We start from the raw sequence: 426154 nt of genomic DNA, 5'->3' as shown, positions 1-426154 counted from the left end.
TTCATCCTGAGCCAGGATCAAACTCTTCATGATAAAAAATCTTTACTTTTTTTGTTCTTCCTGTCCCGGTTTAATTCTCGCGCTAATGACAACGCGTGTCATCAAAAGCGCCGCTCGCTTTTTGTCACTTCAATATCTTTAAGAACTCGTCTGCTTATTTAGCTCCCTTCCCCTCGATCTTCCCGCGGAAAGCGGGTGCAAAAGTAGGGCTTAATTTTCAACTTCCAAATTTTTCCTCCACTTTTTTAAAAGTTTTTTTTCAACTCTCCATACTCTCCCCCGCCGGAAAAATCATCCACCATTCACCTTCTCACGACTACTCCACCTCCCACCATTCCTTTCTAACGTCATGAACTCTTTCTCTCTCGAAAGCGGGTGCAAAGATAAAAAATGAATCTATCCCTTTCCAAATTTTTACGCCTTATTTTTTCAAAAAAATAACGAAATCACTATTCCGTCTATCTCTCAACGACTTTCGGGCAAAAACAACAACAGTAAATTGCAAATTCTCAAATCACGAAATCGTCTAACCACTAAATCTCCCGCTCCCGTCATCTTCTTATCCCCGGTTTTCACAATTGTTTTAAAGCTAATTTGATCAACTCCTCCACACTGCTCACACTTCCGGTAGCACATATTTTATCCAACGTCTTTACCACCTGCGCACGTGCAAAACCGAGCATCACCAAAGCCGCTAAAGCCTCCTCTTTCATCGTATTGGACAATACTCCCATATTTTCCAATACCACACCCTCCTTACCCACTTTATCCTTTAACTCGATAATTACCCTTTGAGCCGTTTTTATACCTATTCCCTTCACACTCTTAATCGCATTTACATTTTCGGTTACGATAGCCCCGGTAATCTCTTCCACACTCATAGAGCTCAACATGACATTTGCCGTATTCGCCCCAATCCCCGAAACTGATATCAAAGAACGAAACAAACTCCGCTCCTCTTTGGTGAAAAAACCATAAAACAGATGTACATCTTCCCGTATAACTTGATGAATATAAAGCAAAACCTCTCGTTCCGAAGCGATCTTAGAATAAGTATTCAACGATACATGAATATTATATCCGATTCCTCCACATTCGACAACCACATAGGCAGGAGTAGCCTCTATCAGTATTCCTTTAATATATTCGTACATAATAAACCTGAATTAAAATACCCTTAAGGACGGAATCCGATGATTTCCCGAACTTCCTTTATCGTCTTCTCCGCACTCGTTCTTGCTTTTTCAGCTCCCATAGCCGCAATCTTATCCAAATAAACCGGATCGGCCGAGTATTCCAGAATCCGCTCTCGGATGGGGGTACAAAATTGAATAATATCCTCGGCTAACTGCTTTTTCATATCCCCGTAACGAATCTCGCAAGCATTATACTTATCATTGAAATAAGCATAAGTATCTTTGTCGGAAACCACTTCCATTAAAGTAAATAAATTTTGTATCACCTCAGGCTTTATGCTATTAGGTTCAGTCGGCCCGCTATCGGTTACCGCTTTCATCACTTTTTTACGAATTGTAGCGGCATCATCGATCAAGTATATGGCGTTACCCTCGGATTTACCCATTTTCCCTGAACCATCCAAACCGGGAATCTTCACCGCTTCCTTGGAAAAGGTAAATGAAGCCGGTTCCGGAAAAAACTCCCGGCCATACATCGTATTGAATCTCCGGGCAAATTTACGAGCCATCTCCATATTCTGCTCCTGATCTTTACCAACCGGTACTTTATGTGCTTTATGAATAATAATATCAGCGGCCATAAGCGTCGGATACGTCAATAATCCGGCATTTACGTTATCAGGCTGTTTCCGGGCTTTTTCCTTAAATGTTGTCGTACGCTCCAATTCACCCAAATAAGCATTCATATTCAGGAAAAGGTATAGTTCCAAAATCTCCTTCACGTCACTCTGAACATAGATCGCCGATTTTTCCGGATCTATGCCACAAGCTAAGTATTCGGCTAAAATCTTTCGGACACTTCCCATGATATCGTCCGGACGAGGATGCGTAGTCAACGAATGCCAATCGGCAATAAAAAAGAAACAATTATATTCATTCTGCATCTGAATAAAACTCTTTACCGCACCGAAATAGTTTCCTAAATGCAAATTACCCGTAGGTCTAATTCCGCTTACTACTGTTTCCATCGTTAAAAATTTTCAATGTTTACGAATGACAAAGATATATTTTTATTCCTTTTAGAACAATATAATCGGTTGCTCTTCCTCCCAATACCGAATTTCAAAATTATTTTTTTACGAAAAAACGAAGAAAAAGTTACGTTCAAATCCTTCATTTTAAGCTTGAATACTGACCTTTCCAGCACATGCACCAGCTCATTTTACACAACTTACTGATTGTCAAAATAAAAAATATTGAAAAAAAAAGATGTTCTTATGTTGTTTTTTCCTACATTTGAAACGAAAACTCAAATTTAAACTTTAATTTAACATGGAAGGATACGAAAAAAATGAAGGTATGGAAATGAATGATCGGGAAGAGATCTATTCAAAACCAGTGAGAGCAGGGAAAAGGACCTATTTTTTCGATGTAAAAGCTACTCGTAATAATGATTATTATTTAACGATTACCGAGAGTAAGAAAAAATTTGACAAAGAAGGTAATCAAAACTACGAGAAACATAAAATTTTCTTGTACAAAGAGGATTTTGAAAAATTTGCAGAAGGCCTGGATGAGGCTGTAGCATATATCAAAGCGGCTCTGAACGGCGAGTTGCCGGAATCTCATCAAGACAGAAGCAATGATTTCGATGACATTGATTTCGACGATTTATCAAAATAAAAAAAGAGGCTTAAGCCTCTTTTTTTATGGTAATAATCCATATGGTATTTTAGCCAAACCTTCAGCCAGTTGATTTATTCCTTTTTCCAGCTTTCCTTTCAGCATCATTTTCATCACGACATTCAAATCCGCCTCAAAAGTGATCCGCATACGGGTGTCGTAAGGTCCATTCTCCAACAATTGAATCCACATACTAAAATCAAAAGGAACACGTCCGTCTCCTCCCAATTTTATGAGTTTAGGCTCTTCCCGCTCCACTATTTTCATTCCCATCTCCCCCACACCTTTGATTATGAAAGAACAACTATCCTCCGTCGTACGAATATCTTCAATTTTATCCGAAATAGAAGCCATCTGTTCCCCTCCCATCTGGCGGGCCATATTAATAATGGTCCCTATCCGATTGAAGTCGGAAAGAAAATTATAAACCCTATCTATTGTACATTCAATTCTCTGAACATCGCTTACAACCTTCGTAGACATAAACAATATTTATTTATAGGTTTCAGGACTCAATCTCCACTCTTTCAATTTTTCAACCTCATTCGAATGAACATAACCCGTTCTCACGGCTAAATCGATCATCGCCCCATAATTACTCAACGTATCCAAAGCACAATGAGCAGCAGCAAAATTATCTTCCGCTTTCTGAAAACCGTACGTAAAAATAGCCGTCAATCCCAGCACGTTACAACCAGCGTTCCGTAAAGCTTCCACGGCTTGCAAGCTGGAGCCGCCTGTTGAAATCAAGTCCTCAACCACTACTACCTTCTGTCCGGGCTTACAGTCCCCTTCAATCAAATTCTCCAATCCATGATTTTTAGCCGAAGACCTGACATACACAAACGGTAAGCCTAACTCCTGAGCAACTAATGCTCCTTGTGCTATCGCTCCGGTAGCGACACCGGCAATGACCTCCACTTGAGGATATTTACTCCGAATTAATTCGACGAACTGATCCCTGATATAGGTACGAACTGCCGGAAAAGATAAAGTCTTACGGTTATCACAGTAAATCGGCGATTTCCAGCCGGAAGCCCAGGTAAAAGGGTCAGAAGGTTGCAATTTAATAGCTTTTATCTGCAATAAATGAGAAGCTACCTGCTCAGCTACACTATTCATTTTACACTTTATTTAATAGTTATTCATTCTCTTTCGGCGTGCAAAGGTACGAAGTATTTTTTAAAGCGCTCTCTACGACCCGTAGAATTTCAGGATATTCTTTTTCCAGTTTTCCTGAACCGCACAACTCCACAATTTCCCGTAATCCGGGAATAATAGAATCGATAAAATGTTGTTTCCTTTCGTGTATACCCCTCAAACCGAAAGCCCCCATAGCCTGCAAAAGACGTATCAACACGAAATGATAATAAGCCTTACGAAATATCTTCGCCCGCTCTTTACTATAAGTAGACAATCGCCGGATATAATAATCCAGCAATTCATTTTTTTGCTCTTCCGGCATCTTCACCACGGCATCATACAATAAAGAAGCCACATCATAATGCAATGCTCCCTGACGTCCACCCTGGTAATCGATAAAATAAACATCATCATCCGACACCATGATATTTCGTGACTGGAAATCCCGGAACATAAAACAATCGGCTGCCACTACCGCCAAATGCTTTGTCAACCGGTCAAAATCATTCTCCAATTTCTCCTCGTCCGCTTCCACTCCGGCCAACCGTAAAAAGCAATATTTAAAATAATTCAAATCCCAACGAATACAACGCTCATCAAAAACAGGACGAGGTAAACAAGCCGAATAATCCAATCCTCTCCCCCCTATCCACTGAAAACGCAATAATTCAGACAAGGACTTTCTATACAATTCCATCGTGTGTTCGCTCAATCCCTTTTCCTTCCGTTCCCGCTCCACGATATCCAACAGCATATCCGTTCCGAGATCTTCCTGTAAATAGAACTTTCCGTCTTCCGACACCCGATATATTTCAGGTACATGCAATCCCTTTTCTTTAAAATTCCGGGAAAATTCAACGAACAACCGGTTTTCCCTCAAGTTTTCATGATACACGCCGATACAGGAAAACCTCTCGTCTTTCATACGATAATATTTTCTTGCAGAACCGGATAAAGGCAAGGCCTCCATGCTCTTTACCGCATGTCCCGCGTACGATTTAAAAAGAGATTCCAACTGTTCTTCCATAAACTTTATTCGTTATTACTCCCCGCTTTACTTCTACGGTAATCCAAACACAGGTTACGCCGCTTACCGATAATATACCTCCCCAAAATTAAAACATCGACCGACAACAAAGCGCATATCCTTTTCATTCTCCGGTATGAATGCAAAAGTAAAGCAAATCGCCCATAATCCAAAACCTTCCCATCCAAAATAAAAATCCTGCCAATCATCACATTAGCAGGATTTGTGCCCAAGACAAGACTCGAACTTGCACAGCCGAACGGCCACTACCACCTCAAAGTAGCGTGTATACCAATTTCACCACTTGGGCATTTAACGCTGCAAAGATATTTTTTTTCTCCAAAAAAAAGAAAGATATCCCCCAAAAAATACGCGAGAATCCGAGCCGAACCCCAAAATATACCTTATATCTTACTTCACCTCGCACCAAACGGTTTTTGCCACACAATGCGTCTTTTCACGAGTTTCATTCATCACCCGGTGAAAAATAACGGTTTCGCCTTCCTTCTCCGCAACCCGTTGTTGGCAAGAATATATCTCACTATCAGGCATAATCTCATGCTCGTACACGATCTCTAACTCTCTTAATTCGTGATTTTTCAAAAAATCAAAAGGCAACGAATTGGTCACCCATCCGACATAAGTAGCCTGCGTCACATGCTTATTAAAGTCAATGTTATCATAAGTAGCCACGAAATGGCGTCCCGATTCGTACTCGAAAGGAACTTCTTTGGTGTTCAAATCAAAACCAAGTTTTCTTTCAAGGCCTTCACAAGATCTAGCCGCTTCAATTACCACTTCCGGCAAACGCACGGGACGACGGCGAGCCAGATCGATAACCATCCATTCCGAGGTCGCCCTTAACAAGACCTCACCTTCCGTCGTCATCATTTGAAAATCCCGAAGAGCAAACAGACGATCGATTCCGGAAGGCCAAGTCTCCAAAATAACGGTATCATCTTTCTGCGGCATACGCGACACCACTATATGCAATTTATGTAACATCCAGGTCAACCCCCGAGCATTCAGAGTCCCCACGTCAAATTTCAACAACAACGTCTGCTCGTTAGCAATATCATTAAACAAATCACATAACGTTTTCACGAAAAGCCTCTCCCTCAAATCGGTGTAATGCGTGCAAATCTTTATCTCGTCAGTATGCTTCAACATTTTATATAACTTTGGTTTACTAATTACAAATCAGATACACATGTTCAGGATCTCAGATTATATTGACCTCCGGTTCTAACCAAATACCAAATTTCAAAAAAACTGATTTTTTTATCTCGTTAGCCAAATGGGCCACTTCAACTCCATTGGCCTCTCCTTTATTTATCAATACCAACGCTTGCTTATCATGAACCCCGGCGTTTCCGATACCCTTCCCTTTCCATCCGGCAGCCTCAATCAGCCAGCCTGCAGCCACCTTTACCCACTCTTCATCCACGGGATACAAGGGAAGTTGCGGGTAACTTTTCGAAAGAGTATCCGACAGTTCCTTAGGCACCACGGGATTTTTAAAAAAACTTCCCGCGTTGGGCCATACCTTCACATCGGGTAATTTAGTATTACGAACGCGTATCACAGCCTGTCGTACATTTGCTAACGATACCCCGCCCAATCGATCGACCTCCTCCCGGATGCTCCCGTAATTCAAATTAAAACGAGGTCGCTTGGAGAGACAAAAAGTAACATACGTAATGATAAACCGATTTTTCCATTCATGTTTAAAAATGGAATCCCGGTATCCGAAACGACATTGATCGGCATGGAAGCCAACAACCTTCCCCGTCTGCAGGTCAATTGCCCGTACCCCAGATATAACCTCTTTCACCTCGACTCCATAAGCCCCTATATTCTGAACCGGAGTAGCCCCGACATGCCCGGGAATCAACGACAAATTTTCTATCCCGTAATACCCGCGTTCAACCGTCCAAGCCACAAAATCATCCCACACGACACCGCTTCCGACCTGAACGATTACCTCATGTTCATCTTCCCGCAGTATAGTATATCCCTCCATTAGCGGATAAAAAACAACTCCCGGAAAATCCGTCGTAAACAAAAAATTACTTCCGCCGCCTAAAATGATAATTTCTTCCGGGTTCAACTCGTAATCCGTTACAAACTCTGAAAGCTCTTTTTCCCGATCACTTTCCACGAAATACTTACAGGTCGCATCCATGCTAAACGTATTGTGCGCTTTCAAATTATAATTCTCCCGAACTCTTATCATCTATTTTTCATTTAAATTTATCATCAGCAATACGGCAAAGGTAAAACATATCACAAATAATTCATTAATTTTGTCTGTTTAATCTACACTTGTATGATGCAATTACCAACTCTTTTCAGCGAACGCATGAGTCAAATTCTCGGACAAGAAGCGTCGGATTTTTTCGAAGCATTAAATAACGCGTCTCCTGTTTCCATTCGATTGAATCCTCACAAACAAACGCCCCTGCCCCCCTTCCAAAACCTGATCGACACCCCGGTTCCCTGGTGTAACAATGCATTTTACCTGAAAGAGAGACCCCTGTTTACTTTAGACCCGTTTTTACACGGGGGAGTTTATTACGTGCAAGAAGCCTCTTCCATGTTTCTCCAAACAGTCCTTCAACAAATTACGGGCCATATCCCATTGAGGGTTTTGGATTTATGTGCCGCCCCCGGAGGAAAATCCACCCTGTTAGCCGCAAAACTTCCCCAGGGTTCCTTATTGGTTTCAAATGAAGTCATTAAATCCAGAGCCGTAATCCTAAAAGAAAACATGATCAAATGGGGTAACGACCATACGGTTATTACCCAAAGCGATCCGCAACAATTTTCCTCTTTCACCGGAGCCTTCGATCTTATTCTGGTAGATGCCCCCTGTTCGGGCGAAGGTATGTTTCGGAAAGACCCTAAAGCCATCGAAGAGTGGAGCGAAAACAACTTACGTCTATGCGAAGAAAGGCAAAAACGGATTCTATCGGACATCTGGAACGCCTTAGCACCCGGGGGATATCTGATTTACAGCACATGTACCTATAATCCGGGAGAAAATGAGAAAATATTAGAATGGCTTTTAACCCATTACGATGCCACCTCCATCGAGATACGACATCCCTTCGAAAAGATCACGAAAGCAAAATCTTCTGCCCACGGCTATCGTTTTTATCCCCATCACACGCGAGGAGAAGGATTTTTTATAGGCGTAATGCAAAAAAACAACGGGGAAAGCTTCCAAATCAAAAAAGAAAAACGGAACAATAAAAACAAAGAGATCGGCCTGCCCAAAGAATTCAACATCTACCTGCGGAATCCCGATCTTTACTATGCCTATCAGAAAGGAGACACGATAGGGATTATCCCCCGGGAACATGCGGATTTTATTCAACAATTATCCTCTAAAGTCGACCTATTGTACAAAGGGTGCGAATTAGGCGAAGTCATAAAAGGAAAAAACAAACCGACACATGCCTTGGCCCTATCTCCCGTTCTGGCGAAAAATAATATACGGATACAAGAGGTAGATTTACAGACAGCGATTCGATACCTGAAAAAAGAAGAGCTGCGGTTCGAGGCTCCTCAAGGAGAATGGATCCTGATATCCTACCTCTCTACCCCCTTAGGATGGGTAAAAGAAGTAGGAAACCGAATCAACAATTATTACCCTAAAGAATGGAGAATCCGAAATTTCTGATTAACGATCCTGCTCCACGGAACAATAACGTTTAATAATATTGTAAGAGTCCGTAATTCCCAATTCACCCGCTTTACTGAGATCAGCATTGGCCTGAGCTTTATTCCCCTTGTAAATATACAACAACCCTCTATTGTAATAGGCTTCGGCAATATCTTTATCCTTTTCCAATAATTGGGTATACAAATCGATAGCCTCATCCACTTTCCCGCTCTTCGCGTAAACGTTAGCAATATTAAACATCGCGAATACGAAATCGGGATCGATCTCCAAACATTTGTTGTAATCATCTAATACCGTGGAATAATCGACAACCCGCACGACCTTTTTATCCTCCCCTACGACCCGGGAGGTTTTCTCTTCCACGGACTCGATGTAATCATACATCTTCATCCGGGCTCCGGCCAAATTTAACCGGGCAAACAAATGATTCGGATCTCGTACCAAAATCGCCTTGAAATCCTCTATCGCATCGGTATATCTTCCGAGTTCCAAGTAAAAACCTCCCCTTAACAAAAGGGCTTCTATATCATCTTTATCCCGTCCTATCCTCTCCGACAAAACTCGTATCTGATTATCTAAAAATTCTGACGGGAAATGAAACTTTTTATCGGATATAGTCAATGCCGGATTATAATTATGAGACTGATTATAAGTCATAATATGCTTATTGAAATACTGGACCTTACCTTTCCTCAAGGTATCTATATCCAGGTATTGTACCAGAAATACATCCTGCAATCTTATAATCACCTCCTTATCCTGCAAACGACCGTTGATGACATCTTTTATCCTGTCCGTACGGGAATTGATGTCTATCAGTCTTCTGAAATTCTCCGTCGTATCGACCAAAGCATTCCGATCCCCGTCTTTCATCTTTTTATAACGATCCAAAATCTCTGCCGCCTTGTACTGATCCTTCTCGGCCTCCGCGTAATCGTGTTTCCGTGAACTTACCATGGAACGAGCTTGATAAGCTTTTACAAAATCGGGATAAAGCGAAATACTCTCCGTAAAGTCATAATAAGCGCCGTCTAAATCCTTTATCTCCATTTTCAACAATCCCCGGTTAAAATAGATCAGAATATTATCCGGATTCATCTTCAACACCTGATCGAAATCTTCAATAGCGCGGTTGTAATCCCCCACCTCTGCCCTTAACAAAGCCCGATTATAGTACGCGTAGGCATAAGTACTATCGATCTGAATCACGGTGGTATAATCATCCAACGTCTCTTTGTATTTTTTCATTTCATACCAAGCGTAGGCCCGACTCATCAATATTCTCTTATTTTGGGGATTTATCTTCAATGCCTGATTGTAATCTTCTATGGCATCATGATATTTCTTCTGCTGAAATTTCAAATATCCCCTCAACCCATACGCTTCATCGGAAAACATATTCAATCGGATCGCGGCATTACAATCCGCGATGGCTCCGGTCACATCCTCGAGCTTATCCCGCATGATCGCCCGGTTCAAATAAGCGGCCAACAGTTTATTGTCAATAATCAAAGCTTTCGAATAATCTTTTTCCGCCCCTTTATAATCTCCCATATCAGCCTTTGTTATGGCCCTATTGGCATACACGTATGCATCTCCTGGATTTATAGAAACAGCCGTATTGTAATCCTCCAGAGCCTGCTCGTATCTTCTCAGGTTATGCCAGGCTATACCTCTGTACATAAAAGCATGAAAATAATTCGGATTCAGGTCTATCGCCTTCGTGTAATCCTGAATGGCCCCTTCGTAATCTTCCAGGTTTAGCTTAGCCAACCCCCGGAAAAAATAAGGTTCGGACAAATAAGGCTTTACCCGTATAATATTATTGAAATTTTCAATGGCACTCACGTAATCGTCAAAATAAATAGCACTTTGCCCCATACGCATCATATTTGTCGTATTCCATTGAGCAAATAGGCTCAATCCCCACCAACAAAAAAATATAAGGAAGACAATCTTTTTCATTTTTCTGCTCCTGTTGTCTATTATTTCATGCCTTAAAGGTAATAAAAAAAAGGGAAGCACAAAGCCTCCCTTTTTCTTTATGATTAAAATCCTACGATTAATAATCGTTTCTCTTATCTTCCTTAACATCGGGAATAAATTTCCAAGTAGCAGCATAAACACGAACGCCATATTCATCCGTACCACTACCGCCGGTCGTATAGTATCCGTAACCGCCCACGGCAAACCCTACACCCATGGTCACATTAGCCGCATAATAAGAAAGGTCTTCCATCTGATGCCATTGATCGCGGTTATGATTGTATCTCCAAACAGTTCTCGGAGCTGTTCCTCCCATTCCCGTAGCCACATAAGCATAAGGTTGTCCGTCTTTTCCCTTATCGGAAATAAACGTGATAGCATAAGCACGAGGAATACGATCATAATCCTTATCCTGTTTTACATCCGGCTTATTCGTCAAAGCACCCATCGGAGTCCATGTTTCCGTTGTGAAATCAAATTTACTCATATCGCGCAAAACACCCGCACCATCCGTACCTAAACAAACATAAGCATAACCTCCTACAACGAAAGCAGAGGCACCGTAGCGTTTATCTCCGATAAATCCACTTTTCCCGTCCAAAATCTTCCATTGTTGTCCGGCACCGGCCTTCGGATCGAATTTATAAAAATCTTTGTAGATGAGATCCTGATTATTTTCACGATTACGACCCGTACCCACATAACCGTATTTGTCATTAGCAAAAGCAACGGCATCGCGACATTTAACAGGTAAATTATCTATTTGACTCCAAGCTCCTTTTCCTCCGTCAGCAACCGGATCGAACTCCCAAAAATCATCATAATATTTAAGTGTCGTGGTATTCGTATTCGATCTGTAACCAGAACCCACATATGCTTTATTCCCGATAACAAAAGCAACGGCAGCATGACGGGCCTCTCCCGGGAAATCGTTAATCCTCGTCCATGAACCACTCGTGTAATCGAATTTCCAAAAATCCTGATACTCCGCATCATTATTACCGTATCCTAATCCCACGTATGCGACATCGTTAATTACAAAAGAAACAGCTCCCAAACGATCGGAACCCGCGAACTGAGAAGCCTTTGCCCAGTCACCCAAATGGTCGTCATCTGATCCACAGGATGCAAAGAAAAAACCTAAAATAGCTAGAACTAAAAAATTAAATGTTCTCATACTTATTTATTTACCTATTTGTTTATTGTTATTTTCTAACTTTTCTATATTATACTTTTATCTTTTCTACCCAAAAAGGATAGGCAAAACTACACATTTTATCCACAAATCCAATAAAAAAACAGGTGAAATATATCTTGTTATTCTTTTTTACACTTTATTCCGATAAAATACAATCGCTCCTTTCGGTTTTTTAGAAAATAGTTATACCTTCGCATTCTGTTAATTCAAAATAAAACTACAACATGAGAATATTCTTTCTGATAGGCTTTTTCTTTATTGTATTGTATGCTTGTGACAATGATTTAAATACCATCGGGGAAAATCTGATTCCGAATACCGGCTACGTGGAAGTGCGAAAATATAATATAGACAAAACTTCCACCATACGTTTGGACTCTTTTCCCACTTCCAGTCTTTCCTACATGATCATGGGATCGATAAAAGACGATTTCACGGGCAGAACGACAGCGACACCTTATTTCCATCTGGTTAAAACGGGATATGAAAAAAACCTGAATTTTGAGAGGGAATATGTTTACGACTCCTTGACCCTGCATTTCAAATACAATCAAGTCATTGCCGGAGATACGAGTCAACACCAGACCTATTATCTATATAGGCTAACAGAATTTCCTGAATTTGATTACCTTAATCCTTTTTTCTATAACACGGATTCACTTCCCCGGGCAAGCGAACCTATCTCCACTTTAAAAATTTATCCGCAAAAGGAGTATCTGTCGAGAGCTTATTTTAAAGTAGACGATGAATTGGGGAAAAAACTCTTTGACCTTATGCGGGCAAGAGATACCGTCTTTAGCAATGGACTGGATTTCTTACGCTACTTCAAAGGCCTATCCATTGTTCCCGATAAAGATAACAGCAACCTGATATCCATTGACGCCACTTCGGCCAACCTGTATTTACGTTGTTACTATCATTTCGGAGAGACCAAATACTGGTTTGATATTCCGACAATAGGGTCATCCGGCAGTTATTACAATTTTACCAATTACAAAAACGATCCTCCGCAAGAATTGGCCCATGTAACCCAAACCGACTCTTTGCAGTATGTAAAAGGCGGATTGGGGGTAGTCCAAGGACTGAACGGATACATGCTGAAGCTCAATTTGCCTTTTATCAAAAATATCGATTCCTATCGCACCATCGTCAGGGCCGAAATAGAATTAAAACCCTATTTCAACGTCTATTCCAAGGTACCGGATGCCAAACAATTGGGAGTGTTCGTGTCTGACCGGGAAAACGGGTTAAAAGGGATTCTGTTGAACGGAAGCGGACAACAGGTTTATGGATACTTATACCAAAATTCGACGAACGTAAACGATCGGAAATATACCATAGACATCACGGATTACTATAACAGTCTGGTAAGCGGAGTTCCTCCTATCGATCAAAACATCCATCTATTGTTAGGATTACCCGGTACGTTGCGTTCGCAAGATAAAATAAACCTAATGGAAGGAAATATCAGCAGCTCATTTAATCGTGTAGTACTGGAAGAAGTTCCGGTTTTACGGCTCTATTATACACAATATAAATGATAAAGCAGTTATCAAATATGAATTTTATGAGAAAAATAGTTTTTAGTATCGTCATATTCCTTTGTTCAATCAGCGCATTCGGTCAAAACAATTCAGGTACTCCGTATTCCAAATACGGCTTAGGCCTTTTTCCCGATAATTACGGTCCTTACACGGCCATGGGCGGCGTGTCCGTTGCCATGCGGGACAATTACAATATCAACTTTATGAATCCGGCTTCTTATACGGCTTTGGATACGCTCCGTTTCTATTTTCAATTGGGGGTCAGCGGAGAATATGTTGATATTTCAACAAACAAGGAACATTCCAAATATCAAGTCGCTCAAAATGCCTCTATAAACATGGCTTTCAGACTATACAAAAAATTATTCATGTCTTTCGGTTTCAATGAAAAAAGCGATATCGGATACGATATTTTGTATAACAACGAAGTAATCGGCGATCCGAGCATGCGTTTTCTTCAACACATAGAGGGAGAAGGAGGTTTAAACGAAGCCTATCTCGGTTTGGCTTATCAATTCGGAAAGCTCTCCATCGGAGTAAACTCCTCTCTGATATTCGGTAAATTAGAAGAACGTCAGACTTTACAAATATTACCTGTCGGTAGTGGATATTATCTAAAAACCCGAACCCAAACCAATGTTTTCGATGCACTATTCACGATGGGAGCCCAACTGCCGTTACAATTAAACAAAAATTCAAATCTGACCTTAGGAACCAGTTTCAATTTCGGAACCAATTTCCATGGGAAAAAAACATTTGAAGCCTATAAAATCAGTATGGCAACCGGAGCTCAAACTCCTATCAACGACGAAAAATGGGAAGACGGGAATATTCATTATCCTTTCAAAATGATTATCGGTACAACTTACGAATATAAAAAACGATGGTTGATTTCCGGAGACTATACGTTTCAAAACATGTCTCAATATCAAGAATTTGGCGGAGAAAGAGTGTATAAAAATTACCATAAAGCTGCATTAGGGGGATATTTCCAACCGGATGCAACCGGACGTTATTGGTGGCAACGTAACAAATATATGGCTGGTACGTATTTTACAAGGTCCCATATAGATTTGAACGATCATTCCATCAATACTTATGGGATCACGGTCGGATCTCAGATTCCGGTTCGACTTCGGACACAGGAGTTAATGTTAGGCGTTGCCTTCGATTTCGGTATGAGAGGGACCCGTTCTGACAATTTAATTCTGGAGAAATATGCTAAAGTAAGAATTAATATTGCTTTCAAGGAGATATGGTTCATGAAAAGCAAAATTAATTAGTAATTAAAAAGTTTATATTGAAAAACCCAAAACATGAGAAAAATTTTATTCACTTTTGCAGCAGCAGGTTTAGCACTTGTAGCATGTAATAACCAAAGCGGTTATACGGTAACCGGAAACATAGAAGGTCTGAAAGAGGGTAAGGCCTATATGGTAAACGTAGACAACGGAAAGGTAGATACATTAGCCTCTTCCGACATCAAAAATGGTAATTTCACATTCAAAGGCAACGTCAAAGGGATAACCGCCGCATTTATAACGGTGCAAGGTCAAAGAGGCGGATTACCCATTTTTCTGGAAAATGAAAAGTTCACGGTAAAAATAAATCCGATGAACCCCATGGAAACCAGTGTAAAAGGTGGAGCCGCCCAAAAACTAAACAATGAATTCAACGACATTCAATTAGGAATATACAAGCAACAACAGGTACTGAATCAAAGCTACATGCAAGCTCAACAAGCTCAGGACCAGGCCAAGGCTGACTCTATTGCCAACGTATACAACCAATTGGTTGAAAAGGCGATGGCAAAAGAAGATTCTTTGATCAAAGCAAACCCCGACTCCTACGTATCGGCACATATGGTTGCCGCCATGATGGGAGAAATGGAGTTAGAGGCATTAAAAGGGAAATACGCGTTACTGGGAGAAAACGCCAAAGCAACGATTCCCGGACAAAAAATCGCCCAACACATTGCCCGCCAAGAGAGCGTTGCCATAGGACAAATAGCCCCGAATTTCACACTCGACACTCCGGAAGGGGGAACCATTTCCTTATACGACATCAAAGGGAAAGTTAAATTAATCGATTTCTGGGCATCCTGGTGCGGACCCTGTCGGCAAGAAAATCCTCATGTGGTTGCTCTTTACAAAGAGTTCCATCCGAAAGGTCTCGAGATCATCGGTGTATCTTTAGATAATGACAAAGCGAACTGGGAAAAAGCGATCAAAGACGACGGTTTGACCTGGTACCAAGGTTCCGATCTGAAAGGGTGGCAATCGGCCGTAGCGCAATTATACGGAGTAACGGCAATACCTCATACCGTATTGTTGGATGCAAATAATAAAATTGTAGCCAAAAACCTAAGAGGCAACGAATTAAAAGCAAAAATAGCCGAAATGCTAAAATAATTGTTTTTAACAATCATTAAAAAAGAAGAGGGTAAAAATAAGTTTATACCCTCTTCTTTTTTGCTACTTTTGTTTCATGCAGGAAAACAGAAAAAAGGTTCCTGCCGGTAACGATAATCGGTAAGTATATATTCTATGTATAAAATTCTTCTGAATCTTGTAATTTGTTCGCTTATCTCTCATACGATCTGGGGACAAGACACCATCGGAAAAGTAGACTCCATCCTTTCGACAATGACTTTGGACCAAAAAATCGGACAACTGTTCATGATTGCCGCTTACAGTAACAAAGATGCCGATTATGAAAAAGAATTAGAAGAAACCATCACCCGGTATCATGTCGGAGGAATCATTTTCTTTCAAGGTTCCCCTGTTCGTCAAGCCCTTATGACCAATCATCTTCAACAACTATCTCCCATCCCTCTATTAATAGGGATGGATGCTGAAAGCGGTCTCGGCTGGAGAATAAAACAGGCTATGGAATTTCCGAATCAAACATTATTGGGAGCCATACGCGACAATGATCTTATCTATCGTATCGGACAATCGATCGGTGAAGACTGCCGCCTGTTAGGAGTTCATGTCAATTTTGCCCCGGTTGTCGATATCAATACCAATCCCAAAAACCCGATTATCGGAATACGTTCTTTCGGAGAAAAGAAAAAAAATGTAAGCCAAAAATCCATTGCTTACATGCAAGGATTGAGTTCTCAAAACGTCATGGCTGTAGCCAAACATTTCCCGGGACATGGAGATACGGATGTCGATTCGCACTTAGCCCTTCCGTTAATAAAATTCCCTGCAACGCGTCTGGATTCTGTCGAGTTATATCCCTTTAAGGAGCTCATAGAGGCCGGAGTTCCGGGAGTAATGGTTTCCCACCTGAACGTCCCGGCCTACGATACCGCCAATCTTCCCGCCTCCTTGTCCCCCCGTATCGTGACGGAACTTTTAAGAAACCAACTCCGTTTTGAAGGATTGTGTTTCACGGATGCGATGAATATGAAAGGGGTAACTCTCGGAAGAGCCAAGGGTAAAGCAGACTTGTTAGCCCTGATGGCAGGCAATAATGTTCTCCTGTTTCCGGAAAACATTGCCGCCTCAATCAAGAAAATAAAAGAAGCGATTAAAAACGGTAAAGTAAGCGAAGAGCTCATCCACGAAAGATGCAGACAGCTCTTGTTGGCGAAAGAAAAATACGTCATGCCTTCCTATTATCCGATCGATACGAACCGGCTTATCCAACGCCTGAATACGCCGCAAGATTCGGGAATCCTGCAAACGGCTTACGCTAAAGCAATTACATTAATAAAAAACAATGATCTTTTATTACCCTTCACAAAATTAGATACGTTGCGTATGGCTTCCTTAAACTTCGGCGACAGAAAAGCGACCGCCTTCGAGAACATGCTTTCCAACTATGCACCGTGTGATCATTTTTCCATAAGTAATGAAGCTTCTCCGGAAAAAATACAACAACTACTCAAAAAATTAGCTTCATATAACTGCATTATCATATACAATAGCGCCGCGCGCAACAGCATGGCCCGGCAATTCGGAGCCTCGTTACAGTTATCGAATATCATTAAAAAATTAAAAGGGAAACGCCTCGTTCTATGCCATCCGGCTACACCCTACGGCGTAGATCTATACAGCTATCTCCCCGTAGATGCAATACTTATCAGTTATAGCCACGATCTCCCGGCACAGGAATTTTCAGCTCAAGCCTTGTTCGGGGGAATCCGCGTAGAAGGGAAATTACCGGTCAGTATCAACCTCAGCTATCCTGCCGGAACAGGCCTAACGACCCCCAAAATCCGATTAGGATACCATCTCCCCGTTTTAAGCGGAATGGATAGCTTTGTATTACAACGCATCGACAGCATCTGCCAGGCTGCCATACAAGCAGAAGCAACTCCCGGCTGCGAGGTACTTGTGGCAAAAGACGGCTATATAGTCTATAACAAAGCCTTCGGATATCATACCTATCAAAAGAAAAAACCGAACCGGACAAACGACATTTACGACATAGCCTCCGTAACAAAAATCGCGGCTACACTCCCTACCGCAATGATGCTTTACGATGAAAAAAAAATAGCGTTGGATTCACCGATTTCCCGTTACTATCCACCAATCATACAAACGAACAAGGCAAATATTACAATTAGAGAAATTCTCCTGCATATGGCCGCCTTAAAACCGGCCGTTTCTTTTTTTTATCATGCCATAGATAAAGGAAAATTATCCGGTCGTTTGTTCTCTCCGCGCAGAACGAAAGAAAATTGTCAGAAATTACGAGAGCGCCTCTATCTGAACCCGCATTTCAGTTACCGGGACAGTACGTTCTGCCACGAACCCCGAGAAGATTACACTCTAATATCTCCTCATTTCTATATTCACAAACAATTTAGGGATTCCATCCATGAGATCCTACTGAATAGCGAATTATTGCCGCAAAAAAAATACACGTACAGCGATATCGGATTCGTTCTTTTAAAAGATATTTCGGAATCACAGACATCGACCTCTTTCGATCGTTTTTGTAAAGAACAACTATTTAAACGCATCGGGGCAAACAACACGGCTTTTCAAGCCTATCGGACACTCAACCCGGAGCGCATCGTACCTTCGGCGGAAGATCTGGTTTTTAGGAAATCTCTACTGAAAGGATATGTACACGATCCCATTGCAGCCCTACTAAACGGAATATCCGGAAATGCAGGTCTTTTTACGAACACCGGAGACTTAGCCAAAATCATGGCAATGTATCTGAATCACGGCGAATACGGGGGAGAACGCTTCATCGACTCGGCAACCGTAGCCCTTTTCACAAGCACCCAATTACCCGCAAAACTAAATCGCCGGGGATTAGGCTTTGACAAACCTGAACAGGATGCCTCTAAAACCAGCCCCGCTTGCGCGGCGGCTCCCCTGTCCAGTTACGGACACAGCGGTTTTACAGGTACAATCGCCTGGAACGATCCGGATAATAAAATGATATACATATTTTTATCGAACCGAACGTTCCCCAATGAATACAACGATAAACTTATTCAAGAAAACATCCGTACCAAAATCCAAGAAGTTCTTTACAAGGCATTATCAACACCGACACAAGCCCCCCTTTACACCCCTTAATTACGGAAATAATTCTTTATATTTAGAATGATTTTAAAATAGCTGAAACCGTTCCATATGCCGGAAAAAAAGGTACTTTTGTTGACGCAAAAGAATTTAAATAGTTATCAATAAATAGACTTAATTATGAGTAATTTCTTAACATCGTCGATCGGGAAAAAGATCATTCTGAGTTTATCGGGTCTTTTTCTTATTGCGTTTTTGTGCATTCACTTGGCACTAAATCTACTTTTAATTGTGGATAATAGTGGTGAGTTATTTAACATCGGAGCTCATTTCATGGCAACCAATCCATTAATCAAAATCATCGAACCGATTTTGGCTTTGGGATTTATCATTCACATCGTATTAGCCTCCATCTTAACGCTCCAAAACAGAAGTGCACGTCCAGTCAAGTACGATTTGCGGAACCAAACAGGTAACTGTACCTGGTCTTCCAGAAATATGTACATCTTGGGAGGACTGGTTTTAATCTTTTTGGTTGTACACCTCTGGAACTTCTGGTGGAAAATTAAGTTTGCAGGAGATCCTCTTTTAACGGAAATCAACGTGGATGGAGTGGCCATGGAAAACACTTACGCTTTGGTAGCAGGATTATTTAAATCCAGCATCATCTACGGTTTGATTTATATCTTAGGCGGTGTATTCTTAGGTCTTCATCTCACTCACGGATTTTGGTCGGCATTTCAATCCATCGGTTTTTGTAACCAGATATGGAGAAAACGATTGGAATGTCTTGCTAAAATTTTCGCGATTATCATTGCCGCAGGATTCAGTATTATCCCACTCTATTTTATTTTGGGTTTAGGTGGTAATTAATAACCGCTAAGTTCCTATGAGAAATCTGAATCTAAAAATCAAAATTAAAACTTATTCGTTATGACAAAATTAGACGCAAAAATACCTGCAGGACCGTTAGTAGAAAAATGGTCGAACCATAAAGCTCATATTGGTGTTGTCAGTCCTGCTAATAAAAGGAAATTAGATATTATTGTCGTAGGTACCGGACTTGCCGGCGGATCTGCGGCTGCCAGTCTTGCAGAACTTGGCTATAACGTTCTCGCTTTCTGTTATCAGGATTCCCCCCGTCGGGCTCACTCCATCGCCGCACAAGGTGGTATTAATGCAGCAAAAAACTACACGAACGATAACGACTCCGTTTATAGGTTGTTTTACGAAACCATTAAAGGAGGAGACTATCGGGCCCGTGAAGCTAACGTATATCGTCTGGCAGAAGTAAGTAATGCCATCATCGACCAATGCGTGGCTCAAGGAGTTCCTTTCGCACGTGATTACGGCGGCCTTTTGGCAAACCGTTCATTCGGAGGTGCTTTAGTTAGCCGTACGTTCTATGCCCGCGGTCAAACCGGACAACAATTATTGCTTGGCTGTTACGGAGCCATGAATCGCCAAATCGAAAAAGGACAAATTAAAGTATATAACCGCCATGAAGTTTTAGACGTAGTTCTTATCGAGGGAAAAGCAAGAGGAGTCATCGCACGCGACTTGGTAACCGGTAGAATCGAGCGTTTCGGCGCACACGCCGTTGTACTGGCAACCGGAGGTTACGGTAACGTGTTCTTCCTCTCGACAAACGCCATGGGATGTAACGGAAGTGCCGCATGGCAAGCTTACAAACGAGGTGCATTTTTCGCCAATCCTTGTTTCGTACAAATTCACCCGACCTGTATTCCGGTACACGGAGAACAACAAAGTAAACTGACGCTGATGTCCGAGTCATTACGTAATGACGGTCGTGTTTGGGTTCCGAAAAAAATAGAAGATGCTAAGAAATTACAGGCCGGAACTCTAAACCCGAACGATATACCCGATGAAGATCGCGACTTTTACTTGGAACGTCGTTATCCGGCATTCGGAAACTTAGTTCCTCGCGACGTGGCCTCCCGTGCCGCCAAAGAGAGATGCGATGCCGGATTCGGAGTAAATAACACGGGTAAAGCCGTGTTCCTGGATTTCAAATACGCCATCGACCGTTTGGGAAAAGAGACCATCGAAAAACGTTACGGAAACTTGTTCCAGATGTACGAAAAGATCACGGCTGTCGATCCTTACAACAACCCGATGATGATCTACCCGGCTATCCACTACACCATGGGAGGTCTTTGGGTAGACTACAACCTGATGACTACCATTCCGGGTTTGTATGCCATTGGAGAATGTAACTTCTCTGACCACGGCGCCAACCGCCTCGGTGCTTCTGCCTTGATGCAAGGCTTGGCCGACGGTTATTTCGTACTGCCGTATACCATCGGTGATTATCTGGCAAAAGATATTCAAACACCGAAAATTAAAACCAATACACCGGAATTCGATGAAGCAGAAAAACGGGTAACCGACCGTTTGCGCAAACTATACGATATAAAAGGAAGTAAGTCTCCGGATCATTTCCACAAACTATTAGGACATATCATGTGGGACTATATCGGAATGGCCCGTGATGCGGAAGGTTTGCAAAAAGCAATAAAATTAATTGCCGAACTAAAAGAAGAGTTTTACAAGGATCTTCGTATCACCGGAGAATTCACCGCTATGAACAACGAGTTGGAGAAAGCCGGACGTATAGCAGATTTCTTAGAGATCGCCGATCTGATGGCTCACGATGCCTTGGATCGTAACGAATCTTGCGGTGGACACTGCCGTTTGGAATCTGTTACGGAAGAAGGCGAAGCAAAACGGGACGACGAGCATTACCAATATGTTTCCGCGTGGGAATATAAAGGAGAAGGTACAGCTCCCGAATTGCACAAGGAACCCCTTGTATTCGAAAATATTGAAGTAACCCAACGCTCTTATAAATAATGACAATTCAAATTGTAGGCATCGACATGAATAAATTACCTGCAATTCAGCATTTAAAACAAAATTGGTTATGGCAGATAAAATATTAAAAGAACTAACTCTGAAGATCTGGCGTCAAAAAGATGCCAAATCCAAAGGCGGGTTTGAAACATACAAAATCCATGATATCTCTACCGGCACTTCATTCCTTGAAATGTTGGATATCCTCAACGAACAGCTTGTAAGCGAGAACAAAGAACCGGTTGCATTTGACCACGATTGCCGCGAAGGTATTTGCGGAACATGCAGTCTGTTTATCGACGGTCGTGCTCACGGACCGGACGATGACGTGACTACCTGTCAATTGCATATGCGCCGTTTCGAGGACGGAGCGACCATCACGATCGAACCTTGGCGTTGCGGAGCTTTCCCCGTAATCAAAGACTTAATCGTTGACCGCGGAGCATACGAGAAGATTTTGCAAGCAGGCGGATATGTATCCGTGAACACGGGAGGCGTTCCTGATGGTAACGCGATTCCTATCGCTAACGAAAAAGCAGAAGAAGCCATGGATGCGGCAGCCTGCATCGGATGCGGCGCTTGTGCAGCAACCTGTAAAAACTCTTCAGCCATGCTTTTCGTTGCGGCTAAAGTCTCACAATTGGCATTATTGCCTCAAGGTAAAATCGAAGCGGCACGCCGGGCAAAAGCCATGGTTGCCAAAATGGACGAACTCGGATTCGGAAACTGTACCAATACAGGGGCCTGTGAATCCGAATGCCCCAAGAGTATCTCTATCGAGCATATCGCCCGTCTGAACAGAGAATACCTGAAAGCAAAATTAAAAGACTAAATAAGAATTTTTTCGCGAAGAAGAGGTCGGAAGATTTTTCCGACCTCTTTCTTTATTAGTAGATTTAAAGATTCTTTTATTTAGTGATTTAATTTGAATCTCCCGATTGTAAATTTTAAATTGTAGATTGTAAATTAATCTCTGAATATCTATAACATGGGCAGTTCATAAAATCGAAATTCAATCCCTTGATCACAGAATCCTTCAATTCCTTTTATTTACAATCGTCAATCTGCAATTGATAGCACTTTAACCCCGTCCCCAAGTGCTACCCAAGTGCTATTATCCTGGAAATATTTGCATCGATCTGGTATCGCAAACAACCGAGACAAATCAACAAAACACTCGAGGAATTAAAAGAATTTGAAGAGAAATAGTTTCTTTTTTGCGAATAGCTTTTAAATTTGCAATGATAAAATAAACCATGAAACTATTTTATAGAGAAATCGGACAGGGAGATCCTTTGATTATTCTTCACGGTTTATGGGGCGCCTCGGAAAATTGGCTTCCCATCGCCCGTTTATTAGAGGACAGGTTCAGGGTAATCCTACCGGACGTTCGTAATCACGGTCAATCGCCGCACTCGAACGAAATGAATTACGACGTGATGAGTGACGATATCATAGAATTGATCGAATCCTTGCAATTACCGGTACGCCCCTGCATCGCCGGACACTCCATGGGCGGGAAAATAGTCATGGCCATACTCATGAAAAAACCGGAACTTATCCGCAAAGCCGTCGTCGTCGATATCGCTCCCATAGCCTACACTTCTTCCGACGGTGGAAGGCATAGTAAAATCATCGATTTCATGTCTGCCTTCAACCTTCGTTCGTATCAAACGAGAGAAGAGATAAAAAACGCTATTGAAACCCGTTTCAAAACACCCCAATCTCAGCAATTGTTTTTGAAGAATATCCGGAAAACAAAAAACGGATTCGAATGGAAAATCAATCATGAATCCATACAAAAACATTTTCAGGAAATCAGCGGCTGCCCTTCCCGTCTCCCCCTGTCGCAATACACTCGAGAGATCCTTTTCATCAAAGGAGAACATTCCGACCTTATTCCGACGGACAAGACTTTCTTGTATGAACAATTTCCGGCTGCCCGCTTCATTCAAATAGCCGATTGCGGGCATTGGATCCATAGCGAACAGCCGGAAAAATTAGCACAAGCCATTAAAACATTTATTCTCCCCAAACAAAAGCTTTCGTCACATAGCTAATGGCCTGGATGTTCCGATCGGCATTATTATCGTATCTTCCGATTCCAGGCTCATACAGGATAGCCGACAACCGTATTTTATACACCTCTCCTTTTACCAAAGAAGACAATCGATTCTCTACCTTTCCTTGTGTCGCTTCCGTTATATTCAACTCCCCCGTTCCTGCCAGCACTTCACTTTTGAAAAACGGATTATTAGCATCCGAATTTTTATCCAACACCTCAACCTGATAATATATATTCGACTCTTCAACAGGAGTCCAGGTAACGTCTATGCCCGTAGAAGTAGCCGTCGGCTTCCACTCTGCCCTTAAATCAAAGGCGTGCTCCGGAACATTCGAATCATACAAACTTTCATCGAATTTCACATTCCATTTGGAACCGATCTTACAATAAAACCTTACCCGATCGCAGTTTCCGGTGAAATCGATATTTTTCCGGTAGACCAAACTTCCAAGATAACTTCCTCTATCCAAAGGAATTTGTCCTCCTTCCGCATCCGACACGATGGCATAGGCCTCCCGGATCGAACCGTTCCCGCTTATCTTAAACTCCAGCGTTCTTTTCCAGGTTCCCTCCTCACTCGAATATTGATTAACCCAGTAAGCATCTCCGCTCAAGTTTTCCAAATAAGAAAGTCCCTCGTTGTATTCGCGGGCTCCCCATCCGTCATGCAAGGACAATATTCCCTTCCCGCATCCCAATACATTCCATGTCTTCTCTTCTCCGCTATCGTCTGTTATCCTCAAAGCATTATTTTCCAAATCCCTCCATTTTCCGGCAATCGTATCTTTCAAACCGCTATATTCCACACCAATCAAACTTCCGTTATTATCAAAACGAATCACCTCCAGTACATCATTCGTCCGGTAACCCAACTTATTGCCTATCCAACCGTTATAATACCAATTCTTACCCGTCAGATCATTCCGATTCAACACAAATTCTTTGTCGTCGCTATCGCTACACGCACCTAAAATAAGTAAAGTCATAAAGGCACCTAAAATTCTCATGTTTCCCATTTTTACTACGTTATTTGCTATTCTTAGAATCAAAATTACATTTTAAAGCGAAACTCACGCTAAGATTATGCATTTTTAATATCTTTGTCTTCATACAATAATTATGCCTAATACAAACAGAGAAGATGTTGTACCCGTTAAAATTTCATCCGATTCTAAAAAAAACACTTTGGGGAGGCCATAGGTTAGCCTATAAAAATGAGAATCACATGGAGACCGAGCACATAGGAGAAAGCTGGGAAATCTCAGCCGTACAGGAACGCGTATCCGTAGTTTCTAACGGACTTTTGGCGGGAAATGATCTTCAGGAACTGATCGAAGTATACATGGGAGACTTGGTAGGAGATCGCGTGTACGAACAATTCGGCATCGAATTCCCGTTACTTATCAAATACATCGACTCTCAGGCCGACCTCTCCATTCAGGTTCATCCCGACGACGCCACGGCTAAGGAAAGACATAACGCCTACGGGAAAACCGAAATGTGGTATATCGTGGATGTCGAAAAGGAGGCTTCCCTGATTTTAGGTTTTAATAAACCTTTGGACCAAGCGGAGTATTTACAAAAGTTACACCAAAAAAAATTGCAGGAAATTCTAAACGTGGAACACCCGCACAAAGGAGATTGTTTTTTTCTCCCTTCCGGTTTGGTTCACTCCATCGGAAAAGGATGTTTTATCGCGGAAATACAACAAACCTCCGATATCACTTATAGAATTTATGATTACGACCGGAAAGACATAAACGGAGAACCGAGGGAATTACACACGGAATTAGCAACGAATGTTATAGACTACAACTATTACCCGAATCATAAAATCCATTATGCACCCAAAGATAACGAATCCGTGCAATTAATCGATTGCCCTTACTTTACGACTAACCTGCTCACGTTCGACAAAAACATAGAGAAAGAATACATCCGGTTGGACTCTTTTGTCATCTATATGTGTCTACAAGGAAAGTTCACCATCACGACAGGAGAATCCGAGCCCGTGGAGGTAAAACAAGAAGAAACGGTACTTATCCCGGCCTCTCTCAAAAATTTAACCCTCTACCCCGACGAATACACCAAAGTTCTTGAAATCTATATTGACGATTGACGATTGTAAATTGAAATGCAGGGTCCAATCTACAATCGTCAATCTCTGTAATCTCCCCATCTCAGAATCACTTAATCTCCTAATCACTTAATCTCCTAATCACTTAATCTCCTAATCTCAGAATCATTATATCTCCCCATTTTTTGATCAACAATTAAAGAACGGCTTTTCGGATCCTTACCAATTTTTCCAATAGCCCTTCCAATAAATCCAAACGCAACATATTGGCTCCATCCGACTTGGCCCGGCTCGGGTCTGCATGCGTTTCGATAAAGAGTCCGTCCGCACCCACGGCAATCCCGGCCTTGGCAATCGTTTCTATCAACGCCGGTTGTCCTCCCGTTACGCCAGAAGTTTGATTAGGCTGTTGCAACGAATGGGTAACATCCACCACGACTGGACATTTACAAACATTTTGCATGATTTGGACACCTCTGAAATCGACCACTAAATCCTGATAACCGAAAGTGGTTCCCCTCTCCGTTACCATAACCTCGTTATTCCCCGACTCCCTGATCTTGTCTGCTGCAAAACGCATGGCTTCCGGGGATAAAAATTGTCCCTTCTTAATATTAACGATTTTTCCGGTTTTAGCGGCAGCAACCAACAAATCCGTCTGACGGCATAAAAAAGCCGGAATCTGCAATACATCCACGTATTCTGCGGCCAACTCGGCATCTCGTTCGCTATGAATATCCGTCACCACCGGAATCCCGAACTCCCGCCTCACCTTTGCCAATATTTTCAAAGCTTTTTCATCCCCTATACCCGTAAACGAATCCAGACGCGAACGATTGGCTTTCTTGAACGATCCTTTGAAAACATACGGTATATGCAAACGCTCCGTCACTTTTTTCACATGCTCGGCAATATGCAGTGCCATCTCCTCACCCTCGATCACGCAAGGCCCCGCCAGTAAAAAAAACATCTCTTTATCTATCAATTCCCTATACATAATCTATATCCTAATTAATTTCTATATTCTCAATTGATAACTCCTATTCTAATTGCAAATTACAGATTGTAAACCTGATAAATTCCGTGATTCAATGATTTAGTGATTCTGTGATTTAAATTTAATCACTTAATCCTCTAATCTCTTAATCCTCTAATCTCTTAATCCTCTAATCTCTTAATCATTATATTACTAAATCACTTAATCTTCCAATCACTTAATCGCTCAATCCTTTAATCCACCATGTTCCATTGTTACTTCTTCCATCTGTTTTTCCACCACAACGCCAACCTTTCCCATATCTTCTGTTCCTGGGCATTGGATTGAGGTCTATAAAATCTTCTACCCTTCAACTCTTCCGGAAGATAATTTTGTTCCACGAAATTTCCCGGAAAATCATGCGGATACTTATAGTCCTGCCCGTAATTCAACTCTTTCATCAACTTCGTCGGAGCATTACGCAAATGCAGGGGGACAGGCGAATTACCCGTATTATGAACGGCCTCCATTGCCGCGCCGATAGCTAAATAAGCCGAATTACTTTTCGGTGACGTTGCTAAATAGATAACGCATTCGGCCAAAGGGATACGAGCTTCCGGCATTCCGATCTTATGAACCGCCTCAAAACAGGCATTGGCAATCAACATGGCATTCGGATTGGCCAAACCGATATCCTCCGAGGCGGATATGATCAACCGGCGGGCAATGAATTTCGGATCCTCCCCTCCCATCAGCATACGAGCCATCCAATACAGGGCGGCATCCGGATCTCCTCCCCGGACAGACTTTATCATGGCCGACACGATATCGTAATGCTGTTCCCCGTCCTTATCATACATCAAAGGGTTCTCGTGCAACTCCCGGTGTACGGCTTCATTGTCTATGACGATGTCCCCCTCTCCTAATCCGTTGACCACCAGCTCCAATATATTCAACAATTTCCGGGCATCTCCCCCACTATACGAGATCATCGCCTCTTTCTCCTTCACCACAATACGGCGGGTACTCAAGTAAAAATCTTTTTGGATAGCCCGGTCTATCAATTTCTCCAAATCGACTCTCTCCTGCGCTTTCAACACGTAAACCTGACATCTGGACAACAAAGGGGAAATAACCTCAAAAGAGGGATTTTCCGTGGTCGCTCCTATCAATGTCACCGTACCCTTCTCCACGGCAGCCAACAACGAATCCTGTTGTGCTTTGGAAAACCGATGGATTTCATCGATAAATAAAATAGGATTCGGGGTATTGAAGAACCGTTGACTTTCCGCCTTCTGAATTACCTCCCGAACATCCTTAACTCCCGAACTCACAGCACTCAACACGTAAAAAGGACGTTGCAACTGCTCCGCAATAATCATGGCCAAAGTAGTCTTCCCGACCCCGGGAGGTCCCCACAAAATAAAAGAAGAGACAACCCCGGAATCGATCATCTTCCGAAGTACCTTACCCGGCCCCACCAAATGTTGCTGACCGATGTAATCTTCTAAAGATTTCGGCCGCATTCGCTCTGCTAACGGTTTGTTATCCATCTCAATCCTTCTTATTGTAAATCGTAGATTTTAAATCAAGGAAATTCTGTGTTTCTGTGATTAAATTCGAATCTCTTAATCCTTCAATCACCTAATCACTAAATCTTTTAATCGCTAAATCTCTCAATCTACAATCATCTAATCACTTAATCCTCTAATCTACAATTTCAAATTTACAATCGCCAATTGTAAATCGTCATTTATCCACACAAAGATAACACAATATTTCCAACGAAATAAAAAAAAGCGGGTGATACCTCTCACCCGCCTATATTACAGCACACTACAGCTTTTAATCTTCTTTTTTCGGCAACTCGCCATTAATAGCAGCTTTCACCACCCCGATAGCTTCTTCTAAACCTTCTGCAAACTTCTCGAAATCTTCCTTATACAAAAATACTTTATGCTTCTCGTAACTCGGATTTCCGTCTTTATCAAATTTCTTTTTACTCTCGGTAATAGTAAGATAATAATCACTATTACGGGTTGCCTTCACATCAAAGAAATAGGTTCTTTTCCCTGCTTTCACTGCGTTAGAATAGATCTCCTCTCTATCAATCGTATCCATTCCTTCATTTTGTTCGTATCCTTCCATTGCTTTTGAATTTTATTTGACTTTGCTGCTCAAATGTAGGAAAAACAAAGTAAAAATAAACTTTTTTAATCCTTTTTTTTTAACCTTTCTCCCCGATCAACGTAAAAAAAAAGAATAACATCATTTATACAGAATAAAATTTACCTTTTTCGAGCTATATATGCTTCAAAAAGCTAATTTTGAACTTATATTTTAAAATCCATATAAAAATGATCTGGAAAATTTTTCTCATCGTTCTCGTACTAATCGGATTGGCTGTTATCGGCCTGGGTATCTCCACTTTTTTTTCCAAAAAGAAAAAATTCCCGGAAACTCATATCGGACGCAATAAAGCCATGAACGACCGGGGAATCAGTTGTGCAGCCACGACCGATCGCAAAGAACGGGCGACCTACAAACCGATAGAGATTAAGAAGAACGACTAAATAGGTGAAAGTCTATAAGGACTGTATCTATTCAGTACATCACTCTCTTTTGATTTTAAAAAGTCCTCCAACAACTCGATTTGTCTCAAGGAGTGAATGTCGCCCGACAAATAATCGATCAAACCTCTTTTCAATAAAACGTAAGCCCCTTTCCGGGCCTCTTTTCCGTAATACCCCGTGAACGACAAAAGGTTGACCTGCAAGCGGCATCCTTTACCTTTCAACTCCCGGCACGCTTTCTCAATATCCTCACCGTAAAAACGATAACGTTCCGGATGGGCCAACACCGGTTCGAAACCCTCGGTTTGCAATTGAAATAACAACTCCTCGAAATAAAGAGAAGGAGCTAAAAAGCTATGTTCAAGCAACACGCGTTCCTCCCCGGATGCCATGATTTGTTTTTGCCCGATCAAATCGAACATATACCTTCCGACCCGATATTCAGCTCCGATATCGGCATCCAAACGAATATCCTCCCGCTTCAAACGCTCCTCCAACTCTTCCCATCGTTTTCCTATATTCTCCGGTCCGTTCATCAGCAAGGGATAAACGATATGCGGGGTAAACGTGAAGCGCTTCACGCCCAATTTCAACATACGCTTCACGATCTCCGCCGATTCCTCCACGGTTTTTACACCGTCATCCAATCCCGGCAAAATGTGCGAATGCAAATCGTGCCCGTAAAAGAAATACTGCTTCACCGAACGTTTCCTGAAAAACATAAGCTTTCAAATTTTCACGACGACGCCCTCTTGCAACCGGTACTTTTCCCCGCTTTCCGGACAAACAGCCACACCTTCCGCGTCAAAAATCAACCGGTGCCCGTACTCGCTCATCCACCCCGTCTGCCGGGCCGGATTCCCTATTACGAGAGCATAATCGGGAACCGTTTTGGTCACGACCGCCCCCGCCCCGATAAAAGCATATCTGCCGATATCGTGACCGCAAACGATCGTAGCGTTGGCCCCGATCGTGGCTCCCCTCTTTACAAGAGTTTTGGCGTATTGAGATTTCCGGTTCACGGCACTCCTCGGGTTCACCACGTTGGTAAAAACACAGGAAGGCCCTAAAAACACATCGTCCTCGCACGTTACACCCGTGTAAACGGATACGTTATTTTGTACCTTCACGTTATCTCCCAACACCACCCCCGGAGAGATCACCACGTTTTGGCCGATATTACAATTCTTTCCCAATATACAACCGTCCATGATATGGCTAAAATGCCATATTTTACAACCGCTTCCGATCCGGCACTCCTTATCGATTACCGCTGTCTCGTGCGCAAAAAATTCAGTCTTCATCTCTCTTTGTATTTTGTCCGTAACCATAACCGTATTTAGCCCCGTAACCATAGCCGTAACCGTATCCGTAACCGCCCCGTCTGATCTTTATCCCGTTGACGACGATCCCCAGGTTAGGCAATCGTTTTTTCTTTTCCAAATCCGTAACCAACCTTAAATCTTTCCGATCCAACAGGTGAGCCCGTACGACATACACGCAGGCATCGGCCAACCGGCTTAATGTAAAGCCTTCCGCCAAAATACCCAAGGGAGGAGTATCCAACACGATGCAATCGAACTCTTCCTTTAATTCCGTTATCAACTCTTCCATCCGGGGACTGGCTATCAACTGGGTAGGATTAGGAGGTACGCTTCCCCCGAATATAGCGTAAAGACAATCGTCTATCTTATTTATAATGTTCTTTTTATCATTTTCCATTCCGGCCAAGTAGGCGGACAATCCTTTATGATGATCGCATTTAAAATAGAGATCCATCTTCGGATTTCGCAAATCACAACCGATAGCGATCGTCTTTTTACCGGATTTGGCATAAGCGTTGGCCAAATGAGCAGAAACAAGAGATTTACCCTCTTGAGGAATGGTCGAAGTCACCATGATAACGGGACATTCCGCCTGCCGTACCATATAATTCAAGTTCTCCCGGATCAGATGCATGGATTCCGACATCATAAAATTCTCCTGAAAAACATCCCTCTCTCCTTCCGGCAGTTCAGGCGTACTTCCCAATACAGGAGCGTTCACGGCTTTCTCGACATCTTCGGTATCCCGCACCTTGGAGTCCAACACATCCAATAGAAATATTCCCCCGAAAGGCAATGCAACTCCCAACACCAACCCGATCAACAAAATCATGGATTTTTTCGGTGATACGGGACTCCCTTGCGTGTTCGGGTCTTCTATGATTTTCGCCATGGGTACGTACATCAATTTGGCGATCTCCGCTTCCTCCCGCTTTTGCATCAGGAACAGGAAAAGATTCTCCTTCAACCCCTGTTGCCGGGAGATCTCCCGGTACTGTTTCTCCTGCGTGGGTACCGACGTCAGCTTCTTATCCACCAACTGACTCTCTTTCTCCAAACTTTGTATCTTGATCTCCAATCCTTTCTCCACATTCTCTATCGCCATCCGGATATTCTCTTTCAATCCCCTTAACTGACTCTCTATTCCTTTTATCAAGGGGTTACTCTCCCGGGCCGTCTGCAACAATTTATTCCTTCGCAGGATCATCTCGTTATACTTCCCGATGCCGTTGTTCAACGCGACATCCGCCAACCCCAAGTTTTCGGGCAGCAAATGAAACCCAGCTTTCTGATCCAAAAAATCCCGTACGCTCCTCATCACGTCCAAATCAGTCTCTAATTTCAACAACTCGGCCCCGGCCGATTTTTTCCGCTCCATAATAAAAGTTGCATCCGAAGCCAAATCAGTCAGACGATTCTGTTTTTTAAAGTTTTCTGCCCTATCCTCGATTTCACTTAATTCCTGATTGATCACCTCTAACCGGCTATTGATAAAATCCACCGTATTTGTCGATACAATCCGCTTATTACTCACCCCGTTATCGTTATACGCCGCGATCAACCGATAAATCAAATCAATGGCCCGGGGAGGCAATTCGTCCTTCACGGAAAGTCCGACGGCATTGGTATTCTTCTCCAAATTACTTATATCGAGTTTTCCGTAAAATACATCCGTGGCCACAGGGAAAGAATTGATACTCACCCGGTATTCTCCCTCTTTTACGTTCGCGGGCTCTTTCTCTATCGAAATCGAATACCCCCCTACCGTTATCCTTTCCGAGTAGTTTCCCTTAAAAACAGATTCTCCCTCCGGGGTTAAAACTTCCACCCGATCATCTTTCCCTATACTCACATAAAACGAGGTATCCCGGATATTTTCCGGGTAATCGATCAAAATACGAAACGGGGCATTTTTATAAAATTCCTTTTCCCTTATTCCCCCTTCTTCAAAATAACGTACATTTAAATCCAACTCCTTCACCACCTCCCGCATCAGATTTTTCGAACGTAATTCGATCATCTCGTTTTCCACGAACACATCCCCCTGGAAAAAGCCCAACTCTTTCATCATGGCATTAGTTCCCAGCTCTCCCTTTCTCGAATCGTTTATCATTACTTTCGTTTCCACGTTATACACGGGGACCCGACTCATATAGTAATAAATAGCTCCACCTAAACACAACGGTACACTAATTGCAAACCACCACCATCTATACAGGATCTTGTTAAGAAACTTGCGGAAATCAAAATTTTCCTCCTCTTCCACCAAAAACAGATCATTGTTCAACTCATTCATAAGCCTGATATTATTTTACACACCCTATTACCTGACAATTAAAGCGATTATCGCCACCATCGTGGAGACGCTCGACAATATATAGGGTAGGAAAGCACCCGCATTTCCCCCGGCTATCCGTCCCCGGTTCGGCTCCACGTAAATCACGTCATTCTGCCGCAAAAAGAAAAAAGGAGTATCCATAAACTCCGTGGAGGTCAGATCGATCCGGGCAAACTGCTTCTCTCCGTCCACTTCCCGCACGACCAACACGTTTTTCCGTTTGGCATTAATCTGCAAATCCCCCGCCATTCCCAAAGCATCCAGAATGGAAATACGTTCTCCCAACACCTTATAGCTTCCCGGATTTTTCACCTCTCCCAATACGGTCACCCTGAAATTCAAATATTGTATGGTCACGATCGGATTCTTCAAGTATTTACCCAATCGCTCCTTCAGCGAATCGGCCAACTCGTTTCGGGTCATTCCCATCACCCTCAATTTACCCAACACGGGAAAATCGATACTTCCCTCCTTATCGACAAGATATCCCTGAGGAACCTGTTGATTAGACGAACCTACCGTCTCCCTCCCCAAACCGATCATCGGCGTATTAAAAGGAAGTGCCGCCTCCACATCGTCACAGGAAACGATGATCGACAACAGATCATCCGGCTGAATCACCGTTTTATACTCGCACTCGGCTTTAATACGTTTATTCACGTCGGCATCCTGTAAATAAACCACCTTTTTACTCGATCCGCAGGAGGCACACAACAGGCCCCCCAACAGAATCCACACTCCATTTTTCAAAAGTCCCATATAATTAAAATTATTGATTTAACGAAAGTCGAATAGACCTGAAAATTTATTTTTGATTTATGATTTACGATTTATGATTCAGTCAGTGATTTTGCCATCTTTAAATCGTAAATCTAAAATCCGAAATCATAAATCTTTTTAATCTCAGAATCCCTTAATTCATTTTCCTACTACCCGTTACGATTTTTCTCGGTAATGTCATTCATTACCGTCCATATTTTTTGTTTATTCCTCCAAATTAATTTTAGGAAACAGAGTAACTATTCAGAGAGATTATTTAAGAAATAGTTCAGATAAGTTCTCAAAATATCAGGATTTCTCCTTACATCCCAGATCATTGCAATATAAATTTTATCAGAACTCAAACAATAAAAAATTTTAGTTCTCTTATTGACGATTACTACACGTAAAGATTTTATTTCTCCCAATTCAACCTCTTTACCGATTAAAGGAGAATCTTTTAATAACGTAATTTTTTGATAAAGCGTTGCACGAACTCTCGAAGCTACCTGATGACTCCAAGATTGATTCAAATAAAAAATCAAATCCTTTAACGTAGTAATAGCCAAATCAGTCCACACTACTTCCATCCCATTTTTTTATCTATTTCATCAAACACTTCTTCCGTGGTGTAAAAAGGTCCTCCTTTGGCGATCAGTTTATCGGTATAATCAGCAACTTGCTGCAACAACTCTTCAGGCAATTCATATTCCTTCACTTTCTCTTCTTGTTTTAGTAATGAATTGACAAAACAATAAACCTCTTTGAGTTTATCTTCATTTAATTCCATCACTTTACGAAGGATATCAACACGTAGTGTATCTGCTGTCATTGCTTTCATAGTCTTTCTCCTTATTCTTACAAATATAGAAAATAATTTTGTCTATTCCTACCATTCATATTTTACTGAAATCATAATCTTCTGAATCGTCTAATCACAGAATCCATTAATTCTTTAAATCGTAAATCTAAAATCCGAAATCGTAAATCTCAGAATCACTTAATCTCTAAATCACTTAATCGTCAATTATTTATTGTCAACCGCAACATCACTCCCACGTTCTCCCGTAACAATTTTCCTTCGTCCCCATAAATTCCGGCTTCCGTTTTAAACGGTAATCTTCTCCAGGGAATTCCGACCTCCATTCCCCATGAACATTGTCGTTTTACCCGCTCAAAAGGCTCCCGGTATCTCCCGTAATTCAACGAATAGGAAAACCTTCCCAAATAAGAAACCTTCCCGGCAATCCACCCTTTGATCCCTAAATAATGAGCGATCACCCGGTTATTATACATCCCGATAACGAAGCCCTCCTTATTCTTTGGGTTCGGCAACAAAAAAGGCGTTCCGATGATTCGCCCGTCTGTCGTCCATCCCGATTTATATTCACCATGTAAAAAATAATCATCCCTTCCCCCCACCTTCTTCCATCCGTAGCCGGGAGCATCAGGATCTTGCTTTTCCATCTCCGCGGGAGTTGCCGGACGGTCGTGATACGGTCCCGACTGGTATTTGGTATAAAGGAACTCGTAGATCACATCCGTACACCATCCCGACCGATTCCCCGCCCCGTAATAAAAGGCATAAATCCCGTCGGGAAACGAACGGAAATCCGTTCCCGAACCATCCTCGAAAGGAATATCATGGTAAAACGTCAACGTGTAACGGTCTCCCTTGTAATTAATCCTCAAATGCTCCCGTCCCAAATGGTTTCCCAGGGCATTGTTCTGTGCACTGCCCGAAGCATCACTCCCTCCTTCGCTACCGACCACGATACGGATATAGTCTTTCAAAGAGGAGGGCTGTTTTCCCAAATCAGGTGAAATTCCGCCCCATTGGGCATAATGATCCAATCCCACGATGATATCCCATCGTTTATGCGGCGTAATCCGTAGAAATAGCGACTTATGATGCAGGCGCACCTTCTCCGCGTACCGTTTCCCGATCATCCGGTAATCCCCGTAACTAAAACGGAAAGCCAATACCTTGCCTATAAAAGGTAAAGGTATATACTCGCTACGCAAATTATACCCCGGATTCACCCGGGCATTACCCGATTGAACAAAATCCCCGTTGGTCGAAGAGACCCCGTTGTATTCCGTGTCCGGATGTATCATCCCGATATCCAAACGCAATCGCCTCCAACGGGCACTCGCGTACAACTCATCCACCGACACCCGGTTATTCCCTTTCTCACCTATCCCCACACCCGAAAAACCATAAGCCGTTTGGATCTTCCTTCCCTCCCGGAAATCGGAAAACAACCCAAGCCTCAACACCCCTCCCGCCCGATCCGGCATAGCTCCCCAGCGATCCCTACCCATCCAAAAAGGCAAAACACCCCCTCTCCCGGCATAACCGCTAAGCTCCCCGACATACCCCACCTCCCGCTTTTGCGCACAAAGAACAAAGGATAATAACAACATTATCCCGAATAAAATAGCCTTCAATAATTGTAAATTTTAAATTGTAAACCTGAGAAATTCTACGATTCAATGATTTAGTGATTCCGTGATTCTGTGATTTAAATTTAATCACTAAATCACCTAATCTCCTAATCCCTAAATCTCTTTATCTCCCAATCCCTTAATCATCTAATCCTTTTATTGGAAAAGAATCCCACTCTTTTATATTATAAATACAGTGCTATCCATCTGCTTTTGAATAGCACCACCCTAAAATTTACAATAAAATAACACATTTGATTTAGTGATTCCATGATTTAATTTGAATCTCCTAATTGTAAATTAGACGAATTCTGTGATTTAGTGATTCCATGATTATATGATTCAAATTTAATCTCTAAATCTCCTAATCCTTCAATCATCTAATCTCTTAATCCCCCAATCACTAAATCTTTTAATCTACAATCGTCAATCTTTTTAATCTCTTAATACCCAATCACTAAATCACTGAATCCTTTAATCCCAGAATCCCTTGATTCTTTAAATCGTAAATCTTTTTCTGTCATTTAACCAATCCGATAGGATTACATTTTACATGTACCGATTTGATTTTCAAGTGCGATTGTTAATAATTTATGTTTTGGTATCACGTTAGTATCATTTTTTATCTTCATGATCCGGTAATATGTACCCGATCCGATTCCTCTCTTTTAATCCCCGGTCTTTTGCTTGCAACTCGGACAAGGTCTGATTTATTAATTCGAGTTGTATTCTAGTATCTTCATTTATGTCGTTTTGATCCATAAAAACCTCTTCCATGTACTGTTTAAGTTCCTTTATTCGATTTTCTAATACTTCGATTTTATCACCTGGAGGACTGTATAGAACTTGTCGCACGGCAATGAAAGCACGCATGATATTGATATTTATTTCGATGGCAACCTCACTATTCAAAATAGAAGAAAGCATCGCTACACCCGATTCTGTAAAAGCAAAAGGAAGGTATCTAATACCACCTCTCTTGTTTGAGGTCACAAATTGTGACCTCAAAGTACCGAATTCTTCTTTAGTAAGTTTAAACATAAAGTCCACAGGAAATCGTCTTATATTACGTTTTACGGATTGTTTCAATACCTTTGTTTCTGTTCCGTACATTTCCGCAAGGTCGAAATCCAACATCACCTTCTGACCTCGTATTTCATATATCTTACTTCGAATTAATTGTAGTTGATCCATTCTGATTGTAAATTAATTTACAATTTATGATTAAGATTCTGATCTTACCCTCTTTAAATCGTAAATCTTTTTAATCTCTTAATCCCCAATCACTAAATCACTGAATCCTTTAATCCCAGAATCCCTTGGTTCTTTAAATCGTAAATCTTTTTCTGTCATTTGACAAATCCTATAGGATTACGCGGCTTATTTTCCAATTTCTTTTGTGCTTGTAATTCTGCCAACGTTTGATTGATAAGCTCCAATTGCATCCGGGTATCATCATTAATATCATTGTAATCAACGAATACCGATTCTATGTACTTCTTAAACTTTTTTAATTCGCTTTGAAGCTCTGATACCTTATCCGCCGGGATCTCGCTTATCACTTGACGAACAGTAACAAAAGCACGCATTATATTGATATTTACCTGAATTGCAATATCGGAATTTAATATTCCTGAAAGCATTGCTAAACCTTGTTCTGCAAAAGCATACGGAAGTTTACGAACTCCACCCCAACTTGATCTTCCAAAATGGAATATCAAGTTTACTTTTAATTGATCAAATTCCTCTTCCGTGAGTTGAAACATGAAATCGCCGGGAAAACGTTTAATATTCCGTTGAACAGCCTTATTCAAATTACCGGTTGTAACCTGGTACAATTCAGCCAAATCTTTATCAATCATCACCTTCCGACCCCGTATCTCGTAAATCTTACTTCGAATTAGTTGTAGTTGACTCATTTGATTGTAAATTTTAAATTGTAGACCCGATAAATTCTGCGATTCAATGAATTAGTGATTCCGTGATTCAAATCTCCCAATCATTTAATCTCCCAATCATTTAATCTCCTAATCATTATATCTCCCAATCCCTTAATCTCCCAATCCCTTAATCTCCTAATCACTTAATTCTTTAATCACTTAATCATTATATTTCATTCCCGATACATTATCACGATATTTAGGCCTACAATACTTAAGTTTTTATAAGATTTCCGTTTTCACGACAAAGATTTGAACACTGACTCTTTTAAGCTATTGGTTTTACAATTTCAATTTTTAACCCGAGAGCACCAATAATACGATAAAACATAGCAACACTCGGAGTTATTACTCCGTTTTCAACACGAGAAATATATGATTTTGTTGTATTTATCCTTTTAGCTAATTCTGACTGAGTTACCTTTGCCTCTTTCCTCGCTTCTAATAAAATTTGCCCAGTATAGTAAGCATACGCCTCCTCGTCAAATTTTGCACGCTCGGGGGTCCCGGGAACTCCAAACTCTTTTTCTAATTCTGCGCTAATATCAATTAACATGTTTTCTTTTATACACATAATATTCCTCCTTTATCTTTAAAGCCCTCTCTATCTCTGATACTAAAATTTTACGAGACTTTTTTTGAAAACCATTAAACAGTACAACTATTTTTTCCTCATCAAAAATAAAAAAGATACGATATATATTACTATTATACTGCATACGTAATTCATATAATTCATCACGTACAAATTTTATGAATCTTGTAGGAATACGATCTTCTGTCTCAAGTAACGAAAGTATATACTTTACCTTCAGCCTTTCTTTCTCTGTCAATGTAGAGAGAAATTCATTATAATACCGACCGTATGCTATTATTTTTCTTCTCACTTACAAATATAAATAAAGTTTCAATATAATACAACTCATTCTTTTTTCTTGGTAAAAAGACAACAAGTTAAAAAATCTTCATAAATCCATGAACAACAGTACTACCCGGAAATTACGCCGGATAGCACCATCATTACTAAACCTTAAAACTATTATTATGAAAATATCAGGTCGAATAATGCAATCTGGCTCTAAAACGAGCATTCGGCACCGTACTGTGAACATGAACCGAAATCGTGGTGTTCTTGCCGAAATAGGTTTGTAAACTACAACTCACATTCCCGCCGGAAGGAATCCCGTACCAATCGCCTCCACCGCCTTTCGAACTTCTGACCGACACGTCGAACAAGGCATTAGGCGGGGCCAGAATCGTGGCAGTAGCTTTGATCGTGGCACCCCAACCGTTTTTATTGATGGAATAACTCCCGTTCCCTTGCGCATCAAGATTCATCTCGAAATCAATGTCCCCACTGATTTTTAAATCATCACTCTCGGTCATGGCAAGTCCTGCCTTTTCCGCTACCTCATCGAGTTGCGAAAAAATAGAATCAAAATTTTCAGACATCACTCGTAAATTTAAATCGAACAGAATAAATTCTTACTGACGGTCCTGAAAAACATCATAGATCATCGTGTACATTCCCAAAAAACAATCACACTCAGACCGATCTTTATACTCCTTTCTCCGTAATCGGCAGACAAATAAATAATGAACTATAAAATTACAACATTAAATCATAAAAACAAAATACAAACACAATTTATTCATTATTGGAATTAAATTCATTAAATTCATCCATATTTATCTTACCACGAACCTCTTTACCCGAACCTTTATTTTTCACACAACTCATTACCTTATCAATCTAAACTTATGTAATTTGAAGATCTGATAAATCTTTCTCCAAATCTTTCAAAATTTTAGCAGGTACTCCTCCCACTAAGGTCCTTGGAGGAACATCTTTCGTGACCACCGAACCGGTAGCTATAACAGACTCATCTCCGATAACAACACCAGGAATAATCGTTACATTAGGCATAATCCATACCCCTTTACCTATCCTTGTTTTTGATATTTTCCGTGGATACAATTTTTTTAAAATCGTATCCGAAGGAATATTGGCATGAGCCGTTATGATCGTCCTATCCCCTACCGAGGTATTATCGCCTATGCTGATCTGATCCGTAAAAACCCGATCAAACATTACTTCATGCCCGATGTAAACACCTTTCCCGATTTTAACTCCCCGCCAACGATGCATAACTGTTCTCCAAGGTTTTATCGGACAAAAAAAGATAATCTTATCCAAGAAAAAACGAAAAAGAAATCTGAATCCGTATCGAATCTTCCCCCAAAAACCATTCATTCCATAAAACTCTAAAACTTCACTTGCCGGCATAAGAATTCTGTTTTAATTCAAAATATTTTTTACAGGTTACAAAATTAAATTCCTTATTCTGGAAAAATCGTAATTCCCGTTCAAAGAGAGGTAATGCGTCCTCCCCTAAATTTTTGATTTTCAAACGATGTCGCAGGACATCCCCCAAAAAATAAGACAACGGATTGGAAGCCCTCCTATTCAATTTCCCTCCTTCAAAATCCTCATCAATAAATTCATTCGGATGCGTTAAAAAATTAAAGGGTCGTCCTGTCATTAAAGTTTCGCAATAAAGCAGCTGACGGGTGAATCGATTTAAAGCCGGAGACAAGCGCATAAACGTGCCGATATAAGGAAAACCGAATGCCGATATGGGAATTTCGTAAATTTCACCTTCCCCTCGTCTGAAAATATTATCATTTCTGACATAATAAGGTTTACGGGGAGCTACCAGCCAGTTCAATTTTTTCAACGCACCAAAAGACATGAACATATCTATCCGCTGAGAGGAAACCGAGCTGTCTATTTGATAGCCCGCTTCTGCCAATACCGAAGGAAACCTTTTGTTTACTCGTGCAGCCGGAGCTCTGAAAGAAATCACTTCCGCGCCCGTAATGTCCTCCAAAATGGCTTTCGAAACCCGTAAATGTTCCAACTGCTGTTCTTCACTCAATACATCTATCGCTAAATCCGATCTATGTGTCAACCCGTGAGACCCAACCTCATGCCCCCGCTCGAAAGCCATTTTCACCAATTGAGGATATAACCGTGCGATATAGCCCGTGAAAAAGAAAGTCGCTTTCACCCCATATCGTTCATAAAGTTCCAACAAACGAGGCATCCCCTGGTCGACCAGGTATTGTCCTGTCTTATCACGCAATTTATGGTTTAAAATAGAAGTTGTTTCGACATCATTAGTTATCAGACAATATCTTTCTATATCCATGAAACCTAATCATTTAAAACCTAACTTTTCCAATACAAATTCACCAGAAACGAATAAAAACGTTTCACTATAATATTCTTACGGGCAATATTTTTTATCCGGTTACGAACAAACTCTCTGACATGCAAACTCACCCATAACCAGAAACGATCTGTCCACAAGGTATGAGCCAAGATAAAAATTCTATCGGGGAAATCCCCTTTTTGTACCGTATTGATAATATCCCGGGTAGAATGAAATTTCAACTCAAATTTATTTTCAACAATATCCCGAACGGCATATTTTCCACCATCCCAAGCATACCCCGTATCTGTCAAATAAAATATCTTTTCAAAATCGGTCGTCAGATAAGGTTCCCCCAACAAATCAAAATCGCCAAAACTACAATCGCCCCATAACAATCGATTATCATATTCGGATGTCGAACTACCGTGCATGCAAACCGTTTTTACGGGATAAAAAGAACGGAAATATTCCAAATTCTCTTTAAAGCTCTGTTGTGCCAACTCAACATTTCCCTTAGCCAAAGCAAGGTCCTCATAATGATATCCTATTTCATGGCCCAAACGTGCTATTGTACGAATAACCTCAGGATTATTACTATGTTTTACAGTACGAAAATAATAAGTAGCCTTAATTCCCAATCCATTTTCAATCTTGGCCATTTTCAATGCATTCGAAGGTAATTCATCGACATCATGCCTTAAAATAACCCACAACCGACTTTTTCCATCAACTAATAACGATCTTTCCTCAATACAATAATCCTCATACCTTAAAAAACGATACCCCTTGTTCTGTAGTGTAACAAGTAACTCCCGGTAAGTTTTTAGTGTAAAGTCCATAGTTATTTAAACCTATTCTGATAATCAGGATCTTTTTTCATTATCTTAAAGCTATCCGGCCAGTTTTCCACAAACCAAACCAAAAATGCTGTCACATCGATTTTATCAGCCAACATTTTATCCCTTTTCTCTTTCCATCTCTCCTTAACATTTTTCATCTGGAGTAACTCAACTCCTTTGGCAATTGCTTTTATTTGATCTTCTTCCGATTCCGAATAATTAAACATCAATCCATAGTCCTCCTCTAAATGTCGGGTATAAAAAGTACTTTTTGTAAGAAGATATACTGCTGGCGTCCCCAGCATTACGGCTTCTTCTGACATTGTCGAACTTTCTCCAAAAATTAAACTTGCAAAAGCCAAAGCATCATGCATTCGATGTGGTTCTATCTTAATCTGATATTTTCTCAATTCTTCAGGTAATTCTGCTTCTGAAGAAATAAATACTTTCGCAAATTTTGAAAATTCTTCTATTGCTTTCAGTTTATTCTCATAAAAGATCCCTTTATGTCCCACATCATGCGTGGCTTTCCACGATACCAAACGAACAATTACATATTTTTCATTTCCAACTACTCCTAATTCTTCTAAAATCGATCCGTTTGGAGTAAACCGTTTAGGGTGAAGATATGCTAATTCATGATAACCAGAATAATGAATTTCTTTCTTAGACACACAAGGATGTCTATAATCAGATGTAAAAATCACCTTTGTAAAGGGCTCATAAAGTCTAACTTGCTCATAATTAAATGTATCTTCAAAAGACAAATGAGGTTTACACATCAGATATGCAACATGAGCAGCATAAAACGATCCGGCACTAAGAAATAAATCCGGTTTAAACCGCCATGCGACTAAAAGCAATTGCATATCAAAACGAAGTAAGCCCCATACCTTTCCTATTTTAGTCGAATAATGCTTACCTAAACATACATAATTATTTCCATAAGCCTGAAGTAGTGTTTTCTCATGTTCTTTTTCCCGGCATGTAAATAAAATTTCATGTCCTTTCAACTTCATTTCAGAAGCAAAAGGAGAGAAAAGATGTACATGAGCAGGGTGACCTATGTCAATCAAAATCCGCATTTTAATATTAATTTATTTTTTCAACATCAAATTATACCCAAACATTACCACTTTATACCAAAAAGATTTTGATAATGTAAATCTTCCTACATTCTCAAAGACAGTCCCAAATCTCTCTTTATACTCCCGGGGGCCATATTTATAATTGGGATTCCCACCTCCCCCAAAATCAAAATAATCGCATTTATTCTTAATTCCTTCTTTCAACAAATACCATATCAGCAAATCTCCTGCATGTTTCTCCAAATGTTCTTCCAAAGTCGCCGTATATAAGGCGGTGATTTTTTTATTGTATACTACATACAACTGTGAAGCAATAGGAATACCTTCATAAATTGCAAAAACAATCTTTATTGTCCCTTTTGCCTCTCTTAATAAATTATAGAAATAATCCTTACTTTTCAGTGCATGTCTTTTCCGTTTAAATAGCTTTGCCTGCATTTCATAAAAGACATCAATACTTTGATTTACAGAATTATATTCCCGAACATCTATATTGAACTTCTCTTCTGCTTTCTTTATCCCTTTTCTTTTATCTTTCTTCAATAAAGTCCAAATTGTATCATTTGTTTTATTTGTTAACGAGATGTATGCATTAAGATGATCTGATAAAACAAACCCAAATTTCATATAAACAGATTGCTCATTTTCAGAAAAAGGAAAAAAAGTTCTAATCTGAACAAAAAGTCCGGCATTAATTTTTTTCAGGTGTCTTACCAGGTACAATAAACTCTCTATATCTTCATAGAGCGGTGCATCTAATATCAATAACCTTTTAGATAAGAAAGGAACTCTTTTACTTTCATTTGCCAACTCACCTATAGTTAAAGCCGTTATCTCTTTTTGTTCATTTTCCACCGCAATAATAACAGGCATAATTTCTTTTGATTCTATTAATGCCTTACAATAACCATAAGAATGGAAAAATGATGCTTTTACAGATTTTTCCAATAATTTACTCCATTGATATAGATCTATTTGATTTACATCATCACATATTTGTATCATCATAATTATATTTAAAATAGAAAATCCTCGTACTCCCCGCAATCTTCAGAGCCGAATATTCCGGTTAATCCAATTCTCCTTCTATTTTCTTCAAAACTCTGGCGGGATTTCCAACCACGACCGTATAATCCGGAACATTACGAGTAACGACACTACCGGCACCAACAATACAACCTTTACCGATTGTTATTCCGGGCAAAATAATCGCTCCTGCTCCAATCCAGGAATCATCGCCAATAGTGACAGCACCTCTATTATACCCGGTAATTTTCTTTAATCTGCTGCTATTGGGATGAGAAGAGGCAACTATTGTCACATTCGGGCCGAAGCTCACTCTATCTCCTATTTCGACATTCATCTTAGGAGCACGAAGTTGCACCAAAATAGTAATCCCTTCCCCAACATACACTTGCTCTCCTATTTTAAACCCGATCCGCTTCAATGCCCAAACCCGAACTTTATGCAAAGAGATTTTTAAAAATACTGCAAATAGAATTTTCCTTTTTAATCGTAATAAAGAAGAAATCATTTTTTATCCTTTAAATTTTACAACCCGTTCGCATGCTTGTTTCATTGTCAAAAAACGAGCTCCTCTCTTTTTCAACCTCTCAATTATTTCAATATAATCATCCATCACACCGGGATGATCCAATGGATCCAAATTCGCATTATGATAATTTATTACCAAAAAAGCATTTTTACTTTCACACTCATCGCAGATATCTTCAAATCGAGACCACTTATTTTTAATAAGAACAAAAGGATAATCCATTATTACTAATGGAATTTCACAAAACAAAGATCCCGGTACAGGAAAAAAAGGAACAATTTTATTATCCTTAAAACCAATATTTTTTCTATATCCCCATGAAGAATCGTATTCAAACCCTAATTTTTCGTGAATTTCCCAAGTATGTTCCTCCCAATTCAGATAATGTTGTCTTATACCCGAAACAGGATGTCCTAAAATATATTCCAACCCTTCTTTTTCAATTTTCAGCAATTCATGATTTTTATAAGACCAATAAGAACCATGCAGACCTATTTCCCATCCATTATGATCTAAATACTTAATAATATCGATAATCCTTTTATCTTGAAAGGTATAACGCCCCATACTTAGCTTCCAATTTGAAGGCTGAAAAAGGGAAAATGGAACCGATTCATTTAAAAAAAATAACGTCGATTTTACATGAAACTGGTTCTCTATTTCGATAATATAGTTAAACCCCCAATACGGTTTTCTTACATATAAAAAAGAAAACAATCTTTTAAAGAACAAGTCAAAATCTCTTACTTTTAAAGCCCGTAAGGGTTTTGTAAAATATTGATATGTCTTATCTATTCTATCAATATCATGCGTCAGACAAACATTCATCATATATATTTCTATAAGTTTTAACAATAGAACTCTAATAATATCCATCAGCAGATACCTTATATCCGGTAGATATTTCAAAGCAATTACTATAAATTCTCAATAATCTTTTTTGCTATTTCCCGTGCCTATAACTATTAACCCAATTGCCATTTTTATATCCTGTCATTCAAAACCTTGTTTCACAATCCATGTAACCGGAATATCTCAATCATTTATTTTTATAAACTTATCTCGAACTATTTCCCAAAAAATCTGATATCCCTCTATGTGCAGGAGACGAGCCAATCCTATATATAATAACAGATATACCCCTGTTTGAGCCACGATTAAATAAAAACAAGAAGAAAATAAAAACGAAATAAAATATACTACAAAACCTGTAAATAATGAGATTACAAAATTCATCCCAATATCTTTCACTTGTTTTACAAAACCATATTGCACCAATTTACCTGTGACAAGAGAACTGATCAAAAAAAGCAAATAATATGAAAGAGCATAACCTCCCAACAATCCCTCTATACCATACAACCAAACCCCTCCGAGCATCAATATTATACCCAATATTTCATATATTATTTCTATAAAAAAATATTTTTTACTATTTCCCAATGAGGTTATCAGGTCTTTATTCAAATAGACCAAAGTGATCATCATTCCTCCCATGCAAAACAATTGAAAATAAGGTATAGATTCGCTCCATTTTTCAGTAAATAAAATCAAAAAAAGAGGTTTAGCGATGACAATAAGCCATACCATCAAAGGAAAATTTATAAAAGTAATTGCCTTTTGATTTTTTCTTACCCCTCTTATCAATCTTTCCTTATCATCTCGAATTTTAGAATAAACAGGAAAGGATACTGAACTAACTATAGTTGCCAAAGTGACAACCGGAATTTCTTCCAATTTCCTTGCTTGTGTATAAAACCCTAACTTTCTTGCGGAATAAAAACGCCCAATAATCAAATCCGGAATACCTTGATATAATTCTCTCATTAAATTAGAAAAGAACATAAAACTTCCGAAGCCAAACAAACTTTTAAATGATTTTATACTAAAAATCAGCTCTGGTTTCCAAGAAGAACAATACCACAATATTAAACTATTTACAAAAAAATAAAGCATCATTTTTAACACGAGACTCCACACTCCCCACCCTAACAACGCAGTAACTATTCCTGCCGAGCAAGCAATAGATACACTTATCAAATCATATATAGCGATCCTTTTAAAATTTAATTGCTGTTGCAAAATGGTTATTTGTACCACCGATAAAGCATTAAATATCAAAGCAAGTCCTTGCACTCTTAAAACTGTCGACAACAAAGGTATCCGATAAAATACAGAGATTGCGGGAGAAAAATAAAAAAGTAATAAATAGGCAACTAACGAAACGACTAAATTCCAATAAAATGCAGTGGAGTAATCCGCTCTTGTTACATTCTTTTTTTGTAACAAGGCTAAACTAAATCCCCCGTTAATAAATACATTTAAAATGGATAAAAAGATCATTAACATCCCTATACAACCGAAATCATCGGGAGACAAAAGCCGGGCTAAAACAAGGTTCGCAATAAACAATATAATCCGATTTCCAAAACCTTGCACAGCTCTCCATATCATACTTGCAATGGTTTTCTCCTTTAAAGACCCCTCCATAAATTACACGGTTTTTCGAATATGTTTTAAATCCAACGGATGAATTTTTACAAAGCACAACAACAAACCCAGTAAGACAATGTTTCCCGTCAGATCACCGCTAATCATCGACCTCATAAAAAATACGGTAAATAAAAGAAATAAATAGGCATTGTTAAGTGTTCTGAATCTAACCATATTAATTTTTCGCCTACTTACCCAAAATGCCCCCAAACACATCAAAATTACCATAAAACCAACCATGCCTAATTCACATAAGATCTCTAAAAATAAATTATGCGGATAATTTTTATTTGCATAATCCGGATATCCACCAAAGCCGACTCCAAATACGGGATCAATAGCCAAAACCCTGAAGGGTGTCACAAAATCTCTGTTCAGACGAGCCTCCACAGTATTCCGTTGAGATAAAGTTTTTTCCAAATATTCGGAGCCGAACCACGATACAACGGAGACCACAATATAAAAGATTACGAGTAACGTGAATAAATTTCTAAATGAGATAATTCTTCTCTTATTCAAAAATAACCTCAAAGCAAAAATTACAATTAAAACACCTAAAGCCTGACGAACTCCGGACATTAAAATCAAACCGAATGAGAGTAAAAAAAAGACAATAGAGAGACCTATTTGCTTTTTTCCAAGAATATTTTTATCCGACATCCAAAATGTTAAAGCTCCAAGTGGTAAATAAGCTAACGTATGGGTATTTAATATATTCCCACCTGTAAAAGTCGTTCCCATTTTAATTGCAGAGTTTCTAAAAAAAGAAATATCCCCCAAATAAGCGGGTCTTACACCATATAATTGGTAGCTTTGAGAGAGATAAAATAATGCCAATATAATAAACAAAATCGCTAAGTTTCTATTGGAAATCCGGTAGGTTTGCACATAAATTAAAAAAGCGACTAACCAAACATATCCCCTTACAAATAACTTCAATATTTTTTCTTTTGCATACTCGTTCTGGGGACCTAATAAAAACATAATTGTAAAATACAGAATGAGAATAGAAAAAAAAAGAAAAGAACGTTTATTAAAGACCAGTATTTTCAATATCTCTTTTCTTAAAATAAACATCCCAACCAACAAAGGAATTATCGTAAAAATAAGTACTAATTCCTTCGATGCAAATAATCTTCCCCAAAGACTGGAACCTAAAAAAAGTAAGAATATTCCCAATTCAATCCTACGGCACATTGCAAGTCTCGTAATCAAAAGAAATATCCAAAAATACATGTTTACAATACCGACATATATACCAAGAATTCCTAACAATGATATATAACAAAATATAAGGTCGAGCCTATATCTATTCTGTTCGATTCTTTTTATCATCAACACATTTCTAATATTAATACTTCTATCATTAATAGTATATACAATAATCTCTTAATAAACCGATAAAGCCTGCCCCACCGGTTACCACTATTTTCAAAGTATGCATCTTCTAATTGTAAATTTTAAATTGTAGATCTGATAAATTCTGTGATTCAATGATTTAGCAATTCCGTGATTTTGTGATTCAAATCTCCTAATCATTATATCTCCCAATCACTTAATCCTTTAATCTCTTAATTTCTCAATTGATCTTTAGATATCTTTTTACCGCTTTCCCTACATGTCTAAACGTATCCGGAAGCAGATTCATTATACCTCCCATAGCCCGGTAGGCATCGGAAAGCAATTGTATATCGGCATTGTTCTCTAACTGGTACTGGAGTTTCCGCATCTTATCGGAAACGCGTTGCCTGGCTTTCCTGAGTTTTCGAATGACGGCCCGCCGTTGCATGACGCTATCCCGGCTTGTCCCTTTTATCTCGTCCCACTCCCGGCACGACTCTAAAAAGTCTTCGACCATCTTGTACAAGGGTTTACCGGACAGCACCCCGCTCGGAACCTCGGTCAAAGCATTGATAAAATATTCCAAGGAAAGACGAATCTCCCCAAAGCACTCGGCATCCGCCCCGACGGATTCCAATTCCACCAAGTCATCCAATAGAGCGGTCAACATCTTTGTCCGGTAGTAATTGACTTTCCACAGCGGAGTCCCGCGACTACCATCTACCGGACAAGAGCGGTTCGTATTTTCAACTTTATTCATTACTAAACGCAAATAGATATCCTCTTATCCAAGAATAGAAGAGGAACGATAAGTTATATCCGAAAAAATATTTAAATTACGGTATAGCTGTTTTTATTCCGTTTCTTTATTGATCTCCCAATGACCTCCTTTATCCGGTCCTACCCTCAAAATTATTCCATTCTTCCTTAGTTGTTGTAGATTCCATTCGACTCCACGACGCGATAGTCCTGTTATTTTTGCTAATTCACTTTGTGTTATAAAAGGATTAACCTTTATCGCTCCTACTATTTTCTCCACAGAATCTTTTAATCCGCTATCTTCGATTTCGGCCGTTGATATTTTTTGTCTTTCATAGCTTAATTCCGAAAAGCAGCCGTTTCCCATCACGTAAAAATCATACTTCATCGTAGGGTAGGGCACGATAGCTTCCCGGATACGGGTAAATCCACTGCCATACTTTTCAATATCATTAGTCAGGTAAAAAGCCTCTGCAATTAGTTTAGGTATGTAGGTGCCTGTTTTAAATACAAAGTCAATAACACATCGCCATTTTAATATAAAATTAGAATATACAATAAATACAAGTAGCAAAGTTTTAAATACAATTAAAATTTTTCGCAGAATTCCATAAAGTTTTAAGTATACTTAAAACTTTTAGGCCGAACGTTTCCGTTTGATCAGGATGTTGTTCCAGATTTTCCAAAAATAGTTCCAGTCCGTCAAAAAGGGGTGTTGCAAATAGGCTTCCAAATAACGGCGTTCACTGGCCTCTATCTCTTCCAAATTTTTAGGCATATCCGCGTAAAAAGGAGGCAAAAGTCCCGGTTTGGTACGGATACGCAATTGCTGCAACTCCGGGGAGTAAAGACCGTAATAATGCTGGCTCAACGGACGTACCCCGATCAGCTTCATGTCGCCTTTCAAAATATTGATCAGCATCGGCAATTCATCCAACCAACATTTACGCATAAACCGGCCGAAAACGGAAATCCGGTAATCATCCGCAAATTTTCCGCCTTCCTGTAAACGGTTATGCTGATAGATATAAGGTTGCAGGTATTCGGCATAGGCATGCATAGTCCGGAACTTGTATACCCCGATCAATTTTCCGTCTTTTCCCACCCGTCTCAACCTCACCAAAGGCCCGTAACTGGGTGAAGGATCATCGAAAGGCGGTTTTGTTTTGACCGCAATCACGTAAAGCAGACCGTGAATATACTCTTCCTGTTTTACCTCGAAACCGCAACAATACAACCGTCCTAATATCTCCGGACGGGGAAATACCCGATAACGACCTCCCGTGAGAGTAAAATAGATTTTTTTAAGACAAGGTAGTTTCGGACAAATCCGGTTCCAAGCATAATCCGTCGTATAGATCAAATAGTTTAATCCCCAGGGATAGATACCTAATATTTGAGATTTGCGTATTTCACTCGTCTGACAACAACAAACGAAAACATCTCCTACATTCAGTAATTTATTTACATGAATAAAAAACTTATTCACCCGACGAATCTTATTCACCCGGGACAGGTTCACGAACATATCGAAACAACCGCGGGAATACCCCTCCAACTCCTCCCGCTCTTTAATAGCCATTAATTTCGTTTCCCGGGCAAAACGAGCCTCGTAAGTATTCCTCCACCTCACGGGATTACTCATGGGATGACACCGAAGCAATTCCAACAATTTTTTTAAATCGGGACTTTGTTCTCCCGTTAACATCCGGGCCGCATATTTTGCCGACAACCGATGATAACGTTTTATTGCCTCATCTTCCTGTTGGAAAGGAATTTTGCGCATGACCAACAGCCGGACGACAAGATAAAAACAACACTCCAAAAGGATTAATGATCCGACAGCTATGACATAATTTCCGCCACCGTAAAAAGTCAGCTCTAAAATCTCATACAACGCATAAAGCAGGACAGCAGACAATACGTCGACCAATCCGATCGTAATAAAAGCATAGCGAATCCGTTGAAATTCAGTGAAATTAAGTTTCCGCGAAATCACGCCCAACAATACCCAGAGGCATGCGGCACTTCCCGATATCCACCATCCGGGAAATCTTCCTATCCAACCGGAGCCCCCGAATACCAGGACCACCAGTAAAAGATCGAAAAGGATTAATATTCCCCACTTCCGGGTCGTTTTCATGCTACTATTCAGAGATAAATAAACCGTAAATTTTTCTTCTATACCTGTTCTTACAAACTCCAGTATTTCAACGAATGTATTTTCTCCCGCAAAATTCCTTTAATATCTACTAAAAGAGCGTTCTCATAAGTCAACGACTTAAAATAGGTCTCGTCCAACATTTCATATTCTTTATGGGAGACTGCCACAACGACCGCATCGTAATTATCGCGGGGTTTTTCCACCAATTTAAAACCATATTCCTCCTGCACGGCTTCCGAATCGGCATGAGGGTCGACAACATCCACATCCACACCGAAATCCCGTAACTCCCGAATGATATCGGCCACTTTCGAATTACGAATATCCGAAACATCCTCTTTGAAGGTTACCCCCATAACCAAAACCCGGGCTCCCAATACACTTTTACCCATGGCAATCAATTTCTTTACCATCTTCTTGGCGATATAGGCACCCATCGAGTCGTTGATAAAACGCCCCGCGTTTATGATCTGGGGATGGTATTTCAGCTCTTTCGCCTTATGTACCAAGTAATAAGGATCGACCCCGATACAATGTCCCCCGACTAATCCGGGATAAAACTTCAGAAAATTCCACTTCGTCCCAGCGGCTTCCAACACATCGAAGGTATTGATGCCGATCCGGGAAAAGATAATAGACAATTCATTCATCAAAGCGATGTTGACATCCCGCTGGGTATTTTCGATTATCTTCGCCGCTTCCGCCACCTTAATACAGGGAGCGGGATGAACACCCGGTTCCACCACCAATTCGTATACCTTGGCAATCGTCTCCAAAGCCTCGGCATCGCACCCCGAAACGATTTTTATCGTATTACTCAGTATATGTTTCGAATCCCCCGGATTAATCCGCTCGGGGGAGTAACCGATTTTAAAGTCCCGACCTACTTTCAGGCCGGAAATCTCTTCCAACAAAGGCAAACAATCCTCCTCCGTGCATCCGGGGTAAACGGTGGATTCGAAAACCACGTAATCACCCTTTTTCAAGACTTTCGCCACCGTCCGGGTAGCCGCCAACAAGGGCTTTAAATCCGGCTGATTGTACTCGTCTATGGGGGTTGGAACCGCCACAATAAAAAAAGAGGCAGCCCGTAATTGATCCACGGAAGAGGTGAATTCGATATCGCTATGATCGAACGCCTCAGGCGGCAACTCTTCGGAAGGATCGATCCTATTCCGCATTTTCTCCAGACGATCCTCTTTGATATCAAAACCGACCACGGAGATCTTTTTGGCAAACGCCAAGGCAATGGGCAACCCCACATACCCCAAACCCACCAAGGCTAACTTCGCTTTCTTAGAAACCAATCGAGTATACATAAGCGTATTATTTATTAAAATTACCAACCAAAGGGATGTTCCTCCAATACCAATTCAGCCAAAGGGTGATAATCCCCGCAAAGTCCGATAGGTTTCGCGTGACGGATATCGTGCACGATTTGAATGGAGGTACGGGCATCTTCCAAACCGTATCCTTCGCCGGCAAGAATATGCCGGTAGCTCTCCGTGTGCAGATCGGTAAAACCGTCGCTGAACTCCATTTCCTCTCCCTCTACGCGAAACGAACGAAATGTTCTTTTCCCCGCTTCCTTTACTTCCGGCGGAAGAGTATCGTAATTAATGCTTAAAAAGTAACGGACATGAGCCCTGTCAAAACGCAATAACCCGGCCACCCGGTCATGACTGCTCACGTACACGATATTATCCCGGACGGGACCGAACACCCAAGAGAGCATATCGTAAAAATGAACCCCGATATTGGTGGCTACCCCACCGCTTTTCCGGCTATCACCTTTCCAACTCGTATAATACCAATTGCCCCGGGAGGTTATATAGGTAAGATCGACATCGTATATCTTCTCTTTCGGTCCCTCTTCTATTTTTTTCTTTAAAGCCAGAATCGCCGGATGATGCCTCAATTGCAAGATCGTGAATACCCGGTGTCCCGTTTCCTCTTCCACTTTTTGCAGGGCATCGATATTCCAGGGATTCAATACCAACGGTTTCTCGCAGATAACATCCACCCCCAAGCGTAAAGCGTAACGCACGTGAGCGTCATGCAGATAATTCGGCGTACAAACGGATATCACATCCACCTCCTTGTCCGTTCCTTTATTTTTCGAAAGGTGACGGTCGAAAAGCTCGAATTCCGTAAAGAACGACGCTTCCGGAAAATAGCTATCCATGATTCCCACGCTATCGAATACATCGTAAGCGGCTACCAATCGGTTTCCGGTCTCTTTTATGGCACGCAAATGCCGAGGGGCGATATAGCCTGCAGCCCCGATCAATGCAAAATTTTTCATTATACTTTATTAATATAAAATCTTAGTTTATTTTTTCCAGATAGGATCCCGGTATATAAGACGTCGCGATAGAAACTACTCCTTCCAACCGGATCACCACCCGCTTATGTCCCTTTACCCGGACCAACTCTCCCTCTAAACCGACAAATGGGCCTTTGATCACACGCACCTTATCCCCCCGCCGTAACTCCTTGTTCACGATCTCTATCACTTCATCCGAGAAATCGAGCAGAAACATAAAATCTTTCATCTGCTTATCGGGAATAATCAGCGAACGACGAGTCTCCCGATCCCTGATATAAACAATGTTAAGAGAGTAATCATTCAGCAACACAAAACTCGTACGCCGATCCGTCCGTAAAAAAATCAACCCTCGGACAAGAAGCTCACGAACCTTTTTCCGTCCCTCCGGTTCCTGTCGCACGACCTCCTGAAGGGGCAGATAATTCTCTACATTCAAGGCATCCAATTTCTTTTTTATACTCATCTCCTGATTCACCCTCGTGTAGGCCGCATACCAGTATTTTTCGTCGTCCCGTATTACCATATTAACCATAACGATATTACTCCTTACCCATCTATCTTCACGAACCCACCGGACACGCTTCGCGCACGAACCCTGTTCCGGCTTATTCTTCGTTAACCACGCGTCAATATTTTAGTTTCTTAAACAGAAACCAAATACCGAACTTTATACTTTCTTATCTGCACTTCAAATACGGTACATCACCTACCGTCTTATCCTTTAAAAAACGCTTCGATCCTCGCTATCACCCGATCCTGTTGTTCCCGCGTAAGTTCCGTGTGCATCGGCAACGAAAGAACGGAATCCGCTAATTTTTCCGACACCTCCAATGTCCCCGAAATTTTCGCTATCCCCGTGAAAGCCTTTTGCCGCTGCAAAGGAAGCGGGTAATAAATCATAGAAGGAATCTCCCCTTCCGCCAAAAACGCTTTCAGGCGATCCCGCTGCCCATCCTTCACTTTCAACGTGTATTGATGATAAACATGAGTGGAATAAGGCATCTCGCACGGCGGTACAATTCCCTTCACTTCTTTTAAACGAGAAGTGTAATACCGGGCTGCTTCCCGCCTGGCCCGGTTATATTCATCCATATGTTTTAATTTCACTTTCAATATCGCAGCCTGAATCGTATCCAAGCGAGAATTACATCCCAACATTTCGTGGTGGTATTTCACCAACTGACCGTGATTTGCAATACAACGAGCCCGTTCGGCCAATTCCTTATCCCGAATCATTAAGGCTCCTCCATCCCCGTAACAGCCTAAATTTTTGGAAGGGAAAAAAGAGGTACATCCGATATCTCCCATGGTTCCCGTCTTGAAAGAGTTTCCTGAAGAAAAAGTATAGACAGCTCCGATCGCCTGTGCATTATCCTCCACTACATACAAACCGTGCTCCCGGGCAAATGTCAAAATAGACTCCATATCACAACTCTGCCCGAAAAGATGTACCGGCACTATCGCTTTCGTTCGGGGAGACAAGGCTCGTTCCAATTCTTTTACCTCTATATTGAACGAAACAGGGTCGACATCGACCATAACCGGAATAAACCCTAATAAACCTATGACTTCCGCTGTTGCCACATACGTAAAAGCCGGTACGATCACCTCGTCTCCCTTTTCTAATTCCAAAGACATCAAAGCGATCTGTAACGCATCCGTACCGTTGGCACAAGGGATCACATACTCTGTTCCGATATAACGGGCAAGCTCTTCACTAAACTCCGTCACCTCCCGCCCGTTTATAAAAGCCGCACTATCCAATACCCCTCGTATCCCGGCATCTATCTCGTTTTTAATCTTGTTGTATTGACCCTTTAGGTCGACCATTTGCAACTTCATACGACATTCATTTTCCACGCCGATCAATTAAAACCCTGATATCTGCACGCAAAGTAATAGTATCAGAAAATGATCGTTTTTTAGTACATCCAATATTAAAATATTCTCATGATTTAACATTTTTAAACCACATTAAAACATCTGATAATGACCACTTATTTTATCGGTTAAATTTTACTGTTATTATTTATTTAGTTATATTTGCACTCGAATTAAACGATCATTTATTGATCGTTTTTTTATATGATTTTTTACTTTTCTCATGACTGAATTTTATAAATCTCCCTTCACGAAATACTTACTCAACACACTAATTACATGCGTATTAAACAATAAAGAATTAAAATAAAACAAATACATCAAGCTCAAAACCCATCTACGCGATCCTTTCGACCCGACAATCATTAAAGCAAGAATTATCCGGAAATGATCCATTAGATATATGGTTAAATTTAACTCTTCTATTAACATATTTTATATCAACAAATATATACATACAACAAGAAAATATATTTTATTATAAATACAATAGAACTATATATTTCATTATTGTACAAAACACGTAATATAAAACTATCCGGATGAAAAATGTTAATGAGCCGAAAATAACCCCGCTAATTGTAAGATTTAGTGATTAGAGGATTTAGTGATTGGGGACTAAGGGATTCTGGGATGGGGATTAAGGGAGAAAAACGGAGGGGCATAAATAGAGAACGGCGAGCGTCATGTTCGATTTACGGAACGGCCACCCGACGGTTTGTTTGAACGAAGTGAGTCCCGGAGGGTAGTGAACGAAAAGCGTTTACACGACCGACGGGAACGTCTCGGCCCCGGAGGAGTTATCCCTTCCAATTGTAGATTTACGATTTCGGATTTTAGATTTACGATTTAAAGAATCAAGGGATTCTGGGATGGGGATTAAGGGAGAAAAACGGAGGGGCATAAATAGAGAACGGCGAGCGTCGTGTTCGATTTACGGAACGGCCACCCGACGGTTTGTTTGAACGAAGTGAGTCCCGGAGGGTAGTGAACGAAAAGCGTTTACACGACCGACGGGAACGTCTCGGCCCCGGAGGAGTTATCCCTTCCAATTGTAGATTTACGATTTCGGATTTTAGATTTACGATTTAAAGAACCAAGGGATTCTGGGATTAAAGGATTCAGTAATTGAGTGATTGGGAATTAAGAGATTAAAAAGATTTACGATTTGAAGAGGGTAAGATCAGAATCTTAATCATAAGTCATAAGTCATAAATCTTAAATCAAAAATTAATTTGCAATTTAAAATTTGCAATAAAAAAATCGTCTGCCTTTAAAAACAGACGATTTTTATATCCGAGAGGGATTGTATTATTTTTTATACATCCCCATATCTTTCAGTTCGAAATTATTGATAAAAGCTGCATATCCGGCAACTTTAGCCTGTCCGTACTTCACGAATACTTCCGTAGATTTATAGAAGCGTGCGTCTCTCTGCGAATCCAACAACAACAAGTATCCGATGATCACATACCCGGCCATCTCTACCAAACGGCGCGCATGAAAATCAACATATTCGGGATCTCCTACTGCCGTCACATTCGCTACAGCAGCCTCAAAAGCAGCCGTCATACCCTTCAATATCTCACGAATATACTCCTGCTCCGGACATATAGGCGCCTTTTCATACTCATCGCGAATATACTTGGCATATTGTCCGGTAGTCACCCCGCGTATAGCCGCCACAACCTGCAACTGAGATGTACCTTCGTATATATTGGTAATACGGGCATCACGAACCAAACGTTGAATAGGGTAATCCTTCATATAACCCGATCCCCCGTGAATCTGCAAAGCATCGTAAGCGATCTCGTTAGCGTATTCACTCGAAAACAATTTCAACATGGGAGTATAGATATCGGCCAATTTCTGGTATTTCTTCATCTCTTCCCGTTCGGCCTTATCCAAGGTACGTTCATTGGAAATATGGGTATAAGCCTTATACATATCCACGAAACGGCTGGTTTCGTACAGGATGGCACGGGCACCTTGAAGTTTGGCTTCCATATTGGTCAACATTTCGTACACCGCGGGAAAATCAATAATGGCTTTACCGAACTGACGTCTCTCCCGAGCATATTTCAACCCCTCGCGATAAGCAGCTTCCGCTATACCTACCGATTGAGCGCCTACTCCCAAACGTGCGCCGTTCATCAGCGACATAACGTACTTGATCAATCCCAATTTGCGTTCTCCGACCAATTCCGCCGGGGCATCCTTAAATACCAATTCACAAGTAGGCGAACCTTTGATACCCAACTTATTTTCGATACGGCGAACGGTCATACCTCCATTGGCCTTATCATATATAAACATGGAAAGCCCGCGGCCATCATGCGTTCCCTCTTCCGAGCGAGCCAACACCAGAGCAATTTGAGCATCCCCGTTCGTGATAAAACGCTTCACCCCGTTCAGATACCATTTTCCGCTCTTTTCGCAATAAGTAGCCTTTAACTGTACCGCCTGCAAATCCGATCCGGCATCCGGCTCCGTCAAATCCATCGCGTAAGTTTCTCCTTTAGCCCCGCGCGGCAGGTAATGTTTTTTCTGTTCCTCGCTTGCAAACTCATGGATCGTTTCGGCGCAATCCTGCAAGCCCCAAATATTTCCGAAACCGGCATCTGCACGAGAAACCAACTCTGCCGCCATCACATAGGGAACAATCGGGAAATTCAATCCGTCATACTCTCTCGGTAAAGACATATTATACAAACCCGCTTGAGTCAACACATCGTGATTCTGTTGAGTTCCAGCCGCATATTTCACTCTCCCGTTAATCACCTCCGGTCCTTCGGCGTCTACCCCTTCTGCATTTTCAGCTAACACGTCGCCGCAAATCTCCCCCAAAATCTCCAACACTTTATCGTAATTGTCCAACGCATCTTCAAAATCTCTCGGAGCAGTATCACATTTTCCGGCATCCGCAAAATTACGCTCTTTCAACGCAACAATTTTTTTCATGAGAGGATGTTCCAGATGGAACTTCAAATCCTCGTTATCTATATAGAAATTCGCCATAACACTTTTAAAATTTTAAATTTTAGATTGTAAATTGAAAATTACTGATTGTAAATTCAGATGAAAACATTCAATTCGCAATTTACAATTACCTATTTGCTGTTCTTCTTGTAATACTGAATCATCTTCGGAATTACAACGTTCAGGTCTCCCGTGATCACATAGTCCGCAAATTTATTGATCGGAGCATTCGAATCCGTATTAATGGCAATAACCATGGAGGACTCTTCCATTCCGGCCGTATGCTGTATCTGTCCGGAAATACCACAAGCTATATACAACTTAGGACGAACAGTCGTTCCGGTTTGACCGATCTGACGTTCATGTTCGCAAAAGCCCGCATCCACGGCCGCACGAGAAGCGCCTACTTCTCCTCCCAGCACGGAAGCCAGTTCATACAACAAATTAAAATTCTCTTTCGAACCAACACCATAGCCTCCGGCCACAATAATCGGAGCTCCCTTAATATTGACTTTGGATTTCTCCATCTGACGTTCAATCACCTTCACTACCAGATCCGTGTCATCGAGGAATTCATCCGCGTTCAACTTCTTAACCTCTCCTTTATAGGCGGCATCGACTACCTCCTTTTTCATCACGCCCTCGCGGACGGTAGCCATTTGCGGGCGACATTCCGGGTTGACGATCGTGGCAACGATATTACCACCAAAAGCCGGCCGAATCTGATACAGCAGGTTCTCGTATTTCTTGCCGCTCTTGGCATCCGAGTACTCCCCTATCTCCAAGCTGGTACAGTCAGCCGTCAATCCGCTATGCAGGAAAGAAGAGACACGAGGTCCCAAATCGCGCCCCACGCTGGTAGCTCCCATCAAAGCGATCTGCGGTTTTTCCTGCTCGAACAAACGCACCAACATCTTCGTGTGAGGCAACGTCGTGTAAGGAGCCAAACGAGTATCATCGCCAACCCATACCACATCTGCTCCGTAAGGAAATATCTGTTTCTCTATATCTTTTAACCCGTGTCCTAAAGCAATAGCTTCCAGCTTTACACCTAATTTATTGGCAAGAGTCCGTCCCTTCGTCAGCAACTCCAAGCTGACATCGGCAACCGTACTCTCCTCTATCTCGCAATATACAAATACACTATTCATATCTTAGATTTTAGATTTTCAATCTCTTCACTTATCCGATTGTATGGTTGGTAATCAATTCCTTCATCATCTCATCGATTTCTGCATCGCTTCCGGCCAGCACCTTAGCCTCTTTTGCCTGGAATACAACATTCTCGATAGTCTTCACCTTCGTCGGAGATCCGCTCAATCCCAAATCCTCCGCATTACTGGTAATATCATTAACGCTCCATTCCGTTAACTTCAAGTAAGGACGTTCGTTAACCAACGTGATATAATCCTCTCCGGCTTCCTGGGCCTCCTGAGTAGCTTTCGCGTATTTATATTTCATCACGAAACGAGCATTTCTCGGACGGCAAGGGGCAGCAGAACCGTTTACCGTAACCACGCAAGGCAGCGGACACTCGACCACCTCTATACCTCTTTCCAAACGACGTTTGATTGTCAATTTCCTGCCATCGCATTTTTGAATTTCCTCCGCATAAGTCACTTGCGGCAACTCTAATTTTTCCGCAACCTGAGGGCCGACCTGAGCCGTATCTCCATCGATAGCCTGACGACCGCAAATAATCAGATCGTACTCCAAATTGTGCAGAGCGCAAGACAGAGCATAAGAAGTAGCCAACGTATCCGAACCGGCAAAAGCCCGATCCGACAACAAATATCCACCATCAGCACCCCTGTACATCGCCTCGCGAATGATCTCCGCAGCGCGTCCCGGTCCCATGGTCAATACATGAACAGTAGTCCCCTCAATTGTATCTTTTAAACGTAAAGCCTGCTCCAAAGCATTCAAATCCTCCGGATTGAAGATGGCAGGTAAAGCTGCCCTGTTTACAGTTCCGTCTGCTTTCATCGCATCTTTTCCCACATTTCTCGTGTCGGGAACCTGCTTAGCAAGAACAACAATTTTTAGTCCTTTCATATAAATCCAATTTTATGTTTAAAGCGACATGAAATATCCTAATCATCTTTTTACCAATAAATTCATACCAATACTATTGACAGAATACTCCATATACAGTTGTATTAACACTATTTCTTTCAAGTGCGTAAAGATAGTATTTCAAGTTATAAATACAAAATTTTAACTCGTTCGCCTCCTATCCCCGTTACCAAAGAATAAAAACGGATACAAGAGCAGCGGACCCCTCTACCGAAACTTATTTTCCCTTTCCGTATTCATCTATTTTTTTGCATTTTTCAGAAAACGAAGTCGTTTATTTTCCGATTTTAAACTATTCCTCTAAATTTGTAGCGCAAATGATTGCGTCAAAAATTATTTACACTATAAACAAACTAAAATATGAAATACGACTTACTCGTAATAGGTAGCGGTCCCGGAGGATACGTGGCTGCCATTCGCGCTTCCCAACTGGGGATGAAAGTGGCCGTTGTCGAACGTGCCGAATTAGGTGGAATCTGTTTGAATTGGGGATGTATCCCGACCAAATCCTTGTTGAAATCGGCACAAGTATTGGAATACGCTCGCCATGCCGCCGATTACGGAATAAAGATCGAACAGGCCGAACCGGATTTTGAAGCCATCATCGCCAGAAGCCGGGGAGTTGCCGACAAAATGAGTAAAGGAATCCAATACCTATTCAAAAAGAATAACATTACCGTTATCGAGGGACACGGTAAACTGACTCCGGATAAAAAGGTAGAAGTAACTCCCCGCGAAGGAGAAAAAAGTATCGTGGAGGCAGACCACATCCTGTTAGCAACAGGAGCCCGCTCCCGTCAGCTTCCCAACATTCCGCAAGACGGCAAACGTATCATCGGTTACCGTCAGGCTTTGACTCTCGACCACAAACCGGCATCGATGATCGTCGTGGGATCCGGAGCGATCGGTTCCGAATTGGCCTTCTTCTACAACGCCATGGGCACCAAAGTAACGTTAGTAGAATTTTTACCTAACATTCTCCCGTTAGAAGACGAAGAGGTATCCAAACAAGTAGGACGTTCGTTTAAAAAAGCAGGTATTGAAGTTATGGTAAAATCTTCAGTAGAAAGCGTCGACACGACCGGCGAACTTTTAAAAGCGAACATCAAAAATAAAAAAGGCGAGATAGAGGTACACGAAGCAGAGATCGTACTCTCGGCTGTCGGCATCTCCCCTAACGTGGAAAATATCGGTTTGGAAGAACTCGGAATCGAAATGGATCGGGGAAAAATAAAAGTAGACGAATATTACCGTACGAATGTCGAAGGGATCTACGCCATCGGAGATATAGTCCCGGGCCCCGCCTTGGCTCACGTATCTTCAGCCGAAGCCATTTGCTGTGTCGAACACATAGCGGGAGTCCATACCGAACCCATCGATTATTCCAATATTCCCGGCTGTACCTACACGACACCGGAAGTTGCCTCGGTAGGATTGAACGAAGCCAAAGCCGTTGAAGCGGGGTATGAAATCAAAATCGGGAAATTCCCATTCAGCGCTTCAGGCAAGGCAAGTGCCGCCGGAGCCAATGAAGGATTCATCAAATTAATATTCAACGCTGCCGACAACACCCTGTTAGGAGCTCATATGGTAGGAACGAACGTAACCGAGATGATTGCCGAAATGGTACTGGCCCGGAAACTGAAAGCCTCCGGACACGACATTATTAAAACCATCCATCCTCATCCGACGATGAGCGAAGCCGTCATGGAGGCCGCTGCCGCTGCCTACGACGAGGTAATACATATATAGAATTGTAGATTAAAAGATTCTGAGATTAGAAGATTATAAGATTAAATGATTTGAATCACTAAATCACAGAATCACTAAATCACAGAATCTCTCTGGCTTAAAATTAAAACGATTAAAAATGATTTTATGAAGATAACACTATTAACAGGTGCTTTATTGATGATCGGAGCCTCATTATGCGCTCAGACGATCACGGAAAAAGAGTTAAAAGAAATTCAGGGAAGTTTCAAAAAAGATCCTTCCACGAAAGCCATTCAAAATATCTTGACAAACGACAAGAATATCCGGGATAATGCCCTTAACCGGGAACTTCAGGGCAAAATAGACCACTATTTCAAGTACCGGGTAGATGTCAAAGGGATCACCGATCAACACAGTTCCGGACGTTGCTGGATGTTTACCTCCATGAACGTATTACGTCCCGACATCATCAAGAAATATCACTTAAATGATTTTGACTTCTCTCATAACTACCTCTATTTCTGGGATATGTTTGAGAAATCCAACCTTTTTTTAGAGAATATCATTGCCACGGCAGGCAAACCGATGGACGACCGGGAAGTGACCTTCTTTTTCTCGGCACCCGTTAACGATGGTGGCGTATGGAATCTGTATTACAATTTAGGAGAAAAATACGGGGTCGTGCCCAAGTCCGTCATGCCCGAGACGGCTCATTCCGATAACACGGCAGCCATGGGGTCTCTTATCAATGAAAGACTTCGCAAAGGGGGCTATACCTTACGGGAAATGGCCGCTCAAGGCAAAAAAACGAAAGCCCTGGAAACAGAAAAAATCTCTATCTTAAAAGATATATATCGTATTCTGGCCCTTTGTCTCGGAGAACCTCCTACCCAATTTACCTGGCGGTACACGGATAAAGACGGGAACATCAAAGAACTGGCCAATTACACGCCGAAGCAGTTCTACGAGGAGATCACCCCGGAAGATTACGATCCGAAAAATTACATTATGATCATGAATGATCCGACTCGGGAATATTACAAACTCTACGAGATTAAAAACTACCGGAACACCGTCGAAGGAATCAACTGGGTATACCTGAATCTCCCGAACGAGGAGATTAAAAAAGCAGCCGTTGCTTCCATTAAAAACAACGAAGCCATGTACTCTTCCTGTGATGTGGGCAAGTTTCTCAACCGGGAAACAGGAATCATGGACCCGGATATGTACGACTACAACTCGTTGATGGGTGTTGACTTCAAAATGGACAAAAAAGCACGGATTCTAACCCGCCAAAGCGGTTCTTCTCACGCGATGACTTTAGTGGGAGTAGATACGGATGCCAACGACCAGCCGTTAAAATGGGAGTTTGAAAATAGCTGGGGACCCTCTACAGGACACAACGGTTACTTGACTTTCACGGACAAATGGTTCGACGAGTATATTTTCCGTATTGTTATCCATAAAAAATACTTAAGTGACAAAGCAATCAATAGCTTAGACCAGAAACCCACGCAATTGCCGGTTTGGGATTATATGTTCTGATAACAGTCCGATAAAGAAGATACAAATGCAGCCTGGTTTTATATTTTCCAGGCTGCATTTTTCTTTTTGTCGCTTATTTCAATCGATTTTTGAAATTACAATATCAAAAAACAACCATCTTTCGGCAGAGAGATTTATATTTTTATAAATTTGTATCTTGGTAAAGACAAACAAGCATGGATACAATTGCAACTGTGTACGAAGCGTTCAGTAAAGGCGGACGAATAGTTACCGACTCCCGGGAAGTGAAGGAAGGAGATATTTTTATCGCGTTAAAAGGAGAAAATCATAATGGCAATGCCTTTGCAGCAACGGCGATCAGGCAAGGAGCCGCTTTCGCGGTAACGGATGAAGCAGAGTACGCCACCGACGAGAAATGTTTATCGGTTCCCGACACGCTTCGGTTTCTTCAGGAATTGGCCCGGTACCACCGCCGGAAACTGCATGTACCGATTCTCGGTATTACCGGTACCAACGGAAAAACGACCACGAAGGAACTTTGTTATGCTGTCCTTTCTAAAAAATTTAAGACGGTGGCCACACAAGGTAATTTCAACAATCACATCGGAGTCCCGTTAACCTTGTTAAGCATGGACACTTCCACGGAATTGGGAATTGTCGAAATGGGTGCCAACCACCCGGGAGAGATCAAAACCTTATGCGACATTGCAGAACCGGATTACGGTATTATTACCAATATCGGATACGCGCATTTGGAAGGCTTCGGATCATACGAGAATATCATACGCACGAAAAACGAATTATACGAGGCGATCGGAGCCCGAAAAGGGACCCTCTTCGTGAATGGCTCCGACAAGTTGCTGATGGGATTGGCCGATAACCAATCGAAAATCACTTACGGCACGTCCGATTGTTTTGCCAACGGAGAGATTTTACAAACCATCCCTTACTTAGTCTACTCCCTAAAGACCCGAAAAGGGCATCTCTACGTGAAAACCAAGTTGATCGGCGGATACAATTTCGACAATGCCATGGCAGCTTCCGCCGTCGGCCTTTATTTCGATATCGATCCGCTACGGATCAAAGAAGCCATTGAAAACTATTCACCATCCAACATGCGTTCTCAGCTTGTAAAAACCAAAGATAATACGCTTATCCTCGATGCTTACAATGCCAACCCCAGCAGTATGAAGGTTTCTGTTTCCAATTTCGCGGAAATGACAGGAGAACATAAACTGGTAATTATCGGACAAATGAGAGAGTTAGGAGACATGTCGGACGGAGCTCACGAAGAAGTTCTCGATTTATTGGCGGCAAAACAGCTTCATCATGCATTTATAGTCGGCGAAAATTTTGAACCGTTCATAAATAAATATACTTTTATAAATTATTTCCCCAACACGGAAACATTAATAGAATATCTCAAAAAGAATAAAGTCACCGCTTCATTCATTTTAATTAAAGGCTCCCGAGGAAATAAATTAGAGAAAATTGTCGAATACCTGTAAAAAGCAACATATGAACGACAGACTTGTCATCATACCCACCTACAACGAAAAAGAGAATATTGAAAATATCCTCCGTTATGTATTTAAACTCGAACCTTCGTTCGATGTCCTGGTGATCGAGGATAACTCTCCGGATGGAACCGCCCTGATTATCAAAAATCTGCAAAAAGAATTCCCTCAACTTTTCATGATCGAAAGAAAAGGGAAATTAGGTCTGGGTACCGCTTACATTACAGGCTTCAAATGGGCATTGGAACACAACTACAACTATATCTTCGAAATGGATGCCGATTTTTCTCATAATCCCGATGACCTGATTAAACTTTACAAAGCCTGTCAAAGCGGAGAAGGGGATATGGCTATCGGTTCCCGTTACGTTACCGGAGTAAACGTGGTCAACTGGCCCATGGGACGAGTTCTAATGTCCTATTTCGCTTCCAAATACGTGAAATTCATTACCGGCATGAGAATAAACGATGCCACGGCCGGTTTCGTATGTTACACTCGTAAAGTACTGGAATCCATAGATCTGGACAATATCCGTTTCAAAGGATACGCCTTTCAGATTGAAATGAAATTCACCGCCTGGACCATGGGATTCAAACTGAAAGAGGTTCCTATTATATTCACCGACCGTACAGAGGGGACATCCAAGATGAACGGTGGAATTTTTAACGAAGCCTTTTGGGGGGTCATCACCATGAAACTCCGCAGTTTAGGAAAAAAGAAAAACGCCAATCGAAACGAAGCACACTAAAATTCCGTAACCTCATTATCTATGAAAACACTTATTCAAAACGGAACATTGGTCAATGAAGGAAGAGTATTCCGGGCCGATATTCTTATCGACAACGATACCATTGAAACCATCGAGGAAAAAGGGATCGCATCCCTTTCCGATGATGTTCAAATCATAGATGCAGAAGGGAAATACGTCATTCCGGGAGTTATCGACGATCAGGTGCATTTTCGCGAACCGGGACTTACCCGGAAAGGAGACATCGGTGAAGGAAGCCGGGCTGCCGCCGCGGGAGGAGTCACCTCCTTCATGGACATGCCCAATGTTATTCCACCCACGACAACAAACGAGTTACTGAAGGAGAAACAACATATTGCCCGTCGAAATTCATTAGTTAACTACTCTTTTTACATAGGAGCGACCTTAGATAACATAGAAGAGATTAAAAAAGTCGATCCGAAAACAACCTGCGGAATAAAAATATTCATGGGTTCCTCTACCGGCAACATGCTTGTGGATAACATAGAAGTTCTCGAGAAAATTTTTGCAGAATCTCCCCTTCTAATCGCCACACACTGCGAAGATACCCCCACGATCAACCGGAACCTGGAACTCTACAAGCAACGTTACGGCGAAGATATTCCTCCGGCCTGCCACCCGCTGATCAGAAGCCGGGAATGTTGCTACATTAGCTCTTCCTTAGCCGCACGTTTGGCCCGGAAACATCATAGCAGACTGCATATTCTCCACTTAAGCACGAAAGAAGAATTGGAGCTGTTAGATCAAGGCTCACGAAAAGAAAAACGCATCACGGGAGAAGTTTGCATCCATCATCTCTGGTTCAACGACGAAGCCTATTCGAGCAAGGGAAACCGGGTAAAATGGAACCCCGCCATCAAGACAGAAGCGGATAGACAGGCTTTGTTACGGGCTCTTAATTCCAATCGGTTAGACATCATTGCTACCGACCACGCACCTCACCTTCCGGAAGAAAAAAACGGAGTATACACGAAAGCCGCCAGCGGAGGCCCGATGGTTCAGCACTCTTTGCCCGTTATGTTACAACTGATGGAAAACGGAGAAATAACCATAGAAAATATCGTGGATAAAATGTGCCACGCACCAGCGGATATTTTTCGTATACAACAACGCGGATATCTTCGCGAAGGATACAAAGCCGATATCGTGATCGTAGAAAAAAATCCATGGACCGTGACGAAAGAGAATCTATTGTATAAATGCGGATGGTCGCCTCTCGAGGGAACGACACTCTCTTACCGGGTAAACACGACCATAGTCAACGGGCATACGGTCTACCAAGAAGGGAAATTCGACGAAACCCATCGGGGAGAACTATTAACCTTCGAGGGTTAACCGAAGATCAACCATCCACAGGCAACCAACAGCAGAAGGAATAGCATATTTCCCGCCCACTTGGTATGATGAGAAATAAAGTATTGCGAAAACAAATAGACTAAAGGAATTGCCACTATATACATTCCCCCGTAACATGAACAGGGAATAATAAACATGGAACCTCCCAAAAAGAAAAGCATCGACAACATGGAAAGCAACCCTCGCCGCTGAGCCACGATTACCGTGGGATAATTGATCAACACGTTACCGAAAGAAGCAAAAATCAATATGCCTATAATAATAAACACGATCGGTTTTGCCGATACGATCTGTATAAAAGAATCTCCTTCCCATATTTTATCCCAAAAAAGGGTGAATAATCCACCCGAATCCCCGGACAGGAAATAATACCCCCAAACTAAAAAAAACATGGTTCCAAATCCCAACAAGAGGGCAACCATATCTTTCAATGTAGCCCTTCCCGAAAAAGGCAATACGACCACGGCCCACGGGACGAGAGCGAACAAATCGGGACAAAGCAATACAGACAGGGCAATAAAAAAACCGAAATTGAATACCGGAGCATTCGTCTTAAAATGCACGATAGCCGATTGCAGGTAGGCCACGGCCAAAGCGACAAAAAATGCCGCAAATAAATAGGCATTTACCCCGTAATGGCATAAAACGCCAACGGTCAATAAAGAGTAGAGAAAAGAAGGCAAAACGGAAACATGGGATAAAAACTTATAACGGTCGGCAATGAAAAAGAGCAAAAAAGCAAGAGATAAAAGCAATAGCAAACCGACCTTATCAAGCCAGAAACTCCCCTCGTACGCTTCCAAAAAAGATAACGATATCAATCCGTCGATGCCACACGGCGTGTACTCTCCTCCCAACCAATAACGAAAAAATGCTATACCTATCACTAAAAACGGTAACAGGTACAGCATATATATACTTTTCGACTTTATTATGGCATTCAGACTCATGCTTTATGGTTTACTATTTAAAGATCCGCCCCTATGTCCCTTCTGAAATTTTTTCCCGCAAAACGAATCTTTTCAACATTCTTATAGGACAATGCCAACGCCTCCTTTTTCGTATGACCGAAAGAGCTGACAGCAATTACCCGCCCTCCGTTCGTCACGATATTCCCTTCCGACACTTTCGTCCCGGCATGAAAAACCAGACTATCATCCGCACTCTCTATTCCGGTAATTACCTCACCTTTTTTATAAGCTCCCGGATAACCTTCGGAGACTAACATCACCGTGGTACAAAACCGGGGATCCAATTCTAAAGCGATGTCCCGTATTCCTCCCTTGGCCGTGGCTTCAAACAGAGTCAATACATCCGTTTTTACCCGGGGCATAACCACTTCCGTTTCAGGATCTCCCATACGTACATTATACTCGATCACGTAAGGCTCACCCCCGACATTCATCAGTCCGAAAAAGATAAACCCGCGATAATCGATTCCGTCCGCTTGCAAACCCTCCACCGTCGGACGAATTATCCGTTCCTCCACTTTACGGTTAAAAGCATCGTCGGCAAAAGGCACCGGAGAGACAGCTCCCATTCCACCCGTGTTCAAACCGGTATCACCCTCTCCTATTCTTTTGTAATCCTTAGCGGATCCCAATATTTTATAATCCTTTCCGTCAGTCAAAACGAAAACCGAAAGCTCGATCCCCTTTAAAAACTCCTCGATAACCACCCGGCTTCCCGCTTTCCCGAATTTCCCGCCTAACATCAAATTCAACTCCCGCACAGCTTCATCCAAATCTTCCAGGATCAACACCCCCTTACCGGCAGCCAGTCCGTCCGCTTTTAAAACATAAGGAGACCTCATCCCTTTCAAAAAAGCAATCCCCTCCTGAAGATTATCCCGTGTTACCGTAAAATAAGCTGCCGTAGGAATGGCATGCTTCATCATAAATTCCTTCGCAAAATCTTTACTTCCCTCCAGTACCGCCCCGGCCTTACCCGGTCCGACAAGCATCAAACCGGTAAAACGTCCGTCTGCTTCAAAATAGTCCCGGATTCCTTCCACCAAAGGATCTTCCGGCCCTACAACAATCATCTCTATCTCTTTCTCCAATACGAATTCGGCCAACGCGGGAAAATCCGTCACTTGAATATCGACATTTTTAGCCAACCTATCCGTCCCCGCGTTCCCTGGGGCTACATATAACTCGGTCAATCTCGGACTTTGATTTATTTTCCAGGCCAATGCATGTTCACGACCTCCGCTACCTAATAGTAATACCTTCATCTTTTGTCTTATTTAACGGTTTATCCTTTAAATAGAAAGCTGTTAAACACATAAACTATTTTAAATTAGCGCAAAGATAGTTCTTAATCAGAAACCGTTAAGCATAAATCATAAATAAATTTGGTTTATTACGGCATTTCCCTACCTTTGTTAAAAATCAACGGCCATGACCAGATACACCACCGATGGTAATGAAAGCGAAATTCTGCAAAATTTGCTTGGTCTTACCGATCAAGAGGCCATTCACAATGCTGAATTTGAAGGTTTTCTAATGGCTGAAATCATTTTCACGGAACAACTCTCACCCCAGACACGCTTTACCGTAAAATACATCCAGAGTATCCATTGCATGGCATTAAAGCACCTCTACCAGTTTGCCGGAAAATTTCGTAGCGTCAATATGTCCAAGGGAGGCTTTGTCTTTCCGGCAGCCCGCTTTATTGCCGAGAACATGGTCCGTTTCGAACAAGAGATATTGTCCGGACTTCCGGATCGCTACCCGAACAAAAAGAGACTGATTAAAGATATAGCCATCGTACACGGGGAGTTGCTTTTTATTCATCCTTTCCGAGAAGGTAATGGCCGTACGGCCCGAATATTGGCCAATCTCATGGCCCGCAAACAAGGCTATCCGGGTTTGGATTTCAATCGCATCGATTTCGAGCAATACATAATCGCCGTTCAGCAAGTAGCCAAGCGGGATTACACTCGGATGGAACAAATTATTTCTTCTGCATTATGAGTTTCCGATCTACCTGTTCCAATATCGTATAGGCTGTTTTTTCCTGAATCTCTATTCCTTCCAAACGAAAGGACGCAATCATGCCTTGTAATATCTCTTCTCTCACGGCAGTTAATGTTTTAACAGGCATCTCTTCTATTACTTTTTCCATGTAACAAATATACGAATTTTTCTACTAACGACCAAAGATTTAAACACAAAAAAATCCATCAAAATCCTCATTATCGGCATATTATACTGTACACGCACGAGTCAGACAGGAAGGTCGCTCCGAGATACGCAAATCGACTAATATATCCGGGGTGTATAACCGCCTTGCATGGACTCGTCGACGGTGTAATTCAGGAATCGATTAAAGGGCAGAAGCAGCTTTAAACGTTCCGCACACCTTTTCACAAGTCGATCCTCCTCCCAGAATCCGTCGGAAATACGGTTCGTTACCGTGTAGGTTTTGTATTTCAATAATTCGGCTTCCGGAAAATCTTTAGGAAAAGGAACAGGCACTTTCTTTAATTTTTCCCCGTCCATATAATAGTACTTCTCGAATTCCGGATTACGGATAATAGCAAGGAATTCTTCCACATTATCATACACATCCCGCCTTAACGCTTTCAGCATCGCCGGAGAAGGACACCAGATTCCCCCCGCAAACAGGGATCCTTCCGGCTCAATATGTACATAATAACCTCCCCTCGGATTCATTTTTCCCCCTTTCACCATAAAAGCACCTATATGCGTCTTATAAGGAGTTTTATCCGCGGCGAAACGCGTATCCCGGTATATTCGAAAAATACAATCCTTTACCAGCAATCCATCGATCTCCGGATCAAATTCGGCTATCTCCTGTATCAACTCTCGAATAAACTCTTCATGAATAGCTTTTATTTTCAAATAACGGGATTTATTCGCCTGAAACCATTCCCGATTATTGTTCTCTTTCAAATCACTCAAAAAACTCAATACCTCTTTCATCGCTTTTCTTATTTTGTCGGCTCCCATTTCATCTCATCGACACGAAGATCGTGTGCCAATTTTCTCGATAAAACAAAAAGATAATCCGATAAACGGTTCATGTAGCGCGTAATCACTTCATCCACCTCTATCGTCTCACTCATATCTAATATCCGACGCTCCACCCGTCGACAAACAGTTCGGGCAATATGACAGGCCGACACTGCCGGGTCTCCCCCGGGTAGCACGAAGAATCTCATGGGGGGCAAAACCTCGTCCATCCGGTCTATTGCCTTTTCCAAAAACTCTATATCCTCCGATGTGCAAGGAAGTTGCTGCTGCAAATCCGAAACCGTCGCATCTGTTGCCAAATTGGCCCCCACGACAAACAATACATTCTGAATGCGAACGATCTCCTCTATACTCTCTTCCGGAATTGAATAAGAACGAATCATTCCCAAATGAGCGTTCAGTTCATCCACGCCCCCATACGCCTCCAATCTCACGTTATTCTTAGGTACCCGCGTGCCTCCGATCAAAGAAGTGGTTCCCTTGTCCCCGGTTTTCGTGTATACTTTCATCTTATATTAAATTTTAGATTCATAACTCCAGACTCCCCCTATCCGGCATGCAGTCCCCTTTAAATAATCATATTGTATCTCCCTCTTTGCAACCGGTTATCGAAGAACAACATTCCGTACCACATCATATCAATCGAAACCGTACACTCTTTCCTCCATTGTCTCCACAATTGAGCATTCAACGGTTTCTTGTAAATATCCGTGATAATAACACAAAGCGGTCCTTCCTTTCTTTCTTTCAACAGAGATTCGCATGCCGCACTCCAAACCCCGTCGAGCTCCCGTCCCAAAAACATCATGTCCAACGGAACTTCGCCGATAGAGGCCGGTTCTACTTTTTCATACCGCTCTCCCTTAAACTCCTTTCCCTTATAAAAAAGACGCATATCCCTGGAAACAGCTTCCAAATAAGAGATAACAAACGGATTCTCCAACCCCAATAACAAGACATTCCGATAAGACAGGTAATCCGACAAGCGGAAAAGCAAACGGCATAATTTCTTTTCGCTGCTTCGTAACTTAGCCCTTGTTTCTATTCGCTCGAAATCATAGTAGAGGTTTCTCTCTTTAATCACATTCGTAATCAAATCGAATACGAAAGGAGAGTGGACGCCGAATCCTCTTTTATGCCTGAAGCGAATGGCATGTTTCACTCGTTGTTTCAAATAATTATACATCTCAATTTTTCCTCATAGTCATCGAATACGACCTTGTCGCTCTTTCATTCAAAACTCCGAACAACGAAATTAAAATTTATTCCCGACTTGCTCAACAAAGTCATCTATTTTTTTTATTTTCGTTCGACAAATAAAGTATAAACACATCTTTTCTGTTTTGGAAATAGCCGGATTAAATATTAAATTTTTACCTGGAGTGGGTCCTAAACGGGCCTCTTTACTCGAACAAGAATTAAATATCTGCAGCTACGAGGATATGCTTTATCATATCCCTTACAAATACATCGATCGTACCCGGTTATACACGATAAGAGAGTTGAATGCTCAACTACCCTATATCCAGATTAAAGCAAAAATATCCCGATTAACCGCCGTCGGAGCCGGGAAACAAAAACGAATGGTGGCGACGGCAAGTGACGGCACGGGAGAACTGGAGCTCGTCTGGTTCAAAGGATACAAATACTTGGATAGTCAAATCTTACCCGATAAAGAATACCTGATATTCGGGAAGCCGAGTGTATTCAACCAACAGCTAAATATCGTTCATCCGGAAATAGATCTCTACGAAGCGAATGCCAAACAACTGGTAGGGTTTCAGGCTGTTTATCCTACCACGGAAAAAATGAAAAAAAGTTTCCTCACGTCGAGAGTCATCAGCAAAATTCAGGCAGGCATATTCAAAAACCTGAACGGACGCATCGCGGAAACTTTACCGGCTTGGTTTATCAAAAAACACAATTTGATCTATCTTCACGATGCCCTTTTCAACATACATTTTCCCGAAAATCCGGAATTACTTCGAAAAGCACAATACCGGTTAAAATTCGAAGAATTATTCTATATCCAACTGAATATTCTTAAACTGAAATTCAACCGCAAAGTTTCATTCAGGGGACATCCGTTCCATGTCGTCGGAGATTACTTCAATAACTTCTATCATAACCTCCTCCCGTTCCCCTTGACGGACGCCCAAAAGCGAGTGATCAAAGAGATCCGGCTGGATTGCGGCTCAGGCAAGCAGATGAATCGCCTCCTGCAAGGAGACGTGGGAAGCGGCAAAACATTGGTAGCCGTCATGTGCATGTTGATCGCCTTAGACAACGGCTATCAAGCCTGTATCATGGCTCCGACCGAAATTTTAGCCGCTCAGCATTACGAAACCATAACACAAATGCTGAAAGACACTCCTATTAGCGTAGCCTTGTTAACAGGCTCCACCAAAAAGAAAGAACGGGACATTATACATGAAGCATTATCCGACGGCCGATTGCAAATTCTCGTCGGCACGCATGCCCTTTTGGAGGATGTCGTATGCTTCAACAACGTCGGATTGGTCGTTATCGACGAACAACACCGTTTCGGTGTAGCGCAACGCGCCAAATTATGGCAAAAAAACAATACCCCTCCCCATATGTTAGTTATGACGGCAACCCCCATTCCCCGCACCCTGGCCATGACCCTCTACGGGGACCTGGATGTTTCCGTCATCGATCAACTTCCCCCGGGAAGAAAACCTATTACTACCTACCATACGTTCGAGAGTAAACGAAACGACGTTTACAAATTCATTCTAAAAGAATTAAAGGCCGGCAGACAAGCTTATATCGTGTATCCGCTGATTTCCGAATCCGAAAAAATGGACTATAGAAACTTAGAGGAGGGATACGAACAGGTATATCAATTTTTCGCACCTCGCGGATACCAATCCGTTATCGTTCACGGGAAACTCAAACCGGCAGAAAAAGAGGCCCAAATGCATTATTTCGTCTCCGGGAAAGCTCAAATACTCGTTGCAACTACCGTAATCGAAGTAGGGGTAAATGTCCCCAATGCCTCCATCATGGTTATCGAAAGTGCAGAACGTTTCGGACTCTCCCAACTACATCAACTTCGGGGACGTGTCGGTAGAGGTGCCGATCAATCCTATTGCATACTGATGACCTCCTACAAACTCTCCAACGATTCCCGCAAACGCATCGAAACCATGACTTCCACGAACGATGGCTTTGAAATAGCCGAAGCAGACTTAAAACTCCGGGGACCGGGAGACATCGAAGGAACCCAACAAAGCGGGCTGAGCTGCAACCTCAGGGTAGCCAACCTCGGAAAAGACGGCATGATACTCAATGAAGCCGCCCAAGCCGCCCATGCCCTCCTTGAAGCCGACCCCAATCTTTCAAAAGAGGAAAACCTGGTTTTCGCTTCCCAAGTCAAACGTCTTTTCAAAACCAAAATCAATTGGAGATACATCAGCTGACAATTGACGATTGTAGATTAAAAGATTTAGGGATTGGGAGATATAATGATTAGGAGATTAGGTGATTTAGTGATTAGGTGATTTAGTGATTAAATTTAAATCACGGAATCACTAATTCATTGAATCGCAGAATTTATCGGGTCTACAATTTAAAATTTACAATTGATTAAAGGGAAAGGGATAAAACGAAGGGACATAAATAGTGAATGGCGAGCGTCGTGTTCGATTTTTGGAACGACAGGACGACGGACTGTCCGAGCGTAGCGAGTCCCGGAGGACAGTGAACGAAAAACGTTTACACGACCGACGAGAACGTCCCAGCCCCGGAGAGTTATACCTTGCAATTGTAGATTAAAATAGCACATTGCACCCGTCCCCGGGTGCTACAAAAAAGCCGCCGTCTGAAAAATCAGACGGCGGCTTTGTATGATAGAAACTAAAATTTAGTCTGCCTGTTCTACTACTTTGAACATTTTTTTCGCAGATTTCATCACTTTCACTTTATTTTGACCATCCATCAAATACCAAGCTTTTTCTTCCGGGAAATATTGGAATTCAGCTTTGGCATCCGTATTTTGGCTGGCAACAGACATCTTATTCAAAGATTTAGTTACGGTATAAGAATTTCCGGCATACATAACCTGACTCTCCTCTACCTCTCCCTCATTCATTGCCAACGGATCTTCACCACCCCAGAATTCAATGGAATTAAAGATCAAAACGTCACCCAAACAAGCCAATTCGTAAGCCGGCAAGATGCACAATCCCAAAAATACCAACTCATTCACGAATTTCTTTTGAGACACTTGCTTATTCCAACTATGCAATTTTGTTGTCAAACCAAATGACCCGAAACAACCCGTAAAGGCAACTGAAGACACTCCAATCATCAGAATAGCCACCATTCTTGTAAAATTCTTCTTCATAACTTTTTGTTTAAATTTAGACTGTATTAAAGTATTATATAAAAAAATGTAACAATTATTTCCCTATTACTTCTTCTTATAGAATTTTTTCGGTTTAATCATCAGCTCCGGACGCAACAAATTATCCAGCTCCTCTTTCGTCAACAACCCCTCTTCCAAAACCAGATCGTAAACACTTCTTCTCTCTTGTAAAGCGCGTTTGGCAATACGAGAAGAATTCTCATAACCCAACGTCGGATTCAAGGCGGTCACGATTCCGATACTATTCATAACCAACTCTTTGCAATGTTCGGGATTGGCAGTAATACCGTTAACGCATAAAACTCTCAAACGTTCCATAACCTTGGTCAACATCTGAATAGAGTTAAACAAAGAGAACACGATAATCGGCTCCATAACGTTCAACTGCAACTGACCAGCCTCCGCCGCCATCATTACAGTCGTATCGCTACCGACCACGTTAAAACAAACCTGATTTACCACCTCAGGAATAACCGGGTTGACTTTACCGGGCATAATGGAAGAGCCGGGTTGCATAGGCGGTAAGTTGATTTCGCCCAAACCACATCTCGGACCGCTTGACAACAAACGCAAGTCATTACAAATCTTCGACAATTGAACGGCCAAACGTTTCAATTCGGAAGAATAACTTACACAAGCACCGGTATCCGGAGTAGCAGCAATCAAATTCGGGGCTAAAACAAACTCCTCGCCGCTTATAATACGTAATTCGCGCGTACAAATTTCAGAATATTCCGGCTCTGAATTGATTCCGGTACCAATAGCCGTGGCACCCATATTTTGTTCCAGGAACAATCTGGAAGCATCGTTCAACCTCTCGATATTCTCTTCCAATGTTACGGCAAAAGCTTCAAACTCCTGTCCTAATGTCATAGGTACCGCATCTTGCAACTGAGTACGTCCCATTTTCAATACATCGACAAACTCCCTGCCTTTGGCGCGGAAAGCTTCCACCATCAATTTCAACTCAGCTACCAGATCTTTATTCATCAGAATAATAGCCAAATGGAATGACGTAGGATAAGCATCATTGGTCGATTGAGACAGATTGACATGATTGTTCGGATGGCAATATTGATATTCACCCTTTTGATGTCCTAACAATTCCAAAGCCCGGTTGGCAACCACTTCATTAATATTCATGTTCGTGGAAGTTCCGGCACCACCTTGTACCATATCAACCGGGAATTGATCATGCAATTTGCCATCAATTATCTCTTCGCAAGCCGCGGTAATCACATTTGCAATCTCCTTCGGGATCAAATCCAACTCCAGATTAGCCTTGGCAGCAGCCCATTTTACCATGGCCAATGCCTTCACGTAATTCGGAAAATCACCGATATGACGTCCACTGATTCCCGCAAAGTTTTCAATAGCTCTCAAAGTCTGTACCCCATAATAAGCATCCATGGGCACCTCTTTGTTTCCTAACAAATCATGTTCAATTCTTGTTTTCATAATCCTGTTATAATTAATTATTTCCAATACGTTTATTACTTACTTTAGTTTCATTATGAATGGGAACTCTTTTAATATAGAATCGTATTCCCGATTTTTCATTAAAACGAACCGTAAAAAATTAATCCGGCAAAGGTACAAAAGAGAAACGACAAAACGAATTTTTTTGTAGAAATTATCAAAAGAATGTAACTATTGAAGTATCTATATGTCAACAAAATAGACTCCATTTTAACAAAAAAAAGTCCTTCATAGGACTTTTTTGTATCATCGATGTAAAGATGGGAATCATTCGAACGAACCGGATTCGGATGCTAAATCACCCAGAGGCTTAAAATGATCGGGCACGGTCTGCCCTTCATCATTCGAAAAATAGGGAAACACATCCATAAAAGTCGTATCCGCAAGAGACACAATTTCAAAGGGAACTACATAAGTGGACAAGCTCTTTTCCAAATTCTCCAACGCCCGGTCAATGTTCGCTCCCGCTACTAAAAAATACTGGAAAGCTCTCTTTTCCTTACCGGTGAGCTGATCGGCATCGATAATCGCGATCTTTGCCTTATACCACTTGTCGTCGTTCCCATCGTTCGACTCCACCAATTCCGTAATATTTGATTTTTTCAATCCGGCAATATAGAAATCTCCCTGAATCATAGAGGCTAACGCTTCCGTGATACGACTCTCCGCTTCCGTATAAGAGACTGCATCCAAAAGATACATTTCCGAAACTTTCTTCTCTTTACCGTCTTCCGTTACCTTCGTATACTTAATCTTACATTCAAACCAATTTGCTGTCATATATTCTACTTTAATTTACACAATAATCGACATCAAAGATAACACGAAAAAAAACGAGGAAACCGAAATTTCCTCGTTTTTTTTATGATTGAATCAATCAATATCTTCTTTCTGACCTCTCGGAATTATATCCTCCGCGACGTTCGCGATTAAATCCACCGCGATTTCCACCGCGGTTCCCGAAATTCGGTTTATCCGTTCTCGGTTTAGCCACGTTCACGTTGATTACCTTTCCATCATATTCAGCCTGATTCAATTCGTCGATGGCTTTCTGACCTAACGTATCGTCAGCAAGTTCAACAAATCCGAAACCTCTGGATCTTCCGCTTTCGCGATCCATAATTACTTTTGCAGAAACGATTTCGCCGTAATCTGCAAACAACTCTCTTAAATCAGCATCATCGATGCTGTAACTTAAATTTGAAATGTAAATGTTCATTAAGTAAAACTTTAATAATAAATATTCATTCAATTGAGTGCTTTGGATTGATAAAAAGTTTACTTAACGATACATAATACATGAAAGGCAAGTACTTTAAAAACAACGAACTCAACTCAATCTTGCGACAAAGATACGTCTATATTCCAATAAAACAATGCTTCTCCTAAAATTATTTACTTAAACAACATTAATTATGATCGACTGCCTCTCGGCATGTTACTTGAGGTCATTAAAATAAGTAACAAATTTTTCATGAGGAACCGACACGCATATACGGGAATACGCACTCGCGTACGTTTGCCGCGTCTTGGTAAAGAAATCAAGGGACACGGCTCCTATATAATGACGCAATAACTCCTCTTCACTCCGATTTACAATCACAAAAATTCCCTTGGGAACCGTTCCCTGATAAAATTCATCAGCCAATAGTTTCCTTTGTTTCAGGTAATCGATATTCAACGCGATATCCCGCGTTGTCTTTGCCTTAAAATCCGATACAGCTCTCTTACCCTCCGGAGTCGTTAACAAACGAAGCACCAACTCCTGCGCAAAACCGTTGATCCCATTGGTATTATACATGACCCGAACTTCCAACTCGTCATGCAACTCTTTATTTTTGGTATAAATAAAACCCAATCGCTGCCCGCTCAATCCCACGGATTTACTAAAACTCTCGGTGATAATCACATTCTCCATATCCATCAATCTCACGTAATAATCATCTCGTCCATCCATAAAAAGACGACGGTAGGGACAATCGTAATACACAACAACACCCGCATCATTCAACTGCCGGATGATGTCAAGTTGTTGTTCATCATCATGCTTATCTCCTAACGGGTTACTCGGATCACTGATCAAAACGGCATTACCCTCCAACTCTTCAAGCATCTCGAGGAGATCGGCCTGGCTATTGTATTCGGCATTTTTCACATTCCGGATCGTCAACATCTTATAGTAACACCCCCAATAATAGGCAGGCAAATACAATTTCCCGATACAAACCGTTTGGGCGACCAGATCCAACGCATGCATTCCCCCTGCCGTGATCAAAATACGATCGGAAGAGGATTTCCCCATAAAAAATTCTTCATTTATCGCCGCTCTCAACTCCGGGCGACCGGCGCCGTGCGGATAGACCTGGATCTCCGGGGAGTTAAAATCGATCCCTTTTACGACTTCGGTCAAATCGATCGGGACAACCTGATTTACCCCCCGGTTCAGGGGTAAATACTCTTTTCCGTTTACCCGCGTTAATTCTTTCAGATTCTCTCCTATTTGTACAATTTTAGAAAGAACGGCTCCACTTCTATTTATCTTCATAACTAATACTTATTCGTTTCAGCAATCTTTCAACCGTGCATTGATCAAATCCCGATATTCAAAATACAACTCTTCCAGTAATGGCATCTTCTCGACAAAGAAAGCATATATCTTTTCCCAATCCCCCGCATTATACAAACTCACTCCCGGCAGCTCGAAAAAAATCGCACTCACCCGGCGATCTTTTTCAACCCCTTCATACTCCTCCTCCCATATCAATTCCGAACCGCATACCCCGGCGAACAATTTCCGATAAGCAAGAAAACATTCATAAATTTCAAAACGGCGTAAATCATTCTTATGATCTATTTGAAACATAACCAACGCTTTTCGGTCATCAGCAAAAAATTTCAATTGCACTGATTTTATCTTTACCCCGGTCAACACCCAACGTCGATCGATACGTTTTTTCCGGCAATAGGATTTAAAGCCTTGCCAAAAACCGATTCTTATCGCTTTCGCCTCCTCTTTCGTATACATAACACATTCTACTTTAGGACCGACAAATATACAGGGTTCTCATGAAATACCCAAAGCCTGTTTCATATGTTCGACATCCGTCCCGTGCAACATGTCGATCAATTGATCGAATATCATATGGAATCCGTATTCCCCGTCGACCATCGCATTCACGGCATCTTCCTTGCTGATTCCTAAAAAAAGAATCTGATACATGGCACAAACGGCTCCCGTTCGGTCGGAACCGTGCCAACAATGAATCAGAATCGGTCCTTCCCGGTCCCGAAGGATACGCATGGCTTCCAGAAGATCATCCTGATTCATTTTGGAAGCTTTCATTCTCAAACGATGCAATTTGATGTCGGTTCCTCTCGCTTCATCCTTATCGTTATGACGGTTGCGTAAATTCAGGACCTCCTTGATACCGAATTGCTCAAGAGCCCGGAAATCACGATAAGAAGGTTGGTCCGACCGGTAGACATCCTTATCAATCCGATAACAATTTTTCAGCCGACTCCCGGGAACCGTTATTTTTTCTACCATAACCTTATTTTTATCGAATACAAATTTATGCATTTCCTTATAGCCGAAAAAGAAATATCCTATTAAAGAACAACATTTTTTTATATATTTGCTGGAGATTCAACCACGCGTATATGTTGACATTAAAATATTATTCCGATAAAATTGAAGCTGGTTGCGATGAAGCCGGACGAGGATGCCTGGCGGGTCCCGTTTTCGCTGCTGCCGTAATACTCCCGGACAATTTTTCCAACGAGATGTTGAATGACTCGAAACAGCTTTCCGAAAAAAAAAGAGACGAACTGCGTTTGATTATAGAACGGGAAGCTTTAGCCTGGGCCGTTGCCAGTATGGACAATGAAGAAATCGATAAAATCAACATCTTAAACGCTTCCATCGCGGCAATGCAAAAAGCATTAGGAATGCTCTCCATCCGACCGGAACATATCCTTATCGACGGAAATCGTTTTAAACCGTACGAGGAGATCGAATATCACTGTATCGTAAAAGGGGACGGGAAATACATGTCTATCGCGGCGGCATCGATTTTAGCCAAGACTCACCGGGACGAATACATGAAAAACCTACACAAAGAGTATCCGGTTTACGATTGGCAACGTAATAAAGGTTATCCGACCAAAGAGCACAGGGCTCAAATCCGGATACACGGGATCACCCCTTTCCACCGGAAAACATTCAATTTAACAGACCAGCAATTAGAATTGAATTTTAATGATTGAGAGATAACATATCGTATCAATTTCCTTTTAACTATAAGCATTATGGCCCTCATTAATTCCATCATATCCTTATTTTCATCCAAACGATTATCGCAAATCGATTATTTCAAGGCAAATCCCATACAAGTCCAGGAAGAAACCTTGCAAAATCTTTTGCAAACGGCAAAAGATACGGAATACGGGAAAAAATACGATTTTGCCTCCATTTGGACCTCGGAACAATACCGGGAAAGACTTCCGATCGTTCACTATGAAGAAATCGCACCCTATTCCGAACGCCTAATGAATGGAGAGCAAAATTTGCTATGGCCGGAACCTATTACCTGGTTCGCTAAATCTTCTGGTACCACAGCCGCCAAAAGCAAGTTCATTCCTGTCAGTAAAGAAGCTTTAGAAAACTGTCACTTCCGGGGAGGCAAGGATGTCATCTCGCTTTTTAACCGGAATTATCCAGACGCACAGGCCTTCGGAGGCAAGACGTTAGCTTTAGGGGGAAGCAGTGAGGTCTCTAACGTAAACTCCAATTGCCAATACGGAGATCTTTCCGCCATCCTGATTTCAAACACCCCGTTTTGGGCCAATCTAATGAAAACCCCCGATCAATCCATCATGCTGATGAGCGAATGGGAAGAAAAAATCGAAAAGATCTGCGATGTAACCATAAAAGAGGACGTAAGATGTTTAGCCGGCGTTCCCAGTTGGTTTTTAACCCTGATCAACCGCATTCTGGAACGTACAGGTAAAAATAATCTCCACGAGGTGTGGCCGAACTTAGAGTTGTTTATCCACGGAGGAGTCAGTTTCTCCCCTTACCGGGAACAATACAAACGGCTTCTCCCCAACCCGAAAATGAAATACATGGAGACCTACAATGCCTCCGAAGGATTTTTCGGGATCCAGGACAATCCGAACGATTCATCCATGTTATTGATGCTCGACTACGGGATATATTACGAATTCATGCCTACTGCCGAGTTAGGAAAAACCAACCCACGGAGTCTTTCACTGAAAGAGGTAGAAACAGACGTAAACTATGCCCTGATTATTTCGACGAACGGAGGACTATGGCGTTATATGATCGGAGACACCATCCAGTTTACTTCCCTGAAACCCTACAAATTCCGGATCACGGGACGCACCAAGCTATTTATTAACGCCTTCGGGGAAGAACTAATCATCGACAATGCAACTCAGGCCATAGATGAAGCTTGTCGTCAGATGCAATGCAATATCATCGATTTCACGGCTGCCCCGGTTTTTATGGAGGAAGGAAAAAAAGGGGCGCACGAATGGATTGTCGAATTCGAAACTCCCCCCGGCGACCCGGAAGCTTTTGCCGAGATATTGGATAACGAACTAAAGAAACTCAATTCCGATTACGAGGCAAAGAGATATAAAAACATGTCCCTTCAACGATTGATCCTTCACGTCGCCCGGCCCAATCTATTTAAGGATTGGCTCAAAGAAAAAGGCAAATTAGGAGGCCAGAATAAAGTTCCCCGCCTATGGAACGACCGTACCCATTTGGAAGAATTACTACAATTAAACAACAAAATATAAAACGGAACGTAATTATTCCTTAGCATATTTATAAACTTTTTGTCTATCATTTTTAACGGTGCTACCGTTAAGAATATATTTTTGTAAAAAAAATCATCCATGAAAAAAACAACTATTTTAACAACAATCGCAACAGTATTGGTACTGTTCAGCTGTAAAAGCAACACGGGAAATTTAGCCCAACTAACAGCTAACAAATGGCAACTAAAAGAGATGAGTGTGGAAAACAAAAAGGCGGTACTTCCGGAAAGAGTTCCTTCCGTAGAGTTTGCCGATTCCAACGCTATGTACGGATTTTCCGGTTGCAATCGCTTTTTCGGGAAATACACCACCGAAGGAAATACCATTAAAATCGAACCGGGAGGAAGCACCATGATGGCTTGCCCCAATCTGCAATTCGAGGATCAATTTATGAAAGTATTTGCCCAAATGACCTCTTATTCCATCACGAATAAAGAGTTAAAATTAACGGACAAAGCGAAAAAGCAGATTTTAATCTTTGTTCCGCAAAAAGAGGAACAACGGATAGGAGTGGCGAACGACGAACACGGATGTAACGCTGCAGCCGGGTACACGTGGTCGGAAGTATCCCAAGAGTGTATCCGTCTATTCGAGTCTGGTATCCGCATGCTTTCCAAACAAAATCCGGAAGCCTCGAGCGCCGCTTTTATCGTTTTCGCACCGGACTCCTCTAAAGTAGAACTATTTTTACCCGGAGAGGAGATTCGTCCGATCTTAGACAAAAGAAGTCTTCCCAAGGGAGGAAGCGCCTGGAACATAGAAGACGACGACACCTACAATGTCAGAAGAGTCGACGGCAAATGGATTATCGAGAAGCGGACAGAAACGCTGTTCGTTCAAGATCCGAACGGACCTGTCACCATTACCTACGTGGGAGGAAACGGCAAAAATAAAATGTTGTACCAAATTACGGTAACCTATTTTCCCGATCAGGAAAAAGCAAAGGTTCAATACGACGACCAGATCTTCGAGTTAACCCAGCAAGTCTCTGCTTCCGGGGTCCATTACAAAAACGATCAAGTGGATTTGATCGGTAAAGGCAAAGAGATACAATTCACACTTCCCGACGGAATGATTCTGAAAATGAACGAAAAATAATAAACGAATCCTCCCTTTGAAAAGGGAGGATTCGTTATATAACACTATCGGGAAAACAACAACTCCCGGTACTTAGGCAAAGGCCATATCTCGTCATCTACCAGCAACTCCAATTTATCAATATGATAGCGGATCTTCTCCAAATAAGGACGTACCTCCGCCGTATACACCTCAGCCCGTTTCACCTCATCCGACAGGGCATTAGCCAATTTCCTGGCTTCGGTCATATCAGAGACCATCGTTTGTATTTCCCGGATATGCAAAGAGATCGTCCGAATCATTTCCAATTGGATTTCAGCTATCCCTCCATCCGCAAATGCAGCCTTTAAACCGTTCACGTTATCCAAAAGCGTATTTTGGTATTTTATAGCGATCGGAATAATATGATTCAAAGCCAGATCCCCCAATACTCTCGATTCGATTTGCAGCTTTTTCAGATAAATCTCATTCTTTATCTCGAAACGAGCCTTCAGCTCCCGTTCACTCAACACTCCCGAATTCACAAACAAGCGACGGGCTTTGTCCGACAGATAAGCTTTCAAGGCGGGTATGCAATCCGTATCGGTAGACAAACCTCTCCGGGCAGCCTCCTCTCTCCATTCCTGTCCATAGCCATTTCCCTCGAAACGGATAGATTGCGATTCTATGATGTACTTGCGCAATACTTGAAAAATCGCTTCGTCTTTCTTCACCCCCTTATCGATCAAAGCATCCGTCTCTTTTTTAAACAACACCAACTGCTCCGCCACGGCCGTATTCAAAACAATCATGGGGCCACCGCAATTCGCGGAAGAACCGACAGCCCGAAATTCGAACCGATTACCGGTAAATGCAAAAGGAGACGTTCTGTTCCGGTCCGTATTATCCAACATGATCTCCGGAATCTTTCCCACATTTAACTTTAACTCGGTCTTTTCATCCGGACTCATTTTTTTAGAACTCACTTTCTCCACCAACTCATTCAACACTCCGGACAAATAAGCTCCCAAGAATACGGACATAATCACGGGAGGAGCCTCTTCTCCCCCTAAACGAGCCTCATTCCCCTGCGACACGATACAGGCCTTAAACAAATCCGAATATTCGTGTACCGCCTTTATGGTTGAAACCAAAAAAATCAAGAATTGCATATTGGACTTCGGGTTACGTCCGGGCGACAATAGGTTTACCCCCGTATTGGTCATCAACGACCAATTATTATGTTTTCCGGAACCGTTCACCCCCTTATAGGGCTTTTCATGTAAAAGAACCCGAAAATCATGTCGCCTCGCCACTTTTTTCATGGTAGACATCAACAACTGGTTATGGTCAACCGCCAGATTCGCCTCTTCAAATATCGGAGCACATTCGAATTGATTCGGAGCCACCTCATTGTGTCTGGTCTTAATGGGGATGCCCAAACGATGACACTCGTATTCCAGCTCTTCCATAAATGAAGTCACCCTTGCCGGAATAGCGCCGAAATACTGATCCTCCAACTGCTGATCTTTTGCCGATGAATGTCCCATCAACGTCCGTCCGCACAGCTTCAGGTCGGGACGAGCATTATACAAAGCTTCATCTACCAAAAAATATTCCTGCTCCCATCCCAACGTCGCAATCACCCGACTCACGTCTTTATCAAAATACTGGCAGATATCCACGGCGGCCTTATCAATCAAGGCCAAAGCTTTCAACATCGGAGTCTTAAAATCCAAAGCCTCTCCGGTATAAGCCACAAACACGGTCGGGATACACAAGGTCCGGTTATTAATAAAAGCCGGAGAACCCGGATCCCATGCCGTATACCCCCGAGCCTCAAACGTATTTCGAATCCCCCCGTTCGGAAAACTCGAAGCATCCGGTTCTTGCTGCACCAGAACCCGGCCGTCAAAGGATTCGATCACGTTGCCGTCAGGCAGTACATCCACGAAAGAGTCATGCTTTTCGGCCGTTGCCCCATTCAACGGATGAAACCAATGCGTGTAATGGGTAACACCGCGCTCTACCGCCCATGCCTTCATCGCGGCTGCCACCTGATCCGCTAACCCGCGGTCGATACTGGTTCCATCAAGCATGATTCGTTCCAATTTTTTAAACGCTTCGATAGAAAGATAATGCCTCATTTTTTCCGAAGAAAAAACATCTTCCCCGAAGATCTCCGAACACCTGGGCCAAGATGCTCCCGTTACCGGCTTCCGATCCGCCAATTTTTCCAAAGCCATAAATCTGATTTTTGCCATAATTTGTTTTATTTAGATACCACCCCATATTTTTATGGGGTCAAATATATAAAAAAGTACTTATTTCAAATAATACCCCCTTAATTTTTATTACCATTCCGACAAAAAAAATAATTTCAAACCAGACACCCCCTACTAACAGGTCTCTCTCGTCAAAAATATTTTTATAAATTTCAAAAGTACATGCCTGAATATTCCTCTTTTCACGTAACTTTGTTCTTTAAAATTTCAAACATGAAAAAAATTGCGGCCATACACGATTTATCCGGTTACGGAAGAGCTTCCCTGACGGTAGCCATACCTATACTTTCTCACATGGGGTATCAGGTATGTCCACTTCCGACAGCCATATTATCGGCACATAGCGAATACCCGAACTTTCGTTCTCTCGATCTGACCGACTTCATGGAGGAGTACATCGCCCACTGGAAAACATTAAACCTGCATTTCGACGCGATTTATTCCGGTTACCTCGCCTCCGTAAAACAGATGGAAATCGTATCCGATTTTTTCAACCACTTCCAAAACGAACAAAACTTTATATTGGTGGACCCCGTACTCGGGGATCACGGCTCCCTTTATCCGAACATGAATCAAGCCATGATAGAAGGGATGAGACACCTGTGTACCCAAGCCAAAGTGATCACCCCTAACCTGACGGAAGCTGCATTTCTACTCGGGGAAAACAGCGTCAAAGGAATCTCGGCGGAACAAACGTTAGCCTGGTGTAAAGCCTTATCACAATTCGGGCCGGAACACGTAATCATCACTTCGGCTCCCGGCAATAACCCGCAAGATATCGTAACCATAGCCTACAACCGGACGGATAATCGCTACTGGGAAGTGGTTTGCGACCACATCCCCGCCTCTTATCCGGGCACGGGAGATGCCTTCGCCAGCGTTATCACCGGTTGCCTGTTAAACGGAGACAGTCTTCCCGAAGCCGTAGACCGTGCCGTTCATTTTATCAACATGGGTATCAAAGCCACATTCGGTTACACGCATAATCCTCTCGACGGTATGAATCAGGAGAAAGTGTTGCACTATCTGAACGAACCCATACCTTATTACAGGTATCAACTGATAGAAGAACCGAAAACGACCGACCGGACATGATAAAAGCTATTATTATTGATTTTGACGGTACAACCCTACCCCGCCAATGGCATTCCGTGAGTAAAGAAAACCGGGAGGCTTTGGAAAAAGCGGGCAAGAAAGGCATCATCCGGATTTTGGCAACCGGACGTTCCTTTTTCTCTTTCAATCACGTTCTTCCCGAAGGATTACCCATAGATTATATGGTATTTTCCTCCGGCGCCGGAATCATGCAATGGGACAACCGTCGAATCATGCAATCCCGGGAATTAACGGTAAAAGAGACCCGGGAGATAGCCTCCTATTTATGGAAATACAATGTCAACTTTACGATCCAGAAACGCATTCCGAACAACCACTTTTTTCTTTACAGACATATCGCCCGACAACATGAAGATTTCAGAAGCCGAATAGAAAATTATCCCGGCTTGGGAACCCCTATGCCCCTACCGGAGGATCTGAACGAAGGAGCGACCCAATTCCTGACCATTTTAGGAGCGGATCAAGCCGATCTGCACGAAAAGATACAACAGCAACTCTCTTCCTATTCCGTGATCCGGGCAACCTCCCCCATCGACAATCGAGCCATATGGACCGAAATATTTGCCAAAGACGTGAATAAAGGAAGCAGTTGCGAACTGCTCTTGAATCAACTCGGGATCTCTTTTCCCGAATGCGCGGGGTTAGGAAACGACTACAACGACTTGGATTTTCTGGAACGGTGCGGCATATCCTTTGTCGTGGCCAACGCTCCGGCTCCCCTTACAAAGCGATTCGAAAAGGTTCCCGCCGACACTGACAACGGTCTCGCCGCCTTTATCTATCAAAACATCAATCTATAAAAACATCATTCACCCTTGTATTTCCATTTCACGGCATCGGCAACGATTAAAGTCGGATAGTCCCAACTATTTAACGGAGAATCTTTGGATACCCGGTCGTCCAAAACGACAAGGCTCATCCCGCATTCCATACGATACTCTCCCAAAGATACCCATCCGTCCATATCGTCCTCCAAGGTCAAGGCGACCTCGGTTTCTCTTTCTGCATGCCGAACCGTATAAAAATAAGTTGTACCCGGCTTGCGCATATTAACTATATCGGGTCCATCAGAAATATAGGCAAAGACCTCGTACCTACCGGACTTATCGATAAACGTATGCCACTCCACCCCATTACCCCCGCGTCCCGCCGTTTTACAATACGCACTTCGTATGGAATCCCCGTAAAACCGACCATCGAGAACCGGGGTCCATTGTTTTACTCTTCCTATCAACTTATCTTTAAATTCGTATCTGTTCTTCCTCCCGGACATCAAGGATAAGCTCCACTCCTTTTCCGGATGAATTACACGAAAATTCGTGTCCCGATCGTCCACGATCACCTCGTCTGCCGAAGGGAAAAAATCCGAGACATTACAACTCTTTTCCCCTTCCGAGGCAACCTCCCCGCTTTCCAAAGGCAAATAGAACGTTAACGGTAGATTGCGGGAAAGATATGTCATAAAACTCTGTCGATCAGACCCATTTAACGCCGTACACCGGAGAACCTTGCATTCGCCGGGTTTTAACAGAAAACCGCGTATGATTTGTTTGGTCACATACCTATTTTGAATCCCCCCTACCGGTACCGAGACAATTCCTTCCGTCCGACTATCGTTAAACACTTTAAAACTCAACACGCGATTACCCGGTCCCCGCTCTTCGTGCGGCAGCCTCTCCCCTCTTATCTCCTTCACTTTAAATAAGGGCAGTCCCTTTCGGGAATAGAGCTTAGCGACAATAGCCCCGAGGTCCGCACGATACTTCTCCCCGTATGCTTTACAAAAGCACTCGAAATCAACCGTCTCGAAAAGGTGTCTACATAAAAAATCATCCAAAAAAGAATAAAACGTATCTTCCCCCGTGCAAGCTGTCAGATAAGCCCCAAGATAGCCCGCGCTAAGATAAAGAATACAATCGATCTCCTCCGTCGAAAGTGTTCGATCACGGCAAGCCTCGTCCAAACTCCTCGCGGAAAGATAATCGATACAAGACTTTATCAAAGCTCCGGAAAAGTATTTATCCAGGCCAGGACCTCCTATTTGAGCATATTTTAATAGTATATCCAATGCAGGATAACGTCTGTCCGAAATAAACCCCGTAAAGTCTTGCAACAGAGAAGCTACATTATTCATCTCTCCTTGAAATAGACTCTCGACACATCCTTTCACACGCATGAGTAAATCGTCGTACTCCCCCATCTTCTCCGAATCCAACAGCGCCGTAATATCACCCACCTTAGACATTATCGCAAAACGTTCCGGTAGGAATACCAACCCGGGCTGATTGTAGTTGTTATTGTTATTCCATTTACGCTAATGTGCGGCAAAGGAGACGGGGACTTCCACGACCTTAAACTCTTTAAAAAGATAGGGCTTTTGACAGCAGCGTTCATAAAAGTTCGAACTACTCTCAAAAATCTCTTTTTTTGCTCGAAAGAGAGCGGTAGCTCCCAATCTCCCCAATCCCTGCTCCGAAAGTAATACCACTCCAACTCTATCGAATTGATCTCTATACGCTTCCGTCCTAAATCACCGATACATAAAGCAATGCCCGGCAGGTTATCCCTGCTTCTAAAGATACTCCTCTTTTCCTCTTCTTCCCTTTTACCCTGCGAAACAATCAATAATCCTTCTCTCTTTTCCACGCTTAACGAGTAACGCGCATAATCGAATTGCCTATCCAAAGGATAACCCGGGTTCTCAGGAGCTACAGCCGCCGGATACCATTGACACTCGGGATAAAGTAACGTGAATCTATCCGATAGATAAGAGTAAAGATTACCGTAACGAAAACCAACACCTAACTTTTCGACAGGAGTATCCAATTCCCGATGATCGTATTCCGTATCTCCCAACTCCAAATAACAAAAGGCATCGTCTATCTTTCCGGCATAGTCTATTTCCAAGAAGAGACTCTCCCCGGGAGCTAATGCCCGCTTCACAATAACAATTTGCTTCTCTCGGGTAAAACCGACAGCAATCTCTTTCTCTTTACAAGAAGTGATCGACAAAAAAGGATTCAGATACAATATGAAATCAGCAATCCTCTGATCCGTCGGGTTCCGTATTTCCATGCGACTACTCCCGTACAAACTGTCTTTGACCTGCCTACAAGCTATATCATTGGACAACATTTTCACCACGGGTGAAGAAGAGTATTTTCTATATACCTCCCGGTATGTTTCCCGTCTCACATCCCGCTCCCGAAAACCCTGGTCATACCAATTCCCCGCAAAAACCGCACACACGCACAATAAACATCCCCCCAACAACAAATAAGCAGGCTCTTTTATATCTCCGGACTTTCTTTTACAACAAACGATACCCAATATTCCTAACCCGACACCCGCGAATAAATAAGCCAATCGATGCAATATATAAGGCCATAAAACAAGGATGTCCGGTAATTTCCGAAAAAATATTGGGAATCTCCCGTCCCGCGTAATCCAATAGCCCGTGTCGTATCTCGGGCAGATAAAAACAGGAGATTCCCCAGATCAAAAGTAAGATGAGTAATGTTCCCCCTTTACTTTTCATCAAGCTACCGGTAAACATCGATAATCCCAACCAAAAACAGAGAGTAGGAAATGTCAACGTAACTAAATAAAAAGGATAGATCCACCACCGCAACGGATTTTCACTCCAAAACAGCTGCAAAAACAACCCCATAAACAACACGATCACATTTAACACCATTACCACCGTGATCACCCCCAAAGCCTTTCCGGCAAAATAGTCGAAATTACTCACCGGACGGAAATAGATCACATCCAGTGTTGTTAATTTCAATTTTTCTTTTAATAAATCGTAAGCCATAAAGAGAATAAACAAGGGCTGTATACTATTAAAAAGAAACGAAAATAAAAAAGGATCTGCCGAAGAGAGTCCGGCCGGAGTAAATATCAAATAAATTTTCCCGAAATAAAAAATCACCGGGATCAATAAGACTACCAATAAAAATAGTCTTACCAACCAATCTCGCCGGAGCAATTTTATTTGATAGAGCCAAACTGTAAACATTCGAGTATTCAATATTAGCATTTGAAATTAATTGTCTGTTTATCATTATTCGGATAAGTCACCACAGCAGTAACTGTCAATGTACTTCTATTTATTTTTATCTCTATATAAGTAGGCCCTGCTCTCAATTTACACCGTGCGTCGTAAAACGTCCCTAAGTAATATATATCAATTATTAATTCCCCAACAAGCCCAGACGACGATTGCATAATCTTTTCAGTTTTATATAATTCGCCATTACCCGGGGTGCTACTATTAATTAAACTCCCCCAACCACAAAGTATATCCTAATCAAATATAGAGTAAATCTCATACTTAACCCTCACTCCCACATTAGCAAGCGGAGAACCAATTTCATCTCCCACAAATAGATGTAAATAAACAGGATACTTTAAAGACGACTTGTATGCATTTTGCATCGGGATTCCATTATACTTCGTTTTCTCCTGTGCAAAACCGACATGACACAAACACACCATAAAAGCCATACCTAACAAAACTCTGATAATTGATTTTCTTTTCATAACACTAATATTTAGATTTAACAAAACCCAACTTTAGTCTATCCAAGCACAACTAACATCTATTAAAGCAATAAATATATCAATAATTATTTAATTTACAATATTACAATACAATATTAACACAACAATCCATCATTTACTATAAACGCCCTCTTTGAACAACCTCTTAGAAAAAAAAAAAAGGTTGTCCACTTACTTATGGACAACCCTCCTCCACGCACAATGGCAAATATATTTTTAAATAATTCCTTTCTCTGATAACAACTCTTTCATCTCTTGTTGCAGTTTGATCGCCTCAACCCGGGCTCGAACAGCAAAATTTTCCGTGTTATCGGCGAAGATAATTCCCCGTGAAGAGTTTACGATCAGCCCGCAATGGCCATTCATACCGTATTTGGCCACTTCTTGCAAACTACCGCCTTGTGCTCCGACCCCCGGAACCAACAAAAAGTGATCCGGCACGATTTCACGAATACCGCTCAACATCTCGGCCTTGGTTGCGCCGACCACGTACATCATATTTTGAGCATTGCCCCAATCCTGTGATTTACGTAACACCTTCTCGTATAACTTTTCCCCGTTTTCCTCGAAAAATTGAAAATCATAGGCACCCTTATTCGAAGTCAAAGCCAACAAGATCACCCATTTCCCCTCGTATTTTAAAAACGGAGTTACGGAATCCTCTCCCATATACGGAGCCACTGTTATAGAATCGAAATCCAGCCTCTCCAAGAAAGCATGCGCATACATTTCCGAGGTATTCCCGATATCTCCTCTTTTAGCATCGGCTATGGTCAGCACCTCCGGATAATTCGTCTTTATATATTCGATCGTCTTCCCCAAGCTCTCCCAACCCTCTACTCCGCGACTCTCGTAAAAGGCTATATTCGGCTTATAAGCAATCGTTATATCCGCCGTAGCATCTATTATTGCTTTGTTAAACTCGTATACAGGATCTTCTGCATCCAATAAATGCACCGGGATTTTCTTTATATCGGAATCCAACCCCACGCAAAGGAAGGATTTCTTCCTCTTTATTTGTTCGAACAATTCTTGATACAACATATTTATTGATTTTGTGATTCTGTGATTTAGAGATTCTGTGATTTAGAGATTCTGTGATTTAGGGATTCTGTGATTTAAAGATTCAAATCACTTAATCTCCGAATCATCGAATCTCGCAATCGCTCAATCCATTAGTTTCTTAATTTACAATTAAAACCCGCTTTCCTTCAACTTTTCCGTATTTTCCTCAATTTGCAACTTCTCGATAATCTCGTGTAAATCTCCGTCCATGATAGCGGCCAAATTATACAATGTCAAATTAATCCGATGATCCGTCACCCGTCCCTGAGGATAATTATAGGTACGGATCTTTGCCGAACGGTCCCCGGTAGAAACCATCGTTTTCCGCTTGGAAGCGATCTCGTCCATGTATTTTTGGTGCTCGATGGCATAAATCCGGGAACGTAACTCTTTCATAGCTTTCGCCAGATTCTTGATCTGAGACTTCTCGTCCTGACAGGTCACCACGATTCCCGTGGGGATATGCGTCAAACGAATAGCCGAATAAGTGGTATTCACCGATTGCCCTCCGGGACCGGACGAACAATAAGTATCCTTGCGGATATCCGCCGGGTTCAACTCTACATCCACCTCTTCGGCCTCAGGCAAAACGGCTACGGTTGCGGCAGAAGTATGTACCCGTCCCTGTGTTTCGGTAGCAGGTACGCGTTGTACCCGATGTACTCCGGACTCGTATTTCATGATACCGTATACCCCTTCGCCCGAAATATTGGCCACAATCTCTTTATATCCTCCCGAGGTTCCTTCACTTACGTTAGTCACCTCCATCCTCCAACGTTTAGTCTCGCAAAATTTCGTGTACATACGGAATAAATCTCCCGCAAAAATGCAGGCTTCGTCTCCCCCCGTTCCCGCACGTATTTCCAAAATAACGTTCTTGGAATCTTCCGGATCTGCCGGGATCAACAACATCTTCACCCGGTTTTCCATCTCCGGAATTCTTTCCAACAACTCGTCCAGTTCCAATTGGGCCATCTCCCGTAACTCCTTATCGCTCTCGTGTTCCAGTATCTCCTCTGCCTCTTCACGTAACTTCACTGCATTTTTCAACTCGTTAGCCGCTTCCACAATCTGCTCTAAATCCCGATACTCTTTATTCAACTTTACGAACCGATTGATATCCTGAATCACTTCGGGATCCGTAATCAATTGTCCGATCTCATGGAAACGAATATAAAATGTCTCTAACTTCTCTAAAAGGGCATTATCACTCATATACATTCAATTATAATTCTTGCAAAATTAATAAAAACAAAACAGTTTTCAATCCATTTGATTATAATTCCCCCGTTTATTCCCCGATCTGCAAAACAAAGAAGGATCCGGAGGCGGTTCGAACCACCTCCAGACTTTCCGGTATCTTAATAAAATAATAGAAATATCAATAGATCAAACATACATCTATTCTCCCGACGGCTCCTCCAGACTTTTCCCAACCAAGTCACTCAACTCGATTTCCAAAGCACTACAAATCAAACAAAGCGTTTTCACGGTAACATTACTTTTTCCAGCTTCAATCCGGCTCATATTCGAACGCTCGATGTCACATTTATAAGCAAGTTCTTGTATCGTAAGATTTCTACTCATTCTTATTCGTTTGATATTCAATGCTATTCGATGTATTTCCTCGTCATAATCCATTTTATTACGTATCATATTTGATACGCAAATTTTTTACTTTATATTTGCAACATGCGTATCATAAATGATACGCAGTGATTTACATCAATAACGTTATAGCATGAAAAAAGTTATTCTACTCATTATTACGATCGTGGCTGTATTTATGATTACTCCCATTCGCGGCTCTTCACAAAATATAAAGGATTTTTTCTTTCAGGAAAAACATATATATACGCTCACGGATGGAAAAAATCAGACAGAAACCTACCAGATACAACGTTACGATAAACATACGGTTTATCTGGTTTATACCTTGTCGATAAAACACCAGACAATTCGAACAATTTCAATCAAACTTCAATTTCAAAAGAACCGTATTACCTCCGAATTCATTCGAATGACTGGAATCAGCGGAAGTATAAATCAAAAAAGCAAAATAACCGTTTTAGCGTTACCGGGAAAAAAGGGGAACAATTGTTGGACCAACCGAACATCTAAAGAACGTACAGAATACACATGCAAATACATCGAATTAACCCTAAACGGACAACACTCGTATAAAGCTTTACAGGTAAGCCGGAAGAGTCTCGACCTATCGAGTAATAAAACGGTTGCGCCTGAAGAAATCTCATTTTACGTGAAAGAGATGGGACTGATATTAAAAACAGACGGAAAAAATATTTTAAGCTATTCGACCGCATTAAATTATATACCCAACCAAATAGAGGTAAAATGACCACGCGTATACAAAAATGGATGCCTGTTATCCCGGCTTGTACACTATTAATCGTATGTGTTACCCTACTGATTTTACTTCATGCGTATCGTGCCGATACAGCTTCTTATTCCTTTCCTGTTAAAGAGGAAAACAGACACATCACCCCATCGCAAGACTCTATGCCTGCAGATTCAGCGTCCGAACTAATCTTTAAAGAATGTTGCGGTATCTTCTAAAGAATGGAAACAAAAATCAGGCAATACGCTTAACAATTTAGCACTCGAAAAACAGACCCGATGCTGAGAGGAACGTGCTGTTTCCCGTGTAAAAGCGGGTTTAGTTCCCTGCAATAAAGCAAAAAATGCCATCATCCGCCACAACGCGGAGGTCATCCAAGGATACAAAGCCACCCGAGGAGGCCTCTTTCCCGCAACGCGGGCAATCGTTGAAAACAAATGTTTATAAGAGTAATTTCCACCGCATAATACAAAACGTTCGGAACGAACTGCCGGACGATTTGCCAAAGCAATCATCGCCACGCATACGTCGCGAACATCGACATAGCCATTTATCCCGAAGGTATAGACGGGCATTCCCCGCAACGCTCGTTCCATAAGCAGAGCGCTGCTCCTTCCCTTCAGCCCTCCTCCCAGTATAATAGCCGGATTTACAATGACGGCATTCAAACCCTTATGAATAAAATTCCATACCGTCTTTTCCGCCCTTCCCTTGCTTTCCGAATACATAGAATGCACGGAACCGGGAATAACCGGCGTCTTCTCATCAATACACTCCCCCTCCTCGGCATCTCCCAACGCCGCAACAGAACTGACAAAACACAAACGTACGCCAAAACGAAGGCATAAACGGCAAATGATCTCCGTCCCTTTTATATTTGTTTCCAGTAATTTGTTCCTATCGCTCCCGTGAAAAGAGACCACGGCTGCACAATGGTACACGATAGCAGCTTCTTTCACGTAAACAGCCAACGACTCTTCATCCAAGACATCTCCCGTAACCCATCTTACCCGCTTCCCGGCGGACTCGGGCAGATCGGAATAACGAGAAAAGAGAGCCATCGTCTCGTCTGTTCGACTCTCTTTCCTTTTTAAAGCTATAATATCTTCTTCAGTTTTCGCCAGATGACATAACAAATGACTTCCCAGCAGGCCTGTAGCCCCAGTTACAAAAACCATGGCCAAAACCTACTCCGCCCAATCAAAAACAAAGTTCTGTTTTACGTCCGGGTGCAAACTCAGATGCACGGGACAAGTATGAGCAACCCGCTCCAATACCGTTTTATCTTTTTTAGAAAAAGCACGAGCCGGCATATGAAAGATAACATCAATCCCGGCTATGCGACGCGGTTCAGCCGCCATTGTTTTCGTGATCTCTATTTCCGTCCCCGATAAATCGATTCCATTGTTTTTCGCGTATATTCCCATGATCGTCATAGCGCAAGCCGCCAAGGAGGTTGCGCACAAATCCGTAGGAGAAAAAGCCTCTCCCTTACCGTTATTATCCGTCGGCGCATCTGTAACAATCGTCGTTCCACTCTGTAAATGAGTACATTCTAATCGAAGATCTCCTAAATATTTTGCTTTTACCGTTGTCATAACCTCTATCTTTAATTTTAACTTTCAAAGATAACAAATTATTTATATCCGAAACAATGTCATTTGTTTGATTTTTTTTACTTCCATAGACAGTTTTAGCATAGTTTTTGATATTTATTGAGTATCCCTTTTGACACTTTAGAATGCCGGGGAACTGACTTATCCTTTACATCACACACACTAAAAACAGAAGATACCCGGCATTCTACTCTTCCTGTACCGACTAAAACAAATCTATGGCATCGGGAATATGTTCTATTCTCATCTCCCTGCCGATCACTAATATCAGATCAAAACGAATTTCCCGTCGAATATTATTACACGTGAGATAAGCAGCTCCGGCAGCTAATAAATTCTTTTTCTTCTTTAACGACAACAACTCTTCCGGATAAGATTCCGGCACCATCCGGGATTTTACTTCTATCACCACGAGCACGTCACCGTCGAGTGCAACGAAATCCAACTCTCTGCGCCCGATACGCCAGTTCCTTTCTAACACGACATACCCCTGTTCGAGAAGAAAGCGATAAACCTCCTCCTCCCCGACCTTGCCATAATCGTTGTGCCGTGCCATATTGAAAAAATTCAATAGACCGAACCACCGTTTCCATCCCCTCGAATCATCGGCCTATATATGGATATAAAAGCAATCGTCCCATGGTAATGCCCGTATTATCAGATAAATACATACCACTCCCAATTTACAGGCTAAAAAGAGTTTTGCAATGATATATAAAACCATTGAAAACACAAAATTTTTACTACTAATTTATAATATATCTCTAATTCAAGAGTTTGATTTAAAGGATTGATTGTTTATTTGTTTTGGAATCTCGCCCTAAATCATTATCTTTGTATGATTTTTGGGAAAAGTAGTAGTTATGGCTAAAAAAAGAGTTTTATTTATCTCCCAAGAGATAGTTCCGTATCTTCCGGAGTCGGAAATGGCAAATATCGGCAGGTATCTACCTCAAGGGATTCAAGACAAAGGAAAAGAGATCAGAACATTTATGCCTCGTTACGGTTGCATAAACGAACGACGCAATCAACTGCATGAAGTGATTAGACTTTCCGGTATGAATTTGATCATTAATGACACGGATCACCCCCTCATCATCAAAGTTGCCTCCATACAAGCAGCAAGAATGCAAGTTTATTTTATCGATAACGATGATTATTTCCAAAGAAAACACGTGATTACAGACAGTGAAGGAAATTTTTTTGACGATAATGACGAAAGGGCCATATTTTTCGCACGCGGGGTATTCGAAACCGTCCGAAAATTGAGGTGGGCTCCGGATTTAATCTATTGCCAAGGCTGGTTGACATCACTCGTACCTCTCTATTTAAAGAAAGAATACCATGATGATCCGGTATTCTCAAAAGCAAAAGTAGTATTCTCGACGTATAATGATAAATTCGAAGGAAGTTTAAATCATAAATTTGCAGAAAAAGCGATCACGGAAGGTGTATTCCCTAAAGATTTGACACTCGTGAAAGAGCCGACTCATACGAATATCAATAAATTAGCATTTCAATATTCCGACGGAATCATTTTCAATCAACCCGATATCGAAGACGAATTGAAGAGATTCGCGGAGGCATCCGGGAAACCGATTTTAGAGTACCCCGGAGAGGAGTCGTACGTCGACCAATATTCCGATTTCTTCGACAAAATTATAGGATAATGTTATATGCAAACGTCACTTTCGTTTGTCTAAAAAAAATAAATATATGTGTGGTATCGTAGGTTATATTGGGTCGAGAGAGGCCTATCCAATCTTAATTAACGGCTTAAAACGATTAGAGTACAGAGGATATGATTCTGCCGGCATAGCCTTAATGAACGACGAACAGATCAACATTTACAAATGCAAGGGACGGGTTATCGATCTGGAAAATCATATCGCGGGTCAACTGCCAAAAGCGACCATCGGAATGGGACATACCCGTTGGGCCACCCATGGCGAACCGAATGATGCGAATGCACACCCGCAAACATCCATGAATCGTATTTTCTCTGTCATCCATAACGGGATCATTGAAAACCACGCTTTATTGAAAGAAAAATTAATAGCAAGGGGATATGCTTTTACCAGCGAGACCGACACGGAGATATTAGCCAATTTGATCGAATACATCTACCTGAAAGGAAAAGTTTCGGCAGAAATAGCAGTACGCCTCGCTTTAACGAAAGTCATCGGAGCCTACGGTTTAGTCGTTATGTGTAAAAACGAAAAAGACAAGCTTATCGTAGCAAGAAAAGGCAGTCCGCTTGTAATAGGAGTTGGACAAAATGAATATTTCGTGGCTTCCGACGCGACACCCATCGTCGAATATACCAAAAACGTGATTTATCTGAATGACGATGATATCGCGGTATTGAAAAAGGACGAGATGCTCCTAAAAAATTTACAGAACAATCTTCTGACACCCAATATCCAACAAATCGACATCGATATCGAAAAGATCGAAAAAGGAGGTTTCCCTCATTTCATGTTGAAAGAGATTTACGAACAGGTAAATTCTATTTACGACACCATCCGGGGACGGGTTAACGTGGAGGCCTCCGAAATTTACTTAGGTGGTATTTCCGAAATTATTCCGCAGATGATTCGGGCTCAACGTATCATCATCATCGGATGTGGAACTTCCTGGCATGCCGGATTAGTCGGAGAATATCTATTGGAAGAGTTTGCCCGGATTCCCGTGGAGGTAGAATACGCCTCTGAATTCCGTTACCGGAACCCGGTAGTCACCCCGGACGACATCGTGATCGCCATCTCTCAAAGCGGGGAAACGGCAGACACGCTGGCGGCCATTAAATTCGCCAAACAAAAGGGAGCCACCGTTATGGGCATATGCAACGTGGTCGGTTCCAGTATCGCCAGAGAAACTCATGCCGGAGTATATACGCATGCCGGCCCCGAAATCGGAGTTGCCTCGACAAAAGCATTCACGGCCCAAATCTCCGTTTTAACGATGATGGCCCTGCAAATCGGCTACCGGAAAGGAACGTTGTCCATCGAAAGTTATCACAAATACATTCACGAACTATACAATCTGCCCGATAAGGTAAAAGAAATTCTGCTTCAAAACGAACAAATCAAAAAAATTGCAGAAGCCTATAAAGACTCTACAAATGCCATCTATTTAGGAAGAGGCTGTCAGTTCCCCGTTGCCCTGGAAGGAGCCCTGAAACTGAAAGAGATCTCGTACATTCATGCAGAAGGTTATCCCGCGGCGGAAATGAAGCATGGTCCTATCGCTCTTATTGACGAAAACATGCCGGTATTTGCCATCGCAACAAAAGACAACTTTTATGAAAAGATCGTATCGAATATAAAAGAAGTACAATCCCGTAAAGGGCACGTGATCGCATTAGTCAACAACAATGATGTACAAGTTAAGAATATGGCGGAACACGTGATCGAAATCCCGGAGACCCTTGAATACCTCTCTCCTCTTTTAAACGTAATCCCGTTACAATTGATCTCCTACCATATCGCTGTGATGCGGGGATGCAACGTGGATATGCCACGCAATTTAGCAAAATCCGTAACGGTAGAATAACAGAACAAGATGATTCTGTGATTGGGTAATTCAATGATTCCGTGATTTGAAGTTCGAATCTCGGAATCATCGAATCTCTTATCCTGTTATCATCAAGAAATAATCCCTCGGGGCTTGGACGTTCTCGTCGGTCGTGTAAACGATTTTTGTTCACTACCCTCCGGGATTCGCTTCGCTCAGACCGTCCGTCGGGCAGCCGTTCCGAAAACCGAACACGACGCTCACCGTTCGCTATTGATGCCCCTTCGTTTTTATCCCTTTCCCTTCAATCAATTGTAAATTTTAATGTAGATTGTAAATTAATTTTAGATTTATGATTAAGATTCTGATCTTACCCTCTTCAAATCGTCAATCTAAAATCCAAAATCGTAAATCTTTTTATCTCTTAATCTCTATATTCATAGAAATAATTCCGGTTCCCGTCTTTCCGTTAATCCCTCTTCCAACTCCTGTTTATGGTAAAGATAGCCCGCATCCTCATAATATTTGGCTCCCATCGGGCATCTCTTTATACAAGCCCCGCATTTAATGCAGATTCCCGTATATTCCCGCACATCATCATAAGAAATTGATCCCATCGGACAAATTTCTACACAGAGTTTACAATCAATGCATCTATCGTTCGTGACAGGCATCACCTTACGAATGTCAACGGCATTTCCTTTGCGATCCCGGGGAGTATAATAACCGCGATAAGGATAAGGAGTTCCTTTTACCTTTACCGTAATCTTTCTATCGTCACTCTCTTTATATTTTTCCGCAACCCGGGCAGCAAACGCGTTAAGGGCTTCCGCATCCCTTCCATCCGGTCGTCCCTTGGCCAACACCCGCGAAAAGGAGTGCTCTCCGATAAACGCAGCCGCAGCTGTCACATGAAAACCCGCTCTTTCCATGATATCCCTGAGTTCTATCAACGCATCGTCATAATCCCGGTTACCGAACAAAACAACCGGAACTCCAATCGCCTCGTTTCCTTGTAAAGTTGCCAGATACTTCAACAAAACATTAGGTACCCGTCCGGCATATACCGGAGTACCCAACACCACCATATCCGTTCTTTTAAAAGCGAGAACCGTCGATCTGGCCGAAGGTAATGTGAAGTCGTAACTTTCAACCGTCACCTTCAAGATCCGGGCCATTTCCGCGGCAATAGCAGACACACTCCTCCGGGTCGTACCTGTCGGACTGAAATAAACAGCAACAACTCGATCTATCATTCCGATTTCTTTTCCAAGCTCTTTTGCCATTTCCAGGCGTTCACCATCGTCTCTTCGATCGGAGTCCCGGCCATCCAACCCAACTCCTTATTCGCTAATGTGGTATCGGCCCATACCTTCTCTACATCGCCGGCACGGCGCCCTACAATTTTATAATTAACTTTCACCCCGGTAGCACTCTCGAAAGCATGTATGACTTCCAGCACGGAAAGAGCCTTTCCCGTACCGATATTAAAATACTCGTAATTCTCTCGATTCTTTTTTTCCAATAATCGCCGGATGGCCACGACATGCGCCCCAGCCAAATCGACAACGTCAATATAATCCCTCAAGGGAGAACCGTCAGGAGTATTGTAATCATCACCGAAAACACTTAATTCTTTCCGTATCCCGATTGCTGTTTGCGTCAAATAAGGAATCAAATTATTAGGGACACCATTGGGCAACTCTCCGATAAATGCCGTCGGGTGAGCCCCGATCGGATTGAAATAACGCAGGGACAATGCACTCATGGAAGGTTCTACCCGCATAAAATCCCGAATGATATCTTCACTCATTACTTTCGTATTTCCATAAGGAGATTCCGCCTCCTTTCGAGGCGTATGCTCCGTCACGGGCAATACATCAGCCTGTCCGTACACGGTACAAGAGGAAGAAAACACGAAGTATTTCACCCCGAACTCCCGCATACAAAACAAAACATTCATCAAAGAGTTCAAATTATTATAATAATATTCCAAAGGCTTATCCACCGACTCTCCCACCGCCTTTAAAGCGGCAAAGTGAATAACGGCCTCGATATCCCTATGACGGGCAAAGAAATCGCGCGTTTCGGCCAAATTTGTCAACTCGATCTGTTCGAACTCCGGTCGAATACCTGTGATTTTCTGGATACCATCCAACACCTGAAGAGTAGAATTGACAAGGTTATCCGCAATGACAACCTCAAATCCCTTTTGTTGAAGCTCAACAACCGTATGCGACCCGATATATCCCGTTCCGCCCGTTACAAAAACCTTCATAACACATTATTTTTTTCAATTTATAACTTTCTGAGCCTCTGCTTCAGACATTACAAAGTAAATAATAATAATTCAAAATGCCCAAAAATACCTTGTGTTCGTATTCTTTTTTCTTACCTTTGCCGTATGTACAAATGCATTGAACACATAGAAGACCTTCTCTATCTACATGATTGCGTGATAGTTCCCGGATTCGGCGGTTTTATCGGTAATTACACCGAGGCCACCATTCATCCGAAAACAGGAATTTTAACGCCCCCTTCCAAAAAGGTGGTATTCAACAAGCATTTAAAGCAAAATGACGGACTATTAATCCATTGGATCGCCCGGAAAGAAAAAATCGATTACGAAAAAGCAGAACGTCGTCTATCGTTTTTTTGCGAAGAGCTAAAAGTTCGATTAAACCAAAATCAAAAAATAATATTCGGTTCTATCGGTACTTTCTACATGGATCGTCGTTTTAATATCGTATTCGAACCCGGGAAGCAAAATTTCTTAGCCGATACGATCGGCATGCACGACATAGAGGTATTCCCTTCCGGTAAAAAAAGCATCCCCGCGGAATACATTAACACGGACTCCGGAAATATAGTTACTCGCCTATTCAAATACGGACTTTCAGCCGCCATGATCACGGGTATCATAATCATTTCGCAACAAGATATATTCAAAGCGGACCATCGGGCTGAGACGAGCAACCTGCAACCAACGACTATTCAAACGCAGACAAAATCCGTTCATGTCCCCGTCATTATTTCACCCGATTGCGATTTTGTAGAATTCGATCCACTCTCTACTTTGTAGTCCATCCGGCCCAATAACCGACCAGAGAAAAAAGGATATAAAGAGGTATCAGAAAAGTTAAAAAGCCGATCTGAAACAAGATTGCCAAGAGTATGGCCGTACCGAAATAAAGATAACGCACCCGGTTGGACTTCCATGAAAAATCGGTTATTTTCAGAGAGAACATAGGCAATTCAACGACCAGCAATACGGACAAAACGACAACACACCCGAAAAGTACCCAAACATTTCCCCACAGACAAGGGAAAAGCTCATTGTTCCAATAATAAGACAGTACCAGACAAACCCAGAACAAAGCATTTGCAGGGGTCGGCATCCCGATAAACGAATAGGTCTGACGAGTATCCAAATTAAATTTAGCTAAACGAAAAGCAGAAAAAGCAGGGATAAGCAAAGGGGAATACATCAAAACATATTCAACCCACGAATAGGAGGAGTCCGGAGAATATTGAGCACCGGACAACAAGGACAGTTTGATCAACAAATGAGCCATAACAGCCGGCACCACGCCGAAACTTACCATATCGGCCATCGAATCCAACTCCTTTCCCATCTCCGACTTCACATGTAATAATCTCGCAGCAAATCCATCAAAAAAATCAAAAACCATAGCCAACAAAACCAATAAAGCAGCCACCAACAAATTATCGTACATCGCCATAAAAACGGCCATCGTTCCGGAAATAACATTCATGCAGGTGATCAGGTTCGGAATTTGTTTTCTCATAAGCTCAGGGTATTTAATACGAGTACGAAAGTAGTGCTTTTTACCCTAAATAAATCACATTTTTATTACTTTTGTCATAAAATTATCGGGCATGACTAAATTTCTTATCATTAGATTCAGCTCCATCGGAGACATCATTCAATGTATGGATATCGTCCATGGCATTAAAAATCATTTCCCTGATTCAGAAATACATTGGATTGCGCGAAAAGACATGGCCTCTTTTCTTCATATGGACAAAAGAATCGATAAGGTTTGGGAATTCGATAAGAAAAGCGGCTTAAAAGGGCTTTTAAAGATTGCCCGACAACTCAAAGCCGAACAATTCGACTACCTCTACGATGCACACAGTAATATCCGGTCAAATTTATTGAAGATGATTTTATTGCCCCCCGGCCGGAAATTACTACGCCGGAAACCCAATTACGTGCTAAGAAAAAAAGAACGCTGGAAACGATTTTTATTATTCAAGTTAGGGATCAATACATTCGACAAGCCTTTCAAAGGAATTATCTCTTACCGGAAGCCCTTGGCCCGATGGGGGATTACCCGTTTCGACTCAAACTATTCCGACTGGTATTTCCCGGCCGATTTCGAAAAACGCTTCTCTTCCTTGATCAACAAGCAAACCGTCACCCTCGTTCCATCGGCCAACTGGGAGATGAAACGCTGGCCCATCGGCTACTGGCAACAAATCATACAACTTCTTCCGGAACACAACTTCCTTATTCTTGCCGGACCGACAGATTCTTTCTGCGAAACCATTCGGGCAATCGCACCGGAACGAGTTAACAACATGGCAGGAAAAACCTCCTTGTTGGAATCTTGTTACTTAGTTAAGCAATCCAATCTGGTTATCAGTGGAGATACCGGATTCTTGCACGCCGCAGATCTTTTTCATACACCGGGTATCGCCCTGATGGGACCCACGGCTTTCGGATTCCCGACGGGAAAAGAGATCAACGTAATGGAAGTTCCCCTTCCCTGCCGCCCTTGCACAAAAGACGGACATGGCAGATGCAAACAATCGGTTTGGCAAAAATGCATGGTCGACATTACTCCCGACAGGGTAGTAAAACAAGTAGAACGAATGTTTAAATAAAATTTATATCTTCTCACTTTTCAGGCTGACCCGGAACACGGTTCCCACCCCCTCTTCACTCTCGAAAGTAATGGTTCCTCCCATGCTCTCTATGATCTTATAAGACATGGCTAATCCCAACCCCATACCTCCGGATTTCGTGGTAAAATTCGGTTCTGATATGTGATTCCGTATACCTTCAGGTATTCCCGCGCCATTATCCCTCACCGCCAACACGCCCCCCTGCTCTTCATGAGTCAAAGTAACCGTGATCAATCCCTCCCGGCCTTCCGGAATACTTTGTGTCGCATTTTTTAACAGATTTACAATCACCCGGTTAACCTGATCCTTATCTCCATATACTAAAATATCAGGCTCTATATCGCAAATCATCCGATCCACATTATTTTCGAACAAAGTGGTACATCCTTGAACCAGTTCGCTTAAATTAAACCACTCGCTGTTAGCTACCGGCATTTTAGCGAAATCAGAAAAAGCAGAAGCGATGGATGCCATATGATCGATCTGTTCCACTAAAATAGAAGATATATCTTTAAAACGTTGCCTTACCTCTTCCACATTACCTCCCTGCAAAGTTCGCTGTAAAAACTGAATATTCAATTTCATCGGAGTCAACGGATTTTTAATCTCATGAGCTATCTGGCGAGCCATCTCACGCCAAGCCGTCTCCCGTTCCGATTTGGCCAATTTTTTTACACTATCTTCCAGTTTATCCACCATCCCGTTATATTCCCTCACCAACATTCCGACTTCATCCCGCTGGTTATAAACAATCTTCTCATTCTTCCCTCCTACCCGCATCAGACGCAACTTTTCATTTACCATTTGTAAAGGTTTGGTTACCCGCTCTGCAACAATTCCCGAAAAAATGAACGCCAATACCATCACGATCATGGCAATATTTATGGCAATGATCACGAATAACATGATATCCACGTTCAACTCGTCACTCTTGGTGAAATAAGGAATGTTCAACACGTAAGCTTCACCATTCTCCAACATCATCGGAACATAGGCCGCCATATAATCCAGCTCTCCAATCTTCTCCTCTTGAACGAAACTCGTCGCCTTTTCTTTCACTAATTTCCGGTAAGCGATAGGGTTCAGCAAGGTTCCCCTGAATCCCTTTTCAAAGATAACGGGTTGAGAAGTTGCCACCAACGTCCCCGTCTGATCGTATATATTAATATCCACCCACAACATACTGGCAATCTTGTATAAAATATCTTGAATCTGAGGACACACCTGTACATCGATACAATCATATTTTTCCAATTCTTTACTGATGTATTTGGATATCTGAACTACCTTCATACTCTGTTTTCTTTCCACACTATCGGTGTTCACAACGATACTCATCACCGTCATAATAATGAAGAGGGCGCTTATCAATGAAATGATATTGTTCTTAATCCGTCTCTTCAAGGTCTCCCGCCTGAAATTTATCCATTCTTGTTCCTCGAAACGGAAAAACAAACCATACGAAGAGAACAATACGCACACGAAAATAGCGTAAAGCACATTCAGGTAGTAAAGGGCAAAAACATCGTCTCCTAAACTGATCACGAAAACCCCGCTTTTACCGACCGGAATAATCATATGCGAATAGTGGTCTTTTGTCAGAATCTCCACGTGTTCGAAATCAGTCTCCCCGAATTGTTCCAGCCGTTTATAATAATTGAACTCTCCATGGGAAGTCAACAAAACCCCATCTTTATATTTTGCATACGAATAAGGATAAACAACTTTCCTATCCTCCGACGCCTCTTTTGACAGTACCTGTGAATACCCGATGGCCTCCCCCTCATCTTTTGAATCGAATCGCAGGTACAATTTATCCGGCCCCGCAGGGGTATTAAAATCAAAAAGTCCTACATACGAGATCACTCCATCGAAGTCATCGATATTATAAAAGGAGGTATTCTGTATTCGTACTCCCGTACTATCGATCAATGTACGGAAATAGGAGCTACAGTCTTCTAACGTAAAACCGGGTTCCACCAACAAACTATCCTTGTCGGTACATAAAAATACCCGGCAATCGAAATAGAAACCGGAAAGATCGGTCAACTCATTCAAGATTTTACGGGTAATCCCCTCTTCATCCCGAAGACCGACCAAGGAATCCAACTCTCTCGAATTTTTGATCACCTGATCTATCTCCATCAATTTTTTTTCGAACTGCGAATCCCGTTCTCCAATAATTTCCGTCGCACACCTTGCCCTGATCGTTATCTCCCGGTGTACCTCACTACTTTTAGATAAAAAGATAACATATACAGAAACAACGACTAACGCTATCATAAAAATACTCTTTTGAGCGTCAGGTTTTACAAGGTACACGTTTAAAATAAACAGTATGTATAAAGATAACGTGAACAGACACTCTAAAGGAGTAAGAGAAAAATCAAAAAAATAACACAAAGCCGCACAGAACGCCAATACGCAAACCACTCCGATAGTAACCTCTCTCAAAGAAAAAATATTGTAAAAATAACGCACTGACCCGTTGATCAATACAAATAATCCCATTCCTCCAAGAATCAGGGTGATAAAAGCCACCACCGAAGAAAAATCGATATTTAAAAAACGAGCGATATTCAAACTGACCTGCGTATTCTCGATCAAAGAGTTAATAGAGAAGTGCAAAAAATTCGTATACAAAAAAGCAGAGAAAACAAATCCCAACAAAAAAAGATACCTGTATCGTATTAACCGGGGCTCCTGATACTTTATCCGCAATTTATTGAGCGTTATATACAGAAAATGGGTCAGACAAAACATCGTTAAAAACAGGTCCCCTACCGGCAAAACCAGATTCCACTCGGAATTATCTGCCTGAAAAATGGCAAAATGGTACAAGGTGTAAGGAATCTGATACTGCACCATCAATACCCGAAGTACAACCAGACACACGAAGAAACTGAAAACCGCAATCAATTGAACACGAAAAAACCGGACTCGATCCAACACCACTTCGTAAGCATAAAACAATAAATACAAAAAAACAAGGTAGAGAATCAATACAAAATAATTGGGCAGGAAATTTTCATAAGCGACGTGACGTTCTACTTGAAACAATCTCTCCCCCTCCCGATTATACACGGTAGGTTCGTTCTGTACCTGAGGGATATGAAGGATCACGCTTTCAGCATCTTCCACGTTGACGCCAAAAACGGAATTAAAATTATTCTTGATATAATTGTTCGTATAGGGATAATCATCTTTTAAAAAAATCAAAGCGAAAAAATCGATATCCCCCACCGAGTGCCGTCTTATATCATAATAAATATTATTGATCTTAACCAGATTGCCGGCTTCTTTCAACTTGTTATACAGATCTGTTTCTCCGACCTGCTCGCTACTCCAATACCTTAATTCTCCACGTTCAAAGGCGACTAAAATAACATTCTCATCCTTCCATTCTATATTACTGATGTCCTTTGAGATAACAATTTTTCTCAACTGTTCGTCGACATGACGTTCTTCCCGATGCAACCGCTTTTCAAAAATAGCCAACTGTTCCTCTTCGGTTTGTGTCCTGATGATGTATTCCCAAGACAAAGCCGCAAAAAGGCACACAAACATCAATAATATAACGATCCAAAATTTCTTCATTTCATTCTCCTTTAACCATGCCATTCGGTATTTTATTATTCATGATGATAAGGTTCACCCCTTTGTATCGTCATAGCCCTATATAACTGCTCCACAAAGATCATTCTCACCATCTGATGAGAATAGGTCATTCTGGATAGCGAAATCTTCGCGTAAGCCTCCTTGTATACCTGTTCCGAAAATCCATAAGGCCCCCCGATAACAAAAACCAAACGCTTTGTACCAACCAGCATCTTTTGTGCCAAAAATTCGGAAAACCCTTTTGAAGTGTACTCATGCCCTTTTTCGTCCAATAAAACAACGATATCCGAGGTCTCCAACTGCCCCAAGATGAGCTCACCCTCCTTCTCCTTCTGTTGATTCTCCGTTAAATTCCTCGCATTTTTTATATCCGGAATCACCTTCATCTCGTAAGGAATATAAAACTTCAAACGCCTCTCGTACTCCTCAATCCCCGCTTTCAAATAAGCCGTATCCGTTTTACCGATAACTAATAGACATACTTTCATAAATCATGTATTATTAAACACCTCTCCGGCTCGATTATAACTTTCACCCACCCGATTCACCCTCCATTTTGACTCCATATCAATGTATTTCTATCCTATCTCCCACGTACACCCGAGCGAAAGTAATATTTTTTTCGGTTTCCCCTTGCAAAAACCCAAAAATTATCCCTATATTTGCAGCCGTTAACAAGAAGCCAGAGTTAACACACGCAAGTGTAGGTCCTATAGCTCAGCTGGTTAGAGCACCTGACTCATAATCAGGGGGTCCTTGGTTCAAGCCCAAGTGGGACCACTTTTTCAAAGAGCCAATTAGTTAAAAATCAACTAATTAGCTCTTTTTTCTTTTTGTAATTATGAAACATTTATGAAATATGAAACGAAAAAAGCGGCTTTTTTAGAGCCGCTTGTGGCATCTACACATCAGATTACACCCAATCATTTTTACAACATAAAACCGGTTGAATTCAACCGGTTTTTCTTTAGTTAATCTTCATAGTAAATTTCATACTCACATTTCTCCCCATCTTCCTCTATAATGATTTTGGTTATGTAATTATCTTTAACTTCATATTCGAAAGAAACCGGATATTTGTATTCACCCTCGTCATCATCTATCCCACTAACCGTTATTGTTTTCGGCAAATACATAGAACGTTTTCCTGTTATCCCATGAAGAAAAAGGTCTTCAATATATACCCCATCCGATAGAACCATTATTCCGAACAAGTCCAGATTCAAATTATTAAGTTGTTGACCGTATGTAAAATTAAGTGTTGCATTATTCAATTCATCATCTATCCATTTATGCTGAATCAGCTTACCTCCAGTAAAAACAAAATTTTCAGTAATTGGATATTCACTTTCACTGACACCTTTCATTTGACTTAAATAATCCCCCTCATACTTGAAGTCAAATTCATCGAATTCACTCAAAGGAGCAGGATATGTTTTCTTGTAATGCGTTGCTTTCCCGTTTTCTAAAGTATATGTTTCAGTCTGGTTATCACCTCCGATTTCTTCAATAACCAACTGATTAAATGAATAGGTATATATTGACCTCCAAGGTTCTTCTTCTCCATCTTCGGTCACCTTTAAAGATGCAATTCGTCCTTTGTCATCATAAGAAAATTCATAGATATTTTTTCCTATTCCATTAAGTGCATCCTCATCTTCCCAAGATTCGATTATTTTGACGATTTTTTTCGGTAAAATTTCAACATCTCCACTTTCTTCCGGTTGTTCCTCAAAGGTCATTTTCCCAAGTTCGTATTCTTTACCGTTTTCTTTAAGAAGTACGGATTGATTACCATAAACCTCCGGAGCAGTAAAAGTAATACCGGTCGAATTAACCTCGGTAACAACAGCTTTAACATCCTCGTCTCCTGCTACTTTAGAAATGATTCGTCTAAACCAGATTTCACTTGCTTTGGTAAAACCCTCTCCCTTAATTGTAATAGATTCTCCGGGTTTTACAGGATTCTCGAACTTGGGAATTTCAAGTCCTTTAATTGGTAACTCGTTGTCTTTGTCATCATCATCACTACAAGCCACAAAAAGGGCCAACATCGTGAATAGAAATAATAATTTTCTCATAATTAACAATAATTAGTTATTTATTCTCTTTAATTCCAACACATCCACATGAACTATTCTCCTATAAAAAGACCTGCAATCTGCTCATTACCTAACCATACAACAACAATCACAAGAAGAGCAAATGTCATCAATGCACCATTATTAGCCCACACTATTTTTTTCAGAAAAAGCCCCCACTCGCTATTGCGATAACGATCCCGCCGGGAAACCATCATGGATTCACTCAATTTGTACCCAATAACAAACACACCGGAACTTACAAGAATAATTCCTCCAAACAACCATTGTTTCGTGAATATAAAAAACAAGGCAAAAAAAACATATAAACATAAATTCAGGATATATACTACTTTTTTAAGAAATTCCATAATTATTCCATTGACTTCATTCTTAGTTTTAACCTAAATTGCTCTATTTTCATTTGAAAATATTTTTGATAATAAGTCCATTTCTCCTCGGGAAGAAAGACGATTGCCACTAAAGCCACCAAGATAAATATACCAATCCCATACATCATGACTGAAATGATCACCTCCAACAGCATATTAAGAAAAACAACCGCCAGAAATCCAAGTATACCTATAATTCCTATTCTCAAAAACATAAGCAATGCTATTATTAATCAACAATATATTTCCTAACGATCAAAAATTCAGAAACTCCCGTCAATATTCCGATACTCCCCAAATAAACATGGAAACCGTCGTCACTCCGATACATATCCCAAGACCAGTTGGTCAATGAATTCCAGGTACTTTGAAATATATTTCGATCCTCTATCGAAAAAATTAATAACGTGAATACCAATGATATGACCGGCAGCAACAACACCCACTTCCCGTATTGTTTTACCTCTCCCCAAAGTCTGATCATCTGAAAGAGAATAAATACGGGTAAAAAGATTTTAAATATGGACAAAATCAACTGTACCGTTCCAAAAACATTTCCCCCTCCAAAAAGGAAAAAAGCCAACACATACCCCATCACTAACCACACGCCTTTAGTTGAACGCATACGCGGGGGCAATAAGCCGAAAAAGAGCAAAGCACTCCAAATCGTGTTTTGTTTCCAATTTGCACTTTCCAGTAAAGCGGGATCGATCAAATTAATCCCGGTTAAAACAATAAAACCTATTGCGATAAGATAACAAGGAAAAAATAACGGAATCAATTTTTCATTATCCTTAGCCATTAAAGCTATCAATTTTATCGGTTTATCGCTTTCCGATTGAATTACAACATTTGGTTCTTCTCGTAAAACCTCATCCATATCCTCGTATTTTTCTGTTGTGGTTACCTTCGTTTCTTCCATTTCCGATTCAAAAAGATTGAAAATAGGATGGAACCCGGATCGCCAATGTACGATAGAATATCAAGGAAATTCAACATACTCTGTCATCGAATCTTTTAACACACGAATCAATAAAGGAGACACTTTTCAAGTCGAACATTTTCATTTACACCAACCTTTGATCCTAACAAATTTATGCCGTAGAATTACAGCTACTTCTTTTTCCGAACCGGCAAATTACGCCATAGGTTATCAAACCGGCTTAACATCAATTCAACTCCTGGAATAATAACAACATGACCTTACTAAATTCTAATTCAGGTATCATTACCGATATAAAACCGGAGACTACCTCATATTTTACCAACATCACGCTATGGTATGAATCCGACAACGGCTATTGTTGCCTATACAAAGCTCAAAAATTAGGGAAATACCATATACTGAAAACGTTAAAATCTATATATAAAGACAATCCCCTTTATCAAGAATTATTACAAAAGGAATTTCAGATCTCCTATCCGTTATCTCATCCCCATATCGTACAAACGATCGGATTCGAAGAAATCCCCGGTATCGGATCAAGTATTATCATGGAATATATCGACGGAATCCATTTACGTGAATATCTGAATTCTAAAAACTATAACAGCCATGTCATTCTAAAAATACTGGACGAATTCTGTCAAGCCTTAAGCTATATCCATTCTTTACAAATCATACACCGTGATTTAAAACCGGAAAATATCCTTATCACACGCAATGGTTCCAATGTCAAATTAATTGATTTCGGCTTATCGGATACAGATTCCTATTCCATTTTAAAACATCCCGCAGGTACCTTAAAATATGCCTCCCCGGAACAGCAAGTTCCTCAAACTGCCATAGACAATAAAGCGGATATATATTCTATCGGGGTAATCTTAGAAGAAATCATACAAACGACTCATGTAAAACTTCCACACGTACACAAGATAATAAGACGTTGTACCTCTGAACTTCCAACCCAACGTTACACAAGCACAGAGGAAATCATTCATTTGCTCCATTCGAAGAATAAATATTTACCCTATTTATCCGTTCTTTTAATTACAATTCTAACTACGGGTGTTTTGCTACTCGGATATCACTGGGGATTAAAACAAAACGTCAATCGATATTCCCAATCAACCAATATTTATAACAAAATCGTCCAACAGGCTCAGCATATAACAGAACTTCGTTGTCAAAAATTATACGATTGGTATGACGCCATTACAACACAAGATTCATTATCACTCTGGCTAAATGAATACAGTAACTTAGTTCGGGAAGTCAATCAGCAAGTTGATTCCATTCTTAAACAAAATATTTCGCCCAGTGCCCCGGAATATCATCTATACAAGACAAGCTTAAACAAACTTACAGAAAATATTTGGATCGATTATTTTTACAAAAATCAAAACAAATTCCTGACCTCTCCACCTGCTTTAAAAATATATAATGAGTAATATACCATTTCATAAATTCAAGAGCCACTTCCAAACCGGAATAATCTCGATGACTTTATGGTCTATCTCCAGTACTTGTTCGGAATCACGCGTGATCACCATTAATTTTTTACATTCCAATACATTCGATAGCTTCAATAAAGCACTTATTTCCCTGTCAAAAGTACCATCACTATTATCAAGATTATAGCAAACCTGAATGGCTATCGCTTCATCCGGAATATAAAAATCAACTTCAACTGCCTGATTATAAAAAAACACTGCATCATTTCGGCCATATTTACGTAATAAATTGATGGCAACGAGATTTTCCAGCAATGAAGTTTCCCCGTCAAGTAAAAAAAGATTCAAAATCCCGTTATCTGTGAAATAATACTTAGGATTAGTTTCCTTATCAACAAGCTTTCCCGCTATATTTTGGATGGAAAAAATCAACCAGGCATCTTTCGCGTATTCAATATAATTGATAATAGTTGTTTTACCGACTTTTACCCCTGTTGAGGAGACGATATTAGCAACCCGAGTAAATGACATGGGTTGTTTTACACTTTCAGCCAACTTTTTAAACAATACACGCAATGCAAAAATATTACCAACCGAATGGCGGGCTGCAATATCTCCCAAATAAATTTTTTGATAAACACTGGTCAGATAATCACGCTTGGCTGAAAATTCTGCTCCTTCAGGAAATCCACCATAATAAAAATAATCCTTGAATTTTCTCAATATCTCTGCTCTCGTTTCAGTTGCGAACAAAGAATTATCATCAACCCTGATATGATTTACATTCAAGAACTCCTTAAAACTATACGGGTAAACATTAATCGGAATATAACGTCCGCCTAAAGTAGTTTGTATGTCCTGACTCAACATTTTAGCGTTACTTCCGGTAATATAAACCCGGTGTTTGGTGTCAGCCAGACGACGGGCGAATTTCCCCCAACCTGCAATATTTTGAATTTCATCCAAAAAAAGGATGGGCTTCTTTCCATACATTTCCAAATGTACTTCCAAAAGCAAATTCAAATCTTCCAAAGACATTCCGACAAGACGCTCATCTTCAAAATTAACGTAAAGCATCTCATCCCAATGAATCCCTTGCGCTAATAATTGTTGCATTCGTTGATAAAGCAAGAAAGATTTTCCTGCCCTCCGAATACCCACAAAAACATAATTACCAAACTCCTCAAAAGTGAAACTTCGAGGTATAACCTGATATTTCGGTACCTCTACCTGATTATCTGTAATGACTGATTTTAAAATATTTTTGTCCATTCGCTATGTTTGTCTTGTTGACAGGACAAATGTAGGCTATTTTTGTCTTACCAGCAAGACAATATCCGAATATATGAGATATAAAAAAATTTAACATAAAATAAATCTCTATTTAACTCATAGAAATCTGTAAATAACTATTTATCAAAAAGGTAAATCATCAGCATTCAAATCAATAAAATTTTCAGCTTTCTGAGGTTCTCTTAAATCAAATAATTCAGTATTCTTTAAAACAAAATTTACCCCTTCCTGTGTCAAACGACATACTGGATACTCATTTCCATTATAATCACTCCCAAGTTGAGTTTGTATATAGTTTTTACGTTTTAATTGCCGTAACCCAATACTTACGGCAATATCATTATAACCAGCTTTAGTCATTCGATTACAGATATCATACACTGCAATAGACTCATCATCTGTCATTTGCCTTCCAATAATAAAAGCTAATAAAGCCAATTCATAAGATTGTAAACCTTCTGTTTCTTTTATCGGGTTATCCAAAATTTTTTGGGTAGTTTTTTGAGTCGACAAATAAGCATTTATCTTATCAGTAATCTTAGTTTTCAATAATTCAAAATCACTAGCAGATTCTGTTTTATACGTAATTATATTTTTATGCCTAATATCAAAAGGAAAAATCGAACGACTTTCATCACAAACCATAATTACATCCTTCTCTATAGCAAAAGCATATCCTAGTTCATACCACAAATCCTTTTCATACGCTTATTAATCCGCCTGGTAAGATCTTTAGTCAAATGCTTATGTTTGATCGGATCATCAACTTCTTCAAGATATGAGAAGATCAAATTATCAGACAACGGTTCATTTCCCCACCTTTTAATCATAGTCTCCATTTCGGAAACGATCGGCATACCAATTTCCTTTATTGACTTATTCGTTCGCTCCGTTTTTTGACGCACAAAACAAATCCCTTCATCATCGATGTGCTTATATTTCGTTACGCTCTTGGTGAATTCAAAATTAAATAAAGTATACGACATTTTTAGAATTAAAAAAGTTTAGTATATTTTGTTTTTCCACGAAAAAAATACAATATTGCAATAATATTTATCCTTATAATAATAACTTTTAAGACTATCAACCATGAAAATCTTAAAACAAAAATTATTTTTTCTTTTTTTTCTATTTGTAATAGGAGGAAATACATTCGCTGCAGAATATGCACATGTATGTGGAGATGTCGTAGATAAATATGGACGACTTCCAATAGTCGGTGCTACTGTCAGAGCCGGAAATATCGAAACAATAACAGATAAAAACGGAAGATACCTATTAGATCTTCCTGCAGGATATTATCAGATAGAAGTTATTGCACTTGGCTATAACACTTATAAAGGGGATCTAACGATAAACGTTAGCACGTTAGGAGAATCCATTATATTGAGTGATATTGTGTTAACACCGGAAGATTTTAGGCCATGGCCATCTTCATCATCATTTTATCTGAATTCCACCCCAATAGCAGGAGTCATTAAAAAACAAGAATTTTTATTCTCACAAGTTTAATTCAAACATGAACCTTCATAACGTTAACACGATTCTGACCCACGAGGCAAAAATACAGGGACGAGGTATTTTGTTTAAAATCCTCGCGGGATTGGTTATAGGCGGTATCACTTATATCGTCATGATTTACCAGGGAAATTTCCATCCCGTTTCCTGGCAAAAGATTGCCATGCCCTCCTATATCCCCTGGATCAGCACAACGCTTCTCAACCTTATTCAAAACCTATTCATTATCTTTAGGGTAAGCGGGTTTTACAAGAGATGGACAGCCGAAAACCTCGAGGTGCACCAGGCCAGTAATAGCGAGTGGATGACGGGAAAGGTCCTGGGCGTTATAAAGGTTCTGTTTATCCTCGACTTCGCTTCCATCGGGATTACCAGTCTCGTGCATATACTACTCACGGGTTCCCCGTTCAATATAGGGATATACCTTTTCTATTTCAGTACCCTGACAATTCCGTCTACCCTCTTTTACACAGGGTTTACCCTGTTGCTATCCTTTCTTACTCGACATAAAGGAATTACCGTGTTAATAGCGGGGATACTCTACCTGTTTACCTCCGGGGTTTTCCACGATTACTGGAACGGGACGACCGACGTATTGGCTATCTCCATACCGAATATCTTCTCGAACATCACCGGGCATGTTAACACCGGGTATTACCTCATGCACCAGGGAGCTTTCCTCCTGCTCGGGACAGGACTAATTAGCTTAGCAACAGCACGTTTCAACCGGATTCCAAACCGGGTAAAAGCCCCCGGACGAATCCGTTTGGCCGGGGGCATAGCGACCCTGGTCGGGATTACCCTACTCGCCTCTTACCGAATCCATTTCGTGAAAGAGAGTCAAAAAAGACAGAATCACGTGGAGATATTCGCGCGCCACGGGAATATTCCCAGCTTACAAATTCCAGAACACCAAATCCATTTTTCCAGGGAAGGCTCTATCGTGAACGCGACCAGCGAACTCTACCTGAAAAACCCGAACCCGGGAAAAGTCGATACCCTCGTGCTTTTTCTAAACCCCGGCCTGAAAATAAACTCATTGAAAGAGAACGGAAAAGAACTGCCATTCAAACAAGAAGGACAGGTCACCCTCATCTTTCATCCCCTGGAGACAGGACAAGAGATAAAACTAAAACTCCGTTACTCGGGGGAAATCGACGAGAGCGTCGCTTACCTCGATATCCCCGACAAGCTGTTTTACAAACCCAAGGATAACCCTTTCCTTCCCTTTGTTCTCGGAAAAAGAACGGCCATAGTCGAGAAGGATTTTATTTTCCTCACGCCAGAGGTCATGTGGTACCCGTCGGCCGTCCCTCCCGTTAACCCGATGGCCCCTTTTTGCTCCGGGAAAGACTTTACCCGCTTTAAATTGACCGTCGAAAACCCCGGAGAACTAATTTTCCTCTCACAGGGGAAAGAAGAAAAAAATAAAAAACAGGTCTCTTTCCATAACGAGGAGCCACTTACCGGGATTTCCCTTTGTGCCGGAAAATTCAGAAAGAAAAACATTAACATGGGGAAATTTAATGCAGAATTTTATCATTTTGAAAAACAACCTTTCTTTAGCAATGACCTAAAAATTGTTACAACAAATTCAATAATCGAAGAGTATCGGGATATATTACATTTTAACAATCTGCCGGATAATCCTCCTTTCAAACTTATGTTAGTAGAAACCCCCTTGTCTATAACATCTTTCTTCAGACCATGGAAAAAAAGTAGTGATTTTGCCCAACCGGAAATTTTCTTTTGGCCGGAAAGAGGAGCCACTTTTAACGTGAATTTTAAAGGACTAAAAAATGTACATGAAAAAAAAGGCGATCCCTCTATGTCAGATCAGAGAATTCAAGATCATTTAAGAAATTACTTAATTTTTCAAATTAATAGAGAAAAGATTTTCCATGAAGATGAAAAAAAACACACGAACTCCTGGGAAAAGAATAAATACAATATTTGTCCCGTTCTTTTCCGAGATACTTGTTTTATTCAGTCTGAAGAATTCCCGATCATGGACATCATGATAAAAAACATTTTGGAGGAAGAAGCTCATTTTTCTTTTTTTACGGGAGGAATTTCTCCATCTCCGGAAACTATTTTTGCGCTTAATTACTTAGATAAACATAGCTTGGAAGAAGCTTTACAGGACAAGAAACTCTCTGAAAATATACTTTTAGAGATTATTCATTACAAGAAACGAGACCTTCTTCATTACCTTTCCTCTTGTTGCAGGAGAGATTCCGTGATTAACCTATTCCGGGAATTTCTCTCCAATCCTTACCAAATAATTTCTTTTGAAAAAATTATTAATACGTTTAAGGAAAGATTTAACACAGATATTCACTCTTTTATCCGTTCCTGGTATAGAGAAAAAGGGTTACCTACAATTATCGTTCAGGAAACCCAAAGAGGCAAGATAGAAGGAGACAGGCTCAATAGGTATGCCGCTCATATAAAATTATACAATCCTACCGATATTAATGCCATTATACGTATTAGTTTCGAAGATATCAGATACTGGGGGCCCTCATCTCCATCTATCCGTTATCATTTGATACCAGCCCACTCTTGCAAGTTAATAAAAATGACAAACGATAACAGGTACCAAATTATCCTATATACCGGAATCTCCCATAATATTCCGAACCAACTTCAACTTCCACCTATTCCATTTTCTACAAAGGACACAACAAATGGCATCTTCGATTGTGAGCATAATAAATCCATTATCTCCAATAAAGAGTTAACGGTAGACAATGAAGACGAAGGATTCTCCCTTATAGAGCCAACTCATGAAAGAATAAACAGTCTTTTTCAAAATAAATCCACGCGATACAATGATCGAGCATATAATGCAAACAAATGGACAAAACTTTACTCTTTTATTTATTATGGAGATGTAGTAAAAAGCGTTTTTTATAAAATAGGAGGAAAAGGAAACTACAAAGCCCGTTGGGAAACTACCATAACAGAACCGGGTGAATATGAAATTTTCGTTTATTTACCAAGAGTTGAAAACCTACAAAACAATTTATATAGTTATGGCAATGGAGCAAAGCAACATTACCTCATTGAATATAAAAAAGAAACGCATGAGGTTATTTTAGACCTTTCGAAACCATATTCATTTAACGAATGGTTTAGTCTCGGAACTTTCACTTTAGGCTCGGGCAAAACAAGCGTCACCCTCAACGACAAGGGAGGGCCGAAACAATTTATCGTTGCCGATGTAATAAAATGGATAAAAAGAAAATAACTTATAATTACCAAAAAAGAGATCTTTTATTTAAGCTCATTCTGCTTATTTATGGTTTTGTTTTTATCACAAGCACAAAGTAGCTTATATCATTTTGAATTTTTCTCATCGATCGAGCAAGGAAAAAGGGAAGCCATGCGGAGTTCTCCCGATTCTCTCGCAGGATTAAGTATGCTCAAGATAAACCCGACGTGAAAAAGAATACAGGCCGAGATAAGGATAAAAAAGAATTTTCCCAAACCGGATCGATGTAGCAGTTTGACCTGTATCCGAGCTATTAATCCACAACTTTTCATGTCAATCGAGAACTTCAGTGCAAACAAAAGGCATGTGTAGGTTATAAAAAATCATTTAAATTCTCACATTCACATATACTAAATTTATAAAATTAACACGACATATATAGTAAATACTCATTCTTTATCGTTACATGTATCATCCGTACGAATAAAACACACGAGCCCTTCATTGAAGAAGCTCGTGTGTTTTCCATATATCTCGAATCGCGGACAGTTATCGCTCTCCCAATTTTGCGTCCATAAAGAATAATCCTGCCTCTCCGGCTTTCTTTATCTTATCGACAATGGATTGAGCCGTTGCCTCTTCTTCCACCTGTTCACGAACAAATCCCCACAAGAAATCCTGGGTTGCATTGTCTTTCTCGGCGGAAGCGACCCGGACCAAATTATCAATCAACTCGGAAACGTGACATTCATGCTTATAGACGTGTTCAAACACCTCCAGCGGGCTGCCCCAACCTTGAGGTACCACGTCGATTTTGTCTACTTTCGGAACTCCTCCGCGCTTGATCATATAATCTGCCATCATGCAAGCATGTTCGGTCTCCTCTCCCGATTGCTTTTTCATCCAATGTGCAAAACCGTCAAAACCCTCTTTCTGCAAATAGAAAGACATGGAAAGATACAAATTAGCAGACCACATCTCTGCCGTAATTTGTTCGTTTATTGCCTGTTGCAATTTTTCTGTCATCATAACTTTTACTTTTAATTATCAGTATCTATTTCAATCACATTGTCTATTTTACATTTCACATACACTCTTACATAAAAAAAGCCAAAAATAAACCATTAATACATTACATCAGAATTATTAATTTATTTTATACAATTCCATTATTAAAATAACACAATCGACAAATAAAGATAAATGACAACATACAGACAATCACACATATAAAAAAATCATACAACCTATTCTTTACAATCTTTCAGCAAAATCTATTTACTGGAACTCTTCCGTTACACCTGTCATTTTGACATTCTGTATACAAGGAAAACCTTTTTATTTCAGTTTTCGTTAAATGATCACAAGAGATTAGTAACAAACATTTAAACTCCGACAAGATGAATAAAATACTTACCTGGTTCATGATGGCTATCTTATTAGCAAGCGTAACCCCACTGACGGCACAGGAGAGAACAACGGCCAAAGAAAAAAGAAAAATGACGCGGGAAGAACGTAAGCTCGCCCGGCAAAAAGAAGATGAAAAATTATTCCAAACAGCTATCGATGCACTGAAGAAACAGGATTTCGTTCTCGAGGCTCAAACATTAACCTTTAAAAAAGGACGAACAATAAGCGTAACCCCTTCCACTAACTTCATCTCTATGTCGGGAGACCGAGCTACCGTACAGGTTAGTTTCGTTACCGGACGTCCGCTTCAAAACGGCTTGGGAGGAGTAACCGTGGAAGGAAAAGTTTCCGATATAAAAATGAGCACGGATAAAAAAGGAAGGGTTTCATACAGTTTTTACGTGCAGGGATTAGGCATATCGGCTTACGTGAACATCTCCCTCGTCGGCAACAACAAAGCTTCTGCCACCATACTGCCCTCCTTCCATTCCAACACCCTTATCTTAAACGGCAATCTCGTACCATCGGAAAAATCCAATACTTTTGAAGGAAGAAAATTATAAGGCTATATATCATTCAAAATGACCTGATCCCGGAAATCGAATTTGTAATTTCCGGGATTGTTTTTAACCGTTAAAATCCCATCCAAATCTTAGATTATTTAAAAATACGAAACGACAATTCTCACGAAATAAACGTTGAAATTCGGAAGAAAAGGTACAAAACCGATTTCGATCCGACGAAATTGTACGGCATAGAAACAACCTTCTTTTAAACATCAAAAATCGAATTAAATTTTACATATTATTTGTAATATAATATATAAATTATAACTTTGTAAAATTAAGGATATGAGGGGTATTGTGTAAACTAAAAATATGCCCTTTGAAAAAATCACTCCTTTTCTTTTGTCTAAGTGTCATTTTTCTTCTTTCCTGTCAAGACAATAAATGGGAAAATGAGATCAGAAACCGTGTCGATTCCTATATGCGATTATGCGGCAGCAGCTTGTAGTATAGTAGAAAATCGTTTATACTACAACCCAACAGATTCCTCATTCCAAGATTCTACGGCTGGAGTCGGTAAAGAAAAAATATATGATGTCACTCAGGTTCGTCCTAACGACGGACTCTATTTAAATGAAACAATATCACTCTAAAACAATCAAAAACTACAGATATGAAAAGCATATTATTTTTAATCGCCTTACTAATAGGATTTTCTGGTGAAACGACATCACTAAAAAATAAAGTGGACAAAACCGAGATAATTTCACTACCTTTTGAATTGACGACTTTATCAAGACGTTCACTACCGGGATTCGCCGTTAATTCCGAACTTAATTCGAAATTATCCTTCCATGTTTATACAGATTTAGGACTAAAAAAACAGATCCTATATGATGATGTGACTTGTTCCATTTTCAAACGTTTTGAAACGGGAAATAAAAATTTCATCTTATTAGATTTATGGATTGATATGGGAGAAAATTATCGCCATTTACTTATGACATTAAACGATAATTATCAAATCATAGACACATTAGACGTAGCCGTTGGAGGCTCATTTGACAATTTCACATTCACAAAACGATACCGTTTGGACAGCGACTTTAAGGTAACCGTGTATTGGTTAAAACCACTCTCGGAAACACCCGTGTATTTTCGTCCGGATACCCCTCCTTTCGAGGCTCAACGGATAGATTCCCACTACCATATTGATGACAACGGCAAGTTTATACAAGACGAGGAGATTCTCTACAAACCGCAAATTTACAAGCCACAAGAAATTTCGGTCGACGGAAAAAACATTTGGGGTGGGAAAGAAGAAAAAATTAATCGATAATCAAAAACTGTTTTCTAACGCATAAAACAAAAACATTCAACCTTCAACAAGAAGTTTATCCAAAATGACAAGACTTCTTTTACAATAAACGCAGCATACGTATCATTTCGGAAAATTACGAATTTCCTTCGGGGGAACCGGGAGTCAGGTTATCCAAATGAAATTCCAATGCTTTTACCGAGATCAGTATTTCCCGTACCGATATGCTTAGGGAGATAACCAACAGCAGCAAGGCTATTCCGAACACGTATACCGCTGTCAGTTGAAGACCTATATAAATAAAAAAAGTGCATAACACGCAAAGGAGAAGACTGATTACCCCGTAAATCTGCATGGAACGAGACATATAAAGTCGCTTTTTCAGGTTATCCAGTTGTCGCTGCGTCATTGGAGTAGGATGTTTCTCATGCTCCACCTTCAGGTTTCGTATCACCTGGGCGTAAGCCAGAAAACGGTTGGTATAAGCCAACATAATCAGCGATATCGCCGAAAACAGGATGGAGGGGGTCGTCAACGTTAATTCTTCCATATCTATCGCGTACACTTTTTCTGGTTTACAGTAGGATCCAGAGAGGAGACATTCCATTTCTCTCCCAAATCCGGTCCGTTTTCTCCCGCGGCATAATACAACAGACCTTCGTTCCGGTGTTTTTCCCAACAGTTCACGATAGGATCGATAAACCGCCAGCTGGCTTCGAGGGCATCATTCCGGGTATACAACATGGAGTCACCCGACATCGCATCCAACAGCAGGCGTTCGTAAGCTCCCGGAATATACTCCTTGCAAAGAGAAGCATAACTAAAATCCATAGCCACCTGCTCGACCTCAAATCCGGCACCCGGAATCTTCAATCCGAATTTCATCCTGATTCCCTCATCGGGGTTAATACGTAAAACCAATTGATTGCAGGAGTTTCCGGGACACTCACCCTTAAAAAGTTTATGCGGGGCAGATTTGAAATGGATAATGACTTCCGATTTTTTCTCTTTTAATCGCTTCCCCGTGAAAAAATAGAACGGGACATCACTCCATCGCCTGTTATCTATAAAAAATTTGATACCGACAAAGGTTTCCGTATCCGAATCGGCAGCCACGTTTTTTTCTTCCCGATAGCCCGCAACCGCTTCCCCCCGCACCGTCCCGGCCGTATATTGAGCCCGGACAACATTTTCCGCCACCTCGTTATCCGTCATCGGTCGAAGAGCCCGGATCACCTTTTCCGTTTCGTCGCGTATAGCTTCCGCGTCGATCGTGGCAGGAGGTTCCATAGCCACAAAAGCCAACAGCTGCATCAGATGATTCTGGATCATATCCCGTAAGGCCCCGACCCCCTCGTAGGATTTGCCCCGTCCCTCGATACCGATGGTTTCGAGAGCTGAAATCTCCACGTGATCGATATAATTGCGATTCCACAGGGCCTCGAAGGTCTCATTCGCAAAACGTAAAACCAATATATTCTGGACGGTCTCTTTTCCCAGAAAATGGTCGATCCGGTAAATCTCATTTTCAGAAAAAACGGAATTAACACAACGATTCAACTCTCGGGCTGAAGGCAAACTAATCCCGAAAGGTTTCTCTACCACAATACGCCGCCATCCGTTCTTCGAACGCATCAATCGACTTTCGCGCAGATAGCGGGTAATCGAATCATAGGAAGAGGGAGGGGTTGCCAAATAATAGATGGTATGATCCGGAATATCGTATTGTTGACGTAATTGCATGACCCGTTCGCTCAATTCGTCCGTATTGCCCTCCGGATCAAAAACCTGATAAAACAACAGGGGTAAAAAATCATCTATCTTCTCTTTCTCCTTTACGAATTCCCTTAACTTTTCTTTTATATGCGCACGGAAACTCCCATCCGTGAAAGAAGAACGGGCTGTCCCCAATATCAGAAACCGTTCCGGTAATAATCCGCGAACGAAAAGTTCGAACAAAGAGGGCAATAGCATACGCTTGGTCAGGTCGCCCGACGCCCCGAATATGATTAAAATTTGATTCTCTATTTTTTTCATCATGATTACTATGCATTATAAGTTCCGGAAGCCGTTTCCCCTCCTTCTCCCGTCCAATCCGTGTGGAAAAAACGTCCCCGTTCGGTATCCGTACGCTCGTAGGTATGAGCCCCGAAATAATCCCTTTGAGCCTGAATCAGGTTGGCCGGAGAACGGAGTGTTCTCAATCCGTCGAAATAACTCAAGGCAGAAGAGAAACAAGGCAAGGCGATTCCGTTAAACACGCCGTCCGCCACAACACCCCTCAAGGCAGGAAGGGTCAATTGAATCTTATCCTGAAAAAAAGTATCGAACAACAGGTTATCCAAGGTAGAATCGCGATGATAAGCCCGGGTAATCCGTTCTAAAAAAGCAGAACGGATGATACATCCTTTACGCCATATTTTAGCTATCGCTCCAAAATCCAAATCCCAACCATAACGCACGGAAGCCCGCTTCATCAAAGAAAAACCCTGAGAATAGGAGATCAATTTAGCCGCGTAAAGAGCCTCTTTTACCGCCTCGATCCCGGAATCATTGATCGTAGCGGAAGCCACCAGATCGCCGGTCTCTTCCGTGGGATAAAGCACAGAAGCTTTTTCCCGCTCCTCGAGCCTCATGGACATGAAGCGGGTGAAAACAGCCTCTGCCACGGATGTCAGGGGATTCGCCTCATCCAAAGCCGACATAACGCTCCATTTCCCGGTTCCCTTTTGTCCGGCCACATCCAATATGGAATCCAACAAATATTGACCGTTCGCATCCCGGAAATGCAGTATATTGGCTGTAATCTCTATCAGATAACTGTTCAGTTCACCCCGGTTCCATTCCTCGAAAATTTGACCTATCTCATCGTTATTTTTACCGGTCCGTCTTCTTAAGATCGAGTAGGTTTCCGCTATCAGTTGCATATCGGCATACTCGATACCGTTATGTACCATCTTCACGAAATGCCCTGCTCCTCCGCTTCCGATCCACTCGCAACAGGGAGAACCGTCGTCTAATTTAGCCGCAATCGTCTGAAGGATATCTTTCACCAAAGGCCAGGCCGTTTCCGATCCGCCCGGCATAATAGAAGGTCCGTTCAAAGCACCCTCTTCTCCCCCGGAGATACCGCTACCCACGAAATACAACCCTTTTTCCTCCAACATTTTAACGCGCCTTGCCGTATCTTTAAAATCAGAGTTCCCCCCGTCGATAATGACATCCCCGGGACTCAGATAGGGCACTAATTGCCCGATCAGTTCATCCACGGGTTCTCCGGCTTTTACCATTAACATAATCTTCCGGGGTAATCTTAACGACTCCACCAATTGCTGTATCGTATAAGTCCCCACAAAATGTTTCTCTTTTCCTCGCCCCTCCAAGAAACGGGCGACAGCACTTTTTTGTCCGGGATGAATCCGGTTATACACGGAAACGGTATACCCTTTATGCTCTAAATTTAGCGCCAAATTCTCCCCCATGACTGCTAAACCGATCAACCCGATATCTGAAATTTGTGTCATCTTATAAATTTTAATTAAATAACCTTCTATATTACGTGGATTATTCATTTTTGTTCGATGTCCGCACGGCATTCGTACCGGTAAAAATAAAACTGCCGGGCAAAGACTCGATCTGCCCGGCAGCATGGTGAACACTATTTCATCACCATATTCCCTTTTAATAATTTACCCCTGGGTTTATTTATCCTTTCCCGAATCCAAACCGATCAGGTACAACACCCGGAAGGATGAGAATTTCTTCCGCAAAACCTTTGCGGCTCGAATCCGGGAAACGACGAATATCAATACTGTTTATAAAACAAATCAACCACTTTCCCATCGACTTTCGTACCGTAAATCACCTTATCTTCTTCCGTCCCGCTCACCAACACCTCGTCTTCCACGTTCAGCAAGAAGAACTCCCCGTTATCCAAACCGACTCCGACATGAGTATTGTTACTATAATTTGACTCGAGTGCAACAATCTTGCGTCCACTAAACGTTTTAAACGGCGCATGCTTGTTGGTTTTCAAATCATAATAATAGAGCACGGAAGGATCCGTTTCCGAAACAAAAAACATATAGAAACGTCCCCTCAACGCGTGGTATTTGGTATTTTCACCCATTAAGGCAGCGGATACGGCTGGTATCCGCGTGTAAACAATATTTTTTACAACTACATTGGAATTAGACGACGAATATTCAAATGTATAGAAATACAGCTCCCCGTTCGTTTTATGTTTCAAAATGGCACAAATATCCTGATCATAATAAGAAGCGTTTTTCATCTGGCAATATACCATCTCGTAATTACTCAGGTTATCGGGAGAGGGGCCTTTTGTTCCGTCCCAATCTCCCGGAGCTTTCAATTTATACAACCTTCCCGCATCATAAAAAGAAGCCCCGTAAAGCATAAAGAATGCATGGAATGTTTCATCGTATAACATAAGATTATATGTCGATGTTCCTTGAGAAGCAGACAACAGAAAAGGCACGTTCAATTTCTGTTTATTCGATTGCAACGGAACATTTGCAAACAAGGCAAATGCATAAGGCGTTCCCGACCAACTATCGAATGTCTTCGTGAACACCTCCCCGTTTTCTCCCTGTATGGCAGCCACATTTCCTCCGGATACGGCCATCGATTTCGGAACAAACCCCTCCGGGTATTTTCCTCCCACAAACTCGTCGGCAATAGTTCCGATTTTTTGATAATTGGCTCCTTCCAAAATGATATTTCCCTCTGCTCCTTCCTGCAAAACCCGCACATCATTTCTTCCCGAACGATTTCCGATCAATCCAACAGGCCGCGTTCCCAGCTCCTTGTCATGAATGGCCCGGTAAATATCTTTATCCGTGTACCATTGTTCATTCTGAATCCTTACCAAATTCAACTTGCTCTTTCCCCCGTCATCGGATAAAATAATCCAACCGACCGTATAGCGGCTTTTATAAGTAAACGAAATATTCTGAGTGTAAATAGCCCCTGTCAACGTATCCTCAGCCATTACAATTCCCTCGTAACTCTTGCCGACCTCCGCGTCTTCCAAAACCATGTTCATATTCCGTTCGGTACATACGCATCCAAGATAATCGAAATGGTAAGACCATTTGTACATATTGGTATCCCCGGACTCCTTCTGTTCCTGATTGGCAAAAGACAACGACGGGGAAAATACAACCGGTTCTCCCTGATATACCGTAATCCCGTATACCGGATAGCGAATGGTTATTTTATGTGTTTCAATATCCTTATAGTCATAATTACCGTCGTCCTCAAAGCAGGAAAAAAGCAACAGAGCGCTGACCACAAGCATGCAAAATATTTTTATATTCTTCATATTCATTCTATTTTAAATTAAATTCTTACAGGTACAGTCATCGGATCTCCGTTTTCATCTGGGATAGGATTCGCATCCAGCCAACTCTTGAACTCGAGTGCCCAGGAACGAATCCAGTCCTCACTCGGGTTGGACAGATCCGGTTGAACAACTTCCACTAATTTCCTGAACTTCGTGTCGGAATACGTTCCCAGATAATAGTTCACCACCCGATTGTTCCACCAATCCGGCTTCGCCACATTATCATTCACTTTTAAATAAATACGACGATAATCCCGATCTCCTAATTTAAACACGGCATTCTCTTTTAGTTCCAAGCAGAGATAAGCATTCGTGGTTGTCAATTCAGGATAGTTGGTCAACTTCACGTAAAAGGTATCCAATTTACTCATCGGTTGAAAGGACGTTACCGTCGGCAAACTATAAAATCCGTCTTTTAAAGTCGTCTTTTCATTGACTACAGTAACCGTAAACTCCTGGTTCTCTTCTTTAGGAATTCCGGTATGCCTTATCTCTATCGGCCATTCACACTCGCTCAAATTTCCTAACATAAAGAAGGAGACGATTACCGTGTCTTTCTCTTTATTGGCAAAAGAGATATAACTATCCGACCGATATACTTTTATATCGTCTTTATTACAACTTACCGCACCAATAAGAAACAGTAACAGATATACGTATTTTTTCATAATATCACCATTTTATTAATAAAAATTCTGACTATCGGGCACCTTAAATGTCATTCGTTCTTCGGAAGCCGTAATCTCTCCGTTTTCGACCAAAATATTTCGATTCAAACGTTTGTACATAAAGAAAAGCTGTCCCTCTCCCACGAATTCCCGACGGGCATCGTTTATTAAAATATCATATAAACTCCCGATATCACTAACAGAAGAGATTTGACGTTTACATCCTTTCTTATCCCGGAACTCCTTCAGCAAACGCAAACATTCCGTTTTATTTCCTTTCAAAAAATTACACTCCATTAAAATATAATATATTTCACTCAGGCGTATCACTGGAATAGCTTTTCCTTCCACGCCATCCCGTTGGTAATTATCCACCCGGCGATATTTATAAATATTATGTTCGTCGTCATTACTTACAAGATTAGAGCGATAATCATCCATATCCTCTGCAAATATTCCGTCATAATCAGCCAATTGCAAAGAGCTCGGATAACTTCCCACGGCACAATAACTCTCTACCGTCTGAAGTAAATTACCATTGTAGAAAGCAAACAAACACTCCTCAAGGTATTTCTTTTGCTTGTAATTTAAAGAAGTCGTATAATCGTATGACGAATTGAAAGTAAACCATTTATTCCCGTTATAGAAACGATCATAAAAATGTTTAGCGTAAAACAAAGCGTTATCGACATCTCCTTTGTAAATATAGGCTCGGGCCAATAAGCCGACGATCGCACAATAATTCAAACGATAGCCTCTTTTATTATAAAAAGAACCTCCTTTCGGCGTATACTGTCCCTGAAACCGGGCTGCCATCTTATAAGCCATACTCGTTTTATTATAAAGCGTATCGTGATAAGCTACCAGATCTTTTGCTTTCAATAAATCTTCAATCACTTTATCGATTGCATCTTTCGTTTTCAAAGGTACCGTTATAACAGAAGGATAGGCCTCATGATAAGGGACCAGGGCCGCCTGATCGTTTCTTGCCGGAGCAGGTGCAAACAGACGGATCAAATCCAAATGACAAAATGCCCGCAAAGCATAAGCTTCCCCCATGATCAAATTTTTAGCCACCGTATCCAACGTGAACGAAGAGGGTGAGGCTGAAGAGAGCTCGTTCAACAACAAATTACAGTTAGCGATAGCATTATAAAGCCCCGACCAGATATTATCAATCAGGGTCAATCCATAGGAAGACTCGTATTCATACTCACCCATGTAAGCGTCATTATTATCATAGATCAAGTCTAAATTGTAATTCTGTCCGATTACGCTTAAAGCTCCCCAACTCAGATTTTTTCCATACAAGCTTGTCTCCGCACACTTCTGATAAATCCCGTTCAAGGCATTCTGAAATCCCGCTTCATCCGAAAAGAGTTTATCCTTACTGATTTGGTTCGCCGGCTCCAATTCAAGCCAACTATTACAAGAGCAGAATAAACCTATCTGTATGCATAATATTATAAAACCTTTTCTCATCGTATTCTATTTTAAAGTTAGAAACTTATACCTAAGGTAAAATCAAAATTCCTGGCAAAAGGATAGCTGGTTCCCCGTTCCTGCTTTACGGTCGACCAATAAGCCACGTCGTTCATCGTGAATTGCAATTTAAACTGACTCATCCTCAATTTTTTCACGAATCCTTCCGTCACGGTCCACGCAACACTTAAAGAATTAAATTTCAACAAATTATTATCTTGAACGAAACGGGACGTCGGACGAGAGTAATTCGTTCGATCGGCAATATCTTTCAACGGGGTAATATCTCCTATATTTATCCATCTATCCGTGAGCACGCGCCGATCCGCATTGTAGTTATATAAATCCACGCTCTCTATGCGGGTAGGAATGGTCTCGTTATAAGCCTGTCCCCCGAATTCATACATAAAACTGGCAAAAAGGCTCAAGGTTTTCCACTGGAGATTTATTCCGAATGCCCCCTGTATATCCGGTAAGGTATTCCCTAATATCTGCTGTTCGTTGGCCTCCCACTCGTACGTGATGGTCCCGTCTTTTCTCACGAAAACTTCTTGTCCGCTGGAAGGATCTATCCCCAAAGATTTCATTCCGTAAATAGAGGTTGTTGATCCGCCCTCCTCGTATTTGGTAAAAGGTTTCGCGTATTTCGCATCATATCCCCTGTAATCAGAATAATAGTCATCCACCATATCGTTATAACGTTTCAACGAGTTGGCGATCTTCAAAATCTTATTTTTATTATGTGCCATATTCCCATATACCCCCACGAACCAATCCCTCGTCCGAACGAGATTAGACTTAATATTCAGTTCATAACCGATATTTTCCACCTTGCCCATATTATCGTAATACGAGGTAAATCCGAAAGAGGAAGGTACGGCTATTCGCGTAATCATATCATTTGTAACCGCATTATAATAACCGAACTGTGCATAAAACAACCCGTTATAAAGATCTACCTCCAACTTCAGGTCGTAACTGTTTTTCTTTTCCCACTTCAAATCGGAATTTCCCAACGCCATCAACTTGACTCCCATCCCGGTAGCATACCAATTTTCGGAGAAAATTTCATAAACATCCTTCGCGGCGTAAGGTTCAAAATCCAATTTACCCGTCTGACCGAAAGTTCCGGTCAATTTTAGTTGCGTCAACACCGGATTTCCCTTTAAAAATTTATAATTATGAAAGTTCACCCCGAAACCTGCCGAATAGAAAGGCGCAAATTTTTTGTCCGAACCGAACTCGGAGGAGCCGTCAAAACGCAAAGACCCGTCAAACAGATAGATATCGTTATAAGAATAATTCAAACGGACAAAAGCCCCGGCCAAACGAGTATGATTGTCCGACTCTGAAGGTTTCCCCACGATCTCCTGGGCATACATGATCGAGTTTAAACTTCCCGAAGGGAATCCCCTGTAGTTGATACCCACGGAAGAGTAATATTTCTCGGTCGTATTTATACCGATGGAACCGCTGATATGATTAACACCGATAGAACGGTTATAAAGTACCTGCAAATTAGTCGTCCAGTCGAAAGCTTTCCCTTCCGAGGTCGACAGACTTCCTTTCGGAGTATCATCCGAACCGCTAAAATATTTACCGGAAGCCGGATCGGTAAAGTTTTTTCCGGAAGTGGTCGTCCGGGTAAAGCCGATTTGAGCCTTAATGTTCAGATGCTCGTTCAGATACCAGTCTATCAACAGGTTATCGGAGAACTCTTCCGTGGTCGTCTTGCCGAAGTTCTTCGTTTCCGCTCCCTCGTACATCGGGTTAACATAAATGGAACCGCTATGCCAGGTGTTGAATTTATAAAGATAGTTTCCAAACTCATCATACAATTCATTATACGGCAATTGATTTACATAATCGGAAAAAGTACCGTAAGGCGAATTTTTGGCAAGTACCTTATTAAAAGAAATCCTATTAATTACATTCAGATTGGACAATCGATAATCGATACGCAATTCCGTCCCGAGCCGGCTACGTAAATCTTTCTTCATTACTCCCTTTTGCTGGTCATAAAAAAGATTGATCCCATAACGGATATTATCGTTACCGCCGTCAATGGCCACACTGTGTTTATGATTGTATCCCACACGTAAAGGTAAAGCCAACCAATCGGTATTCACTCCTTTGGCCAAAGCCATTTGTTTCTTTATCAGCTCGGAATACACCTGACGAATCCCCTTATTGGGCGGGTTGATCTCATAATAACCGGCTAATTTCTCCACTTCCAACTTTTCAGCCGCATCGAAATAATCATAGCTGGAAAGGTCGGGGGCCGTAATGGTTCCCGTCAAATTATAGGTAATATTAAATTTTCCGGCTTTCGGGGCTACCGTTTCGATAACAACCACACCGTTAGAAGCACGCGATCCGTATACAGCCGTAGCCGCGGCGTCTTTCAATATCGTGATACTATGAATCCGATTCGGGTCCATATCATAGATTTTCTCCACACTTACATCCAATCCGTCCAATATAAAAATAGGCAGGTTCGGATTATTCTTCGTTCTGGTCTCACTGATATCCGAAAGGTTCAAATTACCGATACCGGACTGTCCCCGGATATAAAATTCCGGAATAGCATTCGGATTGGATCCCATAACATTATTTTCCATGATACGAAAAGAGGGATCGAAAACCTGAAGAGTCGAAATAATATTACGATTGGCCACTTTCAATATATCCTTACCCTCGACTCGAATAGCCGTTCCCGTGTAAGACTCTTTCCTGACATTGGCATATCCGGTAACCACCACGTCATCCAGACTCTCTACCGATTCAACCAAGGTCACCACGTAATCTTTCTTTCCGGCTAAAACCTCTTCATCCTTAATATCCTTCAATTTTATCTCTTTGGTTTCCATCCCGATAAAACGAAATACAAGCGTCATATCGGGTATATCCGGCAATACAAGTGAAAAACGACCGGCAGTATCGACCATAACCCCTCTTGTTGTCCCTTTTATAAGGACAGTCGCCCCGACCATGGGAGCCCCTTTTTTATCGATGACCCTTCCTTTTATCTTCTTCCCTTCTTTCTGCTGGAGTTCCACCGTATTTTGCTTCACCAACACGATAACATTCTCTTCAAATAAGCACATCAGCCCGGAACCCTTGAACACGTCATCCAACAATTCTTTCAATTCCCTGTTTTTTGCTTTGACATCGAAACGAGACATTTTTTTCACGTATTCGCTCTTGTACATAAAGCGAACTCCCGTCTGTTTTCTAATCTCTTTAAAAAACTCTTCCACGCTACAATTCTCCAAATCCAGGTTGACACGCTGGTTTTGAGAAAAAATTTCTCCTTTCACTTGGAACATGAGCACAAACATCAGAAATAAAGTGATTTTCATGACTTTAAAGATTTTCTGATTGGGCCGTAAATTTTCTTTACGATCTTCATTTTTTTTCATAAATTTGTAATTTAGATTATTAATGAGCATTATCATCGTCGATAATGTTGCTACAAACGGAAGGATTGGCCGATCCTTCCGTTTTTTATTTATTTTCAACTATAATGGTTTTTCCCTCTATTTTAAATTTCACATCCATACTGCTCTCAAAGAAGTGAAGCAACTCTTCTATCTTACCGTATTTTTTCATATCTCCGGACAGACGCTCCTCTTTCAATGCCTGATTTTTGAAAAAGACATGACAATCATACCACAAAGAGAGTTTATCCATGATATCCTCCAATCGCTCTTCACTGAATATAAAATCCCCGTTTTTCCAAGCGATATATTTCTCAACATTCACATCCTCCTTGTACATTTCATTTTTGGACGGATCGTAAACCACCCGTTGCGAAGGTCTCATTTGTAATTCCATACTATCCTTTTTCACGTAAACTTCGCCTTTCACCAATACCGTTTCCACCGAGTTATGCCAATGGGTATTCACGTTGAACTCCGTGCCCGTTACTTTCACCTCCACACCATCGGCCAAAACGACAAAAGGCTTTTGAGCGTCGGATTTAATCTGAAAATAAGCTTCTCCTTTTAGCTTAACCACCCTTTTATCCCCCAGGAAAACAATAGGATACTCTATCTCTGTGGCCGAGTTTACCCAGGCGACAGAACCATCCGAGAAGTTTACTTTATATTCGCATCCCCGTTCCACCGAAAGAGTATTGTACACCTCCTCTTGAAGAGTATCTTCTTGCGGTTGATAAACCAACTCCCCCGACTCATTGGTCAATACCCGCACCTTCGCCTGCTCCCTAATCTCGCCCTTCCCTTTCGTCAATACCACCTCCTGCCCGGAAGAGAGAAGCAGTTTCGCCTTAAAAGTTCCAGGGGTGATCATCTCTCCGGCATAGCCCTTCATAACCGGAACTCTCTCCTCCCCGTTCCGTAACACAAAGAAGCCCGCTAACAATAACAGAGAAGCGGCTACAGAAGTAATATATACCAAATGCCTTCTTCTCGAACGGAGCTTCAAGGGCTCTTTACGACAGATCAATTTACTCCGGAAGAACCAGCGTTGCCTCAGATAATCGATTTGTATCTGCTCAAAATAGGCTCGATTCTTATCGTTCTCGGCGATCCATAACTCGATCTTCCGCCTCTCTTTTTCATCAATTACCTCTCCGGTGATGTAATCCAATAATTTTATATCCCAATCCTCTTCTTTCATATCCTATTTTTATTATTTTATTAATAATAGACATGACTCTTTAAAACGGTTGACAACGAATTATATTTTTTATGAAAAAAATTATCATAAAATAAAAATAGCCTTTGCCATTATTTAGCAAAGACCACTTGTTCTAAGACCGGTATAAGATTATTTTTTGATTATTTCCTGGAAACGACAGTGTATTTAACCTTGTTAACCACGCAAATATAAAACAGTAATATACTTCCTTCTACAGATTGACGTAAAGATTTCACGCAACGAACCAATAACGTTTTAACCGTGGAAACGGAGACTCCCATCTCTTCCGCTACCTCGGCATATTTCATATTTTTCAGATGGACGCACTCCAGTATCTCTCTGCTTCTGGGGGGGAGTTTTTGAATCTCATCCATAACACGCTTGATGAGTTCGTCATGCGTATGATCAACCTCCTCCCACACTCTCTCCACGAGCGCAATATCAGGTAAATTCTCTATTTTCTTTTTGTTTTGCAATTTCCGCAAAGCTAAATTCCGTACGGAAGTATACAGGTAAGACTTTAAATATTCCTGTCTTAAATGCTCGTATAACCTTTTTTCCCACAAACGAATAAAAAATTCCTGCACGACATCCTCCGCCAAACTCATATCTTTCACAATCGTATCCGCCCACAACACCAATGGCTCATAATAATCGCGGTACAATTGTCTTATTTCTACCCGTTCCTGAATTTTTAACACACCCATTTTTAATCGTTTTGGATAAAGCATCTTTAGAGCAAAAATAGTTAATAATCCAAAGATCACAATTCAATTTCTATAATATTTCTTAAAACGACCTCATCGCGAAAAAGAGAAATTACTAAACCGCTTCGTTCTTTAGACTATTCTACAAACGGATAACCTTGCCAAACAGATAATTTATTCTATCTTCGCACCGCAATTAAAAACAAGCGTTAAATAGAAAATTATTCGACGCTTAATAATCTGTTCAGGTATTTTTAACTTTAATGTATGATTTCAGTAGACGGATTGACGGTAGAATTTGGAGACAGAGCTTTATTCAAGGATATATCATTTGTCATTAACGAGAAAGATCGAATTGCCCTAATGGGAAAAAACGGGGCGGGCAAATCGACCCTGTTGAAAATACTCGCGGGAGAACGGCAACCCAACCGGGGTAATATTTCCATACCCAAAGACACGGTTATAGCCTATCTGCCTCAGCACCTAATGACCGAGAACAGCCGATCCGTATTCGAAGAAACCTCTCAGGCTTTCGCCCACCTTTTCGCCATGGAGAAACGAATAGAAGAGCTTAATCGACAACTAACCGAAAGAACAGACTATGACTCTCCGGAGTATTACAAGTTAATAGAGGAGGTCTCCACGTTAAGTGAAAAATATTACAGTATCGATGCTACTCACTACGAGGCCGACGTTGAAAAAATCCTTCTCGGATTGGGCTTCCAGCGGGAAGATTTCGACCGCCCGACCGGTGATTTCAGCGGAGGATGGAGAATGCGCATCGAATTGGCTAAAATGCTACTGAAAAATCCGGACGTGCTTTTATTAGACGAACCAACCAACCACCTGGACATCGATTCCATTCAATGGTTGGAAGAGTTTCTTATCAATAACGGAAAAGCGGTCGTTGTTATTTCACACGACCGGACTTTCGTCGACAATATCACCACCCGAACCATAGAAGTCACCATGGGGCGGATATACGATTACAAGGTAAATTACTCGCAATATCTCATTCTGCGACAAGAGAGGCGTATACAGCAACAAAAAGCTTATGACGAACAACAGAAAATGATTGCCGAAACAAAAGAGTTTATCGAACGTTTTAAAGGAACTTATTCCAAAACATTACAGGTTCAGTCCAGGGTGAAGATGTTAGAAAAATTAGAAATTTTAGAAGTAGATGAGGAGGATACCTCAGCCTTAAGATTAAAATTTCCACCCGCACCCCGTTCCGGTAATTATCCGGTTATTGTTCAGGATTTGTCTAAAAGTTACGGAGATCACGCGGTATTCGAGGGGGCGCATTTCACTATCGAGCGAGGGGAGAAAGTCGCTTTTGTCGGACGCAACGGAGAGGGAAAGTCCACGCTGGTAAAATGTATTATGGGAGAAATTGACGACTACACGGGAAAGCTAAACCTCGGACATAACGTACAAATCGGTTATTTCGCCCAAAATCAAGCCTCGTTATTGGATGAAAGCCTGACGGTCTATCAAACCGTAGACGACGTTACACCAAGCGAACTAAAAAGCAAGATCAAAGATTTATTGGGGGCTTTTATGTTTAGCGGCGACGATATCGACAAAAGGGTCAAAGTCTTATCAGGAGGGGAAAGAACCCGTTTAGCCATGATTAAACTCCTTCTATCGCCGGTGAATCTGTTGATTTTGGATGAGCCGACCAACCATTTGGATTTAAAAACCAAAGATATTTTAAAAAACGCCTTGATCGATTTTGACGGAACCCTGATTGTCGTATCACACGACCGGGATTTTTTAAGCGGATTAGTGAAAAAAGTATACGAATTCGGGAATAAACGGGTCAAAGAACATTTAGAAGATATCCACGGCTTTTTACAAAAGAAAAAGATGGAAAACCTACGGGAGATAGAACGCAAAAAGTAACACGCGATACAGATATAGATTTCCGAATTTATCTTAAGAAAGTGATCCGTCATTCGAATATCCTTATATTTTGTACTCAAACGATACATTTATTTTGATTATTTATCTTGTAAAGCAAGATTTCTTCCGAATAAATTCCATATCTTTGTCTCCGAAAAAAGTGGAAAGATTTGGCTGATTGCAACCACGGAAAAAAAGTGCTAAAACGCAAACCGATTCTGATTCAACCATCCATGTACTTTCCGTTGACGATTAAGAGATTAAAAGATTATGTAATTGAGAGATTAGCCATCTCGGAATCGCTAAATCACGAATTCTCTTGGTAAAAATGATTTAATCAAAAAATTAACTTATAATCAGTATGGGATATTTATTTACTTCAGAATCCGTATCCGAAGGCCATCCGGATAAGGTGGCCGATCAGATCTCAGATGCGATTCTCGACAAGATCATCGCCTTCGACCCCAATGCGAAAGTAGCCTGCGAGACGTTAGTCACAACAGGACAAACCGTCATTGCCGGAGAGATAAAAACCAACACCTACGTAGACGTCCAACAAATCGCCCGCGATGTGATCAACCGCATCGGTTACACGAAAAGCGAGTACATGTTTGACGGAAACAGTTGTGGCGTACTAAGTGCCATTCATGAACAATCACCCGACATCAACCGGGGAGTGGTAAGAGAGGATCCGATGGAACAAGGGGCCGGAGATCAAGGCATGATGTTCGGGTATGCCTGTAACGAAACAGACAACTATATGCCTTTGTCTTTAGAATTATCACACCTTTTATTATACGAGTTGGCACGGATTCGGAAAGAAAAGGAGAAAATGACTTACCTTCGTCCCGATTCCAAATCGCAAGTAACCATCGAATACGGAGACAATAATAAACCGTTACGGATTCACACGATCGTGATTTCCACCCAGCATGACGAATTTATTCATCCCGAAAAACAAACACTTGAAGCGCAATTAACCGCAGATGCAGAAATGGTTGACCAAATCCGGCAGGATATCATTCACGTCCTTTTACCGAGAGTGAAAGCTCAATTGCCGGAGCGGGTACAAGCTCTTTTCGATGAAAATCTAATTTTACATGTCAATCCGACCGGAAAATTCGTAATCGGGGGTCCTCATGGAGATACCGGCGTTACCGGAAGAAAAATCATTGTAGACACCTACGGAGGTAAAGGTGCACACGGGGGAGGTGCCTTTTCGGGAAAAGATCCATCCAAGGTAGACCGTTCTGCAGCCTACGCCGCTCGCCACATCGCTAAAAATATGGTTGCCGCCGGAATTGCCGACGAAATTCTGATCCAGATCTCTTACGCCATCGGCATAGCCAAACCAGTCGGTATCTTCGTGAATACTTACGGAACAGCAAAAATAAATTTGAACGACTCCGACATTGCCCGGAAAATAGAAGAGATTTTCGATCTGCGCCCGAAAGCCATAGAAGAGCGTTTGAAACTCCGCAACCCGATATATTTGGAAACCGCAAGTTACGGTCATATGGGACGTACACCCCGTATGGTAAAAAAAACATACTCCTCGAACTATTGGCCGACGATCGAGAAAGAAGTAGAACTATTCACGTGGGAAAAATTAGATTATGTGGAGACAATCCGTAAAGCGTTCCAATTGTAGATTAAATATAATTACTAATTTAATGATTGGGTGATTAAAAAAGATCGACGATTGTAGATTTTAAAATTCAAGATCAGGAATCCGATCGTAAGTCATAAATTATTTTTTAATGTCAAAGACCGGACGAGTTGAAGTCTTTAAATAATAAAGTCGGCTAAAATCAGCCGACTTTATTTATTTTAATTTCTACGTCCCAAATAAATCATGACGTAATAGAGTAAGGTAGCTAAAGAGGATAAAGCAGCTATCACATAGGTATAAGCTGCCCACTTCAACGCATCGAAAGCATATCCCTGAGTTTGGTTATCGGTAATTCCCGAGGAACGTAACCACACCAAAGCCCTGTGACTGGCATCGATCTCCACGGGTAGGGTGACAAAACTAAATAGAGTGATCGTGGCAAACAAACAGATGCCAATCAACAATAAACTGGGAAAAGTATTTACCATCAATATACCGGCCAACAAAATCCATTGTACCCAATGAGAGGCAAAGCTGACAACAGGTACCAAAGAAGAACGCAATTTCAACATTTGATAAGCCTTCGCATGCTGTAAAGCATGACCGCATTCATGTGCGGCAACGGCAGCGGCAGCAATATTGGCTCCATAGTAAACCTCCTTACTCAGGTTAATGGTCTTATCCGCGGGATTATAATGATCGGTCAGCTGTCCTTCAACACTCCCGATCTTCACCCCTTGTATCCCATTATCCCGTAACATTTTCTCAACTACATCTTTTCCCGTCATTCCATTCGCCGTGGGAATATTCGAATATTTTTTAAATCTGCTTTTCAATTGCTGGCTAATCAACCAGCTTAACAAAGTAAATCCAATAAATATTACCCAAATCCAAATATCGGGTCTCATCGCTGTTTCTGTCATATACATTTAAAATTTTGATTCTACTAATGACATACAAAAAACACGCCAAATTATTTTTGTCATGTTTTCCTGACAAAAATATAGCATTCCTCTCACATTACATACTATTTTCACCAAGAATGACATTAACTATTGTATTTTAATAAAAACTTTACTACTTTGTGATCGTTGAATCTTTATGAGATTATTTGTAATATAAATATTAACTTTAAGGGTATTACAATGAAAACCTATAAACCAAACGAAATTAAGAACATTGCCTTAGTGGGTAGCTCCGGTTCGGGCAAGACCACGTTGGCAGAAGCCATGATGTATGAAGGCGGGGTCATCCCGCGCAGAGGTAGCGTTAGTGCCAAAAACACCTCATCCGACTATCGTCCGGTAGAGCAAGAATACGGTTCATCCGTATTTCCTGCCGTGCTATACACGGAATGGAAAGAGCACAAGCTCAATTTCATAGACACTCCGGGTGCTGACGACTTTGTCGGTGGAGTTATCTCTGCGCTAAATGTTGTCGACGCCGGGGTAATGGTCATAAATGCCGTAAGAGGTGTCGAGGTCGGAACGGAAATCATTAGCCGTCATGCCAAAAAACTCAACAAGCCATTGATTTTTGTTATCAATCAATTAGATCACGAAAAATCCAATTTCGAACATACGGTGGAACAAGCCAAAGCCGCTTTCGGTTCTAAAGTCGTTCTGGTTCAATACCCGGTAAACCAAGGTACCGGTTTCAATAAAGTCATTGATGTGTTAAAGATGGAGATGTATCAATGGAAACCTGAAGGAGGAAAACCGGACGTACTTCCCATTCCCGCGGAAGAAGAAGAAAAAGCCAACGAATTACACAACGCACTGATCGAGGCCGCCGCAGAAAATGACGAAAACCTGATGGAATTATTTTTCGAAAAGGGCAGCCTGACAGAAGACGAGATGCGCTCAGGCATCCGGAAGGGCTTGGTAAACCGCGACATGTTCCCCGTATTCTGCGTATCTGCTGAAAAAGACATGTGTGTACGCCGATTCATGGAATTCCTTATCAACGTCGCTCCGAAAGCCAATGAAATGCCTCCGTCCGTTACGGTAGAGGGTGTCGCAGTTCCTTATGACGAGAAAGGCCCGACCTCTCTTTACATGTTTAACACCACCGTCGAGCCGCATTTGGGCGAAGTTATCTACTTCAAGGTAGCTTCCGGTACCATCCACGAAGGAGACGACCTTTACAACGTAAATACAGACACGAAAGAACGTATATCCCAACTCTACGTCGTCGCCGGAAAGAACCGGACAAAGGTGACCGAACTGATGGCCGGCGACATCGGGGCAACCGTGAAATTGAAAAATACAGGAAACGGGGATACGTTAAACACAAAAGACTGCGATTACCAATTCGCCCGAATCGTTTATCCGAACCCGCGCTTCAGGACGGCAGTAAAAGCCGTCAATAACAGCGACGATGAAAAACTGGCAGAGGTTTTACAACGGATCCACCAGGAAGACCCCACTTTCAACGTGGAGTATTCGAAAGAATTAAAACAGATGATTATCTCCGGACAGGGAGAATTCCATCTGAACACCATGAAATGGCGTATCGAACATAACGATAAAATCGAAATTGAATTCATCCCCCCCAAAATACCTTACCGGGAGACCATCACCAAATACTCGTACGCCGATTATCGGCATAAAAAACAATCCGGAGGAGCCGGACAATTCGGAGAGGTTCACCTGGTCATTGAACCCTATACCGAAGGAATGCCAGATCCGGTATCTTACAAGATCAATAATGTCGACACCAAAATGTCGATTAAAGACAAGGAAGAAGTAGATTTACCGTGGGGGGGGAAACTCGTATTTTACAACTGTATTGTCGGAGGTGTTATCGAGGCCCGCTTTATGCCTGCTATCTTGAAAGGTATTATGGAAAAAATGGAAGAAGGTCCGCTAACCGGATCCTATGCCCGCGATATTCGGGTATGTGTATACGACGGGAAAATGCATCCCGTGGATTCCAATGAAATCTCGTTCAAATTAGCCGGACGTAACGCTTTCAGCACGGCCTTCAAACAGGCTAATCCCAAGATATTGGAACCGATCTATGATGTCGAGGTCCTCGTGCCGGATGATTGCATGGGCGACGTAATGGGAGATTTACAAACACGTCGGGCTATTATCATGGGAATGGAAGCCGATTCGGGATTTCAGAAGCTAATGGCAAAAGTACCCCTGAAAGAGATGCAACGCTATTCAACCGCTTTAAGCTCTATTACCGGTGGTCGTGCAACCTTCACGATGAGTTTCTCCGGTTATGAAAAAGTTCCGGGAGAGATCCAGGAAGAGCTGCTTAAGGCATACCACGAAGAGGAAGCCGACGAATAGTGATGAACCCTTTTCGAACCGTACGAAGAGCTATCCCCAAATGCCGGGATAGCTCTTTCCGATTTCAAATGCAAGACAAGAATTAGAGATCGAGAGATTAAAAGATTGGGGGAGGCATGGATTGGGAGGAGGATTTTAGATTTATGCTTTAAAGAGGGAAAATTCAGAACCATCATCATAAATCTAAAATTACTTTCGGGCTTTACGCACCTCCGAATCAATTGCAAATTGATTCGGATTTTCTATTTTTGCATCATCAATAAATCTAAAATTATGCATCTGTTTTATACTCCGGATATTGATGGAGAAAAATACATTTTGTCGGAAGAGGAGTCCAAACATTGTATTAAAGTTCTCCGGCTGGAAACGGGCCATGAAGTACATCTGATTGACGGACGCGGCGGTTTTTACCGATGCGAGATCATCCGAGCTGACATCAAACGTTGCGAGGTTCGTTGTATCGAGAAAAAAGAGAATTACGGAAAAAGAAATTTTCATCTTCACATTGCCATCGCTCCGACCAAAAACATAGAACGTATGGAATGGTTTTTAGAAAAATGCACGGAGATCGGGATTGATGAGATTACCCCTCTCCTATGCGATCATTCCGAACGGAAAATAATCAAACCGGATCGTTTGGAAAAAGTCATCGTTTCCGCCATGAAACAATCTTTAAAGGCCTACCGCCCCGTATTGAATCCGTTGACAGAATTCCAAACTTTTATAGCAAAAGAGCGGAACGGGGTAAAATATATCGCCCACTGTGAAGAAGGAGACAAAAAAAGGTTAGACGAGGTATACTCCCCGGAAAGTAATGCCACGATATTAATCGGACCGGAAGGCGATTTCTCAAAAAAAGAAATTCTCTCGGCTTTTTCTCATCATTTCATCCCTATCACGTTAGGTGAAAGCCGATTACGAACAGAAACCGCCGGAATAGTAGCCTGTCACAGCATCAACTTCGTAAACCGGATATGATATTACAGCCACTCGATGCCCTCTAACCGCAACAATTTCATTTTCACCTCCAGACCTCCCGTGTAACCGGTCAGCTTACCTCCGGCCCCGACCACCCGATGGCAGGGGATAAAAACAGGAAGCGGATTACGGCCATTCGCCATCCCGACCGCACGACAAGCATTCTTATCTCCGGCCCTCTCGGCCAATTCGCCATAAGTGATCGTACACCCGTAAGGTATCGACCTTAAGAGTTCCCATATTTTCATTTGGAAGAGAGTCCCTTCCGGGGCTAAAGGTAAATCAAACACTTGAAGACGTTTATCGAAATAAGCGTCTAACTGACTTTTAGCTTCTCGAATCAGGGGGGTCTCTTTCATTTCAATCTCAGCCGGAGCCAACGATACCCGATCTCCTAACCATAACCGGACCAACCTCCCGTCCTTTTCAACAAGATAGTATTTTCCGATCAAACCGTTATAAGCGTATTTTGCTTGCATAAATCAATTTTTACGTTTTAAAGATACTACTTTTATTTACAATCGGAATATTCATTCGTCCTTTTTCAACCTCATCCCTATTTCTGATTCCGTCGGTCCGAACAGAAAAACAACAATTCTAAAAATATGGAACATATCTCTCCCGAATTAAAAAGGATTTTATATTTTTGTACCGGTAGAAAAGGAGTCTCGTAACGATTTAAAGACTCTTTTCCAAAAGAAATTCGGAAGAAAATCTCTTCCCTGAAAAAAATTATCGTGGATTTTGCAAATGAGTTAAATGAGCGTCAAAAAGAAGCCGTGCTTAACACGGAAGGGCCAACACTTGTCATTGCAGGAGCAGGCTCGGGAAAAACCCGTGTCTTGACCTACCGGATAGCTCAACTCCTAAGTAAAGGAGTTCCGGCTTATCGCATTTTAGCCCTTACCTTCACGAACAAAGCCGCCAGAGAGATGCAACGACGCATTGCAGCGCTTGTCGGACAAGAGCAGGCAGCCAATTTATGGATGGGGACATTTCACTCCGTTTTTTCCAAAATATTGAGAACGGAAGCCTCACACCTCGGTTACAGTTCTAATTTTACCATATATGACTCGCAAGACTCCAAGAACCTGATCAAATCCATTATCAAAGATTTACGACTGGACGACAAGGTATATAAACCGAGCGACGTACTCGGCAGGATATCCATGGCTAAAAACAACCTGATCATAGCTCAGGCTTATGCTCAATCGGCCAAGATTACAGCTGCAGACCAGGCTGCCAAAAAGCCGATGGTCAGTGAAATATACAAATACTATCAGCTTCGCTGCAAGCAAAGCGATGTCATGGACTTTGACGATCTGCTGTTGCAAACCAATATTCTTTTCAGGGATTTTCCCGAAATATTGGCCAAGTACCAGCAAAAATTCAATTACATTTTAGTGGATGAGTATCAGGACACGAACTACTCCCAATATCTCATCATCAAAAAACTGTCCGAGATACATAAAAATATATGTGTCGTGGGAGACGATGCCCAAAGCATCTATTCATTTCGGGGAGCCAGGATTGAGAATATCCTGAATTTCCGAAACGATTATCCGGAATATAAACTTTGTAAATTGGAGCAAAACTATCGTTCGACCACAACGATCGTGGAGGCTGCTAACAGTATTATCTGCAAAAACAAAGAACAGATACCCAAGACCATCTTTTCTCAAAACGAAGAGGGAGAGAAGATCCGCGTATTGAAAACGATGTCGGACAAAGAGGAAGGATTTCAAGTAGCGAACGAAATTTTCAAGTTAGCGCAAACCGAACAATCGGATTACAGCCATTTTGCCATACTCTATCGGACCAACGCCCAATCCAGAATCATGGAAGAGGCTCTTCGTAAAAGAAACATTCCGTATAAGATATATGGAGGGCTCTCCTTCTACCAGCGCAAGGAGATCAAAGACCTGTTAGCCTATTTACGGTTAACGGTAAACCAAAACGATGAAGAGGCGTTGAAGCGAATCATCAACTATCCGCGACGGGGTATCGGAGATACGACGATCGACAAACTGAAAGAAGTTGCGACCAAATACAACGTCAGTATTTGGACCGTACTCTGCAATCTAAATAAAATTCCCGGCATCCTGTCTGCCGGCAGCGTCAGCAAACTGAATCATTTCCGAGAGATGATAACAGGTTTCTCCCAATCGGCAGAAACAGAAAATGCTTATGAGGTAGTCTCTCGGATAGCAAAAGCCTCCGGAATAGTTGAAGACCTGGCAACGGATGATACACCGGAGGGGGTATCCCGAAAAGAGAACATCCAGGAATTATTGAACGCCGTTAAAGAATTCAGCGAAACGGCTTACAAAGAAGGAAGAGAAGATAAACTCCCGGCGTTCTTAGAAGGTGTAGCCCTTCTGACGGATCAGGACAGTGAAAAACCGGAAGATCGGGAAAAGGTAACCCTGATGACGATTCACGCGGCAAAAGGTCTCGAGTTTCCCAACGTATTTATAGTCGGTGTAGAGGAAGATCTTTTCCCCGCTCAACAAAGTACCTTCTCTCCATCTGCCTTGGAAGAAGAACGACGCCTTTTTTACGTGGCTCTAACGCGGGCCGAAAAGCGGATTTTAATCAGTTTCACGACTACTCGCTATAAAAACGGAAACATCGTCTATCCGAAACCCTCCCGGTTCATCGGTGAAATGAACCCGCTTTACCTGGATGGATACTTTGCCCCGGCCCGCCCGTCATCCGAACTACCTGTTTTCAAAACGCCGGCACACACAGAAAGATATGCCAGAACAAACCAAACTCCTTTAAAAAACGTAGAAGTACCTGCAATAGATACTTCCAAACTGAAAATACTACCGACAGATGCCGTCGTTCCGGACATGGTTATTTTTCACCCTAATTTCGGGGCGGGAAAAGTCATTTCCCTCGAAGGATTGGGAGTAAACAGAAAAGCGAAAGTGTATTTTTCCAAACACGGTCAGAAGATTTTATTGTTAAAATTTGCAAAACTATACGTGCAAGAAGATTAATATTAATGACTTATAAACAATTTATATTATATTTGTCCCATATTCTATGACAATAACAGATAAAACTAAATTATTTCGGTAGAAATTTTCTTATTCCGAAGTTTCCAAAATCAATTTTAAAGTTTAAACATCCTATACATGGCATATAATTATAATACCCAAAGAAAGAAATTGATTCTTCCCGAGTATGGAAGAAATATTCAAAAAATGATAGATCATTTATCGACTATCGAAGACCGGGAAGAACGGACCCGTGCAGCCAAAACCGTAATCAGCGTCATGGGAAACCTTTATCCCCACCTTCGGGATGTTCCCGATTTCCGTCATAAACTTTGGGATCATCTGGCCATCATGTCTAATTTCAGTTTGGATATTGATACTCCCTATCCTCTTCCGTCTATAGAGAAATTACACGAGAAACCCGAAAAATTAGAATACAATAACCACCATATCAAATATAAACACTACGGTTTGTTAACCGAAAAATTAATCCAAAAAATAAAAGAAACCGACGATCCCGAACTGAAGCGCGTTCTAACCGTATTGACGGCCAATCACATGAAAAAATCATTCCTGACCTGGAATAAAGATTCCGTCGAAGACGAGCAAATTTACAATGATATCAACACGTTATACGGAGGCAATATTGAGATGCCAGAAGGCATGACTCTCTCCCACTCTAAAGACCTCCTGCAAAAAAAAGGCAAACCAGCCAACAAACCCCAAGCCAAAAACGGGAATACAAACGGAAACAACAATAAAAAAATTCATTATAAAAAACACAATTAACTCCCTGCCTAAAAAATAACTTTGTCCGGAGGTAATAATCATATCCGGACACTCCGGTTGAAATTTATACAGATGAACGTATTAACCCAAAGCTCATAATGGAGGTAACTCTTATTTTCGGAAGTAATATGGGTGACCGAAAGGCTGTCATTCAAGAAGCCATGAGGCTGATGGAAGAGATCGGGAAGATCCGCAGCATCTCCTCTTTATACGAAACGGCTCCGTGGGGATTCGAATCTCCCGATACGTTTTACAACCAGGCAGCCCTATATTCAACCTGCTTATCAGCTGAAAATGTATTGAAAAAATGCATGGAAACCGAAAAAATACTCGGCAGAAAACGCACCTCCTCCCGATATTGTTCCCGTACCATAGACATCGACATTTTGTTTTACGATTCATGCATCATACATACTCCTGATTTGGTTATTCCCCATCCCCGGATAACAGAACGAAATTTTGTCCTGACCCCGTTAAATGAGATCATACCGGATTTTATACATCCGTTAACCGGTAAAAAAATATCCGAACATTTTGCCGAATGTCCGGATTCCTTACTCGTGTTAAAGCGGGAAGGTTAAACTCTTCTGATCTCCGCCCCGATTGCGTTCAATTTTTCGTCAATGTTTTCATAACCGCGATCAATCTGATCGATATTATGAATTACGCTTGTTCCCTGGGCAGAAAGAGCGGCAATCAACAACGCGATTCCGGCACGAATATCCGGAGAAGTCATTTTCGTTGCCCGCAACTGGGATTCATGGTTCTGCCCTATCACCGTAGCCCGGTGCGGGTCGCACAAAATAATTTTAGCTCCCATATCTATCAACTTATCGACAAAGAAGAGCCGGCTTTCGAACATTTTTTGATGAATCAGCACACTACCTTTCGCCTGAGTGGCAACGACCAGGAACACACTCAACAAGTCAGGAGTCAACCCCGGCCAAGGAGCATCCGCAACGGTTAAAATGGAACCGTCAATAAAATCCTCAATCAAATAATGTTCCTGCCGGGGAATATACAGATCGTCGCCTCGTTCCTCCACCCGGATTCCTAAACGCCGAAAAGCCCCCGGAATAATGCCCAATTGCTCGATACAAACATCTTTAATCGTAATCTCCGATCGGGTCAGCGCCGCCAACCCGATATAGCTCCCGACCTCGATCATGTCGGGCAAACAACGATGACTGCACCCTTTTAAAGAGGCTACACCTTCAATCCTCAACAAATTGGAGGCGATACCTGAAATTTTAGCTCCCATGGCATTCAACATCTTGCACAGCTGTTGGATATAAGGTTCGCAGGCTGCATTGTAAATAGTGGTTACACCTTCCGCCAGAACAGCAGCCATCACGATATTGGCAGTACCTGTCACCGAAGCCTCATCCAACAGCATATAGGCCCCTTTCAATTTTTGCGCGGAAGCCTTAAAACACCCTTTCACGGCATCGTATTCAAAAGAAGCCCCCAAGTTCTCAAATCCTAAAAAATGGGTATCCAAACGACGACGTCCGATTTTGTCTCCTCCCGGTTTCGGCACCAATCCATAACCGTATATGGCCAAAAGCGGACCAAGAATCATGATAGATCCCCGCAAACTTGCCGCTTTATTATAAAAATCCTCGGTGTCCAAATAGCCGAAATCAATATCCGAGGCCTGAAAAGCATACTCTCCTTTACGAATCCTCTCTACGGACACGCCCATTCCTCGTAATAATTCTATCAACTTCAACACATCCAATATTTCCGGTACATTACTGATCGTCACCCTTTCTTTTGTCAACAAAGTCGCACATATCACCTGTAATGCCTCATTCTTTGCTCCCTGAGGGATAAGTTCTCCTTTTAAACGTTTTCCTCCGACAACTTCAAACTTGCTCATTCGTATACTTCATTTTAATTACAACGTATGCGTAAAACTATTAAAAAAACAAACGCGAACAAAATAAGCCTAACTTTAAATTTGCTGTAGCAAAATTATATGTATACATTTGTAAAAAACATATTGCTGCACAAATAAGATTAATCTTTAAAAAAAACAGTATGAGAAGCTTCTTAAAGTATACATTAGCAACAATCGTCGGTATCGTCATCGTACATATTTTTTTCTTTTTTATACTTATCGGGATGATCGGTGCCATTGCCAGTATGTCGACCACGACCGTTACCATCAAAGACAATACGATATTAAAACTCTCCTTACAACATGCCATACCCGACAAAGCATCGGATAATCCGATTGAAAATTTCGATTTCAAATCGTTGACCCCCAGCAAACTGATGGGACTGAACAACATATTGAAAAGTATTTATCAAGCGGCCGGAGACAGCCGGATCGCCGGTATTTATATGGATCTTACCGAAATCAACTCGAACTTCGGTGGATTGGGAAGTATAGAAGAAATACGTAATGCCTTAATAGATTTCAAAAAAAGCGGAAAATTTATTTATAGTTATTCCAATCTGGGATATTCGCAAAAAAGTTATTATTTGGCATCCGTCGCCGATAGCCTTTTTGTCAATCCGGAAGCCCCGCTCTTACTGACCGGAATGAGCGCAGAAGTCGCATTCTATAAAGATCTGCTGAAAAAAATAGGAGTAAAACCGGAGGTCATCCGAGTGGGTAAGTTCAAAGCCGCCGTAGAACCGTTTATGGACGATCACATGAGTGAGGCTAACCGGGAACAAATACAAACCTACTTGAACTCGTTATGGAATACTCAAATACAAGGAATATCCGAAGCCCGGCATATTCCGGTGGAGAAAATCAATCGACTGACCGACAACTTCCGGGTATACACGACACAAGAGTTCGAGCAAGAAGGCTTTTTCGACGGGACGATATACGAGGACGAGATGTTGAATAAACTGAAAAGGGCCTGCGGACAGGAAGCCAACCAAAAAGTAGAGATAGCCTCATTACCGGATTATTTCAAAAGTTTAGCTCCTAACCTCGACTTCACGGCCGACAAAATAGCTGTCATTTATGCCCAGGGAGAGATCGGTTTCGAACAAAACTCAAACACGATCGGGCCGGAGTTAGCCAAAACGATCCGAAATGCCAGAGAAGACCAAAGCATCAAAGCCATCGTTTTGAGAGTAAATTCCCCGGGAGGAAGTGCCTTAACTTCCGAAATCATCTGGAGGGAAGTCAAATTAGCCGCCAACGCCAAACCATTCATTGTTTCCATGGGCAACGTCGCGGCCTCCGGAGGCTATTACATCTCATGCGCCGCCGACACGATCGTCGCCGACCCGATGACATTAACGGGCTCCATCGGTATTTTCGGACTTCTATTCAACGGTGAAGAACTGATAAAGGATAAATTAGGTATCTCTACCAACGTCGTAAAAACCAACGAACACAGCGACTTCGGAGGCGGTTATCCCCTTCCTCTTCCCGTAAGCTCCAGGCCACTTACCTCTTACGAAAGAAACGTTATGCAAAATTATATTAACCGGGGATATGATACCTTTTTAAGTCGGGTTAGCGAAGGACGCCACATGAGTAAAGAGGCGGTCGATGAAATCGCCCAGGGGAGAGTCTGGACGGGTACCGATGCCCTCAGCATCGGGTTAGTCGATATTCTCGGCGGTTTGGACGATGCCATACGCATTGCAGCCGACAAGATAAAATCAACTCAATACCAAATCGTAGAACTGCCAACGAGTAGAAATCCGATAGAAGAGTTGATTTTAAATCTTTCGGAGACAGTAAAGAACCAAATCATAAAATCCGAATTAGGGGCATACTACGAACTGTATACGACCCAAAAAACATGGTTAAGTATACAAGGAGCCGTCGCACGTATCCCTTACAACGTATCATTCAACTGAAACAGTAAGGTTCAATTACTAACTTTAAAAATCTGCATAGTGGTTAAATATCTTGTCCTATGGCCTTTAAGCATACTTTACGGATTAGGCGTAAGTATCAGGAACCGTTTGTTTAATCTGGGTCTTCTCGAGTCAAAAGAGTTCGATGTTCCCATCATCTGTATCGGTAATATCACGATCGGAGGCACGGGAAAAACACCCCACACGGAATCCATCATTAACGTACTCCAGAAAGACCATCGCGTAGCCTGTTTAAGCCGGGGATACAAGCGCAAAACATCTGGATACATATTGGCGACAGAAAATTCCACGGCAGACGAAATCGGAGACGAACCCAAGCAAATAAAAAATAAATTTCCGGATATCACGGTTGCCGTCGATGCCGACCGAGTCAGAGGGGTGAAAAAACTACAACAATTACCCAATCCTCCGGATATCATTATTCTTGACGACGGATTTCAACACCGATACGTGAAAGCGGATATCAATATCCTGTTGATCGATTATAACCGTCCTATTTATAAGGATCATCTCCTTCCCTTGGGACGGTTACGCGAACATCACAGCGCTTTGGAACGGGCCAATTATGTCATCATCACCAAATGTCCCTCCAATATCACTCCGATAGAAAAAAGAATCATCTATAAAAATCTGAAGCTAAAAGCTTATCAGGAACTGCTGTTTACCACCATGAAATACGGGGACATTACCCCGTTGGACGGCAAGAGTAAATACCTAAAAAATAATAATAGCGTCGTCTTATGCGTTACGGGGATCGCACAACCGGGCCCCTATCAGGAACATTTGAAAACGCTTTTCGGACAGGTCTCTTTTTTAACTTTTCCGGATCATCATCGTTTCACGAACAACGACATACAGAAAATCATTCAGGAATTCAATAAAATGGATCAACCGGACAAGTACATTTTCACAACGGAAAAAGACGCAACCCGCTTGGTTTCATACGAGTTTCCCGATGAAATTAGGGAACGTATGTTTTATATACCTATCGAACCTGAATTTTTAACTTCCAAAGATCAACTCATCAAAAATATACACAACTATGCTAAGCAAAATAAAAGAAAGTAAAGATTTTATCTATCCTTTTTTAGACGGAGAATATTCGATAGGTATCATCCTTGGTACGGGCTTAGGAGAACTCGGAAAATCCATTAAAATAAAACAGGCTATCCCTTACGCGGAAATCCCCAACTTTCCGGTATCGACAGTCGAAGGGCATCAAGGTAAACTGTTGATCGGCCAATTCGGTAATAAAAACGTGATCGCCATGCAGGGACGCTTTCACTTCTACGAAGGATACAGCATGAAGGAAGTTACTTTTCCCGTGAGAGTGATGCACGCCTTAGGGGTGAAAACATTGTTCGTTTCCAATGCGGCAGGCGGAGTAAACACCAACTACCTGGTAGGAGACCTCATGATCATAAAAGACCATATCAATCTCTTCCCGGAACATCCGTTACGGGGAAAAAACATGGAGGAGCTGGGCCCTCGCTTCCCGGGCATGACCGAGGCTTACAGTAAAAGATTAATCTATTTGGCGGAAGAGGTCGGCAAGAAACTGAATATTAAACTACAAAAAGGTGTATACGCCGGCTTGCAAGGGCCTTCTTTCGAGACACCAGCAGAATATAACTGGATAAGAGTCATCGGAGGAGATGCCGTGGGCATGTCTACGGTACCTGAGATTATTGTAGCCCGACATATGAATATGGAATGTTTCGGTATATCGGTAATCACCAATAGTACAGCTAACGAAGAGCTGATAAAGACAAATCACGAAGAGGTGCAAGACGTGGGCAATCATGCACAACCCCGAATGACTGCAATTTTCCGGGAAATGATCAACCAATTATAATAAAATGACGGTAATACCGTCATTTTTTATAATTCTCCAATTGCAACATGATTTGAGCAGCTCCCCGGGCATCGCTCAGCGCTTCATGGTGATTTAACGCTATTCCGAAATAATCACACACCGTGTTCAAACGATAATTCGGTAACTCTTTTATATATCTCCGGGTTAACTGATAGGTACAATAATGTTGGGGTAAACGGGTATAAATATCAGCTCTCTCCAAACAGGCTTTCAATACCCGCATATCGAAACTCGCGTTATGGGCCACCAACGCATCCGTGTCCAAAAAAGAGGCAATCTCTCCCCAAAGCTCTTCAAATAAAGGAGCATCCGCAACCTGCTCGGGGGTGATTCCATGTATATCTATAAACTTCCGGTAAAAAAAGTAAGGCTCAGGCTTTATCAAACGGAAAAATTCATTTACGATTTTTCCGTTTCGTACCTGAACCAGACCGATAGCGCATGCACTTGTCGGGTAACGATTGGCAGTTTCAAAATCAATAGCCGTAAAATCTAACATGAATACCGTAAATTCCCGTCAACACTTTTTCTTCATCATTATTCCAGCCCCGAAGCGCCCGGTATCTCCCCGGTCTCCCCGGTAAGAGAAAAAACGATCCCGATTACAAACCGTACAAATACGGGCTACTTCAATATAACCGGAACATAAACCGGCCTCCGTCAACTCCCTGCGATTAGCTTCCCACAAATCGAAATTGTATTTCCCATGATTTTCCCCCGACTCTACCAAGTCTTCCCAGCGATTCAAATTTTTCCGGACGATCTCGACGACCTCTTCGCCCACTTCAAAACAACACTTCCCGATAGAAGGTCCTATGCCGGCTCTTATGTCTTTAGGATTACATCCGAACTCTTTTTCCATCCGGGCGACGACCCGAGAGGTAATCTTCCCCACCGTTCCCCGCCATCCAGCATGAATCGCCGCAATCACGCACCTCTCCGTATCGTAAAGTAAAATAGGTACGCAATCGGCGGCTAACACCATCAAACAAACCTCCGGTAAAGCAGTAATCAAGGCATCTGTCTCCGGCAAACGGGTTTCCCGTTCTCTTCCCCCGCACCCGATGCTATTTTCAAGCACGACCTCGACATGGGTCGTATGTTTTTGTTCCCCGGTCGTCAACGTCGATAAATCCACTCCTACTTCCGACAATAACAGTTGTCGATTCTTCAATACATTCTCTCTCTTATCCTCCTCTGTAAAACCGATATTTAAAGAAGACTGCCCTCCACGACTGACACCACCTTCACGACCGGAAATAAAATGCACAAGACGAGAACAACTCCCCAATCCCGTAAACCGATAAACAGGTATATTATTATGAATACTCCTCTTCAGCATAAATAACTCTTTTAGGCGGCAAAGTTATAAAAACACCCCAAGAAAAACTCACGAAAACATAACAATTTCTCTTTGGAGAACGTACTTATCACAAACTAAAAAGTAAGAAAAATGTGGCAAGAATTATGTAAAATGAGGGCTGAATACCTCGATAAATATAACATTAAAGCTCAAGGCTATCCCTCTCGTTTAGTGGAAACATTACTCTACGAGATTGCCAGATTAGAAGGAATTACAGTTAAAAAGCAAGATTTTCTGGATGTTCTCAACGAAAAAAATACCCCGGAACGAATAACCGAATGGGACATTTACAGAATAAAAGATTTGGAATCCGCCTTTTTGTATCTTGTCAGATGTTCCAAACAACAGAAAAAATTTTCTTCGGAATTTGTACGGGATGTCAGCGCCTTGGTAATGAAACACACGGGAAAAGAGGAGACAACCACCGTCGGCCGATACGATACGTCACTGGGTGATTTCCGCTTGGGAGAAGAGTACTACGAGGAAGGAGTGCTCTCCGATTATACTCAAATTCCGGATATGCTTGACAAATTATGCAAGAAAGTTAATGAAGAGTTGGATCAGGTGCACGATATCATGACGGTAAAATTAGGAGCCCGTTTCCACTATCGCTTCCTGCACATCAAACCGTTCGGAGAGGGAAATATCGAGGTGGCCTTGCTGTTGATGAACTACATCCAAATGTTATTTAACGAACCGCTCATCGTTATTCCGGGAGAGGATAAAGCCAAATACCTTTCAGCTTTAAAGATGCAAAAAGACAAACCTACACCCGAAATCTTCGAGGAGTTTGTTGGTAAAGAATTACTCGAGTCTCTACAAAAGGAATTATCTTAAAGAGGAGCATATTGATAAGCAAAACCGTTCGAAGGCGGAAGTGGATAAACCCATTTTCCGCCTTCGATTATTATAAACGGATCAACGACAAGTATCCCGACTTTTATTCCGTATTCGTCCGAACGAATTCAGGAACTTTTCAAAGAGATAAAAAAAAGTCAATGAAATTCTTTGTGATTTATAATGAATGGACTATCTTTGCTGGCCGTTAAAGTAGAAACAAATTTAAAATTATATACGAGATGAAAAAGGGCATACATCCTGAAAATTACAGATTAGTAGCATTTAAAGATATGTCTAACGGAATGACTACTATTACCAAGTCAACAGCCGCAACAAGAGAGACTATTGAAATTGATGGAGTAGAATATCCTCTGATTAAGATGGAAATTTCCAACTCTTCACACCCGTTTTATACCGGTAAAATCAAATTGATCGACACCGCAGGACGTGTCGATAAATTCATGAACCGTTATAAATCACACATGGAAAACAGAAAAAAATAATCGTTCAGATACGATATAAAAAAGTCGCTTATTTTTTAATAAGCGACTTTTTTTACTATTTAAACGTCCTGAATTCACGGGTATCTTCGAAGACTCGATCGATAATACGTTTTTCCACGTCATCGAAAACTTTTCCCCGTCTTTTCATCACAGCTTCTGCCGTAACCGTAAATTGACGCATTTGATGCTCTACAAAACCGGAAGCCCCTCCCCAGGAAAAAGAAGGGATAAAATTCCTCGGAAAATCGGAACCGAAAATGTTAGCCCCGACACCTACAACGGTTCCCGTATTAATCATCGTATTGATTCCCATTTTCGAATGATCCCCCATGATTAAACCGCAAAACTGCAAACCCGTTTTCCGAAAATGCCGGGTGTCGTAATCCCACAGCTTAACCTCTACATACGTGTTCTTCAAATTGGAATTATTCGTATCCGCACCCAAATTACACCACTCGCCTATAACCGAATTTCCCAAAAAACCATCATGCGCTTTATTGGAATACCCGATAAACACGACATTATTCAATTCCCCGCCGCATTTGCAGTAAGGCCCCAAAGTCGTTGCTCCATAGACCTTCGCTCCCATATTTAATACAGCATGCTCACACATGGCCAATGGCCCCCGGATCAATACTCCCTCCATGATTTCCGCTTCCTTACCTATGTACACCGGTCCGCCGTCCGTATTAATCGTCGCGTACCGGACAACAGCCCCCTCTTCCAAAAAGACAGGATACTTTCCGTGTACCCGTACGCTATCTTCCAAAATAGCGCTCTTTCTCCCCTTTGTCAACAAATCGAAATCAAGAAGTAATTCCCCGGCATTATAAGCAAAAACATGGTAAGGATAAATTATCCTCGTGCATTCTCCCGAATATTCCAGGGAACGGAACGCGGCGAACTCCTCTTTTCTTAACCTATCAGCCACCTGTTTACCGCCTCGCACGGCAATCACGACTCCCTGTTCTCCGAGCAACAAATCATTCGATTCCAAACGACGAACAGCAGCAACCAGGTCCGCGTTTGCACATACGGAGGCATTTATCCACAAATTATCATCCTCCGTCCGCAAGGGATATTTCTCCTGAAGATAATCACTTGTTAAATAGGAAACGGAGTTATTCAACCTTCTTTCCCACTTCTCTCTGAGCGTGAGAATACCTACCCGAATCTCGGAAACCGGACGGGTCAAGGTAAGAGGCCTTAACGTACTCCAACTTTTATCATCAAATAAAATGGTATTCATTCGTATTGTCTAATTATTCTATGACAAAAATAACAATTGCTTCCATTACTTCCCGTATTACAGGAAAAAATCTTTGGCACAGGAATTGCCCTGTATAGAATCGTCTCAATTCAAATGAATCGTTGACAAAATGTCAGTCATTCGTTTTTATCACAAACGAGACAGAAGGTGAAGAGGAGTGTAAATACAAAAAACAACTAAAAAGGAAGATAAGGAGATCATAATGAACGAAATAAACTTAGACGACATACTATCGGAAAATATACAGGAAGAACATCAGGACTTATTACAGATATTAGGAGATGAAAAAGAATTGCTGAACGATTCGATCAATATACCTGACACACTGCCAATATTACCGCTTCGGAACACCGTGTTGTTCCCGGGTGTAATTATTCCCATCAATATCGGCAGGGAAAAATCCCTGAAACTGATCAAATATGCTTACAAACAAAGCGCCATGATCGGGGTGATCGCCCAAAAAGACACCAACACGGAAAACCCGGCACAAAGCGACCTGTATTCTATCGGTACCGCCGCATCCGTTTTGAAAATATTAGAGATGCCGGATGGAACAACAACGGCAATCATTCAGGGGAAAAGAAGATTCCAGTTGGAGGATATCCTGTACGATGAGCCCTATCACGTGGGGAAAATTATAGTAAAAACGGAAGAAGTTCTATCTAAAAACGATGAAGAATACAATGCTATTTCCGACTCGTTGAAAGAGATGGCTATGAAAATCGTAAAGTATTCCAGCAATATTCCCAATGAAGCCGGCTTCGCGTTGAAAAACATCGAAAGCATGCTTTTCCTGATCAATTTTATCTCATCCAATACGGACATTGACTATCGAAACAAACAGGAACTGCTGGAGATTGACAGCATAAAAGAACGGGCGATAAAACTGTTGGAATTGCTGAGTAAACAGGTCAGCATTTTAGAGTTGAAGAATGATATCCAGAAAAAAGTAAAATTCGATCTGGATAAACAACAACGGGAATATTTCCTGCATCAGCAAATGAAGACCATTCAGAACGAATTGGGTGGGAATTCCGTTGATGATGATATTCAGGAACTGGAAGAAGCAGCCAAAAAGAAAGATTGGGGGAAAAACATCCAGGAATTCTTTGAAAAAGAACTACAGAAATTACGAAGACAGAATCCTTCCATGCCGGATTATTCCGTGCAACTGAATTATTTGAAAGAATTAACCGAGTTACCGTGGAACCACTATTCGGAAGATAACTTCGACTTGCAGAAGGCTTCGGAAATATTAGACAGCGATCACTACGGCCTGGAAAAAGTAAAAGAACGAATCCTCGAATACTTAGCCGTATTGAAATTAAAGGGAGACATGAAATCTCCGATCATCTGTCTGTACGGCCCCCCGGGAGTAGGAAAAACTTCTTTAGGAAAATCCGTAGCCAGGGCTTTAAACCGGGAATTCGTCAGGATGTCGTTAGGAGGACTGCACGATGAATCGGAAATCCGCGGGCACCGTCGTACCTACATCGGAGCCATGCCTGGACGGATCATTCAGGGAATAAAAAAAGCCGGGACCTCAAATCCCGTGTTCATTTTGGACGAGATCGACAAAGTCGGACAGGACTTTAGAGGAGACCCCCAATCCGCCCTCTTGGAAGTATTGGATCCGGAACAAAATTCAACTTTCCACGACAACTACTTAGACGTGGATTACGATCTGTCCAAAGTGATGTTTATCGCAACGGCAAATGATATTTCCACCATAGCTCCGCCTCTACGCGACCGAATGGAGATGATCGAGGTTAGTGGTTATCTGATGGAGGAAAAAATTGAAATTGCCAAACGGCATTTGATCCCGAAACAGTTAACCAATCACGGGGTAAAAGCAGAAGAGGTAGAATTTAGCGATACTATTTTAAATTACATCATCGATAAGTATACCCGGGAATCCGGAGTACGCAATCTGGATAAAACATTAGCTAAAATTATGCGTCAGGTGGCCAAACACGTCGCCCTTGATCCCACTTTCTCGATAAAGCTCTCCAAAGAAAGCGTAAAAGAATACCTGGGGACTCCCATATTCACGCGAGAAGAGTACCAAGGGAACGAGTTGCCGGGTGTCGTTACGGGATTGGCATGGACAGCTGTCGGTGGAGAAATCCTTTATATCGAATCCAGTATCAGCAAAGGGAAAGGGATGTTAACCATGACCGGCAGCTTGGGAGAAGTCATGAAAGAATCCGCCACCTTGGCCTTAGAATATATTAAATCGCACGCGGAAGAATTAAACATAGACACCGCATCTATCGAAGAGCATAATATCCATATACATGTTCCTGCCGGAGCTGTCCCTAAAGATGGCCCTTCCGCCGGAATTACCATGGTAACCTCTTTAGCGTCTTCCCTCACGGGAAGAAAAGTAAAAAAAGCGTTAGCTATGACCGGAGAGATTACTCTTCGCGGCAAAGTGTTACCCGTCGGAGGAATCCGCGAAAAAATCTTAGCCGCCAAACGAGCCGGTATTAAAGAAGTCATCCTGTGCCACGAGAACAAAAAAGACATCGATGAAATAAAGAAAGAATATATCAAAGGTATTAAATTCCATTTCGTCGATCATATACGGGAAGTTTTACAAATTGCCTTACTCTAAAATAGAAACGGCCTTTCCGGGTGGAAAGGCCGTTCTTATTTCTTCACGACTCTTTACCCCTCCTCATGTCGCACTCCATTTTCATCATTCAATCCCTTCGTAAGAGTCTTCACTAACTTATATTTATTGAAAAATTCACCAAGAATCACCCTCAAAACCGTATAACCCGGAATCGCCAATATCATACCCGGAATACCGGCAATGCTACCGGCTATCAAAATCACAAGAAAGATCTCCAACGGATGGGCATGGACACTGTTCCCGTATATCAAAGGCTGCAATACCGTGTTATCAATCAATTGAGTAACAGAGAACACAATCGCCATGTATACAAGTAAAGGAAACAGCGCCGTATAAAAATCCATATCAAGATGCGTGGCTATTCCCACAACCAACCCAAAAACAGCGCCGATCAAAGGGCCGATATAAGGGATCACGTTTGTAATTCCCGTCACCAAACCGATCACCACCGCGGTATTAAATTTCAGTCCCACGATGGAAAGCCCAAGGATGTTCAATCCCATCACAATGATCACTTCGAAGATAATACCTACAAAATAACGAACGAGCAATTTCTGAATAGAATCCAACGCTTTTTTCGTTCCTTCCTCGTATTGAGTGGGTACAACAGCCAAAAGCATTCTGGAAAACAGCTTGCTATCTTTCAGAAAGAAGAAAGTAATGAAAGAGATTGAAAACAGGGCGATAAAAATGCCGCTGATCGTCCCCGCCAATGAACCGAACAAATTTTTAACCCTGCTAACATCCACCAAAGAACTTAAGTTTTTCTCAATATAATCTTTTATATCCTGATCGTTATCGATAATACCAAAATGCTTCAAACCGCACTCCGCATCCGCTAACGGAGCATCAAGCTGATTCACTATATTGGCAATGCTCAGATCACTCAACGACTGAAATTCCTGACTCGCCATAGGAATAACCGTATAAAAGAAAAGAATAAAAACCACCCATATACACACTAAGGTCACAGCAGCCTTCAATGAATCGGAAAGAGCGTATCCCCGTATTTTTATACGACCTAACAAATCTATAATCGGCCTTCCGAGAAAAGAGATCACCACAGAAACCAAAATATAGGCAATAATGGACGAAAAGTACCAACACAGAAATGCTATGATGGCTAAAATTATCCCTCCTAAAAGATATTTCCCTAAACTATTCATATCTCACTTTCCATTTATTCTATCTTTATACGAAACAAAATTAGATAAATTAATCGGTCCTTTCCCTCTTTTTACCATTTTTCCGTCATTTCGATAATGTGATGTTTACGAATAATCAACATTCCATGGCGATCTCCCGTTATTCCCGGAGCTAACCTGTAAGGCAACACAGGCTTGTTACCTTCCCTCCGGGTCGGAAATAAACAAAATTCACATTCGCACAATCCTTTTTTAAATCTTCCCCGGCGTTTTTGGTGTTTCGGTCAAATGCCTTCGTAAGAACCGACGTACCGTCATATACATCCTTTACATTCGTACCGCGGAACAATTCATCGAAAATAACAACCACACCAGAACGACGACTTACCTGGTCCACGCTCTCTCTCTTCGGGAAAAACAAACCCGATACTTTTCGCAACCCTTCCAACTGAAATATTAACATCCAACCTATAATTACCTCCGAAATCTCCCTCTTCATTGTAAATCTAAAAATTAATTACTTGATATCAAAATCTATTTACAGTCGAATTCAAGCGGTTAAGATAAACAGACCGAATCGCGAACACTTTTCCATCCTATAAAAACTATCTATCGGCACATAAATAAATATTATTAACAATAAGAATATTATATTAGAAAACATTTTTATCTTTATTACGTTTTTAAGTTATTATAAACTCATTTTCGATTATGCTGAAAAAAGTTTGGAGGTTATACTACGACGGATTTAAAAATATGCCCCGATGGGGAAGAAATCTATGGCTGATCATTTTAATCAAGCTATGTATCATGTTTTTAGTGCTCAAACTATTTTTTATGCCCAATTACTTAAATTCTAATTACGATACTTTTCAAGAAAAAAGTGATCATGTATTTGAAGAATTAACCACAAAACCTTAACATTATGTTCTTTCACCTAACAACAACTTCTTTAGTGGAATGGTCACGTTGGCAATTTGCCATGACCGCGATCTACCATTACATGTTTGTTCCGTTAACATTAGGATTAGCCTTAATGCTTGCCGTTATGGAAACCATCTGGGTTCGTACAGGAGATCAACGCTGGTTAGATGCGACTAAGTTCTGGATGAAACTTTTCGGAATCAACTTTGCTATTGGCGTAGCTACCGGCCTAATCTTAGAATTTCAGTTCGGAACCAACTGGTCGAACTACTCCTGGTTCGTGGGGGATATATTCGGGGCTCCACTCGCTATCGAGGGGATCCTCGCTTTCTTCTTGGAATCGACCTTCGTTGCCGTCATGTTCTTTGGATGGAACCGGGTCAGCAAACGTTTCCACCTGCTTTCCACATGGATGGTTTTTGTAGGGGCAAATATTTCCGCCCTGTGGATATTAGTTGCCAATGCCTGGATGCAAAATCCGGTCGGCATGGAATTTAACCCGTTGACAGCCCGGAACGAAATGGATAATTTCTGGGCCGTACTTTTATCTCCGACGGCCATAAGCAAGTTTTTCCACACGGTAACTTCCGCTTATACCCTCTCGGCCTGTTTTGTCGTGGGGATCAGCGCTTGGTTTATATTGAAAAAAAGACATCTCGAATTTGCCCGTAAAAGTATAATTTTAGCTTCCGTCTTCGGACTGATCAGTATACTTATTACCATTTATACCGGTGATTCCAGTGCTCAGGACGTGACAAAAACACAACCCATGAAATTAGCCGCAATGGAAGGCTTAAACGAAGGAGGACGAGGTGCCGGGTTAACCGTTATCGGCCTTCTGACCGATGATCCGGCACTACCGACGACTCGCATGAAAAAAGTTTCGTACGGAATCCATATCCCCCGGATGCTATCGTTTTTGGGATACCACAAAGGAGACGCCTACATTCCCGGTATTCAGAACATTCTGGACGGATACACTTCGGAAGAGGGTAAGACCTATCCTTCGATCGAACAGCGTATGGCTAACGGGCGCATGGCCATTCAGGCTTTGAAAGATTATAAGCAAGCCGTAAAAGAAAACAATCCGATTGCAGCAGACAGTACTTTAAAGTTATTCAGGGCTAACTACGCGGACTTCGGATATGGCTATCTTAATTCCCCGTACGATACGATCCCTTCTGTTCCCCTCGTATTTTACAGTTTCCGTATCATGGTGGGGTTAGGCATGTTATTCGTTCTTTTATTCGTTCTTTCACTTTGGTACGCTAAAAAAAGAAAATTCGATAAATTCAAAGTCATACCCTACCTGGCTCTCGCTTGTGTTCCTTTGGCTTACGTGGCTTCGCAATGCGGATGGATCGTTGCCGAGGTCGGACGCCAGCCTTGGGTCGTACAAAATCTTTTACCTACCAACGTGGCCGTAACTAAAATTACGTCCAACTGGGTGATAACGACGTTCTGGATGTTTGCCATACTCTTCACGATACTACTCATTGCCGAACTGAGAATCATGGGAAAACAGATTAAAAAAGGGCCGGAAACAGATTAAATGATTTAGTGATTCAATCATCGAAATCTTTAATCACAGAATCACCCAATCAGTAAATCTCAGAATTATTAAATCTAAAATTGTAAATCATAAATCGTAAATGAATATGGAATTTTTACAACATTATTGGTGGATTTTAATATCGTTACTCGGCGGATTGCTGGTATTCCTGTTATTCGTCCAAGGAGGACAAACCCTACTATACACGATAGCCAAAACAGAAGACGAACGAAATTTACTCGTCAATAGTCTTGGCCGGAAATGGGAATTCACGTTCACGACCTTAGTCGTATTCGGAGGTGCTTTTTTTGCCAGTTTCCCTCTCTTCTATTCAACGAGTTTCGGCGGAGCTTATCTCGCGTGGATGGTCGTACTTTTCTGCTTCGTCATGCAAGCCGTCTCTTACGAATACCGTAGGAAAGCGGGTAATCTATTGGGAGAAAAAACATATAATGTCTTTTTGATCATTAATGGAGTCATCGGGACCATCTGTATCGGGGCGGTAGTAGGTTCCTTCTTCACGGGTAATCCCTTTTCATTGGGAGTGATGAATGACGTAACCTGGATGAGTCCTTGGCGAGGGATAGAAGTACTATTCAACATTGCCAATCTCTGTTTGGGATTCGCCATTTTTTTCTTGGCTCGCACTTTAGCAGCCCTCTATTTTATTAATAATATCGACCATCCGACCATTTTCAACAGAAGCCGGAAACAAGTCCTTTATAACGCGGTCCCGTTTGTCGTGCTCTTGTTGGCGTTTCTTGCCATTATTTTATTAAGTAAGGGTTATGCCATCGCGGAAAACGGAGAGATCGTTCTCGTGCAATACAAATACTTCCATAATCTGATCGAGATGCCTGTCAACACGATCATTCTTTTGGTCGGAGTTGCAGGAGTCCTTTTCGGTATCGTCAAAACATTGTTCTCGGAGAAATGGAATAAAGGGATATGGTTCTCGGGCATAGGAATCGTTTTGGCTGTAATTGCCCTGTTCATTCTGGCGGGTTTCAACAACACGGCTTTCTATCCGTCGTATACCGACCTAAACTCTTCCCTAACCATATATAAGGCCTCCTCATCCCATTATACGCTGAAAGCCATGTCATATGTCTCCCTGATATCGCCTTTCGTGATCGCGTATATTTTCTATGCTTGGAGAGCATTGAATAAAAAACAGATCGATTTGAAAGATATACAGGAAGATCATCACGCGTATTAATCTTTGCAAATTGTAGATTGTAAATCTAAAAAAATTGGTATTCGATTTACAATCTACAATTTACAATCTAAAATCGCCAATCCTTTTAATCATTGAATAATTATAGATTACAGATACGACGAATTGTCCCAGCAATGCGTGCAAAGATCCTCTTTCGGAATGCCGATGGCTTTTACCAGATCATCCAAACGCTGGAACTTCAACGAATCCAATCCCAAATGTTGTGCCATCACCTCCAGCATCTTTTTATATTGCACCGAATCGGGATCGGTATAAGGTTTCAGAATCTCTTCCGTCAGATCGGAGGTCCCCTCCAGATCGCGGATTACCCGACGGGTAAACAAATCGAAATTTGAGCGGGAAGATGAAAAATTCAGAAAGACACAAGGGTAAACCAACGGAGGACAAGCGATCCGCATATGTATCTCTTTCACCCCGCATTCCCGCAATTTGACGACATTATCCTTCAACTGAGTGCCGCGAACAATAGAGTCATCCAAAAATAAAATCCTGGCTCCTTTTGTAAAAGCCTCGTTCGGCAACAATTTCATCTTAGCGACCAAATCCCGCATACTTTGATTTTGCGGCATAAAACTACGCGGCCACGTGGGCGTGTACTTCACGAAAGGACGCTTGTACGGAATCTTCCGGGCATTGGAATAACCTATGGCATGGCCTACTCCGGAATCAGGAATACCTGCCGCAAAATCTACCTCCACGTTATCATGCGCGGCAATAGCGGCCCCGCAACGATAACGGGCATCCTCCACGTTAATTCCCTCGTAATATGAAGAGGGATAGCCGTAGTATACCCAAAGAAAAGAACAAATCTGTTTCCTGCAACCCGGTGTTGTCACCTGAGTAATACCGTCCCGACTGATTTGTATCGCTTCCTTAGGTTCTAAATCCCGTACAATCGTGTAACCTAAATTGGTAAAAGAAGAACTTTCACTCGCCACCACATAACCGTTATCGTTCTTTCCCAAAATAATCGGGGTACGACCATACTTATCCCGGGCGGCATAAATTCCGGTTTCCGTCAAAATCAAAAAAGAACAGGACCCCTTTACCCGGCTATACACGTTCTCAATTCCTTCTTTGAACGTGTTTCCCGTATTAATAAGCATGGCCACCGCTTCCGTTTGGTTGACGGTAGAGCTCGAAAGCTCTGCAAAATGCTTCTTTTCACTCAAAAAACATTTTTCAATCTCATCCAAATTATCTATCCTCCCCACAACTACAACGGAAAAACGTCCCAAATGGGAAATCACCGTAATCGGCTGAGATTCCATATCGCTAATTACCCCGATCCCCAAAGAAGAACCCTTGAATTTATCCAACTCCGGTTCGAACTTATTCCGGAAATAAGCACTTTCCAAACTATGGATAGAACGGGTAAACTCCTGCCCGTTGTAAAAAGCCATTCCGGCTCTCTTCGTTCCTAAATGAGAATGATAGTCCGTGCCGTAAAAAACATCAGCAACACACTCTTTGCGAGAAACGCACCCAAAAAATCCACTCATAAATTATCGTCATAAATTAATTCGTACGCAAAAATATAATAATTTTCGAAGAGAAAATAAGATTGCGATAAAAGAAAAAGCCGTTCTGGTTTTTGTCCCGAACGGCTTTTCCGTTATTTTGCCTCAACCATTGCAAGAGCGGCTTTCAGAGCAAGATCAAATTTAGGATAAATTTGTTCTTCCCCTATCTGCCGTCCGATACCGTTTTTAAGTAAATCTTTTCTTACCTGCTCATTTACCCCGGACAATATAATCCGTGTTCCCTCTTTCGTCAGTTGAGATATCGTTTCCGTTAAATTTTTCAATGCAGTCGTATCCACGAAAGGCACATGCCTCATCCGGATAATCAATACCTGATAACGGACTCCCATCATCCGGATCGTCTCACAATAAGTCTTGGCCGAACCGAAAAAGAACGGGCCGCTAATCTCGTATATCCCTACACCGGAAGGAATATCTTTATAATTCTCCAAAACATCCTGATCCATATTTCCCGTTCCGGTAATATCCCTCGGGGCATTATCAGCCATACGCTTCATAAACAACAAGGCCGCTAAAACCACACCGATCTCGATGGCAACGGTCAGATCGACCAAAACAGTTAAAAAGAAGGTTACCAAAAGTATGACTATATCGAAATAGGAGGCTTTCAATACGGAACGGAAAGACCGCCACTCACTCATATTATAAGAAACGACAATTAATATTCCCGCCAAACAAGACATCGGAATCAAAGAGGCCCACTTTCCGAAAAAAAGCATGATCAATAGTAAAACCACTGCATGTATCATCCCCGCCACCGGAGTCCGTCCCCCGTTTTTCACATTGGTAGCCGTACGGGCAATAGCACCCGTGGCCGGAATGCCCCCGAACAGAGGAGCCACGATATTGGCCGCCCCTTGGGCGATCAATTCCGTATTGGATCGGTGATGTCCCCCGATCATACCGTCGGCCACCACGGCCGAAAGCAACGATTCAATAGCTCCCAAAATAGCGATCGTAAAAGCCGGTTGCACGTAATGAGCCAAATTAGCGAAATCCAATGAAGGAATCGTCGGGGCAAAGTTACAAGAAATCTCGCCATACAAGGTTCCGATTGTCGTCACCGGAAGAGAAAAAATGGCGACCACAGGTGTAACGAGCAGTATAGCCACAAAAGAACCCGGAATTTTAGTAGTCAATTTCGGCATGTATACCGCTATTAAAACGGTCACGACCGTTATGATGACAGCATACCAGTTGATCGTATGTATATGATCGATATAACAGGCCCATTTCCCGACAAAACCGCTCGGAACATCCGTTAATGTAAGTCCCAAAGCATTGGATATCTGGGTCGAAAAAATAACCACCGCAATACCGGAAGTAAAACCGACAATCAACGGATGAGGTATAAATTTAAGCAGCGTCCCCAGCCGCAACATCCCGAACCCGATCATAATGATTCCGGCCAACATGGTGGCAATAATCATCCCGTCCATACCGTAATCATTCACGATGCCGTAAACGATCACGATGAATGCACCCGTCGGTCCCCCGATTTGTACCCGGCTACCACCCAAGAAAGAAATAATAAATCCAGCGATAATGGCAGTCATCACCCCCTTTTCCGGAGAAACACCGGAAGCCACGGCAAAAGCGATGGCTAACGGCAAAGCCACAATCCCGACAACAATACCCGCTAAAACATCTTTCGACAAGTTCTTTTTGACAGAACCATCTTTAATCAATCCGAATAATTTCGGATCAAACACTTTTTCCATATCAAATACCCTTTAATAAAAACGCACAAAGGTAAAAAAATAAATACATTTGAAGGTATTTGAAATAAAGAATCATAAAAATCCGAAGAGAAGCCTTTTACAGCTTCTCTTCGGGATCTTCGGTATAATGTAACAAATAAATCTTCTAAGTTATTATAAATTAAAAACTTTCTGAAACAACTCCTTAAACTGAGCTTTCGACATCGCACCGCTCGCCACTTGAGGTTGAGCATCCACCGGAACGAACATCAACGTCGGAATACTGCGAATATTAAAAGCAGCGGCCAATTCATTCTCAATATCACTATCTACCTTATAAAAATCTATCTTATCCTTGTACTCCTCCTGCAATTCGTCCAATATCGGGGCTATAGCCTTACAAGGTCCGCACCAGGTTGCGTAAAAATCAACCAAAACAGGGTGCTTTCCTTTAAACTCATACGATTCTTTATTTTGATAATCAAACACTTTTTGTTTAAAACTATCCTTTGTCAAATGCTCTATCATATCCCTCTGTTTTTAAATACATGATCTATTCTCTACAAATGATACGTTTCCCTGCCAAAATTGTTACCTTTATTTTATTTTTGCCTTCTAAAAACAAACGTTATGAAAATCTTGGGAAATATTATTTGGATCGTTTTCGGCGGATTGGTTATCGCGTTGGAATATTTTACCTCAAGCGTAATACTTTTTATCACCATCATCGGAATTCCTTTCGGGCTGCAAACCCTTAAATTAGGCGTATTGGCCCTCTGGCCATTCGGTAGTCAAGTTATAGACATTCCCCATAGTAACGGATGCCTGTCCCTTCTCATGAATATCATTTGGTTTTTCATCGGCGGCATATGGATATGCCTTTCACATCTTTGTTGGGGCATTGTTTTTTGTTTAACGATTATCGGTATACCTTTCGGGCTACAACATTTCAAATTGGCCGGATTAGCACTTTCCCCCTTCGGTCACGAAATTATAAACAAGTAAAAAAGGGATTGCCCTACAAGCAATCCCTCCATAAAAACAAAGCCCATTTTGATACATCCCAAAGGCTTCTTTCTATTTTATTCCTTTCAAAGCTTCCAAAGTTTTCAATGTTGCCGGATCAGAAGGACGAGTCATATCGAGATTCAATATTTTCCCCTCCTTATCCAACAGGATAAAACGAGGGATCGTCCGTACCCGATAAGCATTCATAAAAGCCCGGTCGCCACCTGTATGCAACTGAACACCGCCTAACTTCTGATCTTTCACCATCTTTTCCCAATCCGCTTTATTCTGATCGCATGAGATACTCACGAAAACAATATTCTTATCATGCATCTTTTTCTCCAACTCTTTCAAATGCGGCAACTCCTGCCGGCAAGGCGGACACCAAGTAGCCCAAATATCAATGTAAACATACTTGCCCTTCAAATCGCTTAAAGAAACCTCTTTTCCATTGATATCATAGTATTTGAACACGGGAGAGACATCTCCTGCCTTCAACTCTTTTTTCTCTTGAGCCCCGACCGTAGTGAAAAACAAACATGCACATAAACATGCCAATAAATATCTCAATGCCATACTTTTCTATTTTAGCGTTTTAAAATGATAGTCAAATTTAAATCATTTACGGCAAAAACCGATCACATTCAACGGATTTAAGATAGATTTAATACTTCCGTTTCTCGTTGAAGTTCTCTTACTGGTTGATATAGATGAGCTTCCCCGTATCATAACCGCGATTTACCGCCTTCGTCAACAATTTTTTAAGCTTATTATCAGGTAATTTCGGGGTCCGACTCAAAATCCATAAATACTTGTCGGAAGAGCTTCCGATTAAAACAGAGGAGTACTCCTCGTCTAACTCCAAAATAAAATAATCGGAATAAAAAAACCAGAAAAAAGAGACTTTTAACTTTCCGGGTTCATCCGGATCCGGCATCTTGGCCTTTCCCCGGGCTTCATGCAACCGTCCGTCCTTATAACCGCTGTTTATAACCTCGATTTTTCCATCGTCACATAAAGAATAAACTGCCGTCACCCGATCCAATCCCCGTTCGAAACGATGATCAAAACGGGCTATTTCATACCACTTACCCATGTAACGAGTCAATTCCAGCTCTTTTACCACATGCGTATCCACTTTAGGGCATTTTCCATTGTTTTCTACACGATATGTCATAATCCGCGTTATTTAATATGTACGAATTATAACGCAAGATGCCATCCCTTGGTTACCGAACTATTTTTTATCGATCACTATTTTACAAAATTCATCCAAACGAAGAGTTCCGCTGAACGCATTACCCTCAGCGTCTTTAAAACCGGACAACACCCCGGTTTTACCTTTTAGCACTATGGACTCCACCTGTTTTTGGGTTATTTTTTTCCCTTGAATCTCCATCGGTATCAGGAAATCACAGGATTTTTTATAGAGAGAACATCCCCAAGCTGTACGTCCCTTAATAATCTCACCATTACCGCATTTGGGACATTTCAAAACAAGTGGGATCTGTTCCTTTACGGGCTTCCCGGCCACTTTCTCTTCTTCTGTCTCCACGGCAATCGCTTTCCGGCGAGCGCACTTCACCTCATGGATAACCTCGTTGACCATCACCTTTAACTCCTCCATGAAATCCGTAACACGATAAGATCCCTCTTCGATCATCCGAAGTTTCTTCTCCCATTGTCCGGTCAATTCGGCGGATTTCAACAGTCCGTTCTGGATCGTATCGATCAGTTCGATTCCCGTAAGCGTAGCTACCAACCGCTTTTTATCTTTTCGGATATAACGGCGTTTCAACAAGGTTTCTATAATACCGGCCCGGGTTGAAGGGCGTCCTATTCCGTTTTCCTTCATCAAATCTCTCAGCTCCTCGTCTTCGACCTGTTTCCCCGCTGTCTCCATAGCCCGCAACAAATCCGCTTCGGTAAAGTATTTCGGCGGTTGCGTCTCTTTTTCCTGTAGTTCCGGATGATGGACTCCCCGTTCCCCCACTTCATATGCAGGCAAAACATTTTCATCACTCTGCTTATTGGAAGCTGTCGGAAAAAGCACTCTCCAAGCGGGAACCACAATCTGTTTGCCCGTGGCCTTAAACTCATGCTCTCCCACAACTGCCATCACCGTTGTATTGGCCACTTCACAATCCGGATAAAAAACGGCAATAAAACGACGGGCAACCAGATCAAATACCCGTTTCTCATCGGGAGTCATATCGTAACTGAATACGCCGGTAGGGATAATAGCATGGTGATCCGTGATCTTTTTATCATTAAAAACTTTCCCTGATTTTCGAATCTTCCCTCCGTTCAATACCGGTTGTACCACGGCCTCATAAGGCTTCAATCCCTTCAATATAGTAGGAACTTTAGGGTAGATATCGTTAGGTAAAAAATTGGTGTCCACGCGAGGATAAGTCGTTAACTTCTTCTCGTAAAGCGATTGAATGATTTTTAACGTGGCATCCGCGGAGAATGCGAATTTACGATTACACTCCACCTGCAATAAGGTGAGATCGAACAATTTCGGCGGATGCTCCATTGCTTTTTTCCGTTCCACGCTCGCGATTTCCAACTCCAACGGCTCTATCTCCTTCAAAAAAGCCTCAGCTTGGGATTTATCCGTAAACCGTCCTTTCGTGTTGGCGAACCATCCCCCTCTGTAATCCGTACGTACCTCCCAGTAGGTTTCGGGTTTAAACCGCTCAATCGCCTTCTGGCGCTCCACGATCAAAGCCAAGGTAGGAGTCTGGACCCGGCCGATCGAGAAAACCCCTTTACCGTCTCCATATTTTAACGTGTAGGCCCGGGTCGCATTCATTCCCAACAACCAGTCTCCGATCGCTCTTGCCGATCCGGCAGCATATAACGTATCGAAATCGGCAGCATCCATTAATTTCTCAAACCCTTCCCGAATGGCCTCTTCCGTTAAAGAAGAGATCCACAACCGTTTCATCGGAACCCCGCATTTGGCTTTCGTCAATACCCAACGTTGAATCAACTCTCCCTCCTGCCCGGCATCCCCGCAATTAATGACCATTTCGGCCTTCCCCACCAACTCTTCAATAACGGCAAATTGTTTCTTGATACCCTCGTCCTCTATCAACTTAATCCGAAACGTCGAAGGGATCATCGGCAAATAAGTCATATTCCACTGCTTCCATTTGTCCGTGTACTCATGCGGTTCCTGCAAAGAACAAAGGTGTCCGAACGTCCAAGTCACACAATAGTCATTCCCTTCGAAATAACCGTTTCGACGTACTTTCGCTCCCAACACGGTAGCAATCTCCTTTGCGACACTGGGTTTTTCCGCTATACAAAGCTTCATGAAATAGGATTAAACATTAAAAACTCACCTGTACCCGTCCCTGAATCATGTTAAAAGTCTGCTTACCGTCAATCTGGGCATACTTATCCAAACTAACCAGACTATAACTCATTTTAGCCGCAATATATTTATTGAAATAATAGATAGCTCCCAAAGAAAGATCGTTTTGTTTCCCCCCCATAATCCCTGCTTTTCGATCATTCAAATTAGTCACATTATATCGACAAAGTACCTCCAGGCTTTTTGTTCCCGGACTCTTCGCCATTCCTGTCATCTTGCTGTAACCGTATTTTCCGCTCAACAAAGCGTATCCCATCTGCACGTACCAACCGTCACCGTTATAATTCGAAACGGCATGCCTCCGGTTCACATGCCCGAGCATATATTCGCTTTGCATATAAAATTTATCGTATACCAGAATAATCTCGGCTCCCAATTTCCATTGATTGATGGCCTCCGTTACCTCCGCCTTCAAGAACTTTTCCGAAAGCAACTCGGAAGGAGCTCCGGCAGCATAAGTAATCGTATTTTTTTCCGCCTCCCCATGCGTGCTGAAACGGGAAGAGAGCCCGATGTGAACGGCATTATCTCCATTTACATAAGGACGATACAGATACCGGCCGGCTATCGTATACCCCTCATCTCCTTTCTCCTTATTATCCACATCCTTATCGCTAAAGATGCCAGTCCACAAATTTAAAGCGTCTACATTATAGATATAACTGATCCCCAATTTACGACGATCTCCAAATGCTTTTCCGGTAACAGACGCCCCGTTAAATTTCATATCCGATGTCCCGATGCGGTAATCCAACCCAAAAGCTTCGTAATAATGTCCGATCCGGATCGCGTGGCGTTTTTGCTGATATTCGATATAAACATCCTTCAAAGAAACTTCACTATTAGCAAATCCTATCTCGATTTTTCCATACCAATGATCCAAAAAACGCATGGTGGTCCCTAAACGTACATCATAAACCTCGACGGCATTTCCCAACGGAGTCTTATCACTAAAAAATACGCCCCCGTCAAACAAAGCCCGGCCGATCAACCGACACTCGAACTCCCCTTTCTCAGACTTCAACACTAACTGAGCCGAAGTAATATGCACGAATAAAATAAGAAAAAGTAACGAAAAAAGAACTCTCATAAATTTAACATTTTCAAATAAATACTATATTTCCCATTCAAAAAGGCAAAAATACAAAAAAAATCCATTATCCCCTGTCGATAAAATAACACGATCAAAATCAGATCGGGATTTGTTTTACAACACGTTACAGTTCGATATCATACGACATTCACAAAGATTAGTTACCCACCTACTTACGGCCCTCTTTTTTGAGTCTTTCTGTTTTTATCCTATCTTTGCTTAATATATAAACTTTCGGCCATGGAAAACGAGACCATAGAGCACACGATAAAAGCGTTAGAAAAAAATCATTTCGAAGTCTATTTTGCCCGAACGACAACCGAGGCTCAAGAGATTTTCTTCACCGAGATTTTCGAACGCCTCCAGCCTACCGCAATCTCCTGGGGCGATTCCGAAACGATGAAGGCTACCGGAGTATTGAATGCCTTGGAAAACCATCCCGAATGCGTATTGATCCGAACCTTTCAAGAGGGATATAGTAGAACCCAAAAAACATACTGGAGACGACAAGCCTTACAGGCCGATTTGTTTCTTACCGGAACAAATGCCTTAACCAAGCAGGGCCAACTCGTCAATGTGGATATGGTCGGGAACCGGGTTGCAGGCATCACGTTCGGTCCCAAAAACGTCGTTTTATTCATCGGCGTAAACAAAATCACCGAAAATCTGGAAAAAGCGATGGAACGCATCCGTACCGTCGCCGCCCCCCGGAACGCGATACGTCATCCCCATTTGCACACGCCATGTCAAACAACCGCCTCCTGCATGAACTGCCAAAGCAGCGATCGCCTTTGCAACACCTGGACTATCACCGAAAAGTCTTTTCCGCCCAAACGAATTAAAATCATCCTGATCAATGAATCTTTAGGTTTATAAAACATGCATACATATCTATTCGAATTAGAAATGAAAGTACGTGACTACGAGTGCGATATTCAAGGAGTAGTCAACAATGCCAATTATCAGCATTATTTAGAACACGCCAGGCATGAATTTTTGGAATCCACCGGTAAAAGTTTCTCCGATCTTCACGCTCAAGGGATAGATGCCATGGTCTCAAGAGTGGATATCTCCTACAAACACTCTCTCAAAGGAAGCGACCGCTTTTCGGTAAAGATCGCCTTAAAACGGGAAGGAATCAAACTGCTCTTTTTTGAAGACATCTATAAAATTCCTGATAACCAACTTTGTGCAAAAGGATGTGTCGAAGTCATATGCTTACAAAACGGGAAACTAACCCGAGGAGAACCATTCGACACGCTTTTCAGCAAAGAATTAGAGAGATCGGAAAAATAATTTTTCGATAAAAAATTCTTCATTTCTTTTGACAAATTAAAAATATAAATTAAATTTGCACCGCAATTCGATACACGGGCGCTTAGCTCAGTTGGTTCAGAGCATCTGGTTTACACCCAGAGGGTCGGGGGTTCGAATCCCTCAGCGCCCACAAAAAGAGGTTCCAAAAGGACCTCTTTTTTATTCTCCAAAAATTTACCCGTAACATTCAGGGATTCCGACGAAGGAATAAAAAAATTCTGTGATTCAATGATTCCGTGAATAAGAGATTAAAAAGATAAATAGGCGTAATGACTTAAATAAAAAAGTTTAGGGTAATCTTGTATGTAGGTGCCTAAATTAATTTACGATAATTGTTACCTTTTACGACAAAAAAACGTAAATAGACATCGGATAACAAATAACAATCAGATGAAAAGAAATAAGAAAAATTACTGTATTTACATACTTATGCTCCTTATATTCGGAGTATTGATTTACGAAGCATTACTTACCGGAGAAAAATTTACCGGGCAAACCGATACGGAAACAGTTGCGGATTCGGGAGACAATGCTTTCAACATGTTTAAAAATATCATCATCGGCAACCTTCAAGGCCCGTTAACGGTTTTACTCTTTCAAATCATCATCATCCTGTTTTCGGTAAGAATTTTTTCTTACCTGTTTAAATACATGGGCCAACCGGGTGTTATCGGTGAAATCATAGCCGGAATCGTATTAGGCCCATCGGTTTTAGGGTTGTTTTTCCCGGATTTCTTTCACGCCTTATTTCCGGCAGACTCTTTAACAAACTTAGAGTTACTCAGTCAAATCGGATTAATCCTGTTTATGTTTGTCATCGGCATGGACGTTGATTTCAACCTCTTAAAAAACAAAATGAACGAAACCCTCGTGATCAGCCACGCGGGAATCATCGTTCCTTTTTTCTTAGGAATAGCCGCCTCTTTTTGGATATACGAAGAATACGCGGCCCATCAAACGGAATTCCTGCCGTTCGCCCTGTTTATAGGAATATCGATGAGTATAACGGCTTTCCCGGTACTGGCCCGTATCATACAGGAACGCAACATGACCAAAACTCCTATCGGGGTATTAGCCATCGCTTCCGCCGCTAATGACGACGTCACAGCTTGGTGCTTACTGGCTATCGTCATAGCGGTCGCCAAGGCGGGAACCTTTCTCAGTGCATTATACACGGTAGGTATAACGATACTATTCATAGCCTTCATGTTCGGCATTGTCCGGCCTTTTTTGCGTAAGGTCGGAGATTCCTACATCAACGCTGAAGTCATCAATAAAACATTCGTGGCTTTTATCTTTTTAATTTTAATCGCTTCTGCCGTTACGACCGAAATCATCGGGATCCATGCTTTGTTCGGTGCTTTCCTTACCGGCGTCGTCATGCCCACCAATCCGGGATTTCGAAAAGTAATGATGGAAAAAGTAGAGGATATCGCCTTGATTTTCTTTTTACCGCTCTTTTTTGCTTTTACCGGTCTTCGTACGGAGATCGGCTTAATCAATACACTCGAATTGTGGATGGTTTGCGCCCTATTGATTTTCATCGCCATATTGGGTAAACTGGGCGGTTGCACGATTGCCGCCCGTTTGGTCGGAGAAACATGGAAAGATAGTCTCACCGTCGGTACACTAATGAATACAAGGGGATTAATGGAACTCGTCGCCCTGAATATCGGTTATGAAATGGGAGTCCTCTCCCCGGAAATATTCGTCATTTTAATACTAATGGCTTTGATTACCACGTTTATGACCACTCCGATATTGAAAACGGTCGAAAAAATCTTCCAGACCACTTCTGAGGTCACCACGAATAAATTCAAACTCCTACTCTCTTTCGGGCGCCCCGAAAGCGGTAAACTTCTGCTCTCCGTCGCCGCACACCTATTCGGCAAACAATTAGAAGATACGGAAATCATTGCCGCCCACTACACGATCGGAACAGACGTGAACCCCCGGAAAGCCAAACAATATGCAGAGGAAAGCTTCGTTCCTCTCGAACAAGAAGCTTCCCGTTTAAACCTAAATGTCGATAAACGCTATAAAGTTACGGACCATCTGATCCGGGAAATAAGCCAACTGGCCAACAAAGAAAAAGCTCATCTATTACTTATCGGAGCAGGCCCGCAATTTTTGCAACCTGAAACATCACCCCCCGCACAAAATCAGGCATGTACGCTCTCTCAACGTACACTGAAAAACATACGGCAACGCTTTTTTCAATTACCTGGCGGGCTGATGAAAGACAAATTACAAGAGGTGATCAAAAATACGGACAGCCCCGTGGCCATATTCGTCAACAGGGGATATACGCGTATTCGCCGTCTATTTATGCTCCTCCTCGATGAAAAAGACTTTTCACTGCTACCTTACATTCAGAAATTATTCGCGGAAAACGAAACCGTCATCCATCTCTGTTTTTTAACACCCGTCCCACCGTCACCGCATCTGGAAGAGAACATGGAAAAAACAGTTAAGGCAACGCGACTATTCACCCGGGATCAAGCCCTCGTAAACAATCGCCAAATCAACCGGCCGGACAGCTTACTTATCGTAAGTTATTCCAGCTGTATCGAATTAACGCGTGACCCATCACTGTTTACCTCGTTACCTTCTTTACTCGTCATGAATCTACCGGAATAAAAGCAATCGAAAATATTTCAAAAGGGGCTTGGACAGCCCCTTAAATCATGTTTCTACAGGTTGAAAATAATAACGTATTCCTCACGGAAGAAACTATTTCGATAAATTCGTTCGTGTTTGTCAGAGTAATACATGAAAATAGGGTCCGTATACCCGATCTTCCTTATTTTATCCTCGGGAAATTTCCTACTTATTTTGAACTATTCTCCATTGTATTTATATTTGTTGATAATAAATGATCGAATATGAAATACATTATAATACTGACCGTATTTTATTACACGATTCCGGCATTCGCCCAAGAGATCACGGAAGAAAACTATTTGCAGGAAGATTCCCTCGTCTGGGAAAAGTACAAAGTCATCGAAACACGAATGTTCCAATTAACGGAAAAATATCCCGAGAAAAGAGACAGCTTACTTACCGTATTGTATGAAAAAGAACTTCCCTCCATCCTACGCGAAAGCCGGAATTTAGCCCTAAAATACGCGGCTGTCCCAAGCGGTTTGAAAAGGTTATTCATGGTAAGATTAGAGATCCCCAAAGATACGCTATCCCGCATTCTTAAATCGCTCTCCCCGGAGATACGGGAATCCTTCTACGGAAAATGCCTGCATCGACATATCATCACGAAACAAATCGAAGAGGGAGATCTCTACTTCGATTTCCAAGGCTCAAAAGAGAACGGAACGGAGTTTCACCTCTCCTCATTAGCAGGCAAACGGATTCTACTTCTCTATGGAGGATTGGGCTGTATGGGAGAAAAAGGACGTACTTATTTGGCCGACCTCTATCAAAAATATTCCGACGACAATTTCGAAATCGTCGTTTTTTGGCCTTGTTCCTCTTTAGAGGAGCTAAAAGAGTACAAAAAACGGTATCCTTTCCCTTATACTTTTGTCTCCGACTTTTTTGAAGACCTGAGTCCGGTGAAAATCACCTACGGAACACAGGCTACCCCGACCTGCTTTTTCATCGATTCGCGAGGTATCGTCAAAATGAGATCCGAAGGCTTCAACCCGATTCTATGCGAACAATTGTTAAAAGAATAAAACAAACGGAACTCTATAACTCCGTTTGTCCTATTATCGCTTCTGTTTTTGTGTTCGTTTATCCATGGCAACACCCATGATAAAAGGCAACCCTTGAGGACGTACGCCACGTGCTATTCTGTTTTAAAGTAAAATAGTAAAGAGAGAGAAAGTATTATTACTGACTATTTATAAATCTCGTAAAATATATTATCCAACTACTCTTCCTTTCTCCAGAGGAATGTCATTCCCCGAGCCTCCTGTACAGAAGGGGTAGTGGCTAAACTCGAGGTCTTCATACCCCTTACTCGTTCTAACCCTGGCCCGCTTTTGATTCTGATTCCGTCTTGATCTTCTTGTGTAATTTCAATTTTTTTTTCCGGACCGGGTTGTCCAACACCATAATAATTTTCAACCCTTACCCTAAAGATATAGCTCTTACCTTCTTCTAAGTTATCAACTCTACAAAGCGTATTTACATACTCAAACCGACCATTCCCCTTGTCTACCATCGGAACAAGAGGTGCGCCAACTTCTCTCCAACGCTCTATACCTACTTCCTGACATTCAACATGATAGATCAGCAAGCGTTCTCCACCATCACGAAGTGGGGGTTCAATAATTAAAGTAACCCTACCCGCGGCGGCAAACGCCATATTCGATACTGATACCAAAATCAACACGATAAAAAATTTACTTGTTTTCATGATTTCATTTTTTTATTTGATCTCTCTCTAACTATTTAGTTCCAAACGATTCGATATTCCCGGCAACACGAGTCCTTTAGCACGACCCCGCCATCCCCTGTTCCCCCGGGGAGTATCTCACGATTACTTGACTTTTACCCATTTCACGGCATCCGCGTACAGGTATTGATGCCGATCGACGCCTTTCCCGCGCAGGGTAACCTTTGCCTTCCCGGCGGGAAAGCGATACGTCCCGAGCGATGCCCAACCGTCTTCCGCGTGCAACAGGTCGAGATCGACCTCTTTCACGCCACCGGCATAAACAAAACGGTATTTTTGTACCGGGTTTCTTTTTTTCTTCCCGCGACTGTAAAAAGATATCGAGTTGTTATCGTCTGCACGAGACTTATTGTTATAAACAAACAACTCGTACGCCCCGGCCTCCGGCAAGTCCACCTCCCACTCGACATCGGAATCTCCTTTCCCGGACTTTTTCTCTAAATAACTTCTGGAAAGTTCCCCGTACGCCTCGTTACTACTCATCCAACTCCAACGTGTATTTTTATAACCCGTTTGCCGGTACAATTTCTGCACGGTCCGGCTATTTTCCACAACCCGGCAACCCGGGTCGTCGTTATCCACGATATACACGCCCGGTTCCGGGGCGAAAGCAAAGGTATCGGCGTCAAAAAATCCGTCTACAGGTTCTTTAATCCTACCTTTTTTAGCAAAAGGCTCAAACACACGATACGAGGGATCATTTCGAGACCCGTTCGTCTCGACCAGGATTGTCCAACGATCACTCGGTCCCTCGAAATAAACTTTGATCTCCTTGCAGGCTCCTGCTGGGACAAGGTAATGACGTCCTTCATTGACATACCTGCGTCTTATCGATAGGATACCGCCACAGTTTCCCTTATTCCACGCTTTTATACTGAACACGAATCCTTTCTTTCCTCCCGGGGCTTCCACGTCGTCCACCCGGGCATCCCTGAAATAGTACGCGGGCAAACCTCGCTCGCGATACAATTCACGGGTTAACTCCAAAAGAGATACGCCGAATCGTTTCTCCAACTCTTCGCAATACTCCTCGTAACTAAAGCTCCGGAACAAGTGGCTTTGAATAAACCCCGTGTTAAAACGGGCTAATTTCCCCGGGGAAACGGTACGTAAAATATATTTTAAAAAATTACATCCCTTGTAAAACAGCACACGTTTCACGCCCACTTCATTATCCGGGGTCTGCAACGCGTCTTCCAGGCTCCGGTTTAAAAGATACCGGGCTGCCATTGAATTACCACTCCCTCCCCAACTGACAAAATCCGAGTCAAACCCCTCTTGCATATAGTGAAACAAGAGATTGATCCCGGCAAACTCGGGAGAGTACACGTTGTAATGATACTTTTGCAGCAAATAGGAAATATCACCTTCATTTCTCACGTTGCTTCTCCCGCTTTTCCCGGTTAATTGATTAAAAAACACGTTTCCCGCCGGGACGTATCGCTTATCACCGGTTAATTCCCTCATGTACATGTCCAAAAAACCACGCGACGGGCTAATCGTCCCGTTCCATTCAGTTCCCATTTTAAACGCCCGGGAGAATAACGCCTCCCTTTCCGGACGAAACACGATTTCCGGTTGTACCCGCTCGCTATTGGTCTTCCAGTCCCGCCCGTAAGCGCAAAAATGAACCGGGGTCTCCACGAGACACAGTTTATCGAAAGCGTACGTTACCTTGTTATCTTTCGACCTGTACCTGCACATGCCTTCCCAGTAGTCGACAGTCTCTTCCGCGGTTATTTCTTCAGGAACGAGGTATTCATGCCCCTTGAATAAAAAGAGTTCATACCAAACGCCGCTTATTCGAGCGCTCTTCCGGGTATAATCGCCGGCACAAAGCGTTAAACCGGGCAAGGCAACCTTGTTCACGAAACGAGTGTCATCTCCTTCCCTCGTCTCCTTTCCCTGGGAGATCACCGCTCTCGAGCGTTCCCCTTTTACCCGTAACGTGAAACGAGTGTAATCCTGACCCGACAGGTAGGGAGAATCGACGTTAACAGGGGGAATACTCGAGGGATACCACAAGCACTCGGGAGTGAGCAAGGTATAGTCCGGTTGAAGGTAAAAACAATGTTGCCCCGTGTTGTACATGTAATAGCGACGCGTCGTGGCGAGAGAATCGATATTCGTTACTTCGGGGTAACAAACAGCCGGGGAGATCGAGCCCCCGTACTCCATTTCTACCCGTCTCGTTTCTCCCGCTTCCATCGATAACGGAAGAATCAAGACCTGTCGCTCCCGCCGAAAGGGTAAAACCTCCCCGCCCGTGGTTAATTTCAAGACCTCCAACCCCGGGTTTAAATACAAAACAACGGAATCTATCTTCTGGTTATGAATATTCTGCAAGTTTAGCTCGCTACACGCCGAGTAGGCGTATCCCTCCTGCTTGAACTCGATAGCATGATCGGTAACACTAACCCTCGGAACGGACTCGTATTTGGCAAACGCATCCCGAACCGCCTCCCGCTCCTGATCCCGGCGGATGAAATGACCCGCGTAAAAGCCCGATAGGACAACACCCAACGCCAGTAACCACGCTCCAGGGCGACCGGCGGAGACATTGCTCCTCGAGCCGGAAGGAAGCCGGTGAACGAAAGCGACTCCCAGGATGATTAACCCGCACCCGTAGGCGAAAAAAGAGGTCCGTTGTAACAGGTAGACCCCGAGACCCGCGAATCCCGTGACATCGGAAAAAGAGTTGGGCAAGGAGAGGGACAACACGTCAAAAATACCGTGAAAAAACCTGCTGCCGAAGTTGAAAAAGAGATACAACATTCCAAGTAATGAAACACAGGCCAAGGCGGGGTTACGCACCATCCCCTTCACGCTTGTCGCCAATCCCGTGAAGAAAACAAGTAACGGGCAAGTCAACGTGAAAAAATAAAAAACATAAGGATAAAGAGCGAAAGGAGAGTCGCTCGAGAACAAGTGAATTAATATCGCCACCACCCCCAGGAAAAAACTCAGGCCAAGCATCAAAATTAGAAAACCCGCTGTTTTACCGCACGTCAGTTCCATGTTCGAGAACGGGCGTGCCGACAGGGCCGCGTTAGCTCCCTCCAGGCGACTTTTACGCTGAAAATTACCGGCAAAAAACACGATCTCGATAAACAGGAACGCGTTTACCAGGCAAGCGTTCGTGTAAGGGATAGCCGAGGGTAACGACACGGTAACCCATTCCGGTTCCACCAGATTACTTTGCGTGATCACGTGAAGAAAAATCACGATCAGCACGACAAGCGCCGTGACCATTTTAAAACTCCACTCTCTCGAGATCGCTTTTATCTCGTAACCGGCAATCAAACTAACATTCTTGGTATTCATATCTATAATCCTGACAAGGTGTTTAACATCAAAACGAATCAATTATCACGACAATATTGTAATTAATATTTTACAATAATATCATTCAATTTGCAAATATAGTATAATAATGATGACATCTTGCAATATATTTCACAATTATAATATAAAATTCAGTTTACACCTCGATATTGAAGTTTATTGAAAACCACGCAGGAGTCAAAAAAAAAACACACAGGACTAAATCACCATATAAGATTATTACCAATCAAACATCTAAAACCAGAACACCGAAAAAGTACACGCGCAAATCTATAATCCAATATAGACAAATTACCGTTCGGAACCCAGGCCATCCGACCTGTTTTTGATCGATCCGCGAGGGATCGTCAAAATGTAAAACCGAAGGTTTTAACCCGATTCCACGCGAACAATCACGAAAAGAATAAACGGAGCTTAAAAGCTCCGTTTAATATCAAGACTTTTGTTTTCGTTTATCCATGGCAAAACTGATGATAAAAGGTATGGCAAAAAAGACCACGGTCCCCGTTATCACCAATCCGGTATAGAAGGCCGGACTTCCGACAGGCAGTTGAGAAGGAGGAAAAAAAGTAACGGCAAAAGAGAAAAGAACGGCCAAAAAGCCGATTCCGGCAATCAGCCACATTCCCAGATTCCCGCCCGGGACCTTATAACTCCTCGGTAAATCGGGTTGGGTATATCTCAATTTGATGCCCGAAGCATACATCATCATGTACATTAACAGATACAATCCGATCGTCAAGGCACTCAACAGGAAAAAGGCCACACTCACGTCATCCATAACCATATACAACGACGATAAGACAGTAACGATACATCCCTGTATAATTAAAATATGAATCTGTATTCCGTTCTTGTTCGTCTTTTGCATAAAATTCGGCAATTGTCCGTCCCGGGCCGTCCACAACAACCCCCGGCTGGGACCGGATATCCAGGACATTACCCCCGCCAATGCTCCGAACGCGACCAACAGTCCCATCACATTCGTCAACCAACCGACGTGATAATGATTGAATAACTCCTGAAACGTCACCAACAAACCGGCCTGCAGATTAATCTGATCGTAAGGTGTTACAACGGCCACGGCCAAAGAACCGAAAGTAAACAAAGCAAAAGAGATCAACGCGGCTAAAAACATAGCGGCAGGAAATTGTTTTTGCGGATTTTTCATCTCCTGTGCATGCACCGCGTGTACCTCCACTCCCGCAAATAAAAGTAAGATCCCGGCTAAAAAAGCGATATCGCTCATCCCTGATATATGAGGAAACAGTCGGGGATGTACGTGCTGTGCGGCATCCACGTTAACAACCTGACTTACCGTGGAGGGTATATGCTCGAAGGATACCGGATTTTTCCCGACAATCCAGATAATGGCCATAACAATAATCACGACACCCGGCAGTACCGTTCCCAACAAGAACCCCTGACTGGTTATCCGGGAAACGATAGAGGTTCCTTTAAGAGTTACCCAAGTTGCAAACCAATACATGATAATGGAAAACAAACCGACAAACATACCGTTTTGCGCCAAATCGGGTCTTCCGATCATATAAGCGATGGAAGCAGCCGCAAAACCTAATACCGTCGGATACCAAACCACATTTTGTATCCATTGCAAAAAAATAGCTGCAAATCCCATCCTTCGGTTAAAAGCTTCCTTTACCCAGGTATAAACTCCTCCGCCTTTATCAGCGAAAGCACTTCCCAACTCCGCTCCCACCAAAGCCGCGGGAATAAGGAACAGAAAAGTAGCAAAAAATATATAAAAAAACATCGTCAGCTCTTCTTGAGCCATCATGGGTAATCCCCGCAAACTGATCACCGCGGCAGCCGTCATTAACGCTAATTGCCACGTGGAAATATTCCTTTTCCGTTTTTCCATCATCATAATTTTAAGTTAAATGCTAATTAGACTTCTAATTACAGAGTAATAACGTAACAGCACTTTTTTTGTTTACCCTCCTCCCGTTAATAAATGCGGCGATCTAAAAAAAACAGGACCCTCAAAAATTGAAGGTCCCTGTTTTTTAATGGTAAGATAGGATTCTCATACATTATAAAATTTCGTAAACGCCTTAATTACGTAAAAATGATCCATCACCCCTCCGGTCTCCCGTACCGAATGCATTCCCCACATCGGATTACCTATATCAACACCTCTCATCTCCATCTGCGAAAGCAAAATATTGCCCAAGGTAGATCCTCCAGCCATATCCGAATGATTCACAAACTTCTGGCAAGGCACATCTGCCATCTTACAAATCGTTTCGAAAACAGCGGCAGAATCACCATCCGTCACATATTTTTGATTGGCATTAAATTTTATGACAGGACCACCGTTTATCACCGGATGATTCGTCGGGTCATGCTTCTCCACGTAATTCGGATGAAGGGCATGCGCCATATCGGCTGAAATCATAAATGAATTATGAATAGCCCGATAAAGATCTTCCGGAGTACCGCCTAATCCAAAAACGATCCGCTCTATGATCGTTCTCAAAATCGGCGAACCGGCCCCCTGTTTGGTTCCGCTACCCACCTCTTCATTATCGAAAATAGCTAACACCTTGGTTTTCGAACATTTTTCAGAAGCTAAGAATGCTTTCAACCCGGCATGAGCCATTGCCAAATCGTCTAACTTGCCGCAAGAGATAAATTCCTCGTCGATTCCCACCAAACAACCTTTTTGATACTCGTAAAGGGTTAAGTCGAAATCAAGAATCTCTTCTTTACCCACTTTCATCTCTTCAGCTATCAAACCCAACAAATAATTATCTTTTTCAAACGTGTCGTTGATCATTCCCAATACGGGCAACATATCCTTTTGCTTACTCAACGGATTCCCTTGGTCATTCACGGCACGATTAAAATGAATGGCAATATGCGGGATCACCAACACGGGACGCTTAAAGTTCACGAATTGAGTCGCGGGTTTCAACGGATTCAAACTCCGCAGCATAACTCTTCCGGCCATAGATAAAGGACGATCGAACCAAGTATACATGATCGGTCCCCCGTAAACTTCCGTGTTCAACTTCAAATATTTCCCGGCAACAAGCATTTCTGCATTCGGTTTTATTCTGAACGTCGGGGAGTCGCTATGCGCACACACCAACTTAAAACCCTCTTCGGCAATCTCACCGCTACCAATCTCAAAAGCAAAAAGAGAAGAGTGATTCTTCGTTACAAAATATTTTCCACCTTTTTCTATATGCCATGCCTCACCTGAAAACAGTTGCTTGAAGCCGTGATTCAACAACTCTTTTTTAGCATTCGCCACTACATGAAAATTGGTCGGGCTTTCATGTATAAATTCAATTAATTCTTTTGCTACCTGTTTTTCCATTTTATCCTGTTGTTATTATTTATTTCCCGATTTTTCACCCAACTGAAAATCACAAAAACGGGTATCTCCCGCCATAATCAAATCATGAATCCGTTTACTGAACATAATAAACGGAGGGCTTAACATATTCTCTTTATTATATACCAAATTTCTTCCGGTCTCCAAGTTCAGCACCACTCCTCCCGACGCTTCGACGATAGCATGACCGGCGGCCGTATCCCACTCCGAACATTTCCCGAATTTAGGACATATATCCATCTCCCCCTTAGCGATCATCACCTGCTTCAAAGAAGCTCCAAAGGGGAACAACTCGACTTCATATCCCAAACCCTTTAGATAATCGATATATTGAAATTCGTTTTCCGTCATATTGAACCGGCTGACCGCAACTTTCAATTTATTTCCTCCGGCCACGGAAGTTTTTAACTTTCCGACCCCTTCCCCGTCTTTAATTCCACACTCCACATCCGCACCTCCCCACACCAATTCCCCATCATTCACGTTATTTATCATTCCGAATACGGGAACTCCGTTCTCCACCAATGCAATATTCACGCAAAATCTCCCGTTCCGGTAAATAAACTCTTTCGTTCCGTCCAAAGGATCGACTATCCACAATTCCCGCCACCCGGAACGAATTTTATAATCCGGCAACGGAAGTTCCTCACTCACCACCGGAATCCCGGGAAAAAGCTTTTGTAAAGCCGACACGACATATTCACTCGACACCTTATCCGCCTCCGTCAACGGCGTCAAATCACTTTTCAACTCCACAGAAAAAGACTGCTTATTGTATATATCCAATATCAAACGCCCCGCCTCTTCTGCAATCTCTTGGATTCCAGCTATTTTACTTCCTATTACCATAACCTAATCTTAATACAAACGGTTTTATAAACTTACGAATAATATTAATTACAACCATAACAATCTATCATTTAATTAACAAAAAAACAATCCATTTCACACAGTCAAATTAACATTTCGCTATATATCAACAAGATGACTATTATTAGGTCAAAAAAACACAAAAAAATAAGTCCAAGATATTAAACAAGATTAACTATACATATAATATTTATTAACAATAAATATTATACCACAATAGAGATTGGCATTACCTTTGCAGTGTCTTTAAGAGATTGAAGATTTTTCATAAGTTTGTATGGTTTAGGTTAGTAGTTAGTAATGTAATCTTAAGAGTCGACATCCTGTCGACTCTTTTGTATTTAAAAAAAGGAGTAAAGTTATCATTTTTTTGTAAAGTAAATACACATGGAAGGAATTATTGAAATCGAAGGAATGGAATTTTTTGCTTATCATGGCTGTTATGAAACGGAGCGTAGTGTAGGCAACAAATTCAGGGTTTATGCCAAAATCATCGCAGACTGCGGAAAAGCGGCGGCAAGCGATGACATCAACGATGCCCTCAACTACTTCTCTGCCTATGAAATTATCGCCCGGGAAATGATGATCCCGTCCCATTTATTAGAGCACGTTGCCAAACGGATCATCGATGCCCTATACCTGGCTTTTCCCGAAATCCAAAACGTCACCATTAAAGTATCCAAATTAAACCCTCCCTTAGGAGGAAAAATCGCTGCAACCAGCGTGACTCTATCAAAATAATTACGGACAAGATTTGTATATTCCGAAAAACCCCTTATCTTTGCCACGCAAAATCGCGACAGGGTCGGTTGGCCGAGCGGTTAGGCAGCGGTCTGCAAAACCGTGTACAGCAGTTCAAATCTGCTACCGACCTCACAAAATCAGTCACTTACAAGGTGACTGATTTTTGTTTATAACCCTTTTTTGTCGTTTCCACTTCCTTCATCGCTATCATTATCAATTATTTATCACTTAATTTGCAATACAAGGCCGGTGAATATTATTCTCATTAGTTAATATACAATAAACTGATACCTTGGGTAAATTCAAACAGGTTATCATTGCCTCTATCATAAGGAAAAGGCGTTTAATATTTTTAGGATTCTCTCTCTCATGAACCAATATTTTATCCTGTTCTGCCGATCCTTTAGCGAAATCTTTCAACTACCCCTCTTCCACCAAATCAATTTCCTTGTGCAGAAGAGATCGTAAAACATTCACGATTCCGATATACTTGAAATAATTAATATTCGCATTCTTGTCAAAGCGTACAAGTATATTAATATCGCTTTCTTTCGATTCTTCTCCACGCAAGTAAGAACCAAACACCCATGCTTTCTCGACGGGTTGTAGCGCGAAAAACGTTCTTAGTTTGTTAATAAGAGCTTGTTCCATATAGGCTTTTCTGACAAAAGTAGTGAATGCTGACGAGAAATCTTTTCCTCCCACTCCGAGTTTCCAATCCCTCCATCACTCTATCTTACCATTTATAAAAGTCATCTTAGTAGAAAAAACGACCTGTGTAAAGTATTTCTAATTAACAGAACAATTATGATAAGATTTGTTTTTTTTGAAAATATTTTTATTTTTGTAAAAATACAGAAAGTGATTTTGTCTTTACATTAATATGAACCTGCACGATATTTTTCATGTTGCCCGTTACGAAGCTAAAATTCAATCCCGGGATTGGATGCTTCGGGTTTTAGCTATCCTCACGCTATGCGGAATCACTTTCTTTCAATTAGGACTGCAAGGCAACGATATCATACCCCGCTGGAACATGATCGCCCTTCCTTCTTCAATGCCCTTTGTCAACGCTTACATGTTCAATATCGTGCAATCATTCATTGCCATTTTCATGGGAACAAGTATTTTTTACAGGGAAAAACACTCCGAAAGTTTAGAAAGCCTCTATCCCCGGCCTTTTGAAAACAATCGCTATATCATAGGAAAATTCTGCGGCATTCTTTCCATATTCGTGTTATTCAATATTTTTTCCATATTTATCAGTATATCTTTAAATCTCTTTTACAGCTTCTCTCCCTTTAACCTGTTTCTATACCTGTTTTATTTTTTCACGTTAACCTTACCGACTGTAATCTTCATTTTAGGCCTGGGATTCTGGTTATCAGGAATTTCCTCCTCGCGTCCTCTTGCACAGGTCCTACTATTAGGAGTCCTAACCTTTTCTCTGATTTTCGCTCCTTCATTCTCCCACGGTACCCTCGATTTTTCCGGAAACTCCTTGCCGAACCTGTTCAGTGCGATAACCGGTCACGTGAATTTAAAATTTTATCTGCTCCAAAGGTCTATCTATCTTCTGCTGGGAATGGGATTCCTGTTGTTAAGTACCCTGTCGTTCCACCGGTTGGTAAATTCCCCCTCCCAAACCCCGCAAATAACAAAAAACGGGATCTTTTTTCTTGTTTTGGGGATAGCGAATATTATCTTTTTAGAAGGCCTATACGCCAACGACGAACACGTTCGAAACGAGTACCGTAACAGCTTCACCCGTCACTGGGACCCCGTCACTTGTAGAATCACAAAACACTCTATCACATTAGAACAAAAAGGAAACAAACTGTTCATGGAAAGTAATCTCGTGGCGTATAACCCGAACAAAGAAACTTTACCCGAGCTGATTCTTTTTTTAAATCCCGGTTTAAAAATTAAAAAAATAACACAGGAGGGACATGAGATCGGGTGGGATCGGGATCAGCAGGTATTGAGGGTCAAAAAATCCCTTGTCCCGGGGGACAGTATTATTCTCGACATTGACTACGAAGGAAAAATAGACGACCGCTTCTGTGAACTCGGTTTAACCGAAAAGCAGCGACTGAATACGGACAGAGAAGACGAGTTTTTTAAGTTCGGCCGTAAAGGCTCTTTCACGAGAGGCAATTGCCTGCTGTTGACCCCGGCAGCCGCTTGGTACCCCGTGGCCATCCCACCGGAAAACCCGGTAACGCCCGTGCTGTCCCATTTAGATTTCACCCTGTTTAAATTAAAAGTGATTCATCCTCTGCAGCAAGTGATGATAGCTCCCGGCATCCCACAAGTAAACAAGAACAGGGACACGTTTTACTTCTTTCCCTCTTATCCCCTGCAGGGATTAACGCTATGCGGGGGCGATTACGCTTCAAAAAGAATAAAAATAAAAGACATCACTTTCCTTCTCTACTATTTTAAAGGACATGATTTTTTTACCCGACTTTATCCCTCCGCCAAACTCAAGGAGATGCAAAAATCTTTGCATCAAGAAATGCAAGATTTGATTTTTCGAAACTTCCCACAAATCTACTTGAGAGCGGACACGTTAAATATAAAACGGGTTTTAGCCCGCCGTCCCTGGTACGAACCTGAACTGCGTCAATTAACGTTTATAGAGACCCCCCTCGCTTTCGATTCCGACTGGCAAAACTGGAAAGGAGGCAACAACCGGTTACAACCCGGTCTCGTTTTATTACCGGAGTATGGCGTCGGCCTAAACTTCTTATATCGAAGTCCTCAAGTCAGGAGACGCAATCGTTGGGACGATGAATTCATCGATAATAGCTTGGTAAGAACTCTATTTCTCCAAAATCTATCTTCTCCTTACCTGAATATTCCTGCCAGTAACCCGTTTTTCCGGGTAATCATGAAGCCCAAGGGAAGGTTCGGGGAGAATCGTTTAAAGTCCCCGAGCAACCCGTACTATCTTTACCCGTTATTCGCCGAGCCGGAATCCTCCGTTTATTCGTTCGATTATCCTTTAATAGATATAGCCCTCAAAACAATACTACGGGAAAAAAAAGAATTATTATCCGGAGAACAATCTTATGACAAACCACGCACTCAAAAATTTTCGGCAGTTCCTTTTAGTAACAAACGGGACAAATCTGTTCCCCGTTCCTATCTACAAGGATACACCATCGAGGAAGTCATTCAAAACCGGGAATTACCGGAAGAGATTCTGCGTGCCATTTTCTACGTCAAATGCGAGGAACTATTAAATCGAATGACCACGTGTTCCAGACAGACCGTTTTTAGCTTTCTAACGGACTTTTACTCCCGTCATCGACAAGAAGTCCCTTTCGAGATCCTCGTAAAAGAGGCCCGGGAAAAATTGAATATCGACATGGAAAAGATTGTCCGGGAGTGGAGTACCTATCGGCATGACGCGCATTTCCGCCTGAAAGATTTATCAGGAATACGCTATTGTACCAACAAGCGGCTTCTTTTCCGCTTCAAATTATTTAACGATGGCGAATCCCCGGGAATCGTGACTATTCAATCAGGAGAGAATTACGATGATTTTAAAACACTATCCCTTGCCCCGGGAGAGGCAAAAGCTATCGAATTCATTGAAGAATACCGCTACAACCCGTATTCATGTGTTATCAACCTGGGTAACTCATCTCATCTACCGGACAAGTATACTGTAAAAACATCGCAAGAAATAGATCTCCCGGGACCTGAAACTGCTTTTTTCATCCATGATATCGATACCGTGGAGTTTGTTCGTCCGAATGATGAAATCATCGTCGACAACGAGGATCCCGGATTCCGATTAATAGAACCGAAACTAACCGTTTTACAAAGTCTCTGGAACAACGATCAACTATCGGGGAATCGATGGAATAGATTTATAAACGAACAGTCGTTCGGGGACCCCGTAAGAAGTTATCACTCCAAGCAAGGTAGCAATGGAGAAACGAAAGCTGAATGGAGTGTAAACCTTCCTGAAGCCGGTAAATACGAGGTTATGGCTCTCGTCTATCATAATCAATGTTATGCGGTCTGGGACTCGTTAGGTGATTACACGATTCCTCCCGGAAGAATCAAAGAGAGTTTAAAATTCCACTACACGATTTCACACGGTCCCCACGAGACGGCTGTCGAGATGGAAACAATAAATTATACCCCGTCAGGAAGCGCAGGTTCGGACAGAATATATACCGATGTTTCCAGCAGGTGGAAATACTTTTATGTCGGGTGGGAATCGCTCGGGGTATACGAGTTCCCTGAAGGGAAAGCGACCGTCGTCCTTGATGACCGGGGCGAACCCGAAGATACGATTATCGCCGATGCCGTAAAATGGGTTAAAATGTAGATGTACTTTCGTTAGCGAGTTAGCCTCTCTTGTATTTTCTCAAAAAACCGCGATAAATGTTCGCCGTCGACAAAGGCATGGTTCACATATACGGAGAAGGGCATAACCGATTGTTTTCCGCGTCGTATAACTTTACCCATCGTACTTAAAGGGTGAGTACATCCGTTCCCCGCTTCATAGATTGTATAAGTTATCGAGGTAAAATACATTTTGGGAACAGCACTTAAATGCATGACATCGAAATCACCTTTAGCGTACAGCTCTTTTTCCACACCGTAAGGATCTCCGTCAGCCTGAACATGGGAAATGAGTTCCCGTGCTTTGACCTGGAAGCGTTCGAAGTCCGGGTCGTAAGGGATTCTGACGGTCACGAACGTCTTTCCGGGAATCGCTACCGGAGTAATCATATCGACCGTATCATGCAGGACAACCCGTCCCTCTTTGTCGGTTCGATAACGTAATGCCTCAATCTCATTCGCGGCACATAATACGGCATGCAGGTAGCGCAAAAAGAACGATGTTCCGGTACTCTTCGCCGTAACGAACGCTTCCGTACACTCTATTTCGGTCGTTACCGAGTACCATGAGTTAACATACGAACGGAAAAAATTGAAATTATCTACACGTTCCCAATTTTCCAAATCAATCAAATGCTTCATGCTTTTTGTATTTTATACGAGAATCTTTTATTCCGTCCATTTATCACGCGGATTATACCGGAAATAATCACAACGAATCATCAAATCGGAAATCTTCCACGCTTCCTTGGCCCATTCGATTTCGCTCTCCGGCACGCCGGCGATATCCCCGTAAACCTGCATTTGAGGGCTTACCGCGAAAGCCTTTTTATCCGGGTCCAGAATACTCCGTCCCAAACCCGTCCATGAACAATCTCGCAGGCCTAACAAATCCAGCAAGGTCGGGTACATGTCGATTTGTCCCATCACTTTATCGTAACGCATTCCGACAGGAGAGTTCACCACGATAAAAGGGACATAAGGATCCGAAGAAACCACGTCTTTACCCTTCTCGGAACAACACAATGTTCCCCGGCTGTTGGCCAACCCTTCGTGATCACCCGTGATCACGATCAATGTTTTGTCAAACTTTCTTTGAGAACGCAAAAAGGCGATAAAATTTCCTATTGCCCGGTCCGTGTAATTCGCCATGGTCATGTAATCATTCATCCGCTTGGGAATTTTATCGGAGAAGGAGACCCTTTTCAGCTCTTCCGGCAGGATAAAAGGATTATGTCCGGAATAGGTGACGCATTGAAGGAAAACGAACGCGGAATCCGGCCATAGTTCCGGAGAAGAGATTTTCTCCCCGCATTGACGTAAAAAAGAGAGATCCCCTAATTTTTTCCGCGGCCCCACCTTTTCATCCAAAACGAAACTACGTCTCGAAATCAAAGAATCGAAACCCAAGGCCGGACAGATCACCTTCTGATTCCAAACGATCTCTTTATCTACCATCATCCCGTAAATTTTCGCATTTTCCGCATTCTTGAGGTATTTCAAAAAAGAAGGATAGAGGGAACGGGGAAATTTCGTACTGTAAGAACCATTACCGATGGGCAATAAACCGGAATACAACAGAAGTTGGGCATCAATCGAACGACCTCCTTTTACTTGCGTGAGTACTTTAGAGGCGTAAAGCGTCGACTTTTCTTTCAATAAGGCATTCATACAAGGGGTGATCTCCACTCCTTCCACCGTCTTTTCCAATACCCAACTCTCCAACGACTCTGCAAGAATCAATATACAACCGTTACGCTCTTCCAATTGAAAGGGTAATGTTTTATGCCGGGGGTGAAGTTTTAGCCAGGCTTCGATCTGTTGTTTTATTTCAGGCGTATAAGCTATGTTTTCTAACAGATAATCGTAATAAAGAGATCCGAAAACGGTATATATCGGGGTATCACAGGTATGTTTATTGGCCCCTTGCAAAGATTCGTAAGCAGCCTTAAAACCTCCCTTCGACCAGATAAAAGCACCCGAAAATAAGGTTGCGACCAAGATCAACAACAAATAACGTCCGGCCCTTTGCCGTTTTTTCCAAACGGGGAGGATAACTTTCTTTTGCTTATATTTTTTATAATAGAGGATGGCCGTCAAAAGGGTAGAAAGCGGAAAAACCGCATCGATCCAACACACCGAATCGTATACGCTCGCGGTAAAATCTTTCAGATTACCAACGAGTCCGTAGCTATCCAAAGGTATTGCCGTAAAATAGGTCCTGAAATACATCAAATTGACGATAAACAAAATATCCAATAAAAAAGCGATAAAAAGAGTCCATTTTACAGCACGGAAGCAAAATAACGGGATAAGAAAAAGCAGGGTAAACCACAGTTTATTCAAATATCCCTCCAAAAAAGAAAACGAAGTAAACGTGGTCTGCGACGACCAGATCAGGTCGAACAAAACAAACTTGAAATAAATGCAAATGAAAAATAGTAGATACGCTTGCCGATTTACTTCTTCCGGGAAAAAATAATTTACAACCTTTTTAAAAAATACTTTCATACAACCGTTTTACCTCATATATAATACGGAAGGCAAAGGTATAAAAAACAAACATTTTAATTGTAAACAGCAAATTTTTAATTGCAAACCGATATTTAAATCATAAAAATCATTACTAACACGTTTCAACACCCAAACGATTTATTCCGCCCAAGGCGAATAAAATAACTTTATACCCTTACGTTACCGACTAAATAACAACATATTAAACGTGATCCTATAATCCGGAATCAAACAAAACGGACAATTTCGGGAACCCTGTATCGAATTTTACGTTTGATTACAAAATCAAAATAGAATGATATGAAAAAAAAGAGTTATAAAATCTGGCAAGTCATCGGCGTTATCATCGCCATCGTTTTATTGATATACTGGCTATTAGCCGTAACCGTCTTAGAGGAAGACGAGAACGTCATCCCCGTGTTAGACGGCACGGAACAAACCACCTTCTAAAGGGATCAGTCATCCGTATTCCGGATGTTTACATTCCAATGCTTGGAAATCAGGGTATCCAAAGCGTAACGTCCCCCTCCGGTAAAAAAGAGTACCACGTATATGCCGAAATAGAGCAGCGGTAACTCTTTTACTTGAAACGGATCGCTGCCATGCACGACAAAAATGACGACAAGCATGGAAAATATCAAGGGTAAGGTAGCCAAGCGGGTAAATGCCCCTAATATCAACAAGACGGAGCAACCGACTTCCGCACCAATAATCATGAGCAAAGAGAGGGAATTTCCCAAGCCGATCGGATCGGGGAAGGTAGCCGACAGCTCTCCGAAAGAGAGCAATTTAGCAACACCATGGGTCATCATGGTTATTCCTACCAAAAAACGCAGCAACAAAAGAATCGTATCCGGGAAGCGACTTTCCGAAGAGAGGGTACGGGCAATTATTTTTTTCATAGTAAATTGTTTTTATTTCTTAAACGTTAAGGAATAGGACAAAGTTACAAAACACTTATCGCATACCCGGCCAATTGAAAAATTAATCGTACTTTTGCCGTAAAGAACAAAAAGTTATGATTATTGTTATCGGATTAATGGTATGCGGCATTGTCCTCGGATATATCTTCCGTGAAAGAAATTTGAAATTCGTGCATAAAGGAATCAACTATGCCATCTACCTACTGTTGTTTTTGTTAGGGCTTAGCGTCGGAGCCAATGACGATATCATGAATAATTTAGAGACGATCGGGTACGATGCGTTACTGATTACCTTGGGAGCCGCGGGAGGTAGCGTACTATGCGCATGGGCCGTTTATAAATTCTTTTTTACCGCCACTTCTAAATAAAAGGACCCGATAAAATGAAAGGAAGTATAACCATCGTTGCATTTTTTATAGCAGGCATCTTAATCGCCCGTTTTATCGATATTCCCTCTTCCGTTACGGGAGACGAACTTACGGTATACGCCCTCTACCTGCTTATGTTTATAGTAGGAATCAGTATCGGAAGCGATAAAAAAGCGTTACAGGCATTAAGGCAACAAGACCTGAAACTCGCACTCGTTCCGTTAGCCACAATCTTGGGAACCCTTGCCGGTTCCGTTCTGATCAGTTTCGCATTACAAGGCAGGAGTATCACGGATTGTTTAGCCGTGGGGGCCGGTTTCGGCTACTACTCCCTCTCTTCTATTTTTATCACCCAATACAAAGGTGCGGAATTGGGAACGATCGCTTTAGTATCTAACATCATGCGGGAGCTTATCGCTTTATTAGCCGCCCCTCTGCTGGTTCGTTACTTCGGGAAGTTAGCTCCCATATCGGTCGGGGGAGCCACGACCGCAGACACCACGTTACCGATCATCACTAAGTTCAGCGGAAAAGAGTTTGTCATCATCTCCATCATCCACGGGATCACGGTAGACCTAAGCGTACCTTTTTTGGTCACGTTTTTCTGTACAATCTGATCAACGTTTGGGCTTAATCAGTAACAGATTCCGTTTCACACTATAAGTATATCGCGTCTCCCGTAAGCATTGTTTCAGGGCCCTTTTCACCGAAACCTCCTTAAAGCTCCCTGAAATCAATGGGACTTGCTTTATCTCTTCGTCACAATATAAAAAACGAAGTCCCGTCTCTTCCTGAAAAAATTCCAATACCTCCGTTATCGGGGTATTGAAGAACTCCGCACTTATCCGTTTTTCCGTCTCCCAATAACGAAAAGACAACAAAGTTCCCGACAACAAAATTCCTGTCAACAACACGAAACACATTCTCTTTTTACTTACCACTTTCTTCATACTCTCAATTACAGGTTTAAAATACCCGAAAAGCATTTTCCACCGGAATACATCCACCCAACTTCCTCCGCGTACTCCCATTTTCAAACACTTCCCGGGCTTACTTCAAAACTATTACTATCTACACTCGATTCCCAATAATCATATTTTTATCCCTATTCTTTTCTCAAAACATTATACTGAATTATGCCAATAATCGTTTCAGCATAATCTATCTATTCATACCGGTGCTCGATTCGAATGATCTCCCCGTTCGGATCACGGAACGTGTCCCTCACGTGTTTTAAAGGGCGTGTTTTATGATATTGAACGGTTTTTATCTGCCGTTTCTCCTTCTCGGTAAGAGTATCATAATTTTCAATACAGACAGTACCTCCAAATTCTATATAAAAAACTTTACCAGTATCCTTCCAAATAAATACTTTAGCAGAATAAACTCCCCAAAATATTTCCTCTTTTTTATTATAAGGATATTCTACAGTGTAATAGGAACGACCTTTATACTTTTTTCTTAGGTTAATCCGCAAATCTCCATTTTTATCCGATACACGTTGACTTTTAATTACCGGAGGTTTATACTCTCTATAAAAACCCGGTCCATGCCGTAACACCACCTCTTTTGCCAGTTTTATCAGCTTTTTATTACGTTTTTTCGTGGACAAAGAATCCAAATTCTCTGCCGTGACCACCTCCGATAAGCTTAATAAACCTATCGTCATACAAAATAATAGTAATAATCGTCTCATAACAATATGGTCTATTCATACCTGTTTTCGATTCGAATGATCTCCCCGTTCGGATCCCGGAACGTGTCCCTTACATGTTTCAAAGGTCTTCTCTTACGATGTTGAACGGTTTTTATTTTCCTTTTTTCTTTCTCGGAAAGCGTATCGTAATTTTGAATACCAAATCCTCCCCCGAACACGATATAAAAAACTTTACCGGTATCTCCCCAGACATAAACCTTAGCAGAATAAAAGCTTCCAAATACTTCTTCTTTTAAATCATAAGGATATTCTACCGTGTAATAGGAACGACCTTTATACTTTTTCCTTAGATTAATCCGTAAATCTCCACTCTTATCTGAAACTATCAAGCTTTTAATTACCGGAGGTTTATAATCCCGATAATAGTCTGGCCCGTGGCGTAACACCACCTCTTTCGCCATTTTTATCAGTTTTTTATTACGCTTTTCCGTGGACAAAGAATCCAAATTCTCTGCCGTGACCACCTCCGATAAGCTTAATAAACCTATCGTCATACAAAATAATACCACTCGTCTATTCATACCTGTTTTCTATTCGAATGATCTCCCCGTTTGGATCCCGGAACGTGTCTCTTACGTGTTTTAAAGGGCGTGTTTTATGATATTGAACGGTTTCTATCTGCCGTTTCTCCTTCTCGGTAAGAGAATCATAATTTTCAATACAGACAGTACCTCCAAATTCTATATAAAAAACTTTCCCCGTATCACCCCATACATAAATTTTTGCTGAATATAAGCCCCAAAATATTTCCTCTTTTCTATTATAAGGATATTCTACAGTGTAATAGGAACGACCTTTATACTTTTTTCTTAGGTTAATCCGCAAATCTCCATTTTTATCCGATACACGTTGACTTTTAATTACCGGAGGTTTATACTCTCTATAAAAACCCGGTCCATGCCGTAACACCACCTCTTTTGCCAGTTTTATCAGCTTTTTATTACGTTTTTTCGTGGACAAAGAATCCAAATTCTCTGCCGTAACCACCTCCGATAAACTTAATAAGCCTATCGTCATACAAAATAATAGCAATAATCGTTTCATAACCTATCTATTCATACCTGTTTTCTATTCGAATAATCTCCCCGTTAGGATCACGGAACGTGTCGCTTACGTGTTTCAAAGGTCTTCTCTTACGATGTTGAACGGTTTTTATTTTCCTTTTTTCTTTCTCGGAAAGCATATCATAATTTTGAATACCAAATCCTCCTCCGAACACGATATAAAAAACTTTACCGGTATCCTTCCACACATAAACCTTAGCAGAATATCCCCCCCAAAACAATTCTTCTTTTTTATTATATGGATACTCTATCGTGTAATAGAAACGATTTTTATACTTTTCGATCATTTCAACCGTCATATCTACCGTTTTATCCGATACTCGTTGACTTTTAATTACTGGAGGTTTATACTCTCTATAAAAACCCGGGCCGTGGCGCAGCACCACCTCCTTTGCCATCTTGATTAACTTTTTATCACGCTTTTCTTTGGATAAAGAATCCAAATTCTCTGCAGTAACTACCTCCGATAAACTTAATAAGCCTATCGTCATACAAAATAATAGTAATAATCGTTTCAGCATAATCTATCTATTCATACCGGTGCTCGATTCGAATAATCTCCCCGTTCGGATCACGGAACGTGTCTCTTACGTGTTTCAAAGGGCGTGTTTTATGATATTGAACGGTTTTTATCTGCCGTTTCTCCTTCTCGGTAAGCGTATCGTAATTTTGAATACCAAATCCTCCCCCAAACACAATATAAAAAACTTTACCAGTATCCTTCCAAATAAATACTTTAGCAGAATAAACTCCCCAAAATATTTCCTCTTTTTTATTATAAGGATATTCTACAGTGTAATAGAAACGACCTTTATACTTTTTAATCATTTCTACCGTCATATCTACCGTTTTATCCGATACACGTTGACTTTTAATTACCGGAGGTTTATATTCTCTATAAAAACCCGGTCCATGCCGTAACACCACCTCTTTCGCCAGCTTTATCAGCTTTTTATTACGTCTTTCCGTGGACAAAGAATCCAAATTCTCTGCCGTAACCACCTCCGATAAGCTTAATAAACCTACCGTCATACAAAATAATACCACTCGTCTATTCATACCTGTTTTCTATTCGAATGATCTCCCCGTTCGGATCACGGAACGTGTCCCTCACTCGTTTTCGAGGCCGTTTTTTATGGTACTGAACGGTTTTTATTTGCCGTTTCTCCTTTTCGGTAAGCGTATCGTAATTTTGAATACCAAATCCTCCCCCAAACACAATATAAAAAACTTTACCAGTATCTCCCCAGACATAAACCTTAGCAGAATAAAAGCTTCCAAATACTTCTTCTTTTAAATCATAAGGATATTCTACCGTGTAATAGGAACGACCTTTATACTTTTTCCTTAGATTAATCCGTAAATCTCCACTCTTATCTGAAACTATCAAACTTTTAATTACCGGAGGTTTATAATCCCGATAATAGTCTGGCCCGTGGCGTAACACCACCTCTTTCGCCATTTTTATCAGTTTTTTATTACGCTTTTCCGTGGACAAAGAATCCAAATTCTCTGCCGTGACCACCTCCGATATACTTAATAAGCCTACCGTCATACAAAATAATAGCAATAATCGTCTCATAACCTATCTATTTACATTTTAAGGGGTTGCTCGTCGTTCTTTACCATAAGTATAATATCTTTTGGAGTTTTCGGGTATATCAACAGGATCTCCTGCTAAAATCACCTTTTCATAATCATATACAATTCCCGGTAATTCACAATCAAAATCTTCTGGAGACGGCCCGACTTCTCTTTCAACTCCTCTTGCCGCCCAAGTCAACGGATAATGCGAATGGATACATCCCACGACCAATAAATTGGCTTCCGTGGGGTCCGGGGTATGTTCGGGATACACAAAATTAACAGTAGCTGTCACATCACGATCCAGCGTTACCTCTTCTCCCAACACGTCTTCACCCGTGGAGTATTCGCCGGTTGCCGTGTTCAGGTAGATCAGGCTTCCGTATTCCCGAACCTGCCGGCTGTTTTGATTTTGAGTTGCGAATGCTACTGTTTTATTCCAAAGATCGACGGCCCGGGATTTCACCGCGGCATGATCTTTAAATTTAGCGATTCCAGGGTATTTTTCCTCCACCCTTACCACATTGGAAAATAGAACACTACCGCTCGGAAGACGAACTTCAGCCCGCACTTCAAAAAAACCGGGAGATATAGCCGTCCTTCTACAATCAAAAGGATTACGGTTAGGTTCCTCTGCAATGACCTGCCATCGCGGCATGCCCTCCCGCCGCATCATCACCTCGACATGAGCCACCGACGGATAAACATTCCCGGAAGGCGTACGAGTCATTACTTCAACTTTTATGTCATATCTTTCCATCAATTCAACAGAGGTTATATTAACATTCAGCACCACTTGAAGATTTTCCTCTCCCCCGCCGCCGGTCCCCGGGTCCGTAGTTGTACCGCTACCGCTTCCCCCGGAACCGCCAGAAGACCCACCGCCTTCATCTCCCGGATCGACAGGATCGCCGCCACCCACACCGGGATTCGTTGTCGAACCTCCTCCGCCACTGCCATACACATCTATAACATATAAAACATCCGAAACCCCATAGACAGATTTAAAATCGTACCTACATCTTTCCATATAATTTTGAAAGGTCTGAATGACCTTTTTCCTTTCAACATAATGAAATGAAAAAAAAGTTACATCTAAAAATTCCATCTCAACATAAATTTCCGGATATTTTACACTTCCGGCATATTCAAAAAGAAATTTACCGTGACGTCTAAAAATTTCACTTCTATCCTCCAAAGAAATGCCGTTAGCACAAGGTTCGTCCTCTCCACTCTCCATTCCGTTATAAATCTCTATATAATAGTCGATATGCCCCCTGTATTCCAAAGGCTCCGTTGAAGCCTGCACAACATTCTCATTTTCGGCTGTTTGGGTTTTCACTTTTGTACCCACATTTTCGATACTCAAATCCTGAGAAACACATAACAAAGAATCAACCTTTAATCCGCGTTGTTTCCATTTCCTGAAAAAAACAGAGCGCATCTCTTTTTGGACGGAAGGCAATTTTACAAACATCCCCCTATCCACCAAGCGGGGAATACCGAGCAGAATCTCCGGTTGCGGATTCCCCGCTATATCCGTAATCACGGGAAAGATCACACAAGCGTCGATTACTCCGGATTTTTCACTTTGAACCGGAATAAGGTAATGAAATCCCTCTCCAAAACCGACACCGTATTGGACATAGTCCATTACCAACTTTCCTCCGCACGAATCGAGTAACTGTTTTATCTCTTCTTCCTTATTCTGTTCGTTCACCTTCTCTATGAAAGAAAGCCCCACCCGGTTCTCGCCTTTATAATTCAATCCTACATCCGTATCTATAATCTCTATGTCATCGTTACATCCATATAAAAACACTTCTATCAGTACAATGCAGCACAAATAAATTAATTTTTTCATACTAAATTTTTATAATAATTCGAACTTCATACATTCATCATTATTACTCGTTTGTCTTTTTCCAAATAACAAACACAAAAAAATTAGTACACAGTATATTACAACAACTAAAAGCATACATACAGTAGCTTTTTAATAAAAGCTACCGTAGTTATATTTCTGGTCGATTCCCCTTTCGTTCACATGAATCCCCTCTTTCATCCAGCGAGGCATAGGAAGTCCTTTCAAATAGTGATCGAAGAACTGTTGCATGCGGAAGGTCCAGTCCCGCTCTGCCGCTTTATTGTAGAGGAAATGGCGTTCACCCTTGTAATTCAACAGCCAGGCCGGTTTTTGCAGCCTTCGCATGGCTAAGAACAAGTTGAGTCCTTCCGCATAGGGCACGGCCTCGTCCGCATCGCAATGGAAAATCAACAGCGGGGTCTGAATCCTATCGGCGTACAGGATCGGAGAGTGTTTGATATACATCTCGGGGTCCTCCCATAAGGATTTTCCCAAACGGCTTTGTGTCTCCTCGTACATAAACATACGGGGCATACCGCTACCCGTACGGATTCCCGTGTAGGCCGATATCATACTGGAAACCGCCGCTCCGGGACTGGCACATTTAAACATATTCGTCCGGGTTACCAAATAGGCCACCTGATAGCCGGACCAACTGTGTCCCTGTATTCCTATGCGATCCTTGTCCGCTATTCCCCGGTCGATCAACATTTGGGTTCCGCTGACCACGGCATTGTAACTGCTCTCCCCGGGATTTCCCACGGTGAAATGCACGTCCGGCATAAACACCACATACCCGTTGCTCACGTAAGTCGCGACATTGATCATCCCACTACTTAAAGCAGGAACGATATAACTATGCAGATCGCCCGAGTGCGTCTCGTAAAAATTCACGATCGTAGGATAGGTCTTTGTCGAGTCGTAATTTTCAGGCAAATAGAGCAATCCGGCATTCTCCTTCCCCTCGAAATTGTTCCACTTCACTAACCTCACGTTTCCCCATTTATAGTTTTTCTGCTGCGGATTAGCGTCCGTGATCCGTCGGGGATGTTTGAAGTCGCTCCTGCTCCACCACAAATCCCGGAATTCCGTGTAACTCTGTTTCGTCCAGATACAATTTTTTCCATCTTTCGAAAGCTGATAGACATTGACGGAAAACGGCCCCTCTATCAGACGGACGAATTTACCTCCGGGAATAAAACGGTATATCCCCTGATCCCCGTTATCCACCTTGGTGAACTCCAACAAAAGGTCTTTTTTCAGATCGACGATCTTTTCATCGTAATCCCGTTTCAACCAACGGAATGTTCTTTGGGTCTCCCGGCCGTATCCCTTTGTCAAACAATACGTCTCTGCATTTCCCGTCAGGTCCACCACCCACAAATCGTAACGATCGTAAAGGATCACCCGGTCTCCGTCGGCCGTCCATCCCGCGATACCGTAGGGATCGGCAGGTTTGGGCAGATCATGCAATTCGTTATGTACCGGATGACCGATAGCCCTGGAAATATTCTCCTGTTTCCCGGTTTTCGGGTCCACCTTATACCACGCCTTCTCTTTCGCGTGATAAAGCACGGCATATTTCCCGTTCGGACTCCAGACGGGCTCGGTTTCAAAATCCTTTTCCAAAACACGGGCCTCTCCGGTATTCAGATCTATCAGGTAGATATCGGCATTGACATCGCTCTTCCAATCTGCAAAACGTTTGTAAGGTCCCCTGTCCACGGCAAAAGCGTAATCGTAATAAGTATTCGCGGGAAGGATCAGTTTCTCCATGTTCTGTGTCGTGATCCGGTAACATTTTCGACGTTCCACATCATAGGCGAACTTGACGTTACTCGGATTATAGCTGCTTTTACTTTGCTGCAAGGAAGAAACCTCATCGTTCCACGTCCATAATTCCAACTCAAAACTCGTATCCGGTCTCTCCTCCCTTTTCCTTCTTCTTGAAGAGATCGTATCCACATCGATAATTACCCGGTTCCCTCCGTTCGACAAACGGTAGGGACGGTTCCGGGCAATATATTGTTTGGGTATTCCTATTTTCGTGTAATCCAACAAAAAACGCACGGTCCCGTCCCGTAACGAAAAAACATACAATAGATCCGGATTTTTGATCCTCGAGGTATCCGAGGCTGCCACAAAAGAGCCTTCCGCATTTTGGGGTTGTAAAGTAAAATCCGTAACGAAGGCTTTCGCATCATTAAAAAGCACCGCGTGACGACCTTTTAAAGGACCGTAATACAGAATCCCCTCTTTTACATAAAGGACATTTTTTCCCTTGTCCAACAGCTTATAATCGCCGATACTATCTATCGCTACCGTATCTCCGGTTTCTATATTCCAACATACCAATCGTTTGGGAGCATCCTTTTCCTCCGACAGTTTATAAGTATAGGTAACTAAATGGCAACCGGAAGATTCCGAAAAATCATACTTCCGGTTCCAGTATATTTTTTTCATATCCCTCAAACGCAGTAAAAAGGTCGAATCCTGCATTCCCGTGGTATCGGCTTCCGGCTTCATCACCGTGTACTTTAACCATTTTCCCCCGGCAAAAAAATTCGGACGGGTCACGCGAGGAAGTTCCCGGGTCTCGCGGGTAACCGTATTATATAAAAAAGTCGTCGGATCTTTCGGATTGCAATCGCTATCGATAAAAGTAAACTGATAGGTGACCCATTTCCCGTCTTCGGACATGTTCTGGGCATCCACCCGTTTCCACAGCTTATAATCCTCCATCGTCAACCTCTTTTTCTGGGCATACCCCTGAAAGCAACAAGCCGTCATCAAAAGAAATAAAAAGATATTTTTTGTCTTCATCAACGTGAATTATTGTGCCCGATTTAAGATCGTACCACGGGAATAAAACCCGTGGTACGAATCGGACTATTATGAAAAATGGATTAACTAATTTTTCTTCAATGCTTTTTTTATTCTGTAAAGCATCAATTCATAATGCAATTTGGTTTCGCCGGAGCTGTTTACGAGAGCCCGATTAATCAAATCCCTCGTTTTAAACAACATTTCCAGATAGATATGCGCCGTGGAGCCGTTTAAGGCTTCAAAATAAGGAATAGACGAATATCCGGCGATCTCCTCTTCCGAAGAATGATCGAGAGCAAAACGGTTTTGCTCGACAGACTGCATCCGATGAACCAATTCCGTTTCCCAAGGATTCAGCGAACGAAGTCCGTCGGAGAATTGCGGGGCAAAAACAGTTGCCGGAGCATCCACGCAGGAGGTGGCGATAATACTGGCTAAAAACAATTGTTCCATATCCATATCGTGTTTCGTCAACGGACGGTTCCGGATGGTATTTTTCCACACCTCGTCATAAATATCCTGAATAAACTCCTCCTGGGTATAATCTCCTCCCGATTTCTGGGCTGCAATTCCCACGTAACGGAAACGGGACATAATACCGTTGAAAATTTCATTTCTCATCTTCAAGGAGGGGAGATCGCTGATCTGCATTTGGGTCAACACCTCTTTGTTGTCGATCCAGGAGAGATCTTTCGACAAATCGAACAGGTACTTCAACACCTTTCTTTGTGTCGCTTTCGGGATAACCTTATAGCTTGGCGCCTGATCCCCCTCTTCCACGTCGAAGATCTCGATACCTCCGATATAGATCATCAAAGGGCGGATGGTCGTTGTAAACAAACCCGTCAACTCCATGTTGAACAGACGACGGGCCTCCATATCCAAATCCCCCTCTTTATACCATTCAAAGAAGTTTTTGATAGCCCCTTTCATATTGGGCAACATATAATTCATTGCCTTAATCGGGTCGTCGCCCAAATCTCCCCGGACTACCTTCGGATCGAACTTGGCCCAGGAATCCGGATTCCGTCTATAAACACAATAGGGTTTTGCCTGCATCTCTTTGATCCATTTCTCCAACACGGGCTTTTCGGCCTTTACCTCTTTTACTCCCGGTATCGGCTTATACAAATACTTAATCACCTCGTAATCGTACTCGCCCAAACGATCCTGTACCAATAAAACCCCGTTCTTCACGTCTTCCGGCTGAGCAATACGGTTACAGGGAAAATCATCCATGACGGAAGGAACGATTCCGTATTTTCTCGTGAAAGAGGCCGAACGTAACGAATCCACCGGGTAGGCGGAAGAGGCGGCATAATTATCGGTCAACCCCAGGCAACGCCCGATGACCTGCATCATTTTCGCTTTAATCATCTCCCCGGTCTGTTCGTCGGACAACCGTGCTTTCCGCACGCTCGGGTCTGCCACCATGGTCTCTTCCGTGCGCGATGTATAAAAAACGGAAGCCATATTGGCATGCATATACACGGAGGCATTCAGAATCTCTCCCGTCCGGGGATCCGTATGCATGGAAGTTTGCGGGAAATACATCCACAAAGGAGAGTACCGGATGGTCGAATTCCTGATGTTATTGGCATCGAAAGAGGGATCTTTCGGAAATTCCACGGCTTGTATCGCATTTTTCAAACCGATTTTTTCAAAAGCGTCATTCCAGGCTTCGGCTCCCTCTTTCACGTATTTTTTCCAGGCTTCAGGCATAAGCGTGTCGATATAAAAAACGATCGGTTTCTTCACGTCCACCAACTCTCCCCGGCTATACCTCTCCTCGTCAACCGGCTCCAGTCTCCACCGTTTCGTGAGGTAATCCTGTTTAATTCCCTCGCATACTCCGCGCAACTCCGATTGTACGACAGGACTCACCCCGATGCGGGAATCGGCTAACCGAGGGCGCATGGGCTCCTCCGGCAGTATCAACAGAATTTTGTTTACCGTAACGGAAACGGGAACGTCCTTCGCTTGCAGAAAAGCACCAAAAACCAAGCGATCCACGTTAAATCCCAAGTTACAGGTCACCACGATATTGTCTTCATTCGCTTTTATTCCCAGTAATCCGGAACGGTGTTCTTGAAATTTATGTACCCGCTGTATAAAACCGAACAACGAATTGCCGGCATAACCGGAAAAAGGATTGGTAAAGCGGGAACTCTCCATAAAGAATTTGGTCATATCCACCACGACAGCAGTACTATCGGGTGTATAAGCCTCGATCTTGTAGCTCTGGAAAATACCGGGAGTATTGGAACGTTCGATCATATCGTCGGCATTCTCTCCCATTCCCAGGTTCTTCACCTTACGGCGCAAGACCAACCGGGCTTGCAGCAGCGAATCCAGTTTCGTAAAACGGAAATGGTTGCCCCGGCCGGCAAATTGACCGACAACCCCCTCCCCGTTATCGCTGATATCTTCAATAGAGGAGGTCAACATCATATCCTTATTCAACAAATTCAAAGGGAACTCCACGTACACCTTTCCATTCATCAGGTGCATCTTCATGAGCCCGTCTGCCGTAACCGCCTTTTTCCCCTTAAACAGCTTGTCGTAAGCCGTCAGGGTCTCCTTTTTTTCCGCCTTCTTTTCTCCTTTTTTCTTTCTGGCCCAAGCATCATGGCTTACACCTATCAATAAAAGAGAAATAAAGCCTATATACATCAATTTTTTCATCTAATTCTCGTTTTTGATTTATGATTGACAAATAACCCGTTTCAAATATTTAGATTCTAAAAGTATCGGACTATTTCTCCAACGCCTTTTCAATCTTATAAATCAACAATTTATAATGTTGTTTCGTATCTGTCGATCCCGTGCCGGCTTTACTTTTCAACAAAGCCAATGTTTTTTTCAACGTATCGAAATAGATATGATCCGTTGCGACATAGGGAGCCGTAATCCCCAGGAAAGAACCGAAGCCCATTTGTTCGGCTTTCTCTATCAACCGTTCGGAAATTTCCGGAGCCTCTGTTTTCCGGTTGGTATACATTCCCACAAACTCTTCGGACAAAATTCCGTAAGTCGCCCGGCTTTGTTCTTTCACGAACTCCGGAATGCGAATCATATTCGTTGTCAAGGCGAAAGGAGTCGCTTTCTGAACCGTAGCGATACCTGCCTTACCCATAATCGTACTCAACAAGCCGACCTGAAGATTTTTTTCCAACTGGCTCAATGTTTTACCCTGCCGGGTCGGCGCCCACACGAAATCATAAATATCCTTCATGTACTCCTCCGCCGTGTAAGGATTATCGAACGTCTTGCTGGCACAAACCATCACGTTAGCCGTCTGTTGGATCAGGGCAAAAAACATCTCATCCTGTATATAGGAAGCGATGTTCCCCCGTAAAGGATAACCCTCCTGCATCTCCTTGGCGTCCAACCAATCCATATCCTTCAATTGGGCCAACAGGAATCGAACGGCGCATTTCTGTTTCTCCTTAGCCACCGGAGCATAACTCGGCAGAGCGTCACCGTCATACCGCTCGTTGATATAGATTCCCCCGATATTCATCAACACGTTATTCAGGTAACGGAAGTATTGATACAAGACCTCGTTGTACATATTCAAACGGTATTTATACTCCGGATCGTCTTTTCCTACCCACTCATTCAAATGAGCCAAAATGACCTTCAGGTTTTTAATACCGTAAGCACCTGCCTTCATCGCGTCGTCTCCCAAATCCTCTTCCAAAGAGCTCGGATCGATGCGCGTGCGGAATTGTTGTTTGCCGTAACGATAGATAGGATCTCCCGATTTTTCAGAAATCCATTTAGCCAAAGTCGGAACCTCGTCTTTCGGAGTCGCGGCGTCTAAAAGAGGAGTATACAGCCAGGCGATAGAAAAATAATCGTATACGCCCAATTCAGGCGGTGTCAGTTTCACTCCTCTCTCCTTATCTCCCGGCTGTGCCACGTAATTATTCCGGGCATAATCCATGATGGAGTAAGTCGTACCGTATTTCCGAGTGAACGAGGGAGAACGCAACGAATCTACCGGAACCGCGGCAGAAGCAGACATATCGTGCATCAAGGAGAGACAATGTCCCACCTCGTGAGAAACGACATAACGAATACAATCGCCGATCACATCGTCATCCAAAATCACCTTTCTCACGTCCGGATCAACAGCGGCCGTGTGCAAGAAACGCCAATCCTGCACCAACTTTATCACGTTGTGGTATACATAAACCGAAGCATTGATGATCTCTCCCGTCCTCGGGTCCGTCCAGGAAGGGCCCATAGCATTGGCAACCGGAGAAGGCGAATAGCGAATACAGGAATATTTCAAATTATCCGGATCGAAATCCGGATCATCCGTCGGAAAATCTTTGGCAACGATGGCATTCTTAAAACCGATCTTCTCGAACGTCTTTTGCCAGACCTCCACAGCCTGTTTCATGTAAGGCTTCCACATTTCAGGAAAGGCACCGTCGATATAAAAAACAATCTGTTTTTTAGGTTCCACCAATTCACCCCGACGATAGGCAGCCTCATCTTTCGGTTCCAATCTCCAGCGATTGGCATAGTAAAGAGGTTTCATGCCGTTTCCCTCGTTACTGAATTCCGATCTCCCCTGCCAGAAAATATTGATGCGGGGATCGGCAATCCTCGGACGCATCGGCTCTTCCGGCAAAAGCATAAAAGTACGGGTCATCACAGCCGTGAACGGCTCCTTGTACCAGTAATAAAATTTTCTATCCCTTAAGCTAACTAAATAAGTCAAGGAGGACTGTACACTGATATTATCATCAAAAGCCTTTATTTTAGCAATTTGAGAATCTCCCTTTTTAAACTCCTTTTCAACCCAGGCACCGCCCCACGTGATAGGTGCATAAGGAGAGAAGGGATTCAGCTGACCGTTATCGCTCAACAGGAAATCGGTCATATCGATCACCACGGCCGTACTGTCGGTATTGTAAGCCTTAATCTCAAAATTTTCGATAATGGCCGGAACCGTACTGGTCGCTATCCGCTCCATCAGGTTTTTATCTTCCGAGGTATACGCGCAAACTACCTGGCGCAGGTTAATCGTAGAGTCCATCTTAGTAAACCGGACGTGCATCGGGTCATGCGGCTTTTCTCCCACGTTCGCAAAACCGTTATTGGTGATTTCCGTCACGGTAGAACCGATCAACATATCCTTTCCCAATATATTCAAGGGCAATTCGAAATAGATCTTATTATCCATCTTGTGAAGGGTTATCAACCCTCTCTCGGTCTCACACTTTTTTCCCTTGAACAATTTGTCGTAAGAAGTCTCTTTCTTCTTCTCTACTTTTTCCTCCTTGTTATCCTTTTTCTTTTTTCTGGACGCCCCGTAAACCGGTATCACAGCACTTTGGACAAGCAAAAGGCTCGCTAAAAAAATGACCGTTTTTAGTCTCATAATAACTACATTTAATGATTTTATATAAATTACAATACAAACTTTATCGCTTCATGAAATAATCCAGATCGGTCTGATAACCGGCCGAATCGTCACCCAAAAGGTATTTGGCAAAGTGATGCCACAACTGGTATTCGAAAAAACGACCGGCATTACCAAACCCGTGATTACAGCCGGGAAGAACATACATATCGAAATTTTTCCGGGCTTTGATCAAGGCATCAGCCATCCGTAAAGTATGAGCCGGATGAACATTATCGTCCATATCGCCTGTCACAAGCAAAAGATGGCCTTTCAGATTTTCGGCTAATGCCTGATTGATAGGTACACTCACCGTGTATTCAAATTCTTTCTCCCGCATCATTTGTACGTCGATCATCTCGTGGGCAGGACGCAAGCGTTCCCATCCCCCGGACTTTCTTTTTTGCTTTTTCTCCGGTTCCATCCCCCGACGAGTCTCTTTCACCCCGTGATGCGTTTCCACCCATCCCGAATTATAAATCCGGTTGTCGTGATTACCGGCAGAAGAGACTGCTGCGGTGTAAAAATCCGGATAGGTACAGATGGCAGCTACCGACATAAATCCTCCTCCCGAATGGCCGTAAATTCCCACCCTCGAAGCATCGATAAAAGAATAACGATCGGCCAGTTGCTCGATAGCATATTTATCGTCGGCCAAAGGGTAATCGCGCAAATTCCCGTATCCGTAGCGGTGGTAGAATTTCCCCCTCAAAGGACTTCCTCCCCGATGTCCCATAGCCACCACGATAAATCCCAGTTGTGCCAGCTCGGTATTATACCCGTCATCCAACGAGAATGTCGTATTTACATACTCGAAAAAAGGGCCCGGATAGACAGAAGAGATAATCGGGTATTTCTTGTCGGGATTGAAGTCCGCCGGTTTCCACATGATACCGTAAAGGTCGGTCATGCCATCGGCAGCTTTCACCGTAAAACGTTCCGGGGCCCGCCATCCCATCTCGTACAGACGCCGTAGATCGGGTTTGGCCAACTCCATCATGACTTTGCCTTTCCTATCCCGCAAAAGGATTTCAGGTTCGTCGCTTACCGTCGCGTAAATATCTACAAAATAGCGATGCGTGGGAGAGAAAAAGGCCCGATGCCGGGCGTTCTCTCCTCCTAACAATTTAACATTTCCCTTGTCGATGTGCGCCCGGTAGATCAGACTGTAATAGGGATCTACCCCTTTTTCGCGGCCGTAGCCGTAAAAATATACCTCTCTTCTCAACGTATCGACGGAAATTATCGTCCCGGCAACCCAATCGCCGGCCGTGATTACATTCTTCAACACCCCATTCCCGTCGTAATGATAATAATGGCCCCATCCGGTACGTTCCGAACGATAAAGGATATCGTCCCCATCATGAAGAAAGGTGATGTTTTTCATCTGATAATCCACGAACGGCCGATCCTCCTCGTGGATCAGCACTTTCACCTCTCCTGTCTCCGTATCGGCCACACACAGCTCCACCTGGTCCATCGTCCGTTTATACCGTTCGAAATAAATTCTATCGCCTTTCTCCGCCGCATACACCACCTGTATCTCCTGATCCTGCCATTTATCGGCTTTTACCTTCACCACCTGACGTTTTTCCACGTCGACGATAACCAGTTCCGGCTGAGAAATTTCTTTTGCCCCGGCCATATCGTATTTGTAGCGTTTTAATACCGGACGAGACTTCGAAAGGACATCAACTAAAAACAGCTCTTCCACCCGTCGGCTGTCGTAACGCACGATATAAGCCTTTTTAGAATTTTTAAACCAACGGACTTTACTCTCCTGCTCCCCGTCTCCTGTTTGCGAACCGTCCTTGGCATAAGAAAAATAAAGCTCCCCATCCACGGTCAACTGTGTTTCCGTCGTATCTTTCCCCTTTTCCGGTATCCCTTTCATGTACAGGTTATGCTCTTTCGCGTATAAAATATAACTGCTATCCGGAGCGATAACCATCCAGGAATAACGCTCTCCATCGGCCTGTTCAGGCCTGGCTATCCGTTTTAGCTTCTTTGTCTCCAAATGATACTCGCAATGAAGCGTGTCCAGCCTGAACGTGATCGTTTTTCCGTCCGGAGAGAATTTCAAACCGGAAATTTCCAGTTCCCGCGCATGGTAAGCCACTCGGGTAATCTCACTCGCCTGTCGTGCCACATCTTCATTTTCAAACAGGAGTCGTTTTACCCCTTTTACCGGGTCCACGTAATAAAAGCTTTTCCCTTCCTCCGTGGTAAAATCAAACCAGAAACGATCCGAATTATTGATATACCTCGGGTACATGTCTAAACTAAACTTGGACAAATGTCCGAAAGAAAGATTCCGAAACTTCTCTGCCAATTCGTAATTGGCCTTTTGCTGAGCCGTAACCGTCAAAACCATCCCCAACAGCAAAACAGATATTAAAATTCCTCGTACCATATAAATTATTTTTGATTCTGCGATTAAGTGATTCCGAGATTGAGTGATCTAATCACAGAATCTTTTAATCGAATAATCACAGAATCTTATCAATTTTTATATTCTTCAATCCCGGAAAAGTAATCTCCGGAGGTATCCTTCAACAGGTATTTTGCAAAATGGAACCATAATTTCCGCTCGTAAAACAGTTCGGCATCGCCACTGAAACCGTGATCCTGTCCCGGCAAGACGATCATATCGAAATTCTTTCCGGCCTTAATCAAAGCATCTGCCATCCGTAACGTATGAGCCGGATGGACATTATCATCCATATCGCCCGTCACCAAAAGCAGTCCGCCTTTGTAGTTTTTAGCCAACTCCTGATTGGTACGTACCTGGAATTTAAAAATATGCTCTTCCCGGTCGCCGTTCACGCTATCCTTAATCGCCTTTTTCTCTTCCGTTACCCCGTTATGGGTTTCGGTAAACCATTTATTATAAATCCGATTATCGTGATTACCGGCTGCCGCCACGGCGGCCTTGTAAAAATCGGGATAGGTACAAATGGCTGCCGTCGACATAAATCCTCCCCCGGAATGACCGTATATACCGACTTTTGTCGCATCGATAAAAGGGTAACGATCGGCCAGTTGCTCGATGGCGTATTTATCGTCGGCCAAGGGGTAATCCCGCAAATTTCCGGCGCCATACGTGTTGTAATACTTTCCTCTCATAGGCGTTCCTCCCCGGTGTCCCACGGCAATTACGATAAAACCCAGCTGAGCCAATTGGGTATTCCGGTCATGAATAACAGCAAATTGAGTAGGCACGTATTCATAAAAGGGCCCGGGATAAACCGAAGAGATAATCGGATAGTGTTTGGTAGAATCAAAATCAAAAGGTTTCCACATCACCCCGTACAAATCGGTTATCCCGTCGGCCGCTTTTACTTTAAAACGTTCAGGAGCCTTCCAGCCCATCTCTTTCACCCGGGAAATATCGGCTTTACCCAAGTCTATTATTATTTTCCCTTTTTTATTCCTCACGACGAAGTGAGGTTCCATATCCACCCGTTGATAAGTATCCACAAAATAGTTAAAGGTTTTAGACCAATCCACCATGTGCGTGGCATTGTCAAAAGTCAACTGTACCACCCGATCAGGTTTATCCAAGTCCGCTTTACACAACGTATAATAGTAAGGATCGATATGCTTATCCTTGCCTAAGGCGTAAAAATAAATCGTACGTCCCACGGTATCGATCTCCGCGATAGGCCCGGCAGTCCAACCTCCGGCCGTAACCGTATTCTTCAGGTTTCCCTCGCCGTCATACAGGTAATAATGTCCCCACCCGGTACGGTTGGAACGAAATAATATATCCTGACCGTCATTCAAAAAAGAGACGCTTGCCATCTTAAAATCCAAAAACGGTTTATCCACTTCATGAATCAATACTTTCACTTTTCCCGTCTTAGCATCGATGACGCAGATCTCTTTTTCATTGAAAGCCCGGTTGACCCGCTCAAAATAAATTTTCTCCGCTTTCTTATCGGTATACAAAACATCCACGTATTGATCGGGCCATCTATCGATGTCTATTTCCGTGATCTTCCGGGTTTCAATATCGATTATCAGAAATTGGCTTTGGGAAATCTCCTTATCCCCCGGCATATCATAACGATAGGTCTTTAACTTCGGACGAGGTTTAGCCAGATGATCGATCAGGAACAGCTCCTCCACCTTACGGGCATCTTCCCGGACGGCATAAACTTTTTTCGAATCCTTCATCCACGAAGCGATCGTCTCCACCTCCGTGTCCGAATCCGCAAACTCTTTGGCAAAGGTATAATCCTTCTCCGCATCAAAAGTCAACTGAATAGCCGTGGTATCTTTTCCCTTTGCCTTATTCCCCATCACATACAAATTGTGATTCCGGGCATACAGGATATAACAGCTATCCGGTGAATACTTCATCCATGAAGCATACCCCGACCAGGGTTTTATCGTATCGATCTTCTCCACCGAAGCGGTCTTAAAGGTATAACGGTATTTCGCCTCATCAAACTCAAACGTGAAAGACTTTTCGTCTTGGGCAAACTCTATATCCTGCAGTGAAAAATCTTTAGGATTATAGGCCTTCCGGGTCTCTTTACTGAGCTGCGCAAACAAACGTTCATGATCGAAAAGCGGTTTCTTGTCTTTTTTCGCCGGATCTACCAGGTAATACTTCTTCCCTTCTTCAGTAGTAAAACTATACCAAAAACGATCCGACTTATGAATAAACTCCGGATGAATGGCCATACTCATTTCTGAGACTCCCGTCATCGCTCTTTTATTAAATTTCTCGGCCAGTTTATAATTGGCTTTCTGCTGGGCAGTAGCACCCAAGACAAACCCCAACAGCAAAATATAAAATAAAATATAACGCATATATTATTTATTTATAATTCTGTGATTTAGTGATTAGGCGATTCTGTGATTAACACATTTTCCCAATCACTTAATCTTCGAATCATTGAATCACTTAATTATTTATGTTTTCCCAATAATCGGCAGAGTCATCTCCCAAAAGGTATTTGGCAAAATGAGCCCAGAGTTTATACTCGAAAAAGGCCTCGGCTGCTCCGCGGAAACCGTGTCCGTTTCCCGGAAGCACGACCATATCGAAATTCTTACCCGCCTTTATCAAAGCATCGACCATACGAAGTGTATTGGCAGGGTGTACGGTTTTATCCATATCTCCCGTAACCAACAGCAGGTGTCCTTTCAAATTTTTAGCCAGCTCCATGTTGGTCGGCACTTTACAAGTATACTCGTAAACGGTACTATCCTTTCCGTCAGCCCCTTTTACCGTTTTGACCGTCTCTTTTACTCCATGATATATCTCGGACCAACCCCGGTTAAAGATATTATTGTCATGGTTTCCGGCGGAAGAAACTGCTGCCGTGTAAAAGTCGGGATAGGTGCAGATAGCAGCCGTCGACATAAAACCGCCGCCGGAATGACCGAATATCCCCACCTTCGTCCCATCGATAAAAGAGTAACGGGCAGCCAACTGTTCAATGGCATACTTATCGTCTGCCAGCGGATAATCCCGTAAACTCCCGTAACCGTACCGGTGGTAGAATTTTCCCCGCATGGGACTGCCTCCCCGGTGCCCCATGGCAACGACTATAAATCCGAGCTGCGCTAATTTCGTATTATGGCTGTCGTTGATCGTAAAGCTCGTGTTTACGTATTCAAAGAAAGGACCGGGATAAACCGAAGAGATAATGGGATACTTTTTATTCGGGTCGAAATCGGCCGGCTTCCACATGATCCCGTATATATCGGTCAACCCGTCGGCCGCCTTTACTTTAAAACGCTCCGGGGCGATCCATCCGATCTCTTTCAACAACCGGGTATCGGGCTTAGCCAACTCCATAATTACCTTCCCCTGATTGTTTTTCAACACGATCTTAGGTTCCATATCCACCCGGGAGTAGGTATCCACGTAATACTTCCGGGAAGGGGTGAATTTTGCCGAATGCTGGGCATTCTCCCCGCTTAATAAGGTTACCCCCTCCTTATCGATATGTGCTTTATAAAGCATGTAGTAATAAGGGTCCGTTCCCTTTTCCCGGCCGTGCCCGTAAAAATAGATCGCACGACCGACCGTATCGATAGTGGCCATTTGTCCGGCCACCCAAGAACCGGATGTGATGGTGTTCAACAACCGGCCGTTTCCGTCGTAATGGTAATAATGGGCCCACCCCGTACGCTCCGAGCGGAACAGGATGTCTTTTCCGTCATTCAGAATTACCGTATTCTGCATGTGGTAATCGCGGTAAGGCTTATCCACCTCGTGAATCAGCTCTTTTACCTCCATGGTCTCCGTGTTGGCCACGCAAATATCCACCTCGTCCCAAGTACGTTTAAAACGCTGAAAGAATATCTTATCCCCGTTTTTACCCGGCTCGATCACCTGAATGTACTGATCCGTCCATTTATCGGCCGGAACCCGTTTCGCTGTCTTTTTTTCCACGTCCATGATCCACAATTCGTATTGACAAAGATTCTTCTCTCCCGGCATCTCGTAACGGTATCTTTCCAAGGTAGGCCGTTTCGTCAAAGAATTGATCACGAACATATCCTGCAATTTCCGGCTATCCTCCCTGACCATAAAAATATGCCGGGAATCCTTAAACCAACGGGCATTGGTTTCCGTTTCCCCCTTGGAGTCTTGTTCAGCATCCCGGGCAAAGGAATAATATTTTTCGCCGTCGGTGGTCAACCGGATCTCTGTCGTATCCATTCCCTTGTATTTGTTGCCCCGTACATACAGATTATGATCCTTAGCATACAGGATGTATTTCTCATCCGGAGAAAAGACCATCCAGGAGTAGCGGGTCTGCCTATCCTCTTCCGATACCTCTTTCTCCGGCAAAGCTCTTACTTTTTTAGTCTTAAAATCAAATTCGTAATTACCGTCCATTGAAAAGGTCATTTTCGTCAGGTCTTTTGAAAACTCGATACTCGAAATCCTCAAATCTTTTTCGTTATAAGCCTTTCGGGTAATCCGGCTCACTCCTTGTGCGATATCCGAATTATTGAAAAGCAACCGCTTTTCTCCCTTCGCCGGATCGACGAAATAAAACAACCTCCCCTCTTCCGTGTAAAACTCGAACCAAAACTTATCCGTACCGTTAATAGCCTTCGGAAAAATACTCATACTATTCTTCCCTACCACACTTCCGAATGAAATGTTCCTAAACTTCTTTGCCAATTTATAATTTGCTTTCTGCTGGGCATCCCCTCCCATAAAAGCAAACACCAAGGACAGTAATAACAATAATTTTTTCATACGTTTTTTCTGATTTACTTACGATTACCCACACGAACAAATAAAAAGGAATAGACCGAAGGGAGTTTTTACTCCCCTCGACTATTTATCGAAATACTAAAACAACATATTAATATAAATAATTTGCTCTTGGTCTTGTTCCCGAACCGAATTTATATTCCAGATCCACGATCTCTCCGAATCCTTCTTTATGATAAATCTCCAACAACTCTACTGTCTCTTCCTTTTTATCATATTTCACCTCGTATACATAAATTTCACCGGACTTTAAAGCTACAGCCAAATGTGCATTATTCTTATCTGAATTATAATCTTTTACAGCTATATCCACAATCTCGGAACCATAAGTTGGAGCATTCAGCATCTGAACTAACCCTGGAATACTTCTAATATAATCAAAACCATACAAAGTATTTCCACTCGCAATCATCAATAATTTTTTCCAAGGCAATACGCTTGCCGCTTGATATCCATTCATTACAGAAGCATCCAGAATACCACTCTTACTCTTCGATACAATCATTTTCATTCCGGGTTTGTAACGATACCCATCAAGTTCAAATGTATAGTTATGCCAATAATAACTATTCCCTCTTTTCAAAATAGAAATATAAGGTCCCTTATTACGTGGATTGTCTTCCCACGCATGGAAAATGTATTCACCATTGATGTTTTTAAACAAAGATTCGTCTGCCCCCTTAAGACTCCCTAACTCCATAAAACTACCCGTGTAATTTCCACCGGCAACGATTGTAAAATCATTCTCATAATAATCTTTAACGGAACATTGATCTACAATTCCGAAGAAAGTATTGTTTTCATCAATTCCAATAACTGCAATATTCCCATAAGGAGAAGCTTTCCAATAAGGTAATAATTGCTTTATTTTTTTCCCGTTGAAAATCGGTTCCCCAAAGTACCGACCGGAATGTAAATCCGTAGCGACGGACATAGTCGCTCCATACACATAATTATCACTGTTTAACAGCCATTTTCCCCCCCAAGAAAGAGCGGCGTTGACAGGATCAAAGCTACCGGGTATTCCATCAAAAAACTCATCCTTTGCCATACCGACTACACTCAAGTCATTTCCATTTAATTCCACGGGACCACTCGCTTGTAGCACCATTACCTCATCTTGCAGTTCAATATCAGAAGTATACTCTTCATAAATAAAGTTTTCTACCAATTTACGCGGTCCCCTACCTAAATTAGGAACAATATTTATATCTTGTCCGACATAAACCACCGTATCCACTCTCTTCTCCTTTCCGGTCTCAACATCCACTACAAATTTAGATTGCTTTTTAGAACGAATCACAGAGAGTTGCGATTCGCCAGATCCTCCTTTTGACAGTACCATCCATCCGTTTTTCCAAGGAGATACAACCTCTATACCTATGTCTTCACTAAAAGTAACTCCTGTCTTATTATCAATTGCGGTCAGTACCAATGTATAATCTCCGATTGTCGTTGCTTCATGCGTATAAAACAGTTGATCGCAAACTTTCGTCAGTTTCTTATCTTTCTCTATATACCACGCATAAGTAGCATCAGGATTCAACGTATCTATCGAAAAGCGTACTTTGGGTTCCAATGTTACCGACTCTCCGGGATAGAGCGTATAACTACTTTGTACGTTCTTTACTCCCACATTCTGCCAATTATCAAAATCGTTTATATCTTTATAATCGTAATTGCTTTTATCATCCAAACAACCGACAACCAAGAATACAATCACTATCCATAATACATTATTTTTCATAACTTTGCTTTTTTAACCTACCACAGGAATAACTATTTTCTCGCCTTTTTCATCTTTCAACGGGGTCAACCCGGCAGCTTGATTAGCCGGATCATTATTAAAAGCTTCTACCCTATATTTCAATCGAAGCGAATATTTTTTTAACACCAAGCGGTCTCTCCCGTCGAAAACGATATCATCCTTGGCCAACTCTTCTAAAAACATAATGTATTTAGTTTCTGAATAGCTACCAAGGTAATACGCTTCCGCAACGTTAAATATTGGATCACCACTATATCCACCATCCAACTCCGTCCACCATTTCGGGCGCTCCAATTTATCAGACACCTGAAATATAGCTCGTTGATATTTTACATCGGCAGCAACTTTCACCTCTTCACTTTCGTCTATTTGCAATACAAAACGATATGCTTTCTCGGCTAACCGGGGATCATTCAAAAAAGTAACCGTTATCGTATCTAATTCCTGTCCGGCAGAAAACTCACATTTTTCCGGTAATTCATATAACTCAGCCGGCAATGTCGTCAACTTGGGATCAGCGGACACACTAAATGCCCGGTTTTCTGTTAACCATTTTCCTTTGGTTCTTATTGGAATCTCGACTGAAACTCTATCTTCATTATAGGTTCTAAAGGATAATACAGTACTATCTACCGTCGCATCCGCTACAAAAGAAAGAAATACCTTATTATCGGAAAACTCTTCGATTCCTTTTCTATCACAAGAAGTCAATCCTCCTGTCAATATTAACGCAAAAACAATAAAAGATCTCATAACTGTATTAATTAATATTAGTTTCACTATCCGGCAAAGGCACAACAAAATGTTCCTCCGAAGCCATTATCGTTTTACCCGACTCTGCCGGAATATTTTTATTCAAACGCTTATACAGGTAAAAAGTCTGACCTTCACCGATCCAATCCCTACGCATATCATTAATTAACAAACGATTGAATGTTTCCATGGTTGCATTTGTCACATCTATTATGGATTGATCCGTTTTCTTCAAACCCCGTCCCTCTTTTACATAATTTAAATAAGTCTTAGCTTTTGCAAGTCCGTCTGCATCTTTTTTAGCTAAAATCTCAGCAGCCATATAATAGATCTCACTCATTCGAATCAACGGAACCAATGTTTTACTAATCTCTATCTGTGTAGAACCACCAGTAGTAGGAGCATCATATTTTTTCAGTCGATAATAAGAGTTATAATTTTCCCAGTCATGTATCCAGTACGTATACCGATAATCATTAGAAATAAATGTCTCCAAATTATTATTAAATGTTAAATCCTTTTCGAAATAATTATTCTCGATCTCGGATACACACAAGAAGGTTGCATTGTCTTCATTCGTAATATCATTTATTTTTTGATTTAATTCCGGTAGATCGATCACATATAAACCGAACATCACATCCGTATACAATTTTGAACCGCCGGAAGAGGTATTAAACGGAAAAGCATGATTTTTGGCAACAAAAGTGATAATTTCATTGGCTTGTTCCAATGCCTCCGTCTCTTTCTGGGCATACAAATAGACTCGTGCCAATAAAGCTGTTGCGGCCCAATAATTCATATGATATCCTCTTCGATAAAAAAAGATATTATCTCCCGTTCCAGACATTTCAAAAGTCACCGACGGACTAAACGACTTAGCGGTATCAATTTGCCAAAGCAATTTTTTAGCTTCTTTCAAATCCTCTGTAATCAATGTCAGACACTCATCCACTGTTTTTTTATTTGAAACATAAGATGGATACATATTTATATAAGGAATAAATTTTCTACCTCCAGGCTGAGTTACAGGTGCCGGGGCAAACAAACGTAGCATATCGAACTGCAAAAATGCACGTAAAGCCAAGGCTTCTCCCCAAATCATCGATTTTTCCCGATTTTTCAAGGGAAACATATCCGGATCGGTATTTTCTATATTTTTTATAAGATTGTTGCAATTGGCCACGATATTGTACGTCTCGTTCCATATGGATTCGATTTTCGGTTTCAGATGCTCATAATCCCAGTCATACACGGCTGCCCCCCTTTCCATGGCATTCAACTCACTGGAACCATACGTGTAATCGTACACTTGGCCTAAAGCATCCACTATACCCCAACTCATATTCATCCCGTACAAATTCCCTGTTCCCATTGTATAATAAATACCATTCAGAGCATGGCGAAAACCGTCAGCAGAATCAAAAAGATCCTCTTCATCAATTTCATCCTCCGGTTTCACGTTCAACCATTCATTACATCCCGATATAAAGAATGGTAAAAACAATAACAATAAAAATCTATATTTTTTCATATTACCTAAGTTCTAAAAAGTTGCACGTAAGGTGAAATTTATACTTCTTGCAAACGGGTAACTGGTTCCCCGTTCCTGTTTCACACTGGACAAACGGAAAATATCGTTCATTTGAAATTCCAAATTCAGCGTTCTCAAATAGATTTTTCGTAACAAATCCTGATTAAAATCGTAACTGAGGGTCAACGTACTTAATGATAATACATTTTCATCCTGTACAAAACGGGAAGTAGGCAGAGTTACCGCATCTCTGTTTTTAATATCTTTTAACGGTGCTATATCTCCCGGTTTCTCCCAACGCTGAGTCAGCACGCGTTTATCCACGTTGCTATTTTCGATATCCGCATTTTCTACGCTATTCACCAAAGTTTCATTGTAGATCTGTTTTCCCCATTCATAAGAGAAAGAAGCAAACAAGCTAAATCCTTTATAGGTGGCATTTACCCCGAAAGATCCACTGGCATCCGGCTCTGTATTTCCCAAAACAACTTGTTGCGATGCCTTCCACTGATTACTAACCTGACCGTTTCGATAGAGGTACAACTCTTTACCGGTAGTCGGATCAATACCCAAAGAACGGACTCCGTAAATAGAGGTCAGGGAAGCCCCCTCTTCGTATTTCATCAATGGCTTGGCATATTCTTCCATAGTCTTATCCCACCAAGCGACTGACTCCTGACTCTCTTCTGCATCCGCATAATAATCGTCTACCTGATTGTTATATTGCCTTAGAGCATCAGAAATTTTTAAAATTTTATTTTTATTATGGCTCATATTTCCCCATAACGCGACGTACCAATTTCCATCTTTCACAACATCAAATTGAGTCCTGATTTCAAAACCCTCATTTAAGGTTTCTCCCATATTACTTTTATACGAAGTAAATCCGGACGAACCGGGCAAAGTTACATCCGTAATCAAATCCACGGTCTTATCCCTATAATAATCAAAATTCAAAGCGATACGTTCGTTCCAGAAACCCAAATCCGTACCGATATTCATCTTATTCGTCGTTTCCCACTTTAAGTCTTTATTTCCCAATGCTCTTAATGCGACACCGAATCCGGCTATGTACCAACGGTCAAAAGTCTTATAAATAGTTTTTGCATTGTAAGGGGCGAAGTTAGTTTTTCCGGTCTGTCCGTAAGAACCTCTTAATTTTAAACGGGTTATTACTTCATTGCCCTTTAAAAAACTGTAATTATGAACATTGATTCCCAAACCTCCGGACCAAAAAGGCGCCCATTTCTGATCCAATCCGAATTCGGAAGACCCGTCGAAACGAACGGAAAGATCCGCTAAATAGATATCATTCCAGGTATAGTTAGCTAACAAAAGAAAACCGACCAAGCGAGTTAAATTTTCAGATTTCGAAGGTTTATTATAAACCTCTGCCGCAAAATTCGGAGAGTGATATTCTCCGGACGGAAAACCCCGATAGTGAGACGAAGTACTCTCTGTTTTGGTATTCGTCGCATTCATCACCAAAGAAGCATTTAAGGCATGCGCATTTCCCAATACTTTAGAATAATAAGCCCCAACCTGAGCATCCCATTTGGTAGACTCTCCTTTTGTAATATAAAGATCACCCATAAATTCCGTAGAAGATATATTCGAAGACTTAGGATCTATAAAACGTTCATTCTTAGATATAGTTTTCGTTATGGCAAACTGACCTTTTAATTGAAAATGATCCGTCACATATATCTGAGCCATCAAACGTTCTATAAAGGTATCCGATTTATCGTACTGGAAATTATTTAATAACGCCTCATATAAAGGATTATTCTTTCCTCGCCCATCATTGTTTCTCATTTTAGAAAATTCCAGTTCCTGAATAAGATTACCTTGTTTATCATACGGACGGTCATACGGTTGCAAATGCGAATAATCACTAAAATCCCCATAGGGAGAGTCTTGGGCATCCGTATAGGTATATTCTATATAATTAACAACCTGTAACCAATTTCCAATTCGATAATCCACATGAAAACCCAAATCTAAATTATCCCGATAAGAGTCTTTCATCACTCCATTATCGTTTTTATAACTGACATCGAGTCCATACCGCAAATCTTTGTTACCGCCTTCAACAGATAACGAATGCTTGTGCATAAAAGCATTACGTAAAGGTAAAGAAAGCCAGTCCGTAGTAACACCTTCTTTTACACGAACCAAGCGCTCATTATAAGCATTCATCGCCTGTGTCCAAGTTCCACCGAAAGCAATATTCGGATCATACAATCCTGCCCGTTTTTCTATTTCCAATTTTTCGGCAGCATTTGCTAAATTGTAGTCAGAAAGATCCGGCATTTCAATTTCTCCGGTCAAACTATAAGTAATCACCACCTCTCCCGGTTTAGGAGCAACCGTTGTAATAACCACGACGCCGTTTGCAGCACGAGAACCGTACATCGCCGTAGCCGAAGCATCCTTTAGAATTTGTATATTCTCTATTCGCATCGGGTCCATATCGTATACCTTCTGTACGCTTACTTCAAATCCATCCATAATAAATACCGGAAGATTCGGATTATTTTTTAACGAAGATTTCGACAAAGCATCCTTATCCAAATCCTTTACCCCGATACCGGAACGTCCCCGGATATACATTTCAGGAACGGCATTCGGATCCGAACCCCATTTATTACTTTGTTGTATCCGGAAAGAGGGATCGAAAGTAGATAATGCTTTTATTACATTCGTTTTAGAAACCTTCAATAAGTCTTCCCTCTTGATAGAAACCGAACTACCCGTAAAACTCTCCTTTTTAATATTCGCATACCCGGTAACCACCACCTCTTCCACCTCTTTTACCTCCTCTTTCATCGTGATGACCAACTCTTTCTCGTCGTCTTTCGGGTCCTTGCTAAGACGATGTTCCACCTTTTCCATGCCGATAAAAGTGAATACAAGGATGGTCGTGTCCTGTTTGGGAATTTCGATGGTAAATTTTCCGTCGAGATCTGTCGAAACGCCTAAAGTCGTACCTTTAATCACCACCGTTACGCCGGGTAAAGGTATCTTTTGAGTATCAATGACCTTTCCTTTGATTACTCTTTTCTTTTCCTCTTTTTTCTCGTCTTTTACAGGGGTAATGATCACTACCTCGTTCTGGATTTCATAAGAAAGGGAGGTTCCTTTCAACAGCTGATTTAAAACTTCTTCCAAAGCCGCATTTTTTACATTGAGGTCCCTTTTGCCGTATTTCAGAACCTCTTCCACCTGATACAAGAAACGATAGCTCGTCTCTTTACTCATGTTCGTAATGATTTCATCGATGGTAGCGTCTTTCATATTCATAGTCAATTTCACGACCTGCTGAGCGGCATTGACCTGCAGAAAAAAGACCGACATGAACAGAAGAAGAACGCAACGTTTAAAAATAAATCGCATTTTTAGCAATCTTTGATTCTCATCAAAGACCCCGATTCCGTTTTTTTTCATACTTTTACATGCTTAATGATTAATGATCGATTTGTTAATCGTTATCTAAACTCAATTTTCAAGCAGAAGATAGGACCAGTATCTTCTGCTTTTTATTTTTTAATACTCGAATTCCATTACATCCTTTTACGCACCACCACATTGTTTTTATTGACCTCGAAAGAGATCTTCGCCGATTTCTCTAACATCCGTAAAGCTTCCGAAAAATCTTCATACCGTTCCAACTCTCCGGAGAAATGATAATTTTTCACTTCCGGATTCATGTAGAAAACACGAATATCATACCATCTGCTCAATCGGGCCATAATCGATTCCAAGGTCTCGTTTTTCATCACGAAACGTCCGTCTTTCCAAGCCGAATAGGCTTCTGCATCCACTTCTCGAGAAGAGAGCTTCCCGCTTTTTTTATTATAAACAGCTTGCTGATTCGGATGCAATTCCACGGACTGATTACCTAAAACGACCCGAACCGCTCCCTGATTCAAAGTCGCTTCGACATCCTCCTCATCAACATAAGCCTGTACGTTAAATTCCGTTCCCAAAACTTCTACCTGCAACTTATTCGGCGTGTTGACAACAAATGGATGACTTTTATCTTTCGCTACCACAAAAAAAGCTTCTCCCTTCAAAAATACCTCCCGTTTTCCCTCTCCAAATTGCTCCGGGAAACGAATCTCCGAATCAGAGTTCAAATAAACCCTCGAACCGTCGGACAAAGTCAGATTATATTCCCCTCCCCGGGGAATACGGATCGTAGAATAACGAATCTCCCGCACTACCGTATCCTGTTTCCCTCCTTGCAAGGCCACACTCTTTCCGGTATTTAAGGCCACGACACCGTTATTTAAAACGATCTGCTGGACATTACTATCCTGCAATTCGATCTGCTCTCCTCCGGACGTAATCAAAATCGCCTTGGATGTTCCTACCTGAATACCGGTAAATTCGACAGGCGGTACGATCTCTTCCCGTTGTTGAAAAAACCACAAGCCGACACCGACCAACAAAGCAATCGAAGCGGCGATCCCGATCCCCCAACCTAATTTCCGGTTTTTCTTTTTAAAAGGAGATAACTGTTGCTCGAGCGCTCTCCACTCCTTTTCAATATCCAATCCCTCCACGTACTTATCCCGCTCCGCTTTGTTATCCGAATCCATAATCCGGTCATACAATCTCCGATTGTCCAGGTCAGCAGCCAACCAACGCTCCAATTTCTCCTCCTCCCCGGAGGAAAGTCCGTGAACAAATTGCCTGGCTATCAAACGGGATATTTTATAATCTTTAGGTTCTAACATAAAACTTCTCTCCTTCATTTACAGAACGACTAAGAAACTCAAAAGGATGACTCGCTCTCTCTATTATTTTCATTTTTAACATTTCAATAGCACTTGGGGACGGGGTAAAAGTGCTATATCGACTGTTTTCAAAAAACAACATAGAAGCAATATTTATCTAATTTAGCTTAGACGGAGCGATGGCAAACAAATCAAGCATCTCTATTGGTAAACCTTCGAGAAATGTTTTATACTTTTGCGCAAAACGAGAAACGATACGGAATATTCCCCGACCGCAATATTCGCATAAACAATATTTGTGATATATCTATGTACGAAGACCATGAATTCAGAGGTTGTTATCGGATTTTGCGCTCAAACGGTTCAATGTTGCCAAGCCTTTAACCGTTAGCAAATATTTCTGCCGTGGATGTCGTGGCTTATCTGGATAGAGCATACAAACAAATTCCTCTTTGATGGCAGGATTAAGTGAGTATTCCATAAAGTTTTCACGATTTTTTAATCCTATAGCCAGCATCAGTTCTTTTACAGACAGGCGATTGCCGGAAAGAGCCTTAATCAGGCGAATGATATTTTCATTGTCCGTATGCCATGCATCTTCGGTACTTGTCGGGGTACTTGTCGGGGTACTTGTCGGGGAGAGTGCAATTGCGTTCTCCAGAGTATCAACGACCAAATATCGGTTCTTCAACTCATTGTTTTCACCCATTAACAAATTGCGGAAAAAACGTTCCAGATATTCGGATTCCCGTTTTACACCTTTCTGAATATTTTGGTAGTTAGCTCTTACCAATGCATTACGGAAATACCAAGAATGATTGGCAAAAAGGTTATTTTCCACATCAAATCCCATGGAACGTAAATACTGAATGGTAAATACAGCAGTTGTACGTGTATTGCCCTCTCCAAACGGATGTATCTGCCATAAGCCTGATACGAAATTGGTTATATGTCTAACTATTTGGCTGATGTTTAATCCTGTATAGTCAAAGGCTCTTTCTTGTTCAAAGTCATATTCAATAGCCCTTCGAATGTCGGGAGCAGATACGTACAATATAGTATCTCCACGAAGTACCCATTCCTTTTTCGTTATATTATAATTGCGAATTTGTCCTGCAAATTCGAACACATCGTCGAATATGCGCCGATGTACAGCAGTTAGTCCGGCTATGTTAAAAGCAAAAGATCGTTCATTAAGTAACTTAGTTATGTTGGTAGAAACCTTATCCGCTTCTTCTGTTCCATTATCCTTTTCAGTATAAATATCTTTTGACTCATAGTAACTCTTGATAAGTTCCTGCACTTCATCAATAGTTATATCCCCCTCGATGTGTCTACGAGCCGTATTAATAAGATATTCAGAGGGCTTTAAGCCATCTACTGCCTGTAAACCAATAGCTGTCTGCCACGCATAGCCTTTTTCTCGTTTCTGAGGTTCACTCTGACGGATATATTCGTCGAAATTAGTCATATCAATTTGTCTATATAGTTCCATTGATCGCTGATCTTTTGTTGTGGAGGATTCCGAGAAAGCAATTCGCAAAACAGCTTGATCGATACACAATTTTTATGTTCAAAAAACGTATCGAGTAATGTTTTGTCCGAATTTCCACGAGAATATCCCATGATAAGCACTCACAATAAACGTCCGGCAAATTTTATTGCTTATAAATGCGTATTGAGTACTTTTCGGATCACCATCGATTAGAAATGCCGTTCCCGTTTTACCCATGATTTAAATCCGATGCAGAAAATATAAAGTCCTCTGAAAACGTCCCAATCTGATGTTTTATCTGTTCTGCTATTTTCATATTTTATCTTGTATGCAGATGTAAAGATACAAAAAACATCCCGTTATTTATGTAAAAAACGGGACGTTTATTCTACCACCTTATCCTTTTCCGTTCTTCGTCCATATATTCATCTGTCTATTTTAATGCTTTTATGATGCGCTCCTTCTGCATTCGTTATCGACCAATACGAAGTCGTAAATAGCACTTTTACCCCGTCCCCAAGTGCTATAGTTTGTTTTTTACGGGATGGCGAAAACGGAGCCTGTCGTCGCCGAGGTATCAATTCGCCCGTCTGTATTCATTAGGCGTTACGCCTGCATATCTTTTAAAAAAACGTACGAAATGCTGCGGATATTGGAAACCCAACTCATAAGCGACTTGGGTGATCGATTTGCTATAATCAAACAAGATTTCCTTCGCCACGTCCAACATTTTCAATTGTATATATTCTTTTGCCGTTTTCCCTGTTTCCTTTTTGATCAAATCACCGAAATAATTGGGCGAGAGACAAATCTTGTCCGCAAAATATTGAACGGACGGCACACCTTTTTCCGAAGCAATCCCCGTACTCAAATAGTCATCAAGAAGTCTCTCGAAACGAGCCAACACGTCGAGGTTCATATCCTGCCTCGTGATAAATTGCCGTTCATAGAATCGTAGACAATAATCCAGCAATAATTCTATATTCGTGCAAATCAGTCCTCTGGTATGTTTATCTATGGCATGTTGCAATTCCGTTTTTATTATAGACATACAGTTGAGAACGATCGTTCGCTCCTCTTTCGAGAGGTGTAGTGCCTCATTAGACTCGTAAGCAAAAAACGAATATTTTTTAATTTTCTGCCCCAATGAAGTACCGCGAATGAAATCAGGATGGAACAGCAAGCCTTTGGCTTTGGTCGGGATTCCCTCGATCGTGGAATAGCCGACGGTTTGTCCCGGAGCAATGCTGACTATTGTCCAATCGTCGAAATCATATTTGGTCTTTCCGTAGTTTATCGTACAGGCTACCGTCTCTTTCAAAAAGATCGAATAGAAACCGACCGTCATGCGATACGGTTTCTGACTCTCCACCGTGTCGAAATCGACGAAGTTGACTTGCGGATGTCGAGTCTCGAAATCGAAGAGGTTATTGTATTGTTCGATCGTATCTACTTTCAATATAGGGGATTCATTCATATCCATAGCGACGACTTTTATTCAGAACAAAGATAGTGTTTTTATCGTATCCGAACCGGGATCACATCCGAAAACGGTAATCGGGGTAATTCTTTCCGTATATTCCGTGATTCAGGTAATATCGTTGAACATCAAACAATAGTAAAAATTGCAAAATCCGTAAATAAGGTAAATCGAACCTTGTTTTTGGTATGATACGATATATAGCTACTCCGTATTTTTGTATTAAAACAATAAGATATGAAGAGCAATATGAAACGAATTTTATTTTTAACGGTATTGACAATTACAGCCTTATGCGTCCCATGTCACGGAAAAGACAGAGAACGGACACCAAAATCGATAAAGAGAGTCGAAGCAAACGAAAATCATTTTAAAGCCGATACGAATATGAAGGAGAATTTGAATTTATCTCAAAAGTGGGACAAAGTATTCCCGCAAAGCGACAAAGTAAATCACAGCAAAGTAACTTTCCGTAACCGCTACGGCATCACGCTCGCAGCCGATCTGTACATACCGAAAAAAGTAGAGGGGAAATTACCGGCCATAGCCGTTTGCGGGCCGTTCGGAGCCGTAAAAGAACAATCATCCGGCCTGTACGCTCAAACTATGGCCGAACGCGGTTTCTTAACCATAGCCTTCGACCCATCGTTCACAGGCGAGAGCGGCGGCGAACCCCGTTACGTGGCGTCGCCGGACATCAACACAGAAGACTTTTGCGCGGCAGTCGATTTCCTCTCGACACGCAACGATGTCGATCCAGAACGAATCGGCATTATCGGTATTTGCGGCTGGGGAGGGATGGCGATCAACGCAGCCGCTATCGACACTCGCATCAAAGCAACGGTAGCTTCGACGATGTACGATATGAGCCGTGTAAACGCTAACGGTTATTTCGATGCAACGGATGCCGATGCTCGCCACGAACTACGTAAGCAACTTAACGCACAACGGACCGCAGATTACCGGAACGGCACTTATGCACTTGCCGGAGGCGTGATCGATCCGTTGCCTGAAGATGCTCCGCAATTCGTGAAAGACTATCATGCTTATTACAAGACCGAACGCGGTTATCATCCCCGCTCGTTAAACTCCAACCGCGGCTGGAACAAAACATCGGCCCTGTCATTTATCAACATGCCTATCCTTTCTTACAGCGATGAAATCCGTAGTGCCGTACTCTTGATACACGGAGAAAAAGCCCATTCTCGTTATTTCAGCGAGGACGCTTTCAAAAAGCTGAAAGGCGACAACAAGAAGTTAACGATCATACCCGGTGCAAATCACACGGATTTATACGACCGTACGGATACAATACCCTTCGATCAGTTGGAAACATTTTTCAACAATTACCTGAAATGATATACGCGTAAAAAAGCGATGATTACCTACGCGTAAATTTTTCCGGCTTCATTTGTCCGACACGGTTCGACAGATGAAGCCGGTCATCCATCCGTAACCCACCACCCAAAACAAAAAAAATAATACGACAAGAAAACCGAAGAGCTTAAATCCCTAATAAAATTAGAAGAATATAGAAATAATCCTTTAAGGAGGTTTTTAATGATTCTAACGAACGGTATTTCAATGTTTTAACAGTATTCACCGAAATCCCCAACAATTCCGCAATCTCTTTATTTTGTTTTCCGTCCAAAGAGAGCTTAATGACCCGGGCGCTTTGCGGGGGCAAGGCATCAATGGCTTGGGAAATAATTCGATAAGACTCTTCCTCTATCAATAGATCTCTAAAAAAACTTTCATTGCCGACGACTTCCGAATCCATATAGTCAACCGTATCTTTCCGCGATTTCAAATAGTCAAAACAGCGATTACGTACCAATACATACAAAAAGATTTCCAAGTTAGGGATCGTGTCATACTCTTCCCGTTTCTCCCATAGTTTGATAAAAATCTCCTGAGCAATATCTTTAGCCGCATCCCCATCTCCTATATACCGTTTGGCGACGGTACACATGGACGCGTAATATTGCTGAAACAAAGTCTTATAGGCTTTTATATCACCCCGCTTTATCGCATCAAAAGAGACTTTATCCACCATAGTATATAAAAACTACCCTATTTATTTCCAACACGAAAAAAATGATCGCTAATCAAAACTTCAAAAATTCCACAACAAAATCACCCCGTCAAAGATAATATCTTTATCTTGTTATTATCCATCAGCACGTTAAAAAGATTCAATTTCACCAGAATCAAGAGGTCATTTTAGCCGTATACCCTCTTGCAAAAAAACGACAACCAACTTATTCTCTTCTTTCTTCTCAAAAAAGCGTTTTCTTCAATTCGCAACACAATCTGAAAAGTACCTTCATTTTTCTTTCCGGTACATCAACTTTACACGACACGGGGCCATAGAAACAATACCCCGGGAAAAACAATGTCATTATAAAACGGATAATTCAGATCGACAAACACTTCAGATGTCCTTTCTTCTCATATATAGAAATATTTTCTAAATTCGGTGTTATCAAAAAGCTCTTTGGACACCGTATGTTTATGTAAATAGTTATTTATATCCTCAAAATTATCATTATTTTTATGGAATTATCCGTTGAATAGCATCTATAGAACAACTATTCAGCTTTAAAAACGAATAATAAATTGATTATTGACGAAAAAATAAAGGAAATGAAAACAATAAGATTACTTGTAGCCATACTTTTCGTTCTGTTCGTAACAGAAGGATTCGGACAGTCAGAAAATGCAGAAGAAAATCCGAGGACAGCTTTGACCGAAGCTCGTAAGACGTATGAACAAGCCTTAAAAAAGAAAAACTCTCCTCTTTTGATTAAGTCGATTATCCTACAGATCAAATACCAAAGCTTAATCGACCAAGACAGTATACCGACGTTGCTGTCCAATTTAGAAAGTCTTACAGCGACAAGTAATAATCCGGTTGAAAAAAGTATTTTACACTCGCTTTTAGCCGAATTATACAAATCCTATTATATAAACAGGGCCTTTGAAATCAACAGGCAGACTCCAATCAGCGGATACACACCTGAAGATATGAAAATTTGGACGGGTAACATCTTTATTGAAAAGATTTTCCATCATATAGAAGCTTCTCTAAAACCGTCTAAAGAACTAATCGCCACAAACAGCCTGCAATACAAAGATATTTTAATCTTAGGAAAAGACTCCCGGGAATTCAGTCCGACACTTTATGATTTACTTGTTTATCGCAGTATCAAACTGCTCTCTTCCATAAGCTACTACGTTTCCGACTTCTTTGAGCAAAAACCTCTCACGAACGATAAGCTGTTTGCTCCCGCAGACGAATTTGTCCAATTGCCCCTACCCGAAGAACCTTATAATTGCGATCAATACATCATCCGCTTATACCAATCTTTACTTCAGGTTCAATTTAATTCGGGACAAAAAAATACATTATTATGGGCCAATCTACAACGGCTGAATTTCGTATCGACTCATATTACGAGCGTAAATGCCAGCTCTCTCTTTGAAAAAGCCCTATTCGAGTTAAACGAAGAATACCGAAACGATCCGCTTCGAGTAGAGATATTGCATACTCTTGCCCAATTATACCTTCAAAAAAATATCGAACGATTGAAATCTAAAATCCATATAGAGAATCCGGAAAACCCGACAAAATCCGAAGAGGAAAAAGAGACGCGCAAAGCCCTTCGATTATGCCAGGAAGGAATTCGACTTTTTCCCCATTATTTTAGGATCAATATCTTAAAAGATTTGGAAACAACAATCAAAAGAAGCCGAGTGAGTGTCAATCTCCTTCAAACGGTATATCCGGGAAAAGACCAGATTATCCACGTAAACTACAAAAATACCTCTTCCATCAAATTCGAATTGTATAAATTAAACGTAAAAATGAACGACTATCTTACCGGTACCTCCAAAGCCTATCCGAAAGAAAAAATTTCAACCCGTTCATACAAACTTCCCTCCTGGCTGATTGCATACGACACGACTTTTCAGATCCCGATCTCCCGGATCGGTCTTTACGAACTGATTATCAGCAGTCAGGGAAACACGTTAGAAAAAGATACTCTTTATTTCAGTTCCAGCCATTTCGCCGGATTCCCTCGCCAAATAAAGAAAAATACCAATTCCCTATTGGTATGCGATATGGAGAGCGGAAAACCCATACCCGGAGCGACGGTAAATATTTATAATCGGACGGGAAATGAAACTTACCAGTACATTTCTCAATATCGTACAGATAAATACGGCATGGCTTCTATTCCCACGGACCATAGAAATACGCTCTGTTTTCAAATATCTTCAGGAGAAGACATTTACGGTGCTATTCATTATCTACCTTCATACTATTCCAATTATCAAAATCCCACACAACTATCCGAGGTAAACCTGTTTACAGACAGGGCCATTTACCGGCCGGGGCAGACGATCTATTTCTGCGGAATAGCCTGGGAAGCCAATAAAGAAAATTCAAAAGCAATCGCGGGAAAAGAGTATACCGTAACCTTCCACGATGCCAACAACCAGGAGATCGCCAGTAAACGGTTCACCTCTAACGAGTTCGGATCATTTGCCGGAAATTTCACGATTCCCAAAGATATATTAAACGGCCACGTATCGATCCGTACTGACGGAGCCCGACATTTTGTAAGCGTTGCCGAATACCAACGTCCCAAATTCGAGATCACGTTCGATCCTGTAACGGGAAGTTATCAATCGGGCGACACGATAACCGTAAAAGGGAAAGCAAAAACCTATTCCGGAGTAAGTTTATCCGACTGTCAAGTCTCCTACACGTTATCCAAAAATAATTTCTACCGATTTAATCCCAAACGTTTTATATCCCACGGTGAAGTAATGACGGATCGCAACGGAAATTTCCAAATTCGATTTGCCACAGACACGACAACACAAGATACGCCTTATACCGGAGTATACAACACTTACTACACGGTTTCGGTTACCATTACCTCTCCGAACGGAGAAACACAAACAAAAGAATTTACACTCCGTATCGACAAGACCCCTTACCAACTAAGCATACAACTACCCACGCGGTGGAACAAGCATAACCCTCTCGATGTAGAAATCACAGCTGTCAATGCTAACGGTAATCCATTAGCTCAGACGGTAAACTACTCCATCGCACAACTCAAACCTCTCTCTAATTTAAAAGAGTCCTATTCGATAAACAATGCCATCATTGAAAAAGAGATTCTCCAGGGAGTCTATAAAACCGGGAATAACCCGTTACATATCGATTTATCCATTTATCCTTCCGGAGCTTACCTGTTCACGGCAGAAGGCAGTACCTCCAACGGGCAGAAGATCCGCAGACAAAGAATCTTTTATCTCTACGACCCATCGGACAAACGTCCGCCGATATTGACTTATAACTGGCTTATAGAAGAAAAAACGACTTGTAAGCCCGGAGAAGAGGCCAAAATCACATTGGGTTCTTCCGCCTCCGACGTATACGTTTTATACGAAATATACGATCGGGGACAATTTATACAAAGAAAACGTTTTGAGCTAACAGACGAGAACATCACGCTATCCGTCCCTTATAAGGCAGATTACGGAAAATCGATCCAATTACTTATCACCTACGTGAAGGATCGACAACTATTCTATAATGCCATCACGATTAAACGACAGGAGCCCGACAAGCAACTGGATATCTTCACCGAGTCATTCCGGGATCATCTTTCTCCCGGACAAAAAGAGGAGTGGAGTTTTACGGTTCGCAACAAGGCGGAACAACCCGTGTTCGCCGAATTTATGGCCGGAATGTACGATGCATCCTTAGATCAATTCGCCTCGAACAGATGGTATTTCAATCCTGTACTCCGGTACTACGAAATAACACCGCAATGGGACGCCAACACTCTTTCGTTCAACATATACAGATCTATCGATTTCAAATCAAAAAATTACAAGATCCCCGCATTCAAATTCGACCGGTTGAACCTTTTCGGGTTGAAATTCAATCAGCCCATCGTCGTTCGCGGATACGCTGCCGGCCGGGCAGCCAAAACGGTCATGCAGGATGCCGTATTGGAAGAGAACAGTGTTACAGAATATGACTATGCCGGTGAATATTCGGACGAAGCAAAATCGGAAGAACAGCAAACTCCCCCGGTACAAATCCGACAAAACTTACAGGAAACGGCCTTTTTCTATCCGCAATTACGCACGGACTCCGCCGGAAATATTAGTATTAGATTTACCGTCCCTGAAGCTACGACCACCTGGCGTTTTATGGCTTTAGCCCACACTCCCGACATGGACTTCGGCCAATTGGAGAAATCCGTACTCACCAATAAAAATTTCATGGTAAGCACGAACCTTCCCCGTTTTGTCCGTACCGGAGATCAAGTAATACTCAAGGCTACCGTGAATAATCTCTCCCCGTCTCAACAACAAGGCAATATTTATTTGGAGTTATTCGATCCTATAACGGACAAAACGATTAGCAGACAAACGCAATCATTCAACGTAGCTACCGATCAAAACCAAACTTTCAGCTTCTCTTTTACAGTTCCGGAAGGGTTCGATATGTTGGGATGCAGAACCGTGGCCTCCTCTTCCCTCTTCAGCGACGGAGAACAGCAAGTGATAGCAGTCGTTCCGAATGAAATAGCGATAACCAGAACCTTACCCATTTATATGATTCGCAAAGGAGAAGAGACGTTCGCGATGAACCTACCTAAAAAGATTACTCCGTATCGGTTGACGCTTGAAATGACAGCCAATCCGATCTGGTACGCGGTACTGGCCCTACCGAGCATCAACACCCCTCAAACGGACAATGTCACCGAAATCACGGCATCCTATTATGTCAGCACATTAGCTACCGCTATCGCAAATGCCAATCCAGAAATTACCCGGACAATAAAAGAATGGCTTAGAAAACCGGGCAATACCCTGACCTCTCCTTTAGAAAAAAATGAAGAATTAAAATCCATCCTTCTCCAATTGACACCCTGGGTAAGAGAGGCTCAAAACGAAACCGGGCAAATGCACCTATTGGGAGAATTATTAGATATCAATCGTCAAAACTACATCCGTAAACAAGCCTTGACCCAATTAGCCCGACTGCAAAACAGCGATGGAGGCTGGAGTTGGTTTAAAGGATCCAAGTCCAATACCTTTATTACCGAGAACGTATTAGAAGCCATGGCAAGATTAGTTAGAACCGGAGCGACGGAACTATCTCAAGAAGAAAAAACGATGCAAATTCAGGCTTTAAAATACTTAGACGATCAAATCGAAAGAGAATATAGTGAAAAAAACGAATACGGATATTCGCAATTACTGTACCTCTATACAAGGAGTTCGTTCCGGGATATTCCTCTAACAAACGCCTTAGAAGCCCACAAACACTATCTATCGAAATTCAAAGATTCCTGGGCCGATCTATCTCTTTATGAAAAAGCCCTTGTCGCCATGACATTGTACCGTTACGGTGAAACAGAAACGGCTAAACGCATTCTTCATTCGCTGAAAGAATACGCTACCATCACTCCGGAAATGGGCATGTTTTGGGCCAATAACCGTTCGAATTTATTTACCAATTCGGCCATTCAAACCCAGGTGGCGCTCATGAGTGCTTTTCACGAGATCGAAGGAGATTCCAAGGATACCGAACTCATGAAACAGTGGCTATTACGTCAGAAACAAACCCAAAACTGGGGAAGTACGCCAACAACCGTGGATGCCATTTACGCCCTTGTCCTCACGGGAAAAGATCAACTTTCCCAACAAGATCATCTGGCGATAAAATTGGGAAACAAAAATATCAATGTCACGCCGGAAGAGGCGAAATTGGGATACATAAAGAAAAGCTATACGGCAAAGGAGATCACATCCAAAATGACGAAGGCAAGTATTACTAAAACCACCGATCAGGCCTCCTGGGGCGGTCTCTATCTGCAATATTTTGAAAAATTAGACAGGATAACGTCTCATTCCGGTGGGGTATCCGTGAACAAGCAACTTTTCATAGAAGAAACAGGAAAGAACGGGAAAACCCTGATACCTTTAGCCGATCAGAAACTACGGATCGGAAATAAAATCAATGTTCGAATCACCGTACAAACAGGGCAGGATATGCAGTTCGTTCATTTAAAAGATTTACGTGCCGGTTGCCTTGAACCGACAGAACAGCTTTCCGGTTACCGTTGGCAAAACGGCATCTCCTACTACCAGGAGACCACGGATGCAGCCATGAATTTCTTCTTCGAATTCCTTCCCAAAGGAACCCATGTATTCGAATACACGTTATGGGTTGCACAAGACGGAGTCTACCAGGGAGGAATTGCCACCTTGCAATGTATATACGCGCCGCAATATTCAGCCAACAGCAAAGCTTCAATATTAAAAATCGAAGAATAATTAAAAATGCCGTCCGAAACATCAACGGACGGCATTTATAATTTAGGGACATTGCGATTGCTATTCCAGGATAAGCCGAAATCCCGAACCATGTACATTTTCAATTTTGATAGAAGGATCATCCTTAAAATACTTACGTAGTTTCGTCACGTAAACATCCATACTCCTCGCCGTGAAATAATCGTTCGAACCCCATATCTCATTCAACGCTTTTTCCCGCTGCAGTAATCCGTCCTTATGGTAGTATAGCAACTCCAATAAACGGGATTCTTTCGGGGTAAGCTTTATTACCTCATCATTTTTCGTGATCGTTCTTAATTCCGTGTTGAAAACGTAAGCACCCAACTCTATAAATTTCGGTTTTACTTCCGTCTCGTCGTGCTCGCATCTGCTGAGAATCGCTTTTATTTTAAAAATAAGCAATTCGGAATCAAACGGTTTAACGATATAATCATCCGCCCCGATTTCGTATCCTTGTTTCATATCATCTTTCATGCTTTTAGCCGTAATATACACAAAGGGTACGGCCATATCGATCTCCCGAATTTTCTTACCCAGTGTAAATCCATCCATTTCAGGCATCATCACGTCTAAAAGACACAGATCAAATTTCTCTTTCCGGAAAGCTTCAAATCCGTCATGTCCATTCACGCAATGGACCACATCATAATCGGACAACTCCAAATAGGATTTCAGAACAGATCCGAAACAAGGATCATCTTCTACCAAAAGTATTTTATGTCCCATACACTCAATTTTTAATTTATGGTTCAGGTTATAGTTTGTCTACTCTATTTTAAAAATAATCTCCACTAACGTCCCTTTGTTTTTCTTAGAAGTCAAGCGTATCGTCCCGTTATGCAACTCCACGATCGACTTCACGTAACTCAATCCCAATCCGAAACCTTTTACATTATGCAAGTTCCCGCTCGGTACACGGTAAAATCGCTTAAACACTTTTTTCTGAGATTCTTTAGGTATTCCGATACCGCTATCTAAAACCCCAATAATAAAGTGTCCGTCGACACGACGTGTAAATATATAAATATTCAACGAATCATACGAATACTTGATCGCATTATCTAACAAATTACACACGACATTTAACATATGTACCTCATCGGCCTCCATGACAAATCCTTCCGGATCCAACTCTTCCTTAATTTCTCCTCCCCGTTCTTCAACCTGTAACCGGAAATGTTGTACGGCCTCATCTACCAATATATTCAAATCGGCCTCTACTTTATTCAAATGAATCTCTCTGCGGTCCAATTTGGCCTGAAGCAAAATACGTTCCACATATTTATTCATCCGGTCATTCTCCTTACGGATCATCGTATTAAATTTCAACAGCTGATTTTTATCATTCAATACCTTTTCCTTTTCGATTGCCGATGTCGCTAAAGATATGGTCGCCAAAGGCGTTTTAAACTCATGCGTCATATTATTGATGAAATCATTTTTAATGACAGATACTTTTTGCTGACGCGTAAGTACTACTATGGTGAAAATAAACACCCCCATTAAGCCGAAAATGCAAAAAGCAGAGGCGATCAACATCCAACCGATATTTTCGTAAATCAACGAATCTGCCGATTCTAAGGTAATGCCCAAAATCGCATCCTTGACAATCCAATCCCTCGGGAATAAATCCGTACAATAGAAATTTTTCTTCAGGTCATCCCTTATGGCTTTTTGTTTCAACTCCTTTTTTCTTATGATCTCGTACTTAAAAGGAAGACGGATGTCCTTAGCATCCAATGTCATTCGCAAAAGCCTATTGATGTCTACACCTTCCAACCGCTTTTCGACAGAGACATTTTCCGGATCCTTCTCTTTAATCAATTTCAACATGAGATCCTCCAATCTCTTGTACAGAGCCTGTTGACTCAAATTACTCGTCGTATCTTGGATTCCAAACCCCAATGTCTTAATGCTTTGCTCCAAAAGGTCCTGATTCAGGTATCTTCTTTGCGGCAAATTATGAGGAGGGATGCTACCCGGCGTTTCGATCACGAAAGTAGTACTCTTGTTGGAGGATTTACTACCGTATTCCCATACTTGCGTAATAAAAGAAAAAGCCGGAAAATTTTCTCCTTCCATATTCGTCGAATCCCAGGGAATCACCTCTTTACTCTGCTCTTCAATACGCTTCATGTGTTCTGTTATTTCGGTAAGATAACGAACATTATTAATATCATCAATCGTATTTACCACCTGCTCCAGGGCCGCATGCACCTTTGAGGAGAAACGGATCTCGCTTTCTCTCATGCTGTATTTTATCCAAAACCACTGTACACCGACGACAGCAATAAAGGCGACCAACATAACGACGGTTAATATTCTGATTATTATTTTTTTGATCATACCAACAGAAATAGATTTAGCGAAAATAGTATTTTTTACGTCATCATGCAACAAAAAAGAGGTACCCGGGAAAGGCACCTCTCAAAAACAACTAAGTAATAAAAACGGGAAAATAAACCATAAAATGGTTTTTTACTTTAATTTGTCTTCTAATACTTTGTATATATTACTTTCTTTATTCTCGATCATCATCTTTTTGAAAAGAGCTTTCTGTGCATCCAAGCTATCAACCAACTCATCTTTTAAGATAAATAAAGAAACTTCCTTACCCGGATTTGCCTCGATTAAAGCTTTTGCCCAGTTGGCCCGCATTTTCAAATAACGTTGAATCCTCAATTGATTGACGCCCATCAACATTTCATAATCCTTGCTCTTTTTCTTGCTATTGGCGATCTTCTCGTTCTTAGCCTCTAACTCCTTAATAGGTTCTTCGTATTTTTCTTTGAATTGCTTCTTAATATTCTCGTATTCATCCATCAATCCGGAACCGTTTGCTTCAATTTCAGTCGGAAATTTGATCTTACCTTTAATCCAGATCATGTCCTTCGTATCCAGAATAATTTCAAGGGTCCTTTTCCCGTCAATATCCACCCAAACACGTGCCGGAATTTTCAGACTATCCGTTCTCAGATCTATATTACCATCTTTCACTTCCTGTTCAGCAAGAATGGTCAAGCCCGGTCTCCCCGGCATCTCAGCCATTAATTTTACAGGCCCATTCAAGCCTTCCACTTTTCCCCGAACTTTAACCTGATCACTATTGCATGCACTTAATAGAAATGCGATAAGCACTAAAATTAAATTAATTCTTCTCATAATAAACATATTTGGTCTTTATTACTTAAAATACACATCCTGAGGATGTAATGGTATCTTCATGAGATATCCGCTAATTTACGACAAATATACAAAAATATCATTCATAAAAGAATTATCTGTCGGAAAGCTTCAAAAAATCTTAAGTATTACAGATCAAGCGTCTTAAAAAGCAATTCGGTTCCGTCAGGAGCGGGAGCCGTGGGCGTAATAATCTTTCCCATGGGATCTATCAATAAAAAACGAGGAAAAGTGTAAGCCATATAACGGGCGCAAAACTCGTCCCGTTTTTGAAGGATATAGTGTTCACCCGGAATATTATTTTCCACTATATACTTCTCCCAAAGATGTTTAAGTTGTACATCATCCAACGAGAGAACGACAAAACGTATTTTTTTCTCTTTAAACTTCTCTTGCAAAAGCCTTAAAGCTTCAAATTTTTCCCTGGAAGCTTCATTCCAGGTCGCCCATACATAGACATAAACGTATTGGCCGGCAAACGAGCGCAAAGAAAACTCCTCGCCCTGTTGATTCATCATCCCGAAATCAGGTGCGGTAGCCCCGGCCGAAAGTCGCCGCCAACGATCCACCAACCTCTCTATTCTCGATATTTTCGCCGTATCCGTCACCTCTTTCCAACAAAGCGAGAGTAAATAATCCGAATCCCTTAATCCTTTCGTTGTCACATGATTCATGATTACCTCCGACAACAAATAGTTTTTTATCGTCTGATTATGAATATTCTCCAATACATAATTTACAAGCTCGCGTATATCCATACTACGTCCTTTGTAATATATGTAGTTCAACACGTATCGGGAAAAATCCCGTGAACCAATCAGGTCTCCATTGTCCAAAGAGAAGCCGGAAACAAATTCATCGAATACAGGACCCGGAACATATTTCCCATGCAATGAATCCATCCGGTGGAAATTAGGGTAGTAAAGAGCCCATCCGGCAACAACGTATTTGATCCGTTCCCGTTCCAAATCCGAAAAGGTCTCCCCAAAATTTTTAGCTTCCAACAGTAATATTTTTTCCCGAATCAGATTCTGCATCTCTTTTACGAACTCCTCTTCATCCAAATCAAAAAGTTTAAATTTCAATTCATTTTCTATTTCCCGTTCGTACAAATAATTATTGATGGCTCCCAACGTCCCGCGAAATTGTAAAGTTCCCCCAAAGTCCATCGAATTTACATTGATTTCCAGATCTTCACCGGGACTTAAAAACAAACTGATGCCGTATCGATCCATACTCGCGTAAGTAGCACGCTCCAAACCTATTTTTCCGGAAAAAAAATTCTTATCATCCAAAGGAAAGGTAAATTCACGATTGTTGGCGGTAATCCGGACAACCGAGTCTTGCACGTCAAAACGCCCTCCCACCTGTACACTATCAGAATGTGTACACGCAACCAATGTCAAAAAATATATTGCCGCAAGCAGTACCCTCATACTTTCAAACCTAAAATGGGATACAAAGATAAATATTCGCGCAATCACAATATGTTAAAGAAAAGGTAAATAAAAAGACCAAAAACAATTTTTTGAAGTAAAAAATAACATTACGAATATAAAAAATATTGCATTCCCTCAAGAAAAAAGCGGGTAAAAAGAAAAGACTATCTGAAAAATTACAGATAGCCTTTTCCAAATTATCAGAAATTAATTATTTTACGATCGAAGTAAAATCCGCATTATCGAAATATTTTGCAAACTCCATGTCTGTTGCGGCCAATTGTTTCAAATCAGCATCCATGGCACATGCTTTCTTCAAGTTATCCAATACCATGGCATCGTCATTTGTTCTGGCTCCAATTACAGCCTTCAAATAAGAAGCCATAGCCGAATTTTCACCTGCATCCAATTTCTTTAAAGCCTCATTATTATTTCCGGCCAAAATATTAGCTAAAGCAGCGTTCACACAACTACAATTTCCAAAATATCGAACTGCATTATCATAATCACCCTGCATGATAGCGACAACACCTTTATTGTAATCTACTTCATTACCCACTCCGGTAGCAGCTCCGAAATAAACTTCAGCCTGTCCGATATTACCCTCTTTCAAAGCAATAGCACCCAAGTTATTCTGAATTGTTTTATTGTTGGCTGACAAAGAGTTGGCTTTCTCGAAATTAGCTTTTGCCAAATCTACTTGTCCCATTTCGAACTGAATCATACCGGCATCATTATAACCTCTCCAATCACTCGGGAACTGACTGATACAAAGATTATAAATAGCTAATTTGTCTGCATTGTCATCGAATAGGGTAGCAGAATACAGTAACTCCTCTACATTCAATTCAGCAGGATTAGACTTAGCCAAACCTTTCAATTCTTCGTCCGATTTACCGATTAACTCAGCATTTACCACAAACATGGATCTTCTCAATTTCGGAAGAATTTGATCGGCAATGATCGTGAAAGCAGAAGCAATATTTTTGATCTCTCTTTCTCTCACTTCCGGATCAGAATACATAGAAAGAACGCGAAGGATCAACTCCTTATCTTGAATATTAGAAGCTTCCATAGCTTTCTGGAATCCTTCCCAATCTTCTGCCACCACGTATTTTTTGAAAAATTCAGCATCCTTATATTGTTGAATTTTATCTTTTTTCATTTGTTTCTTCATGAAAGTAGAAGAATTAGCCTCGCGTTTGTTAGCTAACTTCTCGTTCCAATCATAGCTACCGTCCGGAGAAGCATATGATCTAACATCGATACCGTTTAATTTCATATTTTCCTTAGAAGCCGCTTCCTTAACAAATTTCTGCAAGTTCTTCATCTCTTCGGAAGTCATCTCTTTGGAACGAATATTGGCTGCATTGATTAAGAAATAGATCGCAGCCTCTTCTTGTTGTTTAATAATTCTCTGGAAGGCATCAGCTCCTAAAGCGATAGCCGGTTGATTCTCTACTAAAGTTTCCGTAGCAATCACACCATCACCGATTTTTCTCGGTTCAAATTTCCGAGATGCCTCTCCCTTAGAACCAAGAATGTCGATCTCTAAATTTGAAAGTCTCATGGCATCTTCAAAAGGAATCCGGCTCACGTAAGAAACCGTTTTTCCTGCCTCGTAAGGAATCACTTCGTTATTGCCCTGTACTTTTTCTCCTTGAATGGCTTTTGCCGCAAAGGCTTTTTCGCCTCCTTCATATCTCAATACCGGAGTGGCTTCAATTGTTACTTTTTTATGGAAATATTTTTCCGGGAAAGTAACATCAATTTTCAAATCAACCATACCGCCCTTCGTAACCAAAGTTTCAGGAGTTACCACATACGTAACTTCATTTGCACGTTTTTCCATCTTTTTCAAAGAAGAACAAGACACAGCAACAAGTCCGGTCAAACCAATAACCGCAACCAATCCAAAAGTTCTTTTCATAGAATTCTTAATTTTATTTGTAATACTCAAATTAGTTTTCACTTTTCCACAAAACAAATGTATAATTTTTTTTTAACATTACACATCGAAGTGCAAATTTTATACCAAATCCACTTTAATTTTGTCTAATATTAACCTCTCGGCTCTTTGGATCGCGTGCTCTACACCGTCAGGATCTGAACCTCCGGCAGTTGCAAAAAACGGTTGGCCGCCTCCACCGCCTTTCATTTCCTGTGCCGCATCTTTGACAATTTGTCCTGCATGCAAATCATATTCCTTTACCAAGGATTCACTGATCATCACCGTTAAATGGGGTTTCCCGTTGTATACGCCTCCTATGATCAAAACCAGTCTATCCACTTCTCCCTTCAGCTGAAAAGCCAAATCCTTCACCTTCGTAGACGGGAACGAGAGATTTTTAGATATAAAATTAATATCCCTTACTACCCGTTTACTGTTTTTCAGACCGTTTTTGGCTATTTTTAGCGACTCATTCTCAAACTTTTCAATATCTTTTTTCAATTCCACGTTCTCTTCCAACAGACTCCGAATATTCTCCAAAACCCCGCGATTGGACTTGAACATATTCTCCACCTCGTTAAACATATGGAAATGATTCAAAATGTACTCTTCGGCCTTTGCTGCCGTTATCGCTTCAATCCTACGTATCCCCGCGGCGACAGAACTTTCGGAAACGATTTTAAAAAATCCGAGTTGTCCGGTAGCATGGGCATGCGTTCCTCCACACAACTCCACAGATTCCCCAAATTTCACCACGCGTACCAAATCCCCGTATTTTTCGCCGAAAATCGCCATTGCTCCCATTTTCTTCGCCTCCCCTATAGGTATGGAACGATTCTCTTCCAGCAGCGAATTTTCCCGTATCCTACGATTCACGATAGCAGCGACCTTGTCCAACTCCTCATTCGTAACCTTCTGGAAATGGGAGAAATCAAAACGCAGATAGTCGTTACTCACGAATGACCCCTTTTGTTCCACATGCGTTCCCAACACTTCCCGCAAAGCATGATGCAACAAATGAGTCGCCGTATGGTTGTTTGCAATAGCCGTCCGTCTTTCCGTGTCAACCCGTGCCGTAAACGTCTGGGTCAGATCTCCCGGTAATTTATCCGTAATATGTACCGTCAATCCGTTTTCTTTCTGGGTATCGATGATCCGTATTTTTTCAACATCAGAAACAAGATAACCGCTATCACCTACCTGACCACCCCCTTCTCCATAAAAAGGAGTAATATTAAACACAAGTTGATAAAAGGTTTTTCCCTTGGTGATTATTCTTCTGTAACGGGCTATCCGTACTTCTGTCTCCGTGTAATCGTAACCCACGAACTCTTGCGTATCGTCCGCGATCAATTCTACCCAATCGTCTGTATCGACAGCGGCAGCTGATCTGGAACGTTCTTTTTGAGCCTCCATTTCCGCTTTAAATTCCCGGCGATTTACAACTAATCCGTTTTCACGAAGAATCAATTCCGTCAAATCCAAAGGAAAACCATACGTATCATAAAGTTCAAAAGCTACATTCCCCGGAACCGTCACGTAATCCTCTTCCTTCGTTTTGGCAATAATTCTGTCCAACAACTTTATCCCCTTATCCAACGTCTTAAAGAAAGCCTGTTCCTCTTCCTGGATCACACGCTCTATTAACACCCGTTGGTTAGATAATTCGGGATAATGTTGCCCCATAACTTCTATCAACACGGGAACCAACCTAAACATAAAAGCCTCTTTCTGGCCTAAAAAGGTATACGCATAACGTACCGCTCTCCGCAAAATACGACGAATGACATAACCCGCCTTCACATTGGACGGCAATTGCCCGTCGGTAATCGAAAAAGCTATGGTTCTCAAATGGTCGGCTACCACCCTCATGGCGATATCCGCCTTTTCATCCTTACCGTAGCGAATTCCACTAAGCTCGGAAATCTCTTCAAGAATGGGAGTGAATACATCCGTATCGTAATTGGAACGTTTACCTTGAACAGCCATACACAACCGTTCAAATCCCATACCCGTATCCACATGGTGATTGGGAAGATTCTCCAAACTACCATCTGCTTTCCGGTTATATTGCATGAATACCAGATTCCATATCTCGATAACGAGAGGATGATCTTTATTCACTAATTCGCACCCCGGCTTCAATTTTCGTTCTTCTTCGGGACGCAAATCAATGTGGATCTCCGAACAGGGACCGCAAGGCCCCATATCTCCCATCTCCCAGAAATTATCCTTCTTATTCCCGAAGAGGATACGTTCCCGGGGCAAATAATCGGACCAAAATGTTAAAGCTTCCGTGTCCGCATCCAGATGATCCTCTTTACTACCTTCGAACACCGTAGCATATAATCTCTCTTTATCCAATTTCATCTCCTCGGTCAGGAACTCCCACGCGTAAGCAATCGCCTCCTTTTTGAAATAATCACCGAACGACCAATTTCCCAACATCTCGAACATCGTATGATGATAGGTATCATGTCCCACCTCTTCCAGATCGTTATGTTTACCTGAAACCCGTAAACATTTCTGAGAATCGGCCACCCTCGTCGCTTTCGGCCGCACGTTTCCCAAAATAATATCCTTGAACTGATTCATCCCAGCATTTGTAAACATCAACGTGGGATCTCCCTTAATTACCATCGGGGCGGAAGGGACTATCATATGAGACTTCTTCTCAAAAAAATCCAGAAATTTTTGTCTGATCTCTGCCGACTTCATATAGCTATTTTTCTAAATAATTAAACTCCGCTAACGAACTGCAATCGTGTCCGAAAGGCCATAGAATTATAAGGTTGCAAATTTAGATTATTTCTTTTAACTTTGCGCCGGAAACAATAAATTTATTACAAACAAACCAGATTATGCCAAAAGCTGGGTATCATTTTAATTCAGAAACATTATCTTTTGATAAAATAGAGACAACGATAAGAAAAAGAATCAGAAAGGCCATTCAAAAATTCATCTCAAGTTTCTCTTTAGCCATCGTGATGCTTCTTCTTATATTTGCTTTTATGGATTCGCCCAAGGAGAAAGCCCTGAAAAGGGAAAACGAAGAGATCCTTACCCAATATCATCTATTAAGTAACGAAGTTAAACGGTTAGACAATATTTTAAAAGATCTCGAGCAGAGAGATGATAACATATACCGCGTCATCTTCGAAACGGACCCGATTGCAACTTCCATACGCCGGGCCGGCACGGGAGGAGTCAACAAATACGAGTACTTGGAGCACCTGAAAAATTCAGATCTGATTATAGAAACAGCCCGGAAAATCGATCAATTATCCAAAGCCATCTATATTCAGAGCAAATCGTACGACGAAGTCGAAAAGCTGGCCAAAAACAAGATCGAAATGTTAGCTTCGATCCCGGCCATCCTACCCGTTTCTAAAAATGCAGCACATCCTGTCTCTTCTTCGTACGGATGGCGCATGCACCCCATCTACAAAACGGTAAAATTTCATGCAGGAATGGATTTCACCGGTATCGTGGGAACTCCCATCTATGCCACGGGAGACGGAATCGTGGAGAGCAACACATTCGACAAAGGATATGGACGCCATGTCGTTATCGACCACGGCTTTAATTATAAAACCCTTTACGCTCACATGAAAGAGTCTTACGTGAAAAAAGGGCAAAAAATAAAAAGGGGTGATGTCATCGGATATTTAGGGAATACGGGGCTTTCCACAGGTCCTCATTTACACTACGAGGTCCGGAAAAACGGAAAACCTGTAGATCCGATAAACTACTATTTTAACGACCTTACCGCGGAAGAATTCGATGCCATGGTTGAGGCGGCTAACAATACGGGGCAGAGTATGGACTAAATCACTTTGTAATCCAGACTAAAAATCATACGGGATTATGAAAAAAGAAGAACAAGATTTAAAAGTATATTACTCCATCGGAGAAGTAGCCGGTATGTTCGGCGTAAATGCTTCTTTGATCCGTTTCTGGGAAAAAGAATTCGATATCATAAAGCCGCACAAAAACAAAAAGGGTAACCGACAATTCACCAAAAACGACGTGGATAATTTTCATTTGATCTATCATCTTGTAAAAGAAAAAGGAATGACCCTGAAAGGAGCCCAGTTACAACTAAAAGACAGAAAAGAAGAAACGGAACTCCGGTTCGAGATCATTAAGAAATTAAAAAACATAAAGGAAGAACTGATTTCCATCAAGGATAACCTGAAGTAAAACGAACCTTTCTACGATTTAAACCCATTCGTCATGAAAATACAGGAGATTATTCAGATCATCGAAGCGTATGCACCAAGAGAGTTACAGGCCGATTTTGATAACTCCGGGCTGATTTGTGGGGATGTCGAGCAAGAAGTCACTTCGATTTTACTTTGTATCGACGTAACAGAGGATGTCGTACGGGAAGCAATCCAAAAAGGACACAATCTTATCATCTCCCATCATCCTCTTATATTCAAAGGACTAAAACAAATCACCCCTTCAACTTACGTCGAAAGATCCATTATACTTGCCGTTAAGAACGAGATCGCGATCTACGCGGCCCACACGAACATGGACGTTATCGCCCAGGGAGTCAGCGGCAGAATGGCGGATAAACTATGTTTGAAAGATCAGGAAATATTGCAACAGGAAGGAGAGACGCCCTATCCATACGGATATGGCATCATCGGAACGCTGGATTTCCCTGTCGATCCCATCTTTTTCCTCCAACACGTGAAGGAGACTTTTCATTGTAAAGGCATCCGTTACACGACCCCATCCAAAAAACAAATCCAACGGGTAGCCGTATGCGGGGGAGCCGGGGCTTCATTTCTGCCAACAGCGATTCTTAAAAAGGCAGACCTATATATTACGGGAGATCTCAAATACCATGATTTTTTCTTAACGGAGAACCGGATCATTTTAGCCGATATCGGACATTATGAAAGTGAACAATTCACAAAAGATATCTTTTATGAGTTAGTTACAAAAAAAATGCCTAAATTTGCCGTTCAGTTTTCTGATATTAATACAAATCCGATAAACTATTTATAATATATGGTGACGAATAACAATGAAAAAATGCAAGATCTGACAATTGAAGAGAAATTGCAGAACCTGTATGAATTACAACGAATTGACACCGAGATCGACAAAATCAAAACACTCAGGGGCGAGTTGCCGTTGGAAGTTCAGGACCTTGAGGACGAGATCGCAGGTTTAGAAACTCGTATCGAAAACTTTAAAACGGAATTGAGTGAATTGGACAAAACAACCGCTCAAAGAAAACAAGATATAAAGAAGGCTGAAGATGCCATCAAAAAATACAGCGAACAATTGGATAATGTTCGCAACAATCGGGAATACGACGCTTTGAGCAAGGAAGTCGAATTCCAAAAATTAGAAATCGAACTTCAGGACAAACGAATTCGCGAATCGCAAAAAAACAAAACGGAAAAAGAAGCTTTAATGGCAGAAGCCACCAAACGATATGAAGACAAAGTCGCTGATTTGGAAGCTAAAAAAAGTGAATTGAACGATATCATCCAAGAGACACATAAAGATGAAGAGTCTTTGACGGCCAAATCGGAACAATTGGCTGCCACTATCGATGAGCGTCTCGTCACGGCTTACCGCAGGATTCGCGCCAATGCTCGCAACGGTTTAGCCGTCGTCACCGTGGACCGGGATGCCTGCGGAGGATGTTTCAACAAAATTCCTCCTCAAAGACAATTGGACATCCGTTCCCGGAAAAAAATCATCGTCTGTGAATATTGCGGCCGTATATTAATTGACAAATACATCTGTGACTACGACGGTTCACAGCAACAGGCAGACCTGGAAGCAGCACTTGAATCTCAGAAGAAGAAGAGCAGAAGAGTAAAAAAAGCGGATGAGTAAAAGAAGCTGAATATTTAAATAAAATAAAGAGGTTGCCGGCAAAACATTCGGACAACCTCTTTTTTCAATTAAAAATTAGAAATCGTAAATTTAAAACTGTAAATGAAAATGGTTCCCACAAACTATGACCCGAAAACGAGCGAAGAGAAATGGTATCGATACTGGATGGAACACAAGCTCTTTCATTCTTCGGTCGACAAAACAAGAACTCCTTACTGCATAGTAATTCCTCCTCCCAACGTGACCGGAGTGTTGCACATGGGACATATGTTGAACAATACTATTCAGGATGTTCTCGTCAGAAGGGCCCGTTTATCCGGTAAAAATGCCTGTTGGGTGCCGGGAACCGATCATGCCTCCATTGCCACGGAAGCTAAAGTAGTAAACAGATTAGCCCAGAAAGGGATCAAAAAAACAGATTTAACGCGAGACGAATTTTTGAAACACGCCTGGGATTGGACGGAAGAGCACGGGGGTATTATTTTAAAACAACTTCGCAAATTAGGGGCTTCCTGCGACTGGGAAAGGACAGCCTTTACCATGGACGACAAACGTTCGGAAAGCGTTATCAAGGTTTTCGTCGACCTGTATAACAAAGGATTGATATATCGCGGAGTGAGAATGGTAAATTGGGATCCCAAAGCCTTGACCGCCCTCTCCGACGAAGAGGTTATCTACAAAGAGGAGCATAGCAAACTATACTATCTTCGTTACAAAATCGAAAGAGAAGAGGGGTACGCCATCGTGGCGACCACCCGTCCGGAAACCATCATGGGAGACACGGCCATGTGCATCAACCCCAACGATCCGAAAAATCAACATTTAAAAGGTAAAAAAGTGATCGTGCCTTTAGTAAACCGCGTCATTCCAGTTATCGAGGATGAGTACGTGGATACTGAATTCGGAACCGGTTGTTTGAAAGTGACTCCCGCCCATGACGTGAACGATTATATGTTAGGCGAAAAATACAACCTGCCTTCCATCGATATTTTCAACGACAACGGAACTCTTAGCGAGGCCGCGGGACTGTATATCGGCATGGACCGCTTCGAGGTCCGTACGCAGATCGAACAAGATCTGAGAGCCGCGGGGCTGCTGGAGAAGGTCGAATCCTACGAAAACAAAGTAGGTTATTCCGAACGCACGAATGTACCGATAGAGCCCAAACTCTCCATGCAGTGGTTTCTGAAAATGGCCGATTTAGCCAAACCGGCATTAGATGCCGTTATGAAGGACGATATCAAATTCTATCCTGCCAAATTCAAAAACACATACCGGCATTGGATGGAAAACGTCAAAGACTGGTGTATCAGCCGACAGTTGTGGTGGGGACATCGGATCCCGGCCTGGTTCCTCCCGGAAGGAGGATTCGTGGTGGCGGAAACAGCTGAAAAAGCGTTAGAATTAGCGAAGGTAAAAAGCAACAACAAAAGCCTCACGCTTGCCGATCTTCGGGAAGACGAGGACTGCCTCGATACCTGGTTCTCCTCCTGGTTATGGCCTATCTCCCTATTCGATGGCATCAATCATCCGGACAACGATGAAATCAACTACTATTATCCGACGAGTGACCTCGTCACGGCTCCGGATATCATTTTCTTTTGGGTTGCCCGCATGATTATGGCCGGATACGAATACCGAAAAGCTATGCCCTTCCGAAGTGTCTATTTCACGGGAATTGTCCGGGATAAGATCGGAAGAAAAATGTCCAAATCTTTAGGGAACTCTCCCGATCCTTTAGATCTGATTGAACAATACGGAGCCGATGGCGTCCGCGTAGGCATGTTGTTATGCTCTCCGGCCGGAGGAGATTTGTTATTCGACGAAAGCCTACCGGAACAAGGACGAAACTTTACAACAAAAATGTGGAATGCTTTCCGTCTCGTTAACAACTGGAAGGTTGCCGACATTGAACAACCTCTTCACTCGAAGTTAGCGATCGAATGGTTCGAACAATACTTACGAAAAAGCGTAGAGACCCTGAACGCCCAATTCGACCAGTATCGGATATCAGAAGCCTTAATGACTGTTTATACCGGTTTCCGCGACGAATTCTCTTCCTGGTTACTCGAGATTATCAAACCTGCTTACGAGCAACCGATAGATCGGATGACTTACGAGAAAACATTGCGCCTATTTGAAGAGATGTTACAGCTCCTCCACCCTTTCATGCCGTTTATCACGGAAGAGATCTGGCAAAATTTACGGGAAAGAAAAAGCGGAGAAAGCATTATGGTTTCCGTATTGCCGACGCTGGAAGAATACGACAATCGTTTTCTAACCGAATTCGAGCACGCCAAAGAAGTAATTGCCGGCATCCGCAACATACGTAAACAAAATAACGTCGCTTTTAAAGAGGCTATCGTTCTAAAGATAAAAAGTAATGAACGCTATCCGAAAAAATTCGAATCCATTATCCGAAAGATGGGAAATATAGAACGGGTAGAGGAGGTTAGCGACAGCGTTAAAGGAGCATGGAGTTTCATTGCCGATACCGTGGAATATTTTATTCCCGCCGTCGGGCAACTGAACACGGAAGAGATAAAAGCAAAACTAGAAGCGGACCTGGCTTACGCCAAAGGTTTTCTGGCTTCCGTCATGAAAAAACTCGGCAACGAGAAATTCGTGAACGGAGCCCCGGCACAAGTAATCGAAAACGAAAAAAAGAAGCAGGCGGATGCCGAAGCCAGAATTAAAGCCATCGAGCAACAGTTAGCCGAATTATAAAAATAAAGGTCGCTCGGCGACCTTTATTTTTTCCTGTTATACTCATCAATTTCCCGATAAGTTTCCGACGTGTAATCTCCTAAAAGATGCTTGGCAAAATGAAACCACATCTTCCGCTGGAAGAAATCATCCTGAATCCCGGAAAACCCGTGACGAATACCCGGGAGCACCACCAAATCGAAATTTTTTCCGGCCTTCAGCAATGCATCTGCCATCCGAAGGGTATTACCCGGATGCACGTTATTATCCACATCTCCCGTCACCAACAATAAATACCCTCTCAGCTGTTTCGCTAACTCTATATTAGTCGGAATGCGGGTTTTAAAATAAGTCTCCCGACGAACGATCGTCGTGTCCTTCCCGGTAAGAGAATCCTTTACCGTTTCCCGGATTTCACGAACTTCTTCTTTTATTCCATGGTGGGTCTCTCCCCACCATTGGTTATAGATATTATTATCGTGATTACCGGCAGAAGATACCGCTGCCGTATAAAAATCAGGATACGTACACAAGGCGGCCGTAGACATAAAACCACCTCCGGAATGCCCGAAAATACCCACCCGCGAAATATCGATAAAAGGATGACGGGATGCCAACTGTTCTATACCGTACTTATCATCCGCCAAAGGGTAATCCCTCAAGTTTCCGTAACCGAAAGTATGATACCATTTATCCCTCAAGGGAGTTCCCCCGCGGTGCCCGAACGAGACTACGACAAAACCGACCTGAGCCAACCCCGCGTTGTAAACGGAAGTAACGCTAAAGACTAACGGGAAAGCTTCTGTCTGCGGTCCCGGATAGACGTAGGAGATAACCGGATAAGTCTTGGTCGAATCAAAATCAAAAGGTTTCCACATGAAACCGTACAGATCGGTCACCCCATCGGCCGCCTTCACGGTAAAAGGTTCCGGCATTTTCCACCCCGTTTCATACAAACGGGAAAGATCAGGCTTCGGTAATTCGAACACGACTTTACCTCTGTTGTCTCTCAACACACTCCTCGGTTCCAAATCCGCCCGGGAATAATTGTCCACAAAATAGCGTCCGGAGGGAGAAAAATCGGCGGCATGGGTTGCCATCTCCGGTGTCAATATCTCAACACCTTTTTTCCCGTCTATATCGGCCTTGTTAATCCGTGCATAATAAGGAGGCTCTCCCTTTACTTGCCCATAGGCTGCAAAATACATCGTTCGATGGACCGTATCGATTTTTATCATTTTTCCGGCTGTCCATTCCCCCGAAGTAATTTCGTTTTTTAAATTTCCCTCTCCGTCATAATGATAGAAGTGTCCGTGTCCCGTACGCTCGGACCACCATATGATATCCTCCCCGTCATTCAGAAAAGAGATATGGTAAAAATCATCGTTAAAATAAGGCTTATCCGTCTCATTTATCAAAACCTTCACCTCACCGGTAATCGCATCGACCTCACAAATATCCAATTCGTCACACGTCCGCTTTTTACGTTGTACATAAAATTTATCCGTTTTCTTCGCCACATATAAAACACTCAGTTTCTGATCCTTCCACTTCTCAATCGGAACCCGAATCTGTTTTTTGGCATCCACATCGAAAACAGAGAGATCGTACTGCGTCACGTGCTCGTCTCCGGCAAAAACATATTTATATTTTTGCAAGCGAGGACGTTCTCCCAGGACATTAACAACAAATAAAGAATTTACTTTCCTGTCATCCGACCGTCTCACGTAAAACCGATTGGAATTTTTAAACCACACAATTTTGGCAGCCATCTTCTGAGCGGAAGTATCCTCTTCCGCGTAAGCATAGGAATGGTAAATTTCCCCGTCGGTAGTCAACTGGGTTTCAACGGAATCCTTTACCCGCATCGCGTACAGGTTATGCTTTTTAGCATACACCACGTAAGTACTGTCAGGAGAATAGCTACCGATAAGCCCCGGAGCACGGGATTTCGACTTTTCTTCTTTCTCTAAAGAATCCAATTTAACCAATCGCCGGGCAAATATATCATAAGAAAATGCAAAAGTATCCATCTGAAAAGTCATTGTTTTTTCATCTTTCTTGAATCGGATATTCTGTAAAGTTAAATTTTTACTATTCATCGGTTTGTGAATGATCTTGCTTAACTCCCTCGCCATAAAATCACGATCGAAAAGTTCTTGCTTTTTCCGGGCCTTCGGATCGACGAAATAGTAGCGCAAGCCGTCTCCCGTTTTGTACGTAAACCAAAATTTATCACTCTCTTTAAGAAATCGGGGTTCGACTTTCGTTGAGCCGATCAAATCATTTCCCCTTCCCCGCATAAATTGCTCGGCACGTTTATAGTTGGCTTGTTGACCGGTACAAATTAAAACAAAGAAACAAGGAAATAACCATAGAAAACATCTCATCATCATTATACTATTTTTTAAATAAACCTTTTTTCTCGAAATGGGAACGAAGATAGAAACATCTATGGGAATAATTTATTTTTTATAAAGACTTAATAATTTTTTAACAAACAAAGTTGAGTGATAAAACTCATCTACTCAAACGTTTGCATATGCTACAAAACATATTTGTAAATAAAAAAATCTAAATTCTTATCGCTAACTTTGTGAAGTATAAAAATAACATGCAGACTTCATATTTACCGGATTATGGAAATACGCCCGATCAATAAAGAGCTGGAACAATTGTTTCACCAGATTCGTCACCGGATACGCCGGTTGCAGAACGGAAAAGGATTAGACAGCTTGGAAAGAATCGGGGCGGATACCCAAGGACAAGTCGGAGCCAGCTATATATCCCTGAAAACGCTATCCCGGAACTATCCCCGAAATCTGGAACTCGCTCTCTTGTTATGGGGTACCCAAAGACGCGAAGAACAAATCTTGGCATGTTTCTTGTTACCTCCTTCTTTGGCAATTAAAGAAAAAATTACACAATTATTATCTTTGTGTTTCCATTTCGAAATCGCCGAATATTTTGGAACCCTCGTGTTATCCAAACGAGAAGATTTAGAAGAAATAGTAGATGAATTTTTGGAATCGGGCGTCCCCTACCTTCAAGTAGCCGCCTTAACCGCTATCGCAAGAAATCGGATCGAAAAAAAGCTAAATACCCCGTTTTCGGCTAATTATATCCAAAACATCGCTTCTAAAATCGGGACGGATAAATACGTTCGACTGATTTTCGAACGTTTGAGAAGCGGTGTAAATATAGAATGAAAATTGAATGTTAATAAAGCATAAAGGAGAAGAGGAAAAAGGAAGAAGACAATTTTATAACGAAATGTTTCCTACATTTGCAAAGTAATTACAGAAAAAAAGTATTAATAAATGGTTTATATAAATTTACTATTATGTCAAAATTAGATTTAAGCAAGTACGGAATTACCGGTGTAACAGAGATCTTACACAATCCTTCCTACGAAACTCTTTTCGAGGAAGAGACGAAACCGGGTTTAACCGGCTACGATAAGGGTGTCGTAACCGAATTAGGGGCTGTAAACGTAATGACCGGCATCTACACGGGCCGTTCTCCCAAAGATAAATTCTTTGTAAAAAATGCAGCAAGTGAAGATTCAGTATGGTGGACCTCCGATGAATATAAAAACGATAACAAACCGACCTCCGAAGCTACCTGGAAAGCATTGAAAGAATTAGCTGTCAAAGAGCTGTCCGGAAAAAGATTGTTTGTGGTAGATACATTCTGCGGTGCAAATCCCAGTACCCGTTTGAAGGTTCGTTTTATCATGGAAGTAGCCTGGCAGGCACACTTCGTTAAAAATATGTTCATCCGTCCCACGGAAGAAGAGTTAGCTAACTACGGGGAACCCGATTTTGTTTGTTTCAACGCTTCCAAAGCAAAAGTCGAAAACTACAAAGAGTTAGGTTTAAACTCCGAAACAGCGACCGTATTCAATTTGGCCACGAAGGAACAAGTTATCCTGAACACTTGGTATGGCGGAGAGATGAAAAAGGGATTGTTCTCCATCATGAACTATCTGAATCCGTTAAGAGGTATTGCTTCCATGCACTGTTCCGCCAACACGGATTTGAACGGAGAAAACACAGCCATCTTTTTCGGTTTATCGGGAACGGGTAAAACGACCCTGTCTACCGATCCGAAACGTCTGTTGATCGGGGACGATGAACACGGTTGGGACGATGAGGGAGTATTCAACTATGAAGGCGGTTGCTATGCCAAAGTCATCAACCTATCCAAGGAAGCCGAACCGGATATTTACAATGCCATTACCCGCGATGCGTTGCTCGAAAACGTTACGGTAGATGCTAACGGAAAGATCGATTTTGCAGACAAGTCGGTTACTGAAAACACCCGTGTTTCTTATCCTATTTATCATATTAAGAATATCGTAAAACCGATCTCCAAAGGGGGACATGCTAAAAAAGTAATCTTCCTGACAGCCGATGCTTTCGGAGTATTACCTCCCGTTTCCAAATTAACTCCGGAACAAACCCAATACTACTTCTTGAGTGGTTTCACCGCCAAATTAGCCGGGACAGAAAGAGGAATCACCGAACCGACACCGACCTTCTCCGCTTGTTTCGGAGCAGCATTCCTCTCTTTGCACCCGACCAAATACGGCCAGGAGCTGGTGAAGAGAATGGAAGCGGTCGGAGCTACCGCTTATTTAGTGAATACCGGATGGAACGGTACAGGAAAACGTATCTCCATCAAAGATACACGCGGTATCATCGACGCGATCTTAGACGGCTCTATCGATAAGGCCGAAATGAAGGAGATTCCCTATTTTAACTTGGCTGTTCCGACGGCTCTTCCGGGTGTTGACACCCAAATTCTGGATCCGCGCAACACCTATGCCAACGTTGCCGATTGGGACACAAAAGCCAAAGACCTCGCCGGACGTTTCGTTAAGAATTTCGAAAAATTCACCGGAAACCCTCATGGAAAATCCTTAGTCACTGCCGGACCGAAATTGTAATTCGATATTACGCCATATACTTAAAAGACCTTGCCGCTAAGCGGCAAGGTCTTTTTTATCCATACGACCGTGATTCAAAAAACGATTAAAATCCGATACAAAACTTAAGTCATTACCCGCGGTATTGATATCAAACCAACCATTCGACACAAGTATCTATATATATATAATTTATATAACTATTTTATTTTTTATCAAAATAATAATGATTTATTTTGGATATATACACACAATACCTCATATTTGACACATATTTTTATTAATTAAATAAAATATTATAATATCAATTAAAAAATGGGTAATACTATGCGCATTGTTATGTATCAATGTATCACTATTTGCTGTAACATCGGTAACCATAACAGCCGAAGTTCGATATTATCCAGCTCCCATAGAGAGATACATTGTCGAATACCGTAGACTTGATAAGACGGAATGGATTCCCGTCAAATCTTTTATTTCAACCATCAAAATTACGGATTTAACCCCTGGTTACGATTATGCCTTCAGAGCCCGCGTAGAAACAAGATACGGTTTAGGAGATCCTTCTAAATCTGTTACCGTCGAGATTCGGGACGATGATTATGATATTTCGTATAGATTAGATTGTCCTCCCCCTCCGGGACCTGCAAAATCATACGCTCCCTCCTTTCTCGACAAGATATACACTACCGATACAGTAGAAGAGGAAACTAAAATTCCGTACAGACAAGAGGAATAAAATTGAACCAATAAAAAAAGCGCCGATCGGCGCTTTTTTTTAACCTAAATATCCTTTCATAATTCCTCGTTTGCTATTACGAACGAAAAGAATGATTTCATCTCTTTCCTTGGAAGCGGGCATCTCCGCTTCAATTCGCTCTATCGCATCGGAATTATTTAAACCGGATTGATACAGAATCCGGTAGATATCTTGTATCTCGTTAATTTTCTCGTTGGTAAATTCCCTGCGGCGCAACCCGATAGAGTTTACCCCGGCATAGGAAAGCGGCAACCTACCGGCCTTCACGAAAGGAGGGACATCCTTACCGATCAAGGAACCACCTTGAATCATCACGTGACGCCCGATATGCACAAACTGATGTACGGCAGTCATACCTCCCAAAATAGCAAAATCGTCCACCACAACTTCACCCGCCAACTGGCAGGCATTCGTTATAATGCAATTATTACCGATTTCACAATCGTGAGCAATATGGGCATACGCCATAATCAAACAATTATTACCGATTTTAGTGATGCCCTTGGCTGCCGTTCCGCGATTCACGGTCACACACTCCCGAATCGTGGTATTATCACCAATCATTACGATCGATTTCTCTCCTTTAAATTTCAAATCTTGCGGGACCGCCGAAATAACGGCTCCTGGAAATATTTTACAATTTTTTCCAATGTGCGCACCTTCCAATATGGTTACATTCGACCCGATACGCGTTCCTTCTTCTATCACCACGTTCTTATCTATCGTCACAAAAGGCTCAATCACCACATTATCGGCGATCTGCGCTTCCGGATGAACGTATGCTAACGGTTGTTTCATTCGTTTTTTATTTGATTTAAAATCTATTTTTTACACACTATCATTAAAATTCACGATGCAAGTATACAATTACTTCTTGGTTTTTGCAACTTGCGCCATGAACTCCGCGACTTCACACACCAAATTTTTCCCAACAAAAGCATAAGCCTTCATTGTTACAATCCCGCGCCGAATCGGGGCGGTTTTTATTAATTTAAATACCAAGGTATCTCCCGGAACCACTTTCCGACGGAATTTTATTCCATCAATTTTCACAAAATAAGTAGAATAGTTTTCCGGGTCTTCTACTTGATTGAGCACCAAAATTCCCCCGCATTGAGCCATTGCCTCCACGATCAGCACACCGGGCATCACCGGCTCCTCCGGAAAATGTCCCACGAAGAAAGGTTCGTTCATGGTCACATTCTTACACCCGATCACAATATCGTCGGTCACCTCGTATATTTTATCCACTAACAAGAAAGGAGGACGATGAGGCAACAAGGATTTTACCTTATTGATATCCATCAACGGTTCCGATGTAACATCCACATCGGGGCAAACATCCCCACGTTCCGCATGAAGAATAGCCTTGTATATTTTTTGGGCCATAGCGGCATTTGCTTTATGTCCCGGTCTTTCCGCAATTACCCGTCCTTTGATAAAACGCCCGCACAAAGCCAAATCACCAATAACATCCAACAATTTATGACGAGCCGGCTCATTATCAAAATACAAGGTCAAGTTATTCAATATACCCTCTTTTACCTCTATCGAATCGTAATTGAACAACTTTGCCAATCGATCGACCTCTTCCTGAGATATCTTGCGATCCACGATAACAATAGCATTATCCAAATCCCCTCCCTTGATCAGGTTATGTTGCAATAACATTTCAATTTCCCGCAAGAAAACAAAAGTACGGCAAGGAGCAAAATCTTTGGCAAAATCAACGTTATTTTCCGAATAAGTTGCATATTGCATTTTTAAATAGGGAGAATCATAAGCCACTACCAGATTCACGTTATAATCCTTATCGGGCAACAGGGTCAATTTGGTCAAACCGTCTTCACTCACATACTCCATCTGCTCTTTCACGACAAAATATTTCCGTTCCGCTGCCTGTTCTTCCAAACCTATTTTGGCGATTTCATCCGTATACATTTTAGAGCTTCCGTCTAAAATCGGAAATTCCTCTCCATCCAGCTCAATCAAACAGTTGTCTATTCCGCTACCATACAAAGCAGCCATTGCATGCTCCATCGTATATATATACACTCCATCTTTTTCAAGGCAACTCGCCCGATCTACAAATTTCACGTATTCAGCTAAAGCTGGAATTTCAGGAGTTCCGTCTAAATCTATCCGATGTATCTTATAACCGAAATCCTCTTTAGCAGGTTTAAAGGTAACCGTAACATGCTTGCCGGTATGTAACCCTTTACCACTTAGAGAAAACTCTCCTTTCAAAGTTTTTTGCTTTACTGTCATCTCTATTTCGACTTTAAGGTTTTTATCTCTTTCTCCAAATCTTTTATCTGCCCGTAAAGTTCTGGCAATTTACGGAAAACGACATAACATTTCTGATACTTAGGAAGATCAAAAGCGGGAGACCCGCGAAGCACGGATTTTTCGGGTATATTTGCCGTGATACCGCTTTGAGCCGCTATCTGTGTTCCGGCACCTATAGTCAAATGACCGATAAGGCCTACCTGACCTCCAAACACACAATTTTCCCCGATTTTAGTTGTCCCGGCCACACCCGATTGGGCCGCAATAACCGTATTGGCACCCACGACCACATTATGGGCGATCTGGATTAAATTATCCAATTTAACCCCTTTACGGATAAAAGTCGATCCCATGGTAGCCCGGTCAATACAGGTATTCGCCCCTATTTCAACGTCATCCTCAATCACAACATTGCCGATCTGCGGAATCTTTTTATAGTGATCGCCCTCAGGAGCGAAACCGAATCCATCGGCTCCGATTACGGCCCCAGAATGAAGGATGCAAGAAGTCCCGACAACACAACCCTGGTAGATCTTTACTCCTGAATAGATAATCGTATTGTCTCCGATCGAAACGCCATCGCCGATATAAGCCTGAGGATATATTTTTACATTATTTCCAATTTTTGCGCCTTTCCCGATATAAGCAAAGGCTCCGATATAGGGATTTTCTCCCACAACAGCAGAATCGCTAACAAAAGAAGGTTGCTCTATCCCTACCGGTTTCGGACGCATGCTCTCGTACATTTGCAATAAAGTAGCTATCGCATCATAAGCCGATTCCACCCGGATAATCGTACAAGAAAGTTCTTGAGCAGGTTCAAATGTTTTATTCACCAAAACAATCGATGCCTCTGTCGTATAAATGTAATGCTCGTACTTCGGATTGGCTAAAAAGGCCAAAGTACCCGGCCGGCCTTCCTCAATTTTTGACACATTATTCACAGAAATCTCAGGATCCCCTTCTACAACCCCATTTAGCAGAGCTGCAATATCTTTTGCTTTAAACTCCATAACTCAAAAATTTCGGCAAACTTACAAATTTTATTTCGAACTATGTAAATTTATTACGAATATGTTTCATAATTTCCCCGGTACTTGATCTTTCTCCTATTGCCCTTTACCTGAAAAACCGACATAAACACTAAAAATTCATCTCATCACACGATCCAAATCCTATCCTTAAGGATTCGGATATAAACGCACGTTAAAAACGAATCGTATAAAAATTGGAGGAGAACTCTTTGTTTTTAAAATAATTAATACTATCTTTGCCACGGTTAAACACTGAGGGGGCGATATGTCCCCTCTTGTGTTATTTAAAAAGGAAAGAAGAGGAATGAAAAGCAAGGAGGAAATTAAGAGCATGATTGAGCGTATCGCTCAAGAGCAAAATTTATTTTTAGTCGATCTGACGGTTTCTCCGGAGAATAAGATTGAAGTTTTTATCGATTCGCTAAAAGGAGTAAACGTGGGCACTTGCCGTACGGTATGCAAAGAGCTGGAAGCCCTTCTCGATAGGGAAAGTGAAGATTTCGACTTAACAGTTTCAAGTGCCGGCATCGGTTACCCGTTTAAAGTTCCCCAGCAGTATGAAAAAAACCTGAACAATCTGGTAGAAGTACGTTTACAAAACGGTAATAAATTGCAGGGAAAATTAAAAGCCTATTCCGAAAAAGGCATTGTTCTGGAATGCGAGGAGAAGCAGAGTGTCGAAGGGAAAAAAAAGAAAGAGACCGTTCGGGTTGAAAAAAACATAGATTTCATAGAGATAAGGGAGGTTAAAGATATTGTTATTTTCTAATAATAAGAGAAAGATGGAAAATATTAATTTAATAGATTCATTTGCGGAATTCAAAGAACTAAAAAATATTGACAGAGCGACTTTAATGAGAGTATTGGAAGATATTTTCAGAAGTATGCTTATAAAACGTTACGAAACAGACGAAAATTTTGATATCATTATCAACATCGACAAAGGAGATTTGGAAATCTGGAGAAATCGTATCGTTGTGAAAGACGAAGAATTTGAAAATCCCAATACGCAAATCTCACTTACTGAAGCCAAAAAAATCGATAACGATTATGAAGTAGGCGAAGAGGTGACCGACGAGGTCAAATTCAAGGATTTCGGACGTCGTTCCGTTCTGGCATTAAGACAAAATCTTTCTGCCCGCATATTGGAGTTGGAAAAAGATCATGTCTTCACGAAATACAAGGAAAGGGTGGGACAAATCGTCACCGGTGAAGTTTATCAAGTATGGAAAAAAGAGATTCTGGTGTTGGACGATGAGGGAAACGAGCTCATCTTGCCGAAACAAGAGCAGATTCCAAGTGATTTCTTCAAAAAAGGAGACACGATTCGGGCTGTTGTCATTCGCGTGGAAATGAGAAATGCATCTCCCTACATTGTACTTTCGAGAACTTCTCCCGTATTTCTGGAGCGATTGTTTGAAAACGAAGTTCCTGAAATTTTCGACGGTTTGATTACCATCAAAAATGTAGTTCGCGTTCCGGGAGAGCGAGCCAAAGTGGCTGTCGAATCTTATGATGACCGTATCGACCCGGTAGGAGCCTGTGTCGGAATGAAAGGATCCAGAATCCACGGTATCGTCCGGGAATTGAAAAACGAAAACATTGATGTTATCAATTACACGAACAACGTTCAACTATACATCACAAGAGCTCTTAATCCGGCGAAGATCAACAAAATAGAGATTGACGAAAAGAGCAAAAGAGCTAATGTCTACCTGAATCCCGAAGAGGTTTCCTTGGCCATCGGTAAAGGAGGATTGAACATTAAACTGGCGAGCCAACTTACCGGGTACGAAATAGATGTGTATCGCGAATTGGATCAAGCCGAGGAAGAAGACGTCAACTTAGACGAGTTCTCAGATGAGATCGAACCGTGGGTAATCGACGAATTGAAGCGAGTAGGCTGTGACACGGCTAAAAGTGTATTAGAATTAAGCGAATCAGAATTAGAGAGCAGAACCGATCTTGAGGTCGAAACAATCAGAGAAGTTCTTAAAATCTTAAGAGCTGAATTTGAATAATAAGACCTGAAGTATAATGCTTGTAAAATTAAAATCTTAATATGGCAGTAAGATTAAGTAAAGTTGCTAGAGAATTTAACGTAGGCCTGTCTACCATTGTAGATTTCCTACAAGATAAGGGGATTAAGATTTCATCTGATCCAAACGCAAAATTGACCGAAGAGCAATACGCTTTGGTTGCAAAAGAATTTTCAACGGATAGCGAGGCCAAAAAAGAATCTATTAAAGTTGATTTAAAAACGAGCCGACAAAAAAAAGAGGCCGTGACTATAGATACGTTAACCAATAGTCAGGAAGAGGAAGAAGAGAATAAATTCATATCAATAAAGGACGAGGTTAAGATCGAGAATAAAATCAAAGTTATCGATCGTATCGATTTAAACCGCGTAAACAAACCTCGCCAGGAAGAGAAAGCCGAAGAGAAAAAAGAGAGTAAGACGGTAGAACAACCCCGGGTAAAGGAAGTTATTCGTCAAACGCCCAAAGTCGAGAATCGTCCGGCAACAGTAGTACTTCCGGCAAGAAAACAAGAACCGGAAAAGCCTGTAGAAAAAGAGACCAACACGGAAATAAATTTCAAATCCCCGACTCCCACGCTGAAAGAGGTGAAGGTTGTCGGTTCTATTGATCTGGACTCTATTAACCAACGGACTCGTCCTCCGAAGAAAAGCAAACAGGAGAGAGAACGTGACAAAAAAGAACTTAAACGTAATAAGACAATCATTCCGGCTAAAGTTGATACTCCGGAGGATGATTCCTTGGAATCGGGAGACGAGCTGGAGATTCGGAAAAAAAGGAAAAGAATATTAAAGAAAGACGAGAAGATAGCTGTCGATTCTCCAAAATCATTAAAAATAGAGGAGAATAAAAAGAAACTCAAAAAGCTCAAAAAGAAAAAAGCGACAAAAGCCGAAATTACGGAAGAAGACGTTCAAAAGCAGATTAAGGATACTTTTGCCCGCTTAGGTAGTAAAGGTAAAACGAAAGCGGCCAAACACCGGAAAGACAAGAGAGAGGCTGTACATCAAAAAATGCAGGCTGAGATGGAACAGGCTGAGATCGAGAAGAACATCCTGAAATTGACGGAATTCGTTACAGTAAGCGAATTGGCCAACATGATGGATATCTCCGCGACTGAAATTATATCCGCCTGCATGTCCCTCGGTTTATTTGTCTCTATCAACCAACGTTTGGACGCGGAAACGATCAACGTTGTGGCGGAAGAGTTTGGATTTGCCGTCGAATTCGTCAGCATCGATATACAAGAAGCCATCGAGGAAGAGGAGGAGGATCTACCGGAACATTTAGAGGCTCGTCCCCCTATCGTAACGGTAATGGGACATGTCGACCACGGTAAAACATCCTTATTGGACTATATTCGTAAAGCTAACGTCATCGCAGGTGAGGCAGGAGGTATTACCCAGCACATCGGGGCTTATAGCGTGAAATTACAGGACGGAAGAACGGTAACGTTTTTGGATACGCCCGGACACGAGGCATTTACAGCCATGCGTGCCAGAGGAGCACAGGTAACGGATATCGCTATTATCATCGTAGCTGCCGACGACAATGTCATGCCCCAAACCATTGAGGCAATCAACCACGCCAGTGCAGCAGGCGTACCGATTGTATTCGCTATCAACAAGATCGACAAACCAGGTGCGCATCCAGATAAAATACGGGAAGAGTTAGCTAACATGAACTATTTGGTTGAGGAGTGGGGAGGTAAATACCAATGTCAGGAGATTTCAGCCAAACAAGGACTTCATATTGAAGAGTTATTGGAAAAAGTATTGTTAGAAGCGGAAATTCTGGAACTAAAAGCCAACCCGTATAAAAAAGCGACCGGATCCATTATAGAGTCTTCATTAGACAAGGGCCGGGGGTATGTGGCTACCGTATTGGTTCAATCGGGAACCCTACGCGTGGGAGATGTCGTATTGGCCGGACAATATTTCGGGCACGTGAAAGCGATGTTCAACGAACGGGGACAAAAAATGGAAGAAGCAGGTCCTTCAACCCCGGCATTGATACTTGGTCTGAACGGAGCTCCGCAAGCGGGGGATAAATTTAACGTGATGGGGAACGAGAAAGAGGCTCGACTATTGGCAAACAAGCGGGAACAATTACAACGCGAACAAGGTCTGAGAACTCAAAAACACATTACGTTGGATGAAATCGGAAGACGAATCGCTATCGGAAACTTCCAGGAATTGAATATCATCGTAAAAGGAGATGTTGACGGTTCTATTGAAGCCCTTTCTGATTCGTTAATAAAATTATCGACTCAAGAGATTCAGGTAAACGTGATCCACAAAGCTGTAGGACAGATCTCGGAAGGAGATGTCATGTTGGCTGCCGCTTCAAATGCTATTATCGTCGGATTCCAGGTTCGCCCGTCATTGGGTGCGCGTAAACTGGCAGAGAAAGAACAAATCGATATCCGGTTGTACTCTATCATCTATACGGCGATCGAAGAGATTAAGGCCGCCATGGAGGGGATGCTTTCCCCTGAAATGAAAGAGGAGATCACGGCAACCGTTGAAGTACTGGAAACTTTCAAGATTTCCAAGGTGGGTACTATCGCCGGTTGTATCGTCAGAGACGGAAAAATATCCCGTAATTCGAGAATACGCGTTATTCGGGATGGTATTGTGATCAACACGGGAGAGCTCGGTTCATTGAAACGGTTCAAAGACGATGTAAAAGAAGTCAGTAAAGGATTCGAATGCGGATTAAACATCAATAATTTTAACGATATCCAAGTCGGAGATATGATAGAAGGATTCGAAGAAGTAGCCGTAAAGAAAACACTATAATATTCCGGAAAAACATTGTGATTTCCTAATATTTTAGTAATTTGCCAATCCTGAATCTTTAAAAATTTGAAATATGAAAAAAGTATTGATTCTTACAGTCGTTTTGGCTTTGACGGTAATAGCAAGCGCACAGGTTTTAAAACCCGTAAAATGGCAAATTTCCGTAAAGAAGGTCAGCGAAGGAATTTACGACATCGTTTGCAAAGCCACGATTGAAAACGGATGGCATTTATACGACACGAAACTTCCGGAAGGAGGTCCTCAACCGACTACCTTCCATATAGATAAAGATGAAACTTCCGGTATCGAATTGGTAGGAGAATTTAAAGCGACAACCAAAGCATTGGTGGAAAAGAGTAGCGCTTTCAACATGAATTTAGGATATTTCAAAGATTCAGTCACCATGGTTCAACGCGTCAGATTGACCAAAGAGAAGGCTAAATTAGTCGGCTACGTTGAATATATGGCTTGCTCCGACGGACAATGTGTTCCACCCTCGGAAGAAGAGTTCGAATTCGATTTGAAAAAATAATCTTCAGGGCCGCCAGTAATGACGGCCCTTTTTCCATGAAAGCATACGTTATTATATTTTTAGTCGGCCTGATGGCCTGCCGGGAAGCTACTCCCGTCAAACCGTTTGTTTTTCCGGAAGAAGAGAAGGTATCTCTACTCTTTTGCGGGGATATCATGCAGCACTTTCCACAGATTCTCAGTGCATACGATTCTGTCCGGAAAGAACACAATTACATGAATTCATTCAAATACATGGCCAATTACTGGATCCAGACAGATTTTACAATTGCCAATCTGGAAACGACTCTTTCCGACAAAGGCTTCAGCGGCTATCCAAGATTTTGCTCTCCCTGGCAATTAGTGCGGGACATGCATATATGCGGCATCACCACCTTTGTGACAGCCAATAATCATTGCTGTGACCAAGGCGAACAAGGCATAAAAAAGACCATCCATTATTTAGATTCTTTACACATCGAACACACGGGAACATTCTCGGATACGGCCAGTTATCAGGATCGTTTTCCCCTCTATCTCGAAAAAGGGAAATTTAAGATCGCCTTAATGAATTATACCTATGGAACCAACGGCTTACCCGTGCCTAAAGGATGCGTGGTTTCACTTATCGACACCAGTCGCATTAAACGACATATTCAAAAAGCCCGACAGGACTCAGCCAGTAACATCATCGTTTTCATGCATTGGGGATACGAATATCACTCAACTCCCAACGCCACTCAAAAAAAACTGAACGAATGGCTGCACCGGCAAGGTGTCGATATCGTTATCGGTTCTCACCCGCATGTCGTGCAACCCGCAGAATACGCGATAAACGGCAAAGACACGGTAGGCATTACCGTTTACTCGTTAGGCAATCTCATATCCAATCAACATTACCGTTATACGGATGGAGGCATATCGGTCCGATTAACGCTAACCAGAAAAGCGGACGGACTTTTCAGTTACCGGATGAAATACCTTGGGCATTACCTGTATCGTCCGTATGAAAACGGCGTCAGGAAGTATTACATTGTCCCGGAACCTATGGCCGACTCCATTGTAAAAGGCAATTATTCCATTTCCAGCAAAAAATATTTTCTTCACTTGGATTCATTATTGAAACAGATCGAAAAAATAAAAGAACAAAATATTTAAATTATCGTAACAAATAACTCAAACATTAATAGATAAAACATGAAATTAGCAGTTATTGCCCACGATGGGAAAAAAGCAGAGATGGTAGCCTTCCTGAACAGGCATCTCGAATTTTTACATTCGGCCAACATTCATATCGTAGCCACGGGAACGACGGGAAAACACGTACAGGAAGCCGGACTCGATGTCGAGAGATTGCTTTCCGGCCCTCTTGGCGGCGACGCCCAAATCGCAGCCCTCGTGGCAGAGCACAACGTACAAATGGTTTTCTTCTTTCGGGATCCATTGGATAAACACCCGCATGAACCTGACGTTCAGATGTTAATGCGGGTATGTGACGTCCATGATGTTCCCCTTGCCACGAATCCGGCCTCCGCCGAATTGATGTTGAGAGGCTTTGAGGTGATCAATAAATAAAATTATCAACATTTTCCTAAAGCTTTCTAATCGTTTGCAAATTATAGTTCAGAGCGTTATCTTTGCAAAAGATCAGAATTCGTATATCATGAAAAAACGGCGTGTAGCATTTATTCCACTCATTGTAGCGAGCATTATCATGCTATTTTACATCGCCATTCCCCACCACCATCACGGGGAGATGATATGCTTTATCCAAACGCATTGTACCCAACAAGAAAAAACCGGGAACTGCGGACATATTCACAACTCGAATTCTTGCGACAAAGAATGTGAGGTCCGATCGTTATTTCAATTGGATATTATAAAACAACATCAAACAGATTGCAATTGTTGTTCGCATTTTACTCCGGATATCTTATTCCTTCCGCCGTTTCTTTTAACCGAAATGCTTGATGACTTTCATGACGACCACATCTCTCGAAAATACATCATTCCATTTCAGGAACGACTCTATCCCCTATTCGTCAATTCAACCCTTGCCGGACGAGCACCTCCCGTTATGGTATAACGGAAATTTGCGTGTATTCACGGAATCCGTATTTCTCAGCATTTTTAATTCATATCAATCCTTTACTGCAAGGAGTTTATATCATTTTATCTAATTAACATGAGAAATATATCTATTTTATTACTCTTGCTCGCTATCTTATTTACGGCATGTCAGAATCAGAAATCTGAAAAACAAGAAACGATATCCGCCCAGCAGGCGGAGCACAATCACGATGAAAATACGTCCTGTGATAAGGAGACTCCGAAAAACACGGAGCATAACGAAGATGAAATCATCTTCACAAAAGCACAGGCCGCCAAAACTAATTTTGAAGTTCAGGAAATTCATCCCAAAACCTTTCATCAAATAGTAAAAACAACCGGTCAAATATTACCGGCTCCGGGGGACGAAGCCATAATCGTAGCCACAAGTAACGGAGTAGTCTCTTATAATTCGCAACAGTTATTGGAAGGAAGCAGCGTAAAAAAAGGAGAGACATTATTCCACATCTCCTCCCGCAACATGGCCGAAGGGGATTATTACAGCAAATTGAAAATTGCCTACGAAACGGCAAGAAACAACTACGAACGGGCAAAATCCCTTATCGACGACAAAATCATTTCCCAAAAGGAATACGAGACATTGCAAATGGAATATAAAAATGCTAAGATCGCATTCGATGCCATCGCTGTTAATAAAACGGCCAAGGGTGTCGGGATAACGGCTCCCATCAGCGGCTACGTGAAAAACATACTCATTCGGGAAGGGGAATACGTTACCGTAGGGCAACCCATAGCAACATTATCCCAGAACAAACGTTTAGTACTCAGGGCGGAGGTTTCCGAAAAATACTACAATGCACTTAAAAATATCAGTAGTGCCAATTTTCAGACTTCCTACGATAATAAAATATACTCCTTGAAAGAATTAAACGGACGATTGCTCTCTTATGGAAAAACATCCGATAAGGACTCTTTCTATGTGCCTATCTCTTTTGAATTCGATAACAAGGGAGAGATTATTCCCGGTTCTTTCGTGGAAGTATTTCTTATTTCCTCTCCTATCGCCAATGCATTGACAGTACCTGTGTCCGCCTTGACAAACGAGATGGGCATATTTTATATTTATATCCAATTGGACGAGGAAGGATACCGTAAGCAGGAAGTAACCTTAGGGGCCAATAACGGTAAAGAGGTTCAGGTTATAAGAGGAATAAAAACCGGAGACAAAGTAGTGACTCAAGGAGCCTATCAAGTAAAGATGGCCGCCAATTCAGGTACAATCCCCCATGGACATACCCACTGACATACAACATCGTATCAAATACTCAGATTTATAGACTATATTTATGTTAAATAAGATCATACAGTATGCTCTTCATAATCGTCTAATCGTTATGATTGCAGCCGTAGGCTTGCTCTTATGGGGTTCCTACACGGCAAAAAACATGGAAGTAGATGTATTTCCGGACTTAAACGCTCCAACAGTGGTCGTCATGACAGAGGCTACCGGAATGGCTCCGGAAGAGGTGGAACGTATCGTTACCTTTCCAATAGAAACCGCGGTAAACGGGGCAACGGACGTACGAAGGGTACGTTCCTCTTCCACCACCGGATTTTCCGTGGTATGGGTAGAATTCGAGTGGGGAACCAATATCTACACCGCCCGGCAAATCGTTTCGGAAAAATTAGCCACTTTAGGAGAGACCTTACCGGATAACGTCGGACAACCGACCTTAGGACCGCAATCTTCCATACTGGGAGAAATGATGATCCTCGGTCTTACAGCCGATAGCACCACGTTACAGGATTTGCGAACAATAGCAGATTGGACAATTCGTCCCAGACTCCTATCTACCGGAGGCGTTGCACAAGTTACCGTCATTGGCGGCGATATAAAAGAATACCAGATTCTGCTTCACCCTGCCCGGATGAAATATTACAATATCACCATGGAAGAGTTACTACCCGTGGTACAAGAGATGAATCAAAACTCCACGGGAGGTATTCTTTATGAATACGGAAACGAATACATCGTTCAGGGACTTCTCTCAACCAACAATTTGGAGGATATAGGGAAAGCCGTAGTAAAGACAATCAACAATCGTCCTATTCTTTTAAGCGACATCGCCGATATCCGGATCGGAGCAAAAACTCCGAAATTAGGATTAGCTTCCGAAAAAGGAAAACCTGCCGTACTGTTGACCGTAACGAAACAACCCAACACCAATACGCTGGAATTAACCGACAAGGTGGATCTGGCTCTCAGCGAACTACAAAAAACATTACCTGCCGACGTAAACATATCCTCGGATATTTTCCGGCAATCCCGTTTTATCGAAAGTTCTATTTCAAACATTCAGAAAGCCTTGTTCGAAGGCTCCGTTTTTGTCATTGTCGTACTTTTTTTCTTTTTGATGAATATCAGGACGACCGTTATTTCATTAGTAGCCCTTCCGCTTTCCCTGCTTGTGGCTATTCTTGTCTTACATGCGTTAGGACTCACGATAAACACCATGAGTTTAGGAGGACTTGCTATCGCCATCGGTTCATTAGTGGATGACGCCATCGTAGACGTTGAGAACGTGTACAAACGACTACGAGAAAATCAATCGAAACCGGCGGAGGAACGCCTCTCATCCTTAAAGATCGTATTCGAAGCCTCGAAAGAAGTACGAATGCCCATTTTAAATTCTACGTTAATCATCGTGGCCTGTTTTCTTCCGCTGTTCTTCCTCTCAGGTATGGAAGGACGTATGCTCATTCCATTGGGAATTGCTTTTATCGTGGCCTTATTTGCTTCTACCGTAGTAGCTTTAACCCTTACACCCGTATTATGTAGCTATTTACTGACAACTCCCCAAGCTCTAAAGAAAAACGAACGGGAACCGATCGTAGCCAGAGCCCTTAAAACAGTCTATAAAAAAGCTCTCGAGTGGACTCTTAAACACAAAAAATTAGTCGTTGGTTCCAGTATAACTCTACTGATTTTCACCATTATCGTCATAGCTCATTTGGGAAGAAGTTTCCTCCCCTCTTTTAACGAGGGCTCTTTAACAATAAATATTAGCGGGATGCCGGGAATATCTTTAGAAGAGTCTGACAACATCGGGAAAATAGCGGAAAATGTTTTATTAAATATTCCGGAAATCCAAACTGTTGCCCGCAAAACCGGCCGGGCAGAATTAGACGAACACGCTTTAGGGGTAAATGTATCGGAAATAGAGGCTCCTTTCCTATTGGATAAACGCAGTCGCAATGAGTTTTTAGCAGATGTACGTCATCAACTAAACGAGTTGAAAGGAGTGAATGTTGAAATCGGTCAACCCATCTCTCACCGAATCGACGCCATGTTATCCGGAACAAAAGCCAACATAGCGATCAAACTGTTCGGGGATGACCTGAATAGATTGTTTGCAATCGGCAGTCAAATCAAAAATGCCATTGAAAAAGTAGAAGGGATTGCCGATTTATCATTGGAACAACAGGTAGAACGACCCCAATTACAAATCAAACCGAAACGCGATATGCTTGCCAAGCAAGGAATCACCTTGCCGCAATTTTCCGAATTCATCAATATCGCCCTTTCCGGAAAGGTAGTTTCTCAAGTATACGAAGGGGGGAAAGTTTTTGATCTTACCATAAAAGTAGACGATAAAAACAGGAAAAATAGGGAAGAAATAGGGGAACTGATGATAGACGCCAACGGCAAAAAAATACCGTTACATTACGTGGCAGAAATCATTCCTTTCGTGGGACCGAACACGATCAGCCGGGAAAACGTCCAACGTAAAATCGTTATTTCCGCCAATGTTGCAGAACGCGATTTGAACGGAGTCGTGAAAGATATCCAGAAAACGGTAAAAGAACAAATTTCCCTACCGGAAGGGTATCACGTGGAATACGGGGGACAATTCGAAAGCGAACAAGCAGCTTCCCGGACCTTATTCATCACCTCTTTGATCTCCATCCTGATCATTCTGCTCCTTCTATTCAATGAATTTCATAGCCTTCCCCTGTCGGGAATCATCATGATCAATCTACCATTAGCTATTATCGGAGGAGTCATCAGCATATGGCTGACATCGGGAATCATCAGTATTCCCGCGATTATCGGGTTTATTTCGTTGTTCGGTATCGCCACTCGAAACGGAATATTGTTAGTATCACACTACAACTATTTACAAGCACAAGGTTACTCTTTATATGACAGTATTATTCACGGTTCCCTCGACCGACTGAATCCCATATTAATGACCGCTTTAACCTCCGCATTAGCTTTAATCCCTTTAGCCGTGGGCGGCGATCTTCCCGGCAACGAAATCCAAAGTCCCATGGCCCAGGTGATATTGGGCGGTTTGTTAAGTTCAACCCTATTAAACGGATTCGTTGTCCCCATCATGTATCTTCTATTGAAGCATAAAGAAAAAAAACAGGAAAACCTTGAATCAAACAATATATAAATAATACACATGAGAAATTATTATCTATCGTTAATCATAACCGGTCTGGCAATGCTAACAACCGGAGTCCACGCCCAAAATTCCATTCACCGGGTTTTGAAAGAGATTGAAGGAAATAATAAAACCCTTCAGGCAAAAGAAAAATTGACGGACGCCCAGAAATTAGAAACCCAAACGGGTAAATACCTGGAAAACCCTACCGCCGAATTCGAGAAAATGTGGGGGAATCGCAATAATCCGGAATCGGAATACTCTTTTACCTTCAAACAAGCTCTCGATTTCCCTTCGGTATACGGACAAAAAAACAAATTAGCCGAATTGAAATCGACTACTCTCGATTACCAATTGGCAGCTTACCGGCAACAACTACTTTTAACAGCAAAACAAACCTGTATCGAAATCATCTATCTCAGGAAGCAAAAGGAATTGCTCGACAAACGATTGAAGAATGCCGAACAACTTGCAACTATTTATCAACGAAGAGTTGAAAGCGGAGACGCGAACCAATTAGAGATAAACAAAATTCAACTGGAACTGCTTGCAGCACGCAATCAAAGCCGTCTTAACGCGGCGGCTCTCTCCACGGCAGAACTACAACTATACAATTTAAACGGAAATATCCCCATAGAATTCAATGACTTCGAGTATCCGGAAACCGTTGTAATTCTTGACTTGGATGCCATTTACAGAGCTTATCTCGCTACGGATCCGAATATGAAGAATCTTATAGGGGAACAGGAAGTTGCCAATCAGGAAGTGAAGGTCAGCCGATCACTGACTTTACCCAAATTCGACTTAGGCTACAAACGCAATGCTTCCGGTAACAATGTTTCCGCCAACGGTTTTGTTATCGGCATCTCTATCCCGTTGTTTGAAAATAAGAATACGGTAAAAAGAGCCAAGGCGCAAGCCGCATTTGTCACCACGACCATTGAAGAGAGTCGTCTTAATCTTCGTTCTTCACTGCAACAACTATACGAACAAGCGGAAACGTTGCAAACCTCACGCAACGAATACGCCGCCTTATTAAAACATCAACGTAACGTGGAGCTTTTGAATAAAGCACTTCAAGCCGGTCAACTTTCCATCGTCGACTACTTTACGGAATTAACGACCCTATACGACAGCCTGCAAAGCTTCCTTGATGTCGAACGGGATTACTACAATCTATTGGCACAATTATACCAATACGAACTATGATTATATTCAGCGATTAAGTGATTCCGTGATTGAAAAATCACTTAATCGCTGAATCACTCAATCTCTTTAATTATCTCCTCCATGCAAAGAAGGACAGGGGCAACTTCTCGCAAACGCCGCTCGCTATTATGTCCTCCGACGTACAAACGGACGTCAAATCCCAAAGCATTCGCAACCTCGGCATCATGCAAAGTATCCCCTATCATTAAAGTTTCCCGAGGAACAATGGAATACGAGGAAACCATTTTTTCTCCCATAGCTGTTTTCCCCCCGGCATATATGTTGTCGGAACCGCATATTCCGTCAAAGTAATTCCGGATCTGAAAACGTTCCAACATCTCCTCTAACAAATTCTCCTGCAATGCCGATAATATATATTGCCGAATTCCTTGACCCCGTATTGCAGAAAGAACCGGAACGATACCCGCCGTTAATTCGACACCATGACTTAAACTCCCGTATACATCCACAAATTTTTGAGAAACAGCGTCCCAATCGTCTCTATCGAAATCATACCCTAAAGACTCATAAAATCCTTTCACCGGGAAGCCAAACAGATCCCGATAACGCTCCTCGGTTATTTTTTTTAAATTTTTTCCGGCTAACATCCGATTTAAAGTCTCCACGCTAATCCGGATATCATCCAGCAATGTCCCATTCCAATCCCAAACAATATTTTTATATCTCATCTCTCTTCATTTTCTTTATAAAAAGCCTCTATGCCTGTCCATCCCAAACGTTTCGCCGCAACCTCCTCAGGAAATACGCGATAGACCACATCCGCCTCACTTCCCAGTTGTCCATCGGCGTTGAATAACTCCACATGCATTTTAACCAAACGGCTCCCTTGTTCTACTATTTTAGAACGTATCAGTAACTCACCCCTATCCGTGTACACGGTATTACGGTATTTTACGTTCATCTCGATCGTAACCCCCGCACTCTTTACCTTCGCAAACACATTCCAACAAGCAATCTCATCCATCAGCGTAGCCTGTATCCCGCCATGCAAAACATTGAAAAAACCCTGAAATTCAGGACGAGGCATCCACTGACAGGTGATATAATCACCTTCCTCGTAAAATTCACACCGCAAACCGTACTCGTTCGCAGAAGCACAACCGAAACAATAATATCCCTCGTGCACTTCATAAGCATTATATAACTTCTTTCTTTCCATACTTTAAAAAAAAGGCTCGCTAAATAATTTAGGAGCCTCCTTAAATCTTATAAAGATTTCATTTACCGTTTAATTTTTAAAATGACGACGAATTAACTCCGCACAAGCTTCCATCTCTTCTTTTGAATATTGTTTTTTCGGGTTTGCAAAATTCAATTCATTCCCTTCCTTCAAAGGGACCAAATGAATATGAGCATGAGGTACATCCAATCCCAACACCGCGACTCCGACCCGTTTACACGGGACACACTCCCGGATGGCCTTAGCGACTTTTTTGGCAAATACCATCAATCCGGCTAACTCTTTATCCGTCAAGTCAAAAATATAATCTTCTTCTCTTTTAGGAACTACCAAAGTATGTCCCTTTTGCAAGGGTGCAATATCCAAAAAAGCATAATAATGCTCATCTTCAGCCACCTTATAGGAAGGGATCTCTCCTTGCACAATTTTAGTAAATAAGGAAGACATAAGCCAAATCCGATCTTAGTTAAATAGAAATATCCATAACCTCAAATTCCATCAATCCGGCCGGAACCTGTACCTCCACCTTATCGCCCAGCTTTTTACCGATTAATGCTTTCGCTATCGGCGTTGTAATGGATAATTTCCCAGCCTTAAAATCCGCTTCGCTTTCGGACACCAAAGTATAAGTCATTGTGGCATTCGTTTTCGTATTGCGAATCGTCACTTTATTCAATATTTGTACTTTAGAGGTGTCGATCTGGGATTCATCAATAATCCGGCAATTCGAAACAATATCTTGCAACTGAGCGATTTTTGCCTCCAATAAACCTTGGGCATCTTTTGCCGCATCGTATTCGGCATTCTCGGAGATATCACCTTTTTCGATTGCCTCACCTATGGCTTTAGAAATCTTGGGCCGTTCTACATTTTGCAGATTATCCAATTCATCCTGCAGCTTTTTCAGGCCCTCTTTTGTAATATAAGATACCTTTTTCGTCATAATTATATGGTTTTATTAATTACTATATAAAAAAAAATAAATGACACTTATCCTCCAATAAGTGCCTTTATCTAAAAAAGAATTCCATTTCTCCGGAATCCTCACCTCCTGCCTACAAATTTAAAACCTTTTTTTTTATAAACCAAACTTTCCATTAAAAAGTTATACTTTTCTTCTATATGTCGATTATTTGGCCTCCGTATCGAACAAAAAAAGACGGTGTACAAAAAGAAGCCGAGACATATATGGTAAATTGGCGTTTATTTTCTTAATTTGCAGGTCAATTCAAAAAACAAACAAATGGAGAAACACGTGTTGGAAACAATTAAGACCGAATATCAAGACAATGACGATCTGATCCAACTTTATGAAGATTGGGGAGATTCCCCCTATTTACAAGAAATATTTCATATTTTAGACGAACAAAATCCGGAATGGGTAAAAGAAAAAGAACTGGGAAGTTGGGCTGCCGAGTTTATTTTAGATATATTACTCGAACACGCGGATGAATTGGAAAAGTTATCTCCTCGGGAACGAACGGATATGTTTCGGGAAGAGATTGAAGAACGCTACGCCGATTTCCATAGTTGCCGTCGGTTCGCATACATCAACAACCTTTCCATTCGATTTGAAGAAGATCAGGCAACCGATTGCGAAGATATAGACGAATATATCTACATAAACGGAGAGAAGATAGGATTTCCCCGTTTTTAACGATTCTCTCTTTCAAGGTAAATACTCCGTTTGAATATTTCGCATTGCCGCAAAAAGATTATTTCGCACATGAGGGGATAAGGTCTCTAATTGATTTATAATCTTTCCGACCGCATCTCTGTTCGTTGCTTTCTCGAAAGGGCAGTATTTTTTCTGTTGTTTGAATTGCCGGAGCGTCGCGTATTTTAATGTTTCGGCATTACCAAGATAAATCAAAGGACGAATGATCATAAAGGTATGTCCGAACATCTCCAGACGAGCAGGCATACTACTGATTGTTCCGTTAAATATCATACTCATTAACAGGCTCTCTACCGCATCATCCCGATGATGTCCCAATGCCAACTTGCCACAATGTTGTTCCTTGGCAATATCGAAAAGCATTTTCCGGCGATGCCAGGAACAAACAAAACAAGCCGGTTTTTTAGGGTTTTGCTCCATATCGACCCGGATCGTCCGATGGATGTACGCCACGCCCAAACGTTCACAAAAGGATCTCAAATATTCACTGTCTACCTCGTACTCCACGTTCTCCACATCGATATGGGCCGCCACGACCGTATAATGTTGTTTGGGATCTTTCGCCCTCAAGGCTAAAACTTCGAGCAAGGCCAAGGAATCTTTTCCCCCCGATACCCCGACCAAAATACGATCCTCATCCGCAATCAAATCATAATCATATATCGCTTTTCCCACTTTACGGAAAAAATCACGCATAAATACCTTGTCTTGTTTTTCTTCTGTTACCATTCTTCATTTCATTTTTCCCGTCCGATCATCCCCCATCTGCTCCAGTCATCTTCCATCAACCACTCGTACCTCTATTTCCTATCCTCATCTGCATGCAAATTTAAGAATTCTAATAAACATCCTATTTCACTCTCGTAATTATTTGTAAATTTGGCCACTCAATCTAATATCAAACCTATGCTGAAAAAAGTTCCCCATACTTATACTATTGTATTTTCAATTATTATCATCTGCGCCGTTTTAACTTGGATCATTCCGGGAGGCGAGTATGCCAGAGAAACCGTCGATGTCAACGGGATAGAACGCACGGTAATTAAAAGCGATTCTTTCCATGAAGTAACTAAAACACCTCAAACCTGGGAAATATTTTCGGCATTGTTCAACGGATTTGAAAAACAAGCCGGCATTATTGCTTTTATTTTAATCATCGGAGGAGCTTTCTGGATCATGAATAACAGCCGGGCCATAGACGTGGGTATTTTCTCTTTCTTACACTTTACCGCCAGTTTAGAACATTATTCATTTTTAAAAAAGATCGGAATTAATAATATCATCATGACAATGATCATGTTATTATTCAGTAGTTTCGGGGCCATTTTCGGAATGAGTGAAGAGACCCTTGCCTTCATCGTTATCATCATTCCTTTGGCCATCTCCATGGGATACGATTCCATTACCGGTTTATGTTTGGTATATGTAGCGGCCCACGTCGGATTTGCAGGAGCGATTCTAAATCCATTCACCATCGGTATTGCCCAGGGATTATCCGACTTGCCTCTATTCTCCGGTTTTGAATACAGATTACTTTGTTGGGTTATTCTAAATATCGTACTTATCGCTTTTGTCCTCCGCTACGCGGCAAAAGTAAAGTCCTGTCCCGCATCTTCGATCGTGTATGAAATAGATACCAATTATTGGCGCCGTACAGAGATAAAAAACGACGAAAAAATTGAATACTCATCCACAAAATCCGGCTGGTTCGTCTATTTTTTTATCTTGACCAGTCTCATTATTTTCTCGTTCAATTATCCGACAAGCACATTGAGTATCGGAGAACATACAAGTCTCACAACCTGTATCGTTCCTATTCTCACGATATTGTTCGCGATTTCCGGCTTTTTCGGAATCCGGAAATCATACCATTTCTTAATTCTCACCATCCTCGGTTTTACCATTATCTTCCTGATTATCGGTGTCATGGGCTATGGCTGGTATCTTCCCGAAATTTCCGGTCTGTTTTTAGCCATGGGCATATTTTCCGGATTTGCCGCGGGTAAGAATGCAGACAGCATCGTAAAATTATTTATCGAGGGTGTCAAAGATATATTGTCTGCGGCCCTGATCGTGGGATTAGCAGGAGGCATTATCATCATCTTACAGGAAGGACATATCATCGATCCTATTTTACACGCTTTGGCTACTTTAATGAGTGAGGTCGGGAAAGTGACTGCCGTCGGGATCATGTATATCATTCAGACTTTTATCAACATCATTATCCCATCAGGTTCCGCGAAAGCCGCTTTAACCATGCCCATTATGGCTCCCTTCTCCGATGTTATCGGCCTCTCGCGACAAGCCACGGTAATGGCTTTCCAATTCGGAGACGGTTTCACGAATATGATTACTCCGACTTCCGGTGTACTGATAGGAGCCTTGGGTATCGCCCGTATCCCTTACGATAAATGGATTACATTTTTCTGGAAGTTTTTAATACTACTCATTCTTATGGGCTTTATCCTCCTGATTCCGACAGCCACCATACCATTAAACGGATTTTAAAATCATAAAAAAAGCTGCGTAAGTAACGCAGCTTTTTTTTTATCATAGAACCAGCTTATTTCTGATCGGCATAAGCATCAATCGGATCACAAGTACACATCAGGTTACGATCGCCGTAACCATCGTCTACACGACCCACCTGGGGCCAAAATTTATTTTCAGCCACCCAAGCTAACGGGTAAGCGGCCTTACTGCGCGGATAGGAGTGGTTCCACTCGTCAGCAGTCAAGACCTTATGCGTATGAGGGGCATTTTTCAACACGTTGTCCGTTTTATCGGCCTTTCCTTCCCCCACTTCAAGCATCTCCTCGCGAATGGTTTTCAGAGCTTCGATAAAACGATCCAGTTCCTCTTTCGGTTCACTTTCCGTCGGTTCAACCATCAAGGTTCCATGAACCGGGAACGACAACGTCGGAGCATGGAAACCAAAGTCCATCAAGCGTTTGGCTATATCCAATTCGGATATTCCATACTCTTTGTTAAACATATTGCAATCCCATATCATCTCGTGTCCAACACGTCCCCGCTTACCTTTAAATAAGATCTTAAAGCCCAACTTCTCGAAAGAAGAAGCCAAATAGTTGGCATTCAATATAGCCATCTCCGTAACCATCTTTAATCCCTTACCGCCTAACATCAACAAATAACCGTACGTTACAGGCAACATACCCACGGAACCGTACGGAGCAGCAGCCACCGCATGGATTCCATGTTCACCTCCGGTCTTCACCATAGTGTGAGTCGGTAAAAATTCTACCAGATGAGGTGCGACACAAATCGGTCCGACACCAGGACCGCCGCCGCCATGAGGCATTGCAAAAGTTTTATGCAAATTCAAATGACAAGCATCTGCACCGATAGTACCCGGACTCGTCAAACCGCATTGTCCATTCATATTGGCACCATCCATAAATACCTGTCCTCCATTTTCGTGTATGATTTGGCATAATTCTTTAATGGACTCTTCAAAAATTCCATGAGTAGAAGGATAGGTAATCATCGCTCCGATTAGATTATCCCGATTCTCGATCGCTTTCTGACGGAAATCTTCCACATCGATATTACCTTCCGGATCCGTTGCCGTCACGATAATCTTAAACCCGGCCATTGAGCTGGAAGCAGGATTCGTTCCATGAGCGGAAGCAGGAATCAAAATAACATTCCGGTGTCCCTCTCCGCGAGAAATATGATACTGACGAATAACCATCAAAGCCGTGTACTCTCCGGCAGCTCCGGAATTAGGCATTAAACTGCAACCGGCAAACCCGGTCACCTTACATAACATCTCCTCCGTTTCACGGATCATCTGCTGATAACCTTCAACCTGTGAAAGCGGAGCAAACGGATGCACCCCACCTATTTCCGGCCAGGTAATCGGCAACATCTCCACGGCCGCATTCAACTTCATGGTACAAGAACCCAATGAAATCATAGAGGTAGCTAATGAAATATCCCGACGTTCCAAGTTTTTCATATAACGCATCATTCCGGTTTCAGAATGATAAATATTGAATACGGATTGTTGCAAGAACTCATCCTCGCGCAACATGGAAGGTTCAAGAATCGTGCGGTCGTCAAGGAATTCAACCCGCTCCGCCACCTTACCGGCAGCTTTGGCAAAAATTCCGATAATCGTATTGATCTCCTCTTCGTTGATTTTTTCATCGGTAGATAAACCGACAACCTTACCGCAGCCGCAATTGCAATAAAAAAGATTGATCTCTTTTTCCAATGCCGCATCCCTAACGTTTTCCTGACAAACGCCTTCCGGTAACTCGAAACGTAACGTATCAAAGAATTTATTATGCTTCAGTTTATAACCGTATTTTTGAATCTCCGTAGCCAGAATAACAGCGGCGGAATGTATATGACGAGCAATCCTCACTAAACCTTCCGGTCCGTGATAAGCTGCATAAAAACCGGCCATCGTTGCATTTAACGCCTTGGCAGTACAGATATTCGAAGAAGCCTTTTCTCGCTTAATATGTTGTTCGCGGGTTTGTAAAGCCAACCGAAGAGCCTTGTTTCCCTGAGCGTCTATCGTCACTCCGATGATTCGGCCCACGATATTACGTTTATACTCTTCCTTGGTCGCCATATAAGCAGCATGAGGACCTCCGTACGCCATCGGAATACCGAAACGTTGAGTAGTTCCTACCACGACATCCGCTCCCCATTGTCCCGGAGGGGTCAACAATACCAAACTCATCAAATCCGCCACGACGGACAATAAAGCCCCGTTGGCATGTACCCGGTCGGCAAACGCCTTATAATCGCGAACCTCACCGTCAGCAGCAGGATATTGAATGATAGCACCGAAAACGTCCGGAGTAAATTCAAATGTATCGTAATCTCCATACACCAATTCGATGCCTTGCGGAACGGAACGGGTTACCAATACATCCTTCGTTTGAGGGAATATCTTGTTATCGACAAATAATTTATTGGCTCCAGCTTTCTTCATCTCTTTACTTCTCAAACCAAACATCATGGTCATAGACTCGGCAGCAGCAGTAGCCTCATCCAACAAAGAGCAATTGGAAAGCTCCATACCGGTTAATTCCACTATCATCGTCTGGAAATTTAACAAAGCCTCCAAACGTCCTTGTGAAACTTCCGCCTGATAAGGAGTATAAGAAGTATACCAAGCCGGATTCTCCAGAATATTACGCTGAATCACAGCCGGGGTAATCGTATCATAGTATCCCTGCCCGATAAAGGTACGATATAATTTATTTTTAGACGCAACCTTCCTCATCCGCGCAAAAAACTCGGATTCCGTTAAAGGAGAAGGTAAATCCAACTCTTTCTTCAATCGAATGGATTCTGGAACAGTTTGATCGATTAGTTCATCAAGAGATTTGACACCGACTACCTTCAGCATATCCTCGATATCTTCAGGACGTGGTCCGACGTGCCTCCACAAAAATTTTTCTGTAGCCATTTATTTTACTCTGATTATTAATAGTTTATATTCAATTCACTCGTTTCGTCAACGATTGTGTAAAAGTAACTAAAATTCTATTGGAGACAAAATATCTCTCGATATTTAATGGAAACAGACAATGATAGCACACGGAAAGGGATACGACAGCTTATCGTAGCTGTAGATTATCAGATAAAAGGATTCTGAGATATAAGGATTGGGTGATTGAAACGATAGATGATTGTAGATTGTAGATTTTAAATCGTAAATTGTAAATTAAATAAATCTAAAATCTACAATGCATGGAAGGGATTGGGAAAATCGAATTGAACTCCGTATTAAATACAAAAAAAAAAACGGTTAAAATCAACCGTTTTTATAGGCGGGTGGAAGATGGGGCTCGAACCCACGACCTTCGGAACCACAATCCGACGCTCTAACCGACTGAGCTACATCCACCATTTTGCTTTTGCGCTGCAAAGATAAAATAACTTTTTTTCTCTACAAAGAAAAGCATCTAAATTTTCAAAGCTTAAACTTGATTTTCCCCCGTTTTATCTCGTTTGCCACATAGCATAGCTGTTCGTACCACTCCGTTCCATACTTCTCAATCAAAGCATCTTTTAGAAAAATGTAAAGAGGAATACCTTTTTTTTCTCCCTTTATTTTCGCCCCCGCACAAATCTTCCATTCATCGTAATTAACTGCTTGATACGAGGGGTATCTGGTGATCCTAACCGGATACAAATGACAGGAAATAGGTTTGCGAAAAGTACTTTTCCCTTCCGTCCAGGCTTTTTCAATAGCACACCAACAACTTCCGTTTTCTTCAATAGCATAGGCACACTCCCCTCCATGAATCAAAGGCGTACCCAAATCGCCTTCCACATCAATAACGGCCCATCCCTGTTCTTCTACAGCCTGTATCCCCTCCGGTTTCATGTATAATTTAATGTTCTCGTAATTCTCCCGTATGTATTTCTCCTCTTCTTCTTCCAAAGGTGCCCCGGCATCGCCTTCAACACAACAAATACCTTTGCAAACCGATAAATCACAACAAAACTCTTTTTTGATCACGTCCAAGCTGACAATCGTATCCCCTATCTGTATCATGTAACTGAAAATTGAAATAAAACGGGCAAATTTAGTCATTTCTCATTACCCGACAATTTCCCGACCAATAAATCCATACGCCAAACCCGCAATTACAGATTAGCGAAACCGGATCATTAAATTGAATCACTTCATTGTAAATTCCAGATCGAATTTATAATTTACGAGTGAGTCTTGATATTACCTCCTCTAAATCGACCATCATATTAATCCCCTATTCATTGTAAATTTTAGATTTGTTTAATTTACAATTTAAAATCTACAATCACCCAATCCCTTAATCACCCAATCCTTATATCTCAGAATCCTTTTATCTGATCATTCACAACTAAATAACACATCCTCCCCGGGGATATTCAGACCAACAATGGTTTTCCTGTCATTTCCGGCGGGATAGGTAATCCCATAATAGTTAAAACCGTCGGAGCGACATCGGCTAAAACTCCATCCCGGAGATGATCACATTTAGAATCCGTCACCCAAATACATGGAACCGGATTCAGAGAATGGGCCGTATTGGGAGATCCGTCTTCATTCACCGCATTGTCCGCATTTCCATGATCGGCAATGATCAATACATCGTACCCGTTTTCCCGAGCGGCCGCCACCGTCTTTCCGACGCATTCGTCAACCGTTGCAACAGCTTTCTGAATAGCTTCATAAACACCCGTATGCCCTACCATATCCCCGTTAGCGTAATTCAAACAAATAAAATCCGCCTCCTTTCGTTTCAACTCTTCCACTATTTTTTCAGTCACGGTCGGGGCCGACATTTCCGGTTGCAAATCATAAGTAGCAACCTTGGGAGAAGGGACCAGTATCCGTTTTTCTCCGGCAAAGGGCTCCTCGCGTCCCCCGTTCAAAAAGAAGGTAACATGGGCATATTTTTCAGTTTCAGCAATACGCAACTGTTTCAAACCTAAAGACGCGACATACTCCCCAATGGTATTCACCACGTTCTCTTTATCAAAAAGAATATGCAATCCCTGAAACTTAGCATCGTAAGGAGTCATACAACAATAATACAAAGGAATGGTTTTCATTCCGAAATCAGGCTTGTCTTCCTGTGTCAACACAACCGTCAATTCTTTAGCCCGGTCATTTCGGAAATTAAAAAAGATAACCATATCTCCTTCCCGAATAGTCCCTATCGGATTCCCGTTTTCATCTACCCTGACAATCGGTTTTATAAACTCATCCGTTACCCCTCCCTCGTAGGATTCCTGTACCGCAGCAATGGCATCCGTTGCCGGTGTTCCCTTACCTCTTACCAAAAGATCGTAAGCCTCACGAATCCGTTCCCAACGAGAATCCCGATCCATAGCGTAATAACGACCGATCACGGAAGCTATCTTTCCGGTAGATTCAGCCATTTGCGCCTCCAGAAGTTGCAAAAATTCCTTTCCGCTACGAGGATCCGTATCCCTGCCGTCCATAAAACAATGCACGAAAGTATCTTCAATACCGTATTCCTTTGACAGCTCACAAAGGGCAAATACATGATCCAAAGAACTATGCACACCGCCCTGGGAAGCCAACCCCATAAAATGAACCCGTTTACCGTTTTCTTTAGCATAGGTGAAAGCTTTTACAATTTCCGGATTTCGAGCAATGGAATGATCCCGGCAAGCCCGGTTAATTTTCACCAAATCCTGATACACTACCCGACCGGCTCCAATATTCAAATGTCCCACTTCCGAATTTCCCATTTGTCCGTCCGGCAACCCGACATTTTCACCGCTGGTATACAATAAAGAGCGGGGATTATTATTGGCCAAAGCCGTAATACAAGGAGTCGGGGTACTCCCTATTGCATCCGAATGATCATGTTTACCGATTCCCCAACCATCCAAAATCATCAATAATACCTTTTTCATATCTATTTTTTTATCGTTTCCTTATTTTTTCGATGCAAAGTTAATCTTTATTATGAAGTTTAATTCACTCTATTCAAGTAAAATCCACGGAAACGTTTGCCTCTTGTCCGAGAGATAAATTCATGCTTAAAAAAATATTTTTTATTTTTATAGTACCATGTATTGCATAATACTATTTTTTATTTATATCTTTGCCATACACAAAAACAAATACGCAGGACATGAACATTGAAAACACACAAGCTCAAATGCGAAAAGGAATCCTGGAGTATTGCATTTTGTTGATTATCTCACAAAAAGACGTATACGTCCCTGATATTATCAACAAATTAAAAGAGTCCAGGATGATCGTTGTCGAGGGAACAATCTATCCCTTATTGACAAGGTTAAAAAACACAGGCCTCCTATCCTATCGATGGGAAGAATCTTTGCAAGGGCCTCCTCGGAAATATTATAGCATTACCGAATCAGGACGTCTTTTTTTAAAAGAGTTGGAAAACTCTTGGGAAGAGTTAACCTCTGCTGTAAATCATATTAAAGAAAATCACAACGCTTAATCCTATTACCATGAAAAAAACATACACCATAAATCTGAGCGGAAAGGTTTTTCATATCGATGAAGATGCTTTTGAAAAACTTCAGGATTACCTCAATACACTTAAGAATCATTACATAAAGGAAGAAGACGGGACCGAAATCATGTATGATATCGAAAGCCGTATTGCCGAACTTTTCATGCAATATCAAAAAGAAAACTTCCGGGAATCCATCGTTTTGGAAGACGTCGAGAAAGCAATCACGACCATGGGGAAACCGGCTGATATCATAGACGACGAGGAAGAAGCAGAAGAATCCAAAGGGAAACCCACACATAAACTGTACCGGGATCCGGATCACATGGTATTGGGGGGTGTCGCCTCGGGTTTGGCTTCCTATTGGGGAATTTCCATGATACTTATACGTATCTGCTTTATCCTTTTTTCACTATACTACGGCATTTTCATTTTAGTATATATCGTACTCTGGACAGTTATTCCCAAAGCCAAGAACTCCAGAGAAAAATTAGAAATGAAAGGTAAAAATATCAACATCCCCAACATCGAACGTTCGGTAAAAGAAGAGTATCAGGAAATAAAAATATCTTCGATACATCGGTTTTTCAGAAGGATAGGAGAGCTCATAAGTAGATTTTTCGGCGGGATAGGGAAAGCCATCGCTTTTCTCTTCGGTTTATCCGTTCTCTTATTCGGTATCGTATCGCTCTTTACATTCATATCGATACTATTTTTACCCAACTTAATGCCGTGGGCGGAAGCGTACGAAGAAGCCACCTGCATGGTTTCTCCTTTTCATCTTTCCATCCTTAAAATCTGCTTTTTCTTCCTAACCGTCATTCCCTGTTTATTCATCATTTTTCTGGCACTTAAAATATTGATCTCTTTCGAAAGTAACAATAGAACTATTCTGTTGCCGGCCGGAGTAATATGGTTAGTCTGTTTATTTCTACTGCTCATTGTCGGATTATCGGAAGCACAGAATTATACGCAACGAACAATAAGAACCAACACCTCAACGCTTCTCAGTCCGTTATCGAATAAAATCGTCATAGATCTCAAGGATCGCTACAATACAGGTTACAATACTAATAGATATCGATCGATTTTTAGAGTCCGAGATACAAAAGCATCCTTTTTGGTTTCTCCGGTTAAATTTTCCATCTACGCGTCAAAAGATGTCGAGGAACCCCAAATATTTTTCAATCGGAGTACCAATGCCTCGGACTATTTTAACGCGGAAGATAAAGGTATCCAAATCAACTGGGAGTTGAAGAACGATACCTTACGAATGGATAATTATTTCAAAATCGAAGGCCCGTGGAGGGGACAAGAGCTGTATATCAGGATTCTCTTACCCAGCCATTGCAAAATAGAATTTACGGAAAACGTACCCAGGGATCTAAAATTTTATTATCTCGAAGGCCAGATAAAAGAATACTGATAATTGGTTTTTAGTTAAACACTTCTCTATTGATTGACGAAAAGGGCGTTGCAGCGCCCTTTTCTTATTCATTTTCGATCGATCTCTCCCAACAACTCCTCCACAGCTTTTTCCAGCTGTTCATCCTTTCCCGAAACGACCTTTTCCGGAGAGTTAGCCACCTTCACATCCGGCTCCAACTGTTTGTTCTCCAAATAAGAACCGTCTGCCAGACGATATCCGACAATAGGGATACCGAAAACCAACGTCGGATCTTGTAAGCGCTCCCAGGAAACGCTTGTCATGGTACCCGGAACAGGCATCCCGACTAACTTCCCTATATTTTTATATTTATAGACCCAAGGGGTTCCGTGAGCATTCGAATAATTCGCTTCGCCTATAATCATAACGGATGGTTTGTTCCAACGACGGCTGGGCATATCACAGGCTTCCCGTCCTCTGACAACCTGAGTAAAATACTTTTCTCCGCTAAACAACACCTCGATGTCTTCGTGTAAACGTCCTCCGCCATTGAAACGAGTATCAATAACAATTCCTTCCCGATCATTGTATTTCCCCAATATATCGGAATAAATCGAACGGAAACTCGGATCGCTCATGCTTGCGATATGCACATAGCCCAACCGGCCGCCGGAAAGACGATCGACCTCCGCAGCCCTCTGTTTAACCCAACGTCTGTATAACAGCTGCCGCATACTGCTTTTAGAGATCGGTTTGATGACCTCTTCCCAACGCTCTTTCGATTCCGGATTATAGAAAGAGAATAACGTTTTCTCACCTCTCTTTTTATTTAACATAGGAAAATAGTCCATCCCGATTTCGATTTTTTTTCCGTCAATCTTTTCCAAAACGTCTCCGGCCCGTACTTTCGACCGGGCGTTATCGAAAGGTCCCTTTTCCAATATTTCCGTAACGATCAAACCCGGCCGACGCTCGTTCCATTCAAACAACAACCCCGTCTCGGCAGTTTCGTCTCCTCTCTCTTCCGGATAAAAACGACCGCCAGTATGGGACACATTCAATTCACCGAGCAGTTCACTCAACAACTCCGAGAAATCATGGTTATTGTTGATATACGGTAAAAATTTTTCATAATCCTTCGTCACGGCCGGCCAATCCACCCCATGCATATCTTTATCATAGAATCGCTTAGCCTCCTGCCGACGCACCCGGTCAAACATATAAGCCCTCTCGGCCACTTTATCCAATTCCATCATGGCCCTATACACGACAGGTGTTTGCTTATCGGATTGCAGATTAATCTTCTGCATATTCCGACTACCTAATAAAAAGAGATTGTTACCCGATTTATCCAGCACTAAAGAACCCCAGTTCCCGTTCAATTTATGCATCAGACGAGTATTTTTACTACGCAGATTCATCTCCCACAAACCAAGGCCGCCCTCAAAAGAAGCCAGATAATACAGCTTCTCCCCTTCCCGGCTCAAAACGGCATCTCCCAATTCGGAAGAGCTCGGAGTCAATCGTACGATCCGATCTTCTATTCCTTTCAACTCCACGACAATCGCTTTCCGTTGTTGTTTCTCCGATTTTTCCTCTTCTTTATAAGCCGACTTCTCCTCTTGCTTCAGCAACTCGTAATCCTCTTTACTCAACCTAAACCTATCGTAGGCATCCTGATTTAAAAAAACGATCATCACGTCTTCCAAAGAGCCCCACGAAGCATGATTCCTCATCCCGTAGCGTTCACTCGAAAACAGTATCGCATTTCCATCCAACACCCACCGGGGATTACCATTCGAATAGCCGCTACGGGTCAAATTGATAATTTGCCCTCCTCCATCCGCACGAACGATCCCGATATCCCCATAAGGATCATGTTTGTTTCCAATAAATTCCAAGGCGAACCATTTACCATCCGGAGACCATTTATAAGTGAAACCGTCTCCTGTTCGATAATGCATACTTCCATCGGTAATTTGCCGAACTTTCTTATTTTGCAGATTGACCACCATTAATTTATTACGGTCCTCTATAAAAGCCAACTCTTTACCGTCCGGAGAAAATTGAGGGGCAAAACGCTCCACGGAAGAGGCGGGTAATACGGCTTCTTCATCGATCAACGTGGCATTCGGAAAATTAATCTCCTCTTTTCGGGCCATCTTTGCCGTATAGATATTCCAATTTCCATCGCGTTCGCTAGCGTAAGCCAATGTCCGGTTATCAGGAGCAAAACTCAACCATTTCTCCTGTTCCGGAGTCTCGGTAACCTGCTTTGTCGTCACGTAATCCGTAGATGTAACGAACACCTCCCCGCGTAAAATCAAAGCAATCTGCTTACCGTCAGGTGAAACTTCGGCATCCGTCGCACCCGAAGTAAAAAGAAGCTCTTCTCTGTCATCAATGGCCTGATCTCCGCGAATTTCAACCGCAACCTTTTTAGGTTTCGACATTTCGTCTTTTATATAAATTTCTCCGTCATACCCAAAACATAAGCGTCCGGTATTGGCAATACTCAAAAAACGCACGGGACGATTTTTAAACGAAGTGACGGGCTCGACCCGATCCGGAACGGTCAGGTTAAACGAATAGATATTGAAAGAACCTCCGCGTTCACTTAAAAAGTAAACTTTCTCGTCTCCCGGGGCGAAAACAGGATTTCGATCCTCTCCCTGCCAACCGACCAGGTTCGTGTGTTTCTTACTTTTTATATCATAGAGATAAATATCCCGAGTGACCGAAGAGGTATGATGTTTACGCCACTCATTCTCTCCACCCTTCTTATCATGATACAGAAACCGTTTACCCGATTTGGAAAAACAAATGCTTTCCGCAGGCGTTCCCAACACCTGTCGGGGCCTTCCTCCATTGACAGAAACCGCATAAAGTTCCGTTAAAGCCGGGGAAGGGAACAAAGCGCTTTCAGTCGGATCCTGTATCTGAGCCCCATAAACAATTTCTTTTCCATCAGGAGTAAAAGCATACGGAATCTCCTTACCCGAATAAGTGGTTAACCGTTTAGGAGTTCCTCCCTCTGCAAGCATAATGAATATATCCAGATTCCCGTAACGATCACTCGCGAAAGCGATGTATTTACCGTCAGGAGACCAGATCGGGTAAGTTTCATACCCGGGATTCGTCGTTAATTGCTCAGCTCGCCCTCCATCTGCAGAAACTTTATAAATATCTCCCTTGTAACTGAATACAATTTGTTTACCATCCGGAGAGATACTCGGATAACGCATCCAAAGGGGACCCGCAGATAACACTCCCCAAATAAAAAATAAAACAAGTGTCAAATACAATTTACTCATCGTTCTTTATTTTAGTATTATACCAAACGTAAAACAGAAGCCTTCTCTGACCATCTGAAGTGCTCCCAATCAGCTCCTTGCACAAGAGCCAATCCAGTTCTCCAATCACATCTTTTATCATACATATCGACAATACACGATAACAAATCATCCCCGGGACACCAATCCCGTTTATCGCTCATTAAAAACCCAGCGACAATCATTCCCCCATAAAATTCCAAACCGGGAATCTCACGAATAAAACCTCCCGTGTTTACCACGTCTACGACATTCTGACCATCAATAACAACATATCCATTCCTCACCAAAGGATAACCCGGCAAGAAAATATAATTAGCCGCAATTTTTCTCATTATTTATTCAATCGATAGAGTTCCTTGTTACGCTCTTCTTCTTTCGGAGTTTGATACAGTTTAAATATACCCGTATTCCAAACCTTTCCGTTCCATTCTTTTTCTCCCTTTTTTGTCTCTTCCCCGGCCAGAATACGGATGCGAAGTCTGTTATAGGTGGAATCGGCCACGTAATAAGACCACTTATAATCTCGTTTAATCGAATCCATCACCACCCACGTATCACTGATCTTCAGCGTATCATTCTGATCCGAAAGCAAATAAGAAAGGATTTTATTACTCCTTTTCCTGTCCCGGTGTTCAAATTTCAGACTTGTCTCAAAATTATACATTCCGGGAGCAATACTATCCAATTCGATCTCGACATACGGATTCTGTCTATCTAACGTAACCGTATCCGTCATAACAATCTCTTTCGTCCAATTCCCGGCACACAATAAACCAATGAATTCATCTTCAATCCGGACAGAATCACAATCCAAAGTATCGAATACCCACATTTTATAACCCGGCATTAAATTTAAGGAGTCCTGACCCGTCAATTGCTTATAAATACGCGTTTTCTCCGTTAACCTGCGATTCAAAGAATCAATAACGACATCGTATATTTTAGTAAAGAGAGCCGTTTTAGCCGAATAATAATGGACGCATGAGTCAAACTCCGCCCGCGTGATTCCATACTTCTCGAATAAGTCATTATAATACATGTATTTTTTCCGGTCATCTCTACGGTCATTTCCCTCCTCCTCCATCCATACCACGAGAGCTCCGTCTGCCGTATGCATATCGATCAACAATGACGTGAATTCTTTTCTGTCTAAAGGGACTTTTTCCGAACAGGCCGTCATACAGGTTACTATCAATATAATCCACAATACATTTTTCATACGCTATACCTTATCTTTAGGTTTTGACTCCCCACGATCCTCCCATTTTTCTTTTATCAATTGATTAAATTTCGAAGTAAACAAAAATTCATTCAAAGCTTTGTTAGTAGCATTCATTATCTCCGCGTTATTGCCCTCCCACTCTTTTTTCCCTTCATGAATGAATAGAATGTTCTCGCCTATTTCAAACACGGAATTCATATCATGAGTATTAATAATCGTCGTCATTTGATATTCGTGAGTCAATTCCGATAATAAATTATCGATAACAATAGAGGTTAAAGGATCCAAACCCGAGTTGGGCTCATCACAAAACAAATACTTCGGCTGCATGACAATCGCCCGGGCAATAGCAACCCTTTTTTTCATTCCTCCACTTATCTCTGCCGGATATAATTTTCCCACGTTATCCAAATTAACGCGGTTCAAACAAAACAAGGCTCGTTCCTCTTTTTCCTTCTCACTCATACGAGAAAAAAGATTCAACGGAAATTTTACATTTTCCAAAACGGAAAGAGAATCGAACAAGGCTCCCCCCTGAAATACGACCCCCAATTCCTCTCTGATCTTCTTTACCTGTTTCGTATCCATAGAGGTAATATCACGATCGTCATACAGGATCCGACCGGAATCGATCGGATGTAAACCGATCAAAGACTTTAACAATACCGTTTTACCGGAACCGCTTTTCCCAATAATCAAATTGACCTTCCCCTCTTCAAAAACGGCATTGATATCCGACAATACAACTTTCTTATCAAATGATTTATATACATGTTCAACCCGAATCATTACAATAAGATTTTAGTTAATATCAAATTAAAGACTAATATCGCAATACTGCTATCCACAACGGCTTTCGTGCTTGCACGTCCGACTTCCAAAGCCCCTCCCTGAACATTATAACCGTAAAATGCAGGAATAGAAGTAAAAATAACCGCAAAAAACAGGGTTTTTATAATCGAATAAGTCACATAATACGGGTTAAACGAAAAATGCAACCCATGAATATAATCATCATAATTCACGACTCCCGACGCCAACCCGGAAAGGATTCCACCGATAATACCGACGAACACGCTAAACACGTATAAGACCGGGTTGATAACCAAAGCGGCCGCAATCTTAGGACCGACCAAATAAGAAACGGAATTTACCCCCATGGATTCCAGCGCTTCTATCTGTTCCGTAATCTTCATACTACCGATCTCCGAAGCAATATTGCTACCGATCTTTCCTGCCAGAATCAAACTTACAATGGTCGAAGAAAACTCCAACAACAACGTTTCACGCGTCAAATAACCGATCAAATAACGGGGTAAAAGCGGGCTTGACATATTATATGCCGTTTGTAACGTCAATACAGCTCCAATAAAAAAGGAAATAATCATTACCAATACGATCGAGTTCAAACCCAATTTTTCAAATTCATTGAGCAACTCCTTTAAATAAACTCGTTTTTTTTCAGGCTTTGTGAATATTTTCCCCAGAAATAGTATATAAGCTCCTAACCGATCTAAAATTTTCATCAATACTAACTTCTTTATTAATACCCGTCTCCAATCCTTTCTCCAAATTTTATCGTAAAAATAGAAATTATTCACGGATTTATTACTAATTTCGACAACAATAAGAGGAATTAAATTTCAAAACTTCGATTGAATATGAATAAAAACTCGTACTGCGTAATCATGGCAGGTGGACTCGGAAAACGATTCTGGCCAGTCAGCAACAAGGCTTGTCCAAAACAGTTTTGCGACATCATGAATACAGGTAAAAGTTTTCTGAGACAAACTTTTGAACGAGCAAATCAAATTTTCGACCTACAGAATATCATTATCGTTACAGGAACGGCCTACGAGGGCATCACAAAAGAACAAATACCGGAAATTCCGACCGAAAATATCTTAAAAGAGCCTTTCGGCAAGAATACCGCCCCCTGCATAGCCTATGCCGCCTATAAGATCGCGAGAACAAACCCCGAAGCCTCGATGGTAGTCGTCCCCTCCGACCATTTTATATTCAACGACAAAGAATACATCGACAACATCACGAAGGGTCTGGATTTTGTCGAACAATACGGAGGATTGCTTACCATCGGAATAAAACCGACCCGACCGGAAACCGGTTACGGATATATCCAAATCAAAAAAAACAGAATCACGGAATACGTTTCCAAAGTCAAGACTTTCACGGAAAAACCGGATAAAGAATTGGCAAAAGTATTTATGGAGTCAGGTGATTTCCTTTGGAACGCAGGTATTTTTATTTGGAAAGTAAAAGAAATTATCAACGAATTTAAAAATCATTTGGAAGATCTTTACCTTCTGTTCGAGAATGAATATAAAAATGCAGAAAAGCCCGATTCCGCCGAAAACATATCTCATATTTACAGCCAAAGTCCAAATGTATCCATCGACTTCGGCATCATGGAAAAATCTTCTAAAGTTTATGTGATCAAAGGTGAATTTGGCTGGTCGGACGTCGGAACATGGCACTCGTTTCACGAAATAAGTCCCAAGGACGAAAATCAAAATGTAAGTAATAATGGAAACGTACTTTTTATCGACTCCAAGGAGTGTATCGTGTGCGTTCCTCACCAGAAAAAAGTAATCGTAGAGGGTATTGATAATTGCATCATCGCGGAACAAAACGATTACCTTATGATTTGTACCCGGGAGCATGAAAACAACATCAGACACTTTGAAGATATGTTGAAACAAAAAGGAGCTTTAAAATAAAGCTCCTTTTCATATCATAACTTTAACCTCTTCAATACGTGCACTTTTTACCTGCAATATTTCAAAAGTAATTCCTTCAACGACAACTTGCTCTCCTTCATTCGGAATATCTTCATTATAATACAATATTAATCCGGCCAATGTTTCGTATTCTTCACTTTCAGGAAGATCCAGATTGTATTTCTCGTTCAGATAATCGACCTCCAGACGGCCGGAAAAAAGATATTCGTTAGGTGCCAGCACCTCTTCCTTCAGGTTTAGATGATCATGTTCGTCCTCGATCTCCCCGAAAATCTCCTCCATGATATCCTCTATCGTCACCATTCCTGCCGTTACCCCGAACTCATCAACCACGGCAGCTACACTTTTTTGTTCTTTCGTGAAAAGATTCAGCAAACGTAAAGCCGACATGGTTTCCGGGACGATCAAAATCTTACTGACAGCCTTAACAATCGTCTCCGGATGATGGAAAAGGGCCGATAAATGTACATATCCTATAACATTATCTATACTATCCTTATAAATCAAAATACGAGAAAAACCCGTCTGCACAAAGAGATCTCTCAATTCATCCAAACTTCCGTCCAACGGTAAGGCCACGATATCCGTACGGGGAACCATACATTCCCTTAACTTTACTTCGGAAAAGTCCAAAGCATTCCGGAACAGCTTTATATCATGTTCATCTTCGTTTAACGTTCCCGAAGCCTCTCCTTCTTCTATCAGGTTATTCAAATCAATCTTTCCAAAAGCTCTATCTTCCTCCTTGTGTGCCAATTTCTTTCCCGTGAAAACCCGCAACAACAATCCCCCGAACCAAACGGAAAAATAGGATATAGGAAAAAATAAGATGTAAAACAAAAAGACAGGTACGGCAAAAATACGTAAAAATAAATTGGGACGTAACCTGAAGACAACCTTAGGCAAGAACTCCGCAACGGCCAACATGATCAAAGTCGAAATTAACGTGACGGCAAACATTCGGAATCCTAAAGAGATGCCTATTTGTTCCAAACGGGGATCCAAATAATCCGACATGAAAATACCGTAAATAACCATGACCACGTTATTTCCGACCAGAATCGTGGTAATATACATTCCGGAATTAGATACAAACAAATCGATAAGTGTTTGGGTAATCCCCTTATTGGATTTGTCAATCTCGATACGTAATTTATTGGATGCCACGAAGGCTATTTCCATCCCGGAAAAAAAAGCGGACAGTAGCAAACAAGTTATTATGGCAACAAAAACGGTCATTTAGTTTGATTTTCTGATTCGGCTATTTTACCCGTAACATTCTTAAATTGTGGATTATTCAATTGCTGATCCGACTCAAATCCGTTATTTCCCTCTATCATCTGTTCCCCGGAAGTAAAACGTGTGTATCGATCGGTATAAAGAAACTCTTTTTTCATATCCCAATACAACAACTCCGTTTCCAATTTTTTCCCCTCGGAATTCACTACAACTACCTCATTACGAATCTCCCATAACATCTCATCTTCTAATTTTTTCGCGTATTTCGACACCAGGGAACCCACTTCGTTTCCCTCCTTATCATACAATATAGCGTGTATACCTTTCGGAAATTCATCGTATTTCTGCCCCTCTTTATTGTATTTATCATACACGGGTGTAATCACTTTATATTTAATGCGGGCAGAGTCCGAATAGAGCAATGTAAGATTTTCTCCCGACATTTCCGGTCTATCAGTCCGACTTACAATCCGATCGATCTCTTTTTGGTCTGTTTTACAAGAAAAAAGCATTACCGTCCCTAAAATAAGGACGGTAACGCTTTGTATTTTCCATACATGATGAAACAAAACCACACTATTCTTTATTAAATCTTGCGACCGTATTTTCATTTATCCAACCTCCGATTTTAACCGTGTCCCCACTCTTTATAGAGTTGAAAAAAGCCTCTCCAGAGGTAGGGAAATAAACCGAATAGGTTTTTATCAACTCATCCGCCTCTGTCAAAACCTCAGGGTCCACTTGTTTGGCTTTAATAAATTTATCTACTGCAGCCCAAAAAACGGTATGCTGTTCAAAATCATCCTGACTATAACCTTTACTTCCGAAAACATAAGCTTTTCCTATAAGAATATATGCCTTTCCGGAATTCGGGTTTATCTTCAACACTTCCTGAGCGTATTTTTTGGCTTGAGGAAAATTCTTTGTCGTTAAATAAAGCTGGGACAACATCATATAAATATTCTCCTTCTCTTCGACATTCTCGGCTTTATCTATCGCCTCTTTAAAATATCGTTCGGCCTTCTCTATATCGCGCTTGCCCAAAAACATAACGGCCAAACCATAAGCCGCATCGGAAGAGGGCTCTAACTGATATATTGTCTCGGCAACGGTTGTATAGATCGGAAGATCCGTACACTCACGTCTTCTCAACAGAGAAGAAATACTCTTCAATTCGTCCAAATTGGTTTTATTCGCTTCATATCTCGCCGTCAACAAACCAGCTAAAGTTTCACAATTCGCTAAACCGGAAGCAAAGAAGAAGGCATCTAAGTTTTTTTGACATTTCTCGAAATTCTCACCGATTTTTCCGCCTCCCAAAATGTTCTCCTTAGCAAGCCGGGATAAATCGTCATACAAGTGCAACACCTCATCGGCCGAAAGTTGCTCCTTCTTAGCCAGTTCACAAGCCGTACACATCAACCGATCAACGACATCCGGAAGAGAAGCGTTTCCTTTCATCTCCACGGATTTCAGCAAATAATTATACGCTTGCTTCCTGTTTTCCACTCCCTGATCTCCATAGCGAAGCAAAGCCAAACCTTTACGTCCTAAAATATATCCTTCTCCCGCTTTGGGATCGTCCCCGAAATACTTTATACGTTGATCGTAAATCATCATCAATGTATCCAAATACTCTTTCTTTTGAGTACTTTTATACATATATTCTATAATATCTTCTCCCCGCACGTAAGTATTCTGTTGAAATGCCGGAGCATTAAGAAACACGTATCTCCAGGCAGGCAACGCCTCCTTGAAATTCTTCTGTCTCCATAATTCCGTATAAATTGAAGCATTATACAACGTTTGTATACTATCTTTCCCAAATTTTGATTCACTTTGGGCTTTTAAACCGCCAACGGTAAGTATACATATCCCAAACGCTAATACAGCAATTCTTTTCATATGATCCCTCTATTTTTAAGTTTAAATTAAGAAACAATTTGCTTTTATATTCCCCTAAATAATTTCATCCCGGGCAAATTTACCATTATTTTTTTTAAAAGTAAAGGCTTCAACGACTTTTTCTATATGCATATTTTAATTATTATCTCCTCTTTTGAAATTCTAACATCTGATTTAATCCCACAATTACTAATTTTTCATCAAAAAAAACTTCCCGCTTTAAAGACTTTTTTAAGAAATGACTGGCTCCTCCCGTAAGGATAACTATTGCCTCCGGATTTTCGCGACGCAATTCATCTATGTAACCACGTACTTCAAAAAGTATACCATTCATGACTCCGTCCAATATGGCCCCCGGAGTATTTTTTCCTATATATTCATACGTATCGGACCCTTCGACCAAAGGAAGGCTTAACGTGAATTCATTCAACGCACGAAAACGGATTTGCATGCCCGGGGAAATATTACCCCCCAGAAACACACCTTCCCCATTCATAAAGTCGAAAGTAATGGCTGTTCCCATATCGACAACCAGTATATCTTTACCCGGAAATAAAAAAGCGGCGGCAACACATCCGGCAATACGATCTATTCCCAACGTTTGAGGAGTATCATATCCTAAACGAATGGGCAACGCCATGAGCGGATTAGCTTCACAAAAAAAAGTTGCGATATCGCTTAGACAAGCTCTTAATCCTGTCGATATCGCCCCGGTACTGGCCATAATTACATTAACCTCTTCTCCTCTCTTCCGCCAGCAGAGAGCTTTCTCGTACAATTCAGGGACTCCCGTCCCACTCTCGACAAAAAGATTATCTTCGAATACGGCATATTTGGTCCGCGTATTTCCTATGTCAACAACCAGATTCATTTCATATTAATTTTTCTCCGTAAATTCTTCCATGGCCTTTGTTATCCCGGATACCCGCCCAATATTTTCAATACCCGTAAACACGAGTGTCAATTTATCGTTTCGTTCACTCATTTTACAAGGAACAACCTGTTTTTGTACAAACTTCAAAACGGCCGTAAAAATAGCAGAAGCGTAATAAGAAGAATGCTGATCGCCGATAAAATAAGCCACCATCTTACCGTTTTTAACCAATAAACGTTCTATTCCCAAGTTCACGCACCTTCTCCGGATTCGGACCACCTCCATCAAAGCCTCAACTTGTACCGGAATCTCTCCGAAACGATCCCGCAATTCAATTTCAAATCGCTGTAACGTATTCTCATCCGTGATATTATCCAACTCCCTGTATAAACGAATCCGTTCGCTTACATTCTCCACGTAAGCTTCAGGAATCAAAATCTCAAAATCCGTATCGATAACACAATCCACCGAAAAATACTCGTTATTTTCCGATTTTCTTTCTTCCAATTCCGGAAATTCTTCATCCCTCAACTCCAACAAAGCTTCATTCAATATCCGTTGATAGGTCTCGTAACCGATCTCGGCAATAAATCCGGACTGCTCTCCACCTAAAATATTGCCGGCACCGCGAATATCCAAATCTTGCATCGCAATATTAAAACCACTCCCGAGTCCGCTATAATCCTCTATCGCCTTCAAGCGTCGTCTGGCATCTTGATTGATCAATTCCAACGGAGGAGTCAACAAATAACAGAATGCCTTCCGGTTAGAACGCCCCACCCGTCCCCTCAATTGATGCAGATCACTCAATCCGTAATTTTGTGCCTGATTGATAATCATGGTGTTGGCATTAGGAATATCCAAACCGGATTCCACAATAGTCGTAGCTATCAATACATCATAATCTCCCCGTATAAAATCATGCATCACGGTTTCCAAATCCTCTCCGTTCATCTGCCCGTGGGCCACACAGCTCTTCACTCCCGGAATCAGACGATGAATCAGGTATTGAATCTCCCGGATATTCTCCACCCGGTTATGAATGAAAAATACCTGTCCGCCACGTGCCAGTTCATAAGAGATCGCCTCTTTTATAACTTTTTCATCAAAACGATGCAATTCGGTAACAATAGGATAGCGATTGGGAGGCGGCGTCCGGATAATCGACATATCTCTTGCTCCCATCAAAGAGAATTGCAAGGTCCGGGGAATTGGCGTTGCCGTCATGGTAATCGTATCGACATTCAATTTCAAATGTTTCAGCCTCTCTTTTACGGCCACCCCGAATTTCTGCTCTTCATCAATAATCAATAGCCCCAAATCCTTAAAATGCACATCGGAGCTCGTTAAACGATGAGTCCCGATGATAATATCTACTTTCCCCTCGCTTAACTCTCTCAGTACCCGTTTTATGTCGGAACTTTTTTTCATTCTACTGATATACTCCACCCGACAAGGCATCCCTGCAAGCCTTTTGATAAAAGTATTATAGTGCTGATAAGCTAAAACCGTAGTAGGTACCAAAACGGCCACCTGCTTACTATCCGCAACGGCTTTAAAAGCAGCTCTTATCGCCACCTCCGTCTTTCCGAAGCCGACATCTCCACACACCAACCGATCCATCACGTGCGGATTTTCCATATCTTCTTTTACGGCCTGAATCGCCTTCATCTGATCGGGGGTCTCCTCGTACATAAAAGAAGCTTCCATCTCTTCCTGCAAATAACTATCCTTAGAATAGGCAAAGGCCGATTCTTTACGACGTTTGGCATACAACGCTATCAGCTCCCGGGCAATATCTTTCACCCTGGATTTCGTTTTCTGCTTCAAACGGTTCCAAGCATCTCCCCCCAATTTATTGACAACCGGAGGAACACCGTCCTTTCCCTTATACTTAGAGATCTTATGTAAAGCGTGAAGGCTGACATACAATTCCGAATTATTTTTATAGACTAAACGTATGGCCTCCTGTTCACGGCCGTCGTTATTAATCTTGACCAACCCGCCGAACCGGCCGATCCCATGATCCACATGAACGACATAATCACCGGGATGTAAATTTTGCAATTCACTAATCGTAATAGATTCCCTCCCTTTTCTTATCTGTGTCGTTTTCAATCGATACTTATGATAACGATCAAAAATCTGGTGCTCCGTATATATGCAAATCCTCAATTGTACGTCACAAAACCCCTCGTGTATAGTCCCCTCCACGGACTTAAAATTTACGATATATCCCTTGTCCGAAAAAATATCCCGTAACCGTTGAAGCTGCATTTCATTATTTGAACAAACGCAAAGCGTGTATCCCTCTCGTTGTTTACTTTGCAAATGTTCCGCCAACAAATCGAATTGCTTGTTTACTGCCGGTTGTAATTCAGTCTCCATTCTCAGAACCTGCCCCCGAAAATAAAGATCCGATCCCCATTCAACAACCGGACACTTCCCGACCATTTGCAGGAGATCATCGGCAACAACCAACAAATCACCCGGATCATCCTGTTTTAATGTATTCAAACGATCACGGATCAAAAAAGTGTTTTTTAACCACCAAATCACTCCTTTCCCGAGGAATTCGGCCAACGTCCCGGATTTGCCGCCATCTACGGTCTCACTTAAATCCGGCACGAGCACGATACGTTCTATTTGTTGTTCCGAAAGTTGGGTCTCCACATCAAAATAACGAATACTCTCTACCTCGTCCCCGAAAAAATCCAAACGTACAGGACGCTCTTCCGCGAAAGAGTAGATATCGACAATACTCCCCCGTATTGAAAATTGTCCGGGTTCATATACAAAATCACTCCTTTCAAAATTATACTCCGAAAGCAGGTCTTCCAGAAAAGAGATCGACAACTTATCTCCTTTAGAAACAGGCATCGACATATCGGCTAAAACCTCTTTATTCACTACCTTTTCAGCCAATGCCTCCGTGTAAGTCACCACCCAACCGACCTGCTTATCCACCAACGCGTTTAACACCTCCGTCCGCACCAGAATCGAATCATTATCCTTATCCTCAAAATTACCGGAACGACGAAAGGAAGCAGGCAAAAAACGAAGTTTTTCTTCCCCCAAAAGAAATAACAGATCATTATAAAAATAGGCCGCCTCTTCCTTATCATTCAATACGAACAATTGTACTCCCTCGCTCTCTTTTCCAAGAACAGCCGCGATAAAAGAGAGTACCGAACCGACTCCATTTTCTATTTTCAATTTAACATCCGGACATCCATTCAAAGATTTTCGAATTTCGTCCACAACAGGATGTTTTTGAAATAACTGTAATAATTCTCTCGCTTCCAACATTATTTATTTTGAAAAGAGAGGGTGTTCCCATGCGTCAGGATGCACCCTCTCTTGTTTTTTCAAAAGATGTCTCAAAAATTTCCAGGAACGATCCTCTCGCCCAAAGCCTCCCTCCTCTTAATTAATTCATTGGCATAGAGTCGCCTGAAAAACGATTCTCGGACAATCTCATTTTACAGGATCAACATGGCATCCCCATAAGTTCCGAATCTATATTTTTCTTTAACAGCTTGATTATAAGCTTCCATAACAAAATCATAACCTCCGAAAGCTGCCACCATCATCAGTAAGGTCGAATAGGGCAGATGAAAATTAGATACAAAAGCATCGGGTACACTAAAATCATAAGGAGGAAAAATAAATTTATTCGTCCATCCGTCAAATTCCGTCAAACGACCCTTTGTCGTAACACAGCTTTCCAACGTTCTAACGACAGTAGTACCCACCGCACAAACCTTATGTTTTTCATCCTTGGCATCATTCACTATTTTCACCGTCTCGGACCCTACGATAATCTGTTCGGAATCCATCTTATGTTTTGTCAGATCCTCCACATCAACTTCCCGGAAATTCCCTAATCCGACATGCAGTGTGATATAAGCGAAATCGATTCCTTTGATCTCCATACGCTTCATCAACTCCCGGCTAAAATGCATCCCGGCTGTAGGAGCAGCGACCGCTCCCTCTTTTTTCGCAAAAATAGTCTGATAACGTACCGCATCTTCCGGTTCTACCTTTCGAGTGATAAAACGAGGTAACGGAGTCTCTCCTAAAGCATACAGTTCCTTCTTAAATTCATCATACTCCCCATCAAACAAAAAACGTAACGTTCTACCGCGGGAAGTCGTATTATCGATAACCTCGGCAACCATACTGTCATCTTCCCCGAAATACAATTTGTTCCCGATCCGGATTTTACGAGCAGGGTCTACCAAAACATCCCAAATCCGAAGATCCCGATTCAACTCTCTCAGCAAAAACACTTCGATCTCGGCTCCGGTTTTCTCCTTATTCCCATACAACCTCGCAGGAAATACCTTTGTATCGTTGAACACAAAAACATCTTTTTCTTCAAAATAATCAATAACATCCTTGAATACTTTATGTTCAATCTTTCCTGTTTTTCTATCCAATACCATTAACCTACTCTCGTCCCGATTCTGCATGGGATGTAATGCTATTAATTCCGTAGGCAACTTGTATTTAAATTTCGATAGTTTCATATGAGTAAACTAATTTATTATTTATCAAATTTTGAAAATCACAGCATTTCCTGCAACGTTTCAACTACTTCATTCATTTTACAAGCATCTTCCACTTTAAATCCGCCCACCCGGCTTCGCCGTAAAGCAGAAAGATACGAACCGCTTCCACAGGCCTGTCCTAAATCATGTGCCAACGAACGTATATATGTTCCTTTACTACACACGATTCTTAACTCAACCACGGGAAGTTCCATTTTCACAATCTCAATCTCCCGAATCGTCACCCGACGACTCTTCATCTCCACCTCGTCACCCTTACGGGCTTTCTCGTAAGCACGAACCCCATCTACTCGTACAGCGGAGAAAATCGGGGGATATTGCTCAATCTCACCGACAAAACGAGTAATGACCTCTTCCATCAACATACGGTTCACATGCTCATACGTAAAGGTCCCGTTAAAAGATGTCTCCAGATCGTAAGAAGGAGTCGTGTGTCCGAAAGTTATCTCCGCAACATACTCTTTCTCTTCTCCCATGTATCTTTCGATCTCCTTCGTCTCCTTTCCAACGCATACGATCACGACCCCACTCGCCAACGGATCCAATGTCCCCGCATGCCCTACCTTTATCTTACCGAATTTCTTTTTCAAACAGATCCGAACCTTATTCACCACGTCAAAAGAGGTCCAACGCAAAGGCTTATCGATCACGATTACAGCTCCCGCCTGAAAATCTCCTTCTTCTCGAAATCGAATCTTACTCCAAACTTCTGTCATCCCAACACAATTGTCAATATTCCCACAATAGCACAATAAATGGCGAACCAAATCAATTTTCCTCTCTTTACAATGCTTATCATCCACTTACAAGCGATACATCCGGAAACAAAAGCAGCGATAAACCCGACAATCAAAGATACAACAGGTACACCGTCGCCGGAAGAAAAATCCCCCTTTACCAAATCCAGCATAGCTTCTCCCAAAATGGGTATCAAAACCATCAAAAAAGAAAATTTGGCAACAATCTCTTTTTTATTCCCCAACAATATACCCGTCGCTATCGTCGAACCGGAACGGGATAATCCAGGCAATACGGCACACGCTTGTGCCAAACCTATCACAAAAGCGTCCTTATAAGAGATATTGGCTTTCTCCCGAGGTTTGGCGTAGTAGGCAAAAGTCAACAGCAACGCGGTCACTAACAACATACAACCCACGATCAACAAGCCCGAACCGAATATCTCTTCTACAAAATCCTTAAAACAAAACCCCACAATCGCCACCGGAATCATCGATATAAATATTTTCAACACGTAAGCCATCTCGTCATTATACCTGAAACTAAAAAATCCCCGGAACAAAACAGAAACCTCTTTCCACAAGATCACAATCGTACTGCATACGGTCGCCGCATGAACCGCAACGGCAAACGTCAGATTCTTTTCAGCCTCAACTCCAAATAATGCACCGAAAATTTGTAAATGTCCGGAACTGCTTACAGGTAAAAATTCTGTTAATCCTTGAATTATACCGAGCGCCAATGCTTCAAACCACTCCATAAATCTATATTAAATTGAGAACGGGAAAATTCCTATAACATCTCTTCGTCCTACCTCAATACTACATCTATTTCTCCTCTTTTTTAGGTTTACGCATAATGCCCCAGAACACGAAACCGAAACCGAATAAAACAACCATCGGGGCTAAGGTAATTCTCCTAAAACTAAAAATGTCATAGTTAAAAGTATCCGGAGAATCAGATCCGCCTCCCATCATCAATAAAAATCCGAGCACGACAATCCCGAAACCGATCAAAATAAATTTATAGTTACTCTTGGGTATCGGGAAACCATCCTTCTTTTCTTTCAAATCATTTACCATATATCTTTTTTTATGTATACAATTCATTTAAATCCCTGTTCAAATATCGATGAACAGAATACCAAGCCGATATAAACGATAAAAACATACCGCAAAGAACGACAAACGCCACCATAACAACGATCGTATCCCGATGTATAATATTCATCACCCTTCCTATATTCTCTTGTAGAAAAAATATAGCACCCAACAGCACCAAGTTCGCGATCATAGCTCCGAAGAACCCCCTCCACATGCTGTCATACACGAACGGCTTGCAAATAAAGAAAGATTTTGCCCCTACTAACTGCATCGTCTTTATTAAAAAACGCTGTGAATACACGGCCAGATGTATCGTATTCCGGATCAAGGTAAACGATATCAACATCAGAACGGCCCCGACAATCAAAAAGAATACGCTTATCCGACGAATATTCTCATTGATACTCTGTATCATCGACTTCTGGTAATAAACATCATGAATGATATCGAATTTGGCCAATCCTTTTTCGACCATCGCCAAAGAATCGTTATTCGCGTAAGCCGGATTCAATTTAATCTCGATAGAAGGCAAAAGCGGATTCGCACCTAATATAGCTTCGAAATCCTCTCCCATCTCTTTCTTGAAAGCAGCAGCAGCCTGCTCTTTCGTTATATATTGAGAAGAATAAGTATAGGGACGGGTATCCAAGATTTTTTGCACCCGCTTAATTTCAGCTTCGTTTGTATTATCCTTAATTATGACAACGAAACCGATATTACGTTTAACATGATCCGACACCATGCGGGCATTCAATAGAATAAATACGAGAGCACCCACGACCACGAGCACCAAAGCAATACTGATCGTAGAAACAAAGTATGATCCTTTTACCCTTCTACTTCCTGTATGAGACATCTCTTTTCTTTAAAAAACACGACAAATATAATCATTCTAAACCCGAGAACAATCATTTCAATAAAAAAAACAAAAAAAACGGCCTCTAAATCCGTTCAATAACTACATGAGAAACAGAATTTAATATATAAAACCGAAATAATTCCTTATATTTTTAAGAGAATTCGTTTGTACGATAGAAAAAATGCCCTATATTTGCGTTCGCATTTGCGAAAACAGCTCAGTTGGTAGAGCATAACCTTGCCCAAAGCGAAGCGTCATCGATGTAACCTTGGTAAGGTTTAAAGATGCCAAAAGTGTTATTGATTATATTTGCGAAAATAGCTCAGTTGGTAGAGCATAACCTTGCCCAAAGCGAAGCGTCACCGATGCAACCTTGGTAAGGTTTAAAGATGCCAAAAGTGTTATTGATTATATTTGCGAAAATAGCTCAGTTGGTAGAGCATAACCTTGCCCAAAGCGAAGCGTCACCGATGTAACCTTGGTAAGGTTTGAAGATGCCAAAAGTGTTATTGATTATATTTGCGAAAATAGCTCAGTTGGTAGAGCATAACCTTGCCAAGGTTAGGGTCGCGGGTTCGAGTCCCGTTTTTCGCTCGTTCTTTTTCAATGTTGCTCGAGTGGTGGAATCGGTAGACACGCGGGACTTAAAATCCCGTGGCCATTGCGGCTGTGCGGGTTCAAGTCCCGCCTCGAGTACCACATGAAACAAAAAGCCGGTCGAAAGTAAAATTTCGACCGGCTTTTTGTTTCAACGCCATTTTTTATTTATTTTTAAAAATCAAGTGATCGTTCTCAACATCCACAACGATATGGCTATCTTTGGAAACCTGTTCGGCCAATATCTGTTTGGAAAGGTCATTTAACAAGTTTCGTTGGATAATTCGTTTAACGGGACGCGCCCCGAACTGCGGATCATAACCCGCTTCCGCGATCCACTCGACCGCTTTACCCGTTACGTCCAAAATAATTCCATTGTTAGCAAGCATTTTATTGACACCATTAACCTGCAATCGAACGATATCCACAATCTCGGATTTTTGTAAAGGAGTAAACATAATCACCTCATCGATACGATTCAGAAATTCCGGACGAATCGTTTTCTTCAACAATTCATATACCTCGTCATTGGTCTTTTCCAATACCTCATCCCGGTTATTATCGTTTAAGTCCTTTAGCTTCTCCTGGATAATATGAGCACCGATATTAGAAGTCATGATGATAATGGTATTTTTAAAATCCACCACCCGGCCTTTATTATCCGTCAACCGACCGTCATCCAATACTTGCAAAAGGATATTGAATACATCCGGGTGCGCTTTCTCTATCTCATCCAACAAAACAACAGAGTAGGGTTTCCGGCGTACGGCTTCGGTCAATTGACCGCCTTCATCGTATCCCACGTATCCGGGAGGTGCCCCGATCAAACGAGAGACAGAATGACGCTCCTGGTATTCGGACATATCGATGCGGGTCATCAAAGACTCGTCGTCAAACAGGAACTCGGCCAACGCTTTGGCCAACTCCGTCTTACCGACTCCGGTCGTTCCCAAAAAGATAAACGAACCAATCGGTCGTTTGGCATCCTGCAATCCGGCCCGATTACGACGCACGGCATCCGCCAAAGCGGCAATAGCCACGTCCTGACCGACTACCCGTTTATGCAACTCTTCCTCCAAATGCAATAATTTCTGACGTTCGCTTTGCATCATCCGGCTTACCGGTATTCCGGTCCATTTAGATACGACCGAAGCTATATCATCCTCCGTAACCTCTTCCCGAATCAAAGAATCTCCATGCTTCATATCGGCCAGCTTCGTCTTAATCTCCTCAATCCGCTGTTCCGCAGATTTTATTTTACCGTAACGCAATTCGGCCACCTTTCCGTAATCTCCCTCCCGCTCCGAACGGGAAGCTTCAAATTTATACTGTTCGATGGCATCTTTATTTTTTTGAATCTCATCGATCAAAGATCGTTCAGACTCCCATTGAGCCCGCAATTTCGTACGCTCCTGATTCAAATCGGCTAATTCTTTTTGGATCTCATCCAACTTCTTGCTTTTTCCATCCCGTTTGATCGCCTCTTTCTCTATCTCAAGCTGTTTGATCTTACGATCCAGTTCATCGATCTCTTCAGGAACGGAATTCATCTCCAACCGCAATTTTGCGGCAGCTTCATCCACCAAGTCAATTGCCTTATCCGGCAAGAAACGATCGGATATATACCGGTGCGACAACTCAACGGCAGCAATAATGGCATCGTCCGTAATCCGCACTTTATGATGGTTTTCATATCGCTCCTTCAATCCCCGCATGATACTGATAGCACTCATGACATCGGGTTCATCGATCATCACTTTCTGAAATCGACGTTCCAAAGCCTTATCTTGTTCAAAATATTTCTGATACTCGTTCAAAGTCGTCGCTCCGATAGCCCTTAAATCTCCCCGCGCCAACGCCGGCTTTAAAATATTGGCCGCATCCATCGCCCCTTCCGACTTCCCGGCCCCCACCAACGTGTGGATCTCATCGATAAAGAGAATGATATCCCCTTCCGACGCCAAAACCTCATTCACCACGGCCTTTAGCCTCTCTTCGAACTCTCCTTTATATTTAGCGCCGGCAACCAAAGCTCCCATATCCAAGGAATAGATGCTCTTGGATGCCAAATTCGAAGGGACATCCCCGTTAACGATACGCTGAGCCAACCCTTCGGCTATAGCCGTCTTACCGACCCCCGGTTCCCCGATCAAAATCGGGTTGTTTTTCGTTCTCCGGGATAAGATTTGCAATACCCGACGAATCTCATCGTCCCGCCCGATCACCGGATCCAGCTTACCGTCGCGAGCCCGCTCGTTCAGATTAATGGCATATCGCCCCAATGCATCGTAATTGTCTTCGGCCGACTGCGAATTCACTTTCGAACCCTTCCTCAACTCCTCGATAGCAGCTTTGACTTCCTTCTCTGTCATTCCGCTATCTTTCAATAATTGCGAAACTTGATCCCGGATGGATAACAAGCCCAATATAATGTGTTCCAGAGAGACATACTGGTCACCCATCTCCCCCGCAATCTTCGTTGCTTTTTCCAGCACCTTATTGGTATCTTCGGAAAGATAAGGCGATCCTCCGGAAACTTTCGGATAGGAATCAATCATCCGATCCAAAGCCGAAACCACGTTCCGTCCGTTAACTCCCAATTTGTTAAAAATAAAATTAGTGATATTTTCACCTTTAGCAATAATACCTTTCAACAGATGCCCCGTCTCGATGGCCTGTTGCCCTTTTTCCTGCGCAATCTGCACGGCTTCCTGCACGGCTTCCTGCGACTTAATTGTATAATTATTCATGTTCATAGTCTCATGCTCCTTTCGTGTTTAAGGAAATACAAAGGGTATACCGAATCTATAAACTAAAAGTTTCACATTTCCTTCTACAAAAAGACGCACAAGATAAAACCATGATTATCAATACATAGAAAATTTTTCCTGCCTCTATGCCGAAACCGAATAGTTCAAAATGCCCACGCAAATAAGACATTTTGTCATAATTACGGAAAAATAAATGCCAAAATGTCTTATACACTGTTAAAAGTCTTCTATTCCAGCCATTTTCGGAAAGAATCGGTAAAAGGAGGATATGCAATCCCTTTTTCCGTAATAACGGCCGTTATCAGATTACGAGGAGTAACATCAAAAGCAGGATTATATACTTTTACCTTATCCGGAGCCATTCGATGAACATACCACTTCTCGGTAACTTCTTCAGGAGGACGCTCTTCTATATGGATTTGCTCACCCGTCGAACAAGCCAAATCGATCGTAGAAGTCGGTCCCAACACGTAAAAAGGAATCCCGTAATGTTTTGCCAGAACAGCGACTCCAGAAGTTCCTATCTTATTCGCCGCATCTCCATTGGCGGCCACCCGGTCACATCCGACCAAAACGGCTTGAACCCACCCTTTTTGCATTACAATCGACGCCATATTATCGCATATCAACGTGACATCCACTCCTGCTCTCTTTAGTTCGAAAGCCGTTAGCCTGGCCCCTTGCAACAACGGACGAGTTTCATCCGCAAACACCTTAAAATCATATCCGTTCTCTTGCCCCAAATAGATCGGAGCCAATGCAGTTCCATATTCGGAAACTGCCAAATGACCGGCATTACAATGAGTCAGCAGACCCATTCCGGGAGATAATAACGATAACCCCCACTCCCCTATCCGCCGACAGGCTGCTGCATCCTCGGAACGAATGGCCTCCGCCTCCCGCCGCATAGCATCTTTCATCCCCCGTACGCCATCGGGTTCATGCACCCGGATACAATTTTCCATCCTATCTAAAGCCATAAACAGATTTACGGCCGTCGGACGAGAAGTTGCCAAGTAGCTCTTTATCCGGTCAAACTCTTTATGAAAGCCCTGCACATCCTCTTCCCGGTAGTTCTGCATACACACCGAAATCCCGCAAGCGGCAGCCACCCCGATCGCCGGAGCCCCTCTCACCCTCAACGAGTATATCGCTTCCCATATCTCTTCCGGAGTTTTCAACGCCAGGTATATTTCCTTGTTCGGAAGTTGCGTTTGATCGATAACGATCAATGCCCCTTGTTCATAATCCGCCCGAACAGTCACTATATCGAAAATCGCATTCATTGCTCAAATTTTTCCCGTAAACGTTTCAAATCTTTCCTCTCTTCCTCCGAAAAGGGGATTAAAATATCCTTACGGCATTCCGCCAGATGTACTGCCTGACAATAAGCTTCGAGGTTTTCCAACTTCCAATAGGCCTCTTCCACACTTTTTCCCCAGGTAATAGCACCATGTCCTTGCATTATAATTGCGTTACGCCCCAAAGCCAAAGCGCCAACCGCCTCTTCTATCTCCTTCGACCCCGGTCTCGCGTACGACGCCAATCCTAACTCTCCCAAAAATATCTCCGCTTCCGAAACCACCCCCTCCTTCGGCAGATGTCCGCACAAAGCAAAAGAGGTCGTATAAGGCGGATGGGCATGTACACAAGCCCATGCATTCGGATTCCGGCGCATAACAGCAAGATGGGTTTTTATTTCACTCGTGCTCGGTCGTTCTCCCGCGAGCTGTCGTCCCTGCATATCCACCATACACATATCTTCCGGTTTCATAAATCCCTTAGAGATATAAGTAGGAGTGCATAACACCATACTCTCGTTCAGGCGTACGCTGATATTCCCTCCATTTCCATCCACGTAATTTCGTTGCCACATCCTCTTCCCGATATCACATATTTCCTCCTTCAGGCGTTCTGTCGCTTCCTCGTTAAAAATCTTATTATAATCCATATTATCTTTATTGAAAACCCTCCCTACAAAATTAGACAATTCGCATGGAAACGCCACCATATTACGAAAAGAAAAAGCCTCCGATTTCTCGGAGGCTTTGTACCCAGGGCGGGAATAAATGACATAAAACAAGAGAAAGCAAGAGAATCAAACCATACTGATTATCAATATCTTTATTTTCTCTTGGTTTTATAAAAAAGACCTTGTTTTTCCAAAAGTTTATACCCTGTTTATACCTGAGTGAAAAAATATAACTATATTTGCAATAAAAGGAAAACAAAAGAAAAGGCTACGATGGCAACGAGAAAGAATTACAGGGTGGATAACACGTATATTATCAGCACGGACAACACCGACAACCCTAAATTAGGTGCAAAAGTATTAAGTGATGGCAGGGAGAGTCTTTTTCTCGACCACTACTTAGGTTTTTCAATATCAATTAGCTCAAACACGGGGAAGGAGTACAAAAGGGTAAACAACAAAAGAGAATATTTAAAACTTTACCTTTGGCAAGCCCCCAGAACCCCGATAGAACGACAACAAAACAAGGAAACCCTAGAACTTGCCAAAAAGATAAGGTTTGAACGAGAACAAGAAATGAAAGCCGGGGAGTTGGGGTACCGGCTAGAGAAGAAAGACAATATCAATTTTTTGGATTACTTTCAAAACTACATAGACAATTACCAAAAGAAAGATATTAGGGTTATTATGATGGCTCTATGTAAGTTTAAATCGTTCCTTGCTGAAAAACACCCCGTTTATGCCAATTTCATCAAGCCTAACAACCTCAACCGGAATTTGATGTTAGAGTTTGTTGAATACTTACAAAGTATTTGTGCTGGAGAGGGAGCACACACTATATTCCAACGATTCAAAAAGGTTATCAAGCATGCAGAGGAACACCACGTGATACACAAAAACCCATGCAACGGTATCACTTGCAAAATAGACGATCAAGTTATAAAAAAGGATATTCTAAGTATTAAAGAGATTGAAATACTACTAAACACCCGCTATAAAGGTCAAAATCCCGACATAAGAAGATCATTTATATTTTGCCTTTACACGGGGATACGCTTTTGTGATATCGTGGCGTTAAGGTTCTCAAACGTGGATTATTCAAACAGGCTTCTATCATTTGAGCAAAACAAAACAAGCGGACATAGCAAAGCTAGCAGCGTGGTTATACCATTAAATGACGGCTTACTTTCCCTCATCGGCACACCTCCAACTCCTAACAATATAGACGAGGTAATATTTAAACTTCCATCCCATACCATGTGCCTAAAAGCGTTAAGACACTGGACGGCGAGAGCCGGTATTACCAAGCATATAACTTGGCATTGTGCCCGACATTCATTTGCAGTGAATATCCTTAACAATGGAGCCAATATAAAGACCGTATCGAGCCTTTTGGGGCACTCTGGACTAAAACACACGGAGAAGTACACCCGTGCCGTGGATAAGTTGAAAGAGGATGCAATAAACAGCCTACCAATGCTTAAACTATGATCACATGATAGACCCGTGGGTAAAAATATTTGATATTCTCGCCTTATTTGATCGAATAGAACAAACTGATGGATTTGTAAATAGGAAAAATTTTCAAAAGGCTTTATTAACGTGCAAAGAGTATAAATCTCCCACCAAAAATCAAAAATCACGTAAAACAAAATCATACAAGGTGAAGAATGCACATGAAATTATTGGCAATATCAACAAGTACAAAAGAGGCTTTAAAGGAGGGGTATTCCTAGATAATTTTAGATGGATGCAACAAAACGGGGGAAACAATTCATTAACCGATATTAATTTAAACATCGGGAAGATTGATATACACCTTTATTGGATAACAGACGATAATAACTACATGGAACTAGAAGAAAACGATACGATCTTTAGCAACACGGCACTAGTCAAAGCGTTGGAAGTTTCAAGCGCAACTATATCCCGTTGGAAGGAGAACGGGATTATAAAAACTTTCCACGTGGATTATTTTGAAATCGTCATAAATGGAGTAAAATACAATAGGGAATACCCATTTTTTTATTATAGCCTAAAAGACATAAAAAAAGAAATTGGGAAACATAGATAAAATACTATATATAAAGTATATAAAATTCAAACACGCATAAATTTATGAAATACGATCCGTTGCTACCCGTTTTAACGGTCATATTTCATTTTTCAACAGTATTCCCAAGTAATAATATTTTCTTTTAATTATTATTTTTTCCTTTGTTATATAGATTCATAATTACACGTGTGCAAGAGTGGATTATGAATCTACACGGCAAAGACGGGGAAGTCTTGCACCTTTCCCCCGGCAGCCAAAACCCTCTAAATAAAAAAGACATGACAGAGGTTTTAAAACAAGTTGCCGACGAGGTGACAGCTAACACTATATTTTGCACAAAAGAAGTATTAACGAGTGATGAAGCAGCCCGATACATGGGTATTTCAAAGAGTTATTTATACAAACTCACGATGAGGGGCGAGATACCACATTTTAAACCGATGGGAAAGATGTGTTATTTCAATCGTGTAGAGATAGAGCAATGGTTGCAAAGAAATCGTGCATGTACAAGTGAAGAAATAGAACAAAAAGCCCAAAATTACTGCATGAAAAAAGGGGGTGTACTATGATATTCACAGACTACTACCGTTTTGAAAAATTACCAAATCAAAAGAGCAAGTTAAGGATAGACTGCACCTCGTCAACTGGCAGCTATGACCCGCTAGAGATGTTAAGGAACAAAACACGTGAATTGTTCATTTACATCGGGGATAACACGCACACCAAGGCGGGGGAACAGAGGAAAGCGGATTTGGCGTTATCCAAGAGTACACACATTAGCAGTATTTACAATCCCGATTTAGAGTTGCCCTACTGGTACGGGGACATGAAAGGGACGGCTGACGCCTTCATATTTGTACACCGTGATGCCAAGTTTATAGAGGGGAAGATACAACCGGGGGCGATCGTGGAGGTGTTCATAGCGAGGGGACAGAGAAATAACCGGGAGGCACTTTATAACGCCGTGTGCGAGGGGGAATACAATGACGAGATGCAAGGGTTAAGGAAGCGGGTTACCAAATCAGTAACCGCCACTGATGAGGGAGTTAGTTAAATTAACCCCCATCTATTACAATCTGTATTCTGTTACTAAATCGGTAACCGTTATGTATGACAATATAGATTTTAAGTTAAGAAAGAGTGACGGGGTAAACGTGGACTTTTTGGGAGAAACACCGTGCTATTTCAGCGTGACAGGAGAACACACGTTTGAAAATGGCACGGTTATAACCGGGAACCTCGACGGGTATAAAATAGCGGTCAGGGAAGACGGGGTTAACATCACGGGTGGTAGCCTTTGCAAGTTTTACCTTGGGGATAATTTCCAAACGCTAGGCCGGGGTGACACGCAGAGGGCGATAGAGAAGTTATCAGACACTTTGCACCTGCACGTGGATAAAGCGACGGTAACGAGGATAGACCTATCCCAAAACTTCATCATGAGGCAACCCGTGGAAAACTACTTTAACCATCTGGGAGAATTGAAGTATTACAAACGATCCCCCATGATTCCAGAAGGGGCGTTATATTATTTCAATCACAAGAACACGATTATATTCTATGACAAGGTGAGGGAGCAAAAAGCCAAGGGAAAGATAATCCCTGAATTGTACGAGAACAGGAACGTGTTAAGGTATGAAACGAGGTTCTTGCAACGTTTACCGTCCACTTTTAACGTGGAACGTGTAACCGGGGGATTGCTTTACAACGAGGCTTTTTACATCGGCATAATGAAACGATGGAAGGAGACGTACAAAACCATAAGGAAAATAAACGATGTATCATTAAATTTACAAGCGATGAGGACAAAGCAAGAACTTTATAAAATGGGCATACTTTCATTGATTGAAAGGGTAGGCGGTCAGGTGCAGATGATCGAGCAAATAAACGAGGCTCAAAAGAAGGGCGTTTTATCCAAGAAACAAGCCTACGATTTGAGGCAAGCCGTGAACGATGCCTGTAATTTAAAGGAGGGGTTAACCACGCCAAACGATGCGATAATAGAACTAGATAAAAAGGTCAGAAACGCCGTGAAATATTACCGGTAAATCGACACCCCAAATGTTAAAATGAAAGCGGCAAAAACCGCTCGTGCTATACTAAGTTGTAAATAGTTCCTGAATCGGTAACCCAAATGTTAAAAACGAGATTTTGACACGTGAATTTTGACCGTGTTTGATAGAGTTGTATTTGGTTACCGATTTGGTAACCGTGAAAGAGTAAAACTAAAAAACAAAATGCCATGCAAAAGACAGGAGAGGATAAAAACTACGTTTATTTCATGGATCACTTTCAAGGCACCCCGGTACAAGTGATGCAAGACAAGAAAACTATGGAGATATTTTTCAACGCTAATGACGTTGTCAAGATTCTGGGATTAGGGGATAACATTAATGAGTTCTTGGGAACCGACAGGGGTTTAGACTTCATCAACGAGTTTAAGAAATCACACCCTGGCGTTGAGGTGTTTGGAGATCGGGGGATGATCAGAAAAGTACAAAATCTAAAGTAGACTTAAGTAGATATGAGCAGGAGAAAAGGAAGTGACAAAACAGGAGGAAGGGTAAAAGGAACCCCAAATAAAGTAACCACAGATTTAAAAACATGGGTATGCAAGATTCTGGACAATGGACGAGATGTATTTGAAAAAGATTTAAAAACGCTAGAAGCGGCAGAGCGGGTGAAGGTATACATAAACTTGTTGAATTATGTTTTACCCAAGCGTCAAGCCGTTGGAGTGGAAACAGAAATAGAAGCAGAATACAAAGCATTAAGTCAATTGTTGAAAGATACCCCAGACGATTTTGTGAACAAGGTGGCAGAAAAAATTATTAAACTAAAAAACAGGCAAAACGATGAAACGAGGACGAGATGATAACGACAAACTTTCATGGCTGTTAAAAGTGGCGGGGCAGGGTGCAACTATATGCCATGAAAGAGTATACCTCGTCACGGGCGGGGTAAAAGAGCTGTACAGCGAGACAGAAATAGACGCTGACGAGGATAAAGAAACAATAGTTTTATTTGAAAATTATTCATGACCATGCGAGAAAAAATATATGGAGCGTTTCATATTTTTGCATCCAACGGCTACATCATAGAACAACCGATCGAGTGGAAATAAATTCTATAAAAAACTCGCCTTTCCCCTAGTCATTATAAAGTTATAATACTATATTTCCCCTTGTCCTTTTCTAAAAAGGCAATTAAAAGATTTTTCATGTATCATTTATATGAAATACTGGATAAAATAGTTAGATTTGCTATTCCTAAATCAATTAGCGACCGCCCAAAGCGGTTGTAACGAGCGTATTTTGCCCCTTGCATGGTGGTGGTCGTGGAAACACCCACACGGCAACTAGTTGAGCCGAGGACACCTAAACAACGGGCTTTTTTTATTCCTAAATCAATTAGTAATGGAAACAACAAAATTAACCGTCCAAGAGGACAAGAGAGAGCGAGAACACGAGGGAAGAGTTCCCGTCCGTCCATCCCGTTTTAACAAGATCGACAAGCTAACACGAGAGCAGCGTGACGAGCTGGCCGTCTTTGGCAAAAAAGTGCTAGAGGTGGGAGGTTTTGTCGTGCTCGTGGATGCTTTATTGCACTGCCTGGAATTTGGAGTTCAAGAAAAGGGTTTCATGGAGCAAGGCTATGCAAGTATCATTATAGAGTTGATACAATGTATTACCGGTTTACAGAATGAATGTTATTCTGATCACGTGACCTTGTGGGAAAGATGTGGGGTTGAATATGACAATGATGTTAACGGGTGGGAGCGCAGAGGGATTATTTAAACGCCATCAAAATTAAACAACAAAATAGAACTGGTAAACCTTTGCCGCGAACCCGGTAACGTGAAACGATTTAAAAAACTTCCTCGATAGATACTAGTACCATCCTCCTACTTATAAGCATCCCCGGTTCAATCATGGCCGGGGATTTCCTTTTGAAAAAAAAATCGGGCTTCTATATCATCCCCATTCCCCATGAATTAAAAATTCACTTGTCACTATTTGGCAAATTTTATCAGTGTTTACCAGGGCACCTCATCGGTATTTTCCTATGATTTTGTAGTTTGTTTATACCCTGTTTATACCTGAGAAATAATAATCCCCTCAAAATCAGTTGATTAAGAGGGGATTATTGTACCCAGGGCGGGAATCGAACCCGCACGTCTTTAAGGGACACTGGATTTTGAGTCCAGCGCGTCTACCAATTCCGCCACCTGGGCAAGAACTCGGGTGCAAAAGTAGTGCTTTTCTTCAAATTTCCAAAAAAAACGATTCTTTTTTATAGATATTCTTTACATTTTCGTCTGAAATCCCATAAAGAATTCAGTTTACAACACGATTAAGGACCATGAATGGAGGTGAACGGGATATTTTTAGTTATATTTGTGAATTCCGAACTCAAATAAACCGTTATGAAAATCCGACGAATACTTCTTTTTCTTTTTTTTAATCTTTTCCTTTTTTCCTCTTTTGCACAGGAAAAAGGGGTAGTAAAAGGACGAGTAGTCGATCGTAAAAATAATGAACCCATTCCTTTTGCCAATGTAATCATCTGGAAAACGACCATCGGAGTTACTACCGACACCAATGGTTATTTCCGAATCGAAAAAATACCACTCGGTTTTAATCGACTCGAAGTAAGCAGTTTAGGCTACAAAACGATCCTGTCTGAAGAGTTTATGGTAAATACGGCTTCGGAAAAAACCATTAATATTGAACTGGAAGAGAGTAGCTTCGCTTTAGATCAGGTGACCATAAAAGCCGATCCCTTTCGTAAAACCAGCAACAGTCCCATATCTCTGCAACGGATCGGAATTGCCGAAATCGAGAAAAATCCGGGAGGTAACCGGGATATTTCCAAGGTATTGCAATCGATGCCGGGAGTCCTTTCTTCTCCCGCATTCCGAAACGATTTCATTGTCAGAGGAGGAGGTCCAAGTGAAAATCGTTTTTACTTGGATAATGTGGAAATACCTAATCTAAATCATTTCGCCACCCAAGGTTCCTCCGGGGGAGTAGTAAGTATCATTAACGTGGATTTTGTCAAGGAAGTCGATTTTTATGCCGGAGCTTTCCCGGCATCGAGGGGTAATTTGATGAGTTCTTTATTGGAGTTCAAACAAATAGCGGGAAATCCGGATAAATTAAAATTCAGGGGCACTTTAGGAGCAACCGATTTCGGTCTCTCCATCGACGGACCTCTAACTCCCAAAACGACATTCATTGCCTCGGCCCGCCGGAGCTATCTTAAAATGTTGTTCAATATCATCGGACTGCCATTTTTACCCGTATACAATGACTTCCAGTTCAAAACAGAAACAACAATCGACGGCAAGGATAAACTGACCGTTATCGGTATAGGAGCTTACGATGTAAATCATTTGAATAAAGGGATGAAGCACCCTGACGACAATCAAAAATATTTACTCCGTTATTTACCGGAAAGTAAACAATGGAGTTATACCATAGGCATCACTTACAGGCATTACGGCAAACATTGGAACAACCTCTTCGTGCTGAGCAGAAGTACCCTACAAAATGAAATCGAAAAGTATACAGACAATAACCAAAACCGTCCGAAATCAACGGACTATAGTTCGGGTGAAACCGAAAATAAATTTCGTTTCGAACATCAACGGTTGCTAAAAGCCAGCATCCAACTCAATTTAGGTACGGGTATCGAGCATGCGGCCTACAAGAATAAAACCGTCAAAACATTATTCACGCAAGGAGATATTTCCTCCATTCATTACAATCACGATTTCCATTTTTTTAAATGGTCCTTTTTCGGACAAGCTAGTAAAATATTCGGAGATGAAAAGTTAACCCTCTCTTTGGGCATTCGGGCAGACGGGAACAATTACTCTTCCGATATGCAAAATCCTTTCAAGCAACTCTCCCCCCGTTTCTCTTTATCCTACGGATTAACACCATTCTGGTACATCAATTTCAACGTGGGACGCTATTACCAGTTACCCTCCTACACGACCATGGGATACGCGAATGCGGAAGGCCTCCTCGTGAATAAAGACAATCATTTAAAATACATTTCAACCGATCATTACGTTGCCGGTATCGAATTCCGCATAGGAGACCTTACCCGGATAACCCTCGAAAGTTTCTATAAAAAATACGATCATTACCCTGTCTCTTTGTTGGACAGTATCGTCTTGGCCAATAAAGGTACGGATTATGTCGCCGTGGGAGACGAACCGGTAAAATCTTCAGGAGAAGGCCGGGCATACGGAATCGAATTCATGTTACGAACCCAGAAACTTTTCGGACTCACGGCTTCTGTTGCCTATACATATTATTACTCGGAATTTAAAAAAATGGATAAAAATTTTCGACCGACATCTGTTTATATTCCGAGCAGCTGGGACAATCGACACATTTTCTCGTTAACAGCGATACGGAAATTCGGGAATTGGGATATCGGGATGAAGTGGCGTTACGCGAACGGGGCTCCTTCCACCCCTTACGATGCAAAGACCAGTTCTTTAATCGTCGCATGGGACGCCAAACATCAACCCTATTACGACTATTCTCGTTTCAACAGCGAACGGGCCTCGGCCTTCCACCAATTGGACATACGGGTCGATCGAAGTTTTTATTTCCATCGTTGGTCTTTGATCTTATACGCTGATATTCAAAATATCTATAACCATAAAACCAAAAGTCCGGATTTATTAGTTCCAGCAGAGAACCCGGATGGTAGTTACATCGTAGATAAAAACAATCCGGACCATTATATCATGAGATATATTAAAAACGATACAGGTACACTACTTCCATCCATTGGAATTATTATTGATTTTTAAACACCAGAACCATATGATAAAGAACATTATTTTCGACTTAGGCGGAGTTGTCGTAGAATGGAATCCCAAACTCATCCTCCAAACCTTTCCCGGTAATCCGGATCTCATTCGATACATTCACGCGAACGGCTTTTTCTCCAACTATTGGTCGGCATACGACAAAGGCATCCTGACCAGAGAACAGGTTATAGAGAAAATCGCACCTTTAACAGGCTGTTCCGTGGAAGATTGTAATGAATTTATAGAATTCGTGAAAGTTTCATTAGTCAATATACCGGAAACGGAAAAGCTGATTCAAGAATTATCCCAACGGGATTATAAATTATTTTGCCTCTCTAATATGTCCGAAGATTTTTATGAATACCTGAAGCCAAGAAAAGTTTTCAGTTATTTCGAAGGAAAAATCATCTCCGCCATCGAAAAGATGGTCAAACCGGATCGAGAAATATACGAATTGCTTCTGAATCGTTATCATTTGAAAGCAGAAGAATCCTTGTTTATTGACGATTTGCCAGCCAATATTCAGGCAGCTCAAAAGATGGGGATACATACCGTACATTTCACGGATAAAGAGAATGCATACCAAGAGATTAAAGACAGACTGAAGACTTCCCAAAGATGTATCGTCGAATCCGTTTAGCGATTCCGCAAAACATAGTAATAACGGAAACACAACATCACTCCGGTAAGGGTCAGTCCTACAGGATACCCGATCCATATTCCCTCAATACCCCAATTCAACACAAAACCAAGTATGTAGGAAACCGGCAGGGCAATCACAAAATAACCGACAAACGAAATGACAGCCATGGAGGTGACATCCGCGATTCCCCGTAAAGAATTTGCATACGTGATCTGTAAACAATCCCCGAATTGATAAAAAACCATAATCACCATTAATACGGCGACCAAATGTACCACCTCTCCCGAAGTCGTAAAAATATACCCGATATATCCTCTACTAAAGAAAAAAAAGCATGCCACAGCGGCAGCCAATACAAAGATCAGATGAAAACCTGCCATAGTCGCTTGCCTCACGTTAACAATATCTCCTCTCCCGTAAAAATTACTTACCCTCACGGAGATAGCAGCTCCGACGCCGTAATAAACCATAAACCCTAAGGTCGAAACGGCGACGACGACCTGATGAGCAGCCAACGCAATCGTCCCCAGCCATCCGATCATAACCCCGCTCACGCTAAACAGAGCCGTTTCCATACCCATTTGCAATCCGACCATCATGCCCATTTTATTAAGTACTCCTACATCTCCCCTATTATAGCTTGTTCGTTTATACCCCACCAAGTAGCGACGATAGCCGCTTCTACGATAAAACAACATGACAAAAGCAACAAACATAAGCACGCGGGAAGTCAACGTTGAAATTCCGGCTCCCGTCAATCCTAATGCCGGAGCTCCAAACTTCCCATAGATAAAAATATAATTTCCGATAATATTCAACAGGTTTGCCGACAACATAATACACATAGGAGTAACCGTATCCGTTATTCCGTCAGCAAATTGTTTAAAACTATTGAACATCATAACAAAAACCAGAGAAGCTAACTGCAAGAGAAAATAGGGACGAATAATCGGTAACAACTCTTCAGGTTGTCCCATCCTATCCACATAAAGATAAAGTATCCACATGATCACAGACAACAAAATCCCTATACATAGATTAGCCAACAAACTGTTTCTCAACAATCCTCCCACCCGGAATTTGTCACCCCGACCGTAATATTGCCCGACCAGGGGCGTTAACCCGTAAGAAAAACCTAAACCGAATAAAATCGGAATATTGAAAACACTATTGACAAACGAAGCTGCCGCCAAATCCGCTGTACCGTAACGTCCGACCATAATATTATCGGCCAACCCCACCAACACGATGCCCAATTGTCCCAAAACAATAGGAACACCCAGACGTATCGTATCTACATAATGTCTTCTATACTGCTGAAAATAAGTTACCATTCCCTCTGTTTATTTGACGAGCAAAGATAAACAGAAAGAATGGTAAGCAAAATATCGTTCTATATTTATTTGAATAACTCTCCGGCAAGTTCTTTTTCCGCCTGCATATCCATTTTGTCCTTCAAGACGAAGTCCATGTAATAAACGTAAGCGTGCTCCAAGTTCGGTTCAATAGCTTTACAAGTGAAACTTTCATCAATCTTCTCTGCCACGACCTGAATCTCCATGCCGCCTTCCGTCGGGATCGTGGATACAACCGGATATTTCTCCTTTACCTCCTCGTATTCCGTTTCCGTGACAAACAATTCCCATACTTTTCCTCTGGCTTGGGAAATCATTTCATCGGGAGAACCTTTAAATTTCAATTCTCCCCTGTTCAACAAGGCCAAATTCTTACAAGTACTTGAAATATCGCCTACAATATGAGTCGATAATAAGATAATCGCATCTTTATCACTAATATCGGATAAAATATTCCGGAAACGGATACGTTCCTCCGGGTCCAAACCGGTTGTCGGCTCATCGACGATGATTACTTTCGGATTACCGATAATAGCCTGCGCAATTCCCAATCTTCGTTTCATACCACCGGACAAACGATTAGCCCAACGATCGCGAACTTCGAATAATCCTACCTTACGTAACATTTCATCTACAAGCTCTTTCCGTTGCTTCTTTTCGATTCCGGCTAAACCCGCACCGTAATCTAAAAACTCCCAAGTCTTTAATTTCTCGAAAAAACGAAAATCCTGCGGTAAATATCCTAATAAAGAACGGATGGCTTTCCGGTCTTTTGCGATATCGTAATCATCAAAAAATATCGTCCCCGATGTCGGTTCCTGTAAAAGCGTCATAATCCTCATCAAAGTAGTCTTTCCTGCCCCATTCGGTCCTAACAATCCAAACATTCCCGACTCAATCTCCAGATTCAGGTCATTTAAGGCTTTTTTTCCTCCGGGATAAACTTTATCCAAATGCTCAATTTTAATTTTCATGATCTTAGGTTTAAAAGTTAATACACGACACGGTCTACTAACAAATTTGCTTCTAAAATTAAGACATTTATTTTAGTTGTATGTGTTTTTGTTTATTATTATCCTCTATTTAACATATTTTATGTTATATGGTCTCTATCCTGTTACCTGTTTCGATTTCACAAGGCACAAAAAAGAGCCGTCGAAACGACGGCTCTTGACATACTTTGCACGTTAATACAAACGTTACTGCCAGAACGTAAATTCCGAAGTATGTTTGTAGATCACATCAACAATTCCGTCTCCAAACCCTGAGCACCGGTACAGAACTTCTGGTTTATTATAGTATAATGCAGCATCGGTCATGTGATAAAAATAGAACTCCCCGTTCGAAAGCCCGACACCTAAACCGGGATACCCGGACCACATAGAATAGGTATATCCCTCATTCGGACAAAGAGCGGTTACGGATTTCCCGTTAAAATTATCATGTACGAACGTCTCGCCATCCACCATACGGTAACAACACAAGAGATCATTATTCGCTCCCCCGCTAAAGAATAAATACTCTCCTGTCTTATACAAAAAGAATTTGCTGTTCGGCGTGATGTATTCACCCCCGGAAAAATCTTTTTGCAAGTATGCTTCTTCAATAGTCACACCTCCACTTGATCTTGCCGGAACCCCAAATTGTTGAATCTTATATTTCCCGGAAGGATCTTTCAATATCATCACGTATTTACTGCTTCCGCCGTCCCATTCGTAGTCGCCATAAGCGGCGACATAGGTCAACTCCATATCTCCTAAATTATCCAAAGGAGTATAATTCTCTGCCGGCCAGCCATCTTCACAGAACAAAACCACCATAGCAGCCAAATTAGAACCGAAACAAGCCGAATAAATCAAACGGCGGTTGGTTTCGTCATGTAATAAAAAGTTATTGGTATTCGTGTAAATCGGTTGAATTAACCGTTCGATTTTACCTCCTTTAACTCCGTTATCCACGTCTATATACATAGGTACATTCACGTAAGCATTAGAATGGAAACCTTCATTAGACAACATCTCCCGGTTATACAATTTTCCATCCGCATTCAACAGAACATTAATGGAGGGGTGATAGCAAACATCAACAGGTGCAAGATTAGCAGGAGGATTTTCATTCACAAACTCTTGTTTTGTAGTAATCACCCTTTCAACGGTCGTCCCGTCCACCTCTACGCATCCGTCTCCGCCCTTCTGGATTACTAAAAATTCACTCTTATTCATCCCTGCAATATGTTGAATTACCTTCTGTGGCCCCGTCCCTAAATCAGTTCCGTTCACATCCTTATAAACATGATAATAGATTTTATAATCCTTAAAATCTTTCGGATCTCCGAACTCCATAAATCCTTGTACCTTAACAAAACCCAACCTTGACGTTTCTCCCTCTTTGTACAAAACCACAAAACAATCCTGATAAGGAGAAACACCACTCAACAATAACGTACCGACATATTGAACCCCCGTACGGGTATCCGTTGCCTCCAATCTAAAACGATATTCACGAATTTGTAAAGGAGTGAATTCCAATATCTTTTTATTGGAAACAGAGTCCTTCCCATCATACCATATATACGTAAAATAAACCGAATCGGCAGGAACTTCATATTCGACCTTAGGATCGTAGGTGACAGGCTCCCCCACTATCGCCTGCAACGAAGCCATAGTTCCTTTATTAATAGTCAATCCCGGCAATTCAATATATTTGTAATTCCCTTCATCATCGATACAGGACCAAAAACCCAAAAGTCCAGCTATCAAAATCAATATATATCTTGTCTTCATTGTCATTCTATATTTAATGATTCTTAATTCCCTAATACCGGTACACTCGATAACATCAACGAGTTATCTTCATCATAACACGGGTCACCCATTTCCGACAAACGAATCAACTCGTTTTTAAACTCGAGGGCCAATGCCCGTCTCTCATCGTAATTGTAATCCGTCAGGTCTCCGACTTTCGTCACTTCCATAAACTTTCTGAATTTTGTCACGGTATAGGGACCTAAAAATATTTTTTCAACCTGACCACCTTCCGGCCACCACGTGGGACGAGTTACTTCATCACTAAACCATATGATTTTCCGTGTATAAATCGTCTGCCCAGGCATTAAATCTCCCCCGGATTGAATCTCAACGACGAGTCTGACTTTCCGGGTTAAATCCACTTTTTTCAACGTCAGATAAAGCGTATCTTCCGTTTGGTTCGGCTTAAAATATATCTCTTCGGGAAGTCCGTATTGACTCGGTTTAGCCGTTGTCTCATTCTCGACCACCTTTATCACAAATTTCGTTTTTTCCTTCAGAGGATCACCCACTAACTTTACTGCTAACGGTATCTGCAAATCATTCGCCCAAGAATAGAAGAAAAAAGAGTATTCAAGGGAATCGGTCCAAATATCAGTAAACTGCACGTAATGCTCAGGACCATACATTGGAATCTCCTCTTTACTGCAAGAGATCAGTAAAGATATTCCTATCAAAAGAGAAAATAATCTTCCCATAACGATTTCATTTTATTAGTAAATATTTTCATTTTCAGGGACAGGCAACACAAACTTGGATTTGTCCATTTGAATGATCTGTGTTCCGCTAACGATCGGTCGGTTCAAACGTTTAAACAAGAAAAAAGCTTGTCCTTCCGCCAAATACTCTTTCTTCCCCTCCCAAATCAATTCGTCCGTATAATTATCGGCAGAAATCTCCCGCAATGCTCCCCGTTTCGCCCGGACTTTATTCATATAAGCCACTCCTTCTGCCTTTGTAGCTTCTTTAGCCACAAGACATTCACTCAAGATATAATAAATTTCACTCAAACGCAACACGGGAATTAAAGGTTCTTGAGCATGAACCAACTGCTCGTCGGTATCCAAATCCAACCATTTTTTAGTTACTACATTACTTGATCCCGGAATCGGTTGACGTTGATAAGCACGATAATCCAACCCGTCATTCCGGCCCGTAAACATGGCATCCCAATCTTTTACGTACATACCGGCTTTTGTCGAGGTTTTAAAGTCCGCAATTTTTTCCAACAAATGATCGTCATAAAGAGCGAAAATAATATCGTTCCAGTATTTCACGTAGAATTTTTTATCTACGGTAGAAACAAAATTCTTTTCCGTGAAATCAATCCTATCTTCTCCTCCCTCATCCGACACGTAACGTGTTAAAATACCCCGGCAATACTTCTCGGCATTCGTCAGATCTCCCGCGTACATATATGCCCGCGCCAAGAGTCCCTGAATCGCCATATAGTTCATCCGCCCGCCTCTCAGGGTAAAGAAACGTCCGCCTTCAGCAGCATCGGAAACCTGTAAACGAGCTTCCGGACTTGCCATATACCACTTATTATAAACCGTATCGTAACTTGCCACTAAATCTTTTGCCGTCAAAAAATCCTGTATCACCAATTCCATAATCTGGGATACGGTCTTTTTGCCTTCAAATTTAGAAGGGTATACATTAAAATAAGGAATATAACTGCCGCCATCACCCGTAACGGGTGCCGGAGCAAACAAACGTAACAGATCGAAATGAATAAAGGCCCGTAAAGCGAAAGCTTCGCCCATAATCAAATTCTTTTCAGCATCGCCCAATTCAAAGAAAGACCCCTTTTTACCCTCTATCTCGCTGATCAGTTTATTGCAATTGGCTATCGCCTTATAAGACTTCGACCAGATCGTAGAAATAATCTCTTTATTCCCCGCTAATCCGTACTGGTATTTTACCAAACCGGAATAAGCTTGCTCTATATCATTATCGTCATATGTTTGAGCTAAAACACTCAAGAATCCCCAGGATAGTTCCCGTCCGTAAAGCTCTTGCGAAGAGAGCATTTCATAAACTCCGTTCAAGGCGTTTCTAAAACCCTCGCCATTTTTGAAGAGCTCCTCGTCCGTCACCTGATTTTTAGGCGAAACATCCAACCATTTATCACATGAAGAGAGTGATACAAGCAGCAGGATGACTATAAATATATTTCTATCTATTTTCATAACCGACTATTTTAAAAACTTACGTTTAATGTAAAATCAAAACTTCTGGCAAAAGGATAAGACAATCCTCTCTCTTGTTTTACACTCGAGAAATGGGCCACGTCATTCATCTGGAACTGTAACCGCAACATACTCAGTCCAATTCGGTTGATCAAATCCGTATTAAAATCATAACTCAAAGTCAATGCTTTGAAATCTACCCGATTATTCTTCTGAACAAAACGAGAAGTAGGACGTGTCGTGTACTCGCGTTCCTTAATAGATTTCAATTTCGTGCGATCTCCCGGATTTTGCCAACGCTGAGTAAGAACGCGTTTATCCGCATTCGCGTATCTTAAATCCACATTTTCTACCTTATCCACCAAGGTCTGATTGTATTCATACCCTCCGAAATCATAAGTAAAAGTGGCGAACAATGAAAATCCTTTATATTGTAGATTCACACCAAAAGCTCCTGTCACGTCAGGTTCCGTATCTCCTAAAATCATTTGTTCCGAAGCGATCCAATCATAACCGATTGTTCCGTCCCGATAGACATAGATCTCCTTGCCGTCGCTCGGATTAATACCCAATGACTTCATACCCCAGATCGAAGTTAATGATCCGCCCTCGGTATATTTCATCAAAGGTTTACTGTACTTGGAATCTTTCCAATTTGAATCGTAATCCGCAAACTCGGCATTCACCCGGTCATTATATTCTTTAAGCGACTCTGAGATTTTCCGGATTTTATTTTTATTATGAGCCAAATTTCCGAATACAATCACATTCCAATCTTGATTTCTCAAAACAGTAGCCCGAACGTCCAACTCAATTCCTTTGTTCTGAACTTCTCCGATATTATCCTTATAACTCGTAAAACCTGTAGAGGCCGGTAAGGTTACATCGGAAATTAAGTCTTTGGTTATCTTATTATACCAACCGATTTTAAATTCAAGAGCATCCTGCAAAAAGCCCAACTCCAACCTCACATCATAATTATCCGTTATCTCCCAGGTCAAATTATCATTACCCATATAGTAGAGTTGTAATGCATTTCCGGTCCCATAATATTTTTTGGTAATCTCATAAGTATGTTTGGCCGCATAAGGTTCGAAATCAACTTTTCCCGTTTGTCCGAAAGTTCCGGTAACTTTCAGTAGACTCAACGTCGGATTACCCTTTAAAAAAGAGTAATTATGTATGTTTAAACCCACACCGAATGAATAGAAAGGAGCTGTTCTTTTCTTAGAGCCGAATTCAGAAGAACCGTCCAGACGAAAAGAAGCGTCGAACAGATAGATATCGTCATACGAATAATTCAATGCCATCAATCCACCGAATAATCGGGTATGATTATCCGTGTAAGTCGGCTCCTGAGTCTCTTCCGCATAACTCGGAGAACTCAATGTTCCGGAGGGGAATCCTCTGTAATAAGTAGATGTTTGGTCATAACGCTCTTCCCGGGCATTAATACCGATAGAAAAATTTATATTATGCTTGGCAAAGGACTGTACGTAATTAGCCATCACTTTCAAATCCCAACTTATCGCTTCCATTTTCGTTTTGGACAAATCACCGCGTAACGCTTTTGATTCGTACACGCTTTTAAATTTATCCGACAGCGGATCCGTGAAAACTTTCGTCCACTCATCTTTTTTGGTGATCGAGAACTGTCCCTGTACCTGCATACCGGTAAAAGCATACCAATTGACTTGAAAATTATTAGTCAAATCACTATACCCTCCTTTATCATAATTATTTAAAATCTTAGCTTCGTAAAAAGGATTTTTCGTGTTGGAACCGTAATGCCAGGGTAAGGTCTTCAAATAATCCCCGTTTTCATCCACAAAAGGCACATAAGGCAATCGTGTTGTATATTCGCTGAAAGTACCATAAGGAGAATTGGTCGATTTTTTTACATCATAACTGACTTTATTCTTGATTTGAAGATGTTTACTCCGATAATCAATTAAAAAACCGGTTCCCACAACTTTACGACCCGAACCTTTCATTACACCGTTCTGAACATCATATCTTAAATCAACCCCGAAACGAATATCGTTCACACCACCTTCAATATATAAACTGTGCTTATGATTAAATTCATTTCGCAGAGGTTGAGAGATCCAGTCACTATCGACCCCTTTTAGAACATTGTTCCGTTTAGCAATCAACTCTTGTTGTAACTGCTGATACTGTAAATCGTCATCATTTTCATAAAAATCGGCAGCGATCTCCGCATCCAGTTTTTCTCGGGCATTCATCAAGTTGTAGTCCGAAAGATCAGGTACGGTCAAACCTCCGGTGAAATTATAGGAAGCTCTCAATTTACCGGGAGTCGGAGCCTTTGTTTCTATAACAACGACTCCGTTAGCAGCACGAGAACCATAAATAGCCGTCGCCGCGGCATCTTTCAATATAGTTATGCTCTCAATCCGGTTGGGATCAAAATCATACACCTTTTCAACCGTCGTCTCATAACCATCCATGATAAAAATAGGTGTATTGGGATTATTCTTTAAAGCCGTTTGAGAAATAGAGGATTTATCCAATTCCTTTACACCTATTCCGGAGCGTCCGCGAATATAGAATTCCGGCATGGTATTCGGATCCGATCCCATATCGTTGTTTCGCATGATACGAAAAGAAGGATCGAACACTTGCAACACATTAATTACATTCCGGGAAGAAACCTTTAACAAGTCTTCTTTCCCTATTCGAATCGCATTTCCGGTAAAACTGGATTTCTTAATGTTGGCATATCCCGTGACCACAACATCCTTCAATGTTTCGGTTGCCTCTTTCATGATCACCTTTATATGAAGGGAATCTTTGATAACAATCTCCTGAGTCTCCATACCGATAAAAGAGAATACCAACGTTAACTTTGCCGTATCCGGAACAGACAACTTAAATTTTCCTTGAGGATCGGAACTAACTCCAATGGTAGTTCCCTTAATTCTGACGGTAACGCCGGGAAGCGGCTGTTTCGATTCATCCATGATCTCCCCCGTAACGGTTTTCTCTTTCTTTTCATCTGCCGAACGGGCCGTCAGCACAAAGATATCATCGACTACCTTGTAGGTTAAATTCGTGTTTTCCAAACATTTGTCCAATACCTCCCGGATAGTCTTTTCTTTCATGTCCAAATCAAATCTGTTCGTAGATTTTACTTGTTCGTGATTGTAAAGGATTTCACACCCTATCACGTTCGTTAAATATTCCAGCGCGGAGAGCAAGGTTACATCTTTAAGATGTACTGTAACGATCTTGTTTTGTTGACCATACAGATTTTCTCCGAAAATAGACAAGACCGTAAAAAGCTGGATAAAGAGAACTATACTCCCTTTATAAAACAACTTTCTACACCTGTTTCTAAAGAATGAATGATCGTTTTTTCTCATTTTTGTAGTAGTTAAATTATAAATAATTATTCACATATTTTTATCTAATTCATTGGTGACGACAGCCTCTCAATAAATACTTTTGTCCCCGACGGACAATTTGAACAATTACTTATGCATTAATTATAAATGAGTTGTATTGGGACATTATTCTTTGTCGGCCATGATGTAAGCCAGAATGGATTATAATCCTTTAAAAAAAGGATGTTCCTGCAATTGTCTTGCGTTATCTTCTTGCGTTATGCGGATATAACGTAAAAAAACTTTCTCGGAAGAATGTCCCGTAATTTTCATGATGGCAAGTGTCGGTACGTGCGCCAGATAAGCATTCGTGGCGAACGAGCGGCGGGCCGTGTGGGCTGTCACCAGTTGCCATTTTTCCAAGATTTTTTGCACTTTCTGATTTTTTCTTGTCTCTTCAATAATAATAGCCGATTTTATACCTGCTCCTTTAGCTATTCTTTTGATATATTCGTTAAATAGACTATTAGAGGGTACGGAAGGAAAACCGAAATCATATTTTCGAATAATTCTTTTTACGATGGGGTGCAAAGGAATTTCAATGATCTCGTTCGTTTTTTGTGTTTGAAGCCGGATGGTATTATTCTTGGTTATATTCTCTCTTTTTAGTCTGGAAAAGTCGGAAAACCGTAATCCCGTGTAAGCAGCCAAAATAAACATGTCTTTTACTTTTTCCAAATGGACGGCACAGTCATATTGGTCGATTTGTTTCAACTCCTGTGTTGACAGATAGATTGTTTCTTTGTCTTCTGTTGGTTTTCTAAACGTTTTTTTTCTATAATCATCGCTTACGGTAAAGCCTTTTTCATACGCACGACGCATCCAAGTCTTTATATGTTTGATAATTTTTCCGACCGTATTTAGTTTGTAGTTGTGAACTATTAAATACTTTGTAAAATCATTATAAAAATCAAGATCTATCTGGTCTAAGCGAAGTCTTTTTCGTTTATGATCGAAATATGTTTTCAAGATCTTGACACTACACCAATGACTTGTCAAGGTGGAAGGACGATAGTCCGATACATCTTCCAAATAATAGTGGACAAACTTTAATAAATCGCAAGAGGAGGAGAGATTGGTTTTAGGGTCTAATTTGAAACGGATTTGATTTCTTACATGTGAAACCGTAGGAACTTGCTTTTTCCTTTGACATTCTTGCAGAATATCAATAAGTGTATTTCTGGTTTGTTCTATTTCTGAATTTATATTCAGCAAATGTTTTTTTAATATCGGGTTCCCTTTTAAATCTGCATTTACTCTACTGTCTATAACAGCACAACCGTTTTGATTATCCCAGTATAGAGGATTGATTTTCAGTTGACGCGGTAAATAATAAGTAAACCTACCATCTGACAACATCATACGGATTTGTATCAAACTCCAATTTGCCTTTGGCCTGAATAGACTGAATCTGATTCGACCAATAATTCGATCTATATTTGTATTCATAAATTGTATTTTTCCAAACGGGCGATAAATATGCCAATTGATACGCCAGTTTTTGAAGATCAATTCTTCTATTGCCATTATTTATTCATTGTCGATATGAGGAAAAAAATCCCCGGGGGCACACTCCAAATACTGTGCGATTTGATAGAGTTGCGTTACACTATATTTTGCCGGATAGTGCAGGCTCTCGACTTGCCCGATAAAACCTAAGGATACACCTATGCCATAAGCTAACTCTGCCTGGGAAACTTTCAATTCCAAGCGGCGTTTCTTGATTTTTTCAATGACTTGTAGATCTATCTTAGATTTCATACCAACAACTTACCTATGCGAAGTAACTGAAAAATAATATTTTTGTACTTAGCAGTACTAAGCAGAATGTTATGTGCCACTAAGTCAATAAGTAGTAATCTCTGTAATATTAACGAGTAACGATTCTTTTTGTTACCCAAAAAATATTTTTTTGATATAATGTCACCCGTTTGTTAATTTTTTTTGTCATATACCATACGGATATGTATATTTGTTATAAAATACATCTAATGTATGGCGGAATTAACACATTATACTTCAATTTTCGCGACAGATGAAAAATGCAAAGAGACGTTTTGCAAATTTTATCCGGGATTGTGCCTTTTTGCGCATCGTATAGTAAAAAATTTCGATGAAGCAGAAGATATTGTCCAAAATACATTTATAGCTCTGTGGAATAAGAACGTAGAGCTGACAAAAAAGACATCACTGAAATCTTATTTATATAGTTCTGTTTATAATGCTTGTATTAATCACGTGAAGAAGCAAGCTTACGTTGGTGAGAAAATGAAAGAATTTCATCAAGAAGAATACGATGATAAAAATTACTTGTTACAACGTATCGAGAACGAGGTGATAGAAGAAATCTTTCATACGATAGAACGTCTCCCGGAAGAGTGTAAGAAAGTATTCAAATTAAGTTATATAGAGGGACTTGAAGTTAATCGGGTTGCCGAAATATTAGATATTTCGGAAAACACAGTGAAAACTCAACGATTGCGAGCACGTAAATTTTTAAAAGAAAATCTGAAAGACCTTTTCCCGTTATTATTATTTTTTATACCGAATCTATAAAAATACACAGATATGAATAAGTGCGAGAAGCATTGAAATGCAATATGTTATAGATTGATGTTTTTTTTGATAAAAAAAATAAACAAGTATTGTCACCCTCGGGACGTTATTTTTTGTCATATACATGAATTGTAATCCAAAATTAAGAATGGAAAAAGAAGCAACCATAGAAATCATATCAGAATTAATCATTAAAATGATTAAAGGGACTATTGATATGGATGAAAAAGTTGTTTTGGACAAATGGATTGCACAATCCTCCGAAAACAGAGCATTATACGAGCATTTATTAGATGAACGGTATGCTTTGAAACAGTACCAACTTTATCAACAGATAGAACCGGAAAAAGTTTGGGGTAAAATTTCAAAGCGAGAAAAGAAACAATATCATTGGATTCGTTTTGTCGGATATGCTGCTTCTTTTTTATTATTAATAGGGGGAGCTTTTCTTTATTGGCCTGGACAAGACCAAAAGAACGAAGAACGGGTGTCCGTAATGACTGTCCAAAATAATATTTTACCGGGGACAGGGAAAGCGACATTGATTCTCTCCGACAAACGAGAAATTCAATTAGGGCAGGAACACCAAGTTCAGATGATGGATAGTACAGGTATGCGTTTCAAAAACGATTCATCTACTCTATATTATTCGACGGAAACATCGCTAACGGATACAAATGCGGGAAATGACATTCATACTTTAGTCGTCGGGCGTGGAGGAGAGTTTTGCGTGCAACTGCCAGATGGAACTGTCGTCTATTTAAATTCAGATTCTAAATTAAGATATCCATTGGTTTTCAATTCTGAAGAACGCAAAGTATATTTGGAAGGAGAAGCTTATTTTGAGGTAAAATCTGATAAAAGTCGGACCTTCGTTGTTGAAAGCAAAGGTTTCTCGATTAAAGTTTTGGGAACTTGTTTTAATGTATCGAATTACAAAGAAGACGATGTTTCGCGTATCGTTTTGTTAAGCGGGAGCGTGGAGGTTGCTAAAGCGGATAAAAATTACAGGCTTACTCCAAATCAAGCATTGGAGATTACGGAGAATAAAATCGAAATAAAGAAAGTCAATGCCGTAAATTCAATTTCGTGGAAAAATGATAAATTTTATTTTTCAAACGAACGTTTGGAAGTGGTTATGAGAACATTGGCCCGTTGGTATGATGTGAATCTTTTTTATACGAATCAATCTATTAAGGACTATCATTTTTCGGGGTTTATTCCAAAATACGAGAAGATATCCAAAGCATTTGAAATTTTGGAGTTAACGGCCAAAGATGTAAAATTTGATGTTAAAGACAAGACCGTGAAGGTCATGAAATGTGAATAATTAACCATATCGGATTTGAAATGAAATTATTCATCTTGACTATAAGATGAAGTAGAGAGTTGTATGTATTAATGGTATGTATGTGAAATCTGATTAAAAAATCATGAAAAATCCAATACGGTTATTGTTATTGAAATAATTAGATTGTCCGTCGGGGACAAAAAAGTTGGTAAAGTCCCCCTAAAACAATCGTTTTGCAAAAAGTTAAATATCAACTTTCTGATAGATAACAAAAATTGTATTTTCCCCTATAAAATAAAAACACAAAAAATGCTATTTTACTAATAATTTCAATGGCAAATCTTCCGTCTAGTGCAATAATTTCTTTTAGTATTCGTAATGTAAATAATATCAGCGGCCATGGATAGAATGCAAGCATTAAAATAAATCTCCAAAAAAATTGCTTTCTATAGTTTTTTTTATAAATTTACAAAACACATCGTTCCTAATTATTAACCACAAAATTACATTGATATGAAAAGTTTAGCTTTAAAATTATTTTTATTCTCTTTTCTACTTATTGAAGGAGGAGATTTATTCGCTGCCAAATTTGTATCTGTAAGCGGAATTGTAAAAGATAATCTATTACAACTCCCTATAGAAAACGTTATGGTAGGCTATGATGGAAATTATACTTTTACTGATTCAAATGGACGGTATTATTTAGAAATACCAGAACCAGGAACCTATTTTATAACTTTTTCTCATGTAGGATTCAAATTGAGTGTAGAAGTTTTAATAGTATACCCTAATCAAGGAGGTGAAATCATTATGCGGGGAGATACTTATCTCATATGGGAGTTTTCAAAAAAATTCTCTAATAAAACTCAGCCCTCTTTATATTACGACTTTCTTGCATATATTAAAAAAGACAAACTTCTATTAGTGTAATCTCATTAATCTTTATAACGTAAATATGATTCTAATCCACAAAACAAAATACAGGAACGTACGACCGAAGGGAAATAGCAACTAGCTACTCGGAAAAATCATAAACGTTATAAATGTCTTATTTATAGATATTCAACAAATAGAAGAAACAGAAGAATATCGATATAAAATTTCTTCTGTTTTTCTATTCTAACAGCAAATTGCCCTTTCTTTTTATTCTTACAAATACCTAAAGCTCATCAGTCAAAACCTTTTTTATGCTCTTTCCTTAACTCAGAACGAAAAATGGGAGCATCTTTTGCCGGATACTCCCATTATTCATATCTTTTCAAACAGGTATTATTGCATAGGTAAAAGACTTTTGTCCTGTAACATTTTTTGAACTTTCAAAGCAATGTAACTACCCCATTGTTGAGCAACCTGCATACTCATAATCATCGGTTGGGTTGCAGCCAATTTTTTCCCGATCGGAGTCTCGTAAAATTTAATAATCTCTTCTAAATCAGCCTTAGTCAATTGTTTTTCATAAACAGGAGCTAATAGAGTAACTAAATCATCCAAAGCCGTTCCCTCTATCTCTTTTTGCATAGCATCAAGATCAGTTGCCGGAATATTCGGAAGTTGTTGCTTAATCGCTGCAAATAGCTGGGGAATCACCATTTTAAAAGATAAGTCTGCACCCGAGATCTGCATCATTTTTTTCAATGTTTCAACATACTCTTTCGAAGGCTGAGTTGCCGGTGCTGTTGTTTGTGCTTTTGTTCCAACCCATACAAAAAGGGTTAAAACGACCATGATCATAATCTTTTTCATAAATCCTTTTTTAAATTATTCTGCAAGTATATCGATTTTACATGAAAAGCTATCATAACTCGAAGAAAAAATAAAAATATTTTATAAATTGCCGTCTAAATAAAACAATGGATCATGAAACATCTATTTCTTTTTCTTATCACAATGGTATTTATGTCAGTTACCTCATTAGCTGACACTTCTCTATTAAAAAGATTGCAAGAAATTAAAGAAATCTCCGATATCAAAAAAATGGATATATCTCCGTACAAGGAATACTACGAATTTTGGTTCGAACAGCCTGTTGACCATTCAGATCCGAGTAAAGGGAATTTTAAACAAAGAGTTTTGTTGGGACACCGCGATTTCAATGTACCCATGGTTGCCGTTTTAGAGGGGTACGGCATCCACACGGCAAACGAAAGTGAACTTTCTGAACTTTTTAATACAAACCAGATTACGATAGAACACCGTTTTTTCAATCAAAGCGTACCCTCATCCGGAATCCCCTGGAAATACCTCACGATTAAACAGGCCGCGGCCGATCAGCATAACATCATACAGGCCATCCGGAAAATATACCCCGGTACCAAATGGATATCCACAGGGATCAGTAAAGGAGGGCAAACCACTATATACCACCGTTATTTCTATCCGGAAGATGTAGAAATAAGCGTCCCTTACGTGGCTCCCATGAATTTGGAAGCTATTGACCCCCGATTGGAAAAATATTTGGACAATTTGGGAGGAACTCCCGAACACCGGAAATTGTTTGAAGGCGGAGGCAAAGATATCAAATGGCAGATCATCGATTTCCAGAAACGATGTTTTGAAAATCTAAATACGCTCGTGCCCAAGATGCAAGAATTTGCCCGGGACCATAACTATACCTTCCTTACGGTAGGCGGAGTAGAGAGAGCTACCAAATTGGTTATTTTGGAATTCCCGTTTGCCTTCTGGCAATGGGGAGCCGACATAAACGATATGCCGACAGAAGATTCCAGGGATATGAATGAAATTTTTAACTATTTGGTAACCGTATCTTCTCCCGATTTCTTCGACGATAAATCCATCGTGAAACTTCAACCCTTTTATTATGCAGCCTTAACGGAAACCGGTATGTACGCTTATGACATCAAACGATTCAAAAAATATTTTAAAGAAGAACCCGATAATACCATTGATTTCCATTTCGCATTACCTGCCGGAATCGACAAGGTTTCATTCAACACGAAGCAATTACAGGCGATCAACAAATGGCTTCAAACGAATGCTCAAAACATGTTGTTTATATACGGGGGACTTGATCCCTGGAGTGGAACGGCCGTGGATTTAAAGAAAAACGAGAAGTGTTTGAAATACGTGAAAGCGGATATGGACCATAAATGTAGAATACAGAGTTTCGAAAACCTGACAAAATCAGCTATACTCAAAAAATTGAATAGTTGGATTAAAGGTATCGAAGAAGAAGAATCAGAGGAATTAATTTATTAATTGACGAATAATCTGGTCGGTAGCTCCCAACCGACTACAAACAAAATTCAGGGCATTCGTTCCGGCCGTCTCCGTGATTGCCGGATTTTTTATTAAGGAATCCATAAGAGCCGTAAATTCATCCGTACTTTTTATCGTAAATGCCCCTCCGCATTCCAATAAATCCACAGCTTCTTTAAACTTATGAAATTTAGGACCAAAAATAACCGGAACTCCGTAAATGGCAGCTTCCAACGTGTTATGAATCCCTTTACCGAACCCTCCCCCGATATACGCGATCGCCCCGTAACGGTAAATAGAAGAGAGTAGCCCTATGCAATCGACTAATAGAACCCGACAAGCGGCAAGATCTGCCCGCTCATCCGTAAAACGAGCTATTTTTTTCTTACAACCGTCCATAATTTGTTTCAAATGGCTCTCCCCGATTTCATGCGGCACGATGATCCATTTATAAGTATCATCTTGCCTGTTAATATAATCGAGAATAATTTCTTCATCTCCGGGCCAAGTACTTCCACAAACGACAGCACGTTTATCCGAACAAAAAATCTCTACCCGATCAATTTGTTTGGCAAGATCCGCAATTTGCTTTACCCGATCAAACCGCGTATCACCCGTTTTTTGAACGTTAGTAATCCCAATAGACGACAAGAGCCGGACAGACTCTTCATCCTGTACAAAAAGTTTCGTGAAGAATCCCAACATCTTCCGATGCAAACCGCCCCACCATTTAAAGAATGGTTGTTCTTTTCTGAATATGGCCGAAATCAAATAAACGGGAATCCGACGTTTGCTTACTTGGCGCAGATAATTATACCAATACTCGTATTTTACAAAAACAACGGCATCAGGACGTATGGAATCCAGAAAATGCCGAGCATTTGAAGGAGTATCTATAGGCAAATAGAATACATAATCGGCACCGGCGTAATTTTTACGTATTTCATAGCCGGAAGGTGAAAAAAAAGTCAATACTATTTTTGTCGTCGGTTCCTTTGCACGTAACATCTCCATAACAGGACGCCCTTGCTCGAACTCCCCCAACGAAGCAGCATGGAACCAAACCAATTTACCCTCTCCCCGATCTATATTTTCCAACTTCTCCCCAAGACCTTTTCTCCCCTGTATCCATAAAGAAGCTTTTTCATTAAAGCAAGCAGCAATACGAATTGCAAAAAGATAAAATACAATACCGATATTATATACAAATACAGACATACCTTATGATTTTAACTTATGAATCTCCGATTTTACCCCCAATTTAATATTTTCTACGGCAGAATTTTTTCCTTTAAATAGTTTTCACCGTAATTTCCTTTGATGTTTTATCACGCCTCAAAGGTATAAAAATTCTAACCTGATAGCATAACTTTTGTAAATAACGTTAAGCATAAACGATCATCTTGATTATTCATTAATTTTACCGGAGAATTAACACGAAAATCAGTCACAATATAAATTAAAAACTTAAGTTATGAAGATTCTGAATCTATTCATGGGCATTATGATGAATACCATTCTCATTTTCCCACTCCAAGCACAAATTGGAAAAGAGATGAAAACCTTCCGTAACAAAGAAGGAATAACCGTGACCATGCTGAACCCGTCACTTTACGGATTATATAAAAAGAATAATCTTTCGCTCTCCGCGGAAGAAGTACTTAAAAAGGTAAAAGAAATCAATGTTCTTCAGATTGACCGCCAACAAATAAAAGCTAACGTCCTCGAGAATATATACCATCGGTTAAATCCCCTATTAGAAAACGAGTCAAAATACAACCAAGTGCAAAGTTATCAAGGAGTCACGAGAAATGAACGTATTTTCGTCACGCAAAATGACGATACGATTACTTCCCTGGTTCTATGGAATGAGGAAAAAAATAAAACTACGATCATCGAACTGAGGGGAGATATCGAATTGAACAAGATTCATCTATTGGCAAATGCCCTTCAGGTAAAGGGTATGGACGTTCTCGCCTACATCAATGCACCCGAACAGGAAGAAGAAAACATCCTGGACAGACATCAGGAACTTTTAAAAAGATTCTTACAAGAAAACCCCTTTCATAATGACTCTACCACGTTAAACGGATTTTTAAAAAATCACCGGGAGCGATTGGGTAGCATGGACGAAATGTTTGCACGAATGCAAGAAATGATGGAAAACATGGGGAATTCATTTGAATATCGACAAGGAACGACTTCAGACAACGGCTTCGAAGAGTTTATGTCCAACGGCTTAGAGGTCATCCAAGAAAACGGAAAAACCAAGATTAAAGTCAATGCTCAAAATTCGAAGATCATCTATTTAATCGACGGAAAAGAATTTTCTGCCGACAGTATAGGTAATCGTATTCCGGATGAAATCGCCACCGTTAATATGGTTCGTTCTCCCGAAGATCCCAAAACGTCCTATGTCGTGATCAATACCAAACAAAAAGCCGGCAGATTCATCAGTTACGCCGACGGTATTTTAAAATTCAATCACGAGCATCAGGATTATACCTTTAACATAGATAAACTGGACGAGCCGATTTTAATCATTAATAACCGATTAACCAGAAATTTGGATATCGATCCGGCAGATATTATCCAAATCCGTCCTATAACCGAAATCGAGAGTAAAATATTGGGATATCCGTCTGCCCAGGTCATTATCATTGTCGATAAAATGATATTCGGTTTCTAACTTTTCCAATAAAAAACCGTATAGCTGCAAAAGAGAAAGTCGTCTTTCATCTGGACGACTTTCTGTGAATTGTATTAAACGATCAACAATACGTTTATGAGACAAGCAGCAATACCCATGAAGCCAGGAGTTTTTCTTCTGATTATTACCTTTATGATTCTTCACCCGGGCTTTGGCCAAAACAAAATGATCCGGTCAAAGCAAGAAAATGAGAATTCTAATCTGCAACAACCCCTTCCCTCACAAGACGAGTGGTGGAAATTATTCAAGGATCCGATTCTTGACTCGCTAATCATTAAAGCTGTAAATAGAAACTATGATGTACGGATTGCAATCCGTAAAATCGAAATGGCAAAATCGAAATTAAGAGTAGACCGTAGTCCGTACTACCCCTCTATCGATCTTACCGTAAATTATGCTCCTGAAAAAAGCAGTCTGAGCGCAGACAAAAAAAACATAATCGAACGGAACGGAACAGCAACACTAAATTTAAATTGGGAATTGGATATATTCGGAAGAATTCGTAAAGAGAGCTCTTCCCAAAAAGAGTTCTATCTGGCAGCCCAAGAAGATTACCGGGGAGTTATGGTTTCCATGGCAGCCCAATTATCAACGGCCTACATCAATTTACGCACGGCACAAAAACAACTTCAGGTAACACAAGAAAACTTGGAATCACAAAAAAAGGTCATGGAATTGACCGTCTCTAAATTTGACGTGGGATTAGTATCACAATTAGATGTCGCACAATCCAAAAGCCTGTATCTACAAACAAAAGCCAGTATTCCCGGAATAGAATCTTCCATAAACGAAGAAATTAATCTAATCAGTGTTTTAATCGGGGAACACTCGGACCTCCTGCGGGAGAAATTACTAAAAGCCGAACCGATCCCGACCAATCCGAGAAAAGCAGCTCTCGGAATTCCGGCAAATCTTATCCGGCAACGTCCGGACGTTCGTTCCGCAGAACGAACCATTGACGGTTTAGCTGCCGCGGTCGGAGCCAGTCGCGCCGACTGGTGGCCAAAATTCCTACTTACCGGATTTTTCGGGTATTCATCGGAACAGTTTGAAAACTTCACAGACCGCGACAACATGATATGGCAAATCGCTCCCACGATGAAGTGGACCATTTTTAGCGGTCGTAATCTCGTCGAATCGGAAAAAACAGCTCAATTACAACTGGAAGAAGAAATTAACAATTATAATCAAACCCTATTGACCGCCATTCAAGAAGTGGACAATGCCATGGTCACCTATAACAAGTCATTGCAACAAATTTCGGCTATGAAAGAGGCTTTCCAGCAATCCAAACTCACGTTAGAATTGGCCATAAACCTGTATAAAAGCGGATTGACGAACTACCAGAATGTCCTCAGCTCGCAAGTAAGTTTGTTAAACTACGAGAACTCTCTGATTCAAGCCCAAAGCATATCGCTTCGGTACCTTATCCAATTATATCAGGCATTAGGAGGCGGATGGCCGATCGGAGACCGTCTCGAGAAATAAAGAAATAATCCATAAAAACAACATACAATGAAACGACTGACTCATCTTCTTGGAATATCATTTATAACGATAAGCATCATCGCGGGAGGTTGCGGAAAACGCAAAACACAAGAGGCTCCACCCGCTCCCTCTATCGAAGTAAGTAATCCCACGCAACGGACAGTCGTATACACGTTTGAATACCCCGGCTATCTGGAGGCAGAACAAACGGTAGATTTAGTTGCCCGAGTTCCCGGTTTTTTAGAAGAGATCCATTTCAAACCGGGTCAACGCGTGCATGAAGGACAACTACTCTTCGTCATCGAACCCCAACCTTATAAAGATAAGGTACGCCAAGCAGAAGCCACCCTGGAGAGCACTAAATCTCAATTAGCTTATAGCAAAGCTTCCTACCTAAAGATGAAGGATGCCGTAAAAACAAATGCCGTCAGCGAAATTGATTATTTACAAGCAGAAGCCAATTACGGGGAAGCCATGGCCACTTACGAAGAAGCCCACAGTCAATTAGATTTAGCCCATATCAACCTGAACTACTGTTACATAAAAGCACCCTTCTCGGGCAGAATATCCCGGAATCTTATAGATCAAGCCAATCTCGTCGGCACGGAAACGACTACGTTAGCCACCATTTACAAGGACAGCAGGATGTTTCTCTATTTCAATATGGCCTACCAAGATTACGTAAAAATGTCGCAAACGGCCCCGAACCAAGCGCCAAAACAGATTACCATCCAAGATGTAAATACTCCTGAAAAAACATGGGTGGGAACATTAGACTATACCGCTCCCAATATAGATTTAACGACAGGAAGCCTTACCCTCAGAGCCACCATTCTAAATCCTAACGGAGAGCTTCTTAGCGGACAATACGTGAAAGTGATCATCCCATATAAAACGGTTACCAAAGCTATCCTTATTCCGGAAGGTTCTATCGGAACCAACCAAAGCGGAAGATTCGTTTATATTGTCAATCCCGACAATACGGTAGAATTCAGACACGTGGATGTGGGAGTACTCACTCCGGACGGAATGCGGGAAATCACACAGGGAGTCGAAATGGGAGAACGATATGTAGTGGAAGCTCTCGTAAACGTTCGTCCCGGAATGAAAGTAACCCCTGTACTCTCCGTACCCAAGTAACGGGCGCTGTCAATGATCCATTTTAATTTAAATCTTCAAATTCTATGATGTCAACATTTTTCATTAATAGACCCATCTTCGCCACCGTACTATCCATATTGATCGTCGTGGCCGGATTGGTTACCCTCCGCAGTCTACCCGTGGAACAATACCCCACTATTACTCCCCCGACCGTAGTTGTAGAGGCGAGTTATCCGGGAGCAAACGCGACAACCATTTCTCAAATGGTAGCCACCCCCATCGAACAACAAATCAACGGAGTCGAGGGAATGCTTTATATGTCATCTACTTCTTCAAGTGCGGGGGTTTATAAATTAACCATCACATTCGAAGTTGGAACGGATCTTGATATGGCAACCGTATTGGTACAAAACAGGGTAAATATGGCTCTTAGTACCTTACCTCAAGAAGTGACCCAAATCGGAGTCACGACGACAAAAGAATCGACAAACGTGGTTATGTTTCTTTCCATTACTTCCGACAATCCGAATTACAACGCACTTTATCTCTCCAATTACGCGGAACTGAATTTAGTAAACGAATTGGGACGCGTCAAAGGAGTCGGAAACGTAGGACTATTCGGAGCCGGGAATTACAGCATGCGTATTTGGTTAAGCCCCGATTTGCTCACGATTCGGGGAGTTTCGCCGGAAGAAGTTATTGCCGCTATTAAAAGTCAGAACATACAAGTAGCAGCAGGATCGGTCGGCTCCATGCCATTAAATCAAAAAGTAGCATTCAAATATACTCTTGAAACCCAAGGCTTATTACTGAACGAAGAGGAGTTCGGAAACATCATCATAAAAGCCTTACCCGGAGGAAAATATTTACGAATAAAAGATGTAGCGACCATCGAATTAGGCAATGAAAGCTACAATGTAGAAGCCACTTTAAAGGGACAAAACGTAGCCGCTATAGCCATCTACCAACTCCCGGGGGCAAATGCTCTCGACGTAGCAGAACGGGTAAAAGCCCAGATGGAAAAACTGGGTTCCTATTTTCCGGAAGGTGTTCATTACAATATCACCTTAGATACGACCGAATTTATTAAAGCATCTATTAAAGAGATATACAAAACCTTAGGTTCTGCATTTATACTGGTACTTATTGTCATTCTGCTATTCCTGCAAAACTGGAGGGCCATGTTAATACCTCTTATTACTATCCCGGTATCTCTGATCGGTACTTTTACTTTCATGGGGCTATTAGGCTTTTCTATTAATACCCTAACCCTCTTCGGTCTTGTTTTAGCTATCGGCTTAGTCGTAGATGATGCCATCGTAATCGTAGAAAACAGTTACCGATTGATTGAAACCGGGAAATACGACAACATGAAAGAGGCCGTGAAACAGGCTATGAAAGAAGTATCCGGAGCCATCGTCGGTATCGTTTTGGTTCTGTTGGCCGTATTCATCCCGACGGCATTCATTGGAGGAATTACGGGATCGCTCTATAAACAATTTGCCTTGACGATTGCCGTAGCCACGGTAATCAGCGGATTCAACGCTTTAACTTTAAGTCCGGCTCTGTGTGCTCTTTTTCTTAAACCCAAACAACCGTCCAAGTTCTTTTTATTTAAAGGTTTCAACCGTTTCTTCGAAAAAACCACGAACGGCTATTTATGGGTAGTAAAAGGCTTTATGCGAAAATCCGTATTGACTTTTATCGTTTTTATCCTCCTCTCCGTCATCGCTTTTGTTCAATTCTCGAGAGAACCCCAGACCTTTATTCCCAATGAGGATCAAGGGTACTTTATCATCTCCATGCAATTGATGGACGGAGCCTCCTACTTCCAAACGGCTAAAGCAGTTGAGAAAGCCAGCAAAATATTAGATGAACTGGATGGAGTAGAGACCTATATTACCATCAACGGTTTTTCCATCATGGACAATGCCGAAAGTTCCAATGCCGCATCTATTTTCGTGATGCTAAAAAATTGGGACGAACGCAAAAATAAAAGCCTTAGTGTCGGATCTATCGTTAATCGTTTCAACGAAATGGCCTATTTACAAATTAAGGAAGCCGAGGCTTACGCCGTTTCTCCTCCACCCATTCCCGGATTGGGTGAAAGCAGCGGTTTCCAAGTCATGATAGAAGATATCAACAGTTACGGTCCCCAAATGTTACAACAAGCGACAGACGCTTTGGTACAGGCAGGGAACGCCCATCCCGGATTATCTTCCCTGCGTTCCACGTTCAGCGCCAACGTACCCCAATATTTTCTAAATATAGACCGGGATAAGGCCGAACTCATGCAAATCCCCATCGGAAACATATTCAACGCCTTATCCAGTTACTTAGGCTCCGTTTACGTGAACAATTTCGTTAAATACGGACGTACTTACCAGGTCAAACTGGAAGGGGCTCCCGACAGTCGTCGATTAATCCACGATGTTCTTTATTTAAACGTACAAAATGCCGAGGGTAATATGGTTCCCCTTTCGGCATTTACAACCGTAAAACAACAACTCGGAGCCGAATTACTACCCAAATACAATACTTACGTGGCAGCCATGATTTCCGGAGAAGCCGCCCCCGGTTACAGTTCCGGCCAAGCCCTAAACATCATGGCACAACTTATGCAGGAAAAATTAGGTACTTCATTCGGCCATGAATGGACAGCCTTGGCGTATCAGGAAGAGAATGCCGGATCTACCACCTCTCTTATTTTCGCCTTAGCCATTATCGTTGTTTTTCTGATTTTGGCCGCTCAATACGAGAGCTGGACCACCCCGTTCGCGGTAATCATGGGACTCCCCATTGCTCTTTTAGGCGTCGTGATCGGCGTTATGATCATGAATTTGCCTATCAGTGTATATACGCAAATCGGCATTATCCTGCTAATCGCACTAACGGCTAAAAATGCCATACTGATTGTCGAGTTTGCCCGGGATTACCATAACGAGGGAAAATCAATCTACGAAGCTGCATTGGAAGGAGGAAGAGTTCGTCTACGTCCGATATTAATGACCTCCTTCGCTTTCATTCTCGGTACTTTCCCCTTGGTTATCTCCACCGGAGCAGGTGCGGCCAGCCGTATATCCCTCGGCATCGCCGTCTTCGCCGGAATGTTGATGAGCTCGTTAGTAGGTACGCTGTTTATGCCTAACTTTTATTACATGATGCAATCCCTACAAGAACGCTTGGGTCGAAAAAAGCATAACCTTCCGGAAAAACAAAAGTGCTGTATGCCCAAATAAAAAGAGTCGGCAGTAACCTGCCGGCTCTTTACCCATATAAAAACTTCTCTATTAATATACGATTGTCATCTCGTCGATCAAATTTTTAGCTTTAGCCATTTTATCGATAATAAATAGAACATAACGGGTATCCACATTGATACAACGTTGCAGATTCTCTTCAAAATCGATATCTCCGGACATCGCTTCGGAGTTTCCGTCAAACGCGGCTCCGATTAATTCTCCGTTAGCATTGATTACCGGAGAACCGGAATTTCCTCCGGTAATATCATTGTTGGTAATAAAACAAGCCACGACATTATCCGTTCCGTAAGGAGCGAAATTCTTAGCAGCATACAAATCCTTCAATTGTTGAGGAACTTCGAATTCACCGCCTTTAGGTCCCTCTTTTTCCATCACTCCCGTCAGAGTCGTGTAATAATCGTAAAATACGGCATCTCTCGGTTTGTAACTACCGACCTTACCATAAGACAAACGGATCGTGGAATTAGCATTCGGCGCCCATACCTTATCCGGATTCATCTTCATCAACCCGTTTACAAACAAACGATTGCCCTTGGCTATATTTTGATTCATCTCACTCGTCTTGGCACTCATACCGATATAAAACTCAAAGAAAGACTTCCCGGCTTTATATGCCAAATCTTTCTCCAATTTCTTCATGTCCGGTTTTTCCAAAAACGCCGTAAAGGACTCTTCACTCGCGTAAATCGATTTATCGAACATATCCTGAGCGAATTTTTCATAGTTGCCTTTATACTTTTTATTTATAAATTGAATAATCTCCGGATACATCTCTTCTCCCACCGACTCGCTGTAAATCTTAAATAAAGTAGATACTAAATTTTTATCTATCTCAGCATTAAAATCTTTGTAAAAATCCTTCGCGTATTTCTTCAAAACTTCCCTTATCTTCTCTTTTTTATCATCGGAAAGCGTATCTTTTTTAGATAACTTCTCGAGCAAATTACTCGTACGGAAAGCAAACATATGAAGTTCCGGTCCTCCCAATGCTTCTTGCAAATAGGCCATAGCTACAGAGTAATCAGCCATATCCTCGTAACCCTTCTTAATCAGGTTCAAAGCGTTTCCGTATTTAGCTTTACGTGCAGGATCCGCATTAACCCAAGCAGTAAATTCGTTTTCAATCTCAAGCTTATTGGCCATCGTGTTCAACTTCTTCAATGCTATATTCTGCTCATGGGAATACTTCCAATAATTAGCACAACTGGCATACTTAGAAGCATATTGAATACGGGTTTTCGGGGAAGCATCCATTCCTTCTTTCATAACCCGAAGTTTCTCCGTACGCACCTTGTAACGAATATCATTGGTAACATCCATGGTCTCTTTTAATCCGAACGAGGTTAAAAAACGATCCGTGGAACCGGGGAATCCCATAGTCATAGCGAAATCTCCATCCTGAATTCCTTTAGCAGAAACCGGGAAATGATGCTTGGGTTTTAGCGGAATATTCTTTTCCGAGAATGAAGCCGGCTCTCCGTCGGGACCGGTATATATACGGAACAAGGAGAAGTCCGCCGTATGGCGAGGCCACATCCAGTTATCAGTATCTCCCCCGAATTTACCCATACTTTGGGGAGGAGCTCCGACCAAACGAACATCCCTATAAATCTTATATACCAACAAAAAGAATTGATTGCCTTCAAACATATCCTGTACCTGAGCACTTAAATTCGTACCCTTGGTTACTTTCTCCACGATCAATTTAGATATGCTATCGATCGCCACGGCTCTCTCCGATTCCGTCATATCATCGTTCAACACGGCATTTACCTGATCCGTCACGTCTTCCATCCGTTGAAGAATGGAAGCGGTTATTCCCGGATTCGCCAATTCTTCTTCCAAACTATATGCCCAGAAACCATTGGAGAGATAATCATGTTCTATTGTAGAATGAGATTGAATCGCACCAAAACCACAATGATGATTTGTCATCACCAACCCCTTCGGAGAAATAATCTCGCCGGAACAGAAATGACTAAAAGGACGACCTTCCCGTCCTAATCCCACTACTGCATCTTTTAAACACGCTTGATTTATTGAATAGATATCTTCAGCCGATAGTTTACAACCCATGGCTTGCATCGTGTCGATATTCTTGTTCAACAAGGATAACAACCACATGCCTTCATCCGCCCGAGCTATAGACGCTGAAAGCAAAGCAAAAACAACAATAAAAATTTTTCTCATCTGCTTCATTTAAACATTCATTTTATATAATCCAATTTTAAATTTACACGTACACGAATCCCGATTAATCACACTTTCAGGCAAACGTCGGCAAATATACAATAAAATCAATTAGAGCCAGCATATTCACTTTTATTTAACTTGTTATTAAAAACGAACGGACAGAAACGACACCCGTCAAAAGCAGATTTTTTTATCCGGAAACCAGAAAAATAAAACGTGATTTCAAAAGAAATCGTTTTCTTTCTATCTTTGCCTTCGTAGAAAAGAGATTATGGTAGAAAAACGAAATATCAGGAAATGTACCGGGAAAGAGATCTCCGATTTCCTTGAACAGCAGGGAGAAAAAGCGTTTCGCACGAAACAAATCTGGCAATGGCTTTGGCAACGAGGTGTAACCCGATTCGAGGACATGACCAATTTATCCAAAAATACACGGGAGCTATTGGATAAATATTTTGTTATCAAAACCATAGCCTTAACCCACATCCAAAAAAGCAACGACGGAACGACCAAATTAGGTTTCACGTTGGATGATGGGCAATTGATAGAGTCCGTACTTATTCCCTCACGGGATAAAGCCACAGCCTGTGTTTCGTCTCAGGCAGGATGCAAATTAAAATGCAGTTTTTGTGCCACGGGCGGATTAGGTTTCACCCGAGACTTACAACCCGAAGAAATTTTCGATCAGGTAGTAGCCGTAAAGAAAATGGCTGAAGAACGGGGATTGATTTTCTCCAACATTGTCTTTATGGGCATGGGAGAACCTCTCCTGAACTACGATAATGTAATGGAAGCCATCCAAAAAATAACCTCCGAAGAGGGATTAGCCATGTCTCCCTACCGGATCACCCTTTCGACATCCGGCATTCCGGAAGGAATAAAAAGATTAGCGGATGATCAGGTCCGTTTTAACTTAGCCATATCTTTACATTCCGCCATTAACTCGACCAGAAATCAAATTATGCCGATCAATAAAGCATATCCTCTTCCGCAATTGGCCGAAGCCATTAAATATTTCGTGGAAAAAACCGGGACTCGTCCGACATTTGAGTACCTTCTTTTGAAAGGGATTAACGACAGTTTGGAAGCTGCAAAAGCACTCGCCTCATTTTGCCGGCAATTCCCGGTTAAAATCAATATCATAGAGTACAATCAAGTCGAAGGAGCAAAATACCAACACAGCCCGGCAGAGAATAGAGATTCTTTTATTCGCTTTCTTGAAAGCAAAAATATCGTTGTCAATCTACGACATAGCAAAGGAAAAGACATTGATGCCGCCTGCGGTCAATTAGCGAATAAAAACCAATAACATTTTTCCCATGACACTCGTAGAAATTAGATCAAACATCTAATTATCAACACTTATGTCATGAAGTTATTTTTATTTTTGATGCTGCTCACGGGAATCAGCATCTCAGGAGGAATCGGGCAAACCGAAGGGAAAGTCGACAACACGGCAATAGACAGTCTGGACATGGATAGATACGCCGGACTATGGTATGAAATCGCCCGCTTCGATCACCCGTTCGAGCGAGGTTTGGTAGGGGTCACAACAGAATACATCATCAAATCTAACGGAAACATTGAGGTCATCGGTTGCGGATTCCAGGACAGCCTGAACGGAGAAAAACGGGAAATAGTAGGGAAAGTACATATTCCGGATAAAGACAAACCGGGAATTTTAAAAGTTACTTTTTTTCTGATCTTCAGCGTGGATTATTATATTCTGGAAGTAGAAGACGATTATAGTGCTGCCCTGATTGGAAGTTCCGAAATCGATCATCTTTGGATCGTAAGTAGGTCACCCAAAATTTCGAAGAAAAAACTAAACGATTTATTAAAACGAGCTAAAAAAAGAGGCTACGATACCCAAGCTCTTATATTCATCCCCCATAAACTTAAAGGAATTGAGCAAGAGGTAGCTGACAGGCAATAATTTCGCTTATTATCTCAAAATAACTACCGAAAATTTTTACCCTCCTTTTTTATTTCCTTATTTTTGACAAATAATTATCAGAAATATGGAAATTCTTATTTTAATCCTTTCTATCATCATACTGGTTATCAACATCATTCTCATTTTCCGTTTTAGAGATAAAGGGACACAAAAGCAGATAGAACAACTTCAACAACATCTTTCCAGATTAGAAAAAAACATGCTGGACGAGATCCGATATTCGAGAGAGTGTGAAACTGCCCGATCCGGTCAAAACAGAGAAGAACTATCCCGAAATCTCTCCGATTTTCGAACAGAGCATCGAGATGTTCTAAAAAACCTCTCAGATCAAAACACTCAAGTAATCCACTCGTTTCAAAAAAACTTTTCCGAACATATGGAATTTTTCCAACACCTGCTAAAAGAAAAAATGGAGGAACTAACCATTCGTCAACAAAATCTGGTACAGTCCACAGAGAAAAAACTCGAGGATATGCGGCAGACGGTAGAAGAAAAATTACAAAAAACATTGCATGAAAGATTAGGTCAATCTTTCGAATTAGTCAGCAGACAATTGGAACACGTGCAAAAAGGATTAGGAGAAATGCAGACATTAGCTCATGACGTAGGCGGATTAAAACGCGTATTGAGCAATGTGAAAATGAGAGGCTCTATCGGAGAAATCCAATTGGAAATGCTCTTGGAACAACTCTTGGCACCTGAACAATACACGGCCAATGTAAAAACCAAAAGAAACTCGGACGCCATCGTCGAATTTGCCATACGACTTCCGGGTAAGGAGGATTCCCGGGAGAATGTTTTTTTGCCCGTCGATGCCAAATTCCCCAAAGATGCTTACGAGCAATTGTTAGATGCTTATGAATCGGCAGATCCGCAACGAATCGATGTTGCATCCAAAAATATAGAACAAACCATCAGAAACATGGCTAAAGATATTCATGACAAGTACCTTGATCCCCCGCATACAACGGACTTTGGAATTATGTTTCTACCCTTCGAAAGTATATATAGCGAAGTCGTTCGCCGGGCCTCCCTGTTGGAACAACTCCAACGCAACTACCAGGTAATTGTCACGGGCCCCACCACTTTCGCCGCTATCCTAAACAGCCTCCAAATGGGATTCCGGACGTTAGCGATCCAAAAAAGAAGCAGTGAGGTATGGAGAATCCTCGGAAACGTAAAAAACGAATTTGACAAATTCGGAGGCATGCTTGAAAAAGCGCAAAAAAGTATTCAGACAGCCAACAATCAATTAGAAGAAGTTATAGGAAAACGTACCCGGGCCATCCAACGACAACTCCGCTCCGTCGAAGTTTTTCCTTCCGACGAATCCCAAATACAATTGACGATTGACAATCCTGATTATCAGGAAAATGAACAATAAAGCAATTTGAAAGACTTACCTTTCCGAACTCGAATTAAATCGAAAGCTATTTTGCTGCATACACCAAAGAAAAAAGATCAATCGCTCCTCATGAGAAAGTTCTTCCCGCAATATCTGATAAGCTTTACTAACCTGCACTTTTATCGTATTTACAGACAAATTGTATTTCTCTGCAATAGCTGCATAAGAATTTCCTTCAACACATATCTCGATAAAAATTTCTCTGCATCTTTCAGGTAAAGTTGCAATTGCTTGTTCCAGTTTAAAACGTAAATCCGCCCGTTCCATCTCAAATTGAATATCAGTAGAACCAATCATATTTTCAGACAATCCCGTGTATCGCTACTTGGTTCGTAATACATTTAATGACATGCGATAAATTGAAGTATGACAATAAAAACGAAAAGAAAACCTTTGACAGAAATAATGAATCAACGGCCATAATTTCCCCCAAAAATCTTGAACGTTATCTTCTGACTCCACTTTACCTCCCACCACGCTATAAGCAAATACATACAACTCTTTTGAATATGCATTGAAAACACATTCACCATGAGAATGATTATCCCTTTTAAGTTTTTCGATATTAATATCCCAAAACATGTACACCTCTGATTTATGTGCGGCAAGATAGGATATTTTCAATATAAAACAAAATTGATGTTTCATTATTCAATTGTAAAGTTTTTATTAGTTTTGTATGAATAGAAGTTTGGTTTATATATAAAAATATGGAAACAAGAAAAAATAAAACAACTTTGCTTATTATGGCAGCCGGAATGGGATCGAGATTCGGAAGTTTAAAACAATTGGCATTACTCGGACCTCATCAAAAAACATTACTTCACTACTCCATTTACGATGCTCTTCATTCTGGATTCGATAAAGTCGTTTTTATCATCCGAAAGAGTTTCGAAAAAGAATTCAGGGAAGCAGTAGGGAAATATGCCGAAAACCACGCGGAGACCTATTACTGTTTTCAGGAAATGGATCGTTTACCGGGCAATCTACCTCCCGTCGAACGAGAAAAACCGTGGGGAACGGCTCATGCCATATGGTCCGCCAAAGAGGCGATTCAGGAACCTTTTATCGCTATTAATGCCGATGATTTTTACGGTCGGGATGCATTTCAAAAAATGCACGAATTCATCGCTTATAATCCGGATGACACCTGTTTCAGTCTTGCTGGATACCGCTTGGATTCCACCTTGTCTGAAAACGGTTCCGTTTCAAGAGGAATTTGTACTTTCGACCGAGACCTTTTCATGACAAGTATTACAGAATGTACGAAAATCATCAAGGACAATGACGGCATCAAAGACATCGCAACCGGAAGAGTACTACGAGGCGATGATATCGTTTCCATGAATTTCTGGGGATTCACGCCTATGTTATTTGAAGAGATCGAAAAACAATTCATCGAATTTTACCGCCAAAACAAGACAAACCCAAAGGCTGAAATTTATATTCCCAGTGTCGTGGATACACTTCTCAACCGGAAAGAAATAAAAGTGAAGATTTTAAAAACAAACGCCAAATGGTTTGGAGTGACTTACAAAGAAGATACCGACTTCGTCAATCAGGCATTAAACCGTTTTGAAACGGAAGGCGTATACACGGATATAAACAAATAAATAAAATCAAAAACGGGAGCTTAATATATAATGGACAGAATCAAACGGATATACGAAGCCTTTAAGAGTAGCGGACAATTCATTTCCGCTACTCCATACGGTTCGGGACATATCAACGATACGTATCTGGTGAAAGTAGATGAAGAGGCTGAATACATTCTCCAACGCATCAACGGGAATATTTTCACGGATATACCGAAATTGGTCCGAAACAAAGAGCTGGTTTGCGGACATATTCGCAACCGCTTGATCAAACACAAGATTAACGATATTACCAGAAAATACATCACCTATTTTTACACGAATAAGGGAAAACCGTATTACAAAGATTACGACGGTAATTATTGGACGCTCACATTATTTATCAAAGGATCAAGGAACTACGAAGTAGTCACCTCGGCTCCCATGGCTTACGAATTCGGAATAGGGTTGGGGGAATTTGAAAATCGCATATCCGATTTCGACGCTTCGCTTCTGATCGAGACCATCCCCGATTTTCATCATGTCGTCCATAGGCAACATGAATTACAAGACGCCCTTTTAAAAGCAGAAGACGAAAAAATAGAAAAGAGCCGAGAGTTGGTAACCTACCTCTCCTCTTTAGACCCGGAAATGACTGATTTTCAATCCATGAAGGACGAACACTATTTTCCTTCACGAGTTACTCACAACGACACTAAAGTCAATAACCTTTTATTCGACGGAAACAATCATCCTTTATGCATGATCGATTTGGACACCGTCATGCCGGGCATTGTACATTACGATTTCGGAGATGCTGCAAGATCTTGTTGTAATACAGCCGGCGAAGAAACGACAAACCTGAACCAGGTTTATTTCAATATAGAGTATTTCAAAGCTTTTTGTACCGGATTCATGGAAAAAACCAAGCACCTGTTAACCCGTAAAGAAAAAGAAACACTCGGTTTTTCTTGCAAATTAATGACTTATTTACAGGCTATCCGCTTTCTAACAGACTATCTTCAAGGAGATCTCTACTATCCCGTAACTTACACGGATCAAAATCTCCAACGAACAAGAGTTCAGGTAAAACTACTGAAAGACATTACCAAACAAGCGGATCGAATCTCTCGATTTATTTTAGAGAATTGAAATCTGGAAGAAGAGCGAAAGAATTTCTCCGCCCTTCTTCCTGTTTTCATTTTTTATCCTTATCGCAATCTTCTTTTGTACAGACGACGGAACATGCTTTATCTCCTTTGCATTCCGATGTCTCACATTTCCGGTCGCACGAATCATTACAGTCCCCCGTACAATTTTTGTCGCAGTTATTCGGTTTACAAACCTTACACCGCAATAATTTCCCGTCCTTAGAATACATTCCCAAAACTTTTACATCGCATTTCGCGAGAGCCGCACACAATCCCTTTACGGAATTCTTATCCATTCTAAAGGTCAATAAAACAGTAGAATCTTTCAGATTGACTTTAAGATCTTTTACTCCTTTCTCGAAAGGAATGTTCTTTTCAACTTTTGCCTTACATTTAGGACAATGAATATCCGTTTTAAAAATTACAGTCGTATCTTTTTTAGTCTGGGCATCAACCGTCAAACCGACGGTTATAAACGATACCAACGCACAAATTATTTGTATAATTCTCATAATCAAATTGTTTATTAATTATTTAATAGGAGTACTTCAAATATATGTATTCTATTTTAAATTTAAAAATCATTATCTATGATTCCCGATCTAAGGCAAAGCGTATTCCGATATAAAATTTTCTCCCGTGAACCGGTCCCCAAATTTTCGAGGAGTCAAAATATTTTCCCCATGGATCGTCTGAAGCTATCACCGGATGTTTCTGTTTAAAATCCCCCATATTCTCACATCCCCCGTATACACTCCATCGACGGAAAAACTTGGTCACCTGCGCATTCATCAACTGAAAAGCCTTAAAATTACTTCCCGTCTGATAAGTTTCAGGGATTCCTGTCTGACGAGGCATCCTTCCTCCCCCGTTAAATTGAGTCGTAAAGTCAAATTGCCATTTTCTCATATTAGTGTGATACGATAAATTCAACAGTCCTTTGTAACGGCTGGCCAAAGGCAACATTTCTGTTTTTCTTCCATGAAGCGTTGTTTTAACATCGTTATAACGATAAGCGGCTAAAAGATCCAGACGGGGAATTACCTCGTATTGCATTTCGATTTGATAACTATTGGAATAAGACTTACCCTCCAAATTATAAAAATTCACCCGGTCAAAAGCCGTCTCGTTATCAACAACCACCTGATCCGTAAACTTCGTATGATAACAATCAGCTGAAATCGACAGAATTCGATTAAACAAATAGAATTTACGGTTCAGATTTACACCAATATTCCAAGCATCTTCCATCTTTAAATGCTTTAATTCACCCGGATTTTCCGCCAACAATTTTCCATTAACATAGATACCTGCCGAAGACGCTAATAAATAGCTATTCTCCGCTAAAATATTAGACATGCGTAATCCTCTTCCGGCAGTAAGTTTCAAATTGGTCATCTCGTCCGGCCTGAACATAAGATGAAGCCGGGGAGTTACAAAATTCCCGTATAAATTATGATGGTCATATCTCAAACCCGCCATAAAAGTAATTTTTTTATCAAAAAACATTCCGGTATATTGAAAAAAAGCACCCACGGCCTTTTCCTGACGCTCAAAATTAACCGGATTCGTAACCGTAGCAATATCATCCGTAAAGTAACGGTCTTGAAAATACTCATCATAATCATCGTAATTGAAACTAATTCCCGTCGCGTACTGTTGATCCGGATTGGAACCGAATATAGACTGAAAGATATAGTTCAGGTAAAGATTTCTCTGACGGGCATCGTATCTTTTTAATCCGTAATACGAATCCTGATCATGATCCGTATAATTTATCATAAGGGCCATACTCGTATAGTCGTACCGCGGCATAAGATAACCCCATTTTAAGAAACCCTCGTAACGTCTTGTGTCTATTCCGATTCGATACGAAGCACCCGAATTCACACCGACCGAATGATGCTTGCTCTCTCCACCTTTCCGCTCCTCATCCAAAAACTTTCCTCCGAATTGAAAAAACCACTTATCGTCTTTATATGCCCAACGATTCATGACATTGTATTGGGTCTTCTCCGGCATATCCGAAAAACCATCCTTATTTCCATCATGAACTTTATCCAACCAATCTCCATGTATCAAAAACATCGTACTCCAACGATCATTAAATTTGACTCCGAAATTAGAGTTAAATTCAAACATCCCGTCATCACTATAATAAGCATTCAAATACAGCTTTTCACTATTCTGCGGTTTTTTATAATCGACACTAATTTGTCCGACAATCGATTCATACCCGTTTACCACCGATCCCGTTCCTTTTGAAATGGAGATTGCCTCCATCCAAGGCCCTGGAATATAACCTAATCCGTACAAAGAAGAAAGTCCCCGAAAATTAGGGAAATTTTCTGTCATCAACTGGATGTATTTTCCCGTCAATCCTAATAATTGAATTTGTTTAGCTCCGGTCACCGCATCGGCATATGAAACATCGACAGAAGCATTCGTCTCAAAACTCTCGCCTAAATTACAACAGGCAGCTTTTAAAAGTTCCGTACCGGTAATGACCTGTTCAATCACGGGACGATTCGTACTCATGACGGTAGATCTTTTTCTGGAAACAACACTCACTTCATCCAATTGACGCCCCTCGATCAATACGAATTCCACAAACTTATCCGTAGATTTTACTTCTACCGTATCCGATTGAAATCCTATAAAACTGGCAACTAATTTTCCACTATCATCCCATTTAATTTTAAACTCACCCTTTTCGTCAGCCACCACACCTTTCGATGTACCCAACCAGTATACATTAGCCCCTGCTATCGGTTGTAAACCATCGGCCGCCTCTTCCATAACCCGGCCCTTAATTATTTCAGCCCGAACCATAAAAGTTCCGAGCATCAATAATACAATCATTATATATTTCATCTATTATTTCTAACTTGCATTTTCCAATAAATACGCCTATCCGGAAGGCCTATCACTCCATTACGAATACACTAAAGATCAAAGATAAATCTCGTTTATCCTCTTAAGAAAAAAACGTAAATCAACAGCGGAAAATACATAACAACTCCGGAGGCCGGAAGTCGCCAATGAAAGAAAGATCCGTATCGAAAGAAAAGGAAGCAAGACTCGTTATTGGAGGAACAAAATATACCTCGTCTTTCCGATCCAGAATATCAAAACATAAAAATACCACAGTTGAAACAGCCCAGTCTCCAGGCAACTTATAAAAGTCATGTTCGGCTCTCTCTTGCTTGCAAGCACTCTTCTGAAGTTTTTTGCACGAAGAACAACAATCGTTTCCACATAAAGAGACCTCTTCACCCGGAAACATCCGTACCTCCACATGGGCCATCCGACAACCGAGGCATTGTACCTTAATTACATTTATCCCGACAGTTGCAAGGAGAAATGCTAATAAAAGCAATAATGCCGGCACGTTCATTCTATCCTTTCTCATCGGAACAAAAATAATTCTTTTTCCTAAAAAACAGAACAATAAAAAGAAGGGTTAAAAAATTATTAGCTCTTTTTTCTATCATATCCACCTATTTATATTTAAATAACGGAAAAAAGTATTACTTTCGAACGCCAAACATGTACGAACGGATTATTTATATCATTCCAGTCAACTATGAAAAATTTATTACTTTCAGGATTATTCATTCTCCTTGCTATCTCTTGCGGGAAAAAATCCAACGTGGAAATAACAGGTGCTATTAAAGAGGCTACTGCCGGAACAAAAGTGTATTTAGAACAAATTGACGTAGCCGGAAAAAAGATCATAGATTCAGCCAAATTGAATAAACAAGGACATTTTAATTTCAAGCTTAACATTACTTATCCCTCATTTTATTCCTTGAAATTTCCAAACAAGGAACAGGTGACTATTATTGCCAGCCCGGATGAGAAAATCGAAATCAGCGGAACCTTAAAAGACATTCAAAACAATTATTGGGTTGAGGGTTCAGAAAATTCGTTGTGGATCAAATTATTGAATTTCCAACTTCAACGAACCGTGACGTTGACGGATTCATTACAAAAAGCGTATCGAACCCTTCCCGAGGACAAGAGTTACGATAGTCAACGGGAAGAATACTCTAAAGCATGGAGCGAAGCCCTAACCAAACAAGTCAATTTCACGCGTGATTTCATCATCAAACACGCTACCTCGTTGGCCGCCTATTATGCCCTCTATCAAAAGATAAACAATAACCTGTTCATATTAGACGAGATCAACGACTTACATTATTTCAAGGTTGTTGCCTCTTCTTTAAGTGCCCTTTACCCGGAATCACAGTATACCAAGGCTATTATGAACCACTTGAAACAAATAGGGCAGGCCATACGCAATCAACAATTAGCGGAAGCGATCAACAATTCGGAAAAATCCTTACCTGATATAAAATTACCCGATGCCAAAGGAGACTCGCTGTCTTTACTTCCCATTAAAAGTAAATTTGTCGTTCTCGAGTTCGGGGTACTAACCGCACAACAGAGCCAGACTTATATCAACGATCTCAAAAAGGTATATCAGAAATTTAAAAACAGAGGAGTAGAAATTTATCAGGTCTGTTTAGACAAAAATAAATTTCTATGGGAAGACCTTGTAAAGAAAAACAATATCACCTGGAAATGCGTACGCGATGAATACGCGTTACAAAGTCGGGTTGCCGCAACATGGAACGTCAAAACAATACCGGCCAATTATATTATCGATCAAAATATGGAAATCGTCGGAAAAAATCTATGGGGAAGCCGATTGGAGGACCGACTGAATGATCTGTTGAAAAAATAAACAAATATTCACCATGCAGCGCAAAAAAGTGTATTTCCTTTCCGATGCTCATCTGGGAGCTAAACTCTTAGACAACAACAGGGAGAGAGAGAGAAAGCTTGTTTCATTCCTGGAAAAGATCAGGCCGGAATGTGCTGAACTTTACCTGCTTGGTGATATGTTTGATTTCTGGTTTGAATACAAACGCTCCGTCCCTAAAGGACATGTCCGTTTTCTCGCAGAATTGGCCCGCTATACGGATAACGGCATAAAAGTACATTTCTTTACCGGTAATCATGATATATGGGCCTTCGATTACCTAAACAAAGAGTGCGGCGTAATTTTACATACCGCCATTGAAGAGACGCGAATCAACGGTAAAAGTTTCATGATCGGTCATGGAGACGGATTAAATCCTAAAGATAAAGGTTATCTTTTCCTTAAAAGAGCTTTCCATAACCGTTTTTTACAAAAATGCTTCCGGCTTATCCATCCAGACTGGGGAATTAAATTGGCTCATGCCTGGTCTTCTCATTCCCGTTTGAAAGACAATGGCAAAATAGAAGCTCTGGAATACTTGGGAGAAGACAAAGAAGAGATCGTCCTCTATTGTAAACAAATTTTACAACAACGGCATTTCGATTACTTCATTTTCGGACATCGCCATATTCCCATCGATCTCCCGTTGTGTGAAAGCAGCCGCTACATCAATACGGGAGATTGGATTTCACATTTTAGTTACGCCGTCTTCGACGGAGAAAAAGTAGAACTAAAATTTTGCAATTGACAATTAAATAGTTAGGTGATTAGAATGATTGACAATCGTAGATGCAATATTGTAAATTAGAAAATTCAGCGTCCCATTACAATCTACAATTTAAAACTTGCAATGAATGTGTGATCCGGAATCAATCGTAAATCAAAAATCGATTTACAATCCTTTCCCTCCATTTTTTCAGTATATTGCATTGTTTTCGTGTAAAAAAGTCTTAACTTACAACATCATATCCCTACTATAAAACTATTTGACCATGTTAGTAAAGACTTTCGGAGGTGCCGTCTATGGAATAAACGCCATCACCATCACAATAGAGGTAAATATTCTTTGGGGAGCCAAATTCATAATCGTGGGATTACCCGATAATGCCGTTAAGGAGAGTCAGCAACGTATTGATTCTGCCTTAAGGGAAATCGGGCTTAAAATTCCGGGCAAAAGAGTCATCATTAACCTTGCCCCGGCAGATGTGAAAAAAGAAGGATCATTGTACGATCTCCCGTTAGCTTTAGGAATCTTAGCTGCAAACGAACAAATCCCACATGAAGAATTAAAAAACTATGTTATCATGGGAGAACTTTCCCTCGACGGGAGCCTACAACCCGTGAAAGGCGTGCTTCCCATTGCAATCAATGCGAAACAAGAAAATTTTAAAGGGATCATTGTCCCCATTCAAAACGCCAATGAAGCTGCCGTAATAAAAGGACTTGAAGTATACGGATTTCACCATTTGAAAGAAGTAATTACATTCCTTAAAAAAGAAAAAGATTACCAGCCGTTTTCTTATCAATTCGCAGAAGAGAACAATTACACCGACAACGAAATGCTGGATTTCAAAGATGTAAAAGGACAGGAAAATGTAAAAAGAGCATTGGAAATCGCCGCTGCCGGAGGCCATAATCTGATCATGATCGGTTCTCCCGGATCAGGTAAAACGATGTTAGCCCGTAGATTACCGTCCATTCTCCCGCCCATGACCGTCGAAGAGTCACTCGAGACGACCAAAATACACTCCGTCGCCGGAAAGATACAACACGAAACCTCACTTATTACCTACCGGCCTTTCAGATCGCCCCATCACACCATATCCGATGTCGCTTTGGTAGGAGGCGGAAGCTGGCCGCAACCGGGAGAAATATCACTTGCTCATAACGGAGTCCTTTTTTTAGACGAATTACCGGAATTCAAGCGATCCGTATTAGAGGTCTTGCGTCAACCGCTTGAAGATCGTACGATATCTATCAGTCGGGCAAAATTCAGCGTAGAATATCCCGCAAACATCATGTTGATCGCCTCCATGAACCCCTGTCCTTGCGGTTTCTACAACCATCCGGCAAAGAGCTGTACCTGCCCTTCCGGAAGCGTACAGAAATACCTTGCCAAGATATCCGGTCCTTTACTCGACCGCATCGATATGCATATAGAAGTGATTCCCGTCGAATTGGAAAAAATGGCTATCCGGACAGAAAGTGAGTCCAGCATCCTGATCCGAAAACGAGTCATTGAAGCCAGAAGGATTCAGAACTTTCGCTTCAAAAAATATCCCGGAGTATACTGTAACGCTCAAATGACATCTCCTCTATTGAAAAAATACTGCTCTCTAAATGAAAAATGCATAGCTTTATTAAAAACCGCCATGCAAAGATTCGGACTTTCCGCCCGAGCTTATGACCGTATTATCAAATTATCCCGTACGATTGCCGATCTGGAGCATCAAAACCTCATCTTCCCCCGACACATCGCCGAAGCCATCCAGTACAGAAGCCTCGACCGCGAAGGGTGGGGAAACTAAAAGCATTACATTGCAAATTGCAGATTAGGAAATGTTTTTTTAATCACAGAATCCTCCAATCACTTAATCCTTTAATTTACAATTATCAATCCACAATTCCTACACTCTACTCAGGATATCTTCCAGACCTTGGAAATGGTTTTTGTAGTCTTCAACACTACGGCGAATCACTTCATAGGCTTCTTCCTTCCCATATACATCAATAATCTCCGTATGCCTCTCTTCACCCGGAAGATCCTTATACGTCAAAAAATAATGCCTCAACCGATCGACTACAATATGTGGCAAATCCGCGATATCATTATACACACTATAAGTGGCATCATGTTTCAACACGGCTATAATCTTATCATCGGCCTCGTTTCCGTCCAACATACGAAATCCTCCTAAAGGACGAACATCGGCAATAATATCTCCATGCGAGATCGTTTTCTCTGTCAACACGCAAATATCCAACGGATCCGAGTCTCCATGAATCCCGGTCCGCTGCGACTGCATCATACAATATTCCGCCACCAATCCGCCACAGTAAGTCTGAGGTAGAAAACCGTATAAAGCCGGAACGACATTAGAGTATTTTTGAGGGCGATCTATCTTTATATAACCGCTTACTTTATCCAATTCGTATTTCACCGTATCCGTAGGAACCATCTCGATAAAAGCCGTTACGACCGCGGGAGATTCCTCACCGATATCCAAACCATGCCAAGGATGTGATTTATACCTCAAGCCCATCAATCGGGCAATCGGATCATTAATTTTGTTTCCCATAACTTTTATAATTGCATTTTTACAAGCTAAGACTCGTCGCCTTTGCCTTTATTGTTTGTGTATTTTTTTATGAAAAAAGTTTATTCTCTATAAACTCGATCAAAATATGGATGATCTTAATATGAATTTCCTGTATTCGATCCGAATATCCATTCCAGGGAATACAAATATTCACATCGCACATTTCTTTCATTTTTCCCCCGTCTTTCCCTGTCAATCCGATAACCTTCATCCCTTTCTCCCTGGCCGCTTGAATAGCTTTAACTATATTCAACGAATTACCGGACGTACTTATCGCTAACAATACATCCCCTTTCATACCGTGAGCTTCCACGTAACGAGAAAAAACATATTCAAACCCAAAATCATTGGCGACGCATGTCAAATGAGAAGGATCTGCAATAGCTACTGCCGGCAATGCTCTACGATTTTCACGAAAACGACCGGTTAATTCTTCAGCAAAATGCATCGCATCACAGAGAGAACCTCCATTTCCACAACTCAACGCTTTTTTCCCCTCCCGTAAAGCACCGACAAGAATCTCCCCGGCCTTTTCAATTCGACATATATTCTCTTCATCCGCTACAAAATCAGCTAATAGCTGCCGGGCATCTTCAAAACTTTTTTCTATTCCATTCATCCTTTCTCAACTATTTATTTTTCTCCACTCAACAACCTCTCCACGGTCTTTTTTTAACATAATCGAAGGAACGACCTCTTTAATGTTTTCACAGAGCAAATCGATTAACTTTTGCTTCGCATAATGTCTTGAATAAATTACACTCACTTCTCTTAACGGAATACGTGTAGAAAAAGATCTCACCTGCCTTTTTTTCTTTTCGCTCATATCACGGATCGCCAATTCCGGAATCAAGGTAAACCCTCCCTCCTGATCGACAATCTTCATTAAGGTCTCCAATGAATTACTCTCAAACTCAAAAGGCAAATTCTTATGCTGAACAGCATTCATCTCGCATAAATTGATCACCTGATCCCTAAAACAATGCCCACTCCCTAACATCCATATCTCGGGTGTTGCTATATCCTTTACCTCCACGATCTCTTTCTTCAACAATTCATGTTCCGGATGAGCATAAATCATCATCTCTTCATAAAACACGGGACATTCGATAATTTTTTCATCCCCGTAAGGAGTCACGAAGATTCCCGCATCCAACGTATCACGCTTCAATCGATAAATAATCTCTTCGGAAACCAGCTCCTCCACCTCCACCTTTACCGCGGGATATTTACGAATATAATTACCAATAAAAATAGGTAATAAATAAGGAGCTAAGGTTGGAATTATTCCTATCTTCAACGAACCTGACACCTCCTCTTTCTCCTCGTTGATAATCTCCCTGATCCGTTGATTCGCCGCTAAAACGTCCCTCGCCTGATCGATCAATTTCTTTCCAATATCAGTTGGGACAACCGGTTGACGACTTCTGTCAAATATAATTACACCCAGATCCTCTTCTAATTTCTTTATCTGCATACTCAATGTCGGTTGAGTTACGAAACACTTATCCGCAGCCGTGGCGAAATGCCTGTACTCGTCAACCGCAACAATATATTCTAATTGAGTGAGTGTAATCATACTTTATATACTATTCAAAAAAATCTTTCACCTTGGAAAAGAAACTTTTCTTATCGCTGGCTCCCGGATGGAAACCCTCTCCTTCTTTCATCTTTTCCACCAATTTTTTGTCTTCTTTCGATAAATTTTTCGGAATCCACACGTTTACTTTAGCCAATAGATCGCCTTTACCGTATCCGTTGACATCGGGTAATCCTTTGCCGCGTAAACGTAAAATCTTACCAGGCTGGGTTCCCGGCTCAATTTTCACCTTCACCTTGCCGTCAACCGTCGGGATCTCGACCGTCTCCCCCAACACGACTTCCGGATAACCGACAAATACGTTATACAACAAATCATTGCCGTCACGCAACAAATCCGGATGCTCCTCCTCCTCTATCATCACGATCAAATCCCCGTTCACACCTCCCCGACGGGCAGCGTTCCCTCTACCTCCCAGGGACAATTGCATGCCGTCTGCCACTCCCGCGGGAATATTTATGGTGATTACTTCTTCAGACATCTGTACTCCTTCACCATTGCAATACGTACATTTATCGTTAATAATCTTCCCCTCTCCTTGACAAGTCGGACAAGTCGAAGTTGTCTGCATCGCTCCCAAAATAGTATTCTGTACCCGTGTTACCTGTCCGCTTCCCCCACAAGTGCTGCAAGTCGAAAAAGAGGTGCCATTTTTTGCTCCCGTTCCTTTACAATGCTCACAAGCCACGTACTTCTTTACCTTGATCTTTTTTTCTATACCGGTGGCAATCTCTTTTAGGCTCATCTTTACTCTCACCCGTAAATTGGTCCCCCGATTTACCCGACGAGCACTTCTTCCCCCTCCGCCGAAACCTCCGAAACCGCCAAAACTTCCGAAAATATCTCCGAAATGAGAAAATATATCGTCCATACTCATTCCGCCTCCGAAACCACCGGCCCCGCTTCCCATTCCCGCATGACCGAATTGATCGTACCGGCGTCTCTTCTCTTCGTTACTCAATACATCATAGGCTTCTGCAGCTTCCTTAAATTTCTCCTCGGCCTCTTTGTCCCCGGGATTTTTATCCGGATGGTATTGTAATGCTAATTTTCTATATGCCTTTTTTATCGCAGCAGCATCCGCATTTTTAGATACCCCCAACACTTCATAGTAATCTCTCTTTTCCATTTTAAATTTTAGATTTAAATTTTAGATTTAGCACACACCGTAAATCACTATAAATTTACAATTTACAATCTAAAATCAATTATTCTCCAACAACAACCTTCGCAAAACGAATTACCTTATCGTTCAACGTATATCCCTTTTCGATACAATCGATGACCTTACCTTTTTGCTCCTCCGTAGGTGCGGGAATAGTGGTCACAGCCTCGTGCAAATCCGTGTTGAAATCCACATTTTCTGTCTCAATCACCTTCACGCCATTTCGCATCAGAAAATCCTTAAAATTAGCATAAATCAAATCAACCCCCTCTTTTAAAGCACGAACATCCGTGGCCTTCTCCATGCTTGCCAAAGCCCTCTCGAAATTATCGACCACGGGTAATATTCCTGTTAACACCTGCTCTCCGGCCGTTTTCGTCAGCTCCATTCTCTCTTTTAAAGTCCTCTTACGGTAATTATCGAACTCTGCTGACAAACGAAGATATTTATCATTCATCTCCATCAGTTTCTGTCCCATCTCCTCCAATTGCTTTTCTTCCTTTTTACAAGACTTATCCTTCTTTTTTGAAGATTCTTCATGTCCCTCACCTTTTGATTCTGATACATGTTGAGCCCCAATCAACTCCTCTTCCTGTTTTCTTTTCTTCTCTTCCGACATATCTATAATTTTTTTAGTTCTATTCTTGTGATTTTTATTAATAAACAAAATCTTTGCCAATAACAGGGTATGCCACATTGACAATAACACGAAATGCCAACATGGCACAACTGTCAGACACAAAGGTAGAGATTTGCTCATTGACAGACAAATAAATACCGATCTCTTTTTTGTCCCGGATCATACAATAATCTTACCAAAACCTCCGTTTCAGCCTCTTATTTACAAAATACCGTAATCCGCAAAACTATAAAAACCATGAGAAGTAATAACCAAATGGTCCAATAAAATTATATCTAACGTATCCCCCGCTTTTCGAATCTTCCGGGTTAACTCTATATCCTGATTACTCGGTTCTATATTTCCGCTCGGGTGATTATGAGCAATGACAAAAGAACGGGCCTTCATCTCCAATGCTTTACGAAAAAGTATGCGCATGTCGACAAGAGTTCCTTCCATTCCTCCGGAAAACAAACGTTCACAAGATTTCACTCTACAACCTGTATTCAGAAAAATAACCCAAAACTCTTCATGATCCAAATCGCCTATACGAGGCTGAAGCAACTCGTAAATATCCCGGCTGGAAACAAGTGTCATCACATCAGTTTTTCCGACAAGCCCTCTTCTTCGACCAAGCTCGAAAGCCGCAATTACAGAAGCCGCTTTAGCAACACCTATCCCTTTATAAACATTCATAAAATCACGAACGCCAAGCCGGGCAACAACATTCAAATCATTATTATGGTCTGAAAGGATCCTGCGTGCCAAATCCAAAGCAGATTCCCCGTCGCTCCCGGAACGCAGCAAAATCGCCAGCAGTTCATTTGTTGAAAGAGCCGAAACCCCTTTAGATAAAAGTTTCTCACGAGGTTTATCGTCTTCTGCCCATGAAGATATTGGAATATACTTACCATCCATACCCGATCAATTTTAGATATGGTAAGTTAATCCATTTCAAGAAATAAAAAAAATCCTGAGACGGAAATCTCAAGATCAGACAAATAAAGAAACGAAGGTAACGGGAAATCCGTTACCTCAATATCTTAAAACGAAATAGAAGATTATAGTTTATTCACGTGCAAAGCCAACTTGGATTTCAAGTTTGCAGCTTTATTCTTGTGGATAATATTTTTTTTCGCTAATTTATCCAACATAGCCACAACCTTCGGAAACAAATCCAGAGCAGTTTCTTTTTCATTCAATGCACGCAATTTTCTAACAGCATTTCTCGCAGTTTTTGCATAATAACGATTGTGCAATCTTCTTTTCTGAGTCTGCCTTATTCTTTTCTCTGATGATTGATGATTTGCCATCTCTTCAAATAAATTTAATTCAACTTTCGTAGTCCGTACGGGAATCGAACCCGTGTTACAAGAATGAAAATCTTGCGTCCTAGCCCCTAGACGAACGGACCATCGTAATAATCCTAAAATTGTAGTCCGTACGGGAATCGAACCCGTGTTACAAGAATGAAAATCTTGCGTCCTAGCCCCTAGACGAACGGACCATTATAATAATCCTAAAATTGTAGTCCGTACGGGAATCGAACCCGTGTTACAAGAATGAGAATCTTGCGTCCTAGCCCCTAGACGAACGGACCATCGTTTGCCTTTAGCGGATGCAAATATACGGCAATTTTCATTCCTACCAAAAAAATCCTTGCATATTTTTCCATCCCCAGACAATTTTCACTAAAAACAAAACATAAAAACATATATACCAATATTTTACGCGATCAAGAACCTTAAAATCCATCTAAATAACCCTCCGTTCGAAATATCCGACTAATACATTTTAGTCTTTATGCAACCGCTTTTCAAATAAATACCTTACTTTTGTTTTCCAATCGATTGAGGTTAATTTTACAAATATCCATATGGCCAAACTTTACCTGATCCCTACCCCCGTGGGTAATCTCGAAGATATCACGCTAAGAGCTTTAAGACTTTTAAAAGAGGTTTCCGTCATTTTGGCGGAAGATACTCGAACTTCCGCAAAACTTTTAAAACATTATGATATCAACACGCCACTACTCTCGCATCACAAGTTCAACGAACACCAGCAAGTGAAAAGAGTAGCGGAACGGATCCAACGGGGAGAAGATATAGCTCTCATTAGCGATGCCGGAACTCCGGGGATTTCCGATCCCGGCTTTTTACTGGTACGTACCTGTGTGGAACAAGGCATAGAAACAGAGTGTCTGCCAGGAGCAACGGCCTTGATTCCGGCCTTGGTCAATTCAGGTTTTCCCTGCGATCGCTTTTGTTTTGAAGGCTTTTTACCTCAAAAAAAGGGACGATTGAAAAAATTAACCCAGATGGCAGAGGAAGAAAGAACAATGATATTTTACGAATCCCCTTTCCGTATCGTCAAAGCTTTGGAACAAATGGCCGAATTATTCGGAGAGGATCGAAAAGCATGCGTTGCAAGAGAGATCAGTAAATTACACGAAGATTTTCAACGGGGAACCCTTAGAGAGCTGATCGAACATTTTACCGAAACAGGAGTAAAGGGAGAAATTGTATTAATCGTGGAAGGAAAACCCAAAAAAGAAAATACGGGAAACGACATAGAAGAAGAATAAATACATACAAATTAATACATTAAAACCTATAACGTCAGAAATCCGACATCGTAAATCTCCTTTAATCTATAATCGTCAATCTAAAATCTACAATCGTTACGGGCTAACCCTCCGGGACTCGCTACGCTCGAACAATCCGTCGTCCGGACGTTCCGAAAATCGAACACGTACACTCGCCGTTCACTATTTATGCCCCCTCGTTTTATCTTTTTCCTTTTTTATTTATAGTTTACAGATTAGATAGCACTTGGGTAGCACTTGGGGACGGGGGTAAAGTGCTATCTTTTGATTTATAATCACGGTTTAGATTGAGTCTCCAGTCCCGCCATCCTTAAATCATCAATCTAAAATCCGAAATCGTAAATCTCTTTAATCTCTTAATCACTAAATCATTTAATCACTTGTTTTTCCCAAATATTTCCATAACCCGGCAGCACAAACAGCTCCCAAAAAAGGAGCGACGATAAACAGCCAAAGTTGCGACAAGGCCTCGCCTCCCGCAAAAACAGCAGGAGCAATGCTTCTGGCAGGATTAACGGAAGTCCCCGTCACCGGGATACAAACAATATGAATCAAAACCAACGCCAAGCCGATTGCCAAACCGGCAAAACCCACAGGAGCACCCTTGCCGGTAGAACCAAGTACAATTACAATAAAGATAAAGGTAAATACCAGTTCCGCCACAAAAGCGGGAAGAACATCTCCGTCCGCGTATACATTAGCCCCGGTTCCTTCTAACCCCATTTCGGAAGAGATCATATAAAGAATCGCGGAACCCATAAAAGCCCCTATGACCTGGAACAACATATACATGCCCGCGTCTCTACCGCCCATCCTCCCGGATAACCACACTCCTAAAGTTATGGCAGGATTGATATGGCACCCGGATATGCTCCCGATAGTATATGCCATAGCCAAAACAGACAAACCAAACGCGAAAGCGATACCCAAGAAACCTATTTCACTACCGGCGATAACAGCGCTGCCACACCCCATGAGGACGAGAACCATCGTTCCAATCATCTCTGCCACATATTTTTTCATACCTTCCTTGTTTAAATTCCAGAAATTAAATCCCCCGAAAGTTATAATAAAATCTTTTAAAAAGACCGTTTTGTTAAAAAATATCTTTATAGGCAAATAAACGATAGAAATATCCAAAATAAAAGCCGTTCGAAAAATGACGAACGGCTCTCTCGCGTATAAATTATACTTACTTACTAAATTTACGACCGTAGAATTTAGCGTTATTTCCTAACTCTTCTTCTATACGAAGTAATTGATTGTATTTGGCCATACGATCGGAACGACTTAAAGAACCCGTTTTTATCTGACCGGAATTCGTTGCCACGGCGATATCCGCAATCGTAGCATCCTCAGTCTCCCCTGAACGATGAGACGTTACTGTCGTATACCCGGCACGCTGAGCCATTTCTATCGCATCCAACGTCTCTGTCAATGTTCCGATCTGGTTTACTTTGATAAGAATGGAATTAGCACATCCCAATTCGATTCCTTTTTTCAAGTATTGTACGTTCGTAACGAAAAGGTCATCCCCCACCAATTGGCAACGATCACCTATACGCTTTGTCAACAATTGCCAACCGTCCCAATCATTCTCGCTCATACCATCTTCAATGGAATCAATCGGGTATTTCGTAATCAATTCCTCCAGGTAAGCGGCTTGCTGTTCTGAATTCCTCTTGGCACCCTGAGGCCCTTCAAATTTAGAATAATCATATATACCGTCTTTGTAAAACTCGGAAGAAGCACAATCCAAACCGATCATAACATCTTCTCCCGGCTTATAACCCGCGGCCTTAATAGCACTAATGATAGACTCCAAAGCATCTTCCGTTCCTTTTAAAGCGGGAGCGAAACCTCCTTCGTCACCGACAGCCGTACTCAGGTTCCGGTCGTGCAATACTTTTTTCAAACTATGGAAAACTTCAGCTCCCATCCGCAATGCTTCCCGGAAAGAATCTGCCCCAACCGGACGGATCATAAACTCCTGAAAAGCAATCGGAGCATCTGAATGAGAACCTCCGTTAATAATATTCATCATCGGCACAGGCAAAACCTTAGCATTCACTCCTCCCAAATAACGATACAAAGGCATCTCCAAAGCATTGGCAGCAGCTTTAGCACAGGCTAAAGAAACCCCTAATAATGCATTGGCACCTAAATTACTTTTAGTCGGGGTTCCGTCTAACTCGATCAAAACACGATCTATTTCCACCTGATCCAGTACACTCATGCCCAATAAAGCATCGGCAATCACCGTGTTCACGTTATTTACGGCCTTGGTAACACCTTTCCCTCCGTAACGTTTCTTATCTCCATCCCGCAACTCCAATGCTTCATTTTCTCCCGTAGAGGCTCCGGAGGGCACTGCAGCACGTCCCATAGCTCCACATTCTAACATAACATCCACTTCTACCGTGGGGTTTCCTCTTGAATCTAAGATTTCTCTTCCTACAACTTCCGTAATATACATCTCTTGTGCTTTTTAAGTTCATAATAAATTAGGGATACTAAGATACGAAAAACAAAAGAAATAACCTGCATTACTTCTTACAAATTGTTTCTAATCTAACAAACAAAGAAAATACCCGAGAAAGACGTCTCCTTCGACCTGTCCTATCTCTTTTTCGAAAGTACCTATGGCCCATCTGTCCTGAAATAATAAAAAAGCCGCCTTTCGCGGCGGCTTTTATATTTCGAAGTAAAAATTTACTTACTCGGCTTTAGGAGTCTCCTCCGCAGGAGCTTCTTCCGCTTTAGGAGCCTCAACGGCAACCTCAGCTTTGGGAGCCTCTTCCTTTTTCGTCGTACTTCTACGACGGCGAGTGGTTGTTTTCTTCACCTCTTCTTTCTTCACCTCCGTGTAAGTGGTGTTATAATCAACTAACTCGATAATACACATTTCAGAATTATCACCGATACGGTTAGCACCCAATTTCAAAATACGGGTATAACCTCCCGGACGATTAGCTATCTTCTGAGCCACATCCCCGAATAATTCGGACACTACTTCTTTTTGACGAAGGTAGGAGAATGTCATTCGGCGAGAGTGAGTCGTATCGTTCTTGCTCTTTGTCAAAAGCGGCTCAACATACATCTTAAGGGCTTTAGCTTTAGCTACTGTCGTTTTAATTCTCTTGTGAAGAATCAAAGAACAAGCCATATTAGAAAGTAGTGCTTTTCTGTGAGCACTCGTTCTACTTAAGTGGTTAAATTTCTTTTTATGTCTCATTTTACTTATTCTTTGTCTAATTTATACTTGGCAACATCCATTCCGAACTCGAGGTTATTGTTCTCAAGCAAAGCTTCCAATTCAGTCAAAGATTTCTTTCCGAAGTTTCTGAACTTCAACAAATCGTTCTTATTGAATTGAACCAACTCACCCAAAGTCTCTACCTCAGCTGACTTCAAACAATTCAAGGCACGAACAGAAAGATCCATGTCCACTAATTTTGTCTTCAGCAACTGACGCATGTGCAATACCTCTTCATCAAACTCTTCATTTCCATACTTGTCTTCGGTTTCCAGAGTAATCTTTTCATCCGAGAATAACATGAAGTGATGAATTAGAATTTTTGCTGCCTCTTTCAACGCATCTGTCGGATTAATCGAACCATCGGTTTCAATCTCGAAAAGGAGACGTTCGTAGTCGGTCTTTCCTTCTACACGATAATTCTCAATCTCGTATTTTACGTTCCGGATAGGCGTGTATATAGCATCGATCGGAATAAATCCGATTTCAACCTCCGCCGGCATATTTTCAGCAGAAGGAACATATCCCCGTCCTTTCTGTATGGTAATCTCCATTTCCAACGTGGTCGAAGAGTCCATATTGCAGATTACAAGTCCCGGATTCAAGATCTCAAACCCAGACAGGAATTGGTTCATATCACCGGCAGTAAACGTCTCTTGTCCAGAAACGACAACGGTCAGCTTCTCATTCTCCACGTCCTCCACTTTTCTTTTAAACCGAACCTGTTTCAAATTCAAGATGATCTCGGTTACATCCTCGATAACTCCGGGAATTGTAGCGAATTCGTGTTCTACACCGTGAATTTTAATACCGGTAATCGCATAGCCTTCCAAAGAAGACAACAAGATTCTGCGTAGTGGATTACCAATAGTGATACCGTAACCAGGCTCCAAAGGACGGAATTCGAATTTTCCGAATTTATCCGTTGATTCGAGCATGATCACTTTGTCCGGTTTCTGGAAAGCTAATATTGCCATATATATTTTTATTTTACTACTTAGAATATAATTCTACGATTAACTGCTCTTTGATGTTCTCTGGAATGTCCGTTCTTTCCGGAACGTTGAGAAGTTTACCGCTCATAGAAGCAGCATCCCACTCCAACCAAGAATACTTACTGGTCTTTGAACCTCTTAAAGATTCATTGATCACCTCCAAAGATTTGGATTTCTCTCTCACACCTACGATATCTCCCGGGCGTACGTGGCAAGAAGGAATATTACATACCTTGCCGTTAATCACGATATGTCTGTGCGATACATACTGACGGGCAGCGGCGCGGGTAGGAGCGATACCTAAACGGTACACGACATTGTCCAAACGGCACTCCAACAATTGAAGCAATACCTCACCGGTAATACCCTTACTGCTCTCGGCTTTTTCAAACAAAATACGGAATTGCTTTTCCAACAATCCATAAGTATATTTTGCTTTTTGTTTCTCCTTTAGCTGCATTCCATACTCGGAGATTTTCTTTCTACGATGAGCCAAACCGTGTTGTCCAGGAGGATAGTTTCTACGTTCCAACGCTTTATCCGGTCCGAAAATGGGCTCACCAAATTTTCTTGCTATCTTAGACTTAGGTCCTGTATATCTAGCCATTTTATTCTGTATTTTAAAATTCTTAGATTAAGCTCCACGCTTATACTCTACGTCTTTTAGGAGGACGACATCCATTGTGCGGAAGCGGGGTAACATCGATAATTTCAGCCACTTCTATTCCACAAGCGTGGATAGCGCGAATAGCCGATTCACGACCATTACCTGGTCCCTTTACGTAAACTTTCACTTTTCTCATACCCAAATCAAAAGCAACCTTCCCACAATCGGTAGCTGCTGTTTGAGCCGCGTATGGAGTGTTTTTCTTCGATCCTCTAAAACCCATCTTACCCGCGGATGACCAAGAGATCACCTGACCGTTGGAATTGGTCAAAGAAATAATGATGTTATTAAAAGACGAATGAACGTGCGCTTGTCCCACGGCTTCTACTTTAACTAGCCGTTTCTTGTTTGATGTAGACTTCTTTGCCATAATTCAATCTCAATTCAATTATTTAGTTGCTTTTTTCTTATTCGCAACAGTTTTCTTCTTACCCTTTCTCGTACGGGCATTATTCTTCGTACTTTGTCCTCTGACCGGAAGACCGATACGATGCCTGATTCCGCGATAACAACCGATGTCCATCAGTCGTTTAATGTTCATCTGGACTGAAGTTCTCAATTCTCCTTCTACCTTGTACTCACCATTGATGACTTTACGTACAGCAGCTAATTGATCGTCATTCCAATCCTTCACCTTAGTGTCAAAATCGATGCCCGCCTTTTCAAGTATGGTCCGGGCACTACTTCTACCTATTCCGAAGATATAGGTTAGAGCTATTTCTCCTCTTTTGTTCGAGGGTAAATCTACACCAACGATTCTTGCCATAAATTTCTTTACTCTTTTTACTTAAATTAATAATCAACCCTGACGTTGTTTAAACTTCGGGTTCTTTTTGCAAATGACGTACAAAACGCCTTTTCTCCTGACAATCTTGCAATCAGCACTACGCTTTTTTACAGATGCTCTTACCTTCATGGTTCAACAATTTAATTTTTATATCTGAATGTTATCCTACCTTTCGTGAGATCATACGGAGACATGTCCACCCGTACCCTATCTCCCGGAAGTATTTTTATATAGTGCATCCGCATCTTCCCGGAGATATGGGCCGTTATAATATGCCCGTTTTCCAGTTCAACACGAAACATAGCATTTGACAATGCTTCCGTTATTACTCCATCCTGCTCTATTGAAGGCTGTTTCGCCATAATTTAATTTTAGATGTTAGATTTTAGATCTTAAATTAAACCTTTTATCTTCTAATTTACAATCCAAAATTTACAATTTACAATTTCTATATATACTCAAACGTCGACAAAATATCAGCACTTCCTTTACCCACCGCAACGGTATGTTCAAAATGTGCTGAGGGCATATGATCTCTGGTTCGAATCGTCCAACCATCGGACAGCTGATAAACATAACGTTTCCCCATATTTATCATCGGTTCAATGGCTATAACCATTCCCGTCGTCAACTTGCACCCCTGTCCCCTTCTTCCAAAATTTGGCACTTGGGGCTCTTCATGCAAATTTCGGCCAACCCCGTGTCCGACTAACTCTCTCACGACAGTAAAACCGTTCGCTTCCGCGTGAGATTGTACGGCATACCCGATATCGCCTATACGCATTCCAGATATTGCCTGCTCCATTCCCTTGTACAAACACTCCTGAGTCACCCTCAAAAGTTTATCGACCTCTTCACTGACTTTTCCCACGGCAAAAGAATAAGCACTATCACCATAAAAACCATTCTTTACGACCCCACAATCGACGGAAACGATATCACCCTCTTTTAGACATCGAGAAGATGGAATTCCGTGAACAACTTCATCATTTATCGATATACAAAGCGTATTAGGAAACCCTCCATATCCAAGAAAACCGGGAACCCCACCATTTGAACGGATGCAATCTTCCGCGATCTTATCCAATTCCAACGTTGAAATTCCAGGACGTATATATTTAGATACCTCTCCTAAAGCCCTTCCAACCAAACGGTTACTTTCCCGTAATAGCTCGATTTCCTCCTGTGTCTTAAAAAAAATCATGCCGCAAAAGTAATACTTTTTAATTGAAAACGGAAAATTGAAAATGGAAAATTAATATACAATCTTCTTCATTTTCAATTCCCTATTCCTTTACTTTCAATTAATAAGCAGCAGGACCGCCCGGATTCTTACCTTTAATACGTCCCGATTTCATCAACCCGTCATAATGACGCATCAACAAATGAGATTCGATCTGCTGTAACGTATCCAATACGACACCGACCAAAATCAGCAAGGATGTACCGCCATAGAACTGCGCAAATTGATGATTTACTCCGGAAATTTGAGCAAATGCAGGCAAAATAGCTACAATCCCAAGGAATATAGAACCGGGAAGAGTGATTCTCGACATAATCGTATCAAGGAACTCCATTGTTTTCCTTCCCGGTTTCACACCAGGAATAAAACCGCCGTTCTTTTTCATATCTTCAGACATCTGCATCGGATTCACCGTGATAGCCGTGTAAAAATAAGTAAACGCTACGATCATCACGAAGAATACTCCATTATACCAGAAACCGGTAAAATTGGACATGGCCGAAGCAAAACCGGATAAAGACTCTGAATTAGCATAGTTGATCAAAGAGATAGGCAAAAGCATAATTGCCTGAGCAAAAATGATAGGCATAACTCCGGCAGCATTGATCTTCAACGGGATATATTGACGTACACCACCGTATTGCTTATTACCCACGATACGTTTAGCATACTGTACAGGCACTTTACGCGTACCTTGTACTAACATAATCGTCCCGCAGAATACCAAGAAAAGAAGTATCAACTCGATTAACAAAGCGACTAAACCGCCACCTTGCTGCGTCACCCGAGAGGTTAACTCCGCAAAAAAAGCGAAGGGCAAACGAGCGATAATACCGATCATGATAATGATAGAGACACCATTACCAATACCTTTATCCGTTATTCTTTCACCTAACCATAGAACGAACATAGATCCCGCGGCCATAATAACTATGGACGAAATCTTAAAGAAAGCACCTGTTAACACAAAAGCCTCGGCAGGCACTTGAGCATATAAGTTGGTAAGATACGCTGAACCTTGCAAAACAAGGATAACTAAGGTCAAATACCGGGTAATCTGGTTTATTTTACGCCGACCGCTCTCACCTTCCTTTTGCAAACGTTGAAAATAAGGAACAGCGATTCCCAATAATTGCACGACGATTGACGCTGAGATATACGGCATAATTCCCAATGCAAAAACCGATGCATTAGAGAACGCTCCTCCAGAGAACATATCCAATAATCCCAGAACACCACTTTGTGTCTGTGCCTTCAACGCATTCAACATGTGAGGGTCGATACCCGGCAGTACCACCTCAGTTCCTAATCTATAAACGAGAATGAGCCCAAGCGTAGTCAAAATTCTAGTCTTGAGTTCCTCGATTTTCCAAATGTTCTTTAATGTATCAAATAACTTCATAAGTTCTTCCTTTTAAGGCATTCAATCTGGGATTTTGTTAAAGTTGCTTCAAAAATAGTAAATCTATTCTAAAAACAACTTTAAACTCCCAAATTTTTAATCTTACAATTCAACTACCGTACCGCCGGCAGCCTCGATAGCAGCTTTTGCTTTCTCCGAGAACTTGTCAGCTTTTACTTCCAATTTGGCAGTCAATACTCCATCACCTAACACCTTAAGAAGTTCGTTCTTAGACATTAAATTAGCTTTGATCAAGTATTCCCTATCGATCACAGTAAGATTATCTCTTTCTGCCAAAGCCTGAAGCATACCAACATTGATAGCTTTATATTCTACTCTGTTTATATTTTTAAAGCCAAACTTAGGCACACGTCTCTGCAAAGGCATCTGTCCTCCCTCAAAACCGATCTTGTTTTTATAACCGGATCTTGATTTAGCACCTTTATGTCCTCTTGTAGAAGTACCTCCTTTTCCCGAACCTTGTCCGCGACCAATTCTCTTTGTATTGTGAGTTGATCCGACTGCCGGTTTTAAGTTACTTAAATCCATTTTATTATCATTAAAATAGTTTGACAATCACTTTACCTCTTCCACGCGGAGAAGATGTTTTACTTTCGCAACCATACCCAAGATCTGAGGAGTAGCCTCGTGTTCCACGCTACTGTTCATCTTCCCCAATCCCAGAGAATCTAACGTTCTAACTTGACGTTTATCGCTGCCGATTTTACTTTTTACCAATGTAATTTTAATCCTTGCCATCGTCATTCAAATTAACCGTTAAACACTTTATCGAGATTGACTCCTCTTTGTTGAGCTACCATTCGGGCGTCTCTTAACTCTTTCAACGCGGCAAAAGTAGCCTTGACCAAGTTATGCGGGTTGGAAGAACCTTTACATTTAGCCAACACATCTTTTACCCCGGCACTCTCCAGCACGGCACGCATAGCACCTCCCGCCACAAGACCGGTACCGGAAGAAGCAGGACGCATAAACACCTCGGCTCCGCCGAATTTAGCCTCTTGAGCGTGAGGAATCGTTCCTTTATACACGGGAACCTTTACCAAATTCTTTTTAGCAGCCTCTATTCCTTTAGAGATAGCCGTCGTGACTTCATTGGCCTTACCTAATCCATAACCAACTACACCATTCTCATTGCCCACTACAACAATAGCAGAGAAACTAAAGGTTCTACCTCCTTTGGTAACCTTGGTTACACGGTTGATAGCAACTAATCTGTCTTTCAATTCCAAGTCAGACGTATTATTTATCTTCTGTTCCATTCTTGCTTACGATTAAAAGTTAAGACCACCGTTACGAGCCGCATCTGCTAATGCCTTTACTCTTCCGTGATATAAATATCCGTTTCTATCAAACACCACGTTCTCGATTCCGGCTGCTTTCGCTTTTTCGGCAATCATGGCACCCAAAAGTTGAGCCTGTTCGATTTTGGTGATTTTCTTCTCTGCAATCTCCTTACAAAGAGAGGAGGCCGATACTAATGTCTTGGCGACATTGTCATCAATCAACTGAACAGAGATCTGCGCGTTGGAACGGAAAACCGTCATCCGGGGTCTCTCTGCTGTTCCGAAGACTACTTTACGTATTCTTCTTTTTATTCTTATTCTTCTTTCTACCTTCGTTAAAGCCATAACATTACTTTTTTACAGGTGATTAAACTTTAGCCGACTTACCAGCCTTACGACGAAGAACTTCACCCACAAATTTAATACCTTTACCCTTGTAAGGCTCCGGTTTACGGAATGAACGAATTTTCGCCGCAACCTGACCGATAAGTTGCTTATCACAACTCTCCAATGTAATAATCGGATTAGACCGCTTTTCAGCAAGTACACTCACCTTAACTTCTTTCGGTAACACCAAGAATATTCCATGTGAATAACCTAATCCAAGTTCAAGTACCTGACCTTCGGCGTTCGCACGGTAACCGACTCCGACCAACTCTTGTTTAATCGTGTACCCTTCTGAAACACCAACAACCATATTATGTACCAAAGCACGGTAAAGACCATGCTGTGCCTTATGACTTTTATCTTCGGTGTGACGTTCCAAAGTCACCTGATTCTCTCCCACGTTTACGGTAATATCGGTTCCTACATTTTGAGAAAGCTCTCCTTTCGGACCTTTAACAATCACCGTGTTGTCCGGGTTTACCGTAACGGTAACCCCTTGTGGTATATCTATTGGTAATTTTCCTATTCGTGACATCTTAAGCCCTTTCTATTAATAAACATAACACAATACTTCCCCGCCTACATTTTTTTGGCGAGCCTCTTTATCCGTCATTATTCCTAATGAAGTAGATAAAATCGCGATTCCCAATCCGTTCAATACCTGAGGCATTTCCTCCACGTTGGTATAACGTCTAAGACCCGGTTTTGAAACACGTGTCAATGCTTTAATGGCGGGCATCTTCGTTTTCGGGTGATACTTTAAAGCAATCTTGATGTTGCTTCTTACGCCATCCTGCTCAAACTTGTAGTTCAGGATATATCCTTTCTCTTTCAAAATCTTGGTCATCTCCCGTTTCATTTTAGATCCGGGGATATCTACTACCTTATGACCTGCTCTTACTGCATTTCTAATGCGCGTAAGGAAATCTGCTATTGGATCTGTCATCTCTTCTAAATTTTAAAATTTACCAACTAGCCTTCTTAACTCCAGGTATAAGTCCGGCAGAAGCCATCTCCCGGAACTGAATCCGGCTTATACCAAATTGTCTCATGTACCCTCTCGGTCTTCCCGTCAACTTGCATCTGTTATGCAAACGAACGCGACTGGAGTTCTTAGGTAGAAGGCTCAATCCAACGTAGTCTCCTTCCTCTTTTAATTTGGCTCGCTTTGCGGCGTACTTTTCTACCAATTTTGCACGCTTTACCTCACGGGCCTTCATTGATTCTTTTGCCATTTCGCTTTTCTTTTAATTCTTTTTAAATGGTAATCCAAACTCTCTTAGAAGTGCAAAACCTTCTTCGTCGGTATTAGCCGAAGTTACAAACGTGATATTCATACCCATGATCTTGTGGACATTGTCCAGCACGATTTCCGGAAATATGATTTGCTCTTCTATTCCTAAAGTATAGTTTCCTCTTCCGTCCAACTTATTGTTGATTCCTTTGAAATCGCGAATACGCGGAAGGGCGGAAACAATAAGTCTTTCCAAAAATTCATACATACGTTCTTTACGTAAAGTCACTCTCACGCCGATCGGCATGCCTTTACGCAATTTAAAATTAGAAACATCCTTGGTTGACTTACAAGTAACCGGTTTCTGACCGGTTATCGCCGTTAACTCGTTCACGGAAAACTCAAGAATTTTCTTATCCTGAATGGATGCTCCTACGCCCTGATTGATTACTATCTTCTCCAATCTGGGTGCTTGCATAACTGACTTGTATCCGAACTCTTTCATCAAAGCCGGTACAATTTCTTCGTTATACTTCTTTTTGTAATTTGGTACGTAATTCATCTAAATATTTATGATTTTCGATTCGTCGTTTTATCATTAACACTCCACAAGTCGAAATTCCGCAAAATTTCAAGGTTGCAAAGATATAATTTAAAATCAGAAATCCATAGTTAATTTATAATTTTTGATTTACGATCAAACATTCCGTTTATCGTAAACCAAAAATTAAAATTTCAAATCTGGACATCGCCTCCCGGCAATCCTTACAATTATTTCAATTCGGTTCCGGATTTCTTCGCGTAACGAACAGATCTCATCTTCGTTACCTTCTTTCCGTCCTTTACAATCTCCACCTCTACCCGTTTTCTTCCGACACGCGTCGGCTTTCCGGTAGTAGGATCAACCACGTTCAAGTTTGAAATATGGATCGGAGCTTCTTTTTTCACGATTCCACCTTGTGGATGAGCGGCATTGGGTTTCGTATGCTTGCTGATCATATTGATTCCCTCAACAATGGCTCTCTCTTTCCCCGGATCCACTTCAAGTACCTTGCCCTGCTTTCCTTTATCTTCGCCGGCATTTACCTGAACTAAATCACCTTTTTTTATATGAAATTTTCTATTCATCACCTATAAAATTTTAGATTTCAGATTTTAGATTTCAGATAAAGCAACTAACTACCAATCGTAAATCTAAAATCATAAATCGTAAATAATTAAAGTACTTCCGGGGCCAACGAAACAATTTTCGTATAACCTTCACGAACTTCTCTGGCTACAGGTCCGAAAATACGGGTTCCTCTCATTTCACCCGCGTTATTCAACAACACGCAAGCGTTGTCATCAAAGCGGATATAAGATCCGTCCGGACGTCTGTATTCCTTGCTTACACGAACTACTACTGCCTTACTAACTGAACCTTTTTTTACTTCACCGTTCGGGAGTGCGTTCTTCACGGCAACAACGATTTTATCGCCTACGCGTGCGTATCTTTTCTTGGTTCCTCCAAGTACGCGAATACAAAGCACTTCTTTGGCACCGCTGTTGTCTGCTACGGTCAATCTACTTTCCTGTTGTATCATGATTACTTAGCTCTTTCAATGATTTCAACTAATCTCCATCTCTTGGTTTTACTCAAGGGACGAGTTTCCATAATTCTCACTGTATCGCCGATGTTACATTCATTCTTTTCATCGTGAGCAGTGAATTTCTTGGTCTTGCTGACAAACTTCCCGTAAATCGGGTGTTTCTCTTTGAAGCGAACGGCAACAGTGATAGATTTCTCCATCTTGTTACTTACGACAAGACCGACACGCTCTTTTCTAAGATTTCTTTCCATACTTTATTACTTTACCGTTAATTCTCGCTTACGCAATTCCGTTAACATTCTTGCGATATCTCTTCTGACTGCCCGAATTTGCATCGGATTTTCCAAAGGAGAAACAACATGGTTCATCGTCATTTTAGTCAGATTGGTTCTCTCTGCCAAAATTCTCTCTTTCAGGTCTTCGGTGGTTAACTCTCTAATTTCTGAATTTTTCATCTCACTAACAATTTTTTGTTTTGAAACTTAAAATAGCCTCTCGACTATTCCGTATAATCACGTCTAACCACGAACTTAGTAGCGATGGGTAGCTTCTGGGCTGCTAAACGCAAAGCCTCCTTAGCTATCGCATACGGTACTCCGTCCGCTTCAAAGAGAATACGACCTGGAGTAACAGGAGCAACGAATCCTTCTGGAGATCCCTTACCTTTACCCATACGAACCTCAGCGGGTTTTTTAGTAATAGGTTTATCTGGAAATATACGTATCCATATTTGACCTTGTCTCTGCATGTAACGTGTCACTGCAACACGGGCTGCTTCAATCTGACGTTGTTCGATCCACGTACTTTCCAACGCCTTAATTCCGAAAGATCCGAATGCCAGTTCATGTCCCCTCTGGGCATTCCCCTTCATTCTACCTTTCTGCGATCTTCTGTATTTAGTCCTTTTTGGCTGTAACATAGCTCTAATCTATTTATAAGTTAAAAGACTACTTTTTTCTTTTCTTGAATCCACCCTTTTTGCCGGCTCCAGCGTTCGGACGACCGCCATCTTTCGGGGCACTAATCAACGAGTTCGGAACAAGCTCGCGCTTGCCGTAAACTTCTCCTTTACAGATCCAAACCTTGATACCCAATTGGCCATATGTAGTCAATGCTTCGGCCTGGGCGTAATCAATATCTGCCCGGAAAGTGTGTAATGGAATTCTACCTTCCTTGTAGATCTCAGCTCTTGCCATTTCCGCACCGTTCAAACGACCTGAAATCAGGATCTTGATACCCTCCGCTCCCATTCTCATGGTTGAAGCGATAGCCATCTTGATGGCTCTGCGGTAAGCGACACGACCTTCCAGCTGACGAGCTATGTTATTACCCACGATCACCGCATCCAATTCAGGACGTTTGATCTCGAAGATATTAATTTGAACTTCTTTATCTGTGATCTTCTTCAGCTCCTCTTTCAATTTGTCCACTTCTTGACCGCCTTTACCGATGATGATACCCGGACGCGCGGTGTTAATGGTAATCGTGATCAGCTTCAGAGTTCTCTCGATAACAATCTTGGCGATTCCAGCTTTGGCGAGACGGGCGTTCAAATACTTTCTGATTTTGTAATCTTCCACCAATTTATCACCATAGTTTTTACCGCCGAACCAGTTAGAATCCCATCCTCTGATGATTCCTAATCTATTGCTTATTGGATTAACTTTCTGTCCCATGCTAACTATTCTTTAGTAATGTTTTCAACAGCTGTCTTGCTTCCCAGCACGATCGTCACGTGATTTGAACGTTTACGAATCCGATGTGCTCTTCCTTGAGGAGCCGGTCTTAATCTTTTCAACATACCAGCACCGTCAACGAAAATCTCTTGTACAAACAGGGAAGCATCGTCCACGCGTTTTCCCTCGTTTTTCTGTTCCCAGTTCGCAATTGCTGAAAGCAGGAGCTTCTCCACTTTACGAGCAGCTTCTTTCGGACAAAACTTAAGCATATCCAAAGCTTTCTGTACCTCTACCCCACGCACTAAATCCGCTACCAATCTCATTTTCTGAGGAGATGTAGGACAGTCGCGAAGAATAGCAAAAGCCTTCTCTTTTCTGGCTTCTTTATTCTGATTTGCTCTTAATCTTTTTCTTGCACCCATTTTAATACATCTTCATTAGTTCAACTTAACCACGCTTTATTTTTTCTTCTTGTCAGCATGGCCTCTAAATGTACGTGTCGGCGCAAACTCACCCAGCTTATGACCTACCATATTCTCAGTCACGTATACCGGAATAAATTTATTACCGTTATGTACAGCGATAGTATGCCCTACAAAGTCCGGAGAGATCATGGAATAACGAGCCCAAGTCTTAATAACTGACTTCTTATTGGTCTCATTCATTACCAAAATTTTTCTCTCTAATTTGAAATCTATAAAAGGGCCTTTTTTTAACGAACGACTCATAACATCAATAATTAATCAGTTATTTCTTTCTTCTTTCTACAATATACTTATTAGAAAGCTTCTTCGGCGCTCTGGTCTTGTATCCCTTAGCCAACAAGCCTTTTCTTGAACGAGGATGTCCTCCTGAAGCGCGGCCTTCACCACCACCCATCGGGTGATCAACCGGGTTCATTACAACACCCCTTACACGTGGTCTGCGACCTAACCAACGGGTACGACCGGCTTTACCTGAACGCTCCAACGCGTGGTCGGAATTGGATACCGTACCCACAGTAGCGCGACAGGTTAACAAAATCATACGAACCTCGCCGGAAGGTAACTTAATTGAAGCATATTTTCCTTCCCTTGCAACCAATTGAGCGTAAGAACCGGCACTACGGGCCATCACGGCTCCCTGTTGCGGTCTTAACTCGATGTTATGAATAATTGTACCAAGTGGGATCTCAGATAAGAACAACGAATTTCCTACCTCGGGCGCCACGCCAGCACCGCTCATCACGGTCTGATCTACTTGCAAGCCCGCGGGAGCTATAATATAACGTTTTTCTCCATCGGCATATACTAACAAAGCGATATGAGCGGTACGATTCGGATCATACTCGATCGTAGCTACACGCGCCGGAATATTATCCTTGTCACGCTTAAAATCTATCTCTCTGTATCTTTGTTTATGACCTCCACCTATATATCTCATTGTCATCTTACCGGAGTTATTACGTCCACCGGTCTTTTTCATCGGTCTTAACAATGATTTCTCAGGTCTATCTGTAGTCACCTGATCAAAGGTAATTCCTACCTTATGTCTTTGACCAGGAGTCACAGGATTAAATTTTCTTACAGCCATCTCAATTAAATATTGCTAAAAAAATCAATACTATCACCTTCTGCTAAAGTCACAATTGCTTTCTTAAATGAAGCGGTCCTACCGGAAATAACACCTGCTTTTGTATAGCGAGATTTTACATCTCCCTGATAAATCATGGTGTTTACCTCTTTCACGGTAACCCCGTACATTTTTTCAATTGCCTTTTTTATCTCAAACTTGTTCGCTGCCTTGTCAACAACGAAAGCGACTCTGTTCTGTTTGTCAGTCAAAGCAGTCATCTTTTCTGACAATATGGGCTTCTTTATTATTTCCATCTTTTACTCTTCGTTAAGATTGAACACTTCATTTAGGCCCTGTACAGAACTCTCAACGAACACGAGATTTTTAGCTCTCATGATGTCGTAAGTAGCCAAATCACAAGCTCTCATTACACTTACGTTCTGCAAGTTACGAGCCGACAAAATAATATTCTCGTTACTCTCATTCAAAATCAACAACAAGTTCCGATCGTTTACCTTCAAATTATTCATCAATTGAATCATCTGCTTGGTCTTCGGAGCTTCAAAGTTAAAATCTTCAACGACAGTCACAGCATTCGCCCCTGCTTTTACTGATAAAGCGGATCTACGAGCCAATCTCTTCAGTTTCTTATTCAGCTTAAAGCTGTAATCTCTGGGAACGGGACCAAATACTCTACCACCACCTCTGAACAACGGGTTCTTAATACCACCAGCTCTGGCGCCACCGGTACCTTTTTGCTTTTTCAGCTTACGGGTACTACCTGAAATCTCATTTCTCTGTTTAGATTTATGAGTTCCCTGACGATTATTAGCCAAATACTGCTTTACATCAAGATAGATAGCGTGTTCATTAGGCTGAATTCCAAAGATAGCGTCATTTAACTCTATCTTCCTGCCTGTCTCTTGTCCGGCAATGTTTAATACACTTAACTCCATTACTTCTCGATAATTACGTATGAACCTTTAGCTCCGGGAATAGACCCCTTCACCAATAACAAATTATTCTCAGGTATCACTTTCAACACCTTCAAGTTCTGAACCGTCACTCTATCACCGCCCATTTGACCGCCCATACGCATGCCTTTGAACACGCGTGCGGGAGTAGAACAAGCTCCGATAGAACCCGGCTTTCTCGCCCGGTTGTGCTGACCGTGAGTTGCCTGACCAACTCCACCGAAACCGTGACGTTTCACAACGCCCTGGAAACCTTTTCCTTTACTGGTCCCGATTACATCAACGAAATCTGCTCCTTCGAACAGGTTTACGTCAATTACGTCTCCTAACTTGTACTCGACATCATACCCGGAAAACTCTACAAGTTTTCTTTTAGGAGTAGTGCCTGCCTTCTTAAAATGTCCACTTAGCGGCTTCGTCGTGTTTTTCTCCTTTGCATCGTCAAACCCCAACTGAAGTGCTTCGTAACCGTCTGTCTCCATTGTTTTGATTTGGGTTACAACACATGGACCGGCCTCAATCACAGTGCATGGGATACTTTTCCCCTCGGCACTGAATACGGATGTCATTCCGACTTTTTTTCCAATTAAACCTGGCATCTCTTTTTTTCTTTTTTAAAATTAGGTTCTAATTCTCTAATAACGACATAGGTTTTCGCCGTTATCATACTTTAATCTCTACTTCAACACCACTCGGTAACTCAAGCTTCATTAAGGCATCGATTGTTCCAGCCGTTGAGCTGTAAATATCAATCAATCTCTTAAACGTGCACACCAAAAATTGTTCGCGGCTCTTCTTATTCACGAAAGTAGAGCGGTTAACAGTAAAGATTCCCCGGTGAGTCGGAAGTGGAATAGGACCACTCACAACAGCTCCAGTAGCTTTTACTGTCTTAACAATCTTCTCTGCAGACTTGTCTACCAAGTTGTGATCGTAAGATTTCAATTTGATTCTGATTTTTTGGCTCATGTTATTTAATTATGATTCATGATTTAAGATTTACGATTTCGATTGAAAACAATCTACATCGTAAATCGGTAATCTAAAATTCTATACTAAGTCTACTCTTCCGCTATTCTTTTCAACAACCTCCTTGGCTATTCCCTTCGGAACCTCGGCATAATGAGAGAATTCCATAGAAGAACTGGCACGACCGGATGATAACGTCCTCAATACGGTTACATAACCGAACTGCTCGGACAAAGGTACCTTCGCCTCGATCACGCGGGCTCCGGCTCTGGATTCCATTCCTTCCACCTGACCGCGACGACGATTCAAGTCTCCGATAATGTCACCCATATACTCCTCGGGAGTAACTACTTCCAATTTCATCACGGGTTCCAATAATACCGGTTTAGCCTTTTGCGCGGCCTCTTTATAACCTATTTTGGCAGCCATTTCAAAAGATAATGCATCGGAGTCTACCGGGTGGAAAGATCCGTCGATCAACGTGATCTTTAAGCTTTCCAACGGATAACCCGCCAGCACACCACTCTCCATAGCCTCTTTGAATCCTTTCTCCACGGAGGGGATAAACTCCTTCGGAATATTACCGCCTTTTACCTCGTTCACGAAAGTCAAACCTTCTTTACCTTCTTCAGCCGGCTCCATCCGGAAGATGATATCGGCAAATTTACCGCGACCACCCGTCTGTTTTTTGAATACATGACGATGTTCGAATACACCGGTAATAGCTTCCTTGTAAGCAACCTGAGGAGCACCCTGATTACACTCTACCTTGAACTCGCGTCTCAGACGGTCCAAAATAATATCCAAGTGGAGCTCTCCCATTCCGCTGATAACGGTCTGACCCGAATCTTCATCCGTTTTTACGCGGAAAGTCGGATCCTCTTCAGCCAACTTGGCCAAAGCCATTCCCAACTTATCCGTATCTTTTTGCGTAAGCGGTTCCACGGCGATACCGATCACCGGTTCCGGGAAGGTCATACTCTCCAGTACGATCTGATTCTCCTCGGTACATAAGGTATCCCCCGTACGAATATCCTTAAACCCGACGCAAGCGCAAATATCACCGGCCTCAAGAACATCTCTCGGCTGTTGTTTGTTTGAATGCATCTGGAATAAACGCGAAATACGCTCTTTTTTATCTGTACGCGGATTATATACATACGAACCCGCTTCGATCTTACCGGAATAAATACGCGTATAGCACAAACGTCCCACGAAAGGATCCGTGGCGATCTTAAATGCCAACGCGGAAAGCGGAGCCTCGGGATCGATCTCGAAAATTTTCTCTTCTCCCGTTTTCGGATCCGTACCTGCAGCAGCCGGAATATCCAACGGATGAGGCAAATAAGCAATTACCGCATCCAACAGGTTCTGAACTCCTTTATTTTTAAAAGAAGAACCGCACATTACCGGACAGAAATCCATCGCTATCACGGCTTTACGAACCACAGCCTTTAATTCCTCCACGGTAATCGAATCCGGATCTTCAAAGAAACGTTCCATCAATGCTTCGTCCTGAACAGCAGCAGCCTCTACCAACTTCTCTCTCCACTCTTGAGCTTCAGCCAACATATTGGCAGGAATCTCTTTTACCGTTGCCGTCATCTCTCCATTCTCCCACACGTAAGCCTTCATTTCAATCAAATCGATCACACCCTGGAAGTTTTCTTCAGCACCGATCGGAAGTTGAAGCGGAATCGGATTAGCTTTCAACTTTTCACGGATCTCGCGTACTGCCTTAAAGAAGTCAGCACCTGAACGGTCCATTTTATTCACGAAAGCGATTCTTGGAACTCCGTACTTGTTTGCCTGACGCCAAACGGTTTCCGATTGAGCCTCTACTCCACCCACGGCACAGAATAGAGCCACAGCTCCATCCAATACACGCAAGGAACGCTCTACCTCCACGGTAAAGTCAACGTGTCCCGGAGTGTCGATAATATTGATTTTATATTCTTTATCCTGATATTTCCAAAAACAAGTGGTCGCGGCAGAAGTGATGGTAATACCTCTCTCTTGCTCCTGAACCATCCAGTCCATGGTAGCCGTACCATCGTGAGTCTCCCCTATCTTGTGAGATACCCCCGTGAAATACAGGATTCGTTCTGTCGTTGTTGTCTTACCGGCATCAATATGAGCCATGATACCGATATTTCTCGTAAAATGTAAATCTCTTTTTGCCATTTTCTTACTTTATCCCCTCCTTAAAATCTGAAATGAGCAAAAGCACGATTGGCCTCTGCCATACGATGAATATCCTCCTTCTTCTTGAAGGCCGCACCTTCTTCCTTGTAAGCAGCCATGATTTCGGCAGCCAACTTCTCAGCCATTCCCTTACCGCTTCTCTTACGAGCGAATAAGATCATGTTTTTTACAGAGATTGATCTTTTTCTTATTGGATTAATTTCCATCGGCACCTGGAAAGTAGCACCTCCCACCCGGCGACTTTTCACCTCTACCTGAGGAGTGATGTTCTCCAAAGCCTGCTTCCAAATATCCAAAGCCGGTTTCTCTTCTTTTTTCGCCATCTTCTCCTCTACGATATCGATAGCATCATAAAAAATACTTAAGGCGATGCTTTTCTTACCATCCACCATTAAATCATTAACGAACCGCGTTACTAATACATCATTAAACTTCGGGTCCGGTAACAGGATTCTCTTTTTTGGTTTTGATTTTCTCATTTCTTCCTACGTTTACGAATTCGTTCGTCAGCTGCCCGTTTTGGTCTTCAACGGTCTCCCGACCATTTACTCAACTCTCGGGAACAACCCATAAACAATTCCTGTTAATAACTACTTTTTACCTTTTTCCGGAGTTTTACCTGCTTTCGGTTTTTTAGCTCCGTACTTGGAACGACTTTGCAAACGACCGTTTACACCGGCAGCATCCAAGGTTCCACGAACAAGGTGATAACGTACACCCGGAAGGTCTTTCACACGACCACCGCGGATTAACACGATAGAGTGCTCTTGCAGATTGTGTCCTTCTCCCGGAATATAAGCATTCACTTCTTTTCCGTTAGTTAATCTAACCCTGGCTACCTTTCTCATTGCAGAGTTCGGTTTTTTCGGAGTCGTCGTGTAAACACGTACACATACCCCGCGTTTTTGCGGACAAGAATCTAAAGCCGGAGCTTTACTCTTATCCTCAATTCTTTTTCTTCCTTTTCTTACTAACTGTTGAATAGTTGGCATACAAGTACTTTTAAATTAGTTACTTTTATTCAATTTGGCCCGCAAATGTAGTAACTAAAAACCACATCACCAAACATTCTATCTATTTTTTCGCAAAAAAGTATAAGATTGTGAGAAAGTTAGCACTCCCCCCGGGATTAAACCAAACGACAAAATAAAAAACAGCTTAAGGATTTTTTAAAATGAAGACGGGTTAAAGCCAAAAACGAAGATTGTTAATGTTTACTAAATAAAGCAAGCAGCACCTTTCCAAGAAACATTTTACCACTCAACAATGACAAATAATACGGCGAAAATATAACAATATAGATCTATTTCCATTATCTTCTAAAAAGTGAAAAAATAAATCGACAAAATGAAAAATATTTTTTCCATATTTGATAATTCAAAGTGAAGGCATACGGACAAGCATAGACCCCTTTTTCCTTTGCTTGAATAATACGAAGAGGAGAAAATATCGACTCGATAATAACATACATCATTCATAATGATAAATTTAAATACTGTGGATCTACAACTATTTGAAGAAAAAAAGACGATAGACCGTATTCTGACAGACCTGAAAATAGGATGGTGGAAAGTAGACCACGAAAAAAAAGGATACGTTCTCTCCGACATCGCGGTAAAAATGTTAAAATTAGATAGTAACATCATCCGCTTCAAAACCTTTACCGAGATGATACGGGAAGATTACCGTGCCCGTATCATGAAAGAAATTGAAAACATCGAGAATCAATACCTCTACGACCAAACCTTTCCGATCCAGACTCCTTCGGGAGAGATATGGTTACGTTCCAAAATAATCCATAAAGAAACGGACGAAAAAGGTAACTCCTCCATTTCCGGATTTATCCAGATCATCCCTAATCCGGAAGTAACTCAACCGGAAAAAGCATCCCTTTTAAGAATAAACAATTTATTATACCAGTTAAATACCATTTCACACACGCTGCTCTCTTTTCTCCAATCCGATACGGCCGATACCGTTATCAACAAGATTCTTGAAAATATCCTGGAACAATTCAAAGGCGGAAGGGCTTACATCATTGAGTATAACTGGGAAAAAAAGACACAAACTTGTACTTATGAAGTCACAGACTCCAACGTGAATAAAGAACAGTCACGAATCAACGATATGCCCATGGAGGAATCTCCATGGTGGACGCGACAAATTACCCGACAAAAACATATCATACTTTCCGATTTAAATGAGCTCCCGGAAGAGGCTTATATCGAAAAAGAATTTTTAGCCCTTCAGGAAATCAAATCCATCATTGTCGCCCCCTTAATCTCTCATGAGGGAGTATGGGGTTACGTGGGTATCGACGTCGTGGAAGAACATCACGAATGGAGTAACGAAGATTGTCAGTGGTTCACCTCTCTCGCCAACATTATCAATATATGTATCGGATTGCAAAGATCGGAGCATGAAGCTCAAATCGATCGAACTTACTTGCAAAACCTTTACAAACACATGCCATTGGGTTACACGAGGTTAAAACTCTTGTACGATTCCAATCGCCAACCGATAGATTATCTATTCGTAGACGCTAATTATGCCGCGGGAGAAATCAATGGTTATAACGTCGAAAAATACATCGGACATAAAGCCAGCGAATTGAGAGTAAACCTGAAAGAAGAACTCGTCTACCTCCAGGATATCCTACATACCAAGAAACACGCCGATGTAAATTATTATATAGAACCTCTCAAAAAACATTGCCACGCCATTATCTATTCGACGGTAGAAGATGAAGTCATCTGCCTCATCTCCGACATAACGGAATCATACAACACGCACGAGGCTCTGGATCGAAGCGAAAAAATTCTCCGAAACATATACGATAACCTGCCGGCAGGAATCGAACTGTATGACAAAACCGGAAAATTGGTTGATATGAATATAAAAGATCTGGAAATATTCGGCCTCAAACGGAAAGAAGATGCTTTGGGTGTCAGTATTTTTGAAAATCCCAACATTCCGGCGGAAATCATAGAAAAAATTAGAAAAGAAGAACCCGTCTCTTTCCGGCTCAACTATTCCTTCAAATCTATCGAACATTATTACTCCTCGACAAAAAAAGGAAATATCGAGATATACACGACGGTAAGTGCGTTATACGATAAACAAGGCAATCTTATACATTATCTGTTTATTAACATCGATAATACGGAAATCAGCAACGCTTACAGTAAAATAGCGGAATTCGAAAGTTCTTTTTCCGCCATCAGCAAATTCGGTAAAATCGGCTATTGCAAATTCGACTTATTCACGAAAAACGGATACGGAGTTGCCCAATGGTATCGAAATTTAGGAGAACACGAAACAACTCCATTGCCACAGATCATCGGCGTTTACAATCATGTCCATGAAGAAGACAAAGCTTATATTTTGGACTCCATACGAAAAGTAAAAGCACACGAGACCGATAATTTTAGCCGGGATTTACGAGTTCATACGGAAGAGGGCTGGAAATGGACAAGAATCAATGTGATGCGCAATACCATGAACAACGATACCGGCAAACTCGAAATGCTGTGTGTGAATTACGATATCACCGAATTAAAAGAAACGGAGAAAAAACTTATCGAAGCGAAAAACAGGGCTGAAATAAGCGATCGGCTGAAATCCGCTTTTTTAGCTAATATGAGTCATGAAATACGAACTCCTTTAAACGCTATCGTAGGCTTCTCAAATCTTTTGACGGAAACGGATGACCGGGACGAACGGGCTGCCTATTTCGATATTGTACAGGAAAACAACGAATTGTTATTGCAATTGATCTCCGATATTTTGGACTTGTCAAAAATAGAAGCCGGAACATTGGATATTACAAACAGCGATGTCAACGTAAACCAGTTATGTGAAGAAATCATCCGCTCTTTCAGCTTGAAAGCAGAAGAAAACAATATCGAAATTCTTTTCGAGCAACATTTACCCGCGTGTCATATCAATAGCGACAAAAATCGCCTGACACAAATCATCACGAATTTCATCAATAATGCTCTGAAATTCACGTCTAAAGGCAGCATCACCCTCGGTTACTACCAAAGCGGACCGGAAGAGATTAAATTTTATGTCAAAGATACCGGAACAGGTATTCCCAAAGACAAAATAAACAACGTATTCGAACGCTTTATCAAATTAAACTCTTTCGCTCAGGGAACAGGATTAGGCCTTTCCATTTGCAAAAGCCTCGCAGAACAAATGGGAGGAGAAATCGGAGTGGAATCACAGGAAGGGAAAGGTTCCTGTTTCTGGTTTACACACCCGTTCCACCCCGATGTACAACTTAAATTATCTTTTGAAACCACAGAAATAAAAGCAATCGAACCTGCACATCTTTTTCCAAATCCTTCCCAACCGACCATATTAGTAGCCGAAGACACGGATAGCAATTTTTTACTTGTTTCAGCCATCTTAAAAAAAGATTACCGTTTATTCCGCGCCGTCGATGGAGTAGAAGCCGTTAAACTGGCCGCAGAGATTCATCCCGATCTCATCCTCATGGACATCAAAATGCCTCACATGGACGGAATTGAAGCTACAAAAGAGATCAGGAAAACAGATAAAAACGTTCCTATCGTCGCCGTGACGGCTTTCGCTTTCGATAGTGATCGACAACGAGTTCTGGATGCGGGCTGTAACGACTATATGTCCAAACCCATAACCGGGCCAGAGTTGCATCAAAAGTTGCGTGAAATGATCCGCCTTCGTTTCAAAAAGACCCCCTAAAACCGATACTCATGAAAACTATTGATTTTCTTCTATTAAATACTTAATTTTGTTAAGTATGTAAAATTCACCCGTACGCGACATCTTTGGTATCTAAACTCAATTTATTATGGATGCGACAAATTCATTGTTATGTCAAGTAGCCATCACAATGACCTCGAAGTTAAACAATAAACTCGCTTTCCCCCTGTTCGAAAGATGCGGAGGCGTAGAAGGATTTTTCCATGAAAGCAAAAACGCCCTGCAAATACTTATGGAAGAATTTCATTGGAAAAACATTGAAATAAAACAGAAAGAATGGTTGGATCTGGCTAAAAAAGAATTAGATATCATGCAAAAAGAAGAGATAGCGTGTTGTTTCATCGAAGACATGGAATATCCCCCTCTGTTAAAACATTGCGAAGACGCCCCTTTAGTCCTTTTTTACAAAGGTCGACTGACAATATCCGGAGATAAAACCATCGCTATCGTGGGAACCCGTAAAGCATCCGAACGCTGCAAAAACCGGATAGATTTCATCATAGAACAAATTGCCGGAATGGGATATCGCCCCCTCGTTGTTAGCGGACTTGCTTACGGAATCGATATAACCGCACATAAAGCCTGTCTGCGGCATAACCTCATTACCCGGGCCGTTTTGGGACACGGTTTACACATGGTCTATCCCGCCCGCCACAAAGAGATCGCCGACAGAATTATTTCTCAGGGAGGAGCACTCATTAGTGAATTTCCCACCTGTGCCCCCATATTACCTATCAATTTTTTACAACGGAATCGAATTATTGCCGGGATGAGCGAAGCCGTTCTGGTTGCGGAATCCGCCATTAAAGGAGGAGCTATGGCTACCGCCAGGCAAGCGCTCTCTTACAACCGAGAGGTAATGGCCCTGCCCGGGAGACCGGAAGATCTTCTCTCTTCCGGTTGCAATTTGCTGATCAAAGAAAATATCGCGGCTCTCGTCGAGCACGTCGATGATATTCTTAAAATTATTCACTGGGAAAATCGACCTTCGTTATCCCGACAAATGTCTCTTCCGTTTTTAGGAGAAACCGACATGGAAAAGACCATCAAACGACATCTGGCAGGAGAAGGCCCGCAGGATATCGACCAACTTCACGTATCGACCGGCATACCGATCCCTACCCTCTCCTCCCTGCTCCTGAAATTGGAGTTAGAGGGAATTATCTCCCGATTACCCGGAAAAAATTATATGCTCCTATAAATGATTTTCTTACAGATTCATAGTATTCGGACGAATGACATATTAATATTTAATTATTATAACGTTTGCACCTGATAAAAAATAATAGAAAAAACTTTTGGAATCATAAACAAAAACATACCTTTGATGCGAATTTATAAAATTCGAATATACAAAGATGTTTTTTTAAAGTTTTGCTTAAACAATATTCAAAATGAGAACAGAAATTAAAGAATTCATGGACGCCTTAAAGGCTAAAACTGTGGGTGAAACCGAATTTCATCAGGCAGTACAAGAAGTGATCGAAACTGTTTGGGATACCTATCAGGCAAACCCCAAATACAAAGCCAATAAGATCCTTGAGAAAATGGTAGAACCTGAAAGAGTAATCATGTTCAGAGTACCTTGGATTGACGACAAAGGTGAAGTACAAATCAACCGTGGCTACAGAGTACAATTCAACAGTGCTATTGGACCCTACAAAGGAGGTTTGCGTTTCCACCCGTCAGTAACCCTCGGCGGTTTGAAATTCTTAGGATTCGAACAAACTTTCAAAAACTCTTTGACTACTCTTCCTATGGGTGGAGGTAAAGGAGGTTCGGACTTCAACCCGAAAGGTAAATCTGACAACGAAATCATGCGTTTCTGCCAAAGCTTCATGACTGAACTTTGCAAACACATCGGAGCTGACACCGACGTTCCCGCTGGTGATATCGGTGTAGGTGGTCGTGAAATCGGTTTCTTGTTCGGACAATACAAGAGAATTCGCAACGAATTCGTCGGTGTTTTAACCGGAAAGAATCGTGAATTCGGTGGATCAAGAGTACGTCCGGAAGCTACCGGTTACGGTACCGTATATTTCGCTCAACACATGTTGGCAGAAAAAGGCGAGAAAATTGCCGGTAAAACGGTTGCTATCTCCGGTTTCGGCAACGTTGCTTGGGGTGCCGCTCAAAAATTAGTTCAATTAGGAGCTAAATTGGTTACCATTTCTGGTCCTGACGGATATATCTACGACGAGAAAGGTCTTACTCAGGAAGGTGTAGACTACATGTTGGAACTTCGTGCAAGCAACAACGACGTAGTTGCTCCGTATGCTGAAAAATTCGGTGCTAAATTCTTCCCGAAACGTAAACCGTGGGAAGTAAAATGCGACATCGCATTCCCTTGCGCTATCCAAAACGAATTGAACGAAGAAGATGCTAAACAATTGGTAGCTAATGGTTGCCAAATGGTAGTTGAAACTTCTAACATGGGTTGTACTGCAGAAGCTGTTAACTACTTGAACGAGCATATCACGTTCGCTCCGGGTAAAGCAGCTAACGCCGGTGGTGTTGCCGTTTCCGGTCTTGAAATGAGCCAGAACTCTATGAGATATAGCTGGACTGCTGAAGAAGTAGACGCTAAATTGTCTCAGATCATGAAAGACATCCACGATACTTGCGTTAAATTCGGTAAAGAAGGTAACAAGATCAACTACGTTAAAGGTGCCAACATCGGTGGCTTTATTAAAGTTGCTGAAGCTATGTGCGCTCAAGGACACGTATAATCAACTGTCTTTATATAAAAAAAAACCGCTTCTTCCCGAAGCGGTTTTTTTATTCCTCCACTCCTTGCCGTCTTTCAATCATACATCCGACAATCACCCACATTCATTGTAAATTGTAGATTGGATACTGTTTTTTTGTAATTTACAATCTAAAATCTATAATCGTCAATCACTCCAATCATCTAATCTCCGAATTATTCAATCACAAAATCATTATATCTTTAATCATTCTATTTTTATCCACTTTACCGCATCCGCCACAATAGCCACATCCTTCCTTCTCTGAACCTCCTTATCGGAAAGCACCACTTTCGCTTCCCCCGCCGGAAAATCGTACTCCCCGAGAGAGGCCCAGCCGGAAGGATTTCCCCGGAGAAAAGCATCAAGATTGACCTCTACCTTTTCCGGCTTATCCCCGTGAAAAACCGTGTAGTAATAAACTACACCTCCCGGTCTGCCAGGCCCGGGGACAAGAGATTGTCTGTACACTTTCCCCATCACCCGGTAACGTCCCGCTTCCGGCAGGTTGACTCGCCATGTAGCCGTCGATTTCCCTCGCCCTCCGCTAATACAATGACATCCTTGAATCGAATCCCCTTCCGCTTCTATCGTGACCACCGGAACCCAACGAGAAGTCTCTCCTTCGTAAAAATCCCGGACTTCGGGAGCCTTTTGAAACCACTTTTGAAGCCAGGTAAGATTGCCGTCTACCAACTCGAAACCGGGATCCTGATCATCCACGATAAACTCCCCCTCGTTCCGGTCGGCCAAAAACTCCTCCGCGGGAATGGGCCGCCACTCTCTACCGGGCTCCCAAACCGAATCGTTCCTTACGGTCACCCCTTTAAAAAGGAAAATATTCGGCCGATTAGCAGACAAGCCCGTGTTCATATTATTGATCGTTACTCTATCCACAGGAGATCTCCCCTTCGGCGAATCTTGCAGGACAAAGGTAAAAGCCTTAGCCTCACCGGGACGTATATAACAACTGAAACGTTCCACGGATATCATACTCCCGTACTCGATAGAAACCACACCACCCGTCTTACCCATGTTCATGATTTTGCCTTCCGCCTTAAACATCCTCGTCTTCGGATTATAATACATTATTCCCCCCTTCATTCGGAAAAATTGCTCGTGCCGGGTCGTGATCCAGTCCGAAACCATACTATCCATATCCACTCCCCAACGGGCGGTCCATACATCTGCCAACGAATCGTAATCGATCTCCCCTTTACGATAACGGTACAAACTATCCAAACAATCTTTCAACGGGCGTTGGGGAATATTTAACGTTAACCGGATCCATAAATCTTGTACCTTCGTGTAGAATAAACTGTTTTTAAAACGATCGTCCAATTTTTGATCGGATAAAACATCCCGTAACGAGTGACCGCACAGGTAATCGTATTTCGATTTATTCCGACTGAACATAAACCCGTAACCACTTTGGTCCATGTTAAACGAATTCACGCTGTTTTGCAATTGCTCGAATACATGCCCTAAAAAAGGATTTTCCAAAGAATGTATCCAGACCTTCCGGTCTCCTCCTAAGGAACCTATACTCCAATCGACAGGTCTATTTTCATAATATTCTCCTTTCCGCCCCATACCCCAAAGCGGGTGGCTACTCCTCTCTCGAACCGTGCCGTTAAACAATCGACCGTGTAAAGCGTCGGTCACCGCGAAAAATTCGTTCCCGTTTTTGATTTTTCCGGCAGTCATCACCCCCGCCATATCCAGGTCGAATCCCCGTTCCCGAATAAAAGTCATTCCCGGCTCCACGAGTCCCGCCGACGTTTTTCCCACGTGGGAGGCTAAACGAAACGAAACGGGGACCTCCGACACGTGCAGGTAAGGAGAGCCTGCCTCGTACCAGCTCATCGTCCGGAAGTTTCTATAATTACACCAGTACATGACAGGGGGATTCTTCCACAAAGAGGCGAAAGCCTGCCGGCTAACCCCCGAAAAAATAGGCGCCAACTCTTTCACGAGACTGAAAGAGTGAATTTCAAAACCGAACGTTTCATCCACCGCCAAACGATAGTCCCTCGGGTTAGCCCCGTACAACGAGATACCGTTCAACGGGTTCCGGCAGGTAAAACGAACACCGTTTTTCAGGCGCTCGGGAACGCCCTGCGAGAGAATCGTTTTTTGCGAGGGATTTTCCACGACCAGCGTGAAAAGGGTGAAATCCCGGCCCGTCGCTAACGGCATAAAGGGATTCACCGGGGGAATGGCCACCGGGTACCACGTGCACGCGGGGGTTAACAGGAGAAAATTCTTCCCGGTGAAAGCCCCCCGACGACCCGTCGGGAAAAAACGATCCCCGTGAAACGTGTCCTCGTACGCTTTGTCCGGCAAATGCAGGTCGCAATAACGATCGTCGACCCGACCCTCGTATTTCAACCGCAAGGACAAGGTATCTCCCGGCCCCAAAGCCCGGTCGATCAAGACGAATTGTTGATCCCGCCGGTACGGCAAATCCCCGCCGCCAGATTGAACCGAAACCACCCGCAATCCCGGGTTCAGGAAAAGCACGATTTGGCGTAAAGACTCTTTTTCCGGGTTATAAACCAGTAGATCGCTCTCTGCCTTCAAAACACGCCCCGACTGACGCAACCGGATAACGTGCCTCTTTACCCGGCAGGTCGCCTCCTCCCAGTTCCGCTCGAAGCTCGACCGGTAAGCCGAGCGTACCGAACGAGCCCGGTAGTAGGAAGACTCCAGCAAAACGCCACATGTCAAGCCCACAAGCAAAAGAGCGATCCCGCCCAGCACGTGAATTCTTCCGGTTCCCCGGCGATTCGGCAAGCGTTTCATCCTCCCCGCGCTCCACGCTAACAATCCCATACCTATCAACGCGTAAGCCGAACGATGCAAAAGGTAACGGGGAAGATTGATATGTCCCGTGATTTCCGAGAAAAGATTCGGCAACCCGCTTCCCGTGTAATCGAGTGTCCCGTGCTGGTGATAAGGCAACCAGAACAAGCAGCCCGCCAACCAGGTTGCGGAAAGAACGATCGCCGGGAAACGACCTCCCGAAATACTGCTGACCCATAAAGAAAAACCAGCCACAAATAACCACGAGGGAAGATTTAACGTCAACAGGTAAAAAAGATAACACGACCAGCTTACCGGGGCCAAGCTCGTCAGGTTAACGATAAAAACCGAAACCACTATCACCGTGACATTCACCAACCCGAAAAGCAACAAGTTACCCGCGATCGTCCCCCAGTAGAAAGTCGCGTTATCGGCCGGGCGAGCCCGCGGACTATCGAGAGCCCCCGGACGGCCCAGCCGCCGGGGAATATCCGCCATCATCACCGCTAAAAACAACGACTGCATCACGCTATACAGGTAAGCGTTTACCAGCGGCATCGAGCACGACAACGCCATCATCTTCCAGTTGTCGGCTCCCTGTCCCTGCCAATACATGTGGCAAGCCACTATTCCGACCAACGACAAAAAAGCGAAAAACCGAAAAACCCAACTCCGCCCCTGTTGCTTTACCTCGTATACCGCTACCAAAAACAGTTCATGCAACTCCATCATCTTTCGTTTTAAATTTTACTTAGGCCAATACAAGCATTTTAGATCTCCAAATCAAACTTTTTGTTCGGGTACAAATCAATTGAGCGAAAGGATTACTTACCTTGTTCATTTTTAAATGATCTGTTTGCCCCGTAATAACCGCCATAGGAGGACCAGAGACGGTAAGGGTAACACATAATCTATATTCAAAATATGGATTTGCATGCTCATCTATAACATAACACCCGAACCAGTAATCTCCTTCATCTTCCACACATACTCCGGCTTTTACAAATGCAGATACTTGTCCCAAATTTCTATATCTTGGAATCGCACCAGGTAGAACAAAACAAAGAATAACATCAGGTACTCCACTAAAAATTCCTAAAAAACTAACATGAAAAGTTCCTCCAGGACTACATGTTTGAGTACGATAAATTATTCCACTCCTTGCTGTATTTGTCAACATCATTTCAAACTCAGGTGATACAACATTTGAATTTTGCGCCATTCCTGTTAAAACTCCTCCCGCAAGAAGAATCAACATTACCAATACGAATTGAATTGTCTTTTTCATGATCTCAAAATTTAAAGCTTTGAAAAATAATTAGCTTCGGGAATAATTTCCTTTCAATTATCCCCATGATCCCCGGGCATTTACTACCCGCCATTATCCTCCTTTAGCTATTTCCAGATCACATTATAATCACTCCAATCACCCAATCTCTGAATCTTTTAATCTAAAATCGTCAATCCTTTTAATCACCCAATCATTATATCTCCTAATCACAGAATCTTTTAATCTACAATTTACAATTATTTCATTCCACTTTTATCCATTTCACCGCATCCGCCGCGATGGCCACCTCTTTCCGCCGACGCACCTCCTTGTCCGAGAGGGTTACGCTCACCTCTCCTGCCGGAAGATCGTATTCCCCTATAAGTACCCAGCCCGAAGACCCGGATAACTCTGCATCCAAACTGACCTCCGCTTTCTCCTCCCGCTCCCCGAAAGAGAGCGTGTAATAGTAGATGATTCCGGAATCGTCGAAAGGTGTTTCCGGCATCGGCAAGTCGGTAGCCATAACTATTTTCTGCGGTCTGAGGTGGATACGGTATACTTTTCCCATAACCCGGTAACGTCCCGGCTCCGGAATATTCGCTCGCCATGTCGCGGTAGATTTACCGGACCCGCCGCAGATATAATGATATCCCCGGATGGCATCGCCGCAAGCAGAGGCATCTATCACGCGTTGCCAAACTTTGGCATCTCCTTGCATTTGAAGCCGAGTCCCGACAACCCGGGGAGGTTCCTTCCGCCCTTTTTGGAACCACGAGAGATTGCCGTTCTTTACCTCGAACCCCGCGTCCTGATCATCGACGATAAACTCGTTCGGGTTTTCATTTTTCATGAATTCGGACACCGGTATCGAACGCCACTCATCCATCAACTCCCAGGGTTTTTCCAACGTTCCCGGATCTCTATGCTCGAAGAAAAAAGCCGCCGGAATGTTGGCCGACAATCCCGTGTTTATACATGAAGCTGATTGCTCCGTTACCAACGTGAATGTCTTTGCCTCTCCCGGTTCGATACGACAAACGAAGCGTTGCACCTGACCGAGAAAACCCCCGCATTCAATGGAAACAATTCCGCTACTGTTTCCAACATTCATCACTTTTCCCTCGATTTTGTAACGCCGAGAACCACGATCAAAATAAATCGCGGCATCTTTCACCCTAAAATATTGTTCGTGCCTCGTGGTAATCCAATCCGCTATGACATCCGCCACATTTGTCCCCCAACGCGTATCCCATACCTGCATCAAAGAATCGTAATCCACCTCGCCTTTCCGGTAACGGTATAAACTATCCAGACTTTGTTTCAGCTCCTGTCCCGGAATACCGGACAAAACCAGACGAGTCCATAAATCGTTGAGCTTATTCCATAACATAACCTCCCCGTTGTTCGTCCATATATCTTTTAAAGAATATCCGATAAAAGGAATATTCTCCTCTTGATTCCCTATCATGGCGTTCGCGGCACCTCTCGCCACGCTAAAATCCGTTGTCGCCAACGCGTTAAATATTCTCCCCATAAAAGGATATTCGGAAGAGTGTACCCAAACCCGTTGCACGTCATCCAAGGAAGAAGCATCATTATCGTTTTTTTCGAAATTCCAGGAGAAAGTTACATCTCTTTTTCCCAATCCAAGCAGGGGGTGACTATTCTGTTTTCTCCGCATAGAATAGAAAAACTCGGGCTGAAGCACTGTAAGAACCTTGAAGAGCTGCTCTTCATTTTCAATCGCCCCGATCGACATCGCCCCGGCAAGCCTCATATCGAATCCCCGTTCCCGCCAAAAGACCATTCCCGGCTCCACCAACCCGGCTTCCGGCTTTCCGGCGTGAGAATCCGAACGGAACAACACCGGAACCTCCAATAAATACAGGTAAGGATTTTCCGGCTCATACCAATCTCCCGAGCGATAATTTCGAATCGAATTCAAATTCGATCCCCGCTCTCCCGTCCGCAAAGAGATTATATCGGCTTGCTTTACTTTTGAGAAACACTTCACAAATCGTTTGTCCCAAGTCACGGAACCGAATTGCAAACTGAAAGTTTCATCCTCCGGAAGCTTGTAATACTTGTAATTGGCCCCGGACAAAGAGATCCCGTTCAAAGCATGATGACATACGAAAACGACGGAATCTCCCCTTTCGAATACCTGTCCCTGAGAAACGACCACCTTTTGCAACGGGCGGTCCACCACCAACCGGAAGCGGGTAAAATCCCGACCCGTGGCCATGGGCATCAAGGGATTCACCGGCGGTATCGCCACCGGGTACCACGCCGAGGCAGGGGTCAATAAAAGAAAATCCCGCTCCGCGAAAGCTCCCCGGCGACCCGTGGCAAAGAATCGATCGTTATAAAAAGGATTCTCGTAGGCCGTGTCCCTCAAGTGCAGATCGCAAAAACGCTCGTCGATTTTTCCCCCGTAAGCCAAAAGTATACGCGTAGAATCGCCCGCCCCCAAGGGACGATCGATCAGGATAAACTGCTGATCCCTCCGGTACGACAGATCCTTCCCGCCCGACTGTAAACCCGTCACCCGTAAACCGGGATTCAGGAAGAGAACGATCCGTTCCAGCGACTCACGCCCCGGGTTATAAACCGTCAGCTCGCTCTTCGCCCTCAACTCCTTACCCTCCTGTCTTAAAGTGATCGCGTTACTCCTCACCCGGCAAGTTCTCTCTTGCCAATTCCGCTTGAAACTATCCCGGTAAACCGCCCGTACCTGCCGATCCCGGTAATAGGAATATTCCAACGCCACGCCGCAAAGCAAACCGGCCATCACCAAAAAAAGACCTAAACAACGATTCAGCCTTAAACCGGCCGCGCCATCCGACAATCGCTCCATCTTTCCCGCACACAACGCCAACAACCCCGCCCCCGCCAAAAGATACGTCAACCGGTGCAACAAATAGGCGCAAGGGTTCGCGTGCCCCGTGATATCCGAGAACAAATTCGGGATCCCGCTCGCCATGTAATCCAGCGTACCGTGAACCTGATAAGGCAGCCAGAAGATCGATCCCGCCAACCAGCACACGGGAATCACCATCGCCAGCACACGGGAACGGAACAAGTAACTCAACCACAACGTCAACCCGCCGATAAACACCCACGAGGGAATCGTCAACGTCAACAAGTAAAAAAGATAATAGTTTAAACTCAACGGGGCTACACTCGCCAGGTTCACCGCCAACACGGAGACCCCGATCACCGCAAGATCCACGAGCAGGAAAAGCACGAGATTACCCAGGATCACACCCCAGTAATACGTCGCGTTTCCCACCGGACGGGCGTAAAGACTTTCCACAGCTCCCTTCCGTGCCAATCGCCGGGGCACATCCGCCATCACCACCACCAAAAACAACGACTGCACCACACCCAACAGGTAAGCATTCACCAACGGCATCGAACAAGGCAAAGCCACCATCTTCCAGTTGCCGCTATGCCCCCACCCCTGCCAATAAGCGTGACACCCGACCACTCCCGCCAAGGCCACCAGCACGAAAAACAAAAACACCCGGCTCCGGCTTTGCTGCTTCAGCTCGTAACCGGCTACCAAAACCAAATCACTCCAACTCATACTATTCTATTTTTAATTTTACACCACACATCTATTGTAAATTGTAGATTGAAGATTGACGATTATTTAGTGATGACGAGATTCTGTGATTAAAGGATTTACCTGTAACGGAATCTCTTCATCGACTATTTACCTTCGTCTATTTATAGCACTTTTACCCCGTCCCTAAGTGCTACCTAAGTGCTACCTAAGTGCTAATATTACTTCCGCCTCCAAGGAATTTCTGCACTTACTGTTAATCTCGATGCATTAGACCAATACAAAGGTGTATTTGAATCTCCTATCGCAACATAATAGTCTCCTGTATCTTCAACCAGAAGATTACTAATTGATATTGCACCACTATTATTTGAAGAAGAATAGAAAGCTGTAATTCTATCCTTAATCTCGTCTTTCCGGTAACGAATCACTCCATCCGTACCAATTGTAAGAAGTAAATCTAAACCCTTACCAGGTTTTTGAACAACTACATAAATCAAATAAAAATCTCCTAAACCTATTCCATTAATAGAAAATGTCATTCTAACGGATTCCCCCGGGTGTTTCAAAATAGAAGTCGGGAAAAGAAACACCTGTATACCAGATTGGTTTTCATTCTTTTGCACCATACCTTCAGACATTCCTCCCATTAAGAAGAATACCGATACCATTAATAACATCATAATCTTTTTCATGACCTTAAAATTTAAATGTTTAATAGAAATTTAATTTCGAAGATGAACTGTTCTCTGTCATCTCCATGTTCATACAATCAGGGACTATTTTCCCCGTCATTATCCTCCTTCGAACTATTTTCAGATCACATTTAAAAAGCAGATTTTTGAAAATGGTACCATTTCATTCTAAATCACCTACTCCCCATCACTTTATTGTAAATTGTAAACTATGAGAATTCCGTGATTTAATGATTTCGTGACTAAGAGATTTAATTTGAATCACCTAAATCTTTTAATCTACAAATTATTTTTATCTACAATCGTCAATCTCTTTAATCACCCAATCTCTTCATCGACTATTTATCTTCGTCTATTTATAGCACTTTTACCCCGTCCCTAAGTGCTACTTAAGCAAGTAAGACCATGGATAAGAAACAGTTAATTGTGTCCCATAAGACCAATACCATCTACCCGCAGACTCCGTCACACCTATAAAATAGTCGGCTTCATCTTCAGATATAACATTACGAATAGTTACAGTTCCTGTCTTACTATATTTATTATAAGAAACTGTAATTCTACCAGCAGAAAAATGCCGAAAAAGAATCCCTCCCTCTTTGCTAATACAAACAAGTTCAATAGGACGTTGACCTGGACGCCTAATCCAAAAGCTAATGACATAAGATTTACTATCTAAGTCGTTCCCTCTCAAACTAAATGTAATCCTAACAGTTTGTCCTGGTTCTACCTGAATAAAAGTCGGAGAAGTAATCACCTGTATTTCAGATTCACTTCCGATTTTTTGCGCAAGCCCCATAGACATTCCTCCCATTAAGAAAAATACCGATACCATTAATAACATCATAATCTTTTTCATGACCTTAAAATTTAAATGTTTAATAGAAATTTAATTTCGAAGATGAACTATTCTCTATCATCTCCATGTTCATGATAACGAAGACTATATTCCCCGTCATTATCCTCCTTCGAATTATTTTCAGATCACATTTAACAAGCCGATTCTTTTACAAAATACCACCTCCTTCTCTCTTTTTAATCTCTTAATCGTCAATCATCCTAATCACCCAATCCCTTAATCTCAGAATCTTTGAATCTCAGAATCTTTGAATCATTTTCATCGTCATTTTTTTCGCCGGGAACCAAAAAGGGCGAAAGAACTTTCGCCTCTTTCGCCCTTCACACTACGATTCCTACCCAACACCATTTAACCTAACTTATAATTCATTTTTGATCCTACTCTAAATAATATCCATATTTTATAGGATTTCCCTTTATCTGTTTTAGCCGAAACTCCAACTTTTGATGTAGATTAAAACTGATCTTGCTATCTTTAAATCATAAATCTTTTTATTCAGGTTTTGGTGTTTAGAGATCAGGAGACTCATACAGTCTCCCAATCCCTTCATCACCTAACATTTCATCACTAATCTCAAAATCTATCATCTAACTTAAAATACACCTCTAATCATAAGGCGCCATTAACGCCCTCTTCTCCTGATCCACATAAACAAATACAGTAAGAGCAAAAGTCCCGGAAATACCCCAATCAACATATATTGCAATACTTCCGCTCCGCTTGCGGATACATAAAGTTTTCTATCTATTGACGCTGGACGAGTAACATTAATCGGGGCTTCTCCATTGGACAACCAATCGAATCCCCCCTGAACAAGAACATAATTGGTAGCCCATATCATTGCCCGTTTATGATTAAACTCTCCGTCACTCAAACAATCGGCATCCCCCAAGATGATAATTCTTTGTTCCCGATCTGCCATTGGGCGCGATAAACCCAAACCAAGCGTATAAGGTTTACGAACCTCTCCCACATTCGGATTACATTCCACCTCCTCGTCTACTATATCTGTAGATTCCAATTCATTCCAACACGTGGAATCCGACATAAACAAAGGAGTCACGTTAAAACCTTTGTCCTCGGAATATTCTAAACCGCAAGCACTAGGCATAGTAACCACATAAGCGGGATGCATTTGTTTAAACACGTAACTCAGTTTTTTAGCTGCCTCTGTCGGTCGGGTGATAATCAAGTCGAGCGGATTTGCAGGGGCGACCATCCCGGCCAAGAATCCTAAATTGCCGTTATCTTTACCCTCTTCGACCAATTTCTTGTCTTTCGAAGGTTGAATCAAAAAGCCATCCATAAACTTTACGCCGAATTGTTCTACCAACGGATTCATCACCCCCTGACGCTTCGGCTCTCCAATGATCATCAAATTTCCACCCCGGGCAATATATTTATCAAAATTTACTTTCTCGGCCTCTGTCATGGGCAGTCTCATTTCGGCGATCACCATGATATTCACGTCTGCCGGCACCTCTTTATCCAAACGAATATCCTTATAATCGAATCCTTGATTAATCAACGCGGCTCGAATGGAGGGTGCGTGTGTAAACATGCAATAATTCCGATCTCCCGGTCGGTCGGTCTCCCGTTCTCCATGTCCGGTCAAAAAACCGATCACGGGCAACTTATCCATTACCAAACGTTTAAATGCAGCAGAAATTTCCGCTTCACTGGGATAAGGCTGATTTTCATCAAACATTCTCAAGAATGTTCGCTCTCCGCTCTCCCGTTCCAATAAACGAGTCGTACGGTTTCCCTCGGTGCTAACCAAATCAATTTGTGCACGAATCTGTTCCGGACTCAATACTTTTTTCGGGTTCATCTTTTTTCGCTCGATCTCTTTTTTTGCTTTCTCCTCGTATGTCATTCCCGGATATTGACTCTCCAACTGATCATTTTTAATCGTATCGTAATAGTAAACATACTTCATCTTAATCTCCGGTTTAAAGCGAATATACTGTTCAAATGCACCACGATCAGCTATATAATTCTCATCATCACCGATATAAGCAAGTCTATCCAAAATATTAACGTAAGTCGTGAGAGTTAACCCTCCCGTTGCACGTTTAATAATTTCCTGGCTATTCGGTGTCAAAGTGTTCATTTTCATTTGAGTGGCATCATAATAGAACTTAAATACCGGACGAGAAGAAACGTAAGCCAGCACAATAGCCAGAATCCAAATTCCCATATACTTACCCAAAGAAACCATCCAACTCACTTTTTGACGCCTTGTTTGCATACGAATAATGGTCATAAAAAGGAACAAGGCGACTACCACGAAGAAATAAAGTAGGTCTTCCGTGGAAACCAAACCTCCCACGAAAGCCCAGGCTCTACCGGAAAGCCCGAACCAATATGCAATTTCTCGAACCAAAGGAATACCTTGCCACATGCCTTTTACGTATGTTAAAGCGGCCAAAACAGCCAACGTACCCACGGCTGCCACGATCTGGTAAGAGGTCAAACTGGACATAAACAATCCGATCGACACGTAAACACATAATAACAGATAGACTCCCAACAATCCCGAAAGAATAAGTGTGATATCCACATTTTGAACCGTATAAGCTGCATAAGCAACATATACCACCAACACGCCGATCAGCACCAACCCGTAAATCATCATGGCCAGATACTTACCTAAAATAATTTGCGTGTTCGTGATCGGGGAAGAGTAGAGCAATTTAATGGAACCGCTGCCCAATTCCCGGCTCATCAATCCCATGGTCAACAGGGGAATATACAAATACAGGTAAGACTGCACACTAGCAAATAAACCATTATAAGAGGCAAATAAAAAATAAGTCAAATTCCCATATTCTGCCCCTTGTTCCTGCGCTACCGCAAAATTATGAATCATACCGGAAAACAGCATTCCGGTTTGAAAAGTGAATATAATTAAAATTAACCAGGCTATCGGAGAATAAAATAGATCTCTCAGCTCTGTTTTTGCTATCTTGAATATTGTTCTCATCTTTAACGAAATAAATTTAATCAATTATTTTTTAGACAATTCGGCAAAAATCGTATCCAAAGAACTCTTCTCCTGTTGAAGTTCCGATAACTGCCAACCGCGTGTAAAACTGGCCTCCACGATATGATCCATCGCCTCCCGGGCATCCGAGAATTGTACGCGGAAGCGGGGACCTCCCAACTCCTCAACCCGAACCACTCCCGGAAGTGCCTCGATCTCCTCTACCGGAGGCATGGCCCCCAATGAAACCAAAATCGTACTCGGTTTAATATAATTATCAAATTCATCTACCGTTCCGGCGAAAACCATACTCCCTTGCTCGATCATCCGGATATAATCGCAAGTGGCCTGAACCTCGGGCAAGATATGCGTGGAGAGGATCACCGTACGATCTTCGGCAATCTCCTTGATCAGGTGGCGGATCTCCACGATCTGGTTCGGGTCCAACCCGTTTGTCGGTTCGTCCAACACCACGAATTCGGGGTTATGAATAATCGCCTGGGCAATCCCGACCCGTTGCTGATAACCCCCGGAGAGATTCCGGATCACCCGCTTGGCAAAATGAGAGATTCCGCAACGTCCCATCGCCTCTTTTATCGCTTTGGGCACCTCCCGATCCCGGATATGCCGGATTTCCGCGCAAAACTCCAGGTATTCCCATACCGTCAGGTCCGGATGCAAAGGCGGCACCTGCGGTAGAAAGCCGATATGGCGTTTGGCCTCTACCGGATTTTCCCGTATGCTCACCCCCTTGATATACACATCCCCCTCCGTCTGCTTCAACACCCCGCACATGATATTCATGGTCGTGGACTTCCCGGCTCCGTTGGAGCCGAGTAATCCGTAAATACCATTCTTCGTAATCTCGAAATCGATATCCCGTATCGCCCACTGCACGCTATAACGATGGGATAAATGTTCTAACTTTAAAATCGGTTCTTCCATACAATATGATTTATCATTTTTACAAACTCGTTCTTTTTAATCTTCATTGGTTCTATATTGCTGCATAGCAACTATTTTTCCTTCCACCTTGAATTCTTGTTCTTTCTTAGCTGTCTTCTTGTCAGAGATATCATAAATTCCAATCTTTCCATTTTCTCCGCCTACAACTATTTTCTTACAATTATCGAAAGCACGTGAATAAGCAAGAGAAGTTATTTTTTCCCCGAAATCAGCTAAAAGTGTCACTTTCTTGTAATTATCATTAATAGCAACACTGTATACACTGCTCCCTTTTGAATACAGAATATAATAACAGATTCCATCTGCAGACCTGCCATCTTCAGTTGTCGTTAAAATACAAGACTCTCCCTTAACTAATTTTTCCGGAAAATCAACAAGACGGGATGACATATAATTCACACTAATTCCAAAATTCTGATGACTTTGGGTACAGGCAAAAGTATTATTATCTATTCCACAAATACCCAACTTGGTTTTTCCTCCTTCATTATAAATAAACGCGTAATATTGTACGTACACAAACATTCCACCGCCTCCCACGTAAGCCAAATGCAACACCTCTATTCCCGCTGGTAGCGCCCACGCTGTCGGGCCCGTATAAGGAGTACTTCCCCCTCCACCGGGGAAACCGCCACCTCCAGGAAAAGAAGGGAAAGGGGGAAAACCACCACCGCCACCTGTAGAAGGTTCTTTAGCAGGCATTATCTTACAATTGATATTGGAATAATCATCGTCCCATTTATCCGGAGTTCCATTATCATTCCACTCCTCATCAAATTTCGTGAACAACAGCCTGCCATTCTTTTTATCATAACAAGGTATTTTTGTATAACCATTACCTCGACCGCCAAAATTATCGACAAAATAGCCTTTGTCGTCCACGACCAGTGGCTGGGATAAAAAACTACCTCCCAGATTATTACGACTCATCTTCCGTTGATATATTTTTCCATCTTCCGTCGCGATAAAAGAATAAGCATTATAGTCGCTTTCACGGGCATCCGTTCTACTTGTTACTTTCAATCCGGAAGGAGCATAATCCAGAAACTGATCTTTAATTTCCCCTACTAATTTCAAATTCTCATTATTTATCTCGTAAGCTCCCTCGTCCGTTATAACCGTACTGGAACCCGCAGGCGAGATATTTTTCAGCACATAGGAAAAACGTAAACCTATAGGCTTGCCCGGAATAGGATGACCATTCACGCTTTCATAATCATCTTTATCCAAAGCCAAAACCATTTTTTGTGTTTTATCGTCGTAAACTCGTCTCATAAAAGATAATTTCGAATTAGAGTTCACACCCGACAGAATCAACCAATCGCCAATACCTCTACTCGAAACGATATTAACTGTAAACTTTTTCATGTAGGGTATTCCTGTCGATGTTTCTATAATACTAAATATTCCGTTTTCATATTGATCACTCGAATGAAATTTCGTCATATTAATCTTTTCCGTTAACTCTTTCACGGAGATTTCAAAATCCGCCTCCTCGCTTATTACAACTCCGTTTAACTTCCACTCGTATCGAACTTCCTGCTCCCGTTTTACAGAATCATCCCCCCAATTAAAATAATCATGACCTTTAAAACGTGCTATATCTCCCTCTCTAAAATACAGATTAATAATATCCTTTTTCCATTCCGGCTCCTGCAATTTAACATAATCGTAGTTCCCTTTATCATCGAGACAACCCACAAATGCAAAAACAAGAAATAATATTCCGTATAAAAATATATGTTTCATAGCTTTTCTTTTTACTTGATTAAATCTTTAAAGATTCTAATATCTCCTGATACTCAGCTCCATATTCAGGATCATTCGCGTTATCTGCCAACCATTGTTTAAACGTTACAACCAAAGCGATCGCTTTATCCGGAGAATTTTTAATAAACTCCTCCATTTCACCATTCTTATCCGCATGTTTCAAGAATAACTGATATTTACGGGGAGAATAATCTCCCAATAATTCAAAACTAACTTCCTTATCCCACCAATCCGGTTGTGCTTCCACGTAACTCCAAATAATTATTGCACGACGACGTTCATACTGCCCAAGATCGAGTTGTTCGTTAGGCACCAATTCCACCATCAATCTTAAACCGGTAGCACCCAATCCTTCCAAACGATCGCTACTGTTCAATTTTATCTCTATGGTATCTTTTATCTCTTTGGCCTTATTTAACGGTTTTGCATGAAACGTGTAAAAGTCATCCAAAACGTATTCATTTGGATTGGCCGTAGTACCTTCTTTTATCACTCTTAAGCCAAATGTCAAATCCGAAGTCAAAGAATCCCCGGATAAATTCACGACAACCTTAGCTTTTATTTGAGAAGTCCCTTCCGGATACAAAAAAAATGAAGTGACTGTAGAATCAGCTTCCGCCGTACCCGGGTAAACAGCATCCATATAAAACTTCTCAAAATATATCTGACGCCTACCATGGAAAGCTTCTATATTCTGTTTTTCACAAGATATAAGCCAACCCATGGAAATCAACAATATCGATAATATACATGTTTTCATAATAAAATATTCAATGGTTATCTAAACTATTTTCTTTGATCTATAGGTATAGGAAACATATATTCAGACTTTGTCAAAGAACGATATTCCTTACCAATGGTAAATTTTGCATCCAGACGTTTGTACAAGTAAAATAACTGACCCTCGGATATCCATTCTCTTCTGGCATCGCCCACCAAAGTCTCGACAAAAGCATCCCATGTCGCAGTTCGGGCTAAAGGTCTATTTTCCAATCCCCTTTTAGCACGAAGTGCATCCAGAATATCATAAGCTGTCTCATACTGCCCTTTACGAGCATAACATTCTGCTAAAATATAATGCATTTCTGTCGCTCTAATAACCGGAAGTATTGTGGCATATTTATCACGAGTCGCCGCGTTATCAAACAAATACCATTTCCCTGAAATCGGATGTGAATTAGCGGCCGGAAAAATCAAATCAACCCAACGATAATCCAAAGAAGATTCATCCACATCATTGTTTTTAAAAAGATCTTTGCTCACTACAAACCATTGGTTAGACGTCCTATCATCTTGATCCATTCCTGTTTTAAAAAAATTCAACAGATTGTTGTTTTCATACTCTTTCTCGTTATAAATTGCAAAAATCAAACTGGAAGCCAATTTTAAATCTTTCTTGCTTTTAAAAGCTTCCGCCGGGTTTACTCCGGGAGCAGGAATTCTTATTCCTGAAAAATCATCTTTATAAAAAGGCGTTTCTCCTCCATATCCAATAACTTCACTCGCAGCATCAAACGCTTTATCGTACATCCCGGCATACTGATAAACACGGGCCAGTAAAGCGGTAATAGAATAATAGGTCAGCCTGTATCCCCTTCCCGAATAAAATTCGTCTTCAAGGCCCACCTTAGAGTCTAAGTCAAAACGATTCTTTCCTGTACTACTCAATTTTTTACCGATTTCCGTCGTATCGTATTCTATCGTCAATTTTTGAGCTTCCTCCAAATCGGCAATTACCTTTTTTAAAAAAGGTTCTACGGCGATACTGGAAGCCTGAATATTCGGATAAGTTTCCACGTAAGGCAAATAGGATTCGCTACCCGGATTTTGTATAACAGCGGGAGCAAATAAACGCAACAGATCAAAATGCATCAAAGCCCGACAAGCATAAGCCTCTCCCATAATCATTTTACGTTCCATTTCGTCCTGTCTAAATATTTCCGGTGATGCTGTTTTGATATTCTGCAATAAATCATTCGCATTGGCTATTATTTTGTAAGCACTCAACCAGATATTATCAATTGTAGAAGCAATGGGCGAATTTGCATAATCATATTTTACGGCTTTCCGATACTTATCATTCGTCATCAAACCTTCGTTTGTAAAATCATATTGTTGAGACATGCAGTCTATTAAACCGAATTGTAATTCCAAACCATATAAAGCACCCGTTCCCATAGACTTATACAATCCATTCAACACGGAACGATATCCATCACCCGATTTATACAACTCATCAAAGGTGGCCTCTCCTTCCGGTTGAAGATCCAACCATTTTTCACAAGAAGTGAAAAATAACACGGAAGCTACTATTATTATTTTCGAATAAATTTTCATACCGATATTTTTTATTAGAATCCAAGATTTATCGTGAAATTATAAGTTCGCGCAAAAGGATAACTTGTTCCTCTTTCCTCTTTTATACTCGCCCAACGGCAGATATCATTCGCATTAAAACGAATTCCTAATGTCGCAAGTCTCCATTTGGAAATCATTTCTTTATTGAAATCATATCCTACAGATAAGCCACTAAAATTCACATAATTATTATCTTGCACGAAACGTGTTGTCGGACGATCTACTTTTGCAGCATTATTTTTACCGTTAATATTCAAATCATAATAGGGAACTCTATCTCCGGCATTTTTCCAACGTTGAGTTAAAACCCGTTTATCAACATTTTGTGTTTCAATCTGAGCATTTTCAACTCGATTTAATAAAGTTGCATTATAGGACTGAGCACCGTATTGATACGTAAAGTCTGCATTCAGATAAAAATTTTTATAAGCTACATTAAATCCAAAAGCACCTTGAATATCCGGATTCTTATCTCCCACAACAACCTGATCGTTCGCATCCCATGTATATGTAGGCATCCCATTTTTCTTTATCAATCGTTCCCGTCCGTTAGCCGGATCGATTCCATCGGAACGAACGGCATAAAGTGCGGTAGTGGAAGCTCCTTTATAGTATTGAATCAATGGCGTACTCAACAAACCGGCGTATTCACTCTTATCCATCGGAGGTCCCAACATACCCGGATTATCGGGTTGAGTCGGATCCTTGTATTTATTATATTCGTCTAATAGCTGTTGATTGTAAGCATTCATCTCCGCACCGATCTCCAGTATCTTGTTTTTATTATGCCCCAAATTACCATTCAAGGTGATCATCCAATCCCGATTTTTGAACAGTGTTGCATTCATCCTGATTTCAATTCCCTCGTTTAGTACGGAACCCATGTTCGTCTTATAATCTTTAAATCCAGACGAAGTTCTCACGGAAATCGCATCGATCAAATCAATTGTTTTTTTATGGTAATACGCAAAATCCAAATAAATCAAATCTTGTAAAAAACTAACTGAAAATCCGGCATCCAACGTATTCGTCGTCTCCCATTTCAATTTCGGGTTACCCAAAGCCATTAATCCGGAAGCAGGTCCGGTAAAATACCAAGCATCGGTATCGGTTTTATAGGTCGTAATGGCAGAATAAGGAGGAAAATTCACCTTTCCGGTACTACCATATGATGCCCTAATCTTTAGCATACTAACCAGCCAATTGTCTTTCAAAAAAGCATAATTATGAAAGTTTATTCCCACACCTACAGACCAAAAAGGAGCAAAACGTTTATCCTTACCAAATTGAGACGATCCATCAAAACGGAAAGACCCGTCAAACAGATAGACATCATTATAGGAATAGTTTACCGATCCTAAAAAACCGACTAATCTGCTTTCCGAAGTATTAATATTCGTTTTATCAGGTTGTTTTTCTGCGAAAGCCGGAGAATGCAATCCTCCCATCTGAAACCCTTTAAACGTCATCGAAGTACTCTCTGATTTAGATTCCGATGCATTCATTCCTAAAGTTGCATTTATAAAATGCTTTCCTATGCTACTGTTATAGTACAACATCAGATTCAGATTCCACCTGTAATCGTCAGTCAAACTCCGAGAAAGAGAACCTTTTTCATTACCATCCGATTTATCTTTGGGATCTGTAAAAGATTCGCTCTTAGATGTGCTCTTACTGATACTAAACTGTCCTTTAGCCTGAAATCCATGCTTGAAATAGAGATTTAAACTCAAATTATCGGTAATATCCTCTGTTTTACCCCTATTATAATAATTTGCTAAATTCGCCACATCCCATAACGGATTACTTTTACCATAACTACCACTGGCATTAGAAAATTCCAAATCTTTTACTAATTCACCATTTTCATCATAAACGGCATCGTATGGTAACAACTCGGCATATCGACTAAAACTTCCATAAGGAGAATCTTCAGAACGAGTTGTACTATAAGTGATAGAATTCATCAACTGCAACCACTCTTTATTACGATAATCCAGATTCAGACCGGCTCCTGCCCGTGTGCGATGAGATCCCTTCATCACCCCCTTATTGCTATCATAATTCAGGTCCAAACTGTAACGAATACTTTCAACTCCACCGGATATATTTATACTATGAGTATGGTTGAATGCATTACGCAAAGGTTTAGACATCCAATCCGTATCGACTCCTCTCAATATATTCTGCAATTTCTTAACATACAGGATGTCTTTGTCTGCCTGTCCACTAGGGATACTCGCCGTATATACCCCGGCTAAGCGTTCAGCTTCCAGTTTTTCCTCTGCACTACACAAATTATAGTCCGATAAATCAGGAAGTTCAACACCTCCTGTAAAATTATATCTAACCTGCATTTCTCCGGGCTTTGGAGGAACGGAAGTAACAACAATCACACCATTAGCCGCACGTGAACCGTATAAAGCGGTAGCTGCAGCATCCTTTAAAATCGTCATACTTTCGATACGGTTTACATCCATATCATATATTTTATCAACAGGAACTTCGAAACCGTCTAAAATAAAGATCGGTAAATTAGGATTATCTTTTAAATTCGTCCGTTGCGTACGTCGCTCTTGCTCTATATCCAATCCCTTATTCATGCCAATAGAAGACTCCCCGCGCAAATTAAATTCAGGCAAAGCATTCGGATCCGATCCCCAGATATTGTTTTCCTTGATCCGGAAAGAGGGATCGAAAATCTGTAAGGCCGCAATCACGTTTTTGTTATTGGTCTTCAGTAACTGCTCTTTGGTCACAGTAGTAGCATTTCCCGTAAAACTCTCTTTCCGAATATTCATATACCCGGTAACCACCACATCCTGTAACTTGACTTTATCCTCTTTCAGGGTCACGTTGATGGTGTCTTTGCCGGTATATTTGATCTCCTGGGTTTCCATTCCCATAAATGAAAAGATCAACACGATATTTTTCATTTCCGGCAATTTCAACGAATATTTTCCATTGAAATCGGTGGCTGTTCCCAACTTCGTCCCTTTTATCAAAACAGTTACCCCGGGCAAGGGAAGCTTTTTCTCATCGATCACCTTTCCGACGATGCGGATCTCCTTTACCTTGTCGTCGGGAGCGATAGGCTTCAACACGATCACCGCATCCTGGATCACGTAGGTCAATCCCGTTCCTTTCAGACAAGCTTTTAGAATCTCTTCGATCTTGGAAGCTTTTAGTTTGACATCGATCTTTCCGACCTTGTCCAAATCCTCTTGATTGTACATAAAGGTAAAAGCCGTCTGACGCTCGATTGCCCAAATCACATCTTTCAAATAAGCGTTCTTCATCGAAAGTGTTACTTGCTGTTCATTTTGGGAATATACGGCCCCATGCACATTAAACATTCCCAGTAGAACAAATAATAGAGTCCATTTTGACATAACCCATGCTTTTTTTAATCTTCCGGATGGATCCCGGAGAGACATCAGAATTTTTTTCATAAATTTGTTCTTTAAATTGCATTAATAGATTATTTCGCTCGAGCGAGATAGTCCGGGCAGGAGATGCTGGTAACATCTCCTGCTTTCTTACCGATCCCGCTTTACTTTTAAAATCTTTCCCTCCTTATGGATTTTTATTTTACCGTTTAGCTCGAATATCCTCAATAGAGGATCGATCATTTCATGACGTCCCATGTTAAACCCGAAACGGAATTCCTTAACCTCCTCGTCTTCATAGACGACTTTCACGTCATACCACCTTTCGACATCTCGCATAATATCTTCCAACCGAACGTCCCGGTATCGGAATTTACCGTCTTTCCATGCCGTAAAATAACTCGCGTCCACTTGCTTCAATTCCGCTTTACCCGTGCTTTTGTTTAAAATAAACTGATCGTTGGGGGTCAATCGTCTAACTCCGGCAATTTTATCGCCGGAAACCGCCACAGCCCCTTGTACCAGGGTGGTGATCACATCCGCTTCATCCGCATAGGACGATACATTAAATTGCGTACCTAAAACCGTCACATCGTAAGAAGCCGTTTTCACGACAAACGGTTTCTCCGGGTTTTCCGCCACGTTAAAATAAGCCTCGCCCTCCAATTCCACCTCCCGGATCTCCCCGGTAAACCGGATCGGATAGCGAATTTTAGTCATCGAATTCAAATAAATCAACGTACCGTCACTCAGGCTCAATTGATATTCCCCGCATTTCGGCACTGTGATTTCATTATACTCCATCGCATCCGAAATCTCAGCGAGGCAAGTATCGCTATAAGTAAGCTGGTGACCGGTATTATAAATAAAGGTCCGTTCTTTTTCCGTTCTGATCGTTCCGCTCACGGTCTCCAAATCGATCTTTTGACCGTCAGCCAACGTCAGTATGGCTTTAGGTGCCCCCGGAAGGATCGTGCTCATCGGCGCAACGGATAGCTTTCTATCCGGTTCCCGGTTCATGAAAAAATAAAAAACACCACTCAAAGAAATCACAAGCAACGCCGCATAAGGCAAGAACCGCAAAAGAAACTTTCTTTGTCTTCTCCTGAATTGTTTTTTACGGTAATTCTCCCAGCCTATTTCATTATTAAAAGAAGAAAATTGTTCTCTTTTCAGCTTGATATTCTCCTCACTCACAACACGTTCGAATAAAGCATTATTCTCCTCCGAAGATTCCCGCCAAACCTCTAACTCTTCCTTCTCCTCTTCAGTAGGTTCTCCCGTGAGAAAAGCCGAAATCCATCGAGCTATCAAAAAAGGATCGTTTTTTGATTCACTCTTTTCTTTTATTTTTTTCTCTATTTTCTTCATGCAAAAAAGTCTTTCTCTCTTGTTATCAATAAATTAACAAAAACTTATATTTAATCTATTTTTGTATTATCAAACGATCCTTTTTGGCATTCGCTTTTCGCCTATTACTTATATAACACAAAAACCCGTTTTTATGGGGAACGAAAAATGAACTTTTTTGCTTATTTTTTTAGTACGAAATGATAATTCGATTATAATCAAACGATTACATGCAAAGAAAAAAAATCAGGGTAGGAAAATAAACACGAGATAATAATAATCTTTCAATGTCACCTTCAATTTTTTATAAGCGAGCTTCTTCAAGGTATGCACGGAACTTTCGGCTATTCCCATATGTACCGCGATCTCTGCATTTTTCAACCCGTCCAAAGTCAATTGAATCACTTCCCGGGTCTGGAGCGGTAAAGCCTCCACGGCATTATAAAAGATACGATAAGCTTCCTCCTCTACCAGATTATCTACAAAAAACGCATCCGATTCGATGAGCGAAATATCTTCTCTTATCTCCTTATTATTGCGAATCGTATTAAGACAGTCGTTACGGACAACCGTATAAAGAAAAGATTTGACTTTGAAAAGATTATCAAAATCCCCTCGACGGTTCCAATACTTTATAAAAACCTCCTGCACGATATCGGCAGCCTGTACCTGATCTTTTACATACGTCAGCGCAAATACACACAAGGCCTGATAAAATTCATCAAACAGTTCTTTAAAAGCAAGCTCATTGCCTTGTTGTATCCTATCTATTACAATATTCATAATTACGCCGGAGGAATTGGGTCAAAATTAGCAAAAATCGAATGAAATCCAAATTTTCTTTAAATATTGAGATTCCACCGATGATTCATTATCTTTGTTTCCGACTAAAACAGTAAATATATTCCATATGTTTATAGATACGCATTCACACATTTATGCCGAAGAATTCGAAGCAGACCGGGATCAAGTCGTGGAAAGAGCATTGTCCGCCGATGTAAAATACATCATACTACCGGATATAGACCGAACGACCCGTTCTTCCATGCTGACACTCGCGGAACAATACCCGCGTATAATGCTTCCCTTACTCGGAGTTCACCCGACTTCCGTTAACGCTTCCTACAAGGAAGAGTACGCGGCATTTGAAAAACTTCTCGGGAAATATACGATTTACGGTATCGGCGAATGCGGTATCGATCTTTATTGGGATAAAACTTACTACAAGGAACAAATCGAGGTATTCGAAAGACAACTGAATATCGCCCGGGAAATGAACTTGCCGGTCATCATTCACTCAAGAGAATCCTTGTCCGAAATTTTTACAGTGTTAAAACGCCAACATTACAATATGAAAGGGATACTCCATTGCTTTCCCGGCAACACGGAAGATGCGAAACGTGCCGTTGACCTCGGATTCCTTTTAGGAATCGGGGGAGTTGTTACCTACAAGAATTCGCTTATGGCCGAAGTGGTCAAAGAAATCGGAACGGATCACCTCGTATTGGAAACGGATGCTCCTTATCTTACCCCGGTTCCTTACCGTGGAAAAAGGAATGAAAGCAGTTATATTCCGTATATAGCCGCTAAAATTGCTGAAATATTAGGGGTTGACGTAAAAAAAATAGAGACGACCACGTCAAACAATGCAACTAATTTATTTAATTTGCATAGTGAAAGGTGCGAATAAAATTATTCCTGTTTTAAAATCCAAAACCTCGTTTATGGAAAAACCAGTATTAATCATATATACCGGGGGAACCATCGGTATGGTAAATGATCCTGAAACCGGGGCATTGTGTCCGTTCAATTTCGACCAGATTGCATTGGAAGTTCCGGAAATCAAAGAGTTCGGCTTTCTGATCGACAGCTACACCTTACCCGAGATTATCGATTCTTCCGACCTTCAACCCGGACTATGGAAACAATTATGCCAAATTATCCTGACAAATTACGATAAATACCAGGGATTCGTAATTCTACACGGTACCGACACGATGGCTTATTCGGCCTCGGCCCTGAGTTTTATGCTGAACAACTTAGACAAACCGGTGGTTTTTACAGGTTCACAACTACCTATTGGAAAAATCAGAACGGACGGAAAAGAGAACCTGATCGCCGCCGTAGAAATTGCCGCGGCATACGACGAAGGCAAAGCGATTGTACCTGAAGTTTCCGTGTTATTCGGCGACAAACTATTCCGGGGAAATCGTACCACGAAGATCAATGCCGAAAGCTTCGACGCCTTCCAATCGTTTAATTATCCCCCTTTAGCAAAAATCGGGATTCATATACATTACAATTACGGTGCTATCGATTACACCCCCCGCACGGAATCCGTTTCCGCTTTCTGCGATGTAGACACGAATATCGCCATCCTTAAAATATTTCCGGGTATGCGTCCCGAAATCATGGACGCCATTATGAATATTCCCGGATTAAAAGGGCTCATTTTAGAAAGCTACGGTTCCGGAAACGCTCCCACGAATAAAGTTTTTCTTAACAAAATAGAGAAAATATTACACCGGGGAATATATGTTTATAACGTGACCCAATGCCAGGGCGGAAGCGTGGAAATGGGAAAATACGAGACCAGTAGGGAATTATTAAATTGCGGGGTAATAAGCGGTTATGACATCACGACTGAAGCGGCGGTAACCAAGATGATGTACGTGTTAGGCAAATATAAAGACCCTAACGAAATAAAAAAATGTTTAAATAACACGCTTAAAGGAGAAATATCCCCAAAACGCATTGGCTTTTAACATTTTTTTTATACCTTGCCGCTCTAATTTGTGGTGAAAAGGAAGAAGAAGAGAACGAAATGGAGAAGAAAACAAAATATAGAGTTAAATTTTAATTATTTATAAACTAAAAATCAGTTAAATAGATCATGAGAAAATTATTTGCACTAATAGCAGTTTTTGGAATGCTTACTATTGGAGCATCATCTATGCTAATGGCACAGGAAAATGAGACAGTAAGTGTCGACATCCAAACCACGGAAACAGAACAACCTGCAACAAGCACCCCGTCCCAATCCATGGATGACGAAGAAAACATCGAGAGTTCTTCATTCCACGCGGTAGTAAAACAAAAATTCATCGAAGGTGGTGCCGCTTTCATGAGCTTCGTTATCTTGGCTCTAATCTTCGGTTTGGCTATTTCTATCGAGAGAGTAATTTATTTGAACTTGGCTTCTACCAACTCTAAAAAATTGATCGACAAAGTAGAAGATGCTTTGGAAAATGGAGGAGTTGAGGCTGCCAAAGAAGTTTGTAGAACGACAAGAGGCCCTATTGCAAGTATTTTCTATCAAGGACTTTCCCGTTACGACCAAGGTATAGATATGGTTGAGAAATCGGTTGTATCTTACGGATCCGTTCAAATGGGATTATTGGAAAAAGGTATGTCTTGGATTGCCTTGTTTATCGCGTTGGCCCCGATGTTAGGGTTCTTGGGAACTGTAATCGGTATGATCGACGCTTTCGATAAAATCCAGGCTGCTGGTGATATTCAACCGTCTTTGGTTGCAGGAGGTATTAAAGTTGCATTGATTACGACCGTTGCCGGTTTGATCGTTGCCATGATTCTTCAAGTGTTCTACAACTATTGTGTTGCAAAAATCGAAGGAATCGTGAACGACATGGAAGATGCTTCCGTAACTTTATTAGACATCCTTGTAAAATATAATCAAAAACACTAAATCACCATGCAGAAGATTAATAAGTTATTGAATATCCTAACCATTGTAATGCTCGTAATTACAGTTGTGTTGATTGGATTGTTTTTTGGAGGAGGAGATCTTCCAAATGCCCAATACACCACTCCTGTCTATACGGACCAATTGATATGGTGGGCTTATATTCTGTTCGGACTTAGTGCTGTGGCAGCATTGGTATTCCCTATTGCCAGACTGTTTACCAGACCGAAACAAGCAATCAAGAGTCTTATCGCTCTCGTGGGGATCGTTGTTCTCGTGTTAATTGCTTATTCATTGTCCGACGGTACATTATTAGACATGAAGGGTTACGATGGACCGGATAACAATCCGAGTGCATTAAAGTTTGCCGATACCATCCTATTTACCATGTATTTCTTGGGAATTGGAGCGATCGGGTCTATTTTTGTAACAGAAATTATCAGAAGATTGAGATAACTCGTTCTTCCGAATAAATAATAAAAAGAATATGGCAAAAAAAACACCGGAAATTAATGCCACGTCAACGGCAGATATTGCCTTTTTGTTGTTGATTTTCTTCTTGGTATCAACGACAATGGATGTTGACTCGGGATTGTTCAGACGGTTACCGCCCATGGCACCGGAGAATCAAGCTCCTCCGAAATACGCCAAAAGAAATATTCTGGAGATATTGGTAAATAGAGATGATCTCTTATCCGTAGAGTCAAAGATAATTGATATATCCGAATTAAAAGAAAAGGCGAAAGAATTCATTCTGAACCCCCAAAACAAAGACAATCTACCGGAAAAAGTGAGCAAGGATGTTCCTTTCTTCGGAAAGGTGGAAGTCTCAAAAGGTATTATTTCTTTGCAAAGTGACCGAGGCACTTCTTACAAAATGTATATTGCCGTGCAAGACGAACTTGCTGCCGCGTATAATGAAGTAAGAGACGTAATGGCCATGAAGCAATGGGGAAAAAAATATACCGAATTATCAGAAGAACAACAGGAGGCTGTAAGGCAGATCGTCCCGACGGCCATATCCGAAGCTGAACCGAGAAACATCGCAAAGAAAGGAGGGAAGAAATAATGGCTAAGTTTAACAAAGGAGGAAAAAAAGAGACCCCTGCTATCTCAACAGCATCTCTTCCGGATATCGTATTCATGTTGTTATTTTTCTTCATGGTAAGTACGACGATGCGGGAAGTAACTCTTATGATTGAAAATGCGATGCCAGAAGCCAGGGAGATTACCAAGTTGGAGAAGAAATCCTTGATCAGTAATATCTATATCGGGAAACCCAAAGCACAGTTTGTCGGTGCTTACGGAAGTGAACCTCGCATTCAGTTAAATGATAAACTGGCCACGGTCGGAGATATAGCTGAATTTGTTTACGCGGAACAGGAAACCCGAAAAGAAGAAGATAAAAACAGGATTACCAATAACTTGAAGATCCAAGCTGATACTAAAATGGGTATCGTAACAGACGTAAAACAGGAATTACGTAAAGTAAATTCTTTGCGCGTGAGTTATGCCACTCGTAAAAAGTTATAATATCTCTATGACGAATAGAAGTAAAGGGGACATTCGTCCCCTTTTTTATTCTCAACATCCTTTCCGAATCTAAAAAAAATGATTAGATTTGTCCCCGGAAAGTCAAACTGACCATCCGACTCACGGTTCCGTAGTTCAATGGATAGAATGAAGGATTCCGGTTCCTTTGATTGGGGTTCGAGTCCCCACGGAATCACCCAAAAATAAAACCAACCTTAACCAGTTGGTTTTATTTTTTTGCAGAATAATACACACAAGGTATATTAATCTATTCAACTCATGATTAAATGCTGATCCTGGCATCCCCAAATCGTAAATCCGGGATCACGGGACCTTTTAATCACCGAATCTTTAGCATATAGCACTTTTACCCCGTCCCAGGGTGCTACCAGGGTGCTACTCTATTTTTATCCACTTCACCGCGTCAGCCACGATCGCCACGTCTTTTCTTCGCCGGGGATCCTTGTCGGAAAGTACCACCTTGGCCTCCCCCGCCGGGAAATCGTATTCGCCAAGAGAAACCCAGCCACGGGAGCCCATGCGCTTGGGTATCGCAATATCCAGATCCACCGACACTTCCTCTTTCTTATCCCCGTGGAAAACCGTGTAGCGATTAACCACTCCTCCCGGACGACCAATCCCGATAGCAAGAGATTGTACATGCACTTTAGCCATGACCCGGTAACGCCCTGCCTCCGGGAGATTCACCCGCCACGTGGCCGTCGATTTTCCCTCTCCTCCCTCGATACAGTAACAGCCTCGAATCGAGTCCCCCTCCGCCTCCGGCGTGATCACGAATCCCCAGCGGGAGGTATTGCCGCCCTGGCGAAAACTACGCCTCAAGGGAGGGTCCTTCCTGAACCATTTTTGAAACAAGGTGAGGTTACCGTCCGCCAGCTCGAAACCGGCATCCTGGTCGTCCACCACGAACTCGTTTTTGTTCTCGCCTGCCAGAAATTCTTCTACCGAAATTGAACGCCATTCCCCGCCTATTTCACCGAAACTTCTCCCGTCTCTCTCTTCACTATTATCAAAAACAAAACCAGTCGG

The 426154-nt window shown here is 41.7% G+C and carries 363 protein-coding genes, 12 tRNA genes and 2 pseudogenes; 128 read left to right on the top strand and 249 right to left on the bottom strand.

The window, feature by feature from the left end; genetic code table 11:
- Positions 1–572 precede the first annotated feature (572 nt).
- Together ruvA and trpS are read right to left on the bottom strand one after the other, a co-directional pair.
- Positions 573–1154 (bottom strand): Holliday junction branch migration protein RuvA, encoded by a 582-nt coding sequence (gene ruvA, locus DMB45_RS07090; protein WP_041502939.1) that lies wholly within the window; start codon positions 1152–1154, stop codon positions 573–575.
- Positions 1155–1177: 23 nt separating this feature from the next.
- A complete protein-coding gene (gene trpS, locus DMB45_RS07085; protein ID WP_041502938.1) occupies positions 1178–2164 on the bottom strand; it encodes a tryptophan--tRNA ligase in 987 nt (328 codons plus the stop codon).
- A 304-nt stretch (positions 2165–2468) separates the two neighbouring features.
- On the opposite strand from trpS, the gene DMB45_RS07080 reads away from it, so the two are divergent.
- Positions 2469–2819: a DUF3276 family protein gene (locus tag DMB45_RS07080; protein ID WP_041502937.1), complete on the top strand. Its 351-nt coding sequence runs from the start codon at positions 2469–2471 to the stop codon at positions 2817–2819.
- Positions 2820–2843: 24 nt separating this feature from the next.
- Here the strand turns inward: DMB45_RS07080 and DMB45_RS07075 are convergent, their stop codons facing one another.
- From DMB45_RS07075 to murB, 7 genes are all read right to left on the bottom strand, one after another.
- Positions 2844–3302 carry an SRPBCC family protein gene (locus tag DMB45_RS07075; protein ID WP_041502936.1) on the bottom strand — a complete coding sequence of 153 codons (459 nt, stop codon included), beginning with the start codon at positions 3300–3302 and terminating at the stop codon, positions 2844–2846.
- Positions 3303–3311: 9 nt separating this feature from the next.
- Positions 3312–3941 (bottom strand): orotate phosphoribosyltransferase, encoded by a 630-nt coding sequence (pyrE, locus tag DMB45_RS07070; RefSeq protein WP_041502935.1) that lies wholly within the window; start codon positions 3939–3941, stop codon positions 3312–3314.
- Positions 3942–3960: 19 nt separating this feature from the next.
- Positions 3961–4989 (bottom strand): aminoglycoside phosphotransferase family protein, encoded by a 1029-nt coding sequence (locus tag DMB45_RS07065; RefSeq protein ID WP_052634493.1) that lies wholly within the window; start codon positions 4987–4989, stop codon positions 3961–3963.
- Positions 4990–4994: 5 nt separating this feature from the next.
- Positions 4995–5198, bottom strand: coding sequence for a hypothetical protein (locus tag DMB45_RS07060; protein WP_041504684.1), 204 nt, complete (start codon positions 5196–5198; stop codon positions 4995–4997).
- Positions 5199–5215: 17 nt separating this feature from the next.
- Positions 5216–5299 (bottom strand) — tRNA-Leu (locus DMB45_RS07055).
- A gap of 101 nt (positions 5300–5400) precedes the next feature.
- Positions 5401–6159 (bottom strand): acyl-[acyl-carrier-protein] thioesterase, encoded by a 759-nt coding sequence (locus DMB45_RS07050; RefSeq protein WP_041502934.1) that lies wholly within the window; start codon positions 6157–6159, stop codon positions 5401–5403.
- Positions 6160–6211: 52 nt separating this feature from the next.
- Positions 6212–7222 (bottom strand): UDP-N-acetylmuramate dehydrogenase, encoded by a 1011-nt coding sequence (gene murB / locus DMB45_RS07045; RefSeq protein ID WP_041502980.1) that lies wholly within the window; start codon positions 7220–7222, stop codon positions 6212–6214.
- Between the two features lie 96 nt (positions 7223–7318).
- Here murB and DMB45_RS07040 point away from each other — a divergent pair, with 96 nt between their 5' ends.
- Entirely contained in the window at positions 7319–8674 is a 1356-nt protein-coding gene (locus tag DMB45_RS07040; protein ID WP_052634491.1) for a methyltransferase RsmF C-terminal domain-like protein, read from the top strand.
- Here the strand turns inward: DMB45_RS07040 and DMB45_RS07035 are convergent, their stop codons facing one another.
- Positions 8675–10642, bottom strand: a complete 1968-nt coding sequence (locus tag DMB45_RS07035; RefSeq protein ID WP_041502978.1) for a tetratricopeptide repeat protein — start codon at positions 10640–10642, stop codon at positions 8675–8677.
- A 97-nt stretch (positions 10643–10739) separates the two neighbouring features.
- Positions 10740–11840 carry a Kelch repeat-containing protein gene (locus tag DMB45_RS07030; RefSeq protein ID WP_052634489.1) on the bottom strand — a complete coding sequence of 367 codons (1101 nt, stop codon included), beginning with the start codon at positions 11838–11840 and terminating at the stop codon, positions 10740–10742.
- A 245-nt stretch (positions 11841–12085) separates the two neighbouring features.
- Here DMB45_RS07030 and DMB45_RS07025 point away from each other — a divergent pair, with 245 nt between their 5' ends.
- The 8 genes from DMB45_RS07025 to DMB45_RS06990 all read left to right on the top strand — a co-directional run bounded on the left by DMB45_RS07025 (position 12086) and on the right by DMB45_RS06990 (position 23834).
- Positions 12086–13402 (top strand): DUF4270 family protein, encoded by a 1317-nt coding sequence (locus DMB45_RS07025; protein ID WP_041502933.1) that lies wholly within the window; start codon positions 12086–12088, stop codon positions 13400–13402.
- Positions 13403–13428: 26 nt separating this feature from the next.
- On the top strand, positions 13429–14688 hold the full coding sequence (locus DMB45_RS07020; protein WP_052634501.1) for a hypothetical protein: 1260 nt from the start codon (positions 13429–13431) through the stop codon (positions 14686–14688).
- A gap of 33 nt (positions 14689–14721) precedes the next feature.
- The gene (locus tag DMB45_RS07015) at positions 14722–15816 is read left to right on the top strand and encodes a TlpA disulfide reductase family protein (RefSeq protein WP_041502932.1); all 1095 of its coding nucleotides are present in this window, start codon (positions 14722–14724) and stop codon (positions 15814–15816) included.
- Between the two features lie 135 nt (positions 15817–15951).
- Complete coding sequence (locus tag DMB45_RS07010) at positions 15952–18954, top strand: glycoside hydrolase family 3 N-terminal domain-containing protein (RefSeq protein ID WP_052649337.1); 3003 nt, start codon at positions 15952–15954, stop codon at positions 18952–18954.
- A gap of 126 nt (positions 18955–19080) precedes the next feature.
- Positions 19081–19773, top strand: coding sequence for a succinate dehydrogenase cytochrome b subunit (locus tag DMB45_RS07005; RefSeq protein ID WP_041504683.1), 693 nt, complete (start codon positions 19081–19083; stop codon positions 19771–19773).
- A 60-nt stretch (positions 19774–19833) separates the two neighbouring features.
- Entirely contained in the window at positions 19834–21774 is a 1941-nt protein-coding gene (locus DMB45_RS07000) for a fumarate reductase/succinate dehydrogenase flavoprotein subunit (RefSeq protein WP_041502930.1), read from the top strand.
- Positions 21775–21844: 70 nt separating this feature from the next.
- Positions 21845–22606: a succinate dehydrogenase/fumarate reductase iron-sulfur subunit gene (locus tag DMB45_RS06995; protein WP_041502929.1), complete on the top strand. Its 762-nt coding sequence runs from the start codon at positions 21845–21847 to the stop codon at positions 22604–22606.
- Between the two features lie 424 nt (positions 22607–23030).
- Positions 23031–23834, top strand: coding sequence for an alpha/beta fold hydrolase (locus tag DMB45_RS06990; protein ID WP_110688599.1), 804 nt, complete (start codon positions 23031–23033; stop codon positions 23832–23834).
- Here DMB45_RS06990 and DMB45_RS06985 read toward each other — a convergent pair.
- Complete coding sequence (locus DMB45_RS06985; protein WP_146216425.1) at positions 23797–24846, bottom strand: hypothetical protein; 1050 nt, start codon at positions 24844–24846, stop codon at positions 23797–23799. The two genes, DMB45_RS06990 and DMB45_RS06985, sit on opposite strands and share 38 nt — an antisense overlap.
- A 134-nt stretch (positions 24847–24980) precedes the next feature.
- On the opposite strand from DMB45_RS06985, the gene DMB45_RS06980 reads away from it, so the two are divergent.
- Positions 24981–25958: a type I phosphomannose isomerase catalytic subunit gene (locus tag DMB45_RS06980; RefSeq protein WP_041502927.1), complete on the top strand. Its 978-nt coding sequence runs from the start codon at positions 24981–24983 to the stop codon at positions 25956–25958.
- Between the two features lie 154 nt (positions 25959–26112).
- Here the strand turns inward: DMB45_RS06980 and kdsA are convergent, their stop codons facing one another.
- From kdsA to DMB45_RS06965, 3 genes are all read right to left on the bottom strand, one after another.
- Positions 26113–26913, bottom strand: a complete 801-nt coding sequence (gene kdsA / locus DMB45_RS06975; RefSeq protein ID WP_041502926.1) for a 3-deoxy-8-phosphooctulonate synthase — start codon at positions 26911–26913, stop codon at positions 26113–26115.
- A 254-nt stretch (positions 26914–27167) separates the two neighbouring features.
- Positions 27168–28445 carry a replication-associated recombination protein A gene (locus DMB45_RS06970; RefSeq protein WP_041502925.1) on the bottom strand — a complete coding sequence of 426 codons (1278 nt, stop codon included), beginning with the start codon at positions 28443–28445 and terminating at the stop codon, positions 27168–27170.
- A 292-nt stretch (positions 28446–28737) separates the two neighbouring features.
- Positions 28738–29040: a DUF3276 family protein gene (locus DMB45_RS06965; RefSeq protein WP_041502924.1), complete on the bottom strand. Its 303-nt coding sequence runs from the start codon at positions 29038–29040 to the stop codon at positions 28738–28740.
- 209 nt (positions 29041–29249) lie between these two features.
- On the opposite strand from DMB45_RS06965, the gene DMB45_RS06960 reads away from it, so the two are divergent.
- Positions 29250–29465 carry a hypothetical protein gene (locus tag DMB45_RS06960; protein ID WP_041502923.1) on the top strand — a complete coding sequence of 72 codons (216 nt, stop codon included), beginning with the start codon at positions 29250–29252 and terminating at the stop codon, positions 29463–29465.
- Here the strand turns inward: DMB45_RS06960 and DMB45_RS06955 are convergent.
- The 31 genes from DMB45_RS06955 to DMB45_RS06800 form a co-directional block, all read right to left on the bottom strand.
- Positions 29462–30187, bottom strand: coding sequence for a tyrosine-protein phosphatase (locus tag DMB45_RS06955; protein WP_110688597.1), 726 nt, complete (start codon positions 30185–30187; stop codon positions 29462–29464). The two genes, DMB45_RS06960 and DMB45_RS06955, sit on opposite strands and share 4 nt — an antisense overlap.
- 6 nt (positions 30188–30193) lie before the next feature.
- Positions 30194–30769, bottom strand: coding sequence for an acyltransferase (locus DMB45_RS06950; RefSeq protein ID WP_041502973.1), 576 nt, complete (start codon positions 30767–30769; stop codon positions 30194–30196).
- Positions 30759–33086, bottom strand: coding sequence for a GumC family protein (locus DMB45_RS06945; protein WP_052634483.1), 2328 nt, complete (start codon positions 33084–33086; stop codon positions 30759–30761). The genes DMB45_RS06950 and DMB45_RS06945 overlap by 11 nt, the downstream gene beginning before the upstream one ends.
- Positions 33087–33113: 27 nt before the next feature.
- Positions 33114–33887, bottom strand: a complete 774-nt coding sequence (locus tag DMB45_RS06940; RefSeq protein ID WP_041502921.1) for a polysaccharide biosynthesis/export family protein — start codon at positions 33885–33887, stop codon at positions 33114–33116.
- 260 nt (positions 33888–34147) lie between these two features.
- The gene (locus DMB45_RS06935) at positions 34148–34477 is read right to left on the bottom strand and encodes a type II toxin-antitoxin system RelE/ParE family toxin (RefSeq protein ID WP_041502920.1); all 330 of its coding nucleotides are present in this window, start codon (positions 34475–34477) and stop codon (positions 34148–34150) included.
- Positions 34468–34728, bottom strand: coding sequence for a hypothetical protein (locus DMB45_RS06930; protein ID WP_041502919.1), 261 nt, complete (start codon positions 34726–34728; stop codon positions 34468–34470). Before DMB45_RS06930 ends, DMB45_RS06935 begins: the two co-directional genes overlap by 10 nt.
- A gap of 182 nt (positions 34729–34910) precedes the next feature.
- Entirely contained in the window at positions 34911–36338 is a 1428-nt protein-coding gene (locus DMB45_RS06925) for a capsule assembly Wzi family protein (protein WP_236684927.1), read from the bottom strand.
- Between the two features lie 612 nt (positions 36339–36950).
- The gene (locus tag DMB45_RS06920) at positions 36951–37529 is read right to left on the bottom strand and encodes an ORF6N domain-containing protein (RefSeq protein ID WP_041502918.1); all 579 of its coding nucleotides are present in this window, start codon (positions 37527–37529) and stop codon (positions 36951–36953) included.
- A gap of 155 nt (positions 37530–37684) precedes the next feature.
- Positions 37685–38254: an ORF6N domain-containing protein gene (locus DMB45_RS06915; protein ID WP_041502917.1), complete on the bottom strand. Its 570-nt coding sequence runs from the start codon at positions 38252–38254 to the stop codon at positions 37685–37687.
- A gap of 289 nt (positions 38255–38543) precedes the next feature.
- Positions 38544–38849: a helix-turn-helix domain-containing protein gene (locus tag DMB45_RS06910; RefSeq protein WP_041502916.1), complete on the bottom strand. Its 306-nt coding sequence runs from the start codon at positions 38847–38849 to the stop codon at positions 38544–38546.
- Complete coding sequence (locus tag DMB45_RS06905) at positions 38821–39162, bottom strand: type II toxin-antitoxin system RelE/ParE family toxin (protein WP_041502915.1); 342 nt, start codon at positions 39160–39162, stop codon at positions 38821–38823. Before DMB45_RS06905 ends, DMB45_RS06910 begins: the two co-directional genes overlap by 29 nt.
- Positions 39163–39328: 166 nt before the next feature.
- Positions 39329–39727 carry a hypothetical protein gene (locus DMB45_RS06900; protein WP_041502914.1) on the bottom strand — a complete coding sequence of 133 codons (399 nt, stop codon included), beginning with the start codon at positions 39725–39727 and terminating at the stop codon, positions 39329–39331.
- Between the two features lie 307 nt (positions 39728–40034).
- Positions 40035–40562: an acyltransferase gene (locus DMB45_RS15035; protein WP_041504681.1), complete on the bottom strand. Its 528-nt coding sequence runs from the start codon at positions 40560–40562 to the stop codon at positions 40035–40037.
- Positions 40549–41487 carry a polysaccharide deacetylase family protein gene (locus DMB45_RS06890; protein ID WP_052649335.1) on the bottom strand — a complete coding sequence of 313 codons (939 nt, stop codon included), beginning with the start codon at positions 41485–41487 and terminating at the stop codon, positions 40549–40551. The genes DMB45_RS15035 and DMB45_RS06890 overlap by 14 nt, the downstream gene beginning before the upstream one ends.
- Positions 41488–41507: 20 nt before the next feature.
- Positions 41508–42332: a polysaccharide deacetylase family protein gene (locus tag DMB45_RS06885; protein WP_110688596.1), complete on the bottom strand. Its 825-nt coding sequence runs from the start codon at positions 42330–42332 to the stop codon at positions 41508–41510.
- Between the two features lie 2 nt (positions 42333–42334).
- Positions 42335–43417, bottom strand: coding sequence for a DUF354 domain-containing protein (locus tag DMB45_RS06880; RefSeq protein WP_041502912.1), 1083 nt, complete (start codon positions 43415–43417; stop codon positions 42335–42337).
- Positions 43418–43429: 12 nt separating this feature from the next.
- Positions 43430–44428, bottom strand: a complete 999-nt coding sequence (locus DMB45_RS06875; RefSeq protein ID WP_082032888.1) for a GNAT family N-acetyltransferase — start codon at positions 44426–44428, stop codon at positions 43430–43432.
- Between the two features lie 61 nt (positions 44429–44489).
- Positions 44490–44954: a DapH/DapD/GlmU-related protein gene (locus DMB45_RS06870; RefSeq protein ID WP_041502910.1), complete on the bottom strand. Its 465-nt coding sequence runs from the start codon at positions 44952–44954 to the stop codon at positions 44490–44492.
- A gap of 3 nt (positions 44955–44957) precedes the next feature.
- On the bottom strand, positions 44958–45851 hold the full coding sequence (locus DMB45_RS06865; RefSeq protein ID WP_110688595.1) for a polysaccharide deacetylase family protein: 894 nt from the start codon (positions 45849–45851) through the stop codon (positions 44958–44960).
- Positions 45852–46010: 159 nt separating this feature from the next.
- Positions 46011–47465 (bottom strand): lipopolysaccharide biosynthesis protein, encoded by a 1455-nt coding sequence (locus DMB45_RS06860; RefSeq protein WP_041502909.1) that lies wholly within the window; start codon positions 47463–47465, stop codon positions 46011–46013.
- Between the two features lie 3 nt (positions 47466–47468).
- Positions 47469–48704, bottom strand: coding sequence for an O-antigen ligase family protein (locus DMB45_RS06855; RefSeq protein WP_110688594.1), 1236 nt, complete (start codon positions 48702–48704; stop codon positions 47469–47471).
- 343 nt (positions 48705–49047) lie between these two features.
- Positions 49048–49569, bottom strand: a complete 522-nt coding sequence (locus tag DMB45_RS06850; RefSeq protein WP_041504674.1) for a hypothetical protein — start codon at positions 49567–49569, stop codon at positions 49048–49050.
- A gap of 93 nt (positions 49570–49662) precedes the next feature.
- Positions 49663–50142: a winged helix-turn-helix domain-containing protein gene (locus DMB45_RS06845; protein WP_041502906.1), complete on the bottom strand. Its 480-nt coding sequence runs from the start codon at positions 50140–50142 to the stop codon at positions 49663–49665.
- Positions 50143–50205: 63 nt separating this feature from the next.
- Positions 50206–51711, bottom strand: a complete 1506-nt coding sequence (locus tag DMB45_RS06840) for a sugar transferase (protein WP_041504673.1) — start codon at positions 51709–51711, stop codon at positions 50206–50208.
- Positions 51712–51761: 50 nt separating this feature from the next.
- Complete coding sequence (locus DMB45_RS06835; protein WP_041502904.1) at positions 51762–53051, bottom strand: nucleotide sugar dehydrogenase; 1290 nt, start codon at positions 53049–53051, stop codon at positions 51762–51764.
- A gap of 20 nt (positions 53052–53071) precedes the next feature.
- Positions 53072–54037: a Gfo/Idh/MocA family protein gene (locus DMB45_RS06830; RefSeq protein WP_041502903.1), complete on the bottom strand. Its 966-nt coding sequence runs from the start codon at positions 54035–54037 to the stop codon at positions 53072–53074.
- Positions 54038–54059: 22 nt separating this feature from the next.
- Complete coding sequence (locus DMB45_RS06825; protein WP_041502969.1) at positions 54060–54584, bottom strand: UpxY family transcription antiterminator; 525 nt, start codon at positions 54582–54584, stop codon at positions 54060–54062.
- A 191-nt stretch (positions 54585–54775) separates the two neighbouring features.
- Entirely contained in the window at positions 54776–55903 is a 1128-nt protein-coding gene (locus DMB45_RS06820; protein WP_041502902.1) for a DegT/DnrJ/EryC1/StrS family aminotransferase, read from the bottom strand.
- Between the two features lie 1350 nt (positions 55904–57253).
- Complete coding sequence (locus tag DMB45_RS06810) at positions 57254–58960, bottom strand: acyl-CoA dehydrogenase family protein (protein ID WP_041502900.1); 1707 nt, start codon at positions 58958–58960, stop codon at positions 57254–57256.
- 92 nt (positions 58961–59052) lie between these two features.
- Positions 59053–60072, bottom strand: coding sequence for an electron transfer flavoprotein subunit alpha/FixB family protein (locus DMB45_RS06805; protein WP_041502899.1), 1020 nt, complete (start codon positions 60070–60072; stop codon positions 59053–59055).
- 31 nt (positions 60073–60103) lie between these two features.
- A complete protein-coding gene (locus DMB45_RS06800) occupies positions 60104–60976 on the bottom strand; it encodes an electron transfer flavoprotein subunit beta/FixA family protein (protein WP_041502898.1) in 873 nt (290 codons plus the stop codon).
- Positions 60977–61357: 381 nt separating this feature from the next.
- Between DMB45_RS06800 and lpdA the strand changes: the two genes are divergently transcribed.
- The 5 genes from lpdA to DMB45_RS06775 all read left to right on the top strand — a co-directional run bounded on the left by lpdA (position 61358) and on the right by DMB45_RS06775 (position 67837).
- Positions 61358–62749, top strand: a complete 1392-nt coding sequence (gene lpdA, locus DMB45_RS06795) for a dihydrolipoyl dehydrogenase (protein WP_041502897.1) — start codon at positions 61358–61360, stop codon at positions 62747–62749.
- Between the two features lie 126 nt (positions 62750–62875).
- Positions 62876–64255, top strand: coding sequence for a C1 family peptidase (locus DMB45_RS06790; RefSeq protein ID WP_041502896.1), 1380 nt, complete (start codon positions 62876–62878; stop codon positions 64253–64255).
- 176 nt (positions 64256–64431) lie between these two features.
- Entirely contained in the window at positions 64432–65724 is a 1293-nt protein-coding gene (locus DMB45_RS06785) for a UDP-N-acetylmuramoyl-tripeptide--D-alanyl-D-alanine ligase (protein WP_041502895.1), read from the top strand.
- A 10-nt stretch (positions 65725–65734) separates the two neighbouring features.
- Entirely contained in the window at positions 65735–66481 is a 747-nt protein-coding gene (locus DMB45_RS06780; protein ID WP_041502894.1) for a polyprenol monophosphomannose synthase, read from the top strand.
- 21 nt (positions 66482–66502) lie between these two features.
- Positions 66503–67837, top strand: coding sequence for a dihydroorotase (locus tag DMB45_RS06775; protein ID WP_041502893.1), 1335 nt, complete (start codon positions 66503–66505; stop codon positions 67835–67837).
- Here DMB45_RS06775 and DMB45_RS06770 read toward each other — a convergent pair.
- Both DMB45_RS06770 and purD read right to left on the bottom strand, forming a co-directional pair.
- Positions 67834–68808 (bottom strand): hypothetical protein, encoded by a 975-nt coding sequence (locus DMB45_RS06770; RefSeq protein ID WP_041504669.1) that lies wholly within the window; start codon positions 68806–68808, stop codon positions 67834–67836. The genes DMB45_RS06775 and DMB45_RS06770 overlap by 4 nt on opposite strands.
- Positions 68809–68825: 17 nt before the next feature.
- Entirely contained in the window at positions 68826–70094 is a 1269-nt protein-coding gene (purD, locus tag DMB45_RS06765) for a phosphoribosylamine--glycine ligase (protein ID WP_041502891.1), read from the bottom strand.
- Between the two features lie 166 nt (positions 70095–70260).
- On the opposite strand from purD, the gene DMB45_RS06760 reads away from it, so the two are divergent.
- Positions 70261–70836, top strand: coding sequence for a Fic/DOC family protein (locus DMB45_RS06760; protein ID WP_041502890.1), 576 nt, complete (start codon positions 70261–70263; stop codon positions 70834–70836).
- On the opposite strand, the gene DMB45_RS14705 is transcribed toward DMB45_RS06760, so the two are convergent.
- From DMB45_RS14705 to DMB45_RS06745, 4 genes are all read right to left on the bottom strand, one after another.
- Positions 70817–70987 (bottom strand): hypothetical protein, encoded by a 171-nt coding sequence (locus DMB45_RS14705; RefSeq protein WP_154665528.1) that lies wholly within the window; start codon positions 70985–70987, stop codon positions 70817–70819. The two genes, DMB45_RS06760 and DMB45_RS14705, sit on opposite strands and share 20 nt — an antisense overlap.
- 137 nt (positions 70988–71124) lie before the next feature.
- Positions 71125–71808 (bottom strand): DUF2461 domain-containing protein, encoded by a 684-nt coding sequence (locus DMB45_RS06755; protein WP_041502968.1) that lies wholly within the window; start codon positions 71806–71808, stop codon positions 71125–71127.
- 8 nt (positions 71809–71816) lie between these two features.
- On the bottom strand, positions 71817–72368 hold the full coding sequence (locus tag DMB45_RS06750; RefSeq protein WP_041502889.1) for a cob(I)yrinic acid a,c-diamide adenosyltransferase: 552 nt from the start codon (positions 72366–72368) through the stop codon (positions 71817–71819).
- Between the two features lie 59 nt (positions 72369–72427).
- The gene (locus DMB45_RS06745; RefSeq protein WP_041502888.1) at positions 72428–73045 is read right to left on the bottom strand and encodes a hypothetical protein; all 618 of its coding nucleotides are present in this window, start codon (positions 73043–73045) and stop codon (positions 72428–72430) included.
- A 145-nt stretch (positions 73046–73190) separates the two neighbouring features.
- Between DMB45_RS06745 and recG the strand changes: the two genes are divergently transcribed.
- Positions 73191–75302 (top strand): ATP-dependent DNA helicase RecG, encoded by a 2112-nt coding sequence (gene recG / locus DMB45_RS06740; protein WP_041502887.1) that lies wholly within the window; start codon positions 73191–73193, stop codon positions 75300–75302.
- A 443-nt stretch (positions 75303–75745) separates the two neighbouring features.
- Here recG and DMB45_RS06735 read toward each other — a convergent pair whose 3' ends face one another.
- The 7 genes from DMB45_RS06735 to DMB45_RS06705 all read right to left on the bottom strand — a co-directional run bounded on the left by DMB45_RS06735 (position 75746) and on the right by DMB45_RS06705 (position 81275).
- A complete protein-coding gene (locus DMB45_RS06735; protein ID WP_041502886.1) occupies positions 75746–76228 on the bottom strand; it encodes a DUF3332 domain-containing protein in 483 nt (160 codons plus the stop codon).
- Between the two features lie 66 nt (positions 76229–76294).
- A complete protein-coding gene (gene aspA, locus DMB45_RS06730; RefSeq protein WP_041502885.1) occupies positions 76295–77707 on the bottom strand; it encodes an aspartate ammonia-lyase in 1413 nt (470 codons plus the stop codon).
- 288 nt (positions 77708–77995) lie between these two features.
- The gene (locus DMB45_RS06725) at positions 77996–78508 is read right to left on the bottom strand and encodes a DUF4494 domain-containing protein (protein WP_041502884.1); all 513 of its coding nucleotides are present in this window, start codon (positions 78506–78508) and stop codon (positions 77996–77998) included.
- Positions 78509–78605: 97 nt separating this feature from the next.
- A complete protein-coding gene (locus DMB45_RS06720; protein WP_041502883.1) occupies positions 78606–78947 on the bottom strand; it encodes an RNA recognition motif domain-containing protein in 342 nt (113 codons plus the stop codon).
- A gap of 219 nt (positions 78948–79166) precedes the next feature.
- Positions 79167–80273, bottom strand: a complete 1107-nt coding sequence (locus DMB45_RS06715; RefSeq protein WP_041504664.1) for a pyridoxal phosphate-dependent aminotransferase — start codon at positions 80271–80273, stop codon at positions 79167–79169.
- An 18-nt stretch (positions 80274–80291) separates the two neighbouring features.
- Entirely contained in the window at positions 80292–80753 is a 462-nt protein-coding gene (locus DMB45_RS06710) for a DUF4268 domain-containing protein (protein ID WP_110688593.1), read from the bottom strand.
- A 39-nt stretch (positions 80754–80792) separates the two neighbouring features.
- Positions 80793–81275, bottom strand: a complete 483-nt coding sequence (locus tag DMB45_RS06705; RefSeq protein WP_235375047.1) for a tyrosine-protein phosphatase — start codon at positions 81273–81275, stop codon at positions 80793–80795.
- Positions 81276–81388: 113 nt separating this feature from the next.
- On the opposite strand from DMB45_RS06705, the gene DMB45_RS06700 reads away from it, so the two are divergent.
- The 3 genes from DMB45_RS06700 (at position 81389) to DMB45_RS06690 (ending at position 84673) form a co-directional block, all read left to right on the top strand.
- Positions 81389–81994: a ribonuclease HII gene (locus DMB45_RS06700; protein WP_041502879.1), complete on the top strand. Its 606-nt coding sequence runs from the start codon at positions 81389–81391 to the stop codon at positions 81992–81994.
- A 42-nt stretch (positions 81995–82036) separates the two neighbouring features.
- Entirely contained in the window at positions 82037–83554 is a 1518-nt protein-coding gene (locus DMB45_RS06695; protein ID WP_041502878.1) for a GH3 auxin-responsive promoter family protein, read from the top strand.
- Between the two features lie 99 nt (positions 83555–83653).
- Complete coding sequence (locus DMB45_RS06690; protein ID WP_041502877.1) at positions 83654–84673, top strand: META domain-containing protein; 1020 nt, start codon at positions 83654–83656, stop codon at positions 84671–84673.
- A gap of 44 nt (positions 84674–84717) precedes the next feature.
- Here the strand turns inward: DMB45_RS06690 and DMB45_RS06685 are convergent, their stop codons facing one another.
- Positions 84718–86895 carry a glutamine synthetase III family protein gene (locus tag DMB45_RS06685; RefSeq protein ID WP_041502876.1) on the bottom strand — a complete coding sequence of 726 codons (2178 nt, stop codon included), beginning with the start codon at positions 86893–86895 and terminating at the stop codon, positions 84718–84720.
- A gap of 234 nt (positions 86896–87129) precedes the next feature.
- Between DMB45_RS06685 and DMB45_RS06680 the strand changes: the two genes are divergently transcribed.
- The gene (locus DMB45_RS06680; protein ID WP_041502967.1) at positions 87130–88011 is read left to right on the top strand and encodes a pyridoxamine kinase; all 882 of its coding nucleotides are present in this window, start codon (positions 87130–87132) and stop codon (positions 88009–88011) included.
- A complete protein-coding gene (locus DMB45_RS06675) occupies positions 88008–88832 on the top strand; it encodes an HAD-IIB family hydrolase (RefSeq protein ID WP_110688592.1) in 825 nt (274 codons plus the stop codon). The genes DMB45_RS06680 and DMB45_RS06675 overlap by 4 nt, the downstream gene beginning before the upstream one ends.
- A 5-nt stretch (positions 88833–88837) precedes the next feature.
- On the opposite strand, the gene DMB45_RS06670 is transcribed toward DMB45_RS06675, so the two are convergent.
- From DMB45_RS06670 to DMB45_RS06640, 6 genes are all read right to left on the bottom strand, one after another.
- Complete coding sequence (locus DMB45_RS06670) at positions 88838–90277, bottom strand: carbohydrate-binding protein (protein WP_041502874.1); 1440 nt, start codon at positions 90275–90277, stop codon at positions 88838–88840.
- On the bottom strand, positions 90277–91398 hold the full coding sequence (locus DMB45_RS06665) for a hypothetical protein (RefSeq protein WP_146216423.1): 1122 nt from the start codon (positions 91396–91398) through the stop codon (positions 90277–90279). Before DMB45_RS06665 ends, DMB45_RS06670 begins: the two co-directional genes overlap by 1 nt.
- Positions 91343–92053: an ABC transporter permease gene (locus DMB45_RS06660; RefSeq protein ID WP_110688591.1), complete on the bottom strand. Its 711-nt coding sequence runs from the start codon at positions 92051–92053 to the stop codon at positions 91343–91345. The genes DMB45_RS06665 and DMB45_RS06660 overlap by 56 nt, the downstream gene beginning before the upstream one ends.
- Positions 92054–92814: 761 nt before the next feature.
- Entirely contained in the window at positions 92815–93642 is an 828-nt protein-coding gene (gene pyrF / locus DMB45_RS06650; protein WP_041502869.1) for an orotidine-5'-phosphate decarboxylase, read from the bottom strand.
- Between the two features lie 150 nt (positions 93643–93792).
- Entirely contained in the window at positions 93793–94878 is a 1086-nt protein-coding gene (prfA, locus tag DMB45_RS06645; RefSeq protein ID WP_041502966.1) for a peptide chain release factor 1, read from the bottom strand.
- Positions 94879–95064: 186 nt separating this feature from the next.
- Positions 95065–95319, bottom strand: coding sequence for a helix-turn-helix domain-containing protein (locus DMB45_RS06640; RefSeq protein ID WP_052649333.1), 255 nt, complete (start codon positions 95317–95319; stop codon positions 95065–95067).
- An 85-nt stretch (positions 95320–95404) separates the two neighbouring features.
- Between DMB45_RS06640 and DMB45_RS06635 the strand changes: the two genes are divergently transcribed.
- Positions 95405–96022, top strand: a complete 618-nt coding sequence (locus DMB45_RS06635) for a hypothetical protein (RefSeq protein WP_041502868.1) — start codon at positions 95405–95407, stop codon at positions 96020–96022.
- Positions 96023–96207: 185 nt separating this feature from the next.
- Here the strand turns inward: DMB45_RS06635 and DMB45_RS06630 are convergent, their stop codons facing one another.
- The 3 genes from DMB45_RS06630 to DMB45_RS06620 form a co-directional block, all read right to left on the bottom strand.
- Complete coding sequence (locus DMB45_RS06630; RefSeq protein WP_041502964.1) at positions 96208–97200, bottom strand: NAD-dependent epimerase/dehydratase family protein; 993 nt, start codon at positions 97198–97200, stop codon at positions 96208–96210.
- A gap of 9 nt (positions 97201–97209) precedes the next feature.
- Positions 97210–97620 (bottom strand): OsmC family protein, encoded by a 411-nt coding sequence (locus tag DMB45_RS06625; protein WP_041502867.1) that lies wholly within the window; start codon positions 97618–97620, stop codon positions 97210–97212.
- A gap of 223 nt (positions 97621–97843) precedes the next feature.
- A complete protein-coding gene (locus DMB45_RS06620) occupies positions 97844–98194 on the bottom strand; it encodes a YraN family protein (protein ID WP_041502866.1) in 351 nt (116 codons plus the stop codon).
- A 307-nt stretch (positions 98195–98501) separates the two neighbouring features.
- Between DMB45_RS06620 and DMB45_RS06615 the strand changes: the two genes are divergently transcribed.
- Both DMB45_RS06615 and glmS read left to right on the top strand, forming a co-directional pair.
- Positions 98502–99308: a glycogen/starch synthase gene (locus tag DMB45_RS06615; RefSeq protein WP_041502865.1), complete on the top strand. Its 807-nt coding sequence runs from the start codon at positions 98502–98504 to the stop codon at positions 99306–99308.
- Positions 99309–99354: 46 nt separating this feature from the next.
- Positions 99355–101193 carry a glutamine--fructose-6-phosphate transaminase (isomerizing) gene (gene glmS / locus DMB45_RS06610; RefSeq protein ID WP_041502864.1) on the top strand — a complete coding sequence of 613 codons (1839 nt, stop codon included), beginning with the start codon at positions 99355–99357 and terminating at the stop codon, positions 101191–101193.
- Positions 101194–101591: 398 nt separating this feature from the next.
- On the opposite strand, the gene DMB45_RS06605 is transcribed toward glmS, so the two are convergent.
- Complete coding sequence (locus DMB45_RS06605; protein WP_041502963.1) at positions 101592–102410, bottom strand: EFR1 family ferrodoxin; 819 nt, start codon at positions 102408–102410, stop codon at positions 101592–101594.
- Complete coding sequence (galE, locus tag DMB45_RS06600; RefSeq protein ID WP_041502863.1) at positions 102407–103432, bottom strand: UDP-glucose 4-epimerase GalE; 1026 nt, start codon at positions 103430–103432, stop codon at positions 102407–102409. Before galE ends, DMB45_RS06605 begins: the two co-directional genes overlap by 4 nt.
- 126 nt (positions 103433–103558) lie before the next feature.
- On the opposite strand from galE, the gene DMB45_RS06595 reads away from it, so the two are divergent.
- Positions 103559–104236, top strand: a complete 678-nt coding sequence (locus tag DMB45_RS06595) for an HU domain-containing protein (protein WP_041502862.1) — start codon at positions 103559–103561, stop codon at positions 104234–104236.
- Here DMB45_RS06595 and pssA read toward each other — a convergent pair.
- A complete protein-coding gene (gene pssA, locus DMB45_RS06590; protein WP_041502861.1) occupies positions 104226–104963 on the bottom strand; it encodes a CDP-diacylglycerol--serine O-phosphatidyltransferase in 738 nt (245 codons plus the stop codon). The two genes, DMB45_RS06595 and pssA, sit on opposite strands and share 11 nt — an antisense overlap.
- Before the next feature lie 91 nt (positions 104964–105054).
- Here pssA and DMB45_RS06585 point away from each other — a divergent pair, with 91 nt between their 5' ends.
- Positions 105055–106065 carry a glycosyltransferase family 9 protein gene (locus DMB45_RS06585; RefSeq protein WP_041502860.1) on the top strand — a complete coding sequence of 337 codons (1011 nt, stop codon included), beginning with the start codon at positions 105055–105057 and terminating at the stop codon, positions 106063–106065.
- Positions 106066–106068: 3 nt separating this feature from the next.
- On the opposite strand, the gene DMB45_RS06580 is transcribed toward DMB45_RS06585, so the two are convergent.
- Together DMB45_RS06580 and rlmH are read right to left on the bottom strand one after the other, a co-directional pair.
- Entirely contained in the window at positions 106069–109683 is a 3615-nt protein-coding gene (locus tag DMB45_RS06580; protein ID WP_237143283.1) for a sensor histidine kinase, read from the bottom strand.
- A gap of 35 nt (positions 109684–109718) precedes the next feature.
- Positions 109719–110192 carry a 23S rRNA (pseudouridine(1915)-N(3))-methyltransferase RlmH gene (rlmH, locus tag DMB45_RS06575; RefSeq protein ID WP_041502859.1) on the bottom strand — a complete coding sequence of 158 codons (474 nt, stop codon included), beginning with the start codon at positions 110190–110192 and terminating at the stop codon, positions 109719–109721.
- Positions 110193–110410: 218 nt separating this feature from the next.
- On the opposite strand from rlmH, the gene DMB45_RS06570 reads away from it, so the two are divergent.
- Positions 110411–110484: transfer RNA gene (locus tag DMB45_RS06570), tRNA-Ile, on the top strand.
- A gap of 191 nt (positions 110485–110675) precedes the next feature.
- Here DMB45_RS06570 and DMB45_RS06565 read toward each other — a convergent pair.
- Genes DMB45_RS06565 through DMB45_RS06550 form a run of 4 tightly spaced genes read right to left on the bottom strand, consistent with a single transcriptional unit; the run spans position 110676 to position 113099 of the window.
- Positions 110676–111785: a DUF4595 domain-containing protein gene (locus DMB45_RS06565; protein WP_041502858.1), complete on the bottom strand. Its 1110-nt coding sequence runs from the start codon at positions 111783–111785 to the stop codon at positions 110676–110678.
- A 53-nt stretch (positions 111786–111838) separates the two neighbouring features.
- Positions 111839–112156: a hypothetical protein gene (locus DMB45_RS06560; RefSeq protein ID WP_041502857.1), complete on the bottom strand. Its 318-nt coding sequence runs from the start codon at positions 112154–112156 to the stop codon at positions 111839–111841.
- A gap of 2 nt (positions 112157–112158) precedes the next feature.
- Entirely contained in the window at positions 112159–112392 is a 234-nt protein-coding gene (locus tag DMB45_RS06555; protein ID WP_041502856.1) for a hypothetical protein, read from the bottom strand.
- Positions 112393–112406: 14 nt separating this feature from the next.
- The gene (locus DMB45_RS06550; RefSeq protein ID WP_041502855.1) at positions 112407–113099 is read right to left on the bottom strand and encodes a hypothetical protein; all 693 of its coding nucleotides are present in this window, start codon (positions 113097–113099) and stop codon (positions 112407–112409) included.
- 275 nt (positions 113100–113374) lie between these two features.
- Between DMB45_RS06550 and DMB45_RS06545 the strand changes: the two genes are divergently transcribed.
- Positions 113375–114568, top strand: a complete 1194-nt coding sequence (locus tag DMB45_RS06545; protein WP_041504647.1) for a serine/threonine-protein kinase — start codon at positions 113375–113377, stop codon at positions 114566–114568.
- Between the two features lie 9 nt (positions 114569–114577).
- Here DMB45_RS06545 and DMB45_RS06540 read toward each other — a convergent pair whose 3' ends face one another.
- Entirely contained in the window at positions 114578–115843 is a 1266-nt protein-coding gene (locus DMB45_RS06540; RefSeq protein WP_041504646.1) for an ATP-binding protein, read from the bottom strand.
- A 144-nt stretch (positions 115844–115987) separates the two neighbouring features.
- Positions 115988–116557 carry a hypothetical protein gene (locus tag DMB45_RS06535; RefSeq protein ID WP_052634470.1) on the bottom strand — a complete coding sequence of 190 codons (570 nt, stop codon included), beginning with the start codon at positions 116555–116557 and terminating at the stop codon, positions 115988–115990.
- 396 nt (positions 116558–116953) lie between these two features.
- Here DMB45_RS06535 and DMB45_RS06525 point away from each other — a divergent pair, with 396 nt between their 5' ends.
- Together DMB45_RS06525 and DMB45_RS06520 are read left to right on the top strand one after the other, a co-directional pair.
- On the top strand, positions 116954–117376 hold the full coding sequence (locus tag DMB45_RS06525) for a carboxypeptidase-like regulatory domain-containing protein (RefSeq protein ID WP_041502851.1): 423 nt from the start codon (positions 116954–116956) through the stop codon (positions 117374–117376).
- A 7-nt stretch (positions 117377–117383) separates the two neighbouring features.
- Positions 117384–120635, top strand: coding sequence for a golvesin C-terminal-like domain-containing protein (locus tag DMB45_RS06520; protein ID WP_041502850.1), 3252 nt, complete (start codon positions 117384–117386; stop codon positions 120633–120635).
- Between the two features lie 513 nt (positions 120636–121148).
- On the opposite strand, the gene DMB45_RS06510 is transcribed toward DMB45_RS06520, so the two are convergent.
- On the bottom strand, positions 121149–121628 hold the full coding sequence (locus DMB45_RS06510) for a ferritin (protein WP_041502848.1): 480 nt from the start codon (positions 121626–121628) through the stop codon (positions 121149–121151).
- Positions 121629–121999: 371 nt separating this feature from the next.
- On the opposite strand from DMB45_RS06510, the gene DMB45_RS06505 reads away from it, so the two are divergent.
- Positions 122000–122572, top strand: a complete 573-nt coding sequence (locus DMB45_RS06505) for a DUF4251 domain-containing protein (protein WP_041502847.1) — start codon at positions 122000–122002, stop codon at positions 122570–122572.
- Between the two features lie 616 nt (positions 122573–123188).
- Positions 123189–123854: a hypothetical protein gene (locus tag DMB45_RS06500; RefSeq protein WP_110688587.1), complete on the top strand. Its 666-nt coding sequence runs from the start codon at positions 123189–123191 to the stop codon at positions 123852–123854.
- Between the two features lie 115 nt (positions 123855–123969).
- On the opposite strand, the gene DMB45_RS06495 is transcribed toward DMB45_RS06500, so the two are convergent.
- The 9 genes from DMB45_RS06495 to DMB45_RS06455 form a co-directional block, all read right to left on the bottom strand.
- Positions 123970–124383 (bottom strand): DUF2721 domain-containing protein, encoded by a 414-nt coding sequence (locus DMB45_RS06495; protein WP_041502845.1) that lies wholly within the window; start codon positions 124381–124383, stop codon positions 123970–123972.
- Between the two features lie 2 nt (positions 124384–124385).
- Positions 124386–125870, bottom strand: coding sequence for a glucose-6-phosphate dehydrogenase (gene zwf, locus DMB45_RS06490; protein WP_110688602.1), 1485 nt, complete (start codon positions 125868–125870; stop codon positions 124386–124388).
- Positions 125871–125878: 8 nt separating this feature from the next.
- Positions 125879–127357, bottom strand: coding sequence for a decarboxylating NADP(+)-dependent phosphogluconate dehydrogenase (gnd, locus tag DMB45_RS06485; protein WP_237143282.1), 1479 nt, complete (start codon positions 127355–127357; stop codon positions 125879–125881).
- A 281-nt stretch (positions 127358–127638) separates the two neighbouring features.
- On the bottom strand, positions 127639–129177 hold the full coding sequence (locus tag DMB45_RS06480; protein WP_181416498.1) for a PKD-like family lipoprotein: 1539 nt from the start codon (positions 129175–129177) through the stop codon (positions 127639–127641).
- A 17-nt stretch (positions 129178–129194) separates the two neighbouring features.
- Positions 129195–129866, bottom strand: a complete 672-nt coding sequence (locus tag DMB45_RS06475) for a DUF4843 domain-containing protein (RefSeq protein ID WP_041502843.1) — start codon at positions 129864–129866, stop codon at positions 129195–129197.
- A gap of 15 nt (positions 129867–129881) precedes the next feature.
- Positions 129882–131348, bottom strand: a complete 1467-nt coding sequence (locus tag DMB45_RS06470) for a RagB/SusD family nutrient uptake outer membrane protein (RefSeq protein ID WP_110688584.1) — start codon at positions 131346–131348, stop codon at positions 129882–129884.
- 17 nt (positions 131349–131365) lie between these two features.
- Positions 131366–134770 (bottom strand): SusC/RagA family TonB-linked outer membrane protein, encoded by a 3405-nt coding sequence (locus DMB45_RS06465; protein ID WP_181416497.1) that lies wholly within the window; start codon positions 134768–134770, stop codon positions 131366–131368.
- A gap of 85 nt (positions 134771–134855) precedes the next feature.
- Positions 134856–135992 (bottom strand): FecR family protein, encoded by a 1137-nt coding sequence (locus DMB45_RS06460; RefSeq protein ID WP_041505543.1) that lies wholly within the window; start codon positions 135990–135992, stop codon positions 134856–134858.
- Positions 135993–136153: 161 nt separating this feature from the next.
- Positions 136154–136720, bottom strand: a complete 567-nt coding sequence (locus DMB45_RS06455; protein ID WP_052634466.1) for an RNA polymerase sigma factor — start codon at positions 136718–136720, stop codon at positions 136154–136156.
- 267 nt (positions 136721–136987) lie between these two features.
- Between DMB45_RS06455 and DMB45_RS06450 the strand changes: the two genes are divergently transcribed.
- Both DMB45_RS06450 and metK read left to right on the top strand, forming a co-directional pair.
- Positions 136988–138628, top strand: coding sequence for an ABC-F family ATP-binding cassette domain-containing protein (locus DMB45_RS06450; protein WP_041502839.1), 1641 nt, complete (start codon positions 136988–136990; stop codon positions 138626–138628).
- Between the two features lie 361 nt (positions 138629–138989).
- Positions 138990–140279, top strand: a complete 1290-nt coding sequence (gene metK / locus DMB45_RS06445) for a methionine adenosyltransferase (RefSeq protein ID WP_041502838.1) — start codon at positions 138990–138992, stop codon at positions 140277–140279.
- Positions 140280–140458: 179 nt separating this feature from the next.
- Here metK and DMB45_RS06440 read toward each other — a convergent pair whose 3' ends face one another.
- Positions 140459–141163, bottom strand: a complete 705-nt coding sequence (locus tag DMB45_RS06440) for a zinc metallopeptidase (protein WP_082027575.1) — start codon at positions 141161–141163, stop codon at positions 140459–140461.
- 222 nt (positions 141164–141385) lie between these two features.
- Here DMB45_RS06440 and DMB45_RS06435 point away from each other — a divergent pair, with 222 nt between their 5' ends.
- A complete protein-coding gene (locus DMB45_RS06435; RefSeq protein WP_041502837.1) occupies positions 141386–143542 on the top strand; it encodes an elongation factor G in 2157 nt (718 codons plus the stop codon).
- 273 nt (positions 143543–143815) lie between these two features.
- Positions 143816–144520 carry a 16S rRNA (uracil(1498)-N(3))-methyltransferase gene (locus DMB45_RS06430; protein ID WP_041502836.1) on the top strand — a complete coding sequence of 235 codons (705 nt, stop codon included), beginning with the start codon at positions 143816–143818 and terminating at the stop codon, positions 144518–144520.
- A 2-nt stretch (positions 144521–144522) separates the two neighbouring features.
- Here DMB45_RS06430 and DMB45_RS06425 read toward each other — a convergent pair whose 3' ends face one another.
- The gene (locus DMB45_RS06425) at positions 144523–144999 is read right to left on the bottom strand and encodes a methylated-DNA--[protein]-cysteine S-methyltransferase (protein WP_041502835.1); all 477 of its coding nucleotides are present in this window, start codon (positions 144997–144999) and stop codon (positions 144523–144525) included.
- Between the two features lie 258 nt (positions 145000–145257).
- On the opposite strand from DMB45_RS06425, the gene DMB45_RS06420 reads away from it, so the two are divergent.
- The 3 genes from DMB45_RS06420 to folK all read left to right on the top strand — a co-directional run bounded on the left by DMB45_RS06420 (position 145258) and on the right by folK (position 148895).
- Positions 145258–147525 carry an ATP-dependent helicase gene (locus DMB45_RS06420; protein ID WP_181416496.1) on the top strand — a complete coding sequence of 756 codons (2268 nt, stop codon included), beginning with the start codon at positions 145258–145260 and terminating at the stop codon, positions 147523–147525.
- Positions 147526–147663: 138 nt separating this feature from the next.
- Entirely contained in the window at positions 147664–148314 is a 651-nt protein-coding gene (locus tag DMB45_RS06415) for a DUF4290 domain-containing protein (RefSeq protein WP_041502833.1), read from the top strand.
- A 98-nt stretch (positions 148315–148412) separates the two neighbouring features.
- Positions 148413–148895 (top strand): 2-amino-4-hydroxy-6-hydroxymethyldihydropteridine diphosphokinase, encoded by a 483-nt coding sequence (gene folK, locus DMB45_RS06410; RefSeq protein ID WP_041502832.1) that lies wholly within the window; start codon positions 148413–148415, stop codon positions 148893–148895.
- Here folK and murA read toward each other — a convergent pair.
- Complete coding sequence (gene murA / locus DMB45_RS06405; protein WP_041502831.1) at positions 148892–150196, bottom strand: UDP-N-acetylglucosamine 1-carboxyvinyltransferase; 1305 nt, start codon at positions 150194–150196, stop codon at positions 148892–148894. The genes folK and murA overlap by 4 nt on opposite strands.
- Positions 150197–150357: 161 nt before the next feature.
- Here murA and sppA point away from each other — a divergent pair, with 161 nt between their 5' ends.
- The 3 genes from sppA to DMB45_RS06390 are packed head-to-tail and all read left to right on the top strand — an operon-like array spanning position 150358 to position 154027.
- The gene (gene sppA, locus DMB45_RS06400) at positions 150358–152151 is read left to right on the top strand and encodes a signal peptide peptidase SppA (protein ID WP_041502830.1); all 1794 of its coding nucleotides are present in this window, start codon (positions 150358–150360) and stop codon (positions 152149–152151) included.
- 39 nt (positions 152152–152190) lie between these two features.
- A complete protein-coding gene (gene lpxK / locus DMB45_RS06395) occupies positions 152191–153240 on the top strand; it encodes a tetraacyldisaccharide 4'-kinase (RefSeq protein ID WP_316929907.1) in 1050 nt (349 codons plus the stop codon).
- The gene (locus DMB45_RS06390; protein ID WP_041502828.1) at positions 153215–154027 is read left to right on the top strand and encodes a purine-nucleoside phosphorylase; all 813 of its coding nucleotides are present in this window, start codon (positions 153215–153217) and stop codon (positions 154025–154027) included. Before lpxK ends, DMB45_RS06390 begins: the two co-directional genes overlap by 26 nt.
- Positions 154028–154046: 19 nt before the next feature.
- On the opposite strand, the gene DMB45_RS06385 is transcribed toward DMB45_RS06390, so the two are convergent.
- Together DMB45_RS06385 and pgeF are read right to left on the bottom strand one after the other, a co-directional pair.
- Positions 154047–154547, bottom strand: coding sequence for a 3'-5' exonuclease (locus tag DMB45_RS06385; RefSeq protein ID WP_041502827.1), 501 nt, complete (start codon positions 154545–154547; stop codon positions 154047–154049).
- A gap of 18 nt (positions 154548–154565) precedes the next feature.
- Positions 154566–155390: a peptidoglycan editing factor PgeF gene (gene pgeF, locus DMB45_RS06380; protein ID WP_041502826.1), complete on the bottom strand. Its 825-nt coding sequence runs from the start codon at positions 155388–155390 to the stop codon at positions 154566–154568.
- 111 nt (positions 155391–155501) lie between these two features.
- On the opposite strand from pgeF, the gene DMB45_RS06375 reads away from it, so the two are divergent.
- The gene (locus DMB45_RS06375; RefSeq protein WP_041502825.1) at positions 155502–156248 is read left to right on the top strand and encodes a Fic family protein; all 747 of its coding nucleotides are present in this window, start codon (positions 155502–155504) and stop codon (positions 156246–156248) included.
- Positions 156249–156490: 242 nt separating this feature from the next.
- The gene (locus DMB45_RS06370; RefSeq protein ID WP_041502824.1) at positions 156491–156754 is read left to right on the top strand and encodes a type B 50S ribosomal protein L31; all 264 of its coding nucleotides are present in this window, start codon (positions 156491–156493) and stop codon (positions 156752–156754) included.
- 55 nt (positions 156755–156809) lie between these two features.
- On the opposite strand, the gene DMB45_RS06365 is transcribed toward DMB45_RS06370, so the two are convergent.
- Positions 156810–158003, bottom strand: a complete 1194-nt coding sequence (locus DMB45_RS06365; protein ID WP_041502823.1) for a GlmU family protein — start codon at positions 158001–158003, stop codon at positions 156810–156812.
- Between the two features lie 223 nt (positions 158004–158226).
- Here DMB45_RS06365 and lon point away from each other — a divergent pair, with 223 nt between their 5' ends.
- Entirely contained in the window at positions 158227–160641 is a 2415-nt protein-coding gene (gene lon / locus DMB45_RS06360) for an endopeptidase La (protein ID WP_041502822.1), read from the top strand.
- Positions 160642–160694: 53 nt separating this feature from the next.
- Here the strand turns inward: lon and DMB45_RS06355 are convergent, their stop codons facing one another.
- Positions 160695–161828 (bottom strand): AI-2E family transporter, encoded by a 1134-nt coding sequence (locus DMB45_RS06355; RefSeq protein WP_041505535.1) that lies wholly within the window; start codon positions 161826–161828, stop codon positions 160695–160697.
- Between the two features lie 151 nt (positions 161829–161979).
- On the bottom strand, positions 161980–162306 hold the full coding sequence (locus tag DMB45_RS06350; protein ID WP_041505534.1) for a hypothetical protein: 327 nt from the start codon (positions 162304–162306) through the stop codon (positions 161980–161982).
- Between the two features lie 212 nt (positions 162307–162518).
- Between DMB45_RS06350 and DMB45_RS06345 the strand changes: the two genes are divergently transcribed.
- From DMB45_RS06345 to DMB45_RS06335, 3 genes are all read left to right on the top strand, one after another.
- Positions 162519–162728, top strand: a complete 210-nt coding sequence (locus tag DMB45_RS06345) for a DUF4492 domain-containing protein (RefSeq protein WP_041502819.1) — start codon at positions 162519–162521, stop codon at positions 162726–162728.
- 4 nt (positions 162729–162732) lie between these two features.
- Positions 162733–164283, top strand: a complete 1551-nt coding sequence (locus DMB45_RS06340; RefSeq protein ID WP_041502818.1) for a cytochrome ubiquinol oxidase subunit I — start codon at positions 162733–162735, stop codon at positions 164281–164283.
- A gap of 100 nt (positions 164284–164383) precedes the next feature.
- Entirely contained in the window at positions 164384–165502 is a 1119-nt protein-coding gene (locus DMB45_RS06335; protein WP_041502817.1) for a cytochrome d ubiquinol oxidase subunit II, read from the top strand.
- 107 nt (positions 165503–165609) lie between these two features.
- On the opposite strand, the gene DMB45_RS06330 is transcribed toward DMB45_RS06335, so the two are convergent.
- From DMB45_RS06330 to trxA, 3 genes are all read right to left on the bottom strand, one after another.
- Positions 165610–167025, bottom strand: a complete 1416-nt coding sequence (locus DMB45_RS06330; RefSeq protein WP_041505533.1) for an amidophosphoribosyltransferase — start codon at positions 167023–167025, stop codon at positions 165610–165612.
- Between the two features lie 113 nt (positions 167026–167138).
- On the bottom strand, positions 167139–168788 hold the full coding sequence (locus tag DMB45_RS06325) for a SulP family inorganic anion transporter (RefSeq protein WP_041502815.1): 1650 nt from the start codon (positions 168786–168788) through the stop codon (positions 167139–167141).
- Between the two features lie 153 nt (positions 168789–168941).
- Positions 168942–169295 carry a thioredoxin gene (gene trxA / locus DMB45_RS06320; protein ID WP_041502814.1) on the bottom strand — a complete coding sequence of 118 codons (354 nt, stop codon included), beginning with the start codon at positions 169293–169295 and terminating at the stop codon, positions 168942–168944.
- Between the two features lie 102 nt (positions 169296–169397).
- On the opposite strand from trxA, the gene DMB45_RS06315 reads away from it, so the two are divergent.
- The gene (locus DMB45_RS06315; RefSeq protein WP_041502813.1) at positions 169398–169772 is read left to right on the top strand and encodes a YccF domain-containing protein; all 375 of its coding nucleotides are present in this window, start codon (positions 169398–169400) and stop codon (positions 169770–169772) included.
- 72 nt (positions 169773–169844) lie between these two features.
- Here DMB45_RS06315 and DMB45_RS06310 read toward each other — a convergent pair whose 3' ends face one another.
- The 4 genes and pseudogenes from DMB45_RS06310 to DMB45_RS06295 form a co-directional block, all read right to left on the bottom strand.
- The gene (locus tag DMB45_RS06310; protein ID WP_041502812.1) at positions 169845–170351 is read right to left on the bottom strand and encodes a TlpA family protein disulfide reductase; all 507 of its coding nucleotides are present in this window, start codon (positions 170349–170351) and stop codon (positions 169845–169847) included.
- 118 nt (positions 170352–170469) lie between these two features.
- Positions 170470–170910 (bottom strand): annotated as a pseudogene (locus tag DMB45_RS06305) (lipocalin family protein); the annotation flags it as partial.
- A gap of 102 nt (positions 170911–171012) precedes the next feature.
- A complete protein-coding gene (locus DMB45_RS06300; RefSeq protein WP_041502811.1) occupies positions 171013–173100 on the bottom strand; it encodes a type IA DNA topoisomerase in 2088 nt (695 codons plus the stop codon).
- Between the two features lie 16 nt (positions 173101–173116).
- Positions 173117–174250 carry an OprO/OprP family phosphate-selective porin gene (locus DMB45_RS06295; protein WP_041502810.1) on the bottom strand — a complete coding sequence of 378 codons (1134 nt, stop codon included), beginning with the start codon at positions 174248–174250 and terminating at the stop codon, positions 173117–173119.
- 243 nt (positions 174251–174493) lie between these two features.
- On the opposite strand from DMB45_RS06295, the gene DMB45_RS06290 reads away from it, so the two are divergent.
- The 5 genes from DMB45_RS06290 (at position 174494) to DMB45_RS06265 (ending at position 179262) form a co-directional block, all read left to right on the top strand.
- Entirely contained in the window at positions 174494–175129 is a 636-nt protein-coding gene (locus tag DMB45_RS06290; RefSeq protein WP_041502809.1) for a lactate utilization protein, read from the top strand.
- A gap of 3 nt (positions 175130–175132) precedes the next feature.
- Positions 175133–175549 (top strand): acyl-CoA thioesterase, encoded by a 417-nt coding sequence (locus tag DMB45_RS06285; RefSeq protein ID WP_041502808.1) that lies wholly within the window; start codon positions 175133–175135, stop codon positions 175547–175549.
- Positions 175550–175625: 76 nt separating this feature from the next.
- Positions 175626–175700, top strand: a tRNA-Val gene (locus DMB45_RS06280).
- Positions 175701–175960: 260 nt separating this feature from the next.
- Positions 175961–178210: a cation:proton antiporter gene (locus DMB45_RS06275; RefSeq protein WP_041505532.1), complete on the top strand. Its 2250-nt coding sequence runs from the start codon at positions 175961–175963 to the stop codon at positions 178208–178210.
- Between the two features lie 245 nt (positions 178211–178455).
- Positions 178456–179262 carry a peroxiredoxin family protein gene (locus DMB45_RS06265; RefSeq protein ID WP_052634462.1) on the top strand — a complete coding sequence of 269 codons (807 nt, stop codon included), beginning with the start codon at positions 178456–178458 and terminating at the stop codon, positions 179260–179262.
- Positions 179263–179459: 197 nt separating this feature from the next.
- Here DMB45_RS06265 and DMB45_RS06260 read toward each other — a convergent pair whose 3' ends face one another.
- From DMB45_RS06260 to DMB45_RS06240, 5 genes are all read right to left on the bottom strand, one after another.
- On the bottom strand, positions 179460–179948 hold the full coding sequence (locus tag DMB45_RS06260) for a fibronectin type III domain-containing protein (protein ID WP_041502805.1): 489 nt from the start codon (positions 179946–179948) through the stop codon (positions 179460–179462).
- 123 nt (positions 179949–180071) lie between these two features.
- A complete protein-coding gene (locus DMB45_RS06255) occupies positions 180072–183311 on the bottom strand; it encodes a golvesin C-terminal-like domain-containing protein (protein ID WP_041505530.1) in 3240 nt (1079 codons plus the stop codon).
- A 454-nt stretch (positions 183312–183765) separates the two neighbouring features.
- Entirely contained in the window at positions 183766–185214 is a 1449-nt protein-coding gene (locus DMB45_RS06250) for an amino acid permease (protein WP_041502954.1), read from the bottom strand.
- Positions 185215–185379: 165 nt separating this feature from the next.
- On the bottom strand, positions 185380–186678 hold the full coding sequence (locus DMB45_RS06245) for a M18 family aminopeptidase (RefSeq protein WP_110688581.1): 1299 nt from the start codon (positions 186676–186678) through the stop codon (positions 185380–185382).
- Between the two features lie 15 nt (positions 186679–186693).
- A complete protein-coding gene (locus DMB45_RS06240) occupies positions 186694–187545 on the bottom strand; it encodes a 3'(2'),5'-bisphosphate nucleotidase CysQ family protein (RefSeq protein WP_110688580.1) in 852 nt (283 codons plus the stop codon).
- A 408-nt stretch (positions 187546–187953) separates the two neighbouring features.
- On the opposite strand from DMB45_RS06240, the gene folB reads away from it, so the two are divergent.
- Positions 187954–188307 carry a dihydroneopterin aldolase gene (gene folB / locus DMB45_RS06235; protein ID WP_041502802.1) on the top strand — a complete coding sequence of 118 codons (354 nt, stop codon included), beginning with the start codon at positions 187954–187956 and terminating at the stop codon, positions 188305–188307.
- 62 nt (positions 188308–188369) lie between these two features.
- Positions 188370–188440: transfer RNA gene (locus DMB45_RS06230), tRNA-Cys, on the top strand.
- Positions 188441–188730: 290 nt separating this feature from the next.
- Here DMB45_RS06230 and DMB45_RS14855 read toward each other — a convergent pair.
- Entirely contained in the window at positions 188731–188961 is a 231-nt protein-coding gene (locus tag DMB45_RS14855) for a nucleotidyltransferase family protein (RefSeq protein WP_236685017.1), read from the bottom strand.
- Positions 188962–189193: 232 nt separating this feature from the next.
- Between DMB45_RS14855 and DMB45_RS06220 the strand changes: the two genes are divergently transcribed.
- Positions 189194–192658: an ABC transporter permease subunit gene (locus tag DMB45_RS06220; RefSeq protein ID WP_110688579.1), complete on the top strand. Its 3465-nt coding sequence runs from the start codon at positions 189194–189196 to the stop codon at positions 192656–192658.
- Positions 192659–192669: 11 nt separating this feature from the next.
- Here DMB45_RS06220 and DMB45_RS06215 read toward each other — a convergent pair whose 3' ends face one another.
- Both DMB45_RS06215 and DMB45_RS06210 read right to left on the bottom strand, forming a co-directional pair.
- Positions 192670–193317, bottom strand: coding sequence for a CatA-like O-acetyltransferase (locus DMB45_RS06215; RefSeq protein WP_110688578.1), 648 nt, complete (start codon positions 193315–193317; stop codon positions 192670–192672).
- Between the two features lie 27 nt (positions 193318–193344).
- Complete coding sequence (locus DMB45_RS06210) at positions 193345–195186, bottom strand: LTA synthase family protein (protein WP_110688577.1); 1842 nt, start codon at positions 195184–195186, stop codon at positions 193345–193347.
- A 303-nt stretch (positions 195187–195489) separates the two neighbouring features.
- On the opposite strand from DMB45_RS06210, the gene DMB45_RS14700 reads away from it, so the two are divergent.
- Positions 195490–195639: a hypothetical protein gene (locus DMB45_RS14700; RefSeq protein ID WP_162835846.1), complete on the top strand. Its 150-nt coding sequence runs from the start codon at positions 195490–195492 to the stop codon at positions 195637–195639.
- Positions 195640–195644: 5 nt separating this feature from the next.
- Here DMB45_RS14700 and DMB45_RS06205 read toward each other — a convergent pair whose 3' ends face one another.
- Positions 195645–196091, bottom strand: coding sequence for a DoxX family protein (locus DMB45_RS06205; RefSeq protein WP_110688576.1), 447 nt, complete (start codon positions 196089–196091; stop codon positions 195645–195647).
- 116 nt (positions 196092–196207) lie between these two features.
- Between DMB45_RS06205 and DMB45_RS06200 the strand changes: the two genes are divergently transcribed.
- Both DMB45_RS06200 and DMB45_RS06195 read left to right on the top strand, forming a co-directional pair.
- The gene (locus tag DMB45_RS06200; RefSeq protein WP_041502797.1) at positions 196208–196480 is read left to right on the top strand and encodes a LysO family transporter; all 273 of its coding nucleotides are present in this window, start codon (positions 196208–196210) and stop codon (positions 196478–196480) included.
- 14 nt (positions 196481–196494) lie between these two features.
- On the top strand, positions 196495–197097 hold the full coding sequence (locus DMB45_RS06195; protein ID WP_110688575.1) for a lysine exporter LysO family protein: 603 nt from the start codon (positions 196495–196497) through the stop codon (positions 197095–197097).
- Here the strand turns inward: DMB45_RS06195 and DMB45_RS06190 are convergent, their stop codons facing one another.
- The 22 genes and pseudogenes from DMB45_RS06190 to DMB45_RS06085 form a co-directional block, all read right to left on the bottom strand.
- Positions 197098–197430, bottom strand: coding sequence for an STN domain-containing protein (locus DMB45_RS06190; RefSeq protein ID WP_152614115.1), 333 nt, complete (start codon positions 197428–197430; stop codon positions 197098–197100).
- 215 nt (positions 197431–197645) lie between these two features.
- Positions 197646–198176: a hypothetical protein gene (locus DMB45_RS06185; RefSeq protein WP_146216422.1), complete on the bottom strand. Its 531-nt coding sequence runs from the start codon at positions 198174–198176 to the stop codon at positions 197646–197648.
- Between the two features lie 11 nt (positions 198177–198187).
- The gene (locus DMB45_RS06180) at positions 198188–198718 is read right to left on the bottom strand and encodes a hypothetical protein (protein ID WP_110688573.1); all 531 of its coding nucleotides are present in this window, start codon (positions 198716–198718) and stop codon (positions 198188–198190) included.
- Entirely contained in the window at positions 198711–199241 is a 531-nt protein-coding gene (locus tag DMB45_RS06175) for a hypothetical protein (RefSeq protein ID WP_110688572.1), read from the bottom strand. Before DMB45_RS06175 ends, DMB45_RS06180 begins: the two co-directional genes overlap by 8 nt.
- 7 nt (positions 199242–199248) lie before the next feature.
- Positions 199249–199752, bottom strand: a complete 504-nt coding sequence (locus DMB45_RS06170) for a hypothetical protein (RefSeq protein ID WP_041502791.1) — start codon at positions 199750–199752, stop codon at positions 199249–199251.
- 37 nt (positions 199753–199789) lie between these two features.
- Positions 199790–200320, bottom strand: a complete 531-nt coding sequence (locus tag DMB45_RS06165; protein ID WP_110688570.1) for a hypothetical protein — start codon at positions 200318–200320, stop codon at positions 199790–199792.
- Positions 200313–200843 (bottom strand): hypothetical protein, encoded by a 531-nt coding sequence (locus DMB45_RS06160; protein ID WP_146216421.1) that lies wholly within the window; start codon positions 200841–200843, stop codon positions 200313–200315. The genes DMB45_RS06165 and DMB45_RS06160 overlap by 8 nt, the downstream gene beginning before the upstream one ends.
- 18 nt (positions 200844–200861) lie before the next feature.
- On the bottom strand, positions 200862–202709 hold the full coding sequence (locus DMB45_RS06155; protein ID WP_110688568.1) for a hypothetical protein: 1848 nt from the start codon (positions 202707–202709) through the stop codon (positions 200862–200864).
- A 132-nt stretch (positions 202710–202841) separates the two neighbouring features.
- Positions 202842–205535, bottom strand: a complete 2694-nt coding sequence (locus DMB45_RS06150; RefSeq protein WP_110688567.1) for a S9 family peptidase — start codon at positions 205533–205535, stop codon at positions 202842–202844.
- A gap of 87 nt (positions 205536–205622) precedes the next feature.
- Complete coding sequence (locus tag DMB45_RS06145) at positions 205623–208223, bottom strand: zinc-dependent metalloprotease (RefSeq protein ID WP_110688566.1); 2601 nt, start codon at positions 208221–208223, stop codon at positions 205623–205625.
- 70 nt (positions 208224–208293) lie between these two features.
- Positions 208294–210936, bottom strand: a complete 2643-nt coding sequence (locus DMB45_RS06140) for a zinc-dependent metalloprotease (RefSeq protein ID WP_110688565.1) — start codon at positions 210934–210936, stop codon at positions 208294–208296.
- A 43-nt stretch (positions 210937–210979) separates the two neighbouring features.
- A complete protein-coding gene (locus DMB45_RS06135) occupies positions 210980–213370 on the bottom strand; it encodes a S9 family peptidase (protein WP_110688564.1) in 2391 nt (796 codons plus the stop codon).
- Between the two features lie 89 nt (positions 213371–213459).
- On the bottom strand, positions 213460–215778 hold the full coding sequence (locus DMB45_RS06130; protein ID WP_110688563.1) for a S9 family peptidase: 2319 nt from the start codon (positions 215776–215778) through the stop codon (positions 213460–213462).
- 94 nt (positions 215779–215872) lie between these two features.
- Positions 215873–218191, bottom strand: a complete 2319-nt coding sequence (locus DMB45_RS06125; protein ID WP_110688562.1) for a S9 family peptidase — start codon at positions 218189–218191, stop codon at positions 215873–215875.
- 109 nt (positions 218192–218300) lie between these two features.
- Positions 218301–219956 carry a PKD-like family lipoprotein gene (locus tag DMB45_RS06120; RefSeq protein ID WP_041502781.1) on the bottom strand — a complete coding sequence of 552 codons (1656 nt, stop codon included), beginning with the start codon at positions 219954–219956 and terminating at the stop codon, positions 218301–218303.
- A gap of 12 nt (positions 219957–219968) precedes the next feature.
- The gene (locus DMB45_RS06115; RefSeq protein WP_041502780.1) at positions 219969–220730 is read right to left on the bottom strand and encodes a DUF4843 domain-containing protein; all 762 of its coding nucleotides are present in this window, start codon (positions 220728–220730) and stop codon (positions 219969–219971) included.
- A 7-nt stretch (positions 220731–220737) separates the two neighbouring features.
- Positions 220738–222264, bottom strand: a complete 1527-nt coding sequence (locus tag DMB45_RS06110) for a RagB/SusD family nutrient uptake outer membrane protein (RefSeq protein WP_110688561.1) — start codon at positions 222262–222264, stop codon at positions 220738–220740.
- A gap of 12 nt (positions 222265–222276) precedes the next feature.
- Positions 222277–225711: a SusC/RagA family TonB-linked outer membrane protein gene (locus tag DMB45_RS06105; protein WP_082027572.1), complete on the bottom strand. Its 3435-nt coding sequence runs from the start codon at positions 225709–225711 to the stop codon at positions 222277–222279.
- Positions 225712–225827: 116 nt separating this feature from the next.
- Positions 225828–227024 carry a FecR family protein gene (locus DMB45_RS06100; protein WP_110688560.1) on the bottom strand — a complete coding sequence of 399 codons (1197 nt, stop codon included), beginning with the start codon at positions 227022–227024 and terminating at the stop codon, positions 225828–225830.
- A 310-nt stretch (positions 227025–227334) separates the two neighbouring features.
- A complete protein-coding gene (locus DMB45_RS06095) occupies positions 227335–228477 on the bottom strand; it encodes a Fic family protein (RefSeq protein WP_041502777.1) in 1143 nt (380 codons plus the stop codon).
- Between the two features lie 165 nt (positions 228478–228642).
- Positions 228643–228738, bottom strand: a pseudogene (locus tag DMB45_RS14850) (DUF4357 domain-containing protein); the annotation flags it as partial.
- A gap of 340 nt (positions 228739–229078) precedes the next feature.
- Positions 229079–229978, bottom strand: a complete 900-nt coding sequence (locus DMB45_RS06085) for a helix-turn-helix domain-containing protein (RefSeq protein WP_041505559.1) — start codon at positions 229976–229978, stop codon at positions 229079–229081.
- A 240-nt stretch (positions 229979–230218) separates the two neighbouring features.
- Here DMB45_RS06085 and DMB45_RS06080 point away from each other — a divergent pair, with 240 nt between their 5' ends.
- Positions 230219–231340, top strand: coding sequence for an alpha/beta hydrolase (locus tag DMB45_RS06080; protein ID WP_394341854.1), 1122 nt, complete (start codon positions 230219–230221; stop codon positions 231338–231340).
- A gap of 145 nt (positions 231341–231485) precedes the next feature.
- Here DMB45_RS06080 and DMB45_RS06075 read toward each other — a convergent pair whose 3' ends face one another.
- The gene (locus DMB45_RS06075; protein WP_041502775.1) at positions 231486–232037 is read right to left on the bottom strand and encodes an RNA polymerase sigma-70 factor; all 552 of its coding nucleotides are present in this window, start codon (positions 232035–232037) and stop codon (positions 231486–231488) included.
- A gap of 590 nt (positions 232038–232627) precedes the next feature.
- Between DMB45_RS06075 and DMB45_RS06070 the strand changes: the two genes are divergently transcribed.
- Positions 232628–238357, top strand: coding sequence for an alpha-2-macroglobulin family protein (locus tag DMB45_RS06070; protein WP_041505517.1), 5730 nt, complete (start codon positions 232628–232630; stop codon positions 238355–238357).
- A gap of 60 nt (positions 238358–238417) precedes the next feature.
- On the opposite strand, the gene DMB45_RS06065 is transcribed toward DMB45_RS06070, so the two are convergent.
- The 6 genes from DMB45_RS06065 to alaS form a co-directional block, all read right to left on the bottom strand.
- Positions 238418–239104 carry a response regulator transcription factor gene (locus tag DMB45_RS06065; RefSeq protein ID WP_041502773.1) on the bottom strand — a complete coding sequence of 229 codons (687 nt, stop codon included), beginning with the start codon at positions 239102–239104 and terminating at the stop codon, positions 238418–238420.
- A gap of 39 nt (positions 239105–239143) precedes the next feature.
- Positions 239144–240724: a sensor histidine kinase gene (locus tag DMB45_RS06060; protein ID WP_041502772.1), complete on the bottom strand. Its 1581-nt coding sequence runs from the start codon at positions 240722–240724 to the stop codon at positions 239144–239146.
- Between the two features lie 132 nt (positions 240725–240856).
- Positions 240857–241540 (bottom strand): hypothetical protein, encoded by a 684-nt coding sequence (locus DMB45_RS06055; RefSeq protein ID WP_041502948.1) that lies wholly within the window; start codon positions 241538–241540, stop codon positions 240857–240859.
- Between the two features lie 149 nt (positions 241541–241689).
- Positions 241690–242997 carry a TlpA family protein disulfide reductase gene (locus tag DMB45_RS06050; protein ID WP_041502771.1) on the bottom strand — a complete coding sequence of 436 codons (1308 nt, stop codon included), beginning with the start codon at positions 242995–242997 and terminating at the stop codon, positions 241690–241692.
- Positions 242998–243211: 214 nt separating this feature from the next.
- Positions 243212–244930 (bottom strand): tetratricopeptide repeat protein, encoded by a 1719-nt coding sequence (locus DMB45_RS06045; protein ID WP_110688559.1) that lies wholly within the window; start codon positions 244928–244930, stop codon positions 243212–243214.
- Between the two features lie 99 nt (positions 244931–245029).
- Positions 245030–247669 carry an alanine--tRNA ligase gene (gene alaS, locus DMB45_RS06040; RefSeq protein ID WP_041502769.1) on the bottom strand — a complete coding sequence of 880 codons (2640 nt, stop codon included), beginning with the start codon at positions 247667–247669 and terminating at the stop codon, positions 245030–245032.
- 143 nt (positions 247670–247812) lie between these two features.
- On the opposite strand from alaS, the gene DMB45_RS06035 reads away from it, so the two are divergent.
- The 5 genes from DMB45_RS06035 to DMB45_RS06015 all read left to right on the top strand — a co-directional run bounded on the left by DMB45_RS06035 (position 247813) and on the right by DMB45_RS06015 (position 253546).
- Positions 247813–248781, top strand: a complete 969-nt coding sequence (locus tag DMB45_RS06035; protein WP_041502768.1) for a M23 family metallopeptidase — start codon at positions 247813–247815, stop codon at positions 248779–248781.
- 37 nt (positions 248782–248818) lie between these two features.
- Positions 248819–249154, top strand: coding sequence for a MerR family transcriptional regulator (locus DMB45_RS06030; RefSeq protein ID WP_041502767.1), 336 nt, complete (start codon positions 248819–248821; stop codon positions 249152–249154).
- Between the two features lie 33 nt (positions 249155–249187).
- Positions 249188–249973: a Nif3-like dinuclear metal center hexameric protein gene (locus tag DMB45_RS06025; RefSeq protein ID WP_041505515.1), complete on the top strand. Its 786-nt coding sequence runs from the start codon at positions 249188–249190 to the stop codon at positions 249971–249973.
- Between the two features lie 3 nt (positions 249974–249976).
- Positions 249977–250819, top strand: coding sequence for a zinc ribbon domain-containing protein (locus DMB45_RS06020; RefSeq protein WP_041502765.1), 843 nt, complete (start codon positions 249977–249979; stop codon positions 250817–250819).
- A gap of 108 nt (positions 250820–250927) precedes the next feature.
- Positions 250928–253546: a valine--tRNA ligase gene (locus DMB45_RS06015; protein ID WP_041505558.1), complete on the top strand. Its 2619-nt coding sequence runs from the start codon at positions 250928–250930 to the stop codon at positions 253544–253546.
- 23 nt (positions 253547–253569) lie between these two features.
- Here the strand turns inward: DMB45_RS06015 and DMB45_RS06010 are convergent, their stop codons facing one another.
- A complete protein-coding gene (locus DMB45_RS06010) occupies positions 253570–255921 on the bottom strand; it encodes a S9 family peptidase (protein ID WP_316933179.1) in 2352 nt (783 codons plus the stop codon).
- 243 nt (positions 255922–256164) lie between these two features.
- Between DMB45_RS06010 and DMB45_RS06005 the strand changes: the two genes are divergently transcribed.
- The 3 genes from DMB45_RS06005 (at position 256165) to DMB45_RS15065 (ending at position 259197) form a co-directional block, all read left to right on the top strand.
- A complete protein-coding gene (locus DMB45_RS06005; RefSeq protein WP_041502764.1) occupies positions 256165–256734 on the top strand; it encodes a DNA alkylation repair protein in 570 nt (189 codons plus the stop codon).
- Between the two features lie 134 nt (positions 256735–256868).
- Positions 256869–258476: a phosphoenolpyruvate carboxykinase (ATP) gene (pckA, locus tag DMB45_RS06000; protein WP_041502763.1), complete on the top strand. Its 1608-nt coding sequence runs from the start codon at positions 256869–256871 to the stop codon at positions 258474–258476.
- A 313-nt stretch (positions 258477–258789) separates the two neighbouring features.
- Positions 258790–259197, top strand: a complete 408-nt coding sequence (locus DMB45_RS15065; RefSeq protein ID WP_041502762.1) for a fibronectin type III domain-containing protein — start codon at positions 258790–258792, stop codon at positions 259195–259197.
- A 39-nt stretch (positions 259198–259236) separates the two neighbouring features.
- Here DMB45_RS15065 and lpxA read toward each other — a convergent pair whose 3' ends face one another.
- From lpxA to lpxD, 3 genes are all read right to left on the bottom strand, one after another.
- A complete protein-coding gene (gene lpxA / locus DMB45_RS05990) occupies positions 259237–260016 on the bottom strand; it encodes an acyl-ACP--UDP-N-acetylglucosamine O-acyltransferase (RefSeq protein WP_041502761.1) in 780 nt (259 codons plus the stop codon).
- Positions 260017–260085: 69 nt separating this feature from the next.
- A complete protein-coding gene (locus DMB45_RS05985) occupies positions 260086–261486 on the bottom strand; it encodes a bifunctional UDP-3-O-[3-hydroxymyristoyl] N-acetylglucosamine deacetylase/3-hydroxyacyl-ACP dehydratase (protein WP_041502760.1) in 1401 nt (466 codons plus the stop codon).
- Positions 261487–261488: 2 nt separating this feature from the next.
- Complete coding sequence (gene lpxD / locus DMB45_RS05980) at positions 261489–262520, bottom strand: UDP-3-O-(3-hydroxymyristoyl)glucosamine N-acyltransferase (RefSeq protein ID WP_041502759.1); 1032 nt, start codon at positions 262518–262520, stop codon at positions 261489–261491.
- A gap of 325 nt (positions 262521–262845) precedes the next feature.
- Here lpxD and rimP point away from each other — a divergent pair, with 325 nt between their 5' ends.
- From rimP to DMB45_RS05935, 10 genes are all read left to right on the top strand, one after another.
- Positions 262846–263310 carry a ribosome assembly cofactor RimP gene (rimP, locus tag DMB45_RS05975; protein ID WP_041502945.1) on the top strand — a complete coding sequence of 155 codons (465 nt, stop codon included), beginning with the start codon at positions 262846–262848 and terminating at the stop codon, positions 263308–263310.
- A gap of 13 nt (positions 263311–263323) precedes the next feature.
- On the top strand, positions 263324–264562 hold the full coding sequence (nusA, locus tag DMB45_RS05970; protein WP_041502758.1) for a transcription termination factor NusA: 1239 nt from the start codon (positions 263324–263326) through the stop codon (positions 264560–264562).
- Positions 264563–264603: 41 nt separating this feature from the next.
- A complete protein-coding gene (gene infB / locus DMB45_RS05965) occupies positions 264604–267381 on the top strand; it encodes a translation initiation factor IF-2 (RefSeq protein ID WP_110688557.1) in 2778 nt (925 codons plus the stop codon).
- Positions 267382–267454: 73 nt separating this feature from the next.
- A complete protein-coding gene (locus tag DMB45_RS05960; RefSeq protein ID WP_041502756.1) occupies positions 267455–267913 on the top strand; it encodes a protein-disulfide reductase DsbD domain-containing protein in 459 nt (152 codons plus the stop codon).
- A gap of 35 nt (positions 267914–267948) precedes the next feature.
- Positions 267949–269049: a CapA family protein gene (locus tag DMB45_RS05955; protein ID WP_041502755.1), complete on the top strand. Its 1101-nt coding sequence runs from the start codon at positions 267949–267951 to the stop codon at positions 269047–269049.
- 39 nt (positions 269050–269088) lie between these two features.
- Complete coding sequence (locus tag DMB45_RS05950; RefSeq protein ID WP_041502754.1) at positions 269089–269466, top strand: methylglyoxal synthase; 378 nt, start codon at positions 269089–269091, stop codon at positions 269464–269466.
- Positions 269467–269554: 88 nt separating this feature from the next.
- Positions 269555–269977 carry a DUF6769 family protein gene (locus DMB45_RS14635; RefSeq protein WP_146216420.1) on the top strand — a complete coding sequence of 141 codons (423 nt, stop codon included), beginning with the start codon at positions 269555–269557 and terminating at the stop codon, positions 269975–269977.
- Between the two features lie 99 nt (positions 269978–270076).
- On the top strand, positions 270077–271264 hold the full coding sequence (locus DMB45_RS05945) for an efflux RND transporter periplasmic adaptor subunit (protein WP_041502753.1): 1188 nt from the start codon (positions 270077–270079) through the stop codon (positions 271262–271264).
- A gap of 43 nt (positions 271265–271307) precedes the next feature.
- The gene (locus DMB45_RS05940) at positions 271308–274421 is read left to right on the top strand and encodes an efflux RND transporter permease subunit (protein ID WP_041502752.1); all 3114 of its coding nucleotides are present in this window, start codon (positions 271308–271310) and stop codon (positions 274419–274421) included.
- Positions 274422–274430: 9 nt separating this feature from the next.
- On the top strand, positions 274431–275621 hold the full coding sequence (locus DMB45_RS05935) for a TolC family protein (protein WP_041502751.1): 1191 nt from the start codon (positions 274431–274433) through the stop codon (positions 275619–275621).
- 53 nt (positions 275622–275674) lie between these two features.
- Here DMB45_RS05935 and DMB45_RS05930 read toward each other — a convergent pair whose 3' ends face one another.
- From DMB45_RS05930 to greA, 4 genes are all read right to left on the bottom strand, one after another.
- Entirely contained in the window at positions 275675–276310 is a 636-nt protein-coding gene (locus DMB45_RS05930) for an HAD family hydrolase (RefSeq protein ID WP_041502750.1), read from the bottom strand.
- The gene (locus tag DMB45_RS05925; protein WP_041502749.1) at positions 276307–276801 is read right to left on the bottom strand and encodes a PaaI family thioesterase; all 495 of its coding nucleotides are present in this window, start codon (positions 276799–276801) and stop codon (positions 276307–276309) included. Before DMB45_RS05925 ends, DMB45_RS05930 begins: the two co-directional genes overlap by 4 nt.
- Positions 276802–276870: 69 nt before the next feature.
- Positions 276871–277269 carry an HIT family protein gene (locus DMB45_RS05920; RefSeq protein ID WP_041502748.1) on the bottom strand — a complete coding sequence of 133 codons (399 nt, stop codon included), beginning with the start codon at positions 277267–277269 and terminating at the stop codon, positions 276871–276873.
- A gap of 19 nt (positions 277270–277288) precedes the next feature.
- Positions 277289–277765 carry a transcription elongation factor GreA gene (greA, locus tag DMB45_RS05915; RefSeq protein ID WP_041502747.1) on the bottom strand — a complete coding sequence of 159 codons (477 nt, stop codon included), beginning with the start codon at positions 277763–277765 and terminating at the stop codon, positions 277289–277291.
- A gap of 300 nt (positions 277766–278065) precedes the next feature.
- Here greA and DMB45_RS05910 point away from each other — a divergent pair, with 300 nt between their 5' ends.
- Positions 278066–278479: a hypothetical protein gene (locus DMB45_RS05910; protein ID WP_041502746.1), complete on the top strand. Its 414-nt coding sequence runs from the start codon at positions 278066–278068 to the stop codon at positions 278477–278479.
- A gap of 12 nt (positions 278480–278491) precedes the next feature.
- Here DMB45_RS05910 and DMB45_RS05905 read toward each other — a convergent pair whose 3' ends face one another.
- Complete coding sequence (locus DMB45_RS05905; protein ID WP_041502745.1) at positions 278492–279229, bottom strand: tRNA lysidine(34) synthetase; 738 nt, start codon at positions 279227–279229, stop codon at positions 278492–278494.
- Between the two features lie 177 nt (positions 279230–279406).
- Here DMB45_RS05905 and DMB45_RS05900 point away from each other — a divergent pair, with 177 nt between their 5' ends.
- Positions 279407–281008 (top strand): YfcC family protein, encoded by a 1602-nt coding sequence (locus DMB45_RS05900; RefSeq protein WP_041502744.1) that lies wholly within the window; start codon positions 279407–279409, stop codon positions 281006–281008.
- Positions 281009–281063: 55 nt separating this feature from the next.
- On the opposite strand, the gene gcvP is transcribed toward DMB45_RS05900, so the two are convergent.
- From gcvP to gpmI, 4 genes are all read right to left on the bottom strand, one after another.
- Positions 281064–283952 (bottom strand): aminomethyl-transferring glycine dehydrogenase, encoded by a 2889-nt coding sequence (gene gcvP, locus DMB45_RS05895; RefSeq protein WP_041502743.1) that lies wholly within the window; start codon positions 283950–283952, stop codon positions 281064–281066.
- 366 nt (positions 283953–284318) lie between these two features.
- Positions 284319–284394: transfer RNA gene (locus DMB45_RS05890), tRNA-His, on the bottom strand.
- A 65-nt stretch (positions 284395–284459) separates the two neighbouring features.
- Positions 284460–285047: a DUF3109 family protein gene (locus tag DMB45_RS05885; protein ID WP_041502944.1), complete on the bottom strand. Its 588-nt coding sequence runs from the start codon at positions 285045–285047 to the stop codon at positions 284460–284462.
- 356 nt (positions 285048–285403) lie between these two features.
- Positions 285404–286924, bottom strand: a complete 1521-nt coding sequence (gene gpmI, locus DMB45_RS05880; RefSeq protein WP_041505508.1) for a 2,3-bisphosphoglycerate-independent phosphoglycerate mutase — start codon at positions 286922–286924, stop codon at positions 285404–285406.
- A 221-nt stretch (positions 286925–287145) separates the two neighbouring features.
- Here gpmI and DMB45_RS05875 point away from each other — a divergent pair, with 221 nt between their 5' ends.
- Entirely contained in the window at positions 287146–287481 is a 336-nt protein-coding gene (locus DMB45_RS05875; protein ID WP_041502741.1) for a PadR family transcriptional regulator, read from the top strand.
- A 10-nt stretch (positions 287482–287491) separates the two neighbouring features.
- Positions 287492–288922, top strand: coding sequence for a PspC domain-containing protein (locus DMB45_RS05870; protein WP_041505507.1), 1431 nt, complete (start codon positions 287492–287494; stop codon positions 288920–288922).
- A gap of 68 nt (positions 288923–288990) precedes the next feature.
- On the opposite strand, the gene DMB45_RS05865 is transcribed toward DMB45_RS05870, so the two are convergent.
- Genes DMB45_RS05865 through DMB45_RS05845 form a run of 5 tightly spaced genes read right to left on the bottom strand, consistent with a single transcriptional unit; the run spans position 288991 to position 294966 of the window.
- Positions 288991–292197, bottom strand: a complete 3207-nt coding sequence (locus DMB45_RS05865; RefSeq protein ID WP_110688556.1) for a S41 family peptidase — start codon at positions 292195–292197, stop codon at positions 288991–288993.
- 17 nt (positions 292198–292214) lie between these two features.
- Entirely contained in the window at positions 292215–292550 is a 336-nt protein-coding gene (locus tag DMB45_RS05860; RefSeq protein ID WP_041502738.1) for a hypothetical protein, read from the bottom strand.
- Entirely contained in the window at positions 292550–293437 is an 888-nt protein-coding gene (locus DMB45_RS05855; protein WP_041505505.1) for a DUF4296 domain-containing protein, read from the bottom strand. The genes DMB45_RS05860 and DMB45_RS05855 overlap by 1 nt, the downstream gene beginning before the upstream one ends.
- Before the next feature lie 3 nt (positions 293438–293440).
- Positions 293441–294229 carry an ABC transporter ATP-binding protein gene (locus DMB45_RS05850; protein WP_041502736.1) on the bottom strand — a complete coding sequence of 263 codons (789 nt, stop codon included), beginning with the start codon at positions 294227–294229 and terminating at the stop codon, positions 293441–293443.
- Positions 294229–294966: an MlaE family ABC transporter permease gene (locus DMB45_RS05845; protein ID WP_181416495.1), complete on the bottom strand. Its 738-nt coding sequence runs from the start codon at positions 294964–294966 to the stop codon at positions 294229–294231. Before DMB45_RS05845 ends, DMB45_RS05850 begins: the two co-directional genes overlap by 1 nt.
- A 135-nt stretch (positions 294967–295101) precedes the next feature.
- Between DMB45_RS05845 and DMB45_RS05840 the strand changes: the two genes are divergently transcribed.
- The gene (locus DMB45_RS05840; RefSeq protein WP_041502735.1) at positions 295102–296178 is read left to right on the top strand and encodes a mannose-1-phosphate guanylyltransferase; all 1077 of its coding nucleotides are present in this window, start codon (positions 295102–295104) and stop codon (positions 296176–296178) included.
- A gap of 9 nt (positions 296179–296187) precedes the next feature.
- On the opposite strand, the gene DMB45_RS05835 is transcribed toward DMB45_RS05840, so the two are convergent.
- The 10 genes from DMB45_RS05835 to DMB45_RS05790 all read right to left on the bottom strand — a co-directional run bounded on the left by DMB45_RS05835 (position 296188) and on the right by DMB45_RS05790 (position 307488).
- Positions 296188–297438 (bottom strand): hemolysin family protein, encoded by a 1251-nt coding sequence (locus DMB45_RS05835; protein WP_110688555.1) that lies wholly within the window; start codon positions 297436–297438, stop codon positions 296188–296190.
- A complete protein-coding gene (gene lptC, locus DMB45_RS05830) occupies positions 297435–298049 on the bottom strand; it encodes an LPS export ABC transporter periplasmic protein LptC (protein ID WP_082027569.1) in 615 nt (204 codons plus the stop codon). Before lptC ends, DMB45_RS05835 begins: the two co-directional genes overlap by 4 nt.
- Positions 298015–299343, bottom strand: a complete 1329-nt coding sequence (locus DMB45_RS05825) for a tetratricopeptide repeat protein (RefSeq protein WP_110688554.1) — start codon at positions 299341–299343, stop codon at positions 298015–298017. Before DMB45_RS05825 ends, lptC begins: the two co-directional genes overlap by 35 nt.
- 142 nt (positions 299344–299485) lie before the next feature.
- The gene (locus tag DMB45_RS05820; protein WP_041502732.1) at positions 299486–300214 is read right to left on the bottom strand and encodes a type III pantothenate kinase; all 729 of its coding nucleotides are present in this window, start codon (positions 300212–300214) and stop codon (positions 299486–299488) included.
- A 6-nt stretch (positions 300215–300220) separates the two neighbouring features.
- Positions 300221–303526, bottom strand: coding sequence for a transcription-repair coupling factor (gene mfd / locus DMB45_RS05815; protein WP_162835845.1), 3306 nt, complete (start codon positions 303524–303526; stop codon positions 300221–300223).
- A 173-nt stretch (positions 303527–303699) separates the two neighbouring features.
- Positions 303700–304749 carry a tRNA preQ1(34) S-adenosylmethionine ribosyltransferase-isomerase QueA gene (queA, locus tag DMB45_RS05810; RefSeq protein WP_041502731.1) on the bottom strand — a complete coding sequence of 350 codons (1050 nt, stop codon included), beginning with the start codon at positions 304747–304749 and terminating at the stop codon, positions 303700–303702.
- Between the two features lie 38 nt (positions 304750–304787).
- Positions 304788–305507 carry a tRNA pseudouridine(55) synthase TruB gene (gene truB / locus DMB45_RS05805; protein WP_052634455.1) on the bottom strand — a complete coding sequence of 240 codons (720 nt, stop codon included), beginning with the start codon at positions 305505–305507 and terminating at the stop codon, positions 304788–304790.
- Positions 305504–306289, bottom strand: coding sequence for an undecaprenyl-diphosphate phosphatase (locus DMB45_RS05800; RefSeq protein WP_041502730.1), 786 nt, complete (start codon positions 306287–306289; stop codon positions 305504–305506). The genes truB and DMB45_RS05800 overlap by 4 nt, the downstream gene beginning before the upstream one ends.
- 67 nt (positions 306290–306356) lie before the next feature.
- Positions 306357–306611: a DUF3098 domain-containing protein gene (locus tag DMB45_RS05795; RefSeq protein WP_041502729.1), complete on the bottom strand. Its 255-nt coding sequence runs from the start codon at positions 306609–306611 to the stop codon at positions 306357–306359.
- A 10-nt stretch (positions 306612–306621) separates the two neighbouring features.
- On the bottom strand, positions 306622–307488 hold the full coding sequence (locus DMB45_RS05790; RefSeq protein ID WP_041502728.1) for a cell division protein FtsX: 867 nt from the start codon (positions 307486–307488) through the stop codon (positions 306622–306624).
- 524 nt (positions 307489–308012) lie between these two features.
- Here DMB45_RS05790 and DMB45_RS05785 point away from each other — a divergent pair.
- Both DMB45_RS05785 and DMB45_RS05780 read left to right on the top strand, forming a co-directional pair.
- A tRNA-Gly gene (locus DMB45_RS05785) sits at positions 308013–308085 on the top strand.
- 17 nt (positions 308086–308102) lie between these two features.
- Positions 308103–308190 (top strand) — tRNA-Leu (locus DMB45_RS05780).
- Positions 308191–308252: 62 nt separating this feature from the next.
- On the opposite strand, the gene clpB is transcribed toward DMB45_RS05780, so the two are convergent.
- From clpB to DMB45_RS05765, 3 genes are all read right to left on the bottom strand, one after another.
- Positions 308253–310844 carry an ATP-dependent chaperone ClpB gene (clpB, locus tag DMB45_RS05775; RefSeq protein ID WP_110688553.1) on the bottom strand — a complete coding sequence of 864 codons (2592 nt, stop codon included), beginning with the start codon at positions 310842–310844 and terminating at the stop codon, positions 308253–308255.
- Positions 310845–311086: 242 nt separating this feature from the next.
- Positions 311087–312145, bottom strand: coding sequence for an S-methyl-5-thioribose-1-phosphate isomerase (gene mtnA / locus DMB45_RS05770; protein ID WP_041505498.1), 1059 nt, complete (start codon positions 312143–312145; stop codon positions 311087–311089).
- A complete protein-coding gene (locus tag DMB45_RS05765) occupies positions 312142–312810 on the bottom strand; it encodes a class II aldolase/adducin family protein (protein WP_160289629.1) in 669 nt (222 codons plus the stop codon). The genes mtnA and DMB45_RS05765 overlap by 4 nt, the downstream gene beginning before the upstream one ends.
- A gap of 294 nt (positions 312811–313104) precedes the next feature.
- Between DMB45_RS05765 and DMB45_RS05760 the strand changes: the two genes are divergently transcribed.
- The 9 genes from DMB45_RS05760 (at position 313105) to DMB45_RS05720 (ending at position 318684) form a co-directional block, all read left to right on the top strand.
- Positions 313105–314322: a site-specific integrase gene (locus DMB45_RS05760; RefSeq protein WP_110688551.1), complete on the top strand. Its 1218-nt coding sequence runs from the start codon at positions 313105–313107 to the stop codon at positions 314320–314322.
- 4 nt (positions 314323–314326) lie between these two features.
- On the top strand, positions 314327–314905 hold the full coding sequence (locus tag DMB45_RS05755; RefSeq protein WP_110688550.1) for a hypothetical protein: 579 nt from the start codon (positions 314327–314329) through the stop codon (positions 314903–314905).
- Between the two features lie 260 nt (positions 314906–315165).
- On the top strand, positions 315166–315456 hold the full coding sequence (locus DMB45_RS05750) for a helix-turn-helix domain-containing protein (protein ID WP_110688600.1): 291 nt from the start codon (positions 315166–315168) through the stop codon (positions 315454–315456).
- 98 nt (positions 315457–315554) lie between these two features.
- The gene (locus DMB45_RS05745) at positions 315555–315941 is read left to right on the top strand and encodes a hypothetical protein (RefSeq protein ID WP_237143281.1); all 387 of its coding nucleotides are present in this window, start codon (positions 315555–315557) and stop codon (positions 315939–315941) included.
- 52 nt (positions 315942–315993) lie between these two features.
- Entirely contained in the window at positions 315994–316935 is a 942-nt protein-coding gene (locus DMB45_RS05740) for a phage/plasmid replication domain-containing protein (RefSeq protein WP_110688548.1), read from the top strand.
- Between the two features lie 194 nt (positions 316936–317129).
- Positions 317130–317399: a hypothetical protein gene (locus DMB45_RS05735; protein ID WP_110688547.1), complete on the top strand. Its 270-nt coding sequence runs from the start codon at positions 317130–317132 to the stop codon at positions 317397–317399.
- Positions 317400–317411: 12 nt separating this feature from the next.
- The gene (locus DMB45_RS05730) at positions 317412–317762 is read left to right on the top strand and encodes a hypothetical protein (protein ID WP_110688546.1); all 351 of its coding nucleotides are present in this window, start codon (positions 317412–317414) and stop codon (positions 317760–317762) included.
- Positions 317743–317928 carry a hypothetical protein gene (locus DMB45_RS05725; protein ID WP_110688545.1) on the top strand — a complete coding sequence of 62 codons (186 nt, stop codon included), beginning with the start codon at positions 317743–317745 and terminating at the stop codon, positions 317926–317928. Before DMB45_RS05730 ends, DMB45_RS05725 begins: the two co-directional genes overlap by 20 nt.
- Before the next feature lie 375 nt (positions 317929–318303).
- Positions 318304–318684: a hypothetical protein gene (locus DMB45_RS05720; protein WP_110688544.1), complete on the top strand. Its 381-nt coding sequence runs from the start codon at positions 318304–318306 to the stop codon at positions 318682–318684.
- A 352-nt stretch (positions 318685–319036) separates the two neighbouring features.
- Here DMB45_RS05720 and DMB45_RS05715 read toward each other — a convergent pair.
- Positions 319037–319121: transfer RNA gene (locus DMB45_RS05715), tRNA-Leu, on the bottom strand.
- A 192-nt stretch (positions 319122–319313) separates the two neighbouring features.
- Here DMB45_RS05715 and DMB45_RS05710 point away from each other — a divergent pair.
- On the top strand, positions 319314–321722 hold the full coding sequence (locus tag DMB45_RS05710) for a TonB-dependent receptor (RefSeq protein ID WP_041503017.1): 2409 nt from the start codon (positions 319314–319316) through the stop codon (positions 321720–321722).
- Between the two features lie 13 nt (positions 321723–321735).
- The gene (locus tag DMB45_RS05705) at positions 321736–322362 is read left to right on the top strand and encodes an HAD family hydrolase (protein WP_236685015.1); all 627 of its coding nucleotides are present in this window, start codon (positions 321736–321738) and stop codon (positions 322360–322362) included.
- Here DMB45_RS05705 and DMB45_RS05700 read toward each other — a convergent pair.
- The 8 genes from DMB45_RS05700 to DMB45_RS05665 all read right to left on the bottom strand — a co-directional run bounded on the left by DMB45_RS05700 (position 322359) and on the right by DMB45_RS05665 (position 333887).
- A complete protein-coding gene (locus DMB45_RS05700; RefSeq protein WP_041505497.1) occupies positions 322359–323699 on the bottom strand; it encodes an MATE family efflux transporter in 1341 nt (446 codons plus the stop codon). The two genes, DMB45_RS05705 and DMB45_RS05700, sit on opposite strands and share 4 nt — an antisense overlap.
- Positions 323700–323764: 65 nt before the next feature.
- Complete coding sequence (locus DMB45_RS05695) at positions 323765–324694, bottom strand: ABC transporter ATP-binding protein (RefSeq protein ID WP_041503019.1); 930 nt, start codon at positions 324692–324694, stop codon at positions 323765–323767.
- 225 nt (positions 324695–324919) lie between these two features.
- Complete coding sequence (locus DMB45_RS05690; protein ID WP_041505496.1) at positions 324920–326503, bottom strand: PKD-like family lipoprotein; 1584 nt, start codon at positions 326501–326503, stop codon at positions 324920–324922.
- A gap of 23 nt (positions 326504–326526) precedes the next feature.
- Positions 326527–327225, bottom strand: a complete 699-nt coding sequence (locus DMB45_RS05685) for a DUF4843 domain-containing protein (RefSeq protein WP_041505495.1) — start codon at positions 327223–327225, stop codon at positions 326527–326529.
- Between the two features lie 15 nt (positions 327226–327240).
- Positions 327241–328719, bottom strand: a complete 1479-nt coding sequence (locus DMB45_RS05680) for a RagB/SusD family nutrient uptake outer membrane protein (protein WP_059026709.1) — start codon at positions 328717–328719, stop codon at positions 327241–327243.
- A gap of 11 nt (positions 328720–328730) precedes the next feature.
- Complete coding sequence (locus DMB45_RS05675) at positions 328731–332105, bottom strand: SusC/RagA family TonB-linked outer membrane protein (protein WP_082027566.1); 3375 nt, start codon at positions 332103–332105, stop codon at positions 328731–328733.
- Positions 332106–332288: 183 nt separating this feature from the next.
- The gene (locus tag DMB45_RS05670; protein ID WP_070807508.1) at positions 332289–333575 is read right to left on the bottom strand and encodes a site-specific integrase; all 1287 of its coding nucleotides are present in this window, start codon (positions 333573–333575) and stop codon (positions 332289–332291) included.
- A gap of 81 nt (positions 333576–333656) precedes the next feature.
- Entirely contained in the window at positions 333657–333887 is a 231-nt protein-coding gene (locus DMB45_RS05665; protein ID WP_041503025.1) for a helix-turn-helix domain-containing protein, read from the bottom strand.
- A gap of 234 nt (positions 333888–334121) precedes the next feature.
- Here DMB45_RS05665 and DMB45_RS05660 point away from each other — a divergent pair, with 234 nt between their 5' ends.
- The 3 genes from DMB45_RS05660 to DMB45_RS05650 all read left to right on the top strand — a co-directional run bounded on the left by DMB45_RS05660 (position 334122) and on the right by DMB45_RS05650 (position 336903).
- Positions 334122–334682 carry an RNA polymerase sigma factor gene (locus DMB45_RS05660; protein ID WP_110688543.1) on the top strand — a complete coding sequence of 187 codons (561 nt, stop codon included), beginning with the start codon at positions 334122–334124 and terminating at the stop codon, positions 334680–334682.
- A gap of 148 nt (positions 334683–334830) precedes the next feature.
- A complete protein-coding gene (locus tag DMB45_RS05655; protein WP_059026710.1) occupies positions 334831–336012 on the top strand; it encodes a FecR family protein in 1182 nt (393 codons plus the stop codon).
- A gap of 474 nt (positions 336013–336486) precedes the next feature.
- Positions 336487–336903, top strand: coding sequence for a carboxypeptidase regulatory-like domain-containing protein (locus tag DMB45_RS05650; RefSeq protein ID WP_041505493.1), 417 nt, complete (start codon positions 336487–336489; stop codon positions 336901–336903).
- Positions 336904–337242: 339 nt separating this feature from the next.
- Here DMB45_RS05650 and DMB45_RS05645 read toward each other — a convergent pair whose 3' ends face one another.
- Positions 337243–337716 carry a DUF2059 domain-containing protein gene (locus DMB45_RS05645; RefSeq protein WP_041505492.1) on the bottom strand — a complete coding sequence of 158 codons (474 nt, stop codon included), beginning with the start codon at positions 337714–337716 and terminating at the stop codon, positions 337243–337245.
- A 114-nt stretch (positions 337717–337830) separates the two neighbouring features.
- On the opposite strand from DMB45_RS05645, the gene DMB45_RS05640 reads away from it, so the two are divergent.
- Positions 337831–339189 (top strand): S28 family serine protease, encoded by a 1359-nt coding sequence (locus DMB45_RS05640; RefSeq protein WP_059026712.1) that lies wholly within the window; start codon positions 337831–337833, stop codon positions 339187–339189.
- Here DMB45_RS05640 and DMB45_RS05635 read toward each other — a convergent pair.
- Positions 339178–340407, bottom strand: coding sequence for a 3-deoxy-D-manno-octulosonic acid transferase (locus DMB45_RS05635; protein WP_041505490.1), 1230 nt, complete (start codon positions 340405–340407; stop codon positions 339178–339180). The two genes, DMB45_RS05640 and DMB45_RS05635, sit on opposite strands and share 12 nt — an antisense overlap.
- A gap of 256 nt (positions 340408–340663) precedes the next feature.
- On the opposite strand from DMB45_RS05635, the gene DMB45_RS05630 reads away from it, so the two are divergent.
- The 4 genes from DMB45_RS05630 (at position 340664) to DMB45_RS05615 (ending at position 347727) form a co-directional block, all read left to right on the top strand.
- Positions 340664–341878: a DUF4252 domain-containing protein gene (locus DMB45_RS05630; RefSeq protein WP_041503030.1), complete on the top strand. Its 1215-nt coding sequence runs from the start codon at positions 340664–340666 to the stop codon at positions 341876–341878.
- 96 nt (positions 341879–341974) lie between these two features.
- Positions 341975–343387 (top strand): efflux transporter outer membrane subunit, encoded by a 1413-nt coding sequence (locus DMB45_RS05625; RefSeq protein WP_235375051.1) that lies wholly within the window; start codon positions 341975–341977, stop codon positions 343385–343387.
- Positions 343388–343414: 27 nt separating this feature from the next.
- Positions 343415–344527, top strand: a complete 1113-nt coding sequence (locus DMB45_RS05620) for an efflux RND transporter periplasmic adaptor subunit (RefSeq protein WP_059026714.1) — start codon at positions 343415–343417, stop codon at positions 344525–344527.
- Between the two features lie 44 nt (positions 344528–344571).
- Entirely contained in the window at positions 344572–347727 is a 3156-nt protein-coding gene (locus tag DMB45_RS05615; protein WP_041505488.1) for an efflux RND transporter permease subunit, read from the top strand.
- A 51-nt stretch (positions 347728–347778) separates the two neighbouring features.
- Here the strand turns inward: DMB45_RS05615 and DMB45_RS05610 are convergent, their stop codons facing one another.
- Positions 347779–349941, bottom strand: coding sequence for a S46 family peptidase (locus DMB45_RS05610; protein WP_041505553.1), 2163 nt, complete (start codon positions 349939–349941; stop codon positions 347779–347781).
- Between the two features lie 274 nt (positions 349942–350215).
- Between DMB45_RS05610 and rlmN the strand changes: the two genes are divergently transcribed.
- From rlmN to DMB45_RS05595, 3 genes are all read left to right on the top strand, one after another.
- The gene (gene rlmN, locus DMB45_RS05605; RefSeq protein WP_181416494.1) at positions 350216–351253 is read left to right on the top strand and encodes a 23S rRNA (adenine(2503)-C(2))-methyltransferase RlmN; all 1038 of its coding nucleotides are present in this window, start codon (positions 350216–350218) and stop codon (positions 351251–351253) included.
- A gap of 60 nt (positions 351254–351313) precedes the next feature.
- Positions 351314–351880: a lipocalin family protein gene (locus tag DMB45_RS05600; RefSeq protein WP_052649435.1), complete on the top strand. Its 567-nt coding sequence runs from the start codon at positions 351314–351316 to the stop codon at positions 351878–351880.
- Between the two features lie 85 nt (positions 351881–351965).
- Positions 351966–353285, top strand: coding sequence for a DNA recombination protein RmuC (locus DMB45_RS05595; protein WP_041505487.1), 1320 nt, complete (start codon positions 351966–351968; stop codon positions 353283–353285).
- A 15-nt stretch (positions 353286–353300) separates the two neighbouring features.
- Here DMB45_RS05595 and DMB45_RS05590 read toward each other — a convergent pair whose 3' ends face one another.
- Entirely contained in the window at positions 353301–353603 is a 303-nt protein-coding gene (locus DMB45_RS05590) for an RNA polymerase sigma factor (RefSeq protein ID WP_052634516.1), read from the bottom strand.
- A gap of 413 nt (positions 353604–354016) precedes the next feature.
- Between DMB45_RS05590 and DMB45_RS05580 the strand changes: the two genes are divergently transcribed.
- Together DMB45_RS05580 and DMB45_RS05575 are read left to right on the top strand one after the other, a co-directional pair.
- Positions 354017–354919 carry a sugar phosphate nucleotidyltransferase gene (locus tag DMB45_RS05580; RefSeq protein WP_041503036.1) on the top strand — a complete coding sequence of 301 codons (903 nt, stop codon included), beginning with the start codon at positions 354017–354019 and terminating at the stop codon, positions 354917–354919.
- 30 nt (positions 354920–354949) lie between these two features.
- Positions 354950–356032: an aminoglycoside phosphotransferase family protein gene (locus DMB45_RS05575; RefSeq protein ID WP_110688542.1), complete on the top strand. Its 1083-nt coding sequence runs from the start codon at positions 354950–354952 to the stop codon at positions 356030–356032.
- Positions 356033–356078: 46 nt separating this feature from the next.
- Here the strand turns inward: DMB45_RS05575 and DMB45_RS05570 are convergent, their stop codons facing one another.
- The 3 genes from DMB45_RS05570 to DMB45_RS05560 form a co-directional block, all read right to left on the bottom strand.
- Positions 356079–356543: a heavy-metal-associated domain-containing protein gene (locus tag DMB45_RS05570; RefSeq protein WP_052649434.1), complete on the bottom strand. Its 465-nt coding sequence runs from the start codon at positions 356541–356543 to the stop codon at positions 356079–356081.
- A 76-nt stretch (positions 356544–356619) separates the two neighbouring features.
- Complete coding sequence (locus DMB45_RS05565; protein WP_041505485.1) at positions 356620–358905, bottom strand: TonB-dependent receptor; 2286 nt, start codon at positions 358903–358905, stop codon at positions 356620–356622.
- A gap of 121 nt (positions 358906–359026) precedes the next feature.
- The gene (locus tag DMB45_RS05560; protein ID WP_146216419.1) at positions 359027–359443 is read right to left on the bottom strand and encodes a hypothetical protein; all 417 of its coding nucleotides are present in this window, start codon (positions 359441–359443) and stop codon (positions 359027–359029) included.
- A 174-nt stretch (positions 359444–359617) separates the two neighbouring features.
- Here DMB45_RS05560 and DMB45_RS05555 point away from each other — a divergent pair, with 174 nt between their 5' ends.
- From DMB45_RS05555 to DMB45_RS05545, 3 genes are all read left to right on the top strand, one after another.
- Positions 359618–360781 (top strand): redoxin domain-containing protein, encoded by a 1164-nt coding sequence (locus DMB45_RS05555; RefSeq protein WP_041505483.1) that lies wholly within the window; start codon positions 359618–359620, stop codon positions 360779–360781.
- 13 nt (positions 360782–360794) lie between these two features.
- Positions 360795–361547: a UDP-2,3-diacylglucosamine diphosphatase gene (locus DMB45_RS05550; protein ID WP_041505482.1), complete on the top strand. Its 753-nt coding sequence runs from the start codon at positions 360795–360797 to the stop codon at positions 361545–361547.
- A gap of 244 nt (positions 361548–361791) precedes the next feature.
- On the top strand, positions 361792–363327 hold the full coding sequence (locus DMB45_RS05545) for a YifB family Mg chelatase-like AAA ATPase (RefSeq protein WP_041505481.1): 1536 nt from the start codon (positions 361792–361794) through the stop codon (positions 363325–363327).
- 99 nt (positions 363328–363426) lie between these two features.
- Here the strand turns inward: DMB45_RS05545 and DMB45_RS05540 are convergent, their stop codons facing one another.
- From DMB45_RS05540 to DMB45_RS05495, 10 genes are all read right to left on the bottom strand, one after another.
- A complete protein-coding gene (locus tag DMB45_RS05540) occupies positions 363427–364098 on the bottom strand; it encodes an inorganic pyrophosphatase (RefSeq protein ID WP_041503043.1) in 672 nt (223 codons plus the stop codon).
- Positions 364099–364165: 67 nt separating this feature from the next.
- Positions 364166–364738, bottom strand: coding sequence for a D-sedoheptulose 7-phosphate isomerase (gene lpcA / locus DMB45_RS05535; RefSeq protein ID WP_041505480.1), 573 nt, complete (start codon positions 364736–364738; stop codon positions 364166–364168).
- 6 nt (positions 364739–364744) lie between these two features.
- Positions 364745–365698, bottom strand: coding sequence for a LysR substrate-binding domain-containing protein (locus tag DMB45_RS05530; RefSeq protein WP_041503045.1), 954 nt, complete (start codon positions 365696–365698; stop codon positions 364745–364747).
- Positions 365699–365708: 10 nt separating this feature from the next.
- The gene (gene dnaJ, locus DMB45_RS05525) at positions 365709–366848 is read right to left on the bottom strand and encodes a molecular chaperone DnaJ (RefSeq protein ID WP_041503046.1); all 1140 of its coding nucleotides are present in this window, start codon (positions 366846–366848) and stop codon (positions 365709–365711) included.
- Positions 366849–366927: 79 nt separating this feature from the next.
- Positions 366928–367503, bottom strand: coding sequence for a nucleotide exchange factor GrpE (locus tag DMB45_RS05520; protein ID WP_041503047.1), 576 nt, complete (start codon positions 367501–367503; stop codon positions 366928–366930).
- Positions 367504–367725: 222 nt separating this feature from the next.
- Complete coding sequence (gene radC, locus DMB45_RS05515; RefSeq protein WP_041503048.1) at positions 367726–368421, bottom strand: RadC family protein; 696 nt, start codon at positions 368419–368421, stop codon at positions 367726–367728.
- A gap of 143 nt (positions 368422–368564) precedes the next feature.
- The gene (gene rpsT / locus DMB45_RS05510; protein ID WP_041503454.1) at positions 368565–368816 is read right to left on the bottom strand and encodes a 30S ribosomal protein S20; all 252 of its coding nucleotides are present in this window, start codon (positions 368814–368816) and stop codon (positions 368565–368567) included.
- A gap of 29 nt (positions 368817–368845) precedes the next feature.
- Positions 368846–368917: transfer RNA gene (locus DMB45_RS05505), tRNA-Glu, on the bottom strand.
- 21 nt (positions 368918–368938) lie between these two features.
- Positions 368939–369010, bottom strand: a tRNA-Glu gene (locus DMB45_RS05500).
- A gap of 21 nt (positions 369011–369031) precedes the next feature.
- Positions 369032–369103, bottom strand: a tRNA-Glu gene (locus tag DMB45_RS05495).
- A gap of 276 nt (positions 369104–369379) precedes the next feature.
- Here DMB45_RS05495 and rsmI point away from each other — a divergent pair.
- Entirely contained in the window at positions 369380–370087 is a 708-nt protein-coding gene (gene rsmI, locus DMB45_RS05490; protein ID WP_041503049.1) for a 16S rRNA (cytidine(1402)-2'-O)-methyltransferase, read from the top strand.
- 393 nt (positions 370088–370480) lie between these two features.
- On the opposite strand, the gene DMB45_RS05485 is transcribed toward rsmI, so the two are convergent.
- The 35 genes from DMB45_RS05485 to rpsL form a co-directional block, all read right to left on the bottom strand.
- The gene (locus tag DMB45_RS05485; protein WP_041503455.1) at positions 370481–371131 is read right to left on the bottom strand and encodes an aquaporin; all 651 of its coding nucleotides are present in this window, start codon (positions 371129–371131) and stop codon (positions 370481–370483) included.
- A 169-nt stretch (positions 371132–371300) separates the two neighbouring features.
- Positions 371301–372584 carry a phosphopyruvate hydratase gene (gene eno, locus DMB45_RS05480; protein WP_041503050.1) on the bottom strand — a complete coding sequence of 428 codons (1284 nt, stop codon included), beginning with the start codon at positions 372582–372584 and terminating at the stop codon, positions 371301–371303.
- A gap of 240 nt (positions 372585–372824) precedes the next feature.
- Positions 372825–373343, bottom strand: a complete 519-nt coding sequence (rplQ, locus tag DMB45_RS05475) for a 50S ribosomal protein L17 (RefSeq protein ID WP_041503051.1) — start codon at positions 373341–373343, stop codon at positions 372825–372827.
- Between the two features lie 5 nt (positions 373344–373348).
- A complete protein-coding gene (locus tag DMB45_RS05470) occupies positions 373349–374341 on the bottom strand; it encodes a DNA-directed RNA polymerase subunit alpha (protein ID WP_041503052.1) in 993 nt (330 codons plus the stop codon).
- Between the two features lie 16 nt (positions 374342–374357).
- On the bottom strand, positions 374358–374966 hold the full coding sequence (gene rpsD / locus DMB45_RS05465) for a 30S ribosomal protein S4 (RefSeq protein WP_041503053.1): 609 nt from the start codon (positions 374964–374966) through the stop codon (positions 374358–374360).
- A gap of 40 nt (positions 374967–375006) precedes the next feature.
- On the bottom strand, positions 375007–375396 hold the full coding sequence (gene rpsK / locus DMB45_RS05460) for a 30S ribosomal protein S11 (protein WP_041503054.1): 390 nt from the start codon (positions 375394–375396) through the stop codon (positions 375007–375009).
- Between the two features lie 18 nt (positions 375397–375414).
- A complete protein-coding gene (gene rpsM / locus DMB45_RS05455) occupies positions 375415–375792 on the bottom strand; it encodes a 30S ribosomal protein S13 (protein WP_041503055.1) in 378 nt (125 codons plus the stop codon).
- Between the two features lie 33 nt (positions 375793–375825).
- Positions 375826–375942 (bottom strand): type B 50S ribosomal protein L36, encoded by a 117-nt coding sequence (gene ykgO, locus DMB45_RS05450; protein WP_072025884.1) that lies wholly within the window; start codon positions 375940–375942, stop codon positions 375826–375828.
- 11 nt (positions 375943–375953) lie between these two features.
- On the bottom strand, positions 375954–376175 hold the full coding sequence (infA, locus tag DMB45_RS05445; RefSeq protein WP_009137817.1) for a translation initiation factor IF-1: 222 nt from the start codon (positions 376173–376175) through the stop codon (positions 375954–375956).
- Positions 376176–376261: 86 nt separating this feature from the next.
- The gene (gene map, locus DMB45_RS05440) at positions 376262–377017 is read right to left on the bottom strand and encodes a type I methionyl aminopeptidase (protein WP_110688541.1); all 756 of its coding nucleotides are present in this window, start codon (positions 377015–377017) and stop codon (positions 376262–376264) included.
- A 100-nt stretch (positions 377018–377117) separates the two neighbouring features.
- The gene (secY, locus tag DMB45_RS05435; protein ID WP_041503057.1) at positions 377118–378458 is read right to left on the bottom strand and encodes a preprotein translocase subunit SecY; all 1341 of its coding nucleotides are present in this window, start codon (positions 378456–378458) and stop codon (positions 377118–377120) included.
- A 102-nt stretch (positions 378459–378560) separates the two neighbouring features.
- Positions 378561–379007 (bottom strand): 50S ribosomal protein L15, encoded by a 447-nt coding sequence (gene rplO, locus DMB45_RS05430; RefSeq protein WP_041503456.1) that lies wholly within the window; start codon positions 379005–379007, stop codon positions 378561–378563.
- Positions 379008–379034: 27 nt separating this feature from the next.
- Positions 379035–379217: a 50S ribosomal protein L30 gene (gene rpmD, locus DMB45_RS05425; RefSeq protein WP_041503058.1), complete on the bottom strand. Its 183-nt coding sequence runs from the start codon at positions 379215–379217 to the stop codon at positions 379035–379037.
- An 11-nt stretch (positions 379218–379228) separates the two neighbouring features.
- Entirely contained in the window at positions 379229–379738 is a 510-nt protein-coding gene (gene rpsE / locus DMB45_RS05420) for a 30S ribosomal protein S5 (protein ID WP_041503059.1), read from the bottom strand.
- 12 nt (positions 379739–379750) lie between these two features.
- Entirely contained in the window at positions 379751–380107 is a 357-nt protein-coding gene (gene rplR / locus DMB45_RS05415; RefSeq protein WP_041503060.1) for a 50S ribosomal protein L18, read from the bottom strand.
- A 22-nt stretch (positions 380108–380129) separates the two neighbouring features.
- Positions 380130–380684, bottom strand: coding sequence for a 50S ribosomal protein L6 (rplF, locus tag DMB45_RS05410; RefSeq protein ID WP_041503061.1), 555 nt, complete (start codon positions 380682–380684; stop codon positions 380130–380132).
- Between the two features lie 15 nt (positions 380685–380699).
- The gene (rpsH, locus tag DMB45_RS05405) at positions 380700–381095 is read right to left on the bottom strand and encodes a 30S ribosomal protein S8 (RefSeq protein WP_110688540.1); all 396 of its coding nucleotides are present in this window, start codon (positions 381093–381095) and stop codon (positions 380700–380702) included.
- Positions 381096–381114: 19 nt separating this feature from the next.
- A complete protein-coding gene (gene rpsN, locus DMB45_RS05400) occupies positions 381115–381384 on the bottom strand; it encodes a 30S ribosomal protein S14 (RefSeq protein ID WP_018337673.1) in 270 nt (89 codons plus the stop codon).
- Positions 381385–381396: 12 nt separating this feature from the next.
- Positions 381397–381945, bottom strand: coding sequence for a 50S ribosomal protein L5 (rplE, locus tag DMB45_RS05395; protein ID WP_041503063.1), 549 nt, complete (start codon positions 381943–381945; stop codon positions 381397–381399).
- Positions 381946–382154: 209 nt separating this feature from the next.
- The gene (gene rplX, locus DMB45_RS05390) at positions 382155–382511 is read right to left on the bottom strand and encodes a 50S ribosomal protein L24 (RefSeq protein ID WP_041503064.1); all 357 of its coding nucleotides are present in this window, start codon (positions 382509–382511) and stop codon (positions 382155–382157) included.
- A gap of 89 nt (positions 382512–382600) precedes the next feature.
- Positions 382601–382966 (bottom strand): 50S ribosomal protein L14, encoded by a 366-nt coding sequence (gene rplN, locus DMB45_RS05385; protein WP_041503065.1) that lies wholly within the window; start codon positions 382964–382966, stop codon positions 382601–382603.
- Positions 382967–382968: 2 nt separating this feature from the next.
- Positions 382969–383223, bottom strand: coding sequence for a 30S ribosomal protein S17 (gene rpsQ, locus DMB45_RS05380; protein WP_041503066.1), 255 nt, complete (start codon positions 383221–383223; stop codon positions 382969–382971).
- A gap of 6 nt (positions 383224–383229) precedes the next feature.
- Positions 383230–383427, bottom strand: a complete 198-nt coding sequence (gene rpmC / locus DMB45_RS05375; RefSeq protein WP_041503067.1) for a 50S ribosomal protein L29 — start codon at positions 383425–383427, stop codon at positions 383230–383232.
- A 44-nt stretch (positions 383428–383471) separates the two neighbouring features.
- Entirely contained in the window at positions 383472–383891 is a 420-nt protein-coding gene (rplP, locus tag DMB45_RS05370) for a 50S ribosomal protein L16 (RefSeq protein ID WP_041503068.1), read from the bottom strand.
- A gap of 28 nt (positions 383892–383919) precedes the next feature.
- Positions 383920–384648, bottom strand: coding sequence for a 30S ribosomal protein S3 (rpsC, locus tag DMB45_RS05365; protein ID WP_041503069.1), 729 nt, complete (start codon positions 384646–384648; stop codon positions 383920–383922).
- Between the two features lie 5 nt (positions 384649–384653).
- Positions 384654–385073, bottom strand: a complete 420-nt coding sequence (gene rplV / locus DMB45_RS05360; protein WP_041503070.1) for a 50S ribosomal protein L22 — start codon at positions 385071–385073, stop codon at positions 384654–384656.
- Between the two features lie 36 nt (positions 385074–385109).
- Positions 385110–385379, bottom strand: a complete 270-nt coding sequence (gene rpsS / locus DMB45_RS05355) for a 30S ribosomal protein S19 (RefSeq protein WP_041503071.1) — start codon at positions 385377–385379, stop codon at positions 385110–385112.
- Positions 385380–385398: 19 nt separating this feature from the next.
- Positions 385399–386223, bottom strand: a complete 825-nt coding sequence (gene rplB, locus DMB45_RS05350; RefSeq protein ID WP_041503072.1) for a 50S ribosomal protein L2 — start codon at positions 386221–386223, stop codon at positions 385399–385401.
- 5 nt (positions 386224–386228) lie between these two features.
- Positions 386229–386519 (bottom strand): 50S ribosomal protein L23, encoded by a 291-nt coding sequence (gene rplW / locus DMB45_RS05345; RefSeq protein WP_041503073.1) that lies wholly within the window; start codon positions 386517–386519, stop codon positions 386229–386231.
- Between the two features lie 3 nt (positions 386520–386522).
- Entirely contained in the window at positions 386523–387161 is a 639-nt protein-coding gene (rplD, locus tag DMB45_RS05340) for a 50S ribosomal protein L4 (protein WP_041503074.1), read from the bottom strand.
- On the bottom strand, positions 387161–387778 hold the full coding sequence (gene rplC / locus DMB45_RS05335; protein WP_041503075.1) for a 50S ribosomal protein L3: 618 nt from the start codon (positions 387776–387778) through the stop codon (positions 387161–387163). The genes rplD and rplC overlap by 1 nt, the downstream gene beginning before the upstream one ends.
- Positions 387779–387842: 64 nt before the next feature.
- A complete protein-coding gene (gene rpsJ / locus DMB45_RS05330; RefSeq protein WP_041503076.1) occupies positions 387843–388148 on the bottom strand; it encodes a 30S ribosomal protein S10 in 306 nt (101 codons plus the stop codon).
- 81 nt (positions 388149–388229) lie between these two features.
- Positions 388230–390332, bottom strand: coding sequence for an elongation factor G (fusA, locus tag DMB45_RS05325; protein WP_041503077.1), 2103 nt, complete (start codon positions 390330–390332; stop codon positions 388230–388232).
- A gap of 20 nt (positions 390333–390352) precedes the next feature.
- Positions 390353–390832, bottom strand: coding sequence for a 30S ribosomal protein S7 (rpsG, locus tag DMB45_RS05320; RefSeq protein ID WP_041503078.1), 480 nt, complete (start codon positions 390830–390832; stop codon positions 390353–390355).
- Between the two features lie 111 nt (positions 390833–390943).
- On the bottom strand, positions 390944–391345 hold the full coding sequence (gene rpsL / locus DMB45_RS05315) for a 30S ribosomal protein S12 (RefSeq protein WP_041503079.1): 402 nt from the start codon (positions 391343–391345) through the stop codon (positions 390944–390946).
- Positions 391346–391850: 505 nt separating this feature from the next.
- Between rpsL and DMB45_RS05310 the strand changes: the two genes are divergently transcribed.
- The 3 genes from DMB45_RS05310 (at position 391851) to gdhA (ending at position 397831) form a co-directional block, all read left to right on the top strand.
- Positions 391851–395081 (top strand): ATP-binding protein, encoded by a 3231-nt coding sequence (locus DMB45_RS05310; RefSeq protein ID WP_236685013.1) that lies wholly within the window; start codon positions 391851–391853, stop codon positions 395079–395081.
- Positions 395082–395190: 109 nt separating this feature from the next.
- Positions 395191–396303: a DNA-processing protein DprA gene (dprA, locus tag DMB45_RS05305; protein WP_041503080.1), complete on the top strand. Its 1113-nt coding sequence runs from the start codon at positions 395191–395193 to the stop codon at positions 396301–396303.
- A 193-nt stretch (positions 396304–396496) separates the two neighbouring features.
- Positions 396497–397831 carry an NADP-specific glutamate dehydrogenase gene (gene gdhA, locus DMB45_RS05300; protein WP_041503081.1) on the top strand — a complete coding sequence of 445 codons (1335 nt, stop codon included), beginning with the start codon at positions 396497–396499 and terminating at the stop codon, positions 397829–397831.
- A 225-nt stretch (positions 397832–398056) separates the two neighbouring features.
- Here the strand turns inward: gdhA and DMB45_RS05295 are convergent, their stop codons facing one another.
- The 13 genes from DMB45_RS05295 to DMB45_RS05235 all read right to left on the bottom strand — a co-directional run bounded on the left by DMB45_RS05295 (position 398057) and on the right by DMB45_RS05235 (position 420651).
- Complete coding sequence (locus DMB45_RS05295) at positions 398057–401386, bottom strand: golvesin C-terminal-like domain-containing protein (protein WP_110688539.1); 3330 nt, start codon at positions 401384–401386, stop codon at positions 398057–398059.
- Between the two features lie 19 nt (positions 401387–401405).
- Positions 401406–401942: a hypothetical protein gene (locus tag DMB45_RS05290; protein ID WP_041503083.1), complete on the bottom strand. Its 537-nt coding sequence runs from the start codon at positions 401940–401942 to the stop codon at positions 401406–401408.
- Between the two features lie 244 nt (positions 401943–402186).
- Complete coding sequence (locus DMB45_RS05285; RefSeq protein ID WP_041505476.1) at positions 402187–405516, bottom strand: ABC transporter permease/M1 family aminopeptidase; 3330 nt, start codon at positions 405514–405516, stop codon at positions 402187–402189.
- Positions 405517–405716: 200 nt separating this feature from the next.
- Positions 405717–406190: an immunoglobulin domain-containing family protein gene (locus DMB45_RS05280; RefSeq protein ID WP_041505475.1), complete on the bottom strand. Its 474-nt coding sequence runs from the start codon at positions 406188–406190 to the stop codon at positions 405717–405719.
- A 385-nt stretch (positions 406191–406575) separates the two neighbouring features.
- Positions 406576–407049 carry an immunoglobulin domain-containing family protein gene (locus DMB45_RS05275; RefSeq protein ID WP_041505474.1) on the bottom strand — a complete coding sequence of 158 codons (474 nt, stop codon included), beginning with the start codon at positions 407047–407049 and terminating at the stop codon, positions 406576–406578.
- A 622-nt stretch (positions 407050–407671) separates the two neighbouring features.
- Positions 407672–410035: a Gldg family protein gene (locus tag DMB45_RS05270; RefSeq protein ID WP_041505473.1), complete on the bottom strand. Its 2364-nt coding sequence runs from the start codon at positions 410033–410035 to the stop codon at positions 407672–407674.
- Positions 410036–410059: 24 nt separating this feature from the next.
- Positions 410060–410980: an ABC transporter ATP-binding protein gene (locus DMB45_RS05265; protein ID WP_041503088.1), complete on the bottom strand. Its 921-nt coding sequence runs from the start codon at positions 410978–410980 to the stop codon at positions 410060–410062.
- A gap of 36 nt (positions 410981–411016) precedes the next feature.
- Positions 411017–412750 carry a PKD-like family lipoprotein gene (locus tag DMB45_RS05260; protein ID WP_041505472.1) on the bottom strand — a complete coding sequence of 578 codons (1734 nt, stop codon included), beginning with the start codon at positions 412748–412750 and terminating at the stop codon, positions 411017–411019.
- A gap of 19 nt (positions 412751–412769) precedes the next feature.
- Positions 412770–413531, bottom strand: coding sequence for a DUF4843 domain-containing protein (locus DMB45_RS05255; RefSeq protein WP_041505471.1), 762 nt, complete (start codon positions 413529–413531; stop codon positions 412770–412772).
- A gap of 26 nt (positions 413532–413557) precedes the next feature.
- Positions 413558–415108 carry a RagB/SusD family nutrient uptake outer membrane protein gene (locus DMB45_RS05250; RefSeq protein WP_041505470.1) on the bottom strand — a complete coding sequence of 517 codons (1551 nt, stop codon included), beginning with the start codon at positions 415106–415108 and terminating at the stop codon, positions 413558–413560.
- A 14-nt stretch (positions 415109–415122) separates the two neighbouring features.
- The gene (locus tag DMB45_RS05245) at positions 415123–418581 is read right to left on the bottom strand and encodes a SusC/RagA family TonB-linked outer membrane protein (RefSeq protein WP_041505469.1); all 3459 of its coding nucleotides are present in this window, start codon (positions 418579–418581) and stop codon (positions 415123–415125) included.
- 87 nt (positions 418582–418668) lie between these two features.
- The gene (locus DMB45_RS05240; protein ID WP_052649431.1) at positions 418669–419889 is read right to left on the bottom strand and encodes a FecR family protein; all 1221 of its coding nucleotides are present in this window, start codon (positions 419887–419889) and stop codon (positions 418669–418671) included.
- A gap of 225 nt (positions 419890–420114) precedes the next feature.
- The gene (locus tag DMB45_RS05235) at positions 420115–420651 is read right to left on the bottom strand and encodes an RNA polymerase sigma factor (RefSeq protein WP_041505468.1); all 537 of its coding nucleotides are present in this window, start codon (positions 420649–420651) and stop codon (positions 420115–420117) included.
- Between the two features lie 127 nt (positions 420652–420778).
- Between DMB45_RS05235 and DMB45_RS05230 the strand changes: the two genes are divergently transcribed.
- From DMB45_RS05230 to DMB45_RS05200, 7 genes are all read left to right on the top strand, one after another.
- Positions 420779–421558, top strand: coding sequence for a TatD family hydrolase (locus DMB45_RS05230; RefSeq protein WP_041503094.1), 780 nt, complete (start codon positions 420779–420781; stop codon positions 421556–421558).
- 34 nt (positions 421559–421592) lie between these two features.
- Positions 421593–422633 carry an asparaginase gene (locus tag DMB45_RS05225; RefSeq protein WP_041503460.1) on the top strand — a complete coding sequence of 347 codons (1041 nt, stop codon included), beginning with the start codon at positions 421593–421595 and terminating at the stop codon, positions 422631–422633.
- Positions 422634–422761: 128 nt separating this feature from the next.
- Positions 422762–423574, top strand: coding sequence for a MotA/TolQ/ExbB proton channel family protein (locus tag DMB45_RS05220; RefSeq protein ID WP_041503095.1), 813 nt, complete (start codon positions 422762–422764; stop codon positions 423572–423574).
- Between the two features lie 6 nt (positions 423575–423580).
- The gene (locus DMB45_RS05215) at positions 423581–424027 is read left to right on the top strand and encodes a hypothetical protein (RefSeq protein ID WP_041503096.1); all 447 of its coding nucleotides are present in this window, start codon (positions 423581–423583) and stop codon (positions 424025–424027) included.
- Positions 424028–424058: 31 nt separating this feature from the next.
- Positions 424059–424640: an ExbD/TolR family protein gene (locus DMB45_RS05210; protein WP_041503097.1), complete on the top strand. Its 582-nt coding sequence runs from the start codon at positions 424059–424061 to the stop codon at positions 424638–424640.
- The gene (locus tag DMB45_RS05205) at positions 424640–425104 is read left to right on the top strand and encodes an ExbD/TolR family protein (protein ID WP_041503098.1); all 465 of its coding nucleotides are present in this window, start codon (positions 424640–424642) and stop codon (positions 425102–425104) included. The genes DMB45_RS05210 and DMB45_RS05205 overlap by 1 nt, the downstream gene beginning before the upstream one ends.
- A 124-nt stretch (positions 425105–425228) precedes the next feature.
- A tRNA-Arg gene (locus tag DMB45_RS05200) sits at positions 425229–425300 on the top strand.
- Between the two features lie 200 nt (positions 425301–425500).
- Here DMB45_RS05200 and DMB45_RS14695 read toward each other — a convergent pair.
- A partial coding sequence (locus DMB45_RS14695; RefSeq protein ID WP_449415971.1) for a carbohydrate-binding protein occupies positions 425501–426154 on the bottom strand: 654 nt, incomplete at its 5' end.

Source organism: Sanguibacteroides justesenii (assembly GCF_003204205.1).
Lineage (GTDB): Bacteria > Bacteroidota > Bacteroidia > Bacteroidales > Marinifilaceae > Gabonibacter > Gabonibacter massiliensis.
This window is presented reverse-complemented; position numbering and strand designations above follow the sequence as displayed.

What these genes read in the sequence shown, in the direction of transcription:
- DMB45_RS06875 (WP_082032888.1), bottom strand. Translation starts at nt 44,428, where the DNA reads ATGATGATACAAATATGTGATGATGTAAATCAAATAGATCTATATCAA.
- DMB45_RS07065 (WP_052634493.1), bottom strand. Translation starts at nt 4,989, where the DNA reads ATGGAAGAACAGTTGGAATCTCTTTTTAAATCGTACGCGGGACATGCG.
- rplD (WP_041503074.1), bottom strand. Translation starts at nt 387,161, where the DNA reads ATGGAGTTAAGTGTATTAAACATTGCCGGACAAGAGACAGGCAGGAAG.
- rplE (WP_041503063.1), bottom strand. Translation starts at nt 381,945, where the DNA reads ATGAATTACGTACCAAATTACAAAAAGAAGTATAACGAAGAAATTGTA.
- DMB45_RS05470 (WP_041503052.1), bottom strand. Translation starts at nt 374,341, where the DNA reads ATGGCAATATTAGCTTTCCAGAAACCGGACAAAGTGATCATGCTCGAA.
- DMB45_RS06495 (WP_041502845.1), bottom strand. Translation starts at nt 124,383, where the DNA reads ATGGAAGAATTAACGTTGACGACCCCCTCCATCCTGTTTTCGGCGATA.
- DMB45_RS14705 (WP_154665528.1), bottom strand. Translation starts at nt 70,987, where the DNA reads ATGGAAAAAGTAATAGAAGAGATGCCTGTTAAAACATTAACTGCCGTG.
- DMB45_RS06560 (WP_041502857.1), bottom strand. Translation starts at nt 112,156, where the DNA reads ATGGAATTTCTTAAAAAAGTAGTATATATCCTGAATTTATGTTTATAT.
- DMB45_RS06790 (WP_041502896.1), top strand. Translation starts at nt 62,876, where the DNA reads ATGAAGATAACACTATTAACAGGTGCTTTATTGATGATCGGAGCCTCA.
- DMB45_RS07010 (WP_052649337.1), top strand. Translation starts at nt 15,952, where the DNA reads ATGTATAAAATTCTTCTGAATCTTGTAATTTGTTCGCTTATCTCTCAT.
- rsmI (WP_041503049.1), top strand. Translation starts at nt 369,380, where the DNA reads ATGGCCAAACTTTACCTGATCCCTACCCCCGTGGGTAATCTCGAAGAT.
- DMB45_RS05740 (WP_110688548.1), top strand. Translation starts at nt 315,994, where the DNA reads ATGTATGACAATATAGATTTTAAGTTAAGAAAGAGTGACGGGGTAAAC.
- DMB45_RS07015 (WP_041502932.1), top strand. Translation starts at nt 14,722, where the DNA reads ATGAGAAAAATTTTATTCACTTTTGCAGCAGCAGGTTTAGCACTTGTA.
- DMB45_RS06990 (WP_110688599.1), top strand. Translation starts at nt 23,031, where the DNA reads ATGAAACTATTTTATAGAGAAATCGGACAGGGAGATCCTTTGATTATT.
- DMB45_RS06595 (WP_041502862.1), top strand. Translation starts at nt 103,559, where the DNA reads ATGTACAAATGCATTGAACACATAGAAGACCTTCTCTATCTACATGAT.
- DMB45_RS05835 (WP_110688555.1), bottom strand. Translation starts at nt 297,438, where the DNA reads ATGACCGTTTTTGTTGCCATAATAACTTGTTTGCTACTGTCCGCTTTT.
- DMB45_RS05875 (WP_041502741.1), top strand. Translation starts at nt 287,146, where the DNA reads ATGAACATTGAAAACACACAAGCTCAAATGCGAAAAGGAATCCTGGAG.
- DMB45_RS05950 (WP_041502754.1), top strand. Translation starts at nt 269,089, where the DNA reads ATGAAATTAGCAGTTATTGCCCACGATGGGAAAAAAGCAGAGATGGTA.
- DMB45_RS06450 (WP_041502839.1), top strand. Translation starts at nt 136,988, where the DNA reads ATGATTTCAGTAGACGGATTGACGGTAGAATTTGGAGACAGAGCTTTA.
- DMB45_RS06100 (WP_110688560.1), bottom strand. Translation starts at nt 227,024, where the DNA reads ATGAAGGAGAGAAGTTTTATGTTAGAACCTAAAGATTATAAAATATCC.
- DMB45_RS06015 (WP_041505558.1), top strand. Translation starts at nt 250,928, where the DNA reads ATGGTTCCCACAAACTATGACCCGAAAACGAGCGAAGAGAAATGGTAT.
- rplP (WP_041503068.1), bottom strand. Translation starts at nt 383,891, where the DNA reads ATGTTACAGCCAAAAAGGACTAAATACAGAAGATCGCAGAAAGGTAGA.
- DMB45_RS06840 (WP_041504673.1), bottom strand. Translation starts at nt 51,711, where the DNA reads ATGAAAACGACCCGGAAGTGGGGAATATTAATCCTTTTCGATCTTTTA.
- DMB45_RS05640 (WP_059026712.1), top strand. Translation starts at nt 337,831, where the DNA reads ATGAAACATCTATTTCTTTTTCTTATCACAATGGTATTTATGTCAGTT.
- DMB45_RS06335 (WP_041502817.1), top strand. Translation starts at nt 164,384, where the DNA reads ATGAATATGGAATTTTTACAACATTATTGGTGGATTTTAATATCGTTA.
- DMB45_RS05850 (WP_041502736.1), bottom strand. Translation starts at nt 294,229, where the DNA reads ATGATTCGGGTTGAACATGTATATAAATCATTTGATAAGAAAGTTGTA.
- rpmC (WP_041503067.1), bottom strand. Translation starts at nt 383,427, where the DNA reads ATGAAAAATTCAGAAATTAGAGAGTTAACCACCGAAGACCTGAAAGAG.
- DMB45_RS05985 (WP_041502760.1), bottom strand. Translation starts at nt 261,486, where the DNA reads ATGACAGTAAAGCAAAAAACTTTGAAAGGAGAGTTTTCTCTAAGTGGT.
- rplQ (WP_041503051.1), bottom strand. Translation starts at nt 373,343, where the DNA reads ATGAGACATAAAAAGAAATTTAACCACTTAAGTAGAACGAGTGCTCAC.
- rpsQ (WP_041503066.1), bottom strand. Translation starts at nt 383,223, where the DNA reads ATGGAAAGAAATCTTAGAAAAGAGCGTGTCGGTCTTGTCGTAAGTAAC.
- DMB45_RS06310 (WP_041502812.1), bottom strand. Translation starts at nt 170,351, where the DNA reads ATGGCATTGAGATATTTATTGGCATGTTTATGTGCATGTTTGTTTTTC.
- DMB45_RS06870 (WP_041502910.1), bottom strand. Translation starts at nt 44,954, where the DNA reads ATGATTTCTTCTTTATTACGATTAAAAAGGAAAATTCTATTTGCAGTA.
- DMB45_RS05865 (WP_110688556.1), bottom strand. Translation starts at nt 292,197, where the DNA reads ATGAGTAAATTGTATTTGACACTTGTTTTATTTTTTATTTGGGGAGTG.
- dnaJ (WP_041503046.1), bottom strand. Translation starts at nt 366,848, where the DNA reads ATGGAAAAGAGAGATTACTATGAAGTGTTGGGGGTATCTAAAAATGCG.
- lon (WP_041502822.1), top strand. Translation starts at nt 158,227, where the DNA reads ATGAACGAAATAAACTTAGACGACATACTATCGGAAAATATACAGGAA.
- DMB45_RS06465 (WP_181416497.1), bottom strand. Translation starts at nt 134,770, where the DNA reads ATGAAAAAAAATGAAGATCGTAAAGAAAATTTACGGCCCAATCAGAAA.
- rpsG (WP_041503078.1), bottom strand. Translation starts at nt 390,832, where the DNA reads ATGAGAAAATCAAAACCAAAAAAGAGAATCCTGTTACCGGACCCGAAG.
- DMB45_RS06350 (WP_041505534.1), bottom strand. Translation starts at nt 162,306, where the DNA reads ATGAAGAGGGAGATTTCGGAGGTAATTATAGGTTGGATGTTAATATTT.
- DMB45_RS05260 (WP_041505472.1), bottom strand. Translation starts at nt 412,750, where the DNA reads ATGAAACATATATTTTTATACGGAATATTATTTCTTGTTTTTGCATTT.
- DMB45_RS06720 (WP_041502883.1), bottom strand. Translation starts at nt 78,947, where the DNA reads ATGAACATTTACATTTCAAATTTAAGTTACAGCATCGATGATGCTGAT.
- DMB45_RS05680 (WP_059026709.1), bottom strand. Translation starts at nt 328,719, where the DNA reads ATGAAAATAGATAGAAATATATTTATAGTCATCCTGCTGCTTGTATCA.
- DMB45_RS05295 (WP_110688539.1), bottom strand. Translation starts at nt 401,386, where the DNA reads ATGATGGAGTTGCATGAACTGTTTTTGGTAGCGGTATACGAGGTAAAG.
- DMB45_RS06785 (WP_041502895.1), top strand. Translation starts at nt 64,432, where the DNA reads ATGGATACAATTGCAACTGTGTACGAAGCGTTCAGTAAAGGCGGACGA.
- DMB45_RS05290 (WP_041503083.1), bottom strand. Translation starts at nt 401,942, where the DNA reads ATGAAAAAGACAATTCAATTCGTATTGGTAATGTTGATTCTTCTTGCG.
- DMB45_RS06950 (WP_041502973.1), bottom strand. Translation starts at nt 30,769, where the DNA reads ATGAAGACTGAATTTTTTGCGCACGAGACAGCGGTAATCGATAAGGAG.
- DMB45_RS05280 (WP_041505475.1), bottom strand. Translation starts at nt 406,190, where the DNA reads ATGAAAAAGATTATGATGTTATTAATGGTATCGGTATTCTTCTTAATG.
- DMB45_RS06585 (WP_041502860.1), top strand. Translation starts at nt 105,055, where the DNA reads ATGACTAAATTTCTTATCATTAGATTCAGCTCCATCGGAGACATCATT.
- DMB45_RS06300 (WP_041502811.1), bottom strand. Translation starts at nt 173,100, where the DNA reads ATGAAGCTTTGTATAGCGGAAAAACCCAGTGTCGCAAAGGAGATTGCT.
- DMB45_RS06630 (WP_041502964.1), bottom strand. Translation starts at nt 97,200, where the DNA reads ATGGTTTTTGTAACTGGGGCTACAGGCCTGCTGGGAAGTCATTTGTTA.
- DMB45_RS05710 (WP_041503017.1), top strand. Translation starts at nt 319,314, where the DNA reads ATGAAAATCCGACGAATACTTCTTTTTCTTTTTTTTAATCTTTTCCTT.
- DMB45_RS05660 (WP_110688543.1), top strand. Translation starts at nt 334,122, where the DNA reads ATGGCGGAATTAACACATTATACTTCAATTTTCGCGACAGATGAAAAA.
- DMB45_RS06510 (WP_041502848.1), bottom strand. Translation starts at nt 121,628, where the DNA reads ATGATGACAGAAAAATTGCAACAGGCAATAAACGAACAAATTACGGCA.
- DMB45_RS06150 (WP_110688567.1), bottom strand. Translation starts at nt 205,535, where the DNA reads ATGAAGACAAAAAATATCTTTTTATTTCTTTTGATGACGGCTTGTTGC.
- DMB45_RS06130 (WP_110688563.1), bottom strand. Translation starts at nt 215,778, where the DNA reads ATGCGTTATATTTTATTTTATATTTTGCTGTTGGGGTTTGTCTTGGGT.
- DMB45_RS05485 (WP_041503455.1), bottom strand. Translation starts at nt 371,131, where the DNA reads ATGAAAAAATATGTGGCAGAGATGATTGGAACGATGGTTCTCGTCCTC.
- DMB45_RS06660 (WP_110688591.1), bottom strand. Translation starts at nt 92,053, where the DNA reads ATGTTTACAGTTTGGCTCTATCAAATAAAATTGCTCCGGCGAGATTGG.
- trpS (WP_041502938.1), bottom strand. Translation starts at nt 2,164, where the DNA reads ATGGAAACAGTAGTAAGCGGAATTAGACCTACGGGTAATTTGCATTTA.
- rpsH (WP_110688540.1), bottom strand. Translation starts at nt 381,095, where the DNA reads ATGACAGATCCAATAGCAGATTTCCTTACGCGCATTAGAAATGCAGTA.
- DMB45_RS05250 (WP_041505470.1), bottom strand. Translation starts at nt 415,108, where the DNA reads ATGAAAATTTATTCGAAAATAATAATAGTAGCTTCCGTGTTATTTTTC.
- gnd (WP_237143282.1), bottom strand. Translation starts at nt 127,357, where the DNA reads ATGACACAAATTTCAGATATCGGGTTGATCGGTTTAGCAGTCATGGGG.
- rplF (WP_041503061.1), bottom strand. Translation starts at nt 380,684, where the DNA reads ATGTCACGAATAGGAAAATTACCAATAGATATACCACAAGGGGTTACC.
- DMB45_RS06390 (WP_041502828.1), top strand. Translation starts at nt 153,215, where the DNA reads ATGCTAAGCAAAATAAAAGAAAGTAAAGATTTTATCTATCCTTTTTTA.
- aspA (WP_041502885.1), bottom strand. Translation starts at nt 77,707, where the DNA reads ATGAAAACAAGAATTGAACATGATTTGTTAGGAAACAAAGAGGTGCCC.
- DMB45_RS05900 (WP_041502744.1), top strand. Translation starts at nt 279,407, where the DNA reads ATGCTGAAAAAAGTTCCCCATACTTATACTATTGTATTTTCAATTATT.
- mtnA (WP_041505498.1), bottom strand. Translation starts at nt 312,145, where the DNA reads ATGAATGCGATTTTCGATATAGTGACTGTTCGGGCGGATTATGAACAA.
- DMB45_RS05590 (WP_052634516.1), bottom strand. Translation starts at nt 353,603, where the DNA reads ATGATTGGTTCTACTGATATTCAATTTGAGATGGAACGGGCGGATTTA.
- DMB45_RS06155 (WP_110688568.1), bottom strand. Translation starts at nt 202,709, where the DNA reads ATGAAAAAATTAATTTATTTGTGCTGCATTGTACTGATAGAAGTGTTT.
- DMB45_RS05675 (WP_082027566.1), bottom strand. Translation starts at nt 332,105, where the DNA reads ATGAGAAAAAACGATCATTCATTCTTTAGAAACAGGTGTAGAAAGTTG.
- DMB45_RS06275 (WP_041505532.1), top strand. Translation starts at nt 175,961, where the DNA reads ATGAAAAGAAATAAGAAAAATTACTGTATTTACATACTTATGCTCCTT.
- DMB45_RS05235 (WP_041505468.1), bottom strand. Translation starts at nt 420,651, where the DNA reads ATGAATATTGTAATAGATAGGATACAACAAGGCAATGAGCTTGCTTTT.
- DMB45_RS05580 (WP_041503036.1), top strand. Translation starts at nt 354,017, where the DNA reads ATGGAAACAAGAAAAAATAAAACAACTTTGCTTATTATGGCAGCCGGA.
- DMB45_RS06555 (WP_041502856.1), bottom strand. Translation starts at nt 112,392, where the DNA reads ATGTTTTTGAGAATAGGAATTATAGGTATACTTGGATTTCTGGCGGTT.
- DMB45_RS05530 (WP_041503045.1), bottom strand. Translation starts at nt 365,698, where the DNA reads ATGATTACACTCACTCAATTAGAATATATTGTTGCGGTTGACGAGTAC.
- pyrE (WP_041502935.1), bottom strand. Translation starts at nt 3,941, where the DNA reads ATGAATAGTGTAGCTGAGCAGGTAGCTTCTCATTTATTGCAGATAAAA.
- DMB45_RS06970 (WP_041502925.1), bottom strand. Translation starts at nt 28,445, where the DNA reads ATGGATAACAAACCGTTAGCAGAGCGAATGCGGCCGAAATCTTTAGAA.
- infB (WP_110688557.1), top strand. Translation starts at nt 264,604, where the DNA reads ATGGCAGTAAGATTAAGTAAAGTTGCTAGAGAATTTAACGTAGGCCTG.
- DMB45_RS06670 (WP_041502874.1), bottom strand. Translation starts at nt 90,277, where the DNA reads ATGTCTAAGGTGGGTGATATTACGGCGCTGTTGGATTCGGAGAAGATG.
- DMB45_RS05925 (WP_041502749.1), bottom strand. Translation starts at nt 276,801, where the DNA reads ATGGAAAGAAAGAAGTTATATAATGCTTATGAAGTGCACGAGGGATAT.
- DMB45_RS05600 (WP_052649435.1), top strand. Translation starts at nt 351,314, where the DNA reads ATGAAGTTATTTTTATTTTTGATGCTGCTCACGGGAATCAGCATCTCA.
- DMB45_RS06035 (WP_041502768.1), top strand. Translation starts at nt 247,813, where the DNA reads ATGCCAAAAGCTGGGTATCATTTTAATTCAGAAACATTATCTTTTGAT.
- DMB45_RS05245 (WP_041505469.1), bottom strand. Translation starts at nt 418,581, where the DNA reads ATGAAAAAAATTCTGATGTCTCTCCGGGATCCATCCGGAAGATTAAAA.
- rpsK (WP_041503054.1), bottom strand. Translation starts at nt 375,396, where the DNA reads ATGGCAAAGAAGTCTACATCAAACAAGAAACGGCTAGTTAAAGTAGAA.
- map (WP_110688541.1), bottom strand. Translation starts at nt 377,017, where the DNA reads ATGATTTTTTTTAAGACACAGGAGGAAATCGAGCTATTACGGGAAAGT.
- DMB45_RS06085 (WP_041505559.1), bottom strand. Translation starts at nt 229,978, where the DNA reads ATGAATGAATCCCCTATATTGAAAGTAGATACGATCGAACAATACAAT.
- dprA (WP_041503080.1), top strand. Translation starts at nt 395,191, where the DNA reads ATGGATGCGACAAATTCATTGTTATGTCAAGTAGCCATCACAATGACC.
- radC (WP_041503048.1), bottom strand. Translation starts at nt 368,421, where the DNA reads ATGGATGGTAAGTATATTCCAATATCTTCATGGGCAGAAGACGATAAA.
- DMB45_RS06095 (WP_041502777.1), bottom strand. Translation starts at nt 228,477, where the DNA reads ATGACTAATTTCGACGAATATATCCGTCAGAGTGAACCTCAGAAACGA.
- DMB45_RS06805 (WP_041502899.1), bottom strand. Translation starts at nt 60,072, where the DNA reads ATGAATAGTGTATTTGTATATTGCGAGATAGAGGAGAGTACGGTTGCC.
- DMB45_RS06135 (WP_110688564.1), bottom strand. Translation starts at nt 213,370, where the DNA reads ATGGTACGAGGAATTTTAATATCTGTTTTGCTGTTGGGGATGGTTTTG.
- DMB45_RS06945 (WP_052634483.1), bottom strand. Translation starts at nt 33,086, where the DNA reads ATGAATGAGTTGAACAATGATCTGTTTTTGGTGGAAGAGGAGGAAAAT.
- DMB45_RS05725 (WP_110688545.1), top strand. Translation starts at nt 317,743, where the DNA reads ATGAAACGAGGACGAGATGATAACGACAAACTTTCATGGCTGTTAAAA.
- DMB45_RS14855 (WP_236685017.1), bottom strand. Translation starts at nt 188,961, where the DNA reads ATGGAACAAGCTCTTATTAACAAACTAAGAACGTTTTTCGCGCTACAA.
- DMB45_RS05265 (WP_041503088.1), bottom strand. Translation starts at nt 410,980, where the DNA reads ATGGAAGAACCGATTTTAAAGTTAGAACATTTATCCCATCGTTATAGC.
- DMB45_RS06930 (WP_041502919.1), bottom strand. Translation starts at nt 34,728, where the DNA reads ATGAAAGCAATGACAGCAGATACACTACGTGTTGATATCCTTCGTAAA.
- DMB45_RS05555 (WP_041505483.1), top strand. Translation starts at nt 359,618, where the DNA reads ATGAAAAATTTATTACTTTCAGGATTATTCATTCTCCTTGCTATCTCT.
- DMB45_RS06190 (WP_152614115.1), bottom strand. Translation starts at nt 197,430, where the DNA reads ATGAAGAAAGTGGTAAGTAAAAAGAGAATGTGTTTCGTGTTGTTGACA.
- kdsA (WP_041502926.1), bottom strand. Translation starts at nt 26,913, where the DNA reads ATGTATAGGGAATTGATAGATAAAGAGATGTTTTTTTTACTGGCGGGG.
- DMB45_RS06820 (WP_041502902.1), bottom strand. Translation starts at nt 55,903, where the DNA reads ATGAAGTTGCAAATGGTCGACCTAAAGGGTCAATACAACAAGATTAAA.
- DMB45_RS06455 (WP_052634466.1), bottom strand. Translation starts at nt 136,720, where the DNA reads ATGGGTGTGTTAAAAATTCAGGAACGGGTAGAAATAAGACAATTGTAC.
- DMB45_RS07075 (WP_041502936.1), bottom strand. Translation starts at nt 3,302, where the DNA reads ATGTCTACGAAGGTTGTAAGCGATGTTCAGAGAATTGAATGTACAATA.
- DMB45_RS05550 (WP_041505482.1), top strand. Translation starts at nt 360,795, where the DNA reads ATGCAGCGCAAAAAAGTGTATTTCCTTTCCGATGCTCATCTGGGAGCT.
- DMB45_RS06760 (WP_041502890.1), top strand. Translation starts at nt 70,261, where the DNA reads ATGACCAGATACACCACCGATGGTAATGAAAGCGAAATTCTGCAAAAT.
- DMB45_RS06070 (WP_041505517.1), top strand. Translation starts at nt 232,628, where the DNA reads ATGAAAACAATAAGATTACTTGTAGCCATACTTTTCGTTCTGTTCGTA.
- DMB45_RS05650 (WP_041505493.1), top strand. Translation starts at nt 336,487, where the DNA reads ATGAAAAGTTTAGCTTTAAAATTATTTTTATTCTCTTTTCTACTTATT.
- DMB45_RS05940 (WP_041502752.1), top strand. Translation starts at nt 271,308, where the DNA reads ATGTTAAATAAGATCATACAGTATGCTCTTCATAATCGTCTAATCGTT.
- DMB45_RS05220 (WP_041503095.1), top strand. Translation starts at nt 422,762, where the DNA reads ATGAGAAAATTATTTGCACTAATAGCAGTTTTTGGAATGCTTACTATT.
- DMB45_RS07025 (WP_041502933.1), top strand. Translation starts at nt 12,086, where the DNA reads ATGAGAATATTCTTTCTGATAGGCTTTTTCTTTATTGTATTGTATGCT.
- DMB45_RS05885 (WP_041502944.1), bottom strand. Translation starts at nt 285,047, where the DNA reads ATGATACAGATAGGGGATACGATTGTCAGCTTGGACGTGATCAAAAAA.
- DMB45_RS06285 (WP_041502808.1), top strand. Translation starts at nt 175,133, where the DNA reads ATGCATACATATCTATTCGAATTAGAAATGAAAGTACGTGACTACGAG.
- DMB45_RS06615 (WP_041502865.1), top strand. Translation starts at nt 98,502, where the DNA reads ATGGCTAAAAAAAGAGTTTTATTTATCTCCCAAGAGATAGTTCCGTAT.
- DMB45_RS05520 (WP_041503047.1), bottom strand. Translation starts at nt 367,503, where the DNA reads ATGTCGGAAGAGAAGAAAAGAAAACAGGAAGAGGAGTTGATTGGGGCT.
- DMB45_RS06920 (WP_041502918.1), bottom strand. Translation starts at nt 37,529, where the DNA reads ATGGATCAACTACAATTAATTCGAAGTAAGATATATGAAATACGAGGT.
- DMB45_RS06520 (WP_041502850.1), top strand. Translation starts at nt 117,384, where the DNA reads ATGAACCTTCATAACGTTAACACGATTCTGACCCACGAGGCAAAAATA.
- DMB45_RS05615 (WP_041505488.1), top strand. Translation starts at nt 344,572, where the DNA reads ATGATGTCAACATTTTTCATTAATAGACCCATCTTCGCCACCGTACTA.
- rplB (WP_041503072.1), bottom strand. Translation starts at nt 386,223, where the DNA reads ATGGCTGTAAGAAAATTTAATCCTGTGACTCCTGGTCAAAGACATAAG.
- DMB45_RS06525 (WP_041502851.1), top strand. Translation starts at nt 116,954, where the DNA reads ATGAAAATCTTAAAACAAAAATTATTTTTTCTTTTTTTTCTATTTGTA.
- DMB45_RS06415 (WP_041502833.1), top strand. Translation starts at nt 147,664, where the DNA reads ATGGCATATAATTATAATACCCAAAGAAAGAAATTGATTCTTCCCGAG.
- DMB45_RS06580 (WP_237143283.1), bottom strand. Translation starts at nt 109,683, where the DNA reads ATGAAGAAATTTTGGATCGTTATATTATTGATGTTTGTGTGCCTTTTT.
- DMB45_RS06005 (WP_041502764.1), top strand. Translation starts at nt 256,165, where the DNA reads ATGGAAATACGCCCGATCAATAAAGAGCTGGAACAATTGTTTCACCAG.
- DMB45_RS06345 (WP_041502819.1), top strand. Translation starts at nt 162,519, where the DNA reads ATGCTGAAAAAAGTTTGGAGGTTATACTACGACGGATTTAAAAATATG.
- rplO (WP_041503456.1), bottom strand. Translation starts at nt 379,007, where the DNA reads ATGGATTTAAGTAACTTAAAACCGGCAGTCGGATCAACTCACAATACA.
- DMB45_RS06755 (WP_041502968.1), bottom strand. Translation starts at nt 71,808, where the DNA reads ATGAAAGAGGTATTGAGTTTTTTGAGTGATTTGAAAGAGAACAATAAT.
- rpsM (WP_041503055.1), bottom strand. Translation starts at nt 375,792, where the DNA reads ATGGCAAGAATCGTTGGTGTAGATTTACCCTCGAACAAAAGAGGAGAA.
- rpmD (WP_041503058.1), bottom strand. Translation starts at nt 379,217, where the DNA reads ATGGCAAGGATTAAAATTACATTGGTAAAAAGTAAAATCGGCAGCGAT.
- DMB45_RS06735 (WP_041502886.1), bottom strand. Translation starts at nt 76,228, where the DNA reads ATGAAGAAGAATTTTACAAGAATGGTGGCTATTCTGATGATTGGAGTG.
- rpsN (WP_018337673.1), bottom strand. Translation starts at nt 381,384, where the DNA reads ATGGCAAAAGAATCAATGAAGGCCCGTGAGGTAAAGCGTGCAAAATTG.
- DMB45_RS05820 (WP_041502732.1), bottom strand. Translation starts at nt 300,214, where the DNA reads ATGAATCTGGTTGTTGACATAGGAAATACGCGGACCAAATATGCCGTA.
- DMB45_RS06265 (WP_052634462.1), top strand. Translation starts at nt 178,456, where the DNA reads ATGAAATACATTATAATACTGACCGTATTTTATTACACGATTCCGGCA.
- DMB45_RS06960 (WP_041502923.1), top strand. Translation starts at nt 29,250, where the DNA reads ATGATCTGGAAAATTTTTCTCATCGTTCTCGTACTAATCGGATTGGCT.
- galE (WP_041502863.1), bottom strand. Translation starts at nt 103,432, where the DNA reads ATGAAGGTTTTTGTAACGGGCGGAACGGGATATATCGGGTCGCATACG.
- DMB45_RS05275 (WP_041505474.1), bottom strand. Translation starts at nt 407,049, where the DNA reads ATGAAAAAGATTATGATGTTATTAATGGTATCGGTATTTTTCTTAATG.
- DMB45_RS06430 (WP_041502836.1), top strand. Translation starts at nt 143,816, where the DNA reads ATGCATCTGTTTTATACTCCGGATATTGATGGAGAAAAATACATTTTG.
- DMB45_RS05960 (WP_041502756.1), top strand. Translation starts at nt 267,455, where the DNA reads ATGAAAAAAGTATTGATTCTTACAGTCGTTTTGGCTTTGACGGTAATA.
- DMB45_RS06700 (WP_041502879.1), top strand. Translation starts at nt 81,389, where the DNA reads ATGTTGACATTAAAATATTATTCCGATAAAATTGAAGCTGGTTGCGAT.
- DMB45_RS05840 (WP_041502735.1), top strand. Translation starts at nt 295,102, where the DNA reads ATGAATAAAAACTCGTACTGCGTAATCATGGCAGGTGGACTCGGAAAA.
- DMB45_RS06640 (WP_052649333.1), bottom strand. Translation starts at nt 95,319, where the DNA reads ATGATACGTAATAAAATGGATTATGACGAGGAAATACATCGAATAGCA.
- ykgO (WP_072025884.1), bottom strand. Translation starts at nt 375,942, where the DNA reads ATGAAGGTAAGAGCATCTGTAAAAAAGCGTAGTGCTGATTGCAAGATT.
- DMB45_RS05855 (WP_041505505.1), bottom strand. Translation starts at nt 293,437, where the DNA reads ATGAAAAATGTATTGTGGATTATATTGATAGTAACCTGTATGACGGCC.
- DMB45_RS07035 (WP_041502978.1), bottom strand. Translation starts at nt 10,642, where the DNA reads ATGAAAAAGATTGTCTTCCTTATATTTTTTTGTTGGTGGGGATTGAGC.
- DMB45_RS06855 (WP_110688594.1), bottom strand. Translation starts at nt 48,704, where the DNA reads ATGTATTTTTGGATATTTCTTTTGATTACGAGACTTGCAATGTGCCGT.
- DMB45_RS06715 (WP_041504664.1), bottom strand. Translation starts at nt 80,273, where the DNA reads ATGAAGATAAATAGAAGTGGAGCCGTTCTTTCTAAAATTGTACAAATA.
- rplN (WP_041503065.1), bottom strand. Translation starts at nt 382,966, where the DNA reads ATGATACAACAGGAAAGTAGATTGACCGTAGCAGACAACAGCGGTGCC.
- DMB45_RS06500 (WP_110688587.1), top strand. Translation starts at nt 123,189, where the DNA reads ATGAAAAGCATATTATTTTTAATCGCCTTACTAATAGGATTTTCTGGT.
- DMB45_RS05870 (WP_041505507.1), top strand. Translation starts at nt 287,492, where the DNA reads ATGAAAAAAACATACACCATAAATCTGAGCGGAAAGGTTTTTCATATC.
- DMB45_RS06385 (WP_041502827.1), bottom strand. Translation starts at nt 154,547, where the DNA reads ATGTTAGATTTTACGGCTATTGATTTTGAAACTGCCAATCGTTACCCG.
- DMB45_RS06695 (WP_041502878.1), top strand. Translation starts at nt 82,037, where the DNA reads ATGGCCCTCATTAATTCCATCATATCCTTATTTTCATCCAAACGATTA.
- DMB45_RS05210 (WP_041503097.1), top strand. Translation starts at nt 424,059, where the DNA reads ATGGCAAAAAAAACACCGGAAATTAATGCCACGTCAACGGCAGATATT.
- DMB45_RS06460 (WP_041505543.1), bottom strand. Translation starts at nt 135,992, where the DNA reads ATGAAAGAAGAGGATTGGGATATAAAATTATTGGATTACATCACCGGA.
- DMB45_RS06370 (WP_041502824.1), top strand. Translation starts at nt 156,491, where the DNA reads ATGAAAAAGGGCATACATCCTGAAAATTACAGATTAGTAGCATTTAAA.
- DMB45_RS05825 (WP_110688554.1), bottom strand. Translation starts at nt 299,343, where the DNA reads ATGAAAAGAATTGCTGTATTAGCGTTTGGGATATGTATACTTACCGTT.
- DMB45_RS05655 (WP_059026710.1), top strand. Translation starts at nt 334,831, where the DNA reads ATGGAAAAAGAAGCAACCATAGAAATCATATCAGAATTAATCATTAAA.
- DMB45_RS05745 (WP_237143281.1), top strand. Translation starts at nt 315,555, where the DNA reads ATGTTAAGGAACAAAACACGTGAATTGTTCATTTACATCGGGGATAAC.
- DMB45_RS06325 (WP_041502815.1), bottom strand. Translation starts at nt 168,788, where the DNA reads ATGGAAAAAGTGTTTGATCCGAAATTATTCGGATTGATTAAAGATGGT.
- DMB45_RS06215 (WP_110688578.1), bottom strand. Translation starts at nt 193,317, where the DNA reads ATGAAGCATTTGATTGATTTGGAAAATTGGGAACGTGTAGATAATTTC.
- DMB45_RS06105 (WP_082027572.1), bottom strand. Translation starts at nt 225,711, where the DNA reads ATGAAAAAAAACGGAATCGGGGTCTTTGATGAGAATCAAAGATTGCTA.
- DMB45_RS06545 (WP_041504647.1), top strand. Translation starts at nt 113,375, where the DNA reads ATGACCTTACTAAATTCTAATTCAGGTATCATTACCGATATAAAACCG.
- murA (WP_041502831.1), bottom strand. Translation starts at nt 150,196, where the DNA reads ATGAGCAAGTTTGAAGTTGTCGGAGGAAAACGTTTAAAAGGAGAACTT.
- DMB45_RS05845 (WP_181416495.1), bottom strand. Translation starts at nt 294,966, where the DNA reads ATGAAAATTTTAGATCGGTTAGGAGCTTATATACTATTTCTGGGGAAA.
- truB (WP_052634455.1), bottom strand. Translation starts at nt 305,507, where the DNA reads ATGACAGAAGTTTGGAGTAAGATTCGATTTCGAGAAGAAGGAGATTTT.
- DMB45_RS06635 (WP_041502868.1), top strand. Translation starts at nt 95,405, where the DNA reads ATGAAAAAAGTTATTCTACTCATTATTACGATCGTGGCTGTATTTATG.
- DMB45_RS06075 (WP_041502775.1), bottom strand. Translation starts at nt 232,037, where the DNA reads ATGGTGGATAAAGTCTCTTTTGATGCGATAAAGCGGGGTGATATAAAA.
- pgeF (WP_041502826.1), bottom strand. Translation starts at nt 155,390, where the DNA reads ATGCTGAAGAGGAGTATTCATAATAATATACCTGTTTATCGGTTTACG.
- rimP (WP_041502945.1), top strand. Translation starts at nt 262,846, where the DNA reads ATGAAAAGCAAGGAGGAAATTAAGAGCATGATTGAGCGTATCGCTCAA.
- DMB45_RS05240 (WP_052649431.1), bottom strand. Translation starts at nt 419,889, where the DNA reads ATGAAGAAAATAGAGAAAAAAATAAAAGAAAAGAGTGAATCAAAAAAC.
- DMB45_RS07000 (WP_041502930.1), top strand. Translation starts at nt 19,834, where the DNA reads ATGACAAAATTAGACGCAAAAATACCTGCAGGACCGTTAGTAGAAAAA.
- DMB45_RS14700 (WP_162835846.1), top strand. Translation starts at nt 195,490, where the DNA reads ATGAAAAAAAAGAGTTATAAAATCTGGCAAGTCATCGGCGTTATCATC.
- DMB45_RS06120 (WP_041502781.1), bottom strand. Translation starts at nt 219,956, where the DNA reads ATGAAAAATAATGTATTATGGATAGTGATTGTATTCTTGGTTGTCGGT.
- rpsT (WP_041503454.1), bottom strand. Translation starts at nt 368,816, where the DNA reads ATGGCAAATCATCAATCATCAGAGAAAAGAATAAGGCAGACTCAGAAA.
- DMB45_RS06620 (WP_041502866.1), bottom strand. Translation starts at nt 98,194, where the DNA reads ATGGCACGGCACAACGATTATGGCAAGGTCGGGGAGGAGGAGGTTTAT.
- DMB45_RS06010 (WP_316933179.1), bottom strand. Translation starts at nt 255,921, where the DNA reads ATGATGATGAGATGTTTTCTATGGTTATTTCCTTGTTTCTTTGTTTTA.
- glmS (WP_041502864.1), top strand. Translation starts at nt 99,355, where the DNA reads ATGTGTGGTATCGTAGGTTATATTGGGTCGAGAGAGGCCTATCCAATC.
- rplR (WP_041503060.1), bottom strand. Translation starts at nt 380,107, where the DNA reads ATGGCTTTAACGAAGGTAGAAAGAAGAATAAGAATAAAAAGAAGAATA.
- DMB45_RS05685 (WP_041505495.1), bottom strand. Translation starts at nt 327,225, where the DNA reads ATGGGAAGATTATTTTCTCTTTTGATAGGAATATCTTTACTGATCTCT.
- DMB45_RS07050 (WP_041502934.1), bottom strand. Translation starts at nt 6,159, where the DNA reads ATGTTGAAGCATACTGACGAGATAAAGATTTGCACGCATTACACCGAT.
- infA (WP_009137817.1), bottom strand. Translation starts at nt 376,175, where the DNA reads ATGGCGAAACAGCCTTCAATAGAGCAGGATGGAGTAATAACGGAAGCA.
- pyrF (WP_041502869.1), bottom strand. Translation starts at nt 93,642, where the DNA reads ATGTTGTATCAAGAATTGTTCGAACAAATAAAGAGGAAGAAATCCTTC.
- DMB45_RS05215 (WP_041503096.1), top strand. Translation starts at nt 423,581, where the DNA reads ATGCAGAAGATTAATAAGTTATTGAATATCCTAACCATTGTAATGCTC.
- DMB45_RS06125 (WP_110688562.1), bottom strand. Translation starts at nt 218,191, where the DNA reads ATGAAAAAATTATTGTTATTACTGTCCTTGGTGTTTGCTTTTATGGGA.
- DMB45_RS05540 (WP_041503043.1), bottom strand. Translation starts at nt 364,098, where the DNA reads ATGGGAAACAAAATTAATGATCCGATTGCCCGATTGATGGGCTTGAGG.
- DMB45_RS06330 (WP_041505533.1), bottom strand. Translation starts at nt 167,025, where the DNA reads ATGAGTGGATTTTTTGGGTGCGTTTCTCGCAAAGAGTGTGTTGCTGAT.
- trxA (WP_041502814.1), bottom strand. Translation starts at nt 169,295, where the DNA reads ATGATAGAGCATTTGACAAAGGATAGTTTTAAACAAAAAGTGTTTGAT.
- DMB45_RS06750 (WP_041502889.1), bottom strand. Translation starts at nt 72,368, where the DNA reads ATGAAAGTATACACGAAAACCGGGGACAAGGGAACCACTTCTTTGATC.
- DMB45_RS07080 (WP_041502937.1), top strand. Translation starts at nt 2,469, where the DNA reads ATGGAAGGATACGAAAAAAATGAAGGTATGGAAATGAATGATCGGGAA.
- DMB45_RS05560 (WP_146216419.1), bottom strand. Translation starts at nt 359,443, where the DNA reads ATGAGAAAGGATAGAATGAACGTGCCGGCATTATTGCTTTTATTAGCA.
- DMB45_RS06110 (WP_110688561.1), bottom strand. Translation starts at nt 222,264, where the DNA reads ATGAAAAAATATAGATTTTTATTGTTATTGTTTTTACCATTCTTTATA.
- sppA (WP_041502830.1), top strand. Translation starts at nt 150,358, where the DNA reads ATGAGAAGCTTCTTAAAGTATACATTAGCAACAATCGTCGGTATCGTC.
- DMB45_RS05800 (WP_041502730.1), bottom strand. Translation starts at nt 306,289, where the DNA reads ATGGAGTGGTTTGAAGCATTGGCGCTCGGTATAATTCAAGGATTAACA.
- lptC (WP_082027569.1), bottom strand. Translation starts at nt 298,049, where the DNA reads ATGAAAATACGGTCGCAAGATTTAATAAAGAATAGTGTGGTTTTGTTT.
- lpdA (WP_041502897.1), top strand. Translation starts at nt 61,358, where the DNA reads ATGAAATACGACTTACTCGTAATAGGTAGCGGTCCCGGAGGATACGTG.
- DMB45_RS06885 (WP_110688596.1), bottom strand. Translation starts at nt 42,332, where the DNA reads ATGGACTTTACACTAAAAACTTACCGGGAGTTACTTGTTACACTACAG.
- DMB45_RS05905 (WP_041502745.1), bottom strand. Translation starts at nt 279,229, where the DNA reads ATGGTAACAGAAGAAAAACAAGACAAGGTATTTATGCGTGATTTTTTC.
- DMB45_RS06470 (WP_110688584.1), bottom strand. Translation starts at nt 131,348, where the DNA reads ATGAGAAAAGGTTTTATAATATTATGCATACAGATAGGTTTATTCTGC.
- DMB45_RS06865 (WP_110688595.1), bottom strand. Translation starts at nt 45,851, where the DNA reads ATGGATATTATTAGAGTTCTATTGTTAAAACTTATAGAAATATATATG.
- DMB45_RS06505 (WP_041502847.1), top strand. Translation starts at nt 122,000, where the DNA reads ATGAATAAAATACTTACCTGGTTCATGATGGCTATCTTATTAGCAAGC.
- DMB45_RS06725 (WP_041502884.1), bottom strand. Translation starts at nt 78,508, where the DNA reads ATGACAGCAAATTGGTTTGAATGTAAGATTAAGTATACGAAGGTAACG.
- DMB45_RS06255 (WP_041505530.1), bottom strand. Translation starts at nt 183,311, where the DNA reads ATGAATACCAAGAATGTTAGTTTGATTGCCGGTTACGAGATAAAAGCG.
- DMB45_RS06240 (WP_110688580.1), bottom strand. Translation starts at nt 187,545, where the DNA reads ATGGTAATAGGAAGTAAAATAGCTGGAATCCAAGAGATTGCAGAAGAG.
- DMB45_RS06060 (WP_041502772.1), bottom strand. Translation starts at nt 240,724, where the DNA reads ATGATCAAAAAAATAATAATCAGAATATTAACCGTCGTTATGTTGGTC.
- DMB45_RS06340 (WP_041502818.1), top strand. Translation starts at nt 162,733, where the DNA reads ATGTTCTTTCACCTAACAACAACTTCTTTAGTGGAATGGTCACGTTGG.
- prfA (WP_041502966.1), bottom strand. Translation starts at nt 94,878, where the DNA reads ATGAGTGATAATGCCCTTTTAGAGAAGTTAGAGACATTTTATATTCGT.
- DMB45_RS05930 (WP_041502750.1), bottom strand. Translation starts at nt 276,310, where the DNA reads ATGAGATATAAAAATATTGTTTGGGATTGGAATGGGACATTGCTGGAT.
- rpsE (WP_041503059.1), bottom strand. Translation starts at nt 379,738, where the DNA reads ATGGAACAGAAGATAAATAATACGTCTGACTTGGAATTGAAAGACAGA.
- DMB45_RS06195 (WP_110688575.1), top strand. Translation starts at nt 196,495, where the DNA reads ATGAAAGGAAGTATAACCATCGTTGCATTTTTTATAGCAGGCATCTTA.
- DMB45_RS06690 (WP_041502877.1), top strand. Translation starts at nt 83,654, where the DNA reads ATGAAAAAAACAACTATTTTAACAACAATCGCAACAGTATTGGTACTG.
- DMB45_RS06355 (WP_041505535.1), bottom strand. Translation starts at nt 161,828, where the DNA reads ATGAATAGTTTAGGGAAATATCTTTTAGGAGGGATAATTTTAGCCATC.
- lpxA (WP_041502761.1), bottom strand. Translation starts at nt 260,016, where the DNA reads ATGAAACAACCGTTAGCATACGTTCATCCGGAAGCGCAGATCGCCGAT.
- DMB45_RS06290 (WP_041502809.1), top strand. Translation starts at nt 174,494, where the DNA reads ATGGAAAACGAGACCATAGAGCACACGATAAAAGCGTTAGAAAAAAAT.
- DMB45_RS06540 (WP_041504646.1), bottom strand. Translation starts at nt 115,843, where the DNA reads ATGGACAAAAATATTTTAAAATCAGTCATTACAGATAATCAGGTAGAG.
- DMB45_RS06045 (WP_110688559.1), bottom strand. Translation starts at nt 244,930, where the DNA reads ATGAAAAGAACTTTTGGATTGGTTGCGGTTATTGGTTTGACCGGACTT.
- DMB45_RS05205 (WP_041503098.1), top strand. Translation starts at nt 424,640, where the DNA reads ATGGCTAAGTTTAACAAAGGAGGAAAAAAAGAGACCCCTGCTATCTCA.
- gdhA (WP_041503081.1), top strand. Translation starts at nt 396,497, where the DNA reads ATGAGAACAGAAATTAAAGAATTCATGGACGCCTTAAAGGCTAAAACT.
- DMB45_RS06185 (WP_146216422.1), bottom strand. Translation starts at nt 198,176, where the DNA reads ATGAGACGATTATTACTATTATTTTGTATGACGATAGGTTTATTAAGC.
- rplW (WP_041503073.1), bottom strand. Translation starts at nt 386,519, where the DNA reads ATGGAAATAATAAAGAAGCCCATATTGTCAGAAAAGATGACTGCTTTG.
- DMB45_RS06775 (WP_041502893.1), top strand. Translation starts at nt 66,503, where the DNA reads ATGAAAACACTTATTCAAAACGGAACATTGGTCAATGAAGGAAGAGTA.
- DMB45_RS06145 (WP_110688566.1), bottom strand. Translation starts at nt 208,223, where the DNA reads ATGAAAAAATTGATGTATATAGGCTTTATTTCTCTTTTATTGATAGGT.
- DMB45_RS05610 (WP_041505553.1), bottom strand. Translation starts at nt 349,941, where the DNA reads ATGAGAAAAATTTTTATTGTTGTTTTTGCTTTGCTTTCAGCGTCTATA.
- DMB45_RS05730 (WP_110688546.1), top strand. Translation starts at nt 317,412, where the DNA reads ATGAGCAGGAGAAAAGGAAGTGACAAAACAGGAGGAAGGGTAAAAGGA.
- DMB45_RS05230 (WP_041503094.1), top strand. Translation starts at nt 420,779, where the DNA reads ATGTTTATAGATACGCATTCACACATTTATGCCGAAGAATTCGAAGCA.
- DMB45_RS06710 (WP_110688593.1), bottom strand. Translation starts at nt 80,753, where the DNA reads ATGTATACGAAAGAGGAGGCGAAAGCGATAAGAATCGGTTTTTGGCAA.
- DMB45_RS06365 (WP_041502823.1), bottom strand. Translation starts at nt 158,003, where the DNA reads ATGAATACCATTTTATTTGATGATAAAAGTTGGAGTACGTTAAGGCCT.
- DMB45_RS06025 (WP_041505515.1), top strand. Translation starts at nt 249,188, where the DNA reads ATGAAAATACAGGAGATTATTCAGATCATCGAAGCGTATGCACCAAGA.
- DMB45_RS06915 (WP_041502917.1), bottom strand. Translation starts at nt 38,254, where the DNA reads ATGAGTCAACTACAACTAATTCGAAGTAAGATTTACGAGATACGGGGT.
- DMB45_RS07040 (WP_052634491.1), top strand. Translation starts at nt 7,319, where the DNA reads ATGATGCAATTACCAACTCTTTTCAGCGAACGCATGAGTCAAATTCTC.
- zwf (WP_110688602.1), bottom strand. Translation starts at nt 125,870, where the DNA reads ATGAAAAAAATAGAGAATCAAATTTTAATCATATTCGGGGCGTCGGGC.
- DMB45_RS05760 (WP_110688551.1), top strand. Translation starts at nt 313,105, where the DNA reads ATGGCAACGAGAAAGAATTACAGGGTGGATAACACGTATATTATCAGC.
- DMB45_RS05620 (WP_059026714.1), top strand. Translation starts at nt 343,415, where the DNA reads ATGAAACGACTGACTCATCTTCTTGGAATATCATTTATAACGATAAGC.
- DMB45_RS06995 (WP_041502929.1), top strand. Translation starts at nt 21,845, where the DNA reads ATGGCAGATAAAATATTAAAAGAACTAACTCTGAAGATCTGGCGTCAA.
- DMB45_RS06115 (WP_041502780.1), bottom strand. Translation starts at nt 220,730, where the DNA reads ATGAGATCTTTTATTGTTTTTGCGTTAATATTGACAGGAGGATTGACT.
- DMB45_RS07060 (WP_041504684.1), bottom strand. Translation starts at nt 5,198, where the DNA reads ATGATTGGCAGGATTTTTATTTTGGATGGGAAGGTTTTGGATTATGGG.
- DMB45_RS05735 (WP_110688547.1), top strand. Translation starts at nt 317,130, where the DNA reads ATGCAAAAGACAGGAGAGGATAAAAACTACGTTTATTTCATGGATCAC.
- DMB45_RS05665 (WP_041503025.1), bottom strand. Translation starts at nt 333,887, where the DNA reads ATGAAATCTAAGATAGATCTACAAGTCATTGAAAAAATCAAGAAACGC.
- DMB45_RS05795 (WP_041502729.1), bottom strand. Translation starts at nt 306,611, where the DNA reads ATGGTAAATGATTTGAAAGAAAAGAAGGATGGTTTCCCGATACCCAAG.
- DMB45_RS05225 (WP_041503460.1), top strand. Translation starts at nt 421,593, where the DNA reads ATGGAAAAACCAGTATTAATCATATATACCGGGGGAACCATCGGTATG.
- ruvA (WP_041502939.1), bottom strand. Translation starts at nt 1,154, where the DNA reads ATGTACGAATATATTAAAGGAATACTGATAGAGGCTACTCCTGCCTAT.
- DMB45_RS06165 (WP_110688570.1), bottom strand. Translation starts at nt 200,320, where the DNA reads ATGAATAGACGAGTGGTATTATTTTGTATGACGGTAGGTTTATTAAGC.
- DMB45_RS05545 (WP_041505481.1), top strand. Translation starts at nt 361,792, where the DNA reads ATGTTAGTAAAGACTTTCGGAGGTGCCGTCTATGGAATAAACGCCATC.
- DMB45_RS06205 (WP_110688576.1), bottom strand. Translation starts at nt 196,091, where the DNA reads ATGAAAAAAATAATTGCCCGTACCCTCTCTTCGGAAAGTCGCTTCCCG.
- purD (WP_041502891.1), bottom strand. Translation starts at nt 70,094, where the DNA reads ATGAAGGTATTACTATTAGGTAGCGGAGGTCGTGAACATGCATTGGCC.
- DMB45_RS06180 (WP_110688573.1), bottom strand. Translation starts at nt 198,718, where the DNA reads ATGAATAGACGAGTGGTATTATTTTGTATGACGATAGGTTTATTAAGC.
- DMB45_RS06835 (WP_041502904.1), bottom strand. Translation starts at nt 53,051, where the DNA reads ATGTATACTCGATTGGTTTCTAAGAAAGCGAAGTTAGCCTTGGTGGGT.
- DMB45_RS06480 (WP_181416498.1), bottom strand. Translation starts at nt 129,177, where the DNA reads ATGAAGAATATAAAAATATTTTGCATGCTTGTGGTCAGCGCTCTGTTG.
- DMB45_RS05690 (WP_041505496.1), bottom strand. Translation starts at nt 326,503, where the DNA reads ATGAAGACAAGATATATATTGATTTTGATAGCTGGACTTTTGGGTTTT.
- DMB45_RS06440 (WP_082027575.1), bottom strand. Translation starts at nt 141,163, where the DNA reads ATGACAGAAACAGCGATGAGACCCGATATTTGGATTTGGGTAATATTT.
- DMB45_RS05670 (WP_070807508.1), bottom strand. Translation starts at nt 333,575, where the DNA reads ATGAATACAAATATAGATCGAATTATTGGTCGAATCAGATTCAGTCTA.
- DMB45_RS06800 (WP_041502898.1), bottom strand. Translation starts at nt 60,976, where the DNA reads ATGAAAGGACTAAAAATTGTTGTTCTTGCTAAGCAGGTTCCCGACACG.
- lpxD (WP_041502759.1), bottom strand. Translation starts at nt 262,520, where the DNA reads ATGGAGTTTAAAGCAAAAGATATTGCAGCTCTGCTAAATGGGGTTGTA.
- DMB45_RS06825 (WP_041502969.1), bottom strand. Translation starts at nt 54,584, where the DNA reads ATGGTAATACGGGACGACGAAAAATACTGGTATGCGGCCTACACGAGG.
- DMB45_RS06910 (WP_041502916.1), bottom strand. Translation starts at nt 38,849, where the DNA reads ATGTGTATAAAAGAAAACATGTTAATTGATATTAGCGCAGAATTAGAA.
- DMB45_RS14635 (WP_146216420.1), top strand. Translation starts at nt 269,555, where the DNA reads ATGAAAAAACGGCGTGTAGCATTTATTCCACTCATTGTAGCGAGCATT.
- fusA (WP_041503077.1), bottom strand. Translation starts at nt 390,332, where the DNA reads ATGGCAAAAAGAGATTTACATTTTACGAGAAATATCGGTATCATGGCT.
- DMB45_RS05285 (WP_041505476.1), bottom strand. Translation starts at nt 405,516, where the DNA reads ATGAGTTGGAGTGATTTGGTTTTGGTAGCCGGTTACGAGCTGAAGCAG.
- DMB45_RS06250 (WP_041502954.1), bottom strand. Translation starts at nt 185,214, where the DNA reads ATGGAAAAACGGAAAAGGAATATTTCCACGTGGCAATTAGCGTTAATG.
- metK (WP_041502838.1), top strand. Translation starts at nt 138,990, where the DNA reads ATGGGATATTTATTTACTTCAGAATCCGTATCCGAAGGCCATCCGGAT.
- DMB45_RS06160 (WP_146216421.1), bottom strand. Translation starts at nt 200,843, where the DNA reads ATGAGACGATTATTGCTATTATTTTGTATGACGGTAGGCTTATTAAGT.
- clpB (WP_110688553.1), bottom strand. Translation starts at nt 310,844, where the DNA reads ATGAACATGAATAATTATACAATTAAGTCGCAGGAAGCCGTGCAGGAA.
- DMB45_RS06965 (WP_041502924.1), bottom strand. Translation starts at nt 29,040, where the DNA reads ATGGAAGGATACGAACAAAATGAAGGAATGGATACGATTGATAGAGAG.
- DMB45_RS05750 (WP_110688600.1), top strand. Translation starts at nt 315,166, where the DNA reads ATGACAGAGGTTTTAAAACAAGTTGCCGACGAGGTGACAGCTAACACT.
- DMB45_RS05565 (WP_041505485.1), bottom strand. Translation starts at nt 358,905, where the DNA reads ATGAAATATATAATGATTGTATTATTGATGCTCGGAACTTTTATGGTT.
- DMB45_RS06985 (WP_146216425.1), bottom strand. Translation starts at nt 24,846, where the DNA reads ATGAGAATTTTAGGTGCCTTTATGACTTTACTTATTTTAGGTGCGTGT.
- DMB45_RS06880 (WP_041502912.1), bottom strand. Translation starts at nt 43,417, where the DNA reads ATGCGGATTTTGATTGACATAGGTCACCCTGCTCATGTACATCTTTTC.
- DMB45_RS05635 (WP_041505490.1), bottom strand. Translation starts at nt 340,407, where the DNA reads ATGTCTGTATTTGTATATAATATCGGTATTGTATTTTATCTTTTTGCA.
- rpsS (WP_041503071.1), bottom strand. Translation starts at nt 385,379, where the DNA reads ATGAGTCGTTCGTTAAAAAAAGGCCCTTTTATAGATTTCAAATTAGAG.
- rpsJ (WP_041503076.1), bottom strand. Translation starts at nt 388,148, where the DNA reads ATGAGCCAAAAAATCAGAATCAAATTGAAATCTTACGATCACAACTTG.
- DMB45_RS05700 (WP_041505497.1), bottom strand. Translation starts at nt 323,699, where the DNA reads ATGGTAACTTATTTTCAGCAGTATAGAAGACATTATGTAGATACGATA.
- rpsL (WP_041503079.1), bottom strand. Translation starts at nt 391,345, where the DNA reads ATGCCAACTATTCAACAGTTAGTAAGAAAAGGAAGAAAAAGAATTGAG.
- DMB45_RS05955 (WP_041502755.1), top strand. Translation starts at nt 267,949, where the DNA reads ATGAAAGCATACGTTATTATATTTTTAGTCGGCCTGATGGCCTGCCGG.
- lpcA (WP_041505480.1), bottom strand. Translation starts at nt 364,738, where the DNA reads ATGAATGGAATAGAAAAAAGTTTTGAAGATGCCCGGCAGCTATTAGCT.
- DMB45_RS05920 (WP_041502748.1), bottom strand. Translation starts at nt 277,269, where the DNA reads ATGTCTTCCTTATTTACTAAAATTGTGCAAGGAGAGATCCCTTCCTAT.
- DMB45_RS06475 (WP_041502843.1), bottom strand. Translation starts at nt 129,866, where the DNA reads ATGAAAAAATACGTATATCTGTTACTGTTTCTTATTGGTGCGGTAAGT.
- DMB45_RS06780 (WP_041502894.1), top strand. Translation starts at nt 65,735, where the DNA reads ATGAACGACAGACTTGTCATCATACCCACCTACAACGAAAAAGAGAAT.
- DMB45_RS06170 (WP_041502791.1), bottom strand. Translation starts at nt 199,752, where the DNA reads ATGACGATAGGCTTATTAAGTTTATCGGAGGTAGTTACTGCAGAGAAT.
- DMB45_RS06955 (WP_110688597.1), bottom strand. Translation starts at nt 30,187, where the DNA reads ATGTTTTTCAGGAAACGTTCGGTGAAGCAGTATTTCTTTTACGGGCAC.
- rpsC (WP_041503069.1), bottom strand. Translation starts at nt 384,648, where the DNA reads ATGGGACAGAAAGTTAATCCAATAAGCAATAGATTAGGAATCATCAGA.
- DMB45_RS06890 (WP_052649335.1), bottom strand. Translation starts at nt 41,487, where the DNA reads ATGGATATAGAAAGATATTGTCTGATAACTAATGATGTCGAAACAACT.
- DMB45_RS06675 (WP_110688592.1), top strand. Translation starts at nt 88,008, where the DNA reads ATGATAAAAGCTATTATTATTGATTTTGACGGTACAACCCTACCCCGC.
- pssA (WP_041502861.1), bottom strand. Translation starts at nt 104,963, where the DNA reads ATGAGAAAACAAATTCCGAACCTGATCACCTGCATGAATGTTATTTCC.
- DMB45_RS05575 (WP_110688542.1), top strand. Translation starts at nt 354,950, where the DNA reads ATGGACAGAATCAAACGGATATACGAAGCCTTTAAGAGTAGCGGACAA.
- DMB45_RS06425 (WP_041502835.1), bottom strand. Translation starts at nt 144,999, where the DNA reads ATGCAAGCAAAATACGCTTATAACGGTTTGATCGGAAAATACTATCTT.
- DMB45_RS05935 (WP_041502751.1), top strand. Translation starts at nt 274,431, where the DNA reads ATGAGAAATTATTATCTATCGTTAATCATAACCGGTCTGGCAATGCTA.
- DMB45_RS05765 (WP_160289629.1), bottom strand. Translation starts at nt 312,810, where the DNA reads ATGGATTATAATAAGATTTTTAACGAGGAAGCGACAGAACGCCTGAAG.
- rpsD (WP_041503053.1), bottom strand. Translation starts at nt 374,966, where the DNA reads ATGGCTAGATATACAGGACCTAAGTCTAAGATAGCAAGAAAATTTGGT.
- DMB45_RS06140 (WP_110688565.1), bottom strand. Translation starts at nt 210,936, where the DNA reads ATGAGACTAAAAACGGTCATTTTTTTAGCGAGCCTTTTGCTTGTCCAA.
- DMB45_RS06770 (WP_041504669.1), bottom strand. Translation starts at nt 68,808, where the DNA reads ATGAGTCTGAATGCCATAATAAAGTCGAAAAGTATATATATGCTGTAC.
- DMB45_RS06980 (WP_041502927.1), top strand. Translation starts at nt 24,981, where the DNA reads ATGTTGTACCCGTTAAAATTTCATCCGATTCTAAAAAAAACACTTTGG.
- DMB45_RS06200 (WP_041502797.1), top strand. Translation starts at nt 196,208, where the DNA reads ATGATTATTGTTATCGGATTAATGGTATGCGGCATTGTCCTCGGATAT.
- DMB45_RS05755 (WP_110688550.1), top strand. Translation starts at nt 314,327, where the DNA reads ATGATAGACCCGTGGGTAAAAATATTTGATATTCTCGCCTTATTTGAT.
- secY (WP_041503057.1), bottom strand. Translation starts at nt 378,458, where the DNA reads ATGAAGTTATTTGATACATTAAAGAACATTTGGAAAATCGAGGAACTC.
- DMB45_RS05270 (WP_041505473.1), bottom strand. Translation starts at nt 410,035, where the DNA reads ATGAGAACAATATTCAAGATAGCAAAAACAGAGCTGAGAGATCTATTT.
- DMB45_RS06435 (WP_041502837.1), top strand. Translation starts at nt 141,386, where the DNA reads ATGAAAACCTATAAACCAAACGAAATTAAGAACATTGCCTTAGTGGGT.
- DMB45_RS05860 (WP_041502738.1), bottom strand. Translation starts at nt 292,550, where the DNA reads ATGAGAAAAATTGCGGCTAATTATATTTTCTTGCCGGGTTATCCTTTG.
- DMB45_RS06055 (WP_041502948.1), bottom strand. Translation starts at nt 241,540, where the DNA reads ATGAGAAGAATTAATTTAATTTTAGTGCTTATCGCATTTCTATTAAGT.
- DMB45_RS06550 (WP_041502855.1), bottom strand. Translation starts at nt 113,099, where the DNA reads ATGGAAGAAACGAAGGTAACCACAACAGAAAAATACGAGGATATGGAT.
- DMB45_RS05720 (WP_110688544.1), top strand. Translation starts at nt 318,304, where the DNA reads ATGGAAACAACAAAATTAACCGTCCAAGAGGACAAGAGAGAGCGAGAA.
- gcvP (WP_041502743.1), bottom strand. Translation starts at nt 283,952, where the DNA reads ATGGCTACAGAAAAATTTTTGTGGAGGCACGTCGGACCACGTCCTGAA.
- DMB45_RS05705 (WP_236685015.1), top strand. Translation starts at nt 321,736, where the DNA reads ATGATAAAGAACATTATTTTCGACTTAGGCGGAGTTGTCGTAGAATGG.
- DMB45_RS06810 (WP_041502900.1), bottom strand. Translation starts at nt 58,960, where the DNA reads ATGGCGAATTTCTATATAGATAACGAGGATTTGAAGTTCCATCTGGAA.
- DMB45_RS06830 (WP_041502903.1), bottom strand. Translation starts at nt 54,037, where the DNA reads ATGAAAAATTTTGCATTGATCGGGGCTGCAGGCTATATCGCCCCTCGG.
- DMB45_RS06625 (WP_041502867.1), bottom strand. Translation starts at nt 97,620, where the DNA reads ATGACAACGGTAAAAGCAAAATATTTAGGAGATCTTCGATTAGAATGT.
- DMB45_RS05625 (WP_235375051.1), top strand. Translation starts at nt 341,975, where the DNA reads ATGAGACAAGCAGCAATACCCATGAAGCCAGGAGTTTTTCTTCTGATT.
- DMB45_RS06020 (WP_041502765.1), top strand. Translation starts at nt 249,977, where the DNA reads ATGGTGACGAATAACAATGAAAAAATGCAAGATCTGACAATTGAAGAG.
- DMB45_RS06745 (WP_041502888.1), bottom strand. Translation starts at nt 73,045, where the DNA reads ATGTATAATTATTTGAAACAACGAGTGAAACATGCCATTCGCTTCAGG.
- rlmH (WP_041502859.1), bottom strand. Translation starts at nt 110,192, where the DNA reads ATGAAAGTATGTCTATTAGTTATCGGTAAAACGGATACGGCTTATTTG.
- rplX (WP_041503064.1), bottom strand. Translation starts at nt 382,511, where the DNA reads ATGAATAGAAAATTTCATATAAAAAAAGGTGATTTAGTTCAGGTAAAT.
- nusA (WP_041502758.1), top strand. Translation starts at nt 263,324, where the DNA reads ATGGAAAATATTAATTTAATAGATTCATTTGCGGAATTCAAAGAACTA.
- DMB45_RS06565 (WP_041502858.1), bottom strand. Translation starts at nt 111,785, where the DNA reads ATGAGAAAATTATTATTTCTATTCACGATGTTGGCCCTTTTTGTGGCT.
- DMB45_RS06295 (WP_041502810.1), bottom strand. Translation starts at nt 174,250, where the DNA reads ATGAGAGTTCTTTTTTCGTTACTTTTTCTTATTTTATTCGTGCATATT.
- DMB45_RS05695 (WP_041503019.1), bottom strand. Translation starts at nt 324,694, where the DNA reads ATGAAAATTAAAATTGAGCATTTGGATAAAGTTTATCCCGGAGGAAAA.
- DMB45_RS06260 (WP_041502805.1), bottom strand. Translation starts at nt 179,948, where the DNA reads ATGAAAACAAGTAAATTTTTTATCGTGTTGATTTTGGTATCAGTATCG.
- folK (WP_041502832.1), top strand. Translation starts at nt 148,413, where the DNA reads ATGGAGGTAACTCTTATTTTCGGAAGTAATATGGGTGACCGAAAGGCT.
- gpmI (WP_041505508.1), bottom strand. Translation starts at nt 286,924, where the DNA reads ATGAAAAAGGTATTATTGATGATTTTGGATGGTTGGGGAATCGGTAAA.
- DMB45_RS06050 (WP_041502771.1), bottom strand. Translation starts at nt 242,997, where the DNA reads ATGAGGGTACTGCTTGCGGCAATATATTTTTTGACATTGGTTGCGTGT.
- DMB45_RS07030 (WP_052634489.1), bottom strand. Translation starts at nt 11,840, where the DNA reads ATGAGAACATTTAATTTTTTAGTTCTAGCTATTTTAGGTTTTTTCTTT.
- rlmN (WP_181416494.1), top strand. Translation starts at nt 350,216, where the DNA reads ATGGTAGAAAAACGAAATATCAGGAAATGTACCGGGAAAGAGATCTCC.
- DMB45_RS06315 (WP_041502813.1), top strand. Translation starts at nt 169,398, where the DNA reads ATGAAAATCTTGGGAAATATTATTTGGATCGTTTTCGGCGGATTGGTT.
- alaS (WP_041502769.1), bottom strand. Translation starts at nt 247,669, where the DNA reads ATGAAGTCGGCAGAGATCAGACAAAAATTTCTGGATTTTTTTGAGAAG.
- DMB45_RS06080 (WP_394341854.1), top strand. Translation starts at nt 230,219, where the DNA reads ATGAAGAGCAATATGAAACGAATTTTATTTTTAACGGTATTGACAATT.
- DMB45_RS06850 (WP_041504674.1), bottom strand. Translation starts at nt 49,569, where the DNA reads ATGAATAAAGTTGAAAATACGAACCGCTCTTGTCCGGTAGATGGTAGT.
- DMB45_RS06940 (WP_041502921.1), bottom strand. Translation starts at nt 33,887, where the DNA reads ATGGGACTTTTGAAAAATGGAGTGTGGATTCTGTTGGGGGGCCTGTTG.
- DMB45_RS06680 (WP_041502967.1), top strand. Translation starts at nt 87,130, where the DNA reads ATGAAAAAAATTGCGGCCATACACGATTTATCCGGTTACGGAAGAGCT.
- DMB45_RS06705 (WP_235375047.1), bottom strand. Translation starts at nt 81,275, where the DNA reads ATGGTAGAAAAAATAACGGTTCCCGGGAGTCGGCTGAAAAATTGTTAT.
- DMB45_RS06175 (WP_110688572.1), bottom strand. Translation starts at nt 199,241, where the DNA reads ATGAAACGATTATTGCTATTATTTTGTATGACGATAGGCTTATTAAGT.
- DMB45_RS06900 (WP_041502914.1), bottom strand. Translation starts at nt 39,727, where the DNA reads ATGTCTGAAAATTTTGATTCTATTTTTTCGCAACTCGATGAGGTAGCG.
- DMB45_RS05595 (WP_041505487.1), top strand. Translation starts at nt 351,966, where the DNA reads ATGGAAATTCTTATTTTAATCCTTTCTATCATCATACTGGTTATCAAC.
- DMB45_RS06935 (WP_041502920.1), bottom strand. Translation starts at nt 34,477, where the DNA reads ATGGAAGTAGTGTGGACTGATTTGGCTATTACTACGTTAAAGGATTTG.
- DMB45_RS06030 (WP_041502767.1), top strand. Translation starts at nt 248,819, where the DNA reads ATGAAAAAAGAAGAACAAGATTTAAAAGTATATTACTCCATCGGAGAA.
- DMB45_RS06245 (WP_110688581.1), bottom strand. Translation starts at nt 186,678, where the DNA reads ATGGAAAAACAGGTAGCAAAAGAATTAATTGAATTTATACATGAAAGC.
- mfd (WP_162835845.1), bottom strand. Translation starts at nt 303,526, where the DNA reads ATGTTGGAAGCGAGAGAATTATTACAGTTATTTCAAAAACATCCTGTT.
- rplC (WP_041503075.1), bottom strand. Translation starts at nt 387,778, where the DNA reads ATGCCAGGTTTAATTGGAAAAAAAGTCGGAATGACATCCGTATTCAGT.
- greA (WP_041502747.1), bottom strand. Translation starts at nt 277,765, where the DNA reads ATGACGAAAAAGGTATCTTATATTACAAAAGAGGGCCTGAAAAAGCTG.
- DMB45_RS07020 (WP_052634501.1), top strand. Translation starts at nt 13,429, where the DNA reads ATGAGAAAAATAGTTTTTAGTATCGTCATATTCCTTTGTTCAATCAGC.
- DMB45_RS05570 (WP_052649434.1), bottom strand. Translation starts at nt 356,543, where the DNA reads ATGAGAATTATACAAATAATTTGTGCGTTGGTATCGTTTATAACCGTC.
- DMB45_RS05255 (WP_041505471.1), bottom strand. Translation starts at nt 413,531, where the DNA reads ATGAAAACATGTATATTATCGATATTGTTGATTTCCATGGGTTGGCTT.
- folB (WP_041502802.1), top strand. Translation starts at nt 187,954, where the DNA reads ATGGAAGGAATTATTGAAATCGAAGGAATGGAATTTTTTGCTTATCAT.
- eno (WP_041503050.1), bottom strand. Translation starts at nt 372,584, where the DNA reads ATGTATATTACGGAAGTTGTAGGAAGAGAAATCTTAGATTCAAGAGGA.
- DMB45_RS07005 (WP_041504683.1), top strand. Translation starts at nt 19,081, where the DNA reads ATGAGTAATTTCTTAACATCGTCGATCGGGAAAAAGATCATTCTGAGT.
- pckA (WP_041502763.1), top strand. Translation starts at nt 256,869, where the DNA reads ATGTCAAAATTAGATTTAAGCAAGTACGGAATTACCGGTGTAACAGAG.
- DMB45_RS06210 (WP_110688577.1), bottom strand. Translation starts at nt 195,186, where the DNA reads ATGAAAGTATTTTTTAAAAAGGTTGTAAATTATTTTTTCCCGGAAGAA.
- DMB45_RS05630 (WP_041503030.1), top strand. Translation starts at nt 340,664, where the DNA reads ATGAAGATTCTGAATCTATTCATGGGCATTATGATGAATACCATTCTC.
- DMB45_RS05645 (WP_041505492.1), bottom strand. Translation starts at nt 337,716, where the DNA reads ATGAAAAAGATTATGATCATGGTCGTTTTAACCCTTTTTGTATGGGTT.
- DMB45_RS05790 (WP_041502728.1), bottom strand. Translation starts at nt 307,488, where the DNA reads ATGTCTCATACAGGAAGTAGAAGGGTAAAAGGATCATACTTTGTTTCT.
- DMB45_RS05945 (WP_041502753.1), top strand. Translation starts at nt 270,077, where the DNA reads ATGAGAAATATATCTATTTTATTACTCTTGCTCGCTATCTTATTTACG.
- DMB45_RS06605 (WP_041502963.1), bottom strand. Translation starts at nt 102,410, where the DNA reads ATGATAGATCGAGTTGTTGCTGTTTATTTCAGTCCGACAGGTACGACC.
- DMB45_RS06860 (WP_041502909.1), bottom strand. Translation starts at nt 47,465, where the DNA reads ATGGAGGGGTCTTTAAAGGAGAAAACCATTGCAAGTATGATATGGAGA.
- DMB45_RS15035 (WP_041504681.1), bottom strand. Translation starts at nt 40,562, where the DNA reads ATGCCGGCAAGTGAAGTTTTAGAGTTTTATGGAATGAATGGTTTTTGG.
- DMB45_RS05910 (WP_041502746.1), top strand. Translation starts at nt 278,066, where the DNA reads ATGGAGAAACACGTGTTGGAAACAATTAAGACCGAATATCAAGACAAT.
- queA (WP_041502731.1), bottom strand. Translation starts at nt 304,749, where the DNA reads ATGAAACTATCGAAATTTAAATACAAGTTGCCTACGGAATTAATAGCA.
- rplV (WP_041503070.1), bottom strand. Translation starts at nt 385,073, where the DNA reads ATGGGTGCAAGAAAAAGATTAAGAGCAAATCAGAATAAAGAAGCCAGA.
- DMB45_RS06375 (WP_041502825.1), top strand. Translation starts at nt 155,502, where the DNA reads ATGTGGCAAGAATTATGTAAAATGAGGGCTGAATACCTCGATAAATAT.
- DMB45_RS06220 (WP_110688579.1), top strand. Translation starts at nt 189,194, where the DNA reads ATGAACCTGCACGATATTTTTCATGTTGCCCGTTACGAAGCTAAAATT.
- DMB45_RS06685 (WP_041502876.1), bottom strand. Translation starts at nt 86,895, where the DNA reads ATGGCAAAAATCAGATTTATGGCTTTGGAAAAATTGGCGGATCGGAAG.
- DMB45_RS06065 (WP_041502773.1), bottom strand. Translation starts at nt 239,104, where the DNA reads ATGGGACATAAAATACTTTTGGTAGAAGATGATCCTTGTTTCGGATCT.